Raw genomic sequence first — 461,373 nt, forward strand, 5'->3', positions numbered from 1 at the left:
TCGAAGTAGCGGTTGTCATCGATGTTTCCGGGCGAGCGACCGGTCAGTGCCTGCAGCGTCGCGGCGTAGGACAGCGAGGCGATGGCGACGCTGGCCGCCGCTTCGGGATCGGGTATTCGGGTGCGGCCCGACCGGTTGGACGCCGCCAGTTCGTCGGCGAATCGCTGGTAGGCGTTGTCGGTGATGATCTGCCAGGTTTTCTCGTCGAGGTCACCGAGTGCACCGGGCTCGCGCAGCATCACCTTGAGTAAATCCTCGCTCTGTTTCAGGTTGGTCCAGATGAGGTGTCCGGCGGTTCGCACCGCCTGCTCCACACCGCCGGGCTCGCCGGCGTCGTACTGCTCGCGCGCTGCCACGATGCTGTCGATGCGGTGCTCAACCGCGGCCTCGAGCAGCTCGTGTTTGGAGCCGAAGTGCTTGTACAACGCGCCAGATCCCGGCGCGAGGCCCGAGGAGCGCTGGATGTCGGCGACCGACGTCGCCGCGTAGCCCTTGGCGGCAAAGAGCTTCAGTGCCGCCGAGAGCAGGCGATCTCGTCCGGACGTGGACATGGTGAGAGAGTACTCACTCACCTCGTCGGACGCAAGTGCTCTGCGCCACCAGTACCTGGTAGAACGCCAGTACGCCCTAGAAGAAGAACCCGGCGTGGGGCGCATCTGGCGCCGCGAACAGCTGATCGGCAACGGCAAGTGCGGTCGGGTCCTCGCACCGGGCTAAACCTGCCATGGCGAGGTCGCGCCAACGCGCGCCACCGAGCAAGACGGCGGCAAGTCCTGCAACGTCGAGGTGCAACGCGGGACGCCGACTCGTCGGTTCGGCCCCGTCGCCCGAGATGGTGAAGTGACCCGAGTTGCCGGCCAGCAAGGGATCATCGATCGCGATGGTGACGGTGCCATCGCCGTAATAACGCCGGGCGGCCAAGGCGGCCCGGACATCGATCACGCGCAGCCACGTCTCGTCATGCACCGCCGTCACCTTCATGGCCCGCCGATCAACAAGCAGCCAGGGCAGCGGATCGTCCAAAGGCAGCATCCAGAAGACCACGCGGTCAATCAGATCGAGTCCGAACAGGAAACGCAGCAATCCAAGATAGGCCGCACCGGTCGGCGCGAAGAAGTCCTCGACCACGATGGTGTGTTGGTCGGCGACGAACCACTTCTCGGTGTCGATGGGGCGGTAGCGGACGAATCCCGTCTCCCGCCCGGGCTCGCCGTGGACTGCGATATACGAAGGCCCCGACGATGTTTCGGCGCGCAGTCGCTGGAAATGCCACCAAACCCCCGGGCGGTCAATGGTTCCCGGTCGTGACGGCCGATTCCTCGCGTAGATCCCGGCAAGGACGTCCCAGCTGTCGGCGGTGTCGAGTAGCCGCACCGGTCCGCCGGTTCCGACTCCCGGGCGCAACGTCGCCCGTGCCGTCTGGATTTCAACGCTCTGCGCTGAACTGGCCACGCCGTAGCCAAACCGTTCATAGATGGTTGCCTCCGAGGCTCGCAGCGTCGCCACCGTCTCGCCCCGTGCGGCGAAGTCGCGTAGCTGATGGCTCATCAGCTCGGTGGCGATGCCGTGGCGGCGAAACGTCGGCAGCACGCCGATGCGCGTCACGGCGGCATGGCGCACGATCGCTCCGCCGGGCAGGGTCAGGTCGCTGGTGGCGGCGTCGGCGGTACCGACCAGTTGCTCATCGATGAATGTGCCCACGGTTCGCCCGGGCTCGAGAAGCGTGGTGATCTGGCCCGGCGACAGGTTCGGCATGGGGGGTAGGCCGACCATGGCGATGCGGAACACTTTGCCCGCCGCCATCAGGTCTTGCTCGGTGTCGAGAACGCGGATGTTGGTGCTCACCCGGCCATCATGTCGCGTCCGCGCGAGGCTGGTCTGCAGTGCGTCAGGATCGGGTCATGCGCGCCGACGGCATGGGCCCGAGTGTCCGGCCGAAATTGCCGTCTGGGGCAATTTTTCCCCAGGGTCGCGCAGTCGCTTTCTATCCCGTTTGCGTAGCGAGACGGAAGTCCAGGATTTTCAACGTCTGCTCGGCCCACTGAATATTTGCCTGCTCGAAGGAAATTCCGCGCAGCAGCGTCAGGTAAGGGCCTATCCGTTCGGCCTGGGTCAAGTATTCTTGCTCGGTGCGGCCGTCCAGCATGCGCCTGCGCGCCCGCTCGTAGCGCTCCAGTTTTGCCGTGGCCCATTGCAGTAGCTCGACAACGAATTCCCGAACGGCGTCGATGTTTCCGGCATCGCAGGCCTGAATTTTGATGAGCAGTTCGTCGCGAATCACCGCGGGCTTGGGCGGCTTGCTGGTGAACTGCAGGATTGCCGCACGACCTGACTCGGTCAACGAGTGCATGCGCTTGTTGGGCCGGCGCTCTTGGTGGACTACACGGGCCTGAATGAGCCCCTGCTCGGTCAGGCGTTCGAGCTCGCGATACAGCTGCTGTGGTGTGGCCATCCAGAAGTTCGCCATCGAGGCGTCGAACTCTTTCGCGAGGTCATATCCGGACGACTCGCCTTCCAAGAGGGCAGCCAAAACCGCGTCACGGAGTGACATCTGGCCAATGATACATGGCAAGAAAGATCTGGCGAACTGGCTTCGTGAGTGGTTCGCTCGCTATGGGCGCGACGGCGGCTACCTAAAAATATGAATATTCGATAAATACACTAGGTGGAGGTGTTTGATGCATCCGTTCCGTAAGGCGGTTGAAGAACGTGATGTGACAGCCGTTGAGGCGATGCTGGCCGACACGGTGGTCTTTACCAGCCCGGTAGTGTTCAAACCGTACGTGGGCAAAGCGATCACCGCAGCGCTGCTGCGCGGTGTTCTGCGGGTGTTCGAAGACTTTCGCTACATCCGCGAGATCGCCGACGGCAACGGACGCGACCACGCCTTCGTGTTCGAGGCGACGATTGCCGGGGCTTCCGGGGCGTCGGGTAAGAAGGTCATGGGTTGTGACTTCCTGCATTTCAACGAGGACGGGCTGATCGATGACTTCATGGTGATGGTGCGGCCAATGTCGGGTGCCATGGCGTTGTCGGAGGCGATGGGCGCCCAGTTCGACCGGATCCAACAAGAGGCGCTGGAACTGGCCCAGCAGTTCGCCGGGGCATAGAACTTTCATCGCTTGGCTCCGCGCCGAGCGTGAACAAATTTGAGGAAGGGTGTTGGTCATGCGAATCGGATTGGCCATCAATTACGCGGGCGGCTTCAAGGAGGTGGCCGCCGAAGTGGCCGACCTCGAACGTGCCGGACTGGACATCGTCTTTGTGCCCGAAGCGTATTCGTTCGACGCCGTCAGTGCTCTTGGATACCTGGCGGCCTGCACGGACCGCGTTCAGCTCGCCTCGGGCATCCTGCAGCTGTACACGCGGACGCCCACCTTGACGGCGATGACCGCGGCCGGGCTGGACTATGTATCCGACGGTAGGTTCACCCTTGGGCTCGGTGCCTCAGGTCCGCAAGTGATCGAAGGCTTTCACGGGGTGCCCTATGACGCCCCGATTGCGCGTACCCGCGAAATCATCGAGATTTGTCGTCAGGTGTGGCGCCGTGAGCGCCTGGAATATCAGGGTAAGCACTACACGATCCCGCTACCGGCCGACCAGGGTACCGGGCTGGGCAAGCCACTCAAGATCATCAATCAGCCTGTGCGGGAGCGTATCCCGATCTTGCTAGCCGCGTTGGGGCCCAAGAACGTCGAGTTGGCGGCCGAAGTGGCCGAAGGCTGGCAGCCCATCTTCTACCTGCCGGAGAAGGCCCAAGATGTCTGGGGCCAGGCGCTGGCGGCCGGCCGGGCCAAACGGGACCCGGCGTTGGGCGAACTCGACGTGTATGCCGGCCCGGTGCTGGCGATCGGTGACAACGTGGAATCCCTTCGCGAATTCGTGAAGCCGCATCTGGCGCTCTACATCGGGGGGATGGGTGCCAAGGGCAAGAACTTCTACCACATGCTGGCGACCAGATATGGCTACGGAGCCGAGGCGGACCGAATCCAGCAGCTGTACCTGGCCGGGGACAAGGACGGCGCCGCCAAGGTTGTCCCAGACGAGCTGGTGCGAGACGTCAACCTGATCGGCACGCCAGGGTTCGTCAGGGACCGGCTGGCGGCGTTCCGCGAGTCCGGGGTCACGACATTGAATGTGGCGCCGATCGCGGAAACGGCTGCCGAGCGGGTGAAGCTCATCGACACGCTTCGCCAACTGGTCGACTAGGCGCCCGGGGCTTTTCCGGGTCAGGAAGCTGAGTCGGAGGCTTGGTTCATGCCTGCGGCATCGGCGATTTCGCGAGCCATGTGTACCCGCGCATCGATCCATGCGACGGTCGGAGTCCCCTCAGACGCCTTGTTCTGCGGCTCGTCCATCGCCCGTCGCATGACGCCCTCGGCGATGATCGCCAATTTCCACAGCCCGAGAACATGCCAGTACTGCAGCGCGGCCGGATCGCGGCCGGTCTCCTCTAGATAGAGGCGGGTCATTTCGGCGCGGTCGGGGAATCCGTCGAGGGTCGAGGGTGCGAAGTCACCGACGCCAGATTCACCGGGCTCCATCCAGTAGGTGAGCAGGCTTCCCATGTCAGCGAGCGGATCGCCCAGCGTCGACAGTTCCCAGTCCAGGGTCGCTACCACCGCGCCGGTCTCCGGCGAGGTGATCAGGTTGCGCAGATGAAAGTCCCCATGCACCAAGCTGATTTCCCGTTGCTCGGGAGCGGCGGCGACCAGGCGGCGGGTCAGGTCGTCAAGTTCGGGAAGCTCGCGCGTCTTGGACAGTTCCCATTGTCCCGCCCAGCGTTTGAGCTGGCGCTGGGCGTAGGGCTTGTGGCTGGCCAGATCGTCGAGCCCCACCTTCGCCAGGTCGACGGCGTGGATTTTGGCCAGGGTGCGGGGCAACGACAAGGCGATCTGGCGGCGCTGCCGTGGCGTCAGCGCCTCGGCAACCTCCATGGTGTCGACGACCAATCCATCAACGAACTCCATCAACACCAACGGCGCCTCCGAAAACTCCGAATCCGTTGTAAATCCGAGGATCCGGGGAACCGGCACGTCGGTCTCGGCCAGCGCGGCCATGATGCGGGCCTCGCGCACCACATCGTGGGCCGAGGCCAGCAGATGCCCCAGCGGCGGGCGGCGCAACACCCAGGCGCGGCCAGCGGCATCGGTGACCCGGTAGGTCAGATTCGACTGACCGAGACCGATGCGTTGAAAACGCAGTGGTGCGGCGACTTGGTGCCCCAGCGTGACCAGCCACCGTGACACCGCGTCGGCGTGGACACCGGGAATGTCCTCACTCATGGGTCCGGGCACCGGTGCGGTTGACCGGGTTCACGATCCGTGGCCGCCGTTGCGGTACTTGCGCAACTCTTGGGTGGCAATCGCTCGTTTGTGCACCTCGTCTGGGCCGTCTGCCAGCCGCAAGGTGCGCAGGTGGGCCCAGGCCATCGCCAGCGGAAAGTCGTCGGTGACCCCGCCACCGCCGTGCACCTGAATGGCCCGGTCGACGATTTTGAGCGCGATGTTGGGGGCCGCCACCTTGATCGCCGCAATCTCGGTACGGGCCTGTTTGTTTCCGACCGTATCCATCAGGTAGGCGGCCTTGAGGGTCAGCAATCGGATCATCTCGATCTCGATCCGGGCCTCGGCGATCCAGTCGCGCACGTTCGCGTTCTCGCTGATGGGCTTGCCGAAGGTGACCCGGGATTGGGCTCGTTTGCACATCAACTCCAGCGCCCGCTCCGCCATGCCGATCGCGCGCATGCAGTGATGAATGCGGCCGGGGCCCAGCCGGGCCTGGCTGATGGCAAATCCCTCGCCTTCGCCCTTGAGCACGTCTTTGACCGGCACCCGTACGTCGACGAAGTCGATTTCGGCATGTCCTTCGCGGTCCTGGTAGCCAAAGACGGGCAGGTTGCGCCGCACGGTGAGGCCCGGCGCATCGATCGGCACCACCATCATCGATTGCTGGCGGTGCACCGGCGCGGTGGGGTCGGTCTTACCCATCACGATCAAGACTTTGCAATTACGGTGCATGCCGTTGGACGCAAACCATTTTCGCCCGTTGAGGATGTAGCTGTCACCGTCGCGCACCATCGACATCTCGACGTTCGTCGCATCGGAGCTGGCCACCGCGGGCTCGGTCATGGCGAAGGCAGAGCGGATTTCGCCCTCCAGCAGCGGCTTGAGGTAGCGCTGCTGGTGCTCATCGGTGCCGAAGAGGGTCAGCACCTCCATGTTGCCGGTGTCCGGGGCGCTACAGTTGCAGGCCTCCGAGGCGATGTGGCTGCGGCCCAGGATCTCCGCCAACGGCGCGTACTCGAGGTTGGTCAATCCCGGCCCCCACTCGGGGTGCGGGTGAAACAGGTTCCACAGCCCGCGATTTCGGGCCGCGGCCTTGAGTTCCTCCAAGATCGGAGGATGGAAATGCGGGTCGCCGGCGGCGCGCATCTGTTCGTCGTAGACGGCCTCGGCCGGGTACACCTGGGAATCCATGAACTCGAGCAGGTCTGATTGGTACTGCTTGGCGCGATCGGAAATATCGAACAGTGACATGAGAACCTCTGGCATCTGTTGACACGGGGTCGGCCACCCGCCATGTGAGGGTGGCGTGATCTCTTCCTACACCCTTGCGATGATCCCGCCGCGGGGTGTGCCGCCGACCGCCCCAGCCGGTGTCAGCCGCGCGCAGCGGGGCGGGCCGGCTCTACCCGGAAGAGCTTGACCTCGGCGCGCATCCCCCTGATCCGTTGGGCACCGATCGAAAACCACTCGAAGTCACCAGCGTTGCCGACGGCATCACGGGTCGATTCGGCAACCACGACCGTGCCCGGGTATGCGATCGAGGTGACCCGGCTGGCCAGGTTGACCGGACTGCCGAACCAGTCACCCGCCCGAGTGACCGCAGCCCCAGATGCAACACCAATCCTCAAGGGTGGCAGGTTGTTTGCCGCGACGGCAGCCAAGTCCAGCACCGCCCGCAGCAGCGGTGCGGGTTCTGGGCAGACCAGCATCACCGCGTCGCCGATCGACTTCACGAACCGGACCGGCATGGTCGCGGCATCGTGGGCGAGGTCGGCAAGCCGGGCGGCCACCCGTTCCAGGTCCTCGGCCGGCATCACTTCGCCGAGCCGGGTGAAGCCCGCCATATCGGCGAAAGCAACGGTGACGGGTCGGGCGCCCGGTAGCGTGCCCGCGGCCCGTTCCGCCGCGTTGACGGCCTCCGTCTCCACCGAATGGCGCAGCTCCAGGCGCATCAGATCGTCCATCATCGGAGGCAGCAACGGAATCGCTGCCTGGGCCAACTGCTCGGACGCCTCGGCCAGCTCGATCTCGGAGAACCCCGGCCGCAGCAGCGTCTTCAGCGCCGCCTCCCGCATCATGGCGGCGGCATGCCCCAGGCTCTCCACCAGTACCCGCATGACGGCAACCGCATCTTCGAGGTCGTAGCCGATATCCAGAAAGACCTTCGCGTGTCTGACCGCCTCGGCGTCGGCCCGCGGCAAGACGGCCTCGTCCGGATCGTCGATCCGGGGCAGGCCAACGGCACGTTGCAGGCGCTGCAGCACATCGAGTTCGATGCCGGTTGCCGCGCAGATCTCGCGCGCGGACACCAGCGTTCCATCATCACCGAGCACCCGATAGGCGGGCAGCATCACCGGCGCGGCCGCCGACGCCTGGATGTGCTCGAGACTGAACCCACGCTCGAGTAGCCAGGAGATCAGCTCCGCGCGGTCTTGGCGTGCGGTCCCCTCAAGCCCGTCGAGCAGGCCTGACGCCTCGATATCGACGTCTGCGGCCATAGCGCTCACTCTATTGGAAACCCGCGGCCGTGAGCGGGACCAGCGCCGCGCACCTGGGCCCGCCCGGCCCCGGATTTCCAGCGGACACAGGCTATTCAGAGGGTGGCGGGCCTCAGCCCTGTGCGGCCTCCAGCGCGGCGTTGAGCGTCTTGCTGGGCCGCATGACCGCGGTTGTCTTCTCGTTGTCCGGCGCGTAGTAGCCGCCGATGTCAACCGCCTCGCCCTGCGCTTCGGCGAGTTCGGCCACGATGGCCTCCTCGCCATCGGCCAGCGCCTTGGCGAGCTTGGCGAAGTGTTCGGCAAGTTCCGCGTCGTCGGTCTGCTCGGCAAGTTCTTGGGCCCAGTACAGGGCGAGATAGAACTGGCTGCCCCGGTTGTCGAGCTCACCGGTCTTGCGTGAGGGGCTCTTGTTGTTGCCCAGCAGCTTGCCGATTGCGTCATCAAGAGTCCTGGCCAGAATCTTGGCCCGGTCATTGCCGATCTTGATGCCCATGTCTTCTAGGCTGGCTCCCAGGGCGAGGAACTCGCCAAGCGAATCCCAGCGCAGGTGATTCTCCTCGACCAGTTGCTTGACGTGCTTGGGCGCTGAGCCTCCGGCGCCGGTTTCATACATCCCGCCGCCGGCCATCAGGGGCACGATGGACAACATCTTGGCGCTGGTGCCCAGCTCCAGGATTGGGAACAGGTCGGTCAGATAGTCACGCAGAATGTTGCCGGTCGCGGCAATGGTGTCCAGCCCGCGAATCAGGCGTTCCAGGGTGTACCGCATGGAACGCACCTGAGACATGATCTGGATGTCCAGACCTTCGGTGTGGTGATCCTTCAGGTACGTCTTGACCTTCTTGATGAGTTCGTTCTCGTGCGGACGGTACGGGTCCAGCCAGAACAGCACCGGCATGCCCGAATTGCGGGCGCGGGTGACGGCCAGTTTGACCCAGTCGCGGATCGGCGCGTCCTTGACCACACACATGCGCCAGATATCGCCGGCCTCGACATCCTGGGTGAGCAGCACCTCGCCGGTGTCAAGGTCGACGATGTTGGCGACGCCGTCCTCGGGAACCTCGAAGGTCTTGTCGTGTGAGCCGTATTCCTCGGCCTGTTGCGCCATCAGGCCGACGTTGGGGACCGTGCCCATCGTTGTCGGATCGAACTGTCCGTTGGTCTTGCAGAAGTTGATGATTTCTTGGTAGATCCGCGAGAACGTGGACTCCGGGTTGACCGCCTTGGTGTCTTTGAGCTTTCCGTCGGCGCCGTACATCTTGCCGCCGGCCCGGATCATCGCCGGCATCGAGGCGTCCACGATGACGTCGCTGGGGGAATGGAAATTGGTGATTCCGCGGGCGGAATCCACCATCGCCAGCTCGGGGCGGTGCTCGTGGCAACGATGCAGGTCGTCGATGATCTCATCGTGCTGGGAGGCCGGCAGGGTCTCGATCTTGCTGTAGAGATCTGACAACCCGTTGTTGACGTTGACACCCAATTCGTCGAACAGCTTCTGGTGCTTGGCGAAGGCGTCCCGGTAGAAGGTCTTGACGGCGTGGCCGAAGACGATGGGATGGCTGACCTTCATCATCGTCGCCTTGACGTGCAGGGAGAACATCACGCCGGTCTTGTAGGCATCCTCGATCTGCTCTTCATAGAACTCGCACAAGGCCTTCTTGCTCATGAACATGCTGTCGATGATGTCGCCGTCATCCAGCGAGACCTCGGGCTTGAGTACCAGCGTCTGGCCGTCCTTGGTCACCAGTTCCATCTTCACCTTGTGCGCGCGGTCCAGCGTTATCGACTTCTCACCGGCATAGAAGTCGCCGTGTCGCATGTGTGCGACGTGGGTACGCGAAGCCATCGACCATTCACCCATGCTGTGCGGGTGCTTGCGGGCGTACTCTTTGACCGCATTGGGCGCCCGACGGTCCGAGTTGCCTTGGCGCAGAACCGGGTTCACCGCACTGCCCAAGCACCTGGCGTAGCGCTCCTTGAGCGCCTTTTCCTCGTCGGTCTTCGGGTCGGCCGGATAGTCCGGAATCGCGTACCCCTTGTCTTGCAGCTCCTTGATCGCGGCCTTGAGCTGGGGCACCGATGCGCTGATGTTGGGCAGCTTGATGATGTTGGTGTCCGGGTCCTGCGTCAGCTCGCCCAGCTCGGCCAGATTGTCCGGGACCCGCTGCTCGTCGGTGAGGTAGTCGGGAAATTCGGCCAGGATGCGTGCGGCCACCGAGATGTCACTGGTCTTGATCTCAATGCCAGCGGGCTCGGCAAAAGCCCGCACTATGGGCAGGAAAGCGTAGGTCGCCAGCAGTGGCGCCTCGTCGGTCAGCGTGTAGATGATGGTCGGCTGCTCGGCGCTCATGTGTATCTCCCGGCGTCACTGTCGGTTCGGTTTCGAGGTTCTCTGCGTTGTAGGTGCGGCTACCAGTATCGCGGATCGGCGTCCTCGGCAGACAGCCCGCTGCGGCTCGGCGGCATACAGCTTGTCGCCTGCACTGATATCTGCGACTTCTCCTCAAGCCTAGTGTGGGCCGCGTTCGGGCCCGGGCGGCATGGGTGGGCAAGGTGGGCAAGGTGGGCCACGCGCCGATCATGGCGGTTCTCGGCGGAGGCGGCAATAGCGGCCGGCAAGGCGTACGTAGGAGCTTTGCTAGTGGGTTATCAGATTTCCGCGCATGCGACGGTCGGATTACTGCTCGAATTGGGTTCAGCACATCATGTGGAAAGTGTGTCGGAGTGAACTATTTTGGGGCTGAATTTGGCCACTAACCAGGTGACTAGTCGGTTTGCCGGAGTGTTCGCAGCTTCACCAGTTGGGCGGTCGTGTCATGAAAGGGAATTTGATCTCGGCGCCAAGCGCGCATTCCAGCCGTCATTTCACGCAGCGGTGGAATAGCCTAAAGGAGGGCTTCGATCTGATGCTGCCCAACGATTTGGCGCGCTTCTGATACCCCGCAGTGGACTCGGGCCCGATCAAGCTGTCAAAGGCCGAGCGGCTCGTCCTGATCGGAACGCCGACTGCTCACCGGTGATTCGTGTCAGGGCAACTCGACCTTCGCGGCCAGCCAGCGGCCGTCGACTTTTTTCATGGTGACTTCGACGCGACTTCGGTCCAGCCTAGGTTCGGGTGCTCGCGCATTACTTACCGACTGATCGACGAACAGCACCACTACAACCGTGTCTGGTGATGTCGACTTGATGGCCGACTCGACGACCACTCCGTGCGCTGATGCCTTGTTCTCCCTCAGTGCCTGCTGCAACGCGGCGCTGGACTTGAGGTACATCTCTTTGAACTCTCCGGTCGACCCGTCGATGGTTTCGCGGAAGTTCTCATCAATATTGGCGCTGTCGATCGTGGTCAAGTTCTCAGTGAACCGCAGCGCTGCGCTGAGCGCCTGTCGGCCAGCAATCTCGGTGTCACGCTGTCCTTTCCATAACCACCCCAACGCCGCGGTGCCGGCGAGAACGGCGGCCGCCGCAAGTGCGGCAGCGACCTTTGTCCATGATCGCGCCCGACGTTGTGGCGTTACGTCATGTCCTGGCTCGAGGGCAGGATCGGGACCATCGCCAGCGGCGGCACAGGCTTGGATGCCGGGATCGAGATCGTCGTGATCCACCTCCAATTCCGTTTCTTGGCTACTTGGTTCGGCAGCACCCGGCGCGCGACCGATCGTATTGCCGCCGTGGTCTCCTCCGCATGTCTCGGGTGAGTCGGAGACCGGATCTCGGGTCGGATCGGGCCCCGGTTGGGCGGCGGCATCTGTCGTAGCTGAAGTGCGCCCCGCCTTGGCCTTGGCGTCAGGACCGACTCGTCGAGGCTTGCGGGTGGTTCCTCCCTCCTGCGGGGAGATGCACCCGTCGTCTTTACCCTCCATAGCCCGACCTCAACACCGGGGCCAGCACATCAATCGGGATGTGGGCCTCAACCGCACCCCCGTCCATCGACCACACCGGCATGCCGGGCTCATAGTTGATCGGGTTGTCGTGCGCGACAGGGTAATCCGGCATATAGAGGATCAATTCGCTTGGCGTCAATGCCCACGCTTTGTACCCGCCCGAGTAAACCTTGTCAGGAGTCCACCGATCGACGGTGAAGGGATAGGTTCCCGGCTGGTGTGGTGGGGCGGCACGATCGAGTGCTGCCGCGACGAACGGTTCAGCCAGCGGCGGAATGACGGCCAAGGGATCCAGTCCCGCCTTCACGATGTCGGTCAGCTGCAGTTGCCGGCCGAGGGCCATGTCAAAGGTGAAGGTCCGGTAGGCGTTGTTGATCTTGGGACCGTCGGCATGGTAATCCTCATGGAACACCACGGATACGGCGCTCTGGTGGCCGAACTGCTGGTAGCTTTCTTCGCCCCAGCTGTCCTGAACCATGTCGGTGCCTTTTTCTCTCCAATTGTTGTAGAGGGTCCGCAGGTAGTCCCGGACCACCGGACCGCTGACGGAGTTGTCTACCAGGTCGCCCGGAATTGCCATCCTGATGTCTCGGTCCGCCTTGCGGACCGAGGTCACGGTGGTATGGCAATAGCGGCCGTCAAAGTCGCCGCCGAGCTCACCGCAGAACGACTGGGCAGACCCCCATGCCGAGGGGGCGGTCGAGACAGCGCAGCCGGCCACCAGCACCCCTGCCGCTAACGCGGCTTTCCACCCAGACATAGCGGGGCCGGTCACGAGAGCTCGACTTTGCTGGCGAGCCAACGCCCGTCGGTCTTCTCCATGGTGATCTTCATCCTGCTCCGGTCGACTCGGGGATCCGGGCGAGCGGCATTGGTTACCGTCTGATCGATCATCAGCAGCACAACGACCCTGCTCTTGGACTTCGACTGGATGGCGGAATCAACCACGACTCCGTGTGCTGTGGCCTTATTGTCGATCAGCAGCTGGCGGAGCTGAACACTCGAGCGCGTATACATATCCTTGAACTCGGCTGTCGCGCCGTCGAGGACTTGGTTGAAGTTTGCATCGACATTGTTGCTGTCGCTACTCGTTAATGTCTGGGCGTATCCAATCGCTGTTTGCTGAGCCCGCTCGGCCGCCACGTTGGCGTGATGCGCCGCAAACAGGTGCCACCCCAGGACGGCGGAAACGCTCAGGGACGCGAGAATCACGGCCAGGATTGCCTGGTTGAACCCGACGCGGACCCGCTTGACGCGCATCCGCGACCACCGGGAACGCCAACGCCGGGGTGCACGTGGGGCATGGGCGTCGGTGTCCGTGCAGTCGACATCGTCAGCGTTACCCGACTCCACATCGGCGCAGGGCCCCGCGGCCGTGCTGGGTGACTCGAGCTCATCAGTGGCGATAGCAGGTTGGCCACGTTCGGTCGTATCCGTCGTATCCGTGAGTTGTGTGATGTTGCTGTTCTCGACGTCGTCTCCGGTGATGGCGACCAAGGCAACGGCTCCTTTCCAACGGCTAGCCTGATCAACCTCTTGCCTGTGGGACAACGAGGCCGTGGCGGGTGGTGAAGATCCGCCACCTGCCAGACGCGCCTAAGGCCGACCTTCGAGTCCGAGATGGCCTCCGCAGCTCGGCCAACGGTTGAGCCGTCGATCGGGCCATCGCGCGCGCTGCACTGAGCGCGCCGAACCTGCTCGGCCCAGTCATGCGCAGCGCCCGCCGGTCCAGCGTGCGCTGCTAGCGGCTGGGGCCGGAGGCGAAGCGGGAAGACGTGCGGCCTGCGTTTGACATGCGGACTGCGGAGTCCATATCGTGTGCCAGGCTAAATGAAAATGATTGTCATTACCAATCGGTTGAGGTGAGTGTACATGGAGGGGCTCGCGAGTGGTCGTACCGAAGCGGCCAAACCGCTGTCGCGCGATGGGGTGCAGCAGCCAGGGTGGTTCGTCGGTCAACGGGTAGACATCCTCCTGGTATTCGGGTTGGGTGCCTTCCTGTCGGCGGTCCTCTTTGCCGCCGGTAGCCACAAGGGGTTGTTCCTGGTCGGCGCGGTCGGCTTTTCCCTGTTGTCCGACCTTCCGCACGTCTTCACCACCTCGGTCCGGATCTGGCTGGATCCGCGGGAGCGGTCGCGCTACCGGGCGCATTACCTGACGAGCCTCGCGGTGATCGGCACACTGGTCGCGATCCTATGGTTCGGGGGATGGCTCATTCCGCTGCTCGCGATTTGGGCGTACTGGCAAGTTTTCCACGTGCTGAAACAGCATTTCGGCATGATCAACATCTACGCCGCAAAGAATGGCTACAAGGGCCCCAGGAAAAAGATCCAGTACGCCCTCTACTCGACGTGTCTGGCGCCCGTAATATTTCGAGCCGCTCACGGGCTGCATTTCTCCGAATATGAAGTCTTCGGCAAGCGACTTCCATTCTCTAATTTGAGCGTTCCAGTGCCCCCGGTGCCCAAGCTCATAGTCATCGCCGGATTTATCGTCGCCGCGGTTTGTTTGGCCCTTGCCGTCATTGAGCAGCTCCAGCTCAAACGCGACGGACAGCGCACCCTGCCAGCGATGGCGGTGGCGACCTTCGTCGTGGCCGCCTTGTCCTACAACCTTTCCTACCTCCTCGTATCAGATCTGTTCGCGCTCATCCTGATCGCCACCACCACGCACAGCCTGCAATATCACCTGATCAACTGGACCAGGAATAACACGCGGTTTGCGCATAGCAAGAACTCCGAAGAGAAGAAGCTTCTGCTGGCACGGCTGTCCACCAGAAAGGCGTTGCCGCTCTACATCGCATTTCTTGCCGGACTCGGCGTGCTTGCCGGGCAACTCGATACCATTATTTTTGCCGTACCACTGACCTTCGTCCTGCATCACTTCTACATGGATGGCGCACTCTGGAAGAGCAAGAAAAATCCCGAGTTGGCATACGACCTGGGAATCATTCGTGCTTGATGAAGAAGTCGGCGCACATCGATGGACCGAGGCGTTAGCGCACCCGCCGGCGCCGACCGTCCGTCCGGTACGCACTAATGCGGAGATCAAGGAATTCATCGGCGTTCCGTGGCAGATCTATCGCGGTGACGACGCGTGGCGGCCCACACTGCGCCGAGTCATGCGCGCCAAGATGGATCCCCGCAAGAACCCGTTGCACTCCGAGGTTCAGATCGCCAACTTCGTCGCCTACCGGCAAGGACGGCCGGTGGGGCGGATATCGGCCTGCATCGATTCCCACTACGTGCAACGCTATGGCGACTACGCGTTCTTCGGATTTTTCGAGAGCGAGCCGGATCAGGCCATCGCATCGACGCTGTTGACCACCGCCGAGAACTGGGCGCGAGGGCGCGGCATGAACGCGATCATCGGCCCATTCAGCTACACGTCACGCGAGGACGTCGGGCTACTCATTTCCGGATATGACACTCCACCAACGATCATGCAGCCGCACAACCCACCGTATTACCCGAGGTTGGTTGAGGCGGCCGGATACTCAAAGAAGTTCGACACCGCCTGTTTTCGCTGGAGCGTGGATGAAAACCAGTCAGTCCAGCAGCGCCTGCTGAGTCGAGCCGATGCGGTACTGGGCGCGCAAGGTGCCAGCGTTCGGCCGGTACGACTGTCGGATTACGAGCAGGAACTTGAACTCTTGCGCAAGCTCTACAACGACTCGTTCGCAAAGCATCCAGAAAACGTGCCGCTAAGCAGGCCCGTGTTTGCCAGCATGGCCGCCGAGATGCGGCCGCTGATCGATCCGAACATCGTCAGGATCGTAGAAGCGAACAACACACCCGTGGGCTTCTTGTTCATGCTGCCCGACGTCAATGAAATCACTGGTCAATCGGGCAGACTCACGCCCTCGGCCCTGCTCCGGATCGCGGCCAAACGAGGCGGTCGAATCCGCGGGGTACGCACTGCCGTCGTGGTACTCATCGGCGCGGTCCAAACCCAGTTCGGCGCGGGCCTAGGCCGGATCCTGGCTGGCGAGATCGTGCGAACGATAACCGGCGCTGGGTACTCCGCTGTCGCCACCACGTGGATGCACGAGGACAACATGTGGTCCAATTCGCTTGCGGCGCAGATGAAGAAGGCGCCCGAGAAGCGTCATCGAGTTTATCAAAAGGAGCTCTGATGGCACCGCGAATTCTGGTCACGGGCGCCACGGGGTATCTCGGCTCGACGATCCTGGAAGCGCTGGTGCGCGCTGGCGAGCGGGCAACCATATTGGTGCAGCCCGGCGATCCGCACGTCATGAGCCCGGAGTTGCGCTCCAACGTCGATGTTGTTCGGGGTGACATCACCGATGCTCAAAGCGTGGACGAGGCGATGCGCGGAATCGCACGCGTTTACCATCTCGCCGGCATCGCATCGCCGAATTCCCGTTTAGCCAACCAGATCTGGCGCACAAACGTGCTCGGCGCATACCATGTTGCGCAGTCGGCGTTGCGGCACGGGGTGCAACGCCTCGTGCACGTGTCCTCCACGGCGGCCATCGGATATCCCCCCAATGGTGTGATCGCGGACGAAGATTTCGACCCGCGAGATTCGGTGCTCGACAACGTCTACTCGGCTACCAAGCGGGCTGGCGAACAGCTGGTGCTCGACTTCGTCGACCGCGGGCTCGATGTCGTGGTGGTGAACCCGGCGGCCGTCTTCGCGCCTGGGTTCGGGCCGCCCCGGTCTTGGCAGGGCCTGCTGGTCGCGGCGCGCAAAGGTCTGTTGCGGGTCGTTCCGCCGGGAGGAACCGCCGTTTGTTCGGCCCGCGACTTCGCGGTCGGTGTCACAGCGGCGATGAACAAGGGTCAACCGGGGCGGCGATACATACTCAGCACCGACAACCTTTCGTACCGGCAGATCGCTGAGCTGCTCGTGCGCGCCGTGGGGCGATCCCACCAGGTACGGGTCGCGCCCATGCGGCCATTCCGCGCTCTCGGGAGGGGAAAACGTATCGCATCCGATTTCTCGAGTCAGGCGCATTTCGATGACCCGTTGGTTCCCGAGAACATCGACCTGATGGCCCGCAAGGTCTACTACGACCCCACTCGGGCGGTGCGTGAGCTGGGCATTCCCAAAGTATCAGTGGCGGAATTGATTACGGAGTTTGTTGGATGAGTACTCAGACGCGGCAGGCGCTGGCCGAGGGGGCCGGCTCCAAGGACGTGCTCGGGATCTCGATGGCACAGGCGCGATCCTTGGTAGCCGACCTCGCTGTAAGACGGCAGTGGATTTACTGGGTCGACCTGACGGTGTGTGTAGCGGTGGGCTACACGGCATTCCTGTTGTGCCCGGCCAGGCAACCCCTTTCGCCCGCCGCTGTGGGCTGCGTGGTGGTCGCTGCGTTGGCGCTATACCGTGCCGTCCTTTTCGTCCACGAGATCGTGCACGCCGGTGCCGAACTACGTTCATTCGCGCTGTACTGGCATGCGGTCTGCGGGATCCCGCTGATGGTTCCGCAATTCACCTACGAGTTTCATCAAGAACATCACGCGTCGCGTACCTACGGCACCGCCGCCGACGGCGAGTATGTGGCCTATGCCACCGAACCGCGCTGGCGGGTGGTCGCCCTACCCTTCACCGCCTTGCTGGGGCCGGTGTTCTTCGTGGTGCGGTTCCTGGTGCTGGCGCCGCTGAGTTGGCTTGTCCCACCATTGCGTCGGTACGTACTGACTCGGGCGTCGGCACTGATGATCGACGCAGACTTCTGCCGCACACTTCCGCCCGGTGGCGTCCCTCGCTCCTGGCTGATCCAGGAATTCGCCTGTTTCGCCTACCTGGTCGGGGTGGCCGTGCTCTTCGGGCTTGGTGTATTCGCGCCGTACCGACTGCTGGAGGCCTACGCGGTCGTGAGCCTGATCCTGTTCGTCAACTGGATTCGGGTGCTCGTTGCTCATCGGTACGAGAGCGAAAACCAGCGGATGACATTCCCCGAGCAAGTGCTCGACTCTATCGACCATCCGTCGCTGCCGGTCCTGGGTGAGCTCTGGGCCCCGTTGGGTCTGCGACTGCACGCTGTTCACCACCTATTCCCCAAGCTGCCCTACCACCAGCTCGCCGAGGCTCGACGACGACTCGCGGAGGCAGTTCCCCGCGACCGCGGCTATTGGGTGACCGAGGACCCATCGGTGGTCAGCTCATTCCGTCGCCTGCTCAGCCGCCGGGCAGAGTCGTCGAAGCCGATCCGGCAACTCACCGATGAGGCTGTGTGATGCTGGCCAAAAACCCACCCCCCATGCGGGAATCCAATGCGGCGACCTACTCGCGACGCCTCCCGATACGACTGGTCGAGGCCCGCGGTACTCGGGTACGTGACAGCAGCGGGCGTTGGTATATCGACTGCCTAGCGGCCGCTGGGGCGATGTCGCTGGGTTGGAACCATCCGGTGGTCAGTGAGGCGGTCATCAAAACCGTTGACTCCGGTGAGCCCTGGCTGTCGTTGGACTTTCATACCCCCGCGAGGGAGCAGTTCGTCGAAGACCTGCTCTCCATCCTGCCGCCGGGATTGGCCGCCGACGGCCGGGTCCACTTGTGTTCGCCCAGCGGTGCCAGCGCTGTCGAGGCGGCTCTCACGCTTGCTGAAATTGCCACCGGTGGACGTGAACATGTTGGCGTGCAGGGAGGTTTCCACGGCTGCACCAGGGCTGCGCGCGCGGCAAGCTCCGGCGGCGGACTTCGGCAACAGCCCGTAGTGATGGCACCGCGGACGACGTTTCTGCCCTTCCCCCAGAACTATCGGTGTCCTTTCGGGGTCGGGGGCGAACGTGGCGTAGACCTGGCAGTGACGGCCGTCGAGCAGCTCGCCGCACCCCACGCCGGCATCAGCGCCCCCGCGTCGATCATCTCCGAATTCGTTCTCGGTGAGGGCGGCGTGCTGCCGGCCCACCCGCGTTGGGCCAAGGCGTTGCGCAACCTGGCAAACCGTTTCGAAGTCCCCCTGATCGCCGATGAGGTACAGGCAGGGATGTTTCGGACCGGACGGGCTTGGGGGTTCGAGCATTGCGACATCGAGCCCGACATGGTCGTGATGTCCAAGGGCCTCGGCTCGGGTGTGCCGATTGCCGTTATCGTGGTTCGCGAAGGCTATGACGTCTGGGAACCCGGTGCGTTTACCGGAACGTTCCGGGGCAACGCGATGGCCTTCGCCGCGGCGAGCGCGGTCATTCGATACGCCCGAGAAGCGGCGTTGGCCGAGCATGTAACCCGGATGGGGGAGTACTTCCGCACCGGACTGCAACGCATTCTCGAAGAGTGCGAGATCGTTGGCGACGTTCGCGACCGCGGGTTGATGCTGGCCGCCGAGATTGTGGACCCGCAGCTGCCGTGGCCGTCGGGTGTGGCACCGGCACCCGAACTGGCTAGGCAGATTCAGCGTGCGAGCCTCAGTAACGGGCTCATCATCGAATCTGGCGGACAGTATGGAAACGTCATCCGATTTCTGCCGCCGTTGACCATCGAGGAAGCCGACATCAGCGCGGCTTTGACTGCCTTCGAAGCTGCCGTCAAGCAGGTAGAACGGCACCGCACCAAGGCAGTTGACCTCCGGGCGGACCAGCGATGAGCCGCGACGTGAGTGACTTCGCTGGCGAATTCGTCTCGGGCAGCGGCACCGGCGCCTACCGCGACGCAATTACGTTGGCTAGCGGCTTGGTTGCGAATGCATTGGAAGCGGCCGACGCGCCCGGCCTGGTGGACGGATACTCGTTGCTAAAGGAGCTGGCGGATAAGCCCAGGCTCGATACCGTTGCCGGTGTCGGCCTGCAGGCGGCTCTGGAGGAGGCCGTCGGCCTCATGGCGGGGCACTCCGCTGTGGTCACCCACCCCGCGTACCTGGCGCACCTGCACTGCCCGCCCACCGTTGCTTCCCTGTCCGCTGAGGTTCTCATCAGCGCGTTCAATCAGTCCCTCGATTCGTTTGACCAAGCTCCCGCAGCCACGGCCATCGAGCAACGAGTTGTCGAACATCTCTGTGCTCGAATCGGATACGGGACAGATGCGGACGGTACCTTCACCAGTGGCGGCACCCAATCCAATCTGCACGCGTTGCTGATGGCACGTGATGTTTTCGCGCAGCGGACGCTGGGCTTGGATGTCGGCACCGCCGGGTTACCGGCGGCGGCGCGCTCATGGCGACTGCTTTGCACTCGGCAGGCGCACTTCTCGGCGCGCCAGGCACTGCGCATCCTCGGCCTTGGCGCCGACGCCGTGATCGAAGTGCCTACCGACGATGCAGGACGTTTGTGCGTCGAGGCATTGGCGGGGTGCATCGCTGAGAGCCAAGCCCGCGGCACACCGGTGTTCGGACTGTTCCTCACCGCGGGAACCACCGACTACGGCGCCATCGATCCGCTCGAGCCCGCGATCAAGATCGCCCGGCAGCACGGTGTCTGGGCGCATGTGGATGCGTGTGTCGGGGGCTGTCTGGCCTTCAGTGCCCAGCACCGACATCTGTTGCGGGGTATCGAGTTAGCCGACTCCGTGGCCGTCGACTTTCACAAGCTGCTGTTTCAGGCGATCAGCTGCAGTGCCCTTCTGGTCCGAGACGCCGAGTCCTTTCGCGTCTCGGCCGGCCACGCCGACTACCTCAATCCCGCCGATGATGTCGAACACGATGTCCTCAATTTGGTGGGCAAGTCTCTGCAGACCACCCGTCGATTCGACGCGCTGAAAATATTCCTCACCTTGCGTGCGCTCGGTGAGCGGCGTATCGGGGCGATGATCGACGCCACCTGCGCCGCCGCGGCAGCCGCAGGCCGGGCCGTATCGGACCACCCCCACCTCGCGCTGTGTGCGCCCGTGGCCGTCAACACGGTAGTGCTGCGGTGGCGCCATCCGGAGCTGACCGAGCAGAAGTGCGACGCGGTCAACAGTGCGATCCGCAGCAGCCTCGCTCGTTGTGGCCTCGCACTCGTTGGTCGATCGCGCGCGGCCGGACACCAGGCGATCAAGCTGACTTTCGTCAATCCGCTTATCACCGCAGACCTGGCCACCGGGGTCATCGCTGACGTGTCCCGCCGGGGCAACGAAATCGCTGGTCTACCCGACGACCTGGCGGCACAGGCATGACCGAACAGCTGTGTCGTATCGAGCGAGTGGCGGCGTCCGATCCGCGTTTTGGATGGGCCAAACAGGTCGAGTACACCGTCTTCGGTCTGGAGAACAACTTCGCGAGCGATGCCGATATCGCCGCTGCGGAAATGGTGCACTACCGAGACTGGGAGCGCTCGTCGGAGATTTTCGTCAGCCTCGACACCGCGGCACCGCACCAGCCCGTGGGAGTTCTCCGCGCGCTGCGCCATGACCCAGAGCTCGGGCTGGACAGCTTCAGCACGCTACGTGACGCGCGCAACTACCCCGTGGACGAACGCACTCGCCGCAATTTTCTCTACCCGCGCTGGAGTGACTTTTTCGACGGCATCGATCCGCGGCGAATCGCAGAACTCGCTACCCAGGGGGTGCTGCGAAGCGCGCGTCGCTCCGGGATGATCGAACAGATCTGGCGAGCGTTTTTCAGCAGTCTCGCCGCCGACGGCGTCGATCTCGTCACGGTGGCGCTGGTCGTGCCGTTGTTCGAGTGGTATCGCCAACTGCTCCCCGATCGCCTGCACCAGATCGGAGAAATTCTGCCGAACTACATCGGCGCCGACAGCGTGCCCGCCGTAGTCGATATCGGCGGGTCATTCATCTCGGATTCCATTCGCGACATGGATGCGGATTCGGCATCACTGCTGGCGCTGACAGTCCAAGCACCACATCCAGCCTCAGCTGTACCAGGACCTTCCGGGGAAGAAGAGAGAGAGCAATGAGATCAATCCACACCGACGAGCACGTTTTCCGCAAAGTCAGTGAGATCGACTGCCCCGTCGAACGGGTATGGCAGACGGTCACCACCCAAGAGGGGATCAATCATGAGATGGGCCCCTACATGAAAATGACCATGCCTAAACAGTTCATCGGCAGATCCATTGCCGACGTGGAACCGGGTACCCGGATCGGCAAGAGCTTCCTTCTACTATTCGGGTTCCTTCCCTTCGGGTTTGACGACATCACCATCACCAGGATTGAACCCGGCCGGATGTTCCGCGAAGAGTCCACGATGACGGGGATGCGGGTGTGGGTACACCACCGCACCCTGGAACCAAAAGGCGACAAAACGGTGGTCAGCGACGAGATCACGCTGGCTCCTCAGGCACCCATGGGCCTTATCCCCGGGTGGGGCAAACTGATGAGCAAGATCTTGTCGGCGTTTTTTACTCACCGTCACCGACGCCTTTGCAAAAGTCTGGCCAAAACCGGTGTAGCGCAATGAGATCCTCTTTGATGGCTGCGTCGGTGTTGGTCGCCGCGGCAGCGCTGACCGGCGGATGTACGGCGGTGAACAAGGCCGCCGGCGAACCCGTCGGCCATGCGTTCCAGCTGCTCGAGTACCCGCAGCCGGTTTCGCAGCCGGTTGCCGAGCCCGCTGAGGGATCGCCTTATGGCGGCTACTCGGTTGAGGTAGCTGGCTCGGTCACGTATCTCAAGGAAACGAGCGTCCTGCCCAAGAGCGGTCTGCTGACTATCGGCCCGGGGCCACGCGCTGGTGAGCTGCAGGTGCAGCACTACTACCAGGGTGACCGGTTCCCCTACGAGACCGGCGTCCTTTCCAAGGACGGGACGGCGAGCACCCTCAACGCCATCACCATCGTCAACCCACTGGATTCCCGGGTGTCGTTGCAGTGCGCCGTGGCAGGCGGCATCGCGCTCGAGAACCTCAACGAGCCACGAGACCTGCACGGCGAGTGCGGCGGGGGCGCGAAGTTGTCGGGCACCGTGCGGGCCGACGGGACGCGCCAGGCTACGTGGCGCGGCAAGCCGGTTGAGCTGGCCCGCACCGTTGTCGACTTGACCATTACGGGGATGACGAGCGGAAAAGTCCACCAAATCAACGATGTACCGAAGGGCGGCAGCTTTCCGCTGTATACGGCCATCGACGTGAACATGACCGCCCAAGGCATCAACCTAACGGAAGAGCTGGAACGCTATGTCCTCCCCAGAGTCCAAGACTGACAACGAAACCGGAGATTTGCAGCCAGGAACCTCCGCCCTCGAAGCGGTCGACCTGGTCAAGTCCTATCCCGGTTCGGACACCAACGCCGTCGACGGTCTCACCCTGGTGATTCCGCGCGGGGTGGTCTATTGCCTGTTGGGCCGCAACGGGGCGGGTAAAACCACGACCATCAGGATGGCCACCACATTGCTGACCCCGACCAGCGGCCAACTGGAGGTGCTGGGGGTTCCGGTTGACAACACGACGCAGCTGCGGCCACTCATCGGCGTGGCGCTGCAGGAGGTCGCCCTCGATCTGTGGATGTCACCCGTCGAGCAGATACGCATGAGCCTGGCGATGGCGGGCTGGCCGAAATCCGACAGGAAGCGTCGCGAGGGCGAACTCGTCGAGCAGTTCGGCCTCGGAAAATACTTGAACCGCAAAGTCGGAGCACTTTCCGGTGGTATGCGCCGCCGCGTCGACGTGGCGCTCGCGGTCGCGCACAACCCACAGATGCTGTTTCTCGACGAGCCTTCCAGCGGGCTGGACATCGAAGGCAAGCAGGAGGTGTGGAACGCAATCCGGCTGCTGCGTTCTGAGGGCCGTACCGTCGTCCTGACCACACACGATATGGACGAAGCCGTCTCGCTGGCCGATGAAGTCGGAATCATCAAGGACGGGGTGCTCGTCGCAGCGGGTTCGACACAGGAGTTCACCCGAAGCCACGGCTTCGCCGTGGACATTTCGGCACCCCAGGAGATAACCGACGACGCCGTGCGGCAACTGGCCGGCGCCGGCTACCCGATGCAGCGCAAGGGCAGCAGCGCGGTAACCGGATCACTGGACTCTGCGTCTGCCGCCGAGATCGGTTCGCTCGCAACGGTTTTGGACCGGCTCGGACTGGCCGGCGCGAACATCGAAATTCGATCGACGTCGCTGCGCGACGCGTTCCTGGAGGCTACCCAATGACCCGCTCCGCGCTGGCGAACACCGCCCGCCTCTTTCGCCGCTATGTCGTTGTGGGGCTGCGACAGCCGGTCTTCGGTTTCATCTTTCCCATCGTGTTTCCGGTCGTGTTGGTGGTCTTCGTGCGGTCGATGTTCCAACGCGTCGCAGACTTGCCCGGATTTCCGCTGACTTCCTATACCGCCTACATCGCCCCGGGCCTCATCATGCTGATTCCGATGCTTGGCGCGGGATACGGCGCGGGAACGTTGATCGAAGAGATCAGTTCGGGCTTCACCGACCGGCTGCGGCTTTATGGTGTCTCGACTGGCCAGATCATGGCCGCCAAGATCGGCTTCGAGATGTTCAGGATCCTGCCCGCGGCGGTGATCGTCATCGGCCTGCTGGCTTTGCTCGATGCCCCTTTGCGCGCCGGGATCCTCACCGCAGCGCTACTCATCCTGCTGATGTTTCTGTGGTCGGCCGCATATAGCTCACTGTTCTATCTGGTGGCGCTCCGCACGCTCAACCCGCAGGCGCCGGTCGCGATGCTGCCTTTGGCACTGCCGGTGCTGTTCGTCAGCCAGGCGCTCATGCCTTCGGTATTCCTGTCGGACTGGCTGCGCATCAGCATCAATGTGAATCCGTTCTCACACATCGTCTCTGCAGCGTCGACGATCATGTACGGCGATTTCGACACCATGACGGTCCTCCGAGGTTGTCTGGTGGGCCTCGGCATGTTCTTGATCCTGCAAATTCCCATCCACTTCGTTATTCGTCGCAAAATCGGAAAGTAAGGGCATAAAGCTGTCATGTCAGAGGTGCGTGTTTTCCTTGTTGAGTTCATCGCTGACGAACTCGAGATCGCCACAACTGAGGTGCGGGACTCTTCCGAACTCATCAGGGACCTCGGGTTCGACTCACTTGCGTTCGCTTCGACGGTGTCGGAAATTGCCAGCCGGTTCGGTGTGCGACTGAGCAAAGACGACGTCTTCGAATCCAAGACGGTGGGCGCGTTGGTTGAGCTGGTGGAGAGCCGGAAGAGCGCGCCGGATGCGGTGAATGCTGCCGTGAACGCGTCGGGTAACCCGTGAACACGATCATGCGGAGGCTGTGTGACAGCCAGGAGGCGACACAGCACGGTCTGACCACGGCTCCGGTCGGCGCCGACGGGCGATCCCATCTCGACCAGCTGACGAACACGCCGTGGTCCGATATCCACCACTTGGGCCGCCGCGCGGCGGGTGCGCTACAACGTGACGGCGTCACCCCCGGCGACGTGGTGGCGGTGTTGGCTGGCGCGCCCGGTGAGATCGCTCCTCTGGTGCAGGGCGCCTGGATGTGCGGTGCCGCGGTGACGATGTTGCATCAACCCACTCATCGGTCCGACCTACAAGCGTGGGCCGCCGACACCAAGAAGACCTTGTCGATGGTCGGCGCATCGACCGTCGTGGTCGGCAGCCCATTTCAGTCCGCCGCGCAGGAGTTCGCGAAGGTGGGCCTACGCGGCTTGGAACTTTCCGAGCTGCTTACCGCAGATGAAGGGCGCATCGTTGGCGCAGACGAGGATTCGCCCGCATTCCTGCAACTGACGTCCGGTTCGACCGGGCATCCCAAGGCCGTCAGCATCACCTACCGCAACATCGAGGCAAACGGGCGCGCCCTGATGGCCGCCGCGAGCGCCGATGTCGCCTCCGATGTCGTAGTCAGCTGGCTGCCACTCTTCCACGACATGGGCATGATGGGTCTACTGATCATCCCCATGTATGAGGGAATGGATGCTGTCCACATAACGCCGGCGGACTTCCTCAACGATCCCCTGCTATGGGCTGAACTGATCACCAAGCACCGCGGCAGCATCACTGCTGCACCGAATTTCGCGTATTCACTGCTGGCTCGGCGGCTACGCAGAGCGCAGGACCACGCGTTCGATCTCTCCTCCCTGCGCTTTGCGCTCAATGGGGCCGAAGGCATCGACGTCGCCACGCTGGAGCGGCTTGCCACCGAGGGTGCGCGCTTTGGACTGCGGCGGGATGCCATCGTGCCGGCCTACGGTATGGCCGAAGCGACCCTGGCGATATCCGTCGTACGACCCGGTGAAGGATTCCGGGTCTGCCCGCCGCATCCCGACCTGGTCGCGGCACAGGGCGAAGCGGCGGCACCGCGAGTCATGCTAGGACCGCCCGTGCCCGGATGCGATGTGCGAGTGGTGTCCGAAGACCGAACCGTCCTCGCGCCGTCGGAAATCGGCGAACTCGAGATCCGCGGCGACAACGTGACGGCCGGATACCACACCGCGGCGGGTTTCGAGCCGGCGGTTGACGCCGACGGTTGGTTGGCCACAGGTGACGTCGGCTACCTGACCGAGAACGGGCAACCGGTGATCTGCGGCCGCAAGAAAGACATTCTCATCATCTCGGGCCGCAACGTGCACCCTGAGGACATCGAGCGGTCCGTTGTCGGTATCGCGGGCATTCGTTCCGGCGGCGTCGCCGCCGTGCGCCTAGCCACCGCCTCCGCCAGCGAGGGATTCGTAATGGTCGCCGAATCTGCGCTGCATGCCGACGATGCCGAAAGCAACCGTATCCGAACCGAGGTTGCCGACCGCGTGTTCGTCAATCTCGGGGTGAGTCCGCGAGCAGTCCATGTGGTCCCGGCGGGTTGGCTCCCCAAGACGTCGTCGGGAAAACTGCGTCGGCGGCAGACCTCCGAGCGGTTGCGACTCTTCGACGACGCATTGTGAGGCCGTGTGATGGCGACGACCTTTGTTAACGACCGACTGATCGGGCTGCGCCGCCTCAGCGTCACGTACCTGCGTCAGCACCCAGCGGCATCGCTCGCCACGGCTGGCGAACAGATCGTGCTGGGCGTCGCCGCGTTGCGCTACTTGGCAATAGATCTGGTGACCGGCCGGTTCCCATGGACCGAGTGCATCCGGCAGGCGAGCTTCATGGCCGCCACCGCCATCATGCCGACGATTCTGGTGGCATTGCCCATCGGCGCTACCCTGTCCATCCAGTTCGCGATGCTCGCTGGCCAGGTCGGGGCGACCTCGCTGGCTGGAGCGGCGAGCGGGTTGACCGTCGTCCGGCAGGCCGCCTCGCTGGTGGCGGCCATTCTGCTGGCCGCGGCGGTCGGCTCCGCAATCACCGCGGACCTGGGCGTTCGCACCATGCGCGAGGAAACAGACGCGATGGAGGTGATGGGCGTCTCCGTGGTCCGCAATCTGGTCGTCCCTCGATTGCTGGCAGCCATGGTCATCGGGGTCGCCTTGTGCGGCGTGGTGTGCTTTGTCGGATTCCTGGCCAGCTACCTGTTCAACGTGTACGTCCAGGGCGGCTCTGCGGGCAGCTTCCTGGCCACATTTTCGGCGTTTGCCACCACCGGCGACATGATCCTCGCCCTATTGAAGGCCGCTGTCTATGGCTTCATCGTGACGGTGGTGGCATGTCAGAAAGGGCTATCAACTCGGGGCGGTCCAGCCGGTGTCGCCAATTCGGTCAACGCCGCGGTCGTGGAGGCCGTCTTGCTGCTGATGATCGTCAACGTCGTGGTCAGTGAGCTCTATACCGTTCTCTTCCCGAGAACGGGTTTGTGACATGACCTCGTTTGTCGCGATGCGCCGCATGTCGATACGTCAAATAGTGTTTGCCGGCGCCGGCGCCGGTGCCGGCCAGCCGCTAGCCAGGTTCGGCCACATGATTGCGTTCTACCTCCACACGGTCCTTGCCATTCCGGTCGCGCTGCGACGCTACCGCCGGGAGTTCATGCGGCTACTCTCCGACATCACCTGGGGTAACGGCTCCATCGTGGTCGGCGGCGGGACGGTGGGAGTGGTTCTGGTGCTGGGCATTACGGCTGGCGCGCTAGTCGCGATCGAGGGGTACAACTTCCTGAACATGATGGGCATCGGCCCGGCCACCGGTGTCGTCTCGTCCCTGGTGACCACACGCGAACTCGCCCCCATCATGGCTGCGCTCGGCTTCGCGGTCCAGGCGGGATGCCGCTTCACCACGCAGATCGGTGCAATGCGGGTGGCCGAGGAAATCGATGCTCTCAACGCGATGGCTATCCGGCCGATCCCGTACCTGGTCACCACCCGATTGCTGGCTTCTGCCGTCGCGATCATCCCGTTGTACATCGCATGTCTGACGATCAGTTACCTGTCGTGCCAACTGATGGTTACCTTCACGACCCATGGGTCGGTGGGACCATATCTGCACTACTTCACGATGCTCATCGACGCCAGAGACGTTGGCTACTCGGTGATCAAGGCCGTGGTTTTCGTGGCGCTGGCGTCGGTGGTCCAGTGCTACTACGGCTTTTGCGCCGAAGGCGGGCCAGAGGGCGTCGGTGTTGCCGCCGGACACGCCATGCGTGCCAGTATCACCGTCGTCATCATCGTCAACATGGTGCTGACCATGGCGCTGTGGAGCGTTGACGCCGGCGTCAGGTTCGGCGGCTGACGATGACCAATCACATTGACCTCGACGGGATTTACTTCTCGAAGCGACAGTTGCTCGCGCGTGGGGGCATCGCGCTGGTCGTTGTCTTGCTGGTGACGTCGTGGCTGCTGGCCAAGTCCATGGGCTATCTGGATCGCGGTGTCCAAGTGGTCGCCGACCTGCGCAACATCGGCGACGGTCTACCGGCCGGGTCCGACGTCAAATACCGGGGGATCCAGGTTGGCACCGTCGAGAGCCTCGATCCGTCGATCGGCAACCAACCGAACCAGGTGCGGATTCGCCTCAAACCGGAGTACGCGGCGTCGATACCGGTGACCGTCACCGCGCGCGTCGTACCGAGCAATGTCTTTGCGGTGTCGTCGATCCAACTCGTCGAGCACGGGCCCGGCACACCCATCAGCGACGGCGAGCGGATCAGCGAAGACACCGACCTACCTACTGTGTTGTTCCAGACAGCGCTGACCAAGCTGCGCGACATTCTTGCCGCTGCCGGCCGTAATCGCGATGATCACACCCTCGGAGTGCTTGCGGCCGTCGGAGCCGCGACGAACAATCGCAACGGCGCACTGCAGCTGAGTACGCACCAGCTGATTCGGATCATCGACGAGCTCAACGGTGTCGTTGCGACTGACCAAGGTCCGTCGACTGTCGCCGCGCTGGTGGATGCGGCGCGTGGGCTGTCGCAGAGCGCACCGGAGTTACTGGATGCGTTTCACGATGCCGTCGCGCCGATGCGGACACTTGTCGACAAGCAGCAGGCGCTGCACGACTTCCTCGGGGCCGGGCAATATACGACCGGGCTGGCCGTCAATTCCTTGCAGAACCACTCCGACCAGCTCGTTCAGATAACGACGGATCTCACCCCGGTCGTCGGTGTATTCGCCGACAACGCACAGCACTTCGTGCCGATCACCGAGCGGATCACCAGATTCTCGGACAAGTTTTTCGAGGAGGTTTGGGACCCGGCCTCGACCGTTGCCCACGGTCGTGTGAACGTCTCGTTCACACCGTCCTATACCTATACCCGGGCCGACTGCCCGAGGTACGGGGAGCTGCGGGCCCCGAGCTGCTTTACCGCACCCCTGGTTCAGGCTCGGCCCGACCTTCCTGAGGTGTTACTCCCGCAGAATTACCAGCCTCCACCGAATCTGGCTCCCCCGCCTGGGACGGTCGTGGGTCCTGACGGAAACCTCGTCGCGGTTGGCCCGCCGCTGATCAATCCCACCCCGAACCTCGAGGATCCCAATCCGCCACTGCCTGCCGGGGTGACGCCTGCGCCTCCAGTTCCGGGCACCGCTAACCCGGATCTGCTTCCCGCGGCTCCGTCATCTTTCGGGGGCAACGTCGGGCCGGTCGGCAGTGTGCAAGAACGCGCAGCCCTGAGTCTGATCACCGGGGAGCAAGCGACCGTCGCGACCCAGCTGCTGCTGGGGCCGGTGGCCCGCGGCGCCATCGCCAGCCGAACTCAGCAAACACCGACGGAGAGCAAATGATGCGAAGGCAGCCGGCCAATGACTAGTCCCCGGACACGAACACGACGCGGCGCGCTGCTGTGGGTGGCATTCTTCTTGGTGGTCGCTACGGCGTTGACGTGGATGGTCTATGTCACGCTGCGCCGCGACGTCAAAGGACCCACGGCCCGCTATGGCGCCCTGTTTACCGATGTTTTCGGGCTTCGTGAGGGTGACGATGTCCGGGTCGCGGGGGTGCGAGTTGGACGGGTACAGAAGGTCGAACTCGACCAAACGCTGGCGCGCGTGTCGTTCATCGTGCAGCAGGGCCAGGCGATTCTCACCGACACCATCGCATCGATCACATACCAGAACATTGTCGGTCAGCGCTATCTGGCGCTTGCCCCCGGCCGCACCGGCCGCGGCATCCCGATACCGCCGGGCAGTGTCATTCCGGTAGAGCGGACTGAGCCGTCCTTCGATATCGGCACGCTACTCAACGGCTACGAGCCGCTGTTCGCGGTGCTCGATCCGGATCAGGTCAACAACTTCACCAAAGCGGTCATTGCGTCACTTCAGGGCGACACTTCGGCTCTTGCCACCCTTGTCGACCAGACATCAACGCTGACAGCGACTTTCGCCGGTAGCGACGACGCCCTGGCCAACGTGATCGGCAGCCTCGACAGGGTGGCCGGCAGCCTGGCCAGCCAAAGCGCTGAATTCGAGCACACGATCGCGCAGACGCGCCAGATGGTCTCCCAATTCAACAGCAGGCGTTCGGAATTGGTCGAGTCGACCGGCAACATGGCGGCAGTGGTCCGTCAGTTGGGCGGCATCCTCGCAGATGTCAACCCGCAAATCCGTCAAATCCTGGACCGCCAGCCCGGTTACACCAAGCACCTGCTGGACATCGAACCTCAGGCGGCCTTCGTGGGAATGAATACTCCGCTGTTACTCAAGGGCCTGGCCCGCGTGTTCGGTCAGGGCACCTACATGAATGTGTATGGCTGCGATGTCAACTTCTACGGGTACTTCCCTGGCCTCAACGACATGGTCCCGATCATCGTGGCCGCGGCGACGCCCGGTGGAAAGCCCATGTACACCCCGAAATGCAGGAATGTCACCGATGGCTGAACGAATAAAGCACCTTCGCCCGCGACTACGCCCGCTGGCCTCGTACAACAAGACCTGGCTCGGATTCGTTGGGCTGTCACTGGCAGTAGTCCTGATCGGGGCGCTGCTGCTGGTCAAGCAAGCAGGCATTGGCTATCGGCGCTACACAGCGGAGTTTCTGCAAGCGGCGTCCTTGCAGCCGGACAACGTGGTCTCGGTGGCAGGTGTACCGGTGGGCAACGTCATCAGCGTTCGTCTGGCAGGAGACCATGTTGAAGCCCGATTGCGGGTCAAGGACAATATTGCGCTCGGCCGCGACACTCGGGCCGCAATCAAGATCACAACAATTTTCGGTTCCCGCTACATCGACCTGCATCCGACGGGTGCTGGTGTACCACCGGGCCAGACAATCGATTTGGCCCACACCGAGGTGCCCTACGATCTGCAGGCGGCGCTGGCCGACTCGACCAGAACCTTCGAGCAGGTTGACGGTGATCGAATTGCATCATCGCTGACCGTCCTCGGCCAAGCGCTGAACGGTCTGCCAGACGTCTTTCCGCAAGCGCTAGAGAATGTCCGCGCGTTGTCTTCGGTGATTTCGCAGCGTCGCGACCAACTTGGGACACTGCTCAAGAGCACGCAGAACGTCACCGACATATTGCGTCGCCAGCAATCCGACCTCGGCAGCATGATTCGGCAGGGCCAAGACCTGATCGGAGAGTTCGTCGCACATTCAGCGGCCTTCCACGCAATGATGCAGGCCTTGACCCAGGTCGTCGGCTCGCTGCGCACAATCGTGGTCGATGACCGGGCCGCGCTTGAAGATGTCGTCCAAACGATGGAGCAGCTCAGCGCAAAACTCGCCGAACAGGATGCGCTCTTCAGGAACCTGTTGGAAATCGCCCCAGTGCCGGTCAGGGAGCTGGCCAATGCGTCCGGCTATGGCAATGCGTTGGAACTCAACGCGGCCGCCGGACCGCTGGTCGACTCATGGATGTGTGCGATTAGCGGCCGCGCCAAGCAGTTCGGTTTGATCCAATACTTCAAGGACTGCGCATGACACACCGGCACAACCTAATTCGGGTTGGTGTAGGCCTCGTGGTCGTCGCCGCCCTCGCGTGCGCTGGCTGGTACGGGTTGGCCCGCGACCGCGGACCGATCGTGGTGACGGCCCAGTTCGACAGTGCCGCGGGCCTCTACGAGGGCAATGCAGTGGCAGTGCTCGGAATACCGGTGGGGCATATCACCAAAATCGTCGCGAAATCCGGCTACGCCGAGGTGGAATTCACTGTCGACCGCGCGGTGCAGGTCCCGGCGGACGTGCAGGCGGTGACCATCTCGACATCAATCCTCACCGACCGCCAGATCGAGCTGACTCCTGCCTACCGCGGTGGGCCCACGCTGCGAAATCACGACACCATCGGGCTGACCCGTACCAGGGCACCTGTTGAGTTCGACCGGGTCCTCGGGATGCTGGACAGACTAGCCAGCTCGCTACAAGGGGACGGCCGGGGCGGCGGTCCGGTGGCTGGCGTGCTCAATGCCGGGTACGACGTTGTGAACGGCAATGGGCAGCACCTCAAGGAGGCGTTCGACGAGCTGTCGAAAGCGTTGCGGCTCAGCGCCGATCGCGGAGTGCATACCCGTGAACAGATGACCGCGATTATCGAGAATCTCAGTTCACTGCTGGATGCGGCGGCGAAGAATGACTCGACGTTGCGGCAGTTCGGATCGACCGTACGCCAACTCAGCCAGATCATGGCCAACGAGGGCTTCGGTTCTGGAACCAGCGGCCAGCAACTCAACGCGCTGATTCAACGCACCGGAGACATTCTCAATGCCAACCGCGAAGCCATCGCACGCGGAATTGCCAACGGCAACACCACCATACAGTCGGTGGTTGATCGGCAACGGGAGGTCACCGAGTTCTTCGATGTGCTGCCGTTGATGGCCGACAACCTGTACAACGCGGTCGATCAACGTAACGGTTCGATTAGAGCCCACCAACTGACCGACCGCATGATCTTCGACTCGCAGTTCGGCAAGGAGGTATGCAACCTGATGGGCTTGCGGCAGCTTGGCTGTAGTACCGGCACCTTGCAGGACTATGGGCCCGACTTCGGTCTGACCTATGTGCTCGACGGTCTCGCCGCGATGGGGCAGAAGTGATCAAGCGGCTATCCGGCAGGCCGCGTTGGCGGTTGGGGATTCTGGCGACCGTTCTCGCCACCACTGCGTGTTCCACGAATGGGTTGGCTGATCTGCCACTTCCGGCCCCGGGCCTGGGTTCGGGCGGCTATCGGATAACCGCCATCTTCGCAAATGCGCTCAATCTGAACGAACACGCCAAGGTGAAGCTCGGCGGCGCAGACATAGGCCTCGTCGAGTCAATGACGGCTCGCGACTTCAACGCGGTGACCACGTTGCGCATTAGGAGCGACGTGCGGGTGCCGGTGGGCAGTGGCGCCGAACTGCGCACCGCAACGCCGTTGGGGGACGTCTTTGTGTCGATCGTCCCGCCGAGCCAGCGTGCTGCGGATACCCCCACGCTCCAAGATGGCGACACCATCGCGCTGAACAAGACCGCGACGGCGGCCACCGTCGAATCGGTACTGAGTTCGGCGGCCATTCTGATCAACGGTGGTGTGGCTCATAACTTGACCAACGTCATCAATGGGCTGGGCAAGGCCGCCGGCAATGACGGCGAGGTGTATGGCGAACTGATCCGCAAGTCCAATGAATTGCTGGGCAAACTTGACGCCCGAACCGGGCAGCTCGAAGACGCGATGTCGCAAACCGAGCATTTGGCCGCCGAACTCGACCGCAAACGAGAAGTGATCGCCGAGTTGCTGCAAGCCACCGACCCGGCCACGAGCGTACTGGCAGCAGATGCCAGCCAGATCTCCGACTTGCTGTTATTGATGGGGGGCGCGGCCACCGAGCTGAAGAAGTTCCCGTCGATTGCCGGCACTGACAGCAGCGGCAGGAGCGTCATCAAGGACGCCAATGCTGTTGCCGCCGCGTGGAACGATGTGGCGCTGGACCCCGACGCACGGTTGTCGGCCTTGTCGAATTTGTACGCGCCATTCGTCAAACTCACTGCGGGCACCTCAATCTCGGGCAGCGCCGGGATCGACAGACTGGTCCTTGGTTCCATTCCGGACATCGGGTTCGGCGGGGACCCAGGCCTACATGGCCCCAAGCGGTACGACTGGCGCAAGTTCATTGGTTCGTTGAAGTTCACGCTGTGGCGACTTCAGGAGCGCGTTGTCGGTCAGGGGCCGCCGCAATGACCGACGTCGCACCCTCCTTGACCAACATGCGTGGCGGCCGACACACCTGGCTGTCATGCGTTGGTTTGTTGCTGACCCTGGTGGTGTCGGTCGCCTACCTGCTAATCGGCGTGCTGCACGTCAGGCCGTTGGCTTCCAACTACGCCCTTACCGTCGAACTGGGCCAGTCGGGCGGGTTGCTGCCCAACCAGGACGTTGCCCTGCACGGCGTGCAAATCGGTAAAGTCGAGTCACTCGAGATCTCTCGGACCGGTGTCACAGCCATACTTCGAATCAATGCCGGCGTGCGCATTCCGGTCGCCAGTACGGTCCGGGTATCGGCGCTGTCACCGGCGGGCGAGCAATACGTTGACTTCAACGCCACCTCTGGTGAGGGTCCTTTCCTCGAGAACGGCGACGCGATCTCACAAGATCGCACCACCACACCGGTGACGCCTGCCGAACTCTTGGAGCATGCCGATGGCGTACTGGCCCAGATCGATCCAGCCAAGCTGGCGGGGATCAGGCGTGAGTTGAACCTGAGCAAAGCAGCGCCGGAAAAGTTGACCGCGATTGTCGACGGCGGGGTCTTCCTCATCTCCACCCTGGATTCGGTGCTACCGCAAACGGTCAGCCTGCTCAGGAACAGCCGCGTGGTGCTATCTGCTGCTATCGATGTGAATGAAGGCATCGACGCTACCGCTCGCAACGTTCATCAACTGCTAACCGGCATTTCGTCCATGGATGACGGGTACCGCCGCATGGTCGACCAGACACCGGGGGTGCTAGAGGCGGTCGACAACCTCTTCAGCGATAACTCCGACACGATGGTTCAGTTGCTGGGCAACCTGACCACCGTCGCAAAATTGTCGTATCTTCGAGTGCCCGCACTCAAAGCGTTGTTTCCGGACTACCGCGGTTCGGCGTTGGAAGCATTCATGAGCACCATGCACGATGGCGGACTCTGGGCCACGGCGGACTTGTATCCGCGATACACCTGCGATTACGGCACGCCGAGCCATCCGCCTTCGGCAGCGGACTACCCGGAGCCGTTCCTGTACACGTACTGCCGCGACGACGATCCGGCGGTGCTGATCCGGGGGGCTCGAAACGCGCCGCGACCGCCTGGCGACGACACCGCCGGGCCGCCACCGGGGGCAGACCTGGGAGCGACCACCGGCCCCACACCGCAAGGCCGCTTTACCATCCCGACCCCCTACGGCGGACCAAGGCTGCCGATCGAACCGCCGCACTAGCGATCAGGGTTCAGCCACACCGTGAACAAACAGACCCCATGCCCACCGCGTAACCACATCGCCCCAGGTGTGGGGCGAGACAGCGGCCACCGGCTTACCGAGACATGGCTCGGAAACAATATGCGCATGGACATCGGCCGAAACGGAGCAATCCCACCCTGACCGACCGGTCCAGTTCGCCTTGGAGTCATCCAACCCGGCGCGTCGTGGGTTACCGGCTACTGCGAATCCTGGAATGCACGCTCCCACGACGGATTCCCGGGATTCCCGGGATTCCCGATGACCGAAACCTTCGGCCTACCTCTCATGGACTTTGGCCGGCGGATGGGTCCGCCACGCCTTGTGGAAGCCCATTCACCGAGCGATGCTTCTCGCCGAATACGCGCGACCGTTTGGCGCAAACGTCGGTCACTCCAACAATTTCCGCTGCTCCGTCAGGGGCGAACCCATGCCAAAGTCGCGGCCACCACCGGAGATGCGGGTGCTGCTGCGTCTCCCGCGTGAGACCTGGAACGAGGCCTGCCGGGTGGTTAGTGCTGGTCTCGGGCTTGTGTTGAGACAGCGTTCGTATCGTGCTGCGAGAGGCCGTATTTCGTCTTATCGGAATTTGCTGAAAGCAGCGTCGCGGTACTGGCTGCCCTGGCTAGCCTGACGCCACGAATGGCAGGGCGGATGGAGGCGCGGCATGGCATTTCTCAATGTGCTCCCCGAGATGGTGGCCGCCGCGGCCGCAGACTTGACGAACATTGGTTCATCGATGACTGCGGCTAACGCGATGGCGGCCGCGTCGACCACGACAGTGTTGGCCCCCGGGGCTGACGAAGTGTCGGTGGCGATTGCGGGGTTGTTGCGCTTACACGGGCAGCAGTACCAGCAGTTCGGTGCGCACCTGTCTGAGTTTCATGCCCGGTTCACGCAGATGTTGAGCGCTGGGGCCAACGAGTATTCGCTCGCTGAGGCGGCCAATGCCACGTTCACGGCCGGTTCCCTGCAGACTTTGCCGCTAGATGTGCTGAACGCAGTCAACGCCCCCTTCCAGGCGTTCACCGACCGCCCGCTGATCGGCAATGGTGCCGCCGGTGCGCCGGGCACCGGACAAAACGGCGGAGCGGGCGGATGGCTGATCGGCAACGGCGGGGCAGGAGGCTCTGGAACACCCCCGGGCCTGGGCACTGCCGGCGGTACTGGCGGGACCGGGGGAGCCGCCGGACTGATCGGCAATGGCGGCGCCGGCGGCGCTGGCGGTGCCAGCACTAGCGGAGTCGGCGGCGCCGGCGGCGCCGGCGGGGCAGGCGGATGGCTCTTGGGGGCCGGCGGCACCGGTGGCGCCGGGGGACTCACGGTCGGCACCACCGGGGGACAGGGCGGCGCCGGTGGCGCCGCCGGGTTGTTCGGACCCGGCGGTACCGGTGGTGCTGGTGGTACCAGCTTCGTGGATGCGGGCGGGGCTGGTGGAGCCGGCGGGGACAGCGGGTTGCTCAGCGGTCTGTTCGGGACCGGCGGCGGTCACGGAGGGCTCGGCGGAGCTGGTGTTACCGCTGGAGGCGACGGGGGTGCCGGGGGTGACGGTGGTCCGCTGATTGGTCGCGGCGGTGACGGTGGCGCCGGTGGACTCAGCAATAGCGTCGACGCCGTCGGCGGGTCCGGCGGAGCTGGAGGCGATGGCGGCCGGCTGGTCGGCAGTGGTGGCGCCGGCGGAACCGGGGGTACTTCGCTGGCCGGGGACGGCGGGGCCGGTGGGGCCGGCGGTACCGCCGGCCTGCTCGGCAGCGGCGGGTCTGGCGGGTCCGGCGGGACCAGCGGGTTCTTGGGGACCGGATCCGGTGGGGTCGGCGGTGACGGCGGAAATGCGAGTTTGTTGGGCTTCGGCGGGGCCGGCGGTGTCGGCGGGATCAGCGGCAACGACACCGGTGGGGTCGGTGGCATGGGCGGTACGGCTGGGCTGCTCGCCGGCAACGGCGGTATGGGCGGCGCCGGCGGAGAGGGCTTTCTCACCGGCGGCGCCGGCGGTAAGGGCGGTAACGCCATGTTCTTCGGGACAGCCGGCAATGGCGGCAATGGCGGCTACGGTCCGACCTTCGGAATCGGGGGCGCCGACGGCGCCACCGGACCGCTGCAGGGTGTGTTCGACCTAGCCAACGCGCCGGTCCAAGCACTTACCGGGCGTCCGCTCATCGCAAACGGAGCAAATGCGGCAACCGGATCGGGGCAGGATGGCGGTGCAGGCGGATGGTTGCTCGGTGACGGTGGAGCGGGCGGGTCTGGCGAAGCCGGCCAAGCGGGCGGGTCCGGCGGAGCAGCTGGGCTGCTGTTTGGCACCGGCGGTGCCGGCGGGGTCGGCGGTAGCGCCGGCCTAGTCGGCGACGCCGGGGCTGGCGGGGCCGGCGGCGGCGGTGGGCTGTTGTGGGGCAATGGCGGCGCCGGCGGGGCAGGTGGTCTCAGCATCGCCAACGCCAACGGGAGCGGCGGTGTCGGCGGGGCAGGCGGGGACAGTGGCTTGCTGGGCGCTGGTGGGGCCGGTGGGGCCGGCGGCGCCGCATTGCTTGGAACGGGCGGCACCGGCGGCGCCGGGGGCGCCGGCGGGATACTCGGCGGGACGGGGGGCCAGGGCGGTATAGGTGGATTCGGTCAAACCGGCGCGGGTGACGGGGGAACCGGCGGCACCGCGGGCCTGTTCGGTAGCGGTAATGCCGGCGGTGCCGGCGGTTACGCCAACACCAGCGACGGCGGACAAGGTGGCCAGGGTGGCGATGGCGGCGTGATCTTCGGCTACGGCGGCGCCGGTGGGACCGGAGGCGTCACCCCCGGCGGTACCGGTGGAATCGGTGGGGCCGGCGGCATCGGGGGGCTGCTGTTTTCCGGTGGAGGAGTCGGCGGAGCCGGCGGACTGGGCCCAAGCGGTGGATCCGGCGGCACCGGAGGCCACGGAGGTTGGTTCGGGGCCGCCGGGACCGGTGGCAGCGGCGGATTCGGATTTTCGATCGCCGGCGGAGCGGGCGGGGCGGGTGGCGTCAGCACCAGCGGAGTCGGTGGTGCTGGTGGCGCCGGCGGGGATAGCACGGTCGCGGGCGGCGCAGGCGGGGGTGGTGGCGACGCGCTGCTGCTGGGCAACGGCGGCAACGGCGGTAACGGTGGCGCCGTTGTTAGCGGCGGCACGCCCGGCGGCGGTGGCACCGGCGGCACCGGCGGTCTGCTACTCGGTGCAGACGGGTTGAATGGGTTGACCCAGACGATGTGAATTGCGCGCGCCGCCAGGGCTTTCCGGATAGCGCTAGTCCCGATCCGCGGGGCCCGCTAGCCTGCTTTTGGCCGCCGATTTTGCTGACTTCCTGCTGACGTGCCAGATCGGCGCCGTCGCTTGGACACCTGAGTCTGGGACAGCCCGAAGTGGCTAGGCTTGCCGGGTCACCGGTCAATCCAACATTTCTTCGCGGCGCTGCCATATTCTCTAGCGGATGGATTTCGCAATATCGTCAGGCAGCGTAATCAGGTGTAAGACTGATGAATTATCGGGTGTCGCATTGGAGAATTCTGGGCCTGGACGCGATGAATTTCCACGCCCGTCCCGCGCTGACCCCAGCCCCAAGAACGCCTGTGACCAGTAGTTAGAGCGTTGATCTTGGATGTCGGCCGACGTGGGGCTGGTGAATTGCGTGAACTGAATTGGTGAATTAAAAGGAGGCGCCGGTGAATTTCTCCGAGTGTCATTGATAACCTTCAGAGATTTCACAGCAAAAGTGGTTGAGTGAATACTCGGATTAATGATATTCGTATTCCTAACCGGCGCAGAGGCCTGGGCAGTGCAACCGCGAACCCTGATCAACCGCGCAAGCACCTGGCCCGAGTGTCTGCGCGAGCCCGCTTGACCGCGCTACCGGAATGCGGGCGCCAGAAGAGATCCGCGGCATCACCAACGTCGTTGCAGCCGGACATGAGTCGACGGTGAGGAGGACAGGTGAGTCATCTGATTGCCACGGCAACCGAATGCGCCCAGCCCGGCGTCCTCGGCGACCAGGCCACCGGCCCGCGACGCCACGACACCGGTCCGGCCAGCGCCCCCCGCATTGCCGAGTGACACATGGCGAGTTTGCGGCTTACCACCAAAGTCCAGGTCAGCGGGCGACGTTTCCTGGTGCGACGACTCGAGCACGCGATCGTGCGTCGAGACACCCAGATGTTCGACGATCCGCTGCAGTTCTACAGCCGTTCGGCAAGTCTGGGCATCGTTGTCGCGGTGTTCATCTTGGCGGGTGCCGTGATGCTGGCCTATGTCAAACCGCAGGGCCAACTCGGTGACACGAATCTGGTTGCCGACCGGGCCAGCGACCAGCTGTATGTGACGGTGTCGGGGCAACTGCACCCCGTCTACAACCTGACTTCGGCGCGGCTGGTGTTGGGCAACCCAGCCGCGCCGACATCAATGAGGTCTTCGGAGCTCAACAAGCTGCCCAAAGGCCAGACGATCGGAATCCCCGGCGCTCCCTATGCCACGCCCGTTTCGGCGGACAGCGCCTCGACCTGGAGCCTGTGCGACACAGTCGCGTATGCCGGTACCGCCAACCCGGTGACGCGGACAGCGGTAATAGCGATGCCGTTACAGATCGACGCCGCGATCGCACCGCTGCGGGCGAACGAGGCGTTGCTGGTCTCCTACCGGCATTCGACCTGGATCGTCACGGCACAGGGGCGCCACGCCATCGATCTGAGCGACCGCGCCCTCACCACGGCCATGGGAATAGGCGAAACCGCCACGCCGACGCCCATCTCAGAGGGCATGTTCAACGCCTTGCCCGACAGCGGACCCTGGCGGCTCCCGTCGATTGACGCTGCCGGCGCGCCCAATACCGTCGGGTTGCCGGCAGCTCTGGTGATTGGCTCGGTGTTCCAAGTCGAAACCACCGCGGGCACCAAACATTTCGTTGTGCTGCGTGACGGCGTTGCCCCCGTCAACGATGACACCGCCGGGGCCCTACGCGACATGGAATCCTATGGCCTGATCGATCCACCGCCGGTACCGCCGGATCTGGTCGTCGACCTGCCGCAGCGGGTGTATCAGTCACCGCTGCCCGGTGAGCCGCTCAAAATCATCTCGCGGGTGCAAGATCCCACCCTGTGCTGGTCCTGGCAGCGGAGCGCCGGCGATCAGGCGCCGACCACAAGCGTGTTGTCCGGTCGACATCTGCCGCTGCCGCCCTCGGTGGTTAGCGCAGGCATCAATCAAATCCGCGGAACCGCAACCATTTACATCGACGGCGGCAAATTCCTGGTGTTGCAATCGCCGGATCCACGCTATGCCGAATCGATGTACTACGTCGACCCTCAAGGCGTGCGTTATGGAGTGCCGGATGCGGCGGTCGCCAACGCGCTGGGCCTGGGTTCGCCCCAAGACGCACCCTGGCAGGTGGTTCGCCTCCTGGTCGACGGGCCGGTGCTGTCCAAAGATGCCGCTCTGCTCGAGCACGAGACGCTACCGCCGGACCCGAACCCCGCAAAGATCGACGCCGTTGCCGCAGGAGCCCCGTGATCCCCGGCGAAGCGAGTGGTGCAAGCCCGCGCCGGGCAGCAGAACCGGTACGTGAAACCAGCTAGTGCAGAGGAGTTGTGCAGATGCGATCCATGTCTTTTGACCCCGCCGCGGCCAGCGTCGCCGCGGCAATATCGGCCCATGCCAGCCGCGGGCTGGATGCAGGCACCGCCGCCGCGTCATCGGTGACCGGTCTAGCGCCGGCGGGGGCCGATGAGATCTCGGCGCAGTTTGCCGCCGCATTCGCGGCGGAGGGCGCCCAGGTGCTGGCGCTAAACACCGCGGCCCAAGATGAGCTCGCTCGGGCTGGTCAGGCGCTGCGGCAGATCGCGGGGATGTATTCCGCCGTCGACAACAGCTGGTCGGACACCTTGGCCTAGTCGGCCTGCCAACGAAAAGACCTCCAACACAACGTGACTGAAAGGCCTCAGTAAACATGCTGTGGAACGCGCTGCCCCCGGAGCTGAACACCGCGCGGCTGATGGCCGGTGCGGGCGCGGCACCGGCGCTACAGGCGGCGTCGGGCTGGGAGGCGTTGGGTGCGGCGTTGGAGGCCCAGGCCGACGGAGTGGCCGCCAGTCTGGTCTCGCTTGGGGAGATGTGGTCAGGGGCCGGTAGCGATCGGGCGCTGGCGGCCGCTGCGCCGATGGTGATTTGGCTGCGCGGCGCGGCGCAGGTGGCCCACACGCGTGCGGCTCAGGCAACCGCTCAGGCCGGGGCATATCTGCAGGCCTTGGCGATGACGCCGTCGCTGCCCGAGATCGCCGCCAACCACGTCACCCATGCGGTCCTGGCGGCGACCAATTTCCTTGGCATCAACACGGTCCCGATCGGCGCCAACGAGGCCGACTATTTCATCCGAATGTGGAACCAGGCCGCCAGCGCGATGGACGTCTATCAGGCCGAGACCATGCTCAACACGGCGTTCGAGAAGCTCGAACCGATGACGGCAATCCTCGATCAAAACGTCGGGCAACTTGCCAATGACGTTGCGGAGGAGGTTGCGCAGGCCTCGTCGCAAGTCCCGTTGTTCCCGGTCGCGGATTTGCCGATCCAACCGGCGATGAGCGGGTCGGTGCTGCAGTTGCTGCAACCGCTGCAAGCGGTGACCTCGCTGTTCAGCCTGGGGTCGAGTATGGGGGGCGCGGTTAGCCCCCTTGGTGGGGCCGCGGGAGCCGAGTCGGCAGCCCAGGTGGGATTGGTGGGGGCGAGTCCACTGTCCAGTCACCCGTTGGCCGGTGGGTCGGGGCCCCGTACCGGTGCTGGGCTCTTGCGTGCGGTATCGATGCCGGGGGCTGGCGGGACATTGGTGCGCACGCCGCTGATCGGGGGGCTACTGGACAAGCCGGCCGATCCGGCGGTGGCCCCGGTCGCGGCCGCGGGATCGTCGGCAACCAGTGGGGCCGCCCCGGTGGGTGGGACCGGACTGGGCCGGGCGGCGGGCGCGGGTGAATCGTCGCGGCCCGGGCCGGCGGTGTCGGCGACGCTGACCCGGGAGCCCGATGAGGTCGACGACGACTGGGATGACGACGACGACTGGTGAGAGTCGTTGCTAAAAAGGACTTTCCGGCCATCCGGGCCGGAAGACTTGCCAGCAGCTTGGCGAGGAAGAGAAATAGAAGACCCAAAGAGATAGAGAGTCCAGCATGGCAGAGATGAAGACCGATGCCGCTACCCTCGCGCAGGAGGCAGGTAATTTCGAGCGGATCTCCGGTGACCTGAAGACCCAGATCGACCAGGTTGAGTCGACCGCCGGTTCGCTGCAGGCCCAGTGGCGCGGTGCGGCTGGTACCGCCGCTCAGGCTGCGGTGGTCCGTTTCCAGGAAGCCGCCAACAAGCAGAAGGCCGAACTCGACGAGATTTCGACGAACATCCGTCAGGCCGGTGTCCAGTACTCCCGGGCCGACGACGAGCAGCAGCAGGCGCTGTCCTCGCAAATGGGCTTCTGATTCCCCTAGAACGACAAAGAAACGGAGCAATACGACATGACAGAACAGCAGTGGAATTTCGCCGGCATTGAGGCCGCATCCAGCTCAATCGGGGGAAATGTCGGCAGCATTCATTCCCTTCTGGATGAGGGCAAGCAGTCGCTGACCAAGCTGCGGAGCGCGTGGGACGGCCAAGGCCAGGAGGCCTACAACGCCGTGCAGCAGAAGTGGGACTCCACCGCCCAGGAGCTCAACAACGCGCTGCAGAACCTGGCTCGCACCATCAGCGAGGCCGGTCAGGCAATGTCCTCCACCGAGGGCAACGTCGCGGGGATGTTCGGCTAGCCGCACTGGTCGGCGGCGATGGCGACGGACTTGCCGGCCGGTTGGGCGGCAAGTCCTGTCGTCCCTTCTTGGCCGGCAGTGTGATCCGCAGTGTGCAGAGAAGAAGGAAATCTCAACGAAGATCTGGACTGCCGCGCAGCACTACACCGACACCGATGACCACGAAACCGGCTTGCTGTCAAACCAAATGAACTTCTAGTCCCCTGCTGAGCATCAGAAACGGAACAGCGACATGGCAGTACTGCACTACAACTTCGCCGCCATCGAGATCGGGGTTGCCGAAATCCAGGCCGAGGTCATCAAAACCCAAAAGCACCTCCACGACGCCAACCAGGTTCTTTCCACCCTGACCGAGGTGTGGGGTGGCAGCGGCTCTGAGGCCTACCAACAGGTCCAACAGCAATGGGATAGCGCCTCTGCTGACCTCAACGCCGCGCTGCAGGCCCTCGCCCACGCCATCCACCAGTCCAACCAAGAAATGCTGACCACCGAAACAGGCCTGGCAACCCTGTTCGCCTAGCCCACCAACAGCCAATGACAAACACACGCAAAAGGACCCACGAATGACGACGGCTCATGGCACGCTGGCCGTCAAGCTCGCAGCATCGAGGCGGCCGAGAATGTCCTGATCAAGATCAGCCCTCCGATTCCTTTCCGCCGTCGGTTCCGCATCCAAACGGGTCAGGCTCCGCTCGAGTTCGGCAAGTCGGTCGCCAGCCAGCCATTCAGCACCGGCCGGCGTGTCGTCACTCGCGAGCCCCGTATCCAGGTGGACCTTCCAGCATGGAAAGCGGCGATGCCGGCCCAGCATTGCGACTAGCCGCTAGATAACGCGCACCACAACATGTTTCCCGTACCGCTGGGTTCACCCGGTCGAAACGGTGCCCTGGTCGCCGTCACGGCAACCAACCCAGACGCACCGGGTGAATCCCGCCCCCAGCACCGGTAGGCAGCGCCGCCTCGTCAACAAAAAACTTCCATTCCTGCCGCAGGCGCATCCGATGAGCGGCAAGTTCTTGGCGCATAAGACCTGTGCGCCCCCAGCTAAGGAGCTCGGACACAATGGATTTCGCCATGCTTCCACCAGAGGTCAACTCGGGTCTAATGTACACCGGTCCAGGCGCGGGATCGCTATTGGCGGCTGCAAACAGCTGGGATGAGCTAGCCATCGAGTTGGGCACCACGGCACAGACTTACGAATCGGTGCTATCGGGCCTGACGAGCATGTACTGGGCCGGCCCGGCCTCGGAGTCAATGGCAGCCAAAGCGGCTCCGTATGTTTGGTGGCTGCACTCGACCGCGGAACAGACGCGACAGACCGCCACCCAATGCCGAGCGGCAGCGATGGCCTTCGAACAGGCGTATGCGATGACGGTTCCGCCGCCGGTGATCCTGGCCAACCGCATGCAGCTGATGTCGCTGGTGGCAACGAATTTCTTCGGCCAGAACACCGCAGCGATCGCTGCCCTCGAAGCCCAATACGCCGAGATGTGGGAGCAGGATGCCGCCGCGATGTACGGGTACGCCACGAGCGCGGCGATGGCGGCGCAGTTGGTACCGTTCTCCTCGCCACAGCAGACCGCCAATCCGGCTGGGCTGTCGGCGCAGAGCGCTGCGGTCAATCAAGCCGATGCAACCGCGGCCGCCGCCAACCCGCTGTCGGACCTGATCGCGTTGGTGCAAAAGGGTCTGGCGGCTCTGGCTGGGGCATTCCCGAACTTGCTCCCGGATGACTTCTCCATCCTTGATGGCATTTTCGCCGGATATGCAACGGTGGGTGTTTCGCAGGACTGCGAGTCGATTATCGCCGGCATCATCGGGGCCGAGAGCAACCTGGGCATGTTGGGGGCCGCCTCAGAGAACCCCGCTGAGCTTGCGCCGGGCGATATCGGCATTGGGTCTGTTTTGAGCTCGGCGCCCAGTGTCGGTGGTGCGGTGTCCGGGCCGGGTGCGGTGCTGGTAAGTGTTGGCCGGGCGGGCTCGATCGGTCAATTGTCGGTGCCGGCTAGCTGGGCCGCACCGGCAACTCGCCAGGTGGCAGCACTGTCGAGTGCCGGCTTGACGACGATTCCGGGGACCGAGGAAGTGGCACATGGCATACCGGGGATGCCCGGAATGCCGGTGGGAAGTTCATCGCGCGCCTCGAGTGTGGTGCCCCGCTACGGAGTACGTCTGACGGTGATGGCGCATCCACCAGCGGCAGGGTGACCCGATGCTGCCCGGTCCGCGGCGCTACGGTGCCGATCTCGAGTCGCCCCACCCGGGCGGCCACAGCACCCTCGGGCTTCGGTTGCTCGTGCTGCCGATTTCTGCGACGGATGGTTGTCGCAATATCGGCAGAACCGGTCAGAACGTTCGGGCATGAGTGATGAATTGTCGGGCGGAGAGCCGACGAATTACGGTGCCGACAGTGATGAATTCCGGCATCCAGCGCAGGCGCGTCCCGTCGTAGACGGGGGCCTCTAGCAGGATGTTTATTGACCGATCCGGATGGAAGTCAGCGCGCAACGATGAATTGTCTGGCCAAATTGATGAATTAAACTGCAGCGCTGGTGAATTTCACCGATGGCCATTAATAATCTTCAGGTATTTCACAGTCAAAATGGTTGAGCTAATGCGCCGGATAATGATATTCGTTATTCCTAACCGGCGCAGAGACCCGGAACAGTGCAACCGCGATCGGCGAGCTATCGCGCAAGCGCCTGACTCGAGTGTCTGCGCGAGCCCGCTTGACCACGCCCGTGGAAGTGGGCGCCAACGCACCAACAAGAAGATCCTCGGCATCACCAACGGCGTTGCCGCCGAACATGAGTCGACGGTGAGGAGGGCGACATGAACCACATGAACCAGCTGATCGCCGCGGCGACCGGATGCGTCCAGCCCAGCGTCCCCGGCACACCAGGCGCCCGGCCCGCGACACCAGACCCCAACCCGGCCAGCACCCCCCGGCGTCATCGAGTGAGATGGCCGTGCTCGGCCGGCAGTTTGACCCGCATTATGAAAAGGAGAAGGTGATCGCCCATGGCGGAGATGAAGACCGATGCCGCGACCCTGACCGGTCAGGCCCATCAGTTCGAACGGATCGCTGATGACCTGAAAGCCTCGATCCGGCGGGTGGAGACAACCGCGGCCGGGTTGCTGCTGGCCTGGCGCGGTGATGCCGGCCATGCCGCCCAGGCTGCGATTGCGCTGTTTCACCAGGCGGCCACCCAGCAGGTCAAGAAACTCAATGAAATCTCGACAAAGATCTGGACTGCCGCGCAGGACTACACCGACACCGATGACCACGAAACCGGCTTGCTGTCAAACCAAATGAACTTCTAGTCCCCTCCTGAGCATCAGAAACGGAACAGCGACATGGCAGTACTGCACTACAACTTCGCCGCCATCGAGATCGGGGTTGCCGAAATCCAGGCCGAGGTCATCAAAACTCAAAAGCACCTCCACGACGCCAACCAGGTTCTTTCCACCCTGACCGAGGTGTGGGGTGGCAGCGGCTCTGAGGCCTACCAACAGGTCCAACAGCAATGGGATAGCGCCTCTGCTGACCTCAACGCCGCGCTGCAGGCCCTCGCCCACGCCATCCACCAGTCCAACCAAGAAATGTTGACCACCGAAACAGGCCTGGCAACCCTGTTCGCCTAGCCCACCAGCAGCCAATGACGAACACACGCAAAAGGACCCACGAATGACGACATCGAAGAATCCAGTCACTGTCGATGCCCCTGTCCTGGCGGCTGCCGGGGACGCGCTGCGCGGCCTCTCGTTTCCGTCACCGCCGAAGCCGCCGATCGGGCTGGAAATGGACTACGCGGTGATCGCGGCCAATGAGGTGCTGCCGCACATCTACTTCGCGGTGAAAGACGTGCTCAACACCGCTCAATCCACCCTGCACCAGTTGGGGGCCAACATCGTCACCGCGGCCAACACCTATACGAACACCGACAAAACGCTGGGTGAGCAGCTCAGCCAGTACAAGTTCCAACCGCCGGCGGCCGCGAATCCGGCGCCGGCGGGTACTGGCGTCGAGGACTGACGCAAACATGACGAGACGTCCAGATGTGCAGGTGGCGCCCAAAGACCTGACGCCGAAAGGCGCCGAGTTGGAGGTGCTGAGCGCGGCGGAAGTCCTGACCCTTTCGGGCGACACGTGGCGGAGCTCCTGTGCGCGCGGAAGCCAGGCGCCGCAACAACTTGCGCAGGGTTTCGAGCGGGCGGCCAAGAACTATCGGGGGACCGACCGAGTGGCCCTGGTCTGGCGTGCATACCTGCAAGAGGTGCTGGAATCCGCCGACCCGCAGATGCCAGCCGAACTCGATGAGCGGCTGGCTCGAGCGCTGCCGCACTTGCACGGCATTCTGTCGGCCTTGGCCGACGTGATCGATGAGGATTTTCAGATCGTGAGAGGTGGCTAGGCGATGCCGCAAATAGTCAAGAAACCGGACACCCCCAACTCGGAGGCGATGCTCGAACCGAACGGGTGGCCGAACGTCTACGAGCTCGACCTGATCAACCAGGCTCGCGATTACTTCATGGCACACAAGCAACTGAGCGAAGTGCACTCGGCTTGTCTCAAGCAGATGAGCGAGATGTTCACCAAGGATGTCTGGTCGGGAGATGCTGCGGAGGCCGCCCACGCCAAGCTCAGCGACTTCAGCTCGCGGCTGGAAACCGTGGTCAAACAGCTGTTGGGCGTATACATCTGGTACGGCGACATGGCCGCGCTGCTCATGACGGTCAAGAAGCGAATCTGCATGCTCGTCATAGAGACTGAAGCGGAGGTGGACGAACTGGAGGCCTCCGCGGAGGAAAACCCCGCCGCGCCCCTTCAGATCATGGCGCTGCTCGCTGAGGCCAACGCGTCGAACACCGCCATGGTGGTTACCGTCGCAACGGCGCTGCAGACGGGCTTGGGATTGATCCCGGAGGACCTGTTCCCGGCGATCGATATGAACTCACCCGCGGATTACCTCCCCGATCTCGACCCGCCGCTACCGCCGCTACCCGCGCCGATCTCCAACAACATCCCCAAGCCGATAAAGCCACTACTGGGCCAGCAAGAACAGGCTTCGGACTCGACGTCATCGGACACCGTGCAACCCACGTCGGGGAGCACGCCGGCAGCCACCTCGGTGCCGACCTCGGGTGCGACGGCCGCGTTGAGCCCGCTGTCGAGTCTGAGTTCACTGTCGTCGATGGCGTCGATGGCGTCGATGTCGGGTGCGGGAATGTCGGGATCCTCGGCGGCCGACCCTCAAGGGCCGCCTTCCTCGGAGCCGGACACGTCGGCAGCCGAGCCGGCCGCTGCACCGGTGCCCACCGGTGGGGGTGGCGCGCACCCGGGTGGACAAGGGATCCGGCCCCAGTTCTTGGGGCCGCAGATCGGGGCGAGTTCCCCAGTACCGCAGGCTGATCCGGCGGCCGCCGCGGCGGGCGCTTCGTCAGCCTCGGCGGCACCGACGACATCGTTTGCGTCGGGGGGTGCCGCCGCGGGGCCGGGCGTGCGTTCGAGTGCTCCGGTAGCCGGCACCCGATCGGGTCGAACGCCCATCACACCGGCAGCAGACAAGTCAGCGGGCAAGGCCCCGGTGCACGCCCGATCCACTGCGGATGGGGACTTCGCCGGCACCGCCGAGACGATGGATGCTGATGCGCTGGTGGCGATTCCGGTGGCCGCCGCGCTGGCGGAACGTGATGCGATCGCTGCGGCCTCGACGCCACGCACCAGCGAGGCGCCCGATCCATTGGCCCTGGCGCGACGCATCGCCGCGGCGCTGAACGCACCCGATGTCGGCGGCACCGATGATTTCGGGTTCTTCTGGGTCACCGCTGTGACCGCCGACGGTGAGATCGTGGTGGCCAACAGCTACGGGCTGGCCTACATCCCAGACGGGGTGCACCTGCCCGCAGCGGTGCACATGGCCAGCAGCGACCGGGGGATCGCCGCCAGCGAGCGGGCCCGCTGGGCCACCTACCCGGTGATGGCCGTGCAGGGCTGGGCCGCCCATCACAACGCCACGCTGCGCGCGATCATCGCCACCGAAGAACAGCTGGCCAACTGCGATCCCGGCGTGCCGAAGATTCTGCTGCAACCCGACGAGATCCCCGACACCGGCCAGATGGGCGGTCGAACTCGGCTGGAGGTGGTGGACCCACGCGCAGCCAAGCGCCTGGCAGCGACCGTTGATGCGCGTCTGATCGACTTGTTACCCGCCGCACCGGCGGATGCCAATGCGCCGGTCGATCGACGCCACAGGTTGTGGTTCGAGGTACTCAAACCCATGGGCAGCGAGTGCGCGGGCCGCGAGATTGCGCACGTGGCCGAGTTCTACAACTACGCGGCCCACAGCCAAGAGATTCTACTTTGGCGGGCACACAACGCCGCCGACGCCGACGCCCAGCGCGCTGCGGTGACCGACTGGCTGTACTGGCTGTACATCACCGCGCAACTCGACAGCGCACAAGCAATCGCTGCCTGATGGGGGTCGGCTGCTCACGCCCTGGCCGAGCCGGCACTCGGCCAGGGTGTGAGTGGGCAAGGTGGTCCCTCGGGACGCAGCTGACCGCGTCAACCATCGGAGGTAGCTAAGCGATGCCCATCCCAAGACCGACCACTGCCGACGCCCCGGCGATGCTCGAACCTGACGGATGGCCCGGCATTGAGGAAGACCTCGTGTCGGACCTGGCGGTGACGTTGCGCCGCACGTGCGCGCAGCTCGAAGACGTGGGGGAGGCGTGCTGGGAGGCGGGGGCGCTTTTTGAGGATGGTCGCTGGCAGGGCCCGGCCGGCGCCGCGGCCGCTGTGAGGTTCGAGGAAATCCTGGAACAGATGAGGTCCGTGCTGGCCGCTCTCGCACTTGTCACCGACTGGCACTTCGATGTGTGCGAATTCGCCACGGAGGTCAAGGAGGATATCTTCGCCGGCGTCCTCAGCACTCAAGCGCTGATCGAGGCGACACGGGAGGCCCAACCCGAAGCGGTCCCGCCGTTGATCGCGGCGCAGCATGTGAGCAACATCTTGAAGGTCAGCGGGCTCGGCCTGCACATTGGGGCCGATGGCACGGTGCTGCTGGCCGAGATCTGAGCGGCACAGATCAAGATCGCCAACGGGATCCGCACACCAGGTCTCCACCAAGTCCGAAGAGCCGGTCAACGCCGGACCGCATTAGTCAGCTGGCGCGCGTCCGCCCGGCCGGGGTGACCTACCTGCCGGCCGCATCGGCCTCTTGGTAGGCGCGGGCCGCGGCAGCCATATCATTCGACAGCTGGAAAAGAGCCTTTTGGATAGCCAGCAGCCTCGCGTTCAACGTTCCCAACATGGCCGGCGAAAGCCGATTGAAGTGTACTGATGCCGGATCAGTTCCGATCGCAAGGACTCCCGGCGGAATCCTCGGAAAGTCAGCTGCGGTACTGATCGCGAACAGCTCACCCGCCGCAGTCCGCAGGCTGGGGATACTGACGGTCAGAGGGGAGGTCATCGCTGGATCCCTTTGGTTGTCTTCGGCGTTGGGCGTTGGTAGGTGGAGTGATTGACCGCTGCCGGCTTGGCTGGTTAGTAGTCGAGTGCTTCGCGTAGTGCGGCGGCGCGTAGTGCTGCGGCTAGTTGCTGGTCGATCTCGGGGGGACTGGCTGTGACCGGCGCGTGGTCTGGGGTTTCGTCGGGCTCGTGGCCGCCGATGAGGGCCTCGGTCCAGGCCCGGTCCTCGGTGTAGAGCGATTCCTGGCCGGTCTGGTCACGCTTGTCTTTGGGGCTGCTCGCGCCGTGTCCGCCGTGACCCACCGGCGCCATGCCCATCCCGCCACGGCCCGCGGCCGCCCCAGTCCCGCGAGCGGCCCCGCCGCCGGCGGCGACCCCACCCGCGGCGGCCGCCGAAGCCGGGGCACCGGCGCCGGACGGCGATTGCAGCGGCATCGCCGCGCCCGCACCAGCCCCACCACCGAGCGCGGCCGGCTTCAGCGCCGGCCCACCCGGCACCCCCGAGGCCGCGGCCAGACCCGCCTTCGCCGCCGATCCCATCCCGCCCATCGACGGGATGCCGCCCATCATCGGCATCATCGGCAGGCCCCCGGTTCCGGTGCCCGACCCCGAGGTCGATCCCGGCGTGGGAGTCGGATCCGGTGTCGGAGTCGGGTCCGGAGTGGGTGCCGGTGGCGGGCTGTACGCGGTGGGCGGCACCGGTGGATTTAACGGCGACAGCGGCAGATTCGCCTTCTTGGTGTACTCGGTGAGCACCGACTCCGACTGGTTCTGGTAGTCGGTGTACTTCTTCAAAAGCGCCTTTTCTTCCCCCTTTAATATGGCTAACTCCATATTGCGAATCCACGCGCTATCATGCTCAGCTGCTATCTTCTCCCGCTGAACCTGCTCCCAGGTTTTGTCGAGTTTGTCCAACTGCGCGACCGTGGGGTGCTGAGTGACCGCCCAGCTATGCGCCGAGCTGATGCCCTGAACCTGCGCGACCAGCTGCTTGCACAGGTCGGCAATCTGATACACCCACTGCCGGAACTGCTCAAAGTTCGCCTCGACAGCGGTGGCGGCCTCACCCTGCCAATTCTGAAAAGGCCGGAAAGCCTCGGTGGAATCCAGCAACGGTTGCTGATAAGCGGTCCATGCGGCGGCAAACGCATTAAAAGAAGTGCCCTGATCAGGCTCGGCGATCTGCGCGGCCGCCGTGCGGACCGGGTAGTAAGGGGGAGCCGGGGGCACCGTGCTCGGGGCAGCAAGAAGACCAGAACGCACCCCGCCAAGACCAGCGCCAGCACCGAGGGCATGCGCACCCAGCACACCGCGCGGCGCCACCGCCGACACCGCGCCGCCCCCAGCGTTCAGCGCCTGTTCCACCTGCTCATCGGTGCCGACATAAGACTTGGCCGCCTCCCGAAGAGCATCAGCAAGCTGCTGTCGAGCCTTATTTCCCGCATCGATATAAGTCAGCATCGCGTTGGCCGAGAACACCAGATCCGCAGTCGCGTTAACGACCATCGGAAGCGCACACAGCGCCTCGAGGCTCGCCGTCGGCGCCGCGATCAACGACTCCAGCTCGGAAGCCCGGCCCATCAGCTCCTCGGGAACCACCTGCACATTAATCGGCTTGGTCATATCGCATTGAGTCTTTCGCGTCGGGGTCAAGGCGAACCTGAATAACCGGTGGCCCGGCGATCCGGGTGTCACAAATTCACCATTAATTCAACGGGGTCAAGGAATTCACCATGAATTCAACAAATGACGGTAATTTAATCCTAAATTCTAAATACTGCCGGTGTCAATGCGGATGGCTCTCGGACCTGGTGTTGCTCGTCAGCGTCCATCGAATTCTCGCGACGTGGGCCGCGGTAGCCACCCGCGCTGTCGCCGATAACGCCGGCGTCAGGCAATGCCCGCTCTTTCGTCGGCCACGGGTGGTCGCAGCGATTGCCATTGCTGTAATTCCGGTGGGCCGCCACCAGCTCAACCAATTGCGCTGCCCGCCGAAAGGGGCTCCTTGCTGCCTGGGTAATTCATGGCCGGGGTCGGATCGACGCTGCGACGGCGGCGGCCGAGCGGGTGGCCGGTTGGCCCGGTGGTGCATTCAACGGGCGTTGACATAGCGCAGGGCGGGATCTATCGTCGTCATATCAACACGTGTTGAACGCGCGCCAACGGGGTCGCCTGCCGCCGCCGGCCACCCGGACCGGTCTTGACCCCGACGCGAAAGACTCAATGCGATATGACCAAGCCGATTAATGTGCAGGTGGTTCCCGAGGAGCTGATGGGCCGGGCTTCCGAGCTGGAGTCGTTGATCGCGCCGCCGACGGCGAGCCTCGAGGCGCTGTGTGCGCTTCCGATGGTCGTTAACGCGACTGCGGATCTGGTGTTCTCGGCCAACGCGATGCTGACTTATATCGATGCGGGAAATAAGGCTCGACAGCAGCTTGCTGATGCTCTTCGGGAGGCGGCCAAGTCTTATGTCGGCACCGATGAGCAGGTGGAACAGGCGCTGAACGCTGGGGGCGGCGCGGTGTCGGCGGTGGCGCCGCGCGGTGTGCTGGGTGCGCATGCCCCCGGTGCTGGCGCTGGTCTTGGCGGGGTGCGTTCTGGTCTTCTTGCTGCCCCGAGCACGGTGCCCCCGGCTCCCCCTTACTACCCGGTCCGCACGGCGGCCGCGCAGATCGCCGAGCCTGATCAGGGCACTTCTTTTAATGCGTTTGCCGCCGCATGGACCGCTTATCAGCAACCGTTGCTGGATTCCACCGAGGCTTTCCGGCCTTTTCAGAATTGGCAGGGTGAGGCCGCCACCGCTGTCGAGGCGAACTTTGAGCAGTTCCGGCAGTGGGTGTATCAGATTGCCGACCTGTGCAAGCAGCTGGTCGCGCAGGTTCAGGGCATCAGCTCGGCGCATAGCTGGGCGGTCACTCAGCACCCCACGGTCGCGCAGTTGAACAAACTCGACAAACAGTGGGGGCAAGCCGAGGAGTGCAAGATAAAGGCTGAGCATGAGAGCAAGCTATGGATTCGCAATATGGAGATGGCCATAGCAAATAAAGAACTAGACGTGATTTTGAAGCAGTACACCGACTACCAGAGCAGGTCGGAGTCGGTGCTCACCGAGTACACCAAGAAGGCGAATCTGCCGCTGTCGCCATTGAATCCACCGGTGCCGCCCACCGCGTACAGCCCGCCGGCGCCGGCGCCCACTCCGGCCCCGACTCCGACTCCCACGCCGGGATCGACCTCGGGGTCGGGCACCGGAACCGGGGGCCTGCCGATGATGCCGATGATGGGCGGCATCCCGTCGATGGGCGGGATGGGATCGGCGTCGAAGGCGGGTCTGGCCGCGGCCTCGGGGGTGCCGGGTGGGCCGGCGCTGAAGCCGGCCGCGCTCGGTGGTGGGGCTGGTGCGGGCGCGGCGATGCCGCTGCAATCGCCGTCCGGCGCCGGTGCCCCGGCTTCGGCGGCCGCCGCGGGTGGGGGCGCCGCCGGCGGCGGGGCCGCTCGCGGGACTGGGGCGGCCGCGGGCCGTGGCGGGATGGGCATGGCGCCGGTGGGTCACGGCGGACACGGCGCGAGCAGCCCCAAAGACAAGCGTGACCAGACCGGCCAGGAATCGCTCTACACCGAGGACCGGGCCTGGACCGAGGCCCTCATCGGCGGCCACGAGCCCGACGAAACCCCAGACCACGCGCCGGTCACAGCCAGTCCCCCCGAGATCGACCAGCAACTAGCCGCAGCACTACGCGCCGCCGCACTACGCGAAGCACTGGGCTACTGAGCAGCCAAGATGGCAATCCGCTATGGGTTAGATCTCAATATCCCCACTGTCAACGATCGTTGAATACACTGGTTGGCATGCCCGTGAAGACGCGAGACGCAACCGCCACCCGGTCAGCGATCCTGGACGCCGCACAGTCCCAGTTCGGGGAGAACGGGTTCGAGCGAACAACCATCCGATCGGTGGCCAAGGCCGCCGGGGTCGATCCGGCGCTGGTCATGCACTACTTCGGCAGCAAGGCGGGGCTCTTCACGGCAGCCACCCGATTCGACATCAAATTCCCGGATCTCTCGGGCATCCCAATGGACCGCATCGCCGACGCGCTGCTGCCCAATTTCCTCAGGGTCTGGGGGCCCAGGGGGGCATTCCTCCCGCTGCTGCGCGCGGCCGCGACCAACCGTGACGCGGCGGACGCGCTGGTCGAGGTATTCGTCGACCGGGTCGGCCCAGCGCTATCGGCGATCGTGCCGGACCGTGGGCCCGAACGCGCCGCGCTGGTGGCAGCGCAAATGGTCGGTGTGGCGACGGCCCGCTACGTAATCGGCCTCCCGCCGTTGCTGCACATGGACGACGAGGAACTCATCAGATGGCTGCGGCCGGTGATCGTGCATTACCTGACCGACCCCGCGCCGTGACGACCGTTTCCGGATCCGAACTTGCCCGAGCCGGCTTCCCCGTTGCGCTGCCGGTGGGCTATTCGAGCGCGGCGCTGGCGGCGTGGGTGCCGGCGCGACGCCCGGAAAACACGCAATCTGCGATGGACAGCCCGCTGACATAGGAGTTGGAGCAGATGCCGGTTGCCGTGCGACCCGCACCGAACAAACCGGGAATCGCCGCACCGGATGCGTCGAGCACGGCTCCGGTCTGTTCATCGACCTTGATCCCGCCGAGGGTCAGCATCGGGGTGGGGTTGAGCAGGCTGGGCCGAACCGAGATGTTCAGCAGGGTGAAAGGAGCGCGGGCTACCCGGCGCACAAATTCCGCGGGCTTACCGGCGGGGTCTGTCGCTGCGGCGTCGATTGCGCTGTTGTGCGCGTCGACGGTGGCCTGCAGGCCGTCGGGATCGATGCCCGCCTTGCGCGCCACGTCGGCCAGCGTCTCGGCCCTCACCGAATCGGCGACCATCAATGCCGCGGCTTGAGCGCGCTGAAACCACAACGGCTGCTTGAGCATCTGGCGCCGAGCTTCATTCATCAAGTCCGCATCGGCGACCAGCCATGCCCTGGCGTTGTGACCTTGCACCAAGGCTTTGCCGACCGCAGCGCCGTACCGACTCTCGTCGATGACGCGTTGACCTTGCTGGTCGACCATGACGGTGCTGATGAATGCGCTCGGTGGCGTGATGAAGCGCCATGCCGAGACGTTGTCCATCCGTTCGGTGACCGCTCCCACGCTCTGTGCCAGCGCAATACCGCTGCCGTCATCACCGCTGGTGCCGAGTTGAAGCCCGGTCACGTAACGCGGGGCATACCGTTTGATCCATTCGCTGTTGGCGATGAAGCCACCGGCACACACGACCACCCCTCGGCGTGCCCGGATCTGAACCGCGCGGGCGTAGCGTCGCTCGAGGGCACGCAGGCGGCGCTCCATCAAGTTTCGCAGCGGCGGATAGTAGATCCCGGGCTTGGTGGACACCGCCGCCAACGCGGCATACGTCCGCCGAATACGGGGTGGCGCATCGTGCATCGTCATCGCTTCGACTCCGGTCACCCGACCCGTCGAGTCCTGCAGCAGCTTTGTCACCTTGGTGTGGGGGTAGAACTGAACACCAAGGGAGAGTGCGGCTTTGGCCAGTGGCGCATACAGCTGCTTGCCCGAGGTGCCTTTTCCCTTGACCCGGTGTCCGCGCTGGACGGGCGGAGTGTGGCTGCGAAACGCCCCGGAATTCTCGCTACCCGAGTGGTAGAGGTAGTAGTGATTATTCGGAAACGAGGTTTTGTAGGGGCAAACGGTGGAGTCGAAAGGCACGCCGTAGTTGCTCAGCCAGTCGATCATTTCGGGGCTACTGCGCACGAATGATTCCAGGGTTGACTCGCTGACCGCATCTGCGACTTCCAGGCGGAGATAGGTCAGCATCTGTTCGAAGCTGTCGCGCACACCGGCTTGCTGCTGGACCGCCGTACCACCGCCGGCATAGATGATGCCGCCCGATATCGCGGTTGCGCCACCACCATTAGCCCGATCCAGCGCCACCACCTGCACGCCCTGTTCGCGTGCCGTGATGGCAGCGGACACACCTGCCGCGCCAAAACCGATCACGACTACGTCGGTGGATTCGACAATGTGCTCCGGTGTGTCATCAGCCATGCGGCTACCCCAATCAGTCTTCGCTTGCCGGCGCGGGTGACTGTAACAGGTGCCAATGCGCGGCGAAGGGGATCGAGGCGGGCTGCACCGGCGGCATGGGGAGCGACCGAAACGTCCTCAGCACTCGACGATGTTGACGGCCACGTTGATGGCCAGGCCGCCGGCCGAGGTCTCCTTGTACTTGGCGTGCATGTCGGCGCCGGTAGCCCGCATGGTATCGATCACCTGGTCAAGGGTCACGCGGTGGAAACCGTCACCCCGCAGCGCCATTCGGGCGGCGTTGATGGCCTTACCCGCGGAGATCGCGTTGCGCTCGATGCAGGGGATCTGCACCAGCCCGGCGATGGGATCGCAGGTCAGGCCAAGGCTGTGTTCCATGGCAATCTCGGCGGCGTTTTCCACTTGCCGCGGCGTGCCACCGAGGACCTCCGCCAGTCCGGCGGCGGCCATCGCGGCCGCGGAGCCGACTTCGCCCTGACAGCCCACCTCGGCCCCGGAAATCGACGCCCGCTCCTTGAATAGGGATCCGATGGCGCCCGCGGTCAGCAGAAAACGAACCGTGGCGTCCTCGGAGTCCGCGTTACCGGCTTGCGTGTAGTGGGCGGCGTAATGCAGGACGGCGGGCACAATGCCGGCAGCACCGTTTGTTGGCGCCGTGACGACGCGGCCGCCGGAAGCGTTCTCCTCATTGACGGCCAGCGCAACCAGGTTGACCCAATCCTCGGCGAATTCGGGTTTGCGGTTCGGGTCTTCGGCGTTCAAGCGCTCATACCAGCTTTTCGCGCGACGCCGCACCTGCAGGCTGCCCGGGAGTAAACCGTCGCGCGAAATGCTCTGCTGTTCGCACTCCACCATGACGTCGCGTAGGTGCAGCAGACCGCTTCGGACGTCTTGTGCACTGCGACAGCATGATTCGTTGCGTAGCGCCACCTCGCTGATCGAGATGCCGAATTGGTCGCAGATGTCGAGCAACTCCTGGCCTGAGGAGTACGGCAGGGGGGTGCGACATGAATGGCGGTCGTCGCTGTGATCGGAACCCGCTGTGACGATAAAGCCGCCGCCGACAGAGAAGTAGGTCTCGGTGGCCAGCACCCGCCCCCCGGAATCGGTGGCGGTCAGCGTCATCCCGTTGGGGTGGGTGGGCAAGACGACGTCGGGATGCAGCTTGACGTCCCCCTCGGTAAGGGGGACCGCCACGGTGCCGTCGATCCGGGTGACCCCGGACTCGGCGATTTCGGCGAGCCGGCGCTCCTTGGCTTCGCTGCTGATCGCCTCGGGCTGAAAGCCTTCCAGGCCGAGTAGCACCGCGGACATGGTGCCGTGGCCCGCGCCGGTGGCCGCGAGCGAGCCGAAGAGATCGATTTGTACCGCGGCGACGGCATCGCGCTGCCCTGCGCTGCGCAGCGTAGCGATGAACTCGTTGGCCGCGCGCATCGGGCCCACGGTGTGGGAACTGGAGGGCCCGATGCCCACGGTGAAGAGTTCGAAAACGCTGATCGTCATGGCTTGTGCAGTTCCGGGTACAGCGGATAGCGCGCGGCGAGCTCCTGGACCTGCTTGCGCAGCTCACCCAGCTGGTCGTCGTCAGCAGCGGTCAGTGCCGCCGCGACGATGTCGGCTACGGCGCCGAAGTCGTCGTGGGAGAAGCCGCGCGAGGCCAGCGCGGGGGTGCCGATGCGCAGCCCGGAGGTGACCATCGGGGGCCGCGGATCGAATGGGACGGCGTTGCGGTTGACCGTGATGTCGACGGCGGCCAGCCGGTCCTCGGCTTGCTGGCCATCAAGGTCGGCGTTGCGCAGGTCGACCAGTACCAGGTGAACGTCGGTTCCGCCGGTCAACACGGTGATGCCCCGTTCGGCGACATCGGGCTGGTTCAACCGATCGGCCAGGATTCGGGCACCGTCGAGGCAACGCTGTTGGCGCTGCACGAATTCGGGCTGCGCAGCCATTTTGAAGGCGGTGGCCTTCGCGGCGATGACGTGTTCGAGCGGCCCGCCCTGCTGGCCGGGGAACACCGCGGAGTTGATCTTCTTGGCGATGGCCGCATCGTTGGACAAGATGATGCCGCCGCGCGGCCCACCCAGCGTCTTGTGCGTGGTGGAGGTGACGACGTGCGCGTGCGGCACCGGGCTGGGGTGCAGGCCGGTGGCGACCAGGCCGGCGAAATGTGCCATGTCGACCATCAGCACGGCACCGACCTCGTCGGCGATCTCACGGAATCGGGCGAAGTCCAACTGCCGGGGGTATGCCGACCAGCCCGCGATGATCATCTTGGGCTGGTGATCGCGGGCTGCTTGAGCGACGGCATCCATGTCAATGAGGTAGTCGTCTTTGGACACCTCATAGGCCGCGACGTTGTAGAGCTTGCCGGAGAAATTGATTCGCATCCCGTGGGTGAGGTGGCCCCCGTGAGCCAGCGAGAGCCCGAGAATGGTGTCGCCGGGATTGAGCAACGCGTGCATGGCGGACGCATTGGCAGTCGCACCCGAATGTGGTTGCACGTTGGCGTATTCGGCGCCGAAGAGCGCTTTGACGCGGTCGATGGCCAATTGCTCCACACCGTCGACGAATTCGCAGCCGCCGTAGTAGCGCCGGCCCGGGTAGCCCTCGGCGTACTTGTTGGTCAGGACCGAGCCTTGGGCCTGCATCACCGCCAGCGGTGCGTAGTTCTCCGAGGCGATCATTTCCAGCCCGGTTTCCTGGCGGTTGAGCTCGCTGTCGATCAGGGCCGCGATGTCGGGGTCGAAGGTGCTTAGGGATTCGTTGAGGATGGTCACAAGCTTAGTCCGTTCTGTCCGGCGTACTCGCTGGCGGTCAACAGCTCTCCTACGGCGGCCGGCCGCACGGAGTACAGCCAACCCGCGCCGTAGGGATCGGTGGCGATGGTTGCCGGGTCATCGACGGCGGCGGTGTTGACCTCGACGATCTCACCGCTGGCGGGGGCGATCAAATCCGAAACGGTCTTTGTCGATTCCACTTCCCCGCAGGACTCGCCCGCGGAGACGGTCTCGCCGACCTCGGGCAGTTGCACGAAGACGAGGTCGCCGAGGGCTTCAACAGCAACCGAGGTGATGCCGACGCGGACGGGACCGTCGGGTGTGGCCGCACCGGGTGCGATGTCGATCCACTCATGGTCAGCGGTGTAGCTGCGGTCGCCAGGTATTTTGCGGTCGGTCATGGTCGCCTTTCTTGGGATGCGTGGGCGGTCGCGATGGTCATGAGGATCAGGCTGGGCGCGGTCGCACGTAGAACGGTGTCGCGACTACCCGGAAGTGTTCCATGCTGCCCCGGATATCCACGGCGACAATAGAATCAGTGTCTACCGTGCCGGCTTCGACATAGCTGATCGCGATCGGGTAGCCCAGCGTGGGAGAAAGAGCCCCCGACGTGACCGTCCCGATCTGCCGCTGGCCGTCCTCGGTGTACACCGCATATCCGGCCCGAGCGGCGCGCTTGCCGAGTCCCTGCAGGCCGATCAGCGTGCGTCGCGGTCCCTGCGCGGCCAGTTCGGCGAGGGCATCGCGGCCGACGAAGTACTTCTCGAGTCGTACCGTTCGGCCCAGTCCCGCGTCGTATGGGCTGGTCTCCAGCGAGAGTTCATGGCCGTAGAGCGCCATACCGGCTTCCAGCCGCAGCGTGTCGCGGCAGGCCAATCCGGCCGGGATGACGCCGTCGGCGCGACCGGCGTCGAGTAGCAGGTGCCAGACCGGGGCGGCGTGCGCGTTGTCGACGTAGAGTTCGAATCCGTCTTCGCCGGTGTATCCGGTGCGGGCCAGCAGCACTGGTATCTCGCCCAGCTGTATTTGCGTGGCCGCGTAGTACTTGAGCTCGGTGACCGTGGCCCGGTCGGCCTCGGCGACCACCTTGCACAGCACCCGCTCGGCGACGGGTCCCTGCAACGCGATGAGCGCGGTGTCCTGGGAGCGGTCGGTGACCGTGGCGTCGAATCCGGCGGCCCGTTGGACCAGCGCTTCGTAGACGGCCGCCACGTTGGCGGCGTTGGCAACGACGAGGAAATTGTCCTCGGCGAGCCGATATGCCACCAGGTCATCGATCACACCGCCGTCCTCCTGGCACAGCAGTGAGTACTTGGCCTTTCCTACCTTGAGGCCGGAGAACGCGCCCACCAACGCGTAGTCCAGGGCGGCCGCGGCCCCGGGACCGAGGACCTCGATTTCGCCCATGTGCGACAGATCGAACAATCCGGCGGCGCTGCGCACAGTGTGATGTTCGGTGAGCTCGCTGCCGTAGCGCACCGGCATTTGCCAGCCGGCAAAGTCGGTGAAGCGGGCACCCAGCTCATGGTGCTGCTGCAGCAATGGAGTGGCCGGTGTGGTCCTGCTGGTCGTCATGTCTATTCCCTTGCTGGTCAAAGTACTTGAAGTGAAGCGGATTTCGGCGGCAACGTCGACTCGAAGGCCGCTGGCGACGGGCACGAGCAGACCAGGTTGCGATCGCCGTGTACGCCATCGATGCGCCGCACCGGAGGCCAGTACTTGTCGGTGACCAGCCAGGGCGCCGGGAATGCGGCCACACTGCGCGGGTACGGCAGGTCCCAGGTATCTGCACACACCATTTCGGCGGTGTGCGGGGCTTGGCGCAGTGGGCTGGCCTCCAAGGGCCACTCGCCCCACATGACCAGGTCGATTTCGCCGCGGATGGCGACCATCGCATCGACGAACCGGTCGAGCTCGGCCAGATCTTCGGACTCGGTCGGTTCCACCATCAGCGTGCCGCTTACCGGAAACGCCAGCGTGGGGGCGTGGAATCCGTAGTCGATGAGCCGCTTGGCGACGTCCTCTGCGGTGACTCCGGAGCGGCGGGTCAATTCCCGCAGATCCAGAATGCACTCGTGGGCGACCAATCCGTGTGGACCGGTGTAGAGCACCGGGTAGTGGTCGTTGAGCCTGGCGGCCAGGTAGTTGGCTGACAGCACGGCCGACTTGGTGGCCGTGGCCAGGCCGTCGGGACCCATCAGAGCGATATAGGCCCAGGTGATCGGCAAGATCCCGGCTGATCCGTAGTTCGCCGCCGCCACCGACGAGTCACTGGTGTCCTGGTGCGGGTCGTCCGGCAGGAACGGGGCCAGGTGCGCCCGCACCGCGACCGGGCCCACACCGGGTCCACCCCCGCCGTGCGGAATGCAGAATGTCTTGTGCAGGTTCAGGTGTGAGACGTCGCCGCCGAAATGGCCCGGCCGCGCGATTCCCACCAGCGCGTTGAGGTTGGCGCCGTCGATGTACACCTGGCCGCCCGCCTTGTGCACCAGATCGCACACGGTGGTGACGTCGGGCTCGTAGACACCATGGGTGGACGGGTAGGTGAGCATGATGGCCGCCAGCTCCGCTGAATGGGTGCTGATCTTGGCGCGCAGGTCGGCTAGGTCGATGCTGCCGTCGGCGGCGGTGGCCACCACGACCACCTGCATGCCGGCCAGCACCGCCGAGGCCGCGTTGGTGCCATGAGCCGACTGCGGAATCAGGCAGATTCGGCGTTGCTGCTCGCCGCGGCTGGCGTGGTAGCCGTGAATGGCGAGCAGGCCGGCGAGTTCGCCCTGGGATCCCGCGTTGGGCTGCAGCGAGACGCGGTCGTAGCCGGTGATCTCGGCCAGCCAGCGCTCGAGATCGGCGATCAGCTCCCGATATCCCGTGGTCTGCGCAATCGGGGCGTGCGGGTGGATGGCCGCGAACTCTGGCCAGCTGATCGGGGCCATTTCGACCGCGGAGTTGAGCTTCATGGTGCACGAACCCAGCGGGATCATGGTGCGGTCCAGGGCCAGGTCGCGATCCGAGAGCTTGCGCAGGAACCGCATCATGGCGGTCTCGGAGCGGTGTTCGTGGAATACGCCGTGCTGCAGGTAGGGCGTTGTCCTGAGCAACTCCGAGCCCAGGGGGGATCGGCTCGGCGCGATGCGTTCGACATCGAAGGCCTTGAGCACCAAAGTGATGACCTCGGTGGTGGTGGTCTCGTCGCAGCTGATTCCGACATGGTCAGAACCCGCACGTCGCAGATTGATGCCGAGGCTTTCCGCGCGTGCGATCAATTCGCCGGCGCGGCCTGGGACTTCGACCAGCACGGTGTCGAAGAACTGGTCATGGGCCACGGTGTAGCCGTGGTGGCGCAGGCTGGCCGCAATCGACACAGCATGGGCGTGAACTCGAGAAGCGATGTCGCGCAGCCCCTCCGGTCCGTGATAGACGGCGTACATCGCGGCGACGTTGGCCAGCAGTGCCTGGGCGGTGCAGATGTTGCTGGTGGCCTTGTCGCGGCGGATGTGCTGTTCGCGCGTCTGCAGGGCAAGTCGGTAGGCCGGTGCGCCGTTGACGTCCTTGGACACCCCGACCAGCCGGCCCGGCAGTGCCCGCTCCAGCCCGCTCCGGACCGCCATGTACCCGGCGTGGGGCCCGCCGAAGAACAGCGGAACACCGAATCTCTGGGCCGAGCCCACCGCGATGTCGGCGCCGAGTTCCCCTGGCGGGGTCAACAGGGTCAGCGACAGCAGGTCCGCGGCGACGGTGGTCATGGCGCCCCGGGCTTTCGCGGTGGCGATCAACCGGCCCAGGTGCCGTACCGCGCCGCTGGCGCCGGGTGCTTGCAGCACGATGCCGAAGAAGTCGCCCTCGGGCAGCTTCTTTTCGATGTCAACGAGTTCGATGTCGATGCCCACCGCTGCCGCACGGGTCCGAAGCACCGACAGGGTCTGGGTGAAGCAGTCGCTGTCGACCAACAGTCGTGCAGACGGGCTCTTGCTGGACCGCCGCATCAGCAGCATCGCTTCCACGACCGCTGTCGCCTCGTCGAGCAACGACGCGCCGGCCAGTGGCAGCCCGGTGAGGTCCTCGATCATGGTCTGGAAGGTCAGCAGCGCCTCGAGACGGCCCTGCGAGATCTCGGGCTGATAAGGGGTATACGCCGTGTACCAGGCCGGCGATTCGATGAGGTTGCGGCGCAGCACTTCTGGTGTCACACACGGCGAGTAGCCCTGGCCGATCATGGACACCCGGATCGTGTTGCGTTCGGCCATCGAGGCCAGATCAGTGAGCACCTGCTGTTCGGTTCGAGCCGCGGGCAGGGCCATCGGCGCGGTGTTTCGGATCCGCGCCGGCACGGCAGCATCGATGAGGTCATCGAGGCTGGGGTAGCCGACCGTGGCGAGCATGTGCGCAATCGCCGCGGGATCGGGGCCGATGTGACGGGGCACGAAACTGGAAGCGACAGCGCGACCGCCGTGCAGTTGTTCATATGTTTCAGACAAGGGGCAACTCCGGTTTCCGTGGGCCCGGATCGCACCGGGCTGGTTGCTCCCTCCCCGCTCTGTCCTGAAACCTGAGAGTCTGTGGCGCCGCCATTACAGCGACGTCGTACACCTTCGGTAAGGCACGGTCTAGGTGACCGATCCTTGTCTCCAGAGTCGCCTCGGCGATGCGGTACTGGGGCCTGAGAGATTCTCGGGGAGGAGATTGCTCCTACGGCGCCTCGATAGCGAGGTTTCTCCCGCGTCGCGTCAACAGCAATGTTGTTGGCTATTTTGTTGTGACGAGCAGTCAACATACACACCGACTCGTCGTCTTGTCACTCCCCCGATTGGCCACATTTGGCGGTGCCCGGCGGTTGGCCGGACACCGCACGGGCGGGCGGTTGGCTGCAGGCCCGGGGCGACCAAGACCGGACACATTTGACCATCGAGCGTTAAACGCGGATGCGCACAATAATATTCGGGGCCCGCGGCGCCGCATTCGGACCGCTGTTCAGCTGCGAAAACGGCGGCCGGAGCTGCGGTGGGTGCCGGATCGATTGCTGATCCGATCCGCCCGATGTGAACCATCACACACGCGGGGCCCCCGGTCCGGGGCGAAGTCCGCCCCCGCTCATCCGCTCGGGTTCGGGTAGATCGAGGTAGCGCTCCAGGTTGCGGTGCATGTTGATGATCCGCCGTTCCTCGCCGGACAGCACCAGATGGGTGAAGCCGGGCTGATGCAAGCCGCGCTGGACACCCGGGAGCACGCGGATGTCTTGAGTGAGCACGATCCCGGGCTCGGCCTGGTCGGCGGCCATCCGGACGTCTGTCGGCTTGTTACGCGGCGCGTCCGGCGGCATCCGCGTCATCAGAAACATCACCATCTCGCCCTTGTCGGGATCGGCGAAGTGCTCCGGCTGGGGCCGCGAGCACATGATGGTCAGGTGGTCCGCGTTGGCCAGAAACGTCATGTTGGGAAACACGTTGTACTGATGCAGTCGGGTTATCCGATCGGTGTCGGCCCACTCGAGGTCGACACCGCGGGTGGCGGCAAAGGCTCGGGTGCGTGCCGCAATGAGATCCTGAACCGACTGGCCGGGCCGGCGCTCGTCGGCTGGCAACGGCGTGCCTTCGGCCGCGCCCATCAGCGCACCCTGTGTGTAAACGTAAGCGTCCCAGACCTCTTGGTCGCTCAGGGTGCCTTCGAAGCGTGGGCTCGGCACACCGTAGAGCTGGTCCGACTTCCCAGCGTGCCTCCAGATCTGTTGTGGGGCGTGAATATCGTCGACACAGCGCAACAATTCGGGATGCAATGTCTGAATGTGGTAGGTCTCGCTGTAGCCGTCAGCGATGGTCTTCCAATTGGCGTCGACTTCCACGGTGAGCGTGGCGTAGCAGCGAAAATCACTCAGCCCGCACCACGCGATGTCTTCGGGTATCGGGTCCAGGTAATCCATCAATGGCATCGCGGTGACGTCGAGACTGACGAAGACCAGGCCCTCCCAGGTCTCGACCCGCACGGGCAGCAACGGGAAGTCGGGCATGTGCAGCGAGCCGAAACCCTTGCGATTGGGCACTCGCCGCAGTTCTCCGGTCAGATCCCAGGTCCAGCCGTGGTAGCCGCACTTCAGTTCACGCAGGCCCGAACCCGAGCCCGCGCACAGCGAATTGCCCCGATGGCGACACACATTCTGGAATGCGCGCAGCACGCCGTCGCAGTCGTGGACGATCAGTACCGAATAGGGGCCGCAGCGGTACTCGAAGTAGTCGCCCGGCGCGGCGACATGGTCGAGCATGCAGGCGAGCTGCCACACCTTGGGCCACATTCGTTCGATTTCGAGCTGGGCGAACGCGGGGGAGTGGTAGCGCTGCGCGGGCACCAGTGTCGGGGAAGCCGGCGGAACTCCAATCGCGTCCTCGTCGCGAGTGCGGGCGGGATTGCCGGCGGCGGTGCTCATCGCGTCCCGCTAACGCGCTCCGCGCACCAGGCGGCCGGGGCGGGCTCCGGTGTCGACACCGCCACGGCGGGTCACCGCTCCGCTGACGATTGTGGCGGCGTATCCGCTTGCGCCCTGCAATATCCGGTTGCCGCCGGCGGGCAGGTCGTAGGCCATCGCGGCCGGATGCAGCCGCAGCGCTTCGAGGTCGATGACGTTGAGATCGGCCTTCTTGCCGGGCTCGATGGTGCCGCGGTCGGTGAGGCCGAACAGGTGGGCCGTGTCGCGGGCCTGCTTGCGGATCACATATTCCAATGGCAACTTCTCGCCCCGCTTACGATCGCGTGCCCAATGGGTCAGCAAGAAGGTGGGGTAGGAGGCGTCGCAGATCATGCCGCAGTGAGCGCCGCCGTCCGAGAGCCCCAGCACGCCGGCCGGGTGCAGCATCATTTCGCGGATCGCATCGCAGTTGCCGTCTGCGTAATTGAACAGCGGCAACATCAGCATGGCGCTCGCGTTCGATTCGAGCATCAGGTCATAGAGGGTCGCCAGCGGATCCTCGCCGCGGGCTTGGGCTATTGCGGCGACGGTGCGGTCGCGGGTGGGTTCATAGTCGGGTGGATCGCCCAGCGCATAGAGGCGTCCCAGCGAGTACTGAACGAAGGCGGACATGCCGTCGAACAACACGTTCGGGTCGATGGGTAGGTCGTCCTCGGACAGGATCGCGGCTTTCACCGCGGGATCGGCCAGCCGTTGCGCGAGCTCGTCGCGGGTGCAGTCGGCCTTGAGCCGGCGGTAGGTCGGGCGGTGGGTGAAGGCGTGGTGACCTTGGAACCCGATCATCATCCCGAACGGGCGCGCGGCGATCTGCGGGTGCAGGCGGCTGCCCGCCGCGTGCGCGCTGGCCGAGAGCTCCAGCTGCTCGCGCCACAGGTTGGGATCGGCGTCCACCTGGATCAGGGCGAACGATACGGGTCGATCGATCTCACCGGCCAGGCGCCGCATCCATTCCAGTTCCCTTCTCGGCCCGACGATGTCCTCGCCCGCGGCGCCCTGCGGGGCGAGCTCGAAGACGGCCTGTCCGCCGGCGGCCATGGCGCGCCCCAGCCCGAATAGCTCGTCCTCGGCGGCGAAGGTTCCGGGCACCGGTTCGCCGTCCATCGCGCGGTGAGCCAGCGTTCGTGAGGTCGAGAACCCGAGCGCACCGGCCTCGATCGCCTCGGTGACCAGCCGGCCCATCGCCGCGATGTCTTCGGCGGTGGCCGGTTCATTACGGGCGCCGCGTTCACCCATCGTGTATGCGCGCACGGAGCCGTGGGCGATCTGGCTCCCCACGTCGATGGAGAACTTCTGCTTGCCGATCGTGTCGAGGTATTGGGGGTAGCTTTCCCAGCCCCAGGTGATGCCCTCGGTGAGCGCGGTGCCGGGGATGTCCTCGACCCCCTCCATCAGCCTGATCAGCCAGTCCTCGCTGCCGGGGCGAACGGGTGCGAAACCCACCCCACAGTTGCCGGTGACCACGGTCGTCACCCCGTGCCCGCTGGAGGGCTCCAGAGTGCTGTCCCAACTCACCTGACCGTCGTAGTGCGTGTGGATATCGACGAAGCCGGGGGCCACCACCTGACCGGTGGCGTCGATAGTTTCGGCGGACGCACCGCCCAGGCCGGGATCATCGGCGCCCCGCCGGACGACGTCGACGATCTTGCCGTCCTTGATGCCGATGTCGGCCCGGTAGCGTGCGGCCCCGGTGCCGTCAACGACGGTGCCGCCGACGATCTTCAAATCGAACATGAGCCCTCTGAGCCTCTCCCTGGTCGCGCGGCCGCGACGCGAGCCACCGGCCTGCCAACCCGGACCTGGATGGTTATTACGCTACGGCGCGTCGCGTATGTACGACGGTATTCCGCCCGCTCTATTCAGTCAATGATTCGACAGCGTGCAAACGCAGGGGTGCCGGCTCAGCTATCGGAGATGTCGTTGAGCGCGTCGTCCAGTGCGTCATAGAGGGGCAACATGGCGTCGATCCCCATCAGCCTGATCGGCCGGCTGGTGGCCGGACCGTCCGCGACCACCGCGAATCGCGTCGGTGCCACGGCCTGCGCCTTGGCGCTGACCAGGACGGTCATCCCCGCTGAGGCCAGGAAATCGACCTTCGAGAGGTCAACGATCAGTGTTGCGGGCACCTCGATGAGCGAAGTGCGGAGCATCTCGGCCAACCGCGGTGCGGTCAGCATGTCGAGTTCCCCCGACACCGTCACTACGACCGCTTCGCCAACCCGGGATTTTTCGATTCCGAATACTGTGGGTGGCGTTGGGTCGCCAGATTGTTCCACCATTGCTGTATCTCACATCCGTCCCGGTTCGGGACACCGCTCGTTGGCAGACATCCAATGTTTCGGGCCGGGCTGCTATCTCAACCCCGCCGACCGCTTCCGCCGCCAACATGCAGCTCAGTGGCGCACCCCCGGTCTGCACAAATCCTAGGCCACCACCAGATCGGGCGCGCTCGCCGCGCGGGATCCGGCATGCCGACGCCGCAATCGCGCCGGTCGGTTGGCGCTGCCGGGCTCGGGTGGCCTCAACAAAACATGGTCCCCGACGATGCGACGTTGGTAGGTTCTGGGAATGCTCTTCGCGGCGTTGCGCGACATGCAATGGAGAAAGCGCCGCCTGGTCATTGCGATTATCAGCACCGGAATTATCTTCGGGATGACGCTCGTCATGACCGGGCTGGCAAATGGTTTCCGGGTGGAGGCGCAGCACACCGTCGATTCCCTCGGTGTCGACGTTTTCGTGGTCAAAGCCGGCGCGGCCGGGCCGTTTCTGGGCTCGATTCCATTTCCCGACGTTGACGTGGCGCGGGTGGCCGCCGAGCCCGGCGTCGTGGCCGCGGCGCCGCTGGCCAGCATGGGCACGATCATGAAGGAAGGCAAGTCAACCCGAAACGTCACGGCTTTCGGTGCACCGGAGCACGGACCGGGCATGCCCGAGGTATCGGACGGGCGAGCGCCGTCCGAGCCGGATGAGGTCGCGGTATCCAGCACGCTCAATCGGCATATCGATGACACCCTGCAGCTCGGAGCGCACAAGCTGCGGATTGTCGGAATCGTGCCCAACTCCACGGCGCTGGCCAAGATCCCCAACATTTTTCTGACCACCGAGGGCCTGCAGCGGGTGGCCTACAACGGGCAACCGATGATCACGTCGATCGGGGTCGACGGCTCGCCCCGAGAGCTTCCGGAGGGCTACCAGACCTACGATCGGGAGGGCGCGGTCAACGACCTGATACGTCCGCTGAAGGTCGCCGTGAATTCAATTTCGATCGTGGCGGTCTTGCTGTGGATTGTGGCGGTGCTGATCGTCGGATCGGTGGTGTATCTCTCCGCGCTGGAGCGCATGCGCGACTTTGCGGTGTTCAAGGCGATCGGCACGCCAACGCACTCGATCATGGCGGGACTGGCGTTGCAGGCGCTGGTCGTCTCGCTGCTTGCCGCTGTTGTGGGTGTCGTCCTGTCGAAACTGCTAGCTCCGTTGTTCCCGATGATCGTCGCGGTACCTGGCGGGGCCTATCTGGCGCTACCGGTGGTGGCAATCCTGATCGGCCTGCTGGCCAGCGTCGCCGGACTCAAGCGGGTGATGACCGTGGATCCCGCACTCGCGTTTGGAGGTCCTTAGCCGGTGGGCGATCTCAGCATTCAGGACCTGGTAGTCGAGTACTACAGCGGTGGATATGCCCTTCGGCCGATCAATGGTTTGAACCTCGACGTGGAGGCCGGGTCTCTGGTCATCCTGCTCGGTCCGAGTGGATGTGGGAAGACAACGTTGCTGTCTTGCCTGGGCGGCATTCTGCGACCCAAGTCCGGGGCGATCAAGTTCGAGGACATCGATATCACCACGCTCGAAGGTACGGCGCTGGCGAAATATCGGCGAGACAAGGTGGGCATCGTCTTTCAGGCGTTCAACCTGGTGCCGAGCCTGACCGCGCTGGAGAATGTGATGGTTCCGCTGCGTTCGGCCGGGATGTCACGTGCTGCGGCGCGGGCGCGCGCCGAGGAGTTGTTGAAGCGCGTCAACCTCGAGGAGCGGATGAAACACCGGCCCGGGGACCTCAGCGGTGGGCAACAGCAGCGCGTCGCGGTTGCGCGCGCGATCGCGCTGGACCCGCCGCTGATCCTGGCCGATGAACCGACCGCACACCTCGACTTCATCCAGGTAGAGGAAGTGCTGCGGCTGATCCGCGAACTCGCCGATGGTGACCGAGTGGTCGTGGTGGCCACCCACGACAGCAGGATGCTGCCGATGGCCGACCGTGTTGTGGAGTTGACGCCCGATTTCGCGGAGACCAACCGGCCGCCCGAAGTCGTCGAATTGAAGTCCGGGGACGTGCTGTTTGAACAGAGCACGATGGGCGACCTCATCTATGTCGTATCGGCGGGTGAGTTCGAAATCGTGCACGAATTAGCCGACGGCGGCGAAGAATTGGTCAAAGTTGCCGGGCCCGGAGAATATTTCGGCGAGATGGGGGTGCTGTTTCACATGCCGCGTTCGGCAACGGTGCGGGCCCGCACCGACGCGACGGCCGTCGGCTACACGGCGCAGGCGTTTCGTGAGCGGCTCGGTATCGGCGGTATGCGCGACCTGATCGAGCACCGCGAGCTTTCCAGCGACTGATTTGGCGACGGAGCTGGCGGGTCAGCGCCGGTGCCCGGCGAAGAACTGCCAGATGGTGTCGGTCGCGTCCAACGCCGTCGACGGTTCGGGAAGACCGAGTCTCTCCAGCAGGGGGCCGCGCGTACCGCCGGGCCATTGATGGCCCGCCCCGGCCACCGAGATCAATTCCACGGTGTGGCCGTCTGCGCATTCGGCGGTCACGGTTGTCACCACGCCCGCAGTGCTCGAGATGGGCGGTCCACATGCGTCGATGGCGCGCCAGGTCGCGTTCACCGAAGGCACCGACGGGCCATCCACCCGTGGCGATCCGTTGATTTTCACCGCTTGGCCGGGGCCGCCGTCATAGGGGACGCTCTGGTCTGCCGTGCCGTGGATTTGCAGCACCGAGGTCGGCCGCGCGCGTGCGCAATCGGTCACCAGCGTGCCGGCCACCGGTGCGATCGCGGCGAAGATCTCCGTTTGGCAACCCAACCGCAGCGCCATCATGGCGCCGTTGGACATGCCGGTGGCGTAAACACGCGCGGAATCTATCGGGATCTGTTTTCCGATCTCGGCAACCATGGCGGTGAGGAATCCGACGTCGTCGACATTGTTGCGCTGGGGCAGGCCGCAGCAGGTTCCAGCGTTCCAGGCCCGGTGCAGACCGTCGGGATAGGCGACCAGGAAGTGCTGCTGATCTGCCTTGTCGTTCCAGTGGTACGCGCGCTCGGCCTGCGCACCGTTGCCGAAGCCGCCGTGCATCATCACCACCAGTGGGACAGCGCCGGTCAATCCCTGCGGCCGGTAGAGATTGAACGTCCGTTCGGCGCCATCCCACTGGATGCTCTGAGTGGACCGGCCCACCGGGATCGTCGCGGGTGCGGGTGCTCCAGCCGCATGCCCACCCGCGGAACATCCGCCCGTCCAGACGACGAGCAAGCCGAGGACAACCGCGCTCAACACCCGAAGGATGCGAGCGGTTTCACGCGCCATCAACTCATGGTGACAGCCCTCTGCCGGATTGACAAGTAGCTTGTCAATCAAGCGAGGGGCTGGCTTCCAGGCGGGGCCGTTCCTTACCGCGGGAGTCGCGCCACGGCCAGGATCCGAGCGGCCACCAGGGCGGCGACCGTCACTGCGATGCAGGCAAGTCCGTCGTCCTTGAGGCCCCACTTCACCGACGCCAGGATGGCCGCCCCGGCCACACACAGCAGTACGCCGACCCCCGCGCCGCGCCAGACCGAGGTGATGGCGGGTGCGCCGTCCCAGCCGGGCAGCGGATTGTTCTCCAGCGGCCGCAGCGCAACGAACAGCGCTGCCACCGCACCAAACATGATCAACAGTTGGGCAGCGCTGATCACGGCGAAGCCCGGCTCGCCGGGATAGCGGGGAACTCCCAATCCGTCGAAGAGCAGGTGCACGCCCAGCAGGGCTGGCATATGCCACAGGTACAAAGTCATGGCTCCGGAGTTGCCGATCGCCGCCAACCACCAGACCCGCGGGCGCCGAGCCCATCGGGCGATTGCCGGTGCCGCCACAACAGCCAACGCGCTCAGAATGATGGCGTGACCAGCCAACAACAGTGAGGGAGGGCTCATGTTGGGCAGCCGCTGGCCTTCGATGCCAACCAGGCTCAGCTCGTAAGGGCCCCAGCACAGCAACGCGACGTTGGTAGCCAGAAATATCGCGGCCGTGCCGATCGTGCGGGCTCGTGTCAGCAATCGGTGGCGATAGGCCACGCCGAACATGGCGGGAATGAGCCAGACCGCGAGGTTGAGGTATCCGAGCGATGCTGCGGCGCTGCAGTGCAGTCGGACGGCGTCGACGGCCGCGATCATGGCGTAGACCGCGGTTACGCCGGCGGCCAGGCGCGCCGTGCTGGTGATTCGAGATAGCACCGGCATCGCCGCCAGCACCAGCACGTAGGCGCCGAGAAACCACAGCAATTGGATGCTCACACCGGCGACCGGCTCGTAAACGTGCTGGGGCAGTAGCGGATAGAGGATGACCAGCGCCACCGCCCAAAAGCTCAGGTAATAGAAAACCGGTCGAAACAGCCGCGCGGCGCGCTTCATCAGCCAGCCGCCCCAGTTCGTTCCGGGGCGCCAGGACGGGACACACGCCGCCGCTCCGGCGAAAAAGAACAACGGCATGATCTGAAAAATCCAGGTCAGAGCCTGAAACGTGGTCGAGGTGGTCAGCAGGTTGTCCCAGCGGAGCACGCCACCGCGGATGACGCTGGTCGCCATCACCGTATGGCCCACGACCACGCCGACCAAGGCCGTGATGCGGATGACGTCGATGGCGCGGTCACGGTCGGCCGGGGTGCGTTCGGCAAGTTCGGCGGGGCTGGGAAAGCCCGTCAGCGATGTCATGCTTGAAGCATCACGGGTGGGCCGGGTGGACCGCTTGGGTACTTGTACTCGTCTTACCCGGGTAGAGCTACCCGAACGGTGGGCGCAACAGTGCTGCCGGGGTGAGCTATCTGGCTGGGGGCCAACGATTTACATCGAACGCTGCAGCGTCAGGGTGAACAGCAGGTAGCCGACGCAGAGCAGGAAGTTCAATGCGACGATAACCATGCCCAGCGAGAGCAATGCATGCCGGCACTTGCGCTGCAGCCGGTGCAATTTCGCGACGCGTTTTTCACGGGTTATTTGGATGGCGATCAACGCAAAATTGATATTCGTCATTTCGCTATCCGAGGCGGGCATGCCGGCGTGCATCTCCCGAAGACGCTGCGGCGAGATCCTCACGCCCACCCCGGCGAATCGACGGCTCAGCCGTCGCGCCTGGCTGCGGCCGAATAAGTGATCGCGCATCGGCAGCTGATGCGAGAGTCTCCGTCGTTCGTCGCCCCACGGGTTCGACGAGGTCGTCACAAGCCGGAATTCTATGCCGTTTCGGTCCCTTATAGGGAGCGCCGCGCCAAATTTCTTCACGCCATTTGTGAATTAACGCAATTGCTCGGTGGGTACCCCATAGCGGTCTTGATACGGACGCACCCGGTCGCGAACGACGCTGGCGTCTAGGCCGGTATCCGACCAGGTGGACCGACCCCGCCCGCCATCACCGGGATGAGCCCTCAGGAAGTCACGCATGCGTTGTTCGGTTTCCGGCGCCAGCTCGCGGCCCAGCTTGCGATATACGCCTCTGATCGTGCTCCAAGGGTCATTGACGAAGTCGGTGTAGAGCACGTCGATCACCTGGCCGGCGGGGAGGGCGCCGCCGGCACGCAGCGCCATCTCCCGGTCGAGGCCGACCACTATTTCCTCGTAGCACTGGGCCGCGCATTCGGCGATGCTGGATTCGTCGCTGGCCATCCGGCGCAGGTGATGGGTCAGCGCCGCGATTGAGGAGATGACGTTGAGTGGGTCACGGTGTGTCTGCACGATCAACGCGTCGGGGTACTCGGCCAGTAGCGCATCCAGCTGCCACAGATGCGCGGGCGATTTGAGCAGCCACTGGCCCGCGACGCCGGATTGCAGGTGTTGCAGAAAGATTCGGTGGAATCGGTAGGCGCCGCGGTGGTCCGCCTCGTACAGCAGCCAGCGGTAGTAACTGGGTAGCCGGTACTGCACCGAATAGATCATGCTGGTGAATTCGCTGGCCGTGATGCGGACGCACTCCTGTCCGACCTGTGCGCCCATCGGGTGAAAGGACAGGAAGCCGGGAATGATCTGCTCGGAGAGCTCGATGCTGGCCTGTGTCTGCGCGATTCGTGGATCGCTGAGATACGTGTCGGGCTGGGGGACCGGACACGGCGCATCGACTTCCCAGGTCAGCGGTGCCCGAAGGTCGGGGTCCTGGGCGAGCAAGTCATAGAGAATCGTCGTTCCGGTGCGGGGCTGGCCGACGATGACGATGGGCTGATCGATTGCCTTGGTGGCGATTTCGGGGTGCTGGCGGCGCCACGCGATGACGCCGAGCCGGTTACGCAATGCGCGCATCAGGTCCAGGTGGGCGATCTCGACGCCGATAGCCGACAACCGCGCCTCGTGGATCAGCGCGTCGGTGACCCGCTGCAATCCGTCTTGCCACCCGTCGGCGCCGAAGTCGTCGCTTCCGGCTTCCTCGCAGGCGGTGGCGATCAGGCGTTCGGGCTTGAACCGATCCTGCGGCATGCTCATGCCCGCTGCTCCCGGTGGTGTACCGACACCTCGAGGTCGGGCGCTTGGGGATTGTCCAGCCAGCGCAGGATCACGAACCCCCGATGCCGGCCACCGGTGTCGAGCCAATGTCCAAAACCGAAGTCCTGCTCGGAAATTGCAATACGCACCCTGCCATCCGCGCCGGCACGTACCGCCCGATTGGTCACCGAGCTGTGCCTGCTGTCCGGCTCCAGACATTCGTGCCAGATGCTTTCCAGCGCGACACTCCAGTACCGCGTTTCCGGTGGCTCGAAGTCCAGCACCAGAGCCTGCCCCGGTGCTAGCCGGAAGGTCCCGATCATGTACAGGTTGTCCGGGGTGGTGTCGGCGGCGCCAAGATCGGCGGCCTGGGCGGTCAGCAGGGTGTTGGGGTTGTCGAGCAGTTCGGGCTTGATGGTGCGGTGCAGCGTGGTGAGCTTCATCAAGGACCACGCCAGCGCCGTGAACTGTCCCGCAAGTTCGTCGTCGGTTGGTGGCGACGCCGGGGCTGGGTCGAAGGCCTCGATGCGCATTTTGGCCAGCTCTTCGCGGCTGCGATCGCCGACGTACTCCCGGACGACGATCGCCGATGCGTCGTCGGGGATTTGCACCCACTGCCCGCCGCCGGGCTCGTCGGGTTCCAGCGCCGAAAGCAACAGCGTGAATTCACCAGACTGCAGCGCCAAGTCGGCGTCGCTGAGGTAGCCGGCCATTCGCCGCGGCGTGAGTCCGGTGCCGGCCAGTATCTGTACTCCCAGGTAACAACTGGTGCCCCGGGTACCGGTGATCCGGTAACGGTGGTCGCCGCGGATCATCGCCAGAAAGTAGTTGCCCTCCGGGTTGGGGCCGCCAATCATGCGGTTCGGCGGACACATATCGAAGAACACGGGCCGGGCGGGGTCGGACTCCACCGACATTTGCGCGCATAGCGACGACACCCGGGCGATGACCCGCAGTCCTTCCAGGAGTTCGGGCTCGGACTCGGCGTCCTCGGTCACGATCTTGGTGACGTCTGCGAGCATGCGCTGAAAGAACTGCCACGCGGCAAGCGCCTGGGGGGCACCCGCGACAGGCCTGGCGAGGTGGTGAGACATAGTCTCACGATGAGACTATGTCTCACACATTCGGTAGTGGTTCGCGTGAATATAGTGGGCGAATGTCTCCGCCCCCCGCAGCTACCTCACTTGCCGAGCGCAAGCGCACCGCGACCCGCCAGCGCATTGCCACGGCCGCGGCGCAGCTGGTTGCCGATCTGGGGCTGGCCGCGGCAACGGTGGAGCGCATCGCCGATACCGCCGACATCAGCCGGGCGACCTTTTTCCGTTATTTCAACTCCAAGGAAGACGCCGTCGCAGAAGGCATGACAGCGCACTGGCTGGACCGGATCGCTACCGCTCTGGCGGCGCAACCCGAGCATCTGAGCGCCGTCGAGGCGGTCGTTGGCGCCTTCGGTGGGCTCGCTGTCGGATTTGCCGAGATGGAAGATCAAGTACGCGAATTGGCAACGCTTACCCGGTCTTCGGAAACGTTGGAAGCCTGGACGCTGCACATCTATGTGCGGTACGAATCGGCGATCGCCGACTTGATTGCACCGAGGATACCCAATTTGGTACCCCAAGACCCGAGGCCGCGGCTGGTCGGTGCGTTGGCGATGGCCGTGGTGCGCATCGCGCTGGATGACTGGCTTGGTCAGGGTGGCTCGCTGCCGGATCGGGTGCAACAGGGGTTGGCGGCGATTGTCATCGCGTGAATGGCGTCCAACCGGGCGCCGGTTGCGGTGCTGGATCGTCGTCAGTCCCCAGCGCGTTGCGCCCTAGGTGCGTACGGCCACCGCTGATAGCAGATCGGCCAATCGATCTGGCCGGTCGAGCATCGAAAACGTCCTGGCCCCCTCGATGAGCTCGAGTCGGGCGTTCGGGATGGCGGCGGCGAGGCGCCGGCCGTCCTCGAGTGCAAAGAACTTGTCGTCGGCCGACCAGGCGATCAGGGCGGGCTTGCTGAACTCGGGCAGCCGCGCGGCGACGCCCCTGGTGACGTCGGTATGCAATGACAGGGTTAGCTGACGCAGGTCTTCGGCGATCGCCGGATTCGATAGCGCCGGTTGTACCCAGCGCTGCGCCAGCTCATCGATGTCGGCGTGGGCAAGGTCGCCGTAGGCGCGCCGGCGGGCCGCCGGCGACCGCATGGTTTGAATAGCGGCCCGAAACATCTTCTTGGACTTGGCCGCCAGGATCACCGGCTTGAGAATCGGTGGTGGAAAGTGTTCGAAAGCATCGCAACTGGTGAGCACCAGCGCGCCAAGACGCTCGGGATGATGCACCGCCACCAACTGTGCGACGACCCCACCGGTGTCGTTGCCTACCAGCACCACATCATGCAGGTCCAGGGTTGCCAGCACATCGGCGACCAGGTCACCCACGCCGGTGATCGATCGGTCGGCATCCGGGCCCAATGCCCTCGAGTGTGCGCCAAGGGGCCAGGTCGGCGCGAAGCAACGCAAGCCCCGCTCGGCAAGCCGTTCGCTGACCTGGCGCCACAGCTGGCCACCCATCAGGTACCCGTGCACGAACATGACCGGTCTGCCGTGTTCGGGTCCGGTTACTTCGTAATGGATGGTTCCGGCGTTAATGTCGATCGTCGGCATGGATGACTCCCATTTCGATACACTTACAAACACGCTGCCGGTAACTTACCAACAGGTTGTATGGAAATCAAGAGACGCACGCAAGAGGAGCGCTCCGCGGCTACCCGCGAGGCGCTGATCACCGCTGCTCGCAAGCTGTGGGGCAGTCGCGGCTATGCCGAGGTGGGGACGCCGGAGATCGCCGCGGAAGCCGGCGTCACCCGCGGCGCCATGTACCACCAATTCGCTGACAAGGCGGCGCTATTCGGTGAGGTCGTCGAGGCGGTGGAACAGGACGTGATGACGCGGATGGCTACCTCGGTGGCTGCCTCGGGGGCGGCCACGCCCGCCGACGCGATCCGTGCTGCCGTCGATGCCTGGCTGGAGGTGTCTGGCGATCCAGAGGTGCGCCAGTTGATCCTGTTGGACGCACCCGCGGTGCTCGGCTGGGCGGGCTTCCGCGATGTCGCACAGCGCTACAGCCTGGGCATGACCGAGCAGTTGATCACCGAGGCCATCCGGGCGGGCCAGCTGGATCGCCACCCGGTGCGGCCACTGGCCCATGTGTTGATCGGCGCGCTCGACGAGGCGGCAATGTTCATTGCGACGGCCGATGATCCCAAGCGTGCCCGCCGCGAGAGCCGACAGGTGTTGCGTCGGCTGATCGACGGCATGCTGAACGACTAGCAGCTGGCATTCGGGCGCGCTCGGCCATTCCGGCCGATACCGGCCGCGGCGAACCACGGTCGCGCGCTGCACCCGGGTGGGTACGCTAGCCCGGATCATCGGCCCACCCTGGGGGAATCAATGGCATTTCGAATCGGCATGAATATCGCGGCCTGGGTGCTGTGCGCCGGCGCGGTCGTGGGTGCGCCCCCGGTGCAGGCCGCACCCGGCGCCGTCTTGCCCCCGATCCCATCCACGGGTGGCGGGCCGATCATCGGTGGCGGTGATGAGGCTGCCCAGAGCCGCATCGCGCGACAACTCATGAGCGTGGGTAATGCCGACGTCCAAGAGGGTGATGGCGCGGACGCGGCCTCGTTCATCATGGACTCGGCGCGGGTGGCCGACTCACGCCTGGCTTCCGCGTTCGCCCCCCTGCAGCGCGCGTTGGGATGTCAGAAGGTCAACACGTCATTTGGGGCCCGTGCCTACCGGCGCAGCGATGGCGGGTGGGGTGGCGCGATGCTCGTCATCGCCGAGAGCGCTACATCGGACATGCAGGCGCTGACCGGTTGCATCCGGTCCGTCTGGCCCGCGGCAACCGCCGGTGGATCCAACGCGATGTGCGCCCACGGATGGACCTATCCGACTTCAGGGCAAGACCACCGCCCTGAGACTTACCACATCCTGCTGGCCGGCACAGCCGCCGACTTCTGTGCCAAGTTCGACGAGGACTACGCAAATTTTCTGTGCCAAGTTCGACGAGGACTACGCAAATTTCGCCACCAACTGGCCGTGAGCACTCACCGCTGGTGGTAAGCCGTCCGAAGCGGCGGGGCGTTTCACGCATCGGGCGGGGAGTCCGCCGGCACCGCCGGGGTAATGCCCGTGGCCAGACCACATCGTCGACGTCTCACCTTGTTTGCTCTGGAATCAATGTCCAATGAATATCGTGGGTGCCAGGACGTCCAAGTATGGCCAGCTGGCGCGTTCGCTTCGTGGCCACCCGCACGCCGGTTAGCTGCAGGTTTGTCGAGGATCTGGACACGTCGCGGGAGTTCGCGGCTGCGGGTTACCGCAGCATAGGTATGCCTTCGTGCTATTCATCATGTCGCGCTATGCTCACCCAATGCTTTGCTCGGAGGTGATGTTCGGTGGCGCGTAGGCGCGGATGGAATGGAGCGCCGCCGGCCTCGGACGAAGAGGCATCACGGCGCATTGTCGACACGGCGGTGAGGCTGATCGCCGAGACCGGATCCGATGTCAGTCTCGCCCAGGTCGCAGCGTCTCTGGGGGTCATCAGGCAGACGGTCTACCGCTACTATCCGACCGCAGATGCGCTCATGCGCGCGGCGGCAATCGCATCGGTGGACGGCTTTCTTGATCGGCTCACCGAAGCCGTGCGCGGCATGCGCGATCCCGCGGAGGCGATGGCCGAAGCGGTGATGTTTACGCTGCGCGACGTGGTGCGCACGCCCCATCTCGGCATTCTGATCGCGCAACCGTACGCCCACACACACCCGGAAAATCTCACCTCCGAAGAGGCACAGGTATTCGGGGTGCGGATGCTGGAGCGCTTCGACGTCGACTGGGCGGAGTATGGATTCGCCGACGAGTCGGCCAGGCACGACCTGGTGGAGTTCCTCCTGCGGGTGTTGCTGTCATTCTTTGTCGCGCCCAATGTGCCCAGCCGCTCCGATGATGAGCTGAAAAGCTTCATCAAGCGGTGGGTCGGCGGCGCCATCCTGGCGCAGAAGCGCTGACCCGGGCTGCCAATGTGGCTACGGTGAGAAGCTAAGCGCTGTAAGCCTTTTCACAGGTGGGCCTGACTGAAGAACTGCCAGATGGTGGCGGTGGCGTCCAGCGCCGTCGACGGTGGCGAGATGCCGGCGATCGTTTCCAGGACGGGTTTGGACCTGCCACCGGGCCACTGGTGGCCGGCTCCGGCCACCGAGATCAATGTGACCCTGCGTGCGTCGGCGCAGGAAGCGGATTGGGTTGTCACGACTCCGGAAGTGGTTGAGGTCGGCGGTGCGCACGCATCAATGGCGCGCCAGGTGGCATTGACCGCGGCCGCTGAGGGGCCGTCGACACGCGCACTGCCGTCGAACGAGCGGGCCACGCCCGGCCCGCCGTTGTATGGGACGCGATCGTCGGCGGTGCCGTGGATTTGCAGCACCGATGTGGGCCGCGCGTGGGCGCAATCGGTCAGCAGCGTGCCGGCCACGGGAGCGATCGCCGCGAACTTGTCCGACTGGCAACCCAACCGAAGCGCCATGATGGCACCGGCCGACATGCCGGTAGCGTAGACGCGTGCCGGATCGATCGGGGTCCGGCGCTGGATGGTCGCGACCATATCGGTGATGAATCCGACATCGTCGATGTCGAAGCTCTCCGGCGCGCCACAGCAGGTGCCGCCATTCCAGGCGCGCAGCACACCGTTGGGGTAGGCGACCACGAAACCGCCGCTGTCGGCCTGACTGTTCCAGTGGTAGTCGCGCTGGGCCTGCGCGCCATCACCAAAACCGCCGTGCAACATCACCACAAGGGGCGCCGCGCCGGTTAAGCCACGCGGACGGTACACCCGATAGATCCGGAAAATCCCGCCCGAGTTGAGGATCTGAACCGACCGTCCGGCCGGGATCGGGAAATCGGGCGTTGCCGATAGCCGCGTGCCGACTACGCAGGTGTTGGCCAAGAAGATCAAGGCGGCCAGCAGGCACACGTTGACTACCCGAGCGCATCGAACCGCCACGGCCACATGGTGACACCCAGTCGCATACTTGACAAGCATCTTGCCATTAGTGTCGTGAATGGCAGACTCGGTGTCATGCGACGTGTTCTGGATGCGGCGTGGGAGCCCACGGTGCCGGCCCTGATGCAATTGGTCGCGGCCACAACGGCTCCCCGGTTGAGGTCGGCGTTCGCCGCGGCCGGACTCGATGGGATCCGGCCGGCACAAGCGATCGGCCTCGTTCCACTGGCCGGCGGGGGCCTGCACGCTTCGGACCTGGCCGACCGGCTTGGGGTGAGCAGGCAGGCGGTGGCCCAGGCGGTAACCGCACTGGAACGCCACGGGTATGTCCTGCGGGCGCCGGACCCGGCTGACGCTCGTGCGCGAATCATCGAGTTGACGCCACGCGGCCGCCAGGCGCTTCGGGTGATGCGCGCCAACGCGCTCGATGCCCAGCGGCGGTGGCAAAAGATCCTGGGACCGCGACGATTAGGCGAGCTTCGAGAGACGCTGCAGCTCCTGCTCGATGCGGAGGCCGGGGCGTAGGGGCCGCCGGTGCTGCGGCGCGAAGGCCGTGCCGGCCACCGGGTTCAATGAAACGCGTGACTCATCCGCCGCTTGAATGCCTCGTCGAGGCGCAGGTAGGTGCTGCGCAATGGGTGCCCGGGCCAGTCGTCGCCGATCAGCTCCGCCGGTAGCAATGGGTCGCGTTGGAGGTGGCGGACCACCGCGATCGACAAGGCGAACTGGTAGCTGGAACGTTGCGCCGAAACGTCGCGGCTACTCCGGTCCAGTTCGGCATCCATCGCCTGGATGAGGGCCAGGGCATCGGCCGCCCACTCGTCGAGGGAAAACAGGCTGCTGGCCTTGTCGGCACTGATATCGGTGGCGGCGCCTTGAAAATGGATGCACTGGCGGTCCAGCACCGACCGGGAGATCGGAAGACGTTGCGGGTCAAGGTTATCCGGTCGCACCCAGACGCCTTCGCGCAACTCCGCGAGGTGCAGAGCCATGGCTGCCTTTCTGAGCTCGAGGCGATCGGCCGCGGAGCGGCGATCCAGCGAGACGACCGCCAGTTCCCAGGTTCGGTCCCAGGAGCCAACGGCTGTGTCGGCGATCCGGGACGCCTCGTCGACACGCTGCTGCCGCTCCAGCAGGTGCCCGGCGAGTGCATAGCTGCCTTCGCCGCTGGTCAGTTCGCCGCTGCTGACCATCCGCCACAGGCAGGTGCGGGCGGCGCCGTCGCTGATGCCGAACAGGGAGGCCACCGCCACCAGTTCGGCCACCGTGAGTCGGGCCTGGTCGGCGCCCAGCAATGCCGATGCGAGCACCGAACGTGCGCTGAGCGGCCGGTTGCCGATCAGCCGGCGTACTCGGGCCGCGGACTTCGGGGACACCTAACCTCCATATCACCGAATTGTTGACGCGTGATTTCTACGGTGTGATACTGGCATACGTGAGCTCGCCGACGAAGCCGTTGGTTGCCGAGGATGCGGAGATCGTCCGGCGCGTCCTTGCCCATATCGATGCCGGGACCACCGACGAGGGCGAGGCTTGGCGCGAGCCGGTCGAAAACTACGTCAGTCCAGAGCGCTTCGCCGCCGAGTTACGGTTGCTGCGCGGCATGCCGAGTGTGTTCGTGCCGTCGGCCGCGATCCCGAACAAGGGCGATCACGTGGAACGGACCGCCTTCGGGGTGCCCCTGTTCGCGGTGCGCGGCGCCGACGGGCGAGCGCGGGTGTTCCGCAATGCCTGCCGGCATCGCGGCTTTGCTCTGGTGGAGAACGCCGGATGTTCTCATGCGCTGGTGTGCCGCTACCACGGTTGGATATACCGTCTGGACGGGTCGTTGTCGCATGTCCCGCACGCGGAGGCCTTCCCCGACCTGGACATGTCCGCGCGTGGCTTGATCGAGGTGGAGAGCCACGAGGTGGACGGGCTCATCGTGATTGGTCCACTCGACCCCGTGGACGCTGGCCTGATCGAGGACGAGGGAGCGATCGGCTGGCTGACCGACGGTAGCCCCTGGCGGGCGAAGCTCGTCCCGGCCGAGCGCCTGATTGTCGTGGAATCAATGCTGCGGGAGATCAATTGGAAGGTTCTCGTAGAGCAGTTCCTAGAGGGCTACCATATCCGGTCGACCCACAAAGACACGTTCTTTCCCGTCCAGTACGACGATCTCAATGTGGTGGAGGCATTCGGGCCCAACACTCGTATCACCTTCCCGTACCGCAATATTGAACGGCTCCGAGACCGTCCTGAGCACACCTGGACCACGGGTGCCAGGGTGACGTATCTGTATCAGCTGTTCCCCAACGTCATGTTGGCGACGTTCCCGGATGTGATCGCCATGGTCGTGATCGATCCGGTGAGCGTCGATCGCACCGCCGTGACCATCTATTCGATGGTCACCCCCGATGTCGCCGAGCGTGATTCGCTCGACGCGTCGAGCAACTTGGCCGGCGCGGGCAGCTTCATCGGGCAGGGCCTCTCCGAGGACAACGAGATGTCTGAGGGCGTTCAACGTGGCCTCGCCGCCGGGGCAAACGATTTCGTCGAGTTCGGTCGGCACGAGAGCGCGGTCGGACGTTTCCATGCCACCCTCGGTAGGCGGTTGGCTCGGTTGACCTCCGCCGGGTGACGTTTCGAGGCGTCCGGGCCGAAGGCGGCTATCGTGGGCAACCGGAGGGTTCGCCGGAAAGCGATGAGAGTTCGGCAGGCGATTCCGGTGTGGCGTCCCATCGCGTCGGACTGCCCATGGATGGCGGTGCGTCCGTGATGACGCTGGTGAAGGAGCGCAACCGCAGGCTGTTGCCCACCACGAACACGCTGGAGAACGCCATCGCGGCACCGGCGAGCATCGGATTGAGCAGACCGAAAGCGGCCAACGGGAGCGCGGCGACGTTGTAGCCGAAGGCCCAGAACAGGTTGGTCTTGATGGTGTTCAGGGTCCGCCGGGAGAGCCGGATCGCGTCTGCTGCGGCACGCAGGTCGCCGCGCACCAGGGTGAGATCGGCGGCCTCGATCGCCACATCGGCGCCGGTGCCCATCGCCAGTCCCAGATCCGCGGTGGCCAACGCGGCAGCGTCGTTGACGCCGTCGCCCACCATCGCGACGATCTTGCCTTCGGACTGCAGGCGCCTGACCGCGGCAACTTTGCCCGCTGGCAGTACATCGGCGATGACCTCGTCGATACCGATCTCGTCGGCGATGTGGCGCGCCACCGTGGGGTTGTCACCGGTTAGCAGCACCGGGGTTAGCCCCAGCCGCTTGAACTCCCGAATGGCCGCAGCGCTGGTGGGTTTGACGGTGTCGGCGATCACCAGGATGGCGCGCGCCCGACCGTCCCAACCCACCGCGACCGCCGTCTTGCCCTGGCTCTCGGCCCGATCCTTGGCCGCTGCCAGGTCCGGGTCGAGGTGCTGTGCCCAGTCCGCTAGCAGGCCGGCGCGTCCAACGATGACGGCGTGCCCGTCGATAATGCCCCGAACCCCTTGACCTTCGGTGTTGGCGAAGTCCGCCGGCTCGGGCAGCGCGCCCAGTTCTGCCCTGGCGCTCTTGACGATTGCCGCCGCGATGGGGTGTTCGGAGGCGGCCTCGAGCCCGCCCGCGTAACGCAGCGCCGTTGCCCGGTCGGTGTCGGGCACGGTGATCACCTCGAGCAGGGTCATCTTGCCGGTCGTCACGGTTCCGGTCTTGTCCAGCACGATCGTGTCGACTCTGCGGGTGGACTCGAGCATTTCGGGCCCCTTGATGAGCACCCCCAGCGCGGCCGCGCGCCCGGTGCCGACCAGCAGTGCGGTCGGAGTCGCCAGTCCCAGCGCGCACGGGCAGGCGATGATGAGCACGGCCACCGCGGCGGTCAGCGCCGCGCTGACCGGATAGCCCGCGCCGAGCCACACACCCAGTGTGGTCACGGCGATGGCGATGACGATCGGCACGAATACCCCGGAGACGCGGTCGGCGAGCCGTTGCACGTCGGCTTTGCCCGATTGGGCGGCCTCGACGAGCTTGGCCATCTGCGCCAGCTGGGTGTGCTCACCGACCCGGGTGGCGCGCACCACGAGGCGCCCGCCGGCGTTTGTGGTGGCGCCGGTGACGGTGTCCCCCGGGCCGACCTCAACCGGGACGGACTCCCCGGTGAGCATCGACGCGTCCACCGCCGAAGAGCCGGCGACGACGGTGCCGTCGGTGGCGATCTTTTCGCCCGGGCGCACCACGAACTCGTCGTCGACGGTGAGTTCTTGGACGGGGACCCGGATCTCGGCGCCGTTGCGCAATACCGCTACGTCTTTGGCGCCGAGCTCGAGTAGCGCCTGCAAGGCGGCGCCCGCGCGCCGCTTGGAGCGCTTCTCGAAATACCGGCCCGCCAACACGAACGCGATCACCCCGGCGGCCACCTCGAGATAGATGTTGGATGCGCCGTCACCGGGTGTGATGGTCAGCTCGAAGGGGTGGCGCATCCCGGGTTCTCCGGCCGTACCCAGGAACAGGGCGTACAACGACCACAGGAACGCCGCGAGGGTCCCAACCGAGATCAAGGTGTCCATGGTGGCGGTGGCGTGTTTGAGATTGACCCACGCGGCTTGGTGGAAAGGTCGGCCCGCCCACACGATGACCGGCGCGGCCAGCGCCAGCGAGGCCCACTGCCAGTACCGGAACTGCAGGGCGGGCAGCATCGCCATCAGGATCACCGGGCCGGCCAGCACAATCGCGCCGACCAATCGACCGCGCAGCGACGCCAGCTCGGGGTCGACGCCGTGCGTGTCCGTTGTTGCCGCCGCCGCGGGCTGTTGCCGGTGCTGCGGCAAAGCCGCTGCGTAGCCGGCCTTCTCGACCTCGGTGATCAGGATCTGCGGGTCATACCCGGCCGGGGCAGTGACGGTGGCCCGCTCGGTCGCGTAGTTGACGGTCGCGCTGACCCCGTCGAGCTTGTTCAACTTCTTCTCGATGCGCATCGCGCATGACGCGCAGGTCATCCCGGCGATGTCCAGCTCGACGTTGCTCAGTGTGGCCGGCAAACCGGTCGTCTCGGGCATGGTGTGCTCCTTACTGATGTGTTGCCGGATGGCTGGATTGCTCTGCAGCGCAGCGCACGAACTGGGCGGTGTGCACTCGCCCGTTCACCTGGAAGTCGAGGTAGAGCAGGTAGCGGCCCGGGGTGGGCGGTTCGGTGGTGAAGGCAATCTGGGCCGGGCTAGCCGATCCGGCCGACGCCGCGCCATTCTCGGGATGTGCATGCAGATACGCCAGGTCTCCCTCGCGCAGCACCACCAGATGTCCGTATGCACCGAGGTAGGGCTGCAGGGTCGTGACCGGCTGGCCGTCCCGGGTGACGGTTGCGATCAGCCGCGACGGTGACTGGGCCGTGAACGGGCCGTCGATGGTCACGGTGAACCCGTCGGTCCGGCTGACGTTTGTCGCCGACGGTGGTGGGTCCGGGGTGAACATGCCCCCGACATTGAGCGCATATGTCAGGACCGTGGGGTTGCCGCCTTCCGGGACGAAGTCGGCGAACACCCGATAGGTACCGGCGGCGTTCCATGCCCATGGGATTGACCAGCGGCCCTCGGCGCTCATCGTGGGATGGACATGGCGAAACTCGGTGCCGTCGCTGCGAACCACGATGAGATGAAGTTTCTTGGCGTTCTCGATCGCATACTTCGTCACCGGCACGCCGCCGAGCGACTGGACCCGAAATGACAAGGTGCCCTGCACTCCGACCGCGGGTGGGGCCGCGACGTCGTCGAGCATCAGATCGCCCGCACTGAGGGACACCCCGCGCACCGGTTGCGCCCCAGCCTGGTGACCGGCGTGCCCGGACCGAGCCCAGGACGTCGAGATCGGGTGCGCAATCACCGCACCCCCGACCAGGAATGCCGCGCCGAACAACGCGGCCATGCCCGTCGCGTACAGGGCTAGTCTGGCGCGCGCGCTCATGCGACCAGAACCGCCTGGTAGCCGGCCTCGTCGATCGCACCCAACACCGTCGTCGGATCAATCGGAGCCGACCCCGCAACCAGCAGCCTGCCCGTTCGCGCGCTGACGGCGACCGTGGCGACACCCGGGATCTGGGCCACCTCGCTTCGGATGGCGGATTCGCAATGCCCGCATCGCATCCCGGCGACCTGGTACTCGCTGGTCTTCATCACTCTCCCATCTATACCCCATGGGGGTATGTAACCACCCTGTCTATATACCCCCCAGGGGGTATATCTGTCAAGGGCTTCGGGCGTGATGTTTTTCCAGCGGGTGTCCCGGGTGTGGAGCGGCTACCGGCCGGTGGCAAGGCAAATGGGCTAGCGGGTTACGTAGGCTGGGGCCGAGTTCACGTGACGCGAGGAGAACTGATGACTGTCGTGGTTGTCGATGCGGGCCCTCGTCGGGTCAGTCGTTCCGTCGAAGTGGCCGCTCCCGCGGCCGAGCTGTTCGCAATCGTTGCTGATCCGCGGCGCCACAGCGAACTGGACGGCTCCGGCACGGTTCGCGACAACATCAAGGCGCCGGTGACCCTGGTGGCCGGCACGAAGTTCTCGACAAACATGCGGATGTTCGGCGTGCCGTACCGCATCACCAGCACGGTGACCGCTCTCAAGCCCAACGAATTGGTCGAATGGCGGCATCCGGCCGGGCACCGCTGGAGATGGGAGTTCGAGTCTCTCTCGCCCACGCTCACCCGCGTCACCGAGACCTTTGATTACCACGCGGCGGGTGAGCTCAAGAACAAGCTCAAGTACTACGAGCGGATTGGCGCGTGCAAGGCCAACGCGGCCGGCATCGAAGCAACGCTGGCCAAGCTGCGTGACCGCTACGCCGCGCGATAGGTCAATAACGGCCCCCGCCGTCACTCACCGTGATGACGCGGGGTCCGCGGCGTCCCAGGGCACGACTCCCGACACCCAGTGCGTCAGTTGCTCCACCTGGTCGTTTCGGTGCAGGTGTCGTGGCGGCGTCGCGAAGGTGGAGTACGGCCGGCAGCGGATCACGACGCGGTTCTCGCGTTCGCACATCGCCTCGACGCTCGGGCGCGCCTGGGCGTCGAGCGGTTGCCCCGACATCCGGCCGGCAACGGCCATCATGACGTCGACCGCCAGCTCACGGTCCGGATCTAGCATCGCGTCGGCGTAGACCTGCAGATAGGTGAACGGCCAACGCTCGTCGAGGACGCACAAGCTGACCTTGCCGTCGCGCTCGACGACTCTGGCTTTGCCGCGCCCGGCCATGGTGGCCACCAACAGTTCGTCGTCATCGGTGGGGATGTAGTAGACGATCGACATCCCCGGGCCGTCGTTGCGCCGACGGTATCCAAACACGCACGTGCGGTGGGTGCGGACGAACTCGCGGCGCTCGGACGGCAGCATGTCGCGGTCGGTAGGTGCCGTGTAGGGCTGCGCTGACAGGGGCAGGAGCATGATGAACCATCCTTGTTCTCGGGTAGGCGGGCCAGGGGTCAGGGCTTCGTGGTGGCGGACTCGGGAATGTCGGCAACGCGGGGTAGCACCTCTTCTGCCAGCAGCCTCAGGCTGCTCCAGCCGACCTCGACAGGCAGCCCTCCGATGAGCGGGTTCATCACGACTTCCTTTCTGCCCCGTTGCAGCTGGCCGACCAGTTGGTCGGGAGTGAGGATCTGCACGTTGTCGAGGCCACGCAGCTCGGCGATCGAAGCCGCCGGTGCTTCGTTGGGGCGGGGGACACCGGCGCGCTTCCAGCCGCTGTACTCGGCGGCCTCGTTCATGATGAAACCGCCGAACCGGGACCAGGCTTCGTCGGGGTCGGCGTGCAGTAGCGTTACGGTGCTGCCGTTTTCGGGGTGGTAGACGAATCCCCGCTGGTTACGGCGGGCCAGCTCCTGGTGGTATACGGCCTCGAGTTCGGGCATCGCCATCGGTGGCGAGAACGGCAAGCCGAAGCGCGCGGCCCGGCGGGCCGCCGCAACGCTCATCCCGCCGACGAAAAGGATCGGGTGTGGATGGGTGCGCGGTTTGGGGGTGACATTGATCAGCCGGCCGTCGTATTCGAACGGATCATCGCCCCACGCCTGCAACAGCACCGAAAGGCAGTGGTCCATCAGGGCACCCCGGCGCGACCAGTCCTTGCCGGCGGCGTGGTACTCCTGGGGCCGGTAGCCCATGCCGGCCACGAAGCTGAAGCGGCCCAGGGACAGGTTGTCGAGCACGGCGATGTCTTCGGCGAGCCGAACCGGATCGTAGAGCGGGACGATCAGAGCATTGATGCTGATGCGCACGTTTCGGGTGCGTCCGGCCACCGCGGCGGCCAGAATCAGCGGCGACGGCAGCCAGCCGGTCGCGGCCAAGTGATGTTCTTCGGCGCTGACCGCGGTGAACCCGTGGTGGTCGGCATATTCGGCCATGTCGAGCGCGGCGCGATAGCGCTGGGCGTGGTCGGCCGCCGGATCGGCGATGTTGGTCATGTTCAGCCGCAACGCGGTCAGCAAACTCATGTTCGGTGCGTGGCCGTTGGTTTGGCTCCCGCGAACAGTGATCCTCGGAGCAGTTGCTTGGCCGAGTCGAGTGTGACGTCGTAGGACTGCGGACCCAGATTCGCCGCTTGCTCGGTGAGGCCGCGCGTCAGTGCGCAGATGGCGTCCACCGCGGCGCCGGCGGCGATGCCGGCGGACAGCACGCCCCGCCCCCGGGCGTCGTCGACGATTTCGGTGATGACGTCGCGAAGGGCCTTGGAGCCCGGGTAGGTTCGGCGGCCGCCACCGGTCTGGTCGGCATTCTCGGCGCGCACCGCTCGTAGGAACCCGGCCAGGTAGGGATAGTCGCGCATCAACCGTTTCGACTCATCCAACACCGCGTCGAGCCGGTCGACGATGTCATCGGAAGAGGCCGCGGCGGCATGGAGCCGGGGCAAGACGATCTCTTCGATCTCCGTGGCGGTGGCATTGAGTAGCTCCGACTTGTTCGGAAAGTAGTGGTACAAGCTGCCGCTGGTCATGTCGGCCGCCTTGGCGATCTCGCGGATCGACGCCTGGGCGGGGCCGGCCTCGGCCACACAACGCATTGCCGCGGTGATGATCCGTTGCCGGGTTTGTTCGCCGCGCGCGCCCACCGGCCGGCCGAGCTGGGATCTCGTCGAGAAGGTGGGGACGGTCATGTCAGGCGGCACTCGCAATCGGGCTGTCGATCACTCACCGCGGCCCCGCGGACGCCGGAAGTCATGATCATTCGAATATATTCGACTATGCCCGCAAAGCGCCCACGGCCGATGAATATGCAAGACCCGTTGGTGAGGATCCGACCGCAATGACCCGCACGCAGCTGGGCCGCCCGGTGGGCGCCAGTGGCGAGGAAACCCGTCAACGGATCATCGTCGCGACGATGCAGTGTGTCAGCAAAGTGGGATATGCGCGTGCCACCATCCGGGAGATCGCTCGCACCGCGAATGTGACCAGTGCCAGCTTGTACAACTACTTTCCGAACAAGTCCGAGCTGATCAAGGAGACGATCGCGGCCAGGGCCGATGCGGCGATGCCGCGACTGCGGCGGGCCGCCGAAGGCGGCGGCAACATCGTTGATCGCATCGAAGCGGTGCTCGACGAGTGCGGCGAGTTGATCCGGGAATACCCGCAACTGGCCGCCTTCGAGTTCGCCATCCGGGCCGAAGACGGGATCGCTCTGGACGCCCAGGAGGGGAGCGGCCAACTCGGCGAAGTCGGGTTCACCGCGTTTCGAGAGATAATCAGGGGCCTGGTCGAGGATGCCCGGCGCCGGGGTGAGCTTGCCGAGCAGGCCGATACGGCCGGTGCGATAGAGGCGATCTACGCGCTCATCTACGGTCTGACCGAACTGGCGGCCACCCTGCCACTGGACCAATTCCACGCCGCGCTGAGCGCGGCCAAGGGTTTGATCAGGGGCACGCTGTTTCGCTGCTGATGGTCGAACTGGCGATTTGTGGGGCCTCGAATACGTGGTGATCGCTTGATATGATCAAGCGATCACTTATAGGGTCATCTCGCGTAGAGCGGAGTTGAGACCTTGACCGAAACCGTCGGGTGCGCGTTCGACGTTGATGTGTTGCGCCAGAAGTACGCCGAAGAGCGGACAAAGCGGCTGCGTCCCGACGGGATCGCGCAGTACGTGGAGATCGCGGGTGAGTTCTCCCGATTCGGCGAGGATCCCTGGGCGGATGAAGAATTCGCGCGCGAACCCCTTACCGACGAGGTGGACGTGGCGATCATCGGGGCCGGCTTCGGCGGTCTGCTGACCGGTGCACGGCTGCGCCAACTCGGTGTGCAAAGTGTGCGGCTGATCGACCGCGCGGCCGACGTTGGGGGTACCTGGTACTGGAATCGGTATCCGGGGATCGCGTGCGATGTCGAGTCGTATGTGTACATGCCGCTGCTCGAGGAGCTTGGCTACATTCCGACCGAAAAGTACGCCAAGGGCGCCGAGATCTTTGCGCACTGTCAGCGCATCGCTGCGAAATACGACCTGTACCGAGATGCCTGCCTACAGACCGAAGTCCACGAAATCCGCTGGGATGCGGACATATCCCGCTGGATCATTCGGACCAATCACGGGGACCGGATGCGGGCCAGATTCGTATCGATGGCCAACGGATATCAGGCCAAGCCCAAGCTGCCCGGGATCGCCGGGATCGCCAGCTTTGGCGGCAAGACGTTCCACACCAGCCGGTGGGACTACGGCTACACCGGCCAGGGCTTGCAGAATCTGGCCGACAAGCGGGTCGGCATCATCGGCACGGGCGCGACGGCAGTGCAGTGCGTGCCCCACGTGGCGGCGGCGGCCCAGCAGCTCTACGTGTTTCAGCGCACGCCTTCGTCGGTGGATGTGCGCGCCAATGAACCCACGGATACCGAGTGGGCTGCCACATTACAGCCGGGCTGGCAGCGCAGACGCATCAAGAACTTTCAAGTTCTGACCGCCGGAGGGCAGGCATCCGAAGATCTGGTCGCTGATGCCTGGACGAGCATTACCCGCAAGCTTCCCGTGATGCGTCACGACAGCCCCGGCACGACGGACCCGGAGAAACGCTCGCGGGAAATCGAGTTCGCCGACTTCGCCAAGATGGAGGAGATCAGGGCGCGGGTCGATCAGCTGGTGACCGATCGTGCCACCGCGCAAGCACTCAAGCCGTGGTACGGATACTTCTGCAAACGGCCGTGCTTCCATGACGAATACCTGCAGACCTTCAACCGCGACAACGTCACCCTGGTCGATACCGAGGGGCGCGGCGTAGAGCGCATCATCGAGTCCGGCGTGGTGGTCGACTCGGTGGCCTACGAGCTGGATTGCCTGATCTTTGCGACGGGGTTCGAAGTTGGCACCGACTACTGCCGTCGCACCGGCTTCGAACTGATCGGCCGGGACGGCATCACCCTGACCGACCGGTGGCGCGACGGTGTGCGCACCTTTCAGGGACTGTGTGCCAACGGTTTCCCGAACTGCTTCATCGAAAGCATCGCCCAGGCCGGCCTCACGGTGAACTTTCCATATCTGCTCGATGTGCAGGCCAGTCATGTCGCATGGATCATCGCCTGGGCGCTCGAGCACGGGGTGAGCGAGGTTGAGGCCTCGCCGGAGGCCGAGGCCGCTTGGGTCGAGGCGGTGGTGGCCCGTTCGGCGGCGACCGCCGAGCGGGCCAAGACCTGCACCCCCGGCTATTACAACCGCGAGGGGAAGGCGGATGCCAAGACTCGCCAGGGCAGCTTCTTCTTCGGCGCTCCCACCGAATACGCCGACATCCTCGAGACATGGCGGGCCAAAGGGGACCTGGAAGGTCTGGCGATTCGTGGTGCCCAGGTGCCACGATGACCCGGCCGGCGGCCCGGCTACGGTACTTCGCGGGCCGGCTCCGGGCGGCGACCCGGCGTGGGCGCCCACCACGGGTCGTCATCATCGGGGCCGGTTTTGGCGGCATCGCCGCCGCCGTTGCGCTGCGCGGCGCGGGCATTGATGATTTGGTGATTATCGAGGGCGCCGACGGCGTTGGGGGGACCTGGCGTCGCAACACCTATCCGGGAGCCGCCTGCGATATTCAGAGTCATCTGTACTCATTTTCGTTTGCGCCCAACAAATTCTGGAGCCGCACCTATGCTCGCCAACCCGAGATCCTGGCTTACCTGGAATCGGTCGTAGACGATTTCGATCTACGCCGCCACCTGATGCTGAGCGCCAGGGTCCGCTCGATCCGCTGGGACGAGGACACGTGGGGGTGGGTCTGCCAGGTGGACCGGGCCGGGGGGACCGCTACCTTGACCGCCGACGTAGTGGTGTGTGCGACCGGCTTGTTCGGGCCGCGCAAGCTGCCCGACATCGCCGGGCTGACCGATTTCGGTGGCACGTTGATGCACACCGCCGGCTGGGATCACCGTGTCGATTTGACGGGAAAACGGGTGGCGGTGATCGGCACCGGGGCCAGCGGGGTGCAGGTCGTCCCCGAACTGGCGAAGCTCGCTGGGCGCCTGACGGTATTTCAGCGCACCCCACCTTGGATGGTTCCCAAGGACGATCGCCGCTACACCGCAACCGAATTGAGGCAGTTTCGGCGCAACCCGCTGGCAATTCGGCGGACCCGCTGGCAGATCTGGAAGTTCCAGCATGACAACACCGCTACCTTCGCCGATGATCCGGTGGTGACATCGCGCACCCAGATCGCTACCTCCTTCCTGGAGCGCGTCGTCGCCGATGAGCGGCTGCGCCGTGCGCTGACGCCCGGCTATCCGTTCCGTTGTAAGCGAGTGCTGCTGGGTGATGACTTCTACCGGGCGCTACAGCACGACCACGTCGAACTCGTTTCTGATCCCATCGAGCGAGTCACCGAGACCTCGGTCGTCACGACTGCCGGGCAAGTCGTAGACGTCGATGCGGTGGTGCTGGCCACGGGATTTGAGACGTCGCGCTACCTGTCGGGCATCGAGGTGATCGGCACCGGAGGGCAGTCCCTACACGAGCGGTGGGGTGATGACCCCGCCGCCTACCTGGGTGCGGCAGTCGGCGGCTTTCCGAACTTCTTCATGCTCTACGGTCCGAACACCAACCAGGGCGGAAACTCGATCGTCTACATACTCGAGGCCGGCGCGCGCCTGGTGGCCAGCGCGGTCAGTCGGCTGGCGCGCCGCGGTGGATACCTCGATGTCCGTCCGGAGGCGGAAAGGCGCTACAACGACGAGATCTCCGCGGATTTGGAACGCACGATCTGGACTCAGTGCCAGAGCTACTTCCGCTCACCTTCGGGGCGCATCGTCACCCAGTGGCCTTACACCGAGCTGGAATACGCGCGCCGAACCTGGCGGATCAGGCCACGGGACTGGTTGCACCACAAGGGGGTGTCGCCGGCGGCGCAACGGGGCGGGCCGGGGAGCGCGGCGTCAGCTCAGACTGAAATCGATGACCCCGCGGATCAACTCGCCGGCAACCAGATCGGCGTAGGCATCGTTGATGCTGTCGAGCGAATAGCGCTTGGTGATCATCTCGTCCAAGAGTAACTGCCCCGACTGGTACATCGTGGCCAGCAGCGGAATGTCACTCTTTGGGTTGCACGAGCCAAAGACCGTGCCACACAGCGTCTTATTCATCAGCACGAAGTCTTGAAGACCGACGGCGATGGAGTGCATCGCGGGGTCCGGCAGACCGGTGAGCACGCAGGTTCCGCCCTTGCGGGTCAGCGACAGTGCCGCCGCGACGTCGGCCGGGCCGATCGTGGCGGGGGATACCACGACCACATCCGCCATCACGCCGCGAGTTAGCTCGCGCACCGTCTCAACGGCCTCGTCCGGTGCCGCCGCGGTATGAGTGGCCCCAAAGGTCAGCGCGGATTTGCGCTTGAACTCAACGGGATCGACCGCGATGATGCGGGTCGCTCCCTGGATACGGGCGCCTTGGATGGCCGCTGTTCCGATGCCGCCCGCGCCGATCACCACGGCGATGTCGCCGCCGCGGACCTGAGCGCGTCGTGCCGCCGAGCCATATCCGGTCGGTATCGCACAGGCCAGCAGGGCTGCCGGCACCAGCGGGAACGTCTGATCAATCTTGACCAGCGAATCGGCCGAGACCACCGTATGTTCGGCGAACGCGCCGATCTTGGACACGTGGCCGAGGTCGCGTCCATCGAGGCTGTGATGACGGAACGTACCGTCGGTGGGCATTCCGGGTGCCAAGGTGCCGTATCCGGTATCGCATAGGTATTCCATTCCCGTTGCGCACCAACGGCACTGGCCGCACACCGCGATGAAAGACGTCACCACATGGTCGCCGGGTGCGAACCGGGTCACCCCCTCGCCGACCTCGAGCACGACGCCGGATCCTTCATGGCCGCCGATGGTCGGGGACATGGTCGGCAGCCCCAAAGAGCGCAGTGTTTCCGGTGGTGGCGCGAGGTTGCCGCGTCGGATGTGTTCATCGGAGTGGCACAGTCCGGTCGCGCTCAGTTGCAGCAGCACCTCGCCGGCGCGCGGCGGGTCGAGCTCGAATTCTTCGACGGTCCAGGGGTGACCGTACCCATAAAGGATGGCCGCGCGGCTTCTCATTGAAGGTCGTCCTCCTCTGGCAGGTCGCCTCGACAACTCAGCACAACCTTGCCACCAAGTGGCTTCGCAATCTCGTCCTGAAAGCCAGGCCGTCTCTTACAATCAATCGATTGATTATATGACCGGTCGTCCCGTGGCGGAAGGACATCGATGTCGCATCTGGTCGCGATCCCAGACCTGCTCGCCAGTGCCGCGGCCGATCTGGCGGGCGTTGGCTCGTCGGTGTGTGCGGCCAACGTGGCGGCCGCCGGCTCCACCACCGCACTGCTGGCGGCCGCCGGTGATGAGGTCTCGGCGGCCATCGCAACGCTGCTTTCCGGCCAGGGGCGGCAGTACCAGGCGATCAGCGTTCAGGTGGCCGCCTTTCACGCTCGATTCGTGCAGGCGTTGGGTGGCGCCGGGGGTGCGTATGGTGCCGCCGAGCAGGCCGGCATTTCGCCGCTACAGCTCGTCGAGCGGGACCTGCTGGGCGTGATCAATGTGCCGAGCCAGGCGCTAACGGGCCGCCAACTCATTGGCGATGGTGCCGATGGTGCGCCGGGCACCGGCCGCGACGGCGGCCCCGGCGGATTGTTGTACGGCAATGGCGGCGACGGCGGGTCCGGCGCCGCCGGTCAGGTCGGCGGCAACGGCGGTAATGCGGGGTTGATCGGCACCGGTGGGGCGGGCGGGCAGGGCGGTTCGGGGGTGAGCACGACGTCGGCGCAGGCGGGCGGCCGCGGCGGATCTGGCGGACTGTTGTTCGGTAACGGCGGGTTGGGCGGGCAGGGCGGTTCCGGTGGAACCAGCGGAACCGGCGGCCCGGGCGGCCCGGGTGGCTCGGCCCAATGGATCGGTGACGGGGGAAACGGGGGCAGCGGCGGGTCGGGCGTCGACCCCGGGGCCGGCGGCGCCGCCGGCAACGGCGGCCGGCTCTACGGCCACGCCGGTTCCGATGGTGCCCAGGGCGCGCATGTCGGTGCGCCGGGTGACCCCGGCAATCCGCCGGACCCGGGCTCTGGGGCCGGCCAGAACGCGGTTGACGCGGCCGCCGGGAGGGACCTGGTGGCGTCCAACGCCGGACCCATTACGAATGCCTCACTCGACGAGATATCCGGCATCGAGTCCGGCGTCGCCAACCCGAACATCTATTGGGTGCACAACGATTCCGGGGATACGGCGCGGGTATTCGCCATCGATGCCAAGAGCGGGGCCACGCTGGGCACCTACACGCTCAGCGGTGCGAAGGCATCCGACTGGGAGGACATCGCGATCGGTCCCGGACCGGTGCCGGGCCAGTCCTACCTCTACCTGGGCGACATTGGCGATAATGGGCTCTCCCGCAGCGCAATAGCCGTCTATCGGGTACCGGAGCCGATAGTCACCGGCACCGCCGCCAACCCCGTCACCACCACGCTGACCGGTGTGGACACGCTCAATCTCAAATATCCCGACGGCCCACACAACGCGGAGGCGCTCATGGTGGACCCGCGCACGGGACGCATGCTCATCATTGACAAGACCTCGAGCGGCAATCCCGCGATCTATTCGGCGCCCACTGGACTGGCTAGCGGCAGCACCACCACCCTGCAGGACGTGGGCACGCTGGCATTGCCGAGCGGCTCTGGCTACTTGGTGACCGGGGCCGATGTATCGCCGGACGGAACGCAACTGGCCGTGCGCACCTATGGCCACGTCTACTTGTGGAATCGTGATCCTTCCCAAGACATTTGGATGGCGTTGGCGCAGCCGGCGGTTGCCGGCCCGACACCGGATGAGTCGCAGGGCGAAGCGATAGCCTTTCACCCGGACGGCAACGGCTACGTGACCGTGAGTGAGGGGACAAACCAGAACCTGCACAACTTCGATGCGCCATCCACGGTCTAGCATCCAGATGACGGTCTGACCGGTTGCCCGGTCTGGCTCGTGCGGCTAGCCGCTCGCCCTGATGGCGGCGACGACACCGCCGTCGACCAGGAGCTCCGCCCCGGTGATGAATGTTGCCTCGGGGCCCAGCAGGAAGGCCGCCGCTGCGGCGATGTCGTCGGGGGTTCCGATTCGACCGGTCCCGGACATGGCGATCATCGCCCGCATCCCATCGCCGACCGGGGAGGCGAGTTCCTGCTGTCCCATGGGTGTCGAGATGATGCCGGGGCTGATCGAGTTGACTCGTGCCTCCCGCTGCCCCCATTGTCGGCTTGCCGCACGGACCCGAATGCTATTGGCCTGCTTAGCGAACGGATAGGCGAAGGCCGGCTCCACGATGCTGCCGACGAAGGCCAGTTCGAGCAACTGTCCGGGCGGGCGGTGGGCGAGCTCGTGTTCTTGTTCGGCGCTGGGCGGCGGCAACAGATGGCCCGCCATGCTGGCAATGATCACACCCGCGCCCCCTGGGGCGATCACCGCGCCGAACTCCTGCAGCACCAGCGCAACGCCGACTAGGTCGACGGCCAGGATTTCCTGCGCTGACGCTTGCGCCGGAGACAACCCCGCGGTGTGCGCCAATTGTGTGACGGCACCGAGGGTGGCGGCGTACTGGGCGAGATCGTGAACCGACTCCGCGGCGCAGACATCCACGCCGCGGCTCCTGACGTCATGTCCTTCCGCGGCAAGGGATTCGGCTACCGATGCCAACGTGTCGGCGTTATTGTCGGCCAACAGCACCGTCTTGCCCGAGCCGAGCCGCCGGGCGATCGCCTGACCCATGCCGCCGACCCCGATCACGGTCAGAACGTTCCGGCTCACAGCTACCCCATCTTCTTCGGCCCCGCCGACCTACTCCCCGAACCCGCGCGAACTGGCAACGCGGCCCGGGCCGCCCCAATGGCCAACAATAGGGCGGCTGAGGCTACCTTCGACAGGTGCCGGCGGGACAACCGTGGAACATCAACATTCATTACGACGCGTTGTTGGCTGCCACCGTCGCGCCGGGTACCCAAACCGCTCTCGACGTCGGGTGCGGGGACGGCTTCCTGTCGGCCCGGCTGGTTGACCGGGTACCCGATGTCACCGCTTTGGACGTCGACGCGGACGTGCTGCGACGCGCAGAACACCGATTCGCCGACACCTCCATCCGGTGGGTGCACGGCGACGTCATGACCGGCGAGCTACCGCATCGCGGCTTCGACGCGGTGCTCGCCAACGCGTCGTTGCACCACATCGAGGACACCCGTGGGGCATTGATCCGGCTTGCGGAGCTGGTGTTGCCCGGCGGAACGCTGGCGGTGGTGACCTTTGTCAGACCGTCCCCGCGAAACGTCCTGTGGCACCTCACCGCGTGGCTGGCTACTGGCGTCGCCAATCGAGTCAGACGGAAATGGGAGCACACCGCCGCCATCAAATGGCCACCGCCGGTGACGTTTTCACAGCTGCGCGAACTAGTTCGGGAACTGCTGCCCGGGGCCCGAGTGCGGCGCTTGCTCTATGGGCGGGTGCTGATCACCTGGCAGGCGCCCGGCTGACCGCCCGAGCTCAAGGCGACGGTGCTGGCCCGCGTGAGCAGCGCAACGGCTTCGGACTCACCGAGGCCGTTTGGGTCGGTTGAACACCGGCGGGCGCTTCTCGAGAAAAGCCATCATCCCCTCGCGGGCATCATCGGAACTCAAGGTTGCGTGGATGGCCCGTCGCTCCGCGGCGAGTAGATCGTCCAAAGTCCGGTGCTCGCAGTCATGAAAGGCTCCCAGCATGGCCCGCACGGCAAGAGCGGGTTGCCCCGCTAACTCCAGGGCGAGCTGCGTCGCTCGGTCCTTCAGCTCGTCGAGTGGCCACACCTCATCGACGAGACCGATGGCATGTGCCTGCGGCCCGGTCACGGTCTTGGCCCGCAAGACCATGCCGAGGGCATGCTGGCGCCCCACGGTCTTGGCCAACCGAGCCGAGCCTCCCCAGGCAGGAGTCGAACCCAGGTGCAACTCGGGCAGCCCGATCGACGCCCCTTCCTCGGCGGCGAGGCGGAAGGTGCAGCCCAGTGGGAGTTCGAGGCCGGCTCCCAGGCAGTGGCCGAACAGCGTGGCGACGGAAGGCTTGCCCATGTTCTCGATGCGCTGGATGAGATCGAGGCGTCGATCGAAGAACGCGTCGACGCTGCCCGCCGCCTGGATGCCGGTTGGCAGTTCCTTGAGGTTCATCCCGACGGAGAAGTTCTCCAGACCGTCCGCGGTGATGACGAAGGCCCGGATCTCGTCGTCGGCGGCAATGTCGTCTACCACCTCGCTGAGCCGCTCAACGTAGGCCAGGCCCATCCGGTTCCGTGGCGCATCCGTGTTGGTGACGATAGCGACACCGCCGTCGAGCTTCTCGTACCGCAGGGGCTCATCCATAGTCGTCACGAGCCTACACCCGGTGGCCGGTGCGGCTGCCGATCTCGCCGCCCGCAGCTACCTCCGCGCGCGACCCACTTCCATATCGTGCGCTGTAACAACGGCATGGCAATGACGTTGCGGGCAAACGAGATCTGTGGAGACAAAGACGAGACGCGATGCCAAGCGGGTAGCGCAGGCCGTCTCGGAAATGTCTTGTCCATCTTTGCGTTCGGTCATGGCGTACTTCGAAGCTGGTCGGTGGCTTGGGAATGCCACTGCGCGCGCGCTTGCACGGTTCGCGCAACGCGTTGAATGATCGGCTCGTGACCAAGCGTGAAGATCATGGTGTGAATCGCTGGGAGCTGCTGGTCTGCTCGGTGACCGGTCATGCCACCTACGCACCCGATGACCGGGCACTGGCGGACCGGCTCAGCGCCGACACCGAGTTGGGTGAAGTGTGGCGCTGTCTGCGCTGTGGTGACTTCACGCTCGGTGCGCCGCGTGGCCGCGGGCATCCGGAAGACGCGCCGTTGATCATGCGTGGCAAGGCGCTGCGTCAGGCCATCATCATTCGCACGTTGGCGGTCGAACGCCTGTTTCGGGCGATGGTGCTCGGGCTTGCGGCGTGGGCGGTATGGGAGTTTCGCGGCGCGCGGGGAGCCATTCAGACAACCCTTGATCGGGATTTGCCGATCTTTCGCGCCGCCGGGTTCAAGGTCGATCAGATGTTCGTCGTTCAGGAACTGGAAAAGGCGCTGGCCGCAAAGCCATCGACGCTCGCGTTGATCACCTTCATGCTCGCCGCCTACGCCGTCCTGCAGGTGGTCGAGGGGGTGGGCCTGTGGCTGCTCAAACGCTGGGGCGAGTACTTCGCGGTGGTGGCAACCTCGGTCTTCCTGCCGCTGGAGATCCACGACCTGGCCAGGGGGATCACCATGACCCGGGTGGTCACCTTCAGCATCAATGTGGCCGCCGTGCTGTACCTGCTGATCTCCAAGCGGCTGTTCGGTCTGCGCGGTGGGCGCAAGGCCTATGACGAGGAACTGCATGGTGAGCAGCTGCTGGACCTGGAGCGCGCCGCCATGGTGACATGACGGACCGGCTCGGCGCGGCGACGCTCAGGCCCGGATCTGCTTGGACTGGATGAATATCCCCTCGGCTTCCACCGTTATGCCGCTTTCGTCGGCGATGTGGCCGACCGAGAACGTCTTGACCCCTTCGATACGTTCAACGCGGCCCTCGGCGCGTAGCGGCCGTCCGAGCACGGTGCCGCGCCGGTAGCGCAAGGTCAGCGTCCCGGTATAGGCGGGGCGGCGCGGCAGATGGGCCGTCGCGCCCAGCACATGATCGAGGATCATCGAGCACACGCCGCCGTGCACATGGCCTGGCGGCCCCTCGTAAGCCGCGCCCAAGGTGAACTCCGACCACACCAGTCCGTCGGGTTCGTGATGGATCGACAACGGTGGTGCGACCGGGTTGCGCACACCCACCACAACATTGCCCCACGCGACGGTCTCACCCTCCGGAGTCAGCTGGACGCCGAACCCTCCCGGGTGCAGCGCGTCACTCAATTCCTCGGCAGCACTGTCGATTTTGGCCATGGAAGCGGTGACCGTCGCCGGATCCGCCTGGGTGCGGATGCTGACGTCGATGAGGCGACGGATCGATGCGGTCAGTGGCCCGTAGACCGACTCGAGCAGGTCGAAATCGGTGCCAGGCCATTCGTCGGGCATCCTCGCAACCTAACAGCGCTGCGGGGCCGGCGAGCAGGCATACTGCGCTCAGCAACGAACGGAGGTCGGTATGGGGACCTATGCGATCACGGGATCGGCGTCTGGGATGGGAAATGCGACCGCGAGTCGGCTTCGGGAAGCGGGCCATCGGGTGATCGGCGTCGACCTCGATGGCGCCGACGTCGTCGCCGATCTGTCGACACGGCAGGGCCGGTTACGGGCCGCAAGCGACGTCATTGCGGCCTGTGACGGCAGGCTCGATGGCGCGGTGCTGGCCGCGGGATTGGGGCCGAGTCCGGGCCCGGGCCGGCTGCATCGCATCGCCCAGGTCAATTACCTGGGTGTGGTGGAGCTATTGCAGGCGTGGCGGCCCGCTCTAGCTGCCGCCGAACGGGCCAAAGCGGTTGTGATCGCGAGCAATTCGACGACGACTGTTCCGATGGTGCCGCGGCGCAGCGTGCGGGCGCTGCTCGACCATGATGCCGACAAGGCGGTGCGCGCGGTGCGGTTGTTCGGTAGAGCCGCGCCTTCGCTGATGTATGCGGCGTCGAAAATCGCGGTGAGCCATTGGGTTCGGCGCCAGGCGGTGCTGCCGGAGTGGGCCGGATCGGGGGTGCGGCTCAACGCTCTGGCGCCCGGCGCGATCATGACGCCGCTGCTGGCCGAACAGCTGTCGGACCCGACTCAGGCCAAGGCCGTCCGGTCGTTCCCGATCCCGGTCGGTGGATTCGGCGAGGTCACCCACATGGCCGACTGGATATGTTTCATGCTTAGCGACTCTGCGGATTTCCTCTGCGGCAGTGTGGTGTTCGTGGATGGCGGTTCCGACGCGTACTTTCGCGCCGACGACTGGCCGAGGCCGGTCCCGGCCCGCCGGCTGCCCGGCTACCTGCTGAAGTTCCGGCGAGGCTCCCGCACCACAGTTCGCTGACATCCGTCATTGACAGGTGTCAGTTAATGCTCGTACGGTATCGGTGTGGGCTCGACCGCGTCGACTACCGCGCCGCACTCGCCGCAGCAAAAGGTGCGCGCGGCTCAGCGGCTGCGCACCCGGGCGCGGGTATTCGATGCCGCGGTCGCCGAGATAGGTCGGCGCGGATTAGCCGGCGCGGATGTGGCGGCGATCGCCGCGGCGGCCGGGGTGGCACGGGGGACGTTCTACTTCCACTTCCCCACCAAGGAGCACGTCTTGGTGGAGTTGGAGCGCGCCGAGGAACTCGCCATTGTGGCAAAGCTGCGCGATCCAACCACCGATTCCACCGACCTGGTATCGGTATTGAGTTCGCTGGCGCACCAGGTGGTTGCCGTCGAGCGACGGCTGGGCCCGCTTGTGTTCCGGGACATGCTCGGATTGCACTTTGCCCCAACCCGGCCGGTCGAGGACCAGCTGGGCGAACACCCGTTGGCCGAATTCGTCATTGAGACGATCGCGCAGGCGCAGCGGGCGGATCGGGTCCCACCGGATGCCGACGCGGGTGAGCTGGGGGTGATCTTCCTGACCGGTTTGTTCGCGTTGCTGGCCACCGGCGCGACGACCCCGGACGCGCGGACCGCGTTACTGAACCGCTTTGTAACGACCGTTGTTCACGGAATGGAGGCACGATGAGCAGTTCAGGTATCGAGGGCTACCGCGAATATCTGGCCCGACGCGACGGCGAGGCGGACCTGTTGCATCGCCGGCTTGCCACCCGGGAAGAGTTCTTTGCAGCGCTAGTAGCCGAGCCCATTCGCTCGGCGCGCCACGTCGATCGGCAGGTGTTCCTGCGCAACCTGCGGCGGCGTCGACCCGAGCCGGGACTCGACCGGGCGATGTTGTTCTTGCTGGCCACCGCCAAGCTGAACCAGGCTGAGCGGTTTGGGGTGAACCTGGGCGAAACCTACGGAGTCAACAGCGGTGCCGACCTGCCGCCGGAGCGGGTCTACGTCGAACTCGAGGAGCACTATCACACTCGGCTGCTGGCGTACGTGCTGGACATGTTTGGTCTGCCGTTCCAGGTGATTGCGCCACCGTTGCTGGTGCGCCAGTTCGTCAAGATGAGCGTGTTCCTGCCGGATCGACTCGCATTCCCAATCGTGGGCGCGGGCGAGATGGCGGGTTGCATCATGTTCGACGAGCTGCGACGCGCCGGAGTCGAACTGTTCGCCGACGAACCGGCGGTGGCGGCCCGGATCGAGCGCCTCTACAGCGAGATACTCACCGACGAATTGGGCCACGTCGGCTACTGCGCGGCAAGCTGCAACGCCGCGGGCCGGGCCACGATGCGCCGGCTGTACCCCGTTGTCGGACGGTTCTTCGCTCGCCAGACCTACGAGATAAGTCTGCTCGTCGATGTGGCGAAGTTTCGGGCCCGCCTGGACCGGCCGTTCGACGTCGACGAGCTCGCCGCCGGCCTGACAAACGAAACCTTTGTAGCCGCGCTGCCCTGATCGACCGGCCGAGCCCGCTTTGGCCTGTCGCTACAATCGCGGTCAGGTTTTTGGGCCACCGGTGGAGTTGGCCGGCGATGGGAGATTGACTTGCAGGGCAACGGTTCACGGTGACGATAGGTGTTATCTGCGCGATCCCGCAGGAATTGGCCTATCTGCGCACCAATCTGGTCGCCGCCGATCAACAGGAGATCGCCCAAATTTGTTTCTATGCCGGTCAACTGGGGGATCGGCGGGTGGTGCTGACCGCGGCCGGAATGGGCAAAGTAAACGCCGGCCTGGTCGCCACCCTGCTAGCGGACCGATTCGATTGTCACACCGTGATTTTCACCGGGGTCGCCGGAGGACTGGACCCGGCGTTGTCCATCGGCGACATAGTTATCGCCGATCGCGTGGTGCAGCACGATTGCGGGTTGCTCACCGATGACGGACTGCAGCCCTACCAGCCCGGCCACGTCCCGTTCATCAAACCCACCGAACAGCTGGGCTATCGGGTGGAACCGGAACTGCTGGATCGGGTCAAACACCGCCTCGAGGACTTCACCCTGCCAGCGCTGTCGGCCGCCGCCGGGGGCGGAGCCCGCCCACCGCGGATCAACTACGGAACCATCCTCACCGGCGACCAGTATCTGCATTCCGCGCGCACCCGGGACCAGCTCTACAACGACTTTGCCGGCATGGCCATCGAGATGGAAGGCGGTGCGCTGGCTCAAGTATGCGAGTCCTTTGCCATCCCCTGGCTGGTCATCCGCGCGCTCTCCGACCTCGCCGGCGCCGGTTCCGGGCTGGATTTCAATCGGTTCGTCGACGAGGTTTCGGTCAGCTCGGCCCGGATATTGCTGCACCTGCTGTCGGTGGTGGACTGAACCATCCGCGGGTGCGGCTCGGCGCGGGTGGTGCCCGTCGCGACACATAACTGATGTACAGGAAACGCCGCGGCTCGTCGCAGTGACGTATATCTGGGCGCTCGCACATAAGAGGTCTGCCCGAAGGCAGATCCCCGTCTTCTGACGGTGGGTCAAGCAGGCCCTTGCGGGCCTCGCCCAAAAATGGGCTTACTGCACTTCGGACAGACCACCAGGTTGCCCTGGTAGCAACCAGTATTTCAGCGAAACACCGGCGCGTCGATGGCCAAAGGTCCCCACCAGGATCGGCCCAAAGTCACCTCACCGATTGCCAGCCGCGGTACCCGCGCCGAGCCGGCGCAGTGTTTGGATGGGTAGGTGGTTGATACCGACGCCCCGCTGCCCGACCGCTCCGAACGTGTGGTGAGTGCCACCCGCGAAATTGCGGCCGGCGCGGCGCAAATATTCGAGCTGATCGCCGACCCGTCTCGCCAGCCCGACTGGGACGGCAACGACAATCTTGCCCACTGTGCCGCGGGACAACGGGTACACCAGGTCGGCGATGTCTTCCGCATGACGCTGACCCTGGGCAGCGTGCGCGAGAACCACATCGTCGAGTTCACCGAAGCCCGGTTGATCGCCTGGCGCCCATCAGAACTCGGAAAAACGCCGCCCGGCCATCTTTGGCGCTGGGAGCTCACCCCGATCAGCGATACCCGCACCCTGGTCACCCACACATACGACTGGACGGAGCTGTCCGACCCGGCGCGGTTCCCCCGGGCGCGGGCCACCACCACCGTGCAGCTGCGCGCTTCGCTGGACCGCCTCGCGGGGCACGCCGAGGCCGCTGCGGCCGGCGACTGATCACCGGGCCACCACCGGGAACCCCGGCCGGGAAGTGCCCCGAGTCGGCCCAGTTGCCGCGGCTTTCCCTATCCGGCCCAGTGGGCCGGTACGGTCACCCTATGGCTCTCCCACCACCAGGAAAAGACCGCGCCGCCATCGTCACCGGCGCCTCGTCGGGCATCGGCGAGGAATTCGCCCGGATCCTTTCCCAGCGTGGCTACCAGGTGGTGTTGGTGGCCCGCAGTGCCGACCGCCTCGAAGCCCTCGCGGGACGGTTGGGTTCGGATACCCACCCGCTGCCCGCCGATCTGTCTGTGCGCAGCGACCGCGCCGGCCTGGTCGACCGGGTGGCGGCGCTGGGCCTGGTGCCCGACATCCTGATCAACAACGCGGGGCTGTCGACGCTGGGTCCGGTGGCGAAATCGGTTCCCGAACAGGAACTCAACCTGGTCGAGGTCGATGTGGCCGCGGTGGTCGACCTGTGTAGCCGGTTTCTGCCGGCCATGGTCGAACGCGGGCGAGGCGCGGTGCTCAACGTGGCGTCGGTGGCCGGATTCGCCCCCCTGCCCGGGCAGGCGGCCTACGGCGCGGCCAAGGCGTTCGTGTTGTCCTACACCCATAGCCTGCGCGGCGAACTGCACGGCAGCGGTGTTTCGGTGACGGCGCTGAGCCCGGGACCGGTGGACACCAGCTTCGGCGACGTCGCCGGGTTCACCAAGCAGGAAACCGAGAGCTTGCCCAAGATCATGTGGAAGTCCGTCGATCAGGTGGCGCAGGCCGGAATCGACGGTTTGGCAGCCGGCAAGGCCGTCGTCGTCCCCGGTCTTGCCAACCGCATCTCGGCCGAACTGATCCGGGTAACGCCACCGGATTGGATGGGCTCGATCATGGCCCGCATCCACCCCGCCATGAAGCGCCAGTGAGCGCAGCGCAATGAGTTGTCCTCGAGTTGTGCTTCGGTAGCGTGCGGGCGGGGCGCCCACTTTCGATAGGGTGAAGACCGCGTGAGTACCACACAGTCAGTGCCCGGCCAGACCGGCACCACTGCGGCCGAACGGCCATTTGTCGCCAGGATGATCCGCACCCTCGCGGTGCCGATCATCCTGTTCTGGTTGGCGGTGGTGGTCCTGCTCAGCGTGTTCGTCCCGTCACTGGAAGTGGTCGGACAAGAGCGCTCGGTGTCGCTGAGCCCCACCGACGCGCCGTCGGTCGTGGCCCTCAACCGCATCGGCCACGTCTTCAACGAAGGCGAAACCGACAGCGTGGCCATGATCATCCTGGAGGGCGACAAGCCCCTCGGCGACGATGCCCACAAGTTCTACGACGGGCTGATCCGCAAGCTGCGCGCCGACAAGAAGCATGTGCTGAGCATCCAGGACTTCTGGGGGGATCCGCTGACGGCGGCGGGCGCCCAGAGCAATGACGGCATGGCGGCCACTGTCCAGGTGAGCCTGGCCGGCAAGCAAGGTGAGCTGCTGGCCAACGAATCCGTCGAGGCGGTCCGCAAGATCGTTGACGCCACCCCGGCCCCACCCGGGGTGAAGGCCTACGTCACCGGTGGGCCGGCGATGGCCGCGGATCTGCACAAGAGCGGCGACCGATCCATGGCCAAGATCACCCTGACCACGGTCGCGGTGATCCTGATCATGCTGCTGTTTGTATATCGATCCCCCGTCACGGTGTTCCTGCTGCTCGTCACGGTGGGCCTGGAACTGACCGCGGCGCGCGGGGCCGTCGCGCTGCTCGGCCACAGCGGACTCATCGGGCTCTCCACCTTTGCGGTCAGCCTGCTCACGTCACTGGCGATCGCCGCCGGAACCGACTACGGGATATTCATCGTCGGTCGCTACCAGGAGGCCCGCCAGGCCGGTGAAGACCGCGAATCGGCCTTCTACACCATGTACCGCGGCACCGCCCATGTCATCCTGGGCTCCGGTCTGACCATCTCCGCGGCAACGTTTTGCCTGAGCTTCACCCGGATGCCCTATTTCCAGACGTTGGGCATCCCCTGTTCGGTGGGGATGCTGGTGGCCCTGCTCGTCGCATTGACGTTGGCGCCGGCCGTCCTTGTCGTCGGCGGCCGGTTCGGCGCGTTCGACCCCAAGCGGGTGCTGCAGGTACGCGGCTGGCGGCGGGTCGGCACGGCCATCGTGCGCTGGCCGCTGCCCATTCTCGCCGTCACGTGCGCCGTCGCGCTGGTCGGCCTGATCACCCTGCCCGGCTACCGGCCCAGCTACAACGACCGGGCCTACCTGCCCAGCTTCATCCCCGCCAATCAGGGCCTCGCGGTCGCGGACCGCCACTTCTCCCAGGCACGGATCAACCCGGAGATCCTGATGATCGAGTCGGATCACGACATGCGCAACCCCACCGACTTTCTGGTGCTGGACAAGCTGGCCAAGGGCATATTCCGGGTTCCGGGCATCTCCCGCGTGCAGGCCATCACCAGGCCCTCCGGAACAACCATGGACCACACCACCATCCCGTTTCGGCTCAGCATGCAAAACGCCGGTCAGGTGCAGTCGTTGCACTACCAACGCGCGCGGATGAATGACCTACTGACCCAGGCCGACGAGATGGCCAAGACGATCGCGCTGACCAGGCGCATGTACGAGCTGTCGTCGCAGCTGGCCGACAACACCCACCGGATGGTCGGCGACACCATCGAGATGCAGCAGATCACCAACGAACTGCGGGACAAAATCGCGGATTTCGACGACTTCTGGCGTCCGATCCGCAGTTACCTCTACTGGGAGAAGCACTGCTACGACATCCCGAACTGCTGGACATTCCGGTCCCTCTTCGACGCACTGGACGGTCTGGACCAGATCGACGAGAAACTCGACGTGATGGTCGGTGACCTCGAGAACGTGGACCGGCTGATGCCGCAGATGACCGAGACGTTCCCGCCGATGATCGAATCCATGGAACACATCCGGACCATGATGCTGACCATGCACAGCACCATGTCGGGCATGGTCGACCAGATGACCGAGCTCAGCGAGAACGCCAACGCGATGGGCAAGGCGTTCGATACCGCCAAGAACGACGACTCGTTCTACCTGCCGCCAGAAGTGTTCGAGAACGCGGACTTCAAACGTGCGATGGGAAGCTTCCTGTCGCCGGACGGGCACGCGGCCCGCTTCATCATCTTGCACCGCAGCGACCCCGCCTCGGCCAGCGGCATCGCCAGTATCGACAAGATCCGCACCGCGGCCGAGGAGTCACTCAAGGGGACTCCGTTGGAGAACGCCACCATTTACCTGGCCGGGGTGGGCGCCATCTTCAAGGACGTCTCCGAGGGCGCGAAATGGGATCTTCTGATCGCCGGAATCGCTTCGCTCTGCCTCATTTTCGTCATCATGCTGATCCTCACCCGCGCGCTGGTGGCCGCCGGCGTGATCGTGGGCACGGTCGCGATTTCACTTGGCGCCTCGTTCGGATTGTCGGTATTGCTGTGGCAACACATCATCGGCATGCCGTTGCACTGGCTGGTGATCGCGATGTCAGTCATCGTGCTGCTGGCCGTGGGGTCGGACTACAACCTGTTGCTGGTCTCCCGGTTCAAACAGGAAATCCCCGCCGGCATCAATACCGGAATCATCCGATCCATGGGCGGCACCGGCAAGGTCGTGACCAACGCCGGACTGGTGTTCGCGTTCACCATGGCATCCATGGTGGTCAGTGACGTGCGGATGATCGGACAGGTGGGCACCACCATCGGTCTGGGGCTGCTGTTCGACACCTTGGTGGTGCGGGCGTTCATGACCCCGGCCATTGCTGCGCTGTTGGGTCGGTGGTTCTGGTGGCCGCTGCGGGTGCGCTCACGACCTGACCGCAGAGCCATCCAGCGAACCGCCGAGAGCGACACCGAGCCGGCGCCGGTGGAGAGTGCCCCGGCCACCGCCGGGAGCTAGATCGCCGGGACTCGGGGGAGGGCTAGGCCAGTGCGGGTCTTGGCGGCTGTGCGCACCCTTGCTCCAGCAAGGCCCGCAGCGCCGGTGGCGGTGCGGCGATCTCGGCGACGGTTCCGACTTGCAGGGGGATGCTCGGGTAACTGTCCAGGTATTGCGAGTAGGAGCGCGCACCCAACCTCATACCGAGGCTGACCCACGCGTCGACCACCGACCACCGTTGCGGATTTCTTCTCGCCCAGTCGCTTTGGTCCAGCCGGTGCTTCCACTCGGCGGCGTCGATTTCATCGAGTGCATAGCCGCCGAGAAGTTCCCGGTATTGCACCGCCGCGCCGCGCACGACGGTGATTCCGTGACCCAGCCCGGCGGCGCCCGAGAATTGCGGCAACAGCCCCAAAATCGCCTGCGCGGCGGCTCGGCCAGTAGTGACCTCTTCGGTCAAAGTCAGGGTCGGGAAGGCACGCAATGCCATACAGGCGTCGACCACCGAAACCAGGATGTCGGCGGACTCGCGCAACTGGTAGTCCTCGCCGAGCACCCGGGGCAGGCGCACGATGGTGAAATCCAGAGCCGGCGATGATGCGGCAACGATCAACTCCGCGAGTGATTTTGACGCCGCATATGGATAGGGCGACACGCGGGGGTCGGTGACCCGCGGCGCGGTGACATCGGCACTGATGACGAACGTCGACAGGTGCACCAACCGCACATCCCGTTGCGCGCACACCTGCGCAACCGTGGAAACCAGCTCCACGTTGGCGGCCCGGAGGCCGCGGTAGGGCACCAGCACGTTGGTGTTGCCGATGCAGTTGATCAGGGACCGCGCGCCGGTGTCGCATATCAGGGCATCGAGATCCGCCGCGCCCAACGTTGCGCCGAGTTGTTCGATCCGGATCCCTTCGAGACCCCGCAGGGCCGACCAGGGGCCGTGCTCGGGGGGCTTTGACCTACTGGCCAAAACTATTTCCGGACAGGCTAGTCCGGCCTGCTTGCGTTCCAGGACGGCGCGGGCAAATCCGGTGCCGACAATTCCGGATGCCCCGAGCACGACGATTGGTGCCGCGGCCCGGTCGTGCGGCGGCGGCTTGGCACCCAACGGCTGCGGGGTGCACTGGCTCCCCAACGACACCAGGTCACGCTCGATCGCGGCGGCCGTTTCAGCGTCGAGCCAACCATCGGTCGCGGGCGCGGCCGGGTTTGAGCCCAGGTCGCAAACCAGGTTCGCGGCGGTATCGGCACTGATCAGCTCCAGCACCGAGAGGTGCCGACCGAGATACCTGCGAGTGTCGGGCAGGATCCTGATGAGATCCAATGAGCCGATTCCCGCACCGAGTAGCGATGAGTCTGCAGCGAGGGGCCTTCCGAGGTGGCGACTCCACACGCGCGCGAGGCCGGCCGCGCTCTCGCCGGCCTCGGCGTCGCTTGGTACCGCGTCGGCGAGTTGCGGCAGTGTGTGCAGCCTTGCGCCATCGACCTTCCCATTGGGCTTGCGGGGGATACTCGGCACGGCGACAACAAAAAACGCGGGCACTCCCAGGCTTGCCAGGGTGAGCCCGATCCGTCCCGCGGTCGCGCCGTCCTCGGCGGCTTCGCGGGTCCGCTCGGTTTCGAACCACACCCCCAAACGGCCGTCATGAGGCTCGACGGCGACATCGCAGACCGTAGGGTCAGCGGTGATGCGCCTGGCGACCGCGGCGGTGTCGACCCGCTTGCCGGCGACTTTGACGATGGTGTCTTTGCGTCCGGCGAAGACCGGAAAGCCTTCTTCATCGATGGTCACCCGGTCAGCGGTGGCAAACGCGCGCAGTTGCGATCCGTCGCCGGGGGCCACGGCACCGAAGCTGCTGTCATCGATCCCGAGATATCCGTCGCTGACCAAGGGGCCGGCGATGACCACCTCGCCGAAGGCGATGAACACGGTATTGGGCGCCATCGGCAGGCCCACCCTGAGTCGAGTGTGTGCGGCGGCCGCGATGCCGTCGTAGACGATGGGAAGGTGTGTGGCGACCACCGTTGCTTCGGTCGGACCGTAGCTGGAGACAAGTGAGATCGGTGCCAAGACGGGGGAATTGACCCACTTGTCGACGGTGCTGGTGCGGATGGATTCGCCGCCGATGACGATCTGGCGCAGCCGCGAACGGCCGATGACGTCGACGGCGTCGCCGTCCTCGCACAACAGGTGCCACACCGCGGTCGGCAGGTCGACGACCGTCGGCCCCAAGGCGTGGATATCGCGCGCCAGCCCGCCCAAGTCACCGGTCTTCATGGCCGCGGATCGGACCAACTCCGCCCCGCAAACAGCGGCGCCAAAGATTTCCTCAACGCTGATGTCCGACGTCAAGGGCGCGCATTGCAGGATGGTGTCTTGGCTGTTCCAGCCGTAGCTGGGGCCGATTGCGGCACAGAAAGCAGCGAGTGATCCATGCGATATCCGCACCAGCTTGGGCTGCCCGGTCGTCCCCGACGTGGGCATGATGTACGCCGCCTTGGTGGCCAGCAGGGGATCTCGTGCCACCTGGTCAAGGCGCTGGTCAATGCGCTCCCGCAGGGCGTGATCCGGGACCGCCCCGAGCCGGACCGTGGCCACGTCGACCGGGTGCGCCGAACTCCCTTCACAGTGCTCACCAATTGTCGTGGCTCGTAACGAAAGATCGTCGACGGACTCGCACATGCTGTAGCCGCAACCCGCGAGGTGACAGGCCAACAACAGATCAACGGTCTTGTCGGTGTCGTCGTCGGTGCACACCAGCACATCACCGGGCACCACCCCATGGCACACCAGCCAGCCGACCCACGGGTAGACCTGGCGACGCCGGTCCAGAAACTGGCGCAGGCCCGGTGCCGCATCGACAAACCACGCAGGTGCCGACGGTGGCCGCGGTCGTCCCGCGGCCTCGGTACGGCAGGGCAGGCCGTCGGCGCCCACCTCGAACCACTCGTTGGCGGTCATGGCGATCGGCTGATCCCACAGCGCCGCCATCGATTCCAACGCCGCGCCGATACGAGCGGCGACCCCGGCGCCGGTGTTGCGCTCGGGCAGATCGGCTCGGTCCCAGATCGCCAGGTTGAGGGTGTGCCGTTGTTCGTCGAGCACGCATGCCACGGTGGTGCCCTCGATCGGGCCGATCTCGGTCGCAACGGGTGCTTCCGACAGGAACGGGCGAAGCCCGGGCGCACATGATTCGCGGATGAAATTCAGCGTCAGGGCCTGCACATGAGAGGTCCGGTTGATTGCCAGATACATTCGGCGGTAGTGCTCTTCACGAATCCATCGGCGTCGCACCGCCTTGACGTAGCCGCGGTCAAGGTCGCGGACCACCTCCCGCACCGACGCGAAAGGCCGAAATCGGAGGGCGTGCGCAACCGAGTTGACCAGGCACGTGGCGACATTGAGTTCGGGGTCGCCGAACCGGTTGTCCACGGCGTGCACCAGCAGGCTCTCGGTGCTCTGCCGCAGCCCCGCCTGCACCGCGACCGCGGCCGCCGCCACCAGAACGTTGAGCGGTACTTGTTGAGCCTCCGAGAGGGCACGCAGGGCGTCATAGGCTGGGCCGCAGAGGGCGATCGACTCTTGCAGGACGCCCTTGGCTGCGGCCCCGGAGGTACCGCTGGCGCCCTGCGCACCCCCACCCTGGCCGGCCTCGGCGGTGAGCTCGCGCTGCACGGCGTCGGCTTGTCGCCGTAGTGCTTCGGCCACCTTGGCTGTTTCACGAAGATGCGCGGCCGCCAGCTTGGCCAATCCTTGTCTGAGGGTGGGCATTTGGCCCACCCCGGCGGGTTCGAGGCTGGCCGCCAGAAAGTGCGCCAGATCGGCCTCAATGATCCCGGTCGCCCCGCCATCAAGCAGGATGTGGTGCGTGTGAACGTCGAGGCCGCAAACATCGCCGCCCTCGTCGGTCGAGACGGTATAGCGCACGAGCGGCCTGTCCAGGATGCCCGAAGACCAGGTGTGCTCCAGATCGGCGCCCGGCCCGTCCGGTTGGCCCTGGGCGGCCGAGCGTACGAGCACAAGGTCGTTGAATTGCAGCCTCGGCACCAGCTGTGGGTAGTCCGCGCCCGTCGCGGCCATCTGCAGAACGCACAGCTGAACGGGGTTGTTGAGCACCGATGCTTCCAGCGCGGCAAGAAAATTCGACAGCCCCAGCGGGTGAAACCGATAGCGCTTGCCGATCAGATACAGCGCGGGGTCGTTGTCCTGGAGCACCCCGTTGTACAGGTTCTGCTGCGATTTGCTTAGCGGAATGGCTTCCGCACAGCCGATTTCGGGCGCGGTCACGTAGGACTTTCCAGTTCGGACTTCGACAGCTCCGAAACCCAGCCCTCGATCGAGAGGTTCTCGGCCAATCGGGATGGCAGTTCGGACTCTCGGTCCACGCCCAGCCGCTTCATCAGCAGCACGAACCTAACGGAGTCGAGTCCGAGATCCCTGAGATCGGTGGCGTCGCCGTCGATCAGATCCGTTTCGTCGATGTAGAGCACGTCACAGACGGCGAGCAAGATCCGTTCGCGCACCGGGTCAGCCACCGGTTTGGACCTGATTCGCCGCCGCCGCCAGCGACGTGCGCATCACCTTGCCCGACTGTGTTCGCGGAATCTCGCTGACGATCACGATTGTCGACGGCCGCGCCACCGATTCGGACTCGCGGCGATAGTGAGCCGCAATCGTGTGCTTGAGTTTGCGGGCCGCTGACGCGTCCACATCGGTGGCAGCGACCACGGCCAGGCCCACCAGCGCCCCGAATTCCGGATCGGGGATCTCGAAGCAAGCGGCCTCCCGGACGCCCGGAACGCCCTCCGCAATGCGATCGACCTCGTCGGGGGCGATGTTCACGCCGCCCGAGATGATCATCTCCGAGGACCGCCCCTTGATGTAGAAGAAACCATCCTCGTGGCGCTCCAACAGATCGCCGGTGTTCACCCAGCCGTCGATCAGGACCTCTTGGGTACGTTGAGGATTGCTCCAATACCCCAACATGTTTGCCGGAGACTTGATCCACAGCGTGCCGAATGACGCGGAAGGGCCGGCACCCGGGGCGTTGGGGCCGGCGCCGTCTGCGTCGTCGTCGGCCGCCAGATAGACCTCCACACCGGGGTAGGGGCGGCCCACCGCGCCCGCCTCGATCTTGGCAATCGAGCCATCATCTGTCGGCAAACATAAAGCCGTGCAGCCTGTTTCGCTCAGCCCGTAGACCTGTGCGGTGCGAACACCGGTGGCTTCGATGAACCGCACATCGGCGGCGATCGCCCGCGAACCGCCGTACCCGAGTAGCCGCAGCGATGGAACCGTTGTGGCCGCGGACTTCAACTCCGAAACCAGTTTCGAAAGCAGGGTCGGCACCAGGCATGTGGTGTTGACGGCGTTGGAGTTCAGAATCCGCATCAGCGAAGGGGTGTTCTCACCACCGGTGATGCACAACCCTCCACGCATCAAACAGGTAAGTATCCACCACAACCCACCGATGTGGGTTGCCGGCAGCGGGGAGTAGGTGGTTTCGCCGTCGACCCAGGTGACCCAGTTGAGCCCCTCGTTGCGCAAGATGTCCGGTACGGCGAAGAAGGTGCGGTTGGCCAGCAGCACCGCCTTTGGTTCGCCGGTGGTGCCGCTGGTGAAGATCATCGCCAGCGGATCGTCGGCGCCAAGCCCGGGCTCGGTCGCCGGACGATCCGTATCCGGCGAATGGGCGAACTCCCCGGTGCCAGAGCCGATGTCGACCCGGATAGCGGGTATCGCGGCGAGGTCTTCGGGTAGCGACGAGGACCCGACCTTGCTCCCGGGCGCGATCAGAACCGCGACGGGGTCGGTGATCTGACAGAACCGATCGATGGTTGCCGGCGGAAGATTGCCGTCGGCCATCACGGCGATGGCACCAAGCTTCGCGCAGGCCAGCACCGCTAGGTAGGTCTCGGGTCCATTGTCCGAGATGACCAGTACCCGTGATCCTCGCGATGCCAACTGCGCACGGAGCGCGCCGGCGTAGCGATCCACTTCGGCGGCCAGCTCGCCATATGGCAGCGCACTCGTGCCATCGCAGCGGCGTAAGGCGATCGCCTCGGGCCGCCGCTGAGCCTGCTCGATGATCCGTTCCAGCACGGTAGCGGGTAAGTCGGACATAGCTCTAAAGCGCTTTCCTTCCAGCGATCTAGGGGATGTTCAGGGCCGCCAATTCGACCTCGCCGGAGGCGGCTCCACCATCCTCGTCCCAAAACTCGATGGCGCACGGTACCAGGAGATAGCGCCACGTCCGTTGGACAACCTGCAGATTCCGGCATTGCAGCCGTGCGGAGAATTTCGCGGGGTTGATGGGCCGGTTGAAACGTGATGACGAGTTCCTGATGAACATGCTGGCGAGTTGATGCTGGAAGTAGTCCTCCAGCGACCAGCCCCGCAGTTGCGGAATCTCCTCGTTGGCAACGGCGGGCGCGAACGCGCTGTATGCGAGTTGGTTGAAGCAGAGAATCAGTTCAACCGCATTGAAGTGACCGGTGCTGCGGATATAGGCGGACTCGCTGATCGTGAAATTCCCATAGGCCAGCACCGAATCGTCGTCGGCGTGGTACCGGGCGTCGAGCAGGTAGCGACACCCCTTGTAGGAGTAGGGCTCGAGAACCCGGGCGAGTAGATCCTCGGCGATCGCAGTGGTGCCGGCGGACTCGACAGCGGCGTGAGCGGGCGAGGTCAAATCGGTGGTGCTCATGCCGGGTAGCCCGGCGTCTCGAGACCATCCAGCATGGTCAGGCGGTAGGTCGTGAGGGTGCCCGAGGCCGTCCCGTGCTTTGCCCGGTGCATGAGAACTCGGTTGTCCCACAAGATGATGTCGCCGACTTCATAGTGCTGGGTGTGGATGAACGGCGAGTTGTATTCGGGATCGAGCTGTCCGGTCGCGGCCAAGAGTTCGGCCAGCACGGCCGGATCAACCAGGTTGCCGTCCTTGTCCTCGATCTTGGTGGTGCCCGTCGCGCAGATGTAGAGAATCTCTTCGCCGGTCTTGGGGTGCCTGATGACTGTCGGCCACTTTATCGGGGGAGTGGCGCGGCTGATCTCATCCCAGACTTCTCCGATAGGCCGGTAGACGTCGCTCGGGCGGATCTTGATGTGCCGCCGGGGATCGTGGGTGCTGAGGGTTCCGCGGGCCGGGGCCTGCTGGGCGGCCGGGAGTGACGCCCAAACCTTGGCCAGGTCGATGAAATAGGTTCCGCGGTCGTGGCCGGGCACCGCAAGCGGCAACACCATGGAAAACGCGAACGGTTCCGGCATGAACATGTAGTCGATGTGCCAGAACGCGCCGGTCTTCGGAACCCCTTGGCCTTCCTCGGTGGAGGAGACAAAGATCTCCGGGTGATCCTCGTGGTGGTACATGGGTTCGTAGTAAGGAACGATCTGTCCGACGATCTTGCCGAGCTTTAGGAATTCCTCGGGCGACGGGTTGACGTCCTTCAGGATGACCAGCTTGTTCGCATAAACGATGTCACGGATCTCGTCAGTGGTTATGTCGTCGAGGTTTTTTGGGTCGACCCCTGTGATTTGTGCACCGAGTCCCTCGCCTTTCACGTTGAGCGTCATCGGCCGTCTTCTCCTCGTTCATTTCGCTGCTGCTTCGGACAGATTTCTGGGACTGCGCCATGCCGGCGTCGGCTGCCGCACGCAAACGGGTCTTCGGCGTCCCTGGTGGTGGCGATCCGGTGGTACCTCCTGATTGGGCGCTGCGATGAGTGCGGCTACAGGAGGAGTCGGATGCGGTGATGAAAAGTTCCCCCTATTCGCCTTCCGGTCTTCCTTCGGAGTCGTTGGTCCAGGTGGCGGGCAGCAACGGGACAGCAGTGCTGGTGCCGTGCGACGACAGCCGGACCATTCCCGTGGCGGCACCGTCGTGCGACGCCGCGGTGCCGTTAAGGCCGAGCGGACCGGCGCCCTGGCTGCTCGGGCTGGGGGCGGGCTCGGCGGTGCCGGGAGCATCGATGGGCGAATCCATGGTGGCCGGTTCTTGCAGGAATTCGTCGCGGTAGCCGCGCACCCCCACCCTGTTCTTGCTGCGCTTTCTGCGACTGGCTCGGCTGCTGCTCAGCGCGGCTGGAGCCGCGGCGCGGGTGGTGTCGGTGGCGGTGGCGGCCGCGCCGGTGGTAGCCCTGGGGCCCGAGCTCACCCCCGGGGGTGCGGGGCCCAACACCGCGTAGCTGATCGCGGGTGAACTGGGCGGGCTGCCGGCGGGGGCGGGAGCGGGGGCGCTGGCTGCGGGGCTGGTGGCTTGTGGGCTTGGCGGGGCGAACGCCGACGCCGCCGGCGTCAGACCAACGACCGGTTGCGGGCCGGCCAGGTCGGCCACACCGCGCTCCGCGGGAGCGGCAACGGGTGCCGTTATCGGCGTCCTGTTCGCCAGGTAGGCCAGCGCACTCAAGGCGCTCAACGCGCTGAGCGCGGGAGTGAAGAAGGGAAGCAGTAGCAACCCGTACGAGGCGTAGTACGGGTACCAAAGAAAGTCGTATAGCTGCAAAGCGATGATGGCGAGGATGACCGCGACCGCCGGGCTGAAGCCCATCCGCTGGAAAAACTCCAGGAAATACTTGTACGGATCGGCAAGGAAACTCAGGATGTCCCTCAACAGCTGACCGATCCAACTCCCGATGCCCGACGCGGCGGCCTGGCACTCGCCGCCGGGCCGCAGGATGGACGGCGCCGGTGGCGTGGGTGGTACCGCCGCGGCCGCGACCTCACTGACCGCCTGATAGGTGGTCATGGTCTCGGCGGCTTGAATCCACATGCGGACGTAGTCGGCCTCGTTGAGCGCGATGGGGATGGCGTTGATGCCGAAGAAATTGGTCACCACCAGCACGCCGTGGATGGCGTGGTTAGCGGCCAGCTCTGCCAGCGTGGGCATGGTGGCTACGGCGCTGCTGTAGCCGGCGGCCGCGATCCTGTGCTGCGCGGCGGTTACCGAGCTATCGATCGCGGCCTGCTCCAGCCAGATCAGGTAGGGGCCATGCGCGGCCAACCACTGGTGGGCGGCGTATCCCTGCCAACTGGTGGCTTGAACCTCGGCCAGTAGCTGGGTCAACTCGACAACGGCAGCGCTGTATTGCGCGCTGAGCTCTTGCCATTGTGCGGCGGCAGCAAGCAGCGCCCCCGGGCCTTGGCCCGCGCTCAACAGGGCCGAGTGCACCTCGGGAGGTATGGCCATCCATATCGGGGCGGTCAGGGCTTACCCTCTCCTGCGTAAGCGTGGTGCGCGCGCCGTGGGCGGGCTGACGCTGGTTGGCTTTACCAGGGTTAGTCGGGGCGAGTGAGCAAAAAGTTCCCACCGTGGCGGCCGTGGTTCTGAATCCGGGTTGGGCAGGTCTTGCCGGAGGAGCGCGGCGCACCCCGGTTGGGCGGGGCAAGCCCGTCATTTCGCGAGGTCAGGTGAATCCATCTGGTCGGCAGCGGGTTCGGAATCAGCCGTCGTCACCCGTCGTCACCCGTTGCGCGGAGGGCGCTGCCGCACCTCGGTGCCCTATATTGTGCAGCCATGCCAGTCATTGACGCCCGTCATCTCGACGGCATATCCGAAACCGCGTTGCTGACCCTGCATCAGCGCGCGACCGAGGCCGCCCGGCCCGATGCCATCATCGACGACCCGATGGCCATCGCCCTGCGCAATGACATCGACTACCCCTACCACCACTTCGGCCGTACTCACCAAGCTACCGCCCTGCGTGCCTTGGCATTTGACAACAGCACCCGGGATTTTCTGCGGACCCACCCCGGCGCCACCGTGGTCGCACTGGCGGAGGGGCTACAGACCAGTTTCTGGCGTCTCGACAATGGTGAGCTGAACTGGCTTTCGGTAGACCTGGCGCCGATCGTGCGGCTGCGTGAGCAGCTGCTTCCCGCCTGCGACCGACTTCGCTACTGCGCTCAGTCCGCGTTCGACTACTCGTGGATGGAGCAGGTGGACGACACCAACGGCGTGCTGATCACCGCCGAGGGGCTGTTCCAGTACCTGCGCCGTGACGTGGTGTTCGAGCTGATCGCGGCCTGCGCCAAACGATTTCCCCATGGCCAGCTGGTTTTCGACAGCATCCCTTGGCTGTTGAGCGTGTATTCGCGCCGGCGCGGGTTCAGGCTCAGTGAGCACTACACGGCGCCCCCGATGCCGTTTTGGTTCACCGCCGACCACTATGACGAACTGCGCGCCATCCCCGGTGTTCGCGCGGTCCGTGAGTTGCCGGCGCCGGCGGGCCGCGGAAGGTTCTTGCGCTGGGCGCTTCCGGTGGCGTACCGGCTGCCCGGGTTGGGCCGGTTGCGGGCCCCGGTGACGCTGGTCGAATTCGGCTGACTCGGCAGCGCAAGTTCGCGCCGAGCCGCCGCGAAACGAACACCCTGGAACAATTCGTCGGCAATACGCGACTATTAGGTCATGGATTGCGAGGTGGCGCGCGAAGCGTTGTCGGCCCGACTCGACGGCGAGCGAGAACCGGTGCCCTCGGCGAGAGTCGACGAGCACCTGGATGAGTGCGGTGCCTGTGGTCTCTGGTTCGAACAGGTGGCCGGCCAAGCTAGCCGTCTGCAGCGCCTGATCGAATCCCGGCCGGTCATCGGGGCGGTTGATCTGACCGGGATTCGGCCGACGCCGCAGCCGCGGGAACGCAAACGAATGAGCTGGCAGCGCTGGGCACTGTTGTTCGTGGGGATCGCGCAGGTCGCCGTGGGAATCGTGCAAGGACTGGGCTTCAGCGTCGGCCTGGGCCACCACTATGTGATCGGGTCGGGCAACCATCTGCTCAACGAGTCCACGGCGTGGACGATCGCGCTGGGTGTGGCCATGGTGGTCGCGGCGATATGGCCGGGCGCCGCCGAGGGGCTCGCCGGTGTGCTGATGGTCTTCGTGGCGGTTTTGAGCGTCTATGTGGTTGTGGATGCGCTGTCCGGTGCCGTGACGACTTCGCGGGTCCTGACCCATCTGCCGGTGCTGTTGGGCACCGTCCTGGCAATCATGGTGTGGCGAAGCCGCGGTGCTCCTCGGCCGGCGCCGGACGTGTTGGCAGACGAGCCCGATATCGTTCTGCCGCAGAACGCATCTCGCGGACGTCGTCACGGCCACCTGTGGCCCACCGACGGATCGGCGGCCTGATCAGGCGCTGCGGCGCAGGATCACTCGGTGACGCCGGGTTCGGTTGTGGACGTTGTCGTCTGGCTGGTGGCGGCACCGAAGTTGCGCAGCTGCAGGCTGTTTGAGACGACAAAGAACGATGAGAACGCCATCGCGGCGCCGGCGACAACTGGGTTGAGCACACCGGCCGCGGCGATGGGGATGGCCGCGATGTTGTAGCCGAATGCCCAGGCCAGGTTGAGTTTGACGGTGCGCATGGTCGCGGCGGCAAGGCCGAGCGCCAGGGGCACGACGTCGAGGTTGTCGCGAACCAGGATGATGTCAGCGGCGCCGATCGCAACGTCGGTGCCACGCCCCATGGCCATTCCCAGATCGGCGCTGGCCAGCGCGGGACCGTCGTTGATGCCGTCACCGACCATGGCGACGACATGGCCGCGGTCACGCAGTTGTTCGATTACGTCGACTTTGCCTTCGGGCAGAATGTTGGCGATCACCTCGTCGATGCCGACCCGGTCGGCGACGGCGGCCGCCGATGCCGGGTTGTCACCGGTCAAAAGCATGGTCCGGAGCCCGCGCTCGCGCAGCGCGGCTACCGCATCGGCCGCCGAGTCCTTGACGGCGTCGGCCACCGCGATGACCCCGCAAGGTGCACCGTCGATCTCGACGAATACAGCCGTCTCACCCAGGGACTCGGCGTTGCGCCGAGCGGCGCGCAAGGCCGCGTCACTCGAGGAGGAACCGATCCAGGACGGCTTACCCACCCGCACCGAGCGCCCGGACACGGTACCGCTGACGCCGCGCCCGGGTATGGCGCGGAATTCGGTGACGGTGTCGTGCTGGGTGGTCGCCGCGGCGATTGCCAGGGCCACCGAGTGTTCGGACGCCGCCTCCACCGTGGCGGCGATGGCGAGCACCTCGTCTGCGGCCCAGCCCGGTGCGGCCACCACCGCACTGACTTTGAGCTGCCCCGAGGTCAGCGTTCCGGTCTTGTCGAAGACGACGGTGTCGACGGATCGGGTGGCTTCCAGGGATTGATAGCCCTTCAGGAAGATGCCGAGTTGGGCACCGCGGCCAGAGGCGACCATCATCGCCGTCGGCGTCGCCAGGCCCAGGGCGCACGGGCAGGCGATGACCAGGACGGCAATGGCGGCGGAGAAGGCGCGGTCGGGTGAACCGCCGGCCAGTAGCCACCCGGCCGCGGTCAGCGCGGCGATGACAAACACGCACGGAACGAACACCGAGGCGATCCGATCGGCCAGGCGCTGTGCGTCGGCCTTTTGCGCTTGCGCCTGCTCGACCAAGCGGACCATTCCGGCGAATCGGGTGTCGGCGCCCACCGCCGCGGCCTCCACGATCAACCGGCCGTCAAGCACCACGGTGCCGCCGATGACCTGGCCGCCGGGACGCACCCGGGTGGGTTTGGCCTCGCCGGTCATCGTGCTCATGTCGACCGCGGCCGAACCGTCCAGGACGAGGCCGTCGGCGGCGATGGTCTGTCCGGGACGCACCACGAAGCGATCCTGCTCTTGGAGTTCGTCGGCGGGGACCACCAGCTCTGACCCATCCGGCTGCAGGACGGCAACCTCCTTGGCGCTCAGCGCCGCCAACGCCCGCAGCGCGCTGCCCGCCTTCGACTTGGCGCGGGCCTCGAAATACCTTCCGGCCAGCACGAACACCGTGACGCCCGCGGCGACCTCGAAATAGATGGCGTCGCTGCCCAACAGCGCCTGCCAGATGCCCTTGCGGTCGGCGAGCTGGTGGCTACCGAACACGGTGTACAGCGACCAGATCGTGGCGGCGGTGATGCCCACCGAGATCAGCGTCTCCATGGACGCGCCGTGGTGGCGCGCGTTGCGTAGCGCGACGCGGTGAAACGGCCACGCCGCCCATGTCACGACCGGCAGAGCCAGCGCTGTGAGCACCCACTCCCAGCCGGTGAAACGAGTGCTGGGCACCACCGCGAACATCACCGAGAGATCGGCCAGCGGCACGAACAGCACGGCCGCGACGGCTAGCCGGATCAGCAGGTGGCGAGCATGCTCAGCATCGGGATCGCCCGCGCCCTGACCGTCGTCCGGCTGCACCTCGGCCCGGTAACCGGCCTGCTGGATCACCTCGCACAGCGCAGCGGCGTCGACGTCCTCGCCGGCCTCCACGGTCGCCGTGCGGGTACCGAAGTTCACCGACGCCCGAACCCCCGGCACCTTGTTGAGCGTCGACTGGACCTTACGGGCGCATGCGAAGCAGGACATGCCGGTGATCCCGAGTTGGAACCGCTGGACCTGTTGGTCGCGCTCCAAGTGCTTGTCGGTCGTCACGATCGTCGCTGACATCGTGGGGCTTGACCTCCTGCTGATCTGTGGCTTGCCGATGCAAGCTTCTCTCCACACAGGTCGTTGTCGCTAGCCCAGGAGTTCCCTGGCCGTTGCGCGAATCTATGGCCTACGCTCAACGATCGTGGTCACCGGCGGCGCTGATGAGCAAATCACTGTCCTGGCCATGGCCGCCGGACGTGGTGATCGGGCCGCTCTTGCGGAATTCATCGAGGCCACCCAGCGCGATGTGTGGCGGCTGGTCGCCTATCTCACCGATCCGGCCAGCGCCGATGACCTGACGCAAGAAACGTTTCTGCGGGCGATCGGTGCCCTGCCGCGCTTCGCCGGTCGGTCTAACGCTCGCACTTGGCTGTTTGCGATCGCCCGTCGCGTGGTTGTCGACCAGATCCGCTACAAGACGCGCCGGCCCCGCCCGGCGTATGTCGCCGACCTCGACGAAGCGCTTGGGCAAGCCCGACGCGGCAGCCGGTTCGAGGACATCGTTGAGATTCGGCTCCTGCTCGACGGGCTTGACGAGAAACGCCGCGAAGCACTGATCTTTACGCAGGTCTTGGGCCTCTCATACGCCGAAGCGGCGCAGATTTGTGGTTCGCCCATCGGCACCATCCGCTCTCGCGTGGCACGGGCCCGCGACGATCTGTTGCGGGCTGCCCGAGAGGGCGAGCGGGCTGGATAGTTCGAGGCGTTCGCTGGCTGGCCGTCGGGGCGGTCCTAGATGCCGAACACCATGGCGGCGAAAGCGATCGCCATTCCCGCCGCCATCATCGCCCGCCCGGCGTGGGTCAGGCAGCTGCGCCAGGACTCCGTCCCGGCGCGTGGCCGCGCACGCACCGAGATGATCGCCCAAATGATCGCGGCGGTGGCAAACGCCAACAACCAAAACCAATTGACGGCGCTGACCCAGCCCGGCGCGGTGGCGCCGGCGGCCATGTCGGTCCCCGACATGTGCATACCGGGCATCGAGGTGCCGGGCGCCATCGTTTGATGCGCGGCCGGGCAGGCTAGGAGCTGGTCGCTCATCGCGACGTACATCCAGGCCATGGCCAGCATCATCAATGCGTGGTAGCTGCATCCCACGAGCGCGGTGATGGTCTTGGCCCGAAGCGCGGTGAGCGCGGCGAACCAGCCGGCCGCCAGCAGAAAGAACACCGCGGGGCCGGTCGTCGGCAACGCCGCTCCCACCGGCCAGAGCATTACGACCATCGCAATCGCCATCACCAGGTGCAACCCATTGCTGACGACCGAGGTCCACGCTCGCTGTTGGGTGACCGTCGGGGCTCCGGAGAAGGCTGAAGAGGCTGGAAGGGCTGGAAGGGCTGGAAGGGCTGAAAGGGCATAGTCAGCACCGCTGAACACGAACAGTCCGGTGGCCAGCCAACGAATCAGCAGGTCATTGATCATGTAGAACTCAGTTGCCGGGGTGTGGGGCGGTCACGGTGTCGCTCTCGGGCTCGGCGGCGATGGCCACCGCAGGATATGCGGTCCATGCTCTATAGGTCGCTACCGACCGATCCGAGGTTCCCAGCCAAACCTGTGTGCTACGACATCCAGTCGTAAGCTCGAGGGATGGATACTGACGGGCCTGGTGTGGTTGCGTCTTCTGCTGCGCCGCCGTCCCGGTCCGGCTCGCTGACGTCGGTCTGGCTGCTGCTGGGCCTGCTCGCCATCTCGGCAGTACTGGCGAGCTACGGGGTGGTTTCCGGCGTCCGGCGCTATGCCACGGTGGGCAGCCCCTACCCCGGTTGGTTTCTGAGTGCCGCCGAGCCGACCGGCTACTTCCTCGCGTCTTTGTCCGGCGCTGTCTGTCTTGGCGGTTTGATCTATGTCGTCATGATGTCGCGGCCCGAGCACGACGGCCTGATCGATGCGGGTGCATTCCGAATTCACCTTGTAACAGAACGGGTTTCAGTTGCATGGCTGGTTCTGGCCGCGTCGATGGTGGTGGTCCAGGGCGCTCACGACTCCGGAGTGTCGCCGATCAGGCTGCTGGCCAGCGGGGCGGTGCGCGACGCCATCGCAACCTCGGAGATCGCGCGCGCCTGGATTGTCGTCACCATTTGTGCCCTGGTGGTCGCGGTGGCGTTGCGGCTCAACACCCGTTGGGTCGCTCATGTCGTGCTGCTCATCCCCACCGTGATTGCGGTGATCGCGACGGCCGTGACCGGCAACGCGGGACAGGGGCCCGACCACGACTTTGCGACCAGCGCGGCGATCGTCTTTGCGTTGGCGGCTGCCACGTTGAGCGGTCTGAAGGCCGCGACGGCGCTGACCGGGGCGACGCCGACCCGCACCGTCCAACTGATGCAGGTGGCTTGCGGTGCGCTTGCGGTGTCCTACGGTGCGGTGCTGCTCTACCTGTTCGTTCCCGGCTGGGACTTCGGTTCCGAGTTCGCCCGAATCGGTCTACTGGCCGGGCTCCTGCTGGTGCTGGTGTGGGTGTTCGACTGCTGGCAGTTCTTCGTCCGGCCGCCGCGATCGACGCGCGGCGCCACCGCGGCCGCACTGGCGATGATGGCGGTGCTGGCGGGTATCGGCGCGATGGCCGTTCAGACCGCGCCACGGTTCGTAGCCCATCAATTCACTGCGTGGGACGTCTTTTTGGGATATGAACTGCCGCAACCGCCCGATGTGGGCAGGTTGATCACCCTGTGGCGGTTCGACAGTTTGGTCGGGTTCGCCGGGGTGGTGCTGGCCGCCGGATATGTGGCCGGCTTCGTCCGGCTGCGCAGGCGGGGCCATGCCTGGCCCGTCAGCAGGCTGGTGTCCTGGCTGATCGGTTGTGCCGTATTGGTGATCACGAGTAGCTCGGGCGTGCGGACCTACGGGTCGGCGATGTTCAGCGTCCATATGGCCGAACACATGACGCTGAACATGTTCATTCCCGTGCTGCTGGTGCTGGGTGGGCCCGTCACGCTGGCGCTACGGGCATTGCCCGCCGCCGGTGAGGGACAGCCGCCCGGGCCCCGCGAATGGCTGACATGGCTGCTGCATTCGCGGGTGACGGCCTTCTTCTCACACCCGATCATCGCGTTCATCCTCTTTGTGGCCTCGCCGTACATCGTCTATTTCACGCCGCTTTTCGATACCCTCGTCCGGTATCATTGGGGCCACGAGTTCATGGCCGTGCACTTTCTGATCGTCGGGTACCTCTTCTACTGGGCCATCATCGGTATCGACCCGGGGCCCCGGCGGCTCCCCTATCCCGGACGTATCGGGCTGCTCTTTGCGGTGATGCCGTTTCACGCGTTCTTCGGCATCGCGCTGATGACAATGAATTCGGCGATCGGCGACACGTTCTACCGTTCGGTCAATCTGCCCTGGCTGGCCAGCATCGAATCCGATCAACACCTTGGTGGTGGAATCGCCTGGGGCGCAACCGAGCTACCGATCATCATCGTGATCGTGGCGTTGGTGGCCCAGTGGGCGCGCCAGGACCGTCAGGTGGCTGCCCGCCAGGATCGCCATGCCGACAGCAGCTACGCGGACGACGACCTGGAGGCCTACAACGCGATGCTGCGCGAATTGGCGCGGATGCGGGAGTGATGGCGGGGACGGATCGCTAGCCGACCACGGCGAAATCGCCGTTGTCGGCCAGCGTTGCCTGGACCTGTTCGCGGGTGAGCTCGGTGTCGGTGCAAACTCGCACCGCCGACGCGCCGGCGGCGTCCAGCTCTACTTCGACGGTCCGGACCGACGGCAGCGCGCTCAAAGCATTGGTGATGGTCTCCACGCATCCCTCGCAACGCAGACCGGTAACGGCGAATGTCTGTTCAGTCATCTATTTCTCCATTGGACGCGACAATGCGCGCGGTAGGTGGTCCAAAGTTGCGTAGCCGCAGGCTATTTGACACTACGAAGAACGACGAGAATGCCATCGCGGCGCCGGCGATGAGCGGGTTGAGCAGGCCAGCGGCAGCGATCGGAATCGCGGCGACGTTGTAGCCGAACGCCCAGATCATGTTCGTTCGGATCGTGCGCAGCGTGGCTCGTGCCAGATCGAGCGCCTGCGGCACGATGTGCAGATCGTCGCGCACCAGGATGATGTCGGCCGCGCCGATCGCAACGTCGGTGCCGCGACCGATCGCCAATCCCAGGTCGGCAGATACCAGGGCGGGACCGTCGTTGATCCCGTCCCCGACCATCGCGACCGTATGGCCTTGGTCGCGGAGCTGTCGAATCACGTTGACTTTGCCGTCCGGAAGTACATCGGCGATGGCGGTATCGATGCCCAGCTGCGTGGCCACCGAATCGGCCGCGGCCTGATTGTCGCCGGTGAGCAAGATGGTTCGCAAGCCCCGGCTGCGCAGTGCGGCGATCGCGTCGGCCGCGGAGTCCTTGACCGTGTCGGAAATCGTGACAGCGGCGCAGACCTCACCGTCCACCGATACGAAGACTATTGTCTCGCCGCGAGATTCACCTTGCGCACGAGCGGTGTCCAATACCTCGTCGGCTGCTGTGTTGCGGGTAATCCAGGACGGCTTACCGACCTCGATGCGGTGGCCGTCGACGATCCCCGACACGCCGCAGCCGGCCACCGCGGCAAAGTCGGTGACCGGTGCCGGATGTGGTGAGGCCGCGACGATCGCTGTCGCGACAGCGTGCTCAGAAGCGGCCTCGACCGCGGATGCAAGAGCCAGAACTTCCTCGCGCACCCGCCCGCCGGTGGTGGTCACCGTGTTGACGGTCAGCTTCCCCACCGTCAGCGTGCCCGTCTTGTCGAATACCACGGCGTCGATACCGTGAATGGTTTCCAGCGCCTGATAGCCCTTGATGAAAATCCCCAACTGCGCCCCGCGTCCGGAGGCGACCATCATTGCCGTCGGGGTGGCCAGCCCGAGCGCGCAGGGGCAGGCAATCACCAGCACACCCAGCGTTACCGAGAAGGCCCGGTCGGCGCCGGCGCCACTGAGCAGCCAGGCCGCGCCGGCGAGTCCGGCGATCGCAAAGACGACCGGCACGAACACCGCGGAGATCCGATCCGCCAGGCGCTGCGCGCGCGCCTTCTGAGCTTGTGCCTCCTCGACGAGGCGGACCATGGCCGCGAATTGGGTGTCGGCGCCCACCGCGGTGGCCTCGATGACCAGACGCCCGTCCAACACGATGGTGCCGCCGATGACGGGCGCGTCCGCAGTGGCGCGCACCGGTTTGGACTCACCGGTCATCGCGCTCATGTCGATTGCCGCGGTGCCGTCGATCACGACGCCGTCGGCGGCGATGGTCTGCCCGGGGCGGGTCACAAATCGCTGCCGCTTTTTGAGTTCGGCGGCCGGTATCACCAGCTCGGCGCCGTCCGGCAGCAAAACCGTGACGTCCTTGGCGCCTAACGCCGCCAGGGCGCGCAGTGCGCCGCCAGCCTTGGACTTGGCGCGCGCTTCGAAGTAGCGGCCGGCAAGTACGAAAACCGTCACGCCGGCGGCGACCTCGAGATAGATCGAGTCGCTGTTGAGTATCGCCTGCCAGATCCCCCGGCTCTGGCGTGGTTGCCGGTCGACGAAGACCGTGGATAGCGACCAGACGGTAGCGGCCGTGATGCCCACCGAGATCAGCGTTTCCATGGATGCGGTGCGATGGCGGGCGTTGCGGATCGCCACCGAGTGGAAAGGCCAGGCGGCCCAGGTCACGATCGGGGCGGCCAGGGCGGTCAAGAGGTATCCCCAGCCGGGGAACCTGGTGCTGGGCACCAGGGCGAACATGGTCGACAGATCGGCCAGCGGCACGAACAGCACCGCCGCCACCAGTAGCCGGCGCAGCAGTGTGCGAGCGTGCTCAGCATCTGGATCGCGGTCGTCGGCGGCCGACTCGGCGTGCGGAACAGCCTGGTAGCCCGCCTTCTCGACCAGCTCGCAGAGCTCATCGGCGGCGACGTCGACGGCGTCGATGGTGGCCACCCGGGTGGCGAAGTTCACCGAGGCGCGTACGCCGGGGACTTTGTTGAGTTTCGTTTCGACGCGGCTCGCGCACGCCGCGCATGACATACCCGAAACATCGAGCTGGATACGCCGCGCGGAGCCAAGATCGAGGTCTCCCGTAATCGGAGCCGCCACGGCCCTCCTCAGATCAGCACATTTCTCCCTGTCAGACTACAAGTCGTAGCCGGGCCGCAGTCAGTTCCGTTCGGAACGGGTGTGCTCGGACACCATCGCCGCGGTGGGGTCATCGCCGCAGGTTGGGGTGGCTACGGCAGCATCGAATGTGATGGTGGTCACCACGTGTGCGGGGGTCGCGTCGATGACGTGGTGCTGGTTGTAGGTGCTCACGGCGGGGCCGGACCGGATGTCGTCGGCGCCCATGTGACGGCACCGCCCACGGGTGTGAAATGGCAATTGCCCCTTAGTGATTGAATTTAAGTTCCTACGAACAAATTCAAAGAATAAGCGCGACACGCGAGTTGGCGCGCCGTTTCAACTGGCAGAATACGTATACTCCGAGCCCAATGCTCAGGGAGGCTATGGGTTGAGCAATGGCTCGGTCGATGGAATGTCGCGCCGACAGTTCATGGCCAAACTCGCGGCGGCGAGCAGCGCCGGCGCTCTGATGTCTTTGGCCGGCCCGGTGATTGAAAAGGCTTATGGGGCAGGGCCTTGTTCCGGCCATTTGACCGACATCGAGCACATTGTGTTGTTGATGCAGGAGAATCGCTCATTCGACCACTATTTCGGCACGCTCTCCGGCGTGCGAGGGTTCGACGACACCACCGATCCGGCGATATTCGACCAAAAGGGCTGGGACCCCCGGACGCAGTCGATCGACCCGGCCGGCATCACGTCGCCGTTCCGCTTCGACACCACTCGGGGCCCCCTGCTCAACGGTGAGTGCGTCAATGACCCGGTCGAGGGGTGGGTCGCGATGCACACCGCCTGGAACAACGGGGCCAACGACAACTGGCTGCCGTCGCAGTACTCGCAGATACGCCAGGGCAACATCCCGGCCTGCATGGGCTACTACACCCGAGCGGACCTGCCGATCCACTACATGCTGGCCGACACTTTCACGATCTGCGATGACTACTACTGCTCGATGTTGACCGGGACCGCGCCCAACCGCCTGTACTGGCTGAGCGCCTGGATCGACCCGGACGGTACCAACGGTGGGCCGCTGCTGAACGAGCCGAATTTCCTGCCGCTGCAGCCGTTCAGCTGGCGCATCATGCCGGAGAATCTCGAGGATGCCGGCATTAGTTGGAAGGTGTACCAAAACAAGTTTTTCGGGCACTACCTCAATTCGCCTATCAGTGACAACGGCCTGGTTCAGGCTTTCAAGCAAACCGCCGATCCAAGGTCGAATCTCGCTCGATTCGGCATCGCCCCCACCTACCCGCAGGATTTCGTTCTCGACGTCAAAGCCAACAGGCTGCCGAAGGTTTCCTGGGTGGTCCCCAACATCATCCAATCTGAGCATCCGGCACTGCCGGTGAACGTCGGTGCGGTTGCGATTGTGAACATATTGCGGACTTTGCTGTCCAATCCCGCGGTGTGGGAAAAGACCGCGTTGATCATCAGCTATGACGAATGCGGTTCGTTCTTCGATCACGTCACACCGCCCACGGCGCCGCCGGGAACGCCGGGCGAATATGTCACGGTGCCCGACATCGACGCGGTGTCCGGCTCCGGTGGCATCCGGGGGCCGATCGGTCTGGGCTATCGCGTGCCGTGCATCGTCATTTCGCCCTATAGCCGTGGGCCGCTGGTCGTCTCCGACACCTTCGACCACACCTCGCAGTTGCGATTGATCGAGACACGGTTCGGGGTGCCGGTGCCCAACCTGACCCCTTGGCGACGCAGTGTCACCGAGGATATGACCTCGGCGTTCAACTTTGCTGTCCCGCCGAACCCATCGCGACCCAAGTTGGATCCTCCGCTGCTCAACGCGCTGCCCAGGCTGCCCCAATGCGTCCCCAACGCGGTATTGGGATCCTTGGGGGGAGCGGCGGTGGCCAACCCGTATCGGGTGCCTTACCCGCAGGTGCCGCCCACGCAGGAGACCACGCCCGCCCGCCCGACGCCCAGCGGTCCCTGCTAACGGCCGAAGGCGTCACCGGCCACCCGGCGGGTTGTTGCGGTAATCGGCGCCCGCGGCACTACCGGCGGGAGTCGTCGCGGTCGGGTGTGTGCCGGCATGGCTGTGCTCCGGATTCGCCGTCGCGGGCCGAAAGCGCGTGCTAACTTACCAAAGGTGACGCAGGTCACCACTTTTCCGCTAGTCGACGCGATCGTGTCGCGTCGGGGTGGCAGCCTGGACGGCGTTGTCGTCATCGCCGCACAGCATCTGCTGGAGACGACGCACGCGATGCTGCGCTCGTTGTTTCGGGTCGGGCTCGACCCCCGCAACGTCGCGGTGATCGGCAAGTGTTACTCGACTCATCTCGGAGTCGCCGATGCCATGCGAGCCGACGGTGTTCACGTCGATGAGTTCAGCGCCGCCTACGCGCCCCACGAATCCTTCGACACCGAGTACACGCGACATGTGGAACGGTTTTTCGCCCAATCCTGGGATCGGCTTGCGGCTGGCCGAGCCGGCCGAGTCGTGCTGCTCGACGACGGCGGCTCGTTGCTGGCCGCCGCTGGTGCCGCACTCGACGGCACGGCCAACATCGTCGGGATCGAGCAGACGTCGGCGGGCTACGCCAAGATCGCCAACTGCGCGCTCGGGTTTCCCGTCGTCAACATCGCCCGCTCGTCGGCCAAGCTCCTCTACGAGTCGCCGATAATCGCGGGCAACGTGACACGTTGCGCCTTCGACCGCATCGAGGGCCTCGACCGCGGTGACGCCATCCTGATCACCGGTGCGGGAGCGATCGGCAGCGCGCTGGCCGACCAGCTGCGTCCCCGTCATGAGCGGGTGGATGTGTACGACACCCGCGTGGGCCACCCGGGCCCGATCGATCTGACCCAGGCGATCGGTGACTACGACGTGATCATCGGCGCCACCGGAGCGACCAGCGTGCCCACCGAGTTGCACGATCTACTGCGCCCCGGCGTGGTGTTGATGTCGGCGTCATCGTCTGATCGCGAGTTCTCGGGGGCTGCGTTGCGCCGGCGTGCGATTCCGGATCCCAACTGCCATGCCGACCTGCGCATCGCCGACGGCAAGCTCGATGCGACATTGCTGAACTCGGGATTTCCGGTCAACTTCGACGGCTCGGCAATGTGCGGTGACGAGTCCATGTCGCTGACCATGGCGTTGCTGGCGGCGGCGGTGCTCTACGCAGCCAGCGCGGAAGCCGCCGATATCGACTGCGATCATCCGCATCTCGGGCTGACCGACCAGGGCGACATCGTGCAGTCGTTTCTGAACATCGATGTTCCGCTGCAGGCTCTCGGCAGGCTGCCGTTGCTCTCGGTCGGCGGGTACCGTCGCCTCGAGCTGCGGTCCGGTGACATCGTGTTCCGTCAAGGGGAGCCGGCCTCACACTTCTACGTCGTCGAATCCGGTGAACTCGAAGCGTTTGTCGACGGCCAGCTGGTGCTGCGGCTGGTCGCCGGCGATCACTTCGGCGAAATCGCTCTGCTCAGCGGCTGGCGGCGGGCGGCCACGGTGCGGGCGAGCCAGCCCTCAGTGCTGTGGTCGCTGGACGCCGCGGCCTTCAGCGAGGTCCTCAGAGTGGACGCCACGATGCGCGAGCTTGCGCACCAGGCCATTCATTCACGGGTGAGCCGCGTGGTCGGTGCACCCAAGTCATCGCGCGTCTAGCAGACCCGCGGCCCTTTGGCGTCGATCGCCAGCCCGAAGCCCGTCCCCGGACCGCTGCCGATCAGATCTCTACCGCTGGCCCGTGAGGTGCTCCCGGACCAGCGCACAAAGCCGCCATCGGCCCGGCACGCCCTTGAGTTCGTGTTCGCCGCGCTCGGCGAATCTGTGGCTCGAGCCGGTGACGATGTCACGCACCGTCGAGGACACCAGCACCTCACTGGAGCCGGCCAGCGCACAGACCCGGGCACCGATGTGTACGGCCAGGCCGGCGACGTCGGCCCCCCGCACCTCGACCTCGCCCGCATGAATCCCCACCCGGACCTCGATGCCGAGCACCGCTACGGCGTCGACGACGGCGTCCGCGCAGTTGATTGCCGCACTCGGGCTGCTGAACGTCGCGACGAACCCGTCGCCCGCGGTATTGACCTCGCGCCCGCCGAACCGCTGGATCTCGTGGCGGACCAGGTTGTCGTGGTTATCGAGCAGGTCGCGCCAGCGCAGGTCACCCACGGTGGCCGCGCGCTGGGTCGAGCCGACGATGTCGGTGAACATGACCGTGGTCAGTACCCGCTCGGTGACGAAGCCGCCCCGGACGCCGGTGATGAACTCCTCGACCTCGTCGAGCAACGCGGCGGTGTCGCCGACCCAATACAAGGAATCGGAACCGGGAAGCTCGACCAAGCGCGACCCGGCAATGTGCTCGGCCAGATAGCGGCCGTGCTCGACCGGAACGAACTTGGTGCCCACCCGATGCAGGATCAGCGTCGGCGCGGTGATGTGGGGCAGCGAGTCGCGCGCATCCGAGGCTTGAACCGCGTTGATGAAGGCGCGCGCCGTGCTGGGCGAGGCCGCCCGGTTTCCGGCCAGATCCCACCAGTCGCGGAACGCGTCGTCATGGGCCACGCTGGGCGCCATGATGCGCAGCACGTCGAACCCCTGCTCGACCGCGTCGGGATCGGTTCCGAGGGTGAGGAATGGTTCGGCGGTGTTGGACCTGATGCCCAGTTCGTAGTCGGGCGCATGCAGCGTCCGCGCGGAGGCGTTGATGAGCACCAGGCTGCGCACCCGCTCGGGATAGTCGGCGGCCAGCACCAGGGCGGTCGTCGCGGTGAACCCGGAGGCAAGAATCGTGGCTTGCTGGCATCCGGCCGCGTCCATCACGGCAATCGCATCCTCGGCCCAGAACCTCGGGCCGAGCGCATCCGGCGACGAAACCCGCGATGACAGGCCGACGCCGCGATGGTCGAACCGGATCAGGCGGGAAAACGACGCCAGACGGCGGTGAAAGCGGTACATCGACGGTTCGGAATCGATGGTGTCGACCGGAATCGAGGCCCCCGGTATGACGAGCAGGTCGATCGGATGATCCCCGATCACCTGGTAGGCGATGTCCAGGTCGCCGCACCTGGCGTAACGAGTCCGGGGAGTTCGGGGCGCCTGCGACACGGCTACAACGTAATGATCGGAATCAGATAGCGGGCGGCGTACTCGCGGACCGCGGCGTCATCCGAGGTATCGAGACGCTCGGTGGGAAACATGATGATGCCAACGGCAACACGCAGCAGGATGTCGGCGATGTTGGCGAGGTCGGCGTCGGGAGCATCGGCGCCGCAGCGCCGCAGCGTGTGGGCGATGCCGTCGGCGAATTGGCCGATCGGGAAGACGTGGGAGCGGGAAAACATGCCGAATAGCTCCGGCTCGCTTTCGGCTATCCGCGAGTACAGCGGGGAATCCTGGATGAGTCGGACCCCGAGGGTGAACGCCTCGATCACCGCCTCACGCGGGTTGTGGCCGTTGGTGGCCTGGTCCAGTGCGGCGAAGAACAACTCCGCCTCGCGCCGCACGACCCGTTCGAACAGCTCGTCCTTGGTGGGAAAGCGTCGGTAGATGGTGCTGCGGCTGACACCGGCCCGGGTGGCGACGTCTTCGATGTTCGCCCGCCGGACACCGTAGGTCTCGAAAACCGCGCGTGCGGTGTCCAGGATGGTGCGGTCGAGATCGGTGATCGACTCGACTCCGTCGGTGCTGGTCTCGGTGCCCATTCTGGACTGCATGATAGATCGGCTCCGCCTTGCGGATCCCCCCGAATGCCGCGTTTTCCCAGATCACTGCCCCTGATCGGGAGCCTGACGCGGGGCACCGCTCATTTGCGGCCGCCCGCCGCGGTGGCTAGGGTGACACAAAGAGACGAACTTGTATCAGTGGTTCACTAACGACACATGGATTCGTCAAGGAGGGTGGATGGCAACGGAGCTGACCGCGGGCGTGGATTTCGACACCGGTGTCCGGGAGGCCCTACCCATGCCGATCGACCGGCCCGTCGACGACGAGATCGTCGCGCAGCGGCTGGGCCCGACTTCGCTGATCTGGAAATTCTATGGAGACGTGCGCACTCAACTCTTCGGATTCCAGCGCGCGGCCGGCACCGAAAACTGCATCGAACAGCTCGGTCAGGGAGTCCTCGATCATTCGGTGGTCTTCAGCGACACCCTGGGCCGGGCCAAGCGCACCGGACCGCCCTTGATGCGGACCGTGTATTCCGAGGACCCCCATGGGTGGGGTCGCACGGTGCGGGATTTCCACAAGCCGATCAAGGGCACCATCGGTGATGGCTCTCGGTACCACGCGTTGAATCCGGAGTTGTTCTACTGGGCCCACGCCACGTTCGTCGACCAAATCCTCTACAACACCGACACGTTCATCCGGAGGCTGTCCCGCGCGGAAAAGGAGCAGATCTTCGAGGAGAGCAAGATCTGGTACGGCCTTTACGGCGTCAGCGATCGAAGTCAGCCGCAAACCTATGACGAGTTCGTGGCCTACTGGGACGGCATGCTCGACCGGTTCGTCCCGCACAAGACCGTGCTCTACGGGACCGGCTATCTACGCAAAGGGATCCCTGGCCCCCGCAAGCTGCCTGCGCTGATCTGGAGGATCCTGTCTGCGCCCCTGAACGCCTACGCCCGGTTGGTGATTGTCGGAACCCTGCCGCCGCAGATGCGCGAGGTGTGTGACCTCGATTGGAACGCCAAGAAGGAGAGGCGATTTCAGCGTTTCGCCGCCCTCATACGAGGGCTGAATCCGGTGCTGGGGCGGCTGCCGGTCAGGTTGATCTACTTGCCATGGGCGGCGCAGGCGTGGACCCGCTCGGGGGTTGACCCGCGCAGGCTCCACCGCCGCGCCGTCTCGACATAACGGCCGCCGCGAGGAAGGCCCTACTGGGGCCGGGAGGCTGGATACGGCAGCAGCGCCATTTCGCGGGCGTTCTTGATCGCGGTGGCGATCTGCCGTTGTTGTTGCACGGTGAGACCGGTGACCCGACGAGAGCGGATCTTGCCGCGATCGGAGATGAACGTGCGCAACCGCGAGATGTCCTTGTAGTCGACCTCGCTGACCCCGAGCGAATCCAGCAGGTTCTTCTTGGCGGGCGTTGCCGGGGCTGTGATGGGGCGCCGAGTGCGTTTGGGGTTCTTTTTCATCTGCGGCTACCAGCTCGCCTTGCGAACACCCGGTAGCTGACCCGCATGGGCCAACTCGCGCACTCGCACCCGCGACAATCCGAACTTGCGCAGGTGGCCGCGCGGACGGCCGTCGATGGCGTCGCGATTGCGCAGCCGTACCGCACTCGCGTCACGCGGCTGACGGCTCAGGGCGCGTTGTGCGTCGAGCCGCTGCTCGTAGCTGCTGGTGGGAGATTGGATGATCTGCTTGAGTTCGGCGCGCCGCTGGGCGTAGCGCGCGACGATGTCTCGGCGCTTGTTGTTCTTGACGATCTTGGATTTCTTGGCCATTCAGCGTTCCTCCCGGAATGGGACGTGCTTGCGAATCACCGGGTCGTACTTGCTCAGAATGAGCCGGTCGGGGTCGTTGCGGCGGTTCTTGCGGGTGATGTAGGTGTAGCCCGTTCCCGCGGTGGAGCGAAGCTTGACTGCCGGGCGAATCTCGTTGCGCGCCACTAGATCTGTTCACCGGCCCGCCGGAGCCGCGCGACCGTGGCCTCGATGCCGTCGCGGTCGATGACCTTGATGCCCTTGGCGCTGACCCGCAGCTTGATGCGACGGTTCTCCGACGGCAGGTAATAGGTCTTGAGCTGGATGTTCGGTGACCACCGTCGTCGGCTCCGGCGGTGCGAATGCGACACCGTATTGCCGAAACTCACCGTGCGACCGGTGACTTGGCATCGTGCGGACATGGGCGCCTCCTCAGTGCACGCTTATTGAAAATCATTTTCGACAACCCCGTGTGACGCACTGTATCGTGAGTCCGATCTTAATGAAAATCGTTTTCAATAACGATCGGGAGAGCTCGGGAAGGAGTGGTGATGCGGACTCCCGTTGTGCTGGTGGCGGGGCAGGGCGATACCGACGACGTGACCGGCCTACTGCTGCGCCGGCCCGGAACGGCCGTTGTCGAGCATCGGTTTGATGGGCACGTGGTGAGGCGCAACATCATCACCTTTCGCCGCGGAGAACTGAGCGCTGCCGAAGAGGCGCTGGAGTTGGCGCATGGATGTGTCTCCTGCACCATCCGCAACGATCTGCTGATTCTGCTGCGCAGGCTGCACCGCCGAGACGGCGTGGACCGGATCGTGGTGCACCTGGCGCCCTGGCTGGAGCCCGAACCCATCTGCTGGGCAATCAATCACGTGCGGGTCCGGGTCGGGCCCGGCTACCCGGACGCTCCGGCCGGCCGCGACGTTCGGATCGGCGCGGTGGTGACGTGTGTGGACTCGGCGAACTGGCTGGCGCAGTCTCTCGGCGACGAGGAACTGGCCGACGGACGGACGTTCGCTCAGGTGACAGTTGGTCAGGCCGAATTCGCCGACGTGCTGGTGCTCAACCGCCCCGACCCGGTCACTCTGGCCGTGTTGCCGCGTCTGGCGCCGCGGGCGCGGATCACCGTCGGGCTCGACCGGGTCGAGTTGGCGCTGGCCAACCTCGACGACTACTCACGCAGGGGGCGCAGCGACCATCCGCACGCTTCGCTGTTGGGCGGGCGGCCTCCGTTGGGCACCGACGGTGGGGTCGGAATCGTGGAGTTCAACGCCCGCCGCCCGTTTCGGCCGGAGCGCCTGCATGACGCCGTCGACCACTTGCTCGATGGCGTGATTCGTACCCGTGGACGCCTGTGGTTGGCCAATCGGCCCGATCAGGTCATGTGGCTCGAATCGGCGGGTGGAGGCCTGCGGGTCGCCTCGGCGGGCAAGTGGCTGGCGGCGATGTCACCCGCCGAGGTGGACCACGCCGACCCGGAGCGACGCCTGTTTGCCGAGCTGATGTGGGAATACCGCTTCGGCGACCGGCACACCGCGATGACGGTTCTGGCCTGCGGCGCCGACCGGGCGGAGATCACCCGGGTGCTGACCGGGGCGCTGCTCACCGACCGGGAGATGGCCCGGCCACAGGATTGGCCGGCCTACGACGACCCGTTCGGCGACTGGCATGAAGACCCGTGCCACGAGACGCCGGATGAATCCGGGCAGTTCTCCGGGCACCTCAACAAAGGAGAACTGGAATGAAATCCGACACTCACCCCGACTACCACCCGGTGGTCTTCGAGGACGCGACCACCGGCACCCGCTTTCTCACGCGATCCACCTTGACCAGCTCTCGCAGCATTGACTGGGAGACCCCCTCGGGGGTGCACACCTACCCGTTGGTGGTCGTGGAGGTGTCCGCCGATTCGCATCCGTTCTGGACCGGTACCCGCCGCACGCTCGATACCGCGGGACGCGTCGAGAAGTTTTACCGACGATATGGACGGGCTGATCGGCCCGCAACGGGCTGACCTGCCCGAATCTGGGCGGCTGAGCTGATTGTGGCCGCGGCCGCGCGGCTACGGGTCGCTGGCGGGGACTCGGATGTCGCCAAACCCCCACACCCTGGACCCGCAAATGCCAGAGTGACCATGGGTCACAATAGGCAAGACAGTAGTCCGCAACGGGGGAACCGCTCCTATGAATCTGGCGACGCAGGCCTTGGCGAAGGCCTTCGAACGAGCCAGCAACGGACTGGCGAACCCGGCGACGCTGGCCGATCCCGACCGGCTACGCGGCGCAGTTACGGGCAAGACCGCGTTGGTTACCGGTGCGTCCTACGGGATCGGCGAGGCAACCGCGCGGAAACTGGCCGCCGCTGGAGCCACCGTGCTGATGGTGGCGCGATCAGCGGAGCGCCTCGAGGACCTCGTGTCGGCCATCGCCGCGGGCGGTGGAGCGGCGGTCGCCTACCCGACCGATCTCACCGACGAGGCTGCTGTCGGGGTACTGACCAAGCAAGTCAATCAGAATCACGGACCGCTGGACATCGTGGTCAGCAACGCGGGCAAGTCATTGCGCCGGTCGCTGCATGACCAATACGACCGTCCGCACGATTTCCAGCGCACCATCGACATCAACTACCTGGGTCCGATTTGGCTGTTGCTCGGATTGCTGCCGGCGATGCGCGAGAGCGGCCGAGGCCATGTGGTGAACGTTTCCAGCGTCGGCGTACGCCTGGTGCCGGGCCCGCAATGGGGCGCCTACCAGGCCTCCAAAGGGGCGTTCGATCGCTGGCTGCGCAGCGTGGCGCCGGAGCTACACGGCGACGGTGTGGACGTGACGTCCGTCTACTTCGCCCTGGTCCGTACCCGGATGATCGAACCGACGCCGATGCTGGGCCGGCTTCCCGGCCTCGAGCCCGATCAGGCCGCCGACGCTGTGGCGAAAGCGATCGTCGAACGGCCTCGCACCAACGAGCCGCCCTGGCTGTGGCCGGCCGAACTGGCCTCGGTATTGCTGGCCGGGCCCGCCGAGCAGGCGGCGCGGGTGTGGCACCGCCGGTTCTTCGCCCCAACCGCCGAGGCAGGAAAGAGCTGACAATGATGGCTGCAGGCGTGGTCACAACGGCGGCGCGGGCGTTACTGGGATCGGGGCTGCTCAGCCCGTCCAGCCCGGCTGCCGCGCTGCGGCTGGTACGCGAGCTGTACCGGGGCGGTACGAACCTCTACACCCCGCTCGCTATCGCGGCGGCACGGTGGCCGGAGCGGACCGCAATCGTCGACGACGACGGTGCGCTGAGCTACCGCGAGATTCAAACGATGACCGAATCGGTCGCCGGGGAGCTCACCCTTGCCGGCATCGGGCCCGGGCAAGCCGTGGGCGTCATGTGCCGCAATGGCCGCAACTTTGTCGCGGCGGCGTTTGCCGCCGGGTTGGTCGGTGCCGACGTCGTGCTGGTGAACACGGAGTTCCGCGCCACCGCGCTCGCCGCCGCGCTGGAAGCACACCAGATGCGGGTGATGTTGTGCGACGACGAGTTTGTCGACCAGGTGGCCGGAACTGGCGAATCGGTGTTGGTCATCGATCCGAGCACCGTCACCGACCGGGACTGCGCGCGGCCCAAGGTCGCCCCCTCCGGACGAATCGTGTTGTTGACTTCGGGCACCACCGGGGTCCCGAAGGGGGTGCCGCGCAAGCCCAAGTTGACTTCTGGGATCGGGGTCAGCGTGACGCTTCTGGAGCGAACCAGGCTGCGTGTCGGTTCGCGAATGACGCTGGCCACGCCCATGTTTCACGGTCTGGGATTTGGCATGCTGGTGCTGACCATCAGCCTGGGCGGAACGGTGCTGACCCGTCGGCACTTTGATGCCGAAGCAACGCTGGCCCAGACATCGCTGCATCGCGCCGACGGCTTGAGCGTGGTTCCGATCATGTTGGCACGCATCCTCGATCTGCCCGATCAGGTGCGGGCGCGAAATCCGCTGCCGTGCTTGCGGGTGGTGATATCCAGCGGCGATCGACTCGATCCCAGCCTGGCGCGCCGCTTCATGGAGGCCTACGGCGACGTTCTGTACAACCTGTACGGCTCCACCGAAGTGGGCATCGGCGCACTGGCCACACCGGCCGAGCTGCGCGACTGGCCCGAGACGGTGGGCAGACCCGTCGCCGGGTGCCCGGTGCGGATTTTCGACCGGAACGGACGGCCCGTCGGGCCGCGGGTAACCGGGCGGATCTTCGTTGGCGGCGAACTGAATTCCGACGGCTATTCCGGCGGTGGCGGCAAAGCCGTCATCGATGGCATGGCCAGCACCGGAGACATGGGCTATCTCGACGAATCGGGCCGGCTCTACATCGTCGGGCGTGAAGACGACATGATCGTCTCCGGCGGCGAGAACGTCTATCCGCGGTCACTGGAGAACGCGCTGGCCAGCCACCCCGACATTGCCGAGAACGCGGTCATCGGCGTTGCCGACGAGCAGTTCGGCCAACGGCTGGCCGCATTCGTCGTCGCCCGCCCAGGCTGCGACATCGACGCGGACGCGATCCGCGATTACCTCAAGGGCCGGGTGTCGCGGTTCGAACAGCCCAGAGACATCCACCTGGTCAGCAGCATTCCGCGCAATCCGGCCGGCAAGGTGCTGCGCAAACAGCTGGCGAGCTACGCCGAACCCGAAGCCCAGTCCTGATGTTCTAGGGCCACGTCAACGGTCTTGGCCAGCCACTTGGGCGCGAGCACCGAGACCGCGGTTGCCCCGGCGGTGGCACTGAACACCCCGGTCCAGGCAACCGGTCCCAGCGGTGTGCATCCGAAAAAGTGGCTGACCACCGGGGTCTGGATGATGCCGATCAGGACGCCGGCGCTACCGAACGCGGTAGCCAAAACGAGTGGGCTGTGGCTTCGGGTCAGCAGGGTTTGTGCCAGCTGAGTGGTCACAAGCGCGGTCAATCCCATTGTCGCCGTGCGGCGTTCGGTACCCGGGGTCCAGCGGCCGATGGCCCAGGCGGCGGTCGCGCCCGCGGCGGTGACGACGCCCCGGTTGGCGATCTGGCGCATCAGCGGCGCGTCCAGGGAGGGGGTCGGAGCGGTCAATACCGCCCGCTGGCGCCTGCGCCGTGCCTCCTCGATCTCTTCATCGCTGAGATCGCTGTCGTCCTCGGGATCGTCGTATTGCGACGTGATGGCGACCGCAAGCGCTGGGAACATGTCGGTAAGCAGGTTGACCAGCAGCAGTTGTCGGGTTCCCACCGGTGCGCGCCCGGCACCGAAAGCCGTGCCGATGATGGTGAACAGCACCTCACCCACATTGCCGCCGACGAGGATCGTCACCGCATCGCGCACGCCGGCCCACATGCTGCGGCCTTCGACCAGCGCGTCGAGCAACACACCCAGATCGTCGTCGGTCAAGACGATGTCGGCGGCGCCCCTGGCGGCCGACGAACCGCGACCGCTCACTCCGATGCCGACGTCGGCCATCCGGATGGCGGCGGCATCATTGGCGCCGTCGCCGACCATCGCGGTCACCCGTCCACAACGCTGCAGCGCGGCCACGATCTGAACCTTCTGCTCCGGGCTCACCCGGGCGAACACCTGCACGTCGGCGGCGAGTTTGGCGCACGCGTCCTCATCGAGACCGATCAGTTCGGCTCCGGTGACCACCCGGACATCCTCGGGCAAGCCGAGCTGGCGGGCGATTGCCCGCGCGGTGATGGGATGGTCGCCGGTGATCAGCACCACGTTGCGCTGCGCATCCACCAGCGCCTCGATCAACGGTCGCGCCGACGGGCGCGCGGTGTCGGCCAGGCCGACATAGCCGAGCAATTCCAGGTCGTGGGCCGCCGCATCGACGGCGTCGGCGTCGGTGTCGTCATCGTCGGCCGTGTCATGTTCCCAGGGGCGCTTGGCGACCGCCAGTACCCGCAACCCGCGTTCGGCGAGGCTGTGTACCAAGGCTTCCGCATGTTCGAGGTCGGCGTCGGGGTCCGCGAACCGGCAGCGGGGCAGGATCGTCTCGGGGGCGCCCTTGAGCATGAGTGTCGGATGGCCGTTGCTGGTCCCGGTCGTGCCTATCGAGGCGGCGTAGCCGCGGCTGGATTCGAATGGGACTTCGGCGAGCACGGTCCAGGCCGAATCATCCGGGGCTTCCAGAGAATTCGCGGCGACGATGATTGCCTCGTCGGTCGCGTGGGCGTGCCCCTGTCCATCGTGGGGCTGGGTGGTGGCCCGGGCGGCGGCCCGCAGCACCCCGGTGGAGCGGGGGTCGGCGCTGTCGATGAACGGATCCAGCGGACTGGTAGAGCTGGGAATGGCGCACACGACACGCAGCCGGTTCTCGGTGAGCGTGCCGGTCTTGTCGAAACACACGGTGTCGACGCGGCCCAGCGCCTCGATGGTGCGGGGCGCGCGCACCAGCGCTCCATGCGCAGTCAGGCGCTGTGCGGCGGCCAGCTGCGAGAGGGTGGCCACCAGCGGCAGCCCCTCCGGCACGGCGGCGACCGCGATGGCAACGCCGTCGGCCACCGCTTGACGCAGCGTGGCACGCCGCATCAGGGCCAAGACGCTGACCGAGGCGCCACCGGCCAAGGTGAGTGGGAGCACCTTGCTGGTCAGCTCGCGCAGCCGGGCCTGCACCCCGGCCGAGGTCTCGACGTCGGCGACCGCCGAGATCGCCCGATGCGCCGCGGTGCCGGCGCCGGTGGCCACCACGATGGCCCGCGCCCGCCCGGCCACGATGGTGCTGCCCTCGAACAGCATGCTGGCCCGGTCGGCATCGTTGACGGCGACGGGGTCGACCTGCTTGTCCACCGGCAGCGACTCACCGGTCAGTAGCGACTCGTCGACTTCGAGGTCCTCGGCCACCAGGAGCCGAGCGTCAGCGGGTACCACCTCCGGGGCGGCCAGGTCGATGACATCACCAACGCGCAGCGACTTGGCCGACACGGTGGCGGTGCGGGTGGCATGCCGGGCGGCCTCCAGCCGGCGCCGCGTGGTCGCGACCGCCGGCACGACGACCCGGCGCACCATTTGGTCTTGTTCGGCGAACAGCTCCGCCGCGGCCGCCTCGGCGCGCAGCCGCTGCACCCCACCGGTGATCGCGTTGACCGTCATCACGCCGGCCACCAGCAGCGCGTCGACGTTGCTGCCGACGATCGCCGAGGCCGCGGCGCCCACCGCCAGGATCGGAGTCAGCGGGTCGGCGAGCTCATGCCGCGTCGCCGCCGCCAGCTGGGCCAGCGTGTGTGCCGGGCCACGCAGCGGGGAGACCAGCGGTTCATAGGACAGGTCGTCCAGGAGGCGACGCCAGGTCGGCGTTCCGGGGTCCACGGCCATGGGGCGTGCACCACCGGCCAGTCGCGCATAGACGATCTCGGGGTCCAGGGCGTGCCAGGCGGTCAGCGGTTGGGGCGTGGGATCGGGGAGCCGCAGCACGGTGGCGGCCGACCAGCTTCCCGATAGCAGGGCAGTGGCAGCGGCGGTGTTGACCGGGTTGAGCCAGCGCCGGAAGCTGGCGGGGTTGGTGGTTCTGGCCTGCTCGCCGGTGACCAGCAGCAGCCCCGCCAATGTGGTGCCGCCCTGGGCGAGGTGCACCGACGACACGCTGGAGGCGCGGGCCACCGGAATCGCGGACAGAATCCGCACCGCCGCGGCGAGGTCGGTACCGGTAATGATGTCGGCAGTCCACGGGGTCGCCGCGCGCGGATCGTCCAGGGCGACCCCGATGTCGGCGATCGCCAGCGCGGCCAACGTATCGGTCGAGGCGAAATCGCGGTGCAGCGCGGTGATCAGCAAGACGGGTCCGCGATCGGTGCGCAGCTCGCGCACCAGGTTCAGCAGCGGCGTGCCGGGCGGATGGGTGGATCCGACACTGGCGGACAGGTCTTCGGTACCGGCGACATGGCGTAGCACGACCCGGGCGCCGGTCCGATGCGCCGTCTGCAGCAGCGGGATCGCATAGGGGTCGACCTCCCACCCCACGTCGACGTTGCCCACGGTCTGGCCATCGACCACCAGATCGGCGTGTTCGAGCCCCTGGGCGGGTGTGGCCGAGGGGCCGCGCAGCGGAACCCAGCGCAGCCGCGCGCCGGTCGCCGGCAGCTCGTCGGGGTCGGGTTCGGGAGCCTCTTCACCGTGCAGCAGCGCGTCGGCGACCTCGTAGACCCGGTCGTCATCCCAGCCGGGTTCGTCGCCCTGGGCGCGTAGGACGGCGCGGTGGTCACCGCGCAGCGCGGCGCCGTCGATGACGACCACCTGCACCCGATCCAGCCGGCGCAGCGCTCCGGGGTCAAGCACCAATTGACCTTCGCTGGCGAGCCCGCGGCCCAGGACCGCCGCGAACGCTTGCCGGCCCATGTGCGCCGCCCGTGGCACGCCGGCCAAGATGGCGCCGGCCGCGTCCTCGGTGCCGCCGCCGGCCACCAGCGCACTCGCCGCGGCGATCAACGCGCCGTTGGCCGCGGAATTGACGTAGCTCTCCACCGGGCCGGCCATCGACCCCTTCGCCGTGTCGATGGCGGCATCGATGGACCCGCCGACCATGACGTGTGATGCCTCGCCGGCCGCGGCCGCCGCCCAGCTGTGCCGGGGTTCCTGCGCTTGCACGCCGGCCGACGAGATGACCGGAACCACCGGTGCTTGCGGCCGCCCGGGGGAGGCCAGCGCGGGTTCGCGGTCTCGCCATACCCGCCGGTGTGCTGTCGCCTCCGAGATCTGCAGGCCACGCTGCACCAGATCCAGCAGCGGGGTGCCGACCGCCTGGGTCAGCCCGTTGGCGGCGGCGGTCGTGGCGGCCAGCGCAACGTCGGTACCCACCCGGCCCAGCCGTGATTCCAGCAGCGACACCATGCGTGGCTGGTGATTGATCAAGGCTGCGGCGGCGCGGGTGGTCTGCGGTGCGGCGGGCAGCCGGATCACCCAGCCGGTCACCGCCGCGCCCAGGGCGGCTAGATCCAGCGCCGCGGCGGTGAGTGGGACCAGCACCGCCAACGGGTTGCCCGGGTCGGCGAAGGGCGCCGAGTTGGGCGAAGATAGCGATCCGGACAGGACGATGTCGGCGGCCACGGTGGCGGCGGTGTCGCACACTTCGTCGAGCACGGTGTCGCTGTCGGCGCCGTCCTCGAGCTCGACCACCAGCCGGCCCAATGCCCCCTCGACGTGGGCCTTGGCCACGCCCGGGATGCGGCGGACCGGCTCCTCGACCACCGCCGCGTACTCATGCCAGCGCGGGAATGGCAGCAACGGATCCAGGTCGAAATGCACCCGGCGACCGCTGTGCCAGCGCAGCGGCGGAGTGACGCCGTCCGGGGCCCCGTCGGCAGCACCGTTTCGCCCGATCGCCCGGTTGGTCGTCTGGGCCACCGATTGCACTACCGGACCGGCCAGCTCCACCACTGGGCTGGCTAGCGTCTGCAAAACACCGGCAGCATCGGCGGCAGTCTGCACGCCGGCCCGCACCACCTGTGCCGCTCCGCCGGTCACCCCAGCGACCAGATTGGCCACTGGGTTGACCACACCCGGAATCTTCATGCGCCACCCTTCAATAACGTGTACCGCGCCAATCCTCCTGGCGTCTTACCAACCTGTCCACACGGACCCCCAGGTGTGTGGGCCTCTGGTGAGGGGCCCGCGCATCGATCCCCGTGGGTCCGGTGCCACCACCTTGGGGGCGGCGGGAGCCGATGGAACCGACCCGGTGTTCGCTTCGGCCCGCCTGGCACTCCGGATCAATAGTGCCGCGCCGGTGCGACCGCGGGCCGCAAATCAACAGCCGTTTACCCAGATTTGCCGGAAACCGCAGGCTGGGGCCCAAGGTGGCCCAGTGATCCGCATCCACGGTTCGGGGCTGGGGCGGGCGAGTTCGTCACGTCCACGGAATCTGCGCCGCTGGGCACGGAGATCATCGATCACCGGGTGGTGGTTGGATACCCCAAAAATGCGATACGCGCATCGCCGCGCAGGGTGCCGTACCGCGATTTTCGGGTGGAAAACCGGGTTTACAGAATTCGGTGGTTGGCCCTGCCGACGTGGTAGCCGGTCGGGAAGGATTTTTCGATGACCTGCAGCTGATGGTCCACTCTGGACTCGAGTTCGAGGACGACGCAGCCGTCGCCAACGGCCTTCGACTCCAAAACGATGTACCTTTGACCGCCACCGTTGACATCGGTGATCGGGTCACCAGAGTGCAAATTCTCGACGGCCACCAATTCAGGGGTTCCGTGTGACTCCACGCGAAATACAGTAGGGCAATCCTGCCGACCAGGGAACACCCCGCGCGGGAAACAAACTTGCCGATCAGCTGGGCGCGGCGAGTCCTAGCGACAATTGGCGACACATTCGCCGGTTGGGCCGGGGCTGGTGCGGCGGCAGTGCGCTGATAGGAGGCGCTTCGCCGGCTTCCGGCCCCAGGGGCGACGACTCGGAAATGCCTGCCGCGCAAGCGATAGCGCGCAAATCGAATGTGCACTATCGGCACCGTCAAAATTGGTGTCAGTGGTACCCCTGAAACGGTCTTACGCTTATTACCGGAGCACCGCCAATGTTGTGTGGGAATGAATTGCCGAGTTGCCCCCAGATGGTGTCCCAGACGGTGGAGGTGGGCAGATGTCGTATGTATTCGCGACGCCGGAGTTGGTGGCGGCCGCGGCAACGGATCTAGCCGGGGTGCAGTCGGTACTCAGCGCCGCGAACTCGGCGGCGGCCGGCCCCACCATGGCAGTGATGGCGGCCGGCGCGGACGAGGTATCGGCGTTGATCGCGGGTCTCTTCGATGCCCACGCCCAGGCGTATCAGGCACTCAGTGCCCAAGCTCTGGTGTTCCACGATCAGTTTGTCCAGATGCTCAACGCCGGTGCCAGCTCCTACGCCGCGGCCGAGGCGGCCAACGCGTCCCCGCTTCAGGTGGTACAGAACCTGGGGCAAAACGTGCTCGCCGCGGTAAACGCGCCGACCCAGGCCGTGTTGGGCCGTCCGCTGATCGGTGACGGTGCCAACGGATCGCCGAACACCGGCGCAGACGGCGGCGCGGGCGGTCTGCTGTACGGCAATGGCGGCAACGGGGGATCCGGTGGGCTGGCGCAGGCCGGGGGTAACGGCGGTGCGGCGGGGCTGATCGGCAACGGTGGCTCCGGCGGCGCGGGTGGTGCGGACTTCGCCGGCACATCGGGCGGGATGGGCGGTACCGGCGGTTGGCTGTGGGGCAATGGCGGGGCTGGCGGCGGCGGGGGCGTCGGCACCACCACGACGGGTGGGACAGGCGGTGCCGGCGGCAACGCGATGGGGTTGTTCGGCAACGGGGGCATCGGTGGCGCCGGCGGGGTCGGCCAGAACACCACCGGCACCGGGGGCAACGGGGGTGCCGGCGGAAGCGCCGCGCTGCTGGGCTTCGCCGGGGCCGGCGGGGTTGGTGGGCTGGGCGGCGCCACCGGTGGCGACGGTGGTCAAGGCGGCAACGCGGCGCTGTTGGGTAACGGCGGCGACGGCGGAGCCGGAGGCGCTGGCGCCAACCTCGATGGTGGTAACGGCGGGCTCGGCGGCAACGCGGGACTGTTCGGCGACGGCGGACACGGCGGAGCCGGGGGCGTGAGTTTCGACCCGGCCGGTGGCGATGGCGGCAACGGCGGGCAGGGCGGCAACGCCACGCTGTTCGGCTATGGCGGACACGGCGGTGCCGGAGGGTCGAGTCTGAACCTGGCTGGTGGTGATGGCGGCGATGGCGGCCAGGGTGGGTTCTTCGGTGGCGGCGGCGCCGGTGGGGACGGCGGCGCCGGCTATGTCCTGGCCAACGCCGGGGCCGCCGGCAATGGCGGCGACGCGGGTTTCTTCGGAAATGGCGGCGCCGGTGGTAGCGGCCAGTTCGGCGTCGGAGCATCGTCGGCGGGCGGTATCGGTGGCAACGGGGGACGGGTCATCGGTGACGGCGGCGACGGCGGCGTCGGTGGATGGGGGGTGCTGGCGGCCGCCGGGGGCAAGGGCGGTGACGCCATCGGCCTGTTCGGGCAGGGCGGTGTGGGCGGCACCGGCGGCGCGGCGGTGGGCGCCGGAAACCATGGTGGCAACGGGGGTGACGGCGGCACCGGTGCCCTCATCGGCAATGGCGGGGACGGCGGCGCAGCGGGAACCAGCATCGGCCAGTCGGCCAGCGGCGGCAACGGTGGCAATGCGCGGTTGTTCGGAAACGGCGGCGACGGCGGACCCGGCATCTTCGGCGGCACCGGGGGCACCGGCGGTCAGGGCGGCACCCTGGCCGGAGTCCCCGGCGCTGCCGGACCCAGCTGATCGCCACGCGAGCCGGGGCCCGCTGCCGTAACAACGGCCCCCGACCTGCGCGTTGGTCTACTCGGCGGCGGCGCTGGGCGACCGCATTGGTACCAAGCCGGGCGGCGCACGCGACAATGGTGCGATGAGTGGCCCCAGCGCGCCGGAGTCGCCCGCCTGCTACCGGCACCCCGGGCGGCCGACCTATGTCCGCTGCACCCGTTGCGATCGGTACATCTGTGGTGACTGCATGCGTTCGGGCGCCGTCGGCCATCAGTGCGTCGAGTGCGTGCGCGCGGACGCCCGCACGGTGCGCCAGCCCCGTACTCAATTCGGCGGTCGACAGCGTTCGGTCACCCCGGTGGTGACGTTCTCGCTGATCGCGGTGAGCGTGCTGGTTTTCGTTCTGCAGTTGGTCGTTGCCGGACTGGGGCCACATCTGGCCCTGTGGCCACCGGCGGTCGCCGACGGCCAGCTATACCGGCTGGTGACCTCGGCATTCATGCACTACGGCACGTTGCACTTGGTGTTCAACATGTGGGCGTTATATATCGTGGGCCCGCCGCTGGAGATGTGGCTGGGCAGGTTGCGGTTTGGCGGCCTCTACGCGCTGAGCGCGCTGGGGGGCTCGGTGCTGGTTTACCTGATTGCGCCGCTGAACACGGCGACCGCCGGTGCATCGGGAGCGATATTCGGCTTGTTCGGTGCCACCTTTGTCGTGGCAAAACGGCTCAATCTCGACATCCGCTGGGTGGTCGCCCTGATCGCGATCAACCTCGCGATCACGTTTGTCGCGCCCGCGGTTGGTTCGCAGCTGATCAGCTGGCAAGGGCACGTCGGCGGGCTGATTACCGGCGCCCTGGTTGCCGCGGCCTACGTCTACGCGCCTCGAGAACGCCGTAATTTCATCCAAGGTGCGGTGACCCTGACCGTTGCGGTTGCGTTCGTGGTGCTGATCTGGTGGCGCACCAGCGAGTTGCTCGCGATGTTCGGTGGGCACCTCAACTTGGGCTGATGCCCGGCGGCGGGGCCGGGTTAGGTTGGTCGCCATGACGTGGTGGATCGCCCACGCTGAGCGGGCGCTGTCACAAGATGTGCCCGCGCCACCGGAGCGGGTGCGCGACTTCTATGTGGACCTGGACAACCTCAAGCTGGTGCACCCTCTGATCGTCGCGGTGCAAGCGCTGTCCCGAACCGAAACCCGGGATGGCTACCGGCAGAGCTACCGCGTGATAGATCGCATTCCGATGGGACCGTTGAATCTCGAGGTGCGCTACCGGGCTCGGCTGCACGTCCCGGTGCACGGTGCGGTGCACACCGAGGCCGATCAGTTCCCACGCGTGCGGCTGCGCGCGACGGTGACCTTTGCGCCGATCGCCGCTGGTACCAGGCTCACCGAGCGGATAGCGATCGCCGCGCCCCGTCCGCTGGCCTCCTACACCACCCGCGCGGCGGTGCAGGCGCACGCGGCGATGCTGGCCGGGATCCGCAGCTATTTCGAGTCGTCCTGAGCGGGGCTCCACTGCGCGGTCAGCGCGAAGTCGGAAAGGTATTTGGTGGAGCTCCACCCACCGTCGACCACAATGGTCTGCCCGTTGATGAAGGCACCGCCCTCAGAACACAGGAATGCCACCGTGTTTGCCACGTCGTCGACGGTGCCCAGCCGCTGATGCGGTGTCATTTCAACGTTGATCCGCCGGAATCGCTCATCGGCCAGGCGATGCTGGGTCATCGCCGTCTGGATCACGCCGGGGGCCACCGCGTTGCACCGTATTCCCTGTGCCCCGTATTGGCAGGCGATGTGGGTGGTCAGCGCGGTGAGCCCGCCCTTGGCGGCCGAATATGCTCCGCCACGAAGACCTCCTACCACGGCAAACGTTGACGTGATGTTGATGATCGCCGATCCGGGCCGCAGATGTGGCAGCACCTCACGGGTCAGGCGGAACGGTGCGCGCAGCATCAAACTCAGGACGTAGTCCAAGGATTCGTCGTCGGTTTCGTGCACCGGTTTGGGGCTGCCCACCCCGGCGGCGTTGATCAGGAAGTCGATGCGTCCCCACCGGTCCAGGGCGGCGCGGGTGAGCTGGCCGGGTGCGTCATCATCGGTGAGATCGACCGGGTGGGTGGCTATCCGGTCGGGGCCGCCGGGCAGCTGGGTCAGCTCGGCAAGCCTGCGCTCGTCGCGGCCCGTGCCCAGCACCGCCATACCCATTTCGGCGAGTTTTGCTGCGCAACCGAATCCGATTCCGCCTGTTGCCCCCGTGATGATTGCTACCTGCATGTCACTGCTCTGCCTTCATGAGCGCTGCTTTGATCCGGTGTTTCACGATCTTGCCTGCGTCGTTCTTCGGCAGGTGGTCCCAGATAACCACTTGCTCGGGGATCTTGAACCGCGCAACGCCAGCGCCTTCGAGAAACGCGCGCACGCCTGGGAGGCCGGGCGGGGGGTCAGCCGCGGCAACGATGACGGCGCAGGCTCGCTCGCCGGTGCGGTCATCGGGCAGGCCGACAATCGCGACGTCGGCGATTCCGGGGTGGGTGATCAGGATGTCTTCGATCTCTTTGGGGGAGATGTTCTCGCCGTTGCGGATGATGATGTCCTTGGCTCGTCCGGTCACGACCAGATACTCGTCGTCGACCCAATGTCCGAGGTCTCCGGTGCGGAAATAGCCTTGCGCGTCGAAAGATCCGGCTTCGTCCTCGGGGTGCCGGTAGCCGACCAGCATCTGTGGCCCGCGCACCCGGATTTCACCGGCAACCAGCTTGACGTCGGCGGCACCGACCCGGCCATCGGTGGCTGCGGCGTGCGCACTACTGTCGGGTGCGCCGATCGTCGTCACCGGAACCTCGGTGGAACCGTACACGCGGGTGACAACGGCCTTGTCGAAATAGTCTGTTGCGCAACGAATCAACGACGGCGACACCGATGCGCCGCCGCAGACGAAGAATTTCAGGTCGGGCAATCTGGTGCCCGCCCGCTGTGCGGCGGCAAGCAGCTGCTCGAGGAACGTTGTCGCTCCGGCCATGTGGGTACACCGCTTCGATGTCATGAGTTGCACCGCGCGGTCCGCGTCCCATCGGTCCAGCAGCACGGCGGTAGTGCCGAGCAGAAGTGGGCATTCGAAGGCGTAGATCGAGCCGCCGATGTGCGCGATCGGCGAAGCGACCAGGAACCCGTCACCGGGCTCCACCATCCAGTGATCCCGGATCTGACAGATCAGGGCGTGGATCGAGTTGTGGGTGTGTAGGACGCCTTTCGGGCGTCCCGTCGTCCCCGAGGTGTACAAGATCATCCGTACCGCATCGGGATCCGCCGTGGGCAAGGGCGCGGCGGCCTCCCGGCCGACGAGTAGGGATTGGAAGGTCGAAACGCCATCGGGGCACTGCCCCCGCACCTCGATCACCTCCGGGCGCGACGGCAACTGTGCGGCCACCCGCCGCAGCATCGAGGTGTAGTCGTGACCGCGAAAATCCGCCGGGGCAAAGATCATCCGGCTGCCCGCATCTTCGAGAATGAACCGCAGTTCGTGCTCGCGCAGCGAGGGCAGGACGGGGTTGGCCACCATTGCGGCCAGCGTGCTGGCCAGATAGATCACCGCGGCTTCGTGCCAGTTCGGCAGCATGAAGCTGACCACGCTGCCCGCCGGCATGCGGGAGCGCAGGTGCTGCGCCAGGGCCATGGCCTGGCGGTGCAGTTCCTGGCAGTCCAGTTGCCGATCGGCATCGACCAGCGCCACCCGCTGCGGGGTGCTCTGCGCGGCCTCGCGCAGCGCATCGGCGAGCGTGCGCCGGACCCACCAGCGGTGCGCGTAGGCGCCTGCGGCGCGATCGGCATCCCAGCGAACCCAGCGCCCATCGATGAGCCTGCGTCGTGGAACTTTCGGCCCTCCCATCGGCTGGCGCTATTGGTCTGTCACACCGGAGGATCCGGTTTCACCGCGGAGTCGACGCATCGTCATCGAGTGACGGAACCGGGACGCCGGATGGGTGTTGAGCGTGACCTGGGCCACCTGCTCGTCGGATGTCACATAGGCGCGTCGGATCTGCAAGGCCGCAGATCCCGGTTCGACCTGGAGGCCGTGGGCCAGCGCCGGTGAGATTGACACGGCCGCGATTTCCTGTTGGACCTCAACGATGCCCAATCCGAATAGGTCCTCGATCAACGGAAAGATCGGCCCGTCGTGGCGGTGTAGCAACCTGCCGACCGCCGCGAATGCGCGGTTGATGTAGTACTGGGTGCGGCAAAGTGCGGGTTCGGCCGGCTCGGCGTTCTCGGCCCGCCGAAACCCGCAGACGCTCAGCCACTGCTCGCCGCTGGCCAGCCCGGTCTGTGCGCTCACCTCATCGTCGATGGTGGCCATGGCGATGGATTCGATCACGAATCTGGTGCCGGTGGCGAAGGCCAGCAGATCGTTGATCGACATCACATGCTGCACGTACGAATCCGACGACGGTCGCGGTACCACCAGCGTCCCGGTGCGCGGGCGCGAGGAAACCAGGTTGTCTTCCCGCAGCCGGCGCAGCGCCTCCCGAATGGTGTACCGGCTCACGGCAAACCGATCACACAGCTCGTGTTCGGTCGGCAACTGCGAGCCCACCGGATAGATACCGTCCACGATCTCTTTGCGTAGCGTCCGCGCCACCTGAAGATAGCGGTGGTCGAGGATCTTTGGCTCGGACAACTTTGGCGCCCTTCAGGATTCCCGGCGCAATGCCAGTACGCTGCCATCCGCGTCGGCGGAGATGTAGAGGGTTGAGTCCGGCCCGGCCGTGATTGCGGCGAACGGTCCCTGCGGGCCGGAGAACGGCGGCATTCCGCGCAGCGGCTTGGGGGTGACGCCGGCGGGTGCTCCCACCGGTAGATCCCAAGCGATGGTGTGGCGGGTGCGCGAGCCTAGATCGACTGCGACGAGTTGCTTTGCTCCGGAGTCGATGACGTAGACCTGCCGGTCGCAAATGGCCACGCCCTGCGGGCACTGCAATCCGTCCAACAAGGTGCCGGTATCGCCGAGCGTGAGCACCCGGCCGGCGCCGGCTTCGGTCACCACGCACCTCCCGTCGGCCGTGACGGCCACGCCAACCGGATCGCTGAGGCCCGATGCCATCACCTTGACCCCGTCCGGCCGGACCGACAGCACCCGTCCGGCGCCCCGCTCGGCCACGAACAGGGCGCCCGAACCCGCCACGGCCACCCCGTAGAGCTGGTCCAAACCCGTGGCCACCACCTCGCTTTCGGACGCCCAGGGACGGTAGCGCGCAACCTCGCCGTTGGACGTGGTCACCGCGAATTCGCCGGATCCCAGCGCGGCCACTCCGCGCAGAAACCCTGGGTACCCCGCCGAGAAGAGCATTCCGCCGACACGCAGGGTGCCGTCGGCGAGCAGAACGTAAAAGTAGGTGCCGTCGGCGATGTAGAGGTCGCCATCCGCGTCGACGGCCAACCCCAGCGGCCAGGTCAACCCGCCCGGCAGCGTGGTCCGCGTTTCTCCGGTACCGAGAATCTCGGTGATCTCGCCGGTGAAACTCGAAACGAACAGCCGCTCGCCGACGAAGGTCAGGTTGTCCAGACCCGGGTGCAGTGCCGCGAGCACGGTGCGATCTCCGGTGCGGGGATTGATCCGCAGCACCTCACCGCTGTGCACCTGGGTCGAGACGAGGTGGCCATGGGGGTCGAACTTCACCGCGTCGGGAACTCCGAGATCGCCGGCCACACACTGCGGGACACCGCCGTCGGGATCGATGCGCCAGATCTCGTTGGCGCCCATCACCGGGAAGTACAACAAGCCGTCCGGGCCGACCTCCATGGCGTTGGGCGAGGGCAGGTTGCGCGCCAGCACTCGGGGTGCCCCGCCGTTGAGGTCCAGCTCCAGCAGTCGCCCGCCGTCGCGGCATTCACCGACGAACAACCGGCCCTGGTGAAAGGTGATGCCGTTGGCTGACGGAATGTCGTCTCGAAGCACCCGGGTGTGGCCATCGGGCGCGCGCACGCTCACCCGGCCGTCCATCACCTCGGTGGCGTAGAGATTGCCGTCCTGGTCGAAGGCCAGGTCGTCGGGCGCGATGATCGCACCCCCCTTGGGGCAGACGGTGTCCAGCCGTCCGGTGCTCAGGTCCAGCGCGCTGATCTGGCTGCCGGTCACCTGCGCGATGTAGACCCTGCCATCCGGGCCGGTGCGCAACCCATTGGCGCCGAACAGCCGGCTGGGCGCGGTGAGCCGGGTCAGGGTCCAGCCTTCGGCAACGTTGGGTGCCCGCGTGACCGGGTAGCGGCCCGCGTGCTGCAACCGTCGGGTTACGGGTATCACTGCTCGGACCATAGCAATCGGAATCTGGTCCAGACAATAGCCGCGGCCATGCCGAACATTGCCCTTGACGAGGCCGCTAAAACGAGAGAATCATACTCTCTAATGAGTGCATGCCATTATCTTGTCCGGACAAATAGCGGCCAGGTCAATGACTGTTGATCTGCTGAGCCTCTCCGGGCGCGTCGTCGTGGTCGCCGGTGCCGCGGGTGGCGGTATCGGCACGGCGGTGACGCGCATGGTTGCTCGGGCGGGAGCGACGGTTGTCGCGGTGAGCCGTGGCCAGGACAATCTGGACCGCCATGTCGGTCCGCTGGTGGCCGAGGGACTGGCGGTGTTGCCGGTGGCCGCGGACGTTTGCACCGATGAGGGAATCGAGGCCACGTTCGAGGCCGTGCGCCGTGCCGACGGCGACTTGCACGGTCTGGTCAACGTCGCCGGCGGCGCCGACCCGTCGAGCTGGATGCCGAGCACCCGGGTCCGGCGCAGCGACTGGCATGAGCTGTTCGCCAGGAATCTGGAGGCGATGTTCTTCATGAGCCAGGCGATCGCCGCGGAACTGAAGAGTCGCCAGCGGCCGGGTTCGATTGTTTCGCTGTCCTCCATCAGCGGGATGAACGCCGCTCCCTTTCACATCGGTTATGGCACAGCCAAAGCCGCGATCGTGGCGGCGACCCGCACCATGGCCCTCGAACTCGCCTGCGACGAGACCGCGGCGGGATCCCCGATCCGGGTCAACGCGGTGGCACCCGGGGTGACCGAGACGCCGGCGTCGCACACCTATACCGACGTCGACCCCGAACGTGATCGCCGCGCCATTGCGATGGGGCGGCGGGGGCGTCCGGACGAGGTGGCCGGGGTGATCCTGTTCCTGCTCTCCGACCTGTCCAGCTACATCACCGGCCAGACGCTGCTGGTCGACGGCGGCCTGAACCTCAAATGGGGACATCTGGGTGCCGACAACACCTCGTTGTTCCTCAAGGACGAGTCGTTTCGGGCCGCGATCAAACGCTGGGACGAGGCCTGAGGTGACCGACCACAACGACGGGAGGGCAGAACCGATGGACGCGGCCCGCCACGACGATGTCGAGGCGACGTTGACCGGTGCGGTCACCTTCGGGGTCGACGCGTACACCTGCGCGGACTACGCCCGAGCCGAGCGTGACAAGCTGTGGCGCAAGGTATGGCAGCAAGTCGGCAGAGTGGAAGATCTTCCCAAGGTTGGCAGCTACCTCACCTACGACATTCTCGACGACTCGATCGTGGTGGTACGCAGCGCAGCCGACACCTTCAAGGCCCATCACAACGTCTGCATGCACCGAGGCCGTCGGCTCGTCGACATCCCCCCGGGAGCCAAAAACGTTTGCGGCCAAAAAAAGTCGTTCGTCTGCGGGTTCCACGGCTGGACCTACGGCCAGGACGGCAACTGCATCCACATCCCCGAGAAGCCGGACTGGCAAGGCGCGCTGACCCCGGAGAACACCCACCTGGCCGCGGTCAACGTCGACACCTGGGGCGGCTGGATCTGGATCAACATGGATCCGGCCGCGCAGCCATTGCGCCAGTACCTGGAGCCAGCGGCCACCATGCTCGACCCGTTCCGGTTGCAGGACATGCGCTGCAAGTGGCGAAAGTGGCTGACCTTCCAATGCAACTGGAAGGTGGCGATGGAGGCGTTCAACGAGACCTACCACGTCGCAACCACCCATCCGCAGTTCAACAAGTTCGGCAACTTCCGCGGCTGGGCGGCCGCCCACGGCCGCCACAGCAACATCGGCTACGACGCGCCGAAGGACCTGGCGCAGACCAAGTCCAAGATCCGGCTCGGAACCGGAGCCGATCCGCGGGTATCCACCGCCGAAATGCAGCGCTACACGCTCGAGGAGACCAACGCGACCACCACCAGAACGCTGGTGGACGCCGCGCTGCGTCTGGTCGAGGAGTTGCCCGAAGACGCACCCGCGGGTCAGGTACTCGATCACTGGCTGACGTCGGCACGGCGTGACGACGCCGCCCGCGGCGTGCTCTGGCCGACCATCGATCCCGAACACCTGGCCCAAAGCGGCACCGCCTGGCAGATCTTTCCCAACTTCCAGATCGGTCAAGGCCTCACCACCGCCCTGTGCTACAGCGCCCGGCCACACGGATACGACCCCGACCAATGTGTCTTCGAAGCGTCCTGCTACGAGCTGTATCCCAAAGGTGAAGAGCCGCAAACGGAGTGGGTCTACGCGCCGCCGGATGACCCGGGTTGGCGCAGCGTGCTGCCACAGGATTTCTCCAACATGGCCGCGGTCCAGCAGGGCATGAAGTCGGGGGGCTTCGGCGGCCCCAAGCCAAACCCGTACATGGAGCGCAGCACCGCCAACTTGCATCGCAACCTTGCCGAATACATGGGCACCGGCGCACCACGAGAACTCTGAAGGGGATCGGATCAATGAAGGTCAACATCGGACTTGGCGCCCACAATTCACTGGACTGGGAGCGGGTGCTCGCCGAGGACTACGATCGCCCGCCCAGCACTGCGGACTGGGAATGCGTCCAGGCCACGCTCGCGCTCGGAGACCTGGCCGAACCACTGGGCTTCGACGGCATCTGGTTGCCCGAGCACTGCGGCACACCGTATGGCATGACGCCCAACCCGATTCAGGCGCTGAGCTACTTCGCCGGAAGAACCGAGCGGGTCAATCTCGGCACGTTCGTGGCCGTGGCGCCCTGGTGGCATCCCATCCGGCTGGCTCACCAGATGGCCTACCTGGACATCATCTCCAACGGGAGATACACGACGCTTGGCATCGGGCGCGGGGTGTCCAAGGGGGAGTTCGCCGCGGTCGGCGTACCGCGTGAAGAAAGCCGGCAGCGGTTCAACGAAACCCTGGACATCCTCGCCCTGGCCTTCAGCGGAAAGCGGTTCGCCTATGAGGGCGAAATCTTCACCGTTCCAGAGATGTCGCTTCGCCCCGAACCCCTCAGCTCCGACCTCTTCGCGCGGATCTACAGCTCATCGTCTACCGCGGAATCCCTGGAGATCCTCGCCCGCCGCGGCATGGTCCCGCTGTTCGTGGGCAACAAGCCGATCGAGGATGCCGGGCGAGAGGTGCAGCAAGTGAACACCTTCCGTCAGGAGGAAGGACTGCCGCCGTGCCAGCCGAAGAATGTCATGTTCATGTACTGCACGGCCAACGCCGAGCAGGCCGCCGAATCCGAGGAGTGGATCTGGACGGCCAACCGCGATGTCACCGTGCACTACGGATTCGCCGACGCCTCGAACTTCAAGGGGGTCAAGGGCTATGAGGCCTATGCCGCACGTGAGGCCAGTGCGACTGCGGTGCTGGCCTCGTCGGTGACCGGTGACGCCAAGGGCGGTCCCCCTAAAACCCCCGGCTATCACGCATCGAACCTGCTCATCGGGACGCCGGAGGAGATCTACCACCGAATCACCGCCGCCCAGGCGGCGTGCTCGTTCTGCGAGCTGACCATCGTTGTGCAATTCGGCACCATGCCCTACGAGCAGGCGATGGCCAGCACTCGGCTGTTCGCCCAAGAGGTGCTACCCGCGGTGCACCGGATGGACGCACCGCTACACCCCGCGGCGCTGCCGGCCAACGCCCTGGCGTGACTGAGATGACCGCCCCTGACTGCCCACCCACCCAGACACCCGGCGACATCGACCTTCCCGCGCTGCGCGAGAAATACCGTCATGAGCGCGAGAAGCGGCTGCGCCCGGAAGGTTCCAGGCAGTACATCGAGCTGGTTGACGATTTTGCCGGATACTACGAAACCGATCCCTATTCGCCACCGCTACAGCGTGATCCGATATCGGCCGACATCGACGTGCTGGTACTCGGCGGTGGTTTCGGCGGTCTGCTCTGCGGTGCCCACCTGAAGAAGGCCGGCGTCGCTGACGTCAGGATCATCGAACTGGGCGGCGACTTCGGAGGCGTCTGGTATTGGAATCGCTATCCGGGCCTGCAGTGTGACAACGAGTCATACTGCTACATACCGCTGCTCGAAGAGCTGAACTACATGCCGAGCAAGAAGTTCGCCGACGGTAGCGAGATCTATGAGCATTGCCGGCGCATCGGCAAGCACTACGGCCTCTATGACTCCGCGATCTTCGGCACGCAGGTACGGGAGCTGCACTGGGATGAGGCGATCAGGCGCTGGCGCGTCGGCACCAACCGCGGCGATGACATCCGGGCCCGCTTTGTGGTCATGGCCTCGGGCCCGTTTCACCGGCCGAAGTTGCCGGGCATCCCGGGCATCAAAGATTTCCGTGGTCACAGCTTCCACTCGGCACGCTGGGACTATGAGTACACCGGCGGGGACAGCACCGGGGGGTTGACCGGGCTGGCCGACAAGCGCGTCGCGGTCGTGGGAACGGGGGCGACGGCTGTGCAGATCGTGCCGTTCCTGGGCCGGTATGCCAAGCACCTGTACGTCTTTCAGCGCACGCCTTCGTCAGTGGGGGAGCGCAACAACACACCCACCGACCCGGAATGGGCGAAGTCACTGCAGCCGGGCTGGCAGAAACAGCGGCAGCGCAATTTCCATTCCTGGACCTTCGAGGGGATGGCGCTGGGCCAACCCGACCACGTGTGCGATTTCTGGACCGAGCTGGGTCGCAATACCGCCGCGCGGGTGCTGGCGCTCGAGGATCCGGCCGCACTCGGCCCCGAGCAGTTCATGGCGATCCGTGAGGAAGAGGACTACAAAGTCATGGAGCGGCTGAGGCGCCGAATCCAGAGCATCGTCGATGACACGTCGACCGCCGAGGCGCTCAAGCCCTACTACCGATTCCTGTGTAAGCGGCCGTGCACCAACGACGACTATCTGCAGACGTTCAACCGGCCCAATGTGACCCTGGTCGACGTCTCGCAGACCAGGGGCGTCCAGCGGGCCACCGAAACGGGGCTGGTGGCCAATGACACCGAGTACGAGCTCGATTGCATCATCTACGCCAGCGGCTTTGAGATCACCACACAGATCAGCCGCCGCTACTCCATCGACGAGATCAGGGGCCGCGACAACGTGTCGCTGTTCGACTATTGGCGCAATGGGTACCAAACGCTGCACGGCATGACCAGCCGCGGATTTCCCAATCAGTTTTTCACCGGATTCACCCAGGTCGGCATCTCGGCCAACATCGCCGCCAACTACGAATTGCAGGGCGAGCACATCGCCTACATCATCGCCGAAGCGCTGGCCCGGGGTGCGACCGTCGTCGAACCCAGCCAGCAGGCACAAGACCAGTGGTGCAGAACCATTCGGGAAACCGCGATCGACAACACCCAGTTCGATCTCGAGTGCACGCCCGGCTACTACAACAACGAAGGCGGCGGCCCCGGTGCGGCCGAAGGCGAGGGAATCCGTTCCCACATCGGCGAACCCTACGGCCCGGGTTTTTACGCATTCGGTGATCTGCTTGCCCAATGGCGAAGCAAAGGCGATCTGAATGGCCTCATTCTGGAATCGTGATGACTGAACTCAGGTTCGACGATCGGGTCGCCGTGGTGACCGGCGCCGGCCGGGGCCTGGGCCGGGCGTACGCGCTGCTGCTGGCGGCCAGAGGGGCCAAAGTCGTGGTCAACGACACCGGTGGTTCGCTGGCCGGTGCCGGTGGCGACCCCGCTCCCGCACACCAGGTGGTGGCCGAGATCACCGCGCTCGGCGGGCAGGCGGCCGCGTCGCTGGACTCGGTGACGACACCCGCCGGTGGTCAGGCGATCATCGAAACCGCGCTCGAGCGCTACGGCCGGATCGACATCCTGATCCACAATGCCGGCAACGTGCGCAGCGCGCCGCTCAAGGAGATGAGCTACGAAGACTTCGATGCCGTCATCGACGTGCATCTTCGGGGCGCCTTCCACGTCGTGCGGCCGGCCTTCGGGTTGATGTGTGACCAACTTTACGGCCGCATCGTGTTGGCTTCCTCGATCGGCGGCCTGTACGGCAACCAGGGGGTCGCCAATTACGCCGCGGCAAAAGCCGGCTTGATCGGCTTGGCCAATGTCGCCGCAGTCGAGGGCGCGGCCAGTGGTGTTTTGTGCAACGTCATCGTTCCCTCCGCGGTGACCAGAATGGCTGACGGCCTGGATATTTCGTCGTACCCGCCGATGGGCACCGAGCTGGTGGCCCCGGTGGTCGGTTTGCTGGCGCACGAGTCCTGTCCGGTCAACGGTGAGATGTTGATCGCCATCGCGGGCCGGGTGGCGCGGGCGGTGGTCGCCGAAAGTCCCGGCGTGCAGCGCCTGTCCTGGTCGATGGAAGATGTTGCCGAAGGGCTCTACGCCATCCGAGATCTGGCCGCACCACTGGTCTTTCCCGTGGTCCCCAGCGGACATTCAGACCACATCCGCTACAGTTTCGAGTCGGCCGCGTGGGCGAATCGAGGAAGCGCGCACCATGTCTAATTGCGGGTCCGATTGCGACTCTAGTTTGGGGGCCGGTGCCGGGAAGCGCACCGGCCCGCTGTCCGGCGTGCGCGTCGTCGATCTCACCGCGATGGTGATGGGGCCCTACTGCACCCAGATCATGGCCGACATGGGGGCCGATGTCATCAAGATCGAGCCCCCGCAAGGCGACGACACCCGGTACGTCTCGGTTGGTCCGGCCGCCGGCATGAGCGGCGTGTTCGTCAACGTCAACCGGGGCAAGCGCAGCGCCGTCATCGACCTGAAGTCCGATTCCGGCCAGGCCGCCGTGCGGGCCCTGATCGAAGGGGCCGATGTCTGCATCCATTCCATGCGCGCCAAGGCGATCGCCCGGCTTGGGCTGAGCTATCCCGAGGTCGCCGCCATCAACCCGGCCATCGTCTACACCAACTGCTACGGATACGGCCGGCGCGGCCCCAACCGGGATCTGCCGGCCTATGACGACACCATTCAGGCGGCGTGCGGACTGCCGTCCGTGCAAGAGCAGCTCACGGGTGAGCCCAGCTACGTGGGAACGATAATGGCGGACAAGGTCGCCGGACTCACCGCGCTCTACGCGACCATGATGGCCCTGTTCCACCGGGAACGTACCGGGCAGGGCCAAGAGGTCGAGATCGGGATGTTCGAGGCCGTGGCGTCGTTCATGCTGGTCGAACATGCCAACGGCGCGATGTTCGATCCGCCGCTGGGCCCGGCGGTCTATCCCCGCACCGTGGCGCCCAATCGGCGGCCGTATCGCACCAGCGACGGCTACCTTGCCGCGCTGATCTACAACGACAAACACTGGGCCGCTTTCGTCGATGCGGTACGGCCCCCATGGGCCAGCGAGCAGTACGCCACCCTCGAGGGCCGGGCCCGCCAGATCGACACCGTGTACGCGCTGCTGGCCGAGACCTTTGCGGCGCGGACCACCCAGGAATGGCTGGATCTGCTCGAGGAGCTCGAGATACCCGCGTCAGCGCTGTCGAGTCCGGCGGAATTGTTCGACAACCAGCATCTGAATGCCGTCGGATTCTTCGAGACCATCGACACTGCCCACGGACCGGTTCGCTTCCCGGGAGTGCCGACCTGGTTCTCCCGGACCCCGGGCCGGGTATCGGGTCCGGCCCCGCAGTTGGGCGCCGATACCAGCGCGGTGTTGGAGGAACTGGGCATCAACGCTGCCGATGCGCAACCGGCCGGCCCGGCCTAGCCCGAAATAGCGGCCAAGTCGTCGAAAAACCTTGCTACACCTAGGCGTGTCTGCAAAAGGATCCACCGCTGCCGCATCTAAGCTTGCTGGGATCACGAGGAGGGGCAGCGACGTATCGGCAGCAACTTTGGCGCGGGGCGACAGGGTGCTCCGGGCACGCTAACAGCAAGCACTGAGCCGGGCGGGTATGACCCCGCGCCGGATTCTTCTGCTACCCGCAAACGTTGGATTGCTCCGGTGCGACGTGCGGGCCGCACCGCAATCTGGGACCGCGCGGGGCGACAGCGCGGAATTCCTGCGCTGGACGGCCTGCGCGCGGTGGCCGTCGCGCTGGTGCTCGTCGGGCACGGCGGCGTTCCGGGAGTGGGCGGCGGCTTCATCGGCGTGGACATCTTCTTCGTCCTGAGCGGCTTCCTGATCACCTCGCTGCTCTTGGACGAATTGGGTCGCTCCGGTCGGATCGATCTGACCGGATTCTGGATTCGCCGCGCGCGCCGGCTGCTGCCGGCGCTGGTGCTGATGGTGCTCACCGTCGCCGCGGCCCGCGAGCTGTTGCCCTACCAGGCGCTCACCGGACTGCGTAACGACGCGCTGGCGGCCTTCCTGTGGATGGCCAACTGGCGGTTCGTCGCACAGAAGACCGACTACTTCACCCAGGGCGCGCCCCCCTCGCCGCTGCAACACACCTGGTCGTTGGGGGTGGAGGAGCAGTACTACATCGTATGGCCGCTGTTGTTGATCGCGGTGACACTGCTCTTGGCGGCCCGGGCCAGGCGCTATTTCCAGCGGGCCACCCTCGGCGGCGTCCGGTTCACCATATTCGTGATCGGCACCCTGGGGGCCCTGGCCTCTGGCGCGGCGGCCATTGTCTTTGCGTCCGAGTCAACGCGTGACCGGATCTATTTCGGCACCGATACTCGGGCCCAGGCCTTGTTGGTCGGCGCCGCGGCGGCGGCGTTGTTGGTGCGCGATTGGACGGCGCTCAACCACGGCTGGTGCCTGGTCCGGACCCGGTGGGGGCGGCGCGTCGCCCGCTTTCTGCCGGTCATCGGGGTGGCGGGCTTGGCGGCGCTCACCCACTTTGCCACCGGAAACGTCAACGAGTTCCGCCACGGTCTGCTGATCCTGGTCGCCCTGGCCGCGGTCTTCGTGGTGGCGCCGGTTGCGCTGGAACAACGCGGAGCGGTCGCGCGTTTGCTGGCGTGGCGCCCGCTGGTCTGGCTGGGCACCATCTCCTACGGCATCTACCTGTGGCACTGGCCGATCTTTTTGGCCCTCAACGGCGAGCGCACCGGGTGGACCGGAATGCGGCTGTTCGCCGCGCGGTGTGCCCTCACCGTGGCGATCGCCGCGTTGTCGTGGTGGCTGTTCGAGCAACCGATCCGGCGCTGGCGCCCGGCGCGAGTACCGCTGCTACCCCTGGCGGCGGCCACCGTCGCCAGCGCGGCCGCCGCCACCATGCTGGTTATCCCGGTCGGCACCGGCCCGGGCCTGCGTGAGGTAGGCCTGCCACCCGGCGTTTCGGCGGTCGCCGCGGTCTCACCGTCACCGCCGGAGCCGGCCGCGCCGGGACCAGCCGCCGCGCCACGAGATCCGAACCGGCCATTCACCGTTTCGGTGTTCGGTGACTCGATCGGCTGGACCATGATGCATTACCTGCCCGCCACACCCGGATTCCGATTCATCGACCACACCGTCATCGGTTGCAGCCTGGTGCGGGGCACGCCGTACCGCTACATCGGTCAGACATTGGAGCAACGGCCGGAGTGCGATACCTGGCCCAGCAGATGGTCCGCCCAGGTCAGTCAAGACCGGCCCGATGTCGCGCTGCTGATCATCGGTCGCTGGGAGACCGTGGACCGGGTGAACGAAGGAAAGTGGACTCACATCGGAGACCCGACCTTCGATGGGTATCTCAACTTCGAATTGCAGCGGGCGCTCAAGATCGTCGGATCCAGCGGTGTCCGGGTGATGGTGGCCACGGTGCCCTACAGCCGGGGCGGCGAGAAGCCGGATGGCCGCTTGTACCCGGAGGACCAGCCGGACCGGGTCAGGCAATGGAACGACATGTTGCGCAAGACAGTTAGCCAACACCGAAACGTCGGGATCATCGACCTCAACAAGAAGCTGTCCCCAGATGGGGTTTATACGGCCAAGGTTGACGGGATTCAGGTGCGCAGTGACGGCGTTCACCTCACCCCAGAGGGTGTGAAGTGGCTGATACCGTGGCTCGAGGAGTCGTTGCGCTAGTCGTTAATCGGCCGTGCGACAGCTGATTTCCATGCTGTCGCTGCTTCTGGCGGGAAAGTTGAAGCTCACGTAGCCGTTGGCGGGGTCCCGGATGTAGTCCAGGTACGGCCGGGAACCGGCGGACTCGGTGTTGTCGGCAAGGATCAATGCACCCGCCGGCAGCACCGGCTCCAGCAGCCTGACGACGGGTAGGTACAGGTCTTTCCAGCCGTCGAGCAGCACGAATTGGACCGGTCCGGGCACGGTTGTCAGCGTCGCGAGCGCATCCCCTTCGGCGACGGTGATCACGTCGGCCAGCCCGGTGTCGGCGAAGGTCTGCTTGGCGGCGGCGATCTTGCTGGCGTTGAGTTCGGTGGTCACCACCCGGCCGCTGCCGTTGTCGCGAACCGCGGCCGCGAGATGGATGGTGGATATGCCGAAAGACATTCCGAACTCGACGACGGTCGTGGGTCGGATCGCACGGACCAGCGCATACATGAGTCGGCCGGCCTCCGGTGTCACCGGGATGTAGAACTCGCTCATCGCGTCGGCCCGTTGCTGCGCATCCCCAGACCACAGCCGTTCGATTTCAGCGCGTCGCTCGCGCAGCGCCGTCATTTCGTTTGCGGCTGCGGCGTACATCCGGTCCAGCGCCGCGGCGACTTTGGCGTCCTGCAAAGTGGTGCCCATGCCGGCGAGGGTAGGCCGCCACCATCGCCAGTGCCATCGTTGGTGGTGGCCGTTACCAAATAGCCGTTTGACGAGCAGCGGGTTTCGGTGCGAGCATGGTTCCCGCAAGCACCTCGGTAGGCGAGGCGTCTGCATGGATACAGGCCACTGACCCCGAACGTCGAGAGACGCCCCGGGTCAGGACAGCTCTTCCCGGCCTAAGGGTTGAGCCCAAGTGGCTTCCGGATAGTCCGGATACGCCGTGCAGTGCCGAAGCTCCCACGAGAGGGGTGCGTTCGACGATGCGTCGCCGTACGGTCATCCCTCTTGCATAGGTGATGTGACGACACCCCCGTGTGTCATGGCCGTGAGGAGGTGAGGGCGAGACATGAGTGACATCAGTCCGGGCGATAGTCCCTATCCGAAATCCGTCTTCCCCCGATCCGGTTCCGGCATTTCTTCTACCGCCTAAGCCTTGTCGGGCCTTCACCAGGATCTGTGCCCAATCCGTGGGGCACCAGCGCCATGAAGGCCCGGGACACCTTGACGCGTTGAATGACGTAAGCCGATCGGTTTTCCCACCAGGAGTAAGATCATGGCTTTGGTTGCTACACAACGTATTCCCTACATGACCGGTTTTCCGGGACGTTCGCTGCTCAGTGCGGGCCGGCGGCTGACCAACAAGTGGTCCGCCCACTTCGTCCTGACACCGCAGGAGCGCGCCAACCGCTACGTGTCCAGGATGCCGATCGCGGTGGTTACCGCGTCGCTGGGTGGACATCCAGATCTGGGCACCAACAACTACCGCTAATTCCCTGAGCCGCAACGAACTCGGCGGCGGACGCTGACCCGGTGTCCGTCGCCGGGAGTGGCTTGCGCTGTCCGGTTCGCCACCCCTGTATCGATAGCGAGACGTTGATGACCTCGATATCCACTTCGCGTCGCGGTGCCCCGAATTCCGCTGTGCACTCCGCCGACGCCGCCGTCCTGGATTCGGCCCATACCGGCGACATCGTCGGTGCGTTCGGCCGGATCCGGCGGGATGGCGACGGCGTAGCTTCCCGGCGGTGGCAGCGTCTGCGGACCCTGATGGTCATCAGCGGTCCCGGGCTGATCGTGATGGTCGGCGACAACGACGCCGGTGGTGTCGCCACTTACGCTCAGGCCGGCCAGAACTACGGGATGACCCTGCTCTGGACCCTGGCCTTGCTGATCCCGGTGCTGTACGTGAACCAGGAAATGGTGTTGCGCCTGGGTGCGGTCGTAAGGGTCGGGCACGCGCGGCTGATCTTCGAGCGCTTCGGCAAGTTCTGGGGCGCGTTCAGCGTCGGCGACCTGTTGATCCTCAATGCGCTGACCATCGTCACCGAATTCATCGGCGTATCAATGGCCCTCGGCTTTCTCGGCTGCCCGAAGGCGGTCGCCATCCCGGCCGCCGCGGTGCTGTTGTTCGCGGTGGTCGCCGGCGGCTCATTTCGCCGCTGGGAGCAGATGATGTTTCTGCTGATCGCGGTGAACGTGGTGATCATTCCGATGGCGCTACTGGTGCATCCGACGTTCTCGGGGACGGTGGGTGGTTTGGTGCCACGCTTCCCCGGAGGACTGGACTCCACGGTGCTGTTGCTCATCGTGGCGATCGTCGGCACCACGATCGCACCATGGCAGTTGTTCTTTCAGCAGTCCAACGTGGTGGACAAGCGCATCACGGCGCGCTGGATTCCCTACGCACGAGCGGATCTGGTACTCGGCATCGTCGTGGTGATCGTCGGGGCGACAGCGCTGATGGCGGTGACCGCATTCGGCCTGGCCGGCACCTCCGACGTCGGCCACTTCAGTGACGCGGGCGCGGTCGCAACGAGTTTGACCAACCACTTCGGCTCCACCGTGGGCATCCTGTTCGCAGTCGTGCTACTCGACGCATCGCTGATCGGCGCGAACGCCATCGGGCTGGCCACCACCTATGCCGTCGGCGACGCGATGGGCAAAAGGCACTCGCTGCACTGGAAGATCAGTGAGGCCCCGCTGTTCTACGGCGGCTACGCGGCGCTACTTGCGATTTCAGCCGCGGTAGCGTTCAGCCCCGACTACGTGCTCGGCTTGGTGACCCAGGGTGTGCAGGCCCTCGCCGGCATCCTGCTACCGTCGGCAACGGTATTTCTGGTGTTGCTCTGCAACGACCATGCGGTACTGGGTCCGTGGGTAAACACCCTGCGGCAGAACATCATTGCTTGGACCACGGTCTGGTGTCTGGTCTTGCTGTCGCTGGCGCTGACGGTAACGACCTTCTTTCCGCGCCTGTCGACCGCCGCCATCGAGATAGGTCTGGTGGCCGGCGCGGCGATCGGCATGATGGGTGGCGCTGCGGTGCTTATCACCGGCCGCCGGCGCAGCGACCGACGCGACGCGGAGGCCATCTCGAAATCCCTGGGCGGCGGGCTAGATCCCGGGGAGGTCGATGAGATCAACGACGCCAAGTTGCTCAGCCGTGCCGAACGGCGTGCCATTCGCCAACAGGACCGGGCCCAGTGGTGTACCCCCAATCTGACCGACCTTGCCCGCCCGGCCATGTCGCAGGCACACCGGCTGGGCCTATTCACCCTGCGGGCCTACCTCGTGGTCGCGGTGGTGCTGGTGGTTGTCAAGGTGGTGCAGGCCGGGATCGGCTGACCGGCCGGATGATTCAGCCGGCAGCCAGCACCGTTGTGCGCGCCGGAAAGACTAGCCGACCACCTCGATCGGATCGCCGACGTTGACGCTGTCGAAGTACCACGCCGCGTTATCCGGGCTCAGGTTGATGCACCCGTGGCTCACATTGGCGTAGCCCTGTGAGTTCACCGACCACGGCGCCGAATGGACATACACTCCGCTCCACGTGACCCGAACCGCGTAGGAGGCGGTGATCATGTACCCGTCCGACGAGTTCAGCGGGATGCCGATGGTGCGGGAGTCCATGACAACGGTGCGCTCTTTGGACAAGGCGGTGAAGCTGCCGATCGGAGTGGGGCGACTGGGCTTGCCCATCGACGCCGGCATGGTGCGCAGCACGTCACCGTTGCGGCTGACGGTGAAGGTGTGCGCGGAGATGCTGGCCACACCGAGCAGCTCGTCACCGGTCTCGAAGCCGGTGGTCAGTTCCTGCACCCCCACCGAAACGCGCGTGTGGGTGGGCCAGTATCGGTCCGGCACCCACTGCACGACGTTGCTTTGGACCCACTGGAAGTGTCCGGTCATGTTGCTCGGTGAAAGGACGTGAATGGTCCGTTGGGCGGCGCGGCGGTTGGTCACTGGCGCGGTGAACGTCACCACCACGGGGTGCGCCACTCCTACCACCGCGCCGTTCGCGGGCAACACCGAAGCAACGCCCGGAATCGGCTCTGCGGCCGGCAGGGCCGCGGTGGCGGGACTGCCCGCTGCCACGACCGCCAATACTGTAATCGCAACCATAACGAATAGATAACGAATTATTCGACGCATGGCGTCCGCCCTTCGAGATGGTGCGAGCAACTAAACGCATTCTAGTTGTTAGGTGCCCACTCGCGGGGTGTAGCAAACAATTCTCAGTAAGCCTGGGGGTCGGGATTCGGGCCCATATTCGGGGTCTCGGGTGAAACTCCTCGGTGCGCCGAAAATCAATCCGGAATTGACGTTGACGCAGATTCCGGGGTCGGATTCGCTGGTAGCGATACCGATTCCGCGTACGTCCGGGCTGGCTCGTCGCGCCGCGCCTGCGGTCCAAACGCGCTGCGGGGTAACGAGAACCGCCCAATGGCGCGCGGATCTTGTCGCGACGGTGCAGGACCTGGCGGCCCAATCGGGGACCGGCGGGCGACAACGGTCCGGCGGGGGCGGTAGCCTCAGCGAATCGGTACCCATGACCGAGGAGGTGTCAGTGCTCTTCCGTCAACTGGAGTACTTCGTCGCGGTAGCTCAGGAACGCCACTTCGCCCGGGCGGCGGAGAAGTGTTACGTGTCGCAGCCCGCCTTGTCCTCGGCAATCGCCAAGCTCGAACGTGAACTCAACGTCACCTTGATCAATCGGGGCCACAGCTTCGAGGGGCTCACCCCGGAGGGTGAGCGGTTGGTGGTCTGGGCCAAGCGGATCATCGCCGAGCACGACGCCTTCAAGGCAGAGGTGGACGCGGTGCGATCGGGGATCACCGGAACGCTGCGTTTGGGCACCGTTCCGTCTGCCTCGACAACTGCGTCGCTGGTGCTGTCGGACTTCTGCTCGGCGCACCCGTTGGTGAAGGCGCAGATCTGTTCCCGGTTGGCGGTCACCGAGCTGTACCGGCGGCTGCGTGACTTCGAGCTGGACGCCGCCATCGTGTATACGTCCTCCGACGATGGTCATGACGTTGACTTGGTGCCGCTGTACGAGGAGCGCTATGTGCTGCTGGCGCCGCCGGAGATGTTGCCCCCTGGCGTGTCGACGCTGAGCTGGCTCGATGCCGCGCAGCTACCACTGGCCCTGCTCTCCTCGGATATGCGAGACCGGCAAATCATCGACGCGGCCTTCGCCGACCACGCCATCACGGTCAGTCCGCAGGTTGAAACCGATTCCGTTGCTTCGCTGTTCGCTCAGGTCGCCACGGGGAATTCGGCGTCCATTGTGCCGCACACCTGGCTATGGACCACACCCGCGGGCGGTGAGATACGCCCGGTCCAACTGGTCAGCCCGGTGGTGAAAGCCCAGGTCGCCTTGGCTACCAGTTCCACCGGGCCTGGATCTCCCGTCGCCAGGGCGCTGATGACCAGCGCCCAGGGGCTCGCGTTGGATGAGTTCTTCCAAACGCGGCTGATGGAGATCAGCCGCCGGCGCTGACCCGCGCTGGGGTGGCCGCGCTAGTGGGATTCAGGCTGGCTAGGTGCCCGCTCTCCACACCGGCGGCCGGGTCGAGTTCGCAGTCGATGACGGTGGGTCCGTTGGATGCGAGCGCCGCGGTTAGCGCCGACCGCAGCTCAGTCGGGGTGGTGACGTGATATCCCTTGCCGCCGAATGCTTCTGCGATCAGCTCGTGGCGTGCGTGGGCGCTCAACACAGTGGGGGCGGGGTCGTTGGTACTGGCGTCTGTGGCCTGGGCCTTGGTGGCCTCGTCGCCACGGTAGACGCCGCCGTTGTTGAGGATGACCACGGTGACGGGAAGGTGGTAGCGGCAGATGGTCTCGACCTCCATGCCACTGAAACCAAATGCACTATCCCCTTCGATTGCGACGACGGGCCGGCCGGTCTCCACCGCGGCCGCGATGGAGTAGCCCATGCCGATACCCATCACCCCCCACGTTCCCGTGTCGATACGGTGACGCGGCAGCTGCATGTCGATGACATTGCGGGCCAGGTCTAGCGCGTTGGCGCCTTCATTGACCACATACACGTCGGGATTATCTTGCAGCACAGTGCGAATGGCGCCAAGCGCGTTGTAGAACCGCATCGGGTGCGGATCCTCGGCCAAGCGTTGCAGCATTTTTGCTTCGTTGCGTGCCTTGCGTTCGGCGAGCTCGGTGGTCCACGGGGCCCTGGTCGCGATCGGATGCCGGGCCAGGCCGTCGGACAATGCCGCCATCACCGAGCCGATGTCACCGGTCAGTGGCGCGGCAATCGGGCGGTTGCTATCGAACTCCGATGCCGCGATGTCGACCTGGATGAACTTGGCGTCGGCCGACCACTGCGGTGACTCGCCGTGGCCGAGTAGCCAATTCAGCCGAGCCCCGATCAGCAGGACAGCGTCGGCGCGGGCGATGGCAAGCGAGCGAGCCGCCCCCGCGGAGCACGGATGCGAATCCGGCAGTAGCCCCTTGGCCATTGACATGGGCAGGAACGGAATTCCGGTCGTCTCGATGAACTCCCGGATCGCGTTGTCGGCCTGTGCGTATGCCGCGCCCTTGCCCAGCACGATCAGCGGACGTTGGGCCTGGCTGAGGATGGTCAGTGCGCGATCGACGGCCTCGGGTGCAGGCAACTGCCGCGGGGCCGGGTCGACGAGGCGCCAAACGGTCGCCGCGGCGGCCGTCGCGTCCATCGCCTGACCGAGTACCTCGCCGGGGACGTCGAGGTAGACCCCGCCCGGGCGGCCCGAGATCGCGGTGCGCAACGCGCGGGCAATGCCAAGCCCGATATCTTCGACCCGATTGATCCGGTACGCGGCTTTCGCGAATGGGCGGGCCGCGTTGAGCTGGTCGATCTCCTGATAGTCGCCACGTGCCAGATCCACGATCGCCCGCTGGCTGGACCCGGAAATCTGGATCATCGGGAAGCAGTTGGCGGTTGCGTTGGCCAGTGCGGGCAGCGCGTTGAGGAAACCCGGGCCCGACGTGGTGAGGCACACCCCGGGCCGGGCGGTCAGGAAGCCTGCGGCGGCCGCCGCGTTGGCGGCGGAGGCTTCGTGGCGGAATCCGATGTAGCGGATTCCGCGGGCCTGCACGGTGCGCGCCAGGTCGGTGATGGGGATGCCGACGATTCCGTAGATCGTGGCGACGTCGTTGGCTTTGAGTGCGTCGGCCACCAGATGGAAACCATCGGTCAATCCGCCTGCGGCTGTCGCGTCGCTGGGAGATGCCGATTGTGTGGTCATGGTGGCGACTCCTCGGGTGTGTTGGTGGCCGGTGGCTTGATCACCACTCTTATCGGGTGCCCCCGCTGTGTCCAAGACCGGTTCTCTATCCGACGATTCACTCCGTCTATCGAGCGGCGGCCACGGCGTAGGCCGGCACCACCGCGACTCGATAGCCGTCGGCTATCGACTGGTAGCCGGTCAGTATTGGACAACGCGTACCGATCACCGGCAGGGTGCTGATCAGGTGCCAACTGCACCGGTAATACCTGGAGGGAGTGCACGCGATGGCATCGGACTCGATCACCAGCGGCCAGGCAGTGGCCGCGCACGTCGGGACCCAACCCTGCGACTCGGCCGCCGGCCCTCGGCTGGCGGACCTGGTGGAGCTGGCGGCGGCCCAGCTGCCGGAGGCAACCGCGGTCATCTTCACCGCCGATCGTGTCGCGGTCAGCTATCGCGACCTGGTCCGCCTGGTCGACGACCTCGCCGGGCAGCTGACTCGGGCCGGCCTGCGGCCGGGGGAGCGGGTGGCGTTGCGCTCGGGCAGCAACCTCGAGTTCGTGGTCGCGCTGCTGGCCGCGTCACGCGCGAATCTGATCGTCGTTCCGCTGGATCCGGCGCTGCCGGTCGCTGACCAACGCGCCCGCGCCGGGGCCGCAGGGGCACGCGTGGTGCTCATCGACGGCACCGGACCCGGCGACCGGGATGAACCGGCGGTTCGATGGTGGCCGATCGCGGTGAGTGTGGCGCGCGATACCGGCATCCTGTCGGTCCATTTGGACGCCGCCGGCGAGCCCACCGCGGTGGCGTCGGCGCCCCAGGGGCTGCGGGCCGACGACGCCATGATCATGTTCACCGGGGGAACCACGGGGCTGCCGAAGATGGTTCCCTGGACGCGCGCCAACATCGCCACCTCGATACGGTCCATCATCGCGGGATATCGGCTGAGCCCACAGGACGCGACGGTTGCGGTGATGCCGCTGTACCACGGCCACGGCCTGATGGCCGCGTTGCTGTCGACCCTGGTCTCGGGGGGCACGGTGCTGCTGCCGGCTCGCGGAAAATTCTCGGCGCACACATTCTGGGACGACATTCACGTCGCGCACGCCACCTGGTACACCGCGGTGCCCACGATCCACCAGATCTTGTTGGAGCGCGCGAAGACGCAACGGGAAGCCGACTCGTCCGGCCGGACTCGCGCCGCATTGCGCTTCATCCGCAGTTGCAGCGCGCCACTCACGCCCGAAACCGCGCAAGCGTTGCATGACGAGTTCTCCGCCCCGGTGTTGTGCGCATTCGGCATGACCGAGGCCACCCACCAGGTGGCAAGCACCGGTGTCGAGGGCAGCGGCTGCGACGAAAACCCCGCTGAGTCAACCGGTCTGGTCGGTCGATCAACGGGGCCCGAAATCCGGATCGTCGGGCCCGACGGGCATCCGGTCGGGCCCGGCGCCGTCGGCGAAGTCTGGTTGCACGGCCCCACGGTGGTGCGCGGCTACCTCGGTGACCCGAAGATCACCGCGGCAAACTTCACCGACGGCTGGCTACGCACCGGCGACCTCGGAACCCTGTCGCAGGCGGGCGACCTCAGCATCCGCGGCCGGATCAAGGAACTGATCAACCGGGGCGGGGAGAAGATTTCCCCGGAACGCGTCGAAGGGGTGCTGGCCAGCCACCCCGGGGTGCTGGAGAACGCGGTCTTCGGCGTCCCCGACGCGCTCTACGGGGAAGCGGTCGCGGCGGTGATCGTGCCGCGTGAGCCCGCGCCCACTGCGCAGGAACTCACCGAATTCTGCCGGGAGAAGCTGGCGTCCTTCGAAATTCCGGCCACCTTCCAGATGGCCAGTGAGCTGCCGCATACCGCGAAGGGGTCGCTGGACCGGCGCGCGGTGGCCCAACAGTTCGGCGGGCAGGCCTAGTAGGGTCCCGGCGCCGAAGCGATGGAACCCCAGGCGGCCTGCGCGCCGGAATCGCCGACCCGGTAGGTCGCGACGAGCGTGGCCGCGGCGGCGACGATCACCAGCGCGGTGATCGTCAGGCGCGTCGCGGTGTTGACCGCACGCCCCCGTTCCCGGCGAACATGCATGACCACCAGCAGGGCGACGGCCAACGCCTGGACCGCCATGAAATAGGTCAGGGTCTCACCGAGTTCTTGGTGCTTTTCTACCAGCGGTGACGGGCCCAGCCGAGCCTGAAGCCATGCACCGGCGTCAGCGGTGATCGGGGTCGCGATGAGTGTGATGACCGCCAGCAGCAGCGTCAGCCAGACAAATCGCTGCCGTGCCGGTGTCCACAAGGCACACACGATGGCCAGGATCGCGGTCAGCGGACCCAGCACCACGACCAGGTGATTGAGCAGGATGTGCGCGGGCAGTCCGTTGATGGTCGACATGAATCCGCCGGGCCGCTATGCGTGAGTCTTCACGCGGGCGGCGGCGGATTCGGGCATCGGCTCATAGCGGGCGAAGGAGCGGGTGAACGACGCCGCCCCGTGGGCCAGGGAGCGCAAATCGATGGCGTACCTGGTCAATTCGACCTGCGGCACCTCGGCCTTGACCACCGTGCGTTCGTGGCCCACCGTGTCGGTGCCGAGCACCCGGCCGCGACGTCCGGACAGGTCGCCCATGATGGTGCCGACGTAATCGTCGGGCACGAGCACCGCGATCTCGTCGATCGGTTCCAGCAGCGTCACCCTGGTCGCGGCGGCCGCCTCTCGCAGCGCCAGTGAACCGGCCATCTGGAAGGCGAAATCCGATGAGTCGACGCTGTGGGCTTTGCCGTCGAGCAGCGTCACCCGGATGTCGACAACCGGGTACCCGGCGTGCACGCCCTTGTCCATCTGGGCTCGGACGCCCTTCTCCACGCTGGGAATGAACTGACGTGGCACCGCTCCACCGACCACCTTGTCGAGGAACTCGAACCCCGAGCCCTCCGGAAGCGGTTCCACTTCGATGTCGCAGACCCCGTACTGGCCGTGCCCACCGGACTGCTTGACGTGCCGGCCGTGCCCCTTGGCGTTGCCGCTGAAGGTTTCGCGCAACGGCACCCGCAGCTCGACGGTGTCGACGGTGACGCCGTATCGGTTGGCGAGCGCGTCGAGTACCACGCCGGCATGGGCCTCGCCCATGCACCAGAGCACGATCTGGTGGGTCTCCTGGTTCTGCTCGATGCGCAGCGTTGGGTCTTCGGCGGCCAGCCGGCTCAGTCCGACCGCGAGTTTGTCCTCGTCGGTCTTGGCATGGGCTTCAATGGCCATCGGTAGTAGCGGCTCCGGCATGGTCCAGGGCTTCAGCACCAGCGGTTCGGACTTGTCCGACAGGGTGTCGCCGGTTTCGGCCCGGCTCAGCCTGCCGATCGCGCAGATGTCACCGGCCACCACTTTGGTGGCCGGACGTTGCTGTTTTCCGAGCGGAAACGACAGCACCCCGATGCGTTCGTCCTCGTCGTGGTCAGGGTGTGTGCTGGCGGCCGCGCCGTTCCCGTTGGCACTGCCGAAAAAGGATGAGAAGTGACCTGACACGTGAACCGTGGCATCGGGCTTGATGGTTCCGGCGAAGACCCGGACCAGGCTGACCCTGCCGACGTAGGGGTCCGACGTCGTCTTGACCACTTCGGCGAGCAACGGCGAGTCAACGTCGCAGGCCAAGTCGGCGTGGGTGGCGCCCTGTGGGGTGAAGACCTCCGGCAGCGGATGTTCGCGGGGCGAGGGGAAGCCCCGCGTGGCAACTTCGAGCAGTTCCAGCGTGCCGACACCGGTGCTGGCGCACACCGGGATCACCGGAAAAAACGAGCCCCGCGCAACGGCCTTCTCCAGATCCTCGATCAGGATCGATTCGTCGATCTGCTCGCCACCGAGGTAGCGCTCCATCAGCGACTCATCCTCGGACTCTTCGATGATTCCCTCGATCAGGGACCCGCGGGCCTCCTCTATCCGGTCGGCGTCCGAAGCTCCGGGTGCCGTCTCGCAGCGCGTGCCGTTTGCGTAGGCGTACTGGGTTTGGGACAACAAGCCGATCAAGCCGTCGCTGGTCGGTAGATACAGCGGCAGTACTTTGTCCCCGAACGCGATCTGGGCGGCAGCCAACGCCTCCGCGTAGTTCGCTCGCGCGTGGTCGAGTTTGGTGATCACCACCGCCCGCGGCATGCCAACCTGGCTGCATTCTTGCCAGAGCGACTTCGTCGGCTCGTCCACACCCTCGTTTGCCGCGATGACAAATAGCGCGCAGTCCGCGGCGCGCAGCCCGGCGCGCAGTTCACCCACGAAGTCGGCATAGCCGGGGGTGTCGACCAGATTGACCTTGATGCCCTGGTGTGACAGTGCGGCGACCGCCAGGCCGACCGAGCGCTGTTGACGGATCTCCGCTTCGTCGAAGTCGCAGACCGTGGTGCCGTCGGTTACCGAGCCGGGGCGAGAGAGCACTCCGGCGGACACCAAAAGCGCTTCTACGAGGGTGGTTTTCCCGCCCCCGGACGGTCCGACCAGAACCACGTTGCGGATAGCGTCCGGACCTTCGGCGGTAGGCGCAGTTCCCGAACCCGAGGAACTACCCGCTCTGTCGGCCATGACTTGCCTCCCGTTCTTCCCGGGGTTGTCCGCCCACTCCCGTACGCGGTGTGTTCCAGCCCACAGGACGCAGTAGCAACTTTTCTCTCAACTGCCCCGCAACACAAGGGTCGGTAACGGGCGCCTACCGGAGCGGACCGGAGACCAGATGCCACCACGCGCGGGGCGGGTCACGCGTGCCAGCTGGACCAGCGCCGCACGGCTACGCAGATAACCGGCCCATCCAGCAGCACCGATTGGTATTGGGCGTACTTTGCGCGCAGCAGCCGGTAACCCGTGTGCAGCACCGCTCCGGCTGGATGGATTTGGGCGACTCCGTCGGCGCGGACCCACCACAACTGCGTCCAGTCGTCGTCGTAATGGTCGACCAGCAGGCTGACCTGCGGCGTGCGCTCAATGTTGGTGAGCCGGCGCAGCCTGCGGGTGGATTTCGGCTTCGCGTCGACGGCAGTGAAGATCAGGTCGTTGTCGACCGCGAAAACCACCGGCACCACATGGGGAATGCCCTCGGGTGTGACCGTTGCCAACCGCGCCACCGGGGATTGTGTGAACCTGACCGCGGGGTCGAACACTTCGCCCACCGGCCCAGCCTACGGCCCGGAGTGGGGCCGGTCGGTCTGGCCGGCGCGCTACCGTTGCTCGATGCGGGCGGAGACTCAGATCGCCAACCTGCTCTATCGCTATGCCGAATGCATCGACGCCGGCGATTTGCCGGCGGCCGCCGCGCTCTTCGAGCACGCCCGCATCCGAATCGCCGCGGACGGTGATCAGGACGGCGGTCAGGACACCGTCGATGCGGCGGGATTGTTGAAGATCTGGGAGGCCCTGATCATTGTGTATCCCAACGGGACGCCGCGCACCAAGCACGTGGTCAGCAATCCGATCATCGAGATCGACCCGCAGTGCGGAATCGCTCGTTGTCGCAGCTACTACACCGTTTTTCAGCAGGTCGACGACTTCCCGCTACAGCCGATCGTCACGGGCCGTTACCACGACCGTTTCGCCTGCGTCGACGGCAAATGGCGGTTTTCCTACCGCGACCTGACTCTGATCGACATGGTGGGTGACGTCAGCCACCACCTCAGGTATGCGCTGGAGCCCGGTCCGTCGACCTCGGCGAATAACCGGCGATCTGGGCCTTAGCAAGGCCACACATCGCTATCCTTGGACTATTCTCGTAAGACTAGGTTTTGCTGCCCGGACCTGAAGGCTGGGACAATTCTCTGATTCTTACCCCGACGCAGGAGGATGCGGGATGAGTAAATTGCGCCACCACTCACCGAGGTGGTCATGGCTAGTGGCGGTACTGGCCGTGCTGGGACTGGGCCTGGCCACCGTGCCGGCGCCGGCGCACGCGGCGCCGTCGAACCTGGCGCTGGATCGGTTCGCCGACTTCCCGACACTGCCGCTTGACCCCTCAGCGATGGTCGCGCAGGTCGGCCCGCAGGTCGTCAACGTCAACACCAAGCTCGGCTACAACAACGCGGTCGGGGCCGGAACGGGCATCATCATCGATCCCGCCGGCGTCGTGCTGACCAACAACCACGTGATCTCGGGCGCCACCGACATCTCCGTCTTCAGTGTCGGTGACGGCCGCACCTACGGCGTCGACGTGGTCGGTTACGACCGCACCCGCGACGTCGCGGTGCTGCAGATGCGCGGCGCGGGTGGCCTTCCCGCCGCCGCGATCGGCGGCGGCGTCTCCGTTGGTGAGCCGATCGTGGCGATGGGCAACACCGGCGGGCAGGGCGGTACGCCCCGCGCGGTGCCCGGACGCGTGGTCGCACTGGACCAGACCGTCGAGGCATCCGACGCGCTGACCGGCGCCGAAGAGACGCTCAACGGGTTGATTCAGGTGGACGCCGCGATCGCCCCCGGTGACTCCGGCGGGCCGATCGTCAACAACATGGGTCAGGTGGTCGGCATGAACACCGCCGCCTCCGACAACTTCCAGATGTCCGGTGGCGGAACGGGCTTCGCCATCCCGATCGGACAGGCGATGGGCATCGCCGGACAGATCCGCTCCGGCGGCGGGTCGCCCACGGTGCACATCGGGCCCACCGCCTTCCTCGGTCTGGGTGTCGTCGACAACAACGGCACCGGGGCCAAGGTTGCGCGCGTGGTTGGCAGCGCTCCGGCGGCGGTGGTCGGCATCTCCACCGGCGACATCATCACCGCACTCGGCGGCGCCCCGATCAACTCGGCGACCGCGATGTCGGATGCGCTCAACGGGCACCACCCTGGCGACATCGTCTCGATCAGCTGGACATCCAATTCGGGTGGGCAGCGCACCGAAAACGTGACGCTTGCCGAGGGCCCGCCCGCCTGATCTCGCTGCGGCTTCTTCGCGTCGGTCAGCCAATTCGCATGGCACCGGGCGTGATTGCGCGCATCGATCTTGGCGTGATTCTTGTGGTTGCGCCTCGGGTACCCGTGGCATCGTGGAATTGATGAACGAGGCAACCAACACCATCGAGCACAATCCAGCCGAGGGCAGCCACGTCGAGGGAGGTGTGGTCGAACACCCCGATGCCAAGGATTTCGGCAACGCGGCCGCGCTGCCCGCCGACCCAACCTGGTTCAAACACGCGGTCTTCTACGAGGTACTGGTCCGGGCGTTCTACGACGGCACCGCCGACGGTTCCGGCGACCTGCGCGGCCTGATGCAGCGCCTGGACTATCTGCAGTGGCTGGGTATCGATTGCATCTGGTTGCCCCCGTTCTACGATTCGCCCCTGCGTGACGGCGGCTATGACATCCGGGACTTCTACAAGGTCTTGCCGGAGTTCGGCACCGTCGGCGACTTCGTTGCCCTGGTAGACGCGGCCCACCGGCGCGGCATCCGGGTGATCACCGACCTGGTGATGAACCACACCTCGGAATCGCACCCGTGGTTTCAGGAGTCTCGGCACGACCCCGACGGCCCCTACGGGGACTACTACGTCTGGAGCGACAGCAGCGAGAAATACACCGACGCCCGGATCATTTTCGTGGACACCGAAGAGTCCAACTGGACTTTCGATCCCGTGCGCCGCCAGTTCTACTGGCACCGGTTTTTCTCCCATCAGCCGGACCTGAACTATGACAACCCGGCCGTGCAAGAGGCGATGATCGACGTCCTGCGGTTCTGGCTGGGCCTGGGGATCGACGGATTCCGGTTGGACGCCGTTCCCTACCTGTTCGAGCGGGAAGGAACCAACTGCGAGAACCTGCCCGAGACGCACGCCTTCCTCAAGCGCGTCCGCAAGGTAGTGGACGACGAATTCCCGGGCCGGGTGTTGCTGGCCGAGGCCAATCAGTGGCCGGCCGACGTCGTCGAGTACTTCGGTGAGGCCAGCACCGGTGGCGACGAATGCCATATGGCCTTTCACTTCCCGCTGATGCCGCGCATCTTCATGGCGGTCCGCCGTGAATCGCGGTTTCCGATCTCGGAGATTCTGGCAAAGACCCCGCCCATCCCCGATATGGCACAGTGGGGAATCTTCTTGCGCAACCATGACGAGTTGACGCTGGAAATGGTCACCGACGAAGAACGCGACTACATGTACGCGGAGTACGCCAAGGACCCGCGGATGAAAGCGAACGTCGGGATCCGCCGCCGGCTGGCGCCGTTGCTGGAGAATGACCGCAACCAGATCCAGCTGTTCAATGCGCTGCTGCTCTCGCTGCCCGGCTCGCCGGTGCTCTACTACGGCGACGAAATCGGCATGGGCGACGTCATCTGGTTGGGGGATCGCGACGGGGTGCGGACTCCGATGCAGTGGACCCCGGACCGCAACGCCGGTTTCTCCACCGCGAACCCGGGCCGGCTGTACCTGCCCCCAAGCCAGGACTCCGTTTACGGGTATCAGGCGGTCAACGTCGAGGCGCAACGGGACACCTCGACATCGCTGTTGAACTGGACCCGCACCATGCTGGCGGTACGACGCCGCCACAACGCGTTCGCCGTCGGCACGTTCCAGGAGCTGGGCGGCTCCAACCCGTCGATCCTGGCCTACGTGCGCGAGGCCCCGGGACCGGCCGGCGAAGACGGGGACGTCGTGCTGTGTGTGAACAACTTGTCGCGCTTCCCGCAGCCCATCGAGCTCAACCTGCAGCAGTGGAACAGCTACACGCCCGTCGAGCTGACCGGGCAGGTGGAATTTCCCAAAATCGGGCACCTGCCTTACCTGCTCACCCTTCCGGGGCACGGGTTCTACTGGTTTCAGCTGTCCGCATCCGAGGAGGAACGATGACCGCGCCGGTGACGATGCACTGGGGGCACCACCCGCTTGCGGGGGACCAAGCAATGAGAAGGAGCGGCGCTAAATGAACTCGCCAGCCACGCTTGCAGCCAAGCTGCCCTGGTCGGAATGGCTCCCGCAGCAACGCTGGTACGCCGGACGCAACCGCGAACTGGCCGCCGCCGAACCGGGTGCGGTGGTGGCGCTGCGCGATGATCTGGACCTGGTGCTGGTGGATGTCAGCTACACGGACGGCTCCGCGGAGCGCTACCAGGTGCTGGTGCGCTGGGATGCCGGGCCGGTCTCGGAATTCAGCACGCTGGCCACCATCGGCTCCGCCGACGACCACACCGGCTTCGACGCCCTCTATGACCCGGTGGCGCCGCAGGTTCTGCTCTCGCTGATCGACTCGTCGGCCGTGCGAAGTTCGTCCGACGGGCAGGTCAGCTTCGCTCGCGAGCCCGATGTCGAGCTGCCGCTGGATGCCTACCCGCGGGTCTCTGACGCCGAACAAAGCAATACCAGCGTGATATTCGACCGCGGGCAGGCCGCGATCCTGAAGGTCTTCCGCCGGGTGAGCAGCGGGATCAATCCCGACATCGAACTCAACCGGGTGCTGGGCCGGGCGCACAATCCGCACGTGGCGCGGCTGCTGGGCACCTACGAAATCGGCATCCCCGGCGAGCCCCCGGAGGCCGCGTGCCCGCTGGGCATGGCAACCGCCTACGCGGCCAACGCGGCCGAAGGCTGGGCGATGGCCACCGCCAGCGTCCGTGACCTGTTCGCCGAGGGCGACCTGTACGCACACGAAGTCGGCGGCGACTTGGCCGGCGAGTCCCGCCGGCTCGGTGAAGCGGTCGCGTCGGTGCACGCGACCCTGGCCGAGCAGCTGGGGACGGCACAGGCCACCTTCCCGGTGGACCACGTGCTGGCGCGGTTGTCGTCGACCGCTGCGGCGGTGCCCGAACTGCAGCAGTACGCCGGCACCATCGAAGAACGGTTCGTCAAGCTGGTCGACGAGACGATCAGCGTTCAGCGCGTGCATGGGGATCTGCATCTGGGGCAGGTTCTGCGCACGCCGGAGAGCTGGGTGCTGATCGACTTCGAAGGCGAACCGGGGCAGCCGCTGCGGGAGCGGCGGGCCCCCGATTCGCCGCTGCGCGACGTCGCGGGGGTCTTGCGCTCGTTCGAGTACGCCGCCTATGGGCCGCTGGTCGACCACGCCGACGATAAGCAGTTGGCGGCTCGCGCCCGGGAATGGATCACCCGCAACCGCACCGCGTTCTGCGAAGGCTATGCGGCCGCCTCGGGAAACGATCCGCGGGATTCGGAGCTGCTGCTGGCCGCCTACGAACTCGACAAGGCCGTCTATGAGGCCGGCTATGAGTCGCGGCACCGGCCCGGCTGGCTGCCGATCCCGCTGCGCTCGATCGCGCGGCTCACCGCCACCTAGGTCGGCGGGCGCACCGGCCGCCGGCGCCCGGCCGGTGACTGTGGCTCGCCCGAACGGGCATGGTCTGGCCTGCTGATTTCTGCGGTCGTCGAACGGGTCTGACAGCATGGCTGGGTGAGGAGTGACATTTTCGACAGCGAGGCGCGACTGTCTTGGGTGCTGGCGGTGCTGGCCGGCGTGCTGGGTGCAACCGCTTTCACCCACTCTGCCGGCTACTTCGTGACATTCATGACGGGAAACGCCCAACGAGCCGTGCTGGGCTACTTTCGGGACGACGTGTGGCTTTCGGTCACGGCGGGGCTGCTCCTGGTGTGTTTCCTGGTGGGAGTCGTGGTCGCATCGGTGTGCAGACGGCACTTCTGGGTGGATCACCCGCACGGCCCGACCGTGCTGACCACCTTCAGCCTGGTCGCCGCGACGGCCCTGGACATCGTCATCGGTGGATGGGAAGGCAGCCAGCTGGACTTCCTGCCGATCATGCTCGTGGTCTTCGGTGTGGGTTCGCTGAACACGTCGTTCGTCAAGGACGGCGAGGTGTCGGTGCCGTTGAGTTACGTGACCGGGACGTTGGTCAAGATGGGGCAGGGCATCGAACGCCATATCGCCGGCGGACAGGCGGCGGACTGGCTCGGCTACTTCATGTTGCTTGCCAGCTTCATTCTCGGCGCCACCGTGGGTGGGACCATCAGCTTGGTGGTCAGCGGAACCCAGATGCTCGCGGTCGCCTCAACGGTGTGTGCGCTGACAACCGGCTTCACCTATTTCCACTCCGACCGTCGGGCCCTGTTGAAGTAGCAGCGCCACCAAAAAGCATCGGCAGCAGCGCTGGCCGTTGCGCTGCTGCCGATGCAGGTTTTGGAGCTAGCGAGCCCCTCAGGCGGCCGGAGCGACCGGGGCGGCGGGAGCCTCCGGGGCAGCCGGAGCCGCCGGGACGGCAGGCCCGTTGAGCACCTTGAGGATGTCGCCCTTCATGGCAACCAGCTGCTGGTTCCAGTAGGGCCACGAGTGCGTGCCATTGGTCGGGAAGTTGAACACCCCGTTGCGCCCACCCGAGGCCAGGTAGGTGTCCCGGAAGGTCTGGTTGGTGCGCAGTGTCAGGCCTTCCAGGAACTTCGCCGGCATGTTGTCGCCACCGAGGTCGCTGGGGGTGCCATTGCCGCAGTAGACCCAGATGCGGGTGTTGTTGGCGACCAAGCGCGGAATCTGGACCATCGGGTCATTGCGCTTCCAGGCCGGGTCGGTGGACGGGCCCCACATGCTGTTGGCGTTGTAGCCACCCGAGTCGTTCATCGCCAGACCGATCAGCGTCGGCCACCAGCCCTCGGAGGGGTTCAGGAATCCCGACAAGGACGCGGCGTAGGGGAACTGCTGGGGGTAGTAGGCAGCCAGAACAAGCGCCGAACCGCCCGACATCGAAAGGCCCACCGCCGCATTGCCGGTTGGCGAGACGCCCTTGTTGGCCTGCAACCAGGCGGGCATCTCCCGGGTCAGGAAGGTCTCCCACTTGTAGGTGTAGCCCTGACCGTTGCCCTGAGAGGGCTGGTACCAGTCGCTGTAGAAACTGGACTGGCCGCCGACGGGCATAACCACCGACAACCCGGAGTTGTAGTACTCCTCGAAGGCGGGAGTGTTGATGTCCCAACCGTTGTAGTCGTCCTGCGCCCGTAGCCCATCGAGCAGGTAGACCGAGTGCGCTCCACCGCCCTGGAACTGAACCTTGATGTCGCGGCCCATCGCCGCCGACGGAATCTGCAGGTATTCCACCGGCAGACCCGGCCTGGAAAATGCCCCGGCGGTCGCCGCGCCACCCACGGCCCCAACAAGTCCGGACAACAGGGCAGCCCCTATGGCCGCGATGGTCAGCCGGCGCGGAGCGCCGGCCGCTGCGCCACGCAACTTCTCAACGAACTTCATAGCTCCTACCCAACTTTCATCTGCCGCACGGCACGGTCAAATCTGTCTGGGCGAGTGAAACACAGGGCCGCGCCCCAATTCGTCTGTCGCGGCCGGAGAAGAATGTCGCGGTTATCTAACGATTGAGAATCGGCGCCGAGTCGTTTCGACACGATAACGATTGATGCTCAGATTGGTGTTGAAAACTTGAAGAATTCGGCCGCGATGCGCTATTTGCTTCGTAATTCGGTAACGCGAATTTGCGATGTTTCGGGTGTTCATTGCCCGTCATAGGCACTTTCGAGCCACTTTGGTGCGCAACTCAAAACCATTGTAGTCGTGCATATTTGAAGAATATGCGCGATGGAAGCGGCTACTTTTCGATGTTGTGCAGGGTGACCCCGGCAAGCGCGCCGCTTTCGACTGTCGCGGTCATGTAAGTGCAATGGGGAGCTCGGCGACGATCGGTGGGAGACCCCGGATTCAGCAGCCGTAAACCGGTGCTGGTTGTGGTGTCCCACGGGATATGACTGTGACCGAACACCAGTACGTCGCTATCGGGATAGAGCCGAGACATCCGGGCCTCGCGACCGCCCGCCGCGCCGGTCTCGTGAACGACGGTGAAGCGCAGACCCGCCAGCACGACGTCCGCCCGCTCCGGTAACCGGCTGCGCAGATCGGGTCCGTCGTTGTTTCCCCAGCAGCCCACCAGCCGGGCCGCCCTGCTCTGCAGTTCGTCGAGCAACTCGACGGTTACCCAGTCGCCCGCGTGGATCACCACGTCTGCCCGGGCGACTTGCTTCCATACCTGGTCGGGTAGGTCGCGGGCGCGCTTGGGGACGTGCGTATCGGCGATCAGCAGTAGCTTCACAAGTTCTATGCTTACCCACGAGCAGAGGAGACAGCCATGCGCACCTTCGAATCCGTCGCCGACCTTGCTGCCGCTGCGGGTGAAACCATCGGGCAAAGCGACTGGGTGACGATCACTCAGGAAGACGTCAACCTGTTTGCCGATGCGACGGGAGATCATCAGTGGATCCATGTCGACCCGGAAAGAGCGGCCAAGGGGCCATTCGGCACCACCATCGCACATGGCTTCATGACCCTGTCGCTGTTACCTCGCCTGCAGCACGAGATGTACACGGTCAAGGGCATAAAGCTGGCAATCAATTACGGGCTCAACAAGGTTCGATTCCCCGCCCCGGTGCCGGTCGGTTCCAGGGTGCGCGCCCAGAGTTCGCTGGTCGGTGTTGAAGACGTCGGCAACGGCGCGGTCCAGGCGACGGTTGCCACGACCGTCGAGGTCGAAGGGGCCGGTAAGCCGGCCTGTGTGGCAGAAAGCGTCGTCCGGTACGTCACCTGACCGGCCGGGGCGGGGGCCGTGAGAATCCAGTCGCCGCACCACTTTTCGGCATCCGGACGCCGAGCGGCCGGCGTCCGGTGTTAGAACTCCGCGATGCTGTGTTCCAGGCGCTCGGCCAGCCGCGCCTCGGCCGCCGCTCGCCGGGTGGGTATGTGCTGTGACGGGAACGGCGTTGTAACAGGCTCGTATTGGCGCAGTGTCCGGCGTGCCACCGTCATCTTGTGCAGTTCGGTGGCGCCGTCGGCGATGCCCAGCGATTCGGCGGCCACCATCATCTTGACGAACGGCATCTCGTCGGAAACGCCGAGCGCGCCGTGCAGGTGCATGGCGCGCTGCACCACGTCGTGCAGCACCTGTGGCATTGCGACCTTTACCGCCGCGATGTCGCGACGCACCTTCTGATAGTCGTGGTGCTTGTCGATCAGCCACGCCGTGCGCAGCACCAGTAGTCGGAACTGCTCGATCTGGATCCAGCTGTCGGCGACCTTCTCCTGCGTCATCTGCAAGTCGGAAAGCCGGCCGTGTCTGGTCTGCCTGGATACGGCGCGTTCGCACATCATGTCAAAGGCTCTGCGTGCCAATGCAATTGTGCGCATCGCGTGGTGAATGCGACCGCCGCCGAGTCGCGTCTGCGCGATCATGAACGCCTGGCCTTCACCGCCGAGTACATGATCGGCTGGCACCCGAACATCGTGGTAGCGGACGTAGCCGTGGCTGGCGTGCTTGCTCGATTCGGTCCCGACGCCGACGTTGCGGACGATCTCGATACCGGGTGTCTCCGCCGGGACGATGAACAGCGACATCTTCTCGTAGGTGCGGGCCTGCGGGTTGGTCACGGCCATCACGATGAAGAACGAGGCGTGCTTGGCGTTGGTGGAAAACCACTTCTCCCCGTTGATGATCCAGCTGTCTCCGTCGCGGGTGGCGGCCGTGACGAACGACCCTGGATCCGAACCTCCCTGAGGTTCTGTCATCGAGTAGCAGGAGGTGATTTCGCCGTCCAGCAGCGGTTGCAGGTAGCGGGCCTTCTGGTCCTCGGTGCCGAACAGCGCCAGGATCTCGGCGTTACCCGAGTCTGGTGCCTGACAACCGAACACCGAGGGCGCCCAGCGCGAGCGTCCGAGGATTTCGTTCAGCAGCGCAAGCTTGACTTGGCCAAACCCCTGCCCGCCGAGTTCCGGTCGCAGGTGAGCGGCCCAGAGCCCCTGGTCCTTCACCTGCTGCTGCAACGGCCGCAGGACGGCCATCGTCTCGGGGTTCTTCTTGTCATAGGGATCGAGAGCTACCAGATCCAGTGGTTCGAGTTCGTTGACCATGAACTCTTGGACCCAGTCCAGCTTCGCCTGGTATTCGGGGTCTGTTTCGAAGTCCCACACCGTAGGCCAACCGTTCCCCGGCGCAGCGCCGCACCGGCATCGATGATGGAGCCACCCCATCGTAAGGGCGTGGTGGAGCTGCTGGGTATCAGGCGGGATCGGGCCGCCCGGCGGTACGGTGACCCGGCGATGCCATGGCGGTCCCAGATACCCTCGCTGAGATGACCCCACAGGCGCGTCCGGCACAGCAGGCCGATATCCGTGAGCTGTCCCGAACCATGGCCCGGGCTTTCTACGACGATCCCGTGATGACGTGGCTGTTTCCCGGTGACCGGGCCCGGACCGCGCAATTGTGCCGGTTGTTCGCGGCCATGACACGCCACCACCATCTGGCCCGCGGTGGCGTTGAGGTGGCCTGCGACGGACCGGGTATCGGCGCGGCGGCATTGTGGGATCCGCCGAACCAATGGCGCGAGACACGGCTCGGGGAACTGGCGATGACCCCGGCCTTGCTTCGGGTGTTCGGGTTCCGAACGGGGGTGGGACGTGCCGTGCAGTCGGCGATGAAGCGCGCACACCCCGAAGAACCACACTGGTATTTGGCCGCCATCGGCAGCGAACCGACGGTTCGCGGACAGGGTTTCGGTCAGGCGCTGCTGCGGTCGCGGCTGGACCGCTGCGACGCCGAGTACTGCCCGGCCTACCTCGAGTCGAGCAAGCCCGAAAATGTGCCCTATTACCAGCGTTTCGGTTTCACCGTTACCGGTGAGATCGCGCTGCCGCACGGTGGCCCGTCGATCTGGCCGATGTGGCGTGATCCGCGGTAGGCCGGCCCAGTCACGGCACCGTCGTTGCGGCCGGTGTCAACGCCGCGCGCGCTGAAACGCCTCGCGATCCACGGCCACCAGGATGGTGTCGCCCACCGCTCGCACGGTCGCCGTACGTGGGACGTCGCGCAGGATCGCCTGCTCGCCGAAGCCCTCGCCGGGGCGGAGGTGGTGCACCGCGGTGCCGTCGTCGAGGACCTGGGCGGCGCCCTCGAGGATCACGTAGTAGGTATCGCCGTGGTCGCCCTCGCAGGTGATGAGCGCACCGTCGGGGGCGGCCAGCACCTTGGCGGTGTCGGCGAGTTCGCGCAGCGCGCCGTCGCCGATGCCCGCCAGCGCCGGCTGCGCGGCGAGCAGCTCGGACAGCGAATGGCTGTTCAGTGCGGGATCCGGGCCGAGTTCGATGAGGCGCTCCTCGACGGGCACGGTGCCCAGCCGGGTGCGGGCGAGCCCGCCCAGCCGCAGACCCGCTGCCGTGTTGCTGGACAGCGCGGCGAGGAACTCGGCACGATCCACCGCGACCAGGTCGAGGTCCTTTCGCGCTGTCACGGTGGCCGAGCGCGCCACGTCGTGCAGCAAGGCGATCTCCCCGAACGACCCGCCGGGACCAAGGGTGGCCACCCGGCGACCGTTGACGGTGGCGTCGGCCAGGCCGCTGGCGATCATGTAGAACCGGTCGCCTCGGTCGCCCTGGCGGATCACGTCGGAGCCCGCAGGCACGGCCATCCGCGTCGCCGTGCGCGCGAGCTGCTCGAGAGCAAGTGCGGGCAGCGGGGCCAGCACCGGGGTCGCCCGGATCACCGCAAGCTTGGCGCTGTCGTCGTCGCTGAGCTTGTCGGCGCGGCGCACCTGCGGCCAGGCCAGCACCGTGATGAGCGCCGCGGCACCACTGACGATGGCCAGGGCGCCGGTCAGTCCCAACGAGTCGACCAGCACCGCCGCGATCCCCGCACCCGCGGCGATCGCCAGCTGTGACACGCTCTGCAGACTGGCCGCCGCGGTCACCATCGAGGCTCTGTTGACGCTGCGCTGAACAAGCGTCGGTGCGATGGCCCACGAGGCCGCGCTTCCCCCACCCACGCCGGCGGCCAGCACCAGGCCCAGTGCGGGCAGACTGGCCGCACCGATCGCCGCGAGCAGGAGCGCCTCGCTGAGCCGGGCCAAGGTGAACATGCGGGCCAGCCCGCCCCGTCCCGCGATCGACAGCATTGCCACCGCACCGAGCAGGCCGCCGACGCCGTAGATGGTCATGATCGTCGTGACACCGCTTGGGCCGAGCCCAAATTGGTCTGCGGCCAACGGCGCGCTCGCGACGTACCAGAAGCCGTCGAGCAGCGTCGTGGTGAGAAGGAACAGGGTCGCCGCCGCGGCGGCCGGACGGCTTTCGATGATCGCGCGAAACCCGGCTCCGACCGCCCTGAGCTGGACGCGCGCGACGCCGCCGGATGGCCGGGCACCGCCGGTATCGGGCATGTCATCGATGGGCGCCACGGTGATCCGTAGCGCTGTCAGGGCGCCGACGACGAAGAGCGCCGCCGGCAGGGTCAAGGCCCAGCCGACGCCGACGAAGGCCAGCATCACCCCGGCCAGCGCCGGCCCGGCCAGGGCGCTGGCATAGAGAAGAACCCCGGTCGCCGCGTTGGCGGTTGCCGCCTCGGCCACGCTGGTGGCCAGACGCACCACCAGCGCGGCATGCAGGGAGCGCACGGCCGCCGACATCAGCGAGTCGACGCCCAGCACCACCAAGACGACACCGAGCGGCGCCCCGGACACCACCACGATGACGGTGGCGATCGTTGTCATCCCGCGGGCGCCAACCCCGATTGCCAGGTGTACCTGGGGGCGTGGACTGGTGGCCAGCGTTGCCGCCAGCGGCGCCAGAAGTGCGCTGGGCAGCATTCGGACCAGGGTCACCACGCCGACGGTGGCGGCACCGCCCACCGAGAAGGCGAAGACGGTGAGCAGCACGCCGTGCGCGGAATTACTGGTGAGAAAGGTGGCGCATACCGCCATTAGTCTGCGCAGCTGAGGATCGCGCACCAACTTGCGAGTCGCGGCCAGAGCCACGCGTAGAACTATAGCGGCTTGAATCTGGCGCAGTGCTCGTTTGCCGAGGGGCCACCGCGCACCTCGAGCGGTAGCCGCCCGAACGCGGTTTGGGGCCTGGGTGATCAAGCGGCATCAGCCCGAAACGGACTCAGGGCCTGCTTTTCCAGCCGGCGACACCGATTGCGACCATCCGCAGCTGTTTGACCGCGATCCTTCGGATCTCCTCGAGCGCCTCGGAGCTCTGCGCGTCCTCGATCGCCTCGGCCGTGACAATCATGGCGTTGACGAACAGCGTCGCCAGGATGTTGAGGTCTTCGGTGCTCCACTCATTGAGCCCGGGAAACCGCGCCAGGTCGGTGGCCAGTTCCGAGGTGATCAGCCGGATCTCGGTACGGATGGCGTAGCGCAGCACCGATAGGCCGGTGGAGCGCTCACGCACGATGAATCGCCAGTGCTCGCGGCGTTCGGCCACGCTGCCTATCAGGATCTCGACGGACGATTCGATCACCCGGTTCGGGTCCAGGCGGCCCGCCCGCGCGCCGCGCAGGGTGTCGCGCAACGTTCGGAACGACTCGTCGATCAGAACCAAGCCCAGGGCTTCCATCGATTCGAAGTGGCGGTAGAACGCGGCTGGCACGATTCCGGCTTCGCGCGTGACTTCACGCAGACTCAGCGCGCTGAAGCTGCGATCATGCACCAGCTTGAGGGCGGCGGCGATGATGGCGCGCCGGGTGGCCTCCTTGCGCTCCTCGCGTGACGGGCTGTCCCGGGAGCGGCCCGATCGGTGCGGGCGTGAGCTAGGAGTACGTTCGTTCACTATGTGAACCCTACCACAGAGCTGCGGAAAAACCTTGACGACCAGCGTCGTCACGTCGCACCGTGTACATATGTTCACTCAAACTTTGACCCAAACTCTGGCAAAGCGGGTCCTGGGTTCCGGCCTGGTCGACCTGCTCACCGGTCCGCACGGAATCGATCGATACACCGAGTTGGTGGAGCCGACGTGGACGCTGGGCGAGGCCCGCGCCAAGCTCATCGACGTGCGGCGCACCACGCCGCGCAGCGTCACCCTCACGCTGGCCCCCAATGACACGTTCCGCTCGCCCATGGCGGCGGGTACCGGCCCCCTGGCCGGTCAGTACGTCAACCTCACCGTCGATATCGACGGTCGACGTCACACCCGGTGCTATTCGCCGGCCAACGCCGAAGGCAGCGAGACTCTCGAGCTGACCATCGGTCGCCACGACGGCGGGCTGGTGTCGACCTATCTCTATGACCATGCCCGCCGCGGCATGGTGGTGGGCCTGGCCGGTGTCGGCGGCGACTTCGTGCTGCCGCAGCGCCGGCCGCGCCGCATCCTGTTCGTCTCCGGCGGCAGCGGCATCACGCCCGTGCTGGCGATGCTGCGCACCCTGGTTGCCCAGCACCATCTGCACATTCACGGTGCCGAGATCACCTTCATCCACTACGCGCGCAATCCCGCCGAGGCCTGCTATCGCACCGAGCTGGCCGCACTGCCCGGGGTGCGGGTTCTGCACGGCTACACCCAATCGGGTGGCGGCGACCTCGTCGGCCGATTCGGCCCGGATCACCTGGCCGCCGCGATGGACGCCCCGGACGCGGTGTTCGTTTGCGGTCCCACCACTTTGGTGGACGCCGTGCGGGAGAACTGTGAAAACGTGTTCACCGAAAGCTTCGTGCCGGCGCCGATCGAAGCGCCCGCGCAACCATCCGGCGGCCGGGTGAGGTTCGCAGACAGCGGCATTGACGTCGTCGACGACGGCCGCTCGCTGCTCGAACAGGCCGAATCGGCCGGACTGGCACCGGAAAACGGCTGCCGGATGGGCATCTGCCACACCTGCACGAGGCGCAAGACCTCCGGCACGGTGCGCAACCTGGTCACCGGTGCGGTATCGGTCGCTCCGGACGAGGACGTCCAGATCTGTGTATCGGTTCCGGTCGGCGACGTCGACCTATCGCTCTAGCCATCAATCCACATCAACCTTGGGAGGGGAAACCCATGGGAAACAACAACATCGCAACCATTGCAGAAACTGCAGACACCGCAACCCGCGCGAATTTCGCCCTGACGCCCGAACAGGCCGAGGCATTCGGCCGCGAACTCGACGCCATCAGGGAACGCGTGATCGCTGACCTCGGCGAAGCGGACGCCGACTACATCCGCCGTGTCATCAAGGCTCAGCGGGCGCTGGAAGTCGGTGGACGCGCACTGCTGTTCGCCGGCATACTGCCACCGGCCTGGCTGGCGGGCACCGCAATGCTGGGCTTGTCAAAGATCCTGGACAACATGGAGATTGGCCACAACGTCATGCACGGCCAGTACGACTGGATGCGTGACCCCGCGATTTCCGGGCGCTCCTTCGAGTGGGACACCGCCTGCCCCGCCGATCAATGGCGGCATTCGCACAACTACATGCACCACACCCACACCAACATCGTGGGAATGGACCGCGATATCGGTTACGGCATCATCCGGATGAGCGAAGACCAGCCGTGGCAGCCGTACTACTTGGGCAATCCCGTCTACGCGTTCCTGTTGATGGTGCTGTTCCAGTACGGCGTCGCGCTGCACGAACTGGAAACCGAGCGCATTCGCTCCGGCGAGATCACGCTCCGCGACAAGCGTGAGACTTTGACGGAGATCTGGAAAAAGACCAGACGTCAGACCCTCAAGGACTACGTCGCCTTCCCGCTGCTGGCCGGGCCGTTTGCGCCGTTCGTCTTCACCGGAAATCTCACGGCGAACCTGATGCGCAACGTGTGGTCGTACATGATCATCTTCTGCGGCCACTTCCCCGACGGCACCCAGGAGTTCAGCGTCGAAGAAACCCAGAACGAGTCTCGGGGGCAGTGGTATTTCCGCCAGGTGCTGGGCTCGGCCAATCTGACCGGCGGCAAGACCTTCCACCTGCTGTCGGGCAACCTGTCCCACCAGATCGAGCACCATCTGTTCCCCGACATCCCGGCCCGCCGGTACGCCGAGATTGCCCCCGAGGTGCAGGAGATCTGCGAACGCTACGGCATTCCTTATAACCGGGGCCCGCTGCTGCGCCAGTTCGGCACGGTTGTTCGCAAGATCGTCAAACTGGCATTCCGTGGCTCCGATCGACAGGAAGCGCACGCGTTGGCCTAGCACCGTGTCGGTGGTGACCGACGACGCCGGCACCCGCACCAAGCCTTGTCCAGAAAGTGGACAGCGGCGAGCTGCCGATGCGCTCCCCCAATCGTGACCAAACCGGTACGTTGGGCCCAAGCGTGGTCACCGGCAGCGGAATTGCCTAACGCCAGATGAGTTCTCGCAGATCGTCGCGTGCATCGCCGGCGAACCCGCAGGCCTGAAATCCCCGGCGAGCGGCCGTGGTGGCGACGCTCACGTCTATTGCACGTTCCCGCTGGAGGACAATGGGATCCGTGGAGTGGACGGGCGCACGCTATGCGGATAGGCCGACCGTGGAGGCCTCGACGTGGATTGACGCCGAGCCCGAACGGGTCTGGAGCCTCATTTCCGACATCGCGCTGATGCCGACGCTCAGCAACGAGCTGCAGGCCGTGGAGTGGGTTGGCGGCGCCAGCGAACCACGCGTCGGCGCCCGGTTCATCGGACACAACCAACACGAGGCGTTCGGGCAATGGACCAGCACATCCCAAGTTGTCCGATGCGATCCGCCCCGCGAATTCGCTTGGGCCGTCGGTGAACCCGACTATCCGGCCGCGGTGTGGCGGTTTCGTCTGGTCCCCCGCGACGGTGGCACCAACCTGACTTACCGGACGCAGATCGGGCCAGGGCGCTCGGGATTGTCCAACGCCATCGATGCGATGCCGGACAAGGAAGAAAAGATCGTCTTCGTGCGACTGCGGGAGTTCGAGGCGGCGATCGACAAGACCCTGGCCGCGATCAAGAGGTTGGCTGAGCACGGAGTGCGTTGATGCGTACGGCGACGACGGTCGAGCTGTCCGGCGGCAAGGACGGCAAGGACAGCAAGGATGTGGTCGACTTCGTCGTCGAGGCCGAAAAGCTCGGCCTACACACCTGCTGGGTGGCCGAAGCCTGGGGCAGCGATGCGCCATCGGCGCTCGGCTACATCGCGGCCCGGACCGACCGGATGCAGCTCGGTTCGGGGGTGCTGCAGCTTGGTACCCGATCCCCGGTGCTGGTCGCGCAAACGGCGATCACCCTGTCCAATCTGTCCTGCGGCCGTTTTCTGCTCGGGTTGGGGGCATCGGGCCCCCAGGTGATTGAAGGTCTACACGGCGTCGCTTTCGACCGGCCGCTGGCTCGGCTCAGGGAAACGGTCGAGATCGTGCGGCAGGTGTTCGCGGGCGGCAAAGTTACTTACTCCGGCAGCGAGTTTCAGATTCCCCGCCGGGGCGGGGAGGCACGGCCCATGCGATTGTCGACTCGTCCCGAGTACGACATTCCGATCTACCTGGCCGCATTGTCGCCGGCCATGTTGCGGCTGACCGGGCGGATTGCCGACGGTTGGCTGGGTACCAGCTTCGTTCCCGAAGGCGCCGGTGACGCGTATTTCACGCACCTGGATGCCGGGCTGGCCGCTGCCGGTCGCAGCCGAGCCGACATCGACTTCTGCCAGGGCGCTGAAGTGGCGTTCGTATCCGATGCCGAAGAGCTGCGGGACATGGTCGCGGCGCGCAAGACGGAACTCGCATTCAGCTTGGGCGGGATGGGGTCGGCGAGCACCAACTACTACAACCAGGCTTACAGCAGGCAGGGCTGGTCGGAGGTCGCGGCCGCGGTACGCGAGCGCTGGCAACGGGGCGACCGCGATGGGGCGGCCAGGCTGGTCACCGACGAGATGGTGCTGGCCACCACGCTGATCGGGACCGAGGAGATGGTCCGGTCCCGGCTGATGGCGTGGCGCGACGCGGGGGTGAACACGGTGCGGCTCTATCCCGCGGGCGACACGATGGACGCCAAGCTTTCCACGCTGGGCCGGGCCATCGAGTTGGTCGGTGCGGTCGGGTGACTCAAGCCACCTCGGTCGGGGCATCGGCGAGCTTCACCAGCTTCACCTCCGGCCGCGCCGGCACGCCGTCGGCGAGAAACCAGCGGAATGCGAGATTGCCGCGGGGATAGTCCAGCGCGGTCAGCGAGTTCGGGTGTGCGGTGACCCCGCGGGAGAGCACCACGGTCACCGAGCCATCGCTGTTGGCGATGGCGCTGTGGCCGTTGACCGAGCACCGGGCATCGGCGGCGCCACAGGTGGCCATGAACTGGTTCCACACCACCAGGTTCCAGAACCGGCACGACGGCGGTCGGTGCGTGATGACCAGCGCCTCGTCGTCGTCGAGCACAAAACTGCCGTAGGAGTAGCAGGCGTCGCGTGCCGACCAGCCGAAGTTGGCGTCGGGCACCTGGTAGGGGTCGGCGAATTGGTTCGCGGCGTGGGCGGTGTTGTGCCCAAGCGCGTGTTCGTCTGGCAAGTCCTGGTCCCGTGTCCCAACGGGCAGCGGCATGATGGCGAACATGGTGCGCAACCAGGTCGCAACCGACCGCAGGCCGGCAGCGGTCTGCGGATCTGCATGTCGGATCGGGTCGGGCTCGTCGAGCGCCTCGATGTGCCAGGTGATCGGGCGCCCGGTCAGTGGGTTGGCCTGGTAGTCGCGGGTCATCAACACCGCCGCGTCGGGGGTGGGGCCCAGTTCGAAGGAGAAGTTGCCGTCGGCGTCGACGTCGAGATCGCCATCGCGAACGATCGCAACGATCCGGTCTGACCACGCGCCCGGTGCTGGTTCGTTGTAGGCCGTCACCGAGAAGTACACGCTGTCGCCCTTGTTGCCGCTGATGCGGTAGCGGCGATCGGGGTCGACCGGGCACATGAAGTAGTAGGCGTCGGTGTTGTCGCCGCCCCATCGGCGGTCGCGGCGAAACGGCGTGTTCACCGCGACGAACTGGGGCCGACCGGGCTCGGGAAAGAGGTAGGCGTCGAAGGCGACGCCCAGCGTGGTGGCGAGCATGCGGTAGCCGTCGGCGACGTGACGGTCGTCGGTGACGGCGCGCTCTCCCTCGAGGAACGAGCTGTCCAGAGTGCGCAGGGTGTCCAGCAGCTCCTGCCACGCGGCGGTCGACTCGTATGTCATTGCGGGGTTCCTTTCCGGATTCCTTTCAGCAGCAACGTCGTCGTGCGGTCGATCCAGGCGTCCCCGACGCCGGGCTCGAGTTCGCCCGGGCGGGTCAGCAGACCGATCAGGACAATGCCGGCGATCGCCTCGGCCAGTTCGGCTGCGGTGACATCGGCCCGGACCTGGCCCCTGGCCGCGGCATTGTCCAGCCAGGTGGTGAGCCCACGCCCGAAGATCTCGCCGAATCGCACCAGCAGCGCGGAATGCAGCGTTGGGTCGGCGGCCATCTCGCCGATCAGCCCCGGCAGGGCCGCCTTGGCGGCCGGGGTGCTCAGCACGGCCGTCGTGCGCCGCACCATTTCGCGTAGATCGTCGGCCGGTGATCCGGTATCGGGGACGGCGGTGACGGCGTCGATCGGGAACACCGCCTCATGCACCAGGTGCGCCTTGCTGGGCCAGCGCCGGTAGATCGCGGGCTTGCTGGTGCCGGCGCGTTTGGCGATGGCGGAGACCAGCAGCCCGGCGTATCCGGTTTCGGCGAGCAGCTCGACCGTCGCGCGCAGCACGGCGCCGTCGATGCGCGGGTCACGGGGCCGGCCAAAATCAACTACCATTACGAAACTCAGAGTAACATAAGTTGCCATGACGAAAGCCGCGCTCGTGCGCCTCGACGATCTGTCCCGGCCCCGGTTCAGCGCCGAGGCTCAGCAGATCCTCGACATGATGGCCGCCCTCGCCCCGGACTGTTCGTTGGATTCCGACGCGCTGCACGCAAAGGCCAGCGCCGACACCGGGCTGCACGATTTCGGCGACGACGACTACCGGGAAAGGCTCGACGTCTATCTGGCCGCCCTGGCCGAGATCGACGGGATGCAGCCGGCCGGAGTGGTCAACTTCTATGGGCAGCTATTGCAGCTGCTGAAGAACCGGCTGTTGTTGAGCGAACTGCGCCACCGGCATCCGGAGATCGACGACATCGAACTGCAACCGCCGGTGGTGATAGCTGGTCTGCCCCGCACCGGCACCACCCACCTGCACAACATGCTCGCGGCGCCGACCACGTTCCGGACCATGCCGTACTGGGAGAGCGTGGAGCCGTTTCCCCTGCGCCAAGAGGCGGGGGTGGAGCCGGACCCGCGGCGGGTCCGCATGGATGTGGCGGTCGGGGTCATCAACACCGTGATGCCGCACTTTGCGCTGATGCACGAGATGACCGCCGACCACGTCCACGAAGAGATCCAACTGCTGGCCAATGACTTCTCGACGATGCTCTTCGAAACGCTTGGCCACGTTCCCCGCTGGCGCGATTACTACCAGACCCACGACCAGACGCCGCACTATCAATACCTGGCTACCCAGCTCAAGGCGATGCAATTCCTGCGTGGCGGCCGGCGCTGGCTGCTCAAGTCGCCCCAGCATCTGGAACAGGTTCCGGTGCTGGATCGGGTGTTCCCGGGCAGCATCGTGTTGTTCACGCACCGTGACCCGGTGCCGGTGGCGTTGTCGATGCTCGCGATGATCACCTACTCGGCCCGGATGCACCGCTGGCCGGTCCCGGTCGAGCGGATCGCCCACTACTGGGTCGATCGCCTCGACCGGATGCTCGCCACACTCGTGCGCGATCGCGACACCATCGGTCCCGAGCGCTCGATCGATATCCGGTTCGACGACTTCATGGCCGACGAGGTCGGCGTCGCGGAGCGGATATATGCGCTGGCCGGCGAGCCATTCACCGACTCGGTGCGCACCGCAACGGCCGGCTACCTCGCGGGCCATCAACGAGGCCGGCTGGGCGCCGTGCAGACATCCTGCGAGATGTTCGGGCTGACCGAGGAGAGTCTGAGGGAACGCTTTGCGCCCTACCTGAAGCGGTTCCTCGGTTAGCCGACCGGGACCCGCCGCGTCCACTACCTTCTCAACACATGAGCACTCTTCCCGCCCTCGATGGTGTCGAGCACAGGTTTGTCGATCTCGACGGTGGCATCACCATCCATGTCGCAGACGCCGGCCCCGCCGATGGCCCGGCGGTGATGCTGGTGCACGGCTTTCCGGAGAACTGGTGGGAATGGCACGAGCTGATCGGTCCGCTGGCCGCGGACGGGTATCGGGTGTTGTGCCCCGACTTGCGTGGCGCCGGATGGAGTTCGGCTCCGCGCTCGCGCTACACCAAAAAGGAGATGGCCGACGATCTGGCGGGTGTGCTGGATCGGCTGGGCATCGCCTCGGTGCGCCTCGTCGCCCACGACTGGGGTGGCCCGGTGGCGTTCATCATGATGCTGCGCTACCCGGCCAAGGTGACCGGATTCTTCGGAATGAACACCGCGGCGCCGTGGTTCCCGCGCGATCTTGGCATGGTGCGCGACATCTGGCGGTTTTGGTATCAGATCCCCATCATGCTGCCGGTCATCGGCCCCCGGGTGATCGCGGATCCCAAGGCTCGCTACTTTCGGGTGCTGACGTCTTGGGTCGGTGGGGGATTCACCATTGCCGACGAGGATGTTCGCATGTATGTCGAACGCATGCGCCAGCCCGGGCACGCGGTGGCGGGCTCACGGTGGTATCGCACGTTCCAGAGTTCGGAAGCGTTGCCCTGGATGCGCGGCGAATACGCCGACGCTCGGGTTGATGTTCCGGTGCGCTGGTTACACGGCACCGAAGACCCGGTGCTCACCCCGCAGCTGTTGCGCGGATACGAGGACCGCATCAGCGATTTCGAGGTCGAGTTCGTCGACGGGGTGGGCCATTGGATCGTCGAGCAGCGGCCGGATCTGGTACTGGACCGGCTGCGCGCGTTCCTTCGTATCGAGACTTAAACCGTTGCGCCACTTCTCGGCGCGTCGTGTGCGTGGTTTAAGTGTCGTGGAGGCGCGTGCTCGTCAGGGCTGGACCAGGATGCGGATCGGGTTGCCGTCCTGGCGTTCCAGCTTCTCGATACCCAACGGCAGGTCTTCAAGCGGGACGATCTCGCTGATGGAGCGCGAGAGATCCAGGCGCCCAAGTGAAACCAGCTTCGCCAGGGTTTCGATGTCGACGTTCTGGTAGCCGAGGTGACCGAGTACCTGCTTGTGGGTCAGCCCGAACATCGAGGTGGGGCCGACGGTCGGTGATTCGGCACTCATGCCAACACCGACCAGCCGGCCTCCGGCGGTCAGCGATCCGAGCGCCTGCTCGAAGGTGGCTTTGAGGCCGACCGCGTCGAACGCCACGTCGAGCATGCGGCCGCCGGTGATCTCGGCGAGCTTGTCGTGCAGTTGGTCGTCGCGGGAGTCGAAGGCGTAGTCGGCGCCTAGTTCTAGCGCACGGTCGAGCACCACGGGATTGATGTCCAAGGCGATCACCGGCACCGCGCCGACCAAACGGGCCAGTTGCACGATGTGGGTTCCGACACCGCCCACGCCCCACACCCCGACCGATTCCCCGACGGCCACTTTGCCGGTCCGCACCACCGCACCGAACGGTGTGGACACCGCATCGGCCAGAATCGCGGCTTGGTCGAGCGAAACGTTGTCGGGCACTCGGGTCAGACCGGCCGCCTGTGCCACGGTGTACTCCGCCCACGCCCCGTCGTAAGCGAACGCCATCAGCTGGATCCGCAGGCAATTCACGGTGTCGCCGCGGCGGCAGTTCGGGCAGCTCTGGCACGGCCGGCCGGCGGCCACCACAACGCGGTCGCCCTCCGACCAGCCGTCCACCTCGGGGCCGAGTTTGGCTATGGTGCCCGACGCCTCGTGTCCCTGGGTCACCACCGGTGCCTGGGTGGGGAAGGTGCCATTGATCAGACTCAGATCGGAGTGGCAGATCCCGCAGTAGGCCACTTTGACCAGGACCTCGCCCGGCCCCGGCTCCGGTATCGGAACATCTTCGAGTACAACTGTTTTGGAATCGGCGTAGAAGCGCTCGGCTCGCATCGTGGCCGCCATGTCGGACTACTCGACCCCGATTGTGACTTCGGTGGACTTGATGAACACCGTCGCCGGCTGGCCGACCGCGAGGCCGAGGTCGGTCGCGGCATCCTTGGTGACCGAGGAGGTGATGACCTGGTCGCCGCCGTCGAGCCGCACCTTCACAACCGCCATCACGGCGCCGAGATCCACCTCGATGATGGTGCCCTTGAGCTGGTTTCGGGTCGACAGCCGCATCGTTGGGTCCTCCGTCTACTAGAGCTACACAGTCGGGCACCGAGCCTAGTGCCGTGGGCCGACCAATGCGATGGACGCAGCCACCGCCGGTTCGACGATTTCCCGGATGTCTCGTCCGTCCTCGACGGTCAGCGCGGTCAGTTCACGCAAACCCCCCAGCAGGATCACCGCCAGCGGCCCGGGCACCGCGGGCAAGCCGGCCCGCCGGAATCCGGGGCTGGCGCTGAGCTCGACGAGCAGGCTGGTCAGCAGGTTCATCCCGTGCCTTTGGACGGGGTAGGAGATGGGCCCCAGGGAGGGGAATTCGCGGATCCAGCTCAAGGTGACTGCCAGCCGGGATTCGATGTGGCTCACGTAGGCCTCGACGGCTTGGCGAATCTGGGCCTGCCAGTCCGCCTCGGGATCGACGGCCGCGCGGATCCGCTTGGCGAGTCGCTCGTTGTCGGCCCGTAGCAAGTCCAGGAAGCACTGCTCCTTGCTTTCGAACCGGTCGTAAAACGTGCGTTTGGAGGTTCGCGCGTGGCGCACGATGTCGGCGACGGTGGTGGCGTGGTAGCCACGTTCGCCGATCGAGGCGACCAAGCCCTCGAGCAGGCGCTGCCGAAACGGGTCGCTGTCCAGGGCCGCCGGGCTGCTAGCAGCTGCCGTCACGAGCGCGCCTCCTCGGTCGACCCGAACTCCTTGTCAGGACTGGTACCAAAGAGTACCGTACTAGAAAAGCGAGTGGTACACGGTGGTACCAACCCCGTTTCGGGGGCGAGTGTTGGGAGCGATACCCCCATGAATCAAGCGATCTCCGACGCACCGGCAGTGCCGGCGGTCAAAATGGCGCAAGCGACCCGAATTCCGAAGTTGTTACAGGGCCTGGCCTTTGCCACCTCCCGGCGGCGGATGATGGACTGGCTGAGCCGCCGCAACGGCGACGTTTTCGCACTCAACGTCCCGATCTATGGCCACATCGTGGTGGTCAACGACCCGCAACTGGCCAAGCAGGTCTTCACCGCCAGCCCGGAGGACCTAGGCAACATCCAGCCCAATTTGAGTCGGATGTTCGGGTCTGGCTCGGTGTTCGGGCTCGACGGGGACGACCACCGCCGCCGGCGGCGGCTATTGGCGCCGCCGTTTCACGGCAAGAGCATGAAGAACTACGAAACCATCATCGAACAAGAGACCCTGCGCGAAACCGCCAATTGGCCTGAGGGGCAACTTTTCCCGACGCTGCCCTCGATGATGCGTATCACCCTCAACGCGATCCTGCGCGCGGTCTTCGGTGCCGATGGCGCCGAACTCGACGAACTGCGCCGGATCATTCCGCCCTGGACCACACTGGGCTCACGGCTGGCGTCGATGCCGAAGCCGAAGCGGCGATACGGCCGCTTCAGCCCGTGGGGTCGGCTCGCCGAGTATCGGCGCCAGTACGACGTGATCATCGACAGGCTGATCGACCAGGAGCGGTCGGACCCGAACTTCTCGGATCGGACCGACGTGCTGGCCCTGATGCTGCGCAGCACCTACGACGATGGTTCACGCATGTCGCGCAAGGATATTGGCGACGAGCTCCTGGCATTGCTGGCGGCGGGGCATGAAACGACGGCGTCCACGTTGTCGTGGGCGTTTGAGCGGGTGACCCGCCACCCTGATCTGCTGGCGGCCCTGGTGGCCGAGGCGGGCGATGCCGGACAGGCCGAAAATGCGGGGGGCGAGCTACGCCAGGCCACCATCCTGGAAGTGCAGCGAGCCAGGACGGTCATCGATTTCGCGGCCAGGCACGTCTATGCGCCGCAGTACCAGCTTGGCCAGTGGATGATTCCGCGCGGGCAATCGATCCTCGTCAACATCGCGCAGATGCATGCCAATCCCGACATTTTCCCAGACCCGCAGCGCTTCGATCCGCAGCGTTTCATCGGTGGTAGACCGTCCACCTTCGGGTGGATCCCGTTCGGTGGCGGAACCCGGCGGTGCGTGGGTGCCGCGTTCGCCAACATGGAAATGGACGTGGTGCTGCGAGCGGTGCTGCGCAACTTCACCATCGAACCGACCACCGCTGCCGGCGAGCGGCTGTTTTGCCGGGGTGTGGCCTACACCCCCAAGAACGGTGGCCGGATTGTGGTGCACCGTCGCTGATCCCGGGGCCGGGCTTCAGGGCCAGCGGCGCCGCGGCTATTGGCCGGCGGTGGCCCGTCGCGGCAGCTTCCACCCCGGCCGGATGAAGTGGCAGGTGTAACCGCTGGGGTAACGCTGCAGGTAATCCTGGTGTTCGGGCTCCGCCTCCCAGAAGTCCCCGGCCGGGCTTACCTCGGTCACCACCTTGCCGGGCCACAGGCCGGACGCTTCGACATCGGCGATGGTGTCCAGCGCGACTCGTTTCTGCTCGTCGTCGAGGTAGTAGATGGCCGACCGGTAGCTGGTGCCGCGGTCATTGCCCTGGCGGTTCGGCGTCGTCGGATCGTGGATCTGGAAAAAGAACTCCAACAGTGTGCGGTAGTCGGTGGCTTGGGGGTCGAAGATGATTTCGACGGCCTCGGCATGAGTTCCGTGGTTGCGGTACGTCGCGTTGGCGACGTCGCCGCCGCTGTAGCCGACTCGCGTCGCGATCACACCGGGCTGCTTGCGGATCAGGTCTTGCATTCCCCAGAAGCAGCCACCGGCCAGTATTGCCTTTTGCGGGCTCGTCATCGTGGTCCTCCTCGCCAGCCGGGTACTCCGGGTACCCCAGGGACCCAGGCCGTTCCCAGGCTACACTCCGGCGATGTGGTGTAACGGTGTCAGAAAGCTTGACGTGAGATCCGATGCCGGCCAAGAAATTCGCTTTTCCAGCAGATCGGTCTTGTCGTGAGTGGGCCGGAGTTTTCTCGCAGCGAACTGGCGGCGGCCTTCGAGAAGTTCGAGGACACCGTTGCCCGCGCGGCCGCGTCGCGGGATTGGGATGCCTGGGTGCAGCACTACACGCCAGACGTCGAGTACATCGAACATGCGGCCGGCACGATGCACGGCCGCGAGCAAGTGCGCGCCTGGATTTGGCAAACGATGACGACCTTTCCGGGCAGTCACATGGTGGCGTTCCCGTCGTTGTGGTCGGTCATCGACGAGTCCACCGGACGGATCATTCTGGAACTGGACAACCCGATGCGCGATCCGGGTGACGGCAGCGTGATCAGCGCGACCAACATTTCGATCATCACCTATGCCGGCGACGGCCAGTGGTGCCGTCAAGAAGATATCTACAACCCGCTGCGCTTTCTGCGAGCCGGGCTGAAGTGGTGCCGAAAGGCCGCGGAGCTGGGCACGATCGATGAAGCCGCCGCGAACTGGATGCAGCGGTACGGGGGCTCGCAATGAGTGCGGGGCCCAAACTCGTCATCGGCGCCAATGGGTTTCTCGGCTCGCACGTCACCCGCATGCTGATCGAGGATGGCGCGCAGGTACGGGTGATGGTGCGGCCCACCGCCAACACCCGCAGCATCGACGACCTGCCGGTCACCCGATTCCATGGCGACATCTTCGACACGGCCGTGGTGCGCGAGGCGATGCAGGGTTGTGACGACGTCTATTACTGCGTGGTCGACGCGCGCGCCTGGTTACGCGACCCGGCGCCGCTTTTTCACACCAACGTCGAAGGCCTGCGCAATGTCCTCGACGTCGCCAAGAACGCCGGCCTGCGCCGCTTCGTGTTCACCAGCAGCTATGCGACGGTGGATCGTCGGCATGGGCACGTGGCGACCGAGGAGGACCGGATCGGGTCACGGCGGGTCTCGTCCTACGTCCAATCCCGGGTTCAGGCCGAAGATCTCGTCATGGACTACGTGGCCCAACATGGACTGCCCGCGGTGGCGATGTGCGTCTCGACTACCTACGGCAGCGGCGACTGGGGCCGCACCCCCCACGGCGCCTTCATCGCCGGTGCGGTGTTCGGCAAGCTGCCGTTCCTGATGAACGGCATCAAGCTGGAAGTGGTGGGTGTCGACGATGCGGCCAGGGCGATGATCCTGGCCGCCGAACGCGGGCGCAGCGGCCAGCGCTATCTGATCTCCGAGCGGATGATCGCGTTGAAAGAGGTGGTGCGGATCGCGGCCGACGAGGCCGGGGTAGCACCGCCGCAACGGACGATCTCGGTGCCGATGCTCTATGCCCTGGGTGCGCTGGGCAGCTTGCGGGCGCGGCTCACCGGCAAAGACGCCGAACTCAGCCTGGAATCGGTGCGGATGATGCGCGCCGAGGCCGAGGTCGACCACGCCAAGGCGGTGCGCGAGTTGGGCTGGCAGCCGCGGCCCGTCGAGGAATCGATACGCGAGGCAGCGCGGTTCTGGGCGTCGATGCGCAAGAACACCCAAGGCGCCAGGACGGGACAGTCGGAGTAGCCGCGCGGGCTCGCGTCGCCCGAGCGGTGCGAACACCGGACCAAAGGTGGGAAGTCTGCAACGCCATCGAGCGTTGCAGACCAAAGACTCGGATCCGAGGAGGTACTGACCATGAGCCATCGAAAAGTTCTAGAGCCCTCGGCGGGGCACCCGATCACCATCGAGCCGACCAAGGGACGGGTTCAGGTGCGGGTCAACGGCGAGCTCATTGCCGACACCGCCGCGGCACTGGAATTGCGCGAGGCTACTTTGCCTGCGGTGCAGTACATTCCGCGTGCTGACGTGGTTGCCGACCGGTTGACCCGCACCGACACCAGCAGCTATTGCCCGTTCAAGGGTGATGCCAGCTACTACAGCGTGACCACCAGCACCGGCGACACCGTCGCGGATGTGATCTGGACTTATGAACAGCCCTATCCCGCGGTTGCCGAGATCGCCGGGCACGTCGCCTTCTACCCCAACAAGGCAGAAATCAGCGTCATACCGGATTAGCGCCGGCCGGGAACACCGCCGCGAAGGACTGGGTGTCGCTGTATTCCCGCAGCGAGACGATCAGCCCGTCCTTGGTCTCGAAGATGCAGACAAACGGGCTGTCGTAGCGCACGCCGGTGGCCGTCATGCCCTCGGACTGTCCCTCGATCACCACCGTTTCGCCCTCGTTGACGCAGCGCCGCAGGTCGATGTTGATCTCGAAGACCTTCTTGCGTTGTTCCACCGCGCGGCGCAGCGCATCCTTTTCGAACGCGCTGCGGGTGATGATGCTCCAGTAGGTGAAATCGTCGCTGAGCAGCGCGAAACCCTCGTCTAGATCCCCGCCCTCGCACATACTTTGCAGAAACATCCACGCCAGTTCTGCCTGCGGGTCATCGAACGGCGTCATCACGTAAGTCATCCTGTCTCGGAAGCCAGTTTGCGGTCAATTGACCGGGCCGTCGGAATACGGAGTTCTCAGGTGAAGATTGAGCGCACGGTCACGTTCGCTGGGGCCGCTGGGTTCGGGCACACCCTGGCGCCGCTTCGCCGCGGCCGCGGGGACCCGTGCTTTCGGGTCCCGGGGGACGGCACGATCTGGCGTACCAGCCTGCTGGGCTCCGGCCCCGTCGCCGCCCGGTTCAGCCGCTGCGCGCCCGATACCGCTCATTGCGAGGCCTGGGGGAGCGGCGCCGAGGAATTCATCGATCGGCTACCGGCGTTGCTGGGTGCCGACGACGACGCCGCGGATTTCGTTCCGCGGGATCCGACGGTTGCCGCCGCGCACCGACGGCTGCCGAATTTGCGGTTGGGGCGCACCGGACAGGTGCTGGAGGCGGTGCTTCCCGCGGTCATCGAGCAGCGGGTGCCCGGCGCGGAGGCGTTTCGGTCCTGGCGGTTGTTGGTCACGCGGTATGGGACCCCGGCCCCCGGTCCGGCGCCGGACGGGATGCGGGTGCCGCCGTCGGCGGATGCGTGGCGGGCCATTCCGTCCTGGGAGTTTCACCGCGCCAACGTCGATCCCGGGCGGGCACGGACGGTCGTGGGCTGCGCGCAGCGGGCGTCGGCACTGCAACGGCTTGTCACGCGGCCCGCGGGGGAGGCCCTGGCCGCGCTGACGAGCTTGCCCGGCGTCGGGGTGTGGACTGCCGCCGAGACCGTGCAACGCGCGTTCGGTGATGCTGATGCGGTATCGGTGGGGGATTACCACATCCCGAAGATGATCGGCTGGACGTTGCTGGGCCATCCGGTCGATGACGCCGGCATGCTCGAGCTGCTGGAACCGATGCGGCCTCACCGGCATCGGGTGGTTCGGTTGCTCGAGGCCAGCGGACTGGCGCGCGAGCCCCGCCGCGGGCCGCGGCTACCGGTGCAGAACATCCGCTCGCTCTGAAGATGTCGCGGCAGCCGTCGGGGCCCCATCGGGGCTCAGACGCGAAGACCCGGCAACCGGCGCCGATGTGCGGCCCAATCCCGCGGTGTCGCGTCAGTTTCCGCGGTCGGCGGCCCTGGCTGCGCGTTCGGCTTCGGCGGTTTCGCGATTGAGCCGTTGCGCTTCGTAGATGGTGACGTTGGTGCGAGACATCAACAGCGATGCGATCCCGACCGCGAGGATGGCCCCGGGCACCACCGAGAAGGAGCCGGTCATTTCCGCGACCATGATCATGACGGCCAGTGGGGCACGTGAGACGCTGCCGAAACAGGTCATCATCGCCACGACGACGAAGATTCCCGGTGCGTCTGGCACACCGGGCAGCCCGGTTAGCTCGCCCAGTCGCCAGATCGCGGCTCCCACGAAGGCGCCGATGACGATTCCCGGGCCGAACAACCCGCCGGAGCCACCGGTTCCGATCGACAGGGAGGTGGCCAGGATCTTGGCGACCGGCAAGACGATGATGATCCACAACGGGATTGCCATGAGTGCATTGCGATCGGCCGCCAGCTGCGCCCAGCCGTAGCCACTGCTCAAGATCTGGGGAATCAAGAGTCCCATCAGCCCGACCAGCAGTCCGCCGACCGCCGGCTTGATGACCGGACCACCGGGCAGGCGGTGCGCAAGTCCCACCGACGCGTGAAACACCCGCGCGTACAGGTAGCCGATGGCCGCGGCGACCACCCCGATCACCACGAACCACAGCAGGGGCCAGGCCTTTTCGAAGCGATACTCGGCGTCGATGTAGCCGAACAGGGGGTCGAAACCCATGAACGCGCCCAGCACCGCGTACGCCGTGCCGGAGGTGATGAAACCGGGCAACAGACTGCGGTAGTCGAAGTCATCGCGGTAGGTGATCGATGCGGCCAGCACCGCTCCGCCCAGCGGCGCGGCGAAGATAGCGCCGATGCCCGCACCGATACCGAGGGCCACCGCGGTCCGGCCGTCCTCGTCGGATAGGCCCAACCGGCGGGTCAGAAAGGAACAGAAGCCGGCCGAGATCTGTGCGGTGGGGCCTTCCCGGCCACCTGAACCACCCGATCCGATGGTCAGCGCGCTGGCCACCATCTTCACCAGGACCGCCCGGCTGCGGATGCTGCGGGGATTGGTGTGTACCGCCTCGATGGCCTCGTCGGTGCCATGCCCGGTGGCCTCCGGCGCGAATCTGGCCACGATGAATGCCGAGAGCAGCGCACCACCGGTGGTGATCAGCGGAATCGCCCAGGGGCGCACGAAACCGCTGGAGCCGTGGCTGCCGCCCTCCCCGACCGGCGTCGGGATGTGGTAGTCCGCAAGGTAACCGAGCAGAAACTCGCCGGTGTATTTCAGCGCGAGATAGAAGACCACCGCGCCAAGCCCGGCGATCCCACCGATCGTGATGCCCAACAGGAACCATTTTTGTAGGTAGCCGGCATTCCTGATCGAGGCGCCGAATCTCCCGCCGGCGGCGGCGGGAGACACCTCTGTTGACTCGTTGGGGTTTGGTTTCTGGTCGCTCACAGCACGGCCCTGACAAGCATTTGGCCATCCTATGACAGACCGGAATAAGCGGACTCTAGTCCGGTTATACCGGTAGTCGTTTGAATAGGAGGTAGTGATGCCCGCTGTTACCGCAGACACGCTCACGTTGCCCCGGGTGCGTCCGCCCCGGCCCGTCGACACGGAGCGTCCGGTCCGTTCGATCACATCCGGCCCGCGCGGCTACGAGGGTGAGGGATTCCCGGTGGTCCGGGCCTTTGCGGGGGTCGGCATGGCCGCCCTGGACCCGTTCGTGCACATGGACCAGATCGGCGAAGTGGAGTACGAGCCGGGAGAGCCTCGGGGCACCGACTGGCATCCGCACCGAGGGTTCGAGACGGTCACCTACATGATCGACGGGAAACTCGCGCACCAGGACTCTCATGGCGGCGGAGGCCTGATCACCGACGGTGCGACGCAATGGATGACGGCCGGATCGGGCATCCTACATATAGAAACACCACCTGTCGATACCGTCTTGCGCGGCGGAACGTTCCACGGCATTCAGCTGTGGGTGAATCTGCCGCGGAAAAGGAAGTTCACGCCACCGCGCTACCAGGCCATCGAAGGCGGCGACGTTGAGCTGCTCGCGTCCGCGGATGGTGGGGCTCTGGTTCGCCTTATCGCCGGCGAGATCGACGGCCATCGCGGGCCCGGAATCACCCATACGCCGATCACCCTCGCGCATGCGACTGTCCACGCTGGTGCTCAGCTGAACATTCCATGGCAGCGTGATCTAAATTCGCTGGTGTACGTTCTGGCCGGCCGTGGCGCGGTGGGGCCGGCCGGCCACCCAATTCACCAGGGGCAACTGGCGGTCATGGGTGCCGGGGACCGGATTACCGTCGTCGCCGACTCTGTGTCGGACAAATATCGTGGTACGGCTCTTGAGCTGCTCATCTTGGGCGGTCGCCCGATCCGGGAACCGGTCGTTCACTACGGGCCGTTTGTGATGAATTCCAAGGCCGAAGTGATCGAGGCCTTCGAGGATTATCAATCTGGGAAGTTCCGTAGCATCCCGGCGAACGCGCTGGAGCCGCATCGTGGCGGTGGCACACTCGAGTGATGCAGTTAACGGCCAGCCGAGGTCCAGGCCGTCCCCCCGCGGCGAAAGCTGACGACACCCGCCGGCGCATCGTTGGTGCTGCCCGCGAAGTGTTCAGTGAACGCGGATATGACGGGGCGACGTTCCAGGCGATTGCTATCAGCGCCGATTTGACCCGGCCAGCGATCAATCACTACTTCGCCAGCAAGCAGGCTCTGTATCGCGAAGTGGTGGTTCAGACCAACGAACTGGTCGTCGCCGCCGGTGTTGAACGGGCTCGCTCGGTGCAGACCCTGCTGGGGCAGCTGTGCGCGTTCGTGATGGTGGCGAAGGAGGCCGATGCCTCCCATCCTGCCACCACGGCGTTCCTGGCCACGGCCGTGCTCGAATCGCAGCGTCATCCGGAATTGCGGCGCAGTGACCACGACGCGGTCGCGGCCACCCGTGAATTTCTGGACACCGCCGTTCGCGATGCGATCCAGCGGGGGGAACTCGAGGCGGGGGTTGACGCGTCTCAGTTGGCGGAGGCGTTGTTGGTCCTGCTGTGCGGCGTGGGCTTCTATGCCGGGTTTGTGGGCAGCTACCGGGACATGGAAAACATCCTGGACACGCTGTGCAAGATGATGGCCGGCACGCTGTGGAAGCCGCGGTCCTAGCGGAGCGGTCGCAGGCGTAATTGCTGGATTACTGGCCAATTAGCGGTGTCGGCCCAGTTGTAGCCCCCAACGGTGGATCGGCTTGCCGTGACCTGGGCCACACAGAGTATAGGTTGCCTAACTTACTAGGTAGCATGGTTTGGTCATGACAGAACTTGATGAGGTCGACTCCCTGCGTAGTGATGGTGACAGCTGGACCGTCACCGAAAGTGTTGGCGCGACCGCATTGGGCGTCGCCGCCGCCCGGGCGGTCGAGACGGCCGGTGCCAATCCCCTGATTCGCGACGAGTTCGCCCCGATCCTGGTGTCATCGGCCGGCCCGGCGTGGGCCCGGTTGGCCGATCCCGACATCGGCTGGCTCGATGACGACCCGCACGGGCAACGCCTGCACCGGCTTGGCTGTGACTACCAAGCGGTGCGTACCCACTTCTTCGATGAGTACTTCGCCGCCGCTGCCGGTGCCGGCATTGGGCAAGTGGTGATCCTTGCTGCGGGGCTGGATTGCCGGGCCTATCGCTTGAACTGGCCGCCCGAGGTCGTCGTCTTTGAAATCGACCAGCCGAAGGTATTGGAGTACAAGGCCGAGATCCTGGAATCATACGGGGTGACCGCCGCCGCGACGCGACATGGGGTCGCGGTGGATCTGCGTGAGGACTGGCCGGCCGCGCTGCTGCGCGCCGGATTCGACCGGGACCGGCCGACGGCGTGGCTGGCCGAGGGCTTGCTGCCATATCTGCCCGGCGATGCCCAGGACCGACTCTTCGAGATGATCACGGACCTCAGCGCGCCGCGCAGCCGCATCGCCGTCGAGTCGTTCACGATGAACCTCACCGGCAACAAGCAACGCTGGAATCGGATGCGCGACCGGCTGGGTCTGGACATCAACGTCGAGGCGTTGACCTATCGTGAACCGGGCCGCGCGGACGCGGCCGAATGGCTGGTCAATCACGGCTGGCAGGTGTACAGCGTGAGCAACCGGGAAGAGATGGCCCGGCTGGGTCGGCCGGTTCCCGAGGACCTGGTGGACGAGGCGATCACGACCACACTGCTACGAGCATCACTCGAGATTTCGCGATAGAGCGGAGGACGCGATGAGCACAATGCGCACCCACGACGACACGTGGGACATCAGAACCAGCGTCGGCGCGACCGCTGTCATGGTGGCAGCGGCCCGGGCCGTCGAAACCAGCAAGCCCGAGCCGCTGATCCGCGACCCGTACGCCAGGATGCTGGTCACCAACGCCAATGCCGGGGTCATCTGGGAAGCGATGCTCGATCAGGAGATGGTGGCCAAAGTCGAGGCCATCGATGCCGAAACCGCCGCCACCGTCGAGCACATGCGCAGCTACCAGGCGGTCCGGACGAACTTCTTTGACACCTACTTCGCCGACGCCGTCGCGGCCGGGATCCGGCAGGTCGTGATCTTGGCGTCGGGGCTGGATTCGCGCGCCTACCGGCTGGACTGGCCGGCGGGCACCACCGTCTACGAGATCGATCAGCCTCAGGTGCTGGCCTACAAGTCGGCCACCCTGGCCGAAAACGGGGTAACGCCGGCGGCCGAGCGCCGTGAGGTGGCCATTGACCTGCGCCAGGACTGGCCGAGCGCCCTGCGCGCCGCCGGGTTCGATCCGAGCGCGCGAACCGCATGGCTGGCCGAGGGCTTGTTGATGTACCTGCCCGCCGAGGCGCAAGACCGGCTGTTCACCCAAATTGGCGAACTCAGCTGCGCGGGCAGCCGCATTGCGGCCGAAACCGCGGGCAACCACGCCGATGAGCGGCGCGAACAAATGCGGGAGCGATTCAGAAAGGTCGCCCAGACACTCGGCCTCGAACAAACCATCGACGTGCACGAGCTGATCTACCACGACCCGGACCGCGCGCTGCTCGGACAGTGGCTCAACGAGCATGGCTGGCGGGCCAACGCCCAGAACGCCTGCGACGAGATGCACCGGGTGGGGCGCTGGGTCGAAGGCGTGCCGATGGCCGACGACAAGCAGGCCTACTCCGACTTCGTGACCGCGGAACGGCTGTAATGCCGCGCACCGCCGACGATTCCTGGGACATCGCGACCAGTGTCGGAGCGACCGCGGTGATGGTCGCGCTGGCTCGGGCCGCCGAGACCGCCAGCGAGACCCCACTGATCCGTGACCAGTTCGCCGAGCCGTTGGTCTCCACCCCCGAGCTGGCGGCGGTTCGCGAACAGGTCGCCGCCTGGTGGGCGCAGACCGATGACGACGATGATCCCGACTTCACCGTCGACTCCCAACAGATGACCGACTATCTGGCCGTGCGCACCCACTTCTTCGATAGCTACTTCATCGATGCGGTAGCGGCCGGGATCCGCCAGGTGGTCATTCTGGCGGCCGGTCTGGATTCCCGCGCCTACCGGCTGGACTGGCCGGGCGGTACCACGGTCTACGAGATCGATCTGCCCAAGGTGCTGGACTACAAGGAACACACCCTGGCCCGCCATGGCGCCGCACCGGTCGCTGCGCTGCGGGCGGTACCGGTCGACCTGCGCCACGATTGGCCGCAGGCGTTACGTGACGCGGGTTTTCAGACGTCGCTTCCGACGGCCTGGCTGGCCGAAGGGCTGCTGCCGTTTCTGCCGGCGGCCGCCCAACACGCGCTGTTCACCGCCATCGACGCCAACAGTGCGACCGGCAGCCGGGTGGCCGTCGAGATGTTCGGGGTAGACGAGGACGCTCGCCGAGCGGCCGAAGAACGGGCCCAAAGGTGGGCCCGGCAGCGCGCCAAGCGCCAGGCCCGCGGTCAGGACACCTCGTTTGATCCCTTTGACCTGTGGTTCGACGACGAAGGCCAGCCCGACCCCGCCGATTGGTTCGCCGCGCACGGCTGGACGACGGATTCGGTCCAGGCGGGCGCGGAAGCCCTCCGGCTGGGCCGGACGGCGCACTCGCAGGAAGGACCGTTCGTCAACCGTTTCGTGACGGCGGGTAAGCCCTGACGAATCCGTCGGCCGTTGCCGTTGTGCGGGCGGATGCTCGGATCCGGCACGATCTTTCTATTGCTGCGCTGGCCGGGTGACTAGGATCGCGGTTATCACCGGTGTGCGACCACGCGACGTAGCCTGGGCACCGCCGGAAGGGAAGGACAATGATGACCACCGAATCGGTTGCAGCCAAAGCTCAGGAGCGCGGAGCAAACGGAGCCGGCGGAGTTCGAGCCCCGTCCGACGATTCCAAGCCAACCGATGTCGGTGCCACCGTCGCCCGGCTACGCCAGACGTTTGCCTCCGGGCGGACCCGCAACGTGCAGTGGCGCAAGCAGCAACTGCTGCAGCTGCAAAGGTTGATGGAGGAAAACGAAGACGCCATCACCAAAGCGCTGGTTGAGGATCTGGACCGCAACCCGGTAGAGGCGTTCATCGCCGACATCGCAACGACCATCGCCGAAGCGAAGTACGCGGCCAAGAAGGTACGCAAGTGGATGCGGCGCAAGCACGTCTTGCTCGAAGCGCCGCAGTTGCCCGGCCGGGGTTGGGTGCAGTACGAGCCGTACGGCACCGTGCTGATCATCGGCGCCTGGAACTATCCGTTCTATCTGACGCTGGGTCCGGCGGTCGGTGCGATCGCGGCCGGCAACACCGTCGTTCTCAAACCCTCCGAAATCGCCGAGGCATCGTCGCGTTTGATGGCCGAATTGGTGCCTCGCTATCTGGACCGTGACGCGATTGCGGTGATCGAAGGCGACGGCGCGGTGAGCCAGGAGCTGATTGGGCAGGGCCTAGATCGGGTGATGTTCACCGGCGGCACCGAGATCGGCCGCAAGGTCTACGAAGGCGCCGCGCCGCATCTGACCCCGGTCACCCTTGAACTCGGCGGCAAGAGCCCGGTGATCGTCGCCGCCGACGCCGACATCGATGTCGCGGCCAAGCGGATCGCCTGGATCAAACTACTCAACGGCGGCCAGACCTGTGTTGCTCCCGACTACGTGCTGGCTGACGCAACGATTCGGGACGAACTCGTGGGCAAGATCGGCGCCGCCGTCACCAAGTTCCGCTCCCAAGACGACCCCGACGGGCTGCGGATCGTCAACCGGCGCCAGTTCGACCGGTTGAGCGGCTACATCGCGGCGGCCGAATCCGAAGCCAAGGCCGGGGGTAAGTGCAAGGTTGAGGTGGGCGGCAAGTGCACGGCGGAGAGCCTGCGTATTCAGCCGACCGTGGTCGTCGACCCCGATCCGAGCGGTCCGGTGATGACCAACGAGATCTTCGGGCCGATCCTGCCGGTGCTTACCGTCAAATCGCTGGATGAGGCCATCGGTTTCGTCAACTCACGGCCCAAGCCGTTGTCGGCATACCTGTTCACCAAGTCGCGCGAAATCCGCGAACGGGTGATCAACGAGGTGCCCGCGGGCGGCATGATGGTCAACCACCTCGCCTTCCAGGTGTCGACGGCGAAGTTGCCGTTCGGCGGTGTCGGCGCTTCGGGCATGGGCGCCTACCACGGCAAGTGGGGCTTCGATGAGTTCAGTCACCGCAAGTCGGTGTTGACCAAGCCGACTCGCCCCGACCTCTCCAACATCATCTACCCGCCCTACACCGAGCGGGCCTTCAAGCTGGCTCGCAGGCTGTTCTAGCCTGACGCCCATGCCCAACGGCTTCGGCCCTGGTGCCGGGCCGAACCCGACCGTGTCAACAGAGAGGAACCTGATGCCCGGAGTACAGGATCGCGTCGTCGTCGTCACCGGAGCCGGTGGGGGACTGGGCCGCGAATACGCGCTCACCCTTGCCCGCGAGGGAGCCAGCGTGGTCGTCAACGACCTCGGTGGGGCTCGCGACGGCACGGGCGCCGGATCGGCGATGGCCGATCAGGTTGTTACCGAGATCCGTGAGGGCGGCGGTCGCGCGGTCGCCAACTACGACAGCGTCGCCACCGAAGACGGCGCGGCGAACATCATCAAGACCGCGCTCGACGAGTTCGGCGCCGTGCATGGTGTGGTGAGCAACGCCGGCATCCTGCGTGACGGAACCTTCCACAAGATGACGTCGGAGAACTGGGACGCCGTGTTGAAGGTGCATCTCTACGGTGGCTACAACGTCGTCCGTGCGGCATGGCCGCACTTTCGCGAGCAGAGCTACGGCCGGGTCGTCGTTGCCACCTCCACCAGCGGCCTGTTCGGCAACTTCGGGCAGACCAACTACGGCGCGGCCAAGCTCGGGCTGGTTGGCCTGATCAACACCCTGGCGCTGGAGGGCGCCAAGTACAACATCCATTCCAACGCGGTGGCCCCGATCGCGGCCACCCGGATGACCCAAGACATCATGCCCCCCGAGGTGCTCGAGAAGCTCACGCCGGAATTCGTCGCGCCCGTGGTGGCCTACCTGTGCACCGAGGAGTGCGCCGACAACGGGTCGGTGTTCATCGTCGGCGGCGGCAAGGTGCAGCGCGCCGCGCTGTTCCAGAACGACGGCGCCAACTTCCAGACGCCGCCGTCGGTGCAGGACATTGCGGCGCAGTGGGCTCAGATCACCGATCTGTCCGGCGCGCAAAAAGCCGGATTCAAGCTGTAACTATATGAAAGCTTGTGTCGTACAAGAGCTTTCTGGTCCGTCCGGCCTGGTCTACACCGAGGTAGACGACGTTTCAGATGGCGGCGGCAACGTCGTCATCGACGTTCGGGCGGCCGGGGTGTGCTTTCCGGATCTGCTGCTGACCAAGGGCGAATATCAGCTGAAGCTGCCGCCGCCGTTCGTGCCGGGGCTGGAAACCGCGGGTGTCGTGCGGTCGGCGCCCGCGAGGTCGGGCTTTCGGGTGGGAGAACGGGTTTCGGCGTTCGGCGTACTCGGTGGCTACGCCGAACAAGTGGCGGTTCCGGTTTCCAACGTGGTGCGCAGCCCGGCCGAACTCGATGACGCCGAAGCGGTGTCATTGCTGGTCAACTACAACACCATGTACTTCGCGCTGGCTCGCCGGGCCGCGATGCGGCCGGGTGAGACGGTGTTGGTGCTCGGTGGTGCCGGCGGAGTTGGCACGGCGGCCATCCAGATCGCCAAGGCGATGGGCGCCGGCCAGGTGATAGCCGTGGTGCACCGGGAGGGTGCGATCGACTATGTCGCCTCGGTGGGGGCCGATGTGGTGCTGCCCTTGACCGAGGGCTGGGTCGAGGAAGTGCACAAGCACACGCACGGGCGGGGCGTGGATATCGTGGTCGACCCGATTGGTGGCCCGGTCTTCGATGATGCGATTCGCGCGCTGGCGATCGACGGCAAGCTCCTGGCGATCGGCTTCGCCGCGGGCAGCATCCCGACGCTCGCGGTCAATCGCTTGCTGCGGCGCAACGTCGGCGTGCTGGGTGTCGCGTGGGGTGAATACCTCAACCGGGTGCCCGGTTCGGTGTACTTGTTCTCCTGGGGGCTCAATCACCTGGTTTCCCTGGGGCTGAGACCGCCTCCGCCGCAGCGTTTTCCGCTCAGCGAGGCGCAAGCCGCGCTGCAGAGTTTGGCCGACGGCGCCGTGCTGGGCAAGATCGTTCTGGAGCCGTAGCGGGTGCGGGCCGGCCCGTGCCGTCCTAGAACGCGCCGACGATGTCGCTGACCACCTCCTGGGCGGTGTCGGCCAGGACGATGACCTCGAAGCCCCCGGCGAGCGCCGCCACGGCCACATCCGCAGCGATCGGATAGCCGATGGCGTTGATCAGCCCGACGGGGTCACCGTTGACGAACTGCTGGATTCCGTCCAGGAACAGGTTGACGTTGTAAGACGGAACAGTGGTCAACACGGTGTTGATGATGTCGGCGGTCGGAAGCAACGCGGCATAGGTGTCGGCGGACACATTCGTGATGGCGTTGGCGATATTCGTGTTGGCCGCCTGGAGGGCGTCGATGAATCCGTTGATCGAGGCATTCGTGACGGTCGGCACGGCCGGCAAGGTCGACGGCACCGACGAACCGCCGGTCTGCGAAAAGTCCGGCAGCGAAAGGCTGGGCAGTGTCGCGGGAATTGCGCTGATGTCGTTGACGAAGGCGGTCACACCCTGTTGGGTGCCGTTGACCATGGCACCGGCGAAGTCCACCGGGTCGATCGGGGGAAGCAGGCCAAACGGTGTCGTTACGTCGGCATACCCGGTCGAGTAACCGTAATTGGGATCGCCGTAACCGAGGTTGACCAGATAGGTGAGATTGGGCTCGACCAGATCCGCCAGCGGATTGCCGATCACCGGGATTGCCCGCAGCGGCTCCAGGATTGGCAGGCCCGGGTAGGTGATCATGTAGTAGTTCTCGAGGCCGTTGTTGCCCGGGGAGACCGGCAACTGCACCAGGTTGTAGCCCGCAGGAAGGTTGTTTGGATCCAGATCCGGGTAGTCGCCGTGGACGAATTGGATGCCGGCGAATGCGTTGAGGTCGGCCAACAAATTGAGTGGGTACTGCGGGAAATCGGCGTATCCGTCGTAAAGCAGTGTGTACTGATTCAGCTCGTAGCCGGTGTTCGACGGTGTCCCTCCGTAGAAGTCCAGACCCAGCGCAGGCAGCGACAACCCGGGGAAGCGCGACAGCAGGCCGCCGTTGGGGGCCATCGGATTACCCAGCAGGGTGAAGGCGAGATTGTCGGTGTTCGGGCTGCCGAGTGCTTGCAGATTGCGCATCTCCAGCGAAGAGACGACGGCGCTTTGCGAGTAGCCCAAGACGTTGACGTTGTTGCCCAAGGTGATCAGGCCCTGGGGCCCGAACAGCGCGTTGTCCAGTATTTGAACGCCGTTGGCCACCGACGTGTTCAGCGGCAGATCTTTGATGGCGGTGAGCGGATACAGCCCCTCAGGTGTGTTCAGCGGCAGCAATTGGGTGGGCATGCCGGGGATGTAGGGGGCGACGTTCTGCAGGTAATCCGGCGGCGGAATCGGCGTGCCGCTGCCGCCCATGATCAATGCGACGAACGGGTCGGCCAGTGCCGCGGGCGCCACCGCCGCACCGCCCGCCGCGACCGTTGAGGCCGCACCTCCGCCGAGCAGGGACTGGATGGGGGCGGTCAGCGCGTCCAGTGCACCGGAGATCGTTGCCGTATTGACCGCTTCGGCCCCCGCGTATGCGGTGCCGGCGGCAGCCAAGGTCCGGACGAATTCCTCATGAAATGCGGTCACGTGGCCGATGACGGACTGGTATTCCAGGGCGTACCCGCCGAACAGCTTCGCGGCGGCCGTGGACACCTCGTCGGCGGCGGCGGCAACCAAACTCGTCGTCGGCCCGGCCGCGGCGGCATTGGCCTGTGTCAGCGCCCAACGGATACCTTCCACATCTGCGGCCGCGGAGGCCAACAGCTGCGGCTGCGCCATCATGTACGTCATCGACGGGTTCCCTTCAGATACAGGGCTTTTCGCTTGGTCCCGCGCCGGTCGTCGCGCGGCTCGTCATGTTGTCGGGGCAAATCTGTCCGGTCGACCGCATCGTGTATTTCCCTGTGAGTGTTGCTGCGCGTTGTGCGTCAGATGTGTTGGGCCGGCCCGAACTGGGGTGCCGATGGGCTGCGGCTTGTCGAGTAGCTACCTGGCGGTTGTCCTACCCGGCGAGCGGACCTCTTTTCCGGTCGCGCCGCGACTCGCACCTCGGCCGAAGCGGCCAGGGACAGATTATGGCGCTACCGGGGCCCGCGTCCGGGTTTTGCGTTAACCGGGATGTCATTTCTGTGAGATTGGGCGGAAACATGGTGCGGCGAAGTCATGGAGGTGCATGCCGGTGGGCCGGTGGCCGGTCTCAGGGGATGAGGGAGCCGATGTCTTGCACAGTCGTCTGCGCTGCCGCGGCGATGGTGAGGAATTCGACCGCTCCGCCGATCGTGAGCAACCCCACCGTGGCTGCGATCGGGTACCCGAACGCATCGATGAGGTTGCCCTGCAGGAGTTGGTCGAAGAAAAGTTGGGTGCTGTACAAGGGCAACGTGGTGACAACGGCAAGCCCGATGTCGGCGGTGGGTAGCAGCACCGCGTAATCGTTTGCGACCACCGCGGTCAAGGTATTCACCACCTGTGCCGGTGACGGCAGCTCTGACAACTTGCCCAGGATGTCGGCCGGGGTTGGCAGCATGATCTCGGGGGTCGGAATCGGTTGTCCGAACATGGCTTGCAGGTCGGCGGTGAAATCTTGGATCCCTTCCTGGGTTCCCGCGGCCAGGGCGTCCACGATGGTGCCCGGGCTGACGTCGGGGAACAAGCCAAACGGCGTGCGCACATCGGCGTAGCTGGTCGAGTAGCCGTAGTTCGGGTCGCCGTAGCCCAGATTGACGATGACCTTCAAGTCCGGCTGGATCAGGTTTGCCAGCGGGTTGCCGATCACCGGAATCGCTCGAAGCGGTTCTAGCAGCGGCAGATTCTCCGTCGGGATCACGTAATAGCTGGTGACGCCCGAGTAGCCCGGCGACGTCGGCAATTCGATCGCGCTGTCGACCTGTGCCGCGGTGAGGTCCAGATATTTGACGTGTACGAAGGGGATGCCCATCACCGCATTGAGGTCGGCGATGAAATTCAGTGGATAGCGTGGGAAGTCGGCGAATCCGTCGTATTCGAGGGTATAAATCGCGGTTGGGTAAATCGTATCGGAAGGTGTGGCGCCATAGAACGTCAAACCGAGGCTCGGCAAGGATAGGTCCGGGAAGCGGGCCAGCATTCCGCCGTTCGGGTTCATCTCGTTGCCGACGAGCACAAAGTTGAGTTGGGATGCGGTCGGTGCGCTTGGCCCCAGGGCGGCGAGCTTTTGCATCTCCAGCGATGCGATTATCGCGCTTTGTGAGTAGCCGAACACGGTGACGCTGTTTCCGGGGATGCTGAGCTGCGCCATGATCGCGTTGTCGAGAATGGTCAGGCCCTCCTCCACCGAGGCGTTGAGGGTCAAGCTCTTCACGCCGGTGAGTGGATAAAGCTCTTCCGGTGTATACAGCGGGCGCAAAATATCGGATGAGCGGACGAAAAGATTGTTGGCGGCTTGCACATACGATTCGTCGGGAATCGGAACTCCGGTGGGCCCCAAGAACAATGAGGTGAGGTTTGCCGTGAATGGCGGAATTGTGCTCGCGCTCGATACGGCCGGCGCGGCGCTGGGTATTCCCAGCGCGCCGCGCAGGGCGGCGAGGCTGGCGGCCTCGGTCTGCGCGTAGGCGACCCCCGCGGCGGCCAATGTCTGGGCGAATTCGCTGCGAAACGCCTCGACCTGTGCGAGGACGGCCTGGCACTCCCGGCCATAAACGCTGAACAGGTTGGCGATAGCCCCCGATACCTCGTCGCCGGCGGCCGCCAGCAGACTCGAGGTCGGGCCGGCCGCGGCCATGCCGGCGGTGCTGATCGCCGATCCAATCCCGTCGATCTCGGTGGCGACCGAGGCCAGCAATTCCGGCTCAGCGAGCAGATACGACATTGGCCTCGTCCTTCCCGACGACCCAAGCTTTCTGGTCTGTTGCTGCCTTGCGAATTGCCGGCAATTCGCAATGGCGGCGGGGCGGTTTCAGTAGCCTAGCGGGAGCGAGAACCCCGGCGTCGCATTTTCGGGAGGAGTCTCGCCCCCGGGCTTTACCGCTGGTAGGCGGCTAGAAGTCGGTGACAATGGCGCCCAAGAGCACCAGGGCTTCAAGGCCGCCCGCCAGTCCGAGCAACGCCGCGTCGGCCGCGATCGGATACCCGATGGCGTTGATCAGTCCGATGGGATCGCCATCGACCGCCTGCTCGATCCCATCCAGAAATAGATTGACGTTGTAGGACGGAACCGTGGTGAGGCCGGCATTGATGATGTCAGCGGTAGGCAGCAGCTTCGCGTAGCTGGTTGCCAGGACGTCGGTGAAAGCGTTGGTGACAGTTGTGTTTGCCGTCTGCAGGGCATTGATGAAGCCGTCGATTGACGTCGGTGCCACCAAGCTGGCCGGCGGTGGCAACGCGATCGACGCCAGCGGATTGGGGATGTCCAGGAACAGGCGCGGGGTGGGTGGCGATGGCTGCGGTGCGACCAAATCGTATGCGGCATTGTGGAATCCCTGCTGAGTGCCGATGACCAGCTGTTGGGCGACCACCTTCGGGTCGACCTCCGGGAACAGGCCGAACGGTGTCTCGATGTTGGCCGGCGCGGTCGAGTAGCCGTACCGGGGATCTCCGTAGCCGAGATTGACGATCGTCGTCAGATCCGGTTGCAGTAGATCTGCCAACGGATTTCCGACTACCGGGATGAACCGCAGCGGTTCCAACAGTGGCAGTCGCTCGGTATGGATCAGGTAATACGAGGTGTTGCCGGTGTAATCGGCAGACGTGTCCATTTTGATCAGGTCGCCGGGCGGAAGGGTCTCGGGATTGATCGTCGGGGTATCGGTGTGCACGAACGCGATGCCCGCAATGGCGTTGAGATCCGACACGATGTTGAGCGGGTAGCGCGGGAAGTCGGCGAACCCGTCGTATTCGTGGGTGTAGATCGAGGTCGGATAGATCGTGTCGGCGGGGGTGGAGCCGTAGAAGTCCACGCCCAGACTGGGCAGGGTCAGCCCGGCGAAGCGCGATAGCAGGCCGCCGTTGGGGTTCATCGGGTTGGCCAGCAGTAAGAAGCCGAGTTGGTCGGCGGTCGGAGCGGTGCCGGGCGGCATGGCCGCGAGATTTTGCATCTCCAGAGAAGCGATGATCGCGCTTTGTGAATAGCCGCCGACGACGACGCTGTTGCCTTCGGCGAGCTGACCCAGGATCGCGTTGTGCAGTATCTGGACGCCCTGGCTCACCGATATGGCCAGCGGCAGACTCTTCTCGCCGGTGAGCGGGTAGAGCTGCTCGGGAGTGAACAGTGCCTGACTTGTGGTGACACCGAATTGCGGGGTGATGTAGTTGAAGAAGTCCGCCAGGTAGTCGGGCCCGGGCAGCGGGTTCCCGCTGCCGCCCATGACCAACGAAACCGTGGGTCCCGTCAGTGGGGTGGTGGTGATCGAGGCGGACGGCGTGGCCGATGCCGCGGCATTGCCACCTCCCAGCAGCGAATAGGCTTGTGTCCCAAACGCTTCTAATGCGTTGGAGATTGCGGCGACCGACGAAGCCTCGGTCTGGGCATAGGCCAACCCGGCGGCCGCCGCGGTCTGCGTGAACTGCTGATGAAACGCGGAGGCGTGGGCGACGACGGCCTGGTACTGCTGGCCGTAACCGCCGAAGAGGCCCGCAATCGCCGTCGAAACCTCGTCGGCGGCCGCGGGCACCAGCCTTGACGTCGGGCCGGCGGCCGCGGCGCTGGCGGCGTCGATCGCCGACCCGATGCCCTCGAGATCTGCGGCCATCGTGGTGATGGTCTCTGGTTCAACGAACACGTACGTCATGGGTTCGTTCGTCCTCCCAACAACCAGGGTTGGCAAGGGTGGCCCAGCTAGCCTAAGTCCGTCTCGCCGGTCTGTCGGGAGTTTGGCGCCGAGCGGCCACTAGAGATACAGACTCTGCAGATCCTGGGCGATCTCGGCCGCGGCTTCCATCACCGCGATGAACTCGATCATGCCACCCAGCGCGCCCAGCCCGAACGTGGCGGCCAGCGGCAGTTCGATCGCGGCCCGGAGATCACCCTGCGCCAGCTGGCTCAGGAACAGGGTGAGGTTGTAGGCGGGCAGGCTGGTGACGAATCCCAGACCGATGTCCGCGGTCGGCAGCAGAACCGAGTAGCCGGTCGAGACGACAGAGGCAAGCGTGTTGGCGATGTTGATCGGCGTGGCCGGCATCGGCGGCGGCGCGGGCGGCAGCACCGACTGCACGTACGGCGGGAATTCCAGCGGAGCGATCTGGGGTGTGGTGCTCAGCGCGGTCGGCAGGGCGGCGCCAAAGTCGTTGATGCCCTGGTGTGTTCCGGCGACCAGCGCATCGGCGACAACCTGCAGGGAGACGTCCGGGAACAGGCCGAATGGGGTGGGCACGTTTGCCGGGCTCGTTGAGTAGCCGTAGTTCGGGTCGCCGTAGCCGAGGTTGACCAGCACCTTCAAGTCGGGCTGGACCAGGGCGGCCAGCGGCTCTCCGATCACGGGGATCGCGCGCACCGGGTCCAGTAGCGGCAGATTTTCGGTGCGGATCATGTAATAGGTGCCCGTCGTCGGACCTTCGGTCGGCAGCAGCGTGGCCGAGGCGATCTGTTCGGGAGTGAGGTCCGGGTAGGTTCGGTGCACCGTGAGAATGCCGAACACGGCATTGACGTCGGACAGGACGTTGAGCGGGTAGCGCGGGAAGTCGGCGAAGCCGTCGTACTCGAGGGTGTAGGTCGTCGTGTAGTAGGGATTGTCCGGCGTCGCCCCGTAGAACGGCAGACCCAGGCTCGCGACATTGAGACCGGGGATACGCGCCAGGATGCCCCCGTTCGGATTCATCTCGTTGCCGGTCAGGATGAAATTGATCTGGCTGGGGTCGGGGGCATTCGGGCCCAGGGAGATGAAATGCTGCATCTCCAGCGAGGCGATGACCGCGCTTTGGGAATAGCCGAAAACCGTCACATGGTTTCCGGCATTGATTTCGTTCCAGATCGAGATGTCGAGGATTTTCAGGCCCTCTTGTACCGACGTCTGGAAGGGCAGGCTCTTGACGCCGGTGATCGGGTACAGCTGTTCGGGGGTGAACAGCGCCTTGGCGATCGCGCCGGGCGCAATGTGCTGAATGTAGAGCGTGTTGACGGCGTCGAGGTAGCTGGTCGAAGGAATTGGCGTTCCGGTTCCGCCCATGGCGATCGCGACGTAGTCGTTGAACACGGCCGGCACGGTCGGCGGCGAATTCGGCGAATAAAGTCCAGCGGTCGCTTCTTCTAGCAGGGCGGCGTTGTTGATTTCTTCGGCATTGATGTAGTAATTCGCAACCGTGGCCAGCCGCTGAGTGATCTGCGCGTGAAACGCGGCCAGTTGTGTGCTGATCCCCTGATATTCGGCGCCGAACGTGCCCAACAGTTGCGCGATGGCGGTCGACACTTCGTCGGCGGCCGCCGACAGGATCGCGGTGGTGGGGCCCGCCGCAGCGGCGGTGGCTTCACTCAGGGCCGAACCGATACCCGCCAGCTCAGTAGCCGCCGCCGCTATTGCCGGCGGTTGCGCAACTACGTACGACAACGCGCTGTCCCTCCTGGCAAGCGGGGGCGGTTACTCACCCGCAATGCCGGTACCCGTTGAGCGTAAAGCGATTCCACGCTCGCGTTCGGGCTTTTGGAGCAATCAGCGCCGACCCGTGGTGCGTCAGCCGAGCAACGCGCTGCGCAGCTGGTGCCGGTCGGCTTCGGTGATGCCGGAGTCGGCCAGATAGCCATCCAGTGAGCCGAAAGTCTCGTCGATTGTCTGCCATGCCGCGGCCAGGTATTCGGGGCGGACGCCGAGGACGCCATCGGATAACCGGGCCTTGGTGAAGGTCACTACCTCGGGCGTCAGTTCGACGTCGGTGCGCTCTCGGATCATTTCCGAGATCCGGTCACGCAGCTGCGGCACCGCGTCGTTGCTGCGCAGGTAATCCGCCAGGATCACGTCGCGGTCCACGCCGACGGCTTCGAGCACCGTGGCGACCACAAAGCCGGTGCGGTCTTTGCCGGCAAAGCAGTGCGTGAGCACCGGGCGCCCCGCGGCCAGCAGCGTGAACACGCGGTGTACCGCGCGCTGGGCCCCGGTGCGCATCGGGAATTGCCGGTATTCGTCGGCCATGTAGCGGGCGGCGACCTGATCGATCGCCTCGCTGGATTCGCCCGCGTCGCCGTCGGTCAGGAGTCGTTTGAACGCCGTCTCATGGGGCGCGTTGTCGTCGGTGCCGGCTTGGTCGTCGGCGAGATCGGGAAACGGCAACAGGTGGATGTCGACCCCGGCCGGCACCTGCCCCGGACCGCGCCGGGCGACCTCGCGCGACGAGCGCAGGTCGGCGACGTCGGTGATCTTGAATCGGCGTAGGGCGGCACGGCCCTGATCGTCAAGACCGCTCAGCTCGCTGGACCGGAACAGCCGTCCCGGGCGAAGCGCCGCCGTGCTGTCGGCAACGTCGCGAAAATTCCAGGCGCCCGGAAGTTCGGGACCGGTCTCAGCCATGGGAGGTGACCGCCGCCGCGAACGCGGATTTTTCCCGTCCGAGTTCGGCACGTGCGATGGATCGCATGTGTACCTCGTCGGGGCCGTCGAAAATTCGCATCGCGCGATGCCAGCTGTACAGCCGGGCCAGCGGGGTGTCGTTGCTGACGCCCGCGGCGCCGTGCACCTGGATGGCGCGGTCGATGACGTCGCAGGCCACCTGAGGGGCCACCGCCTTGATCATCGCCACAAGATGGCGGGCCTCCTTGTTGCCGTGCCGGTCGATCGTCCACGCCGCCTTCTCGCACAGCAGTCTGGCCTGGTCGATCTCGTTGCGGGATTTGGCGATCGCCTGCTGCACCACGCCCTGCTCGGCCAGCGGCCGGCCGAATGCCACCCGGTTGCGGGCGCGGTCCACCATGAGCGCCAACGCGCGTTCGGCCCCGCCCAGCGCTCGCATGCAGTGGTGGATGCGCCCTGGTCCCAGGCGCGCCTGCGCGATCGCGAACCCGGTTCCCTCTTCGCCGAGCAAATTGGTGGCCGGCACCCGGACGTTGTCGTATTCCACCTCGCAGTGGCCGTGCTGATCCTGCCAGCCGAACACCGGCGTCGACCGGGCGATCGTCACCCCCGGGGTATCAGTCGGGACCAGGATCATCGACTGTTGCTGATGGGCGGCCGCGTCGGGGTTGGTGCGGCCCATCACGATGAGGATCTTGCAGCGGGGATCGGCGGCACCCGACGTCCACCACTTGCGGCCGTTGATGATGTAGTCGGCGCCGTCACGCGAGATGGTGGTCTCGATGTTGCGGGCATCACTGCTGGCCACCGCCGGCTCGGTCATGGAGAAGGCGCTGCGGATCTCGCCGTGCAGCAACGGGTCCAGCCACTGCCTGCGCTGCTCGTCGGTGCCGAACATGTGCAGGATCTCCATGTTTCCGGTGTCGGGCGCCGCGCAATTGAGTGCCTCTGGCGCGATCTCGAGACTCCACCCGGTCAGCTCGGCCAGCGGCGCGTATTCCAGGTTGGTCAGGCCGGACTCGGCCGGGAGAAACAGGTTCCACAGGCCGCGCGCCTTGGCGTTGGCCTTGAGTTCCTCGACGACCGGCGGGACGGTGTGATCGTGCGGACCGGCGTCTTCGCGGTACTTGTCGTAATCCGCCTCGGCCGGAAATACGTATTCCGTCATGAAGTCGGACAACCGCTGGTGGTAATCGATGGCCTTGGCCGACATCGCGAAGTCCATTCCGCCACCATAGGACACGTGTCACGGCGCTGATTCTTAGGTCGTCAACGCGACACTTAAACGTCTGCCAAGACACCCCGTTGGGTATCGCAATGGTTTAAGTCTGGGCGGGGCTGTCGGCGGGTCCTGCCAGGGTCTGGTCATGGACGCCAGGGCTGCCAGGGCCGCCAGGAACGAAGACGTGTTCGTGGGCAGCGAGGCGGTGCGGCGGGGGAGGCTGAGCCCGTATCGGCTGCGAACCGAATTCCGCGCCATCTACCCCGACGTCTACCTGCCCGCCCACGCCGCACCGTCGTTTCGAACGCGCTGCAAGGCGGCGTGGCTATGGACGGGCCGGCGGGGCGTGCTGGCCGGGCTCGCGGCCGCCGGGTTGCATGGCTCGGACTGGATCGGCGACGACGAGCCGGTCGAGTTGATCTGGCGCAACCCCCATCCCCCGGCCGGGGTGATCACGCGCAATCTGCGAATCGAGCCCGACGAGGTGACGCGTGTTGCCGGGCTGGCGGTGACCACGCTGGCGCGGACGGCCTTTGACCTGGGGCGGCAGCTACCCGGCGGCGAGTCGGTGGCGCGGCTGGACGCGTTGATGCGCGCGACGGCGTTCTCCGGCGAGGATGTGCTGCTGCTCGCCAAGCGGTACTCGGGAGCGCGCGGGCTGCGGCGGCTGCGCGCCACGCTTCCGCTGGTCGACGCGGGCGCCGCCTCGCCCCGGGAAACCTGGCTGCGGATGGTCTTGATCGATGCGGGCCTGCCCGTTCCCGTCACCCAAATACCGGTACACCAGAACTGGCGTCTGGTCGCAGTGCTCGACATGGGCTGGCAGACATACCAAGTGGCTGCCGAGTATGACGGTGACCAGCATCGCTTCGACCGCCGGCAATATGCCCGTGACCAGTGGCGGCTGCGCAAGCTCGACGAGTTGGGCTGGATCGTCATCCGGGTGATCGCCGGGGACGCACCCGAAGACGTCGTCCGTCGGGTCCGCCAAGCCCTGGCCCGGCGGGGCCATCGCGAGACATAAGCGGTTGCGACTTGCTGCGGCGTGTTCGCGCAACCGCTTCAGTGTCGTGTCGGTCGAGGCGCACGATGAACCCCATGACTGAGAGCCGGCCGCCATTTCCGCCGTTCACCTTCGAAACCGCTACCCAGAAGGTCCAAGCCGCCGAGGACGCGTGGAATACCCGCGACCCGCAGCGGGTCAGCCTGGCCTACACGGTGGACTCGCGGTGGCGAAACCGCGACGAGTACGTCGTCGGCAGGGAACAGATCGTCGCCTTCTTGACCCGCAAGTGGCAGCGCGAACTCGACTACTCGCTGCGAAAGAGCCTGTGGAGCTTCGGTGAGGACCGCATTGCGGTGCGGTTCCAGTACGAGTCGCGTGATGCCACGGGACAGTGGTACCGCAGTTACGGAAACGAACTGTGGGAATTCACCCCCTCGGGGCTGATGGCCCGCCGCGAGGCGAGCATCAACGATGTGGCGATCACCGAATCGCAGCGACGCTTCTTCGGCCCGCGACCGGCCGCTGAGCACGGCCAAGAGATCCCGATGTGGTGAGTGGCCAGCCGGTGTGACGCGGCGGAAAACACAACGCCATCTTGTGGCGCCACAACACCTCGACCGGTACCGAAGGCCGGGTGAACGGCGCACCATCAAGCCTTGAGTTGATGCTTCGCGATCAGCTCCCCGTGGACAGCGCAAATCGGTGTTTCGGCTGGCACACGTTAAGGTAGCCAAGCGCGCAGCCGAGCAAAACGGCAGATGAATCGCGCCGGAGAGTTAGAGGAAGTAGACGCGCCATGACAGATCCGCAGACGACGGTGGGCGTGGTGGCCGAGTCCACGCCCGACGAGCGCCGCGTCGCGCTGGTACCCAAGGCGGTCGGCTCGCTGGTGAACAGCGGGGTGGCCGTGGTGGTGGAATCCGGCGCCGGTGAGCGAGCGCTGCTGCCCGACGATCTCTACACCGAAGCCGGCGCCACCATCGGCGATGCGTGGGCCGCCGACGTAGTCGTCAAGGTCGCACCGCCGAGCGCCGACGAGGTCGGCAAGCTGCGCAACGGGCAGACCCTGATCGGCTTTCTGGCCCCCCGCAATGCCGACAACTCGATCGGTGCGTTGAAGCAAGCCGGTGTCCAGGCCTTTGCGCTGGAAGCTATCCCGCGTATCTCGCGTGCCCAGGTGATGGACGCGTTGTCATCGCAGGCCAACGTGGCCGGCTACAAGGCCGTGCTGCTGGCGGCTTCGGAATCGACCCGGTTCTTCCCGATGCTGACCACCGCGGCGGGCACGGTGAAGCCGGCCACCGTCCTGGTGCTCGGCGTCGGGGTGGCCGGCCTGCAGGCGCTGGCCACGGCCAAGCGGCTGGGCGCCCGGACCACCGGGTACGACGTGCGTCCCGAGGTGGCAGACCAGGTGCGCTCGGTGGGTGCGCAGTGGCTCAACATCGGTATCGATGCCGCCGGTGAGGGCGGGTACGCCCGCGAACTCACCGACGAGGAACGTGCCCAGCAGCAGAAGGCGCTGGAGGCGGCGATCAGCGGTTTCGACGTGGTGATCACCACGGCGCTGGTTCCCGGCCGCCCCGCGCCGCGGTTGGTGACCGCCGCCGCCGTCGAGGCGATGAAGCCCGGCAGCGTGGTGGTGGACCTGGCCGGCGAGACCGGAGGCAACTGCGAACTCACCGAACCCGGGCGGGTCGTGGTCAAGCACGATGTCACGATCGCCTCGCCGCTCAATCTGCCGGCGACGATGCCCGAGCACGCCAGTGAGCTCTACAGCAAGAACATCACCGCGCTGCTGGATCTGTTGCTCACCGACGGCAAACTGGCCCCGGACTTCGACGACGAAGTCATCGCGGACTCCTGCGTGACCCGCGGCGACGACTGAGAGGACTGCTCAACGATGTACGACGAGCTATTGGCCAACCTGGCGATCCTGGTGCTATCCGGGTTCGTCGGGTTCGCGGTCATCTCCAAGGTGCCCAACACCTTGCACACCCCGCTGATGTCGGGGACCAACGCCATCCACGGCATCGTCGTGCTCGGCGCGCTGGTGGTGTTCGGCGAGGTCGAGCATCCGTCGCTGGCGGTACAGATCATCCTGTTCGTCGCCGTGGTGTTCGGCACGCTCAACGTCATTGGCGGCTTCATCGTCACCGACCGCATGCTGGGCATGTTCAAGGGCAAGAAGAAAGTCGCGGCCGTCAAGGCCGAAAAGGCAGAAGGGTCCGCCGCCAAATGAACTACTTGGTGATCGGCCTCTATATCCTGGCGTTCTCGCTGTTCATCTACGGCTTGATGGGCCTGACCGGGCCGAAGACCGCGGTGCGCGGCAACCTGATCGCCGCGGTGGGCATGGCTATTGCGGTGGCCGCCACGCTGGTCAAGATCAGGCACACCGATCAGTGGGTGCTGATCATCGCGGGCCTGGTCGTGGGTGTCGCACTGGGTGTGCCGCCGGCCCGGTTGACCAAGATGACCGCGATGCCGCAGCTGGTCGCGTTCTTCAACGGCGTCGGCGGCGGCACCGTCGCGCTGATCGCGCTGTCGGAGTTCATCGAGACCAAGGGATTCTCGGCGTTCCAGCACGGCGAGTCGCCGACCGTGCACATCGTGGTGGCCTCGTTGTTTGCGGCGATCATCGGGTCGATCTCGTTCTGGGGCTCGATCATCGCGTTCGGCAAGCTGCAGGAGCTCATCTCCGGCGCGCCGATCGGCTTCGGTAAGGCCCAGCAGCCGGTCAACCTGCTGCTGCTGGTCGGGGCCGTGGTGGCCGCGGTGGTGATCGGTCTGGATGCGCATCCGGGCAGTGGCGGGGTGTCGCTGTGGTGGATGATCGGCCTGCTGGCCGCCGCCGGCGTGCTGGGTCTGATGGTGGTGCTGCCGATCGGCGGTGCCGACATGCCGGTGGTCATCTCGCTACTCAACGCCATGACCGGGCTGTCCGCCGCGGCGGCGGGTCTGGCGCTGAACAACACCGCGATGATCGTCGCCGGCATGATCGTGGGCGCCTCGGGTTCGATCCTGACCAACCTGATGGCCAAGGCGATGAACCGCTCCATCCCCGCGATCGTCGCGGGTGGCTTCGGTGGCGGGGGCGTGTCCCCCAGTGCTGACGGCGGCGGTGACAAGCACGTCAAGGCCACCTCGGCCGCCGATGCGGCGATTCAGATGGCCTACGCCAACCAGGTGATCGTGGTGCCCGGCTACGGTCTGGCCGTCGCGCAGGCGCAGCACGCGGTCAAGGACATGGCCTCGCTGCTCGAGGACAAGGGTGTGGCGGTGAAGTACGCCATCCACCCGGTCGCCGGCCGGATGCCCGGGCACATGAACGTGCTGCTGGCCGAGGCCGAGGTCGACTACGACGCCATGAAGGACATGGACGACATCAACGACGAGTTCGCCCGCACCGATGTGGCGATCGTCATCGGCGCCAACGACGTGACCAACCCGGCGGCGCGCAACGACGCGTCCAGCCCGATTTACGGGATGCCGATTCTCAACGTCGACAAGGCCAAGTCAGTGATCGTGCTGAAGCGTTCGATGAACTCCGGGTTCGCCGGGATCGACAACCCGCTGTTTTACGGCGAGGGAACCACGATGCTGTTCGGTGACGCAAAGAAGTCGGTCACGGAGGTCGCCGAAGAACTCAAGGCGCTGTAGCGCGCCTCGAGAGCCGGGCTCGGCGGGCCCGGCTCGGGCCGCCTAGACGGGCGGGTAGGCCGGTGGCGGGTAGCCGTTGCCGTCGGTTACCCCGCGCAAGCCCCACGTCAGGTAGTTGAAGAAGAACTCGATCTCGTCGCTAGCGTCGTAGTCAGGACTCGGATCCATTACTCCACCTCTCGACTCGCGACTTCGTCCGCTAGCGAGTCTAGCCCCAACCGCGCCGGTGCAACAGGCGGTGCAGCCGTTGCATAGACTGTCCAACCAGTTGATTGGTAAATGCCTGATTCTGTGGCCCGCCCGGCTCGGCCAGGCAGTGACGATAGCGAGGGCAAATGCCGTCCGAAACTGGACTTTCACGTCGTGAGGAGTTGCTGGCAGTAGCGACTAAGTTGTTTGCTGCCAGGGGCTATCACGGCACTCGGATGGACGACGTCGCCGACGTGATCGGGCTGAACAAGGCGACGGTTTACCACTATTACGCCAGCAAGTCGCTGATCCTGTTCGACATCTACCGCCAGGCCGCCGAAGGCACCCTGGGCGCGTTGCACGCAGAGCCGTCGTGGACGGCTCGCGAGGCGCTCTATCAATACACCGTCCGGTTGCTCACCGGAATCGCCGACAACCCCGAGCGCGCCGCGGTGTACTTCCAGGAGCAGCCCTATATCGCCGAGTGGTTTACCCCCGAACAGGTTGCCGAGGTCCGCGAAAAGGAAGCCCAGGTTCACGAGCACGTGCATGGCCTGATCGACCGCGGGATCGCCAGCGGGGAGTTCTACGAGTGCGATTCGCACGTGGTGGCGCTGGGCTATATCGGGATGACGCTGGGTAGTTACCGCTGGTTGCGGCCACACGGTCGGCGTACGGCCAGAGAGATCGCGGCCGAGTTCAGCACCGCTTTGCTGCGCGGGCTCATACGCGATGAATCCATTCGCAACCAGTCGCCGCTGGGGTCCTGAAACCGGCAGGTTCCTAGCCGGGGTTGATCGCCGGAAGCCTTTGCAGCACCGGCCCGATGGCATTGGTGACCAACGAAATGTCGGTGACGCCCGGTTGGCCCAGGAAGAAATTCAGATCCGTGTCCAGGGACGGCAGATACGGATAGGCATTCGGTAGCGCCGATGCCGGCAGCAGGCCAAGATCCACCGCCAAGGCGGTGGATCCGTGCACGGCCCCGATGACCAGATCGGTGCCGATCACAAAGGGGTTGGGTATCGGGAACAGCGTGGCCGGGGTGGGGACGTTCGCGTAATCCTGGCCGGATCCCCAATCCGAATAGCCCAGGTCCACCAGCACCCGCAGGTCGGGCTGGATGAAGTCGGCTATCGGGTTGCCGATGAAGGGGATGGCGCGAACCGGTTCGAGCAGCGGCAGGTTCTTCGTCATGAACATGTAGTAGGTGGTGTTGCCGGTGTAGTCGGGTGAGGTTGGCAGCTGGACGGCGTTACTGACGTCGAGATTCGGATACAGCTCGTGTTGGCCGAGGCTCATCAAGGTGTTGAGGTCGGACAGGATGTTGAGCGGGTATCGAGGGAAATCACTGGTGGGGTCGTATTGGGTGGCGTAGATGGTGGTCGGGTAAGGGGTGTCCGGCGGGGTCGGCGAGGTAAACGTCAAGTCCACGAAGGGGATATGCATTCCGGGGAAGCGGGTGAAGATCCCTCCGTTGGGGGTGGCTGGATTGCCGGCCAGCACGAAGGACAGGTCACTGGGGTCCGGTCGCATGCCGACGGGCAGGGCCATCAGGCGCTGCATTTCCTGGGTGGCCACCACCGCGCTTTGTGAGAATCCGAAATTGATGACGTGCTGGCCCCCGTTGATCTGCACGCTGAGTGCGTTGTTCAGATCGATGACGCCTTCGGCGACCGACTGATTGAGCGTCAGGCCCGAGGTGAGCGGCCAGAACTGTGCGGGATAAGACAGGCCCACCGAGGTCGCGCCGGGGAAGAAGGGCTGGATGAATGCGTTGTTGATGGTCGTCACGTACAAGGGGAACGGTTGCGGGTCGAAGGTTCCGCCCATGATCAACGCGAATTCGGGGGTCAGCGACGGCTCGTTTGGTTGTGGATTCGGTCCGGTGGCGATGTTGGAGCCGATATAGGTGTAAGCCGGGTCCCACAGCTGTATGAACGGCTCGCTGAATTCGCCCACCGCGTTCGTCAGTGCCTCGGCGTTGTCGACCTCCGCCTGGGCGTATATGCCCCCGGCATTGGCCAGCAGTTCGGTGAATTCGTCGTGAAACGCACTGGCCTGGGTCAGGACCGCCTGGGCCGACAGCCCGTAGCCGCCGAATAACTTCGAGACGACGGTGGACACTTCGTCGGCAGCCGCCGCCAAAAGGTTGGTCGTCGGGCCGGCGGCGGCCGAGCTGGCGTCGGTGAGCGCCGATCCGATGCCGCCGATGTCCGCGGCCGCCGTGCTCAAGAATTCAGGGATGGTTCGCACATACGACATATCGCCGCCTTCCCCGCAATCCGGGCGCTTCACCGTCGTTCAGAGACGACACTCAACCCGGTCATCACGCAACCTGAGTTCTAATGCGAGCGTAGAACGGTTCTAGTCGACAGTTGGGGCGATTTAAAAAAGCTTTTACGCCAATGGCACATTGCGCGCTTGTTGTCGGTGCGGCTGGAATGCGCGGCCGCCTCACACCGCGGAGGGAATCAATCCCAGGACGGAATCCATCCCAGGTCGCGAGCCGCCGTTCCCAGGGCGCCGGTCAGCAGCGATAGTCCGGTCACGCTCGGCTGGCCCAGATAAACGTTCAGCCCGGGCGACAACGACGCCACGTAGGGGTAGGTGTCGGGCAGGTAGGACTGCGGCAACCATCCCTCATCCACCATGAATGCCTGCACCCCCTGCACGGCACCCTTGCCCAGGTAATAGCTCACCGCGAGCGGGTTGGGCAGCGAGAACAGTGAGGCGGGGGTGGGGATGTCCGCATAGTTCTGTCCCGGTCCGTAATCGCTGTAGCCCAAGTCCACGATCACCCGCAGCGAGGGCTGGATCAGATCGGCGATGGGTGTTCCCACGTACGGGATCTGACGAAGCGGGTCGGTAAGCGGTAGATGCTGGGCCAGGACCATGTAGTACTCGGTATTGCCGGTGTAGCCGGGCGAGGTCGGCAGCTGCACCGCGTTGGCAACGGTGGGCCCGGAGTCTATGGCGTTCGGGTCCGATGTCAGGCCCGCGTAGTAGTGCTCGTCATAAAGGAAGCCCATTATCGCGTTCACGTCCGACACCACATTGAGCGGGTAGCGCGGGAAGTTGGCTATGCCGTCGTATTGGGCGGTGTAAATGGCGGTGGGATAGGGCGAATCCGGCGGGGTCGCGCCATTGAACAACACATCCACAATCGGGAGGTAAAGACCGTTGAAGCGTTCGAGGACGCCGCCGTCGGGGTTGTTCGGATTGCCGGTCAGCACAAACGACAACTGGCTGGGACCGGGCGGATTCAGCTGGCTCATGAAAGCGCGTATTTGGTTGGTGGCAATCGTGGCGCTTTGCGAGTAGCCGAAGACGACGGCGGTATTTGCCGGGTCGCTGAGTTGGGCACTGAGCGCATCTCGCAATATGGCCACACCCTGGGCGACGGATTGACCGAACGTCAGGCTGCCCAGATTGCTGGTAAATGGCCAGAGTTGCTCCGGCGTGAAGAGGACCTGTGTGCTGAACCCCGGGAAATGGGGATCGATGAAGAGATCTTGGACCGCCGTCACATACGTCGCGTCGGGCCAGGGTATTGCGGTGCCGCCCATGACGAACGCGACGTGGGTGCCCGCGGCCAGTGGGGCCGTCTCCGAAGTCCCCGCGGCGGTGCCGAAGGCCCCGCCCAGCAACGTCTGGGCTTGCGTGTTGAGCGCACCAAGCGCGTTGGAAGCTTCGGTGATCGCGTAGCTATCCCCCGCGGTCGCCAGCAACCGGGTGAACTCCGTTTGGAAAGCGCCGGCTTGCGCGACGACGGACTGGTATTCCTGGCCGAACATGCCGAACAGTTTTGCGATGGCTCCCGAAACCTCGTCCGCGGCCGCGGCCGCCACACCGGTGGTCGGACCCGCAATGGCGGCGCTGGCCGCCTTGATCGCCGACCCGATCCCGTCTAGGTCGGTTGCCGCGGTCGTCAACATCTCGGGCGCCGTGATCACATACGACATATCCGCGCCCTTTCTAGACCGGGGCCGCTCGGCTGGGCCGGGACAAACCCGGAACCGGCGGAGCTGAGGTACGCAACCGACAGTAGAGCGAATCCGCGGGCCAGCGCGGCATTTTCCGCAAGCTATTGCTAGTGCCACTCATGGACGCCACTCATGGAAAGACAGGTGGCGGAATCAGATGAAATATGTCTCCGAGGCCACCGCTGAGCAGCGATAGCAGCGTCACGCTCGGCTGGCCGAGGTAGAAATTCAGGCCCGGGTTGAGCGAGGGCACCCATGGGTAGGTGTCGGGGAAGGACTCCGGTCCCAACAATCCGGCTTCGACCCCGATTTCCACCGCGGCACCGTAGGGCGCTTGTAGGCTCCCCTTGAGCAGGTAGTAGCTGACGGCGAAGGGGTTGGGCACCGACAACAGTCCGGCCGGGGTGGGCACATCCGCGTAGCTCAGGCCCGGTCCGTAATCGGAGTAGCCCAAGTCGACGAGCACCCGAAGTTGGGGCTGGATCAGATCGGCGAGCGGTGGTCCGGCATAGGGGATGTCGCGAATCGGCTGGACCAGCGGCAGGTCCTGGGTCAGGTACATGTAGTAATCGGTGTTGCCGGTGTAACCCGGAGACGTCGGCAACTGGATCGCTTGTCCCGACATCAGATCCGGGTAATTCCCGTGCACGTAGAAGTACCCCATGATGGCGTTGATGTCCGACAGGATGTTCAGCGGGTACTGCGGAGCGTGCGCGATCCCGTCGTATTGCGCCGTGAAGATCGAGGTCGGGTAGGGGTTGGCCGCCGGGGTCGCACCGTTGAACGACACGTCCAGGAACGGGATGTAGAAGCCCGGGAAGCGGGCCAGCAGGCCGCCGTCGGGATTGTTGGGGGCGCCGACCATGATGAACGACAGGTCGCCGGGGTCGGGGGCACCGGTCCCCATCGCCATCAGCGCCAGGATTTCGTTGTTGACGATGGTGGCGCTCTGCGAGTAGCCGAACGCGACGACCTTGTTGCCCAGAGCCAGCTGCGTGTTGATGGCATCGTTCAGCAGCGTCACGCCTTGCGCGACGGACTGGTTGAACGTCAAGTTGCCCAGCCCGGGAGTCACCGGCCAGAACTGTTCGGGAGTAAACAACGCTTGTGGGATGGCTCCGGAGAACAGCGGCTGGATGTAGTTGTTGTTGATGTCCGAAACGTAGCCGGGCCCGGGCAGTGGGACGCTGGTGCCGCCCATGATCAGCGCGACTACCGGATCGGCCATCAGGGTCGAACTGACCGCGGTGAGGGCACCGGCGCTGCCCGCGCCTCCGGTGCCGATCGCCGCCGGCCCCAACAGCGACTGGATCGGTGTGGTGATGGCGGTGAGCGCGTCAGACACCCCGGCGGTTATCAGGCTCGCGTTCGCGGCTTCGGCTTGCGCATAGGCGGCTCCCGCGGCCGCCAGCGCGCGAGTGAATTCGGTGTGGAAAGCCGACGCCTGGGCGATGGCCGCCTGGTACTCCTGGCCGTAGGCGCTGAAGACCTTCGCGATCGCTGCCGATACCTCGTCCTGTGCCGCCGCCAGCAGGCCCGAGGTTGGGGCCGCGGCCGCCGAATTGGCCACCTGGAGCGTCGCGGCGATTCCGTCTACATCGGTGGCCGCCGACGCTAATAGGTCGGGCGCTGTGAGAACGTACGACATCTCCCCGTCCTTCCCCGCAATCCGGGCCCAGGCCCGGTCGATCAGGACCAACCCGGAACCGCGGGTATTAGGTATCAATCAGAGGGTAAAACGGTGTCGCCGTTAATTCCGGCGTTTGGGCAACCTCTTAGGGCTGGCCGGCCGGCTTCAGGTGCTTGTCGAGAAAGGCGAGTTGATCGGCCACTACGTGTTCGAAGGCGTCGCCGAGATAGATGGCGAAGTGCCCCTCTGGATAACGGATGACCTCACCGCGAGGAGCCCGGGCGGCGTAGCGCAGGGTGGGACCGGCGGGCGCGACGGAATCGGTTTCGCACACGCAGAACAGGATTGGGCAGGCGATCTTGCGCGCGCTGCGTCCCGGACGGTAGCCAAGCACCTTGATCCCGATCCGGGCCGCGACCTCATTGGGCACCTGGGCGCCCTGCGGCATCAGGCCCAGGTAGCCCGGGTAGGCGTCCGGAGCGGTCATCAGGGCAACCTCGCCCGGTTTGCCCGCGGTGGGAATCATCACCGGCGGCCTGCCCAACCGGGATCCGATGAGGTCGCGCATCGACCGCGCCGTGACACGGATGGCCGTGGTCGGCGCGATCGCGAGCACCGAGGCGATGCCATCGGTGAACGGGCACTGCGCCACCACCGCGGCGATGCCCGGTAGCCGGGCCGCCGTCGCGATCACATGCCCGCCGCCGAAAGAGGTGCCCCACAGGCCGATCCGGGCGTGGTCGACCCCGTCGCAGGTGCGCGCGTAGGCCACCGCCGCCGCCCAGTCCTGCAGCTGCATTCTGATGTCGAGTAGCTGGCGGGGCTGGCCCTCGCTGTCGCCGAAGTTGCGGTAGTCGAACACCAGGCAGGCGTAGCCGGCCGCGCTGAACCGTTGCGCGTAGGCGTCCAGGCGCATGGTGCGAACCGCGCCCAGACCATGCGCCATGACCAGCATGGGCACCGGGCGCGCGGGGTCGGCGCCGGCGGGCCGGTAGAGCCACGCGCTGATCATCTCCTCGCCGCAGGGGAACCGCACGTCCTGGCGCTGTGTCATCGGGGCTCTCCTTTGCGGCAGGGGCCGACGGCGTCCGTCACCTCAAAGAATTATGGACTACTGTCTAGAAAAGTTGCAGCGTTGCGGCGGGATGGAGGACACCCCATGGCGATCCGGGTTGCTCACGTCGGAACCGGAAACGTCGGGCGGCTGGCCCTGAGCGAGCTGGTGACCAACCCGGCGTTCGAGCTGACCGCGGTGTGTGTATCCACGCCCGAGAAGGTGGGCCGTGACGCCGGCGACCTCGCCGGGGTGGGTATCGAGACCGGGATCGCGGCGATCAACGACCTGGATGCGGTGCTGGCCACCGCGCCCGAGTGCGTCGTCTACTGCGCGATGGGAGACACCCGGCTGCCCGACGCAATGGCGGACGTGATGCGCATCCTGGCGGCCGGCAGCAATGTCGTAGGCTCTTCGCCCGGCTTGCTGCAATACCCCTGGGGCGTTATCCCCGACAAATACATTGCTCGGGTGCAACGCGTTGCCGAGCAGGGGAACTCGAGCATCTTCATCACCGGTGTCGACCCGGGGTTCATCAACGACCTCCTGCCGTTTGCCCTGGCCGGAACCTGTCAGCGCATCGAGCAGGTGCGCTGCATGGAGATCCACGACTATGCCTCCTATGACGGCGCAGAGGTCATGCACTACATGGGGTTCGGCAGATCCCTGGACGAGGTGCCCATGCTGCTGCAGCCGGGCGTGCTCGGCATTGCCTGGGGGACGGCGATCCGTCAGTTGGCGGCCGGCCTGGGTATCGAGGTTGACGAAATCACCGAGTCGTATCAGCGTGAACCGGCGCCGGAAGATTTTGAGATCGCGGTGGGGCCGGTGGCCAAGGGCACCCAAGCCGTGCTGCAATTCGAGATCCGGGGCATGGTCGACGGGCAGGCCGCCATCGTCATCGAGCACATCACCCGGCTGCGGCCCGACCTACGACCCGATTGGCCCCAACCCGCCTCCGGTGGAGGGTCCTATCGCATCGAAATCACCGGCGAGCCGTCCTATGCCGTGGACATCGTTCCGAGCAGCCGCAACGGCGATCACAACCACGCCGCCATCGTCGGCGCCGCGGGCCGCATCGTCAACGCGATCCCGGCGGTCCTCACGGCGACACCGGGCATCAGGACGACACTGGACTTGCCCCTAATCACGGGTAAAGGGCTGTACACGCCCATGGTCTCCAACTAACCGAAAGGATCACGACGGCATGGGACGGGTAGACGGAAAGGTTGCACTCATCAGCGGCGGCGCCCGGGGCATGGGCGCTTCACATGCGCGACTGCTGGTGCAAGAAGGCGCCAAGGTGGTGATCGGCGACATCCTCGACGAGGAGGGCAAGGCGCTGGCCGAGGAGATCGGGGACGCGGTGCGCTATGTGCACCTCGATGTCACCCAGCCCGACCAGTGGGAGGCCGCGGTCGCGACGGCCGTCGACGAGTTCGGCAAGCTCGACGTGCTGGTCAACAACGCCGGGATCGTCGCGCTCGGGCAACTCAAGAAGTTCGATCTCGGCAAGTGGCAGAAGGTGATTGACGTCAACTTGACCGGGACGTTCCTAGGCATGCGGGCGGCGGTCGAGCCCATGACCGCTGCCGGTTCAGGCTCGATCATCAATGTGTCGTCGATCGAGGGCCTGCGCGGCGCTCCGGCGGTACACCCCTATGTCGCGTCCAAGTGGGCGGTGCGCGGCTTGACCAAGTCGGCGGCCTTGGAGTTGGCGCCGCTGAACATCCGGGTGAACTCGATTCACCCCGGCTTCATTCGGACGCCGATGACGGCCAACCTGCCCGACGACATGGTCACCATTCCGCTGGGGCGACCGGCGGACTCCCGTGAGGTGTCGACCTTCGTCGTGTTCCTGGCCAGTGACGATGCGTCCTACGCGACCGGTAGCGAATTTGTGATGGATGGGGGCCTGGTCACCGACGTGCCGCACAAGCAGTTTTAGCACTTGCTATAACCACGAGCATGCTGCGCAGTCTCGCGAATGTGGTTGGTTCCAGTCATGTCCTCACCGATCCGGACATATTGGCCGGCCGCAGCGTCGACCACACCGGCCGCTATCGGGGCCGGGCCAGCGCGCTGGTGCGCCCGGCTTCGGCCGATCAGGTGGCCGAGGTGCTGCGGGTGTGCCGGGATGCCGGGGCGCACGTCACCGTGCAGGGCGGCCGCACCTCGCTGGTCGCCGGGACCGTGCCCGAACACGACGACGTGCTGTTGTCCACCGAACGGATTTGCGACGTCGCCGATGTCGACACCCTCGAGCGCCGAGTCGCGGTGGGCGCGGGGGCGACTCTGGCGGCGGTGCAGCGCGCCGCGACCGCGGCCGGACTGGTGTTCGGTGTGGATCTGTCGGCGCGGGAGTCCGCGACCGTCGGCGGGATGGCATCCACCAACGCCGGCGGGCTGCGGACGGTCCGCTACGGCAACATGGGCGAGCAGGTCGTCGGCCTGGACGTGGCATTGCCCGACGGTTCGGTGTTACGCCGGCACAGCCTGGTGCGCAGCGACAACACCGGCTATGACCTGCCAGCGCTATTCGTGGGAGCCGAGGGAACTCTCGGTGTCATCACCGCGCTGGACCTGCGGCTGCACCCCACCCCGTCGCATCGGCTGACCGCGGTCTGCGGCTTCGCCGACCTCGAGGCACTCGTCGATGCCGGCCGGGTGTTTCGTGATGTCGGCGGGATTGCGGCACTGGAACTGATCGACGGCCGGGCCGCGGCGCTGACCCGCGAGCATCTCGGGGTGCCGGCTCCGGTGCCGGGGGACTGGCTGCTATTGGTGGAACTGGCCGCCGACCACGACCAAACCGAGCGGCTGGCCGATCTGCTCGACGGCGTACGGTTGTGCGGTGATCCGGCGGTGGGCGTGGATGTTGCTGCGCAGCAACGGTTGTGGCGCATCCGGGAATCCTTGGCCGAGGTGTTGGGTGTATATGGTCCGCCGCTGAAGTTCGACGTTTCGCTGCCCCTGGCGGCGATCAGCGAATTTGCCGCCGCAGCGGCGACGTTGGTCGCGGCGCACGTGCCCGAGGCGATTCCGCTGCTGTTCGGCCACATCGGCGAGGGCAACCTGCATTTGAATGTGCTGCGCTGCCCGGTGCCGCGCGAGCCGGCGCTGTACCAGGAGATGATGTCGCTCATCGCGCAGTGCGGCGGCAATGTCAGCTCGGAGCACGGAATCGGCAGCCGCAAGCGACCGTATCTGCAGATGTCCCGCGAGGACACCGACATCGCGGTGATGCGGGCCGTCAAGGCGGCGCTGGACCCGACCGGTTACCTCAACCCCGCGGTGCTGTTCGATTGATCCCGTTCAGCCGCCCTTGAGGCCGACGGCATGGCGCAGCTGGGCGAGGAACTGGTCGGCGTCATCGCTTCGAACAATGTAGTGCGAGATGGCAATTCGGATCGCTGTTGCCGCCTTGACGGCGGCGTTGGGGCCGGGCAACAACCGCTGCAGCCCTTCGCGCATTTCCGGGATCACACCCGACATCTGGGAGATGACGAGCTCCGGTTCGATGTCGACCATCCGCACGCCCGAGTAGGAATATTGGTAATCGACAATGAATCGTAAAGCGGCGTCGAGCTTGTCGACGCCCTTCAATCCGGCGGTGGCCTTGCTCAAGCCGCTTTCGAAGACTTGGCGCTCGTAGCGTGAAAACGTGGCGAGCAACTCTTCTTTGGAGGCGAACCAGCGGTAGAGCGTGGGGCGCGATACGCCCGCCTGGGCGGCGACTTCGGAGAGGCTGAGCTTGGTCTTGCCGCTGCGCGCCAGCACTTCGGCGGTGGCCGCGAGGATGCGCTGACGCGTCGACGTGTCGCCGTCAGTGGTGTCGATTGCCCCAAACGCCTGGCTCATGTCTGAAACCTTACGAAAGATCCGCGGGTGTCACCGATTTTGGCGCTGCTTTCCAACATCATCGGGCCCGCCGGCGCACCAGGACCGATTGCGCGATGGTGCCGACCGCACCTTGCTGGTCGAACAGGGTGCCCGCCGCCGTGCCGATTCCGTCGGGTCCGTAGCTGGTTTCGGCGCGAATGCCGATCCAATCCCCGGCCGGGATGCGGAACACGTGCACGGCCAGGTCGGTGTTGAGGAAGGTCCACTTGGTGATGTCCAGCTTGCTGCCGATGCCGTTGGCGCAGTCCGCCACCGCGAACAGCCGTTCTAGCGGCGTCATGGTCTCGCCGTTGACCAGATCCACGGTCGGCTTGATCCAGCATTCACCCGGGCCCGGGGTCATCGGCTCGGTGAGCCAGCGCCAGTCCAGGCTGTGCACGTAGTTGCGATCCCAACTCATCGGCGCCAGCTTGCGGTTGCGGGCCTCGGCGAGCGGGCGGGGCGGCTGTTCGGCCGCGTGGCGGAGTTCTTGGGTGTCCAACTGGGCTAGTCGCCATCCGCTGGCGCGGGCCACCGCCCGGGGCCGGCCATCGGGGCCTGGCGCGGCCAGCTCGGCGCTGACCAACTCGATCTGCTTGCCGCCGCGTTCGATCCGCGAACTCACCCAGAGGTCGCCGTCGGCCGGCACCGCTCCGATCAAGTCGACGACCACCCGGCTCAGCCGGGTGTCTTCACGCCAGGCGCATCGCTGCAGCGCTCGGACCAGCAGCGCCGACACCGGCGCGCCGTGTTGGATCGAGGCCGACCAGGTGCCGCGCACCAGGTCGGTCGCGGCAAACTTCTCGCCCAGCGGATCGGCGTCATCGATCAGCTCGTAGTAGGAGTCGGTCATATCACCACTCTTCCGTGTTGGGGCCGGGGCCGGGGCCGGTCAAGGCAGGCCGGCGCCGGGGGTGGCCACGGTGACGGCATCCAGCTGGGAAAGCCGGGTGCCGATCAGCCGCTTGGGATACGCGTCGGTGCTGGACAGCAGGAACAACGTGCGGCGCCCGGGCCCGCCCAACGCGCATGCGATGGCAACCCGATCACCCATGTCGATGCGGTCGGTCACCACCCCGCCGGCGACGATCCGCTCGAATTGGTGAGCCAGCGTCATGGCCGCCCAGACCGCGCCCTCGGCGTCGAGGGCGATGCCGTCGGGTGGCCCGTCCAGGCCCGCGGCGAAGACCCGGCGGTCGTTGAGCGCGCCATCGGCGCTGACGGTGAATGCGCTGAGCCGGCGGCCGACCGACTCGGCGACGATGAGCGTGTCGTGGTCGGGGGTAATGACCATCCCGTTGGGGAAGTCGAGGTCCTCGGCGACGACCTGTGCGCTGTTGTCGGTATCGAGCCGGATGATCACGCCGCCCGAGAAGGACTGGCACCCGATATAGGCGCGGCCCGCACGGTCGATCACCATGTCGCCGAGGTCGGCGGGTGCCAGGTCGCGCAGATCGGCGACGGTGACCACGGTGTCGCCGTCGTAGCGCAGGACCAGCCGGTCGTGCGCCGACGCAATCAACAGTGTCCCGTCGGGCCGGAACCCCAGCCCGCAAGGGGAGTGGCCGGGCAGCGGCAGGGTGGTCAGCGAGCCGTGCATGTCCGAGGTGTGTACGGCCTCGCCCAGCATGTCGGAGAACCAGAGCAGCCCCTCGAACCAGCGCGGCCCCTCGCCGAAACAGAAGCCGCGGGCCAGCGGGCTTACCTCTCGACGCGTGCCGTTACAAATCACGGCAAAAGTGTCATGCACTTTGGGTGCCGCTGTCAACGCGGGGCGACCCGGCGTCCGTGCTTTACAAACAATATCCAAAATGTCACGCTGAGCCGGGAGCTGACAGCGAGGTGAGCGCATTGACCACAGATTCTGAACAGGCCCAATGGTCAGTCGATGGCCTGCTCGAACTTTTCCAGGTGCGCGCCGATGGGGTCGATCGGTTCACCGCCGACACTGGATTCGCCGGCCACGACGAGCGGCAAGTGGTGGAAGGCACCCAAGTGGTCGCGCAGGCCATCATGGCCGTGGCGAGCCGGTTCGAGGGCAAGTCGGTGCGCTCGGCGCACGCCGTTTTCTGCCGCGCCGTCATCGTCGGCCCGCCGCTCGAACTCGTCCTCGACGTCGTCCATGAAGGCCGATCGACGGCCACCGCGATCGTCGCGGCCAATCAGAACGGCAAGCGCTGCTTGACCGTGACGGTGCTGGCCGACATCCCCACCCCGGATGTGATCAAGCATCACCTGCCGCGCCCACCGGTGGTTGCGCCCGCCGGCGCCAACGTTTCGCAAATGCCGATGGCCGGCCGGCAGTTGCGGCTCGTCGATGTCGTCGACGTCAACAGTCCCGACGAGGTGGGGCCGCCGGAACTGTATGCGTGGCTGCACTACGAACCAATTCCGGACCGCGACGACCTGGCCAAGGCGCTGATCGCGTATTTCACCGGCCACCTTGGGATTTCAACCACCATGCGGGCGCATCCGGGCATCGGCACCAGCCAAGCCCATCTGAGCGTGTCGACCGCGCCGATGACGATCTCGGTTGCCTTCCATGAACCCGTGCGCTGGGACGGTTGGTTGCTCTACAGCCACGAGAGCACTCAGGTCGGCGCGGGAATGTCCTATGTGCGCGGCACGGTACACACCGAACAAGGCGCCCTCATCGCCTCGTTCGCCCAGGAGGCGCTGATCCGGCCGCTTCGCACCAGTGACACCTCGATCGATGCCCGGTCGCGGTTCTAGCGGCGGGAATATCGTTGCGCTTCATCATCACCCACCCGATGCACAGTCATCCCTACCACCCCGAACTCGCCTCCGGCGCCGGCGTCGCGGCCGTCGCGGCGGCAGCCGAGCGGGCCGGCTTCCACGGCTTCGGCTTCACCGACCACCCGGCACCGTCGCAGCGCTGGCTCGAGGCGGGAGGCCACGACGCGCTGGATCCCTTTGTCGCACTGGGCTTTGCGGCGGCACAAACGACGTCACTGCGCTTGATTCCCAACATCGTCGTGTTGCCGTATCGCAACCCGTTTGTGGTGGCGAAGTCCGCTGCCACGCTGGACCTACTGTCGGGTGGTCGGTTCATCCTCGCGGTCGGCGTGGGTTATCTCAAGCGGGAGTTCGCGGCGCTGGGTGTGGACCATGCCGAACGCGCCGAGCTGTTCGACGAGGCACTGCAGGTGATCCGGACGGTCTGGACCAGCGACGACATATCCTTTGAGGGAAGCCATTTCAGCGCGCGGGGAATCACCGCCCACCCCCGCCCGGCCAGCAATCCCTACCCGCCCATCTGGGTGGGCGGTAACACGGCGGCAGCGCGCCGACGCGTCGCCGTCCACGGGGACGGCTGGTGTCCTTTCCCCGCGCCGGCACCGCTGGCGCAGACCGCGGGCACTGCGGCCATCGACTCGGCGGGCCGGCTCGCCGCCGGTATCGACGATTTGCGGCGCAAGTGTGACGCGGCGGGCCGGGATTTCTCCGCGATCGATGTCGCCTTCACCAACTTCGACGGCGGCGGTCCGGCAAGCGCGGACTTCAATGCCGACGCCTATCTGGGGGGGTTGGAAAAGCTGGCGACGCTCGGGGTGACGTGGGTGCACGTCGGTCTGCCCGGTGACGGCCTTGCGCACGCGCTGGAATGTATCGACCGATTTCGCGCCCAGGTGATCGACGCCGCCTGAGCCTGGCGCCCCGATGTGCCGGCTACCTTGCTGGCAACTCCGCGGTGACCTGCACGGCCCCTTCGTCGAAGCTCAAGAACCCTTTGATCGGAACGCTTTCCGGCGGCGGATCTTCGTAACTCCAGGCAATGTCAGGGGCGACCATGTCGCCGACGACGGCCGACCAGTAGGTCGCCACGCCCTTGTAGTTGCAGTAGCTGGAGGTCTGTGACCTCACCAGCAGGTCGGTGCGCACCTGCGCTGGCGCCACATACAGACGTGGTTGCAGCGAAGTTTCGAAGACGATCACCGTGTCCTGGGTGTTCACCAGCGTGGTGCCGGCCAGCGCGACGTGCAGGTGTCGCGTGGTCGGGCGGCAGTCGACGCGGTGGTAGGGGTTCGGCGGGTAGTGCACGAGTTGGCGGCCCTCTTCGAGCCACATGTCGACGGCATCCCACCGAACATGGACGAAGCCGGGCGCCGCGGTCTCGGGCTGAGTCGGTAGGTCGGCGATCTCGTCGGTGGGAAACACGTAGCGCAGCGGGTGGCCCCGCCGGTGCACCATCAGCGCGCGCTCGGTGTCGATTACCAGGCGCCCATTGCGAAATGCCTGGATGCGCCGAGGATGTGGCTCGACGTAGACCAAACCATCGGGCACCGGCGGGCAGAAGCGCCCGGCCGGATGCTTGCTGAGCGGGCCGTGCCCGGTGGCCAGGCTCATGACGTTCCTCCTAGATCGGCGGCCCGTAACGCGGCCACGGTCTGCAGGTCGTGCAAGGCCGCGACTGTCAGGTCCAGGCCGGTGAGCGCGATGTCTGCGGCCTGCATGCCGCCCAGGCCGGCCACGATCGTGGTTGCGACATAGGCGTAGACGGCGGCTTGTCGATAGCGCAGCCATAGCTCTTCGCGGTCCAGCTCCGGCCCGCCGGCGGCGGCCAATGCGCGGCGGTAGACGTCGAGCAGTTCGCGCTCGGTGACCCGACGGTCGGTGGTGGTCATGCCGGTGATCAGCGTGTAAGCGAGATCGCGGGCGGGGTGGCCGAGCCGGACCGCCTGCCAGTCGAGCAGACCCGCCGCGAGCGGGCCGCCCGATGAGCGGAAATACCAATTACCCGGGTGCGCGTCGCCGTGCAGCACGGTGTGTGGTGGTGCGTCGATGAGTCCGGTGATCGCCCGGTAGTGCTCGAAGACAAAGTCGCGACCTGGCAGGAGCGCCGCGGCGTGCCCGCCCAACCTGCGCCACGAGGCCCGCAGCATGGTGGGAACCAGCGGCACGCTCGGATCACGCGAGGCCGCATACAGCCATCCAAATGGTCGGCCACCGCCGTGATTGAGCTGTACCCAGCACGTCGCGTGCAGGCGGGCAAGCAGTTCGACCGCCAGGGCGGCCTGATCGTTGTTGAACGGATGCAGCGTGTCCGAGAAATCGCATGTCCCTTCGGCGGGAGCTGCCAAGTCTTCCAGGACAAGCACGAATCGGCCGGTCAGCGAATCGAACGCGCAGCCGTATGCCGTTGGCGCGTCGGGCGCTAACTCGGGGGACAGGTCGCGGTAGAAACTCACCTCGGTCTCGGCCAGCCGGCCCAGCTCGCCGATAAATCTGGTCGCGGCCGTAGCCGCCGCCATCTTGACGAACACCGACTCGGGAACGTCGTTGCCGCTCAGCGCTAGTCGGGCCCGCGACGTCGTCCCACTGCTGTCATCGAGCACCGACACCGAGGACACCCTGCGCCCCATGATTGCCGACAACGCCGGCGCATCCAGGTCGTCGATGCGGCGGGGGAATGCTCTGGCGTTGCGCAGCACGGCGTCGGTTGCCACCCGGCCGAGGCCACGACCGAGATGAGTGGCTAGGCGAGCCAGCGCGATCACCCTGTTCTCCGGCAAGGCACCACCCCTACGTTACAAATGCCGCAAACAGTGTAAATGCACGGCCCGGGTGCCGATGCGGGCGCGATGCCGCGTGCCTACCGGAGTAGGAAGGAGCCATGGCGGGACCGGTGGAAGGCATCAAGGTTGTCGAGCTCGGGGTCTGGGTCGCGGCGCCGGCCGCGGCCGCCATTCTGGCCGACTGGGGTGCCGACGTGATCAAGATAGAACCGCCGGCCGGCGATCCGGGCCGGCTGTTCGGCCGGATGCTGGGCTGCGATCTCGGGATGAACCCGCCGTTCGAGATGGACAACCGCTGCAAGCGCAGCGTCGTGCTGGACCTGTCCACCGACACCGGCCGCGAGCTGGCATACGAATTGCTCTCCGACGCTGATGTTTTCATCACCAACGTGCGCCCGGCGGCGTTGCGACGGCTGGGGCTCGACTTCGCTGCGGTGTCCGGTCGCAACCCACGCCTCGTCTACGGGCTCATCACCGGGTATGGAGAGACCGGGCCCGACGCCGATCGCGCCGCCTATGACGTGGCTGCCTTCTGGTCGCGCGGTGGCCTCGCGCATCTGCTCACCCGGCCCGGGGACACGCCGCCGTTTCAGCGCGGCGGCATGGGGGACCACACGACCGGCATGACCTTGGCCGCCGCCGTCTGTGCCGCGCTGCTGGCGCGGGAGCGGACCGGGACGGGTCAGCTGGTGAGCACATCGCTGTATCGCCAGGGGGCCTACACCGTGAGCTTTGACCTCAACACCTACCTGCTCACCGGTCAGCAGATCGCAATCGGACAACGTGAATCAATGGGCAACCCGTGCATGAACAACTACACCGCCGGCGACGGGCGACGATTCTGGATCGTCGGACTGGAGATCGACCGGCACTGGCCCGCCCTGTGTCGCGTCGTTGAACGCCCCGGCTGGCTGACCGACCCGCGCTACGGCGATGCGCGCGGGCGTGCGGCCAACGCGGTAGAGCTCATCGCGCAACTGGACCAGATCTTCGCGACCAGGTCTCTCGCCGACTGGACCGAGATCTTCGATGCTGAACCGGATTTCTTCTGGTCGCCGATCAACAGCCTCGAAAACATCGTCGCCGACGAGCAGTTCCATGCCGCTGGCGGCATCGTTGACGTGCCGGACGGGGCCTCGAGTGTGCCGATGGTGGCAACCCCCGCCGACTTTCACGGCACACCATGCACGCCACGTTCGGTGGCGCCGCAGCTCGGTCAGCACACCGACCAAGTGCTGGGTGAACTGGCGGCGCGCCGCAAGTCCTGACCGCGCGCGAGCCTTTACAAAATGTCCCGAGAGTGTCACGCTGTCCGATGAGGGGCGGGCGGCTCGGTGTGGCGGGCGGCCCATGGCAAACGCGGCAGTCCGCGCGGGTCCGGCTGCGGTCCCGTGCAAGAGGGATGGATCGATGCTCACTCCAACTTTGGACCTCGGCGCCACGGCGGACGGGGGCACGCTACGACGAACCGGTGCCGACGACGACGGCCTGCACTATCGGGTCGAGGTCGTGGCCGCCAGCGTCATCGACGTAGTTCAGGCGGCTGGAGGCTGGCTGTGCGACCGGGTGATGGCCGGCTGGCAGGTGCGAGTGCTGGTGCCCGGCGGTGACGATATCCGGCCACTGCAGATCCTCGGGGCAACCGCGATGGACCTGGAAGCGGGTCTGACCGGCTGCGCTCCGATCGGCCACAGCCTGGCCGTCGGCGCCGCCGCCTTTGCCGCCGATGAGCGAGTGCGCGCGAAGGTAACCGAAGCCCTGCAGCGCCGGTGGACCGAAGTTGCGCTGTGGGGTCAGGGGTGGCCGCTGGGGGTCGATCGCGCGATCGAGCCGGTGCAACACGTGCTCAGTGCCGCGGCACTGGCGTTCAAGAGGGAGGCGCTAACGGCGGCCGGAATCCCTTACGGCTGTGTTGTTTCCGTCGAGCAGCTACTCGCCGACACGGCGTGGTCGGGCTAGCCGGGGAAGCGGTGAACCCGAGGAACCTGAGGGTCGATGAAAAAATATTACGGGCATACGCTGCTGTATCTGCACGAGACGATCAAGCTGGGATCCGGGCGAAGCGACCGCTTCACCGAAGTGTTTGTCCAAGTCTGTCAGCCGATGATGGAGGAGCTTGGCGCCCGGCTGTTCGCGATCTGGGAGTCCACCCCCTACAACGGGCACTGGCCAGAGGTGACGATCATCTGGGAGATAGATGGCTTCGCCGACTATTCCAGGATTGGTACCGCACAGGCCAAAGGCGGCAGCCAGGAGGCCGCGGCCGGGAAGTGGGCCGCATTCCTGGCGGACATCGGAGCGCGTGGCGAGGGGCGGATCATGTACCCGGGTCCGGCCAACAAGACCCTGGCACAGCTACGCTCATCCAATTTCACTGCCCCGCTGGTGATTCAAGAGATCATGCAAACCAAGCCCGGCCGCCAAGATGACTACATCCGAGAACTGGAGCGACTCTACGTGCCCTGGTCGGAGCGCACGGGCAAACACTGGCTTGGCTCCTTCACCACGACGTTTCGCTACAACGAGGTCATCCACTACTGGGCGCTCGAAGGCGGCTGGGAGTGCTTTGCCAACCACTACCCGTCCTGGAAACAGAGCCCGCCCGCCGAGATCGTCACCTGGATGAGTGTGGCCCCGGCGCTGCGTGACGGCTGGGAAGACTCCATTCTGCAGTCCCTACCGCCTTCGCCGCTGCAGTGAACTTCAGCTACGACCCTTTCGACGCCCGGGTGATGGCCGACCCGTTGCCCTACTACCGCGTCCTGCGCGACCAACACCCGGTGTACTACCTGCCGCAATGGGATACCTTCGCGATCTCGCGCTTCGACGACATCTGGCGGGTACTGGAAGTCAACGACGGAACGTTCGTCGCGTCGGAGGGGACGTTGCCGGCTGCGTCGGTGCTGGCCCGGCACAATAGCGGCCCGGTGGACGACCCGCCGTGGCATCCGTTGCCGTTTCATGCGGTCTTCGACGTACCGTTGTACGGCGAGATCCGCCGCGCGCACTCCCCACCGCTTCGGCCCAAGTCCGTGGCCGGGCTCGAAGCCAGAATCCGCGAGCTAGCCAACGAACGACTCGACCGGCTGCTGTCGCAAGGCTCATTCGACCTCACCCAAGACTACGGCGGCGTGGTGGTGGCCAGCATCGTATGCGAAATACTGGGAATGCCAGCATCTTTGGCGCCGGAGGTGCTTGCCGCCGTCAATGCGGGCAGCCTCACCGAACCTGGCGTCGGCGTCGACACCGCCGAGGCTCGGCCCAACTATCTGGAGTTTCTGGTCCCGGTCGTGCGGCAGCGCCGGGCGGATCCGACCGGGGAGCTTCCGGTTGTTGACGGCCTGCTGCGCTACCGATTGCCCGACGGCAGTGCGCTCGACGACACCGAGGTTGCCACCCAGATGCTCTGCATCTTCATCGGGGGCACCGAGACCGTGCCCAAGATCGTGGCGCACGGGCTGTGGGAGCTCAGCCGGCGTCCCGACCAGTTGGCGGCGGTGCGCACCGACCCGCAGTCCAACGTGAACGTCGCGCGCGAGGAGATGATCCGCTATTGCGCCCCCGCACAATGGTTTGCCCGAACCGCACGCAAGCCGTTCACCATAGGCGACCAAACCATCGAGCCGGGCCAGCGCGTCATCACCCTGCTGGCTTCGGCCAACCGCGACGAGCGTGAGTACCCGGATCCCGACGAGTTCATCTGGGATCGGCCGATCCGGCGCTCCCTGGCGTTCGGCCGTGGTCAGCACTTCTGCATCGGGTATCACCTGGCCAGGCTCGAAATCTCAGTACTACTGCAGGAATGGTTTCGGCGGGTGCCCGAATTCCAGATCTGCGCAGCGCAGGCCACCCGATTGCCATCCAGCTTCCAGTGGGGATGGAACAAGATCCCGGTGGAGGTTTGACGTGTGGTCCTATCGAATCAATGCTCCTTACCTGTTCGAGCGCACCTCGATCGCCGACAAGACACCCGAGTGCCTGGCGGAAGGGCAAGTGCTGCTGCGGTTTCAGGCCGCCGGGGTGTGTGGCAGCGACCTGCCCGCCTTTCGCGGTGCCAGGGGACACCTGCCCGGAGATGACGGCCACAGCGCGGCGGCCAAGGACGGCTTCCCGATTCACGAAGTGGCCGGTGAAGTCATCGCCAGCAGGCATCGCGCCCACCACCAGGGCGACCGCGTGGTGGGCTGGGCATCGGGATTCGACGGCCTGATGCAGCGGGTCATCGCCGATGGGGACGGCTTGGCGCCCTATGCCCCGGGGCTGACTCCCGCCCAAGCGGTCGGCCTGCAGCCGCTGGCCTGTGTGCTGTACGCCTGCGCGCAACTACCGGATCTGGCGGGTCGGCACGTCGCCGTCATCGGACAGGGGTCGATCGGGCTGCTCTTCTCCTATGCCGCGAAAGCGGCGGGGGCCCGCCGGGTAACCGGGGTCGATCCCATCGACCGGGAAAACCTTTCGGCAACCTTCGGAGTCGACAACGCCGTCCGGGCCACTAGCGATCGCTGGGTGAGCCAGCTGGGCGCCGGCGATCGTGCCGACATCGTCATCGAAGCCGTCGGACATCAGGTCGCTACCCTGGGGCACGCCATCGACGCCGCGGCGCCGGGGGGCACCGTGTTCTATTTCGGCGTCGCCGACGACGACGCCTACCCGATCAGCATGCGCACCATGCTGCGCAACAACCTGACCCTGAAATCCGGTGTCACCCAGGATCGCCGGCGCATGCTCGAACTCGCCGGGAAGTTCGCCGCCGAGCACCCCGAACTGCTCAGCGGCTATCTCACGCACAATTTCGACGTCGAAGACGTGCAGGCGGCGTTCGAACTGGCGTGCCGGCCGGTGCCCGAACGGGTGAAGATCGCGATCACCGCATGAAGGTCGTCAGCAACCTCCAACAGCGGCTCGGCCGGGGCACGCCGCTCTGGGGCGGCTGGATCACCGGTCCAACGTGGCTGGGGCCGGAGGAATTTGCCAGGGCCGGCTACGATTACGTCGGTTTCGACACCCAGCACGGTTACCTTGACGACGCCGACGTTGCCGGCCTGCTCCGGCGACTCGAAGGTGTGCCCATCGCCACCGTGGTGCGGTTGCCGAATGCGGATCCGGCGCCGATAGGGCGGGTGCTCGACGCCGGCGCCGATGCCGTCATCATCGCGATGATCGAGTCGGCCGACCAGGCCGCCGCGGCGGTAGCCGCCACCCGCTATCCGCCGGCCGGGGTGCGCAGCTACGGCCCGCTGCGGGCAAGCCTGGGCACCGACCCCGCCGAGCTGCAATCCCGGGCGGGCGTCTATGCGATGGTCGAGACCGCCGCGGCGCTCTCGACCATCGATGACATCTGCGCGGTCGACGGGCTGGCCGGAATCTATGTCGGACCCGCGGATCTGGCGATTTCGCTGGGAACCGGCGTCGTCGGCGCCCTCGATCACCCAGCGGTCCGGCAGGCCGTCGTCGGAATCCACCGCGCGGCTTCGGCGGCGGGCCTACACACCGGCATCCACGCCGGCGCCGCAAAGGCGGGTAAAGCGATGGCGCAGCTGGGATTCGAGATGATCACCCTGGCGGCCGAGTCCCAAGCGCTGCGCCGGGGAGCCGCGGAATACTTGAACGAGGCGACGGCGGGCACCCGATGACCGGCGGCGGGCGCGTCGCGCTGGTAACCGGAGCCGCCGGCGGGCAGGGGTGGGCGATTGTCCAACGACTTCGCGCCGAAGGCCACTCGGTGGCGGCATGCGATCTACGCGCCGACCGACTCGATGCGCTGGTCGCCGAGTCGGGCGACGATGCCGTGATTTCCCTGGCCCTGGATGTGACCGATGAAGCGCAATGGCAGGAGGCCGTCGAGCGCGCCGTCACCCGATTCGGGGCGTTGACCGCACTGATCAACAATGCCGGCGTGCTGCACCGTGCGGCGCTGGTCGATGAGACGGCCGCCGGCTTCGAAAGTGCTTGGCGGGTCAACTGTCTGGGGGCCTTCCTTGGCATGCGGGCGGCGCTCGGCGCGCTGAGCGCCGCCGAAGGCACGGTGATTGTCAACATCTGCAGCACCGGGGCGATCCGGCCATTCCCGCACCACTGCGCCTACGGTGCGGCCAAGTGGGCACTAAGGGGCCTGACCCAAACCGCTGCGGCCGAATTGGCGCCCGCCGGCATCCGGGTCAACGCGGTGTTCCCGGGGCCGATCGCGACGTCCATGCTCGATGAGCCGACTCAGGCTCGGCTGGCGGCGGTTTCGATGTTCGGCCGGCTGGGCCGGCCCGCCGAAGTCGCCGATGCGGTGGCGTTCTTGGTCTCCGAGAACTCATCATTCATCACGGGATCCGAACTCGTGGTCGACGGCGGACAGTGCCTGCAGGTCCGATGACCAGCCCGCTATCGGTCGGCATCATCGGCGCGGGCCCCGGCGGGCTGGCGTTGGGAATTCTGCTGAAAAACAGTGGTTTTGAGAACTTCACCATCTTCGACCGAGAATCCGACGTCGGCGGCACCTGGCAGATCAACACCTATCCGGGACTGGCCTGCGACGTGAAGTCGCACCTGTACTCGTACTCGTTCGACCTCAATCCGGGCTGGTCACGGCTGTGGTCCGGACAGCCCGAGATATTGGCATACTTTCAGCGCTGCGCCGATCGGTACCGGCTGCGACCCCATCTGCGGCTAGGCACCGAAATACGATCCGCACGTTGGGAAAGCCAGACCCGGCAGTGGACCCTGAGCACCGCGGACGGTGAACAGCACCAATTCAGTGTCGTGGTATCGGCCGTCGGCATCTTCAGCCGGCCGGCCTATCCGGATCTCGTTGAGCAGCAGCGCTTCACCGGAACCGTGATGCACTCGTCGCGGTGGGATCACTCGGTGCCGCTCGCGGGCGCCCGAATCGCGGTGCTGGGCACCGGTTCGACCGCGGCGCAGCTGGTGCCGGAGTTGGCCAAGGTCGCGGATCGGGTGTACTCGGTACAACGATCGCCGACCTGGATATTGCCCAAGCCGGATCGGCCCTACTCCCGCTGGGAACGCTGGGTCTTCGCCCACGTTCCGTTTGCCGCGCGGCTATACCGGACCCGGCTGTGGCTCCGCAGCGAGTCGAATATCTCCGTGATCGAGCACGGTAGCCCGAAGACCAAAGAGTTCACGGAGCTGGCGTTGCGGTTGCTCGAAAACACGGTCAGCGACCCGCAATTGCGTCGCCAACTCACCCCGGACCATCCGATGGGCTGCAAGCGCCTGGTGTTCTCATCGGAGTTTCTGACCGCCCTGACCCGCCCGAATGTTGAGCTGGTGGCCAGCCCGGCCCGCTACCTGAGGCAACGATCGTTGGTCACCGCGGACGGCGCCGAATACGACGTCGACGTCGTGGTGTGCGCCACCGGCTACGGCGCGGCCGACTATCTGGGTCAGCTGGAAGTCCTCGGAGAGGACGGTGCTGGGCTGCATGAAGTCTGGCGGGACGGGGCGCACGCTTATCTGGGGATGGCCGTGCCCGGCTTTCCCAACTTCTTCATGCTCTACGGACCCAATACGAATGTCGGCTCCAACAGCGTGATCTTCATGCTCGAAGCCCAGGCCCGCTACATTGTGGCGGCGCTGGCCCATCTGCGGCGCAAATCCAAGACCTACATCGCGGTGCGTCCGGGGGTGCTGGCCGAATTCATGGCCAAGGTCGACCGGTGGATGACAGGGACGGTCTGGACCACCGAGTGCAGCAACTACTTTCGTGCGCCCAACGGGCGTGTGGTCACGCAATGGCCGCGCAGCGCGCGTAGCTTTTGGGGGATGACGCGCCGCTTCAAGCCCGCAGACTTCAGCTTCCAGCCCGCTGCCGTGTCCGGCGCGGACGGTGGCGACCGCAACGCGGGGCAACGGTGACCCAACCCGAGGCCGTCGATCGGCTGGACCCCGTGCTGCGCGCCGTCGCGACGGCGCGAATCGACTTCACCGCGGAGTCGATCCTGACGATCCGCGAGTCGATGAACCAGCGCCGCCGGGAGGCGGCCGCGACCGAGACGGCCGCCGCCGGGGTAGCGGTGGCCGACGATGTTGCCACCGGGGAGGCCGGCAGGCCGGTGCCGGTCCGCATCTACCGGGCTGCCCCGACGCCGGCGCCGGTAGTCGTCTACTGCCACGCGGGTGGCTTCGCCTTGGGAAATCTCGACACCGACCACCGGCAGTGCCTGGAGCTGGCCCGTCGTGCCCGCTGTGCGGTGGTTTCGGTCGACTACCGGCTGGCGCCCGAACACCCCTACCCGGCGGCATTGCACGACGCGATCGAGGCGCTGACGTGGGTGGTTGGCAACGCGACACGGTTGGGATTCGACGCGCGGCGGCTGGCGGTGGCCGGTAGCAGCGCCGGCGCCACCCTGGCCGCCGGCCTGGCGAACGGCGCCGCCGACGGGTCGCTGCCACCGGTCATCTTCCAGCTGCTGCACCAGCCGGTGCTCGACGATCGCCCCACCGCATCCCGGTCGGAGTTCCGCGCCACCCCGGCCTTCGATGGTGAGGCGGCGAGTCTCATGTGGCGTCATTACCTGGCCGGGCAGACGCCTTCACCGGAGTCGGTCCCCGGCCGGCGCGGTCAATTGGCAGGCCTGCCAGCGACGTTGATCACCTGCGGCGAGATCGATCCGTTTCGCGACGAAGTGCTCGACTACGCGCAGCGGCTGCTGGGGGCCGGGGTTTCCACCGAACTGCACATCTTCCCGCGCGCCTGCCACGGGTTCGATTCGCTAATACCGGAATGGACGACGTCGCAGCGGCTGTTCGCGATGCAGGGCCATGCCCTGGCGGACGCGTTCTACCCGGATTAGTGGTTCAGAAGACGATGATTTGACGCACGGCGGTGCCGTCGGCCAGGTGGTCCATCGCCTCATTGAGGTCGTCCAGCCGAATCGTCGCGGACACCAGCGATTCCACCGGCAGGCGTCCGGATTGCCACAACGACACGAACCGCGGGATGTCGCGGCTGGGGACCGCCGAGCCCAGGTAGCTACCGATGAGTGAGCGCCCCTCGGCGACGAAGCCCAACGGTGCGACGCTGATCCGCGCATCCGGCGGGGGCAGGCCGACGGTGACGGTGCGGCCGCCGGGTGCAGTCAGCCCGATCGCGGTCTCCAGCGCCGCCGGGTGCCCGGCCGCCTCGATCACCACGTCGGCTTTCACGCCGGCGGCAGCGGCCTGCTGTGGGGTATAGGTGGCGCTGGCCCCGAGGGCTTTTGCGGCCGAGAGTTTTTCGGGCAATTGGTCGACGCCGAATACCGCGACGCCGTCCCGAGTCAAGGCGGTGAGCACCGCGGCCATCCCGACCCCCCCGAGCCCGACGACGGCGACCGACTGCCCGGCGACCGGCTTGCCGACATTGAGCACCGCGCCTCCGCCGGTCAACACCGCGCATCCCAGCAGTGCGGCCACCTGCGGGGGCACCTCGTCGGGCACCGCAACCGCGCTGGCCCGATTCACCACGGCATGTGTCGCGAAACCCGAGACGCCGAGGTGGTGGTAGATGGGTTGCCCAGAACGGCTGATCCGGATGCCGCCACCGAGCAAGGTTCCGGCGGCGTTGGTCGCGCTGCCCGGTGTGCAGGGGGTGATGCCCTCGGTGGCGCAGGACGGGCAGTGGCCGCAGCGCGGCAGGAACACCAGCACCACCCGCTGGCCGACGGCCAGATCGTCGACCCGGTCGCCGACCCGCTCGACGATTCCGGCGGCCTCATGGCCCAGCAGCATCGGCACCGGCCGCACCCGATTGCCGTCGACCACCGACAGGTCGGAGTGGCACACGCCCGCGGCCTCGATGCGGACCAGCACCTCGTCGTCGCCCGGCGGATCGAGATCGAGATCGACGACGCTGATGGGACGAGATTGGGCGTACGGCCGGGGCGAACCGATTCGCTCCAGGACCGCACCCCGGATATGAATCATGTTGGAATACAACCATGGCTGAAGTCCCAGTTCCATCGGTGCCTGCGGGGCCGTCCCCGGACGAGCTGTCCAGCGGTGATTTTCCGGTGCTCTGGCCGGTGCTCACCCGCTGGGCCGACAACGACATGTTCGGCCACCTCAACAACGCCGTCTACTACCAGCTGTTCGACACGGCCATCAACGCCTGGATCAACACCCGCACCGGCCTTGACCCGCTCACCACCGCCGCGCTGGGCATCGTCGCGGAGTCGGGCTGTCGCTACTTCTCCGAACTGCATTTCCCGCAAGAGCTCGTGGTGGGTCTGGCGGTGACGCGGCTGGGCCGCAGCAGCGTCACCTACCGCCTTGCGGTGTTCAACGCCAGTCCCGAGGCCGGGGAGGGACCGGCTGGGCCGGGGCCGATCGCCGCGCTGGGGCACTGGGTGCACGTCTACGTTGACCGCGTCAGCCGCAAACCCGTTCCGATCCCCGAGACCATCCGCACATTGCTGGCCACCGCGTGCGTGAATTAGGTACCGGCACACCCTAATCACCGGCCTGGCTGCACGCCCGGTGCCTGCCGAGTGCCCAGGTATGCTTCGCCAATGCCAGTTTTGAGCAAGACCGTCGAAGTCAGCGCCGACGCCGGATCGATCATGGGGATCGTCGCAGATATCGAGCGGTACCCCGAATGGAACGAAGGGGTCAAAGGGGCCTGGGTGCTGGCTCGCTACGACGACGGCCGTCCCAGCCAGGTGCGGCTTGACGCCTCGGTTCAAGGCTTCGAGGGCGTCTACATCCACGCCGTGTACTACCCGGGCGAGAATCAGATTCAAACCGTCATGCAGCAGGGCGATTTGTTCCTCAAGCAGGAGCAGTTGTTCAGCGTGGTGGAAGCCGGTGCCGCCAGTTTGCTGACGGTGGACATTGACGTCGAGCCCAGCATGCCGGTGCCGCCGCCGATGGTGAAGCTGCTACTCAACAATGTGCTCGAGCAACTCGCCGCAAATCTCAAATTGCGTGCCGAACAATTGACCGCCGGCTAGAAAATTCGGCGGAATTCTACGGGGTCAGTTGAAGATTCCGTTGGTCTCCAGCATTTGCGTCAGCCGGTGCGCGGCATCGGTGAATTGCCAGACACTGAGCTCGATCACCGCCGCGGTATCGCGGCGCCGCAATGCCGCGATCAATTGCCGATGATTGTCCACCGCTGCGGCACCCCATTGCGGGTCGCTGGCGTAGAGCTGCGCGGGCATGTAGCGCGCGGCATTGAGCAGAAACCAGGCCAACTTGATCCGCCCGCTGGATTGGTTGAGGACGCGGTGGAACGCGAATTCCAGCGCGGCGATCGCCTCGGTATCGCCGGCCCCGACCGCCGCGGTGAGCGCATCGTTGATGTGCTCGAGTTCCCCGATGTCGATTTCACTGATTCGTTCGGTGGCGGTGACCGCAAGTTCGCGGGCGATGGTGGCCTGCAACCAGAAGATGTCGTCGATGTCCTGGCGGGTCAGCGGCAACACCACATGACCACGGTGCGGCTCCAGCTGCACCATGCCCTCACCGCGCAGCTTCAGTAGGGCTTCGCGAACCGGGGTGATGCTCACCCCGAGTTCGGCCGCGGTCTCATCGAGGCGGATGAACGTTCCCGGTCGCAAGGTTCCGGACATGATGGCCGCTCTCAGATGGCCGGCGACTTCGTCGGACAACTGCGCGCGGCGTAGTGGCCGCCGGCTTTTGCGACGCGCGGACAGCGGTATGTTCATACGGCCTGCCAGGTCTTTCCGGAGCGTGGCGGGGCTTTGCGTGGTCTTGTCTCGGGTCTTGTTTGGGGCCGCCGGGCACATTAATGTGACCCAGGCAACACCATGTTTTATCAAATATCAGTCTGACGCAAGCGGTGCGCAAGTGAAGGGACTGCATAGTTGACCGCGGAACTGGCCAGCCACCTGCCGCAGGCCGCTCACGCCCTGGAGCAGCCTTATTTGGCTCGCCGGCAGAACTGGGTCAACCAACTCGAGCGGCATGCCATGATGCAGCCGCGGGCCACCGCGATCAGGTACCTCGGTCACACCGTGACGTGGGCTGACCTGCGATATCGGGTTGCCGCGCTGGCCGGTTCCCTAAGCCGCCGAGGGGTCGGCTTCGGGGACCGGGTGATGATCCTGATGCTCAACCGCACCGAGTTCGTCGAGTCTGTTCTGGCCGCCAACATGCTGGGTGCCATCGCGGTTCCGCTGAATTTCCGGCTCACGCCGTCCGAAATTGCGTTCCTGGTGGAGGACTGCGCACCGCGTCTGGTCATCACCGAAGAAGTGCTGGCCCAGGTCGCCGTGGGCGTCCGCGAGATCGCTCCCGCGCTGAGCACGATCGTGGTAGCCGGCGGCGCATCCGATCCCACCGTGGTGGGCTACGACGAGCTCATCAGTGAGACCGGGGACCCACCCGAACCGGTCGACATCCCCAATGACTCGCCGGCGCTGATCATGTACACCTCCGGCACCACCGGCCGGCCCAAGGGCGCGGTGCTGACACACACGAACCTCACCGGCCAGGTGATGACGGCGCTCTACACCGGCGGCGCCAATATCAACAGCGACGTGGGTTTCATCGGCGTACCGTTCTTCCACATCGCCGGGATCGGCAACATGCTCAGCGGAATGCTGCTCGGCGTCCCCACCGTGATCTATCCACTGGGCGCGTTCAGCCCCGGCCAGCTGCTCGACGTGCTGGAGGCCGAACGGGTCAGCGGCATCTTTCTGGTGCCCGCCCAGTGGCAGGCCGTCTGCGCGGAACAACAAGCCCGGCCACGTGAACTGAGCTTGCGGGTGATGTCGTGGGGGGCCGCACCGGCACCGGATGCGTTGCTGCGTCAGATGTCAGAGGTTTTCCCGGGAACGCAGATCATGGCGGCGTTCGGTCAGACCGAGATGTCTCCGGTCACCTGCATGCTGCTCGGCGAAGATGCGATCCGAAAGCGAGGTTCGGTCGGCAAAGTGATCCCGACCGTCTCCGCTCGCGTCGTCGACGACGAGATGAACGACGTGCCCATCGGTCAGGTCGGCGAAATCGTTTACCGGGCACCAACACTGATGAGCGGATACTGGAACAACCCGGAAGCGACCGCAGAAGCGTTCGCCGGCGGTTGGTTTCATTCCGGGGATCTGGTCCGGATGGACGAGGATGGCTACGTCTGGGTGGTGGACCGCAAGAAGGACATGATCATCTCCGGCGGAGAGAACGTTTACTGCGCCGAAGTGGAGAACGTGCTTGCCAGTCACCCCAGCATCGTCGAGGTCGCGGTGATCGGCCGAGCCGACGAAAAGTGGGGCGAGGTACCGATAGCGGTCGCGGCTGTAACGAAAGACCACCTTCGCATCGAAGACTTAGGTGAGTACCTGACCGAGCGGCTTGCGCGTTACAAGCACCCGAAGGCGCTCGAGATTGTAGACGCACTACCGCGAAACCCTTCCGGGAAGGTGCTCAAAACTGAATTGCGTTTGCGCTACGGAGTAGGCGCCTACTCCGAAAGCCGTTCTGTGTCAAGGTCATTTCAATCTAGAGAGGGAAGCTAAGAAGGTCGAAAATGTTCGCTGGTTGCAGACGATGTGTTAATTGTGTGGATGCGGTTCACACGTAGACAGGCATCAGGTACATTCCTGTGGTCTCGGTTACTGCCTGCCGGTAGTGAGCCGTCGGTCACACACCTAGGGACGGGGCAAGGAGGAGGCGTGCGACGAGATCGGCCGTGTAGCCGCGATCCGCGTGCTCCTATCGGGAAGGGGCAACGGTGACGACGTCTTCTGGCCCCCACCTGATGGGCTACCTTCGCGACCAGCTAGAGACACCGCTGACGATGGTCGGCGGGTTCTTCCGGATGTGTGTGTTGACCGGAAAGGCGCTATTCCGTAGGCCGTTCCAGTGGCGGGAACTCATTCTGCAGTGCTGGTTCGTCATGCGGGTGGCGCTGCTGCCGACCATCATGGTCTCCATCCCGCTGACGGTGCTGCTCATCTTCACGTTGAACGTCTTGCTCGCCCAGTTCGGTGCGGCCGACATCTCCGGCGCCGGTGCCGCGATCGGTGCGGTCACCCAGCTCGGCCCGCTGACCACCGTGCTGGTGGTGGCCGGTGCCGGCTCGACGGCCATCTGCGCCGATCTGGGAGCTCGCACCATCCGTGAAGAGATCGACGCGATGGAAGTGCTGGGCATCGACCCCATCCACCGACTGGTGGTGCCGCGCGTCATCGCCGCGACCTTCGTCGCCACCCTGCTCAACGCCCTGGTGATCACCGTTGGCCTGGTCGGCGGTTACCTGTTCGGTGTCTACCTGCAGAACATCAACGGCGGCGCCTACCTGGCCACGCTGACCACCATCACCGGCATGCCCGAGGTGACGATCGCGATGGTCAAGGCGGCGACGTTCGGCCTGATCGCCGGGCTGGTCGGGTGCTACCGCGGGCTGACGGTGCGCGGCGGTTCCAAGGGTCTGGGTACCGCCGTCAACGAGACAGTTGTGTTGTGCGTGGTCGCGCTCTACGCGGTCAACGTCATCTTGACCACGATCGGCGTGCGATTCGGGACGGGGCACTGACATGTCGACAGCCGCAGTACTGCGGGCCCGCTTCCCGAGGGCGATTGCGAACTTCAATCGCTACGCCGGCTCGGTCACCCGGGGACTCGATGAATCGGGGCGCCTGGCGTGGTTCATTCTGACCAGCCTCGGGCAGTCGGGTCACGCGCTGCGTTACTACCGCAAAGAGATTCTGCGGCTGATCGCCCAGATCGGCATGGGTACCGGCGCGATGGCTGTCGTCGGCGGTACCGCCGCGATCGTCGGCTTCGTGACGCTCTCCGGTAGCTCGCTGATCGCCATCCAGGGTTTTGCGTCCCTGGGAAACATTGGTGTGGAGGCGTTCACAGGGTTCTTCTCCGCACTGGTCAACGTGCGTATCGCCGGTCCCGTGGTGACCGGGGTCGCGCTGGCGGCCACCGTCGGCGCCGGCGCGACGGCCGAGCTGGGAGCCATGCGGATCAGCGAGGAGATCGATGCCCTGGAGGTGATGGGCATCAAGTCCATTTCCTACCTGGCGTCCACTCGCATCATGGCCGGCCTGGTGGTGATCATCCCGCTGTATGCGTTGGCGATGATCATGTCGTTCTTCTCCCCGCAGATGGTCACGACGGTGCTCTACGGACAGTCGTCGGGCACCTACGAGCACTACTTCCGGACGTTCCTGCGTCCCGACGACGTCTTCTGGTCATTCTTGGAGGCCATCATCATCGCGGCGATCGTCATGGTCACGCACTGCTACTACGGCTACAACGCCGGCGGTGGACCGGTGGGTGTGGGCGAGGCGGTGGGGCGCTCGATGCGTTTCTCCCTGGTCTCGGTCAATGTTGTTGTTTTGTGTGCCGCGTTGGCGCTCTACGGCGTCAACCCCAACTTCGCACTGACGGTGTAGCGCCATGACAAAACCGGGCAAGCTCAACAAGGTCAACGAACCGCCGTACAAGATCGCGGGCATCGCCCTGTTCTTGGTCGGCCTGCTCATCTTGTCCTTGGTCTACCTCCAGTTCCGTGGCGACTTCGATCGCAAGGTCAAGCTGACCATGTTCTCCGAGCGCGCGGGCCTGGTGATGGATCCGGGCTCGAAGGTCACCTACAACGGGGTCCAGATCGGGCGAGTGGACACCATCTCGGAGATCACCAGGGACGGCAAGCCGGCAGCAAAATTCGTCTTGAACGTCTATCCGCGATACCTGCCGCTGATACCGGAAAACGTGGACGCGCAGATCAAGGCGACCACGGTGTTCGGTGGCAAGTACGTGTCACTGACAACGCCGGAACATCCGTCGAACAAGAAGCTTTCGGCCCACAGCGTCATCAACGCCTCGGCGGTGACCACCGAAATCAACACCTTGTTCGAGACCCTGACCTCGATCTCCGAAAAGGTGGACCCGGTCAAGCTGAACCTGACGCTGAGCGCCGCCGCGGAAGCCCTCACCGGGCTGGGTAACCGGTTCGGCGAGGCGATCGCCAACGGCAACGAGATCCTCGACGACATCAATCCGCAGATGCCTCAGGCGCGGCGCGACATCCAACAGTTGGCGGCCCTAGGTGACGTGTACGCCGACGCCGCACCGGATTTGTTCGACTTTCTCAACAACTCCGTGCCGACCGCACGCACCATCAATGCCCAGCAGCACGACTTGGACGCGGCGTTGTTGGCGGCGGTCGGATTCGGCAACACCGGCGCGGACGTCTTCGAGCGGGGTGGACCCTATCTGGCGCGCGGCGCCGCCGACCTGGTGCCAAGCGCCCAGCTGCTGGATACCTACAGCCCGGAGTTGTTCTGCACCCTGCGCAACTACCACGACGTCGAGCCGCAGGCCTACAAGTTCCTGGGCGGCAACGGCTACTCGCTGAACAGCCACACGACGCCGCTCTCCGCGTTGGGAATGATGCTCAACCCCGCCTCACTTGTGCCCCTGCTGATCTCGCAGGTCGGTGGCCTGGCTGCCGGTCTGGTCGGCGGGGCGCCCAACCCCTACATCTATCCAGAGAACCTGCCACGGGTGAATGCGCACGGCGGGCCTGGGGGTGCGCCGGGCTGCTGGCAGAGCATCACCCATGACTTCTGGCCCGCGCCGGAGCTGGTCATGGACACCGGCAACAGTCTTGCGCCCTACAACCACTTGGAGACCGGTTCGCCCTTCGTACTGGAATATGTCTGGGGCCGTCAAGTAGGGGATTACACGATCAACCCATGAAAATCACCGGTACTGCAATCAGACTCGGCATCTTCTCGTTGGTGCTGATGCTCTTCAGCGTGATGATCATCATCGTGTTCGGTCAGATCCGCTTTGACCGCACGTATGCGTACTCGGCCGAGTTCAGCAATGCCAGTGGTCTGCGGCCGGGCCAGTTTGTTCGCGCCTCCGGGGTCGAGATCGGCAAGGTGAAGTCGGTATCGCTGATCGACGGCGGCAAACGGGTGCGGGTGAATTTCGACGTCGACCGATCGGTGCCGCTGTACCAGTCGACGAGCGCGCAGATCCGCTACCTCGACCTGATCGGCAATCGCTACCTCGAGCTCAAACGCGGCGAGGGCGACGGCTCGGATCGAATCATGCCGCCGGGTGGCTTCATCCCGTTGTCGCGGACCTCGCCGGCGCTGGACCTTGACGCCCTTATCGGTGGTTTCAAGCCGGTGTTCCGGGCGCTGGACCCCGACAAGGTCAACACCATCGCCTCGGCCCTGGTCACCGTATTTCAGGGGCAAGGCGGCACCATCAACGACATTCTCGACCAAACCGCTCAGCTGACTTCGCAGCTTGCTGAGCGCGACCAGGCGATCGGTGAGGTGATCAAGAACCTCAACACCGTCCTGGACGCGACCGTGCGGCATCGCAAGGACTTCGATCAGACGGTCAACAACCTCGAGGTGCTGATCACCGGGCTCAACGAGCACCGCGACGATCTTTCCGGTGGCATCGCGCATGTCAGCAACGCGGCCGGAACCGTGGCCGACCTATTGGGTGAGGACCGTGCGCTGCTGCACAAGACGGTCAACTACCTGGACGCCGTTCAGCAGCCGCTGATCGACCAGCGCCAAGAGCTCGCAGACTTCCTGCACAAGGTGCCGACGGCATTGAACATGATTGGGCGCGCGATCGGGTCCTATGGAGACTTCGTGAACTTCTACTCCTGCGACATCAGCCTCAAGATCAACGGGCTGCAGCCTGGTGGGCCCGTCCGAACGGTTCGACTTTTCTCGCAACCGACGGGTAGGTGCGCACCGCAATGAGGACACTAGAACCCCCCAACCGGCTTCGCATCGGGCTCATGGGCATCGTCGTGATGCTCGTGGTCGTCGGCGTGGGTCAGAGCTTCACCAGCGTGCCGATGATTTTCGCCAGGCCGAGCTACTACGGGCAGTTCACCGACTCCGGCGGAATCAACAACGGCGACAAGGTGCGCATCGCCGGGCTGGACGTCGGCAAGGTCGAGGGCCTGCGGATCGACGGTGACCACATCGTCATGAAGTTCTCGATCGGCACCAACACCATCGGCACCGATAGCCGGCTGTCGATCCGTACCGACACGATTCTGGGTAAGAAGGTCCTCGAGATCGAGGCGCGCGGCAACCAGCCGCTGCGGCCGGGTGGCACGCTGCCGCTGGGCCAGAGCACCACGCCGTACCAGATCTACGACGCATTCTTCGACGTCACCCGGGCCGCCACCGGCTGGGACATCGACACGGTCAAGAAGTCGCTGCACGTGTTGTCGGAGACGATCGATCAGACCTATCCGCACCTGAGTTCCGCGCTCGACGGTGTCGCCAAGTTCTCCGACACGCTGGGTAAGCGCGACGACGAGCTCAAGCACCTGCTCGCCCAGGCCAACCAAGTGGCCAGCGTCCTCGGGGACCGCAGCGCCCAGGTCGACCGGCTGCTGGTGAACGCGAAGACCCTGCTGGTCGCCTTCAACGAACGTGGCCGCGCGATCGACGCGCTGCTGGGGAACATCGCATCGTTTTCAGCGCAGGTCCAGGGGCTGATCAACGACAACCCCAACCTCAATCACGTGCTTGAACAACTGCGCACGGTCAGCGACGTCCTGATCGAACGCAAAGAAGATCTCGCCAAGGGCCTTGAGATGGTCGGCGCATTCCTGCCATCGCTGAACGAGTCCATCGCGTCGGGCCCGTTCTTCAAGGTCGTCATTCACAACCTGGTCCCGGGCCAGATCCTGCAGCCGTTCATCGATGCGGCGTTCAAGAAGCGTGGCCTGTCCCCAGAGGACTTCTGGCGCAGTGCTGGGCTGCCGGAGTACCGGTTCCCCGACCCCAACGGCACTCGGTTCCCCAACGGCGCTCCGCCCCCGGGACCTCGGGTGCTCGAAGGTACCCCGGACCACCCGCTTCCCGCGGTGCCACCCGGATCACCCTGCTCGTACACGCCGGCCGCCGACGCGCTGCCCCGGCCGGACAACCCGCTGCCCTGCGCGGGTGTGCTGGAAGGTCCGTTCGGTGGGTTCGGCTTCCCGGCTCCGTTGGACGGTGTCGAGTCGTCACCGCCGAATCCGAACGGCCTGCCGCCGACGCCGGGTATTCCGATCGCCGGGCGGCCGGGCGAACCCGCGCCGGATGCTCCCGGTACCCCGGTGCCGTTGCCGCCGGATGCGCCGCCAGGTGCCCGCACCGAGCCGGTCGGACCGGCCGGGCCGACGCCACCCCCGTCAACGTTCGCTCCCGGGCTGCCGCCGGGTCCGCCCGCACCGCCTGGGCCCGGGCCGCAGCTGCCCGACCCGTACATCACCCCAGGTGGCACGGGAGGTAGTGGTGCGACGGGAGGTAGCCAGAATTGAGCACCATCTTTGACATCCGCAACATCCGGCTACCCAAGGTTTCCCGGGCGACCGTCATCATCGGGTCCCTGGTGTTGGTGCTCGGCCTGGTTGCCGCGTTCGTCGGCTTGAAGCTGTATCAGAAGCTGACCAACAACACCGTGGTCGCCTACTTCCCGAGTGCGAATGCCCTCTACCCGGGGGACAAGGTCCAGATCATGGGCCTGCAGGTAGGCAAGATCGACAACATCGAGCCGGCCGGCGACAAGATGAAGGTCACCTTCCACTACCAGAACAAGTACAAGGTGCCGGCCAACGCCTCCGCGGTGATCCTCAACCCGACCCTGGTCGCATCGCGCACCATCCAGTTGGAGCCGCCCTACAAGGGTGGCCCGGTGCTGGCCGACAACGCGGTGATCCCGCTGGAACGCACCCAGGTGCCCGTTGAGTGGGATGAGCTGCGCAACAGCATCACCAACATCATCGACAAGCTGGGCCCCACCAAGGATCAGCCGACCGGGCCGTTTGGCGAGGTTCTCGAATCCTTCGCGAACGGCTTGGAGGGCAAGGGCAAGCAGATCAACACCACGCTGGACAGCCTGTCGCGGGCATTGACCGCGCTGAACGAAGGCCGTGGCGACTTCTTCGCGGTGGTACGCAGCCTGGCGCTGTTCGTCAACGCGCTGCACCAGGACGACAAACAGTTCGTGGCGCTGAACCAGAACCTCGCCGACGTCACCGGCCGGCTGGTGGGCTACGACCGCGACCTGTCCAATGCGCTGCAGCAGTTCGACAGCCTGCTGTCGACGGTGCGGCCGTTCCTGGACAAGAACCGCGAAGTGCTGACCTACGACGTCAACAACCTGGCCGAAGCGACCAACACGCTCCTGCAGCCTGACCCGTTGAACGGTCTGGAGACGGCGTTGCACGTGCTTCCCACGGCCGCGTCGAACGTGAACCAGATCTACCACCCGGCGCACGGTTCGGTTGTCGCCGTACCGGAAATCACGTCCTTCGCGAACCCGATGCAGTTCGTCTGCAGCTCGATTCAGGCCGGCAGCCGGCTCGGCTACCAGGAGTCCGCCGAGCTGTGTGCGCAGTATCTGGCGCCCGTGCTGGATGCGATCAAGTTCAACTACTTCCCGTTCGGGTTGAACGCGTTCAACACCGCCGAGGTGCTGCCCAAGCAGGTCGCCTACTCCGAGCCCCGGCTGCAGCCGCCGAACGGATACAAGGACACGACCGTTCCGGGCATCTGGGTGCCGGACACTCCGCTGTCGCACCGCAACACCCAACCCGGCTGGATCGTCGCTCCGGGAATGCAGGGCCAGCAGGTCGGGCCGATCACGGCGAGCCTGATGACTCCCGAGTCGCTTTCTGAGCTGATGGGTGGCCCCGACATCGAGCCGTCCAGTCGACCCTGCAGACACCGCCCGGACCGCCCAACGCCTACGACGAGTACCCGGTGCTGCCGCCGATCGGCTTGCAGGCTCCGGTACCAATACAGCCACCGCCGCCGGGTCCGGAAGTGATCCCAGGTCCCGTCGCCCCGACACCGGCGCCCGGACCGGCACCGGCACCAGTTGGAGCACCTTTGCCCGCTGAGGCAGGGGCAGGACAGTGAGGCGCGGCGTGAGCGTGATGGGTGCGATCGGTAAGTCGAAGCAATCGGCCGCCAGACGCGGTGTCGGCGCGATGCGCGCGGTATCGCGCCGGGCCTGGCAGGGCCTGGCACTGCTGATGGTGGCGCTGGTCCTGAGCTCCTGTGGCTGGCGTGGCATCTCCAATGTCGCGATCCCGGGTGCGCCGGGGACCGGCAAGGGGTCTTACACCGTTTATGTGCAGGTGCCCGACACCCTGGCGATCAACGGCAACAGCAAGGTGATGGTTGCCGACGTGCCCGTAGGGTCGATTCGCAACATCCAGCTCAAGAACTGGGTGGCGACCCTGACGTTGGGCATCGACCAGGGCGTCAAGCTGCCCAAGAACGCGCTCGCCAAGATCGGCCAGACCAGTTTGCTGGGTTCCCAGCACGTTGAGTTGGCCGCACCGCCCAACCCGTCGTCGCAGCTACTCAAGAACGGCGACACCATCCCGCTGAAGAATTCCTCGGCGTACCCGAATACCGAGCAAACGCTGGCCAGCATCTCGCTGATCCTGCGCGGCGGCGGCATCCCCAACCTGGAAGTGCTGCAAAACGAGGTCTACGACATCTTCCACGGGCGCGGTGATCAGATCCGGGGCTTCCTCACCAGGCTTGACACGTTCACGCGGCAGCTCAACGAGCAACGCGATGACATCACTCACGCCATCGACTCCACCAACCGACTGATGGCCTACGTGGGCGGCCGGGCCGACGTGGTGGATCGCGCGCTGACCGATCTGCCGCCGCTGATCAAGCATTTCGCTGACACCCGCGATCTGCTGATCAACGCCGTGAACTCGGTGGGACAGCTCAGCGACGTCACCGGCCGCTACCTGTCGGAGGCGCGGGGCAACCTGCACACCGATCTGCAGTCGTTGCAGTGTCCGCTCAAGGAACTCGGTCGCGGCTCGCAGTACCTGATCGGGGCCCTGAAGCTGATCCTTACCCAGCCGTTCGACATCGACGCCGTGCCGAAGATCTTCCGCGGTGACTATCAGAACGTCTCGGCTACCCTGGACGTCACGTTCAGCGCCATGGACAACGCGGTGCTCACCGGTACCGGCTTCTCCGGCGCGCTGCGCGCCCTGGAGCAGTCGTTCGGCCGTGACCCGGAGACGATGATTCCCGACGTCCGGTACACCCCGAACCCGAACGACGCACCCGGCGGTCCGCTGGTGGAAAGGGGTGACAGGCAGTGCTGACTCCATTCATCAAGCGCCAGCTGATCATGTTCGGGACGCTGACCGTCCTATCGCTGCTGGTCCTGGGCGTCTACTACTTGCAGATCCCGGCGTTGCTGGGGGTGGGGCGCTACCCGCTCAAGGCCGAGCTGCCGGCCTCGGGTGGTTTGTATCCCACGGCCAACGTCACCTATCGCGGCATCACGATCGGCAAGGTGACCGGCGTCGAACCCACGGCAACCGGTGTCGAAGCCACGATGAGCATCGACAGCCGCTACAAGATCCCGGTCGACGCCTCCGCCAACGTGCATTCGGTGTCGGCGGTCGGTGAGCAGTACCTGGACCTGGTGTCCAGCGGCGCCCCCGCGAAGTTCCTCTCGCCCGGGCAGACCATCACCAAGGGAACGGTACCCAGCGAAATCGGTCCGGCGCTGGACACCGCCAACCGCGGGCTCGAGGTGCTGCCGGCAGACAAGATCCCGGTGCTGCTCGATGAGACCGCGCAAGCGGTCGGCGGCTTGGGGCCCGCCCTGCAGCGGCTGGTCGACGCCACGCAGGCGATCGTCGGGGACTTCCACACCCAGATCAACGACGTCAACGACATCATCCAGAACTCGGGCCCGATCCTGGACAGTCAGGTCAACTCGGGCGATGCGATCTCGCGCTGGGCGCACAACCTCAACGTCCTGGCCACCCAGACGGCCGAGCGGGACCAGAACGTGAAGAGCATCCTTTCTCAAGCCGCGCCCACCGCCGACCAGCTCAACTCGGTCTTCAGCGACGTGCGCGACTCGCTGCCGCAGACGCTGGCGAACCTGGAAGTGGTGTTTGACCTGCTCAAGCGCTACCACAAGGGCCTAGAGCAGGTGCTGGTATTCCTGCCGCAGGGTGCCTCGATCGCCCAGACGGTGGCCGCGCCATTCCCGAACATGGCCGCCCTGGACATGGCGCTGGCGATCAACCAGCCACCACCCTGTCTGACCGGCTTCATCCCGGCCGAGCAGTGGCGTTCCTTCGCCGACACCAGCCTGCAGCCGCTGCCTAAGGGCACCTACTGCAAGATTCCGATGGACACGCCGGCCAACAGTGTGCGCGGCTCCCGCAACATCCCGTGTGTGGACGTCCCCGGCAAGCGGGCAGCGACCCCGCGTGAGTGCCGTGACCCCAAGCCGTACGTTCCGGCGGGTACCAACCCGTGGTACGGCGACCCCAACCAGCTGCTGACCTGCCCGGCGCCCGGCGCGCGCTGCGACCAGCCGGTTAAGCCCGGCCTGGTGGCGCAGGCGCCATCGGTGAACAACGGGATGAACCCGGCACCGGCGGACAAGCTGCCTCCGGGCGGAACGCCACCTCCGATCAGCGATCCGCTGCAGCGACCGGGATCGGGTACGGTGCAGTGCAACGGCCAGCAGCCCAACCCGTGTGTCTACACTCCGGGCCCCCCGACGGCTGTCTACAGTCCCCAGAGCGGTGAACTGGTAGGGCCCGACGGAGTCAAATACTCCGTCGAAAACTCGACCAAAACAGGAGACGACGGATGGAAGGAGATGCTGGCGCCAGCCGGCTGAACCCCACCGACGCGGATGATTCGTTGCGTACCGAGGCGACAGCTGAGGATTCGTCGGAATCTGAGGCCGAAGCCGTACAGATCAGTCACGACGTGACGACCGAGGATTCAGCGGAATCCGAGGCCGCACCGGATTCGACTGACCAACCGGAACCCGAGGCCGCGGCCGAACCCGAGGCCGCGGCCGAATCGGACGACGCTGCCCAAGAGCAAGCCGATGACACCGAGCAGTCCGGCGATGGCCAGGCTGTCGAGCCCGGTGTCGAGCGCAGACCTTCGCGGCTGGGGCGGGGCTGGCTGGTGGGCATCAGCGCGGTCCTGCTGTTGGCCGCCGGTGGCATCGGCGCCGGCGGCTACCTGGCGCTGCGTTCGCACCAGGAGAGCCAGGTGATTGCGCGCAACGATGCGGCGGCCCTGGAGGCGGCGAAGGATTGTGTCGCGGCTACCCAGGCCCCCGACACCAGCGCCATGGCCGCCAGTGAGCAGAAGATCATCGATTGCGGCACCGATCAGTACCGCTCTCAGGCCGTGCTCTACAGCAGCATGCTGGTGCAGGCCTACCAGGCCGCCAACGTGCACGTGCAACTGACCGACATGCGTGCAGCCGTTGAGCGCAACAACCCGGACGGCTCGGTGGACGTGCTGGTCGCGCTGCGCGTCAAGATGTCCAACGATCAGGACCAGAATCAGGAGACCGGCTACCGGCTGCGGGTGCGGATGACGCCCACCGAAGGGCAGTACAAGATCTCCAAGCTTGATCAGGTGGCGAAGTGACGGTGGTGGTCGACAAGATCGAGACCACGGACGTCGTCGCAGAGTTACCCCAGAAGGTTCTCGCCCCCTGGCATCTGCGGCTGGGAGCCTTCGCCGTCGACGTGCTGTCCGGTGCCGCCGTGGTGGCCACGTTGGGGCTGGTCGCCGAGACTGTGCCGCCGGACAGCGTCTGGTGGTGGGTGTGCGTCTCCCTTCTGGCGCTGGTCGTTTTGGTCATGGCGGCCAACCGGCTGCTGCTGCCGCCGATCCTTGGCTGGAGCTTGGGACGGGCCCTGTGCGGAATCACGGTGGTGCGCCGCGACAGCCACGACGGCGATGATGCCCTTGGACCGTGGCTGCTGCTGGTCAGAGACCTGGCTCACCTGCTGGATACCCTTCCGCTGTTGATCGGGTGGCTGTGGCCGCTGTGGGACTCTCGGCGGCGCACGTTCGCCGACCTGCTGCTACGCACCGAGGTTCGCTACCGCGATCCCGAGCAGCGCCCGGCCCACGTCAGGCAGTGGACGGTGGCGGCGTTGCTCACCGCCGCGGCGCTGTGCGTCGGCGGCTCCGCGCTGAGCTACGGCCTGGTCTACGGCAGGGACCAGGCGACCGATCAAACCCGCGCGGAGATCGCGACGCAGGGGCCGAAGATCGTCGCACAGATGCTGACCTACGACCCGAGCACGCTGCAAGAGGACTTCGCCCGCGCCCGGTCGCTGACCACCGACAAGTACCGCGAGCAGTTGGCCGTTCAGCAGGAGACCGTGGCCAAGGGACACCCCGTCCTCAACGAGTATTGGGTGACCGACAGCTCGATACAGGCGGCGACGCCCGATCACGCCACCATGTTGATGTTCATGCAGGGCCGTCGAGGCAGCCCACCCGAGATCCGCTACATCAGCGCAACCGTGCGGGTGAGCTTCGCCAAAGACGGGGCCAACCAGTGGCGGGTGGACGATCTCACCGTCCTGACCAAGCCCAAACCCCCTGGGAATGGGAAATGAGTCCGCGGCGCAAGTTTGTTCCCGGCGAGGCCTCGTTACTGGTTGCGTCCTATCCGGAGGTGCCGAAACGACAGTGGGGGCTGCCACTGGCGGCCACCGCCGCCGCCGTGCTGATGGCGGCGGCGATCACCGTGTGCAGTCTGATGTTCGCCTCGCACGTCTCGCGCTACCACGCCGCCAGGAAAGACCATGAGGTGGTCAACTCGGTGAAGTCGTTCATGAGCGAGTTCACCTCCGTCGATCCGTATCACGCCAACGAGTACATCGAGGGCATACTGGCGCACGCGACCGGCGATTTCGCCAAGCAGTACCGCGAAAAGGCGAACGAGATCCTGATACAGATCGCCCGTGCCGAGCCGGCCACCGGCACCGTGCTGGATGCCGGCGTGGAGCGGTGGAATGACGATGGCAGCGCCAACGTGCTGGTGGCTACCGAGGTGACCTCCAAGTCACCGGATGGCAAACAGGTCTTTGAGAACACGAATCGCTGGGCTGCCACGGCAAAGTGGGAAGGGAATCAGTGGAAGATCAGCAACCTGCTGCAGGTGATCTGACCGACGCCGTCTCCGACGGCGAGACCGAGGCTGCTGCCGCGGCATCCGACGACGAAGCTCAACCGGACGAGGCCGTCCAGACGCCGGCCGCCGAGGCCGAGCCCGCCGAGGGGGCCGCTGACGACGAGGCCACGACCGATTCCGTGGAAGACACGGGCGAAGCCAGCGCCGACTCCACCGACCCGGATACGGATTCGGAAGCGGATGCGGAAGCGGATGGCGCGAAGGGCAAGGCCGCGGCCCGCCGGGCCCGCCCCAAGAGACTGACCGGCCGTCGGCTAGCGGCGGTGGGCGCGGCGATCACTGCGCTGCTCTTTGTGGGTTCCGCGGCATTCGCGGGTGCCGCCGTGCAGCCCTACCTGGCCGATCGGGCGGTGGTGGCGATCAAGCTCAACGTGGCCCGCACCGCCGCGAACGCGATCACCACGTTGTGGACCTACAACCCCGAGAACATGGATGGCCTGCCCGATCGCGCCGCGACCTATCTCAGTGGCGACTTCGGAGCCCAGTACCGCAAGTTCGTCGACACCATCGTGGCGCCCAACAAGCAGGCCAAGATCACCAACAACACCGAGGTCACCGGGGTAGCGGTGGAATCGCTGGATGGCCCGAACGCCATCGCGATTGTCTACACCAACACCACGACGACCAGCCCGCTCACCAAGAACATCCCGTCGATGAAGTACCTGTCCTATCGGCTGATCATGAAGCGGGACCGGTCCCGCTGGTTCGTGACCCGGATGACGACCATCACCTCACTGGACCTGACACCGCGGGTCTAGTCCACCCGCGGCTGACCGACGGCCGACGGTGAACGTGAACGTGACGGCCAGGTGCTGGCGCGGCGGGCTAGTTGAACGCGAGCCAGCTGGGCAGCGCCCGCTCGTGTGAATCGCACAGGACCTGGCGGGTGTCACACGAGCCTTTCGGTGCTCCCGCCCCGGCCCACATGCCCCCGGTGTCGCGGCGCAACACGATCGCGGATGACCCACCGCCGTCGAGCAGGATGGCAGTGTCGCTGCCCAGGCCTCGGAACAGGTCCTGGATGTTGTCCGGGGTGTAGCTGCCGCCCTCAAAGATGTACATCTCGTCTTTCGGCTTGGAGTAGGCAAGGGCCGTCCGCGCCGCACTGGGGCCGCCGTCGTGCAGCTGTCCGATATCGCCGGGGGACAGCAGGCCGATGCCCGCGACCGCGACGAATTTCGCATTCTTGTTGAGCAGATCCTGGATCACCGGGGTGGCGAGGTCGTAGTCCTGCCTACCCTTGGGGCGCAACACATATGGTGCGCCGCCGACCGGAATGATCATGGTCGTCAGGGACGTCCAAACCTCATTTCCGCCGGACAGTCCCTGCTTGCCCGCGTAGGCGACGGTGCCGGTCACGGCCTGGTTGGCGCGTCCCATCCCGTGGGTGTTGTCCACGAAGGCGCCCAGCGGCGAACTGCAACCCGTGGTCCGCCACGAACCGCCCTTTTGCCCCCGCACGTCGAAGAAATTGGCGTTGATGGCAATGGTCGGCTGTCCCATCCGCTGCCACGCCTGAAGTGGCGGGTAGATCTCCGACGCCTGCCATAGCCCTTCGCTGGTGCGGGCCCCCGGGTTGCGCTCGCAGCGGGCCTGGTCGCCGGTGTGCGTGTCAACCAACAGATGCGGCTGCAACCGCTGCGATGCATTCTTGATGATCATCAGATGCCCGCCATTGTTCATCTCATACCAATGGCCGGCCCCGTTGAGCAGCGGCATGGGATGGCCACCGCCGAAGTTGTAGACCAGATAGGAGCCCCGGGTGGTGGCAATGGCGTGCTCGAGCATCTCGCGTCCGTCAGCGGCGCGGGCCAGCGGCCGTCCTGTGGTGGTGGCCAACGTCGCGCACACCGCCAGGACGGCAAAGCAGGCCGTGAGTCGGCGCAGGCTGGCAAATGCCGTCAGCACGAGGTAGCCCTTTCGGCCCAGGTCGAGGAGCAACCCCCCTAGCATCAGACACATCCGCCCCACTGTCAACAAAAGTCACAGCGGGGTGACGGCACGGCCGCACCCTAATTACGTTTCCTCGCTTAAGCTTTCAGTTGAATCACGGTCGCGGGCGCGCTCCTTGGCCTGATGCTGCGCTTGGTGCTCCGCCGCAATCGCCATCTCCACCGCGCCGGGAATCCGGTGGAAGCCCTTGCGGTCATAGAGGTGGGTGGTGAGGCCACCTAGCAACAGGCCGATGACCAGGCCGATCGCCGTCATCAACAGCGCGTGCGACAACCCGGATTCCGGTTGACCGTTGAGATACAACAGCGATCGCACGCCCAGAAATACCTGGTGCATCGGCTCGAATTTGGCCAGCCAGCGGAAGAACGGCGGCACCGCCTCCAGTGGGACCGTGGCGCCGGCCGACGGCAGGCCGAGGATGACAAAGACCAGCATGCTGGCCAGCAGGCCCATGGAGCCCAGCACCGCGATCAGCGAACTGGACGTCACGCCCACCGCGGTGATCGCGAACACCCCGTACAGCCATAACTTCCAGCCCGCCGGAATGGGCATGCCGAGCCCATGGGCGATGGCCATATAGACCGCCGAGGTGAGCAATGCCAGCACCGTCATCAATCCCCACTTGAGCAACAGGGTGCGGAATCGCGAGATGTTGACCTGCTCGGCGAAGCGGTAGACGGGGCCGAACTCGGCCGGCACGTATCCCAGTAGTGAGTCCACCAAGGTGCTCACCACGATGCTGCCGGTGAAGCCGGCCAGCAGCAGCAACAGTGCGTAATAGAAGGCCGACAAGCCGTTGCCGGTCCCGTTGGGCAGCGGGTTGTACACGGTGGTCTTGACGTCGATGGGGCTGGCCAGCCCGAGCGCCGATGCGCCGGACAGTGGCGCGCCGCCGGTCTGCGCCGCCACCTCGGCCGTAACACGTTCGCCGACTTTGCTATTGGCGGCCGCCATCGCCTGCGTCAGGGTCTGGCCGGCGATGCTGGCGCCCAGGGTGCCGGCACGCGGATTGGTGGAGATGGTGATCACGGGCCGGTCGGTGGAACCGGGCTGGACCGCGCTTACCGCGAAGTCGCGCAGCTGGGAGGAGAAGGTCGGCGGTATTACCGCCGAGCCGTAGACCTGGGCCCGGTCCAGCAGCCGTTGGGCCTGTTCGTGGTCGACCACCCGGACATCGAATTTGTTCTTGTCCAATCCGGCGACGATGCCGTCGACAATCTGCTTGCCGGCGGGCCCGGCGTCCTCGTTGACCAAGGCGATGGGGAACTGGCGCAGATTGGTGGTCGGGTTCAGGATTCCGCCCAGGTACAGCGCCGCCAGCGCGGACATCAGGGCCAGGGTGATGACGACCGGCGCCGTCCAGAACCGCACGGTCCGAAGCGACTTGATACTTCGCTTGGGGTTCGGCGCCGCATGGCGCGGCTGCGATTGAGACATGTGGGCTCCTGTCTGTCGTGCCCACTCTATGTGGCCTTGCTGGATATCCTCAGCTGCCCAGGATCGAGCGCATCTCCCAGATCAATACCTCCGCGGGCGCATGCGCGCTCAGGCGCGGCGCCTCGACGCCGGTGAAGCGGACCGCATCTCCGGTGCTCACATCACCGAATGAATCTAGTCCGAGCCGTCCCCGGGCAACGAATAAGTGCAGGTAGGCGGCTGACGGCAGGTCAATGGTGTCGCCCGGGCGCAACCGCGCACAATGCAGCGCGGCATGGCGGTTGTGCAGGGTGATCGCGGCGTCCTGGCCGGGGATACCCGAGGCGACGGTGACCAGGCCGCCGTCGAACAGCCGGTGATCGATTTCACGCTGTTGGTAGCTCGGTGTGATGCCCGTCTCGTCGGGCGCGACCCACATCTGCACGAAGTGCACCGGCTGTGACTGCGAATCGTTGGTCTCCGAATGCAGGATTCCGCTGCCCGCCGACATGCGTTGGGCCAGGCCGGGATAGATCACGCCGTGATTGCCCGTGGAGTCCCGGTGTGTCAGTTCGCCTTCGAGTACCCAGGTCACGATTTCCATGTCCCGATGCGGGTGCGTGTCGAAGCCGCTTCGGGGTTGCACCACGTCATCGTTGCTGACCAGCAGCAAGCCGTGGTGGGTGTTGTCGGGGTCGTAGTGGTCGCCGAACGAGAACGAATGTTTGGACGTCAGCCAGGATGTGGTGGTGACGGCCCGGTCGGCCGCGCGCCGAATCTGCACGGTGGCGGGCATGGTCTCCACAGTAATCCGGTGCAGGGGCCCCGCGCGTCCGCCCCGCATCGTGCGTCGAATCAATTTGTTGCCGTGGATGATTCAGATTCACTTCAGTCGAACCGCCCTTCCTTCCGGTGAACGCGTGCTGCCGCAGCGCCGCGGGAATGGCATCAATATCGTTTGCTGCCCGACGGTTTGGCCGGCGATGCGCCCGACGCTAGCGGCGCGTTGGGCGCTGCGATCCGGAGCCGGGGAAGGTGGCGGTCGCGAGTTGGAGGATCTCGTCACGGTCGGTCGACAAGATGAATCCGCTTTCGATTGCCCGGTCCAGCGCGGCGCTGAAGTTGTCGAGATACTGTTGCGCTCCGCCCGGATAGAGCCGGTCCAAGGTGGCGGCGTCGAATGGTTCGCCGGAGCCGAAGATGGCGGCCATGATGCTGTCCTGGGCGCCGTGGCCGGATGTCCGTGCGATCGGCACATCCACCCACGGGGTTCGGATGCCGTCGGTGGCCAGGCCGTTGCGATCCAGCACGGGCCGGGGCAGATCGCTGTCGTGCATCGCGATGCGAGCCGCGTGGGGCGCCGGCTCGCCGGTGCGGACCCAGGAGCTCAGCGCGCTCACCGCCGCCTGAACCACGTAGTGGTGCTGCGGCGCAAAGTTGATGTAGTAGTCAAGTTGGCGCCCCATCAGGGTGTCGGTCGGCGCGTAGGCGGCCACGATCGCGTCCAGCGGCGCGTCGCCGGTGTCGATCGGTGCGACCTGGATCGTGTAGTTGTCGGCATGAGCGGCCCCGGGAATCTCCCAGACCCGCAGCCACTGATTGTCGGGCTGATGCGCGTAGACGTAACCCTGGCGCACACCCCCGAACAGGTCGGTTTCGGTGATGATCGTGATCAGTGGGACCCGAAGATCCGGACGGAAGGTGACCGCTTGTGGTGTTTCGGATTCCTCGAATACGGAGCCGCCGTCCAGCGGTGCGGCGGACGCGAATCGCGAATGCACGAGGAATCCGTCGTAGATCTCGGCCAGCGGGTCGACGGCATTGATGTAGGTCGTCAAGAACATCGCCGATTGGGACTCGCCCATGGCCACCAGGTGTTGTAGGCGCAGACCGCGCAGCAGGTCACGACGATCGGCATCCCGGAGCAGTCCGCCGGCCTGGGAGAAGATGTCGTAGCAGAAGGCGTCGCCGGGGTGGTGCAGGGATCGGTAGCGCGGTGGGTCTTGGTTCTTGAGTGACAGGTCCGCGCCAAGCAGGCTGGGGCCACCTTCGACGCCGACCCGTTGGGCCGAGATCGCACCGTAGGCGTATCCGGCGCGAACAATTTCGCGATGCGCCATCATCCATACCGCTGGAGCGTCGATGCCGCCGCTGACGTTGAGCCATTCCAGCAGCACCGTGCCGTTGAACCTGGCCGGATCCGCCGGAGTCAGCACCACCATCCGGGTCGTGTAATCGGCGGTCTCCGCCGGTATTACGTCCCAACGGCCATCGGCGCCGAGCTCGGCCGCGGGGACATAGGAATGCGCGGTTCCGGAAACGAAGAACTCCTCGGCGACGTAGCCCAGCCCGCCCAAATCGAAGGCGCCCAACAGCAGCGCCGGCTTGCCGGGCACGGGCGCGACGCGCAACGAACCGGCCATCGTCAAATCGAAGCCGGCAGGCCGAATTTCGGGAACAGTGAGCCGTCCAGGAAGGCCGTCACATGTGACACTCGGCCGTCAACCATATCCAGCACATGCAACTGAAAAGGCACATGGGTCTCACCCGCCCGCATGTACATGGCCGCGGCGGGCTGGCCGTTGGCGACCAACGGAATGAGTCGCATATCGCCGGGACATTCGGCCGGGCACTGCTGGTGAATGAGCGTGATGATGTCGCGCGCGCCCTGATACCAGCCGGCGTAGGGGGGCATCTCCCAGATCGCCTCGGCGGTGAATATCTCCACCAGCCGGTCGATGTCGTAGGCCTCGAATGCGGCGATGTAGCGAGTCAGCAGGTCTTGGGCTTCCGGCGAATCGGGTGCGACCAGTCCGTCATCGACACTGGGCTGGGCGGTCTCGAGCTGTGCCCGGGCCCGTTGCAGCAGGCTGTTCACGGCGACGGTGGTCGTGCCGATCGCTTCGGCCACCTCGGCGGCCTTCCATTGCAGCACGTCTCGCAACAGCAGCACCGCTCGTTGCCGGGGAGACAGATGCTGCAACGCGGCGACGAAGGCCAACCGGACCGATTCCCGGGAGCCGACGATCACCGATGGATCCGCCGGATCGGCCATCAAATCGGGCAACGGCTCGAGCCAGGGCACCTCGGCGCGCTCGACCAGCGGTGCCGTCGGATCCGAACCCGAGGCCGCCAGCCCCGTCGGCAAGGGCCTGCGTTGCCGACCCTCCAACGCGCTCAGGCAGGTGTTGGTGGCGATCCGATGCAGCCAGGTCCGCAGCGAGGACTTTCCCTCGAAGCGGTGGTAAGACTTCCACGCCCGCAGCAGCGTCTCCTGCACCAGATCCTCGGCGTCATGTACTGACCCGGTCATCCGGTAGCAGTGCGCCAGCAACTCACGCCGGTAGGGCTCGGCGTGGACAGCGAATTCGTCGCCGGCCGGCCGCTCGCGTTCGGCGGTGGGGGCGGTGAAGTTCGCTATGGAGTTCTGCGTGGAGTTCCCGGCGAGCGCACTCACGTCAATGAGCCTACGCAGAGTCGCTGACATTCCCAGTCCTCGAGCAACTACGCTGCCGGTAATGAATACGACCCGCACTGAACGGACCTTCGACGGTGTCGGCGGCGTGCACATCGTCTACGACGTCTGGACGCCGGATACCGCGCCGAAGGCGGTCGTCGTGCTGGCGCACGGGCTGGGTGAGCATGCCCGCCGTTACGATCACGTCGCCCAACGGTTGGGAGCGGCCGGGCTGGTCACCTATGCCCTTGACCACCGTGGCCACGGCCGCTCCGGCGGCAAGCGGGTGCTGGTTCGAGACATCTCCGAGTACACCGCCGACTTCGACACCCTCGTGGGCATCGCCACCCGGGACAACCCGGGCCTGAAGTGCATCGTGCTCGGACACAGCATGGGCGGCGGGATCGTGTTCGCCTACGGCGTCGAGCGCCCGGACAACTACGACCTGATGGTGCTCTCGGCGCCGGCGGTGGCGGCCCAGGATCTGGTGTCACCGGTGATCGCGGCGGCCGCCAAAGTTCTTGGCGTGGTGGTGCCCGGGCTGCCGGTACAGGAACTGGACTTCACCGCCATATCCCGCGATCCGGAGGTGGTGGCGGCCTACCAGAACGATCCGCAGGTCTACCACGGTCGAGTCCCGGCCGGAATCGGTCGGGCGCTGCTGCAGGTGGGGGAGACCATGCCCCGGCGGGCTCCAGCCTTGACGGCGCCGCTGCTGGTGATACACGGCACCGATGACCGTTTGATTCCTATCGAGGGCAGTCGTCGCCTGGTTGAACATGTCGGATCCGGCGACGTCGAACTCAAGGAGTATCCCGGGCTCTACCACGAGGCCTTCAACGAGCCGGAGCGTGATCAGGTGCTCGACGATGTGGTCTCCTGGATCACTGCGCGGCTGTAAACCGCATGGACCCGGAAAAGTCGGAGCACGTCCGTAGTTTGGCGCCATGACCGACGACAAGATGCTGGCCCGTATCGCGGCCCTGCTGCGTCAGGCCGAAGGCACCGACAACACCCACGAAGCCGATGCTTTCATGAGCGCTGCCCAACGGCTGGCCACCGCGGCCTCCATCGACCTGGCCGTGGCCCGCTCTCATTCGGCCCACCGATCCGCCGCTTCGGCGCCGACCCAGCGCACCATCACCATCGGGACGGCGGGCACCCGCGGTCTGCGGACCTATGCCCAGTTGTTCGTGCTCATCGGCGCGGCAAATGACGTGCGTTGTGACATCGCAACGAATTCGACGTTCCTCTACGCCTATGGGTTCACCGAGGACATCGATGCGACCCACGCGCTGTACGCCAGCCTGGTAGTCCAGATGGTGCGGGCGTCGGATAGCTATCTGGCCACGGGCGCGCACCGGCCCACCCCGACGATCACCGCCCGGCTCAACTTTCAATTGGCGTTCGGGGCGCGGGTCGGTCAGCGCCTGGCCGAGGCGCGCGAGCAGGCGAAGACCGAAGTTGCCATGGACCGAAGCCGGGCGCCGGGCACCGAGATCGCGCTGCGGGACAAGGAACTTGAATTGCGCGACCATTACCGCAGTGCGTCGCAGGCGCGTGGTACCTGGCGGGCCACCAGGGCCTCTGCCGGGTATTCATCGGCGGCGCGGCGCGCGGGCGACCGGGCCGGGCGCCAGGCGCGGCTCGGGCAAAGCCCCGAACTGCCCGGGGCGAGGACCGCCCTGGATCGGTGACAGCGGCGGAGTCGTCCAACAGGGACTTCCAGCGTGCCAAGGTGTACGCGGCCGAGGAGTTCGTCCGGACCCTGTTCGATCGTGCCGCCGAACACGGCACACCCAGCGTGGAGTTCTTCGGAACGCAGTTGACACTGCCGCCGGAAGGCCGGTTTGCGTCGGTGTCGTCGGTGCAGAGTTATGTCGATTCCGTGCTGGGGCTGCCCGCGGTGCGGCAACGCTGGCCCGCCGTGTCAACGCTGCGGGTGCGGGCGCGCCAGGCGGCCACCGCGGCGCACTACGAAAACCGCGGTGGCGTGGGAACCATTGCTGTTCCCGGCGCTGGTCCCGGCCGTGGCGCCGGCGATTGGGCGATGCGCGAGCTGGTGGTGCTGCATGAAGTGGCGCATCATCTGTGTCAGGTGCCGCCGCCGCACGGCCCGGAGTTCGTGGCGACGATGTGCACCCTGGCCGAGTTGGTGATGGGGCCCGAACTCGGTCACGTGCTGCGGGTTGTGTACGCGAAAGAGGGTGTGCGGTGAGTTCGTCGGGCCAGGATGCCCCCGCTGACGTCCGTGCCCGCCAAGTTGAGTCCGAAATGACCGACGAGGAGCGCTTCTCGCTGTTGCTGGGCGTGATGGGGGCCGGCGACCTGTGGCCGCTGCGTGATGAACGCATACCCGCGGACGTGCCGATGTCTGCCGGGTACGTGCCGGGGATTGCGCGGCTCGGGGTGCCGGCGTTGCTGATGAGCGATGCCGGCCTGGGCGTCACCAATCCCGGGTATCGCCCCGGTGACACCGCCACCGCATTGCCGGCCGGACTTGCGCTGGCGGCCAGTTTCAACCCTGCGCTCGCCCGTAGCGCGGGTGAAGTGATCGGTCGCGAGGCCCGCAGCCGCGGGTTCAACGTCCAATTGGCGGGAGCGATGAACCTGGCTCGTGACCCGCGCAACGGGCGCAACTTCGAATATCTTTCCGAGGACCCGTTTTTGACGGCGGCCATGGTCGCAGAGTCGATCATCGGCATCCAGCAACAGGGTGTCATCTCAACGGTCAAGCACTATTCGTTGAACTGCAATGAGACCAACCGGCACTGGTTGGATGCCGTCATCGATCCCGATGCCCACCGCGAATCGGACTTGCTGGCCTTTGAGATTGCCATCGAACGCGCCCAGCCCGGCGCGGTGATGGCGGCGTACAACAAAGTCAACGGTGTATATGCCGCCGCCAACGGGGAGTTGATCAATGAGGTGCTCAAAGGGGCCTGGGGATATCGCGGTTGGGTGATGTCGGACTGGGGCGGCACGCCGGGATGGGAGTGCGCGCTGGGTGGCCTGGATCAGGAGTGCGGCGCCCAGATCGATGCGATCCTTTGGCAATCAGAGGCATTCGGCGATCCGCTGCGGGCCGCGTACCACGAGGGGCGGCTTCCCAAAGCTCGCCTCTCGGAGATGGTCCGACGCATCCTGCGGTCGATGTTCGCGGTCGGTGTCGATCGCTGGGAGCCGGCACCGGCGCCCGACATGGATGCCCACGACGAGGTCGCCGCTGAGATCGCACGCCAGGGAATTGTGCTGCTGCAGAACAGGGGAGTGCTACCGCTGACGCCGGCGCCGGGCACCCGCATCGCCGTCATCGGCGGCTACGCGCAGCTTGGAGTGGTGGCCGGCTACGGCTCCAGCGCTGTGGTTCCCCCCGGCGGCTACGCCGAGGTGATTCCGATCGGCGGGGCAGGACTGACGGCGGGCGTGCGCAACCTCTATCTGCTTGGGTCAAGCCCGCTCGATGAGTTGCGTACCCAGTTTGGCAACGCTGAGCTCGAATTCGATCCGGGGATCAACCCAGCGGAGGCGGTGGCGGTGGCCCGGCGGGCCGACGTCGCGGTGGTATTCGCAATCCGGGCCGAGGGCGAAGGCTTCGACAGCGCCGACTTGACGCTGCCGTGGGGGCAGGACGCGGTGATCAGTGCGGTGGCGGCGGCAAACCCGAACACGGTGGTCGTGCTCGAGACCGGCAACCCGGCGGCCATGCCGTGGCAAGACTCGGTGAACGCGATCGTGCAGGCCTGGTATCCGGGCCAGGCGGGTGCCCGGGTCATCGCGGAAGTCCTGGCCGGCCGGGTGAATCCGTGCGGGCGGCTGCCGATCACGTTTCCGGTCGGCCTCGGCCAGACACCGCGCCCGGATCTCCCCGGCTACGGGGCGCCGGTGGGAGCACCGATGCGCATCCACTACCGCGAGGGCGCCGACATCGGCTACCGCTGGTTCGCTACCACCGGAGAGGTTCCGAACTTCGCGTTCGGGCATGGGCTGACCTACACCAGTTTCGACTATCGGGACCTGGTGGTCAGCGGCGGCGACACGGTGACGGTCACGTTCGGGGTTGCCAACACCGGCGATCGAAGCGGGGCGGATGTCCCGCAGGTGTACCTGACCGCGGTCACCGGCGAGCCGCGGCTGCGGCTATTGGGGTTTGAGCGAGTTGAACTCGAGCCGGGCCAGTCGTGTGCCGTGGAGATCGTTGCCGATCCACGACTGCTGGCCTGCTACGACGGGGCCGCCGGGTGCTGGCGCATCGAGGCGGGCAGCTACACGGTCGCGGTGGGTGCCTCGGCGGTTGCGCTGAGCGCGGTGGCCGAGGTGGAGCTGGCCGGCCGGACATTCGGACGCTGATCGCCGGAATCGACGAGTTCCCGGGATCCGGCCGGCCCCTCATGCCTACTGGACGGGAACCAGGGCGTCACCGCAGGTGCAGCGGTAGGGTTCGCCGGAGCCCGAGCAGTGGCACGGTACCTCGATCCGAACGCGACAGCCGCAGCCTTCGTGGCCGCAGGTCAACATGGTCCCGGCCTCGTGAGTTGCCATCGGTATCTCCCTCATCCAAGTCATGGGACTGAAGTCCCTCCGGTTTACCTCCGCAAGATTTTATACCCTATAGGGGTATCTGGTAAAGCATAGTGGGCGATTTTGGGGTAGCCGATCGGGTCGTCGGGCTCAGCTGGTGTGGCCGCCGAGGCCGTCCGCGCCGGTCTTGCCCGGTCCGCCGTTGGCTCCGCCGGGCGGGGTGCCGGTGCCGCCGGTGCCGCCGGTGCCACCACCGCCGCCGATGCCGCCCACAGCGCCGTCGCCGTTGCCGCCGGCCCCGCCTGCGCCGCCGTCGCCCCCGCCTCCGCCGTCGCCGCCGTCGCCGCCGTTTGCTTTGCCGCCGGTGCCGCCGCCCCCGCCCTTGCCGCCGTCGCCCCCGTCGCCGCCAGTCTGGCCGGCCGTGGTTGCGGTGCCGCCTGTCCCGCCGTCGCCGCCGCTTCCGCCCTTACCGCCGGTTCCACCGTTTCCGGTGCCGTTCGCGATGCCCCCGGTGCCGCCGAACCCGCCGGCGCCGCCGGTGCCGCCGGCCAGGCCGGGAGCGCCGTTGGCGCCGGCTCCGCCCTGGCCGCCCTGGCCACCCGGGCCGGCGTTTCCGGCGTAGTAGCTGTTGCCGCCGGTGCCACCGAACCCGCCTTCGCCCCCGTTACCGGCACTTCCGATGCGGCCGGCGGTGCCCGCGCCGGTGCCGGGCAATCCACCCTCGCCGCCGGCGCCGCCGGTTCCGCCGACGCCGCCGGGCATGCCCTCGTAGGTGCCGTTGGTGATGCCGCCGTAACCGCCCTTGCCGGCGTATCCGCCTTGGCCACCGGTGCCGCCGCTGCCATTAGCGGCACCGGCACCGGCCGAACCGCCAGTGCCACCGGTACCGCCCTTGCCGCCATCTCCGCCGGCAAACCCCGCTGTGGTGGCCCCGCTGCCGCCGGTGCCGCCGATGCCGCCGATGCCGCCGGCGCCACCATTGCCGGCGGCACTACCGCCGGGCCCGGGGGCACCGCCTGTCCCGCCGGTGCCTCCGGTGCCGCCGGCGTATCCCGCCGTTCCGAAGCCGGTGTCGCCGTACCCGCCGGGGCCGCCGGTGCCGCCATCGCCACCGTTGCCGCCGATACCGCCGGGGCCCGGGTTGCCACCGGTGCCGCCGGTTCCACCGATCCCGCCCATGGCGCCCGCCGCATCAAAGCCGGTGCCCCCGTAGCCGCCGCCTCCGCCGATGCCACCGGTGCCGCCGTCGCCGCCGACGGCCGCCGTCCCGCCGGTCCCCGGGTCACCGCCGGTGCCGCCGGTCCCCCCGCTGCCCCCGGCATAGCCGTTTTCGTTGTAGTCGCCCGGGCCGCCGTAGCCGCCGCCCCCGCCGGTGCCGCCGGTGCCGCCGTTGCCGCTGGTGCCGCCGGTGCCACTATTGCCGCCGATACCACCGGTGCCGCCGGCGCCGCCAGTGCCGCCGGGTTGCTCGAACGAGCCGGCGCCGCCGTAGCCGCCCTGTCCACCATCGCCGCCATCGCCGCCCCGGCCCCAGGCCACCTGGGTGCCGTCGCCGGACGTGCCGCCGGCAGCGGAGTTGCCGCCGGTGCCGCCATCGCCGCCAACCCCGCCGGTCCCCCGGATGCTGTTGCCCCCGTAGCCGCCGCCCCCGCCGCCACCGCCGTCGCCGCCATAACCGCCGTAGCGGTCGGTTCCGGCGGTGGCGTTCGCGCCGGTGCCGGCCGCTCCGCCCGCTCCGCCCTTGCCGCCGGTGCCGGCCACACCGTCGGCGCCATCACCATGCCCGGGCAAGCCGCCACTACCGCCGTAGCCGCCGTAGCCGCCGTCGCCGCCATTACCGCCCCCGCTGCCGGTATCGGGGGTGCCGGTGCCGCCCCCTCCGCCCTCGCCTCCGGTGCCTCCGGTGCCGCCCGCGCCGTTGGTGCCCCCGGGAAGACTGTTGCCGCCGTTTCCGCCGTCGCCGCCGTAGCCCCCGCTGCCGCCGATGTCTCCGGTATCGCTCTTGCCCGCTGCGCCGTTGCCTCCGGTGCCGCCCGCCCCTCCCGTGCCTCCGGTGCCTCCGGTGCCGCCCGCGCCTCCGCTACCGGCGACGCCGCTGACCCCTCCGGTACCGCCATTGCCGCCGCTGCCCCCGTTGCCCGCGCCGCCGCCGGTGTCGGCGGTGCCGCTGCCCCCGTCGCCACCGGCGCCTCCGAGGCCGCCGTTGCCGCCGCTGCCGTTCGTCCCACCGGTGCCGCTGTTGCCGCCGGAGCCACCCTGGCCACCAGCGGCGCCGTCGCTGCCGTTGTCGCCGGTTCCGGCCACCGCGTTGGCCCCGGCCCCACCCGTGCCGCCGTTTCCGCCCCCGCCGCCATTGCCGTAGCTACCGGCCGATCCGCCGTACCCGCCGACCCCGGCGGCTCCGCCCGCACCCGCGGCGCCGCCGTCACCTCCGGTGCCGCCGGCGGCCGCGTTGATCCCGGCGGCAGCGGCCGCCCCGGTACCGCCGGTGCCGCCCATCCCGCCGCCGCCACCGTGGCCGCCGGTGCCATTGAGACCCAACAGACCGGCGTCGCCGCCCGCCCCGGCGGCTCCGCCGGCACCGCCACGGCCGCCATCGCCGCCGACGTCGTTGCTGAGCTGGCCGGCCTGTCCATTACCTCCCGCACCTCCGGTGCCGCCGTCGCCACCGACACCCGCGTGCCCGAACCACCCGGCGGCTCCGCCGGCCCCGCCGTGGCCACCGCCGCCGCCGTTCCCGCTCTGTTGATTGGGCAGCCCCGCGCCGCCGCTACCGCCGAGCCCGCCGGCCCCGCCGGCGCCGCCGTAGCCAAGCAATCCGGCCCGCCCGCCGGCCCCGCCGGCACCGCCGTCCCCGCCGGCCAGACCGACCCCACCGGTGCTGCCGTTGCCACCGGCGCCACCGGCCCCGCCGTTGCCGAAGAACCCGCCGTTGCCCCCGATTCCACCGGCCCCGCCGGCGCCACCGTGCCCGCCCGCACCGCCATTGCCGAAAAATGCCGCGGACCCGCCGGCGCCGCCGATCCCGCCGGCACCGCCTTGGCCGCCGATGCCGCCATTGCCGATGAGGCCGGCGGATCCGCCGGCGCCGCCGGCCGTTGCAGCGTTGGTGCTGGTTCCGCCGTTGCCGCCGTTGCCGTACAAGATGCCGCCGTCTCCGCCCGGCGTCCCGACCCCGTTGACCGTGGTGCCGTTGGCGCCGTTGCCGATCAGCGGCCGGCCCAGCAGTGCCTGAGTGGGCGTATTGATCACCCCGAGCAGGGCGTCGGCAGCATTGGTCGCCTCGGCAGAGGCATATGAATTCGCGCTAGCCAGAACGGTTTTCGTGAACCGGTCAGGAATGGCGGCCAGCTCGGCGGCCAGCAGCTGATAGGTCTTGGCGTGCTGGGAAAACAGTGTCGCGATCGCTGTTGACACCTCATCGGCCGCGGCGCTGGCCACGTTGATGGTCGGGCTGGCCGCAGCGGCGTTTCCCCGGGTCAGTAGCGCCCCGATGCGCTCTATGTCGGCCGCGGCCGACGCCATGGCTTCCGGGGAGACCAGTACAAACGTCATCGCGCACCTCGCTGTACCTCACGAATCCATCGCCCAGCAGGTGCTGGGCGATGGATTCCACGATGGTATCGCCAAGGTGTGGCACCTGTCGCGGTTGTCGCGGAAACGCGCGGCATCCCAGGGCGCCGTTGGCGCAGCCGTGGCTACGGCCCGGGTGGCGGGAACCGGCCCGGCCGGCTGGTGGTTCCAGAACCGCTCAACCACAAGCCATCCGGGCTTATCGGGTTAGCCGCAGACCGCGCCGATCGCGGCGGAGCCGACCAGCTTGACGTACTTGGCCAGTACGCCGGTCTTGTAACGCGGCGCCGGAGGGGTGAAATTCTGTTGACGGGCCGCGAACTCTGCCGGGTCGGTCAGAACGTCGAGCGTACGGCCGGCAACGTCGAGCCGGATCCGGTCGCCGTCGCGCACGAACGCGATCGGTCCGGCATCCACCGCCTCGGGTGCGATGTGTCCCACACAGAAGCCCGTGGTGCCGCCGGAGAATCGACCGTCGGTCAACAGCAGCACGTCTTTGCCGAGCCCGGCGCCCTTGATCGCGCCGGTGATGGCGAGCATCTCCCGCATCCCGGGGCCGCCCTTGGGTCCCTCGTAACGGATCACCACCACGTCACCGTGGGTGATGGTGCCGTCCTCGAGGGCATCCAGCGCGGCCCGCTCGCCGTCGAAAACCCGTGCGGTTCCTTCGAATACATCGGTGTCCAAGCCGGCCGTCTTGACCACGGCACCTTCGGGGGCCAGGGATCCGCGCAGGATGGTGATGCCCCCGGTCGCATGGATCGGGTTGTTCAGCGCGCGTAGCACCTTGCCGTCCGGGTCCGGCGGAGCAATCGCCTCCAGGTTCTCGGCCAGGGTCCGGCCGGTCACGGTCAGGCAATCCCCGTGCAGCAGGCCGGCATCCAGCAAAGTCTTCATGACCACCGGCACGCCGCCGATGTGGTCGACGTGGGACATCACATGGCGGCCGAACGGCTTGACATCGGCTAGATGCGGCACCTTCGAGCCGATCCGGCTAAAGTCGTCGAGCGAGAGCTCGACGTTGGCCTCATGGGCGATCGCCAGCAGGTGCAGCACCGCATTGGTCGAGCCGCCGAATGCCATCACCACCGCGATGGCGTTCTCGAACGCCTCCCGGGTCATGATGTCGCGAGCGGTGATGCCCTGGCGCAGCAATTCGATGACGGCTTGACCGCTTTGCCGGGCGAACCCGTCGCGGCGGCGGTCGGTGGCCGGGGGCGCCGCGCTGCCCGGCAGCGACATGCCAAGTGCTTCAGCGGCACTGGCCATCGTGTTGGCCGTGTACATCCCGCCACAGGCACCCTCGCCGGGGCAGATCGCGCGCTCGATGGCGTCGACGTCGGCTCGGCTCATCAACCCGCGCGAGCACGCGCCGACCGCTTCGAACGCGTCGATGATGGTGACCTCGCGTTCGCTGCCGTCGGAGAGCTTGGCGACCCCCGGAAGGATCGAGCCCGCGTAGAGAAACACCGACGCCAAATCCAAACGGGCGGCGGCCATCAGCATTCCGGGCAGGGATTTGTCGCATCCGGCCAGCAGCACCGAGCCGTCGAGGCGCTCGGCCTGCATCACGGTTTCCACGCTGTCGGCGATCACTTCGCGCGACACCAGGGAGAAGTGCATGCCCTCGTGACCCATCGAAATGCCGTCGGAGACCGAAATCGTGCCGAACTCAAGCGGGTAGCCGCCCGCGGCGAACACCCCCTCTTTCACCGACTTGGCCAGCCGGTCCAGCGAGAGGTTGCACGGCGTAATCTCGTTCCAGGACGAGGCAACCCCGATCTGTGCCTTGGCGAAGTCTTCGTCGACCATGCCTACCGCCCGCAACATGCCACGGGCAGCGGCTTTTTCCAGTCCGTCAGTGACGTCGCGGCTACGGGGCTTGATATCGGCTTCTGGCATTGCCCAAGTATGCTCGCAGGGTCATCGTCGCCAAAATCGGGACCTTATACCCCAACGGGGTATATCATGCAACTGAGTCCCTCCGGCAAGTGTGATCAGAGACTTCCGTCGGGGGAGCGTTCCGAGCGTATGGAGAGTTATGACAACCGCACACGGGTATTCGCAGCAGAAGGAAAATTATGCCAAGCGGCTGCGCCGGATCGAGGGTCAGGTGCGCGGCATCGCCCGCATGATTGACGAGGACAAGTACTGCATCGACGTGCTCACCCAGATCAGCGCCGTCAACAGCGCACTGCGGTCGGTGGCCTTGAACCTGCTCGACGAACATCTGAATCACTGCGTCACCCGCGCGGTGGCCGAGGGGGGCACCGACGCCGACGGCAAGCTCGCGGAGGCGTCCGCGGCCATCGCACGTCTTGTCCGTTCGTAACGCGAGGGTGTGTTGCGGGGCCACCGGGTTTAATGCCGCCGGTGTGGTGCGTACGGTGAGAGCAGCGTGATCGGTCGTAGCACTACCGCAGTACCGGCCGATCCCGTCGCACCCGCCATGACTTCCGAAGCCCGAACCGCAACCACCGCAGCGCGACCGTGGACGCCACGAGTCGCTGCACAACTGTCTGTGCTGGCGGCGGCGGCCTTCATCTATGTGACCGCGGAGATCCTGCCGGTTGGCGCCTTGTCGGCCATCGCGCGGAACCTGCACATCAGCGTGGTACTGGTGGGGACCCTGTTGTCCTGGTACGCGCTGGTTGCGGCCCTGACGACGGTTCCGCTGGTGCGCTGGACCGCGCACTGGCCGCGCCGCCACGCCCTGATGGTCAGCCTGGTGTGTCTGACCATCTCGCAGCTCATCTCGGCGCTGGCGCCCAATTTTGCGGTGCTGGCCGCCGGACGGGCGCTGTGCGCGATCACCCATGGCTTGCTGTGGTCGGTGATCGCCCCGATCGCTACCCGATTGGTGCCGCCCAGCCACGCCGGACGCGCCACCACCTCGATCTACATCGGGACCAGCCTGGCGCTGGTGATCGGCAGCCCGCTCACCGCGGCCCTGAGCCTGATGTGGGGCTGGCGGCTGGCCGCGGTTTGTGTGACGGTCGCGGCCGCCGTTGTGACGGTGGCCGCCCGGCTGTTGCTCCCCGAAATGGTGCTTAGCGCCGATCAGTTGCAGTATGTGGGCCCGCGGTCGCGGCATCACCGCAACCGGGCGCTGATCATCGTCAGCCTGATCACCATGGTCGGCGTCACCGGCCATTTCGTTTCCTATACCTACATCGTGGTGATCATCCGGCAAGTCGTCGGTGTGCGTGGGCCCAGCCTGGCTTGGCTGTTGGCCGCCTACGGTGTCGCGGGTGTCGTCGCGGTGGCGCTGGTGGCGCGACCGCTGGACCGCCGGCCAAAGGGCACCATCATTTTCTGTGTGGCCGGGCTGACGTTTGCGTTCGTGCTGCTGACCGCGCTGGCATTCGGGGGTCACCTGGCCCCGATGACGGCGTTGGTGGTCGGGACGGGGGCGATCGTGCTGTGGGGCGCCGCTGCGACCGCGGTGTCGCCGATGCTGCAATCCGCGGCGATGCGCAGCGGGGCCGACGATCCGGACGGCGCCTCCGGCCTTTATGTGACGGCATTTCAGGTGGGCATCATGGCCGGCTCGTTGATCGGTGGGCTGCTCTATGAGCGGAGTGTGGCGATGATGCTGACCGCTTCCGCGGGCTTGATGGGCGTGGCGCTGGTCGGGATGACGTCGGCTCGCCGCGTGTTCGAGGCTCCGGTCGCGGTTGCTGGCGCAACTTCACACAACCAGTAAAGTCGCAGGTCAAAGACTCGGAATCGTCGGCTGACGGGGTTTTGGGCGGTCGCGGAATGGGCATCGGGTGGCTGTGCTATGCCACACTGGGTTCCAGGACGTGACCGGAGGGATGTCATATGTCGCGCTGGACGAGAGGCCGAATCAGGGGAAGCCTCTTCGCCGCTGTCAATGCGGCCGGAGTCGTTGGCGTGCTGCTGCTGGGCGCCGGCCCCGCTGTTGCCGACCCGGATGACGCTCCCGGCGATCCGCCGGTGATTGCCCCGGCCGAACCCGCGCCGGACCCGCTGGCCCCGCCGCCGGGTCCGCTGGCGCTGCCGCCGATGCCCGACCCGCTGGCGCCGCCGCCGTTACCCGACCCGTTGGCCCCGCCGCCATTGGTGCCGGTCGCTGCCGGTCCGGTGGCCGGGCAGGACCCGACTCCGTTCTTCGGCCCGCCCCCGTTCCGGCCGCCGTCGTTCAACCCGGTTGACGGTGCGATGGTTGGAGTGGCCAAGCCGATCATCATCAACTTCCAGGTGCCGATCGCCGACCAGGCGATGGCCGAAAGCGCCATCCACATTTCGTCGATTCCACCGGTGCCGGGCAAGTTCTATTGGATGACTCCGACGCAGGTGCGCTGGCGGCCGTTCCAATTCTGGCCGGCCAACACCGCGGTGAACATCGACGCGGCGGGCACCAAATCGAGCTTCCGCACCGGTGACTCGTTGGTGGCCACCGCCGACGATGCCACGCACCAGATGACGATCACCCGCAACGGGGTCGTCGAGCAGACCTTCCCGATGTCCATGGGCATGGCGGCCGGTAACCACCAGACGCCCAACGGCACGTACTACGTGCTGGAGAAGATGCCCACGGTGGTGATGGACTCCTCGACCTACGGTGTGCCGGTCAACTCGCCGCAGGGCTACAAGGTGACCGTCGCCGACGCCGTCCGGATCGATAACAGCGGCAACTTCGTGCACAGTGCGCCGTGGTCGGTAGGGGACCAGGGCAAGCGCGATGTCAGTCACGGCTGCATCAACCTCAGCCCGACCAACGCCAAGTGGTTCTTCGACAACTTCGGCAGCGGTGACCCGATCGTGGTGAAGAACTCGGTGGGGACCTACAACAAGAACGACGGCGCGCAAGACTGGCAGATCTAGCGGTGCCGGTGCTGGTGCGCGCCTGAGGGCGCAATACCGGCCCTAGATCGGCCCTGAATCGCGCCCGGCGCCCAATTTCGCGAGTGCGCTCGCATGTCGGGGACTGCTGAACCCACCGCAAATTCCCGATGTCGATTTCTGACCAGGGCTTTCGCCGGTCCGGGTGTTATGTATAGCATCATACATATGCCGAGTCCGCGCGAACGGATGGTCATTTCAGCCGTACTTCTGATTCGCGAGCGTGGTGCGCGCGCCACCGCCATCTCCGATGTGCTGCAACACAGCGGCGCGCCGCGCGGGTCGGCCTACCACTACTTCCCGGGCGGACGCACTCAGTTGTTGTGTGAGGCCGTCGACTACGCCGGCGCGCATGTCGCAAAGATCATCGGTTCGGCGAACCGGAGTTTGGACCTGCTTGACGCCCTCATCGATCAGTATCGTGAGCAGCTGCGCGCCACCGATTTTCGCGCTGGCTGCCCCGTCGCGGCGGTCTCGGTCGAAGCCGGCGAACCATCGGATCGGGAACGGATGGCTCCGGTGGTCGAGCACGCGGCAGCGGTGTTCGACCGCTGGTCGGATCTGATCGCGCAGCGGTTCGTCAGCGACGGCATACCCCTGGATAGCGCCCGCGAGTTGGCGGTGACGGCGATGTCGACGCTGGAAGGCGCACTCCTGCTGGCTCGAGTGCGGCGAGACCTGACGCCGCTGGATGTTGTTCACCGCCAACTGCGCAGCATGCTGCTGGCGCAACTGCCGGAAGGAAATCGCAATGACCACAACTGACTGGCAGCCCACGGCCTGCATCCTGTGCGAATGCAATTGCGGCATCGTGGTACAGGTCGAGGATCGTACGTTGGCGCGCATTCGTGGCGACAAAGCGCATCCGGCGTCACGGGGGTACACCTGCAACAAGGCCTTGCGGCTGGACCACTATCAAAACAGCCGAGGCCGGCTGACGGCGCCGTTGCGGCGCCGCCCGGATGGGACCTACGAGGAGATCGACTGGGACACCGCCATTGTCGAGATCGCCGAGGGGTTCAAGCGCATCCGGGATGTGCACGGCGGCGACAAGATCTTCTACTACGGCGGAGGGGGCCAGGGCAATCACCTCGGCGGTGTCTACAGTGGCGCCTTCCTGAAAGCCCTGGGCTCCCGCTACCGGTCAAATGCGTTGGCACAGGAGAAGACCGGGGAGGCGTGGATAGACGGGAAGCTCTACGGCGGTCATACCCGTGGTGAGTTCGAACACGCCGAGGTGTCGGTGTTCATCGGGAAGAACCCCTGGATGTCGCAAAGCTTCCCCAGGGCGCGGGTGGTGCTCAACGAGATCGCCAAAGATCCCGCCCGGTCGATGATCGTCATCGACCCGGTCGTCACCGACACCGCGAAGATGGCCGACTTTCACCTGCGGGTGCGCCCCGGCGCCGACGCGTGGTGCGTCGCCGCATTGGCGGCGGTTCTAGTCCAGGAAAACCTCTGTGACGAAGCATTTCTCGCCGATCATGTGCGCGGTGTGGACGAAGTCCGCGAGGTCTTGGCTGAGGTGCCGGTCGCCGAGTTCGCGCAGCGTTGCGGGGTCGATGAGGAGTTGCTGCGCGCGGCGGCGCGGCGCATCGGCGGCGCCGCCAGCGTCGCGGTGTTCGAGGACCTCGGCGTCCAGCAGGCGCCCAACAGCACGCTGGTTTCCTACCTGAACAAGATGCTGTGGATTCTCACCGGAAATTTCGCGAAAAAGGGCGGCCAGCATCTGCATTCGTCGTTCGCCCCGCTGTTCAGCATGACCTCCGGGCGCACCCCGGTGACCGGGGCACGGATCATCGCCGGACTGGTGCCGGGCAACGTGGTTCCCGAGGAGATTCTCACCGACCACCCCGACCGATTCCGCGCCATGATCGTCGAGAGCGCCAATCCCGCTCACTCCCTGGCCGATTCGGCGGCCTGCCGGCAGGCGTTCGAGGCGCTGGAACTGATGGTGGTCATCGATGTGGCGATGACCGAGACCGCCAGGCTCGCCCACTACGTGCTACCGGCCGCTTCGCAATTCGAGAAGCCCGAAGCCACCTTCTTTAACCTGGAATTCCCGCACAACGCGGTGCATCTACGGCACCCACTGCTGGACCCGTTGCCGGGCACGTTGCCCGAACCCGAGATCTGGGCCCGGTTGGTGCGCGCCCTGGGTTTCGTCACCGACGATGATCTGCGGCCGCTGCGGGAGGCGGCGCAGCGGGGGCGTCAGGCGTACAGCGAGGCGTTCCTGGTGGCGGTGGCCTCCAATCCGAGCGTGGCCAAACTGCTTCCCTATGTGCTCTACGAAACGCTGGGCCCCACCTTGCCCGACGGTATGGCCGGCGCCGCCGCGCTGTGGGGACTGGCGCAGAAGACGGCGATGACCTACCCGGATGCGGTTCGGCGGGCTGGGCACGCCGACGGGAACGCGCTGTTCGACGCGATCCTCAACGGTCGCTCCGGAGTCACCTTCACCGCCCACAACTACGAGGACGACTTCGAACTCATCAATAACGACGATCACAAGATCGCACTGGGCATTCCCGAAATGCTGGACGAGATAAGGTCACTGGCCGACCTGAAGATGTCGTTGACCACCACAGAGCTGCCGATCGTGCTGTCGGTGGGCGAGCGCCGCGCCTACACCGCCAACGACATCTTCCGTGACCCGTCGTGGCGCAAACGCGACGCCGATGGCGCACTGCGTGTCAGCGTCGAGGATGCCCAGGCTCTCGGGCTTACCGACGGATGCCGGGCCCGGATCACCACCGCGGCCGGCGCCGCCGAGGCGACGGTGGAGGTCACCGAGGTGATGCTGCCCGGGCATGCCTCGCTGCCCAACGGTTTCGGCCTGGACTACGTCGACGGCGACGGCCGAACCGTTGTTCCAGGAGTCGCCCCGAACGCGCTCACCTCGACCAAATGGCGCGACCCCTACGCCGGGACGCCCTGGCACAAGCATGTGCCGGCCCGAATCGAGGCCTGCCGAGCAGACGCGTAATCGCATATCCAGCCGCGAAACCGTGCGAGTTTGTGTCTGCTCGCCGGGGTCAGGGGCTAGTTCCAGATCCTGACCCGGCTCTGCGGAGTCAGGAACAGCTCGTCGTCCTCGGCGACGTCAAACGCGTCATAGAACGCGTCCAGGTTGCGCACGACGCCATTGCACCGGAACTCCGGCGGGGAATGCGGGTCCACGGCGAGCCGCCGGATCGCCTCGGCGTCACGTGATTTGGTGCGCCACACCTGAGCCCAGCCGAAGAACACCCGTTGCACGCCGGTGAGACCGTCGATGACCGGAGCCCGCTTACCCTGCAGCGAGAGCTGGTACGCCAACAGGGCGATGGACAGTCCGCCCAGATCGCCGATGTTCTCACCCACGGTGAACGCGCCCTGGACATGCGGCGGGCCCTCGGAAGCCGCCAGATCCCGCGGCACGTAGGCCTCGTACTGGTCGATCAATGCCTTGGTCCGGTGTGCGAACTCGGTACGGTCGGCATCGGTCCACCAGTCGACCAGGTTGCCGTCGCCATCGTATTTGGCGCCCTGGTCGTCGAATCCGTGCCCGATCTCGTGTCCGATGACCGCGCCGATTCCCCCGTAGTTGGCGGCGTCATCGGCCTGCGCATCAAAGAACGGTGGCTGCAAAATCGCTGCCGGGAACACGATTTCGTTCATCCCGGGGTTGTAGTAGGCGTTGACGGTCTGCGGCGTCATGAACCACTCATCGTGGTCGACCGGGCCGCCGAGCTTGGCCAGCTCCCGGTCGTGGTCGACCGCGTAGCCGCGCTGGAAATTGCCGTAGAGGTCGCCGCGGTCGATCACCAACTTGGAGTAGTCGCGCCATCTGACGGGATAGCCGACCTTGGTGGTGAATTTGGCCAACTTGGTCAATGCCCGTTCGCGGGTCTGCGGGGTCATCCAGTCCAGGTCGGTGATGCTGACCCGGTAGGCCTCCCGCAGGTTGGCCACCAGCTTGTCGACGCGGTCCTTGGCGTCCGGCGGGAAATGCCGTTGCACGTAGAGCTTGCCGACGGCGTCACCGGTCAGGCTCTCCACCAGTGCCACCGCCCGCTTCCAGCGGTCCCGAATCTGCTCGGCGCCGGTCAGCCTGCGGCCGTAGAACTCGAAGTCCTCGGCAACCAGGTCACTGGTCAGCCACGGAGCGCGGGCCCGGATCAACCGCCAGCGTGCCCAGCACTTCCAGTCTTCGAGGCTTTCGCTGGTCCACAGCGACGCGAAGGTCCGTAGGTAATCGGGTTGGCGCACCACCAGTTCGGCAACGGCGGCCGGGGTGGTGCCCACGGCGGTGACCCAGCCCGTCCAATCGAATCCCGACCCTTCGGTCTGCAGTTCGGCAAACGTGCGCAGGTTGTAGGTGAGTTCGGCATCGCGGCGTTTGACCACATCCCAGTGGGCCGCGGCCAGTTTGGCTTCCAGCGCCACGATGCGCGCCGCGACGTCGGCGTGGTCGGTGCTGTCGCCGCCGAACACCAGGCTGAACATCCGGGCGATGTGCCCGGGGTAGGCGGCCAGCACCGCGGCGTGGCGCTCCTCCCGAAAGTAGGACTCGTCGGGCAGGCCGATGCCCGATTGGGAGAAGTGCATGAGATAGCGGGTCGAGTCCTTGGAATCGGTGTCGACGTACAGCCCGACGCCACCGCCCATCCCGGTGCGCTGCAGGGCCCCGATAGCCGCGGCCAGGGCGTCGCGATCGGCGGCGTCATCGATCGCGGTCACTTCGTCGTGCAGCGGCTGCAGGCCGACGCGCTCGACGGTCTCCTCGTCGAGGAAGCTGGCGTAGAGGTCACCGATGCGCTGCTCGTCGGTCCCGGTAGCGGCGCCCTGCTGACTGGCTTCGATGATCAGCTCGCGCACCTGCTCCTCGGCGCGGTCGAACAGGTGGCGAAATGCGCCGTCGGTCGCCCGGTCCGCGGGTATGTCGTATTCCTTCAACCAGCGGCCATTGACGTGGCCGAACAAGTCGTCTTGCGGACGGGCATCAGGATCTACATGGCTCAGGTCGATACCCGAGCGAACAGCCGCATACGTCACCCCGCCATCTTTTCACCTCATTTCAAGTGCGACGATCGGGCCATGCCAGACGACGCCGCGGCCGATACCGCCAAAGACTCCGATCCGGATTCTGCAGACTCAGCGCCCGCCGCTACCGAGGGGGAGTCGTCCGGCGAAGGGATGTTCTCCAGCTATGGCGTCGGCTCGGCCTTCCTCGGCGTGCTGTCGGTGGCCGCGGTGGTGCTCGGTGTGCTGATCTGGATCGGCCACCGCGACGAAATCTCCGAGCGCGTCTACCTGACCCGCGTCATGCAGGCCGCCGCCGAATGGACGGATGTGCTGATCAACATGAACGCCGGCAACATCGACTCCAGCCTGCAGCAGCTGCACGACGGCACGGTCGGACAGCTCAACACCGACTTCGACGCGGCCGTGCAGCCCTACCGGCAGGTGGTGGAGAAGTTGCAGACACACAGCAGCGGCCGGATCGAGGCGGTGGCGATCGAAACGGTGCACCGCGATCTGGACACCCGGCCCGGTACCGCTCGGCCGGTGGTGACCACCAAGCTGCCGCCGTTTGCCAGCAGAACAGACTCGGTGCTGCTGGTGGCGACATCGGTCGCCGAGAACGCCGGAGTCAAGCCGCAGACGGTGCATTGGAGCCTGCGGGTGGAAGTCTCCGATGTCGACGGCAAGCTGTTGGTCTCCGGGCTGGCTTCGATCCGATGAGAAACGCATGGCGGCTTGCCGCATTCGACATCTTGGCCCCGCTGGTCGCGATCGCGGCGCTGGTCATGATCGGTTTCATCCTGGGCTGGCCGTGGTGGTGGATATCGGCGTGCTCGGTCCTGGTCCTGTTGGTCCTGGAAGGGGTGGCCGTCAATTTTTGGCTGTTCCGCCGCGATGCGGTCACCGTAGGCACCGACGACGAGGCGCCCGGGCTGCGCCTGGCGGTGGTCTTTTTGTGCACTGCTGCGTTGGTGGCCGCGGTGCTGACCGGATACACCCACTGGACGTCCCCCGACCGCGACTTCAACCGGGACTCGCGAAGGGTGGTCGCGATCGCCACCGGAATGGCCGAGGCGGTGGCCTCCTTCTCGCCGGGTGCGCCCAACGCGTCAGCCGACCGGGCCGCCGCGATGATGGTGCCCGAGCGGGTCGCGGAGTTCAAAGCGCAGTACGCCAAATCCAGCGCCGATCTGGTGCAACACAAGATCACCGCCCAGGCCGACACGCTGTCGGCCGGGGTTGAGGCGCTGGGGCCGTCGGCGGCCAGTGTCGCGGTGATTCTGCGGGTGACCCAGAACTCGCCCGGTCAACCGCCCAGTCAGGCCGCGCCCGCATTGCGGGTGAGTTTGACCAAGCGCGGCAACGATTGGCTGGTGCTCGACGTGGTGCCGATCAACTCCCGCTAGCCGCGTCCTGGTGGGAGTCGGCCGCGCGGGTGTTCTTGACCCGCACGAACCGGTCGGACAGGCGACGCATCCGGATCATCAGCGAAGCCGACGGGCTCACGCTGCCGTCCAGGTAGGCGGCCAGGTCCTCGGGCGAAACGCCGATGCGGGACGCGAATTCCTGTTGGCCCAGACCCGATCGATCCATCAGCAGCTTGACGTGACGGGCGACCTCGGCGCGCTCATTGGCTTCCAGATGGGCTCGGGCCCGGTCCAGCACCTCCCACAGCGCTTTGGAGATGCCAATCGGCCGGGCTCCGCCGAGGACCTCTTCCACCTGGCGCGCGGTGCGACCGTAGGGGTCGCGCTTGAGCGCGGCGGCGATGCGCTTCCAGGTGGCGATATCGCCGCTCTGTAGCGCGGAACGGATGGCTGCCGTCGGCCAAAATTCCACCGGCTGGTCAACGAAGTGCTCGCGGTTGTCACCATCGGGGCGGTGCGGCGGCTGTACTTGCGCAGGTTTCCGCTGGTCGGTTGCCAACGTCACCTCGCCTCCTCCAACATGGCTACTGCCACCGCCAGACAGCGTTGCCGGACTTCCTCCCAGTCTGCCTTGTCGTCGGGCTGGGGCCACTCAACGTCGACATCAGACGGATGCGGATCCGCAAGACGCCGAACCAGCTGGGTGGCGATCCATTGCCGCCTTGGCGGTTGACAACAGTAGTACCTGTCCATCCCCGCCAGTACGACGGCCGCGGTCTCGGGTTCCATCGCTTCGACCATGTCTGCAAGTTCGGCGTAATCCCGGCTGCTGTTACGGCTCATGATCAGGTAGCCCTTGAGACGCAACGTTTCGGCCCCGGTCGGGATCAGCAGCCGGTCCCCGGTGGGCAATTGGACGTTGGTGGTTTCCACCGGGCTGCGCCGCCGGTAGCTGGGCTCTCGCCCGCCGCCCGGGCCGGCCCGCCGCTCGGAGGCGTTGGTTTCCAGCGCGTCCAGTGCGATCGAGAGCCGCCCGCGCCACACGGTGACCGGATGGACGGGGCGCTCCGCCCACGACATCGCGCGCGCGATGCCGCTGCGGTAGGCCAGGCCCACGGCCTTTCGCGCGGCCGACTGCCCGTTGGAACCGTTCTTGGCCTCAGCGGCACCGCCCGGCCCCGCGGTGTCGGTGCCGCCGGCCAGGTTGAGGCCGTCCTTGACGAGCTCGGGAATCCGCTCCGGCCCCTTGCCGACCCGCTCACAGCCGGTGAATGCGAGGGGGTCCGCCACGCAGATGGTGTCGGGTGCCAGCTGCTTGAGCTTGGCCGCCGACTTGAGCACCATGCGCAAGTCGGCGCCGGGCGGAATCGTCGCGGCGATGTCCTCGGGAATGACCACGACGTCAGCGAGGTCGACCTCGGGCAACGGCCGGTCAAAGTCCACCGACGGCAGGATCCGGCCCAGCCATCTGGGCAACCACCAGTTCCACTGCGAGAACATCGCCATCAGGGCCGGCACCATGATCAGCCGCACGATCGTGGCGTCCACCGCGATCGCGACGGCGCAGGCGACGCCGATCTCGGCCACCAGCGGCATGCCGGCGAAGGCGAATCCGCAGAACACCGCGATCATGATCAGCGCCGCACTGGTGATGGTGCGTGCGCTGGTGCTCACGCCGTAGGCCACCGCATCGCGGGTCCGGCCGGTGTGCAGGAAGCGTTCCCGGATTCGGGTGAGCAGGAAGATCTCGTAGTCCATGGACAGCCCGAAGGTCATCGCCAGGACCAGCGGCGGCACCGTGGAGTCGATGGAGGTCAGCTGGGGGAAGCCGAGCCGTTCCCCCCAGCCCCATTGGAACACCATGACCAGGCTGCCGTAGGCCGCCGCCACCGACAGCAAGGTCATCAGCACGCCCTTGAGCGCCAGCAGCACCGAATGGATCGAGATCAACAGCATCACGAAGGCGATCAGCGCGACGAAGGCCAGCACCAGCGGCTCGGTCGCCGACACCCGGTCATCGAAATCCTTGATCAGCGCGGTCGATCCGCCGACGTCGACTTGGGCGCCGCCGGCAACCTGCGGTAGCTCGCTGCGCATCCAGTCGACGGTGTGACGGGCACCCATGTCCTCGGGATCCACCGACAGCACCGCGCTCAGCAGCGCGCTGTCGTTGTCCTCGGCGAATTTCGGCGGTGCCACCGTGGTGACGTTGGGACCTTGGGCCATCCGCTGGCGGACCGCGCCGACCGTCTGGCTGTGTGCGGGCGTGGAGGCGCCGCCGTCGGGGAACTTGATCAGCACTTGGACCGGACCCAGCGCGCCCGGCCCCAGGGCCTGGGCCGCCGCGGACACCCCGGCACGGATCTCGTGCGAGGAATCGAACTGGCGTAACAGGCTGTTACCCAGCACCATCGACGCCGCCGGTGCCGCCATCAGCAGCAGCACGACCGAAGCCGACAACGCGGTGATCCAGGGCCGGTGCATCACCCAGCCCACCCAGCGGGTCCAGAACCGGGACTGGGTGCTTTCCGGCCGGCGCGACCAATGCAGCAGGGCCGACCTCTTGGCGGCGGCCCGGGCAAAGGTGGCCAGCACCGCGGGCGTCAGGGTGGCCGATGTCAGCATGGCGACGGCCACCGCGAGGATCGCCCCGGTGGCCATGGATCGCAGCGCCGGGGTGTTGATCAGGTAGATACCGCTGAGCGAGGCGACGACGGTCATGCCGGACAGCACCACCGCCAGCCCGGACGTGGCCATGGCGGCGTCCACCGCCTCCTGGGGCTGACGGCCGGAGCGCAACTCCTCGCGGAAACGCATCAAGATGAACAGCGAGTAGTCGACGGCCAGCGCGATGCCGAACATCGACACCGTCGACGTCACGAACACCGACATCGTGGTGTGCATCGACAGCAGGTAGACCAGGCCCATCGTGACCACGACGGTGCAGATCCCCAGCGCCAGCGGGATGGCCGCGGCGGTCAGCGAGCCGAACACCGCCAACAAGACGATCAGGATGATGGGCAGGTTCCAGCGCTCCGCGGCGGCGATGTCGTGCTTGGTGTTCGCCGCCGCAGCGGCGCTGAGCGCACCCTGGCCGATGACGTAGAGCCGTACCCGGCCATCCGCCGTCTGTCCCGGTTTGTCGCCTTCCACGCCGACTCGCGCGCGCAGCTTCTTGGCGAGGTCGCTGGTGCCCGCGTTGCGGGCGTCCAGGCGCAGCGACACCACGTAGGGCCGATCGGGTTGCGGGGGCCGCTGGGTGGGGTCGGGCACCTCCGAGACCCCGGGGAATTCGCCGGCAATTCGTCTCAGTTGCGCGACCGCGTCGGTGATGTCCTGGTAGCTGGCATCCGGGCGCGGGGTCGCCACCAGGGCCAGCGAGGATGCCCCCTGGTCGGGGTATTGCGCCTCGAGCACATCGTGTACCTGAAGTGACTGGGACCCGGCGACCTCGAAGCCGCCACCGGTGAGATTCCCTGACTGAGTCAGCGCCAGATAGATTGCCGGGACCAGAGCCAGCATCCATCCGGTGAACACCAACCAGCGGAATCTGCGCAGGTTGCGGCTCAGGCGCATCATGAACTGCTGGATGTCGGACTCCCCGTAATTCTCACGCGACGCGTTGCTCGCGAGCCTACCGCAGACAAATGAGGAGTAGGTCCGTTTATTGGTTGCTGAGCTGCAACGATGCCGACACTGCCAGGACGCTCGGAAGACACTGTGAAGTTCACCGGGTGGCCGCAGGGCCGCGGCGCGAGTTGGCGGTGCCCGCGCCGGAGATGGCAGTATGGCTGATGTCCACGCGGGGGACTTGGGTCGATCCGAGTACCAACCCGGGACAGTCCAGACAGATCGCGACGGAATGCGTCGCTGATCGCCGCCACTGGCGTGGCAAGGGAATTCGTACGTTATGCAATCCATGAGGAGTTATCCATGAAGTCAGGCAATGCGACAAAGCGCCGCGGGCTGTTCGCCGCATTGGTCGCCGTCGGGCTGCCGGGCCTCGCGCTCGTGACGGTGGCAGAGCCGACGGCCACCGGTGCTACCGATCCATGTGCCGCCAGTGAAGTGGCCAGAACGATCGGTTCGGTCGCCAAGCAGACGGGCGATTACCTGGACTCGCATCCGGAGACCAATCAGGCGATGACCGCGGCCTTCCAGGGCTCCGCGGGCCCGCAATCGTTCGGATCGCTGAAGAGCTATCTGGAGAAGAATCCCAAAGTCGCCAGCGACCTGCAGTCGCTGTCGCAGCCGCTGACCAATCTCTCAACGCAGTGCCGGCTGCCGATCACGCTGTCGCAGGCGGTGGGGCTGGCGCAGGCGGCCCAAGATGGCGGTGCTTTGTCGGGACTACCGGCCGTTGGGCTGCCGCTGACGCCGGGGAATCTGCCCGTGGCGGCGGGCCCGCTGCCCGGGCCGGCGCCGGCGAACCGCGCCGGCTGAGCTAGCCGACGCGTCCGGGGTTGCCCTCGCACCCGCGGTCGGGGGGCGGTAGCGGACCTTGCAGGGCCGTTTCGGCCGGGTCCTCGTACAGTTCGCCCGGGATGGGGATGACGATCGCCAGATTTGGGTCGGTTGGCGGGTCGTCAGCGTCGGAATCGGCGGCCTTCTCGGTGCGGAACATGAAGAAGAACACCACCCAGCCGATCGCGGCGATGAACAACCAGCTGATCAGCCGATAGATCAGCATCGCGGAGATGGCGTTGGGCAGGGCCATGCCGCTGGATACCAAACCAGGCACCAGCACGGCCTCGACCACCAACAGTCCACCCGGCATCAACGGGATGGTGCCCACCGCGCGGGCCGCCGCATAGGCAACGGTCAACCCGGCGACCGACGCGTGGTCGCCCGCGGCGTATGCGGCGAAGCCCAGACACGCGACGTCGGCGATCCAGTTGAAAAGCGACCAGCTAAATGCCACTCCCAAATCGCGCCGGCTCAGGCTCACCGACTCGAGTTGCATAAGAATCTGACGCCACTTCTCCATGCCGGTCGCGGCCGGCCGGCCGCGGATCGAGTTGACCCACGCCAGCACCCGGCGGCCGATTCCCTCGAGCAACTCCGGACGTGAGGCCACCGCCTGGGCAAGCAGCAGCAACGCGATGAACCCGCCCAGGGTGAACAGCAGTGAGAACGGGTTGTTCTTGGCGCCCAGGAAAAAGGCACCACCCAGGCCGAGCAGTGCCAGGCCCACCGCCTGCAGCACTCCCGACATCACCAGCTGCCACGACGCCACCACCGTAGAGGCGCCCCAAATGCGTTGCTGGCGCAGCAGGAACGTGGCCGACAACACCGGACCGCCGGGGAGGGTGGTGCTCAGCGAGTTGGCGGCGTAGAACGCGGCTTCGGACCGAAGTTGGCGGACGTGCACACCCGCGGACTTCAGCAGGGTGCGCTGGATTTGCGCGAAACTGTGCATCGACGCCGCCGCGGCCACCATCGCCGCGAGCAGCCACCACCACTTGGCCTGATACATGCTCATCCAGGCTTTGGCCAGCTGGTCCCAGCCCAGCGCCACCTCGACGGCAAGCACGATCGCGACGATGCCGAGCACAGCCCACCGCAGCCACCAGTACTTGCCACGGGGTGCCTCCGTCCCGCGAGCGCGGGGCAGCGCCCCCACACGCTGGCGGAGTTTGCGGACGGGGGCGTCAAACGACATCGAATAAGGGTAACCGCGCAGGTGATGCCACGATCGCCGCACGTCACTGACCGTGTCTGCCTCGTTCTGGGGTCGTGACCGGATCGTGGTGGCGGTGGCAGCCCGAAGCGCCGCGGGCGCCCGCGATCAGCTCGGGGGAATTTGCGGGAGAGCCGGGTCCGGCGCCCGGTTAGGCTTGCCGGATGTCGGCGAGCCTCGACGATGCCTCGGTAGCCCCGCTGGTCCGCAAGACGGCGGCCTGGTCGTGGCGCTTACTTGTCATCCTGGCCGCTCTGGTGGCCCTCTTGCTGGTGATCAAGAAGCTCGAAATCATTGTCGTGCCGGTGCTGCTGGCGCTGATGCTCAGCGCATTGCTGGTGCCGGTGGTGGACTGGCTGGACGCCCGGGGGCTGCCACGTGGTGCGGCGGTGTCGCTGGTCTTGCTGGGCGGGTTTTCCATCCTCGGCGGCATCCTGACGTTCGTCATCAGCCAGTTCATCGTTGGTCTGCCCGATCTGGCCTACCAGGTGGAGCACAGCATCGACTCCAGCCGCAAATGGCTGATCGAGGGGCCGCCGCACCTGCGCCGTGAACAGATAGACAACGCGGGCAACGCCGCGATCGAAGCGCTGCACAACAACCAGGCGAAGTTGACCAGCGGCGCGATCTCCACCGCGGCCACCATCACCGAACTGCTGACCGCCGCGGTGCTGGTGTTGTTCACGCTGATTTTTTTCCTCTACGGCGGCCGCAACATCTGGCAGTACGTCGCCAAGATCATCCCGGCCCATGTCCGTGACCGCGCGATGGCAGCCGGACGCGCGGGCTATGGGTCACTGATCGGGTATGTGCGGGCCACCTTCCTGGTGGCCCTGACCGACGCGGCCGGCGTGGGGACAGGGGTGGCGGTGATGGGTGTTCCGCTCGCCCTGCCGCTGGCCTCCATCGTGTTCCTGGGCGCGTTCATCCCGCTGATCGGTGCGTTGATCTCCGGCTTGCTGGCGGTGGTGGTTGCCTTGCTGGCCAAGGGGCTGGTGTATGCCCTGCTCACACTGGCCTTGCTGATTACCGTCAATCAACTCGAGGCGCATTTGCTTCAGCCCCTGGTCATGGGCCGCGCGGTCTCGATTCACCCGCTGGGTGTGGTGCTGGCCATTTCCACCGGCGGCGTGCTGGCCGGGATCGTCGGTGCTTTGCTGGCGGTCCCCACCGTCGCATTCCTCAACAATGCGATGCGGGTGTTGTTGGCCGAGGATCCGATCGCGGAAGCGCAGCAGCAGGACCAGGATCCGCTGGCCCTCATCGCGGCGCAACCCGACGAGCCCGACGAGGGTACTGAGGCCGAAGCCGGCGCTGACCAAACTCGCCCTTAGGCGGTCGCGTAGAACCGCTGGCCGTACCCGCAGCGCCCGGTTGCGGGCGCCGGGGCGTTGCTACAGGCGTCCCTCACGACGCAGCAGATCCTGGGCGCTGAGCCCGCCGGCCCCACCCGCTCCGCGGCGGCGTGGCCGCGGATTCTCGCCGCCGTCTGGTTGCCCACCGCGCGCATTCAGCTGCTCGGTGGCGGCCTCCGAGTCGGTCCCTTCCGGGCGCTGGATCGGTAGCGCGGCCGTTGGATCGGCCGGGTCGCCGCCGGTGTCGCTGGAACGGTTTGTCGGAATCTGCATGGCTCGCGTCTGACCGGCGGATGGCGCCGGCGGCGGGGCCGGTGCGGGAGGCGCCGGCGTGGTGGGCCGGGTCTGCGCCGGTGGAGCCGGATTGCTGGATCCGCGAGCGGGTGGCGCCCCCGGTGCCGTGAGCCGGGTGGTCGGGGGGTCGCTTGGCTGACTGGCCCTGGTCTGGATCTCTTTGGTGCCGGCGCTGGACGGACCGCTCTGGGCCGACCCGAGCTCAGTTCGCGCGGGCCCGCCCGAACGGGACGGCCGAGCCGACTCGGGGGCCGACGGGTGGGTGGGGTCATGCGGTGCGCGGGCCGTGGCCGCGGCCAGGGCGGCCTTGACGGGTGGGCGGGCGCTGCCGTTGTTGGCCGGGCGCTTCCGCTCGTCGGGCAACTGGATCTCGCCGAGCCCGATGCGGGTCTGCAGGCGGCGCATCCAACGCGGCGCCCACCAACAGTCATCGCCGAGCAATTTCATCACCGACGGCACCAGGAACATCCGGACCACGGTCGCATCCAGCAGCAACGCCGCCATCAGCCCGAACGCCAGATACTTCATCATCACCAGGTCGGAGAACACGAACGAGCCGGCGACCACGGCGAGCACCAGTGCGGCCGCGGTGATGAGGCGACCGGTGGTTGCGGTGCCGATCCGGATCGCCTCCTGAGTCGACATGCCGTTTTCGCGCGCCTCGACCATGCGGGATACCAAGAACACCTCATAGTCGGTGGCGAGGCCGTATCCGACCGCCACCACCAGCGCGATGACGGGCGCGGTCAGCGGGGTGGCGGTGAAGTTCAGTACGCCCGACCCGTGTCCGTCGACGAAGATCCAGGTCAGGATGCCCATCGTGGACCCGAGCGTCAGCGCGCTCATCACCGCCGCCTTGATTGGCAGCACCACCGAACCGAACGCCAGGAACATCAACAGCGTGGTGGTCGTGAGCAGGATGACCAGCATCGCGGGCATGTTCTCGAACAGGCTGTGAATCGAATCCTGTTCCAGCGCCGGGGTCCCGCCGACAAATATCTCGAGGCCCTTGGGAGGTGTGATCGCGCGTAGCTCCGCGAGTTTGGTGGGCGCGTCACCAGGGTTGATCAACCCGTTCTGTAGGACCCGGACCGACGGATCCTTGGATCCACCGGGCGCATAGCTGCGCTCCTGCCACATGCTGTCCGCGTCGTTGTCCTGGTCGATGAACCCGCTGATCGACATCGCCTTGCTGCGAATATCGGCAATCTGCTGGTCGGTGACCGGCTGATTGTTGGTCGATTTGATCACCAGGGTCAGTGGATTGGTGCGGTATCCCGGGAAGAGTTGGTCAAAGTGTTCCTGCGACTGGCGCACCGCATTGTTGGGTGGCAGATACTTCTCGCTCATGCCGCCCAGCGACAGGTTGAACAGCGGGATGACCAGCAGGATCATGCCGAGGACGATCGGGATGGCGAACACCAGCGGGCGGCGCATCACCCGGTTGGTGAGGTTGCCCCAGAAGCCGGCCTCGACCTCTTCGCGGGTCTTGGTCTTCTGCAGCCGGTCGGCCAGCCAGTTCAGGTAGGCCCGCGACACCTTCCAGTTCCGCAGGAACGGCACCCGGAACGCGGTCCGGACGCCGAGCGCGTCGACGTGCCTGCCCAGCACGCCCAGGCACGCGGGCAGCAGTGTGATCGACAGCAGGGCGGCCAGGCCGACCGCGGCTAGCAGGGCGTAGGTCAGCGATTTCACGAAGCCCTGGGGCAACATCAGCAGGCTCGCCCCCGAGGCCATGATCAGGACAGCGGAAAAGGCCACCGTGCGCCCGGCCGTCATCACCGTTCGGCGTACCGCCGTCTCGGTGTCATAGCCTTCGGCGATCTCTTCTCGGAACCGGCTGACCACGAACAGCCCGTAGTCCACCGCGATACCCAGACCGATCAGGGAGACGACGGGTTGGGCGAAGAAGTGCACCGGCCCGAACACTGCCACCAGCCGCAGGATGCCCAGGGCGCCCGCGATGCTCAGCCCGCCCACCATCACCGGGAGGCAGGCCGCCACCGCGCCACCGAAGACCAGGAACAGCACCACGGCCACCAACGGCAGGGCCAGCACTTCCATCCGGCGCTGGTCGGTGGCGATGGTGCCGGTCAACCCCTCGGCCACCGGCTCGAGGCCGGCGAGCTGGACCGTGCCGCCGTCGAGCTTCTGCAGCGACGGCGCGATGTCCTTGTAGTTGTTGAGGATGGTGTCGTCGTCGTCGCCCTTGAGTGGGATGGAGACGAACGTGTACTTCTTGTCATCGGTGGCCATGCCCTTGATGACCGGGCTGGTGCTGTCCGGTGCCCTGAGGTAGCCGGCCCAACCCAGCACCTGATCAGGGTGGTCTTTCACAAACTGGTTCAGCTGGTCGGTGATTTTCTTCGACCACGCCGGGTCATTGACGGTTTTGCCGTCCGGGGCCTTGAAGACCGCGACGATGTGGCCGGTTCGGTCGCGGCCGTAGACCTCGTCGCCAAGGATCGAGGCCGTCACAGATTGACTGCCCTCGTCGTAGAAACCACTCTGCGTGACGTGCTTACCCAGGCTCAGCCCGAAGACGCCGCCGCCGAGGCATAGTGCCACCGTGACACCGATTACGATGAATCGGTAGCGGTACACAGTTCGACCCCACCAGGCGAACACGTGAGCTCCTTACTGGATCGTTAACGACCCGCGCATTGCTCTGCTTTGCTTCGCAGCGCTTTTCGATTGTCGGTGAGACGTGGCCTTTTCACACACACGCGATTCTCACGCCCGCGAGTTCAGCAGCGAGGACAGCGGCCGGAACGGCTGCAGCCAAGCTCCCTGCTCAGGCAGCGAATCGAGGCCGATTCGCGGGAGCGGCTCGCGGAAAACACCAGCAATGTCCTCCAGGTCGACAAACTCTAAGGTATCCGACGCTAGCGCCCAACTGGCGTGTTCACGAAATCCGAGCACCTGAACAGGGGTTCCGGCTCGCGAAATCTTTTCCAGCGGCTGGCGGAATGCCTGGCCATCCGCGGAGGCAACTACCAGCGCCGCGAGTCCTTCCCGGTTCCGCTGATCGATGTGCTCGAGCATGTCACGGTCGACGTCGCTGTCCTCGTCGATCTTGGGCTTGGCGAAGACCGCGAATCCGACGTTGCGTAGCGCGTCCACCCATGGGCGAACCACTTCGGCGCTCCCGGGCGCGATATTGGTGAAGACGGTTGCTTCGGGTTCGACCCTGACGTCCGGGCCGTCCGGTGCCGTGGCGGACACCTGCGTCGTGCGGGCCAACAACCAGCGGCCGAGTGCGTCGAACCGGGGTCTTTCCAGCGCAGTCGGCCGTCGCCCGAGGATGGAACCCAGCCCCATGTCCAGGTTCGGGGCATCCCACACCAACAGGACCCGGCCCGCCGGCGCCGCGGAGCCGGACAGGCCGTCGCGCGACAAATCTCCGGCCACCATCGGCGGCTCCGCCACAGGATCGGACCCCTGTGTGGTCACATCTTCGGTCAGGCTCATTTGCTCATCTAATTTCAGGTTTCCCTATCGGCCACGTCTAACGCTGCTTTTTCCATATCAACTCGTTAATGCTGCTGCCCGCGTTATGGGCTTTCATCTCGTACTTGGTGGTCGGACGGACCACCGAGATGGGAAGCGAATCGACGCCCGGATCCACTCGTGCCAGCGCGGGCTCGGCATCGCCGGCGGCGATGATGTGCTCGGCGTAGCCGGGATGGTCGGTTGCCGCGTGAAAAACACCTCCACGGAGTAGCCGGTCGGCGATCAGGGCAACCGTGCTGGGCTGTATCAGCCGGCGCTTGTGATGGCGCGCCTTGGGCCAGGGATCGGGGAAGAAGACGCGCACTCCGGTCAACGATTCCGGGGCGATCAGATCGCGCAGCACGTCGATCCCGTTACCGCGGATCAACCGGATGTTGATTCGCTGCAGGTCCGCCCGGTCGATCGCGCAGAGCAGTTGCGCCAGCCCCCGGCGATAGACCTCCACCGCGATCACATCGACGTTGGGCTCGGCCTGCGCCATCGCCAGCGTCGAGGTGCCGCTGCCGCAGCCGATTTCCAGCACCACCGGTGCCTGCCGGCCGAACCAGGCCCGGGCGTCGATGGGGTCGATGGGCTCATGGCCGCGTGCCGATGGCTGGGAGTGTGCCGTTGCCTGCCGGCCCAGCTGCGGCCATAGCCGCTCCCAGGTCTGCTGCTGGATGCTCGACAGTGCCGAATGGCGCGAACGAAAGGCGGTCGGGGGAAGATAGCCCCACGCGCTCTTCTCGGCCTCTGGCTCGTCCGCCGGGCCTGACCCCGTGCCGGTCGAAGACGACGTGTCGGACTGGAGCCCCACCCCGGGCTGGACATGCATTGGTCCATCGTGGCGCATGAAGCCCGGCCGTAGCCGCTCCTGGTCCAGATTGATACCCAACAGTTGTCTTCGGGTGGTAGCGGCCGGCACATCTCTAACTAGCTGTGACTCGCGCCGTCCCGCCGCAACTGTCACCATGCGAGTGGCCGCGAGGGGGGTGCCATGGGGGTGATGGTTGCGATGCAGACGGGGCATCAAGCTTTTGTCGATGAGCTCACCTGTCTCGCCGCCAGCACCGCTGACCAGCGTATTCGGTCGATCGCGGAGCGGGCCGCGCGACCTTTACGGGTGGCCGTGCGGGGACGACGCGGGGTCGGCCGCAACACGCTGGTGCGGGCATTGGACGGCGCGGGAAGCGCAGCGGGGCTGGCTGCGACGTCCGGCGGCGACCCCGCCGACGTGGTGGTCTACGCCCTTGCCGAAGTGGTCAAGCCCGAGGATCGCGCAGGGATCGCCGTGCTCGAGCCGACCGAGCGTCCGGTGCTTGCGGTCCTGACCATGGCCGACAAGACCGATGTCGTCGGATTCGCGGGTGTCGGGCCGATGGCCGGGGCGCTGCAGCGGTGCGAGCTCTTGTCGACGCTGGCCGGCCTGCCGGTGGAGCCGATGAGCGCACTGTTGGCAGTGGCCGCGCTCGACGATCTCGATGAGCGGTCCTGGTGCGCCTTGCGCGCGCTGGCCGCCCATCCAGCGGCCGGTGCCGCCCTCGATGGCTCCCATGCCGGCTTTCTGTCCGCGGATCTTGGGGTGCCCACCGGGCAACGGCTGCGATTGCTGGAGTCACTCGATCTGTTCGGGGTCGCGATCGCCATCGAAGCGTTGCGGCGCGGTGCGGCCCGGACGCAGGTACGGGCGTTGTTGCGCAAGATCAGCGGAATCGATGCCGTCGTCGCGAAGGCGGTCGCCGCCGGTGCCGGTGTGCGCTACGGCCGGGTACTCGAGGCAGTCGCCGCACTCGAGGTCCTGGCCGTGGCGGACGAGCAAGTCAGCGAGTTCCTGGCCGGTGAGGCCGCCGTGCTGGCCCGCATGTCGGCCGCCCTGGATGCGGCGTCCACGTGGGGGCTCGACCCCTTTGGTGCGGCCGTGCCCCCTGACGATCCGGGCGCCCAGCTGCAGCGGGCGCTGCGCTGGCGGCGCCACCGGTCTCAGCGCGGCCCCGCCGCTGAGAGCCCGGACAGTGACCTACGGCGTTGGTGCGGTGCCGACATCGTCAGGGGATCGCTGCGGCTCTGGTCCCGGGCCGCGGGATCGCTGGCGTGCGCGGGTCCGCCGGAGGGCGGGCGGCCGCGGTGATCGGCAGCGCCCACCACGAGGCGGTGGCCCGGGTTGACGAGCTGGTCCTAGCGATCGGGCCGAAGCTGGGTGCGCCGTCGATCAACCGGCGCGATGTGGTGCTGGTGACCGGTCCGTGGCTGGCCGGGACGAGCAGTGTGATCACGGCATTGCGGCGGCGGTTGCCACAGCACAGATTTGTTGAATCGCCGCGGCTGGGAGCCGGTGCTGTGCCGACAGCGGTGGTGTTCGTGGTGTCCGCGGCGACTCCGATGACCGAATCCGACTGCGCACTGTTGGATGCCGCCGCCGGTCACACCGATGTGGTGATCGCCGCGGTGACGAAGATCGACCTGCACCGCACCTGGCGGGAGGTGCTGGCGGCGAACCGCGCCAAGCTCGCCGCCCACGCGCCGCGCTACGGCGCGGTGCCCTGGGTGGGCGTCGCCGCCGCGCCACAGCTGGGCCCACCGGGGGTGGACGACCTGGTGGCGACCGTGCGAACCGAGCTGGCGGCCCCCGATATCGCCCGGCGCAACAGGCTGCGCGCCTGGCAAGCCGGGCTGCTGCTGGCCGGGCAGCGGTTCAACCGCGACGCCGCGGGTGCCGGCAGGCGGGCGCGCGTGGACGGATTGCGGGAAGAGCGCGGCTCTGTCCTGCAGCGGCGGCGTCAGGACCGGACTGGGCGCACCATCGCGCTGCGCGGTCAGATCCAGCAGGCGCGGGTCCAGTTGTGCTATTTCGCGCGCAGCCGCTGTGCGTCGGTGCGCACCGAACTGCAGGAGGACATCGCGGGGCTGGCCCGGCGGCGGCTGGCCGATTTCCAGAGCTATGCCCGGGGCCGGATCGACGAGATCGTCACCGAGGTGGGCGATGGCATCGCCGCCCAGCTTGTCGACGTCTCGCGAGAGATGAGTTTGCCGGTGGATTTCCCGCCTGCCGACCCGCTGCCGGCCGTTGCGATGCCCGCCCCGCCGGTGGCGTCGCGGCGGCTGGAAACGCGGTTGATGATGGTCTTGGGTGTCGGTTTTGGACTCGGTGTGGCGCTCACGCTGAGCCGGCTGCTGGCCGGGTTGGCTCCGGGCCTGGATCTGGGGCTGACCCTGGCCGGAATCCTCGGGTGTGTCGTGGTGGGCCTGGCCGTGGCCCTATGGGTGGTGCGCACCCGCGCCCTGCTCGCCGACCGTGCGGTGTTGGAACGCTGGACCGCTGACGTGTTGTCGTCGCTGGGCTGCACGCTGGAGCAACTGGTCGCCAGCCGGGTGCTTGCCGCCGAAACACTGTTGGCCACCGCACTCTGGGGCAGCGACGAGGCCGCGAACGCGCGGGCGGCCGCGCAGGTCAGCGCCATCGACAGCGAGTTGCGTGAGCATGCCAGGGCGGCGGCTCGTGTCGCCGCGCGACGCGACCGCGAGATGCCGACAATCCGGGCCGCGCTCGAGGCGGTGTGTGCGGAACTGGGCGAATCGGGTACATCATCGGGTACCGCTACGCCGGGAACCGCCACGGCCGGTGGTGGGGCCGGGCTTCCGCGACATTCTGAGGCAAATGGCCGCGATTTCGGGAGTTAGTGAGGCTTTCTGAATCGGTCTTGTGAGGAGGCTTATACCCGCCCACGGCTTCCCCCACAAGTGATGCGCGATAACCTGTATGAAAGCACTACCGGGTCGAAAGTCGTGCCGGCAAAAGCTTGAGCAGACCTATCGCATCCCAAGAAGTCGATGGCAAGTAAGTAAACCAAAGAACCGAAGTAACAGAATCCAGGAGAGTTCGATGACCTCAGCGACCATCCCCGGTCTGGACACCGCGCCGACTAATCACCAGGGGCTGCTGTCCTGGGTGCAGGAGGTCGCCGAACTGACCCAGCCCGATCGGGTTGTTTTCGCTGACGGTTCCGACGAGGAGTTTCATCGGCTCTCCGCGCAACTGGTCGACGCCGGTACCTTCACCCGGCTCAACGACGAGAAATTCCCGAACTCCTACCTAGCTTTGTCTGATCCCTCCGACGTCGCGCGGGTGGAATCACGCACCTTCATCTGTTCCGAGCGCGAGATCGACGCCGGCCCCACCAACAACTGGATGGACCCGAGCGAGATGCGCACGCTCATGACCGACCTGTACCGCGGTTGCATGCGTGGCCGCACCATGTACGTGGTGCCGTTCTGCATGGGTCCGCTGGGTGCGGAGGACCCCAAGCTCGGGGTGGAGATCACCGACTCCGAATACGTCGTGGTTTCGATGAAGGTGATGACCCGTATGGGCACCGCCGCGCTGGAGAAGATGGGTCAGGACGGCTTTTTCGTCAAGGCGCTGCACTCGGTCGGCGCGCCGCTGGAAGACGGTCAGGCGGACGTGCCGTGGCCCTGCAGCGACACCAAGTACATCACCCACTTCCCCGAGACCCGGGAAATCTGGAGCTACGGCTCCGGCTACGGCGGTAACGCGCTGCTGGGCAAGAAGTGCTACTCACTGCGGATCGCCTCGGCGATGGCTCGTGACGAGGGCTGGCTGGCCGAGCACATGCTGATCCTCAAGCTGATTTCGCCCGAGAACAAGGCGTACTACATTGCGGCGGCGTTCCCGTCGGCCTGCGGCAAGACCAACCTGGCGATGCTGCAGCCCACCATCCCGGGCTGGCGCGCCGAAACCCTCGGCGACGACATCGCCTGGATGCGGTTCGGCAAGGACGGCCGGTTGTACGCGGTGAACCCGGAATTCGGTTTCTTCGGGGTGGCCCCGGGCACCAACTGGAAGTCCAACCCCAACGCCATGCGCACCATCGCCGCGGGCAACACGGTGTTCACCAACGTCGCGCTGACCGACGACGGCGAGGTGTGGTGGGAAGGTCTGGAGGGCGACCCCCAGCACCTGGTCGACTGGAAGGGCAACGAATGGTACTTCCGCGAGACCGAGACCACGGCCGCGCACCCGAACTCGCGGTACTGCACCCCGATGTCGCAATGCCCGATCCTGGCCCCCGAGTGGGATGACCCCCAGGGCGTGCCGATTTCGGCCATCCTGTTCGGCGGCCGCCGCAAGACCACCGTTCCGTTGGTCACCCAGGCACGCGATTGGCAGCACGGTGTGTTCATCGGCGCCACCCTGGGCAGCGAGCAGACCGCCGCCGCCGAGGGCAAGGTCGGCAACGTGCGGCGCGACCCCATGGCCATGCTGCCGTTCATGGGCTACAACGTCGGCGACTACGTCCAGCACTGGATCGACATCGGCAAGAACTCCGACGAGTCCAAGTTGCCGCAGGTCTTCTTCGTCAACTGGTTCCGTCGTGGCGAAGACCACCGCTTCCTGTGGCCCGGCTTCGGCGAGAACAGCCGCGTGATGAAGTGGATCGTCGATCGCATCGAGCACAAGGCCGGCGGTAAGACCACACCGATCGGCACCGTTCCCACCGTCGAGGACCTGGACCTGGAGGGGCTGGACGCCAACCCCGCCGACGTGAGTGAAGCGCTGGCGGTCAACGCCGAAGAGTGGCGCGAAGAGCTCCCCCTTATCGAGGAGTGGTTGCAGTTCATCGGTGAGAAGCTGCCGACCGGCATCAAGGACGAGTTCGACGCGCTCAAGGAGCGGCTGCGCGACGCCGAATGACGTCGCAGCATGCAGATTCGCCAGCACGTCGGGGCGGATAAGCCTGCAGTCATTCTGCATCCGTCGGGGACGGTAGTCAGTTTCGACGAACTGGAAGCGCGGGCCAACCGGCTGGCGCATCGGTTTCGCCGCGCGGGACTGCGCGAGGGCGACGCCGTGGCCATCCTGATGGAAAACAACGAGCACATCCACGCGGTCATGTGGGCGGCTCGACGTAGCGGGTTGTATTACGTACCCATCAATACCCATCTGACCGCGGCCGAAGCCGCCTACATCATCGAGAACAGCGGTGCCAAGGCCATCGTCGGTTCGGCGGCGCTGCGCGATACCTGTGCCGGTCTGGGCGAACATATTCGGGCGGGCCCGCCCGAGCTGCTGATCCTGGCCGGGCCCGAAGGCTGCCTGACCGGCTGGGAGCCCTATCCGCAATGCGTGGCCGATCAACCCGATACTGCGATCGACGACGAGCTCGAGGGTGACCTGCTGCAGTATTCGTCGGGAACCACCGGACGGCCCAAGGGAATCAAGCGCGAACTACTCCACGTTGCCCCGGATGCTGCGCCCGGGATGATGTCGGCCCTGGTTGGCTATTGGATGGACGCCGACTCGATCTATCTGAGCCCGGCGCCGCTATATCACACCGCGCCGTCGGTGTGGTCGATGAGTGCGCAGGCCGGCGGAATCACCACGGTCGTGCTGGAGAAGTTCGACCCCGAGGGGGCGCTCGAGGCGATCCAGCGCCACCGGGTAACGCACGCACAGTTTGTGCCGGCCATGTTCACTCGGATGCTGAAACTTCCTGAGAGCATTCGTAATTCGTATGACGTATCCAGTCTGAAGCGAGTCATGCACGCCGCCGCCCCGTGTCCTGTTGAGATCAAGAAACAGATGATGGACTGGTGGGGGCCGATCATCGACGAGTACTACGCCTCTTCGGAGGCGATCGGCTCGACATTGATCACCGCCGAAGACTGGCTCGAGCACCCGGGTTCGGTCGGCAAACCCATGCAAGGTGGCGTGCACATCCTCGGCGCCGACGGCGTCGAGTTGCCGCCGGGCCAGGCCGGCGAAATCTACTTCGAAGGCGGCTATTCCTTCGAGTACCTCAACGATCCGTCGAAAACCGCCGCCTCCCGCGACAAGCATGGTTGGGTGACGGTGGGCGACGTCGGCTACCTGGATGACCAGGGGTACCTGTTTCTGACCGATCGCCGCCACCACATGATCATCTCCGGCGGGGTCAACATCTACCCGCAGGAAGCCGAAAACATCTTGGTGACCCATCCCAAGGTCATGGATGCGGCGGTGTTCGGCGTACCCGACGACGAGATGGGCCAGCGCGTGATGGCCGTCGTGCAGACCGTCGACCCGGCCGATGCGAACAGCCAGTTCGGTGACGAACTGATGGAATGGCTGCGAGATCGTCTGTCGCACTTCAAGTGTCCGCGATCGGTTGCCTTCGAGGCGCAGCTGCCCCGCACCGATACCGGCAAGCTCTACAAGAACGGACTGATCGAAAAGTATTCGGGATAACCATGTTCGGTGTGGTTGACCTCTCACGTGCCCCGGATGCCACCCGTGCGGCGGGCGAAATCTCGGCTCCGGGGGTGACCGTGGCGCACGGCTGGGCCACCGAGCTCGCCGAAGCCGAACCATGCTTGAGTGCGGCAACTTTCACCTTGGCCGAAGGCCCGTGTGCCGACCGCAGGGTGATCACCGTGGAGTCGGTGTCACAGACTTTGGCCGAGCTAAGGCAGCGGTGCCAACGGTGGCCGCAGGCCAGCGCCGTCTGCGACGACGTGCTGCGCACGATAGATCCCGACGGCCCGACACTGGCCGGCGTGCTGACCGAATCGCTGGCCTACTCGACATTGCAGGCCGGGCCGGAGTTCGCTCGCTGGCTCGACGAACGCGGGCCCGCTGACCTGCCCGACATCGCCGATCCCGTGCAGACCGAGCGCGACGATGACACCCTGAGAATCAGATTCAATCGGGCCCAACGGCACAACGCATTTTCCGGCGATGCGCGGGCCGCGCTGCTGGAAGCGCTGACCGTAGCCCAGCTGGACCCCTCGGTGAGCGGGATCGTGTTGAGCGGCAACGGTCCATCGTTCTGTAGTGGCGGCGATCTGGCCGAGTTCGGTACCTTCGCCGACCCCGCCAGCGCTCATCTGGCGCGCACCAGGCACAGCCCGGCGCTGGCGCTGGCTGCGCTCACCGCCCGGCTGGGCCGGGCCTGTCGCGCCGAAGTACATGGCCGGGTGCTGGGTAGTGGCCTGGAAATGGCCGCGTTCTGCGGGTGGGTGCGGGCGCATCCGGATTCGGTATTCGGACTACCGGAACTGAGTCTGGGACTGATCCCCGGCGCCGGCGGCACCGTCAGCGTGACGCGTCGAATCGGACGCTGGCGCACCGCATATCTGGTGCTTTCCGGGCGAACCATTGACGCCGGCACCGCACTGGACTGGGGGCTGATCGACGCGATCGCGGTCAACAGCGACTAGCTCACCAAAGGTGGCTGCCGTCTAGCCGTGTTGATCAGAAGTCGGAATACGTGGTGATGGTGGAGGGAGTGTTGTGGTCCACCGAAACCGCCACCAGGATAAGGGCGATGTAAATCACCGCAAAGGCCACCGCGACCACCACTCCGCCGATTGCGCTGATGATGGCCCACTTCCTAGCGCTGGCGGAGGCGGCCTGCGCCTCGGCGTAGCGCCCTTGCGCCCACAAGCCGGAAACCTTGGAGGAGTAGACGATCGAGACGATCCCGAGGGGCAGGCAACAAAACAGCGTGGTCAAGATCGCCCAGATGAGGTAATTGTCCGGCTCCGGTGCGTAGCCCGGCCGCTGGGCCGGCCAGCCGGGTTGCGGTGGCTGCCAGCCCGGCTGCTGACCCTGCCACTCTGGGGAACCTCCGTAGGGCCCTGGCGGATAACTCATGGCGGCTGCCTTCCCTCGGGTTACCTGTGGTCCAACAGTGTTGTGCCGTGCCGCTTTGCTGGTGGGCGAAGTCAGGCAGCAAATATACCGCACGGGCGCTGCGGTGGCAGTTAGATTCCGCCGCGGGCTATCAGTTGTCTGGCGATCACGTTGCGCTGGATTTCGTTGGTGCCTTCGCCGACGATCATCAGGGGTGCGTCGCGGAAGTAGCGTTCGACGTCGTATTCGGTGGAATAGCCATAGCCGCCGTGGATTCGGACGGCGTTGAGCGCGATTTCCATGGCGGTTTCGGAGGCGAAGAGTTTGGCCATGCCGGCCTCCATGTCGCATCGCTGGCCGCTGTCGTAGCGTTGGGCGGCGTAGTGGGTGAGTTGGCGGGCGGCGGTGAGTTTGGTTGCCATGTCGGCCAAGTAGTTTCCGATGGCTTGGTGTTTCCAGATCGGTTGGCCGAAGCTGTGCCGTTGCTGGGCGTAGGCCAGGGCGTCGTCGAGTGCTGCGCTGGCCACGCCCAGGGCGCGGGCGGCGACCTGGATGCGGCCGGTTTCGAGTCCTTTCATCATTTGTGAAAACCCTTGACCTGGTTGGCCTCCCAATATCGCAGAGGTCGGTGCCCGGTAGTTGTCGAAGGACAGTTCGCAGGCTTCCACGCCCTTGTATCCCAGTTTGGGCAGGTCAGCTGAGATGTTCAGGCCGGGGCCCGGTTCGACGAGCACGATCGAGATGCCGTGGTGGCGGGGTGTGGCGTGGGGATCGGTCTTGCACAGCAGGGCGATCAGCCCGCTGCGGCGGGCGTTGCTGATCCAGGTCTTGGCGCCGGTGATCAGCAGCTGGTCGGGTCCGTCAGCCATCGCGGTGGTGGACATGTTTTGGAGGTCGGAACCGCCGCCGGGTTCGGTCAGGGCCATGGTGGCGCGCAGCTCGCCGGTGGCCATGGCTGGCAGGTAGGTGGATTTTTGTTCGTCGGTGCCAAAGAGCATCAGCAGTTTGGCCACCACGGTGTGTCCGCCCATGGCGCCGGCCAGGCTCATCCATCCGCGGGCCAGCTCCTGGGTGACCTGGACGTAGCACGGCATCGACACCGGCGATCCGCCGTAGGCTTCCCCGATGGCCAGGCCGTAGATGCCGATGCGTTTCATCTGCTCGATCCAGGCCTGCGGGTAGGTGTTGGCGTGTTCGACCTCGCGCACGCTGGGCTTCACGTCGCGGTCGATGAAGGCCCGCACGGTAGCCACCAGCATCGCCTCGTCCTCATCAAGCTGACTGTCTGCCCGTTGGTTGTCCACCGTTATTGCCCTCCGTATTGACCCTCGGTTCGACAGCCTGCCAGCATGTGGCGTTGTGCATACCGGGTACATGGGCATCCGTGAGGGCGGGCCCTACTTTGACGACTTGTCCGTGGGTCAGGTGTTCGACTGGGCGCCGGCGTTGACCCTGTCGGCCGGCCTGGCGGCCGCCCATCAGGCGATTCTGGGGGACCGGCTGCGGCTGGCCCTGGACAGCAGCCTGTGTGGCGCGGTAACCGGCGCACCAGCGGCACTGGCGCATCCGGGGTTGGTGTGCAACGCGGCGATCGGGCAGTCCACCCTGGTCACCCAGCGGGTCAAAGCCAACCTGTTCTACCGCGGGCTGACCTTTCATCGGTACCCGCTGATCGGAGACACCATCTACACCCGCACCGAGGTTGTGGCGCTCCGGGCCAACACGGCCAAGCCGGGCCGGGCGCCGACCGGAATGGCCGCGCTGCGGATGACCACCATCGACCAGGCCGATCGACTGGTGCTCGACTTCTATCGCTGCGCGATGCTGCCGGCCAGCGCGGACTGGGATCCCGCCGGCGCCGCCGACGACGACCTGTCGGGCATCGGCGCCGACGCGAAGCCACCCGCGATCGATCCGACGGCGCACTGGGATGCCGAGGCCTACCGCACCCGGGTCCCGGGGCCCCATTTTGACGCCGGCATTGCGGGCAAGGTCATGCACAGCACCGGAGATCTGGTCAGCAGCGCGCCCGAGCTCGCCCGACTCACGCTCAACATTGCTGCCACACATCATGATTCGCGGGTGGCTGGGCAGCGGCTGGTCTACGGCGGGCACACCATCGGCCTGGCCTTGGCGCAGGCGAGCCGACTGATGCCCAACCTGGTCACGGTGCTGGGGTGGGAGCACTGCGACCACACCGGGCCGGTACGGGAGGGCGACACCCTCTACAGCGAGTTGCACGTCGAGTCGGCGGAGCCGACCGCCAACGGGGGCGTGCTTGGCCTGCGTTCGCTGGTCTACGCCGTCGGCGACTCGGAGCCCGACCGCCAGGTGCTGGACTGGCGGTTCACCGCACTGCAGTACTAGCTGAACTCCCGGGCTTGTTTACCGGCGATTCCGGTGGCACCGGCCTGGACTGCGAGCAACATGGTGGTGTGAGTGCGGTGCCATCCCGCTGGGCCAGCAAGTGGGGAAGTAGTGGGCTGGCCTACCTGACCGGTCTGCCCGGCGGGCCGCCCGACTTTTCGCGCGCCAACATTTTGGGACGCGCCGAAACGATTGCCGCCGACGCGGCCACCTTGCTGACCGGGCGGGCCGGTCTGCTCGGGCTGACTCGCCGGGGCCGGGTCTCGGCGGGCGGCGCCACCCGGCTGCTCGCGGCCGCCGACGGCTGGTTCGCAATCACACTGTCGCGCCCGGACGATGTCGATGCGGTCCCCGCGCTGCTGCGGGCCGACGAGGTGCCCGACGACCCATGGGGATCGCTGCAGAGGTGGGCCACAACGCGTCCCAAGTCCGCCATCATCAAACGAACCGAATTGCTCGACATCCCGGCTTCCGCCCTGGGAGAGGCCTACCCCGCCCCGCCCCGAATCCGTCGGGCCGGAGCGCGAGCTCGCGCGCGTGACCCCGCTGGTCTGCTCGTTGCCGATTTGTCGTCCATGTGGGCGGGCCCGTTGTGCGGTCAGCTGCTGGCCCGGGCGGGAGCTACCGTGGTCAAGGTCGAAAGCCCGCGCCGGCCGGACGGCACACGCGCCGGCAACCGCGCCTTCTTCGACTGGATGAACGCGCAAAAGCTCTCCTACTGCCTGGATTTCGACGACGATGCGGAAGAGCTGCGCGAGCTGCTGGAGGCCGCGGACATCGTGATCGAGGGTTCGCGTCCCGCTGCCCTGGCGCGACGCCGGCTCGGCCCGGAGCACATCGCAGCGCGGCCCGGGCGAATCTGGCTACGCATCAGCGGATATGGAGAGCACTCCCGGCGGCCCGCTTTCGGCGATGATGCCGCCGTGGCCGGTGGCCTGGTAGGAGTCGCGGCCGACGGCCCGGTGTTCTGTGCGGATGCCATAGCCGACCCGCTGGCCGGACTGGAGTCAGCCCGGGCCATCACCGAATCGCTACGGCGCGGGGGTGGTGAGCTCATCGACGTCTCCATGGCCGGCGTTGCCGCGACGTATGCCGCACTGCCCGTGGGGGCCGCGGCGGCCACGGATCGGGCCTTGCCGCCACAACCGCCGGCGCCGCCGTCGCGACCCGCCGCCGCGCTGGGGGCCGACGGTGACCTGGTGCGGCGGCTGGTCCGCGAAAGGGACGGGCGCTAGTGCTGATTCGGCGAGCCACCTTGCTGGATGGGTCCACGGCCGACATCCGGGTGTGTGCCCGCATTCAGGAAGTCGGTCAGGGGTTGGTCGCACGGCCGGGGGAGCGGGTGCTCGACGCCGCCGGCCAAACCGTGCTGCCCGGCCTGCACGACCACCATGTGCACCTGCGCTCGGCCGCCTCCGCCCTGGATTCGCTGACTCTGGGGCCGCCCACAGTTGATTCCAAAGAGAAATTTCGGCAACACCTTTCGAGCGCGCAGCCCGGTCCGGACGGATGGATCCGCGCCGTCGGCTATCACGAATCCGTTGCCGGACCACTGGACCGGACCGTGCTGGATGCGCTGGTGCCGCACCTTCCCGTGCGCGTTCAGCATCGCAGCGGGGCGCTGTGGATCCTGAACTCGGCGGCACTGAACCGGATCGGGCTGGCCGGTCATGTCGACGGCCGCCTGCGCAGCGCCGACTCCGACTGGTCGGATGCTTTGCCGCGACGCAAGACCGACCTCGCGGCGCTCGGTGACCGGCTCACCGCGGCCGGTGTCACCGGAGTCACCGATGCCACACCGGATCTCAGCGACGAGGACATGGCCGCACTCACCGTTGCGCATCAGCGCGGGGAGTTTCGTCCGCGGGTCCGGTTTCTTTCTCCCGGCAAGAAGATCCTGCGTGACGATCACCTGGACCTGGAAGCGCTGATGGCCTGGATCACGGACTCGCATGGCGCCGGACAACCCGTTGCCATCCACTGCGTAACCGCGGCTCAGCTGGTCGTGACGATCGCGGCGGTGCGCGCCGTGGGCCGCCATCCGCATGATCGAATCGAGCACGCCGCGGTGGTGCCCGATGACCTGGTGGCCGACTTGGCCGGGCTCGGGCTGACGGTGGTGACGCAGCCCAACTTCGTTGCCGAGCGCGGCGATCAGTACCTCGACGAGATCCCCGCCGCCGAGCACGGGCAGCTGTGGCGGGTCGCTTCACTGTTGAATGCAAACGTGCCGGTGGCCTTTTCCACCGACCTGCCGTTCGGGTCCGGCGACCCGTGGGCGGCGATGCGCGCCGCGGTGCATCGCAGGACCCCTCGCGGGGTCGTTCTGGGCGTCGATGAATGCGTCACGGCGCGTGCGGCTTTGACCATGTTCTTGGGCCGGCCGGATCAGCCGGGGCGGGTGCGTGCCGTGGCCGCCGGTCAGCCCGGGGACCTCTGCGTGCTGGCACAGACACCGGCGATGGTGCTGACCGAGCTGGACGCCAGCCTGGTAAGCGCGACGATCATCGGTGGCGAAGTCGCCTATGCGGCCTAGCGCCGCCGGCACCGGCCTGGCGGTGCTCACAGAGTTCGGTACAACGGCGCAGTCGCCGACGGACCGGGCGATTAATCCTTCCCTACCGCCAACGATGTGTCAGCAGATCTTGGGTTTCGGCCCCAAAAAGTGTGAGTTGCGCCCAAATTTGCCTACTTACTGAACCATTCCGCCCCTTGTCTACGTAGCTCTTGCAGGCTTGGTGTAGTCGATAAAAGATCGGGGTACCGGTGGAAGTGCTGGCGCAAGCGTTTCCTGTCAGCGTGTTACCCGGGCGTGGACGTCCGGCCTGGTCGGGCTCGATGCAAGGGGCGTGAAATGCTGGGGCATCTGTACGAGCGGGCGCTAGGTGGCGAGCGGTGCTGGATCCGCCATGAGGACGGTGAGCTCCGCCCGTTGCCGACTCACCGTTGGTTGGGGGCCGGTGCAGCCGAGCGCGGTTGCGCTTCGGCCGAGGGTTCTTCTTCCGGTGACGTCGGCACCGTCGACGAAGACGCCGCCTCCGACGAGGACTTCGATGAAGCCGTGGCGCAGATGTGTAGCGGGCCGACCATCGAGCTGGGCTGTGGACCGGGCCGGCTGGTGGCCCGGTTGGTGCAGCGGGGAATCCCCGCGCTGGGCATCGATCGGTCGGTGACCGCGATCCGATTGGCCGGTCGCGGCGGTGCGCCGGCGATACTCGGCGATGTTTTCGAGCCGTTGCCCGGGATGGGGCGTTGGCAGACGGTGTTGTTGGTCGACGGGAACGTCGGCCTCGGTGGGGACCCGCTGCGGATCCTGGGCCGGGCCGCCGAGTTGTTGTCCCGCGGCGGGCGGTGCGTGGTCGAATTCGATGCCCAGACCATCGGGGTTTGCTCCCGCTGGGTTCGTCTGGAGTCGGCGCGCGATGTCGGGCCCTGGTTTCGATGGGCGTCGGTCGGCGTGGACAGCGCCGCAATGCTGGCCGCACAGGTAGGTCTGACGCTGATCGGCGTCAGGATGCTTGGCGGACGGGTGATCGCAAACCTGGCGGCCCTGTGAACTGCCCGGCCGAAGACGACCCCGAGCGGGAGCTGGAACCGGAGCCGGCCCACGGGTTTCCCGCCCGGCTGTGGCGCACCTTGGAGCGACACCCGCCGCCGGGGGTGCGGCGATTGGCCGCGTTTCGAAGCCCGCTGCGGGGACCGTGGCTGACCTCGGTGTTCGGGCTGGTGCTGTTGGTGGCAATGCCGATCGTGATCCTTACCGGATTGCTGTCCTATATCGCCTATGCCCCGCAGTTCGGGCAGGCGATCCCGGCCGATGTCGGCTGGCTGCGCCTGCCAGGTTTTGACTGGCCCGCTCATCCGTCTTGGCTGTACCGATTGACCCAGGGCCTGCACGTAGGACTGGGTCTGGTGCTGATCCCGGTGGTGCTGGCCAAGCTCTGGTCGGTGATCCCGAAATTGTTTGTTTGGCCGCCGGCGCGGTCGATCGCCACACTGCTGGAGCGGCTGTCGCTGTTGATGCTGGTCGGTGGGGTGCTGTTCGAGATTGTCACCGGCGTGCTCAACATCCAGTACGACTACATCTTCGGCTTCAGCTTCTACGACGGCCACTACTTCGGTGCCTGGGTCTTCATCGCCGGTTTCCTCATGCATATCGCGGTCAAGATGCCAAAGATGATCACCGGACTGCGGTCATTCTCGATACGAGAAGTCTTGCGCACCAATGTGACTGACACGCGCCCCGAGCCGCCCGACGCATCGGGGCTGGTGTCCGAAGATCCCGCCGAACCGACCGTGAGCAGGCGCGGAGCGCTGGCCCTGGTCGGCTCGGGTGTGCTGCTGCTCGGCGTCTTGACCGTCGGCCAAACCTTGGGCGGGCCACTGCGCAACATCGCCCTGCTGCTGCCAAGAGGCCGGCCCGCACAGGGCAACCGGGAATTCCCGGTCAACAAGACCGCGGCGGTCGCCGGAATCACCCCCGAGGCCGTGGGGCCGGCGTGGCGGCTGGTGCTCCGTGGCGGTCCCAACGAGGTCGTGCTGGACCGCGCCGCCCTGGCCGGATTGCCGCAACACACCGCCCGCCTACCGATCGCCTGTGTTGAAGGGTGGTCGACGGTTCAGACCTGGACCGGGGTGCGACTGTCGGAGCTGGCCCGCAGGGCCGGAGTGGCCGCGCCCCGGTCGGCGCGGGTGACGTCGCTGCAACGCGGCGGCGCCTTTGGTGAGGCGACGCTGCAGGGCAATCAGGTCGGCGCTCCGGATGCGCTGCTGGCGTTGCGGGTCAACGGCGAAGACCTGCCGCTCGATCACGGCTATCCGGCGCGGATCATCGTTCCCGCATTGCCCGGCGTGCACAACACCAAATGGGTCGCCTCGATCAATTTCGAGGCTGGTTGAGATGCGCGAACTCACTAGGCGCTTCGGCCGCTATTACGGCGCGCACCCGCTGCATCTGCTGACCATGCTCGCCGGCCTCGCGCTGGTTGGCTACATCGTGGCGACCTTCAAGATCGCCACACTGTGGAATCCGGGTACCTGGTGGCAGTCGATCGCGGTGTGGTTCGCGGCCGCCGTCATCGGCCACGACCTCGTCGCATTCCCAGTCTATTCGCTGTTTGATCGCATCTTTGCGGTGCGCTGGGGCCGCGCCCGCTCCGGAAGTCGAGAAGTCTCGGTCCGCAACTACCTGCGGATCCCGGCGATGGGGTCCGCCCTGACGCTGCTGATATTCCTGCCCGGCATCATCGAGCAAGGTGCGTCGACCTACCACGCGGCCACCGGCGAAACCCAGCAGCCGTTTTTGGGTAGGTGGCTGTTGCTCACCGCGGTGATGTTCGCGCTCAGTGCGGCCACCTACGCCGTCCGACTGGTGCTCGCGCATCGGCGGCGCGTGAGCGAAGTCCAGCTCAGCCGTTGAATAGCGGGGTTGGCGACCCTGGCAAATCATCGGTCGGGCGCAATCATTTGCCGTCGGACCCAACCCGGACGCGAGCCGGTGCGGTGGCGGCCAACAGGAGTACGCTCCCCCACATGGCTGCCACCGGCCCGACAACGATGTCGATGACGTCGATGATGTCCCGTGTCAAATGGATGCTGCGCGCGCGTCCTGCCGACTATCTGCTGGCCATGAGTGTCGCCGGGGCTTCGCTCCCGGTGGTGGGCAAGCATCTCGAGCCGCTGGGTTGCGTCACCGCAATGGGGGTCTGGGGCGCGCGCCATACCCCGGAGTTCGTCGCGGCAAGGGCAAAGGATCTGTTCACTCCGGGTATCAACGTGACGCGTCAGCGCGACCGGGACAGCACGAACGAAGTCTCGGCGGCGGCGCTGCGGGGGATCGTCTCAACGGCGGATTTGGATGTCGAATGGCCGGCGCCCCAGCGCACGCCGCCAGTGTGCGAAGCATTTCGTCACCGCCGCTACCTACATCGGGGCGGGGTTCACTACGGCAACAGCCCGGCCCAGGTGCTCGACGTGTGGCGCCGGGACGACCTGCCCACCGAGCCCGCGCCGGTGCTGATTTTTGTTCCCGGCGGCGCCTGGATACACGGCAGTCGAGCAATCCAGGGGTATGCATTGCTGTCGCGGCTGGCCGAACAGGGCTGGGTGTGCCTGTCGATCGACTACCGAGTAGCGCCGCATCACCGGTGGCCCCGCCACATCCACGACGTGAAAGCGGCCATCGCCTGGGCCCGCGCCAATGTCGACAAGTTCGGCGGTGACCGCAACTTCATTGCGGTGGCGGGGTGTTCGGCCGGCGGTCACCTGTCCGCATTGGCCGGCCTGACCGCCAACGATCCGGATTATCAAAGTGAGCTTCCCGAAGGGTCCGACACGTCGGTGGACGCGGCCGTCGGGATCTACGGTCGCTACGACTGGGAGGATCGATCCACCGCCGAACGGGCGCGGTTCGTCGACTTCCTGGAGCGAGTGGTGGTTAAGCGCTCGATCAAACGTCACCCGCAGGTGTTCCGCGACGCATCACCGGTTGCCCGGGTACACACCAACGCGCCGCCGTTTCTGGTCATTCACGGCAGCCGCGACGGTGTCATCCCGGTGGCGCAAGCGCGCAGCTTCGTCGAGCGGTTGCGTGCGGTGTCGCGTTCACTGGTCGCCTACGTCGAACTGCCCGGGGCCGGCCACGGCTTCGACCTGCTGGACGGGGCCCGCACAGGCTCGGCCACGCACGCGATTTCGTTGTTCCTCAACCAGATTCATCGCACTCGGGCGCAGCTGTCGAAAGAGGTCATCTAACGCGTCGGTCGACAGTGAGGTCACGCCATGACTAGAGGGCTGAGATGAAACGGCTCAGCGGTTGGGACGCGGTACTGCTGTACAGCGAAACGCCCAACGTGCACATGCACACCCTCAAAGTTGCTGTTATCGAACTCGATCCGGACCGCCGCGCGTTCGGCGTCGACGCGTTCCGGGCAGTCATCGGCGAACGCATGGCCAAACTGGAACCTTTCGGGTATCAGCTCGTCGACATCCCGTTCAAGTTCCATCACCCGATGTGGCGAGAGCACTGTGAAGTTGACCTCGACTACCACATCCGCCCCTGGCAGCTCAGACCCCCAGGGGGTCGGCGCGAGTTGGACGAGGCGATCGGTGAGATCGCCAGCACGCCGCTGGACCGCAGGTACCCGTTGTGGGAGATGTACTTCGTCGAAGGCCTGGCCAACCATCGAGTCGCGGTGGTGGGCAAGATCCATCATGCCCTCGCCGACGGGGTCGCCTCGGCGAACCTGATGGCACGCGGCATGGACTTGTTGCCCGGCCCCGAGGGCGATCCGTACGTGAGCGACCCGGCTCCTACCAAGCGGGAATTGATGAGCTCGGCGTTCCTGGATCACCTGCGCCACCTTGGCCGGATCCCCGCGACGATGCGCTACACCGCGCAGGGCCTGGCCCGCGTGAGACGCAGCTCGCGAAAACTGTCTCCCGAGCTGACCCGCCCGTTCACCCCGCCACCGACGTTCATGAACCATATGCTCACCCCGCAGCGCAGATTCGCCACCGCGACGTTGGCGCTTGCCGACGTGAAGCAGACCGGCAAGCAGCTGGGCGCGACCATCAACGACATGGTGCTGGCGATGTCCACCGGAGCGCTGCGGAACCTGCTGTTGCGCTATGACGGCCGGGCCGAGCCACTGCTGGCCTCGGTCCCGGTGAGCTACGACTTCTCGCCGGACCGCATCAGCGGGAACTACTTCAGCGGGATGATGGTGGCGCTGCCCACCGACTGCGCGGACCCATTGGAGCGGGTACAGGCCTGTCACGAAAATGCGCTATCGGCCAAGGAGAGTCACCAGCTGCTGGGGCCCGAGCTGATCAGTCGCTGGGCGGCGTACTGGCCGCCGGGGGCAACCGAAGCGGCCTTCCGGTGGGCGTCGAGCCGGGACGGGCAAAACAAGGTCCTGAATCTGAACATCTCGAATGTTCCCGGCCCGCGCGAGCACGGCAGGGTGGGTGGTGCGCTGGTAACCGAGATCTATTCGGTGGGGCCGCTGACCGCGGGTAGCGGCCTGAACATCACCGTGTGGAGCTATGTCGACCAGCTCAATATCTCGGTCCTGACAGACGGTGCCACCGTCGAGGATCCGCATGAAGTGACTGAAGCCATGATGGCTGACTTCGTCGAGATACGAAGGGCGGCTGGGCTTTCCGCAGAGCTGACGGTCATCGAGGCAGCGATGGCGCAAGCTCGATCAATGAATGAAGGAGCTGGGAGCGCGTGAGTGAACTAAACGGCGACACCGAACCCGAAGTCCTGGTCGAACAGCGGGACCGAATCCTGATCATCACGATCAATCGGCCCAAGGCCAAGAACTCGGTCAACGCCGCGGTGAGCCGGGCCTTGGCCGATGCGATGGATCGCCTCGATGCTGACGCCGGCCTCTCGGTGGGGATCCTTACCGGAGCGGGTGGCTCGTTCTGTGCCGGCATGGACCTCAAGGCGTTTGCCCGCGGCGAGAACGTCGTGGTCGAGGGCCGGGGGCTGGGGTTCACCGAGCGCCCACCGGCCAAACCGCTGATCGCGGCGGTCGAAGGATACGCCTTGGCCGGCGGCACCGAGCTGGCCTTGGCCACCGATCTGATTGTGGCGGCCAGGGATTCGGCGTTCGGAATACCGGAGGTGAAACGGGGTCTGGTGGCCGGTGGCGGGGGATTGCTGCGGCTGCCCGAGCGCATTCCCTACGCGATCGCGATGGAACTGGCGCTCACCGGTGACAACCTGTCCGCCGAACGCGCCCACGCACTCGGCATGGTCAACGCGCTGGCCGAACCCGGGGCAGCCCTGGATGCGGCGATCGCGTTGGCGGAGAAGATCACTGCCAACGGTCCGCTCGCGGTGGCCGCCACCAAACGGATCATCACCGAATCCCGCGGCTGGAGTCTGGACACCAGATTCGCCCAGCAGATGAAGATCCTGTTCCCGATTTTCACCTCCAATGACGCCAAGGAAGGTGCGATCGCGTTCGCGGAGAAACGTCCGCCCCGCTGGACCGGTACCTGACCGGTGCCGACCACGGCTTCTCCCCGGGAAGCCGGGCCCGCCGATGGGTTACACTGAGGCCAAGTTTTGTAAAGGGAGGGCTTCCTGAAGGGTCCCGGATGAGCGTTTCGTTGCTGCTCGAAATGGCTGCGTCAGCTAGTCCTGACCGCATCGCCGTCGTCTCGGGCGACTTGCGGCTGACGACTCAGCAGCTCAGCGATCTCGCCGACGGGGGTGCGGGGGCCATCGCCGCATCCGATGCCCAGCATGTGGTGTACGTCGGCACCGGCGGGGCGATGCTGCCGCTGCTGATCTTCGCCTCGGCGCGCGCGGGGCTGCCCTTCACCCCGATCAACTACCGGCTGTCCGCTGACGGCATCGCAGCATTGATCCGCCGGTTGCCACGGCCCCTGGTGGTCGTCGACGAACGCTACCGGGACACGATCGCAGCCGACCAGTCGCTGAGCTCCCAGCAATTTCTGGAGCTAGCCGGCCGCGCCGAACCGGTCGCGGAGTTTCCCGACCCGGAATCGGTGGCCATCGTGCTGTTCACTTCGGGCACCACCTCGCAACCCAAGGCCGTCGAGCTGACCCACAGCAACCTGACCAGCTATGTCACCACGACGGTCGAGTTCGGGTGCGCCGCGCCCTCCGACGCGGCGCTGATCTGTGTGCCGCCGTATCACATCGCCGGGGTAAGTGCCGTCCTGTCGAATCTGTATGCCGGACGAAAGATGGTCTACCTGACCAACTTTGACGCGCACGAGTGGGTAAGGCTGACCAATGCGGAACAGGTCACCACCGCCACCGTGGTGCCGACCATGCTGGACCGCATCGTCGCCGTGCTCGAGACCGGCGAACACAAGCTGCCCTCGTTGCGCAACCTGGCCTACGGTGGCTCGAAAGTCGGTCTGCCACTGGTGCGCCGGGCCCTCGAGCTGTTGCCGGACGTGGGCTTCGTCAACGCCTACGGGCTGACCGAGACCAGCTCGACCATCGCCGTGCTGACGCCCGATGACCATCGCGCCGCGCAGTCCGCGGCGGCGGCTGGCCTGGCCAGGCGGTTGGGCTCGGTGGGGCGGCCGGTGCCCGGCGTCGAGCTGCAGATCCGGGGCCAGGACGGCAGGGTGCTCGGGCCCGGTGAGACCGGCGAACTGTTTGTGCGGGGTGAGCAGGTGTCCGGACGCTACACCGGAATCGGTTCGGTGCTAGACGGTCACGGCTGGTTCGGCACCAAGGACATCGCCATGCTCGACGAAGACGGCTACCTATTCATCGGCGGACGCTCCGACGACACCATCATCCGCGGCGGGGAGAACATCGCGCCGGCCGAACTCGAGGAAGTGCTGATCGAGCACCCGCAGGTGCGCGACGTGGCCGTGGTCGGAGTCGAGGATGCCCAGTGGGGCCAGGAGATCGTGGCCGTCGTGGTGCCCGTCGCCGGCGTCGACCCAGATCCGGAAGAACTACGTGAATTCGTGCGAAGAAGTTTGCGGGGGTCGCGCACCCCGGACCGGGTAGTGTTTCGTCACGAGCTGCCCACCACCGCCACCGGCAAAATCCTTCGCCGGGAGATCATCGAGGAACTGGCAGGTACGAAATCATGATCAAGAACGGAACCCGGCTGGCCAGCCAGGTGTGTGACACCCAGGTCATCGTGGTCAGAAGCGCCGACACCCTCGACGATCTGCGGTGCGGAGGCGCGCCGATGGTGGAGATTGGCGTGCAGCGCTCGGGCCAACTCGATCCCGAGTTCGCCGACGGCTCGGTGCTGGGCAAACGCTATGTCGATGAGGCCGGTGCCGAGTTGCTGGTCACCAAACCGGGCGCCGGGTCGTTGAGTGTCGGTGCCACCAAGCTGGCGCTCAAGGAGGTCAAGCCGCTTCCGGCCAGCGACTGATCCAGCCGGCCGATGGCAATCGGTGCCCCCGCGCATCGGGGCTTTTGCTCCAGGTCTGGCGTTTTGGTCTAGCAACAACCCGCCGAGTCCGGCTCCACCGCCGGTACCACCGAACCCGGCCTGGAAACCCAGCCGGCCGGTTCCACCGTTGCCTCCGTAGGCGGCGATGGCCGCAAAGGCGCCCAATTCGGCGTTCCCACCGAACCCACCGTCGTCGCCAACCCCACTGTTGCAGCCACTCACCGTTGTCGCCGCCCCGCCATTGCCGGGGTCTTGGCTGTCCGCGCCGTCGTTAGTGCCCCAGCCCGCCGGCCTACCGGCGCGAGAGTGGTTGTGTTCGAACTGATCTAACGCCAAGGGCGGTGAAACCCCGGCGGCGCCAGTTAAGAATTCATTGAGCAGCAATTGTTTTCATGGTCAAGATGGCGTTGTCGTTGGGTTGGTGCAAAGCATCGAACCTGATGCTGAGCAAGGAGGGGTGGGCCGCGGCTGCTCGCGGTTCGGGGCTTCGTCCAAGCCATCGATCAAGCAGGAAGGTCAGGGAGACACTGTGAACGAATCGATTCCAGGGGGACGAGTGGCGCACCTTCCTCCTCCCCACCTCAATCTCGTTGAGCGACTGGCATGGCGCGCGCGCAATCAGCCTGACGAGCTGGCGATGGTCGAGCTGCGAGGCATGCGTGGCGAGACGGACAAGGCTACCTACGCGCGGCTGGACGCTCGCGCCCGGGCAATCGCGTTTCAGCTGAAAAGTATTGGTAATCAAGGTGATCGCGTGCTACTCGTGATGGGCAACTGTCTCGACTATGTCGTCGGCTTCCTGGCATGTGCTTATGCTCGCCGTGTTGCGGTGAATTTGCCCGTGCCGCGCCGTGCCAAACACCTGGATAGGCTCGCCCACGTCGTGGCCGACTGTGGGGCGGAAGTCTTGCTCACGAGCGGGCCCGAGGCGAAAGAGTTGACGGCAAGCGTGGCTGCCGATTTGCGCCTGGACTTCCTGACGGTACTGCGCCTCGACTGGCTGTTGGCGATCCCTGATGAAGACTGGCAACCTGTCGCACCGGCATCCAAAGACGTATGCCTACTGCAGTACACCTCCGGCTCCACAAGCGCACCGCGCGGGGTGGTCGTCACCCACGACAACCTCATGTTCAACTGTGCCCAAATACAATACGGCTTCGGCCTTACCGCGGAAGACCGTGCGCTGAGCTGGCTTCCGCTGTATCACGACATGGGCCTGATCCTCGGAGTGCTCACGCCCATCTTCGCGGGCTTCCCGGTTGTGCTCGCCGATCCGCTCAGCTTCGTCAAGCGTCCCGACCTCTGGCTCCGTGCGATCTCCGACTACCGCATCACCTTCACCGGTGGCCCCAACTTCGCCTACGACCTCTGCGCAGACGCCGCCTCGTACGCCGATCTCAGCGGCATCGATCTCTCCTGTTGGAATGTCGCCCTCAACGGCGCAGAACCCATCCGCGCTACCACTCTGGAACGCTTCAATGCGGCCCTTGCCCCCTTGGGCTGGGCTCCAACCTGCATGCAGCCCTCGTACGGCCTCGCCGAGAACACCCTGGCGGTCTCTACCAAGATTCCTGCGACTGAGCCAACCGTTGTGGAGATCGATGTCGCGGCTCTGCGGCAGTCACAGGTGTGTGCACCTCGCGGTGACTCCCCGTCGCGGCGGCTGGTGAGCAGCGGGCGCATCTTGGCGGGGACGATGGTGAAGATCGTCGACCCCGAGACCGGACACCCGGTGGGCCCGGACCGGGTGGGCGAGATCTGGTTAACCGGCAGGAGCGTCGCGAAGGGCTACTGGGGCAGGGACATTCAGACGGAGGAGGTCTTTGCGGCGCGCCTACCCGGTGATCCTGCCCGCTATCTGCGTACGGGAGATCTCGGCTTCTGCCGCGACGATGAACTATTTGTTGTCGGTCGCTTGAAAGACCTCGTCATCGTCCATGGCGCCAACCATTACCCGCAGGACCTAGAAGAGACCGCAGAGGGCGCCCATCCGGCTGTGCGCTCACACTTCGTGGCCGTGTTCGCCGAGGAGCGAGAGGACCGTGAGGCCCTCATTGTCGTTGCCGAGATCCGCCGGGAAGCAGAACGGGGCCTGGACCCGCGCGACGTAGGGCAGCGCATCGCGCGCGCCATCACCCGAGAGCACGAGGTATCGGTCGACGCGGTATTTCTCGCGCGATGCGGCGAGGTTCCCAAGACCACCAGCGGCAAGATCCAGCGGTCCTTGTGCCGAGAGCTGCTGCGCCAGGGTGGCCTCGCTTTGCACGGCGCGTTGGAGAAATGAGACAGGCCGATTGGGCCTGAGGCGTTGAGCTCCGGTGCCCACGGCGGGTAGCCGAGTGGCTCGAAGAGATCAAGCACCCGAAGTCAAACCCACCCACTCCTAAGGAGCGCGATGTTCAAGGAAGATGTCGATTTCGTGGCCAGCGGTGGAAACACGACGACCGTGCGCAGTCTGGAGACGTTCCGCGACTGGCTTCGGCATGAGATAGCCAAGAGCAGCGACGCCGGCTTCACCGGTGTCGATTTTTCACGCTCGCTAGCCGACTTGGGGTTCAGTTCGGTTCATACCGTACGTCTGGCCGGCGAACTGGAAAAGCTACTGGAAATCGACATCGAGCCAACCCTGCTCGCCGAATTCGAGAGCATCGATGCCATGTGCGTCACTCTCTTCCGCATGCGCGAGGGAATGCGTAGCCGCGACACCAACGCGCCCTACGTGCAAACGGTGCGTGTCGCCGCCTCATTCACCGCTGAGCTGATCGAGCCGACCGTGTGCAACCTGCTCGGTCGCTTGGGCATGCCGGCGAACGTCCAATTCGCCGGGTACAACCAGGTGTTCCAGGCCTTGCTCAACCCCGAGGGTGTATTCGCAGGCGAGGGCGGCATAAATGTCGTGCTCATGCGCGTGGAGGACCTCTTTCGGCACCACAACACGCCTCCCGGCCGGGAGGAACTCGAGCGTGCCGTCGCGGAGCTTTGCGACGCACTGCTCGGCCATGCTGACCGAAGTGGTGCGCCGACTCTGGTCGCTCTGGCGCCGCACTCCCCCCACTCGGTACGCGCACTCGGTCTGGCAGAGCTGCTGGAGGATTTGGACCAACGCATCATCGCCGCGGCTGGCTCCCACCCCAGTCTCTTCCCCGTGGACCTGCGCCGAGTTTACGAGGACTGGCCGGTTGTGCGCATCTGGGATGAGGCCCGTGACAGCCTTGGTCACCTGCCCTTCACTCAGGGGTGTTTCAGTGCCATCGGGGCCTGTATCGCCCGGCGCATCGCTGCCGTGCTCAGCGAACCGGCAAAGGTGATCGTGCTGGACTGTGACAACACCTTGTGGGGCGGCGTGGTGGGGGAAGACGGTCCGGAGGGCATCACGCTCTCCGAGCATTTTCTGGTCCTCCAGCGTTTCATGGTCGCCCAAGCAGAGGCAGGAAAGCTGCTATGCATTGTCAGCAAGAACAACGATGCCGATGTATTGGCCGCCTTCGCCGCTCACCCTGACATGCCGCTCGGCTTGGAACACATCTGCCTTCGTCGGATCAACTGGCTACCCAAATCAGAGAACATGCGCTTGCTCGCTGACGAACTCGGACTGGGGCTGGACACATTTATCTTCATTGACGACAGTGCCATGGAAGTCGCCGAGGTCAGCGAGGCGTTGCCGCAGGTGCTCGCCATCGAGCTGCCGCAGCCCGAGTGCTTCGAGTCATTCCTCAACCACCATTGGGCCTTCGACGCGGCGCGTACCACCGAAGAGGATCGGAGTCGCACCGCGATGATGCGCCAGAGCGTCCAGCGCGCCGAGATCGAGGCGAGCGCGCCCACCATCGATGATTTTCTTTCCCGGCTGGATCTCGAGATCGACCTCGCACCCCTCTCGCTGGAAGACGAGCTTGCGCGCGCCGCGCAGCTCACTCACCGCACCAACCAGTTCAACGCCCGCAAACGATCGATGTCCGAGGCGGAGCTGCGTGCGTTCTGTCGCGAGCCGGGCCGGCGCACGTGGCGCGCTCGCGTCAGTGATCGCTTCGGCGACTATGGATTCGTCGGTCTGGTATCCGCGGTGTCCCGTGACAGCGCCCTAGTTTGCGATCTTTTCCTGATGAGTTGTCGCGTACTGGGCCGTCGGGTGGAGCAGGCGCTGGTGCGCAGGCTGGCAGTGGATGCCAGCGAGGCCGGTTGCGACCAGCTCTTGCTGGAGGTGGAGACCAGTGCGCGCAACGTTCCCGTTCGCAGCTTCTACGACAGCCTTGCCGGCGTCAGTGTGCCCGCGGGGGTCGGCGACGTACAGAAGATAATTCTCGAGGTGGCCGATATCGAGGCTCACCTGCTCGCTTCCACCCGGGTGATCTTGCGGGAGGAGACCGACCCGGCGCGGGATGAGTCCGCGCCCGTGCCGTCCCGGTCTGGCGCCCGGACCCGCGCCGCCGGTGGTTACGCTGAAATTGCCCGCATTGGCTCGAACGTCGATGCCCTGATGACCGCCTTGGCGGTGACCGCCCACGCGCGTCGTCCGGCGCTTGCCACGCCCTACGTCACACCCCGTGATAGCCAGGAGAAGGCGATCGCTCGCATCTGGTGCGATGTGCTGGGCATCGACCGGGTGGGAGTGAACGACAACTTCTACGAACTCGGCGGCGACTCCCTGCGCGCCGCCGAGGCCTTTGCCCGTATGTGGGACATGGGTGTAGCAGAGTCAATCTCGCTGCAGACCATCATCGAGCCCACTGTTGCCGTGCTGGCCCAGGCGATAAGGGACGTGGAGGCCGGCCGCGCCCCGCAGCTGCTTGCTGATTCCTTCTCGCTCAAGGAAGAAGGCCATCTTGCCGCTGACATTTGTCGGCCGGGCTATGACCCCAGTACCTACGACCGGCCCATGCACCACATTCTGCTGACCGGCGGTACTGGCTACCTGGGCGCATATCTCATCCGCGAGCTGTTGATCCAAACCGAGGCTCGCATCTCTTGTTTGGTGCGTGCGTCAACCCCCGAGGAGGGGCGGCAGCGCATTCTCAACAACCTTTGCCGTTACGGGCTCTGGGATGTCACCTTCGAATCGAGGGTTGACGTCGTGTTGGGCGACCTGACCGCCCCCTGGCTGGGGCTGGACGGCCTGGCGCCGTTCCAAGCGCTTGCTCGCTCCATCGACACCATCGTGCATTCCGCGGCATGGGTCAACTTCGTCTACCCCTACCAGCATCTCAAGGCCACCAATGTGGAGTCCACGGAGACGATCCTGCGATTGGCAGTGTCCAGCGAGGCCCCCATCCAGGTGCACTTTGTTTCAACCCTTGGCGTGATCATGTCGACCGGCTACGGTCGACACTCCGTTGTGCAGGACCGGGAGGCGATCACCCACTGCGACGACCTGCTAAACGGCTACGAGCAGACCAAATACGTCAGCGATGTGATGATGTGGCAAGCATTCACCGAACGAGGTATACCCGGTGCCATCTACCGGCCGGGCATGGTGTCTGGACTATCCGACGGTACCTACCACAAGCTCGACGAATTCCTGCCCCAGTTCCTCAAGGGATGCATCCAGCTCGGTGCCTGGCCGCTGCTGGACACCACCTGGGAGATGGCGCCCGTGGACTTCACTTCCAAGGCCATCGTGCACATCGCAAAACGCCCGCAGAACCTCAATCAGGCTTATTTTGTAGTGCATCCGCGCTCCAGGCAGGTTTCGGACTACATCGACTGGCACCGCGAGGTGGGCTACGACATTCGTGGACTGCCGTGGGATGTCTGGAAGCGGGAGTTGCTCGGCCTCGGTACTGAGGGGCTGCGGAAAAACGCGCTCTTCCCCTTCGTGGACTTCATCCGCGCGCTCTCCGAGGAGCAGGTATTCTTTCCGCCCACCGGCCGCGCGTTGTTTGATTCCGCCACAGCGGATCTGGACTTCGACGTGCCCGATCAACTGGAGCTGTTGGCCCGCTACACGCGCCATTTTGTGGCATGCGACTACTACGACCAACTGCCCAGCAACCCGGGTGCCGGCCTATCCGACGAGCCTGCGTTGGTGCTGCACCCCCCGGGAGAATCCGGGCAGACTTTGGATGATCGCCTGCGCTTCGATGGCGTCCAGCTGGATTTCGTCGAGACCTATTACGTCCTCTTCAACGATCCGGTGCGGGGCCTCAGCTTTATGGCGCGCTACGTGCTGCACAACGGCTTTCTGGAGTCCGACAAACTCGCGGAGGTGTGGTCTACGTTCCGCGACCGCCAGCGCCCGGGTACGGAGTTGGCCATCCGCCAGCGTTATCCACTAGGTCATGCCCGGCTCGAGAACTCGGCGAAAGTACGTCTTGAGATCGGTCCTTCGGGCTATGGCGAAGAGAAGGTATGGGGCCGCGTGGATTCCGCGGACGGGGTGATCGAGTGGGATCTCGAATTGGACCGGAGCGAGGCGATCTCCTTAGATCGCCTACCCGAAGCCTCGGCCTACGACTTGCTTCCACACTTCCAGTCGAACGGGGCAAGACAGCACCTTCGCGGTGTTGTCACGGTTTGTGGCCAGACATACGAGATCGGCCGCACGGTGGCGAGCGACGGGCACTATTGGAACACCAAGAATCTGCGCGAGTCCGCCTGGGTGCATTGCGCCAACTTCGAGGGTGATCCTGACTTCCTCATCGAAGGCTTCGGCGCCCGCTTCAACGATTGGTCTCAGACCTCGCTATGGCTGACCTTCAGCTACAAGGGCGAGTGCATCGAGAGCAACCTGATCGATGCTTTTCATCACAACCGCGAGTTGGATTCAGCCACGGACTCTTGGGACTTCGTTGCCGAGCGTGGCGACCTCCGCTTCGTGGTGCGTGTCAAAGCGGACCCGGCGCGCATGCTGCTGTCGGTCCGCCCATTGCCCGGTGACGAATACGTTTACACCCATTTCACCGACGAGGCGGACGTGACGATCGACATCGAACAGCGCTCCGGTCGCGGCTGGTGGAAGAATGACCAGCGCATCGCCCGGGGAACAGCGGTTTTCGAGTCAACGCGAAAGGTGCGTAACCCGGGCGCCACGCGGGAGTTTCGCATCGTGAGGGGGAAGTGCTGAAGGGCACACTGCCGCGGAGACGATCGAGACGTTTCTGACCGATCGTGACCGCGGACCAGTGGCTACCGCTGCGGTTTCTACTCGCTATCCAGTCTGCTTTGTGCGACGAATCCCCTTGCTTTGACCAAGAATTCGAGCTGCTCGCCGACCTGGCGCAGCGGTTCGGCGCTACGCGTGGACCGGCACAGCATGATGGCGCCTTCCAGCGCGGCGATGGAGGTCACCGCCAGCGATGCTGCGGTCGATTCGTCGAATCCGTCGGCAACAAAGGCCCGGCCCAATGCGGCGCACCAGCTGTCGAGGATAGTGCCGGCTTCCGCCGCTAGCTCGACTTCATCGTCGGCGGGGCCGAGGGCGGCTGCCACCACGGGGCAGCCGGCGGCAAAGTCCCCGTCGGTAAGCAGGTGCTCCCACAGCCTGACGAATTCGCGCAGCAGGGCCCGGGCGCCCTTGTCGGCGGCCTTGTCGATCACCGCGGTGATGGAATCGCCGGCATAACGCAGCGCCTCGATCAGGATCTGATTTCGGCCGTCGGGAAAGTGGTAGTAGACCGAACCGCGGGGGGCGCCGCTGCGGGCGAGCACCGAATCAATGGTGACCCCGGCCGCGCCCCGCTCGCGCATCACCTGAGCGGCGCTGATCAACATCTTCTCGCGGGTGCCGCCACGCTTCGGCGCCGATGTGCTGGGCGGTGTCATGCGGCGGGGGAATGTCCGTGCGAGTGGCGCAGTACCGGCCAATGCAGGTGGCGGGGGCGCAACCGGGCTTGCTTGCGGGGCAGATCGGGCATCTCGCGGGTGAAGCGATAGCCGGCAACGTTGAGCTCGATGATCCACATGGTATCTCCCGGCATCTGCGTTATCCCATGCGCCGGGGCCGCCGGCCCATGATTATGCAAAGCAGCATATAAGCGTGGGCGGAGATAGGGCAACCCCTGCAACCAACGCGTAATGTCCCGACAATTGGACGGTATGAACTATTGCATATGGCATATTACTGCGGTTCACTGTGCAGATGACTACGACGGAAACTTCCCTGCCCAAACTGGCAACCGTGTCCCTCGAGCGGGATGGCCACGTCCTGCTGATCGGCCTGAATCGGCCGCAGAAACGCAATTCGTTCGACCGGGCAATGTTTGCTGACCTGTCGCGCGCCTACGCGCTGCTGGAAACCGACGACTCGGTGCGGGCCGGCGTCCTGTTCGCCCATGGTGACCACTTCACCGGCGGCCTGGATCTGGTTGACGTTGCGCCCAGCATCGCGGCCGGACAGTCCCCGTTCCCCGCGGATGGTCGCGACCCGTGGCGGCTGGACGGCCCGTGGCGCACACCGCTGATCGCTGTCGCACACGGCTGGTGCATGACGTTGGGCATCGAATTGCTGCTGGCCTCCGACATTCGCATCGCGGCGGCCGGAACCCGATTCAGTCAACTCGAAGTACAGCGCGGGATCTACCCGTTCGGAGGCGCGACGATCCGGCTGACCCGTGACGCCGGGTGGGGTAACGCGATGCGCTGGTTGCTCACCGGCGACGAGTTCGATGCCGCCGAAGCGCATCGCATCGGGCTGGTCCAAGAGGTGGCCGACGATGCGGCGACGGCTCTGACCCGGGCTCGGGAGATCGCGCAGACGATCGCCGACCGTGCCGCACCGTTGGGCGTGCGAGCCACCCTCGCGTCGGCGCATCTGGCTCGCCGGGAAGGTGAGGCCGCGGCGATCGAGCGCCTGGTCCCCGATATTCGGGCGCTATTCACCAGCGCAGATGCCGCCGAGGGAGTGCAGTCTTTCATCGAACGCCGGCAGGCCCGATTCACCGGCCGCTAAGCCCAGGCTCCTGATTCCAAACGGCGGCGAATTGCGGTGGTATTCGGCCTCCTACCGAAGTGGGCTAGCTTTCGAGCGTGTAACCCATCGGCATCAGCACGCTCTTCTGCTGGGTGAAGTGCTCGACGCCCTCGGGCCCGTTTTCGCGACCGATGCCGGAATTCTTGTAGCCGCCGAATGGGCAGCACGGATCAAAGGCGTACCAGTTGATCGCATACGTGCCGGTGCGGATCTTCTCCGAGATCTCGATGCCCTTGGGCACGTTGGAGGTCCATACGCTGCCGGCCAGACCGTACACCGAGTCGTTGGCGATCTTGATCGCATCCTCCTCGGTGTCATAGGGGATCACCACCAGCACCGGCCCGAAGATCTCCTCTTGCGCGATCGTCATCTTGTTGTCGACGTCGGCGAAGACGGTGGGCTGCACGAAGAATCCGTTGTCCAGCCCCTCCGGGCGGCCGCCCCCGGAAACCAGCCGGGCGCCTTCCTCGATGCCCTTGGCGATGTAGCCCTCGACCCTGGCCCGCTGCTTCTCCGAGATCAGCGACCCGATTTGGGCGGCTGGGTCCGACGGCGGCCCGACCGGTAGTGCTTGTACGAAGGCGCTTACCGCCTCCACGATCTCCTCGTAGCGGGACCGGGGGGCCAGGATGCGGGTCTGGCCCACGCAGGCCTGCCCGGTGTTCATGATCCCGGAGAAGACCATCATCGGGACCGCGGTAGTCAGATCGACATCCTCGAGCAGGATGGCCGCCGATTTTCCGCCGAGTTCCAAGGTGCACGGCTTGAGCATCTCCGCGGCCCGTCGCCCGATCTCTTTGCCGACGGCCGAGCTGCCGGTGAAGGTGAACAGGTCTACCCCGGGGTTGGAGGTCAGGGCTTGCCCGGTCTCAACCCCGCCTGGCACCACCGACAGCACGCCCTCGGGCAGACCCGCCTCGGCGAACACCTCCGCAAACGCGTTTGCGGTCAGCGGTGTTTCGGCAGCGGGTTTGAGCACCACCGTGCAGCCCGCCAGCAGCGCCGGACCCAGCTTGTTGATCGCCAGGAACAGGGGCACGTTCCAGGCCACGATCGCGCCCACCACACCGATCGGCTCCCGGTGGACGATGGTCTGCCCGTAGGACCCGTTGCGGATCTCTTTCCACCTGACCTGGTCCACGGCGGGGCCGGCGAAGAAGTTCAGCGCCCCGATCGAGCCCATCCAGTGCATCGTTTCGACGGTCATCGGCGGTTGGCCGGTCTCGTCGGCGAGCAGCTTGGCGAAATGGTCTTTGCGCTCCTCGAGCAGCTTGAGGGCATTGGCGATGACGGTCGCGCGTTCCTTTGGCGGCGTGGATGGCCACGGACCGTTGTCGAATGCCGCGCGCGCGGCGGCAACCGCAGCGTCGACGTCGGCGGCGACCGCCAACGGCACCTTGCCCACGTACTCGCCGGTGGCCGGACAGTGCACCTCGATCACTTCCGAGGTCGACGGCTCCGTCCACTTGCCGCCGATGAAGAGTTTGTCGTATTCGGTCTTCTCGCCCATGGCGCCACCCTACCCAAGCGAAAGCAAAACAAGAACACGTTCCATTACCGGGGCGACAGCACCAGGACCAGATTGCTCACCAGGAACTCGCGAAGCATTGGCACCGAAGTCATCCACCAGGCCCATCGGGGGTGGTAGCGGGGAAATGCGGCGATCAGGGTTCCCGTGCCCTCCGCCCATCGCAGGCCCTCGGCGGCTGACACCGCGAACAACGACGACCCGTAGTTATTCTTTGCCGGATGGCCGTGCCTGCGGGCATACCGTGCGGCGGCTCGCGCGCCGCCCAGGTAGTGGCTCAGGCCCATCTCGTGCCCGCCGAACGGGCCCAGCCAGACGGTGTAGGAAAGCACGGCAAGCCCACCCGGCCTGGTCACCCGCAACATCTCGGCCCCCAGTTGCCAGGGGCGCGGCACATGCTCGGCGACATTGGAAGACAGGCAGATGTCCACCGAGTCGTCGGCGAACGGTAGGGCCATGCCCGAGGCGCGGACAAACGAACCGGGCCCACCCGCGTGCGCGGGCCCGGCCGCATGCATTTCGTTGGGGTCCGGTTCGACGCCGATGTACCCGACGCCAGCGGCCGCGAACGCGGACGCGAAGTATCCGGGACCCCCGCCGACGTCGAGCAGCGTGCGGCCGGCCACCGATTCACCGCGGGCGGCCAGCCACAAGTCGCTCACCAACGTCGCGGTGTCGGCTGCGAGTGCTCCGTAGAAGCGCGCCGGGTCGGGTTGCTCGTAGCGGAATTCGGACAGCAACCGCAGCGACCGGGACAGCGTCGCCCGCCGCGCAAACCTGTCGGTGACGGCCATCGGCACACCCTACGGCTGGCGTTGGGGACGCTCGCGCGGGCTAGGCTAGCCACTGATGTCTGATCTGCGCTCCGTGCTGCTGCTGTGTTGGCGCGACACCGGACACCCACAGGGGGGCGGTAGCGAAACATATCTGCAGCGCATCGGCGCGCAACTGGCGGCCTCGGGGATCGAGGTCACCTTGCGCACCGCCCGTTACCCGGGTGCTCCGCGATGGGAGCTGGTCGACGGGGTGCGGGTCAACCGCGCGGGTGGCCGCTACTCGGTATACGTGTGGGCGCTGCTGGCGATGGTCGCGGCGCGAATGGGTCTGGGTCCGCTGCGACGGGTGCGGCCCGCGGCGGTCATCGACACCCAGAATGGGCTCCCTTTCCTGGCCCGGCTGGTGTTCGGCCGGCGGGTGGTGGTGCTGGTGCACCACTGTCATCGCGAGCAGTGGCCGGTGGCGGGTCCGGTGCTCGGGCGGTTGGGCTGGTTCGTGGAGTCAAAGTTGTCGCCATGGCTGAACCGGCGCAACCAGTACGTGACGGTGTCGCTGCCCTCGGCCCGCGATCTCGTCGCGCTCGGTGTCGACAACGAGCGAATTGCCGTGGTCCGCAACGGCCTCGACGAGGCGCCCGGGCAAACCCTGTCCGGACCGCGGGCGGCGACGCCGCGGGTGGTGGTGTTGTCCCGGCTGGTGCCGCACAAGCAGATTGAGGACGCGCTGGAGGCTGTCGCGCAGCTGCGGCGACGCACGCCGGGCAGCCCGAATCTACACATCGACGTCGTCGGCGGCGGCTGGTGGCGACAACGGCTGATCGATCATGTGCACCGGCTCGGCATTTCCGACGCGGTGACTTTCCACGGTCACGTCGACGACGTGACCAAACACCACGTGCTGCAGAGTTCATGGGTGCAGTTGCTGCCGTCGCGCAAGGAAGGCTGGGGGCTGGCGGTGGTCGAGGCGGCCCAACACGGGGTGCCCACCATCGGGTATCGATCCTCGGGTGGTCTATCCGATTCGATCATCGACGGAGTGACCGGCATCCTGGTCGACAGCCACGCCGAACTGGTGGATCAGCTCGAACGACTGCTGGCCGATCCGGTGCTGCGCGATCAGCTCGGCGCCAAGGCTCAGGTGCGCAGTGCCGAGTTCTCCTGGCAGGAAAGTGTCGACGGGATGCGTAGCGTCCTGGAAGCCGTACCAGCCGGTCGGTTCGTCAGCGGCGTTGTGTAGCCCCGAGACTTAATCCGCTGCGAGATCCGTCGGCGATTCCTCGCGACCGCTTAAGTGTCGGCGCACCCGGCTGGCGGCCATTCCGGCGCCACCCGCGAGCAACATCGACAACCACGCCCAATGCGCGAGCATCATTGCCCGACGATCCCCGGCCGGGACACCCGCGGACCGGCCACCGATCCGGTACAGGGCCAGCTCGTCGTCGCGGTAGGTCGGCGTCAGGCGGTCCAGTGTGCGTCCGGCTTCGCCCATCTCGCCGCCGCCGTGCACTTCGACGACGAGCCAGCCCACCCCGGCCTGGGCCAGGGCCGCCGGATCGGCCCCGGCGAGCAGCAACTTTTGGACCGTTCGGGCGCGCACGCCATCGCCGGGCACCAGCACCCCGGAGATGACCAGATCGCCGCTGCTCAACACGTCCGGTCGAACCCAGCGGGGGAGCGGGTCGAGCACCGGCGCCCGACCGGACCAGGAGAATCGCCGCATGGTGCCGATGGGCAAGACCGCGACGGTCCCAGGCTCATGGTTGATCGCGGTCGCCACGGCGGTCCACCCCGGCGGGTAATGCACCGGCGCAACCCGGCCCAGCACGCCCCATGCCAGATCGGGCAGGGCCAGCACGAGCGCCAGGCAGCACGCCGACGCCGCCAGTGTCGACTTCAGGGGCGTTGCGGCCGTCTTGCAGCGTGACAGGGTCGACACCGCTGCCGCGGCGGATATGGCATAACCCGGCATCGCCAGTGCCACCCATTTCTGCCCGTCGCGGAGCACCCCCAAACCGGGTGCGGCATCGACCGCGGCAGCCAAGATGTGCAGGCCCGGGCCGGTTGCCAGGGCGGCGGGCATCAGCACCGACACCGCGGCCAGCACTAGCAGCGGCACCAGCGCCGGCCGTCGCGCCACGGTGGGGAGTCCGACCGCCACCACGACCAACAGGACCGCGGCGGAGGCCACCGCGAAAAGAGTGGCTCGCGAACCGGGCACGGCATCGCCGTTCCAGATGCCACCAAGACTGGCCAAGCTGAGGAGCGTGCCCAGACCCGGTTCGGCGCGCGGCGCGAACGCGGCAACGCCGAGTCCGTTGGCGGCCGTGTGGGTGGTCAGCGACGAACCGAGGGCCGACGCCGTCAGCCAAGGCAGGGCACCGACCAGCGCGGTCGCTAACGCGGCCGTTGCGCACAGCCACCGTGGTTTGCCGGCGCCGGGAGCAGCCACACAGGTCAGGGCTACCGTCGCGGCCAGCAGCAACCCGGTAGGGGTGAGACCGGCGAGCGCGATCCAGAAGGCCAGCCCGAAGAATCCGGTCTGGCTTGCCTCCGGTGCGCGCAACCCCAGCATGGTGGCCGCGACCCAGGGCAGGCAGCCGTAGCCGAGCAGCAGGCTCCAATGGCCTTGCAGGAGGCGTTCGGCCACGTAGGGATTCCAGATCGCCAGGGTGATCGCGACGAACTGGCCTCCGGCGCCGGCCGCGGGCAGTGCCCGCGCTACCAGCACGGCCGCGCCCCAGCCCGCCAGCCACAGCCCCAAGACCAGCAGTGCCTTGACCAGGATCCCGCCGTCTATCGCCTGGGAGGCCAGCGCTATCGCGAAATCCTGCGGCGTCGCCCGCGGCGCAGCCATCAACCCCAGGGCGCTGTCGGAGAGATATGACCGCGGGGTGGATACCGCGTCGCGCAGCAGCAGATATCCGGGCCCCAGCACCGGCCCGACCACCAGCAGCGCCAGCACCAGCGCGTACCCCGGCCGCCACCAGCAGGCGCTGCGCGGCGAGGCCCAACCTGCGCCTTCTCCCCGGGCCATCTTGGCCCGCATCGTCGGCGGGCTAGGTCCGTTCCTCGGGACCAGAGGGCTCACCCGAGCCCGACTCCGACGACGATTCGGCCGAATCGGGCGGAGTCTTGTCCGAGTCAGGACCGTCGTCCGACGAGTCTGGACGCTGCGCGGGCAGCTTCTCGGTCTCGGCTTCGGCTCCCGGCACCGGCTGCTCGAGTCCGACGCGCCGCAGGAAGTCGGTGTCGTCGCGGTCCAGGCTCGGATCCATCAGGATGCTTTCGGTCCGCAGGCTGAACGACGTGAGCAGCCCGCCGCCGACCAGCGCGACCAAGCCGATTGCGGTGAACGTGATCGGCAGCACCCGCGACCACAGCGCCAGCCGGTCACGTTCGTCGCGGGCGGTGTTGACCTGGGTCTCGACCGTGTCTTCGTTGGAGGTGACCTTGTAGTCGGCCAGGGTTACCTCTGGCTTCATCGCCTCACGGGCGAAGTAGTGGTTGGCGTGCACGGTCTGTTTGACGATGGTGCCCGTGACCGGGTCCACCCAGAAGGTGCGCTGCGCCGCGTAGTAGCGGGTCATCGTGATCTCTTCGTCCGGCTCTCCCGGAACACCCCACATCGCGGCGGTCGTGGTGACCTTGCCGTCTTCGTCGCCGGCGTACAGCGACGGGTACTTGACCGGTGCGACCAGCTTGCCTTCGGAGTTGTAGCCGATGTTCTGGGTGAACCGGTAGGTGGTCAGGCCGTTGACGTCCTCTTCGCTGTCATAGTTGGCGTCGAACGGCTTCTGCGCGATCGGATCGAAGTAGGGGTAGGACTTCTTCTCGGTGTGGAACGGGAAGCGGTAGGACAAGCCCTCGTGCCGCAGCGGGATAGCGGTTGGCGGGCTTTCGTCGCCGAAGCCACGCGGTTTCTGGACCGTTCCCCCGGTGTGGGTGTCGTCGGAGATGGCCATCGCCGTGTGCCGGTTGAGGGTGACCGTGTCCACGATCGCCAGCAGCAGACCGGTGTCCTTCTGCTTGTCGGTACGCCGGACCGAGGTTCCGACCTGCAGGGTGACCACATCGGCATTGGCCGGTGACTCGACCGTGATCTGCTGTTGGGACACCAACGGCACGTTCTGGTTGATGACGATGTGGTCGGTGGCCAGCGAGGCCGAGTCGAGCGCCGATCCCTTGCCTTCGCTGATCAGGGTGGCATCGATATCGAGCGGGATTTTGGTGATCTTGCTGCTGGTATAGGTCGACAGCAGCAGCGCGGCGATCAGGAGAGCGGACCCGAGTCCGATCGTTCCCAATGCGGCGATCCGCAACATGACTGCTCGGTTCACGTTGCTGTGACCTCCTTCTGGACCAAAGACTCGTTGGCCGCGACCTGTTCCCACCCGAATATGCAGGCAGTCAAACCCGTTTGACCCTAACAGCAGAACGTATGGTCCCGGTGTGCGAACCTGCCCCAACTTTGCCGGTGTACCCGATTCGGCCGCCAGTCGATGACGGGCAGACTGTGATGGTGACCGACGGCCAGCAGGTGGGGGGGACACGCAGCTTTCTGCCTCCTGTGGAGGGCATGCGTGCCTGCGCGGCAATGGGGGTGGTCGTCACCCATGTCGCCTTCCAGACCGGCCACTCCAGTGGAGTCGCCGGCCGGCTGTTCGGCCGCTTCGATCTGGCGGTGGCGGTGTTCTTCGCGCTGTCGGGATTTCTGTTGTGGCGGGGGCACGCTGCGGCCGCTCGGGGCGGATCACCGCGTCCCCGCACGGGTCACTATCTGCGGTCGCGGGCGGTCCGGATCATGCCCGCCTACGTGGTCGCGGTGGTTGTGATCTTGTCCCTGCTGCCGGATTCGGACCACGCGAGTTTGACCGTGTGGCTGGCGAACTTGACCCTTACCCAGATCTACGTGCCATTGACGCTGACCGGGGGCCTCACCCAGATGTGGAGCCTGTCCGTCGAGGTCGGCTTCTACTTGGCATTGCCGCTGCTCGCGTTCCTGGCCCGCCGTGTGCCAGTCGGGGCCCGGGTGCCCGTCATCGCCGCCGCGGCCGCGCTCAGTCTGGCCTGGGCGTGGTTGCCGGTGGCCGCCGGTTCCGGGATGAACCCGCTGAACTGGCCGCCGGCCTTCTTCTCTTGGTTCGCCGCCGGCATGTTGCTGGCCGAGTGGGTGCACAGCCCGATCGGGCTGGTACACCGGTTGGCGCGCCACCGCGTGCTGATCGGTGTGGTGGCGGTGCTGGCGTATCTGGTGGCGGCATCACCGCTGGCCGGTCCGGCCGGCCTGGTCCAGGGCTCGGCGACGCAATTCGCGGTGAAGACCGCGATGGGTGCCGTGGTGGCGTTCGCGCTGGTGGCCCCGTTGGTGCTGGACCGGCCCGGCACGCCCCACCGGCTACTGGGCAGCACCACCATGGTGACCCTGGGGCGCTGGTCTTACGGGCTGTTCATCTGGCACCTGGCCGCCCTGGACATGGTGTTCCCGGTGATCGGCACCTTTGCGTTCACCGGACGGATGCCGATGGTGCTGGTGCTGACGTTGATCTTTGGCTTCGCGATCGCCGCCGTCAGCTATGCGCTGGTCGAGTCACCCTGTCGAGAAGCATTGCGCCGCTGGGAGAAACGGACCGAGCACAGCGCCGGGCAGGACATCGACCGGGAAGCGGACGCGATCGCGCCCTGAGCGCCGCACAGCTACGGCGACCCGTTCATCCCGTCCAGTCCGAACAGGAAGCCACCCGTGCCCGCGGTGCCGCCGACACCAGCGGTAGCCCCGGTCCCGCCGTTGCCGCCGTTGCCGCCGTCGCCGATCAACAGGGCGCTGCCGCCATCGCCGCCCTTACCGCCGGTGCCGGAGAAGCTCTGGCCCCCGGCCCCGCCGGTGCCGCCGCTGCCGATCAGCCCCGCGTTACCGGCGGCTCCTCCCGCACCGGCGAGACTGGCAAGGGAATTTCCACCATCGCCGCCGTCGCCGCCATTGCCGAGCAGCATCGCGCCGGCAGCCCCGGCCCCGCCCTTGCCGCCGACATTCCCGATTCCGCCATGCCCGCCGGAACCCCCGTTCCCGCCGAGCAGGGCGGCGGCCCCGCCCTCCCCGCCGGCGCCCCCGAAGGTGACGCCGGCGCCGGCGTTTCCGCCGTCCCCACCGGTGCCTCCGCTGCCGAACAGTGTGGCGGCCGCTCCGCCGGCCCCGCCTTTGCCTCCGACGTTGATGCCGTCTCCGCCGCCTCCGCCGGCCCCGCCGTTGCCGAACATCGCGCCCCCTTGTCCGCCGGCCCCGCCGGTCCCGCCGCTGTCGCCGCCGGCCCCGCCGCTTCCGCCGACCCCGCCGGTGCCGAACAGGAGTGCGGAGGAGCCGCCGGTTCCCCCGGATCCGCCGGTGGCGGCACCGGATCCGCCCGATCCGCCGGCCCCGCCATTGCCGAACAGCGCGCCGGCGTCGCCGCCGCTGCCGCCACCGCCCGCGGTGGTGCTGCCCGATCCGCCGCCGCCGCCGGCCCCGCCATTGCCCAATAGCGTGCCGGCGCTCCCGCCGCTTTCTCCGGTCCCGCCGCCGCTGCCGCCGCTGCCGCCGTGTCCGCCCGCTCCGCCATCGCCGATCAGCCCGGCGACTCCGGCGCCGCCGGGCAGGAAGCCGCCGCTGCCGCCGCTGCCGCCGCTGCCGCCGCTACCGGTTGTGCCGTGCCCGCCGCTACCACCGTCGCCGCCCCCACCGAAGAACACGCTGCCGTTTCCGCCGTCCCCGCCCGCGCCCCCGCTGACTTGGCCGAGCCCGCCGGCTCCACCGTTCCCGCCGATGCCGGACAACGTGCCGCCGGCCCCGCCGGTGCCGCCGTTACCCCCGGTTCCGAACATGGCGCCTGGAGCGAGCCCGCCGTCGCCGCCGGCTCCGCCGGTGCCGAACAGCAGGCCACCGGCCCCGCCGGACCCGCCGTCACCCCCGGTGAAGGCGTTGCTGCCGCCGCCGGCGCCGCCGGCGCCGCCAGTGCCGAACAGCAGGCCACCGGCCCCGCCGGTCCCGCCGACGCCCCCACTGGTCATTAGGCCGCCGCCGAACCCGCCAGTGCCGCCGGCTCCGCCGGTACCGAACAGCAGGCTGCCCGCGCCGCCGGCTCCGCCCGAGCCGGCGCTGGTGCCTCCGATGCCGCCAGCTCCGCCATTGCCGTACAGCAGGCCTCCCGCCCCGCCGGAGCCGCCCGCGGCATTGTTCCCACCGGCTCCACCAGCGCCGCCGTTGCCAACGAATCCGGCGGCGCCGCCGTCACCGCCCTTGCTGCCGGCCGCTCCGGAGCCACCCGCGCCGCCGTTGCCGTACAAGATGCCGCCGTCGTCCCCGTTTGCGCCGGATCCCGGGGCCGCATTGGCGCCGTTGCCGATCAGCGGGCGTCCCAGCAGCGCTTGGGTGGGCGCATTGATCGCGTCGAGCAGGATCTGTTGGACGCTGGTGGCCTCGGCACCCGCATACGACGTCGCACCGGAGGTAACGGCGCGCACGAACTGGTCGTGAAAGGCCTCGACCTGCACGCTGAACGCCTGGTAGTCCCGCGCGTAGGCGCCGAAAAATGATGAGGCGGCCGCCGAAACATCATCGGCGCCGGCGGCCAACGCCGCGGCAGTGGGGCCTGCCGCGGCGGCATTGGCCGTGCTGATCGTCGATCCGACACCGGCCAGGTTCGTGGCTGCCGCAGTCAGCTCTTCAGGGATGACGGAAACGAACGACATGAGCCAGTCCTCTCGTCAGCTCACCGGCCGCCGCCTGGTCAGTGGGTCGAGGAATCAGTCAGGAATACAGCGTATCGCGATCTGGTGGGCGCGATGGGCAGTTCATCCAACGTTGACGCGCTGGTAGTCGGGCATGTCGTCACCGCCGGCCGGACCTGGGGCCCGAACGCTGATACCCCAGTGGAACGCGCCAACCGCTCCCGGCCCTGCCCGCCGCCGCGGCGGGTTGAAGCGGCTCCCCTGGTGAGGGAGGCAGCGGCAAGTTCAACGGCTTGTTGACTCCATTGAATGGCGGTGGTTTGCAGCTATCGGACAGCGACCCGCAGCAGACCCGGCTCCATCCCCGGAAAGTGTGACGGCGGGCTCAGGGGCACCCATCGTAGGCCGAGCCATCCTCTCGCGTCGGCTGCTCGACGAGATCCACCACGACTACTTGCGGTCGATGGCGAGGGTTGCGGTTGCCGATGGGGTTGTCACCGACGACGAGCGCGCTGACCTGCTTCAGGTCGCTGAACTCCTCGGGCTGTCCGCCGACCGCGTGGATGCCTCTCTGGCAATGGCTTCTGCACGTTCGGCCTGCGCCGAGTTCGCGTTGGCGGCGGGCGACGTTCTATGCCTCACGGGGTCGATGCGGCGCCCCCGGTCTGAGTGGGAGGCAGAACTAGCTCAGCGCGGCATCGAGGTCGGGTCGCCTACCCGCAGGACGCGCCTGTTGGTCGCTGCCGATCCCGACTCGGCCACTGGAAAGGCAAGGAAGGCGCGCAAGTACGGCATCCCCATCATTAACGAGGATGCGCTCAGTCGTCTGCTAGGAGCTCGAACCTCTGGCGAATGAAGTCCTACCCCGCGGCTTCAGCAGCACACGCAGCCCACCCTGCTAAGCGGACCCGTTCGACCCGTTCTGGCCAAGCAGCAGCCCGCCGTAGCCGCCGGTACCAGCGGTGCCCCGAATTGCCCCGATTCCCGCATGTCCGCCGTGGCCGCCGTTGCCGATCAGCTGGGCGTTGCCGCCGTTGCCGCCGTTACCGCCGTTGCTGCCGTTCCCGCCGGCCCCGCCGCTTCCGCCGCCGCCGATCAGGCCGGCTTTGCCTCCAGCCGCGCCGTTTCCACCCACGGCACCCGTGCCGGTCCCGCCGCCCCCGCCGTTGCCGCCGGTGCCTAGCAGCAGGCCAGCATCGCCACCGGCCCCGCCGTTCGCGCCGGTGCCATTGATACCGTTGCCGCCCTGTCCGCCATCGCCGCCGTTGCCGATGAGCAGGGCCGCGCCGCCACCGGCTCCGGCGTGCCCGCCGCCGGTGGTTCCTATCCCGCCGTCGCCGCCGGCTCCGCCGTTTCCGATCAGCAGGCCGGCGCTGCCGCCGGCGCCGCCGGCCCCGCCGCCGCCGACGCTCGCCTTTCCGCCCGCCCCGCCTTGCCCGCCGTCACCCAACAGCAGGCCGCCATTGCCGCCCGCTCCACCCGCGCCCCCCGTGTTGTTGTTGGATGCGCCTTCGCCGCCCTGCCCGCCCGTGCCGAACAGCAAGCCGCCGTCGCCGCCTGCTCCGCCGTTGCCGCCAGAGCCGCCAAGTCCCCCCTGCCCGCCGTCGCCGCCCATACCGAACACCGCGCCGCCCGCGCCACCTGCCCCGCCGTTGCCGGCGATACCTGCTCCGCCGTGACCGCCGCTGCCGCCGGCGCCGCCCGGGCCCCAGAAGGTGCCGCCGGCCCCTCCCGCCCCGCCCGTTCCTCCGCCGTCGCCGCCGTCGCCGCCGGGTCCGCCGACGCCGAACACCAGGCCGGCATCCCCGCCGAGTCCGCCGGCGCCGCCGCCGGCTCCGCCGCCGCCACCGCCTCCGCCGTTGCCGAATAGCCCAACGGCCCCGCCGGTCCCGCCGGTTTGGCCGGCTCCTCCGTTGCCGCCGTAACCGCCCTTGCCCAACAGCCCGGCATCCCCGCCGTCGCCGCCGCGCTGGCCGGGCGCGCCGGAGCCGCCGTTGCCGCCGTTGCCCCACAGGATGCCGCCGTCGCCACCGTCTTGTCCGGTCCCGGGCGCGCCGTCGGCGCCATTGCCGATCAGGGGCCGGCCCAGCAGCCCCTCGGCGGGCATGTTGAGTGCGTTGACCAGGTTCTGGCTCGCGTTGGCGGCCTCGGCACTCGCATACGAGAACGCGCTGGAGTTGAGGGTCGTGACGAATTGTCCGTGCAGGTTTTCGGCCTGGGCGCTCAGTGCCTGAAATGCCTGGCCGTGTGAGCCGAACAGTGCGGCGATGGCCGTCGATACTTCGTCAGCCCCGGCGGCTAGCAGCGTGGTGGTGGGGGCGGCCGCGGCCGTATTGGCCGTGCTGATGGTCGAACCGATGTTCGCCAGATTTGTTGCTGCTATTGACAGTTGCTCGGGAATCGTGACCACAAAGGGCACGCTGCTACCCCTCTCTTCTCCCGCTTACCGACCATCGTGCCTGGTCAGCTGGATTGAGTATTCGGCCGCGCGGCGAGCATATCGCATTCCGGGTTGCCGATCCGGCGCTTCACCGGACTTCGGTGAATTTGCTGGCTTATCCGTGGACGCGCCTGGAGCGGGGACGCGTCGCTACTGGTAGCCGCCCTGTCGTTCAAAGATCCGGCGCGGATTGTCCACCAGCATGGTGTGCACCTGTTCGTCGGTCACCCCTCGTTCTTTGAGCGCCGGGATCACGTCGTTGTGGATATGTAGGTAGTGCCAGTTCGGAGTGGCCACCGCTGTCAGTTCCTCGGGCAGCGCGTCGAAATAGCAGTTGGCGTCGTGGGAGAGCACCATCTTGTCGGCGTGGCCACGCTCGCACATCGTCGCCACGATGCTGACTCGGTCCTCGAACGGCAGGATCAGGTCGATGCCGAAGCGGTCCATCCCCAGGTAAGAGCCAGCGGCGATGAGCTCCTCGAGGTAGCCGACGTCGGTGCTGTCACCGGAGTGCCCGATGATCACCCGGCTCAGGTCGACACCTTCTTCTTCGAAGATGCGCTGTTGCTCGAGTCCGCGTCGCAGCCCGGCGTGGGTGTGGGTGGAGATCGGCACCCCGGTGCGCTTGTGCGTCTGGGCCACCGCACGTAATACCCGCTCGACACCGGGGGTGATGCCGGGCTCGTCGGTGGCGCACTTGAGGATGCCGGCCTTGACGCCGGTGTCGGCGATGCCCTGTTCGATGTCCCGGACGAACATGTCGGTCATGATCTCCGGGCCGTCGAGCATCCCACCGGGGCCTTGATAGTGGAAACGATATGGGACGTCGTTGTAGGTGTAGAGGCCCGTCGCCACGACGATGTTGAGGTCGGTGGCGGCGGCGATCCGGGCGATGCGCGGGATATAGCGGCCCAGGCCGATCACGGTCAGGTCGACGATGGTGTCCACACCGCGCGACTTCAATTCGTTGAGCCGGGTGATCGCATCAGCCACCCGCTTCTCTTCGTCACCCCAAGCCTCGGGGTAGTTCTGGGCGACTTCGGTGGTCATGATGAACACGTGCTCGTGCATGAGCGTGACGCCCAGATCAGCGGTATCGATGGGTCCGCGAGCGGTATTTAGCGCTGACACATTAGCGATGCTAGGTCGATAATGGCCTGGCCAACAGGGGTGTTTGCCCGGCTCATTTCCGTGCTCGAACCGGCCAAATCCTTCGCGCCGCGCGGCCGCACCGGGGGCCGGGAATGGCTCACCGCTATTACGGTGTAGCGGATGTGGCGGCCGCCGGAATACACATTCGTGGCGGCCGGAAACGGAAAGAACGCAGCGAATTTCAGCCGAATTGCTGATTGGCTTTAGCCGTTCGACCTGGCGTTATCGACGGTTTGTGCCTACCGGCGCGGTCGCGGTGAGGCGCGTGGCGTACCGTCTAAGCTCGTCCTTTTCGAAGTCAAGTCATGGGAGCTCCCCTCATGCTGCTCAACCCCAACCGCCTGCAACGCAAATACCCGGACGCGCGCTCGGCGGAGATCATGGCCGCGACAGTGGACTTTTTCGAGTCCCGCGGAAAGGCGCGCCTCAAGCGCGACGACCACGACCGGGCCTGGTACTCGGACTTTCTCAACCACATCGCCGAGCACCGCATCTTCGCCTCGTTGTTGACGCCGTCCGAATATGGCGCTGACGATTGCCGCTGGGACACCTACCGCATCAGTGAGTTCGCCGAGATTATCGGTTTCTACGGGCTGAGCTACTGGTACCCGTTCCAGGTGACGGCGTTGGGCCTGGGCCCGATTTGGATGAGCGACAACGAGGACGCCAAGCGCAAGGCGGCCGCGCAGTTGGAGCAGGGCGAGGTCTTCGCCTTCGGACTGTCCGAGCAGGCCCACGGCGCCGACGTCTACCAGACCGACATGATCCTGACGCCGTCCGAGCACGGCTGGACCGCCAGCGGCGAGAAGTACTACATCGGCAACGCCAACGTTGCGCGGATGGTCTCGACCTTCGGCAAGATCGAGGACTCGTCAAAGGAACCGGAGTACGTCTTCTTCGCCGCCGACTCGCAGCACGATCGGTATGAGCTGAAGAAGAACGTGGTGAATTCGCAGAACTACGTGGCGAATTACGCGCTGCACGACTACCCGGTCACCGAGGCCGACCTGCTGCACCGCGGGATGGGGGCCTTCCATGCCGCGCTCAACACGGTCAACGTCTGCAAGTACAACCTGGGCTGGGGCGCGGTCGGCATGTGCACCCACGCCTTCTACGAGGCCATCACGCACGCGGCCAACCGCCACCTGTACGGCACCGTCGTCACCGACTTCAGCCACGTGCGCCGGTTGTTGACCGACGCCTATGCGCGCCTGGTCGCCATGCGGCTGGTGGCTAGCCGGGCCAGCGACTACATGCGCAGCGCCTCGGCCGAGGACCGTCGCTACCTGCTCTACAGCCCGCTGACCAAGGCCAAGGTCACCAGCGAGGGCGAGCGCGTGATTGCCGCGTTGTGGGACGTCATCGCCGCCAAGGGAGTGGAGAAGGACACCTTCTTCGAGACCGTGGCCCGCGAGATCGGCCTGCTGCCCAGGCTGGAGGGAACCGTCCACATCAATATCGGGTTGTTGGCCAAGTTCATGCCCAACTTCCTGTTCGCCCCCGACGCCGCGCTGCCGCTGATTCCCCGTCGCGACGACGCGGCCGACGACACCTTCCTGTTCAACCAGGGCCCCACCGGCGGGCTGGGCAAGGTGCGCTTCCACGACTGGCGCGCCCCGTTCGACAGCTACGGTCACCTGCCCAATGTCGCGCTGCTGCGGGAACAGATCGACGTGCTGACCGAGATGCTGGCCGGCGCCACCCCGGATGCATCCCAGCAGAAGGACATCGACTTCGCGTTCGGCGTCGGCCAGATCTTCGCGCTGGTGCCCTATGCGCAGCTGATCTTGGAGGAGGCGCCGCTGTCGGGCGTGGACGAGGCGCTGCTCGACGAGATCTTCGGCCTGCTGGTGCGGGACTTCAACAGCTACGCCGTCGAACTCAATGACAAGGCGGCCACGACCGACCAACAGGCCCAGTTCGCGATGCGGATGATCCGCCGCCCGGCGCATGACGCGGCGCGTTACGACCAGGTCTGGAAGGAACACGTCCTGCCGCTCAACGGCGCCTACGAAATGCGCCCCTGATTCGGTAAAACCGTGGCAACCTCGGTGCGGGGCGGTAATCGTTGACCGTGAGCCCCGCACAGTGAAATGACCAACGGTCATTGGCGCGAGGAGGCTTGATGCCGACGGTGACTTGGGCGCGGGTGGATCCGGCTCGTCGGGCGGCCATCGTGGAAGCCGCAGAGGCCGAATTCGGGGCACACGGCTTCTCCCAGGGCAGCCTGAACGTCATTGCCCGCCGGGCTCGGGTCGCCAAGGGCAGCCTGTTCCAGTACTTCGCGGACAAGCGTGACCTATATGCGTACATCGCCGACATCGCCAGTCAGCGGGTGCGCACCCACATCGAAGGTCTGATCCGGGAACTCGACTCCAGCCGGCCATTCTTCGAATTCCTCACCGACCTACTCGACGGCTGGGTGGCCTACTTCGCCGAGCACCCGCGCGAGCGCGCGCTGCACGCCGCCGCGACCCTAGAGGTCGACACCGATGCCCGCATCAGCGTGCGCAGTGTCATACATCGCCATTACCTGGAGGTGCTGCGGCCGCTGGTGCGAGACGCGCTGGCCCGCGGGGATCTGCGTGCGGATTCGGATACCGATGCGTTGTTGTCGCTGCTGCTGATGATTTTTCCGCACCTGGCGCTGGCGCCCTACATGCGTGGTCTGGACCCCATCCTCGGGCTCGATGAGCCCACCCCGGAGCAGCCTGCGCTGGCCGTGCGCCGACTGGTGGCGGTGCTGACGGCGGCATACTCCCCGAGCCTGACCGTCGAGGTTCGAAAGGTCACCTGACGCGCGTGTGGGCGCGCGCGCCGCTGGCGGCATTAGGCCGTCGCCCCAGGGCGACGTTTCGCAGGACGTTGCTCGAACCTTCCTGCAAAACGTCGCCCTTAAGCCGAAGCTGGCGCGCCTCTAACCGACCCAGACGGTCTTGATGTTGCAGAACTCGCGGATCCCGTGCCCGGCGAGCTCGCGGCCGTAGCCGGACCGCTTGATGCCGCCGAATGGGAGTTCGGGGTAGGAGACCGTCATCCCGTTGATGAAGACCTGGCCGGCTTCGATGTCGTTGATGAAACGGCGCTGCTCCGCCTCGTCCTGGGTCCAGGCATTGGATCCCAGCCCAAAGGTGGTGGCGTTGGCGATCTCGATCGCTTCATCGATATCGGCGGCCCGGTACACCGAGGCGACGGGGCCGAAGACCTCTTCGGTGTAGAGGTTCATGTCCTTGGTGATGTCGGTGATGACCGTCGGCGGGTAGTACCAGCCGGGGCCGGCCAGGGGCTTGCCGCCGCAGCGGATCACGGCCCCGGCCGCGGCGGCGTCATCGACCTGCTGGGCGATTTCGTCGCGGCTTTGTTCGGTGGCCAGCGGACCGACCTGGGTTTGCGGATCGGTCGGGTCACCCACTGTCAGCGCCGACATCTGCTCGACGAACTTGTCGACGAACGCGTCGTAGATGTCGGCGTGGGCGATGAATCGCTTGGCGGCGATGCAGGATTGGCCGTTGTTCTGCACCCGTCCGGTCACCGCCGTGCTGACCGCCTTGTCCAGGTCCGCCGACGGCATCACGATGAACGGGTCGCTGCCGCCGAGCTCGAGCACGGTGGGCTTGATCTCGTCGCCGGCGATGGCGCCGACCGACTGACCCGCGGGCTCGCTACCGGTGAGCGTGGCCGCGGCCACGCGGGGGTCACGCAGGATGCCTTCCACCGCGCTGGCGGAGACCAGCAACGTCTGGAAGCAGCCGTTCGGGAAGCCGCCGCGGGCAATGACGTCGGCGAGGTAGAGCGCGGACTGGGGCACGTTCGAGGCGTGCTTGAGCAGCCCGACGTTGCCGGCCATCAGAGCGGGCGCGGCGAACCGGACGGCTTGCCACAACGGAAAGTTCCACGGCATCACGGCCAGCACCACACCCAGCGGCTGGTAGCGGGTGTAGGCCTGAGAGGCGCCCACCTTGCCGGCGTCCGCGGGCTCGTCGGCGAGCAGCGCCGCAGCGTTGTCGGCGTAGTAGCGAAAACCCTTGGCGGACTTGAGGACTTCGGCCTTGGCCGATGCGATCGTCTTGCCCATTTCAAGCGTCATCAGGGCGGCAGTCTGGTCAGCCTCGGCCTCTATCAGATCGGCCGTGGCGTGAGCCCACTCTGCGCGCTGGGCGAACGTGGTGTTGCGGCGGTAGTCCTGGAACCGCGCGTAGGCGCGCGCTATCGCTGCATCGACCTCATCGTTGGATGCTGCAGTGAAAGTCTTGACTGTCTCCCCGGTCGCCGGGTTGGTCGTGGCGATTGGCACGCTGACTTCCTTATCGCTGGGTTGATTACATGAATCGGGCCAGTATCCAGCCTGCCACTACGGCGCTTGCAGAGAGGTGCCAGATGCGGGCGCGGCCGGGCCAACGGTGCCCGGAGATCGGGCCGGTGGCCGAGGCCGCCTGCGCTCATAGTTTTTCTTTATCACGTTAAAACGAGAACGAATTAACCAGATCTTGCAGGCATTGCGAACGGATTGTTTAGATCGATTCGAAATACGCGATCCGTGATTGGCTATTCCAGCGCCGGCGGCCCGGTGCAGCCTGCGAATATGACACATCTCGAGGACAAGTTTTGGGCGTTCAAGCAGATCCCGGTGGGTCGCTGACTGTCGGTTCGGCGACGCGGCCGCCGTTGCGGGCGGCAACGGCGTTCGGGGGCCGCGGTGAGGGGCGAAGCGCGGGCCCGGCGGACTCGACATGACAGCGCCGCTGTGGATGGCTTCTGCGCCGGAGGTGCATTCGGCGCTGCTGAGCGCGGGGCCGGGACCAGGTTCACTGCTGGCGGCGGCGCAAACCTGGACGGAGCTCAGCGCCGAATACCTGGCGGTGGCCGAAGAACTGGCCGCGATATTGACCGGTGTCCAAGCCGGCGCCTGGGACGGCCCCAGCGCGCAGTGTTGCATCGCGGCCTATGTCCCGTACCTGTCCTGGTTGATGCAGGCCAGCGCCGACAGTGCGGCAACAGCAGCGGCCCATCAGGCCGCCGCGACGGCCTACACCGGCGCCCTGGCCGCGATGCCGACGCTGGGCGAGTTGGCGGCTAACCATGCCACCCACGCGGTGTTGGTGGCCACCAACTTCTTCGGCCTCAACACCATCCCCATTGCGCTCAACGAGGTCGACTACGTGCGGATGTGGATCCAAGCCGCCACCACCATGAGCGTCTACCAGGCGGTTGCGGCTGATGCGCTACTCGCCGTACCGCGCACGCCCCCGGCGCCGGTCATCATCAAGCCCGGGGCCGATGCCGCAGCGCAATTCGCCAGCGCCGTCGTCCAGGCTGTCGCTGAAACGCCGATCCAGCGGTTATTGCTCGAGTTGGCGACGCTGGTCGGAGCCGAATTCATCAATGTATTTGAATTGATTGTCGGCATCGTTGTGCTGTCGACGTACGGACTGAAACTCCCGCTGCTGGCGCTATTGGATTTCTTGACCGGCCACTTTTCCGTTGCGCTTTCCCTGCTATGGAATTACGCGATGCTCTGGTTTGGCTTTGTCGTACTGCCGGCGCTGCAGATCGTGTTCGATCCGTTGTTGGTCGTCGCCGCGGTGATCGAATGGATTCTCGGTGGCGGTGCGGCTTTGGGCTCGGTTGGGGCGTTGGGTGCCAATCTTGCCGCGGGGTTGGCGCTGCCGGCCGTTGCGGCTGCGCCGGTCGCGGATGCCGCGGTGGGTTCACTGGGGGTGCTGACGAGCGCGGCAGCGGTGACCGCCGCAGCCGCCGCGGCGCCCGGTCAAGGCGTTGGCCTGGTCGGATTCGCCGCAACCATGCCCAACCCGACAACCCTGCCGGCCGGTGGGTTGGTCACCGTCGGCGGCGCCGACCCGTGCGCCGGCGCGCGGGTGCCGATGCTGCCGGCCAGTTGGGTAGCACTGGCGTAAGCGCGGTCAGCATCAAACCATCCAGTCCTGCAAGGAGTTTCAATCCAGGCCCCGTGCCGGGGGCGGTGCTGGCCGGTGCCGCGAAGCCGCGGCTGCGTCGGCCGGAGTACCTGTCAGCGCAATCCCCGGATAGGGCACCGGAGTTGTGCTTGAATCTGGATCGACGGCTGGCCGGGGTAAGGGGAGCTCATGTCTGGTGTGATCGCGGCCCTGGACACCTTGACGGCGGCCGCCACGGATGTGGCCGGTCTCGGTGCGGCTATCAATGCGGCCAATGCGGCAGCCGCAGTTTCGACCACCCGGCTGATGGTCGCTGCCGGTGATGAGGTGTCGGCCGCCATCGCGGCGTTGTTCTCCGACCATGCCCTGCAGTACCAGGCCGTGAGCGCTGAGGCGGTGGCGTTCCACGGTCGGTTCGTCCAGGCGCTGACCGGTGGCGTTCGGATGTATGCGGCCGCCGAGACCGCTAATACGGCGCCGTTGCAGACCCTCGGGCAAGACCTGCTGGGGATGGTCAACGCGCCCGCCGCCGCCGTGTTGGGGCGCCCCCTGATCGGCAACGGCACCAACGGTGCCCCGGGAAGCGGGGACGCCGGCGGACCCGGCGGGCTGTTGTTCGGCAACGGCGGCAACGGCGGATCGGGTTCGGCGGGGATGGCCGGGGGTGCCGGTGGATCGGCCGGGCTGATCGGCAACGGCGGGGCTGGTGGTGCCGGAGGCGCCGACGCGGCAGGCGGCCCCGGCGGCGCCGGCGGATGGTTGTGGGGCGGCGGCGGGGCCGGGGGACTCGGCGGGGCTGCCAGCGGTGCCGGCAACGGCGGGGCCGGTGGGGCCGGAGGCGCGGGAGGGGCATTCATCGCGATCGGCGGAGGCGGTGGCGATGGCGGCGCCGCTAGCAGCGGAACCGGCGGCGTCGGCGGCGCCGGAGGCAACGCGGACGGCCTGATTGTCAGCCTCGGCGGGGCCGGCGGACACGGCGGCGATGCCACCACGGGAATCGGCGGTGCCGGCGGCGCCGGAGGCATGGCCACCGCTCGTATCCCCGCGGGGATCAATTTCAACGTCGGCGGTGCTGGCGGGCACGGGGGCGCCGGCGCTACGGGCGGTGCCGGAGGTGGCGGTGGTTCCGCTTATTCGGGCTACGTCGGAATCGCCTTCGGCCAGGGCGGCGGTGGAGGCATCGGCGGTGCGGCGAGCACGGGGATGGCCGGGGCGGGCGGTAGCGGCGGCAGCTGCGTCGCATTCGATTTCGTCGGCTTTGCCGCGGCCCATGGCGGTGCTGGCGGCACCGGTGGGGCCGCCACCGGCGTGGGCGCCACCGCTGGGGCCGCCGGCAGTGGTGGCCTCGGCGTGGCGATCGTGGGCTCGGGCGTGGGCGGAGTCGGCGGGGTTGGTGGGGCGGCCACCGGTGCCGGCGCGACCGCCGCGGCCGGCGGCGCTGGTGGTCTCGGATTGGCGGCCGTGGGCTCGGGTGCCGGCGGGGCCGGCGGGGCCGGCGGGGTAGGCGCGGGGACCGGCGGCGCCGGAGGCGCCGGCGCTCACGGCTTCGGGTTGTTGAGCGGTACCGCCGGCGCTGGTGGCGCTGGTGGCGCCGCTTCCGCTGGCACCGGCGGCGCTGGCGGTCTCGGCGGGACGGGTTTCGGGTTGATCGCGGCGGGCGGCGACGGTGGCGGCGCCGGCACCGGTGTCGGCAGCAACGGCGGTGACGGTGGTGGGGGCGGTGGCGCCCACGCAGTGCTGGCCGCCTTTGCCGGATCCGGAGGTCAGGGTCAGGCCGGTACCAGTGGTTTCGGCGGGTTCGGTGGATCCGGTGGCAGTGCGGAGAGCCTGTTTTTCAGCATCGGTGGGGCCGGCGGCGCCGGCGGCGATGCTTCCACCGGCGGCGGTGGACTCGGCGGCAACGGCGGAGTGGCCGTCGCCCACAGCCCCATCGGGATCGACATCGGTATCGGTGGTGCCGGCGGGCACGGCGGTTCGGGTACTAGTGGCGCCGACGGCGGCGCGGGCGGCGTCAGCATTTCCGAGGGCATCTTTGCCATCGACGTGAACCTGGGCGGTGCGGGCGGCGACGGCGGCACGGCGACCACCGGGACCGCTGGGAGCGGCGGAAATGGTGGCTTCGTCGAGAATTTCGACTTCTTTGGGTTCGGTGTGGCGCATGGCGGCGACGGCGGCTCCGGTGGTGGGGCCTCCGGTGCCGGTGGAATCGGCGGGGCCGGCGGCAATGGTGGCTCGGGGACGACGCCGCTCTTCGGCGCCTACAGCGGCGGTGCCGGCGGAGACGGTGGAGCCGCCATCGGGACGGGTGGGGTGGGCGGCAACGGCGGTGCGGGCGGGGCCGCCAGTGGATTGGGGGTTGGCATCGGCGGTGCCGGCGGGCACGGTGGCGCGGCGCCCACGGGTAACGGCGGCAGCGGAGGCGCCGGTGGTGGCGGGCTCGGGCTCATCGGCGCGGGCGGCAATGGCGGCGATGCCGGTGCCGGCGTCGCGGCCGCCGACGGCGGTGACGGCGGCAACGCCGGGTTGGTCATCAACGGTACTTACGAAGCGTCGCCGTACGGCAACGGCGGCAACGGCGGCAACGGCGTCAACGGCGGAAGCGGCGGCAAGGGCGGCAGCGCCGGCCAGGTTGGCGGCACACCGGGTCAAAACGGGTCGCCCTAGCGGGATATGTCCTCCGGACCGGGCGCCAGCCGCCTTGCCGGGCGGTCGTTTCAGGACAACGGGATCCGTTCAGGGCTGGGTCAGTCCAGCGACATCGGGGCGGAATACTTGCCGATCAGCGTGCGATGCCACCAGGCGTGATCACGGCGCAGCTCCTGCAGCGTGGTGAAGCGGTACTGGTAGAGCTGGGCTCGCACATAGCGTGGTGGTGTATCGGGAAATGGATTGCGACGCAACAGCCGCAGGGTGGCTCGATCGTTGCGCAGCAACCGGGTTAGCAACGGCGTCATCCACGGCAGCGCGTAGCCCGGGGAAATGGCCGCGAACCACATCAGCCAGTCCAGGCGCAGATGGTAGGGCGCCCACTGCCGGGGCAGCCGCCCCACCCGGCCGGGCTTGCCTTTGAATTCGTACTCTTGCCATACCGTCTGCGCGTTGAGCTCTGCCTCGCTGGTGCCCTCGATCACCACCTCGCGCCGGGTGCGGCAGATGCTGCCGAACGCGCCGTAGGTGTTGACCAGGTGCACGGGGTTGAACGACATGTTCATTCGCTGCCGGGGGGAGAGCATGTTGCGTGCCGGCCAGTAGCTGAGGACCAACACTGTTGCCGCGAAGATCAGCACGAGTGCGGCAAACCACGTTGGCGGCGGCGGCAGTGCGGCCCGCACGGGTATGGGTAGCACGTTGCGCGCGGCTGACTGCTCGATCGCGCTGCACGCCAGCAAGATCGTCAGCCAATTGAGCCAGGAGAAGTTGCCCGACATCACCAACCACAGTTGGGTGACGATGATGATCACGGCCGCGATGCTGGCGATCGGTTGCGGAGCGAACAGTCCAAACGGCACCACGAGTTGAGCAAAGTGGTTGCCCGCCACCTCGATACGGTGCAGTGGTCGGGGCATGCGATGAAAGAACCAGCTCAGCGGTCCCGGCATCGGCTGTGTCTCGTGGTGGTAGTACAGGCAGGTCAGGTTGCGCCAGCATGCGTCACCGCGCATTTTGATCAGTCCGGCGCCGAATTCGACCCGAAACAGCAGCCAGCGCACCAGCCACAGCATCACCAGCGGTGGGGCAACCCGGTCATTGCCGAGGAAGACCATCAGGAAGCCGGTTTCCAACAGCAATGATTCCCAGCCGAACCCGTACCAGACCTGACCCACATTGACGATCGACAAATACAGCACCCACAGCGTCAGCCACATCAGCATTGCGCCCCACAGCGGCACCAGGTCGGCGGTCCCGCCGACCAGCGCCGCCGACAGTGCTGCGCCCAACCAGCAGACTCCGGCGAAAAGCCGGTCAGAATAGTGGAAGTGGAATACGCTCGGCGTTCTCCAAAAGGACCGGTGGGCCAGATACCTCGGCACCGGCAGCATGCCGTGCTCGCCGATGAGGGCCCGGAACTGCAGTGCCGAGGCGACAAACGCGGTGAGATAGATGGCCGCAACGCCACGTTCGAGCACGAGGCGGCCCAGCCAGTATTCGGATGCCGAAAACCATTCCATGGCAGTACTCCTCAGCCGGTGACAGCCCTAGAAGCCCATAACAAGTCAAAGCGTGCTTGCCGAGTGCCCCGGCACGTCGGTCCAACAGATCAATCATGTCTGTTGCTCCAGGCGGTTTCGCGCTACCACTCTCCCCGCGCGCCGAGCACATCACACAGCACATCCGCGCGATCGGTGATGATTCCGTCCACGCCGATGTCGAACAGCGCGTGCATCATGGCCGGGTCATCAATGGTCCAGGCATGAACCTGCCGCCGCGATGCGTGAACCGACCGCACCAGTGCCGGGGTGATGACGGGCAGGCCGCCGAATCGCGCGGGCAGCTGTAGGCAGTCACTGTCGCGCAGCATCCGCATCGCCGATGCCCGTCGACCGGCCGTTCGCGCGGCCATGAACCCCAGGAATGCCCCCATGCCGGCCGCGCTGGCGACCCGCTGGGACATCAGACGCAGCGCGCGTTGGCGACGGCGTTCGGAGAACGACGCGATCAGCACTCGGCGATGTGCCTGCAACCGCTCGATGACCTCGACCGTCGGCTCGACCGCCGAATCGGCTTTGATGTCGATATTGAACCGCATCTGCGGCAGCGCCACGAGCAGCTCCTCGAGGGTCGGGATCGGTTCTCCGCCCCCTAGGTCCGCGGTGCTGACCTCCGGCCAGGTCAACTGGTCGACCGCGCCGGCCACTCCCGATTCGGGTGCCAGCTTGCGATCATGCTGGATCACTGCGACGCCGTCGCGGGTGGCCCGAACATCTGTCTCGATGTACCGGAACCCGATCTTGGCCGCCTCGTGGAACGCTCCCATGCTGTTCATGGGAAACCTGAACGAGGTGAATCCTCGGTGCGCCATGGCAATCCGCCGCGCATCGCGAAGGAATTCCACCTGCTGCGGGTGAGCATCTCCGCCCATCGGCTAAGTATCTCCCATGCGGCGGCGGCAGCCAACGGCATGATCGGCGGCCGCGGTGTTGCCAGACTCATCTCGGGGCCAGCGCATGTGGGGTGTTACCCCTTTGCTAGGTTTCATCATCCGCGTCGTTTGATCGTTGATGGAGGGGAACGTGAACAGCGCTGAACACATTGGCTTGAAATTGGGGCGCCGGCGATTGCTAGCGCTTGGCGCCGGGACTCTCGGGCTGGGTGCGCTGGCTTCCAACGCGCCGGGCAACGCGACAACCGACCCGCCGCCGGAGGGCTACGAAGCGTTGCTGCTGATGTGTATCGACCCCCGCTTCGTGCACCCCACCAACGAGTACATGGTGCAGCGCGGTCTGCTCAACCGGTACAGCCAGTTTGCGTTGGCCGGGGCTGCCGCCGGAGCCGTTTCCCAGCACTGGGAGTCGTGGCACAACACCTTCTGGGATAACCTCGCGGCCTCGATCGAGCTGCACTCGATTGACGGAGTGATTGCGGTCAATCACCGCGATTGCGGCGCCGTGCAGATCGCTTACGGCGAGGATTCGATCTCCACGCCGGAAATCGAGACCGCCACCCACGAACGAATCCTCGGCACTTTTCGGCAGGAAGCGCTCAGGCGCCATCCGGGTATCGATGTGGAGACCTGGTTGATGGCACTTGATGGCACGGTCCAGAAGATCGGCCCGTAGCGCTCACGTTTCCCCACGCGTAAGGCCTGGCGCCACCGTGGCCGCCACCAATGCGGCGATCGAAATCAGTGCCAGCAGTTGCACGATCGCGGAATGGCCGGAATAGCCGTCCACCGAGCGCCAGGGGTGACGGGATAGCGCCGCGCCGGCCAAGATCAGCCCACCCGCACTGGTTGCGATGGTGAGTCGGTCACGCAGGCGCTCCCGTCGGCGCAAGGCGTAGCAGACACCGAGGGCGGCTCCCACCAACACCGCTCCGAGGGGCCCGGCAATCAGCGCACCGGCCGCCAGGGCCGCGACCGCGGCCGCCCACCCGGTTGTCCATGGCCGCGCCGGTGGGTCGTCCGGACCGCGTCGGCGCGCCCGCCACAGGACGAGCAGAACCAATACGGGCAGCAAGGACAACCCGATCGCCAGGCCGGCGCGGTACAGCGAGTTGGCGGCAAAGCTCAGTGTGATGGTGCCCGGGTCTCCGGCGGGTACTACCCAACCCTGCTGCCATCCGTTGACCGCGACGGGTGTCAGCTGGGCTCCGGCGCCGGTGCGGGCCACCCAGCCCGGATTGATGCTTTCCGGGATGACCAGCACCCGGGGGGTTTGTGACGCGGGGGCCCGCACCTCGCGACGAGTCGCACTCCAGGCGCCGGTCTTCGCGGGTACCGCCGCGGCGCCGGGTAATTCGCCAGCCGCCGGCGGCGTCAGCTGGGCGCCGTCGACGACGAACTGGGTGCCGGGGCTGATCAACAGCTCTTGCTGGCCGGGCGGCAGCGCAATCGGCTCCGGCTCGCATGGCTGCGCCTGAATCGGTTCGTCGTCCAACAGTGCGCCGACCGTGGTTCGCACCGACATGTGCACGAAACGGCCGGCCACCGCGATGACCGGGCCATGGTCACAGCCGATCCTGACCTCGCGCGCGCGGTTGTGTGCGGCATCGGCAGGCGCGATTGGGCGACCGCCCGCACCCAGCACTACCAGCTCGGCCAGCCCGGGGGGCTTGAGCTGGTCGAAGCCCAGAGCGTTGCGGTCGATGACGTCTTCCCAGTCGAGCAGGCTGACGGTGACGGTGCCGGTGACGCGCGGATGCAACGAGACGGTCTGCGGCCCGCCGTCGGGGCTCAGGCTCCGGATCTGCGGACCGTCGCCCAAGTTGACGGCCACCATCGTCGGATGGGCGGGCAGTGCCGACCGGCTGGGAGCCACCCGCAGCCCGGTCACCTCGGTGGGCCGCGGCAGGGTGAGCGTCAGCGTCGGCGGCGTTTTGCGCTGTACCACCCGCTGCGGCGCCGTCCACGAGGTTGCCCGATCGCCATCGGTGGCCGCATACGCCGAGCCGAGGACTTCCAGACCGTCGGAATCGCCGCGGGCGCGGGTGGTGTCCGGTTGGGCGATCAGATCGGCCAGCTTTGGGCCCTGACGTGGTCGCACCCAGACCGTCGGGGTCACCGTCATCGGGTGCGGCACCGTCAGCGTGCGGCTCAGATTGACCGGCTCTTCCGGCGCCAGAGCCATCGACGCCGCACAGCGCATCGTGTCCGGTGCCGGGGCGCAACCCGGCCGGCCCAACAGTTCCGATCCCAGGTCCCAGCGCGCGATTTCCGCGCCCGGTGGGGGCCCCGGCACCAAAACGGTATGGCGCAACTGGACCGAGTGTGCGAATCCGGATGCGTCGTATTGGGTGATCGTCAGGTCGGTGATGCCGAACTGCACCCCGGGGGATCCGTCATCGGTACCGGCCGCGGTGATCCGCACCCACGGAGTCTCCCCGTAGGGCAGCGCCGCGGTCAGGGGCTTTCCCGCGTCGTCGAACCGCAGGGTGGTGCTGCCGTTGACGGTCTCGACCAGGATGCGGCGCACCTGGGCGCCGACGGCGGTCGGGCTGGGCGTCAATGTGATGACGGCGTTGGTCACCGGATGGTCGAAGTCCACCTGCAGCCACTGCCCGACCGCGGCTTGAAGCGCGTTTGACACCCACGCGGTCGCCGGGTCGCCGTCGACCGCGGCCGCCGCCGAGGCCCCCGGGGCGACGTCGGGCATGGCGGTGGAGTCCGACGACGAACTCGAAACGGTGATGCGGCCGCCGGTCCACCCCCCGTAAACCACCTCGGCGCCGGGTACCGGATAGTCGGGTACCCGGTTGTAGGTATGCCGGGCGTCGCCCGGGGCCCGGACCGCCGAGGAGTGCTGATCGACCCGGCCATAGTCGGTTTCCCGTGCGACCGGAGTGTCGGTGACCGTGACGACGGGGACCGGCAGCTGCGCGGCCCGAGCATCCTGGGTCAGCAGCACCGGGCCCAGCGCCGTCTGTCCCAAGAGCCGTCGGCGTTCGTCGAGGCGCAGCAGCACCTCGGGGCCGCCATCAACGCGCGGCAGCGACGCGGTGTCGGCGAAATACGGTGCGCCCGGATTGCCGGCGCCACCCACCTGGTCGATCACCCGGAATATCTCGATGGCGGAATACCGGGGCCGCAGTCCGCTGTCGTTGACGAAACCCGCCAGCGAACCCGGCCCCACCGGTTCCCCGAACTCGGCCACCTTCTGCAGTCGCGGTGATCCCGTGATGGCGCGATGCGCCAGGATCGGACGGGTCGACCGGGACGATTCGGGATCCAGGTCGTTGCGTAGCACCAGATATGAGATTCCCTGGCGGGCAAGGCTATCGGCCAGCCCCACCGAGGGGCGTCCGGACGCGATCAGGCGCTGCACCGAATCCAGGGCGCGGATGGTTTGCGGCGGGGTCAGCGGAATGGAGTCGCGCACACCCCATGGACTCGCGCCCAAAACCTGCAGCACTTCGTCATGGCTGGTGCCCCAGACCTGGGTGGCGAACGGCGCGCCCGGGACCACCAGCACCCGCCCCGGCGCCGGAGCGCCGGTGTTGTGCTCGCTGAGCCAGTCGGCGGCCTGGTGCCAGTACGCAGGTATCGCGGTGAACGTGCCGGGCGGGGTGAGCCGGCCCGTCCATGCCAGCGAGGTGCTGACCAGCAGCGCCGTCAGCGCGACGATTCCCGCCGCGACCCGTTTGTCCCGTTCGGGGTGGGCGAATGCGCCCAGCCACACCGGCTTCGGTGCGCTGCCGGGCAGCGGAATGCGCCCCAGCAGCTCCGCGAGGCCCAGCACCAGTGGCAGCCGAATCACCGGCCCCAACTTGTGCACGTTGCGCAGCGGTGTGCCCTCGGCGTCGAGAAACGCCTGGACTTGATGGGCGAGTGGCGAACCCAGGCCACCGCTATAACCGACGGCCAGCAGGACCACCCCCACCAGCAGCATCGTCACCAGCCGGCCCCGGGCCGGCATCTCCCGGCTCGCCAGACCGGCCAGTCCCGCGGCCGCCACCAGGCAGGTACCCAGTATCGCGACGGACCCGGTCACCAGCGGTGCGCCGGCGGTGGCGTTGGGCGCCACGAACGGAGTCCAGCTGTCGGTGCCGCGCAGCATCTCGACCAGCGAAGACCACTGGGTCGTCACACCGGAGGATTCGATGAAGTCCAAGAACGGCGGGCTGACACCACGCAGTTGGGTCAATGCGACCAGCCACCACAGCGTCGCCAGGAGCAGCGCCAACATGAACCATGCGGTGTAGCGCCACCACCGCCGATTGGGCCGATGGCAGGCCAGCCAGATCATCGCGGGTAGACAACCCGCCAACGTCGCGATGGCATTCACCGCGCCCATCAACGCGACCGCCAACCCGGCCTGGGCGGCCAGCGTTCGTAGTGGTCGCTCCGATGTCGCCCGCAGGGCCAAGATCGTGGGCAGCAGCACCCAAGGCGCCAGCATCATCGGCAGGGTTTCCGACGAGATCGAGCCCAGGGTGGTCAGCACCCGGGGCGACAGCGCGAATGCCGCGGCCGCGATGATGCGCGAGGTCGGGCTACCGATGCCCAGCGCCTCGGCAACCCGCAGCAACCCCCAGAAACCGATTGTCAGCAGCAGCGCCCACCACAGCCGTTGGGTAATCCACCCGGGTATCTGCAGCAGGTGTCCGACCAGGAAGAACGTGCCGTGCGGAAACATGTAGCCGTAGGCCTGGTTCTGGGATTGGCCGAACGGGAGTTCGCTGTTCCACAGGCTGGTTGCGCGGGCCAGGAACCGCAGCGGATTGGCGGTGAGATCGAGCTTGGTGTCGGGGGAGACGCGCCCGGGGGATTGGGCGAATGTCAGCGCCAACGAGACGGCTGCCACCAGCAGCAGCCATCGGCGCGAAAGCGGTGTGACCGGCGGGCGAGCTGCCGTTTGTGCAGCTCCGGCCTCGGGGGCCTGCGCCGCCGGACTAGCTACGGTTGCCGTACTCGACCCGGTTGAGCACTGACGACGACGGATCGCCCCCGGGAAGTGGCGGTTTCGTGTCCTGCTGCACCATCACGGTGATCCCGAAGATTGCGGCCGCGCCCAGCAACAGACCAACCACCACGCTCGCGGCGGCAGGCGCGACGATCCGGTTCATCGAATGGCTCCTTGAGGCGTGGGGTCGTGGCTAGAAAAACCTAGCCGTCAACCTAGCAGAACAAGCGCTCATGGCTGCCGGGAGCGATCGGCCGGGCGTTGTTGACTGTTCAAACACGGTGTCGTCGCACCGCATGGGGGTGGGCAGTAGTCATGCAGGCAACGGTCCCCGTACTCCACGAGGGTGGGCGCTGCGGGATCCGACGGCACACCGGTGGAGACCGTGCTGCCGCTGTGCACCACGAGGGTTAGGCCAACGGTGGCCGCGGCACCGATCGACAGGCCGGCCGCGATGCTGGCCGCCGCGGCCAGGGTGAACCCGGGCATACCGCTCGTCCCTCTAGCCCCACTTCGGTACGGGGTCGGTCGACAACGTAACAGGGGTTGCCCCCCGGGCCCGCGATGAAACACAGCGTGACAGCATGTCCGGATGGCTTTTCCGCGCACACTGGCGGTACTTGCCGCCGCGTCAGCGCTGGTGGCGGCCTGCAGCCACGGCGGAACACGCACCGGATCCTCCTCGACCACGACCTCGGCGGGCGCTAGCCCGTCAGCCACCAGCTCGACCCCGATGGCCGCTGCGGCCCCCCGGATTTGTGCTGACCCCGCGGCCGTGCCGGCGGCGATGCCCAACGTTCGAGACAAACTGGCCCAGTTGCTCATGGTCGGCGTCCGCGATGGCGATGACGCCAGGGCCGTGGTCACCAACTACCGCGTGGGCGGGATCCTCATCGGTAGCGACACCGATTTGTCGATCTTGACCAACGGTGTGCTGAAGGACATCGTTGCCGGTTCCGGCCCGCTGCCGGTGGCGGTGAGCGTCGACGAAGAAGGCGGCCGGGTGTCCCGGCTGAAGTCATTGCTCGGAGGCCGGGGGCCCTCGGCGCGGGAGCTGGCCCGCACCGACACCGTTGACCAGGTCTACGGCGTGGCGCTGCAGCGGGGCCGCAAGATGAAGGAGCTGGGCATCACCGTTGACCTGGCGCCGGTGGTTGATGTCACCGATGCCCCGGACGACACCGTGATCGGGGACCGGTCGTTTGGTTCTAACCCGGAGACGGTCACCGAATATGCCGGTGCCTACGCGCGCGGCTTGCGCGACGCCGGGCTGTTGCCGGTGCTCAAACACTTCCCCGGGCACGGACGTGCCTCGGGTGATTCGCACACCGGCGGGGTCGTTACGCCGCCGCTGAGTGACTTGCAGGACAGCGATCTGGTGCCCTATCGGACGCTGGTGACCCAAACCCCGGTGGCGGTGATGCTCGGCCACCTCCAGGTCCCGGGTCTGACCGGCGACGAGCCGGCCAGTCTCAGCAAGAACGCGGTGGACCTGCTACGTAACGGCACCGGTTATGGCGGACCGCCGTTCGATGGCCCGATCTTCAGTGACGACCTATCCAGCATGGCCGCGATCTCCGACCGCTACGGCGTGACCGAGGCGGTGCTGCGCAGCTTGCAGGCCGGTACCGACATCGCATTGTGGGTAAGTACTGAAGAGGTGCCCGCCGTGCTGGATCGGTTGGAACAGGCGCTGGCCGCCGGTGAGCTGCAGATGTCGGAGGTCGACGCATCATTGGTCCGGGTGGCGCGGATGAAGAACGTCAGCGCCAGCTGTGGGCACTAGCGGGTGTGCGGCGAGGCGGTATTGCCTACTCTAGGGTCAGATAGACCGGCTAGTGAGGCCAAGAAAGGGCCAAAAAGGGGATAGCAATGGCAGGTGGCACCAAGCGGCTACCGCGCGCCATCCGTGAGCAGCAGATGCTTGATGCGGCCGTGCAGATGTTCTCGGCTAACGGGTACCACGAGACCTCGATGGACACGATTGCCGCCGCGGCGCAGATCTCCAAGCCGATGCTCTACCTGTACTACGGCTCGAAGGAAGATTTGTTCGGCGCCTGTCTGAACCGTGAGATGAGCCGGTTCATCGATGCGGTGCGCGCCGACATCGACTTGAGTCAGAGCCCCAAGGACCTGTTGCGCAACGCCATCGTGTCCTTCCTGCGCTATATCGACCAAAACCAGGCGTCGTGGATCGTGATGTATACCCAGGCGGTCAGCTCACAGGCCTTCGCTCAGACGGTGCGGGAGGGGCGCGAGCAGATCGTCGAACTGGTGGCCGGGATGCTGCGCGCCGGCACCCGGAGCCCGCGCTCCGACGCCGAAATCGACATGATGGCGGCCGCCCTGGTGGGCGCGGGCGAGGCCGTGGCCAACCGGCTCAGCGCTGGTGACACCGATGTCGACGAGGCGGCCGAGATGATGATCGATCTCTTCTGGCGCGGCCTCAAGGGCGCGCCGTCGGATCGGGAGATCGGCTCGAACTTCGCCGCGGGCTAGATTCGGGCGGTGACCATATTGCCCGCCTCCTCCTCGGGTCGCTTCGCGTCCCGCATCGTCGGCGAGCGGTGACCATATTGCCCGCCTCCTCCTCGGGTCGCTTCGCGTCCCGCATCGTCGGCGAGCGGTGACCATATTGCCCGCCTCCTCCTCGGGTCGCTTCGCGTCCCGCATCGTCGGCGAGCGGTGACCATATTGCCCGCCTCCTCCTCGGGTCGCTTCGCGTCCGTCCTCAGGCGAGCATCCCGGCCCGATGTCGACTTCTTCTGTGCGGTAGTCATTGTCGGGCTGCTGGCCGGGGTCGCCGGATTGTCCACCACCGTGGTGCTGCGCTTCGTCGAACACCTCACCTACCACTACGCTTTCGGCTCCCTGCTGGAAGGCATCACTGGCAGCAGCCCCGTTCGCCGGGCGCTGGGGCCGATGGTTGGCGGAGCGTTGGCGGGCCTGGGCTGGTGGTTACTGCGCCGCAGAACCGATGTGCCGCCGCTGGCGGGAACCATCGCCGATCACGCCCGGATACCGCGGCGGACCTGGAGCATCGATGCGCTGCTGCAAGTTGTGTTGGTCGGCTCGGGTGCTTCGCTGGGCCGAGAGGGCGCCCCACGTCAATTCGCGGCGGCGTTAAGCGATTTCGCGACTACGTGGTTGAGGCGGCTGTCACCCGGAGATCGAGAGATTCTGCTGGCCTGTGCGGCCGGGGCCGGGCTGGGGGCGGTCTATGCCGTCCCGTTGGCAGGGGCGCTTTTCGCGCTGCGGATCATGTTGAACACCTGGAATATCCGGGCCCTCGGTGCGGCGTTGATCACGTCCAGCCTGGCCGTCGCGATCGGTTCGCTCGTCACCCACGATCGGCCCGAACTCGATTGGCCCAGTGCGGAATCAACGTATCTACTGAGTGCACATGCGTTGGCGTTGGCCCCGGTGGCCTTCGTGGTGGGTGTGGCCTTCAATCGCATCATGGCCGCGGCGCGGCCGGCCAGGCTGGTGCGGTCCTGGACGTTGATCCCCGGCCTCGCCGCCGCCGGGCTGGCGATCGGCGTCTGTTCGCATTGGTGGCCGGAGCTACCCGGCAACGGCAAGAGCATCCTCACGGTCAGCCTTGCCAGCGGGATGACGCTGTCGGCCGCGGCCGTGATCTTGGTGCTCAAACCGCTGCTCACCGCGCTGTTCTTGCGGGTCGGGGGAGCGGGCGGCATGCTCACGCCGTCGTTGGCCACCGGCGCCGCCGCCGGATCATTGCTGGTCCTGGCAATCGACGCAGTCGCCGGAACCCACCTGCATGGGCCGGTGATCTCGCTGGCCGCTGCCGCCGGAGTGCTCGCGGTCACTCAGGGCTCACCCATCTGGGCGGCGATCTTCGTCTGGGAGCTGGCCCGGCCACCGATTTGGATGCTGGTGGTCTTTCTGGTCACCGCGGTGGGCGCCCACGGGCTCAAGACGCTCGTGCTGGGGCGTCGACTGCCCCTGCGCGACCACCGGGCGGGCTGAGCCCCACCGCCCTAGAGCCGCTTAATGGTCGCGGTCAGGTGCGGGTAGCCCTTGGACATGTTGCGCAACGCAATTTCCCAGCCGGGGTCGGCCGCGTCGGCCTCGTCGATATAGATGCCCGCGGTGGCCGGCAGCAACACCGGCTTTCCGAACCGGACCGAATACCGCACCGCATCCGGGATCTTGGCTTCGATGTTCGCCAATACCGCTGCAGCGCTGAACATCCCGTGCGCAATAACGGTAGGGAAGCCAAACAGTTTCGCCGCGATCGAATTGGTGTGGATCGGGTTGTGATCGCCGCCGACCGCCGCGTAGCGGCGGATTTGGGCAGGCGTGATCCGCAGCACCGCTGCCGGCGGCGGCAGCTTGGGCTGCTTCTGCGGCGGCGGCTTGGGTTCGCCGGACAGGCTCGTGCGTTGCTGGTGCAGGAACGTCGTCACCTGGTGCCAGGCGAGTTCGTTGCCGACGTTGATGTCGGTCACCAGGTCGACCATCAGGCCCTTGCGGTGCTCTCGCAGGTTCTCGGCGTGCACCTTGACGCCGACGGTGTCGGTCACCGCGATCGGCCGGTACTGCGTGATGTGGTTCTGGGTGTGCACCGATCCCATTGCGGCAAAGGGAAAGTCAAACCCGGTGACCAGTGCCATCACCGATGGAAAGGCCAGCACGAACGGGTAGGTCAGCGGCACGTTGTTGCGGTACCGCAAGCCGGTGACCGCCGCATAGGCCGCCACGTTGGTGTGGTCGATGGGAAGTTCCTCGACGCTGACCGTGCGGTTGGGCAGCGCGTCCCCACGCGGCACCACGGGCAATGCCCCTGCCGCCGCGCGCAGCATGTTTTTTAGGCCGCTTGGCTGGTTCACTTTGCTTCCCCTTCGCGGTCAGGCGCCGATCATGGCCTGGCCGCAGACGCGAATGACGTTTCCGGTCACTGCGTTTGATGCCGGGCTGGCGAAATACGCGATGGCTTCGGCGACATCGACGGGCTGTCCACCCTGCAGCAAGGAGTTCAGCCGGCGTCCCACCTCGCGGGTGGCCAGTGGAATGGCGGCAGTCATCTTGGTCTCGATGAATCCCGGCGCGACGGCGTTGATCGTGATGTCCTTCTCGGCCAGGCTCGGTGCCAGCGCCTGAGCGATGCCGATCATGCCGGCCTTGGTGGCGCCGTAGTTGGTCTGCCCACGGTTGCCCGCGATTCCGGCGATCGAGGACAGCCCGATCACCCGGCCACCCGCACCGATGCTGCCATTGCCGACCAGGCCCTCGGTGAGGCGCAGCGGGGCAAGCAGATTGACGGCGATGACCGAGTCCCAGCGGGCGTCGTCCATGTTGGCCAGCAACTTGTCTCGGGTGATGCCGGCGTTGTTGACCAGGATGTCGGCCTTCCCGCCGTGGTGGTCGCGTAGATGCTCGGTGATCTTGTCCACGGCGTCGTCGGCCGTCACATCCAGCCACAGCGGGGTGCCGCCGACGCTGGCGGCCGTCTCGGCCAGCGCGTCTGCGGCGGACTCCACGTCGATCGCGACGACGCTGGCGCCGTCACGGGCGAACACCTCGGCGATCGTCTGCCCGATGCCGCGGGCGGCGCCGGTCACGATGGCGACCTTGCCCTCTAGCGGCCGGTCCCAGTCGGCCGGCGGTGTGGAGTCGGCCGCGCCCACGTAGAAGACCTGGCCGTCGACATATGCCGACTTCGCCGACAAGATGAACCGCACGGTCGATTCCAGCCCGGTGGCGGCCGGTTTGGCCTGCGGCGACAGGTAGACCAGCGCCGCGGTGCTGCCCCGGCGCAATTCCTTGGCCAGCGACCGGGTGAAGCCCTCCAGCGCCCGCTGCGCGATCCGCTCATGACTGTTGTCGATGGCGTCGGGTGTGGTGCCCACCACCACCACCCTCGCGGAGGCGCCCAGATTGCGCAGGACGGGCTTGAAGAAGTCGTGCAGCCCTTTGAGTCCGGCCGGGTCGGTAATGCCGGTAGCGTCGAAAACAAGGCCACCGAACGAGTCGGCCCAGCGCCCGCCCAGGTTATTGCTCACCTGGTCGTAGTCCTTGGCGAGGGCGGCGCGCAGCGGCTCGGCCACCCGGCCCTCACCCCCGATTAGCAGCGAACCGGCCAGCGGCGGGTCCCCCGGGCGGTAACGGCGCAGCGTCTCGGCTTGCGGAACACCAAGTTGCTTGGCCACAAACGTTCCGGGGCCGGAGTTGACGACCTGCGAGAACAGATCGGACGAGAGCTTGGGTGCCACTGAGCTGCCTTCCGTGTCGGGTGTGCGATGTAGGAGCCACCGTATCGAGGACGAACTTACTTCAGAGTAAGAACAGTGGGTAGTATGGCCCCCGACTGCCGATCCCCCAAAACCCAAAGCTCAAGTACATACGTACATACCGAGAGCTCAAGTACCTACGGAGAGAAAAGTGGCCCCTGCTGCTGAGAAGAATGCCCAGACCAAGCGGCGAGTCGCCGTCCTGGGGGGTAATCGAATCCCCTTCGCCCGGTCCGACGGCGCTTACGCCGAAGCGTCCAACCAGGACATGTTCACCGCGGCGCTGGCCGGGCTGGTGGACCGGTTCGACCTGCGCGGGCAACGGCTGGGCGCCGTCGTCGGTGGTGCCGTGCTCAAGCACAGCCGCGACTTCAACCTGATGCGCGAATGCGTGTTGGGATCAGAGCTGTCCCCGTACACCGCGGCGTGTGACCTGCAGCAAGCCTGCGGGACCGGCCTGCAGGCCGCGATCGCTGCCGCTGACGGGATCGCCGCCGGACGTTATGAGGTTGCGGCGGCCGGCGGCGTGGACACCACCTCGGACCCGCCGATCGGGCTGGGTGAGGACCTGCGCCGCACTCTGCTGCGGCTGCGTCGGGCCAAGTCCAACGTGCACAGGCTGCGCCTGGTGGGTGGGCTGCCGGCCAATCTGGGAGTCGAGATCCCGGCCAACAGCGAGCCCCGGACCGGGCTGTCGATGGGCGATCACGCCGCCATCACCGCCAAGCAGATGGGTATCAAACGCGTTGACCAGGACGAACTGGCCGCGGCCAGTCATCGCAACATGGCCGACGCCTACGACCGCGGATTCTTCGACGACCTGGTGACGCCATTTTTGGGGCTGTACCGCGACGACAACCTGCGCCCCAACTCGAGCGTCGAGAAGCTCGCCTCGCTGCGCCCGGTATTCGGCGTCAAGGCCGGCGACGCCACCATGACGGCGGGCAACTCGACTCCGCTGACCGACGGTGCCTCGGTTGCGTTGCTGTCCAGCGAGCAATGGGCGCAGGAGCATTCGTTGTCGCCGCTGGCCTACCTCGTGGACGCCGAGACGGCCGCGGTGGACTACGTCAACGGCAACGACGGTCTGTTGATGGCGCCCACCTACGCCGTGCCGCGACTGCTGGCCCGCAACGGGTTGACGCTGCAAGACTTCGACTTCTACGAGATCCACGAGGCCTTCGCCTCGGTGGTGTTGGCGCACCTGCAGGCGTGGGAGTCCGAGGAGTACTGCAAGCAGCGCCTGGGACTGGACGCCGCGCTTGGTTCGATCGACCGGTCCAAGCTCAACGTCAACGGTTCATCGTTGGCCGCCGGGCACCCCTTCGCGGCAACCGGCGGACGGATACTGGCGCAGACCGCCAAGCAGCTGGCCGAGAAGAAGGCCGAGCGCAAGGGATCGGCCCAGCCCGTGCGCGCGCTGATCTCGATCTGCGCTGCCGGCGGTCAGGGCGTGGCCGCAATCCTGGAGGCCTGAACCCCCAGTTAACGCCGGCCGCTCGGCGGAACTTCGGTGCCCGCGGTTTGTAACCCCATCTGATGGGTATCTAACTGATTGGAAAGCCCCGTGTTGTGGTCTGACCCCCGACCCCGACCGCAACGCGGGGCAATCCGTTAGATCGACCGCCGGTCATCGGTATTGACGGGCGTACGAAAAGGGCCGCCGCTGGAACGAGGGGAGCCAGCGGCGGTCTTTTTGGTTGAGAAAATAGTTGAGCCCCCGTTCCTGGAACGGGGGCTCAACTGTTGATCGGGGTGCTCTAGAAGGCGGCTTCGTCGAGCTCCATGATGTCGTTGTCCAGCGTGTCGATCACCTCGCGGGTGCTGGTCAGCAGTGGCAGGAAGTTCTTGGCGAAGAACGACGCCACCGCCACCTTGCCCTCGTAGAACGACCGCTCGTCGCCGGTAGCGCCCGCGTCGAGTGCCGCGACGGCCACCGCTGCCTGACGCTGCAGCAACCAGGCGATGACCAGGTCGCCGACACTCATCAGGAAGCGCACCGAACCCAGGCCGACCTTGTAGAGGCTGTTGATGTCCTGCTGCGCGGCCATCAAGTAGCCGGTCAGGGTGGCTGCCATTGCCTGCACGTCGGTGAGCGCCTTGGCCAGCAGTGCGCGTTCGGTCTTCAAACGGCCGTTGCCGGTCTCGCTGTCGACGAACTCTTGGATCTGGCCGGAAACGTGGGCCAGCGCCACACCCTTGTCGCGGACGATCTTGCGGAAGAAGAAGTCCTGAGCCTGGATGGCGGTGGTTCCTTCGTACAGGGAGTCGATCTTGGCGTCCCGGATGTACTGCTCGATCGGGTAGTCCTGCAGGAAGCCGGACCCACCGAGGGTCTGCAGGCTCTCGGTGAGCTTGGCGTACGCCTGCTCGGAGCCGACACCCTTGACCACCGGCAGCAGCAGGTCGTTGATCTTGACCGCCAGCTTGGCGTCCACACCGTGCGCGGCCTCGGCGACCGCGGCGTCCTGGAAGGTGGCGGTGTAGAGGTACAGCGCACGCAGGCCCTCGGCGTATGCCTTCTGGGTCATCAACGAACGACGCACGTCGGGGTGATGGGTGATGGTGACCCGGGGTGCCGTCTTGTCGGTCATCTGGGTCAGGTCGGCGCCTTGTACGCGGGACTTGGCGTACTCGAGTGCGTTGAGGTAGCCGGTCGACAGCGTGGCGATCGCCTTGGTGCCGACCATCATGCGGGCCTGCTCGATGACCTCGAACATTTGCGCGATGCCCTCGTGTACCTCCCCGATCAGCCAGCCCTTGGCCGGCACGCCGTGCTGGCCAAGCGACAGCTCGCAGGTCGCGGATACCTTCAGGCCCATCTTGTGCTCGACGTTGGTGACGAAGACGCCGTTGCGCTCGCCCAGCTCGCCGGTCTCGAAGTCGAACAGGAACTTGGGCACGAAGAACAGCGACAGCCCCTTGGTGCCCGGACCGGCGCCCTCGGGGCGGGCCAGCACCAAGTGGAAGATGTTCTCGAACAGGTCGTCGGAGTCACCCGAGGTGATGAACCGCTTGACCCCGTCGATGTGCCAGGAACCGTCGGCCTGCTCGACGGCCTTGGTCCGCCCGGCGCCTACGTCCGAGCCGGCGTCCGGCTCGGTGAGCACCATCGTCGAACCCCAGCCGCGCTCGCTGGCCATCACGGCCCACTTCTTCTGCTCCTCGGTACCGAGGTGGTACATGATCTGGGCGAACCCAGCGCCGCCGGAGTACATCCACACCGCCGGGTTGGCGCCGAGAAGGTGCTCGTGCAGCGCCCACATCAGGGCCCGGGGCATCGGCATGCCGCCGAGTTCCTCGTCCAGGCCGGCCTTGTCCCAACCGGCTTCGATGACGGCACGCACCGAGTCCTTGAAAGACTCCGGCAGAGTCACCGTGTGGGTCTTCGGGTCGAAAACCGGCGGGTTGCGGTCACCCTCGATGAACGACGCGGCGACCGGGCCTTCGGCCAGCCGGCTGATCTCGGTCAGCATTTCGCGGGCGGTGTCGGTGTCCAGATCGCTGAACTGACCTTCGCCCAAAGCCTTGTCAACGCCCAGCACCTCGAAGAGGTTGAATACCTGGTCACGGACGTTGCTCTTGTAGTGGCTCACTACGGTCCTCCTCGTTGAAGAATGCCACATGATGGTTGGGTACTACGTTCTAAGTTACCCACCAGTAACACCGATAAAATATATCGGTTTGATACTTGTTTGCAAGTTGATGTGAGCTACATTGCACGACCAAACCAACCAACCGGTTGGGATCATGGTTTCCGATCCACCGGCGGTGGCCTCTAGCTGCTGTGATGGCGGCAGCATGGCGGATGTGGGGCGCGTCACCACGGGGTCGAATGGCGGATCTGCGGGCCGACCGGGCCTGCGTAATGGCCGCCGCGTGGCCGCCCACGCACTGCGTTTGTGCTATTTCCTCGGAGGCGGTGCGCGCGACCCGTTTATTGGTGTCGGTCAGCGATTCATGCCTAATTCGGCTCCCCCGATCGGGGCGGCGGGCTCAGTTGGGGGTGCGGACTCGCGCCGCCAGGTCTGGACAGCCCGATTGCCGGTCATCCCGATCTGGCCACTGCCCGCGGGTATCCGGCGAGTAGGGTCGGTGACCAGAAATTGTCCTCGGCTCAAGGGGCGCTTGAAGTCTGGTGAATCCACAGAGCAACCTGACACCATCGTCGCTGCGCGAAGCGTTTGGCCACTTTCCATCCGGTGTGGTGGCGATCGCCGCGGAGATCAATGGCGCGCGGGAAGGCCTCGCGGCCAGCACCTTTGTTCCCGTCTCGCTGGATCCGCCGCTGGTTTCTTTTTGTGTGCAGAACGTTTCGACGACCTGGCCCAAACTCAAAGGCGCACCCATGCTGGGTATCAGCGTGCTCGGCGAAGCTCATGACGAGGCGGCGCGCACGCTGGCCGCGAAGACGGGGGACCGCTTCGCCGGTTTGGAGACGGTGTGCAACGACAGCGGTGCCGTCTTCATCAAGGGCACCAGTTTGTGGCTGGAAAGCGCCATTGAGCAGCTGATTCCCGCCGGGGACCACACCATCGTGGTGTTGCGGGTCAGCGAGGTCACCGTGGACGCGCAGGTGGCGCCGATCGTATTTCACCGAAGTGTGTTTCGTCGCCTGGGCGTGTGACCAGTCGAACTTCTCGAACACGATCCGCCGTGTTCTGGTGGGGAATCACGGGTCCTGACCTGGCGGTGATGATCCGGCGCACCATTTTCGGGCCGGCGTAGCGCGCGGGGGTCGCTTCCTTTTCGTGCGGGTGCGGGTGCGGGTGCGGGTGTGGGCCGCCAAATTGTGGACACGAATGCCTGGCGCCGCGGCGGTACTAATTAGTACCCTGTTTTTTTGCGTTTCCGTGCAGGAGGTGCAGATGGGAATCGACCGCGACTTCGCCCACTCGATTCCTGGTGCCCCCGATACTGCAGATTCGGATGCTTTTGCGTCGATCATTGGTGGGGCTGAGGGCGTTGCCGGATTGATCGCGTCACCCATGCGCTGGAAGGGCCCCTCGGACCATTCGTGCTGGTTTGCGAATGCGCCCGACGTGGGGGCGACCCGGGTGGCCGGCGGGTAGCAGAACGTGGTGGAAACATCGCGTCCGGAAGGACGCATCGATGGCCCGAGCAAGCGTGTTCTGTGGCTGGTCATCACGCAAAGTGGCTTCTACCGGACGGCACTTCAGCTTGGCAATGTCCCCATCGTTTTGCCGTTTGTGGTGGCCGAACTCCACGCGGAATTGTGGATGGCGGCACTAATTTTTCCCGCGTTCACAGCCGGAGCGGCAATTGGAAATATGCTCGCGCCCGCCGTGCTCGCCGCGGTCCCGAGACGCCGCCGATTGGTCATTATTGTGTTCGGGCTGACCGTCCTGGCCGCCGTCAATGCGATGGGCGCAACCATGGGCGACGGAAACGAAGCCGGATCGCTGTTCTTGGTGAATGTGCTCTTTATCGGGGCGGTGTCGGCCTTCTCCTTCGTGGCGTTCGCGGATTTGGTGGCAGCGATGCCGTCGGGAACCGATAGGGCGCAGGTGCTGCTCACCGAAGCCGGCGTCGGCGCGGCGTTGACGGCGATCGTCACCGTGGCGTTGTCCTTCGTGCCCCATGAAGACCACTTGACCAACAACATCCGCCTGCTGTGGACCGCCACTGCGGCGATGGCAATCTCCGGGCTGATTTGTCTGGGGTTGCCGCAGCGGATCGTCCCGCCCGTGCACAAGGCCCCGGGGCTGAACAAGGTCGTGCACGTCGGGCTGGCTGCCCTGCGTCGCGAAAGTTGGTATCGCCGCTACCTGGCAGTTCAGCTGCTGTTCGGATCGGTCGTGCTGGGGAGCTCGTTCTACAGCATCCGCGTTGCCGCAATACCCGGGGACGAGCACGACAACGTCGTCGTCTTGGTCTTGTTCGTCTGTGTCGGACTCGTGGGTGGGATACGGGTGTGGAATCGGATCCGCGAAAGATTTGGGCTGTTCGGCTTGTTTGCGGGCAGTGCGATTCTCAGCATCGCCGCGGCAGTGATCGCCATCGCGTTTCAGCTGGCCGGATCCTGGCCCAACCTGGTGGCCATCAGCCTGGTGATCGCATTGGCGTCAATCGCCAACCAAAGCGTGTTCACCGCGGGTCAACTGTGGATTGCCCACAATGCCGATCCCACGCTGAGAATCTCGTTGATCGCCTTCGGGCGACTCGTCATCAGCGCGGGCCTGGTGGGGTTGAGTTCGCTGCTAGGCATCCTCGCCCAGTTCCACGATGTGGTGTGGCCGGTGATGATCGTTCTGCTGCTCAATGTGGCGGCGGCCTACTCGGCCAAGCGGCTCGCTCCCGCCGACTAGGCCCGCCTCGGCTACCCGATTTCTGTCCTCTGCCAATCCGCTACGGGCGGTCCCCGAGTTCGTCTCGGTAGCCCGCGATACGGCGCTCGATCTCCGCGGCGTCATCGTGGCGGCCCTGCTTGTGCGCGAGTTCAGCGCGGACGGTCAACTCGCGGATCGCGGTTCGGATGTCGCTAATGCTGGTCGTTTCTCGCATCACTGCGGGGTACCCGGCGCGGCCCCGGGTCTAACGCCAGGGCCGCCAAGTCAGCGTCGGAACAGCTTGTTGCCCAGCCACACGACCGGGTCGTACTTGCGGTCGACCACGCGCTCCTTCATCGGGATCAGTGCGTTGTCGGTGATCTTGATGTTTTCCGGGCATACCTCGGTGCAGCACTTGGTGATGTTGCAGTACCCCAGGCCATGCGCCTCTTGTGCCTCGTTGCGCCGGTCCCGAGTGTCGAGGGGATGCATTTCCAGTTCGGCGATGCGCATCAAGAACCGCGGACCGGCGAACGCCTTCTTGTTCTCCTCGTGGTCGCGGATGACGTGGCAGACGTTCTGGCACAGGAAGCACTCGATGCACTTGCGGAACTCCTGCGAGCGCGCGACGTCGACCTGGGCCATCCGGTACTCGCCAGGCTGCAGCTCCTTGGGAGGCGCGAAAGAGGGAATCTCGCGTGCCTTTTCGTAATTGAACGAGACATCGGTGACCAGGTCGCGAATCACCGGGAAGGTGCGCAGCGGCGTCACGGTGACGATCTCGTCTTCGGCGAAGGTCGACATTCGGGTCATGCACATCAGTCGCGGCTTGCCGTTGATCTCCGCCGAGCAGGATCCACACTTGCCGGCCTTGCAGTTCCAGCGCACCGCCAGGTCGGGCGTTTGGGTCTGCTGCAGACGGTGGATGACATCGAGCACCACTTCACCCTCGTTGACCTCGACGGTGAAGTCGCGCAGCTCGCCGTTGCTCTCGTCGCCGCGCCACACGCGCAAGCTCGCGTTGTAACCCATTACGTTCTCCGTCCTGGATGGTCGGCCAACTCTTCGGCGGTGTAGTACTTCTCCAGCTCGGAAATCTGGAAGAGGTCCAGCAGGTCCGGCCGCATTGGTACCTGCGGCTGGCGGGTGATGGTGATGTGGGAACCGTCGGTGGCTTCCTGGGCGGCCCGGCAGACCAACAAGACGTTGCGCCAGTTCGGGTCCATGCCGGGATGGTCGTCGCGGGTGTGCCCGCCCCGGCTCTCGGTGCGTTCCAGCGCGGCCCGAGCCACACACTCGCTGACGGTCAGCATGTTGCGCATGTCGATCGCGAGGTTCCAGCCCGGGTTGTACTGGCGGTGGCCTTCGACCTGCACATGCTCGTAGCGTGCCCACAGCTCCCGTAACAGGGTCAACGCTTTGCTGATCTCGTCGGCGTTGCGGATGATGCCGACCAGGTCGTTCATCAGGAACTGCAGGTCCATCTGCAGCGCGTACGGGTTTTCCGGAGCGGTGCCGTCGGTGGGCCCTTCGAACGGCGCCAGGGCCAGCCTGGCGGCGGCGTCGACGGACTCCGGTGAGACGGTCGGACGGCTGCTCAGCGCGCGCACGTAGTCGGCGGCGCCCAGGCCGGCCCGCCGACCGAAGACCAGCAGGTCGGACAGCGAGTTCCCGCCCAGCCGGTTGGAGCCGTGCATGCCGCCCGAGCACTCGCCGGCGGCGAACAGCCCGGGGACCGTGGCCGCGCCCGTGTCGGCGTCGACCTCGATGCCGCCCATCACGTAGTGGCAGGTCGGCCCGACTTCCATCGGCTCCTTGGTGATGTCGACCCCGGCCAGCTCCATGAACTGGTGATACATCGACGGCAGCCGGCGCTTGATCTCCTCGGGAGTCAGCCGCGACGCGATGTCGAGGTAGACGCCGCCGTGCGGGGTGCCCCGGCCCGCCTTGACCTCGGAGTTGATGGCGCGGGCCACCTCGTCTCGCGGCAACAGGTCAGGGGTGCGACGGGCCGAGTCGTTGTCTTTGAGCCACTGGTCGGCTTCTTCGGCGGTCTCCGCGTATTGGCCTTTGAACACCGGCGGGATGTAACCGAACATGAATCGATCGTCATCGGAGTTCTTGAGCACCCCGCCGTCACCGCGAACACCTTCGGTGACCAGGATCCCCTTCACACTGGGCGGCCACACCATGCCGGTCGGGTGGAACTGAACGAACTCCATGTTGATCAACGTCGCGCCGGCCCGCAGTGCCAGGGCATGCCCGTCGCCGGTGTACTCCCAGGAGTTGGACGTGACCTTGAAGGACTTACCGATCCCGCCGGTGGCCATCACGACGGCGGGCGCCTCGAACAGGATGAAGCGGCCGCTTTCCCGCCAGTAGCCGAAGGCTCCGGCGATCCGCCCGCCGTTTTCGGGACCGTCTTTGAGTAGCTCGGTGATCGTGCATTCGGCGAACACCTTGATCCGAGCCTCATAGTCGCCGACCTCGGCGAAGTCCTCCTGCTGCAGCGACACGATCTTCTGTTGCATGGTGCGGATCAACTCCAGGCCGGTGCGGTCACCGACGTGGGCCAGCCGCGGATAGGTGTGCCCACCGAAGTTGCGCTGGCTGATCTTGCCGTCTTTGAGGCGGTCGAACAGCGCGCCGTAGGTTTCGAGCTCCCAGACCCGGTCCGGGGCTTCCTTGGCGTGCAGTTCGGCCATGCGCCAGTTGTTGAGGAACTTCCCGCCTCGCATGGTGTCGCCGAAGTGGGTCTTCCAGTTGTCTTTGGGGTTGCTGTTACCCATCGCGGCCGCGCAGCCACCCTCGGCCATCACCGTGTGGGCCTTGCCGAACAGCGATTTGCACACGACCGCTACTTTCAGGCCGCGCTCGCGTGCCTCGATGACCGCCCGCAGCCCCGCGCCGCCGGCACCGATCACGACAACGTCGTAGGAGTGCCGTTCGACCTCAACCATTGAAAACCTCGCTCAGCTATTTCTTGATAAATCCTGAAACGGCTTGTCAGCCAATAAATCTGAGATCTGTGATGGTGTTAGTAGCCACCAGCATGATGTAGAAGTCGGTGAGCGACAGGGTGCCCAGCGTGATCCACGCGAATAGCATGTGCCGGGTATTGAGCTTGCTCACTTGTGTCCAGATCCAGTAACGCACTGGGTGTTTGGAGAAATGTTTTAGACGGCCGCCGGTTGCGTGCCGGCATGAATGGCAGGAAATGGTGTAGGCCCAGAGTAAGAGCACGTTGGTCACCAAAATGACATTGCCTAAACCGAATCCAAAACCCGTGGGCGAGTGGAAGGCCATAATTGCGTCGTAGGTGTTGATAAGTGACACCACTACCGCAACGTAGAAGAAATACCGATGGCTGTTCTGAATGATCAGCGGCAGACGGGTTTCCCCGGTGTAGTGCGCGCGTGGCTCGGGTACCGCGCAACCGGTCGGCGATTGCCATACCGAACGATAGTAAGCCTTGCGGTAGTAGTAGCAGGTGAGCCGGAAACCGAGTAGGAACGGTAATACCAGACTTCCCAACGGAATCCACCAGGGAAAGTGCCCGAACCAGACACCAAGGTGGCTTGCGCCCGGTGCGCAGGACGCGCTGACGCACGGCGAGTAAAAGGGTGTCAGGTAATGGTATTTCTCCACCCAGTAGCCACTGCCCCAAAACGCCCGGGTGGTGGCATAGACGATGAACGCCAGGAATCCGATGTTGGTGACCAGCGGCGCCCACCACCAGAGGTCGGTACGTAGCGTCCGCTGCGGGATTTTGGCCCGGCTGGGTGAGAAAACGCCAGTATCAGGACGGTTCGCCGTGGGTGCGCTCATCTAGTGTGATCCTCTTCGAGTGGTATCTCGTCGAAGGGTACACAGATAGAGGACCCTGATTTCGGCGGGGCTTGATTGTCAGTATCTACTGTGACCCCCGACACCTTCGTCGTCGACATCGCGCCAGAAATCGCGGTCATAGTCGGTGTCGGGGATGGCGATCTTCTCGACGGATTGCTGCACCGAAGCTCGATCCAGGTCCAATTCTGCGATATCGGTGTCGAGTAATTGGATGTCGGTGAGGATCCGATCGGCATCGATGACGACGCGGCGCATGCCTGAATCGTCGCCGTATCGCGACTTCAGCGAGGTCACGCACCGCCTCAGATCGCCGATGAGATCGTGCAGTTCGGCGAGTTCGTTTGTGGGGGACAACGCATGCTCCCTACGGGCTGATGGTGTTACGGATCACAGTACGCCCACCGATACTATCCACAGTCTCTGCCAGACGGCAGTCAAGACATAGCGCGGGCAGGAAACCAAGGTCGCCATGCCATCCGAGCAAGGTTTAAATGTCACCGCCGAGCGCGCCCTGGCGTTGCTCGCGCTGCATCAGCCCGGCAACCCGGTGGTGCTTCCGACGGTGTGGGACGCGTGGTCGGCGCGGCTGGCCGCGAACGCGGGCTTCGCCGCCCTGACGGTGGGCAGCCACCCACTGGCCGATTCGATCGGAAAACCTGATAACGAGGGGATGTCGTTCGACGACGTGCTCGCCCGGGTTGCGCAGATCACGGCGGCCGTCGACATCCCGGTGTCGGTGGACATCGAATCCGGGTATGGGCTGGATGCGCAGCGGTTGATCGAGGGCTTGCTGAGCGTGGGCGCTGTTGGGCTGAACATCGAAGACACGGTGCACTCCGAAGGCGCAAGACTGAGGTCTCGCCGCGAACACGCCGAGCTGGTCGGCGCGTTACGGTCGGCCGCCGACGCGGCCGGCGTGCATGTCGTCCTCAACGCGCGCACCGATCTTTTCCTGCGTCGCGACGGTGACCCGGCAGACCGCTTCGAGCGGGCCGTGGCGAGGTTGACCGAGGCCGCGGCCGCCGGCGCCGATGTGCTGTACCCGGTGGGCCGTCACGACCCGGATACGTTGCGGCGGTTGGCGGCGCAGTTGCCGCTGCCGATCAACGCGATCGCGCTGCCCGACCAGGACGATCCAGCCTCATTCGGCCGGTTGGGTGTCGCCCGGATCAGCTTCGGCCCCTTTCTGCAGGCCGCCCTGTCCGGCCGGGCGACCGAGCTGCTGGCCCACTGGCGCTGACCGGAGTCGAATGCCGCTGATCCGGCGGAGCCGTTCACTCCGCCGGATCAGCGCGCCCGGCGAGCCGGCCGGACCTACTTGGTGATTGCGATGCGCTGCGGCTCACTCGCCGCCGGATCCCGGTAGGCGCCTTGCACCCGCACGGTCAGCACGCCCGCGTCATAGGAAGCCGAGACGGCCTCGCTGGTGACGTGTTCGGGCAGCTGGAACGACCGGCGGAACGATCCGTACCGGATTTCGCGCAACGTGCGGCGGTCGGCTTCCCCAGCTTCCTGGGCGTGCTCGTCGCGGTGTTCGCCGCGAATGACCAGCTCGCCGCGCTCCACCTCGACATTGACGTCGTTTTCCACGTCCACGCCGGGCAGCTCGAGGCGGACCACCGCGTCGTCGCCGTCCTTGACGATCTCTGCGGCCGGATTGAATCCGGTGCCCAGCGGCGTGTACCAATCGGATGCCGCCGCTGGTCCGAAGAAGTCCCGCAGCCAGCGATCGGTGCTCCAGGCCGGACGCGACCACAACGCGAGATTGCTCATGATTTTCTCCTTATGCTTCCGTGTGAGTTAGCTGTGTCCGGCTCCTCGCCGGTCGGCTACTAGCAAGAACATGAGTCGACCACGCTAAAGTTCCACCTGGGGCTTCGCCCAGAGCGAACGGGGTCACACAGTCCGTTGGCAGGTGTGAGCGCCACGTCACCCACGTGTCACATTTGGCGATTTTTCGGTAATTTCCCGCCTCTAGCCTTCATGCCATGGCCCCAGGCGGAACTGTGCGTGCGCACGATGCGAACCCCGGTGTCCCGCGACACGTCATCGTGGTGGGACACGGCATGGTGGGCCACCGGATGGTCGAGGCGCTTCGGGCCCGCGACACCGACGATCGCTGGCGGGTCACGGTGCTGGCCGAGGAAGCGGATGCGGCATATGACCGCGTGGGCCTGACCTCCTACACCGAAACCTGGGATCGGGCTCAGCTGGCATTGCCGGGCAACGACTACGCCGGTGACGAGCGGGTTCGGGTGTTGCTGAACACGCGGGTCACCGAGATCGACCGCGCGGCCAAGTCGGTGGTCACCGCCGACGGCACGCGACACGGTTATGACGCCCTGGTGCTGGCCACCGGGTCCTACGCCTTTGTCCCTCCGGTGCCCGGCCATGACCTGCCCGGCTGCCACGTGTATCGCACGCTCGATGACCTCGACGCTATCCATGCCTGCGCCGAACGTGCACTGCGCGATGGCCACGGTGGCGCCGGCGTGGTCATCGGCGGCGGCCTACTCGGGCTGGAAGCCGCCAACGCGTTGCGCCAGTTCGGGTTGCAGACGCACGTCATCGAGATGATGCCGCGGTTGATGGCCCAACAGATCGATGAGGCCGGGGGCGCGCTACTGGCCCGGATGATTTCCGACCTCGGGATCGCTGTGCACGTCGGGACGGGCACCGACTCGATTGAGTCTGTCGAGCATTCCGATGGCAAGACGTCGCTACGGGTGCGGCTGGCCGGCGGCGACGTCATCGACGCCGGCGCATTGATTTTCGCGGCGGGTATCCGGCCCCGCGACGAATTGGCCAGGGCGGCCGGCCTCGCGATCGCCGAGCGCGGCGGCGTGCTCACCGATCTGTCCTGTCAGACAAGCGATCCCGACATCTACGCGGTCGGTGAGGTGGCCGCCATCGAGGGGCGCTGCTACGGATTGGTCGGGCCCGGCTACACCAGCGCCGAGGTGGTGGCCGACCGGTTGCTCAACGGTGTCGCGGAGTTCCCCGAAGCCGACCTGTCGACCAAGCTCAAGTTGCTCGGCGTTGACGTGGCCAGCTTCGGCGACGCGATGGGCGCTACCGAGAACTGCCTCGAGGTAGCCGTCAACGACGCGGTGAATCGCACCTACGCCAAGCTGGTGCTCTCCGATGACGCCAAGACGCTACTGGGCGGCGTGCTGGTGGGCGACGCTTCCGCGTACGGGGTGTTGCGCCCGATGGTCGGCAGCGAGTTGCCCGGCGATCCGTTGGCGCTGATCTCGCCCGCCTCTGGCGACGGTGCTGGTGCCTTGGGCATTGGCGCACTGCCCGATTCGGCACAGATCTGTTCCTGCAACAACGTCACCAAGGGCGAGCTGAAGTGTGCGATCGCCGACGGCTGCGCCGATGTGCCCGCGCTCAAGGCGTGCACCGCGGCCGGTACCTCGTGCGGTTCGTGCGTGCCGCTGCTGAAGCAACTGCTGGAAGCCGAGGGGGTCGAACAGTCCAAGGCGCTCTGCGAGCACTTCAGCCAATCGCGCGCGGAACTCTTCCAGATCATTTTGGCTACCGAAATCCGGACCTTCTCGGGACTGCTACAACGCTTCGGTCGCGGAAAGGGTTGTGACATCTGCAAACCCGTGGTCGCGTCGATCCTGGCGTCCACCGGGTCCGACCACATCCTGGACGGCGAGCAGGCTTCGCTGCAGGACTCAAACGATCACTTCCTGGCCAACATCCAGAAGAACGGTAGCTACTCGGTGGTGCCGCGGGTCCCTGGTGGCGACATCAAGCCCGAGCATCTGATTCTGATCGGCCAAATCGCCCAGGAATTCGGGCTTTACACCAAGATCACCGGCGGCCAGCGGATCGACATGTTCGGTGCGCGAGTCGATCAGCTGCCGCTGATCTGGAAGCGGCTGGTCGATGCGGGCATGGAGTCCGGCCACGCCTATGGCAAGGCGTTGCGGACGGTGAAGAGCTGCGTGGGTAGTGACTGGTGTCGTTACGGGCAACAGGATTCGGTGCAGCTGGCCATCGACCTGGAACTGCGTTACCGAGGCCTGCGGGCGCCGCACAAGATCAAGCTGGGCGTTTCGGGTTGCGCGCGCGAGTGTGCCGAAGCCCGCAGCAAGGACGTCGGCGTCATCGCCACCGAAAAGGGCTGGAACCTGTACGTCGGCGGCAATGGCGGCATGACTCCCAAGCATGCTCAGCTGCTGGCCAGCGACATCGACACTGAGACGCTGGTCCGCTATATCGACCGGTTCCTGATGTACTACGTCCGAACGGCCGATCGGCTACAGCGCACCGCGCCGTGGGTCGAATCACTCGAGGGCGGACTCGATCACGTCCGCGAGGTCGTGTGTGACGACTCCTTGGGCCTGGCCGAAGAGTTCGAAGCGGCGGTGCAGCGCCACGTCGCCAACTACAAGTGCGAGTGGAAGGGCGTGCTGGAGGACCCGGACAAGCTGTCGCGGTTCGTCTCTTTCGTCAATGCCCCCGACGCCGCCGACCCGACAGTGACATTCACCGAGCGTGCGGGACGTAAAGTTCCTGTCTCCATTGGCATTCCGCGGGTCCGATCATGAAGTCGCGAAGATTCTAGGAGGTAGTGTGACACTTCTCAACGACATTCAGGTATGGACCACTGCCTGTGCATACGACCATCTGATCCCCGGCCGGGGTGTGGGTGTGCTGCTCGATGACGGCAGTCAGGCGGCTCTGTTCCGGCTGGACGACGGCTCGGTGCACGCGCTGGGAAACATCGACCCGTTCTCCGGTGCGGCCGTGCTGTCCCGTGGCATCGTCGGTGATCGGGACGGCCGTGCGGCAGTTCAATCTCCGATTCAGAAACAGGCGTTCGCGCTCGACGACGGCAGCTGCCTTGATGATCCACGCGTTTCGGTGCCGGTGTACCCGGCGCGTGTCACTGCGGAAGGCAAGATTCAGGTCGCGCGGTTGGCCGCCTGACCGGGTCTACGGATTTGGGCGTGAGCCCACGGATCCGGCGGTGCAGCCGGGGCCGTCCAGCTTACGATGTGACGCCCCATGCGCACGGTCAAGCCCCAGGATGCCCGCCCGATATCGTGGCAGGCGGCTTGGGCGCCTACCCCCGGCTGATGTCGCCGACAAGGTAGTGCTGCATGGTGGGGCCGATGGCGTCCACCAATGCATCCACTGACATTGAATGCATTGGTTCGGAGCGCAACCCGTAGCGCATGATGCCCAAGCCGACCAATTGCGAGGCACATAATGACGCGCGGACGGCGATCTTATCCGCGCCGAGCATTTTGAGTAGTGGGTTGAAGATGGGCCCGATGAACATCGACTGGACGATTTCGGCCGTCTTGGCCAGGCCGGTGGAGGCGACAGCGCTGGCGGCGAACGGGCCGCCGCCCGCCGCGTCCCACGTGGTGATCAGCATGTACAGAGTCCGGCGGCCGACCTGGTTGACACTGCCGGCGACAATCTTGTCGATGAACTCCGGTGTGCCGAAGGGCAAACGCAGCATCTTCGCCACCGGATCGAGGAGCCCGCGGGAGGGCTCTTCGTTATTGGCCATGGTGTCAGGATCACCCGGATATGGTCAAAGATCAAGCATTGTCCACGTCGGCGTTCTCAACCAACAATGCTTTGTGTTTCATGTGATTCGGCTCGGGTGTGCATCGGTGATCGTGGAACCGTAGGCACCGCAGCCGAGATGGCGCTGTGGAACCGCGTCGCGATCAGTTCGGCCAAGCCGGGGTGGTTGCCCAGCGGCGGGGTCACCACGTCGGCGCCGCAGGCGCGCAGCCGCTCCTGGAATAGGCCTTCGGCCAGCAGATAGGAGACGACCACGACCCGGCGGGCCCCGTCGCGCCGCGCGGCGCGAACAGCGGTGCGGAGGTCGGGACGGCCGGTTGCGGCAAACCCGAGGGTCACCGGTGAACCGGTAAGTGCGCACAGGAACGCGCGCGCCGTGCGCAGGTCGTCGAGCGCCCGTCGATCCGATGTCCCAGCCGCGGCCAATATCACCGAATCATCTGGGCGCCAGCCGGATTCCAGCAGCTGCTGGATGAGGATTCTGGCGATCTCCCGGCTGGGGCCCAGTGCCGGGGTGACGGTGACGTCGGGGTGGCCACTGGCCGCGACGTGCGCCGGCAGGTCGATGCGGACGTGGTAGCCGCGGGACAGGAAGGCGGGTACCACGATTGCCGATTGCGCCGAGCCCCGTCCCGGCGCAGGTCGGCCGAGCACTTCGCTGGGTGTGGGACCCAACACGTCGACAAATGCCACCTGCACGGTCTGCTTCAGCAGCGCGCTCACCCGCGCCGCCAGGTCGCCGATCATCGCGACACCGGCCGGCCGGCGGGTGCCGTGCGCCGTGAGTATCAGGTGCATGCGGTGTCGTCCTGGGTGTCGAGCGCCAGCCGGTAACCACGCTTGACCACCGTCGCGATGATGTTTTTGTCGCCCAGCGCCGTGCGCAGCCGCAATACGGCGGTGTCTACCGCGTGAGTGTCGTCGCCGTTTCCGGGAAGCACATTCAGCAGCTCGCTGCGGGCGACGACGTCTCCGGGGCGCTTGGTCAAGGCGCGCAATATCGCCATGCCCGACCCCGACAGTGTCTTGATGGAGCCATCGACGAGCACGCAGGTTCCGCGGATGTCGACGACGTGGCCCGCGGCGTTCACGGTGCAGGAGCCAAGTAGCGGAAGTTCCTCGGCGATATGACGGGCCAAGGCGCCCAGCCGCATTCGCTCCGGCGATGAGGTGGGCACCCCCTTGCGGATCAAGGGGCGAGAGGTGACGGGGCCGACGCACATCGCGTGTACGTCGTTGCGCAGCGCCTCGAGCAGTTCCTCTTCGATATCCAGCTCGCGGCCACGCTCGAGCACCGCGGCCGCGGCGGGCGCAGAGGTGAAACTCACCGCGTCGAACTGTCGCCGGGCGATCTCGGTGACCAATTGGTCGAATGCGCCGCCCAATGGCGTTGGCTTCCAGCGGTACACCCGAATGGGCACCACCTCGGCCCCCGCCGCGCGGAGGCCGCCGACAAACTCGGGGAAGGGATCCCAGCCATCGGCCGCGCCGTGTAGCTGAATGGCGATCCGCTGACCGGCGACCCCGGATTCAAGCAGGTATTCCAGAACTTCTTGCGAGGATTCCGATTCTGGCGACCATTCTTCGCGCAAGCCCGCCGCGCGTAGCTCGCCGGTCGCCTTCGGTCCGCGCGATATGGTCCGGCCTACCGACAACGCATCAACGAGTTCGCCGGCCAGCCCCCACCCCTCGGCCGCGGCTACCCAGCCCCGGAAACCGATACCGGTGTGGGCCACCAGGATGTCGGGTGGGTTGGCGATCAACGCCTCCGTATTGCCCTGGAGTTCGTCGTCTTCGGGCAGCGCGATCATGTTGATCGCAGGGGCACTGCAGACGTCGGCACCGTGGCGGCGCAGAAGTGCGCACAACTCCTCGGCCCGGCGAGAAGACGTCACCGCAATCCGGTAGCCCCGCAGTGGCTCAGATTTTTGCTGGGCCATATGTCGTGTCTAAGCGTGTGAGGTTTCGGATGCGTTACCAAGCAATTGCTGCCGCATTGCCCACCCCTGCGACCCCAGTCACACTCGGGCCAGCCGGGATCCGGATGCCGTCCCCGCGGTACCGGCGACCGGGACCGCTCGGCGCCCGTATCTCGACCAGGTCAGAAGCGCGGCGCCGACATAAAACAGCAGGAAGACCCAATAGGCGGAGGTGTCTGTTCCGGTGCTCAGATAGGACTGTCGCAGCGCCAGATTGATGCCCACGCCCCCGAGGGCGCCAAAGGCGGCGACAAATCCGATCACCGCTCCCGACATGGCCTGTGACCAGCGGCGTCGCTCGAATTCGCTGATCTGGTTCCGGTGGCTGAGCGCCTCGAACACCGAGGGGATCATCTTGTACACCGAACCGTTGCCCAGGCCGGCGAGCGCAAAAAGGGCCAGGAAGCCGCCGATGTAGCCCGCCGTCATCGCCACGGTGGCCGGACCAGGGGTGTGGTCACCGTGGGTACTGATGGCCACCAACAGCCCAGTAAACAACGCCATCGTGAGGAAGACCGCCAGGGTGACCCGGCTGCCGCCGACCCGATCCGCCAGTCGGCCGCCGTAGATCCGGGCCAGCGAGCCCAGCGCCGGCCCGATGAAGGCGAACTCGGCCGCGTGCAGGGCGGCCTGTGCGTGGCTTTGTCCGCTACCGACGAAGTTGATCTGCAGCACCTGGCCAAACGCGAAGGAGAACCCGATCCAGGAGCCGAAAGTGCCCAGATAGAGCAGGGCCAGTACCCACGTGTCGCGCTGGGTGAGGATGGCCCGCAAATGGCCCACGTCATAGGTGGCGTGCGCCAGGTTATCCATCTGGCGGGCCGCTCCGACGGCGACGACCGTCAACAGCAACAGATACAGTCCGCACACCCAATACGGCTGGTGATAGCCGGCGATCGCGATCACCAGCAGCCCCACCAGCTGAATCATGGGGACGCCCAGATTGCCGGCGCCGGCGTTGAACCCGAGAGCGAAGCCTTTGCGCCGATGCGGGTAGAAGGCGTTGGTGTTGGTCATCGACGCCGCGTAGTTGGCGCCACCGCATCCGGTCAATGCGGCGCATGCCAGATACGGCCACAGCGGCAACCCTGGGTGGCTCAGCAACCAGATCGTGCCGATGGTGGGAATGGCCAGCACCGCAATCGAAAACACGGTCCAGTTCCGGCCGCCGAAGGTGGCGATACCCAGCGAATACGGGATGCGCAGGCAGGCCGCAACAAAGGTGGCTGTGGCGCCGAGCAGGAATTTGTCCGCAGCGGAGAAGCCGTAAACGGCGTAGGGCATGAACAGCACCAACACCGGCCAGAGCGTCCAAACCCCAAAGGCGACGTGGTCGCATGCGGTGATCCACAGCAGGTTGCGGCGAGCGACGGCGTGGTTGCTGGCCTCCCAAGCCTGGGCGTCTTCGGGATCCCAGTGCTCGATCCGATGGTTGCGGTTCATGTTGGCGTCTGCACCTTTCGCCGACGGTGGCGCCGCTTTTCCGGCAAGCATGCGTTGAGAAGTCAGGCGAGTCTCGAGATGAATCACGAATGAAGAGGCATGCGCCACCGCCTGTTTCGATGCTCACATCGATCATGCAAGCCGGTCAACTCGAAGGGGCGGATATGGGCTGAAAGTTGAATCGCAGTTATCTGAAAACTGGCTGGCAGGAAGACGCGGCGCCGAGAGGTATTACCAGACGTCTCCCGCGCGCCAGTCGCACATCAATTCGGCGGAGGTGTCCAGGCTGGCATCGACCGGCAGCACAAACACGGTTCCGTCATCATCGGGTGTGGGAGTGGGGCCGGTGGGGGACAGCACCGATGTCGGGCCGTGCCACGGCAACCAGCCTCGAGATGTGTACAGCCGGCGGGCGCCCGCCGAGGAACTGAGCGCCCCCAGTTCGTAGGCGCCACGAATCACTTGCTCGGTGGCGTCCAACACCGCAGTCGCCAGTCCTTGGCCACGCCAATCCTCTCGCACCGCAACACCTTCGACATAGCCACAACGCAGGGCGCTACCGCGGTAGATAAGACGCCGCTGCACCACGGCGCCGTGCGCGATGATCGCGCCGCGATGCCAGATCAGGGCGTGCATACCGCCCAGGGCGTGTTCCCAATCGTTATCGGTGAAGTCGCCGGCAAAGGCGGCGGTGACCATCTGGCGAATGCCCTGACGCGTCTCACTGTCCAGATCGGCGGTATGGACCAGCCGAGCCGTGTGAACCTCGGTATGCACTATTTCTGTCTACCAGTGCCCGCGCGTCAGCGGCGAGGGCGTGCCCAGTGCAGCCATACGTGCTGACCGGGCCGCACCTGGGCCACCTTGTCGATGTCGTCATCGATCACCACACCCACCACCGGGTAGCCGCCCGTGATCGGGTGATCGGGCCCCAGGATCACCGGTAATCCGTTGGGCGGTACCTGGATTGCGCCGCGAGTGGTCCCTTCGCTGGGCAACTGGCGGTCTGGATTGCGGTGCGTCAGCGGGCGGCCGACCAATCGCGTTCCCACCCGGTCGCTTTGACCGGAGACCACCCAGTCGGTGTGTACCAGCGCTTCGGGATCAACGAACCAGTCATCGCGCGGTCCCGGTATCGCCCGCAGTTCGACCACCCGGTCGGTGATGGCGGCCACCGGCGCCTGGTCGAGTTCCGGATAATCCTGCGAACGGTCGCCGATCGGCAGCACATCCCCGGTCCGTAATGGCGCCGGGCCGATTGCCGACATCACGTCATAGCTGCGTGAACCCAGCACGGGGGTGACGCTGATACCACCGCGCACCGCTAGATAGGTACGCAGTCCCGCATTGGGAGTTCCCAGTGAGATTACCGAGCCATCGCGGACATGATGAATGCTGTTGGTGCCGAACAACGTTCCGTTGACGGTTGGGTCGGTGTCGGCTCCGGTCACCGCGATGTCGATGTCGCCGCCACGAACCCGGGCCGAAAAGCCTCCCAGCGTGACCTCGACGGTCGCCCAGTCGTCGGGATTGGCGACCAAGCGGTTCGCCAGCGTGTGCGAGCGACGGTCGGCCGCCCCGGACCGCCCGACTCCCAGGTGGCCCAGACCGGCCCGGCCGAGGTCCTCGACGATGGCCAACGGCCCGCTGCGCAGTATTTCCAGGGTTATCACGACGGATCCTCCTCGCTACGCCGGCCGGAACTGTACCCACATGCCCTGGGTGAGCAGGGCCGGGTTGGGCCGGTCAATGTCCCACAACACTGCGTCGGTATGGCCGATGATCTGCCACCCGCCGGGGGAGTGCCGCGGGTATACCGCGCTGTATTCGCCTGCCAGCGCGACCGACCCGGCCGGCACCGAGGTCCGCGGCTCGGACCTGCGGGGCACCTGCAGCCGAGGATCGCCGCCGATGAGGTAGGCAAACCCGGGCGCGAATCCGCTGAACCCGACGCGCCACCGGGTGGCGGTGTGGGCGTGGATGACCTGTGCGGTGGTCAGACCGGTATGGCTGGCGACCTCGGCAAGATCGGGACCGTCGTAGATGACGTCGATGACCGGCGCCGGCAGCGGTTCGCCCTGGTGCTCGGACGCGAGCAGGTCGGGGTCGACGGGCAGCCGGCGTATCCGCTGCCGGGTAACCCCTTGGAAGCGGGGACCGGCGAGCTTCACCAACACCGTGCGGGAGGCCCCGACGATGTCGACCACGCCGGGCAGCGCAGCGGCGCGTAGGGTCTGCGTCCACGCCAACACCTGCGCGGTGCTGTCACACTCCAGCATCAGCGCTTGATCGCCGTAGTCGAAAATGTTGCGCGTCACCATGTCCGCCGCAAGCTCGGTTGAGATATCGGTCACACTCATTCTTCGACGTTAGCCCCGGATTCGGCGGTGGGCGAGAAATTTTCGAGCACTGCCAGAAGGGCCTTAGCGGATGCTCAGACCCGCGCGGTCGGTGGCCGAATAATCGGCAATCTCAGCCCAATACCTTCGCGATCAGCGCGGGCAATTCATCGGCCACCACGGGATAACTCAGGGGCGACGCAAACGCGATCGCGCCGGCCTGATCGCCGGTGGTGAAGACATGGCGTTTCTGCTCGGTCGCCGCTGATGCCGCAATCTCGGGGTCGGCCAGCAACGCCTGTTCGTCTTCGGGGCTCTCGGTCAGCCAGATCAGCACGTCGGCGGAATCGAGCACCTCCTTGATGTGATCGCGCGGGATCACACCGCGTTGATCGACGGCGAAGGGTTTGATGCCCTCGGAGATGACCAGACCCATCTCGTTGAGAAAGTCGGTCCGCCAGCCGGCCATCGTTGCAATGACATTGCCCTGCCAAAGCCGCCCCTGCAGTAACAGTGCTTTTTTGCCCATCCATTGCGGATGCTGTTGTGCCACAGCGGCGAACTTCTGGTCGACGGCGTCGATCAGGGACTTCATCTGCGCGCTCTGAAACACCGCCTCACCGACTGTGCTGGCCTGCAGCTTCCAGGGCTCGAAGAACGCGTCACCGCCCGATTGCGGGATGGTGGGGGCGATCGCAGACAGCTTCTGATAGGTCTCGGCGTCGACTCCGGCGTTGATGGCCACAATGAGATCGGGTTTGAGGTTCGCGATCTGGTCGACCTGAATCCCGTCGTCGAGGCTCAACACCACCGGCTGTGCCGCGCCGAGTTTGGGCTGCGCCCAGGGCCACACCGCGAACGGCTGGTCCCCGAACCATCGGGTGACGGCGATGGGCACGACCCCCAGCGCGAGCAAGTCGTCTTGTTCGGTAAAACCGGCGCTGACCACGCGCTTGGGCGGCTCCTTGATGACGGTCTGGCCGAACAAGTGGGTGATGGTCACCGCCCCGGTATCAGCGGTGCCCGCCTGCGGCTTGGATGACGAGCACGCCGCGACCCCGCTGGCGAGCAGCCCTGTGGCCGCCGCGACCTGCAGGAATCCGCGCCGACTCCATCCCTGTTGCATCGCGTGAGATTATCGCGTGCCTGACCCTCACCCCGCCACAGCACCGGCTGGTGCACGCTTGGCCGGGGCACCGCGCGTGCGTGGGTGCGGCGATTTTTCTAACAGCGGGGCCGCGACCGTTGTGATTTTTGCGTTGCGACGACGTAACTGCGACCACCTAGTTCGGTAACAGCCCGTCGTTAGCGTCGACTCGTTCGTGCGTCCTCGGCCCATTCGGCCGCGGATTGGCCGCTCTCTTGCACAGGAGACGTAGATGACCATCACCCCGGTACGCCAGCACACCGCACCGCGCGAGCAGCACGCCGGACGCCACTGGATTCATGACTGGCGCCCCGAAGATCCCGAATTCTGGGACACGATCGGCCGGCCGATCGCCCGGCGCAACTTGGTTTTCTCCATCTTCGCCGAGCACATCGGGTTCAGCGTGTGGATGTTGTGGAGCATCGTGGTCGTGCAGATGATGGCCGTTGGCGCACCGGGGCATCCCAGCCATCCCGCCGCGTCGGGCTGGGCACTTTCGCCCAGCCAAGCCCTGTGCCTGGTCGCTGTTCCCAGCGGTGTCGGCGCACTGTTGCGATTGCCCTATACCTTCGCGATCCCGGTTTTCGGCGGCCGCAACTGGACGACCATCTCCGCAAGCTTGTTGGTGATTCCCTGTCTGCTGCTGTCCTGGGCGGTAAGTCACCCCGGCATACCCTTTGTGCTGCTGACGCTGATCGCCGCGACCGCCGGTGTGGGCGGCGGCAACTTCGCCTCGTCGATGGCCAACATTTCGTTCTTCTACCCCGAGAAGGACAAAGGCTGGGCACTGGGCCTCAACGCGGCCGGAGGCAACATTGGCGTCGCGGTAGTGCAAAAGATCATTCCGCCGATCGTGGTCGCCGGTGGCGGGATGGCGCTGGCGCGGGCCGGATTGTTCTATGTGCCACTGGCGGTCGTCGCCGCGGTCTGCGCCTTTGCGTTCATGAACAACCTCGCCGAGGCGAAGGCCGACGTGAAGCCGGTTTGGCAGTCGCTGCGCCACGCCGACACCTGGATCCTGGCCCTGTTGTACATCGGTACCTTCGGATCCTTCATCGGCTACTCGGCGGCGTTTCCGACACTGCTCAAGACCGTCTTCGATCGCGGCGACATCGCCTTGGGCTGGGCGTTTCTGGGGGCGGGCATCGGATCGGTGATCCGGCCGCTGGGCGGCAGGCTGGCCGATCGCGTTGGCGGCGCCCGCGTCACCGCGGTCAGCTTTCTGATGCTCGCGATCGGGGCGGCCGCCGCGCTGTGGTCGGTGCAGATCGTCAACTTGCCGCTGTTCTTCGCCAGCTTCATGTTCTTGTTCGTGGCCACCGGCATCGGAAACGGATCGACCTATCGCATGATCTCGCGGATCTTCAAGGTCAAAGGTGAGCTCGCGGGCGGTGACCCCGACACGATGGTGCAGATGCGCCGCCAAGCCGCCGGTGCCTTGGGTGTCATCTCGGCGGTCGGCGCCTTCGGTGGGTTCCTGGTGCCCCTGGCCTACGCGTGGTCGAAGGCCCAGTTCGGCAATATCGAACCCGCGCTGCGCTTCTATGTGGTCTTTTTCCTCGCGCTGCTATTCGTCACCTGGCACTGCTACCTACGCAGCAAGACTCCGATGGCGCAGCTAGGGGTGTGATCAGCCGTCGGCTCCGGGCCTGCCCCGGCCATCGGGGGGCCGGTAGCCGTGCCACGGGTTGTACTCGGCGATCAGCTCCTCCTGCGGGGGACGCGCCTCGGGCGGTATGTGCTGCAGGTTGATCCGGATGCGGTACCAGATCGAGCTCGGCCCGCGCATGCCGTCCACCAACACATCGGCGGGTTGCAGCCGATCCGCCACCGCGGGATGGCGAGCGCGCCAGGTGTCCAGGGCGGCCATCGCCTCGTCCTTGGTCTTGGTGCGGGCGACTTCGATCAGCGGCATGCTCGGCTGCCGGCGGCCATCGCTGCGCTTGCCCGCGCCGGCGGGAGCGCGCTGGGGCGGGCCCAGTTCCTCGGCCAGCATCAGCAGCCGGTCCAGCGCGCCCGCGGCGTCGTCCATGCCCGACCACGGGTCGCCCATTTCTGCGAACCGGTCGGGGACGGTGTCGAGGGTGAAGTCCTGCGGATCGCAGTCGGCCACCTCGTGCCAGTGCAGCGGCGTGGACACCCGGGCGTCGGGGGTGGCCCGCACCGAATAGGCCGACGCGACCGTGCGGTCCTTGGCGTTCTGGTTGAAGTCGACGAACACTCCCTCGCGTTCCTCCTTCCACCAACGGCTGGTTGCCACGCCGGGCATCCGCCGTTCGACCTCGCGCGCGACGGTCTGCGCGGCCAGCCGAACCTGGGAAAACGACCACCGTGGCGCGATCCGGGCATAGACGTGGAAGCCCCGCGAACCAGAGGTCTTGGGCCAGGGCGTGAGCCCATAATCTTCGAGCACTTCGCGGACCACTTGCGCGACATCGAGGATGCGGCGCCACTCGACACCGGGCATCGGGTCCAGGTCGATCCGTAGTTCGTCGGGGTGATCGAGGTCGCGGGCAAGCACCGGATGTGGATTCAGGTCGACGCAGCCCAAGTTGATCGCCCAGGCCAGTCCCGCGGCATCGTGGATGACCGCTTCCTGGGCGGAGGTGCCTGACGCGTAGCGCAGCTCGGCAACGTCCACCCAGTCGGGGCGGTTGGTGGGGGCGCGCTTCTGAAACACCGCTTCCACGTCGATCCCTTTGACGAAGCGCTTGAGCATCATCGGCCGGCCGGCCACCCCGCGCAGCGCGCCATCGGCCACCGACAGGTAGTAGCGGACCAGATCGAGCTTGGTGCGGCTCGGCCGGTCGCCCTGGCTGGGGAAGACCACTCGGTCTGGGTGGGTGATCTTGACCTGCCGACCGGCCAACTCCAGTGACACCGGGCCGGTCATGGGAATCAATCGTAATTCCGATGCACTCTATGGTCGCGGTGCGACCGGCGTCACATATGGTGAACTTATGCCTAACCTCAGTGACCTGCCCGGGGTCGCAAAAATTCAGCAATACGTCGACCGCGGGGCGGCCGAACTGCACTACGTGCGCAAGATCATCGAATCAGGTGCGTTCCGGTTGGAGTCGCCGCTGAACTACGCCGCGATGGCAACCGAAATCGCGAAGTGGGGCGAGTTCGGCATGCTGCCCTCGTTCAACGCCAGACGTCATCCGCACCGCGCGGCGTGCATCGACGAAGAGGGCGAATTCACCTACCAGCAGCTCGACGAAGCCGCCCACGCCGTGGCCAACGCCCTGCTGGCCAAGGGGGTATCCGCCGGCGACGGGGTCGCCATCCTGGCGCGCAACCACCGTTGGTTTTTGATCGCCAACTATGGTGCTGCCCGGGCAGGCGCCCGCATCATCTTGCTCAACAGCGAGTTCTCCGGCCCACAAATCAAAGAGGTCTCGGAGCGCGAAGGCGCCAAGCTGATCATTTATGACGACGAGTACACCGGCGCGGTCAGCAAAGCCGAGCCGCCGTTGGGCAAGCTGCGGGCGCTGGGCGTCAACCCCGATTCCGAGGAGGACTCGGGCAGCACCGACGAAACGCTGGCCGAACTCATCGCCCGCAGCAGCACCGCGCCGGCGCCCAAGGCCGGCAAGCATGCGTCGATCATCATTCTGACCAGTGGCACCACCGGCACCCCCAAGGGCGCCAACCGCAGTACCCCGCCGACGCTGGCGCCGGTCGGGGGCATCTTGTCGCACGTCCCGTTCAAGGCCAACGAGGTGACCTCGCTGCCGGCGCCGATGTTCCACGCGCTGGGGTACCTGCACGCCACCATCGCGATGTTCCTGGGCTCGACGCTGGTGTTGCGACGCAAGTTCAAGCCGCAGCTGGTGCTCGAAGACATCGAGAAGCACAAGGTGACCGCCATGGTCGTGGTGCCGGTGATGCTGTCGCGTCTTCTCGACGCGGTGGAGAAGATAGACAAGAAGCCAGACCTGTCCAGCCTGAAGATCGTGTTCGTATCCGGCTCCCAGTTGGGCGCCGAACTGGCCAGCCGCGCACTCAAAGACCTCGGTCCGGTTATCTACAACATGTACGGCTCGACCGAGATTGCGTTTGCCACCATCGCCGGGCCCGAGGATCTGCAACGCAACGCCGCGACGGTGGGACCCGTCGTCAAAGGCGTCAAGGTCAAGATCCTCGACGACAACGGCAACGAGGTCTCGCAGGGCCAAGTCGGCCGGATCTTCGTGGGCAACGCCTTCCCCTTCGAGGGCTACACCGGTGGCGGCCACAAGCAGATCATCGACGGTCTGATGTCCTCAGGTGACGTCGGCTACTTCGATGAGCACGGGCTGCTCTACGTCAGCGGTCGTGACGACGAGATGATCGTCTCCGGCGGGGAAAACGTGTTCCCGGCCGAAGTCGAGGATCTGATCAGCGGGCATCCCGACGTGGTGGAGGCCACCGCGCTCGGCGTCGACGACAAGGAGTGGGGCGCGCGGCTGCGCGCGTTCGTGGTCAAGAAGCCCGACACCGACCTCGACGAGGAGACCGTCAAGCACTACGTGCGCGACCACCTGGCCCGCTACAAGGTTCCCAGGGAAGTGATCTTCCTCGAGGAGTTGCCGCGCAACCCCACCGGCAAGATCCTCAAACGCGAGCTGCGTGAGATGAAGATCGAGTAGCCGGTCATTGGCTCCGCAGTTCATCGCTGCCCGTAGCGGCTGCGCTAGTTGTCAGGTGGCGGTGTTGGTGACGACCGCCTGGTATCGCCCGGCCGTCGACGACATCCCCACCGGTATCGCACCGAGCGGTCGGTGTCCACCACCACGAACTGCCCTGCACCTACGAAGTGCCTTCCGGTCGAGAACCTGAGCCGCCGCAGTCCCGCGAATCTCCTGCCGGACAGACACTTCCGTGTATCTAGAGGACGACGACCTCAATCACCGGTGAACAATCCGGGGCGGAGCACGTCGATGCTCAGTGCTCGGCTGAGCCGGGGAGGCGCCTCGCTTTGGAAACGAGGATGGAGGCATGCCGAATTCATCAGTGATCGACTCATTCTTGCCCGTCTGACGATCCGTGATGAGCAGTTCGCCGGGCGCGCCACGCTGGCAGTGAACTTCTAGAGTCCAACGGCCTGTTCCAGGCCATGCAGTGACGTCTCCAGGTGTAGCAGGAGTCGCTGCAAGTGCGGGACACTGCGACGGCACCCGACTAGGCCGAATTCGAGCGTGCCGGCGTTGCTGAGCAGAGTGATGCTCAGCGCCTGACCGTCGTGAGCGATCGACAGTGGATAGATGCTGTCCAGCCGGGCCCCGTGCCAGTACATGGGTTTGGTCGGTCCCGGCAGGTTCGACACAATGACATTGAACGACGGCTTTGTCCATGGGACGAAGCCCGGAACAGCTGTCAGCGTCAAAGGCGCCATATTGAAGGCCCACAACGCTTTTGCCTGCAGCGGGGACAATTCGGAAAATGCCTTCTTGTTTCGGCGCATCGACTGACTGATCATTTCCAGTCGTTTCGCCGGATCCGTGTTGTCGGTCGCGAGACCGCAAAGCACGGTCCCGACCATGGTGCCGCCGGAGTCATCGGTTTGCGAGCGCAGGCTAACCGGGACCAAGGCAACTAGCGGCGCATCCGGTAGCGCATTCTGCTCGAGCAAGTACTGGCGCAGCGCACCGGCGCACATTGCCAGCACTACATCGTTGATGGTGACCCCCGCGCATTTCGCTACGGCCCGGAACCGATCCAACGACCATGACTGCGCTGCGCATCGGCGCGCGCCGCCGACCTTCACGTTGAACAGGGTGCGCGGAGCCCCAAATGGCAGGGTCAACTGCTGCTCAACCAGCGCAGCGCGGATCAAGGACACTGTCGATGGACCGAGTGCCATCAGAGATCCCGCCGTGTTGGCCAGCGATCCCAGCCTGGAAGAGACAACCGCGTGATCGGGCTGCGGGGGCAGATTCCATGGTGCCCGCACTTCGGTGTCGCGAGGGTCATCCGAAAGTGCGCGCTGCAGCAGCATCAATGCCGAGGCACCGTCGAGCAGGGCATGGTGGAACTTGGAGTAGATCGCGAACCGGCCGTCTGCCAACCCGTCCACCACATGCATTTCCCACAACGGGTAATGGCGATCGAGCAGGTGGCTGTGTAGCTGAGAAACCAATTGGAGCAGCTCGCGTACCCTCCCGGGATACGGAAGCACCGAACGTCGCACGTGATAATCGGTATCGATCTCGTTGTCGTACTGCCAGCCCAGGCTGGTAATACCGCCCAATAATGTTGCGGGGCGCTTACGGAATGCGGGTTGTCCCTCCCGATTTGCCGCCAGGCATCTATATATCTCATCGACAAATCCCGGACCGGCCGCGTCGGGAGGGTCGAACAGCTGCAAACCGGCCACATGCATGGGGTGCTCGCGGGACTCGGTGAACAGGAAGGACGCATCGGTCGGCATCATCAATTCCATCGAAGTCATTAGACAGCGGGGGCCCATGGCGAGCAACCGGCATCGATGAAACTGTCGGCGGATCCCACAGCAGAGATCGTGAAATATGCGGCGCACAACAGGTCGCCGCCGGCATCTTCATTTCATGGCGACGTCGAGTTGCTGGCTGAACCTGATCGAGCCTTGGTTCAAGGAACTGGCCGGTGCGCGAACCCCGCCGCGGATCGAATCGAATCGCAGACAGACCGCTTGCGGCCTACGGGTCGCGGGGCAGGCCCAGCAGCCGCTCGGCGATGATGTTGAGCTGCACCTCGGAGGTGCCGCCGTAGATCGTGGTGGCGCGACTGGATAGCAGGTACTCGCCCCACTTACCGGCCAACTCGTCGGTGTCGCCGATCGCGGCATCCGTGCCGAACGACGACACGGCGAACTCCGCGTAGCCCTGACCGGTGCGCATCGACAGCAGCTTGGATATCGCCGCCGACGGCATGGCGTCCCCACCCGAGAGGGTCAACAGGGTGGAGCGCAGGTTGAGCACCTTGGCGGCGTGCCCCTCGGCGATCAGGTGTCCGGCGCGGTGCTGGGCGACCTGATCGAACTGGCCGTCCCGGACGAACTCGACGAACTGCGGCAAGGTGGCCAGGAAGTTGTTGTCGGTGCTGCCAATCGATACTCGTTCGGCGGTCAGGGTGTTGCGGCTGACTTCCCAGCCCCGGTTGACTTCGCCCAGGACACACTCGTCCGGGACGAACACATCGTCGATGTAGACGGTGTTGAACATTTCGTGGCCGGTCAGCTCGCGCAGCGGCTTTACCTGTACGCCTTCGCTTTTCATGTCCAGCAGGAAGTAGGTGATGCCGTTGTGCTTGGGTGCGTTCGGGTCGGTTCTGGCCAGTAGTGCTCCCCATTGCGAGTACTGAGCGGCGGTGGTCCAAATTTTCTGTCCGGTAATGCGCCAGCCGCCGTCTACCCGCGTCGCCTTCGTGCTCAGGCCGGCCAGGTCCGAGCCGGCGCCGGGCTCCGAGAACAGCTGGCACCAGATCATCTCGCCGCGGAAGGTGGGCGGCAGAAATCGTTGCTTCTGCTCTTCGGTACCGAACGCCACGATCGACGGGAGGATCCAAGCCGCGATGCCGACCTGGGGCCGTTTTACCCGACCGGTGCTGAACTCCTGGGCGATGATGACCTGCTCGACCGGGCTGGAGGCCCGTCCCCAGGGCTTGGGCAGATATGGCAGCACCCAGCCGCCTTCGGCGATCGCGGCCTTTCGGGGCTCCCGATCCATCTGCTTGAGGGCCTCCACATCGGCGCGAATCTCGGCCCGCAGCTTCTCGGTGTCGGGATCCAAGTCGATGTCCACCGCTCGCATGCCCGTGGTGGTGGCGGTGTCCACCACCCGCTGTGGGTACTCGACGCTGCGGCCGAAACAGGCCGCCAGCATCAGGGCCCGGCGGTAGTAGACGTTGGTGTCGTGCTCCCAGGTGTAGCCGATGCCGCCGTGCACCTGTATGCAGTCCTGGGTGCAGCGCTGGGCTGCGGCCGGTGCCAGTGTCGCGGCGACGGCCGCGGCGAACTCGATGTGCGGGCTGTCCTCGTCTAGCGCGCGGGCCGCGTCCCACACGGCGGCGGTGGCGCGCTCGGTGTCGGCGATCATCTCGGCGCATTTGTGCTTGATCGCCTGGAACTGGCCGATCGGCCTGCCGAACTGTTCGCGGATCTTGGCGTAGCCCGACGCGGCATCGGTGGCCCAGCGGGCTACACCCACCGCCTCGGCCGAGAGCAGGGTGGACATCAGCGCGTGGGCGGTGGTCATGCTCAGATTGCTCAGCACCACGTCATCGCCAACCTCGACGGCGTTGGCGCGGACGTGTGCGACGGGGCGCAGCGGGTCCAGGCTGCGGACCGGTTCGATTTCAAGTTGCTCGGCGCGCAGCACCACCCACTCGTCGCCGCTATCGATGGCGACCGGCAGCACCAGAATGGAGGCCTGGGCTGCGGCTGGAACCGCGCGGACCTCGCCGCGGATGACCAGCACGCCACCGTCCTCTAGCCCCTGGCGCGTTGCGGTGAGCCCCGAGTCCAGCGCGTAGGCCGCGATGGCGGCACCGCTGGCGAGCTCGGAAAGCACCTTGGCCTCGGGGTCATGCACCGAAATCAGTGCGCTGGCGATCGCCGACGGGACGAACGGACCGGGGACCGCCCCGTAGCCGAATTCGGCCAGCGCCACAGCCAGCTCGAGGATCCCGTAACCCTGTCCGCCGACGGACTCGGCGAGATGAACACCCTGCAAGCCTTGTTCGGCCGCCGCTTGCCAGTAGGGCGGTGGATTCTCGACCGGAGTTTCCATAGCCGCGTGCAGCACTTCCGACGGCGCCACGCGCGCTACCAGTGATCGCACCGAATCGGCCAGGTCCCGATGCTCAGGGGTTATCGCGATCGGCATTGCTCGCCTTCCCTTGCTTTATTGCTGAACCGCCGTATCGGCCAAGCACCTCCAAGCTAACAATCGGCTTTGCAGTTGACCACATTGGCTAGTGACAGGCCGTCGCGCAGGCGGCGGCAGTTGTCGACGGCCTCGGTCAGATAGCGCCGCATGGTGTCGACGGTGTACCAGGTGACGTGGGGGGTGAGCACCACGTTGTCCAAGCGCAGCAACGGATTCTCGCGCACCACCGGCTCCACGGCGAACACATCGAGCCCGGCGGCGGCCAGCGATCCGCTGCGCAGCGCGTCAACCAGGGCGTCTTCGTCGACGACGGCGCCGCGAGAAGTGTTGATCAGCAATGAATTCGGCTTCATCCGGGCCAGGGCGTCGGCGTCGAGCAGCCGATCGGTGTGCGGCGTCAACGGCAGGTGCAGCGAGACGATGTCACTGGTGGCCAGCAGTTCGGGCAGGGGCCGCCAGCCGGGCCGCCCGTCGTCTCGGGTGCTGGTGTGCAGCACGGTTGCGCCCATCGCGGAGACTATGGTGGCCACCCGCTTGGCGATGTTGCCGTAACCGATCAGTCCGACGGTGCAACTGCCGATGTCGCGCACCGATTCGCCCAGTTGCGGGTCGGTTGGCCAGCCCCGTCCCTGCCGGGTCGCCGCGTCGAGCTCCGGCAGCCGGCGCAGCGCCGCCAGCATGAGCAGCACCGTGCCCTCGGCGACCGAAGGCGCGTTGGCGCCGGGCATGTTGGCGACGGCGATGCCGTGCTTGGTCGCGGTCGCCACGTCGATCGTGTTCACTCCGGCGCCGAGCTTTTGGACCAGCCGCAACCGCGGCGCGCGTTGCAGGTCGGCGCCCGAGAGTGGGCGCAAGACGTGCCAAATTACCTCGGCGTGGTCCAACTCCCGATAGAAGCCACTGTCGTCGTCTTCGGCGCACCATCTGATGTCGAGCCAATCACGCTGTGCGGCAATAAATTCAAGTACCTTCTCGCCGGGGACGAAGTGGGCCAGAACTCGTAACGGCTGGTTCACTGCCACCGCTTCGCTATCCAGTCGGTGATGGTGTCGGCTTGTTCGTCGCGTGCGCCGGGGGTGGTGAAGTAGTGGTCGGTATCGATGGAGGCGCGTGCTTTGTCCGTGCTGGCGAGCCCGTCGTAGATGCACTGCGCGTCGGAGGGGAACACTCCGGTGTCGGCGTCGGCATTGATCACCAGGGCGGGACACGTGATCCGGGCTAGGTGCGGTGCCGCCCGGGTCTGCGCCACCCGCAGGCTCCACATGCCCAGCCAGTTGCGCAGCGTGCAGGCCGCGGCGATGCCGCGCGCTGAGCGGTTTGCCCGCACCGGTTTTCCGGCATAGCACAGATTGGGCTCTCGGTTGGTCGGTTCGATGCTGGCGTCGACCATGCGCGGATCGGCCCAGGTGCGCATCACGGTGAATGGCCGGTCGGAAAATCCCGCGGCGCGTACGCGTTTGAGTTCGTCCTCGGCCCAGTCGGTGATGCTCTCGTTGCGCGCCGCCTGCGCCGCCCGGTAGCGGCTGAGGAACTCTGGGGAGTATGGCGGCCCGTTGCGCTCGTTGAACAGGTCCAGGTCGGGATCGGTTGCAACGGGGTCGTTTTCGTCGATGACGGCGGCGTCCATCCAGGCCGTCAGCACTTCCGGGCGGCCGGGATGGGCGGCCGTGGCCACGTAGCCGTCCGCGGTGGGTAGTTCGTTGACGCCGGCCGCCGGGCGCGTTCCCGCCAGCGGCGTTACGTTTGGATCCACCGCCTGTGACTGATAGGCGGCCATCAGCGACCCGCCTCCGGAGTTACCCAGCAGCACCACCGTTTCCGCGCCGGCGACCTCGCGCAGCCAGCGCACCCCGACCCCGATGTCGACCAGCGCGTGGTCCAGCGCAAAGTTGCTTTCGAAGCCGCGAAACCTGGTGTTCCAGCCCAGGAACCCGATGCCGCGGGCGGCCATGTAGTCGGCGAGGTAGTGCTCGGAGAAATCGATCTGGTAGTGCGTGGCGATCATCGCCACCGTTGGCCTGGTTCCGGCGGCACGGTGATAGAGCCCTTGGCACGGGTGTCCGCCGGCACCGGCTCGTCCGGCGGTCGGCGAACTCAGCCCGACGAACTCGCGGTTGATCTCGGGTGTGCCGGTTGCAGCGGACAATTCAGGAGACCTCCACGCCGTAGATGGCTCGGTAGTAGATGTTGGCCAGGGTCTGGATGCAGGCCAGGTCGTCGGGCTCTTTGGTGCGAGACCCGCTGAGCTGGATGTAACAGAACTGGTTGAACATTGCCACGATCGCCTCGGCGACCAGCTGCGGGTCGTCGCCCGGGCAGTAGCCCTCGGCCTGGGCGCGCTTGACCGTTTCCTTGATGAAACTGATGGGGACTGCACACATATCGGCCCACTGTTGGGCAAAGTCCTCGTTGACCATGGCCAACTGCGACACGCTGACCATCTCCGCGAGGCGGTTGCGATAGGTGTTCCAGTGCGCGGCGGCGGCTTCATAGGCGCGCTCCCGATTGGAGAGACCGTGGCTGGTCACCGACAGCGCCCGCTGGTTGACTTCATCGCGAAACCGCAGTGCCCACTGGCGGACCATTGCTTCTTTGGAGTCGTAGTAGTTGTAGAAGGATGCCGCCGAGCGGCCGGCCTCGGCGGCGATGTCGGCAATCGTGGTGGCCAAGATGCCCTTGCGCGCAATAACCGTCCGGGCGGCGGTGTCGATCGCGGCCTGCGTCTGGCGTCCGCGGTGCGTCGGGAACTCCGGCACCTGGCGTACCTCCTCTGGAACAAATCTGAATCTGATGTTAGATTCAGATTTGAATCGTGGCCAGGCCACGCACTTGATCGGAGTCAACAGATGATCAAGCCGCACAACACCAATACCGAATTCGAGTTCGGCGGAATCAACCACGTCGCGCTGGTCTGTTCGGACATGGCTCGTACCGTGGACTTCTACAGCAACATCCTCGGGATGCCGCTGATCAAGTCGCTCGACCTGCCCGGCGGCCAGGGCCAGCACTTCTTTTTCGATGCGGGCAACGGTGACTGCGTCGCCTTCTTCTGGTTCGCCGACGCACCCGATCGCGTCCCGGGCATCTCGTCGCCGGGGGCTATCCCCGGCATTGGCGACATCACCAGCGCCGTGAGCACCATGAACCACCTGGCCTTTCACGTACCGGCGGAAAAGTTCGACGCCTACCGGCAACGGTTGAAGGACAAGGGCGTGCGGGTCGGCCCCGTGCTCAATCACGACCACAGCGAGTTCCAGGTGTCGGCGACGGTGCATCCGGGGGTGTACGTTCGCTCCTTCTACTTCCAGGATCCCGATGGCATCACGCTGGAATTCGCCTGCTGGATAAAGGAGTTCACTGCCGACGACACGCCGGCGGTGCCCCGCACGGCGGCAGACCGGCGGCCTCCGGTGGCAGCGGGGCACTAGGCAAGCGTGACCGACGCTATCTTGACCGACGATCAGATCGCGGCACTGAGCCCGCAGCAACGGCGTGATCTGATTTCCCGGCTGGAACGGCCGCTTGGCGAGTTGGTGGACCCGACGATCCTCTCCCGGACTCGTCGTATCCGACTGCGGCTCATCATCAGTTGCGCGCTGGTGCTGATCCCGTGGACGGTATTTCTGGGGCTGACCTTGCCGGGCAACTACGTGGCGCACAACTGGCCGGCCACTTGGGTGGGCTTCGACATCCTGTTGGTGGCCTTCATGGCGGCTACCGCGGTGCTGGGCTATCTGCGCCGCCAACTGCTGCTGCTGACCGCTTTCACCACCGGTGTGCTGCTGATCTGTGACGCCTGGTTCGATCTGATGACGGCGGGGCCCAACGACCGCTGGTGGTCGGTGGGGTCCGCGCTGTTCATCGAGCTACCGATAGCCGTCGTGATGATCACCGGGGCGCAACGCATCATGCGACTCACGCTGGCGCGGCTGTGGCTTATTGAGCCGGGGACGCGGCTGTGGCACCTGCCCTTGTTCCCCTGAGGCCGTAAAGCCTGGGATCGGAGAGTTCATCGAGCAGCGAAGCCAGCTGGTCGACGAGCTGGCCGGGCTCGAGTTCGACGTCGCCCTCGATCCAGGCGCTGATGGTCTGGGCAACGCCGCCGACGATGAAGTGCGCGCCCACCTTGATCCGGTCGTTGGCCGGGATTCTGAGCGCATCGCCGGCATGCTGGCCCGACAGCATGGCGAACAGTGCGCTGGATTCGGTGCGCTTGCGCACGACCACGGGATTGGCCAGGTGGGTGCTGAAGAGCAGCCGCCCGATGCGGGCGTCACCGACGATGGTGCGCACAATTTCGGCGATCCCGGCGCGGGCCTGCTCGGGAGGGGGCACCGTCGCAACCGCGGCCTGGATGGTGGTGGCCAGATCGCCGACCACCCAGTCGAAGACCCCGCCGATGAATTCATCCTTGTCGGGGAAGCTCTCGTAGAAATAGCGTGCCGACAGGCCGGCCTGGCGGCAGATGCCCCGCACCGTTAGCTCGGCGATATCGCGATCGCTGGAACCGAGCAGTTCCAGCCCGGCCTCGAGTAGCTGGCTGCGGCGAGCTGCGAGCCGTTCGGTCGCCTCCACTCCCCGGTACGGACGCATGCTTGGGGCGCTGGACCCCTCGGTATTACTAGTCATTGCCAAATATCTTGACATTAAAGCGGTAGCACGACACCATCGGGAAACGTGTGTTTTCACAATTGATACCCGCGGGCAGGGGGTTTCGGTGACGATCCAGGAGGCGGCGGGCCGACTTGCGCCGCATGTCGAGCGGCCGATCTCTGACCCGCCGCGCCAGGTCAGGCGGCGAAAACGCGGCGGTTTCGGGGATGGGCTGATGGGGGTGGCGCTGCTGGCCGGTCCGGCCAACGTGATCATGGAGTTGGCGCGTCCTGGAGTTGGACACGGCGTGATGGAAAGTCGGGTCGAAAGCGGTCGAATCGACCGCCACCCGATAAAACGGGCCCGAACCACCTTCACCTACGTTGCGGTGGCCAGCGCCGGCACCGACGAGCAAAAGGCCGCCTTTCGCCGTGCCGTGAACCGGGTCCATGCCCAGGTCTACTCGACACCGGAGAGCCCGGTGAGTTACAGCGCCTTCGACGTGGAGCTGCAGCTTTGGGTGGCGGCCTGCCTGTATAAGGGCGGCGTTGATATCTATCGAACCTTCGTCGGCGAGATGGACGACGAGGAGGCCGATCGCCACTATCGCGACGGCATGTCGATGGGCACCACCCTGCAGGTGCCCGCCGAGCTGTGGCCGCCGGATCGGGCCGCCTTTGATCGGTACTGGCGGGAGTCGCTGCAGAAGATCCACATCGATGACGCCGTGCGCGAATATCTGTATCCGATCGCCGCGTCCCGGGTGCGCGGGGTTGCCCTGCCGGGCCCGCTGCGGCGGTGGTCGGAAGGCTTGGCGCTGCTGATCACCACCGGTTTTCTGCCGCAGCGGTTCCGTGACGAGATGCGGTTGCCCTGGGATGCGGCCAAGCAACGGCGGTTCGATCGGTTGATTGCCGTGGTGGGTGCGCTAAATCGGATGATGCCGCGAATCGTGCGGGAGTTCCCGTTCAATTTGATGCTCTGGGACCTGGACCGCCGGATCAGGACCGGCCGTCGGTTGGTGTAACGCCCGAGCGGGCGGTCCGGCCAACGCGGCTGACTCTCCATCTTGCGGAAGGGGCGTGGACTTCGGCGCGCCCTGACCAGATCTGTTCGGCTCGATCCGTTGGGCCGCCCACCGGCGTTGATGGACCTGATGGCGGCCTCCAAAACCCCCAGGAAGTGGTTTCCCGCCGGACTTGCAATGTGGCCGTCCGTGGTGTCGAATGTCGATAATGACAATCATATTCATCTCTGGCAGTGCTGGCCGTGGTGGCTCCGGTGTGGTTCGCCTCGCCGCCTGAGGTGCATTCGGCCCTGCTCAGCAGCGGCCCGGGGCCGGCGTCGCTGCTGTCGGGGGCAGCGGCGTGGGCGGGGTTGAGCACCGAGTACGCGTCGGTGGCAGACGAACTCATGGGCGTGCTCGCAGCGGTGCAGGGCGGGGCCTGGGAGGGGTTGAGCTCAGAGCTGTATGTGGCCGCCCATGTGCCATACCTGATGTGGCTGATGCGGGCCAGCGCGACCAGTGCGCAGGCGGCTGCACAGCATGAGGCGGCGGCCGCCGCCTACACCACCGCATTGGCGGCCATGCCGACCATGCCGGAGTTGGCCGCCAACCACGTCATCCACGGGGTCTTGATGGCGACGAACTTCTTCGGCATCAACACCATTCCGATCGCCGCCAACGAGGCCGACTACGTCCGAATGTGGATTCAAGCGGCGACCACCATGTCGACCTATCAAGCGGTATCCGCGGCCGCCGTGGCGTCGACGCCACCGAGCACTCCGGCTCCGCGCATCCTGGCAGCGCCGGCCGCCGCCCATGACCATGACCATGACCATGGGGGCGATCCCACCCCGATCGACTACTTCGTTGCCGAGGTACTGCGCATCATCAGCGGCGGCAGGATCATCTGGGATCCCGCCGAAGGGACCGTGAACGGCATCCCCTACGACGACTACGTCAACGCAGCCCAACCGATCTGGTGGCTGGTTCGTGCCCTGGAGTTCGGTCAGGACTTTCAGACCTTCATCAAGGAATTGTTCACCAATCCGATCGGCGCCATCGAGTTCATGGTCGAACTCGTCTTGTTCGATTGGCCGACGCACATCGCCCAGATCATTCAAGCGCTGGCGCAATCCCCGCAGTTGCTCGCCGTTGCACTCGGTGGCGTTGTTGCCAATCTGGGGGCGATATCGGGATTGGCCGGGCTATCCGGGCTGGCCGGTCTGCATTCGGCCGCCCTTCCAGCCGCCATCGCGCCGATCGCCCCGCCGATGCCGCCCGGCGTTGCGTTGGCCCCCACGGTCGCCGCGTCGGTGGCGGCGCCCACACCGCCATCTGCACCGCCGTCCGCGACGAGCACGGTGGCCAACGCCGCGCCGCCGCCCCCGCCCGCCCCGGCCGCAGGGGGCTTCGGGTTCCCCTTCGTGGTGGGGGGTGGTCCCGGTATCGGCTATGGCGAGGGCATGAGCGCCAGCGCGGCCGCGAGCGCCAGGAGAAAGGCGCCGGAGCCGGATTCCGCGGCGCTGGCCGCCGCGGCGGCCGCGCGCGAGGAGGCACGTCGGCGTCGGCGCAAGCGTAAGACGGAACGTGGCTACGGCGAGGAGTTCATGGACGTGGAGGTCGATCCGGACTGGGGCGGACCCCGTGACGATGAGCCGGTGGCCTCGACGCAGGGTGCCGGGCGACTGGGATTCGCCGGCACGGTGCACAGCGAATCGGCCGCCACGGCGGCGGGGTTGACCACCCTGGTCGCCGACGAGTTCGGTGGCGGTCCGAAGATGCCGATGCTTCCGGGTACCTGGGACACCGACTCGGATGCGCCGAGCGACTAGCCGCGTAATGTCGGTTGGGTGCGTAGCGAAGGCGATAGCTGGGACATCACCACCAGTGTTGGGTCGACGGCACTGTTCGTCGCCACGGCACGTGCACTAGAGGCGCTGAAGCCCGACCCCTTGGCCGTGGACCCGTACGCGGAGCTGTTCTGCCGCGCCGTCGGCGGTTCCTGGGCCGACGTCCTGGACGGCAACGCAGCGGACCACGAATTGCAGAGCGACGACTTTGGCAAGCACTTCGTCAATTTCCAGGGTGCCCGCACCAAGTACTTCGACGCATACTTCCGCCGCGCGGTCGAGGCGGGGGTGCGGCAGGTGGTGGTCTTGGCGGCGGGGCTGGATTCGCGCGCCTACCGATTGTCCTGGCCGGACGGGACCACCATCTTCGAGTTGGACCGACCTCAGGTCCTCGATTTCAAGCGTGAGGTGCTCGGTGGCCATGGTGTTCGGCCGCGCACCGAGCGTCGGGAGATCGCCGTCGATCTGCGAGACGATTGGCCCCAGGCACTACGGGACAGCGGCTTTGATGCCGAAGCTCCGTCGGCGTGGATCGCCGAAGGGTTGCTGATTTATCTGCCCGCTGCGGCGCAAGAGCAACTGTTTACCGGCATCGACAGCCTGGCCTGCCTCGGCAGTCATGTTGCGGTGGAGGATGGTGCACCGCTGCCCGACGCGGAGTTCGCCGCCAAGTTGGAGGAAGAACGCGCCGCCGTGGCTGCTGGAGGTGAGCGGCCGTTTTTCCAGCTGCTCTACAACGAGCGATGTGCTCCGGCCGCCGACTGGTTTAGCGAACACGGCTGGACCGCGCTGTGCACCCCGTTGAACAGCTACCTGCGCGAGGTGGGCCGACCGGTACCCGGTCCCGGGTCCGAGGTTGCGGCGATGTTCGCGCGCAACACCCTGATGAGCGCCACCAAGCCCTGATCAGCGATCCGATGCCGTTATCGATGCCGGATTCGGTTCGGCTCGGAACTTCTGGATGCCCGGATCCGACCACTGGGCGGCTTGTGGTTTACGCCGCCCAGGCGATGCGTTCTGCGGGTGATCAACCGTGGTGAGGGGTCGGCTGGTGGGTGGTCCTGGCGTCGACCAAGGTTTGATAATGAAAATCATGTTCACTACTCTGGAGTGCTTGGTGACGCTCGGTGGGCTCGTCTGGGGAGGAAATATTCATCATGCGAATGCAAGCTGTGTGCAGTAGTCCGCCGGGGGACTATAAGTTGCAGTTCAGTGCACTGGGGCGCGAGGTCCGGTGGTGAGTAACGTGCTCGCAATCACCTCGACAGTTAGCTTATGCAATGCTAACTTCAGGGCTGATTTTGACGGTAGTTCAGAGCAACGCGAGGTTCAGGAGACAGCAGAAGCGTGAAACGTGGTGATAACGGCATGCCTGCTGCTCAGTCCCCTACGTCGCGGGTAAGCGGCCGGGTAGACGCTGACGTTGTCAGTCGGTTCGCGACCTGCTGCCGCGCGCTTGGCATCGCGGTTTATGACCGCAAGCGCCCAGCTGACCTGGACGCCGCACGATCGGGTTTCGGTGCGCTGACCCGGGTCGCCAGCGATCAGTGTGACGCATGGACCGGATTGGCGGCCGCCGGAGATCAGTCAATTGGAGTCCTCGAGGCGGTCTCGCGGACCGCGGGTACGGCCGGTACGTTGCAGCGCCACGTGGAGTTGGCGGCCGGGTCGTTGGGCTTCCTCTACGACACCGGCCTTTATCTGCGGTTTCGGGCGACCGACCCGGATGGCTTTCATCTCGCGTACGCGGCGGCACTGGCGCTGGCGGGAGAGTCGGCGCAATTCGCCAAGGCCAACGAGTTGGTGTCGGGCATTGTCGACCGCCGGCCGAGCTGGCGCGACGCGCGCTGGCTCGCGGTCGTCATCAACTACCGCGCCCAGCGTTGGTCGGATGTCGTCAAGCTGCTGACCCCGATCGTCAACGACTCCGAACTTGACGAGGCCTTTGCGCACGCGGCCAAGATCACCCTGGGCACCGCGCTGGCCCGGTTGGGCATGTTTGCCCCGGCGCTGTCCTACCTCGAGGAACCGGACGGCCCCGTTCCGGTCGCCGCGGTCGATGGCGCACTGGCCAAGGCGTTGGTGTTGCGTGCCCACGTGGACGAGGAGTCGGCGAGCGAAGTCCTGCAGGACCTGTATGCCGCCCATCCGGAGAACGAGCAAATCGAGCACGCGCTCTCCGACACCAGCTTTGGGATTGTGACCACCACGACAGGTCAGATCGAGGCTCGTACCGACCCCTGGGATCCCGAAACCGAGCCCAGCGCCGACGACTTCGTCGACCCCTCCGCCCACGAGCGCAAGGGCGTGCTGCTGCACGAGGCCGAGCTTCAGCTGGCCGAGTTCATCGGACTGGAAGAGGTGAAAAATCAGGTTTCCCGGCTGAAGAGTTCGGTGGCCATGGAGCTGGTGCGTAAGCAGCGGGGGCTTGCCGTAGCTCAGCGCACCCACCACCTGATCTTCGCTGGCCCGCCCGGGACCGGTAAGACGACGATTGCGCGCGTGGTTGCCAAGATCTATTGCGGCCTTGGTCTGTTGAAGCGGGAGAACATCAGGGAGGTGCACCGCGCCGACCTCATCGGCCAACACATCGGCGAAACCGAGGCCAAGACCAACGCCATCATCGACAGCGCACTGGATGGGGTGCTGTTCCTCGATGAGGCCTACGCGCTGGTAGCAACCGGCGCCAAGAACGACTTCGGGCTGGTGGCCATCGACACCTTGCTGGCCCGCATGGAAAACGACCGTGATCGGCTGGTGGTGATCATCGCCGGTTACCGGGCCGATCTGGACAAGTTTCTGGATACCAACGAGGGCTTGCGCTCGCGATTCACCCGCAGCATCGACTTCCCCTCGTACACCTCACATGAGCTGGTGGAGATCGCACACAAGATGGCCGAACAGCGCGACAGCATCTTCGAACCGGCGGCGCTGCAGGACTTGGAGGGGCTGTTCGCCAGGCTGGCGGCCGGCTCAACTCCGGACTCCAACGGAGTCTCGCGGCGCAGCCTCGACATCGCCGGCAACGGCCGGTTCGTGCGTAACATCGTCGAACGTTCCGAAGAAGAACGCGAATTCCGGCTCGACCACTCCGAGCACGCTGGATCCGGCGAGTTCAGCGATGACGAGCTAATGACAATCACCGGCTCCGACGTGGGCAGGTCGGTTGAACCGCTGCTGCGCGGCCTGGGTCTTTCGGTGCCCGCATGACGACCAATGAGCCCGATGGCGAATGGGCCGGTGCCCGGCGATCGTTCACGTCGCGTACCCCGGTCAACGACAACCCCGACAAGGTCGAGTACCGGCGCGGTTTCGTCACCCGTCACCAGGTGACCGGTTGGCGGTTCGTGATGCGCCGCATCGCTTCGGGTATCGCGTTGCACGACACCCGGATGCTGGTCGACCCGTTGCGCACCCAGTCGCGTTCGGTCCTGATGGGTGTGCTGATCTTCATCACCGGTTTGGTTGGCTGCTTCGTATTCTCGCTCATCCGGCCCAACGGCCAGGTGGGGAGCAACGCGGTACTCGCCGATCGGTCCACCGCCGCGCTGTACGTGCGGGTCGGAGACACCCTGCACCCGGTGCTCAACCTGACCTCCGCTCGGCTGATCGTTGGCCACCCCGTCAACCCCACGACGGTGAAAAGTACTGAGCTGGACCGTTTTCCGCGCGGCAACCTGATCGGCATTCCGGGTGCCCCCGAGCGGATGGTGCAGAGCGAGGCCCGCGACTCCGACTGGACGGTGTGCGACGCCATCAGCAGTGGGTCGCAAGGCGGCAGCGCCGCCCACAGCACCGGCGTTACGGTGATCGCCGGCTCGCCGGAGCCCAGCGGCCACCGGGCAACCGCGCTCGGCGCCGGGCAGGTGATTCTGGTCAATGACGGCACTAGTAGCTGGCTGCTGTGGGACGGCAAGCGCAGCCGGATGGACCTGGCCGACCATGCGGTCACCAATGCGCTGGGATTTGGCACCGACCTGCCCGCGCCGCGACCCATCGCGCCGGGTTTGTTCAACGCGATACCGGAGGCGGCACCGCTGGCGGCACCGGCCATTCCCGACGCAGGCAATCCGGCGGCCTTTGCCGTGCCCGGGCCTATTGGCTCAGTGGTTCAGGCTTACACCCTGGGTGACAACAGCATTCAGTACTATGCCGTGCTGCCGGACGGACTGCAGCCGATCTCGCCGGTGCTGGCTGCCATCCTGCGCAACACCAACTCCTACGGTCTGCAGCAGCCGCCGCGGATCGGTGCCGATGACGTCGCCAAGCTGCCGGTGTCGCGAATGCTGGATACCACCCGCTATCCCGCCACACCGATGCACCTTGTCGACACCGAAAGCAATCCCATCACCTGCGCCTACTGGAGCAAACCGGTCGGTGCGACGACCAGCTCGCTGACCTTGTTGTCCGGAGCGGCGTTGCCGGTGCCCGACGCGGTCCACACCGTCGACTTGGTGGGTGGCGGATCGCAAAACGGTGCTGTGGCAACCCGAGTTGCCCTGGCGCCAGGTACCGGCTACTTCACCCAGACCGCTGGTGGTGGCCCCGCGGCGCCGCCTACCGGGTCGTTGTTCTGGGTCTCCGACACCGGGGTGCGCTACGGCATCGACACCGAAGGGGAAGGCGGCCGCAAGACGGTTGAGGCGCTTGGGCTGCAAGATCCCCCGGTACTGATTCCGTGGTCCGTCCTGTCGTTGTTCGCGCCAGGCCCGACGCTGTCCCGCGCCGACGCACTGATGGCCCACGACGGGTTGGCACCTGACAGCAAGCCGGGTCGTCCGGTATCGGCCGAGGGGGAGCCCCGATGAGCAGACTGATCTTCGAGGCCCGCCGGCGGCTGGCGCCGCCGAATACCCGCAAGGGCACCATCACCATCGAGGCTCCGCCGGAGTTGCCCCGGGTGATTCCGCCGTCGATGTTGCGGCGTGCGATGCCTGTTCTGATCGTGATCCTCATCGTCGGAATGATCATCGCCCTGGTGGCGACCGGGATGAAGATGATTTCCCCGCAGACCCTGTTCTTCCCCTTCGTGCTGCTGCTGGCCGCGACCGCGCTCTTCCGCGGCAACGACAAGAAGATGCGCACCGAGGAAGTCGACGCCGAACGGGCCGATTACCTGCGTTATCTGTCGGTGGTGCGGGACAACATCCGGGCCCAGGCGGCTCAGCAGCGGGCCGCGGCGCAGTGGTCCCATCCCGACCCGGACGTGTTGGCCGCGGTGCCCGGATCCCGTCGGCAGTGGGAGCGCGACCCGCACGATCCCGACTTCCTGGTGCTGCGGGCCGGCCGCCATTCCGTGCCGCTCACCACCACCCTGCGGGTTAGCGACACCGCGGATGAAATCGACTTGGAGCCGGTGTCGCACAGTGCATTACGTAGCCTGCTCGACACCCAACGCACGGTTCGTGACGTGCCGACCGGGATCGATCTGACCAAGGTCTCGCGGGTCACCCTCGTCGGGGACCGTGCCCAGGTGCGCGACGCGCTGCGGGCCTGGGTTGCCCAAGCGGTGACCTGGCACGACCCGACGGTGCTGGGAGTGGCGCTGGCCACCCGCGACCTGGAAAGCGGCCAGTGGTCCTGGCTGAAGTGGTTGCCGCACGTCGACATCCCCGGTCAGGCCGACGGCGTGGGCCCGGCCCGCTACCTGGCGGCCGACCCCGATGACCTGGTCGAAATGTTGGCTCCCGCGATACTCGATCGACCCGCCTACGCTGGATCGGCAGCAGACGCGTTGCGGCACTTGCTGATCGTGGTCGACGATCCCGACTACGACATCAACGCGTCGATGCTGGCGATGGGCCGCGCCGGGGTCACCGTGGTGCACTGTTCGTCCACCCTTCCGCACCGCGAGCAGTATTCGGATCCGGAGAAGCCGATCCTGCGCATCGAGGATGGCGCCATCACCCGCTGGCAGACCGGCGGCGGCTGGCAGGCCTACATTGACCACGCGGACCAGTTGGGTGCCGACGAAGCCTCGCACCTGGCCCGCCGGCTGTCACGGTGGGATTCCAACCCAACGCATGCCGGGCTGCGCTCGGCGGCCACCCGCGGCGCGAGCTTCACCACGCTGCTGGGCATCCCGGACGCTTCACAGCTGGATGTACAGGCAATCTGGGGTCAGCGCCGCCGCGACGACGAGTTGCGCGTGCCGATCGGCATCACCGCCAGCGGCGAGCCGTTGATGTTCGACCTGAAGGACGAAGCCGAAGGCGGGATGGGGCCGCACGGCCTGATGATCGGCATGACCGGGTCCGGGAAATCCCAGACCCTGATGTCGATCTTGCTGTCGCTGTTGACAACTCACTCAGCGGAGCGGCTCATCGTCATCTACGCCGACTTCAAGGGTGAGGCCGGGGCGGACAGCTTCCGGAATTTCCCTCAGGTCGTCGCGGTGATCTCCAACATGGCCGAGAAGAAGTCGTTGGCCGACCGGTTCGCCGACACCCTGCGCGGTGAGGTGGCTCGTCGCGAGACGCTGTTGCGCGAGGCCGGCCGCAAGATCCAGGGCAGCGCCTTCAACTCGGTGCTCGAGTACGAGAACGCCCGGGAATCGGGGGGCGTTGCCGGACTTGACCTTCCCCCGATCCCGACGCTGTTCGTGGTCGCCGACGAGTTCACCCTGATGCTGGCCGACCATCCCGAGTACGCGGAGCTGTTCGACTACGTGGCTCGTAAAGGCCGGTCGTTCCGCATCCACATCCTGTTCGCGTCCCAGACCCTCGATGTCGGCAAGATCAAGGACATCGACAAGAACACCTCCTATCGGATCGGGCTGAAAGTGGCCAGCGCCAGCGTTTCTCGCCAGATCATCGGGGTGGAGGACGCCTACCACATCGAGGCGGGCAAAGAGCACAAGGGCGTCGGCTTTCTGGTTCCGGCGCCGGGTGCGGCCCCGATCCGGTTCCGCAGCACCTACGTCGACGGCATCTACGAGCCGCCCCAGCAGACCAAGACCCGGGTTGTGCACAACATCCCGGAGCCCAAGTTGTTCACCGCCACCGCGGTGGAGCCGGATCCGGACACCGTCATCTCCGAGGTCGAAGAGGAGCACCCGGTTGGTCCGCCGCGCAAGCTGATCGCAACGATCGGCGAACAGCTGGCCCGCTACGGTCCGCAGGCGCCACGGCTGTGGCTGCCGCCGTTGGACGAGCCCATCCCGTTGAGCACGCTGCTGGCCACGGCCGGGGTGGCGCAACGACAGTGGCGCTGGCCCCTCGGCGAGATCGACAAGCCATTCGAGATGCGCCGCGACCCGCTGGTGTTCGATGCGAACTCGTCGGCCGGGAACTTGGTGATCCATGGTGGTCCCAAATCCGGAAAGTCCACCGCGCTGCAGTCGTTCATGCTGTCGGCCGCCAGCCTGCATTCGCCCAGCGAGGTCACGTTCTATTGCCTGGACTACGGCGGCGGGCAACTGCGGGCGCTGCAGGATCTGGCCCACGTCGGTAGCGTCGCATCCGCACTGGAACCCGAACGCATTCGGCGCACCTTCGGTGAGTTGGAGCAGTTGCTGCTGGCGCGTCAGCAGCGCGAGGTGTTCCGGGACCGGGGTGGAAACGGTCAGGCCCATGGTTCGGTCCCCGACGACGGTTTCGGCGAGGTATTCCTGGTCATCGACAACCTGTACGCGTTCAGCCGCGACAACACCGACCAGTTCAACACTCGTAACCCGTTGCTGGCCAGGGTGACTGAGTTGGTCAATGTCGGCATGGCGTACGGGATCCACGTCATCATCACCACCCCCAGCTGGCTGGAAGTGCCGTTGGCGATGCGCGACGGTCTGGGGATGCGTCTCGAACTGCGGTTGCACGACGCGCGGGACAGCAACGTGCGGGTGGTCGGCGCGCTACGTCGACCGGCTGAATCCGTTCCGCACGACCAGCCCGGCCGCGGGCTGACCATGGCCGCCGAGCATTTCCTGTTCGCCGCGCCAGAGCTGGATCAGGTGCCGGCAATCAACGCGCGCTACCCGGGCATGGCCGCCCCACCGGTGCGGCTGTTGCCGATCGACCTTGCCCCGGACGCGGTCGGAAACCTCTATCGCGGCCCGGATCAGATCGTCATCGGTCAGCGCGAAGAAGACTTGGCGCCGGTGGTGCTCAACCTTGCCGAGAACCCGCTGTTGATGGTGTTCGGTGACAGCAAGTCGGGCAAGACGACCCTGCTGCGCCACATCATCCGCACCGTACGTGAGCACTCCACCGAGGATCAGGTGGCTTTCACCGTGCTGGATCGACGGCTGCATCTCGTTGACGAGCCGTTATTCCCCGAAAACGAGTACACCGCCAACATCGATCGGATCGTCCCGGCGATGCTGGGCCTGGCCAACCTGATCGACTCACGACGGCCGCCGGCGGGCATGTCTGCCGCGGAGCTGGCCCGGTGGACTTATCAGGGCCACACCCACTACCTGATCATCGATGACGTTGACCAGATCCCGGACACGGCCGCGATGTCGGGTCCCTTTGCCGGGCAGCGGCCGTGGACACCGCTGATCGGTCTGCTGGCCCAAGCCGCAGATCTCGGGTTGCGGGTGATCGTCACGGCGCGCGCGTCCGGATCGGCGCACGCGCTGATGACCAGCCCGCTGTTGCGCCGGTTCAACGATCTGCAGGCGACCACGTTGATGTTGGCGGGCAACCCGCAAGACAGCGGCAAGATCCGCGGTCAACGGTTCAGTCGCCTGCCGGCGGGACGAGCGATGTTGTTGGGCGACAGTGATGATCCGACGTACGTGCAATTGGTCAATCCGCTTGTCGGTGAGGCCACGACAGTTACTGAAACGCAGCAGAAGGGAAATTAGTCATGACGTTGCGAGTGGTTCCGGAGGGATTGGCCGCGGCTAGTGCTGCGGTGGAAGCGCTGACGGCCCGGCTGGCGGCTGCGCACGCAAGCGCATCCCCAGTGATCTCAGCGGTGGTGCCCGCCGCGGTCGATCCGGTGTCGTTGCAGACTGCGGCCGGGTTCAGCGCCCAAGGCATTGAGCACGCTGCGGTGGCGGCCGAGGGTGTCGAAGAGTTGGGACGAGCCGGTCTCGGCGTTGGTGAGTCCGGCGTGAGCTATCTCGCCGGCGATGCGGTTGCCGCTGCTACCTACGGGATCGCAGGCGCCTGACAATGGCTGTTGCCGCCGGTCCTATCTGGATTGCGTCGCCACCCGAGGTGCATTCGGCGATGCTGAGTAGCGGTCCCGGCCCGGCTTCGCTGCTTGCAGCGGCCGGAGTCTGGAGCGCGCTCAGCGCCGAGTATGCCTTGACGGCGGCGGAACTCAGTGAGGTACTGGCGGCGGTGCAAGCGGGAGCCTGGCAGGGGCCAAGCGGTTTCCAGTACGTGGCCGCGCATCTTCCGTATGTGGCATGGCTGCTGCAGGCCAGCGCCGATGGTGCCGGCAAGGCGGCCGAGCACGAGGCCGCTGCGGTGGCCTACTCGGCCGCGTTGGCGGCAATGCCGACGCTCACCGAGCTGGGCGCAAATCACGCCCTGCACGGTGTCCTGGTCGCAACGAACTTCTTTGGGCTCAATGCGATTCCGATCGCGCTCAATGAAGCCGACTACGTCCGGATGTGGGTGCAGGCCGCTACCACCATGGGTTTGTATCAGGCGACTGCGGGTGCGGCGCTGGCCTCGGCGCCGCGCACCGGTCCGCCGCCGAAGGTGGTCAACCCCGGCGGTGGGCAGGTGGCTCACCTTGCCGCCGACGCGGCCCAGGCGCAGTCCGGTGCCGCAGCGCCAGGGGGCTCTGACCCCTGGCAGTTGCTTTGGCAGTTGCTGCAATATCTGTGGAATGCCTACACCGGGTTCAACACCTGGATGTTCGATTTGATCTGGGAATTCCTGCAGGACCCAATCGGAAACACGATCAAAATCATCATCGCGTTCCTGACCAACCCGTTGCAGGCCATCATCACCTACGGCCCACTGTTGTTCGCGTTGAGCTATCAGATTTTCTTCAACCTCGTCGGCTGGCCGACCTGGGCCCTGATCTTGAGTTCTCCTTTCCTGCTGCCGGCGGCGCTGGGTCTGGCCTTGAGCGCCATAGCGTTCACGCCCATCCAGATTGCGGCGGAGGTGCCGGCCGCGGCCGCGCCACTGGCCGCCGCGGCCGTCACTGCCAAGTCTGTGTTCCCGGCGGCCAGCCTCGCTTCGCCGGGCACCGGCTCCGCGGGGGCTCCTGCGTCGGGCGCCGGCGCCGGCGCACCCGGAAGTGCGCCACCGGGCCCGGCCGCTCCGGCGCCGGCGAGTTTTCTCTATGCCGTTGGTGGCAGCGGTGATTGGGGTCCCAGCCTGGGGCCAACGGTAGGCGGTCGAAGCGGTGCCAAGGCGCCGGCGGCGACCATCCCGGCGGCCGGCGCGGCGGCGGCCAGCCGAGCCTCCGCGCGCAGCCGGCGACGTCGGCGAACCGAAATGCGGGACTACGGAGACGAATTCCTGGATATGGACGCAAATGGTGTCACCGGGCCGGCGGTGACCGACGACGCCGCACGGGCGTCCGAGCGTGGGGCCGGGCAATTCGGCTTCGCCGGCACCGTATCCACCGAGGCGGTGTTGCAGGCCGCGGGCCTGACGGAGCTCGTGGTGGACGAATTTGGAAACGGTCCCCGGATGCCGATGGTGCCGGGCAGCTGGGACAGCCCCCAGGAAGGGAGAGAAGACGGTTTACAAAGTGAGTGACCGAAACCCACGCCGAGAGGAGACAAGGAGATAGTTATGAGTCTTTTGGATGCACACATTCCACAGTTGGTGGCGTCGCAGGCAGCGTTTGGCGCGAAGGCCGGATTGATGCGCCACACCATCAGCCAGGCCGAGCAGGCTGCGCTGTCGGCGCAGGCGTTTCACCAGGGCGAGTCCGCGGCATCTTTTCAGGCCGCCCACGCGCGTTTCGTCGCGGCAGCCGCCAAGGTGAACACCTTGCTGGATATCGCGCAGGCGAACCTGGGCGAAGCCGCCGGCACCTATGTGGCTGCCGACGCTGCGGCCGCCTCTGCCTACACCGGTTTCTGAGTCCAGTCATAGAACGAAAGGGTTTGTGATGTCACAGATCATGTACAACTACCCGGCGATGCTGGCCCACGCCGGGGACATGTCGGGCTACGCCGGCACGATGCAGGGGCTGGGTGCCGACATCTCCGCCGAGCAGGCCGCGTTGTCCAGCGCCTGGCAGGGTGACACCGGGGTGACCTACCAGGCGTGGCAGGCACAGTGGAACCAGGCGATGGAAGACCTGGTGCGGGCCTACCAGTCGATGTCTGGAACCCACGAAGCCAACACCATGGCCATGCTGGCTCGCGACACGTCCGAAGCCGCAAAATGGGGCGGCTAATCCTTTAAATGGAGTCAATGCCCAACGCAGTTGAACTCACGGTCGAGAACGCGTGGTTTATTGCGGAGATGGTTGGCGCGGGCACCTTTCCGTGGGTGCTCGCGATCACCACGCCCTACAGCGATGAGGCCCAGCGCAGTGCCTTTTTCGCGCGGCAACGAGATGAGCTGACCCAGCTAGGTCTGTTGTCCTCGGACGGTGTGGTCAATCCGGCGGTGGCCGAGTGGATCAAAGTGGTCTGCTTTCCCGAGCGGTGGCTGGACCTGCGTTACGTGGGTCCAGGCACGGGCAACGGCGGCGAGGATCTGTTGCGTGGCATCGTGGCGCAAAATGCCGGAATCATGGGCAAGGCCGGCAAGGCCCACCCGAGCTTCAACACCGTTGTCGCGCTGCGTAATGCCCAATTGGTCACCTTCACGGCAATGGACATCGACGACCCCAGGGCGCTGGTTCCGGTGCTCGGGGTCGGACTGTCGGCCCGGCCGCCGGCCCGCTTCGAGGAATTCAGCATGCCGATGCGGGTCGGTGCCAGGGCCGATGAGCGGTTGCGCTCCGGCGAGTCGCTCGACGAGGTTCTCGACTACCTCGGCATTCCAGTTTCGGCGCGGCCGGTGGTCCAGGCCGTCTTCTCCGGGCCGCGCAGCTACGTCGAGATTGTCGCCGGCTGCAATCGCGACGGCGAGCACACCACCACCGACGTCGGCCTGAGCATCGTCGATACCACCGCGGGGCGAGTGCTGGTCAGCCCGTCGCGCGCCTTCGACGGGGAATGGGTCTCCACCTTCAGCGCCGGGACTCCCTTCGCGACAGCGGTCGCGATAGACCAACTGATCGCCAACCTGCCGGACGGCCAGTGGTTCCCCGGCCAAAGGTTGTCCCGAGATTTCTCGAGTCAACCCTCCTAGTGACCTCCTAGCAATGAGAAAGAGAGCATGATGTCCCAGCAACGGCCGCAGCGCCTTTCGAGGGCCCAATGATGTCCGGCACCGTCATGCCGATCGTCCGCGTCGCGATTCTGGCGGACAGCCGGCTGACGGAAGTTGCGCTGCCCGCGGAGCTACCGCTACGCGAAATCCTGCCTGCCGTACAGCGGTTGGTGATTCCGGTGGCCGAAGACGGTGACGCTGGATCGGCCGACCTGGGCATAGCTGGACATCTGAGCCTGGCGCCCGTCGGTGGGGCGCCGTTCAGCCTGGACGCCAGCCTGGACACCGTCGGGGTGGTCGACGGCGATCTGCTCGTGCTGCAGCCGGTACCCACCGGTCCGGCCGCGCCGGGAATCGTCGAGGACATCGCCGACGCGGCCATGATCTTCTCGACTTCGCGGTTGCGGCCCTGGGACGCCCGGCATCTGCAACGCGGCGCGCTGGCGGCGTTGATCGGTGTGGCGCTGGCGGGATCCGGCCTGGCGGTCGCCTACCGGGCGGCCACCGGTGCACTGGCCGGACTGCTCATCGTCAGTGTGATCGCGGTGGCCATGGCGTTGGCCGGTCTGCTGTTGGGCGCCCGTTCGCCACGAACCGGTATCGCATTGTCGATCGCCGCGTTGGCGCCCGTCGGCGCGGCGCTGGCGCTGGCGGTGCCCGGATCGTTTGGTGCCGCGCAGGTGCTGCTCGCGGCCGCCGGCGTGACCGCTTGGTCGCTGATCTGTCTGATGGTTCCCGGTGAGCAGCGTGAGCGCATCGTCGCGCTGTTCACCGCCGTGGCTGTGGTCGGGGCCGCGCTGTTGCTTGCGGCCGGTGCCGAACTGCTCTGGCAGCTGCCGGTGTCGAGCATTGGCTGCGGATTGATCGTGGCGGCGCTGCTGGTCACCATCCAGGCTGCTCAGCTCTCCGCGGTGTGGGCGCGCTTCCCGTTGCCGGTGATCCCGGCGCCGGGGGACCCCACCCCGTCGGCTCCATCGCTGCGAGTGTTGGAGGACCTGCCGCGGCGGGTGCGGGTCAGTGACGCCCACCAGAGCGGTTTCATCGCCGCGGCCGTACTGCTCAGCGTGCTGGGGTCGGTGGCAATCGCGCTCCGCCCGGACATGGTGAGCGCTCTGGGCTGGTACGTGGTCGCGGCAACCGCGGCGACCGCCACGTTGCGCGCCCGGATTTGGGATTCGGCCGCCTGCAAGGCATGGCTGCTCACCCAGCCCTATCTGGTAGGCGGGACGCTGTTGGTGCTCTACGCCGCGACCGGCCACTTCATTGCTGCCTTCGGCGCATTGGTGGTGCTGGCGGTGCTGGCGGTGGCCTGGGTTGTGGTCGCACTGAATCCCGTCATCGGCTCGCCGGAAAGCTACTCGCTGCCGCTGCGGCGGCTGTTGGGCTTCCTCGCCGCGGGCTTGGACGCGTCGCTTATCCCGGTCATGGCGTATCTGGTGGGCTTGTTCACCTGGGTGCTCAATCGATGAAGCGGGCCGGTTCGGCCTGCCTCACAGCAATTCTGGCCATTTTCACCACGGGTGCGCTGTGGGCCGCGCCGCCGGTATCGGCGATCAGCCCTCCGGTGGTTGATGACTCGGTGCAGCCGCCAAGCGGCACCCCCGGGCCCGTGCAGACGATGGAGCAACGTGGCGCGTGCAGCGTCTCGGGGCTGATCCCCGGTACCGACATCAGCGTCCCGGGAGCCAGCCAAGCGATGCTGAACCTTCCTGCCGCATGGCAGTTTTCGCGTGGTGAAGGTCAGCTGGTGGCAATCCTGGACACCGGCGTGCAGCCGGGCCCACGGCTACCCAACGTCGATGCCGGTGGCGACTTCGTGGATTCGACGGACGGGCTGACCGACTGTGATGGCCGTGGCACCCTGGTCGCCGGGATCGTCGCCGGCCAGCCCGGTAACGACGGCTTCTCGGGCGTGGCACCCGCGGCACGCCTGCTGTCCATCAGAGTGACATCGGACAAGTTCTCGGCCCGCTCGAGCGGCGGGGATCCTTCGGTGGAGCGAGCGACGATCGACGTCGCGGCCCTGGGGCGGGCCATTGTGCATGCCGCCGACCGGGGCGCGCGGGTGATCAACATTTCCTCGATCACCTGTCTGCCGGCGGACCGCCAGGTCGACCAGGCCGCGCTCGGCGCCGCGATCCGCTATGCGGCCGTGGACAAGGACGTGGTGATTGTGGCCGCCGCCGGCAACAGCGGAGCTGGTGGCTCGGGCAGCGGCGGCTCGTGTGAGTCCAATCCGCTGACCGACCTGAGCCATCCGGACGATCCGCGCAACTGGGCCGGCGTCACCTCGGTGTCGATCCCGTCGCTGTGGCAGCCCTACGTGCTGTCGGTGGCATCGTTGACTGCGGGTGGACAGCCGTCGAAGTTCACCATGGCCGGGCCGTGGGTGGGCATCGCCGCTCCCGGCGAAAACATCGTCTCGGTGACCAACGCTGACGGCGGTGGTCTGGCCAACGGCCTGCCCAACCAGCGCCAGCAACTGACGCCGCTCAGCGGCACCAGCTACGCGGCGGGCTACGTCTCCGGCGTCGCCGCACTGGTCCGCAGCAAGTATCCCGAACTGACCGCGGCGCAGGTGATGCATCGCCTCACCGCCACGGCACACAACGGTGCCAGGGATCCGTCCAACGTCGTCGGAGCCGGAATTCTGGACCCAGCGGCGGCGCTGACCTGGGAGCTGCCTGCCGCCGACGGGGGTGCGCCGCAGGTGGCACCGGCAAAGCCGGTGTCAGTTCCGCCGGCACCGCAGCCGCGGAACACCACCCCACGAAACGTGGCGTTCGCCGGCGCCGCCGCCTTGACGGTGCTCGTTGCGGGTGTAGCGGCGACCGTGGCAATAGCGCGCCGACGCAAGGACGCCGAAGGAAGGACTGCGCGTGAGCTTTGATCGATCCATACCTCGGCCGGGCTCCGGGCGGATCACCCTGGCGCTGCTCGCGGTGGTGCCCGCCGTGATGGCCTATCCCTGGCATTGCCGCAGGGACTACTGGCTGATCGGCATCGCCGCCTTCGTCGTGATCGTGCTCTTCGCCTGGTGGCGCGGGCTTTACTTGACAACCATCCTGCACCGGCGAGTGGCGATGATGCGCCGTCGGCCCGCTGAGCCAGGGGCCGAAGCCGACACCAGCACGACGGTGACATTGCGCATCGGGCCGCCGGTCTCCGACATCGACGTGCTGCCGCTGCCGGTAATAGCTCGATACCTGAACTGCTACGGCATCCGCGTTGACGCGATTCGCATCACCGGCCGCACCACCGGGTCGGGTGAAACTCAGACCTGGATCGGACTGACGGTTTCGGCGGCCACCAACCTGGCGGCGCTGCAGGCTCGCGCAGCGCGCATCCCGTTGCACGAGACCGCCCGGGTTACCGCCCGCCGGCTCGCTGATCACCTGCGTGAGATCGGCTGGGAGGTCAGCTTGGTCGCGGCCGAGGACTTGCCGTCGCTGCTGGATCCCGACTCCGATCACGCTCTCCGCGAGACCTGGCGGGGCGTGCAGCACGGCGACTCGGAGTATCTGGCCGCATATCGGGTGATTGTGGACGCTGCGCTGCCCGACACACTGGCCGAGATCTGGTCGCATCCGGCGTTGGAAACCTGGATGGCCATCGAGATCGCCGCGCGCGGTCGGTCGGGAGCCGATTATTCGGTTGCCGCCGCGTGCGCATTCCGCACCGATGAGCAACCGGCCGTCGCAGCACCGTTGGCCACCTTGATCCCGCAACGGGGAAACCATGGGCCCACGCTTGCGGCCATGGAACTGTCCTCCACCCGTGCGCTCGACGGGTACGCCGACGCGCCGGAGAACCTGCTGATGCGGCTGGTGTGGTCCACCCCGGGTGCCGGGTTGCACCGCGCTGCGCCGACCGAAACCGCTAGTCGAACATGAAGTCGCCCAGGAACGCGGTCATCCGCCGCAGATAGTCCAACTGACTCACGTGTAGGACGTGACTGCCGGGAAACCAGTGCAGCGCGCAGCGATCCCAGTGTTCCCAAAGCGTTTCCGCGTGATCGGGTGGAGCCATCCGATCGCCCAGGCCGGCGATGATCATCCGGCGGTGCTTGGGTAGTTGCGGCAGGTAGTTCAGCGGGCTGTGAAACGCCAGCCCGGCATCCAGCTCGCCGCGGCTGATGCTGGACAGGCACAGTCCGAGCCGGACCAGTTTGCTGGCCGGGAACCATTGCTCGAATAGCTTTGCTGGTGTGACGACCGGACAGTTCGGGATCACGGCCTCTAGCCGGTTTTCGACCGACGACACCAGCGCGGAGGTATAGCCGCCCAGCGATATGCCAGTCAGTGCTATTCGCGTGACCCCGGTGTGGTGCAGGTAGTCCACGATAGACCGGAAGTCGTACACCGCTTGGGCCATCGACTCGGCGAAACCGCTCAACCCGCTTGCGAAGAATCCGAAACCGCTAAATGGCGAGAATCTTTCGGCTCGCTTCCCATGAAAAGGCAACGTGTACAACAGCACGTCATAGCCGGATCGGTAATACCACGGCAGTGAGAAAAAGAGTCCGTTGAGCAAGTACGACGACCCCATGAAGCCATGAATGACGCACAGGGTGGGCCGTGGCCCGTCGTCGTGGCGCCAGTGTTGTGCGCGTACGACGTTGTTGGAGGTCAGTGCGCTCCAGTGCTGGCGCATGTTGGGATTGATTGCGCGAAAGCCGCTGGTGAACGAGATGTCATCGACGCTGCCACGGGCGATCCACTCCGCCAGCGGGCTGGCCGGGCGGGCCGAAATCCTGGGCAATTCGGTGGGCGCCGGAAAGGACTTGCGCGGGTCGTGTTCGGCCGCGAGCTCGGCATAGAAATTCAGGTTTGCCCGCTCACCACCGGAATCGAGGCGGCGCAGTGCGTGAGCGACCACGGCGGGTGCCACGGTGGTGGACAGCAGTGAGGACGCGTAGGTGCGCAGCGCGATATCGCCGACTGCCGATGACTCGACAACGAGGCGTTGCCGAAGCGACAGCGCCGACAGTGGGGGCAGGCCTTCGGCACCGGCTTCCCCGCCGGGCACATCGGGAATCGGGACCGGCGGATCAATGGGATCGGTCTCAGAAGTCCCGGACGTCTCCGAAATCTCCGACATCCCGTCGATGCTATCGCGTCGATATCCCAGAGTGTGGGTTGTTCCGACAGTATCGTCAATTTCTGCGTGGGTTTGGGTGCGTGTTAGGGGCGTTTTCGGTAAGTAGGTTTGTCCTATGGCACCCAGCTGGCGACGGTGTTGATCAGGAGGACCGATATGTGGGATCCCGACGTCTACCTAGCCTTTGCGGATCATCGCGGCCGCCCGTTCTATGACCTGGTCTCGCGGATAGGTGCCAAACGGGCGCGCCGAGTGGTCGACCTCGGCTGCGGACCGGGCAACTTGACCCGATACCTGGCGCGACGCTGGCCCGAGGCGATCATCGAAGCGTGGGACAGTTCGCCGCAGATGGTCGCGGCCGCCCGGGAACGTGGAATCGATGCCACTACAGGCGACTTGCGGACGTGGAAGCCGAAGCCCGACACCGATGTGGTGATCAGCAGCGCCGCGTTGCACTGGGTGCCCGAACACGCCGACCTGATGGTCCAGTGGGCAACGGAGCTGCCGCACGGATCGTGGATCGCGGTTCAGGTTCCGGGGAACTTCGAAACACCGTCGCACGCCGTGGTGCGTGCGCTGGCCCGCCGCGAACCCTATGCAAAACTGATGCGCGACATACCATTTCGGGTTGGCGCTGTGGTCGGCTCACCGGCAAACTACGCAGGTTTGTTGATGGACGCCGGATGTAAGGTCGATGCCTGGGAGACGACTTATCTACACCAGCTCACCGGCAAGAATCCGGTGCTGGAATGGATTACCGGCACCGCGCTGGTTCCGGTGCGGGAACGGCTCGACGACGTGAGCTGGGAACAGTTCCGCCAAGAACTGATTCCGCTGTTGGATGACGCCTATCCGCCGCGGTCCGATGGCACGACCATGTTCCCCTTCCGGCGGCTGTTCATCGTGGCCGAGGTGGGTGGCGCCCGCCGCTCCGCTGACGTTTCCTAGTTATTGTCCTGTGCGACTTAGCCTTCGATGTCACGGTCCGCCGCGGCTGACGAGTCCTCGCGTGGCGTCGGCTGATGGCTCTTCAGGTAGGTTTCGGTATAGCGCGCCGCGATGTGGGAACCGGCGAAATCCGAAGGGATCACGTCCCCGGTGCTCTGGCGCCAATTGTTGAGGAGCGCCGCCAGTTCGGCCGCGACGGTATCCGCGGATGCGGCGCCCTCGCCGGCCAGCAGGTTGGTGGTCTCGGTGGGGTCGCTGCGCAGGTCATACAATTCTTGCGCCGGTCGCGGTGATGAAACCAGGGGTGCGACCGCCAGCCCGGACGGGCTTTCCTCGATGTCCTTGGGCAAATCCAGCATTGGCCGCGAGACGTAGTTCTCGATGTAGCTGTATTCCTTGGTGCGGATAGCCCGAATGGGATCGAACGAGTCGTGGTAGGTCTTCATGGTGTAGACATGCTCACGAACCGGCCGGCCACCGGCATCGGCCTTAGGCGAGATCAGCGCGTGCGCGTGGGAGAGGCCTTCGACATCGGCGGGGATGTCGATTCCCAACAGGCTCAGCAAGGTTGGTAGCAGGTCGACCCCGCTGAACAATTCGTCATAGACCCGAGGTGGCACCGCCAGGCGCTTGGGCGGACGGACGATCATTGCAATGCCGGTACCGGCGTCATACAGCGTCGACTTGGCGCGGGGAAAGGCCGGGCCGTGATCGGTGAGGAATACCACCCAGGTGCTGGCGTCCAGCCCGGTCTGCTCGAGCGTGTCCAGGATGCGGCCGACGGCCGCGTCCGCGGTGGTGATGGCACCATAGAAATCCGCAAGATCCTGACGCACTCCCGGGGTGTCGGGCAGGTAGTCGGGCAGGTCGACGGTCGAGCTGTCCGCGGGCTCGTAGCGTTCGTGCGGGTAGGGGCGGTGAGTTTCGAAGAACCCGGCGGTGAGCAGAAACGGCTGCCCGGCAAGGGCTGCGACGCCCTCATGCAGCCAGTTCTGCACTTTGTCCACCACATAGTCGCAGTAGGAATTCGAGACGTCCAGCTCATCAAAGCCCAGTCGACTCGGCTGCGAAGTCTCGTGTTGCATCCCGAAAAGCGCTGAATGCCAGCCATGTTCACCGAGCAACTGGGGCAGGGTCCGAACACCGGAGCGGTACTCCCAGCCGTGATGGGCCAGACCTACCAGGCCATTGCTCTGCGGGTAGCGGCCGGTGAACAGCGAGCCGCGCGACGGCGAGCACAGCGGGGCGGTGGCGTGCGCGCGGGTGAACAGGATTGCCTCGCCGGCGAGCCGGTCCAACCGCGGGCTGTCGACATCGCAGTGGCCGTAGGCGCCCAGGTAGCGCCCCAGATCGTGCCAGTGCACGATCAGCACATTTTGCCCGCCGTCGTTGCTGCCGCTGCCCGCACCCGTCATCTTGGCCTCACCCCTTCAGCCCGCTCGCGGCGGCGACGATACCGGGTGCAGCGGATGCGCCGAAGGTCACGGCTGTTCCCACCGGTTCTCCGAAACGAACTCCGGCAGTGGCCGCGCAACGGCCCATCCGTCCAGCTCCAACGCCGGCTGCTGCGGAAACTCGGGCACCGGGCCCAGGCACAAGACTGCCACCGGTTCGGCCCCGTCGGGCATCTGCAACAGATCCGCCAACCGATGCGGGTCGAACAGCGACACCCAACCCATGCCCAGGCCTTCGGCGCGGGCGGCCAGCCACAGATTCTGGATCGCGCAGGACACCGAGGCGAGATCCATCTGCGGCAGCGTTCGCCGTCCGAAGATGTGCCCGTCGCGCCCGTCGCGCAGGGCCACCACCATCAGCTCCGCGCACTCGAGAATGCCTTCGACTTTCAGTGCGAGAAATTCCTCGGCCCGCTCGCCCAGCGCCCCGGCGGTCAGCGCCCGTTCCTCGTCGACCAGGGCGTGGATGCGTCTGCGCAGCCCCGTGTCGGTGATCCGGATGAACCGCCAGGGCTGCATCAGGCCCACGTTGGGTGCGGCGTGCGCGGCGTGTAATAGGCGTGTCAGCACGTCCTCGGGCACCACGGCGCCCGGGACGAAGCGGCGCATGTCCCGCCGCTCGGTGATCACGCGATACACCGCTTGCCGTTCTTGGGCGGTGAATGCGTAGTCAGCCACACAGCCATCGTAGAAATGTGAAGACTAGGAAGAAGTACGAACACTAAGACGAGCATTGCGAAGGCAGACAAACGAAAGGGTGGCCCGTGAAGGTTCCCGATGTTTTCGACGACCTGCCCGCCGACCCGGCGGTCAGACGTGTCTATGGCGAGCCACACGTCACCCCCGACGGTGCGACGGTGATTCCGGTGGCCAAGATCCAGGAAGGCCGCGGCCGGCTCCGCCGCGGCCCGGACGCCGACTCCGGGCAGCCCTACGGGCTGGCTGCGGTACCGATCGGCGTGTTCGTCATCCACGGCGGCGACGCGAAATGGGTGCCTGCCGTCGATGCGAACCGCATCGCGCTGGTCGGAGTGCTCACCGGCCTGTTCGCGGCGGTGATCGGCAGCCTCGCGGTGCTGCGGCGTCCGCCGTGGCCCGACATCACCATCAGGGACTGTAGGTAACCCCGACCGCGCGGAAGACGTACTCCGGCGGCACGTCGAAGGCGAGTGAACGCAGCGGCAGCCGCGCCAGCACGTCCTCGGCGATGTCCGCTTTGAAGTGCAGCGAGAGGTCGCCGTGAAACCGCGGGTCGACCTTGGCGACATCGATATCGACCTGCACCCCCGTCGACGAGATCTCGGCCGTCGCGGCGCCGCTGTGGGGTGCGTCCCAGCGCACGTCGATGGCCCGGCCGGCTAGCTTGGGCAGCGAGGAGAGGGTGCCCAGTACCCGCTCCTGGGTGAACGCCAAGGCGCCCGGATAGCTCGCGACGCTGTGTGAGGCCCGCACGCCCGGGATGGTTCCGGTAAATCGCCTGGTGACCGGAACATACTCCTCGAGGTAGATGAGCCCTTCGGCCTCGACCTGAGCCCGAAAATCCTCGCTGAGCTTGCCGATGCCGAACAGCCGCCGAATGATCACCGCCATGCCGCCAGTATGGGCCCGTTTTCGCGGCGCTGCATCGATGCTGGTATCCGTTGAGCATGACCCGCCCACGAATGACTTTGCCTCTTCTGCTCGCCCTGGCCGCCATCGTTGTCTACGCACTGATGTGGATCGGCTATCGCCAGGACTGGGGCTGGCTGCACGCCATGGACTGGTCGTTGTTGAACGCGTCCCATGACATTGGGGTCAAGCACCCGGCATGGGTCAACTTCTGGTTCGCCGTCTCGTTTGTGCTGGGCCCGATCACCACGCGGATCGTCGGCTTGGTGGCGATCACGATCGCGCTGGTGCAGCGCAAGATGCGGATGGCGCTGCTGTTACTGGCCTGTGTGCCGTTGAACTGGATCGTGACCATGATCGCCAAGGGACTGGCGGACCGGCCGCGACCGGTGACCAAGCTCGTCGCTGCGCATTCCGCCTCGTTCCCGTCGGGGCACGCCCTGGAGCTCACGGCCAGTGTCCTGGCGATGCTGACCTTCCTGCTTCCCATGATCCGGGTGCACCGGATGCGCATCCTGGCAGTGGTCGTGGGTGCGCTGAGCGTGTTGTTGGTCGGGATATCCCGAGTCGCGTTGAACGTGCACCACCCCTCCGACGTGATCGCCGGTTGGGCGCTGGGCTACGTGTATTTCTTGTTCTGGCTGTGGGTGCTTCGGCCGGTCCCGGTAGCTGAGCAGGAGCCGGCCGAGCTGGTCAGCGCGGGTTAACGCCTTACCGCGCTGCGGGTTTCGCCGGGTGATCTCGGAGCAGTGACCCAACCGGAACGAAACCTTTACTTGACCTTCAGGTTTGGCAACCTTGACGATGAAACGGTGCGTCGACTGGTAGCTGTTCTGTTCGCTGGAGTGTGCACCGTCGGTGTGGCGGTAGGGCTCGCGCCGGTGACCGCGGCGGCGGGTAATCCCTGGTTTGCCAACTCGGTCGGCAACGCCACCCAGGTGGTTTCGGTGGTCTCAACCGGCGGCTCGAACGCAAAGATGGATATCTATCAGCGCACCACCGCCGGCTGGCAGCCGCTCAAGGCCGGGATCACCACCCATGTCGGTTCGGCGGGGATGGCGCCGAAGGCCAAGAGCGGCTATCCGGCAACCCCGATGGGCGTCTACAGCCTCGACTCCGTGTTCGGCACCGCCCCGAATCCCGGTGGGGGACTGCCCTATACCCAAGTCGGGCCCAATCACTGGTGGAGCGGCGACGACAACAGCCCCACCTTCAACTCCATGCAGGTGTGTAAGAAGTCCGACTGTCCGTTCAGCACGGCCGCGAGCGAAAACCTGCAGATTCCGCAGTACAAGCACTCGGTGGTCATGGGCGTCAACAAGAACAAGGTTCCCGGGGGCGGCTCGGCGTTCTTCTTTCACACCACCGACGGCGGCCCCACCGCCGGGTGCGTGGCGATCGACGATGCCACGCTGGTGCAGATCATCCGCTGGCTGCGTCCCGGCGCGGTGATCGCAATCGCCAAGTGACCCTCAGGTCAATCGGCAAGAGCGCGACCGGTTTTCACCTGAAAGCCGATATTGGCCAACGACATCGTCGCCTCGTAGGTGCGGTCGTAGCCGGTGGCGCTGATCCGCCAGCCGGCCGCGGTGCGCCGATACTGGTCGCGGTAGAACGCCGCACCGATGAGCATGAAATTGGCTTCGGCGACGATCACCCGGTCCTGCAAATACCAGCGGCCGGTCGCCGTATCGCCGGTGACGGTGATTTCCGGATGGGTAACCCGATGTTCGGTGATGATGGTGGGGCCCAGTGCTGAGCGCATGTAGTCCACCAAGTCGGTGCGGTTGGTGAAGTGCAGCTCGGTGCCGACCGACGACCCGTAGTCGCCGACGACATCTTCGGTCAGGGTGTCGGCGAATTCGTCCCAATGCTTGGTGTCCAGCGCGCGCAGGTAGCGGTATTTGACCTGTTGGATCGCGGCAATGTCGGCGGTGACATCGGGCGAGACATCGTTTCGGCTCATCACGCCATTGCAGCACAACTGCTGCCCACCGCGCCCCGCGTCTTTGGACTCGGCCCGCGGTGGCTTACCTTGGGAGTATGAGCCAATCCCGGTACGCGGGGTTGTCCCGCAGCGAGCTGGCAATCCTGGTACCTGAGCTGCTGCTGATCGGCCAGTTGATCGACCGTTCGGGGATGGCTTGGTGCATTCAGGCGTTCGGCCGCGAGGAGATGCTGCAGATCGCCATCGAAGAATGGGCGGGTGCCAGCCCGATCTACACCAAGCGCATGCAGCGGGCGCTCAACTTCGAGGGCACCGACGTGCCCACCATCTTCAAAGGCCTCCAGCTAGACATCGGCGCTCCGCCGCAGTTCATGGACTTCCGCTATGCGCTCCATGATCGCTGGCACGGTGAATTCCACCTGGACCATTGCGGCGCCCTGCTCGACGTCGAACCAATGGGCGATGAGTACGTCTTCGGGATGTGTCACACCATCGAGGACCCGACGTTCGATGCGACCGCGATCGCAACCAACCCACGCGCCCAGGTGCGTCCGATTCACCGCCCGCCCCGTAGCCCAGCGGACCGGCATCCGCACTGTGCCTGGACGGTCATCATCGACGAGGCATATCCCGAGGTCAAGGGAATTCCGGCGCTGGACGTGGTCCGTGAAACCAAGGCCGCCGCTTGGAAATTAGCTGCGATCGATCCCTCCGAGGAGGGGCTGGCGGACTACTCGGGTGCGCTCCTGTCCGATCTGGACTTCACCGCCTTCTCGCACTCCGCGCTGGTGCGGATGGCGGAGGAAGTGTGTCTGCAGATGCACCTGCTCAATCTGTCGTTCGGCATCGCGGTGCGCGAACGGGCCGGGGCGGACGCCGAACTGGCCGTATCCGTGGGCACCCGCCAGTTGACCGGCGTGGCCGGTTTGGCCGCCGAACGTATTCAACGGGCGCTGGGACTACCCGGCGGCGACGAAGGGGTGCTGCGGGTGTTCGAACTGCATCCACTGTTCAATCCCACTGGTTACGTTGTGGCCGAGACGGTTGCGGACCGACTGCTGGTTCATCGCTCGCCGGCCCACGACGACGGGGCATGGATTTCGCTGTGCACGTCGGAATCCGTGCGGCCGCTGCAGGCGATCGCCACCGCCGTCGATCCCCACCTCGAGGTTCGGGTGGCCGGGACGAACACCGACTGGACTGCTGAGCTGGTGCGAACCGAAAAACCGGCCGACGAGCTGCCGGAGATGTTGGTAGCCAAGGTAAGTCATGGTGCACAGTTTCAGTTCCAGCCCAGGCGTTCGCTGCCCCTCACCGTGGTCTGATTTGGCGCCGCCTGTCAAGGTGGCGTTTATACCTTTTTGATGACGACACGGCCTCGAGCGCATACCAATCAGATTGGCAAGGAACTATATACGGCCCGTTCACGACTATGGTTAACGCTGGCCACCGACCCTTTCGACGAAAGTATTCTCATATGTACGACCCGCTGGGGTTGTCGATCGGGACCATGAACTTGGTTGCGGCGTCTAACGGTAAGCCTGCCGTTATTCGCCGTGCCGTGCTCACACTGTACCCGCACTGCGCCCCCAAAATTGGTGTGCTCGGCGAGAACCCGAGCCTGGACCAGCCCGGCACCTTCATGAGCGGCTTTGTCGAGCGCATCGGTGACTCGGTCGCATTGGTGTCTCCGGACGGATCGGCTCATGATCCGGATCTTCTGATGGTCGAGGCGCTGGACGCGATGGTTGTTGCTGCCGGGGCCGATTCGAGTTCCTCCGAAATTGTGATTGCTGTTCCGGCGCACTGGAAACCGACAGCGGTACAGGCGCTGCGTAACGGCTTGCGGACACACGTCGGCTTTGTCCGCAGTGGCATGGCGCCTCGGCTGGTACCGGATGCGGTGGCGGCGATGGCGGCGGCGAACTCGGAACTGGGTATTCCGGCCGATGGGGTCGTGGGCCTGCTGGATTTCGGTGCCTCGGCCTCCTACGTCACGCTGATGGAGGCCAAGACGGATTTCGAGCCCGTCTGCGCCACAATGCGTTACGAGGACTTCTCGGGCAATCAGATCGACCAGGCGTTGATGCTGCACGTCATCGAGGAACTTGGCCCCAACGGCGTCGACCAGGCCGGGACCGCCGCGGCCAGTCAACTCGGCCTGCTCAGAGAGCAGTGTCGTGCGGCCAAAGAGCGGTTGTCCATCGACGCGGTAACGGAATTGGCCGTCGATCTCGCTGGATCCGCTGCGACCATTCAAGTCACGCGAGATCAGCTAGAAGACCTGATCCAGGATCAGCTCACCGGTTTCGTCTACGCGTTCGATGACCTGCTCGCCCGTAACAACGCCAGCTGGGCCGATCTCTCGGCGGTGGTCACCGTTGGCGGCGGCGCTAGTATTCCGCTTGTCACACAACGTCTTTCCGTCCATACCAGGCTACCCGTGCTGGCCGTGCCGGAACCTGCGTGCGCGGCGGCAAACGGTGCGCTGCTGCTGGCCGCCCGCGGCAAGGAACTCGACTTCCGGACCCGAACGTCGATCGGTTTGTCGGCGGCTTCGGCGGCTACCGCCGCAACGACCGTGATCGAGCCGCCGGCCGGCGACGTCATGGTGATCGACCAGGACGCCCTGACCGATCGCGAATTGGCCTGGTCACAGACCGACTTTCCCAGTGAAGGGCTGGTGCGATTCGAGGGCGATTCCTACAGCGAAGAGGGCCCCTGCTGGTCGATGCGGTTGAACATGATCGAACCGCTCAAAGAACCGGCGTGGCGGCGATTTCGGGTGTCCCAGGTGCTGATCGGACTCTCGGCCGTGGTGGCGATGACCGCGATCGGTGGCGTGGCATTCACGTTGACGGCCATCGAGCGCCGCCAGAGTCCGGTGGTGCCCAGTGTGGGGCCGCTGCCGGCGCCATCTCGATCCATTGCCGCGAGCTCCGCGCCGCCCAAGGCGCTGGAGCCAAGCTTTGTCCCACCGCCCGCCAGCGCCGCACGGGCGCCCAGCGCCGCGCCCGCTCCCACCAGTGTCGCGCCGCCGCCGCCACCGCCGCGTCCGGTCGCAACGGCGACAACCACGGTGGCGCCCCCGGTGACGACCACCAAGACGACGGTGCCGCCCACCACCACCGCGGCGACCACCCCGACGACCACGCCGCCGCCGACCACGACGGCGCCCCCAACCACGACCGCGCCGCCGAGCACCACTTCGACGGTCAAGATGACCACGGAGTGGTTGCATGTCCCGCTGTTGCCGATCCCGATACCCATCCGGGTGCCGGCCAGTCAGGCGCCGCCGAGTCCCGTCTCGCAGAACCCCGGCCCGCAGAACCCCTTCATGAGCCCCGGCACCCCCTGAGCTAGCACCGCAGCGCCGGCCGATTTGAGCTTGATCAGAATCGGTCCGCGTCCTGGCCCGGGCGAGTAGTGTTTGAGCTGGCAAAACTGCATACGCGCCAGCTGATCCGGATGTAACTCGTCGCACCCGCATTGCGGCGCGAAGACTGTCGACGGCGGCCCGCGCGGTGCGCTCGTCCGCCCCAGACTCCATGGCTAGCTATCACCCGGCTTGGAGGGGCTATGGACATCGTGCTTGGGGTATCGATGGAGCCCGGTGCGGTTCGCTTGGTGCTGGTCGAAGGCATTGATGCGGACGGGGTGACGGTCGAGGAAGACACGTTCGAGCTCGACACGGCCGACCGCTCGCAAGGCGCGCCCGCTGCGGCGGTGGCCGCATTGATCGGCACCCGCGAGGGTGCGATCGAAGGCGGCTACCGGCTGATGTCGGCGGGCGTGACCTGGACAGATCCCACCGACGTCGCGGCGCTGCGTGCCGAACTCGCCGGACATGATGCCGGCAGCGTCATGCTGGTCTCGCCCCTGCTGGCCGCCGCCGCGCTGGCCCAGACGGTTGGCTGCGCGCTCGACTACGAATACATCGCGATGCTGTTCGTCGAGGCCGACAGCGCGACGCTGGCCGTAGTTGACATCGGCGACGGCTCGATCGTCGACCTGCACCGCAGGTCGGTGGGCGCCGAATCCACGGCGGCCGATCTGACTTCGCTAGTGGGCGGGCTGGCGACCGCGCAGTCGGTGGCCGAGGGCGTGTTCGTCGTCGGCTGTGGGGTCGACATCGTCGCGCTCAAGCCCGTGCTGGAGGCAGCGACGTCGCTGGTGGTGAGCGTTCCCGAGGAGCCGGACATGGCGCTGGCCCGGGGAGCGGCGCTGGCGTCGGCCAATGCGCCGCTGTTCGCCTCGTCCACCTCGGCGCTGGCCTACGCGCTGGATCCGGGCACCGGCGAGGTGGATCCTCGTGCGCTCGCCCCCAGCTACCTCGACGTCTGCGCCAACGCGGACCGCGGCGCCGGCGCGCTGGCCTACAGTGCCCTCGCCGATGACGGCGAAGACGCCGTCGAGGGCCGGCGCCGGCCGCTGGTGCTGGCCGGTAGCGCGATGCTGGGGATTGCCGCCTTTGCCGCTGGGCTGATGGTGGTGACGCTCACCTCGGACGTCCGTCCCGCTGCGGCCACCCAGCCAAGCCCGCGAGAAGGGGTTCTGACCCCAGCGTCGCCGGCGGCTCCGCCGAAGACGGCGGCTCCGGTGCCGGCCAAGGCGCCCGCGCAGGTGCCCGCCCCTGGTCCGGCGCCGGCAGCGTCCCCGGTTCCGGTGGCCGCCCCGCCGTCGGTGGTACAGCCACCCCCGGTGGTGCGGGCGCCGCGCCCAACGGTGGTCAAGCCGCCGCCGCAATACATTGCGCCGACGACGCAGCCCCGGCGGACTCCGGCCCCGCAGGCTCCGGCGCTGACCCCGGTGCAGGCCCCGGCCCCGGAAGTGCCGCCGCCGGTCGCGGTGCCCGAACCCGCCCCGGCCCCACCGGTGCCTACCCAAGCCCCGATGACGATGTACCTGCACCTGCCGTTCGTGTCGATTCCCATTCCGATCAACCCGCCCCCACCCCCAGCACCGCCGCCGGAGCCGGCGCCGGTCGAGCCGCCACCGCCCGAACCGGGGCCGTAGGCACGTGGCGCATCGGCTTGGGTGCGCGCAGACTGGGCATCAAGGGCATGAACCGCGAGGAGATGGTGTGGGCGACAACGGTGGTTTCGGATTTGATCCCGACGACTTCGATCGGGTGATCAGGGAGGGAAGTGAGGGGCTGCGCGACGCGTTCGAGCGAATCGGCAGGTTCGTCTCCGGCCCGGGTGACCGGCCCGCGTGGTCGATGATCTTCGAAGATCTCGGGCATCGCCGGCGCCCCGCGCCGGAAACCGCGGGCGAAGCCGGCGACGGCGTGTGGGCCATCTACACGGTGGATGCCGATGGCGGTGCCCGCGTCGAACAGGTCTATGCGACCGAACTGGACGCGTTGCGGGCGAACAAGGACAACACCGATTCCAGGCGCAAGGTCCGCTTCTTGCCGTACGGCATCGCGGTTAGCGTCCTGGACGACTCGTCCGGCGAGCCCGAGTAGTCGGTCCGGCGCCGGTGCCGGCCCGCGAGATGTTGGTGCCGTGCTGGTCAGCCTTGTTCGATGACGTTCCCGCTGCCGGACTTGCTGATCTTGGGTGAGCCCGACTGGTAGGTCACCTTGTTGTTGAGGCCCGAGGCCGTGATGCGGTCGGCGGTCTCGACGGTGACCGTGTTCTGCAGCCCAGACACCGAAACGCTGGCGCAGTGGCCGGTGATGGTGACCGTGTTGGACATTCCGCTGACATTGACGATGTTGTCATTGCAGGTAATCGTCTGGCTCTGGTTGACACCCACAACGCTGATCGTGCTGCCCGCGGGCGGCCCGGCCGACGTCGATGGCTCGGCGGTCGGGGTTTGGGTCTTGTTCCCCGGGGACATCGGCCCCGGTGGGGTAGAGATCACCGTGGTGCCGGGCGACAAAGTTGTGAACGGTTCGGAAACCCGGTTTACCGCGAACAGGGCGACCGCTGCCACCGCCCCCAGGACGCCGACGACAAAAACGGCGGCAATTATCCAGAACGCCCGGTTGCCCGAGGACGAACGCGGCGTGGCCCCGGGGAAGGCCGGCTGATAGCCATAAGTCGGTGGTGACGGTGGCACCGAGCCCGGCGGCGGCTGGTAACCGGGATAACCCTGGTAACCCTGATAACCCTGGTAGTTCTGGTAGGCAGACTCGCCGGCCGACTGTGAGCTGCCCAGTTCGGATGCGCGCGCCGCATCGGCCAGCGGTTGCTCGAGCTGGCGGATCCGAGCTTCGGGGTCATCCTCTGGATTCATGCACAGATGCTCCCACACCGGATTCGTGCCGAATAGGGCCTCTTCCTTGGGTAGTTTCGGTATGTGTCGGACTTGCTGAACAGTCAGATCGTGTTGCGTCGTCGCCCCAGCGGCCTGGTCCAACCCGGAGACACGATGCTGGTCACCATGCCGGCACCCGAACCGGCCGACGGTGAGGCGCTCCTGCGTACCACCTACGTCGGTATCGATGCCGCCGCACGGACCTGGCTCGATGACCAGCCCGGCTACCTGCCGCCGGTGCGTTTGGGCGAGGTGATCCGGGCCGCCGGGATCGGCGAAGTGGTCGAATCACGTTGCGACGCTTACGCCGTCGGTGATGTGGTGACCACGCTGACGGGGTTTCAGGAGTACGTGATCATCCGCGACGACGTGTTCAGCACGCCGATCCCGGGCGAGGATGACCAGTTGGCGATCATGTCGGTGTACGGCCCCACCGGCGCCACCGCCTACTTCGGCATGACCGACATCGGCCGGCCGCAGCCGGGGGAGACCGTGGTGGTCTCCGCCGCGGCCGGCGCCACCGGGTCGATCGCCGGGCAGATCGCCAAGATCGCCGGCGCCCGAGTGGTGGGCATTGCCGGTGGGCGGGAGAAATGCCGGGCGGTGGTCGAGAACTTCGGTTTCGACGCGTGCATCGACTACAAGAACGACGACTTGGACGCGGCGCTCAAAGCGCACTGCCCCCGGCGCGTCGATGTCTATTTCGACAACGTCGGCGGCCCGATCCTCGACGCGGTGCTGGGCCGGCTCGCTCCCAAGGCCCGAGTTGTGCTGTGCGGGGTTATCTCTAGCTATCTGACCGGTGAACATCCGGGGCCGGCCAACTACGTCAACCTGCTGTCCAAGACCGCGCTGATGCAGGGGTTCAACGCGCTCGATCAATGGGGCCGTTTCGACGAAGCCTTCGCCAACCTGCGCAAATGGGAGGCCGAGGGGCGTCTCAAGCACCGGCAGACCGTCTACGAAGGTATTGACTCCTGCGTAGATGCGCTTAACGGATTGTTCACCGGGGCAAATATCGGCAAGACGCTGGTCAAGCTCGGCGAACCCTCAAGTGGCTAGGGCGCTTCGGGGTTGGTGGACTTCGCGATGCACCGAGATGCGTTGTGCTGATCCGTTTTTCGCGGACCGATCGCGGAACCGAGCCGTCCCGCCGCGACCGGCATTCGTTGGCGGGCCGCGGAATTGTTCCCCGGTTAGCGCTGTGACCTGCGGTTATCCCAGGATTGCTCGCTCGGAGTCAACGTAGCGGGGCGTTAGCTGCTATCGTCCCATGCTCATGCAGGAGATTGATCGCCGTCGCATGATCATGATGGCAGGATTTGGCGCGCTTGCGGCCGCTATCCCGGCCCCGACTGCCGGCGCCGCACCGACCCCGCCGGCCGCACCGGAACCCGCCCCCGCCGCCCCCGCGGCGGGCGCCGGCCCCATATTTCTGTGGCACGACGAGTTTGACGGCCCGGCCGGCTCTGCCCCCGATCCGTCCAAGTGGCAGGTGTCCAACCACCGGACGCCAATCCGCAACCCAGTGGGCTTTGACCGGCCCGAATTTTGGGGGCAGTACCGCGACAACCGTCAAAACGTCTTCCTCGACGGCAACTCCAACCTGGTCCTGCGCGCCACCAGGAGCGGCAACGACTACTTCGGTGGCCTGGTGCATGGCCTCTGGCGCGGCGGCATCGGGACCACCTGGGAAGCCCGCATCAAGTTCAACTGCCTGGCGCCCGGTATGTGGCCGGCCTGGTGGCTGTCCAACGACGATCCCGGCCGCAGCGGCGAAATCGACCTGATCGAGTGGTACGGCAACGGCTCCTGGCCGTCGGGGACCACCGTGCATGCCAACCCCGACGGAACGGCATTCGAGACCTTCCCGATCGGTGTGGACGACAACTGGCACAACTGGCGGGTCACCTGGAACGTGACCGGCATGTACTTCTGGCTCGACTATGCCGACGGCATGCAGCCCTACTTCAGCGTTCCGGCCACCGGCATCGAGGACCTGAACGAGCCCATCCGTGAATGGCCGTTCAACGACCCCGACTACACCGTGTTCCCGGTGTTGAACCTTGCGGTCGGTGGTTCCGGTGGCGGCGATCCCGCGGCGGGCACGTATCCCCAGGAAATGCTCGTCGACTGGGTGCGCGTCTTCTAAGGGCTTCGCACGCTCTACCGCGTGACCGCGGTACCCGAAGTTCCGGGCGGTTCTTGCGCTGTAGGCATCCGGTGCGCAACGGTGGCACCGGGAGACAGCATGGAATTTCTGGTCAGCATGACCATCGAGGTTCCCCGGGGCACACCGGCGGCTGAGATCGATCGGGCCCGGGTGAGCGAGAATGCCGGCTGGCGTGAGCTGGGTGCCCAGGGCCGCCTGCTGCGGTTGTGGCGTCCGCCGTGCGGACCGGGCCAATGGTGCACCCTGGGTCTGTTCGCCGCGCGCGACGAGCCGTCACTGCGGAAGCTGCTGGTGACGGTGCCGCTGCAGGATTGGCGCAGCGACGAGGTCGCCGTGCTCGGCGCCCACCCCAACGACCCGCTCGGTGCTGGGGTAACCCCTCGGCCCGGTAAGGGGCCGGAGTTCTTGATCACGACCACGCTCACCGTCCCGTCCGGCACGTCGGCGCGGGTTGTCGACGACGCCACCGAGCGCGAGGCCCGCCGTTGTCACGAGCTGGCCGAGGCCGGTCATCTGGTGCGGTTCTGGGCGCTGCCGGCCGGCCCGGACGGCCCGCGGATGCTGGGGTTATGGCGTGCGCGCGACCCGGGCGAGCTGATGGCCGTGGTGGAGTCGCTCCCGCTTTCGGGGTGGATGACCATCGAAACCACCCCGCTGCGACCACACCCCAGCGACCCGATCCGGCTGTCTTGGGCGCGCCGCGCGGGGGGCGGGCGCGAACCGAACCGCCAGTGCTGAAGCCCGCGCCCGGGCGCTGGTTAGGGTGGAGCGAATGAACGGGCGGCCGTGGCAACGAGCGCGCAGCATCAAACAGATCACCCGGGGCCTGGGGGCGCTGGATCGGGAATTGTTCGAAGCGATTGCCGACACACCCACCCCGCTGCTCGACACGGTGATGCCGCCGCTGACCCGCGCGGCCGACCATTCCAAGCTGTGGTTCGCGATGGCCGCGGGCCTGCTCGCGTCGAGAAGTCAGTCCGCGCAGCGCGGCGCGGTGCGCGGGGTGGTGACGCTGGGGGCGGCCAGCGTGTTTACCAACCAGGTGGCCAAGCGGATCCGGCAGCGCCCGCGTCCGCTCTCGGAGTCGGTGCCGCTGGCCAGACGAGTCCGACGACGGCCGACGTCCAATTCGCTGCCGTCCGGACACTCCGCCAGCGCCGCCGCATTTGCCATCGGCGTAGGTCTGGAGAATCCGCCTCTGGGCCTAGGCTTTTCGGTGCTGGCCGCGTTGGTCGGGCTGTCGCGGGTGGCGACCGGGGTGCACTATCCCGGCGATGTGCTGGCCGGATTCGGCATTGGTGCCGGCGTTGCCGTGCTGGGCGGCCGGCTGGTCCCACCGATTGTCGAGACGGCGCTGCCCAAAACGGAACCGCTCTGGGTGCAAACACCGCAGCGGCCCGACGGTTCCGGAGTGGTCTTGGTGGTCAACGCGGCATCGGGCAGCGGCACCGGGGCCCAGGTCATCGACGAGGTGCGTGCGGGCCTGCCGAAGGCGCGGATCGTCGAACTGGCCGCGGGCGACGACCCGCGGCGGGTGCTGCGCGAGGCGGCCGCACAGGCCGAAGTGCTGGCGGTCGGTGGCGGTGACGGCACGGTGGCCGCCGCCGCGGCGGCGGCGGTTGACGCGGGACTGCCGCTGGCGGTGTTTCCCGCCGGAACCTTCAACCACTTCGCCAAGGACATCGGCTGCGACAGCGTGGCACAGACCATCGACGCGATCCGGCGCGGCAGCGTGGCGCGCGTCGACCTGGTGTGTCTGAACGAAAGCCAGATGGTGATCAACACGGCCAGCATCGGCGCCTACCCCAAATTCGTCCGGTACCGGGAAAAGCTGGAAAAGCGCATCGGCAAACCGCTGGCCAGCATGTACGCGATGTTGCACACACTGCGCAAAGACCAGCCCGTGCGCATCCGGTACGACAACAAGACGCTGCAGACCTCGCTGCTGTTCATCGGCAACTCGGTGTACCTGCCGGCCGGATTCGCCCCGTCGCGGCGCACCCGCATGGACGATGGCCTGATCGATGTGCGCATCCTCGAGACCGGACGCCGCTTGGCGACCGTCAGGATCCTCACCGCGCTGGCCCTGGGCCGGCTGCAGCGCAGCCCGCTCTACCACGAACTGCAGGTGCCCGAATTCAGCTTCAGCACCGTGGACGCGCCGACCGTGCTTGCTCATGACGGCGAGGTGGGTGAGCAATACGACCTGGCGAGTTTCACCGCGAAGTATCGGGTGCTGGCGGTATTTCGCCCGGGCCCGGGACGCTAGCCACTCCTTCGGTCAGCTCGCGGACCTGCCCGTAGCGCTGGCGTACGGCGGGTGACGGCTCGCCGGTGTACTCGTCGGTTGCCGGTGGCTGCCACGAGGGTGGCCGAGTCGAGCCGCGCAGCGCCCACGCGGCCTGCCGGGCAGCCCCCAGGGCGACGTACTCCGCGGGGTCCGGAACCAGCACGGGCACACCGAATATCAGCGGCGCGATCTCGCGCAGCGCCTGCGATCGGGCGCCGCCGCCGATCAGCAGGACCCGGCGTGCGACCACGCCGTGTTCGGTGAGCTGCGCCAGGCCGTCAGCCAATGCGCACAGCAGCCCTTCCGCCGCCGCCCGGGCCAGGTGCGCGGGCGTGGCGTTGGCCAGCCGCAGGCCATGTAGTGCGCCAGTTGCCTTGGGACGGTTAGGGGTTCGCTCGCCTTCCAAGTACGGGACAAGAACCAGTCCGGCGCTGCCGGGCGGCGCCGACAGCGCCAGCCGGGACAACTCGTCGTGGTCGACCCGCAACATCGCCGCCGCCGCATCGAGCACCCGGGCACCGTTGAGCGTGCACACCAACGGCAGATAGCGTCCGGTGCCGTCGGCGAACCCGGCAACCAGACCCGCCTCGTCGCGAACCGGATCGGCCGCGACGGCGCACACCACCCCCGAGGTCCCGATCGAGACCATCACGTCGCCTTCGTCGGCGCCCAGGCCCAGCGCCGCGGCGGCGTTGTCGCCCAGGCCCGCGCCGAATGTTTTGCTGCCGCGCGTAGTTCGCGCCGACGGGCCGAGCACCCTGGGCAGGTTGGGGCGGCGGCCGTGCATGGCCAGTTCGAGTAGGTCAAAGCGGTAGCGATCGCTGCCGGCGTCGTAGTAGCCGGTGCCGCTGGCGTCGCTGCGGTCGGTGGTCAGCGTGGCGACATCGATGTCCCCGCGTAACCGCCACGTCAGCCAGTCATGGGGCAGGCAGACCGCGGCGGTGCGGTCGGCATGTTGCGGTTCGTTGTCGGCGAGCCAGCGCAGCTTGGCCACCGTGACCGCGGCCAACGGCACCAGGCCGACGGCTTGTGCCCACGCCCGTGGGCCACCGAGTTCGTCGATGAGCGCCAGGGCCGCGTCGGCCGAGCGGACGTCGTTCCACAGCAGCGCGGGCCGCACCACCGCTCCGGCCATGTCCAGGCACACCATGCCGTGTTGCTGGGCGCCCACCGCCACCGCCTCGACGTCGTCGAATCCGCCGGCGGCCGCGATCGCTGCGTGCGCGGCGGATTCCCATGCAGCAGGATCGATTTCGGTTCCATCGGGGTGCGCGGCCTGGCCCCTGCGGGCCACCTCACCGGTGTCGGCGTCACATACCAGCACCTTGCAGGACTGGGTGGACGAGTCGATGCCGGCGACGAGGGTCACGTTCGCGCCGCCGATTCCATTCGGACCGCACCGCGTCTAGACATGGGCATCAGGATCCGTCCTTGTCGAGCAGCGCCTGCAGCGTCGCGCGGGCACCGACCCGGTGCAGGGAGTCCAGCGCCCACAGATAGGGCTGCACGAAGCGCGGTTGGTCGATGAGGTCATCGAACACGGCGCGATTGGCCAGAAATACGCGTGCGTCGTGGCGCTGCGAACGCGCTATCGGCCCCAACGCGTCGGCGAGGCGATCCACCACCTCGATCGGCTGGCCGGCCTCGTCGATGCCCTCGGCATAGCGTGCCCAGCTGGCGACGATCGCGGCCGACAACCGAACCGGGCCGGTCGAGCGGAGGTTGTCCCGAACCACCGGTAGCAGCCATTTTGGGATGCGGTCCGAGGATTCGGCGCACAACCGGGCGACGGTGTCGCGGACATATGCGTTGGCGAATCGTGGGAGCAGTCCGTTCTTGAATTCGGTCAGGCCTCGAATCGCGGTGAGGGTCGGCGCCGCCTCTTCGTCGAAGTATCGGCGGAGGAACTCGGCGATCAGCGGGTCCTGGGCGGCTTCGTGCACCAGCCGATACCCGGCCAGGTAGGCGAAGTAGCACAGGCCCTGGTGTCCGGCGTTGAGCAGCCGCAGCTTCATCGCCTCGTACGGGGCCACATCGTCGACCAGCTCGACGCCGGCTTGTTCCAGTGGGGGCCGCCCGTGGCTGAAGTCGTCTTCGAGAACCCACATGGCGAATGGCTCGGCGGCGACGGGCCAGGCGTCGCGCACACCGAATTCGGAGTCCAGCCGCTCGATCAGCTCGGGGGTGGTGACCGGCGTGATCCGGTCGACCATGGAGTTGGGGAACCTGGTGTTTTCTCGCATCCATTGTGCGAGTGCGGGATTGGATATGTCCGCGTAGCTGGTGAACGCACGCTCGGCAACTTTGCCGTTGTCGACGATGTTGTCGCAGGAGACGATCGTCGGTGACCCGTGGCCCCGTTGGCGACGGCGGTTCAGCGCCTCGGTCACCAGCTCGAAGGCGGCGCTGCGCGGTGTGGCGTAACCCCCCTCGGTGATGGTGAGCGTGATGATGCGGATCGCCGGGTCGGCGAGCAACTCGATCACCGACTCGGGTTCATCGGGTGCGTAACGGTAGTCGACGATCGAGCCGATCACGCGGGGCTCTCGGGTGCCGTCGGGGTGTTCGAGGATCAGCGTGTAGAGGTGGTCCTGGCTGCGCAGCGCATCGCGCATCCGCTCATCACCCGGCAATACGCCGATACCGCAGATGCCCCAGTCGCGTGCGAGTCCGGCGTTGAGCAGCCGGTCAAGATACATCGCCTGGTGCGCGCGGTGGAAGCCGCCAACGCCGAAATGCGCGATGCCGATCTTGATTTGGCTGCGGTCGTAGTTCGGGACCGGGATGTCGAGGGCGCTCGCGTTGGCTGCGGTTAGCTTCATCGCGGGGTCACCCCAGCCCGCCTCGCGGCTGCGCCGCTGCGCTCGGTGGCGCTGACCCCGCCATAAGTCCGCGTTGTCGATGCCACCCTGAGCATTCTGCCTGCCGTCGCCGTACCGGTTGAAATTGGTGCACCGCGCACCGCGCACCGCGGCGACTTTGTGGCGGCGCCAGAGTGTGGCTGAGTGGCGAAGACAGTCAGGGGATTTGGGATCGATTTCGTCGGACCACGGCCTGCGTGCACTACGCGCCTACTGCTAGCGGATGGCTGCCGCGAAGCTGCGACCGACGAGCGTCCTGTGCGCGGTCGTGCGCAGCATCGCGCGTCCGGCGCGTCCGGGTTTTCTTCCCAGGATCACTCCGTTGCTGTCGGTCCGGCATGGCCGGGCGGGTTGGCAGGTTGATGGCGCCGTCCGGCCGCGGGACGGCGGGCCGAGTGGCCTGGTCAAACCCCAGATGGGCCGGCGGGATCGCGATAGCATCGAATCCTTCAGGATGCGTCGACGCTGACCGGGCCATGAGGCCCGGCCGAAAGGTGTCAGATGTCGTTTGTCGTGGTGGTGCCCGAGATGCTGTCAATGGCAGCAACGGATTTGGCGAGTGTCGGGTCCGCGGTCAGCGCGGCCAACACGGCGGCCGCGGCGCCGACCACCTCGATATTGGCCGCCGCCGGCGATGAGGTGTCCGCGGCGGTGGCGGCGTTGTTCTCCGTCCATGCCCACAACTATCAGGCGCTGGGTAGGCAGGCGGCCGCGTTTCATGCCCAATTCGTGGCAGCGCTGAGCGCGGGCGGGGGTGGCTATGGGGCCGCCGAGGCCGCCAACGTTCAGCAGAGTCTGCTCAACCTGATCAATGGGCCCACGCAGGCGTTGCTGGGGCGTCCGCTGATCGGCAATGGCGCGGACGGGGCAGCGCCGGGACAAACCGGTGGGGCGGGCGGATTGTTGTACGGAAACGGTGGAAACGGGGCGCCGGATGTCAACCCGGGGGTGGCCGGGGGTGCCGGGGGCGCGGCGGGGCTGATCGGCAATGGCGGGGCCGGGGGAACCGGCGGGGCCGGAGCCGTCGGCGGAGCGGGGGGCCAAGGCGGCTGGCTCTATGGCAACGGCGGGGCCGGAGGCTCCGGCGGCGACGCGCTCAGCGCCGGTGGGCACGGCGGTGGCGGGGGCAGCGGCGGCGGTGCCGGATTGTGGGGGGCCGGTGGGATCGCCGGGGCCGGCGGCGCCGGGGCAGCCGCCAGCGGCTCCGGGGACGGCGGTGATGGCGGGGCGGGCGGCGCCGGGGGTTCCGGCGGGTGGCTCTACGGCACTGGCGGTGCCGGGGGTTCCGGCGGGGCCGGGGGCGTAAGCGGGATGAATCCCGGCAATCATGGCGGGTTCGGAGGCAACGGCGGTGCCGGCGGAGCCGCCGGAATCGTGGGTGAGGGCGGGGCCGGCGGGGCCGGCGGCACGGGGGGTTCCGGCTTCACCAGCGCGGTCACGACGGCCGGTGGCAATGGCGGCAATGGCGGCACCGGCGGCGGCGGTGGGTTACTTGCCGGAAACGCCGGCGCGGGCGGGGCCGGCGGCGACGGCGGCGGACCGGTCGGCGATATCGGCGGCAGTGGCGGCATCGGTGGAGACGGCGGGGCCGCCGGGCTGTTCGGCAATGGCGGCGCCGGTGGCGCCGGTGGCGGTGGGGGTGCGGCCCCGGTGAGCGGGGCTGCCGCGGCTGGCGGTGCTGGTGGCGGCGGTGGAGCTGGCGGGCTGCTTTATGGCGCCGGCGGAAACGGCGGTGCCGGCGGTATGGGTGGTGAGGCTCTCGGTGACGGCATTGGTGGTGGTGGCGGCGCCGGTGGTGATGGCGGTGTCGGCGGGCTGATTGGCCTGGGTGGTTCGGGAGGAGTCGGCGGGGCCGGCGGCTCGGCAGCCAACGGCGGCGTCGGCGGCAGTGGTGGCGCCGGCGGTCACGGCGGCGGCGGTGGGCTGCTGTACGGCAACGGCGGATCTGGCGGCGCCGGCGGCAAGGGCGCCGCCGCCGCGGGGATCTTCGACCGGGGCGGCACCGGCGGTACCGGCGGCAACGGGGGTGCCGGTGGGCTGCTGTACGGCAACGGCGGAACGGGCGGTGCGGGCGGTGATGGCGCCAACCTCGCCGGCGGTGGCAATGGCGGCAACGGTGGGGACACCCGATTGATCGGCAACGGCGGCGACGGTGGTCACGGCGGAAGCGGGGCTTTGGTCGGCGGCGCGGGCGGCAGCGGCGGCATCGGTGGGCGGTTGGTCGGCCAGGCCGGGGCGGCGGGCTGAAGGGACGCTCCGACGGTCGCGGCCCGGATCTGTGGCTGGGCTCGACGTTCCACCGACTCTGTCTCCAGTTGCTTCTGTCGATCAATTGCGACAGGTTCATGGCCGTGCGCCCAACGATGGTTTCGCTTCTCAGAGTCGTGTCGGTCGTTTCGGTCCTGTCGGCAGCTGTCTGGTTGGCAGCCGGTTGCGGCACCGGAGTTCAGGTCAACGGCCAAACCCCTTCGCCTCCAGTCGGTTTGCGGCAGATCGAGTTTGTCGACCCCCACGGGCCAGACGGTCCGCGCCGGCTGGCGGTCAGCCTGTTCTACCCGGCCGAGCAACCCTCGCCTAATGACCGTCCGTTCGCCATGCCGTTCGCCACCGAGCTGTCGTTCTATCCGAATCTGCCGCCGCGCGCGGGCGGATCGCGGTTACCGCTGATCCTGCTGTCCCATGGGCGCGGCAGTAACGGCCTGTTCTACGCGTGGCTGGCACAAGCGTTGGCCAGCAAGGGCTATCTAGTTGCCGCGCTGAACCATTACCGTGCCAATACCTACGATTCGTCGATCGTCTACCTCGCGAACAAGCTGTGGCAAAGGCCGCGCGACCTGAGCCTGACCGCCGACTTCTTAGTGCAGGATCGGTTTTGGGGCCCGCTCATCGACGCCTCCAGGATCGGTGTGGCGGGGCACTCTCAGGGCGGATTCACCTCGCTGTGGCTGGGCGGGGCCCGGGTCAACCCCGACCGGTACCTGGACTTCCAGCGGGGCGTGCACAGCGACCCGGCGATACCGGCGTATCTGCGCACCGAGTTGCCGGTGGACGCCGGCCCGGCGCTCGACGTCGCGGACTCTCGCATCAAGGCGGTGTTCGCGATGGCTCCCGGCATGGTCAAGGATTTCGGCATGGACGCCGACGGCCTCCATCGGCTCCGGGTGCCCACCTACATCATCGTCGGCGCACACGATGCCCAGACCCCGCCCGGCGACAACGCCGAATTCGCCGCGGCCAACGTCCCCGGCGCTCAACTGAACGTGTTGCCCGGCAAGGTTGGCCACGAGATCTTCCTCAACGAGTGCAACCAACTTGGACGCGAACAGTTCCCGGAAGCGTGTATCGACGACCCGAGCGTGGATAGGCACCTGCTGCACGCCGAAATCAGCTCCGCTGCTACGACGTTCTTCGACACGCAGCTACGTTGAGCTGCGATTCCGGGCTTGCGGCCGATCCGAGTCTTGCGTGACTACACGCAGGCTCGCGCCGCCGCGGCGCGATGCCCGCTTGGGCGGGAGGTGGGATCGATTACCGGATGTGAGTCAGCTTGCGCCCGCCGCGATCACCTGGTCCACCTCGATGGCCCGTTCGGCCATCTCGGCGTGCGCCTTGTCCAGCGCCTCGGCCTGATCTTCATCGGCCTTCATCAGCGCCTCGATGTCGGAACCGGCCATATCGAGCACACCCATGTCCCGGAACGCCCGCTGCACCTTGCCGCCCCACAGCCCGATGTCCTTGACGATGGGCACGATGCGGCTGAACAGGTGCGAGCGGAACTGGATCATCAGCGGCGAGGTGTCGACCCACTCGGCGCATGCTTTGACGTCCATGCCGAGTGTCTCGAAGACCTCCTCGCCGCGGAACCGGTCGCGCATCAGGTAGCAGGCGTCGACCACGAATTCTTCACGCTCCTCGCGCTCGGCCTCGGTCAGCGCCGAGTAGTAGTCCTTCAGCGAGATTCGGCCGAAGGCGACGTGGCGGGCCTCGTCCTGCATGACGTAGGCCAGCACCTGCTTGGCCAACGACTCCGGCGCCGCCATGTCTCGCAGTACCCCGAAGGCGGCCAGGGCGAGTCCCTCGATGAGGACCTGCATGCCCAGGTAGGGCATGTCCCAGCGGGAGTCGCGCAGGGTGTCGTCGAGCAGGGCGGTCAGGTGCTTGTTGATCGGGTAGACCAGGCCGATCTTCTCCTGCAGGAACCGGGAGAACGCTTCGACGTGGCGGGCCTCGTCCATGGTCTGGGTGGCCGCGTAGAACTTCGCGTCCAGGTCCGGGACCACTTCGACGATCTTGGCCGCGCACACCATCGCCCCCTGCTCGCCGTGCAGGAACTGCGAGAACTGCCACGCCTGGAAGTGCTGGCGCATCTCGGATCGACGCGCCTCGTCTGCGGCGTTCCACATCGGGCTGCCGAACAGCGGATGGAACTCGTCGGGCAGCGCGATCGCGTTCATCGGGTCGACGTCTTGGCCCCAGTCGATGCGCGACTGGGCGTCCCACTGCTTGTCCTTCCCTTTTTGGTACAGGGAAAGGAGCCGGGCGCGCCCTTCGTCGTACTCCCAGGTGAAGCGCGCGTCACCGGCGCTGGGGACCTCCCATGAGTACGGTGTGGGCACGTCGGTGTACTTGTCCCTCGTGGTCATGAGCTGCCACCTTTCCGACCGTCATGACCGGCGGTCATATGACTTGTATCACATTGCATCGCGTTCGGCGGCTCGCGTCAACCCTGGCGTGCGGTCTTTATGGTTCGTCGAGGTAGGCGTCGGCCCAGGCGCCGATGATCCGGGCGGCCCGATGCGCCTGGCCGCGGGCGGTGAGCAGGTGGTCAGAGCCCTCCAGCGAGACGAAGCTGCGGGGGTGGCGGGCCAGGCGGAAGATCTCGGTCGCGTTGCCGATGCCGACGGTGTTGTCGGTGGGGGAGTGCAGGATCAGCAAGGGCAGCCGCAGGCTCTTGATCTTGTCGCGCAGGTCGGCGGCGCGGACGTCCTGGACGAATGCCCGTTTCAGGGTCAGCGTGCGCCCGCCAACCATCCATTCGGCGCTGCCCTCGGACAGGCAGCGGTCGACGACCGCGTCGTAATGCTTTTCGACGTGGCTGGGGTCGACCGGCGCCGCGACGGTGACCACCGACCGCACGCCCGGTGAGTGGCGGGCCGCGGCCAGCACGGCCGCGCCACCCCAGGAGTGCCCGACCAGGATGTCGGCCGGGGTTCCGCGGGCGGTCATGAACTCGCAGGCCTTGACGATGTCGTCGACCTTCACGGTGAAAGAGCCGTCGCCCCAGCCGCCTTCCGAGTCACCGAGGCCGAGTGCGTCAAAGCGCAGCATGCCGATCCCGTCGGCCGCCAGCTGTTTGCAGATGCGGGCCGCCGCCGGTGAGTCCTTGTTCAGGGTGAATCCGTGCGCAAACACCCCCCAGCCGCGCACCGCCGCCTCGGGCACATCGATGGTTCCCGCCAGGGTCGGGCCCGTTGAACTCTGGAACGTGACACGTTCGGCCATGGGCCACATGTAGCACGTCGGCGGGGTCAGCGGCGGCCCTAGGCGGGCACGGCGGCGCCGATCGCGAAGAATCCGCGCAGCGCGCCGGCGAGCTGGGCCCGAATCGGGGCCCCGGAGACGACCACATCGACCATCGTCAGCGACAGGTGGGTGTGTCCGCGGGCTCGCACCAGCTCGGTGGGTACCCCGGCCGCGGCGAGTGCCTCGGCGTACTCGATGCCCTCATCGCGCAGCGGATCGAACTCCGCGGCGACGACGATCGCCGGGGGCAGCGCCGACAGATCCGGGGCACGCAGCGGCGCTATCCGCGGGTCGGTGCGCACGTCCGGATCGGCGTAGTGGTCGAAGAACCATTGCATCAGCGGCGCGGTGAGGCCATAGCCGTCGGCATTTTCGAGGTAGGAGCCGCGGGTCGGGTCGCAATCGGTGACCGGGGTGAGCAACGCCTGGCCGAAGATGCTCGGCGCACCCGCGTCCCTGGCGAGGTGGCAGACCACGGCGGCAATGCCGGCGCCGGCGCTCCAACCGCTGACCACCAGCTGGCCCGGGATGCCGCCGAGCTCCCCGGCGTGCCCGGCGATCCACTGCACGGCCGCCCAGCCGTCGTCCAGCGCGGCGGGGAAGCGATGCTCGGGTGCGTGCCGGTAGTCCACCGACACAATGAGCGTGTCACTGCGCACGCACAGGTCGCGGCACAACGGATCGTCGGAGGTGTGGTCGCCGAGAACCCAACCACCGCCGTGGAAGTAGACGACCACGGGGTGCGGACCCGGGCTGGCCGGACGATAGAGGCGGTAGGCCAGGGGCCCGGCGGCGCCGGGCAGGGTGCCGTCGACGATTTCGCCGACGTCGGGGCCCGGCGGGCGCGCCAGGTTCATCTCGTTCATGAGCGCGCGCGCCTGGTCGGCGGGCAGCGATTCCAAGGGCGGAAGGCCCAGCGCCTCCAGCTGCGCGAGCACCATCTGAATGTCGGGTTGCAGGCGGCGCACCACACCGTCGTTGCACTGTGAGCCGTTCGGGCCGGACAACCGGAAGCCCAGATAGTCGCGGGCCACCACCTCCTCGCAGGCCACCCGGTACACGTCGACCCCGGCGGTGTAGGCCATGAAGGTGCGCGGCTTTCCCGGGATGTTGGCGCCCACGTACCACGAGTTCGCCTGTGGGAAAAGCGTTATCGATGCGGCGTCATCGGAATGCTGCATCCAGCCGGCCTCGGCGAGCTCGGTGGGCTCGATGCGGTCGAAGCCGTGCTCGCGCAGATAGCTCAGGGCGTCGGCGACGAAGTCGACATGTTGTTCGATCGACACCGCCATGTTGGACAGCACCGAGGGGCTGTTGGGGCCCGCGATGAGGAACAGGTTGGGAAACCCCTCGGTGGTCAGGCCCAGATATGTGGATGGGCCGGGCGCCCACTTGTCCCCCAGCGCGAGGCCGTTGCGGCCGACGATGTCGATCGCCGCGAGCGCTCCGGTGACGGCGTCGAATCCGGTGGCGAACACGATCGCGTCGAACTCGAAAGATTCACCGACCGTGTCGATTCCGGTCTTGGTAACACCCACTAATGGCTGGTTACCCAGGTCCACCAGCCGCACCTGGGGCAGGTTGAAGGTGGCGTAGTAGTTGCTGTCCAGGCAGAGCCGTTTCGAGCCCACCGGGTAGCCGCTGGGGCACAGCGCCTCGGCGGTCTGCGGGTCGTGCACGGTGGCGCGGATCTTGTCGCGGATGAATTCGGCGAACTCGCTGTTGGCCAGCGGATTGATCATCTCGTCGGCGTAGAGGTTGAGCGCCTCGAGGAGCTCACCGAGCTGCCAGGCGCGTTCGTATCGTTGTCGACGTTCTTCGGCGGACACCGAGAATGTCGGAGTGAGCGAGCGCTCCATCGGGACCCCGCCGAAGGAGTATCGCGCCGCGCGACGGTAGGCGTCGTCGTCGGCCAATTGGGCGAGCTTGTCCGGGGAGATCGGGCCGTTGTGGGCGGGGATCGAGAAGCAGGGGGTTCGTTGGAACACCACCACCTGCGCGGCCTGGGCGGCGATCAGCGGGATCGATTGGATGCCCGATGAGCCGGTGCCGACGACACCGACCCGTTTCCCGGTGAAGTCGACGGGTTCATGGGGCCAGCGGCTGGTGAAATACAGTCCGCCGGTGAAGTTTTCGATGCCGTCGATGTCGAGGTCTTTGGGTACCGACAGGCAGCCCGTCGCCATGATCAGGTAGCGGCAGGTGATTTCGTCGCCGCGGTCGGTGCGCACCCGGTACCGGCCGGCGTCGTCATCCCAGTGTGCGTGGGTCACCCGGGTGCCGAACTGGATGTCGCGACGCAGGTCGTGCTTGTCGGCGACGTGGTTGAGGTAGCGCAGGATCTCGGGTTGGGTGGCGTACTTCTCCGACCACTGCCAGTCGCGCGACCAGTCGGGATCGAAGCTGTACATGTAGTCGACGCTGGGGATGTCGACGCGTGCCCCGGGGTAGCGGTTCCAGTACCAGGTGCCGCCGATGTCGTCGCCGGCCTCGAATATGCGCATCGAATGCCCCGCGCGCCGCAGACGGTAGGCGGCATACAGACCCGCAAAGCCGGCACCCGCGACCACAACATCCACATCAGTGTGGTGTGCATCAGACATGCGTTTATCATTCGCCGCGGTCGCATGTTTTGGTAGCCACAATTAGCGGCGCCCAGTCCGCCGATTCGGCGAAAGAAACCGCAATGCGTGCAGGTTTGGTCGCGGCTCAATGCGGTCTTAATGCGTGGGACCGCGCCCCGTGGCCAGCGTGACCGCCAGGCTGATCGCGATGAGGGCCGCGGCCACCCACGGAAGTCCGGCCAGACCGATCGTCGGCAGCAGTCCCGCGCCGATCGCCGCACCTCCGGCGATCCCGAGGTTGGCGGTGGCATTCACCCAGGCCCCGGCCATCTCGGGTGTCGCGGCCTGAGCGCGCACCGCGCCCGCCTGATAGATGGATGGGATGCCGCCAAAGGCGCCGTTCCACACGGCGGCGGCGAGCACCACGGGAAGCAACGCCGGAAACGACGCACCCAGGCCCAGCAGCGCGCCGATCACCACGACGATGATGATCACCGTGGTCTGCCGGGGATTGCGGTCCAGCGTGGCGCCCACGTACCACAGACCCGCCAGACTGCACACGCCGCACATCAGCAGCAGCGGACCGATGAATGCTGGCCGGGCCCCGGCCGCGAGCAGGACAGCGCTGATGAAGGTGTAGAGGGTGAACTGTCCGGTGTAGGTCAGGGCGTTGGAGGAGACCACCCCGGCGAGGCGTCGCCGGCCCTTGCCGGTGCCGGCCGGTGGCGGGGCAGATTCGCTGCTGACCGGGGGCAGCAGCTTGGCGACCGCCAGCAGCAGCACCGCGGCGAGCACGGCCAGCACGGCGAAGGCTCCGCGCCAGCCGACCGCGGTGCCCACCGATGTCAACAGCGGAACACCCACCACAATCCCGGCGGACACCCCGCCGCCCACCAGCGCGAGCGCACGGCCCACATCGGCGAGCCCCACCAGTCGGGGCGCGTATCCGATGCACAAAGAGAAAAACAGTGCGTGGGTGACACCGCCCACCGCCCGGCCCGCCGCAACCATGGCGAACGTGGGTGCGACGGCGACCAAGGTGTTGCTCACCGCATAGCCCAGCAGTGTCGTCAACAGCAGTGGCTTGCGCGGAAATCGCGCGGTGACCACGGTCAGTGGAACCGCGAGCAGGGCCACCAGGACGGCGTAGAGACTCACCAGCAGGCCGGTGACCGCGTCACGCACTCCGAAGGTGTGTCCGATGGCGGGCAGCAGGCCGACCGGCAGTATCTCCGTGGTGATGGCCAGGCAGGTGGCGATGGTAAGTGCGAGTAGGCCCGGTGTGGCGTGGCGTATACCCAGCTCAGGTGGGGCGGTCACGGATTCGGGCATTGGGCAAGTATACGCAAGCGATCACTATTTCTACCTGTATGCTGCGTCACCCCCGGGTCTGTGTGGTTGACTGCCCGGCCCCATCCCGTAACTGCGAGGGGATCAAGGCTTTTGGTCACATCAAGTTCCCGACGTCCGCACCGCGAGAACCGGGCGGGTGTCACGTTGCGGTTCGCTGGGCCGACATTGGGGCGGTTTGGTGCCGAAGATGTGACTCGGGCCGCGCTATAAATAATTGAGTGATGGCGGACACACTCAAACGCAATTTCTGATGTTGGACACACTTGGGCCAATTTTATCGACCGCATTGGCTGGCGTTTAGCTGCGCGGTGCCTCTGTGAATCCTGTTGTGGGACAGTGTAGTTCAAATGCTAACGCCGGTATTCCGGAGGGTGTTTTCGGTGGTCAT

At 66.1% G+C, this 461,373-nt stretch carries 393 protein-coding genes, 2 pseudogenes and 2 riboswitches (1 of these 397 running past the window's edge); of the genes and pseudogenes, 229 read left to right on the forward strand and 166 right to left on the reverse strand.

Annotated features, from left to right (window positions below; translation table 11 throughout):
* The 3 genes from CCUG20998_RS00705 to CCUG20998_RS00715 all read right to left on the reverse strand — a co-directional run.
* Positions 1 to 551 carry the 5' portion of a TetR/AcrR family transcriptional regulator gene (locus tag CCUG20998_RS00705; protein ID WP_020731288.1) on the reverse strand. 70 nt of this gene lie to the left of the window's left edge, so only the first 551 of its 621 coding nucleotides appear in the window; it begins with the start codon at positions 549 to 551; its stop codon lies off the left edge, out of view.
* A gap of 76 nt (positions 552 to 627) precedes the next feature.
* Positions 628 to 1,845, reverse strand: coding sequence for a GNAT family N-acetyltransferase (locus tag CCUG20998_RS00710; protein ID WP_020731289.1), 1,218 nt, complete (start codon positions 1,843 to 1,845; stop codon positions 628 to 630).
* Positions 1,846 to 1,984: 139 nt separating this feature from the next.
* Complete coding sequence (locus CCUG20998_RS00715; protein ID WP_012392152.1) at positions 1,985 to 2,551, reverse strand: PadR family transcriptional regulator; 567 nt, start codon at positions 2,549 to 2,551, stop codon at positions 1,985 to 1,987.
* Between the two features lie 127 nt (positions 2,552 to 2,678).
* Between CCUG20998_RS00715 and CCUG20998_RS00720 the strand changes: the two genes are divergently transcribed.
* Positions 2,679 to 3,110: a nuclear transport factor 2 family protein gene (locus CCUG20998_RS00720; RefSeq protein ID WP_011742421.1), complete on the forward strand. Its 432-nt coding sequence runs from the start codon at positions 2,679 to 2,681 to the stop codon at positions 3,108 to 3,110.
* 58 nt (positions 3,111 to 3,168) lie between these two features.
* Entirely contained in the window at positions 3,169 to 4,209 is a 1,041-nt protein-coding gene (locus CCUG20998_RS00725) for an LLM class F420-dependent oxidoreductase (RefSeq protein ID WP_020731290.1), read from the forward strand.
* A 20-nt stretch (positions 4,210 to 4,229) separates the two neighbouring features.
* On the opposite strand, the gene CCUG20998_RS00730 is transcribed toward CCUG20998_RS00725, so the two are convergent.
* From CCUG20998_RS00730 to CCUG20998_RS00760, 7 genes are all read right to left on the reverse strand, one after another.
* On the reverse strand, positions 4,230 to 5,285 hold the full coding sequence (locus tag CCUG20998_RS00730) for a phosphotransferase family protein (protein WP_020731291.1): 1,056 nt from the start codon (positions 5,283 to 5,285) through the stop codon (positions 4,230 to 4,232).
* A gap of 30 nt (positions 5,286 to 5,315) precedes the next feature.
* Positions 5,316 to 6,539 carry an acyl-CoA dehydrogenase family protein gene (locus CCUG20998_RS00735; protein ID WP_020731292.1) on the reverse strand — a complete coding sequence of 408 codons (1,224 nt, stop codon included), beginning with the start codon at positions 6,537 to 6,539 and terminating at the stop codon, positions 5,316 to 5,318.
* 122 nt (positions 6,540 to 6,661) lie between these two features.
* Positions 6,662 to 7,786 (reverse strand): adenylate/guanylate cyclase domain-containing protein, encoded by a 1,125-nt coding sequence (locus CCUG20998_RS00740; RefSeq protein WP_020731293.1) that lies wholly within the window; start codon positions 7,784 to 7,786, stop codon positions 6,662 to 6,664.
* A 112-nt stretch (positions 7,787 to 7,898) separates the two neighbouring features.
* Positions 7,899 to 10,136 (reverse strand): NADP-dependent isocitrate dehydrogenase, encoded by a 2,238-nt coding sequence (locus CCUG20998_RS00745; protein WP_020731294.1) that lies wholly within the window; start codon positions 10,134 to 10,136, stop codon positions 7,899 to 7,901.
* A 676-nt stretch (positions 10,137 to 10,812) separates the two neighbouring features.
* Complete coding sequence (locus tag CCUG20998_RS00750) at positions 10,813 to 11,649, reverse strand: hypothetical protein (protein ID WP_231389809.1); 837 nt, start codon at positions 11,647 to 11,649, stop codon at positions 10,813 to 10,815.
* On the reverse strand, positions 11,639 to 12,430 hold the full coding sequence (locus CCUG20998_RS00755) for a mannan-binding lectin (protein WP_036456860.1): 792 nt from the start codon (positions 12,428 to 12,430) through the stop codon (positions 11,639 to 11,641). Before CCUG20998_RS00755 ends, CCUG20998_RS00750 begins: the two co-directional genes overlap by 11 nt.
* An 11-nt stretch (positions 12,431 to 12,441) precedes the next feature.
* Positions 12,442 to 13,167 (reverse strand): hypothetical protein, encoded by a 726-nt coding sequence (locus CCUG20998_RS00760; RefSeq protein ID WP_103653928.1) that lies wholly within the window; start codon positions 13,165 to 13,167, stop codon positions 12,442 to 12,444.
* Between the two features lie 375 nt (positions 13,168 to 13,542).
* On the opposite strand from CCUG20998_RS00760, the gene CCUG20998_RS00765 reads away from it, so the two are divergent.
* From CCUG20998_RS00765 to CCUG20998_RS00945, 35 genes are all read left to right on the forward strand, one after another.
* Positions 13,543 to 14,631: a hypothetical protein gene (locus CCUG20998_RS00765; protein ID WP_020731299.1), complete on the forward strand. Its 1,089-nt coding sequence runs from the start codon at positions 13,543 to 13,545 to the stop codon at positions 14,629 to 14,631.
* On the forward strand, positions 14,624 to 15,805 hold the full coding sequence (locus CCUG20998_RS00770; protein ID WP_020731300.1) for a GNAT family N-acetyltransferase: 1,182 nt from the start codon (positions 14,624 to 14,626) through the stop codon (positions 15,803 to 15,805). Before CCUG20998_RS00765 ends, CCUG20998_RS00770 begins: the two co-directional genes overlap by 8 nt.
* Positions 15,805 to 16,785 carry an SDR family oxidoreductase gene (locus CCUG20998_RS00775; RefSeq protein WP_020731301.1) on the forward strand — a complete coding sequence of 327 codons (981 nt, stop codon included), beginning with the start codon at positions 15,805 to 15,807 and terminating at the stop codon, positions 16,783 to 16,785. The genes CCUG20998_RS00770 and CCUG20998_RS00775 overlap by 1 nt, the downstream gene beginning before the upstream one ends.
* A complete protein-coding gene (locus tag CCUG20998_RS00780) occupies positions 16,782 to 17,879 on the forward strand; it encodes a fatty acid desaturase (RefSeq protein ID WP_015353996.1) in 1,098 nt (365 codons plus the stop codon). The genes CCUG20998_RS00775 and CCUG20998_RS00780 overlap by 4 nt, the downstream gene beginning before the upstream one ends.
* Positions 17,879 to 19,228, forward strand: a complete 1,350-nt coding sequence (locus CCUG20998_RS00785) for an aminotransferase class III-fold pyridoxal phosphate-dependent enzyme (RefSeq protein ID WP_036456862.1) — start codon at positions 17,879 to 17,881, stop codon at positions 19,226 to 19,228. Before CCUG20998_RS00780 ends, CCUG20998_RS00785 begins: the two co-directional genes overlap by 1 nt.
* Positions 19,225 to 20,733 (forward strand): pyridoxal phosphate-dependent decarboxylase family protein, encoded by a 1,509-nt coding sequence (locus CCUG20998_RS00790; protein ID WP_036456865.1) that lies wholly within the window; start codon positions 19,225 to 19,227, stop codon positions 20,731 to 20,733. Before CCUG20998_RS00785 ends, CCUG20998_RS00790 begins: the two co-directional genes overlap by 4 nt.
* A complete protein-coding gene (locus CCUG20998_RS00795; RefSeq protein WP_011742407.1) occupies positions 20,730 to 21,473 on the forward strand; it encodes a hypothetical protein in 744 nt (247 codons plus the stop codon). Before CCUG20998_RS00790 ends, CCUG20998_RS00795 begins: the two co-directional genes overlap by 4 nt.
* A complete protein-coding gene (locus CCUG20998_RS00800) occupies positions 21,470 to 21,976 on the forward strand; it encodes an SRPBCC family protein (RefSeq protein ID WP_012392168.1) in 507 nt (168 codons plus the stop codon). The genes CCUG20998_RS00795 and CCUG20998_RS00800 overlap by 4 nt, the downstream gene beginning before the upstream one ends.
* Before the next feature lie 11 nt (positions 21,977 to 21,987).
* Positions 21,988 to 22,716: a hypothetical protein gene (locus CCUG20998_RS00805; RefSeq protein WP_036456868.1), complete on the forward strand. Its 729-nt coding sequence runs from the start codon at positions 21,988 to 21,990 to the stop codon at positions 22,714 to 22,716.
* Positions 22,691 to 23,665 (forward strand): ABC transporter ATP-binding protein, encoded by a 975-nt coding sequence (locus CCUG20998_RS00810; RefSeq protein WP_020731305.1) that lies wholly within the window; start codon positions 22,691 to 22,693, stop codon positions 23,663 to 23,665. The genes CCUG20998_RS00805 and CCUG20998_RS00810 overlap by 26 nt, the downstream gene beginning before the upstream one ends.
* Positions 23,662 to 24,438 (forward strand): ABC transporter permease, encoded by a 777-nt coding sequence (locus CCUG20998_RS00815; protein WP_012392170.1) that lies wholly within the window; start codon positions 23,662 to 23,664, stop codon positions 24,436 to 24,438. The genes CCUG20998_RS00810 and CCUG20998_RS00815 overlap by 4 nt, the downstream gene beginning before the upstream one ends.
* Before the next feature lie 15 nt (positions 24,439 to 24,453).
* Complete coding sequence (locus CCUG20998_RS00820) at positions 24,454 to 24,735, forward strand: acyl carrier protein (protein WP_012392171.1); 282 nt, start codon at positions 24,454 to 24,456, stop codon at positions 24,733 to 24,735.
* An 8-nt stretch (positions 24,736 to 24,743) separates the two neighbouring features.
* Entirely contained in the window at positions 24,744 to 26,384 is a 1,641-nt protein-coding gene (locus tag CCUG20998_RS00825) for a fatty acyl-AMP ligase (protein WP_036457142.1), read from the forward strand.
* A 9-nt stretch (positions 26,385 to 26,393) separates the two neighbouring features.
* Positions 26,394 to 27,239 carry an MlaE family ABC transporter permease gene (locus CCUG20998_RS00830; protein ID WP_012392173.1) on the forward strand — a complete coding sequence of 282 codons (846 nt, stop codon included), beginning with the start codon at positions 26,394 to 26,396 and terminating at the stop codon, positions 27,237 to 27,239.
* 28 nt (positions 27,240 to 27,267) lie between these two features.
* The gene (locus tag CCUG20998_RS00835) at positions 27,268 to 28,107 is read left to right on the forward strand and encodes an MlaE family ABC transporter permease (RefSeq protein ID WP_086085612.1); all 840 of its coding nucleotides are present in this window, start codon (positions 27,268 to 27,270) and stop codon (positions 28,105 to 28,107) included.
* Between the two features lie 2 nt (positions 28,108 to 28,109).
* Complete coding sequence (locus tag CCUG20998_RS00840) at positions 28,110 to 29,600, forward strand: MlaD family protein (protein WP_020727670.1); 1,491 nt, start codon at positions 28,110 to 28,112, stop codon at positions 29,598 to 29,600.
* Positions 29,601 to 29,618: 18 nt separating this feature from the next.
* Entirely contained in the window at positions 29,619 to 30,692 is a 1,074-nt protein-coding gene (locus tag CCUG20998_RS00845) for an MCE family protein (protein WP_036456870.1), read from the forward strand.
* Complete coding sequence (locus tag CCUG20998_RS00850) at positions 30,685 to 31,731, forward strand: MCE family protein (protein ID WP_012392177.1); 1,047 nt, start codon at positions 30,685 to 30,687, stop codon at positions 31,729 to 31,731. Before CCUG20998_RS00845 ends, CCUG20998_RS00850 begins: the two co-directional genes overlap by 8 nt.
* Positions 31,728 to 32,840, forward strand: coding sequence for an MCE family protein (locus CCUG20998_RS00855; protein WP_036456872.1), 1,113 nt, complete (start codon positions 31,728 to 31,730; stop codon positions 32,838 to 32,840). Before CCUG20998_RS00850 ends, CCUG20998_RS00855 begins: the two co-directional genes overlap by 4 nt.
* Entirely contained in the window at positions 32,837 to 33,964 is a 1,128-nt protein-coding gene (locus CCUG20998_RS00860) for an MlaD family protein (protein ID WP_020731309.1), read from the forward strand. The genes CCUG20998_RS00855 and CCUG20998_RS00860 overlap by 4 nt, the downstream gene beginning before the upstream one ends.
* Positions 33,961 to 35,199, forward strand: a complete 1,239-nt coding sequence (locus CCUG20998_RS00865) for an MlaD family protein (protein ID WP_020731310.1) — start codon at positions 33,961 to 33,963, stop codon at positions 35,197 to 35,199. Before CCUG20998_RS00860 ends, CCUG20998_RS00865 begins: the two co-directional genes overlap by 4 nt.
* A 685-nt stretch (positions 35,200 to 35,884) precedes the next feature.
* Entirely contained in the window at positions 35,885 to 38,437 is a 2,553-nt protein-coding gene (locus tag CCUG20998_RS00870) for a PE family protein (protein WP_050674461.1), read from the forward strand.
* Positions 38,438 to 39,277: 840 nt separating this feature from the next.
* Positions 39,278 to 40,723 (forward strand): type VII secretion protein EccB, encoded by a 1,446-nt coding sequence (eccB, locus tag CCUG20998_RS00875; protein WP_020731314.1) that lies wholly within the window; start codon positions 39,278 to 39,280, stop codon positions 40,721 to 40,723.
* An 83-nt stretch (positions 40,724 to 40,806) separates the two neighbouring features.
* Complete coding sequence (locus CCUG20998_RS00880) at positions 40,807 to 41,103, forward strand: PE family protein (protein ID WP_012392183.1); 297 nt, start codon at positions 40,807 to 40,809, stop codon at positions 41,101 to 41,103.
* Positions 41,104 to 41,159: 56 nt separating this feature from the next.
* Positions 41,160 to 42,266 (forward strand): PPE family protein, encoded by a 1,107-nt coding sequence (locus tag CCUG20998_RS00885; RefSeq protein ID WP_020731315.1) that lies wholly within the window; start codon positions 41,160 to 41,162, stop codon positions 42,264 to 42,266.
* 103 nt (positions 42,267 to 42,369) lie between these two features.
* Complete coding sequence (gene esxB / locus CCUG20998_RS00890) at positions 42,370 to 42,672, forward strand: type VII secretion system ESX-1 WXG100 family target CFP-10 (protein ID WP_012392185.1); 303 nt, start codon at positions 42,370 to 42,372, stop codon at positions 42,670 to 42,672.
* A gap of 36 nt (positions 42,673 to 42,708) precedes the next feature.
* Positions 42,709 to 42,996 (forward strand): WXG100 family type VII secretion target, encoded by a 288-nt coding sequence (locus CCUG20998_RS00895; protein ID WP_020731316.1) that lies wholly within the window; start codon positions 42,709 to 42,711, stop codon positions 42,994 to 42,996.
* Positions 42,997 to 43,228: 232 nt separating this feature from the next.
* A complete protein-coding gene (locus CCUG20998_RS00905; RefSeq protein WP_020727682.1) occupies positions 43,229 to 43,516 on the forward strand; it encodes a WXG100 family type VII secretion target in 288 nt (95 codons plus the stop codon).
* Positions 43,517 to 44,058: 542 nt separating this feature from the next.
* On the forward strand, positions 44,059 to 45,204 hold the full coding sequence (locus CCUG20998_RS00910) for a PPE family protein (RefSeq protein ID WP_020731317.1): 1,146 nt from the start codon (positions 44,059 to 44,061) through the stop codon (positions 45,202 to 45,204).
* Between the two features lie 813 nt (positions 45,205 to 46,017).
* On the forward strand, positions 46,018 to 46,320 hold the full coding sequence (locus tag CCUG20998_RS00920) for a WXG100 family type VII secretion target (protein WP_012392192.1): 303 nt from the start codon (positions 46,018 to 46,020) through the stop codon (positions 46,318 to 46,320).
* Between the two features lie 33 nt (positions 46,321 to 46,353).
* Positions 46,354 to 46,641, forward strand: coding sequence for a WXG100 family type VII secretion target (locus CCUG20998_RS00925; protein WP_020727682.1), 288 nt, complete (start codon positions 46,354 to 46,356; stop codon positions 46,639 to 46,641).
* A 43-nt stretch (positions 46,642 to 46,684) separates the two neighbouring features.
* Positions 46,685 to 47,032, forward strand: a complete 348-nt coding sequence (locus tag CCUG20998_RS00930; RefSeq protein WP_012392194.1) for a hypothetical protein — start codon at positions 46,685 to 46,687, stop codon at positions 47,030 to 47,032.
* 7 nt (positions 47,033 to 47,039) lie between these two features.
* Positions 47,040 to 47,411: a hypothetical protein gene (locus tag CCUG20998_RS00935; RefSeq protein ID WP_231389810.1), complete on the forward strand. Its 372-nt coding sequence runs from the start codon at positions 47,040 to 47,042 to the stop codon at positions 47,409 to 47,411.
* A 3-nt stretch (positions 47,412 to 47,414) separates the two neighbouring features.
* Entirely contained in the window at positions 47,415 to 49,475 is a 2,061-nt protein-coding gene (locus CCUG20998_RS00940; protein WP_020731321.1) for a hypothetical protein, read from the forward strand.
* A 152-nt stretch (positions 49,476 to 49,627) separates the two neighbouring features.
* A complete protein-coding gene (locus tag CCUG20998_RS00945; protein ID WP_240642835.1) occupies positions 49,628 to 50,080 on the forward strand; it encodes a hypothetical protein in 453 nt (150 codons plus the stop codon).
* 468 nt (positions 50,081 to 50,548) lie between these two features.
* On the opposite strand, the gene espB is transcribed toward CCUG20998_RS00945, so the two are convergent.
* Positions 50,549 to 52,096, reverse strand: a complete 1,548-nt coding sequence (gene espB, locus CCUG20998_RS00955; RefSeq protein WP_116269082.1) for an EspB family ESX-1 secretion system-associated protein — start codon at positions 52,094 to 52,096, stop codon at positions 50,549 to 50,551.
* Positions 52,097 to 52,703: 607 nt separating this feature from the next.
* On the opposite strand from espB, the gene CCUG20998_RS00960 reads away from it, so the two are divergent.
* A complete protein-coding gene (locus CCUG20998_RS00960) occupies positions 52,704 to 54,245 on the forward strand; it encodes a PPE domain-containing protein (RefSeq protein WP_116269083.1) in 1,542 nt (513 codons plus the stop codon).
* Positions 54,246 to 54,322: 77 nt separating this feature from the next.
* A complete protein-coding gene (locus tag CCUG20998_RS00965; RefSeq protein ID WP_011742382.1) occupies positions 54,323 to 54,880 on the forward strand; it encodes a TetR/AcrR family transcriptional regulator in 558 nt (185 codons plus the stop codon).
* A gap of 58 nt (positions 54,881 to 54,938) precedes the next feature.
* On the opposite strand, the gene CCUG20998_RS00970 is transcribed toward CCUG20998_RS00965, so the two are convergent.
* The 9 genes from CCUG20998_RS00970 to CCUG20998_RS01010 all read right to left on the reverse strand — a co-directional run bounded on the left by CCUG20998_RS00970 (position 54,939) and on the right by CCUG20998_RS01010 (position 68,062).
* The gene (locus tag CCUG20998_RS00970) at positions 54,939 to 56,552 is read right to left on the reverse strand and encodes an FAD-binding protein (protein WP_020731325.1); all 1,614 of its coding nucleotides are present in this window, start codon (positions 56,550 to 56,552) and stop codon (positions 54,939 to 54,941) included.
* A gap of 117 nt (positions 56,553 to 56,669) precedes the next feature.
* The gene (locus tag CCUG20998_RS00975) at positions 56,670 to 58,055 is read right to left on the reverse strand and encodes an L-serine ammonia-lyase (protein ID WP_038578306.1); all 1,386 of its coding nucleotides are present in this window, start codon (positions 58,053 to 58,055) and stop codon (positions 56,670 to 56,672) included.
* Positions 58,052 to 59,329 (reverse strand): serine hydroxymethyltransferase, encoded by a 1,278-nt coding sequence (gene glyA / locus CCUG20998_RS00980; protein ID WP_012392204.1) that lies wholly within the window; start codon positions 59,327 to 59,329, stop codon positions 58,052 to 58,054. Before glyA ends, CCUG20998_RS00975 begins: the two co-directional genes overlap by 4 nt.
* Positions 59,326 to 59,730: a glycine cleavage system protein GcvH gene (gcvH, locus tag CCUG20998_RS00985; RefSeq protein WP_020731328.1), complete on the reverse strand. Its 405-nt coding sequence runs from the start codon at positions 59,728 to 59,730 to the stop codon at positions 59,326 to 59,328. Before gcvH ends, glyA begins: the two co-directional genes overlap by 4 nt.
* A 46-nt stretch (positions 59,731 to 59,776) precedes the next feature.
* Positions 59,777 to 60,904 (reverse strand): glycine cleavage system aminomethyltransferase GcvT, encoded by a 1,128-nt coding sequence (gene gcvT, locus CCUG20998_RS00990; protein WP_020731329.1) that lies wholly within the window; start codon positions 60,902 to 60,904, stop codon positions 59,777 to 59,779.
* 17 nt (positions 60,905 to 60,921) lie between these two features.
* Positions 60,922 to 63,711, reverse strand: coding sequence for an aminomethyl-transferring glycine dehydrogenase (gcvP, locus tag CCUG20998_RS00995; protein ID WP_231389836.1), 2,790 nt, complete (start codon positions 63,709 to 63,711; stop codon positions 60,922 to 60,924).
* Between the two features lie 256 nt (positions 63,712 to 63,967).
* Positions 63,968 to 64,059, reverse strand: a riboswitch (glycine riboswitch).
* 317 nt (positions 64,060 to 64,376) lie between these two features.
* Positions 64,377 to 65,747 carry an aromatic ring-hydroxylating oxygenase subunit alpha gene (locus CCUG20998_RS01000; RefSeq protein WP_020731332.1) on the reverse strand — a complete coding sequence of 457 codons (1,371 nt, stop codon included), beginning with the start codon at positions 65,745 to 65,747 and terminating at the stop codon, positions 64,377 to 64,379.
* Positions 65,748 to 65,756: 9 nt separating this feature from the next.
* Positions 65,757 to 67,517 carry an N-acyl-D-amino-acid deacylase family protein gene (locus tag CCUG20998_RS01005; protein ID WP_020731333.1) on the reverse strand — a complete coding sequence of 587 codons (1,761 nt, stop codon included), beginning with the start codon at positions 67,515 to 67,517 and terminating at the stop codon, positions 65,757 to 65,759.
* 167 nt (positions 67,518 to 67,684) lie between these two features.
* Positions 67,685 to 68,062: an STAS domain-containing protein gene (locus tag CCUG20998_RS01010; RefSeq protein ID WP_020731334.1), complete on the reverse strand. Its 378-nt coding sequence runs from the start codon at positions 68,060 to 68,062 to the stop codon at positions 67,685 to 67,687.
* A 289-nt stretch (positions 68,063 to 68,351) separates the two neighbouring features.
* Between CCUG20998_RS01010 and CCUG20998_RS01015 the strand changes: the two genes are divergently transcribed.
* Both CCUG20998_RS01015 and CCUG20998_RS01020 read left to right on the forward strand, forming a co-directional pair.
* A complete protein-coding gene (locus tag CCUG20998_RS01015; RefSeq protein WP_020731335.1) occupies positions 68,352 to 69,401 on the forward strand; it encodes an ABC transporter permease in 1,050 nt (349 codons plus the stop codon).
* Positions 69,402 to 69,404: 3 nt separating this feature from the next.
* Complete coding sequence (locus tag CCUG20998_RS01020) at positions 69,405 to 70,397, forward strand: ABC transporter ATP-binding protein (RefSeq protein WP_020731336.1); 993 nt, start codon at positions 69,405 to 69,407, stop codon at positions 70,395 to 70,397.
* 21 nt (positions 70,398 to 70,418) lie between these two features.
* Here the strand turns inward: CCUG20998_RS01020 and CCUG20998_RS01025 are convergent, their stop codons facing one another.
* The 5 genes from CCUG20998_RS01025 to CCUG20998_RS01045 all read right to left on the reverse strand — a co-directional run bounded on the left by CCUG20998_RS01025 (position 70,419) and on the right by CCUG20998_RS01045 (position 75,600).
* Complete coding sequence (locus CCUG20998_RS01025) at positions 70,419 to 71,369, reverse strand: CE1 family esterase (protein ID WP_020731337.1); 951 nt, start codon at positions 71,367 to 71,369, stop codon at positions 70,419 to 70,421.
* Between the two features lie 83 nt (positions 71,370 to 71,452).
* A complete protein-coding gene (locus tag CCUG20998_RS01030) occupies positions 71,453 to 72,751 on the reverse strand; it encodes an acyltransferase family protein (RefSeq protein ID WP_020731338.1) in 1,299 nt (432 codons plus the stop codon).
* Between the two features lie 129 nt (positions 72,752 to 72,880).
* Positions 72,881 to 73,258, reverse strand: a complete 378-nt coding sequence (locus tag CCUG20998_RS01035) for a hypothetical protein (RefSeq protein WP_081651113.1) — start codon at positions 73,256 to 73,258, stop codon at positions 72,881 to 72,883.
* Between the two features lie 72 nt (positions 73,259 to 73,330).
* Positions 73,331 to 74,506 carry a sulfotransferase family protein gene (locus CCUG20998_RS01040; protein WP_020731340.1) on the reverse strand — a complete coding sequence of 392 codons (1,176 nt, stop codon included), beginning with the start codon at positions 74,504 to 74,506 and terminating at the stop codon, positions 73,331 to 73,333.
* Entirely contained in the window at positions 74,503 to 75,600 is a 1,098-nt protein-coding gene (locus CCUG20998_RS01045; protein WP_036456885.1) for a DUF1214 domain-containing protein, read from the reverse strand. The genes CCUG20998_RS01040 and CCUG20998_RS01045 overlap by 4 nt, the downstream gene beginning before the upstream one ends.
* Before the next feature lie 62 nt (positions 75,601 to 75,662).
* On the opposite strand from CCUG20998_RS01045, the gene CCUG20998_RS01050 reads away from it, so the two are divergent.
* Positions 75,663 to 76,256: a TetR family transcriptional regulator gene (locus tag CCUG20998_RS01050; RefSeq protein ID WP_012392219.1), complete on the forward strand. Its 594-nt coding sequence runs from the start codon at positions 75,663 to 75,665 to the stop codon at positions 76,254 to 76,256.
* 63 nt (positions 76,257 to 76,319) lie between these two features.
* On the opposite strand, the gene CCUG20998_RS01055 is transcribed toward CCUG20998_RS01050, so the two are convergent.
* A complete protein-coding gene (locus CCUG20998_RS01055) occupies positions 76,320 to 77,150 on the reverse strand; it encodes an alpha/beta fold hydrolase (RefSeq protein WP_020731342.1) in 831 nt (276 codons plus the stop codon).
* A 60-nt stretch (positions 77,151 to 77,210) separates the two neighbouring features.
* Between CCUG20998_RS01055 and CCUG20998_RS01060 the strand changes: the two genes are divergently transcribed.
* The 3 genes from CCUG20998_RS01060 to CCUG20998_RS01075 all read left to right on the forward strand — a co-directional run bounded on the left by CCUG20998_RS01060 (position 77,211) and on the right by CCUG20998_RS01075 (position 79,555).
* Positions 77,211 to 77,816 (forward strand): TetR/AcrR family transcriptional regulator, encoded by a 606-nt coding sequence (locus tag CCUG20998_RS01060; protein ID WP_012392221.1) that lies wholly within the window; start codon positions 77,211 to 77,213, stop codon positions 77,814 to 77,816.
* A gap of 120 nt (positions 77,817 to 77,936) precedes the next feature.
* On the forward strand, positions 77,937 to 78,611 hold the full coding sequence (locus CCUG20998_RS01065) for a hypothetical protein (RefSeq protein ID WP_240642836.1): 675 nt from the start codon (positions 77,937 to 77,939) through the stop codon (positions 78,609 to 78,611).
* 335 nt (positions 78,612 to 78,946) lie between these two features.
* Entirely contained in the window at positions 78,947 to 79,555 is a 609-nt protein-coding gene (locus CCUG20998_RS01075; protein ID WP_012392223.1) for a TetR/AcrR family transcriptional regulator, read from the forward strand.
* A gap of 50 nt (positions 79,556 to 79,605) precedes the next feature.
* Here CCUG20998_RS01075 and CCUG20998_RS01080 read toward each other — a convergent pair whose 3' ends face one another.
* Positions 79,606 to 80,517: an extracellular catalytic domain type 1 short-chain-length polyhydroxyalkanoate depolymerase gene (locus CCUG20998_RS01080; RefSeq protein ID WP_020731344.1), complete on the reverse strand. Its 912-nt coding sequence runs from the start codon at positions 80,515 to 80,517 to the stop codon at positions 79,606 to 79,608.
* 105 nt (positions 80,518 to 80,622) lie between these two features.
* On the opposite strand from CCUG20998_RS01080, the gene CCUG20998_RS01085 reads away from it, so the two are divergent.
* A complete protein-coding gene (locus CCUG20998_RS01085; RefSeq protein ID WP_020731345.1) occupies positions 80,623 to 81,072 on the forward strand; it encodes a MarR family winged helix-turn-helix transcriptional regulator in 450 nt (149 codons plus the stop codon).
* A 44-nt stretch (positions 81,073 to 81,116) separates the two neighbouring features.
* On the opposite strand, the gene CCUG20998_RS01090 is transcribed toward CCUG20998_RS01085, so the two are convergent.
* Positions 81,117 to 81,923: a PaaX family transcriptional regulator C-terminal domain-containing protein gene (locus tag CCUG20998_RS01090; RefSeq protein WP_020731346.1), complete on the reverse strand. Its 807-nt coding sequence runs from the start codon at positions 81,921 to 81,923 to the stop codon at positions 81,117 to 81,119.
* Between the two features lie 44 nt (positions 81,924 to 81,967).
* Between CCUG20998_RS01090 and CCUG20998_RS01095 the strand changes: the two genes are divergently transcribed.
* On the forward strand, positions 81,968 to 83,167 hold the full coding sequence (locus CCUG20998_RS01095; RefSeq protein ID WP_020731347.1) for an aromatic ring-hydroxylating oxygenase subunit alpha: 1,200 nt from the start codon (positions 81,968 to 81,970) through the stop codon (positions 83,165 to 83,167).
* Between the two features lie 28 nt (positions 83,168 to 83,195).
* Here the strand turns inward: CCUG20998_RS01095 and CCUG20998_RS01100 are convergent, their stop codons facing one another.
* From CCUG20998_RS01100 to CCUG20998_RS01110, 3 genes are read right to left on the reverse strand one after another with little or no spacing between them, the layout of a single operon-like run.
* Positions 83,196 to 85,565 carry a heavy metal translocating P-type ATPase gene (locus tag CCUG20998_RS01100; protein ID WP_020731348.1) on the reverse strand — a complete coding sequence of 790 codons (2,370 nt, stop codon included), beginning with the start codon at positions 85,563 to 85,565 and terminating at the stop codon, positions 83,196 to 83,198.
* A 10-nt stretch (positions 85,566 to 85,575) separates the two neighbouring features.
* Positions 85,576 to 86,466: a hypothetical protein gene (locus CCUG20998_RS01105; RefSeq protein ID WP_036456888.1), complete on the reverse strand. Its 891-nt coding sequence runs from the start codon at positions 86,464 to 86,466 to the stop codon at positions 85,576 to 85,578.
* Positions 86,463 to 86,675 (reverse strand): heavy-metal-associated domain-containing protein, encoded by a 213-nt coding sequence (locus CCUG20998_RS01110; RefSeq protein WP_036456892.1) that lies wholly within the window; start codon positions 86,673 to 86,675, stop codon positions 86,463 to 86,465. The genes CCUG20998_RS01105 and CCUG20998_RS01110 overlap by 4 nt, the downstream gene beginning before the upstream one ends.
* Before the next feature lie 201 nt (positions 86,676 to 86,876).
* Here CCUG20998_RS01110 and CCUG20998_RS01115 point away from each other — a divergent pair, with 201 nt between their 5' ends.
* The gene (locus CCUG20998_RS01115) at positions 86,877 to 87,350 is read left to right on the forward strand and encodes an SRPBCC family protein (RefSeq protein WP_015354047.1); all 474 of its coding nucleotides are present in this window, start codon (positions 86,877 to 86,879) and stop codon (positions 87,348 to 87,350) included.
* A gap of 24 nt (positions 87,351 to 87,374) precedes the next feature.
* Here CCUG20998_RS01115 and CCUG20998_RS01120 read toward each other — a convergent pair whose 3' ends face one another.
* Genes CCUG20998_RS01120 through CCUG20998_RS01130 form a run of 3 tightly spaced genes read right to left on the reverse strand, consistent with a single transcriptional unit; the run spans position 87,375 to position 89,646 of the window.
* Positions 87,375 to 87,938: a pyridoxamine 5'-phosphate oxidase family protein gene (locus CCUG20998_RS01120; RefSeq protein WP_015354048.1), complete on the reverse strand. Its 564-nt coding sequence runs from the start codon at positions 87,936 to 87,938 to the stop codon at positions 87,375 to 87,377.
* A gap of 38 nt (positions 87,939 to 87,976) precedes the next feature.
* Entirely contained in the window at positions 87,977 to 88,987 is a 1,011-nt protein-coding gene (locus CCUG20998_RS01125; protein ID WP_020731351.1) for an LLM class flavin-dependent oxidoreductase, read from the reverse strand.
* Positions 88,984 to 89,646, reverse strand: coding sequence for a TetR/AcrR family transcriptional regulator (locus tag CCUG20998_RS01130; RefSeq protein ID WP_020731352.1), 663 nt, complete (start codon positions 89,644 to 89,646; stop codon positions 88,984 to 88,986). Before CCUG20998_RS01130 ends, CCUG20998_RS01125 begins: the two co-directional genes overlap by 4 nt.
* A gap of 149 nt (positions 89,647 to 89,795) precedes the next feature.
* Here CCUG20998_RS01130 and CCUG20998_RS01135 point away from each other — a divergent pair, with 149 nt between their 5' ends.
* From CCUG20998_RS01135 to CCUG20998_RS01145, 3 genes are all read left to right on the forward strand, one after another.
* A complete protein-coding gene (locus CCUG20998_RS01135; protein ID WP_012392234.1) occupies positions 89,796 to 90,425 on the forward strand; it encodes a TetR/AcrR family transcriptional regulator in 630 nt (209 codons plus the stop codon).
* Positions 90,426 to 90,527: 102 nt separating this feature from the next.
* The gene (locus CCUG20998_RS01140) at positions 90,528 to 92,327 is read left to right on the forward strand and encodes a flavin-containing monooxygenase (protein ID WP_020731353.1); all 1,800 of its coding nucleotides are present in this window, start codon (positions 90,528 to 90,530) and stop codon (positions 92,325 to 92,327) included.
* On the forward strand, positions 92,324 to 94,000 hold the full coding sequence (locus tag CCUG20998_RS01145) for a flavin-containing monooxygenase (protein ID WP_103654053.1): 1,677 nt from the start codon (positions 92,324 to 92,326) through the stop codon (positions 93,998 to 94,000). Before CCUG20998_RS01140 ends, CCUG20998_RS01145 begins: the two co-directional genes overlap by 4 nt.
* On the opposite strand, the gene CCUG20998_RS01150 is transcribed toward CCUG20998_RS01145, so the two are convergent.
* Complete coding sequence (locus CCUG20998_RS01150) at positions 93,884 to 95,041, reverse strand: Zn-dependent alcohol dehydrogenase (protein ID WP_081651114.1); 1,158 nt, start codon at positions 95,039 to 95,041, stop codon at positions 93,884 to 93,886. The two genes, CCUG20998_RS01145 and CCUG20998_RS01150, sit on opposite strands and share 117 nt — an antisense overlap.
* A 150-nt stretch (positions 95,042 to 95,191) precedes the next feature.
* On the opposite strand from CCUG20998_RS01150, the gene CCUG20998_RS01155 reads away from it, so the two are divergent.
* Positions 95,192 to 96,907, forward strand: coding sequence for a PE family protein (locus CCUG20998_RS01155; RefSeq protein WP_020731355.1), 1,716 nt, complete (start codon positions 95,192 to 95,194; stop codon positions 96,905 to 96,907).
* A gap of 45 nt (positions 96,908 to 96,952) precedes the next feature.
* On the opposite strand, the gene CCUG20998_RS01160 is transcribed toward CCUG20998_RS01155, so the two are convergent.
* Positions 96,953 to 97,765 (reverse strand): SDR family oxidoreductase, encoded by an 813-nt coding sequence (locus CCUG20998_RS01160; protein WP_020731356.1) that lies wholly within the window; start codon positions 97,763 to 97,765, stop codon positions 96,953 to 96,955.
* 116 nt (positions 97,766 to 97,881) lie between these two features.
* Between CCUG20998_RS01160 and CCUG20998_RS01165 the strand changes: the two genes are divergently transcribed.
* Entirely contained in the window at positions 97,882 to 98,481 is a 600-nt protein-coding gene (locus CCUG20998_RS01165; protein WP_020727718.1) for a class I SAM-dependent methyltransferase, read from the forward strand.
* 57 nt (positions 98,482 to 98,538) lie between these two features.
* On the opposite strand, the gene CCUG20998_RS01170 is transcribed toward CCUG20998_RS01165, so the two are convergent.
* On the reverse strand, positions 98,539 to 99,339 hold the full coding sequence (locus CCUG20998_RS01170; RefSeq protein WP_020731357.1) for an enoyl-CoA hydratase/isomerase family protein: 801 nt from the start codon (positions 99,337 to 99,339) through the stop codon (positions 98,539 to 98,541).
* A gap of 305 nt (positions 99,340 to 99,644) precedes the next feature.
* On the opposite strand from CCUG20998_RS01170, the gene CCUG20998_RS01175 reads away from it, so the two are divergent.
* Positions 99,645 to 100,415, forward strand: a complete 771-nt coding sequence (locus CCUG20998_RS01175) for a DUF2127 domain-containing protein (protein ID WP_036451748.1) — start codon at positions 99,645 to 99,647, stop codon at positions 100,413 to 100,415.
* 24 nt (positions 100,416 to 100,439) lie between these two features.
* Here CCUG20998_RS01175 and CCUG20998_RS01180 read toward each other — a convergent pair whose 3' ends face one another.
* Positions 100,440 to 101,054, reverse strand: a complete 615-nt coding sequence (locus tag CCUG20998_RS01180; protein ID WP_020731359.1) for a PaaI family thioesterase — start codon at positions 101,052 to 101,054, stop codon at positions 100,440 to 100,442.
* Between the two features lie 70 nt (positions 101,055 to 101,124).
* On the opposite strand from CCUG20998_RS01180, the gene CCUG20998_RS01185 reads away from it, so the two are divergent.
* From CCUG20998_RS01185 to CCUG20998_RS01215, 7 genes are all read left to right on the forward strand, one after another.
* Entirely contained in the window at positions 101,125 to 101,985 is an 861-nt protein-coding gene (locus tag CCUG20998_RS01185) for an SDR family oxidoreductase (protein ID WP_020731360.1), read from the forward strand.
* Between the two features lie 45 nt (positions 101,986 to 102,030).
* Complete coding sequence (locus CCUG20998_RS01190; RefSeq protein WP_020731361.1) at positions 102,031 to 102,660, forward strand: TetR/AcrR family transcriptional regulator; 630 nt, start codon at positions 102,031 to 102,033, stop codon at positions 102,658 to 102,660.
* Positions 102,657 to 103,481 carry a hypothetical protein gene (locus CCUG20998_RS01195; RefSeq protein ID WP_020731362.1) on the forward strand — a complete coding sequence of 275 codons (825 nt, stop codon included), beginning with the start codon at positions 102,657 to 102,659 and terminating at the stop codon, positions 103,479 to 103,481. The genes CCUG20998_RS01190 and CCUG20998_RS01195 overlap by 4 nt, the downstream gene beginning before the upstream one ends.
* A 110-nt stretch (positions 103,482 to 103,591) precedes the next feature.
* Positions 103,592 to 104,347: a 5'-methylthioadenosine/adenosylhomocysteine nucleosidase gene (locus CCUG20998_RS01200; RefSeq protein WP_020731363.1), complete on the forward strand. Its 756-nt coding sequence runs from the start codon at positions 103,592 to 103,594 to the stop codon at positions 104,345 to 104,347.
* A 357-nt stretch (positions 104,348 to 104,704) separates the two neighbouring features.
* Positions 104,705 to 105,190, forward strand: a complete 486-nt coding sequence (locus CCUG20998_RS01205; protein ID WP_036456907.1) for an SRPBCC family protein — start codon at positions 104,705 to 104,707, stop codon at positions 105,188 to 105,190.
* 101 nt (positions 105,191 to 105,291) lie between these two features.
* A complete protein-coding gene (locus tag CCUG20998_RS01210; RefSeq protein WP_020727726.1) occupies positions 105,292 to 106,095 on the forward strand; it encodes an SDR family NAD(P)-dependent oxidoreductase in 804 nt (267 codons plus the stop codon).
* 150 nt (positions 106,096 to 106,245) lie between these two features.
* The gene (locus CCUG20998_RS01215) at positions 106,246 to 109,089 is read left to right on the forward strand and encodes an MMPL/RND family transporter (protein ID WP_051173420.1); all 2,844 of its coding nucleotides are present in this window, start codon (positions 106,246 to 106,248) and stop codon (positions 109,087 to 109,089) included.
* Between the two features lie 22 nt (positions 109,090 to 109,111).
* Here CCUG20998_RS01215 and CCUG20998_RS01220 read toward each other — a convergent pair whose 3' ends face one another.
* The 6 genes from CCUG20998_RS01220 to CCUG20998_RS01245 form a co-directional block, all read right to left on the reverse strand.
* Complete coding sequence (locus tag CCUG20998_RS01220; RefSeq protein ID WP_103654122.1) at positions 109,112 to 113,362, reverse strand: AMP-binding protein; 4,251 nt, start codon at positions 113,360 to 113,362, stop codon at positions 109,112 to 109,114.
* A complete protein-coding gene (locus tag CCUG20998_RS01225; protein ID WP_020727729.1) occupies positions 113,359 to 113,598 on the reverse strand; it encodes an acyl carrier protein in 240 nt (79 codons plus the stop codon). The genes CCUG20998_RS01220 and CCUG20998_RS01225 overlap by 4 nt, the downstream gene beginning before the upstream one ends.
* A gap of 4 nt (positions 113,599 to 113,602) precedes the next feature.
* Complete coding sequence (gene fadD10, locus CCUG20998_RS01230; protein WP_020731368.1) at positions 113,603 to 115,198, reverse strand: fatty acid--CoA ligase FadD10; 1,596 nt, start codon at positions 115,196 to 115,198, stop codon at positions 113,603 to 113,605.
* Between the two features lie 28 nt (positions 115,199 to 115,226).
* Positions 115,227 to 115,781, reverse strand: a complete 555-nt coding sequence (locus tag CCUG20998_RS01235; RefSeq protein ID WP_012392253.1) for an FcoT family thioesterase — start codon at positions 115,779 to 115,781, stop codon at positions 115,227 to 115,229.
* Entirely contained in the window at positions 115,778 to 116,647 is an 870-nt protein-coding gene (gene scoE / locus CCUG20998_RS01240; RefSeq protein WP_020731369.1) for a (3R)-3-[(carboxymethyl)amino]fatty acid oxygenase/decarboxylase, read from the reverse strand. Before scoE ends, CCUG20998_RS01235 begins: the two co-directional genes overlap by 4 nt.
* 193 nt (positions 116,648 to 116,840) lie before the next feature.
* Positions 116,841 to 118,259 (reverse strand): PPE family protein, encoded by a 1,419-nt coding sequence (locus CCUG20998_RS01245; RefSeq protein ID WP_020731370.1) that lies wholly within the window; start codon positions 118,257 to 118,259, stop codon positions 116,841 to 116,843.
* A 327-nt stretch (positions 118,260 to 118,586) separates the two neighbouring features.
* Here CCUG20998_RS01245 and CCUG20998_RS01250 point away from each other — a divergent pair, with 327 nt between their 5' ends.
* Both CCUG20998_RS01250 and CCUG20998_RS01255 read left to right on the forward strand, forming a co-directional pair.
* The gene (locus CCUG20998_RS01250) at positions 118,587 to 119,396 is read left to right on the forward strand and encodes a class I SAM-dependent methyltransferase (protein WP_012392256.1); all 810 of its coding nucleotides are present in this window, start codon (positions 118,587 to 118,589) and stop codon (positions 119,394 to 119,396) included.
* A gap of 81 nt (positions 119,397 to 119,477) precedes the next feature.
* Positions 119,478 to 120,191, forward strand: a complete 714-nt coding sequence (locus tag CCUG20998_RS01255) for a zf-HC2 domain-containing protein (RefSeq protein WP_036456911.1) — start codon at positions 119,478 to 119,480, stop codon at positions 120,189 to 120,191.
* Positions 120,192 to 120,211: 20 nt separating this feature from the next.
* Here CCUG20998_RS01255 and CCUG20998_RS01260 read toward each other — a convergent pair whose 3' ends face one another.
* On the reverse strand, positions 120,212 to 122,503 hold the full coding sequence (locus tag CCUG20998_RS01260; RefSeq protein WP_020731373.1) for a heavy metal translocating P-type ATPase: 2,292 nt from the start codon (positions 122,501 to 122,503) through the stop codon (positions 120,212 to 120,214).
* 124 nt (positions 122,504 to 122,627) lie between these two features.
* On the opposite strand from CCUG20998_RS01260, the gene sigC reads away from it, so the two are divergent.
* A complete protein-coding gene (gene sigC, locus CCUG20998_RS01265; protein WP_020731374.1) occupies positions 122,628 to 123,182 on the forward strand; it encodes an RNA polymerase sigma factor SigC in 555 nt (184 codons plus the stop codon).
* Between the two features lie 35 nt (positions 123,183 to 123,217).
* Here the strand turns inward: sigC and CCUG20998_RS01270 are convergent, their stop codons facing one another.
* A complete protein-coding gene (locus tag CCUG20998_RS01270) occupies positions 123,218 to 123,907 on the reverse strand; it encodes a DUF5134 domain-containing protein (RefSeq protein WP_020731375.1) in 690 nt (229 codons plus the stop codon).
* Positions 123,908 to 124,072: 165 nt separating this feature from the next.
* Here CCUG20998_RS01270 and CCUG20998_RS01275 point away from each other — a divergent pair, with 165 nt between their 5' ends.
* The gene (locus CCUG20998_RS01275; protein WP_036456914.1) at positions 124,073 to 126,049 is read left to right on the forward strand and encodes a cytochrome c oxidase assembly protein; all 1,977 of its coding nucleotides are present in this window, start codon (positions 124,073 to 124,075) and stop codon (positions 126,047 to 126,049) included.
* A gap of 16 nt (positions 126,050 to 126,065) precedes the next feature.
* On the opposite strand, the gene CCUG20998_RS01280 is transcribed toward CCUG20998_RS01275, so the two are convergent.
* The 3 genes from CCUG20998_RS01280 to CCUG20998_RS01290 are packed head-to-tail and all read right to left on the reverse strand — an operon-like array spanning position 126,066 to position 128,796.
* The gene (locus CCUG20998_RS01280; RefSeq protein ID WP_012392261.1) at positions 126,066 to 126,284 is read right to left on the reverse strand and encodes a heavy-metal-associated domain-containing protein; all 219 of its coding nucleotides are present in this window, start codon (positions 126,282 to 126,284) and stop codon (positions 126,066 to 126,068) included.
* Positions 126,277 to 128,550 carry a heavy metal translocating P-type ATPase gene (locus CCUG20998_RS01285; protein ID WP_020731378.1) on the reverse strand — a complete coding sequence of 758 codons (2,274 nt, stop codon included), beginning with the start codon at positions 128,548 to 128,550 and terminating at the stop codon, positions 126,277 to 126,279. The genes CCUG20998_RS01280 and CCUG20998_RS01285 overlap by 8 nt, the downstream gene beginning before the upstream one ends.
* A gap of 60 nt (positions 128,551 to 128,610) precedes the next feature.
* The gene (locus CCUG20998_RS01290; RefSeq protein WP_020731379.1) at positions 128,611 to 128,796 is read right to left on the reverse strand and encodes a hypothetical protein; all 186 of its coding nucleotides are present in this window, start codon (positions 128,794 to 128,796) and stop codon (positions 128,611 to 128,613) included.
* 187 nt (positions 128,797 to 128,983) lie between these two features.
* Here CCUG20998_RS01290 and CCUG20998_RS01295 point away from each other — a divergent pair, with 187 nt between their 5' ends.
* On the forward strand, positions 128,984 to 130,525 hold the full coding sequence (locus CCUG20998_RS01295) for a phospholipase C (protein ID WP_036456917.1): 1,542 nt from the start codon (positions 128,984 to 128,986) through the stop codon (positions 130,523 to 130,525).
* 153 nt (positions 130,526 to 130,678) lie between these two features.
* Entirely contained in the window at positions 130,679 to 132,196 is a 1,518-nt protein-coding gene (locus tag CCUG20998_RS01300) for a cyclic nucleotide-binding domain-containing protein (protein WP_020731381.1), read from the forward strand.
* 69 nt (positions 132,197 to 132,265) lie between these two features.
* Here the strand turns inward: CCUG20998_RS01300 and CCUG20998_RS01305 are convergent, their stop codons facing one another.
* Positions 132,266 to 133,642, reverse strand: coding sequence for an adenylate/guanylate cyclase domain-containing protein (locus tag CCUG20998_RS01305; protein ID WP_020731382.1), 1,377 nt, complete (start codon positions 133,640 to 133,642; stop codon positions 132,266 to 132,268).
* A gap of 2 nt (positions 133,643 to 133,644) precedes the next feature.
* Positions 133,645 to 134,250: a TetR/AcrR family transcriptional regulator gene (locus CCUG20998_RS01310; RefSeq protein ID WP_020731383.1), complete on the reverse strand. Its 606-nt coding sequence runs from the start codon at positions 134,248 to 134,250 to the stop codon at positions 133,645 to 133,647.
* A gap of 187 nt (positions 134,251 to 134,437) precedes the next feature.
* On the opposite strand from CCUG20998_RS01310, the gene CCUG20998_RS01315 reads away from it, so the two are divergent.
* Positions 134,438 to 135,388 carry an oxygenase MpaB family protein gene (locus CCUG20998_RS01315; protein ID WP_012392280.1) on the forward strand — a complete coding sequence of 317 codons (951 nt, stop codon included), beginning with the start codon at positions 134,438 to 134,440 and terminating at the stop codon, positions 135,386 to 135,388.
* Positions 135,389 to 135,408: 20 nt separating this feature from the next.
* Here CCUG20998_RS01315 and rpsR read toward each other — a convergent pair whose 3' ends face one another.
* From rpsR to rpmB, 4 genes are read right to left on the reverse strand one after another with little or no spacing between them, the layout of a single operon-like run.
* Complete coding sequence (gene rpsR, locus CCUG20998_RS01320; protein ID WP_020731384.1) at positions 135,409 to 135,672, reverse strand: 30S ribosomal protein S18; 264 nt, start codon at positions 135,670 to 135,672, stop codon at positions 135,409 to 135,411.
* Positions 135,673 to 135,678: 6 nt separating this feature from the next.
* Positions 135,679 to 135,984: a 30S ribosomal protein S14 gene (rpsN, locus tag CCUG20998_RS01325; RefSeq protein ID WP_011742331.1), complete on the reverse strand. Its 306-nt coding sequence runs from the start codon at positions 135,982 to 135,984 to the stop codon at positions 135,679 to 135,681.
* Entirely contained in the window at positions 135,985 to 136,149 is a 165-nt protein-coding gene (gene rpmG, locus CCUG20998_RS01330; protein ID WP_011742330.1) for a 50S ribosomal protein L33, read from the reverse strand. It lies immediately after the preceding gene.
* Positions 136,149 to 136,385 carry a 50S ribosomal protein L28 gene (rpmB, locus tag CCUG20998_RS01335; protein ID WP_011742329.1) on the reverse strand — a complete coding sequence of 79 codons (237 nt, stop codon included), beginning with the start codon at positions 136,383 to 136,385 and terminating at the stop codon, positions 136,149 to 136,151. The genes rpmG and rpmB overlap by 1 nt, the downstream gene beginning before the upstream one ends.
* Before the next feature lie 129 nt (positions 136,386 to 136,514).
* Between rpmB and mrf the strand changes: the two genes are divergently transcribed.
* From mrf to CCUG20998_RS01355, 4 genes are all read left to right on the forward strand, one after another.
* Positions 136,515 to 137,711, forward strand: coding sequence for a ribosome hibernation factor-recruiting GTPase MRF (mrf, locus tag CCUG20998_RS01340; protein ID WP_020731385.1), 1,197 nt, complete (start codon positions 136,515 to 136,517; stop codon positions 137,709 to 137,711).
* Entirely contained in the window at positions 137,708 to 137,980 is a 273-nt protein-coding gene (locus tag CCUG20998_RS01345) for a type B 50S ribosomal protein L31 (RefSeq protein ID WP_012392282.1), read from the forward strand. Before mrf ends, CCUG20998_RS01345 begins: the two co-directional genes overlap by 4 nt.
* 169 nt (positions 137,981 to 138,149) lie before the next feature.
* On the forward strand, positions 138,150 to 139,049 hold the full coding sequence (locus CCUG20998_RS01350; RefSeq protein ID WP_011742326.1) for an SDR family NAD(P)-dependent oxidoreductase: 900 nt from the start codon (positions 138,150 to 138,152) through the stop codon (positions 139,047 to 139,049).
* 2 nt (positions 139,050 to 139,051) lie between these two features.
* Complete coding sequence (locus CCUG20998_RS01355) at positions 139,052 to 140,638, forward strand: AMP-binding protein (RefSeq protein ID WP_020731386.1); 1,587 nt, start codon at positions 139,052 to 139,054, stop codon at positions 140,636 to 140,638.
* Here the strand turns inward: CCUG20998_RS01355 and CCUG20998_RS01360 are convergent.
* Positions 140,611 to 145,473, reverse strand: a complete 4,863-nt coding sequence (locus CCUG20998_RS01360; protein ID WP_020731387.1) for a cation-translocating P-type ATPase — start codon at positions 145,471 to 145,473, stop codon at positions 140,611 to 140,613. The two genes, CCUG20998_RS01355 and CCUG20998_RS01360, sit on opposite strands and share 28 nt — an antisense overlap.
* 467 nt (positions 145,474 to 145,940) lie before the next feature.
* Positions 145,941 to 146,174 carry a hypothetical protein gene (locus CCUG20998_RS01365; protein ID WP_015354093.1) on the reverse strand — a complete coding sequence of 78 codons (234 nt, stop codon included), beginning with the start codon at positions 146,172 to 146,174 and terminating at the stop codon, positions 145,941 to 145,943.
* Between the two features lie 373 nt (positions 146,175 to 146,547).
* Between CCUG20998_RS01365 and CCUG20998_RS01370 the strand changes: the two genes are divergently transcribed.
* From CCUG20998_RS01370 to CCUG20998_RS01385, 3 genes are all read left to right on the forward strand, one after another.
* On the forward strand, positions 146,548 to 148,221 hold the full coding sequence (locus CCUG20998_RS01370) for a PE family protein (protein WP_038578387.1): 1,674 nt from the start codon (positions 146,548 to 146,550) through the stop codon (positions 148,219 to 148,221).
* Positions 148,222 to 148,345: 124 nt separating this feature from the next.
* Positions 148,346 to 149,215 carry a rhomboid family intramembrane serine protease gene (locus CCUG20998_RS01380; protein WP_012392287.1) on the forward strand — a complete coding sequence of 290 codons (870 nt, stop codon included), beginning with the start codon at positions 148,346 to 148,348 and terminating at the stop codon, positions 149,213 to 149,215.
* A gap of 34 nt (positions 149,216 to 149,249) precedes the next feature.
* Entirely contained in the window at positions 149,250 to 149,711 is a 462-nt protein-coding gene (locus CCUG20998_RS01385) for an SRPBCC family protein (protein WP_020731390.1), read from the forward strand.
* On the opposite strand, the gene CCUG20998_RS01390 is transcribed toward CCUG20998_RS01385, so the two are convergent.
* The 4 genes from CCUG20998_RS01390 to CCUG20998_RS01405 are packed head-to-tail and all read right to left on the reverse strand — an operon-like array spanning position 149,693 to position 154,517.
* A complete protein-coding gene (locus CCUG20998_RS01390) occupies positions 149,693 to 150,481 on the reverse strand; it encodes an SDR family NAD(P)-dependent oxidoreductase (protein WP_020731391.1) in 789 nt (262 codons plus the stop codon). The two genes, CCUG20998_RS01385 and CCUG20998_RS01390, sit on opposite strands and share 19 nt — an antisense overlap.
* Before the next feature lies 1 nt (position 150,482).
* Entirely contained in the window at positions 150,483 to 152,093 is a 1,611-nt protein-coding gene (locus CCUG20998_RS01395) for an AMP-binding protein (RefSeq protein WP_020731392.1), read from the reverse strand.
* 9 nt (positions 152,094 to 152,102) lie between these two features.
* A complete protein-coding gene (locus tag CCUG20998_RS01400; RefSeq protein ID WP_011742319.1) occupies positions 152,103 to 152,882 on the reverse strand; it encodes a GntR family transcriptional regulator in 780 nt (259 codons plus the stop codon).
* A gap of 12 nt (positions 152,883 to 152,894) precedes the next feature.
* Positions 152,895 to 154,517, reverse strand: coding sequence for an NHL repeat-containing protein (locus CCUG20998_RS01405; protein ID WP_020731393.1), 1,623 nt, complete (start codon positions 154,515 to 154,517; stop codon positions 152,895 to 152,897).
* A 136-nt stretch (positions 154,518 to 154,653) separates the two neighbouring features.
* Here CCUG20998_RS01405 and CCUG20998_RS01410 point away from each other — a divergent pair, with 136 nt between their 5' ends.
* From CCUG20998_RS01410 to CCUG20998_RS01440, 7 genes are all read left to right on the forward strand, one after another.
* Positions 154,654 to 155,529 carry an SDR family NAD(P)-dependent oxidoreductase gene (locus CCUG20998_RS01410; RefSeq protein ID WP_020731394.1) on the forward strand — a complete coding sequence of 292 codons (876 nt, stop codon included), beginning with the start codon at positions 154,654 to 154,656 and terminating at the stop codon, positions 155,527 to 155,529.
* A 34-nt stretch (positions 155,530 to 155,563) separates the two neighbouring features.
* On the forward strand, positions 155,564 to 156,925 hold the full coding sequence (locus tag CCUG20998_RS01415) for an aromatic ring-hydroxylating oxygenase subunit alpha (protein ID WP_020731395.1): 1,362 nt from the start codon (positions 155,564 to 155,566) through the stop codon (positions 156,923 to 156,925).
* A 14-nt stretch (positions 156,926 to 156,939) separates the two neighbouring features.
* On the forward strand, positions 156,940 to 158,121 hold the full coding sequence (locus CCUG20998_RS01420) for an LLM class flavin-dependent oxidoreductase (protein ID WP_020731396.1): 1,182 nt from the start codon (positions 156,940 to 156,942) through the stop codon (positions 158,119 to 158,121).
* 5 nt (positions 158,122 to 158,126) lie between these two features.
* Positions 158,127 to 159,980, forward strand: a complete 1,854-nt coding sequence (locus tag CCUG20998_RS01425; protein ID WP_020731397.1) for a flavin-containing monooxygenase — start codon at positions 158,127 to 158,129, stop codon at positions 159,978 to 159,980.
* A complete protein-coding gene (locus CCUG20998_RS01430) occupies positions 159,980 to 160,915 on the forward strand; it encodes an SDR family NAD(P)-dependent oxidoreductase (RefSeq protein WP_020731398.1) in 936 nt (311 codons plus the stop codon). The genes CCUG20998_RS01425 and CCUG20998_RS01430 overlap by 1 nt, the downstream gene beginning before the upstream one ends.
* Positions 160,908 to 162,128, forward strand: coding sequence for a CaiB/BaiF CoA transferase family protein (locus CCUG20998_RS01435; protein ID WP_051173413.1), 1,221 nt, complete (start codon positions 160,908 to 160,910; stop codon positions 162,126 to 162,128). The genes CCUG20998_RS01430 and CCUG20998_RS01435 overlap by 8 nt, the downstream gene beginning before the upstream one ends.
* Positions 162,129 to 162,365: 237 nt before the next feature.
* Positions 162,366 to 164,378: an SGNH/GDSL hydrolase family protein gene (locus tag CCUG20998_RS01440; RefSeq protein ID WP_012392298.1), complete on the forward strand. Its 2,013-nt coding sequence runs from the start codon at positions 162,366 to 162,368 to the stop codon at positions 164,376 to 164,378.
* Between the two features lie 3 nt (positions 164,379 to 164,381).
* Here CCUG20998_RS01440 and CCUG20998_RS01445 read toward each other — a convergent pair whose 3' ends face one another.
* Complete coding sequence (locus tag CCUG20998_RS01445) at positions 164,382 to 165,047, reverse strand: O-methyltransferase (protein WP_012392299.1); 666 nt, start codon at positions 165,045 to 165,047, stop codon at positions 164,382 to 164,384.
* 105 nt (positions 165,048 to 165,152) lie between these two features.
* A riboswitch (M-box (ykoK) riboswitch) is annotated at positions 165,153 to 165,323 on the forward strand.
* 298 nt (positions 165,324 to 165,621) lie between these two features.
* Between CCUG20998_RS01445 and CCUG20998_RS01450 the strand changes: the two genes are divergently transcribed.
* Together CCUG20998_RS01450 and CCUG20998_RS01455 are read left to right on the forward strand one after the other, a co-directional pair.
* Positions 165,622 to 165,837 carry a hypothetical protein gene (locus CCUG20998_RS01450; RefSeq protein WP_012392300.1) on the forward strand — a complete coding sequence of 72 codons (216 nt, stop codon included), beginning with the start codon at positions 165,622 to 165,624 and terminating at the stop codon, positions 165,835 to 165,837.
* Between the two features lie 107 nt (positions 165,838 to 165,944).
* Positions 165,945 to 167,693, forward strand: a complete 1,749-nt coding sequence (locus tag CCUG20998_RS01455; protein WP_020731400.1) for an NRAMP family divalent metal transporter — start codon at positions 165,945 to 165,947, stop codon at positions 167,691 to 167,693.
* Between the two features lie 51 nt (positions 167,694 to 167,744).
* Here the strand turns inward: CCUG20998_RS01455 and CCUG20998_RS01460 are convergent, their stop codons facing one another.
* On the reverse strand, positions 167,745 to 168,500 hold the full coding sequence (locus CCUG20998_RS01460) for a L,D-transpeptidase (protein ID WP_020731401.1): 756 nt from the start codon (positions 168,498 to 168,500) through the stop codon (positions 167,745 to 167,747).
* 415 nt (positions 168,501 to 168,915) lie between these two features.
* On the opposite strand from CCUG20998_RS01460, the gene CCUG20998_RS01465 reads away from it, so the two are divergent.
* Complete coding sequence (locus CCUG20998_RS01465; protein ID WP_036451764.1) at positions 168,916 to 169,848, forward strand: LysR family transcriptional regulator; 933 nt, start codon at positions 168,916 to 168,918, stop codon at positions 169,846 to 169,848.
* On the opposite strand, the gene oxc is transcribed toward CCUG20998_RS01465, so the two are convergent.
* Complete coding sequence (gene oxc, locus CCUG20998_RS01470; protein ID WP_020731403.1) at positions 169,832 to 171,595, reverse strand: oxalyl-CoA decarboxylase; 1,764 nt, start codon at positions 171,593 to 171,595, stop codon at positions 169,832 to 169,834. The two genes, CCUG20998_RS01465 and oxc, sit on opposite strands and share 17 nt — an antisense overlap.
* A 266-nt stretch (positions 171,596 to 171,861) precedes the next feature.
* On the opposite strand from oxc, the gene CCUG20998_RS01480 reads away from it, so the two are divergent.
* Positions 171,862 to 173,496, forward strand: coding sequence for a FadD7 family fatty acid--CoA ligase (locus CCUG20998_RS01480; protein WP_103653833.1), 1,635 nt, complete (start codon positions 171,862 to 171,864; stop codon positions 173,494 to 173,496).
* Here CCUG20998_RS01480 and CCUG20998_RS01485 read toward each other — a convergent pair.
* From CCUG20998_RS01485 to CCUG20998_RS01495, 3 genes are all read right to left on the reverse strand, one after another.
* The gene (locus tag CCUG20998_RS01485; RefSeq protein ID WP_020731407.1) at positions 173,493 to 173,969 is read right to left on the reverse strand and encodes a DUF2231 domain-containing protein; all 477 of its coding nucleotides are present in this window, start codon (positions 173,967 to 173,969) and stop codon (positions 173,493 to 173,495) included. The two genes, CCUG20998_RS01480 and CCUG20998_RS01485, sit on opposite strands and share 4 nt — an antisense overlap.
* 15 nt (positions 173,970 to 173,984) lie before the next feature.
* Complete coding sequence (locus CCUG20998_RS01490; RefSeq protein ID WP_012392307.1) at positions 173,985 to 176,141, reverse strand: elongation factor G-like protein EF-G2; 2,157 nt, start codon at positions 176,139 to 176,141, stop codon at positions 173,985 to 173,987.
* Positions 176,142 to 176,311: 170 nt separating this feature from the next.
* Positions 176,312 to 176,722 (reverse strand): TIGR03668 family PPOX class F420-dependent oxidoreductase, encoded by a 411-nt coding sequence (locus CCUG20998_RS01495; protein ID WP_011742304.1) that lies wholly within the window; start codon positions 176,720 to 176,722, stop codon positions 176,312 to 176,314.
* Between the two features lie 61 nt (positions 176,723 to 176,783).
* Here CCUG20998_RS01495 and CCUG20998_RS01500 point away from each other — a divergent pair, with 61 nt between their 5' ends.
* The 5 genes and pseudogenes from CCUG20998_RS01500 (at position 176,784) to CCUG20998_RS01520 (ending at position 182,612) form a co-directional block, all read left to right on the forward strand.
* On the forward strand, positions 176,784 to 177,284 hold the full coding sequence (locus CCUG20998_RS01500) for a nuclear transport factor 2 family protein (RefSeq protein ID WP_011742303.1): 501 nt from the start codon (positions 176,784 to 176,786) through the stop codon (positions 177,282 to 177,284).
* Positions 177,285 to 177,396: 112 nt separating this feature from the next.
* Positions 177,397 to 178,470: a S1C family serine protease gene (locus CCUG20998_RS01505; protein ID WP_036451601.1), complete on the forward strand. Its 1,074-nt coding sequence runs from the start codon at positions 177,397 to 177,399 to the stop codon at positions 178,468 to 178,470.
* A 121-nt stretch (positions 178,471 to 178,591) separates the two neighbouring features.
* Positions 178,592 to 180,449 (forward strand): annotated as a pseudogene (gene treS, locus CCUG20998_RS01510) (maltose alpha-D-glucosyltransferase).
* The gene (locus tag CCUG20998_RS01515; RefSeq protein ID WP_020731411.1) at positions 180,450 to 181,817 is read left to right on the forward strand and encodes a maltokinase N-terminal cap-like domain-containing protein; all 1,368 of its coding nucleotides are present in this window, start codon (positions 180,450 to 180,452) and stop codon (positions 181,815 to 181,817) included. It abuts the pseudogene before it with no gap.
* 114 nt (positions 181,818 to 181,931) lie between these two features.
* Positions 181,932 to 182,612, forward strand: coding sequence for a YoaK family protein (locus CCUG20998_RS01520; protein WP_012392312.1), 681 nt, complete (start codon positions 181,932 to 181,934; stop codon positions 182,610 to 182,612).
* A 78-nt stretch (positions 182,613 to 182,690) separates the two neighbouring features.
* Here CCUG20998_RS01520 and ag85C read toward each other — a convergent pair whose 3' ends face one another.
* Both ag85C and CCUG20998_RS01530 read right to left on the reverse strand, forming a co-directional pair.
* The gene (gene ag85C, locus CCUG20998_RS01525) at positions 182,691 to 183,731 is read right to left on the reverse strand and encodes a diacylglycerol acyltransferase/mycolyltransferase Ag85C (RefSeq protein WP_011742299.1); all 1,041 of its coding nucleotides are present in this window, start codon (positions 183,729 to 183,731) and stop codon (positions 182,691 to 182,693) included.
* 352 nt (positions 183,732 to 184,083) lie between these two features.
* Positions 184,084 to 184,581: a metallophosphoesterase family protein gene (locus tag CCUG20998_RS01530; protein WP_020731412.1), complete on the reverse strand. Its 498-nt coding sequence runs from the start codon at positions 184,579 to 184,581 to the stop codon at positions 184,084 to 184,086.
* Between the two features lie 36 nt (positions 184,582 to 184,617).
* Here CCUG20998_RS01530 and CCUG20998_RS01535 point away from each other — a divergent pair, with 36 nt between their 5' ends.
* Positions 184,618 to 185,073, forward strand: a complete 456-nt coding sequence (locus tag CCUG20998_RS01535; protein WP_020731413.1) for a MaoC family dehydratase — start codon at positions 184,618 to 184,620, stop codon at positions 185,071 to 185,073.
* Between the two features lie 80 nt (positions 185,074 to 185,153).
* On the opposite strand, the gene CCUG20998_RS01540 is transcribed toward CCUG20998_RS01535, so the two are convergent.
* Positions 185,154 to 186,449, reverse strand: a complete 1,296-nt coding sequence (locus CCUG20998_RS01540; RefSeq protein WP_020731414.1) for an acyl-CoA dehydrogenase family protein — start codon at positions 186,447 to 186,449, stop codon at positions 185,154 to 185,156.
* 161 nt (positions 186,450 to 186,610) lie between these two features.
* On the opposite strand from CCUG20998_RS01540, the gene CCUG20998_RS01545 reads away from it, so the two are divergent.
* Complete coding sequence (locus tag CCUG20998_RS01545) at positions 186,611 to 187,216, forward strand: GNAT family N-acetyltransferase (RefSeq protein ID WP_020731415.1); 606 nt, start codon at positions 186,611 to 186,613, stop codon at positions 187,214 to 187,216.
* 36 nt (positions 187,217 to 187,252) lie between these two features.
* Here the strand turns inward: CCUG20998_RS01545 and CCUG20998_RS01550 are convergent, their stop codons facing one another.
* Positions 187,253 to 189,283, reverse strand: coding sequence for a cyclic nucleotide-binding domain-containing protein (locus CCUG20998_RS01550; RefSeq protein ID WP_036456920.1), 2,031 nt, complete (start codon positions 189,281 to 189,283; stop codon positions 187,253 to 187,255).
* A 130-nt stretch (positions 189,284 to 189,413) separates the two neighbouring features.
* Complete coding sequence (locus tag CCUG20998_RS01555) at positions 189,414 to 190,082, reverse strand: TetR family transcriptional regulator (protein WP_012392318.1); 669 nt, start codon at positions 190,080 to 190,082, stop codon at positions 189,414 to 189,416.
* A 70-nt stretch (positions 190,083 to 190,152) separates the two neighbouring features.
* Between CCUG20998_RS01555 and CCUG20998_RS01560 the strand changes: the two genes are divergently transcribed.
* The 4 genes from CCUG20998_RS01560 to CCUG20998_RS01575 all read left to right on the forward strand — a co-directional run bounded on the left by CCUG20998_RS01560 (position 190,153) and on the right by CCUG20998_RS01575 (position 194,271).
* Entirely contained in the window at positions 190,153 to 191,250 is a 1,098-nt protein-coding gene (locus tag CCUG20998_RS01560) for a flavin reductase family protein (RefSeq protein ID WP_020731417.1), read from the forward strand.
* A gap of 35 nt (positions 191,251 to 191,285) precedes the next feature.
* Complete coding sequence (locus CCUG20998_RS01565) at positions 191,286 to 192,419, forward strand: fatty acid desaturase family protein (protein WP_020731418.1); 1,134 nt, start codon at positions 191,286 to 191,288, stop codon at positions 192,417 to 192,419.
* Positions 192,420 to 192,688: 269 nt separating this feature from the next.
* Positions 192,689 to 193,213, forward strand: coding sequence for an SRPBCC family protein (locus tag CCUG20998_RS01570; protein ID WP_081651115.1), 525 nt, complete (start codon positions 192,689 to 192,691; stop codon positions 193,211 to 193,213).
* Positions 193,213 to 194,271 (forward strand): LLM class flavin-dependent oxidoreductase, encoded by a 1,059-nt coding sequence (locus CCUG20998_RS01575; RefSeq protein WP_020731420.1) that lies wholly within the window; start codon positions 193,213 to 193,215, stop codon positions 194,269 to 194,271. Before CCUG20998_RS01570 ends, CCUG20998_RS01575 begins: the two co-directional genes overlap by 1 nt.
* Position 194,272: 1 nt before the next feature.
* On the opposite strand, the gene CCUG20998_RS01580 is transcribed toward CCUG20998_RS01575, so the two are convergent.
* Together CCUG20998_RS01580 and CCUG20998_RS01585 are read right to left on the reverse strand one after the other, a co-directional pair.
* A complete protein-coding gene (locus CCUG20998_RS01580; RefSeq protein WP_020731421.1) occupies positions 194,273 to 195,385 on the reverse strand; it encodes a DUF1214 domain-containing protein in 1,113 nt (370 codons plus the stop codon).
* Entirely contained in the window at positions 195,382 to 195,981 is a 600-nt protein-coding gene (locus tag CCUG20998_RS01585) for a TetR/AcrR family transcriptional regulator (protein WP_020731422.1), read from the reverse strand. The genes CCUG20998_RS01580 and CCUG20998_RS01585 overlap by 4 nt, the downstream gene beginning before the upstream one ends.
* A 28-nt stretch (positions 195,982 to 196,009) precedes the next feature.
* On the opposite strand from CCUG20998_RS01585, the gene CCUG20998_RS01590 reads away from it, so the two are divergent.
* Positions 196,010 to 197,251, forward strand: a complete 1,242-nt coding sequence (locus tag CCUG20998_RS01590; protein WP_036456922.1) for a sulfotransferase family protein — start codon at positions 196,010 to 196,012, stop codon at positions 197,249 to 197,251.
* A 38-nt stretch (positions 197,252 to 197,289) separates the two neighbouring features.
* On the forward strand, positions 197,290 to 198,180 hold the full coding sequence (locus CCUG20998_RS01595) for an alpha/beta fold hydrolase (RefSeq protein ID WP_020731424.1): 891 nt from the start codon (positions 197,290 to 197,292) through the stop codon (positions 198,178 to 198,180).
* A 63-nt stretch (positions 198,181 to 198,243) separates the two neighbouring features.
* Here the strand turns inward: CCUG20998_RS01595 and CCUG20998_RS01600 are convergent, their stop codons facing one another.
* The 3 genes from CCUG20998_RS01600 to CCUG20998_RS01610 are packed head-to-tail and all read right to left on the reverse strand — an operon-like array spanning position 198,244 to position 200,157.
* The gene (locus tag CCUG20998_RS01600) at positions 198,244 to 199,287 is read right to left on the reverse strand and encodes a zinc-binding dehydrogenase (RefSeq protein WP_012392326.1); all 1,044 of its coding nucleotides are present in this window, start codon (positions 199,285 to 199,287) and stop codon (positions 198,244 to 198,246) included.
* A 6-nt stretch (positions 199,288 to 199,293) separates the two neighbouring features.
* Positions 199,294 to 199,506 carry a TOBE domain-containing protein gene (locus CCUG20998_RS01605; protein WP_012392327.1) on the reverse strand — a complete coding sequence of 71 codons (213 nt, stop codon included), beginning with the start codon at positions 199,504 to 199,506 and terminating at the stop codon, positions 199,294 to 199,296.
* A 45-nt stretch (positions 199,507 to 199,551) separates the two neighbouring features.
* A complete protein-coding gene (locus CCUG20998_RS01610; protein ID WP_020731425.1) occupies positions 199,552 to 200,157 on the reverse strand; it encodes a TetR/AcrR family transcriptional regulator in 606 nt (201 codons plus the stop codon).
* Positions 200,158 to 200,286: 129 nt separating this feature from the next.
* Here CCUG20998_RS01610 and CCUG20998_RS01615 point away from each other — a divergent pair, with 129 nt between their 5' ends.
* Complete coding sequence (locus tag CCUG20998_RS01615) at positions 200,287 to 201,630, forward strand: cytochrome P450 (RefSeq protein ID WP_038578428.1); 1,344 nt, start codon at positions 200,287 to 200,289, stop codon at positions 201,628 to 201,630.
* 36 nt (positions 201,631 to 201,666) lie between these two features.
* Here the strand turns inward: CCUG20998_RS01615 and msrA are convergent, their stop codons facing one another.
* The gene (gene msrA / locus CCUG20998_RS01620) at positions 201,667 to 202,182 is read right to left on the reverse strand and encodes a peptide-methionine (S)-S-oxide reductase MsrA (RefSeq protein ID WP_012392330.1); all 516 of its coding nucleotides are present in this window, start codon (positions 202,180 to 202,182) and stop codon (positions 201,667 to 201,669) included.
* Positions 202,183 to 202,338: 156 nt separating this feature from the next.
* On the opposite strand from msrA, the gene CCUG20998_RS01625 reads away from it, so the two are divergent.
* The 3 genes from CCUG20998_RS01625 (at position 202,339) to CCUG20998_RS01635 (ending at position 204,356) form a co-directional block, all read left to right on the forward strand.
* Positions 202,339 to 202,845 carry a nuclear transport factor 2 family protein gene (locus CCUG20998_RS01625; protein ID WP_020731427.1) on the forward strand — a complete coding sequence of 169 codons (507 nt, stop codon included), beginning with the start codon at positions 202,339 to 202,341 and terminating at the stop codon, positions 202,843 to 202,845.
* The gene (locus CCUG20998_RS01630; RefSeq protein WP_020731428.1) at positions 202,842 to 203,864 is read left to right on the forward strand and encodes an NAD-dependent epimerase/dehydratase family protein; all 1,023 of its coding nucleotides are present in this window, start codon (positions 202,842 to 202,844) and stop codon (positions 203,862 to 203,864) included. The genes CCUG20998_RS01625 and CCUG20998_RS01630 overlap by 4 nt, the downstream gene beginning before the upstream one ends.
* A gap of 111 nt (positions 203,865 to 203,975) precedes the next feature.
* The gene (locus CCUG20998_RS01635; protein WP_020731429.1) at positions 203,976 to 204,356 is read left to right on the forward strand and encodes a DUF427 domain-containing protein; all 381 of its coding nucleotides are present in this window, start codon (positions 203,976 to 203,978) and stop codon (positions 204,354 to 204,356) included.
* Here the strand turns inward: CCUG20998_RS01635 and CCUG20998_RS01640 are convergent.
* Entirely contained in the window at positions 204,343 to 204,744 is a 402-nt protein-coding gene (locus tag CCUG20998_RS01640) for a nuclear transport factor 2 family protein (protein ID WP_012392333.1), read from the reverse strand. The genes CCUG20998_RS01635 and CCUG20998_RS01640 overlap by 14 nt on opposite strands.
* Before the next feature lie 72 nt (positions 204,745 to 204,816).
* Between CCUG20998_RS01640 and CCUG20998_RS01645 the strand changes: the two genes are divergently transcribed.
* Positions 204,817 to 205,728, forward strand: a complete 912-nt coding sequence (locus CCUG20998_RS01645; protein WP_020731430.1) for a DNA-3-methyladenine glycosylase family protein — start codon at positions 204,817 to 204,819, stop codon at positions 205,726 to 205,728.
* Positions 205,729 to 205,821: 93 nt separating this feature from the next.
* Here the strand turns inward: CCUG20998_RS01645 and CCUG20998_RS01650 are convergent, their stop codons facing one another.
* Positions 205,822 to 207,267, reverse strand: coding sequence for a chloride channel protein (locus tag CCUG20998_RS01650; RefSeq protein WP_015354133.1), 1,446 nt, complete (start codon positions 207,265 to 207,267; stop codon positions 205,822 to 205,824).
* 97 nt (positions 207,268 to 207,364) lie between these two features.
* On the opposite strand from CCUG20998_RS01650, the gene CCUG20998_RS01655 reads away from it, so the two are divergent.
* The 8 genes from CCUG20998_RS01655 to CCUG20998_RS01690 all read left to right on the forward strand — a co-directional run bounded on the left by CCUG20998_RS01655 (position 207,365) and on the right by CCUG20998_RS01690 (position 215,495).
* The gene (locus tag CCUG20998_RS01655) at positions 207,365 to 208,351 is read left to right on the forward strand and encodes a pirin family protein (RefSeq protein WP_020731431.1); all 987 of its coding nucleotides are present in this window, start codon (positions 207,365 to 207,367) and stop codon (positions 208,349 to 208,351) included.
* On the forward strand, positions 208,351 to 208,986 hold the full coding sequence (locus tag CCUG20998_RS01660) for a TetR/AcrR family transcriptional regulator (RefSeq protein ID WP_081651116.1): 636 nt from the start codon (positions 208,351 to 208,353) through the stop codon (positions 208,984 to 208,986). Before CCUG20998_RS01655 ends, CCUG20998_RS01660 begins: the two co-directional genes overlap by 1 nt.
* 145 nt (positions 208,987 to 209,131) lie before the next feature.
* On the forward strand, positions 209,132 to 210,064 hold the full coding sequence (locus tag CCUG20998_RS01665) for an SAM-dependent methyltransferase (RefSeq protein WP_036456923.1): 933 nt from the start codon (positions 209,132 to 209,134) through the stop codon (positions 210,062 to 210,064).
* Between the two features lie 22 nt (positions 210,065 to 210,086).
* On the forward strand, positions 210,087 to 211,019 hold the full coding sequence (locus tag CCUG20998_RS01670) for a class I SAM-dependent methyltransferase (protein WP_085981891.1): 933 nt from the start codon (positions 210,087 to 210,089) through the stop codon (positions 211,017 to 211,019).
* On the forward strand, positions 211,019 to 211,954 hold the full coding sequence (locus tag CCUG20998_RS01675) for an SAM-dependent methyltransferase (protein WP_012392340.1): 936 nt from the start codon (positions 211,019 to 211,021) through the stop codon (positions 211,952 to 211,954). The genes CCUG20998_RS01670 and CCUG20998_RS01675 overlap by 1 nt, the downstream gene beginning before the upstream one ends.
* A gap of 149 nt (positions 211,955 to 212,103) precedes the next feature.
* Positions 212,104 to 213,588 carry an aldehyde dehydrogenase family protein gene (locus tag CCUG20998_RS01680; RefSeq protein WP_012392341.1) on the forward strand — a complete coding sequence of 495 codons (1,485 nt, stop codon included), beginning with the start codon at positions 212,104 to 212,106 and terminating at the stop codon, positions 213,586 to 213,588.
* Between the two features lie 73 nt (positions 213,589 to 213,661).
* Positions 213,662 to 214,522, forward strand: coding sequence for an SDR family oxidoreductase (locus CCUG20998_RS01685; RefSeq protein ID WP_011742271.1), 861 nt, complete (start codon positions 213,662 to 213,664; stop codon positions 214,520 to 214,522).
* A 4-nt stretch (positions 214,523 to 214,526) separates the two neighbouring features.
* A complete protein-coding gene (locus CCUG20998_RS01690; protein ID WP_020731434.1) occupies positions 214,527 to 215,495 on the forward strand; it encodes an NADPH:quinone oxidoreductase family protein in 969 nt (322 codons plus the stop codon).
* 25 nt (positions 215,496 to 215,520) lie between these two features.
* Here CCUG20998_RS01690 and CCUG20998_RS01695 read toward each other — a convergent pair whose 3' ends face one another.
* The 6 genes from CCUG20998_RS01695 to CCUG20998_RS01720 form a co-directional block, all read right to left on the reverse strand.
* A complete protein-coding gene (locus CCUG20998_RS01695; protein WP_036456926.1) occupies positions 215,521 to 217,290 on the reverse strand; it encodes a PE-PPE domain-containing protein in 1,770 nt (589 codons plus the stop codon).
* Between the two features lie 406 nt (positions 217,291 to 217,696).
* The gene (locus tag CCUG20998_RS01700; protein WP_020731436.1) at positions 217,697 to 219,349 is read right to left on the reverse strand and encodes a PE family protein; all 1,653 of its coding nucleotides are present in this window, start codon (positions 219,347 to 219,349) and stop codon (positions 217,697 to 217,699) included.
* Between the two features lie 169 nt (positions 219,350 to 219,518).
* Positions 219,519 to 221,267, reverse strand: a complete 1,749-nt coding sequence (locus CCUG20998_RS01705) for a PE family protein (protein ID WP_020731437.1) — start codon at positions 221,265 to 221,267, stop codon at positions 219,519 to 219,521.
* Between the two features lie 99 nt (positions 221,268 to 221,366).
* Positions 221,367 to 223,019, reverse strand: a complete 1,653-nt coding sequence (locus tag CCUG20998_RS01710) for a PE family protein (protein ID WP_020731438.1) — start codon at positions 223,017 to 223,019, stop codon at positions 221,367 to 221,369.
* A 123-nt stretch (positions 223,020 to 223,142) separates the two neighbouring features.
* A complete protein-coding gene (locus tag CCUG20998_RS01715; protein WP_020731439.1) occupies positions 223,143 to 223,973 on the reverse strand; it encodes a tyrosine-protein phosphatase in 831 nt (276 codons plus the stop codon).
* Complete coding sequence (locus tag CCUG20998_RS01720) at positions 223,966 to 225,186, reverse strand: acyl-CoA dehydrogenase family protein (RefSeq protein WP_099052680.1); 1,221 nt, start codon at positions 225,184 to 225,186, stop codon at positions 223,966 to 223,968. Before CCUG20998_RS01720 ends, CCUG20998_RS01715 begins: the two co-directional genes overlap by 8 nt.
* Positions 225,187 to 225,340: 154 nt before the next feature.
* Here CCUG20998_RS01720 and CCUG20998_RS01725 point away from each other — a divergent pair, with 154 nt between their 5' ends.
* The 5 genes from CCUG20998_RS01725 (at position 225,341) to CCUG20998_RS01745 (ending at position 229,861) form a co-directional block, all read left to right on the forward strand.
* On the forward strand, positions 225,341 to 226,219 hold the full coding sequence (locus tag CCUG20998_RS01725; protein WP_036456928.1) for a hypothetical protein: 879 nt from the start codon (positions 225,341 to 225,343) through the stop codon (positions 226,217 to 226,219).
* A gap of 74 nt (positions 226,220 to 226,293) precedes the next feature.
* Positions 226,294 to 226,755 (forward strand): nuclear transport factor 2 family protein, encoded by a 462-nt coding sequence (locus tag CCUG20998_RS01730; protein WP_020731442.1) that lies wholly within the window; start codon positions 226,294 to 226,296, stop codon positions 226,753 to 226,755.
* Between the two features lie 242 nt (positions 226,756 to 226,997).
* Positions 226,998 to 228,086 (forward strand): Re/Si-specific NAD(P)(+) transhydrogenase subunit alpha, encoded by a 1,089-nt coding sequence (locus CCUG20998_RS01735; protein ID WP_020731443.1) that lies wholly within the window; start codon positions 226,998 to 227,000, stop codon positions 228,084 to 228,086.
* Positions 228,087 to 228,101: 15 nt separating this feature from the next.
* On the forward strand, positions 228,102 to 228,440 hold the full coding sequence (locus tag CCUG20998_RS01740; RefSeq protein ID WP_011742254.1) for an NAD(P) transhydrogenase subunit alpha part 2: 339 nt from the start codon (positions 228,102 to 228,104) through the stop codon (positions 228,438 to 228,440).
* A complete protein-coding gene (locus CCUG20998_RS01745) occupies positions 228,437 to 229,861 on the forward strand; it encodes an NAD(P)(+) transhydrogenase (Re/Si-specific) subunit beta (protein WP_012392359.1) in 1,425 nt (474 codons plus the stop codon). Before CCUG20998_RS01740 ends, CCUG20998_RS01745 begins: the two co-directional genes overlap by 4 nt.
* 42 nt (positions 229,862 to 229,903) lie before the next feature.
* On the opposite strand, the gene CCUG20998_RS01750 is transcribed toward CCUG20998_RS01745, so the two are convergent.
* Positions 229,904 to 230,029, reverse strand: a complete 126-nt coding sequence (locus tag CCUG20998_RS01750; protein WP_012392360.1) for a hypothetical protein — start codon at positions 230,027 to 230,029, stop codon at positions 229,904 to 229,906.
* Between the two features lie 167 nt (positions 230,030 to 230,196).
* On the opposite strand from CCUG20998_RS01750, the gene CCUG20998_RS01755 reads away from it, so the two are divergent.
* Positions 230,197 to 230,820 (forward strand): TetR/AcrR family transcriptional regulator, encoded by a 624-nt coding sequence (locus CCUG20998_RS01755; RefSeq protein ID WP_011742251.1) that lies wholly within the window; start codon positions 230,197 to 230,199, stop codon positions 230,818 to 230,820.
* A 13-nt stretch (positions 230,821 to 230,833) separates the two neighbouring features.
* Here CCUG20998_RS01755 and CCUG20998_RS01760 read toward each other — a convergent pair whose 3' ends face one another.
* The 4 genes from CCUG20998_RS01760 to CCUG20998_RS01775 form a co-directional block, all read right to left on the reverse strand.
* Positions 230,834 to 232,315 carry a PE-PPE domain-containing protein gene (locus tag CCUG20998_RS01760; protein WP_020731444.1) on the reverse strand — a complete coding sequence of 494 codons (1,482 nt, stop codon included), beginning with the start codon at positions 232,313 to 232,315 and terminating at the stop codon, positions 230,834 to 230,836.
* Positions 232,316 to 232,524: 209 nt separating this feature from the next.
* A complete protein-coding gene (locus CCUG20998_RS01765) occupies positions 232,525 to 234,015 on the reverse strand; it encodes a PE family protein (protein ID WP_020731445.1) in 1,491 nt (496 codons plus the stop codon).
* Positions 234,016 to 234,166: 151 nt separating this feature from the next.
* Positions 234,167 to 235,684 (reverse strand): PE family protein, encoded by a 1,518-nt coding sequence (locus CCUG20998_RS01770; RefSeq protein WP_012392363.1) that lies wholly within the window; start codon positions 235,682 to 235,684, stop codon positions 234,167 to 234,169.
* 127 nt (positions 235,685 to 235,811) lie between these two features.
* Positions 235,812 to 236,720, reverse strand: coding sequence for an alpha/beta hydrolase (locus CCUG20998_RS01775; RefSeq protein ID WP_020731447.1), 909 nt, complete (start codon positions 236,718 to 236,720; stop codon positions 235,812 to 235,814).
* 105 nt (positions 236,721 to 236,825) lie between these two features.
* Here CCUG20998_RS01775 and CCUG20998_RS01780 point away from each other — a divergent pair, with 105 nt between their 5' ends.
* Genes CCUG20998_RS01780 through CCUG20998_RS01790 form a run of 3 tightly spaced genes read left to right on the forward strand, consistent with a single transcriptional unit; the run spans position 236,826 to position 240,029 of the window.
* Positions 236,826 to 237,908, forward strand: a complete 1,083-nt coding sequence (locus CCUG20998_RS01780; protein WP_020731448.1) for an NAD(P)H-dependent amine dehydrogenase family protein — start codon at positions 236,826 to 236,828, stop codon at positions 237,906 to 237,908.
* Positions 237,909 to 237,927: 19 nt separating this feature from the next.
* The gene (locus CCUG20998_RS01785; protein ID WP_020731449.1) at positions 237,928 to 238,668 is read left to right on the forward strand and encodes a glucose 1-dehydrogenase; all 741 of its coding nucleotides are present in this window, start codon (positions 237,928 to 237,930) and stop codon (positions 238,666 to 238,668) included.
* A gap of 20 nt (positions 238,669 to 238,688) precedes the next feature.
* Complete coding sequence (locus CCUG20998_RS01790; RefSeq protein WP_020731450.1) at positions 238,689 to 240,029, forward strand: FAD-binding oxidoreductase; 1,341 nt, start codon at positions 238,689 to 238,691, stop codon at positions 240,027 to 240,029.
* Between the two features lie 6 nt (positions 240,030 to 240,035).
* Here the strand turns inward: CCUG20998_RS01790 and CCUG20998_RS01795 are convergent, their stop codons facing one another.
* From CCUG20998_RS01795 to CCUG20998_RS01805, 3 genes are read right to left on the reverse strand one after another with little or no spacing between them, the layout of a single operon-like run.
* Positions 240,036 to 240,581: a TetR/AcrR family transcriptional regulator gene (locus CCUG20998_RS01795; protein ID WP_012392368.1), complete on the reverse strand. Its 546-nt coding sequence runs from the start codon at positions 240,579 to 240,581 to the stop codon at positions 240,036 to 240,038.
* A gap of 58 nt (positions 240,582 to 240,639) precedes the next feature.
* Entirely contained in the window at positions 240,640 to 241,455 is an 816-nt protein-coding gene (locus tag CCUG20998_RS01800) for a thioesterase family protein (protein ID WP_020731451.1), read from the reverse strand.
* A gap of 39 nt (positions 241,456 to 241,494) precedes the next feature.
* Positions 241,495 to 242,352 (reverse strand): SMP-30/gluconolactonase/LRE family protein, encoded by an 858-nt coding sequence (locus tag CCUG20998_RS01805; protein WP_012392370.1) that lies wholly within the window; start codon positions 242,350 to 242,352, stop codon positions 241,495 to 241,497.
* Between the two features lie 92 nt (positions 242,353 to 242,444).
* On the opposite strand from CCUG20998_RS01805, the gene CCUG20998_RS01810 reads away from it, so the two are divergent.
* Both CCUG20998_RS01810 and CCUG20998_RS01815 read left to right on the forward strand, forming a co-directional pair.
* Complete coding sequence (locus tag CCUG20998_RS01810) at positions 242,445 to 243,335, forward strand: acyl-CoA thioesterase (RefSeq protein WP_020731452.1); 891 nt, start codon at positions 242,445 to 242,447, stop codon at positions 243,333 to 243,335.
* 14 nt (positions 243,336 to 243,349) lie between these two features.
* The gene (locus CCUG20998_RS01815; protein ID WP_020731453.1) at positions 243,350 to 244,270 is read left to right on the forward strand and encodes an LLM class F420-dependent oxidoreductase; all 921 of its coding nucleotides are present in this window, start codon (positions 243,350 to 243,352) and stop codon (positions 244,268 to 244,270) included.
* A gap of 22 nt (positions 244,271 to 244,292) precedes the next feature.
* On the opposite strand, the gene CCUG20998_RS01820 is transcribed toward CCUG20998_RS01815, so the two are convergent.
* On the reverse strand, positions 244,293 to 244,970 hold the full coding sequence (locus tag CCUG20998_RS01820; RefSeq protein WP_020731454.1) for a DUF427 domain-containing protein: 678 nt from the start codon (positions 244,968 to 244,970) through the stop codon (positions 244,293 to 244,295).
* The gene (locus CCUG20998_RS01825; protein WP_020731455.1) at positions 244,967 to 246,121 is read right to left on the reverse strand and encodes a phosphotransferase; all 1,155 of its coding nucleotides are present in this window, start codon (positions 246,119 to 246,121) and stop codon (positions 244,967 to 244,969) included. The genes CCUG20998_RS01820 and CCUG20998_RS01825 overlap by 4 nt, the downstream gene beginning before the upstream one ends.
* A gap of 116 nt (positions 246,122 to 246,237) precedes the next feature.
* Between CCUG20998_RS01825 and CCUG20998_RS01830 the strand changes: the two genes are divergently transcribed.
* The 9 genes from CCUG20998_RS01830 to CCUG20998_RS01870 all read left to right on the forward strand — a co-directional run bounded on the left by CCUG20998_RS01830 (position 246,238) and on the right by CCUG20998_RS01870 (position 254,943).
* Positions 246,238 to 247,407, forward strand: a complete 1,170-nt coding sequence (locus CCUG20998_RS01830; protein WP_020731456.1) for a CaiB/BaiF CoA transferase family protein — start codon at positions 246,238 to 246,240, stop codon at positions 247,405 to 247,407.
* 142 nt (positions 247,408 to 247,549) lie between these two features.
* Positions 247,550 to 248,098: a hypothetical protein gene (locus tag CCUG20998_RS01835; protein WP_038581283.1), complete on the forward strand. Its 549-nt coding sequence runs from the start codon at positions 247,550 to 247,552 to the stop codon at positions 248,096 to 248,098.
* A 36-nt stretch (positions 248,099 to 248,134) separates the two neighbouring features.
* Positions 248,135 to 248,839: a hypothetical protein gene (locus tag CCUG20998_RS01840; RefSeq protein ID WP_020731458.1), complete on the forward strand. Its 705-nt coding sequence runs from the start codon at positions 248,135 to 248,137 to the stop codon at positions 248,837 to 248,839.
* Positions 248,836 to 250,044, forward strand: coding sequence for a cytochrome P450 (locus tag CCUG20998_RS01845; protein ID WP_020731459.1), 1,209 nt, complete (start codon positions 248,836 to 248,838; stop codon positions 250,042 to 250,044). Before CCUG20998_RS01840 ends, CCUG20998_RS01845 begins: the two co-directional genes overlap by 4 nt.
* A gap of 1 nt (position 250,045) precedes the next feature.
* Complete coding sequence (locus CCUG20998_RS01850) at positions 250,046 to 251,014, forward strand: zinc-binding dehydrogenase (protein WP_020731460.1); 969 nt, start codon at positions 250,046 to 250,048, stop codon at positions 251,012 to 251,014.
* The gene (locus tag CCUG20998_RS01855) at positions 251,011 to 251,772 is read left to right on the forward strand and encodes an HpcH/HpaI aldolase family protein (protein WP_020731461.1); all 762 of its coding nucleotides are present in this window, start codon (positions 251,011 to 251,013) and stop codon (positions 251,770 to 251,772) included. Before CCUG20998_RS01850 ends, CCUG20998_RS01855 begins: the two co-directional genes overlap by 4 nt.
* A complete protein-coding gene (locus CCUG20998_RS01860) occupies positions 251,769 to 252,503 on the forward strand; it encodes an SDR family NAD(P)-dependent oxidoreductase (RefSeq protein WP_020731462.1) in 735 nt (244 codons plus the stop codon). The genes CCUG20998_RS01855 and CCUG20998_RS01860 overlap by 4 nt, the downstream gene beginning before the upstream one ends.
* Complete coding sequence (locus tag CCUG20998_RS01865; RefSeq protein WP_036456935.1) at positions 252,500 to 254,005, forward strand: flavin-containing monooxygenase; 1,506 nt, start codon at positions 252,500 to 252,502, stop codon at positions 254,003 to 254,005. The genes CCUG20998_RS01860 and CCUG20998_RS01865 overlap by 4 nt, the downstream gene beginning before the upstream one ends.
* Positions 254,002 to 254,943 (forward strand): alpha/beta hydrolase, encoded by a 942-nt coding sequence (locus CCUG20998_RS01870; protein ID WP_020731464.1) that lies wholly within the window; start codon positions 254,002 to 254,004, stop codon positions 254,941 to 254,943. The genes CCUG20998_RS01865 and CCUG20998_RS01870 overlap by 4 nt, the downstream gene beginning before the upstream one ends.
* Positions 254,944 to 254,947: 4 nt before the next feature.
* On the opposite strand, the gene CCUG20998_RS01875 is transcribed toward CCUG20998_RS01870, so the two are convergent.
* Positions 254,948 to 256,054 carry an alcohol dehydrogenase catalytic domain-containing protein gene (locus CCUG20998_RS01875; RefSeq protein WP_036457152.1) on the reverse strand — a complete coding sequence of 369 codons (1,107 nt, stop codon included), beginning with the start codon at positions 256,052 to 256,054 and terminating at the stop codon, positions 254,948 to 254,950.
* A 38-nt stretch (positions 256,055 to 256,092) separates the two neighbouring features.
* Between CCUG20998_RS01875 and CCUG20998_RS01880 the strand changes: the two genes are divergently transcribed.
* Both CCUG20998_RS01880 and CCUG20998_RS01885 read left to right on the forward strand, forming a co-directional pair.
* Positions 256,093 to 256,566 carry an acyl-CoA thioesterase gene (locus CCUG20998_RS01880; protein WP_036456938.1) on the forward strand — a complete coding sequence of 158 codons (474 nt, stop codon included), beginning with the start codon at positions 256,093 to 256,095 and terminating at the stop codon, positions 256,564 to 256,566.
* A gap of 72 nt (positions 256,567 to 256,638) precedes the next feature.
* A complete protein-coding gene (locus CCUG20998_RS01885) occupies positions 256,639 to 257,079 on the forward strand; it encodes an SRPBCC family protein (protein WP_015354174.1) in 441 nt (146 codons plus the stop codon).
* 24 nt (positions 257,080 to 257,103) lie between these two features.
* Here the strand turns inward: CCUG20998_RS01885 and CCUG20998_RS01890 are convergent, their stop codons facing one another.
* Complete coding sequence (locus CCUG20998_RS01890; RefSeq protein ID WP_020731467.1) at positions 257,104 to 257,796, reverse strand: GntR family transcriptional regulator; 693 nt, start codon at positions 257,794 to 257,796, stop codon at positions 257,104 to 257,106.
* Positions 257,797 to 257,955: 159 nt separating this feature from the next.
* Here CCUG20998_RS01890 and fadD5 point away from each other — a divergent pair, with 159 nt between their 5' ends.
* The 13 genes and pseudogenes from fadD5 (at position 257,956) to CCUG20998_RS01955 (ending at position 272,871) form a co-directional block, all read left to right on the forward strand.
* Entirely contained in the window at positions 257,956 to 259,605 is a 1,650-nt protein-coding gene (gene fadD5 / locus CCUG20998_RS01895) for a fatty-acid--CoA ligase FadD5 (protein WP_020731468.1), read from the forward strand.
* Positions 259,606 to 259,847: 242 nt separating this feature from the next.
* Complete coding sequence (locus CCUG20998_RS01900; RefSeq protein ID WP_015354177.1) at positions 259,848 to 260,624, forward strand: MlaE family ABC transporter permease; 777 nt, start codon at positions 259,848 to 259,850, stop codon at positions 260,622 to 260,624.
* 1 nt (position 260,625) lies between these two features.
* Positions 260,626 to 261,495 carry an MlaE family ABC transporter permease gene (locus CCUG20998_RS01905; protein ID WP_012392390.1) on the forward strand — a complete coding sequence of 290 codons (870 nt, stop codon included), beginning with the start codon at positions 260,626 to 260,628 and terminating at the stop codon, positions 261,493 to 261,495.
* 4 nt (positions 261,496 to 261,499) lie between these two features.
* Complete coding sequence (locus CCUG20998_RS01910; protein ID WP_012392391.1) at positions 261,500 to 262,804, forward strand: MCE family protein; 1,305 nt, start codon at positions 261,500 to 261,502, stop codon at positions 262,802 to 262,804.
* Entirely contained in the window at positions 262,801 to 263,841 is a 1,041-nt protein-coding gene (locus tag CCUG20998_RS01915) for a virulence factor Mce family protein (protein ID WP_012392392.1), read from the forward strand. The genes CCUG20998_RS01910 and CCUG20998_RS01915 overlap by 4 nt, the downstream gene beginning before the upstream one ends.
* Positions 263,838 to 265,403 carry a virulence factor Mce family protein gene (locus CCUG20998_RS01920; protein WP_036456941.1) on the forward strand — a complete coding sequence of 522 codons (1,566 nt, stop codon included), beginning with the start codon at positions 263,838 to 263,840 and terminating at the stop codon, positions 265,401 to 265,403. Before CCUG20998_RS01915 ends, CCUG20998_RS01920 begins: the two co-directional genes overlap by 4 nt.
* Positions 265,400 to 267,006, forward strand: a pseudogene (locus CCUG20998_RS01925) (virulence factor Mce family protein). The gene CCUG20998_RS01920 and the pseudogene CCUG20998_RS01925 overlap by 4 nt, the downstream one beginning before the upstream one ends.
* 71 nt (positions 267,007 to 267,077) lie before the next feature.
* Entirely contained in the window at positions 267,078 to 268,229 is a 1,152-nt protein-coding gene (locus CCUG20998_RS01930; RefSeq protein WP_036451768.1) for a virulence factor Mce family protein, read from the forward strand.
* Positions 268,223 to 269,776 carry an MCE family protein gene (locus tag CCUG20998_RS01935; protein WP_020731471.1) on the forward strand — a complete coding sequence of 518 codons (1,554 nt, stop codon included), beginning with the start codon at positions 268,223 to 268,225 and terminating at the stop codon, positions 269,774 to 269,776. The genes CCUG20998_RS01930 and CCUG20998_RS01935 overlap by 7 nt, the downstream gene beginning before the upstream one ends.
* Positions 269,746 to 270,549 carry a hypothetical protein gene (locus tag CCUG20998_RS01940; RefSeq protein ID WP_020731472.1) on the forward strand — a complete coding sequence of 268 codons (804 nt, stop codon included), beginning with the start codon at positions 269,746 to 269,748 and terminating at the stop codon, positions 270,547 to 270,549. The genes CCUG20998_RS01935 and CCUG20998_RS01940 overlap by 31 nt, the downstream gene beginning before the upstream one ends.
* Positions 270,546 to 271,535, forward strand: a complete 990-nt coding sequence (locus CCUG20998_RS01945) for an RDD family protein (protein ID WP_020731473.1) — start codon at positions 270,546 to 270,548, stop codon at positions 271,533 to 271,535. Before CCUG20998_RS01940 ends, CCUG20998_RS01945 begins: the two co-directional genes overlap by 4 nt.
* Positions 271,532 to 272,089, forward strand: a complete 558-nt coding sequence (locus CCUG20998_RS01950; protein WP_020731474.1) for a hypothetical protein — start codon at positions 271,532 to 271,534, stop codon at positions 272,087 to 272,089. The genes CCUG20998_RS01945 and CCUG20998_RS01950 overlap by 4 nt, the downstream gene beginning before the upstream one ends.
* Positions 272,056 to 272,871: a hypothetical protein gene (locus tag CCUG20998_RS01955; RefSeq protein ID WP_020731475.1), complete on the forward strand. Its 816-nt coding sequence runs from the start codon at positions 272,056 to 272,058 to the stop codon at positions 272,869 to 272,871. The genes CCUG20998_RS01950 and CCUG20998_RS01955 overlap by 34 nt, the downstream gene beginning before the upstream one ends.
* A gap of 67 nt (positions 272,872 to 272,938) precedes the next feature.
* Here CCUG20998_RS01955 and CCUG20998_RS01960 read toward each other — a convergent pair whose 3' ends face one another.
* From CCUG20998_RS01960 to CCUG20998_RS01980, 5 genes are all read right to left on the reverse strand, one after another.
* Positions 272,939 to 274,066, reverse strand: coding sequence for a phosphodiester glycosidase family protein (locus tag CCUG20998_RS01960; RefSeq protein ID WP_015354187.1), 1,128 nt, complete (start codon positions 274,064 to 274,066; stop codon positions 272,939 to 272,941).
* Between the two features lie 63 nt (positions 274,067 to 274,129).
* Positions 274,130 to 275,503 (reverse strand): YhgE/Pip domain-containing protein, encoded by a 1,374-nt coding sequence (locus tag CCUG20998_RS01965; RefSeq protein WP_020731476.1) that lies wholly within the window; start codon positions 275,501 to 275,503, stop codon positions 274,130 to 274,132.
* Between the two features lie 49 nt (positions 275,504 to 275,552).
* Positions 275,553 to 276,278 (reverse strand): pirin family protein, encoded by a 726-nt coding sequence (locus tag CCUG20998_RS01970; RefSeq protein WP_036457156.1) that lies wholly within the window; start codon positions 276,276 to 276,278, stop codon positions 275,553 to 275,555.
* 199 nt (positions 276,279 to 276,477) lie between these two features.
* Positions 276,478 to 277,905, reverse strand: coding sequence for an alpha/beta hydrolase domain-containing protein (locus tag CCUG20998_RS01975; protein WP_020731478.1), 1,428 nt, complete (start codon positions 277,903 to 277,905; stop codon positions 276,478 to 276,480).
* Positions 277,906 to 277,907: 2 nt separating this feature from the next.
* Complete coding sequence (locus CCUG20998_RS01980; protein ID WP_099052681.1) at positions 277,908 to 279,053, reverse strand: sigma-70 family RNA polymerase sigma factor; 1,146 nt, start codon at positions 279,051 to 279,053, stop codon at positions 277,908 to 277,910.
* Here CCUG20998_RS01980 and CCUG20998_RS01985 point away from each other — a divergent pair.
* Genes CCUG20998_RS01985 through CCUG20998_RS02000 form a run of 4 tightly spaced genes read left to right on the forward strand, consistent with a single transcriptional unit; the run spans position 279,001 to position 283,289 of the window.
* Positions 279,001 to 279,840, forward strand: a complete 840-nt coding sequence (locus CCUG20998_RS01985; RefSeq protein WP_020731480.1) for an alpha/beta hydrolase — start codon at positions 279,001 to 279,003, stop codon at positions 279,838 to 279,840. The genes CCUG20998_RS01980 and CCUG20998_RS01985 overlap by 53 nt on opposite strands.
* Positions 279,841 to 279,886: 46 nt before the next feature.
* Complete coding sequence (locus CCUG20998_RS01990) at positions 279,887 to 280,636, forward strand: DUF2786 domain-containing protein (RefSeq protein WP_020731481.1); 750 nt, start codon at positions 279,887 to 279,889, stop codon at positions 280,634 to 280,636.
* Positions 280,633 to 281,157 (forward strand): TIGR04338 family metallohydrolase, encoded by a 525-nt coding sequence (locus CCUG20998_RS01995; RefSeq protein WP_020731482.1) that lies wholly within the window; start codon positions 280,633 to 280,635, stop codon positions 281,155 to 281,157. The genes CCUG20998_RS01990 and CCUG20998_RS01995 overlap by 4 nt, the downstream gene beginning before the upstream one ends.
* A gap of 56 nt (positions 281,158 to 281,213) precedes the next feature.
* Complete coding sequence (locus CCUG20998_RS02000; protein WP_036456947.1) at positions 281,214 to 283,289, forward strand: beta-glucosidase; 2,076 nt, start codon at positions 281,214 to 281,216, stop codon at positions 283,287 to 283,289.
* Between the two features lie 45 nt (positions 283,290 to 283,334).
* On the opposite strand, the gene mymT is transcribed toward CCUG20998_RS02000, so the two are convergent.
* The 3 genes from mymT to ilvD all read right to left on the reverse strand — a co-directional run bounded on the left by mymT (position 283,335) and on the right by ilvD (position 288,935).
* The gene (mymT, locus tag CCUG20998_RS02005) at positions 283,335 to 283,496 is read right to left on the reverse strand and encodes a copper-binding metallothionein MymT (RefSeq protein ID WP_231389811.1); all 162 of its coding nucleotides are present in this window, start codon (positions 283,494 to 283,496) and stop codon (positions 283,335 to 283,337) included.
* A 114-nt stretch (positions 283,497 to 283,610) separates the two neighbouring features.
* A complete protein-coding gene (locus CCUG20998_RS02010) occupies positions 283,611 to 287,015 on the reverse strand; it encodes a PE family protein (RefSeq protein WP_082219913.1) in 3,405 nt (1,134 codons plus the stop codon).
* Positions 287,016 to 287,240: 225 nt separating this feature from the next.
* Positions 287,241 to 288,935, reverse strand: coding sequence for a dihydroxy-acid dehydratase (gene ilvD / locus CCUG20998_RS02020; RefSeq protein WP_020731485.1), 1,695 nt, complete (start codon positions 288,933 to 288,935; stop codon positions 287,241 to 287,243).
* Between the two features lie 139 nt (positions 288,936 to 289,074).
* Here ilvD and ricR point away from each other — a divergent pair, with 139 nt between their 5' ends.
* The 5 genes from ricR (at position 289,075) to CCUG20998_RS02045 (ending at position 294,891) form a co-directional block, all read left to right on the forward strand.
* Positions 289,075 to 289,365: a copper-sensing transcriptional repressor RicR gene (ricR, locus tag CCUG20998_RS02025; RefSeq protein WP_011739296.1), complete on the forward strand. Its 291-nt coding sequence runs from the start codon at positions 289,075 to 289,077 to the stop codon at positions 289,363 to 289,365.
* Between the two features lie 117 nt (positions 289,366 to 289,482).
* Positions 289,483 to 290,739 (forward strand): MFS transporter, encoded by a 1,257-nt coding sequence (locus CCUG20998_RS02030; RefSeq protein WP_012392411.1) that lies wholly within the window; start codon positions 289,483 to 289,485, stop codon positions 290,737 to 290,739.
* 119 nt (positions 290,740 to 290,858) lie between these two features.
* Positions 290,859 to 291,884, forward strand: coding sequence for a L,D-transpeptidase (locus CCUG20998_RS02035; RefSeq protein WP_020731487.1), 1,026 nt, complete (start codon positions 290,859 to 290,861; stop codon positions 291,882 to 291,884).
* 186 nt (positions 291,885 to 292,070) lie between these two features.
* The gene (locus CCUG20998_RS02040; RefSeq protein WP_036457157.1) at positions 292,071 to 292,667 is read left to right on the forward strand and encodes a TetR/AcrR family transcriptional regulator; all 597 of its coding nucleotides are present in this window, start codon (positions 292,071 to 292,073) and stop codon (positions 292,665 to 292,667) included.
* On the forward strand, positions 292,654 to 294,891 hold the full coding sequence (locus CCUG20998_RS02045; RefSeq protein WP_020731489.1) for a molybdopterin-dependent oxidoreductase: 2,238 nt from the start codon (positions 292,654 to 292,656) through the stop codon (positions 294,889 to 294,891). Before CCUG20998_RS02040 ends, CCUG20998_RS02045 begins: the two co-directional genes overlap by 14 nt.
* A gap of 56 nt (positions 294,892 to 294,947) precedes the next feature.
* Here CCUG20998_RS02045 and CCUG20998_RS02050 read toward each other — a convergent pair whose 3' ends face one another.
* Entirely contained in the window at positions 294,948 to 296,942 is a 1,995-nt protein-coding gene (locus CCUG20998_RS02050; protein ID WP_020731490.1) for a M13 family metallopeptidase, read from the reverse strand.
* A 42-nt stretch (positions 296,943 to 296,984) separates the two neighbouring features.
* Between CCUG20998_RS02050 and CCUG20998_RS02055 the strand changes: the two genes are divergently transcribed.
* Both CCUG20998_RS02055 and CCUG20998_RS02060 read left to right on the forward strand, forming a co-directional pair.
* Positions 296,985 to 297,632, forward strand: a complete 648-nt coding sequence (locus tag CCUG20998_RS02055) for a hypothetical protein (protein ID WP_012392416.1) — start codon at positions 296,985 to 296,987, stop codon at positions 297,630 to 297,632.
* A complete protein-coding gene (locus tag CCUG20998_RS02060; RefSeq protein ID WP_011739302.1) occupies positions 297,629 to 298,318 on the forward strand; it encodes a hypothetical protein in 690 nt (229 codons plus the stop codon). The genes CCUG20998_RS02055 and CCUG20998_RS02060 overlap by 4 nt, the downstream gene beginning before the upstream one ends.
* On the opposite strand, the gene CCUG20998_RS02065 is transcribed toward CCUG20998_RS02060, so the two are convergent.
* Together CCUG20998_RS02065 and CCUG20998_RS02070 are read right to left on the reverse strand one after the other, a co-directional pair.
* Entirely contained in the window at positions 298,305 to 298,844 is a 540-nt protein-coding gene (locus CCUG20998_RS02065) for a helix-turn-helix domain-containing protein (protein WP_020731491.1), read from the reverse strand. The genes CCUG20998_RS02060 and CCUG20998_RS02065 overlap by 14 nt on opposite strands.
* On the reverse strand, positions 298,841 to 301,858 hold the full coding sequence (locus CCUG20998_RS02070; RefSeq protein ID WP_012392418.1) for an MMPL family transporter: 3,018 nt from the start codon (positions 301,856 to 301,858) through the stop codon (positions 298,841 to 298,843). Before CCUG20998_RS02070 ends, CCUG20998_RS02065 begins: the two co-directional genes overlap by 4 nt.
* A 354-nt stretch (positions 301,859 to 302,212) precedes the next feature.
* On the opposite strand from CCUG20998_RS02070, the gene CCUG20998_RS02075 reads away from it, so the two are divergent.
* Positions 302,213 to 302,722 carry a hemophore gene (locus CCUG20998_RS02075; RefSeq protein ID WP_012392419.1) on the forward strand — a complete coding sequence of 170 codons (510 nt, stop codon included), beginning with the start codon at positions 302,213 to 302,215 and terminating at the stop codon, positions 302,720 to 302,722.
* Position 302,723: 1 nt separating this feature from the next.
* Here CCUG20998_RS02075 and CCUG20998_RS02080 read toward each other — a convergent pair whose 3' ends face one another.
* Positions 302,724 to 303,941: a lysylphosphatidylglycerol synthase transmembrane domain-containing protein gene (locus CCUG20998_RS02080; RefSeq protein ID WP_011739306.1), complete on the reverse strand. Its 1,218-nt coding sequence runs from the start codon at positions 303,939 to 303,941 to the stop codon at positions 302,724 to 302,726.
* Positions 303,942 to 304,123: 182 nt separating this feature from the next.
* Between CCUG20998_RS02080 and CCUG20998_RS02085 the strand changes: the two genes are divergently transcribed.
* On the forward strand, positions 304,124 to 305,293 hold the full coding sequence (locus tag CCUG20998_RS02085; protein WP_020731494.1) for an AI-2E family transporter: 1,170 nt from the start codon (positions 304,124 to 304,126) through the stop codon (positions 305,291 to 305,293).
* A gap of 60 nt (positions 305,294 to 305,353) precedes the next feature.
* Here the strand turns inward: CCUG20998_RS02085 and mmpL3 are convergent, their stop codons facing one another.
* The 3 genes from mmpL3 to trmB all read right to left on the reverse strand — a co-directional run bounded on the left by mmpL3 (position 305,354) and on the right by trmB (position 309,953).
* Positions 305,354 to 308,236, reverse strand: a complete 2,883-nt coding sequence (gene mmpL3 / locus CCUG20998_RS02090; protein ID WP_036456951.1) for a trehalose monomycolate exporter MmpL3 — start codon at positions 308,234 to 308,236, stop codon at positions 305,354 to 305,356.
* Between the two features lie 105 nt (positions 308,237 to 308,341).
* On the reverse strand, positions 308,342 to 309,079 hold the full coding sequence (locus CCUG20998_RS02095) for an NYN domain-containing protein (RefSeq protein ID WP_020731496.1): 738 nt from the start codon (positions 309,077 to 309,079) through the stop codon (positions 308,342 to 308,344).
* 37 nt (positions 309,080 to 309,116) lie between these two features.
* Positions 309,117 to 309,953 (reverse strand): tRNA (guanosine(46)-N7)-methyltransferase TrmB, encoded by an 837-nt coding sequence (gene trmB / locus CCUG20998_RS02100; RefSeq protein WP_172607251.1) that lies wholly within the window; start codon positions 309,951 to 309,953, stop codon positions 309,117 to 309,119.
* Positions 309,954 to 310,097: 144 nt separating this feature from the next.
* Here trmB and CCUG20998_RS02105 point away from each other — a divergent pair, with 144 nt between their 5' ends.
* The 5 genes from CCUG20998_RS02105 (at position 310,098) to CCUG20998_RS02125 (ending at position 317,314) form a co-directional block, all read left to right on the forward strand.
* Positions 310,098 to 311,228 carry a hypothetical protein gene (locus CCUG20998_RS02105; protein WP_020731498.1) on the forward strand — a complete coding sequence of 377 codons (1,131 nt, stop codon included), beginning with the start codon at positions 310,098 to 310,100 and terminating at the stop codon, positions 311,226 to 311,228.
* Entirely contained in the window at positions 311,225 to 312,778 is a 1,554-nt protein-coding gene (locus tag CCUG20998_RS02110; RefSeq protein ID WP_231389837.1) for a hypothetical protein, read from the forward strand. The genes CCUG20998_RS02105 and CCUG20998_RS02110 overlap by 4 nt, the downstream gene beginning before the upstream one ends.
* Before the next feature lie 202 nt (positions 312,779 to 312,980).
* Positions 312,981 to 314,810: a phosphoenolpyruvate carboxykinase (GTP) gene (locus CCUG20998_RS02115; RefSeq protein ID WP_020727848.1), complete on the forward strand. Its 1,830-nt coding sequence runs from the start codon at positions 312,981 to 312,983 to the stop codon at positions 314,808 to 314,810.
* A 9-nt stretch (positions 314,811 to 314,819) separates the two neighbouring features.
* Entirely contained in the window at positions 314,820 to 316,343 is a 1,524-nt protein-coding gene (fadD4, locus tag CCUG20998_RS02120; protein WP_020731500.1) for a fatty-acid--CoA ligase FadD4, read from the forward strand.
* A gap of 2 nt (positions 316,344 to 316,345) precedes the next feature.
* On the forward strand, positions 316,346 to 317,314 hold the full coding sequence (locus CCUG20998_RS02125; protein WP_020731501.1) for an enoyl-CoA hydratase/isomerase family protein: 969 nt from the start codon (positions 316,346 to 316,348) through the stop codon (positions 317,312 to 317,314).
* Positions 317,315 to 317,348: 34 nt separating this feature from the next.
* Here CCUG20998_RS02125 and CCUG20998_RS02130 read toward each other — a convergent pair whose 3' ends face one another.
* Complete coding sequence (locus tag CCUG20998_RS02130; RefSeq protein WP_020731502.1) at positions 317,349 to 317,750, reverse strand: CD225/dispanin family protein; 402 nt, start codon at positions 317,748 to 317,750, stop codon at positions 317,349 to 317,351.
* A gap of 110 nt (positions 317,751 to 317,860) precedes the next feature.
* Complete coding sequence (locus CCUG20998_RS02135; RefSeq protein ID WP_041325086.1) at positions 317,861 to 318,988, reverse strand: acyl-CoA dehydrogenase family protein; 1,128 nt, start codon at positions 318,986 to 318,988, stop codon at positions 317,861 to 317,863.
* Positions 318,989 to 319,088: 100 nt separating this feature from the next.
* Here CCUG20998_RS02135 and CCUG20998_RS02140 point away from each other — a divergent pair, with 100 nt between their 5' ends.
* From CCUG20998_RS02140 to CCUG20998_RS02200, 13 genes are all read left to right on the forward strand, one after another.
* On the forward strand, positions 319,089 to 320,096 hold the full coding sequence (locus CCUG20998_RS02140) for a MaoC family dehydratase (RefSeq protein WP_012392431.1): 1,008 nt from the start codon (positions 319,089 to 319,091) through the stop codon (positions 320,094 to 320,096).
* Positions 320,097 to 320,164: 68 nt separating this feature from the next.
* On the forward strand, positions 320,165 to 321,331 hold the full coding sequence (locus CCUG20998_RS02145; RefSeq protein WP_231389812.1) for a CoA transferase: 1,167 nt from the start codon (positions 320,165 to 320,167) through the stop codon (positions 321,329 to 321,331).
* Positions 321,331 to 322,632: an amidohydrolase family protein gene (locus tag CCUG20998_RS02150; RefSeq protein ID WP_012392432.1), complete on the forward strand. Its 1,302-nt coding sequence runs from the start codon at positions 321,331 to 321,333 to the stop codon at positions 322,630 to 322,632. The genes CCUG20998_RS02145 and CCUG20998_RS02150 overlap by 1 nt, the downstream gene beginning before the upstream one ends.
* 318 nt (positions 322,633 to 322,950) lie before the next feature.
* Positions 322,951 to 323,652 carry a class I SAM-dependent methyltransferase gene (locus tag CCUG20998_RS02155; protein WP_036456956.1) on the forward strand — a complete coding sequence of 234 codons (702 nt, stop codon included), beginning with the start codon at positions 322,951 to 322,953 and terminating at the stop codon, positions 323,650 to 323,652.
* A complete protein-coding gene (locus tag CCUG20998_RS02160) occupies positions 323,649 to 324,995 on the forward strand; it encodes a molybdopterin-dependent oxidoreductase (protein WP_012392434.1) in 1,347 nt (448 codons plus the stop codon). The genes CCUG20998_RS02155 and CCUG20998_RS02160 overlap by 4 nt, the downstream gene beginning before the upstream one ends.
* A gap of 1 nt (position 324,996) precedes the next feature.
* Positions 324,997 to 325,515, forward strand: a complete 519-nt coding sequence (locus tag CCUG20998_RS02165; protein WP_020731505.1) for a hypothetical protein — start codon at positions 324,997 to 324,999, stop codon at positions 325,513 to 325,515.
* 137 nt (positions 325,516 to 325,652) lie between these two features.
* Positions 325,653 to 326,849, forward strand: coding sequence for an alpha/beta hydrolase (locus CCUG20998_RS02170; protein WP_171944472.1), 1,197 nt, complete (start codon positions 325,653 to 325,655; stop codon positions 326,847 to 326,849).
* Positions 326,850 to 326,893: 44 nt separating this feature from the next.
* Positions 326,894 to 328,333 carry a WS/DGAT/MGAT family O-acyltransferase gene (locus tag CCUG20998_RS02175; RefSeq protein ID WP_012392436.1) on the forward strand — a complete coding sequence of 480 codons (1,440 nt, stop codon included), beginning with the start codon at positions 326,894 to 326,896 and terminating at the stop codon, positions 328,331 to 328,333.
* A complete protein-coding gene (locus tag CCUG20998_RS02180) occupies positions 328,330 to 329,112 on the forward strand; it encodes a crotonase/enoyl-CoA hydratase family protein (RefSeq protein WP_020727856.1) in 783 nt (260 codons plus the stop codon). Before CCUG20998_RS02175 ends, CCUG20998_RS02180 begins: the two co-directional genes overlap by 4 nt.
* Before the next feature lie 98 nt (positions 329,113 to 329,210).
* The gene (locus CCUG20998_RS02185) at positions 329,211 to 330,698 is read left to right on the forward strand and encodes a class I adenylate-forming enzyme family protein (protein ID WP_020731506.1); all 1,488 of its coding nucleotides are present in this window, start codon (positions 329,211 to 329,213) and stop codon (positions 330,696 to 330,698) included.
* Positions 330,695 to 330,991: a hypothetical protein gene (locus tag CCUG20998_RS02190; RefSeq protein ID WP_012392439.1), complete on the forward strand. Its 297-nt coding sequence runs from the start codon at positions 330,695 to 330,697 to the stop codon at positions 330,989 to 330,991. The genes CCUG20998_RS02185 and CCUG20998_RS02190 overlap by 4 nt, the downstream gene beginning before the upstream one ends.
* 550 nt (positions 330,992 to 331,541) lie before the next feature.
* On the forward strand, positions 331,542 to 333,296 hold the full coding sequence (locus CCUG20998_RS02195; protein ID WP_036457164.1) for a fatty acyl-AMP ligase: 1,755 nt from the start codon (positions 331,542 to 331,544) through the stop codon (positions 333,294 to 333,296).
* 111 nt (positions 333,297 to 333,407) lie between these two features.
* The gene (locus CCUG20998_RS02200) at positions 333,408 to 338,072 is read left to right on the forward strand and encodes a thioester reductase domain-containing protein (protein ID WP_020731508.1); all 4,665 of its coding nucleotides are present in this window, start codon (positions 333,408 to 333,410) and stop codon (positions 338,070 to 338,072) included.
* Positions 338,073 to 338,149: 77 nt separating this feature from the next.
* On the opposite strand, the gene CCUG20998_RS02205 is transcribed toward CCUG20998_RS02200, so the two are convergent.
* Both CCUG20998_RS02205 and CCUG20998_RS27605 read right to left on the reverse strand, forming a co-directional pair.
* On the reverse strand, positions 338,150 to 338,770 hold the full coding sequence (locus CCUG20998_RS02205; RefSeq protein ID WP_020731509.1) for a TetR/AcrR family transcriptional regulator: 621 nt from the start codon (positions 338,768 to 338,770) through the stop codon (positions 338,150 to 338,152).
* Positions 338,767 to 338,925: a hypothetical protein gene (locus CCUG20998_RS27605; RefSeq protein ID WP_020727860.1), complete on the reverse strand. Its 159-nt coding sequence runs from the start codon at positions 338,923 to 338,925 to the stop codon at positions 338,767 to 338,769. Before CCUG20998_RS27605 ends, CCUG20998_RS02205 begins: the two co-directional genes overlap by 4 nt.
* A gap of 161 nt (positions 338,926 to 339,086) precedes the next feature.
* Here CCUG20998_RS27605 and CCUG20998_RS02210 point away from each other — a divergent pair, with 161 nt between their 5' ends.
* A complete protein-coding gene (locus CCUG20998_RS02210) occupies positions 339,087 to 339,896 on the forward strand; it encodes a crotonase/enoyl-CoA hydratase family protein (RefSeq protein ID WP_015354220.1) in 810 nt (269 codons plus the stop codon).
* Positions 339,897 to 339,960: 64 nt separating this feature from the next.
* Here the strand turns inward: CCUG20998_RS02210 and CCUG20998_RS02215 are convergent, their stop codons facing one another.
* Positions 339,961 to 341,427: an aldehyde dehydrogenase gene (locus CCUG20998_RS02215; RefSeq protein WP_020731511.1), complete on the reverse strand. Its 1,467-nt coding sequence runs from the start codon at positions 341,425 to 341,427 to the stop codon at positions 339,961 to 339,963.
* 44 nt (positions 341,428 to 341,471) lie between these two features.
* Complete coding sequence (locus tag CCUG20998_RS02220) at positions 341,472 to 342,239, reverse strand: class I SAM-dependent methyltransferase (RefSeq protein WP_012392445.1); 768 nt, start codon at positions 342,237 to 342,239, stop codon at positions 341,472 to 341,474.
* Positions 342,240 to 342,294: 55 nt separating this feature from the next.
* On the opposite strand from CCUG20998_RS02220, the gene CCUG20998_RS02225 reads away from it, so the two are divergent.
* Positions 342,295 to 343,458, forward strand: coding sequence for a glycosyltransferase family 4 protein (locus tag CCUG20998_RS02225; protein WP_020731512.1), 1,164 nt, complete (start codon positions 342,295 to 342,297; stop codon positions 343,456 to 343,458).
* 9 nt (positions 343,459 to 343,467) lie between these two features.
* Here CCUG20998_RS02225 and CCUG20998_RS02230 read toward each other — a convergent pair whose 3' ends face one another.
* Positions 343,468 to 345,267 carry an MmpA family trehalose lipid delivery protein gene (locus CCUG20998_RS02230; protein ID WP_020731513.1) on the reverse strand — a complete coding sequence of 600 codons (1,800 nt, stop codon included), beginning with the start codon at positions 345,265 to 345,267 and terminating at the stop codon, positions 343,468 to 343,470.
* Positions 345,268 to 345,277: 10 nt separating this feature from the next.
* Positions 345,278 to 346,558 carry a cell envelope lipid trafficking protein PgfA gene (gene pgfA, locus CCUG20998_RS02235; RefSeq protein WP_020731514.1) on the reverse strand — a complete coding sequence of 427 codons (1,281 nt, stop codon included), beginning with the start codon at positions 346,556 to 346,558 and terminating at the stop codon, positions 345,278 to 345,280.
* Between the two features lie 101 nt (positions 346,559 to 346,659).
* On the opposite strand from pgfA, the gene CCUG20998_RS02240 reads away from it, so the two are divergent.
* Positions 346,660 to 347,904 carry an acyltransferase family protein gene (locus CCUG20998_RS02240; RefSeq protein WP_373145899.1) on the forward strand — a complete coding sequence of 415 codons (1,245 nt, stop codon included), beginning with the start codon at positions 346,660 to 346,662 and terminating at the stop codon, positions 347,902 to 347,904.
* A gap of 11 nt (positions 347,905 to 347,915) precedes the next feature.
* Here the strand turns inward: CCUG20998_RS02240 and CCUG20998_RS02245 are convergent, their stop codons facing one another.
* Positions 347,916 to 349,943: a PE family protein gene (locus CCUG20998_RS02245; RefSeq protein WP_116269084.1), complete on the reverse strand. Its 2,028-nt coding sequence runs from the start codon at positions 349,941 to 349,943 to the stop codon at positions 347,916 to 347,918.
* A 352-nt stretch (positions 349,944 to 350,295) separates the two neighbouring features.
* On the opposite strand from CCUG20998_RS02245, the gene CCUG20998_RS27745 reads away from it, so the two are divergent.
* Positions 350,296 to 350,778, forward strand: a complete 483-nt coding sequence (locus CCUG20998_RS27745; protein ID WP_162604313.1) for a BRCT domain-containing protein — start codon at positions 350,296 to 350,298, stop codon at positions 350,776 to 350,778.
* Positions 350,779 to 350,820: 42 nt separating this feature from the next.
* Here the strand turns inward: CCUG20998_RS27745 and CCUG20998_RS27750 are convergent, their stop codons facing one another.
* Positions 350,821 to 352,341: a PE family protein gene (locus CCUG20998_RS27750; RefSeq protein WP_038578529.1), complete on the reverse strand. Its 1,521-nt coding sequence runs from the start codon at positions 352,339 to 352,341 to the stop codon at positions 350,821 to 350,823.
* A 171-nt stretch (positions 352,342 to 352,512) separates the two neighbouring features.
* The gene (locus tag CCUG20998_RS02275) at positions 352,513 to 353,493 is read right to left on the reverse strand and encodes a phosphotriesterase family protein (protein WP_012392457.1); all 981 of its coding nucleotides are present in this window, start codon (positions 353,491 to 353,493) and stop codon (positions 352,513 to 352,515) included.
* Between the two features lie 341 nt (positions 353,494 to 353,834).
* On the opposite strand from CCUG20998_RS02275, the gene CCUG20998_RS02280 reads away from it, so the two are divergent.
* On the forward strand, positions 353,835 to 355,541 hold the full coding sequence (locus tag CCUG20998_RS02280; RefSeq protein ID WP_020731519.1) for an acyl-CoA dehydrogenase family protein: 1,707 nt from the start codon (positions 353,835 to 353,837) through the stop codon (positions 355,539 to 355,541).
* A gap of 98 nt (positions 355,542 to 355,639) precedes the next feature.
* The gene (locus tag CCUG20998_RS02285; protein WP_012392459.1) at positions 355,640 to 356,311 is read left to right on the forward strand and encodes a TetR/AcrR family transcriptional regulator; all 672 of its coding nucleotides are present in this window, start codon (positions 355,640 to 355,642) and stop codon (positions 356,309 to 356,311) included.
* Between the two features lie 120 nt (positions 356,312 to 356,431).
* Here CCUG20998_RS02285 and CCUG20998_RS02290 read toward each other — a convergent pair whose 3' ends face one another.
* Positions 356,432 to 357,808 carry an NADP-dependent succinic semialdehyde dehydrogenase gene (locus tag CCUG20998_RS02290; RefSeq protein ID WP_020731520.1) on the reverse strand — a complete coding sequence of 459 codons (1,377 nt, stop codon included), beginning with the start codon at positions 357,806 to 357,808 and terminating at the stop codon, positions 356,432 to 356,434.
* A 436-nt stretch (positions 357,809 to 358,244) separates the two neighbouring features.
* On the opposite strand from CCUG20998_RS02290, the gene CCUG20998_RS02295 reads away from it, so the two are divergent.
* Together CCUG20998_RS02295 and CCUG20998_RS02300 are read left to right on the forward strand one after the other, a co-directional pair.
* Positions 358,245 to 359,429, forward strand: a complete 1,185-nt coding sequence (locus tag CCUG20998_RS02295) for a PPE family protein (RefSeq protein WP_038578530.1) — start codon at positions 358,245 to 358,247, stop codon at positions 359,427 to 359,429.
* A 189-nt stretch (positions 359,430 to 359,618) separates the two neighbouring features.
* Complete coding sequence (locus CCUG20998_RS02300; RefSeq protein WP_038578533.1) at positions 359,619 to 362,093, forward strand: PE family protein; 2,475 nt, start codon at positions 359,619 to 359,621, stop codon at positions 362,091 to 362,093.
* A gap of 80 nt (positions 362,094 to 362,173) precedes the next feature.
* Here the strand turns inward: CCUG20998_RS02300 and CCUG20998_RS02305 are convergent, their stop codons facing one another.
* Together CCUG20998_RS02305 and CCUG20998_RS02310 are read right to left on the reverse strand one after the other, a co-directional pair.
* Positions 362,174 to 363,598, reverse strand: a complete 1,425-nt coding sequence (locus CCUG20998_RS02305) for a lipase maturation factor family protein (RefSeq protein WP_038578536.1) — start codon at positions 363,596 to 363,598, stop codon at positions 362,174 to 362,176.
* A gap of 122 nt (positions 363,599 to 363,720) precedes the next feature.
* Entirely contained in the window at positions 363,721 to 364,482 is a 762-nt protein-coding gene (locus CCUG20998_RS02310; protein ID WP_181005676.1) for a glycerophosphodiester phosphodiesterase family protein, read from the reverse strand.
* A gap of 178 nt (positions 364,483 to 364,660) precedes the next feature.
* Here CCUG20998_RS02310 and CCUG20998_RS02315 point away from each other — a divergent pair, with 178 nt between their 5' ends.
* Positions 364,661 to 365,206 (forward strand): carbonic anhydrase, encoded by a 546-nt coding sequence (locus CCUG20998_RS02315; RefSeq protein WP_015354248.1) that lies wholly within the window; start codon positions 364,661 to 364,663, stop codon positions 365,204 to 365,206.
* Positions 365,207 to 365,209: 3 nt separating this feature from the next.
* On the opposite strand, the gene CCUG20998_RS02320 is transcribed toward CCUG20998_RS02315, so the two are convergent.
* The 3 genes from CCUG20998_RS02320 to CCUG20998_RS02330 all read right to left on the reverse strand — a co-directional run bounded on the left by CCUG20998_RS02320 (position 365,210) and on the right by CCUG20998_RS02330 (position 369,976).
* Complete coding sequence (locus tag CCUG20998_RS02320) at positions 365,210 to 369,397, reverse strand: alpha-(1->3)-arabinofuranosyltransferase domain-containing protein (protein ID WP_172607254.1); 4,188 nt, start codon at positions 369,395 to 369,397, stop codon at positions 365,210 to 365,212.
* A 79-nt stretch (positions 369,398 to 369,476) separates the two neighbouring features.
* Positions 369,477 to 369,650 (reverse strand): DUF2613 domain-containing protein, encoded by a 174-nt coding sequence (locus CCUG20998_RS02325; protein WP_012392467.1) that lies wholly within the window; start codon positions 369,648 to 369,650, stop codon positions 369,477 to 369,479.
* Positions 369,651 to 369,718: 68 nt separating this feature from the next.
* Positions 369,719 to 369,976: a DUF2613 domain-containing protein gene (locus CCUG20998_RS02330; RefSeq protein WP_020731529.1), complete on the reverse strand. Its 258-nt coding sequence runs from the start codon at positions 369,974 to 369,976 to the stop codon at positions 369,719 to 369,721.
* A 103-nt stretch (positions 369,977 to 370,079) separates the two neighbouring features.
* On the opposite strand from CCUG20998_RS02330, the gene CCUG20998_RS02335 reads away from it, so the two are divergent.
* From CCUG20998_RS02335 to CCUG20998_RS02345, 3 genes are all read left to right on the forward strand, one after another.
* On the forward strand, positions 370,080 to 371,273 hold the full coding sequence (locus CCUG20998_RS02335; RefSeq protein ID WP_038578542.1) for a glycoside hydrolase family 3 N-terminal domain-containing protein: 1,194 nt from the start codon (positions 370,080 to 370,082) through the stop codon (positions 371,271 to 371,273).
* Between the two features lie 86 nt (positions 371,274 to 371,359).
* Positions 371,360 to 371,986, forward strand: coding sequence for a TetR/AcrR family transcriptional regulator (locus tag CCUG20998_RS02340; RefSeq protein ID WP_012392470.1), 627 nt, complete (start codon positions 371,360 to 371,362; stop codon positions 371,984 to 371,986).
* A gap of 195 nt (positions 371,987 to 372,181) precedes the next feature.
* The gene (locus CCUG20998_RS02345; RefSeq protein WP_166436229.1) at positions 372,182 to 373,477 is read left to right on the forward strand and encodes a chloride channel protein; all 1,296 of its coding nucleotides are present in this window, start codon (positions 372,182 to 372,184) and stop codon (positions 373,475 to 373,477) included.
* 11 nt (positions 373,478 to 373,488) lie between these two features.
* Here CCUG20998_RS02345 and CCUG20998_RS02350 read toward each other — a convergent pair whose 3' ends face one another.
* Together CCUG20998_RS02350 and CCUG20998_RS02355 are read right to left on the reverse strand one after the other, a co-directional pair.
* Complete coding sequence (locus tag CCUG20998_RS02350; protein ID WP_038578547.1) at positions 373,489 to 374,340, reverse strand: MaoC/PaaZ C-terminal domain-containing protein; 852 nt, start codon at positions 374,338 to 374,340, stop codon at positions 373,489 to 373,491.
* Between the two features lie 18 nt (positions 374,341 to 374,358).
* On the reverse strand, positions 374,359 to 375,723 hold the full coding sequence (locus CCUG20998_RS02355) for a 3-oxoacyl-ACP reductase (protein ID WP_020731533.1): 1,365 nt from the start codon (positions 375,721 to 375,723) through the stop codon (positions 374,359 to 374,361).
* 169 nt (positions 375,724 to 375,892) lie between these two features.
* Here CCUG20998_RS02355 and CCUG20998_RS02360 point away from each other — a divergent pair, with 169 nt between their 5' ends.
* Entirely contained in the window at positions 375,893 to 377,218 is a 1,326-nt protein-coding gene (locus CCUG20998_RS02360; protein ID WP_011739368.1) for an acetyl-CoA C-acetyltransferase, read from the forward strand.
* A 283-nt stretch (positions 377,219 to 377,501) separates the two neighbouring features.
* Here CCUG20998_RS02360 and CCUG20998_RS02365 read toward each other — a convergent pair whose 3' ends face one another.
* Positions 377,502 to 379,337: an acyl-CoA dehydrogenase gene (locus CCUG20998_RS02365; protein ID WP_012392474.1), complete on the reverse strand. Its 1,836-nt coding sequence runs from the start codon at positions 379,335 to 379,337 to the stop codon at positions 377,502 to 377,504.
* Positions 379,338 to 379,879: 542 nt separating this feature from the next.
* On the opposite strand from CCUG20998_RS02365, the gene CCUG20998_RS02370 reads away from it, so the two are divergent.
* The 3 genes from CCUG20998_RS02370 (at position 379,880) to CCUG20998_RS02380 (ending at position 382,070) form a co-directional block, all read left to right on the forward strand.
* Positions 379,880 to 380,368: a flavin reductase family protein gene (locus CCUG20998_RS02370; protein ID WP_012392475.1), complete on the forward strand. Its 489-nt coding sequence runs from the start codon at positions 379,880 to 379,882 to the stop codon at positions 380,366 to 380,368.
* 241 nt (positions 380,369 to 380,609) lie between these two features.
* Entirely contained in the window at positions 380,610 to 380,813 is a 204-nt protein-coding gene (locus tag CCUG20998_RS02375; protein WP_020731535.1) for a hypothetical protein, read from the forward strand.
* 6 nt (positions 380,814 to 380,819) lie between these two features.
* Positions 380,820 to 382,070: an MFS transporter gene (locus CCUG20998_RS02380; RefSeq protein ID WP_036456962.1), complete on the forward strand. Its 1,251-nt coding sequence runs from the start codon at positions 380,820 to 380,822 to the stop codon at positions 382,068 to 382,070.
* Between the two features lie 40 nt (positions 382,071 to 382,110).
* On the opposite strand, the gene CCUG20998_RS27755 is transcribed toward CCUG20998_RS02380, so the two are convergent.
* The 5 genes from CCUG20998_RS27755 to CCUG20998_RS02400 all read right to left on the reverse strand — a co-directional run bounded on the left by CCUG20998_RS27755 (position 382,111) and on the right by CCUG20998_RS02400 (position 386,234).
* Complete coding sequence (locus CCUG20998_RS27755) at positions 382,111 to 382,266, reverse strand: hypothetical protein (RefSeq protein WP_015354256.1); 156 nt, start codon at positions 382,264 to 382,266, stop codon at positions 382,111 to 382,113.
* A 50-nt stretch (positions 382,267 to 382,316) separates the two neighbouring features.
* Positions 382,317 to 383,063, reverse strand: coding sequence for a succinate dehydrogenase/fumarate reductase iron-sulfur subunit (locus tag CCUG20998_RS02385; RefSeq protein WP_012392478.1), 747 nt, complete (start codon positions 383,061 to 383,063; stop codon positions 382,317 to 382,319).
* Positions 383,063 to 384,991, reverse strand: coding sequence for a fumarate reductase/succinate dehydrogenase flavoprotein subunit (locus tag CCUG20998_RS02390; RefSeq protein WP_012392479.1), 1,929 nt, complete (start codon positions 384,989 to 384,991; stop codon positions 383,063 to 383,065). Before CCUG20998_RS02390 ends, CCUG20998_RS02385 begins: the two co-directional genes overlap by 1 nt.
* Before the next feature lie 46 nt (positions 384,992 to 385,037).
* Positions 385,038 to 385,859 carry a hypothetical protein gene (locus CCUG20998_RS02395; RefSeq protein WP_012392480.1) on the reverse strand — a complete coding sequence of 274 codons (822 nt, stop codon included), beginning with the start codon at positions 385,857 to 385,859 and terminating at the stop codon, positions 385,038 to 385,040.
* A gap of 78 nt (positions 385,860 to 385,937) precedes the next feature.
* Entirely contained in the window at positions 385,938 to 386,234 is a 297-nt protein-coding gene (locus CCUG20998_RS02400; RefSeq protein WP_012392481.1) for a hypothetical protein, read from the reverse strand.
* A 115-nt stretch (positions 386,235 to 386,349) separates the two neighbouring features.
* Here CCUG20998_RS02400 and CCUG20998_RS02405 point away from each other — a divergent pair, with 115 nt between their 5' ends.
* On the forward strand, positions 386,350 to 387,120 hold the full coding sequence (locus tag CCUG20998_RS02405; protein ID WP_020731537.1) for an isocitrate lyase/PEP mutase family protein: 771 nt from the start codon (positions 386,350 to 386,352) through the stop codon (positions 387,118 to 387,120).
* Between the two features lie 74 nt (positions 387,121 to 387,194).
* Here the strand turns inward: CCUG20998_RS02405 and CCUG20998_RS02410 are convergent, their stop codons facing one another.
* Entirely contained in the window at positions 387,195 to 387,653 is a 459-nt protein-coding gene (locus tag CCUG20998_RS02410) for an Hsp20/alpha crystallin family protein (protein WP_020731538.1), read from the reverse strand.
* A 215-nt stretch (positions 387,654 to 387,868) separates the two neighbouring features.
* Between CCUG20998_RS02410 and nirB the strand changes: the two genes are divergently transcribed.
* Together nirB and nirD are read left to right on the forward strand one after the other, a co-directional pair.
* Positions 387,869 to 390,445, forward strand: a complete 2,577-nt coding sequence (gene nirB, locus CCUG20998_RS02415) for a nitrite reductase large subunit NirB (RefSeq protein WP_081651118.1) — start codon at positions 387,869 to 387,871, stop codon at positions 390,443 to 390,445.
* A 25-nt stretch (positions 390,446 to 390,470) separates the two neighbouring features.
* Positions 390,471 to 390,827, forward strand: a complete 357-nt coding sequence (nirD, locus tag CCUG20998_RS02420) for a nitrite reductase small subunit NirD (protein WP_012392485.1) — start codon at positions 390,471 to 390,473, stop codon at positions 390,825 to 390,827.
* Between the two features lie 136 nt (positions 390,828 to 390,963).
* On the opposite strand, the gene CCUG20998_RS02425 is transcribed toward nirD, so the two are convergent.
* From CCUG20998_RS02425 to CCUG20998_RS02460, 8 genes are all read right to left on the reverse strand, one after another.
* Positions 390,964 to 391,419 carry a TetR/AcrR family transcriptional regulator gene (locus CCUG20998_RS02425; RefSeq protein ID WP_011739380.1) on the reverse strand — a complete coding sequence of 152 codons (456 nt, stop codon included), beginning with the start codon at positions 391,417 to 391,419 and terminating at the stop codon, positions 390,964 to 390,966.
* Between the two features lie 56 nt (positions 391,420 to 391,475).
* Complete coding sequence (locus CCUG20998_RS02430) at positions 391,476 to 392,237, reverse strand: sirohydrochlorin chelatase (RefSeq protein ID WP_020731540.1); 762 nt, start codon at positions 392,235 to 392,237, stop codon at positions 391,476 to 391,478.
* Positions 392,228 to 393,379, reverse strand: a complete 1,152-nt coding sequence (locus CCUG20998_RS02435) for a uroporphyrinogen-III synthase (protein WP_012392487.1) — start codon at positions 393,377 to 393,379, stop codon at positions 392,228 to 392,230. The genes CCUG20998_RS02430 and CCUG20998_RS02435 overlap by 10 nt, the downstream gene beginning before the upstream one ends.
* Positions 393,380 to 393,457: 78 nt before the next feature.
* Entirely contained in the window at positions 393,458 to 394,861 is a 1,404-nt protein-coding gene (locus CCUG20998_RS02440; RefSeq protein ID WP_036457177.1) for an MFS transporter, read from the reverse strand.
* A gap of 231 nt (positions 394,862 to 395,092) precedes the next feature.
* Positions 395,093 to 395,638, reverse strand: coding sequence for a GNAT family N-acetyltransferase (locus CCUG20998_RS02445; RefSeq protein WP_020731543.1), 546 nt, complete (start codon positions 395,636 to 395,638; stop codon positions 395,093 to 395,095).
* A gap of 26 nt (positions 395,639 to 395,664) precedes the next feature.
* A complete protein-coding gene (locus tag CCUG20998_RS02450; protein ID WP_012392490.1) occupies positions 395,665 to 396,534 on the reverse strand; it encodes a 5-oxoprolinase/urea amidolyase family protein in 870 nt (289 codons plus the stop codon).
* A 15-nt stretch (positions 396,535 to 396,549) separates the two neighbouring features.
* A complete protein-coding gene (locus CCUG20998_RS02455; RefSeq protein ID WP_012392491.1) occupies positions 396,550 to 397,221 on the reverse strand; it encodes a 5-oxoprolinase subunit B family protein in 672 nt (223 codons plus the stop codon).
* A gap of 112 nt (positions 397,222 to 397,333) precedes the next feature.
* Entirely contained in the window at positions 397,334 to 398,326 is a 993-nt protein-coding gene (locus CCUG20998_RS02460; RefSeq protein ID WP_020731546.1) for an ABC transporter substrate-binding protein, read from the reverse strand.
* Between the two features lie 253 nt (positions 398,327 to 398,579).
* Between CCUG20998_RS02460 and CCUG20998_RS02465 the strand changes: the two genes are divergently transcribed.
* Positions 398,580 to 399,977, forward strand: coding sequence for an MFS transporter (locus CCUG20998_RS02465; RefSeq protein ID WP_020731547.1), 1,398 nt, complete (start codon positions 398,580 to 398,582; stop codon positions 399,975 to 399,977).
* On the opposite strand, the gene CCUG20998_RS02470 is transcribed toward CCUG20998_RS02465, so the two are convergent.
* Positions 399,978 to 401,240 (reverse strand): DNA polymerase domain-containing protein, encoded by a 1,263-nt coding sequence (locus CCUG20998_RS02470; RefSeq protein ID WP_161965516.1) that lies wholly within the window; start codon positions 401,238 to 401,240, stop codon positions 399,978 to 399,980. It abuts the gene before it with no gap.
* Between the two features lie 67 nt (positions 401,241 to 401,307).
* On the opposite strand from CCUG20998_RS02470, the gene fadD2 reads away from it, so the two are divergent.
* Complete coding sequence (fadD2, locus tag CCUG20998_RS02475) at positions 401,308 to 402,981, forward strand: long-chain-fatty-acid--CoA ligase FadD2 (RefSeq protein ID WP_103653951.1); 1,674 nt, start codon at positions 401,308 to 401,310, stop codon at positions 402,979 to 402,981.
* Between the two features lie 440 nt (positions 402,982 to 403,421).
* Here the strand turns inward: fadD2 and CCUG20998_RS02480 are convergent, their stop codons facing one another.
* The 5 genes from CCUG20998_RS02480 to CCUG20998_RS02500 all read right to left on the reverse strand — a co-directional run bounded on the left by CCUG20998_RS02480 (position 403,422) and on the right by CCUG20998_RS02500 (position 409,955).
* A complete protein-coding gene (locus CCUG20998_RS02480; RefSeq protein ID WP_036457179.1) occupies positions 403,422 to 404,774 on the reverse strand; it encodes a WS/DGAT/MGAT family O-acyltransferase in 1,353 nt (450 codons plus the stop codon).
* A gap of 235 nt (positions 404,775 to 405,009) precedes the next feature.
* Positions 405,010 to 407,196 carry an acyl-CoA dehydrogenase family protein gene (locus tag CCUG20998_RS02485; protein ID WP_020727892.1) on the reverse strand — a complete coding sequence of 729 codons (2,187 nt, stop codon included), beginning with the start codon at positions 407,194 to 407,196 and terminating at the stop codon, positions 405,010 to 405,012.
* Positions 407,197 to 407,252: 56 nt separating this feature from the next.
* Complete coding sequence (locus tag CCUG20998_RS02490; protein ID WP_020731551.1) at positions 407,253 to 408,221, reverse strand: 2-hydroxyacid dehydrogenase; 969 nt, start codon at positions 408,219 to 408,221, stop codon at positions 407,253 to 407,255.
* Positions 408,212 to 409,345, reverse strand: a complete 1,134-nt coding sequence (locus CCUG20998_RS02495) for an alpha/beta hydrolase (protein ID WP_020731552.1) — start codon at positions 409,343 to 409,345, stop codon at positions 408,212 to 408,214. Before CCUG20998_RS02495 ends, CCUG20998_RS02490 begins: the two co-directional genes overlap by 10 nt.
* A gap of 1 nt (position 409,346) precedes the next feature.
* Positions 409,347 to 409,955, reverse strand: coding sequence for a TetR/AcrR family transcriptional regulator (locus CCUG20998_RS02500; RefSeq protein WP_020731553.1), 609 nt, complete (start codon positions 409,953 to 409,955; stop codon positions 409,347 to 409,349).
* Positions 409,956 to 410,045: 90 nt separating this feature from the next.
* Here CCUG20998_RS02500 and CCUG20998_RS02505 point away from each other — a divergent pair, with 90 nt between their 5' ends.
* Both CCUG20998_RS02505 and CCUG20998_RS02510 read left to right on the forward strand, forming a co-directional pair.
* Positions 410,046 to 410,627: a VOC family protein gene (locus tag CCUG20998_RS02505; RefSeq protein WP_012392501.1), complete on the forward strand. Its 582-nt coding sequence runs from the start codon at positions 410,046 to 410,048 to the stop codon at positions 410,625 to 410,627.
* Positions 410,628 to 410,633: 6 nt separating this feature from the next.
* Positions 410,634 to 411,182, forward strand: a complete 549-nt coding sequence (locus CCUG20998_RS02510) for a hypothetical protein (protein WP_020731554.1) — start codon at positions 410,634 to 410,636, stop codon at positions 411,180 to 411,182.
* On the opposite strand, the gene CCUG20998_RS02515 is transcribed toward CCUG20998_RS02510, so the two are convergent.
* On the reverse strand, positions 411,136 to 411,828 hold the full coding sequence (locus CCUG20998_RS02515; RefSeq protein ID WP_036456969.1) for a TetR/AcrR family transcriptional regulator: 693 nt from the start codon (positions 411,826 to 411,828) through the stop codon (positions 411,136 to 411,138). The genes CCUG20998_RS02510 and CCUG20998_RS02515 overlap by 47 nt on opposite strands.
* 88 nt (positions 411,829 to 411,916) lie before the next feature.
* On the opposite strand from CCUG20998_RS02515, the gene CCUG20998_RS02520 reads away from it, so the two are divergent.
* The 14 genes from CCUG20998_RS02520 to eccE all read left to right on the forward strand — a co-directional run bounded on the left by CCUG20998_RS02520 (position 411,917) and on the right by eccE (position 430,789).
* Positions 411,917 to 412,819, forward strand: coding sequence for an oxygenase MpaB family protein (locus CCUG20998_RS02520; RefSeq protein WP_020731556.1), 903 nt, complete (start codon positions 411,917 to 411,919; stop codon positions 412,817 to 412,819).
* 233 nt (positions 412,820 to 413,052) lie between these two features.
* Complete coding sequence (locus CCUG20998_RS02525; protein WP_020731557.1) at positions 413,053 to 414,630, forward strand: PPE family protein; 1,578 nt, start codon at positions 413,053 to 413,055, stop codon at positions 414,628 to 414,630.
* 18 nt (positions 414,631 to 414,648) lie between these two features.
* Positions 414,649 to 415,554 carry a class I SAM-dependent methyltransferase gene (locus tag CCUG20998_RS02530; RefSeq protein WP_103653948.1) on the forward strand — a complete coding sequence of 302 codons (906 nt, stop codon included), beginning with the start codon at positions 414,649 to 414,651 and terminating at the stop codon, positions 415,552 to 415,554.
* Between the two features lie 441 nt (positions 415,555 to 415,995).
* A complete protein-coding gene (gene eccA3 / locus CCUG20998_RS02535; protein WP_020731559.1) occupies positions 415,996 to 417,858 on the forward strand; it encodes a type VII secretion system ESX-3 AAA family ATPase EccA3 in 1,863 nt (620 codons plus the stop codon).
* Positions 417,855 to 419,456, forward strand: a complete 1,602-nt coding sequence (gene eccB, locus CCUG20998_RS02540; RefSeq protein WP_020731560.1) for a type VII secretion protein EccB — start codon at positions 417,855 to 417,857, stop codon at positions 419,454 to 419,456. Before eccA3 ends, eccB (CCUG20998_RS02540) begins: the two co-directional genes overlap by 4 nt.
* The gene (locus CCUG20998_RS02545) at positions 419,453 to 423,454 is read left to right on the forward strand and encodes a type VII secretion protein EccC (RefSeq protein ID WP_020731561.1); all 4,002 of its coding nucleotides are present in this window, start codon (positions 419,453 to 419,455) and stop codon (positions 423,452 to 423,454) included. Before eccB (CCUG20998_RS02540) ends, CCUG20998_RS02545 begins: the two co-directional genes overlap by 4 nt.
* 2 nt (positions 423,455 to 423,456) lie before the next feature.
* Positions 423,457 to 423,765, forward strand: a complete 309-nt coding sequence (locus CCUG20998_RS02550) for a PE family protein (protein WP_011739404.1) — start codon at positions 423,457 to 423,459, stop codon at positions 423,763 to 423,765.
* A 2-nt stretch (positions 423,766 to 423,767) separates the two neighbouring features.
* Positions 423,768 to 425,321, forward strand: a complete 1,554-nt coding sequence (locus tag CCUG20998_RS02555; protein WP_020731562.1) for a PPE family protein — start codon at positions 423,768 to 423,770, stop codon at positions 425,319 to 425,321.
* Between the two features lie 36 nt (positions 425,322 to 425,357).
* Positions 425,358 to 425,651, forward strand: coding sequence for a type VII secretion system protein EsxG (gene esxG / locus CCUG20998_RS02560; protein ID WP_011739406.1), 294 nt, complete (start codon positions 425,358 to 425,360; stop codon positions 425,649 to 425,651).
* 28 nt (positions 425,652 to 425,679) lie between these two features.
* The gene (locus CCUG20998_RS02565) at positions 425,680 to 425,970 is read left to right on the forward strand and encodes a WXG100 family type VII secretion target (RefSeq protein WP_012392512.1); all 291 of its coding nucleotides are present in this window, start codon (positions 425,680 to 425,682) and stop codon (positions 425,968 to 425,970) included.
* 8 nt (positions 425,971 to 425,978) lie between these two features.
* Positions 425,979 to 426,875 (forward strand): ESX secretion-associated protein EspG, encoded by an 897-nt coding sequence (locus CCUG20998_RS02570; protein ID WP_020731563.1) that lies wholly within the window; start codon positions 425,979 to 425,981, stop codon positions 426,873 to 426,875.
* Positions 426,876 to 426,946: 71 nt separating this feature from the next.
* Entirely contained in the window at positions 426,947 to 428,365 is a 1,419-nt protein-coding gene (gene eccD, locus CCUG20998_RS02575; protein WP_099052682.1) for a type VII secretion integral membrane protein EccD, read from the forward strand.
* A complete protein-coding gene (mycP3, locus tag CCUG20998_RS02580) occupies positions 428,362 to 429,786 on the forward strand; it encodes a type VII secretion system ESX-3 serine protease mycosin MycP3 (protein WP_020731565.1) in 1,425 nt (474 codons plus the stop codon). Before eccD ends, mycP3 begins: the two co-directional genes overlap by 4 nt.
* Complete coding sequence (eccE, locus tag CCUG20998_RS02585) at positions 429,776 to 430,789, forward strand: type VII secretion protein EccE (RefSeq protein WP_020731566.1); 1,014 nt, start codon at positions 429,776 to 429,778, stop codon at positions 430,787 to 430,789. The genes mycP3 and eccE overlap by 11 nt, the downstream gene beginning before the upstream one ends.
* Here the strand turns inward: eccE and CCUG20998_RS02590 are convergent.
* The gene (locus tag CCUG20998_RS02590) at positions 430,776 to 431,996 is read right to left on the reverse strand and encodes an alpha/beta hydrolase family protein (RefSeq protein ID WP_020731567.1); all 1,221 of its coding nucleotides are present in this window, start codon (positions 431,994 to 431,996) and stop codon (positions 430,776 to 430,778) included. The two genes, eccE and CCUG20998_RS02590, sit on opposite strands and share 14 nt — an antisense overlap.
* Before the next feature lie 156 nt (positions 431,997 to 432,152).
* Between CCUG20998_RS02590 and CCUG20998_RS02595 the strand changes: the two genes are divergently transcribed.
* On the forward strand, positions 432,153 to 432,944 hold the full coding sequence (locus CCUG20998_RS02595) for a trans-aconitate 2-methyltransferase (RefSeq protein WP_036456973.1): 792 nt from the start codon (positions 432,153 to 432,155) through the stop codon (positions 432,942 to 432,944).
* 17 nt (positions 432,945 to 432,961) lie between these two features.
* Here the strand turns inward: CCUG20998_RS02595 and CCUG20998_RS02600 are convergent, their stop codons facing one another.
* Positions 432,962 to 434,359, reverse strand: a complete 1,398-nt coding sequence (locus CCUG20998_RS02600; protein ID WP_020731569.1) for a sulfatase family protein — start codon at positions 434,357 to 434,359, stop codon at positions 432,962 to 432,964.
* 66 nt (positions 434,360 to 434,425) lie between these two features.
* Positions 434,426 to 435,076, reverse strand: a complete 651-nt coding sequence (gene bluB, locus CCUG20998_RS02605; RefSeq protein WP_020731570.1) for a 5,6-dimethylbenzimidazole synthase — start codon at positions 435,074 to 435,076, stop codon at positions 434,426 to 434,428.
* A gap of 86 nt (positions 435,077 to 435,162) precedes the next feature.
* On the opposite strand from bluB, the gene CCUG20998_RS02610 reads away from it, so the two are divergent.
* Positions 435,163 to 435,522 carry a hypothetical protein gene (locus tag CCUG20998_RS02610; protein WP_015354289.1) on the forward strand — a complete coding sequence of 120 codons (360 nt, stop codon included), beginning with the start codon at positions 435,163 to 435,165 and terminating at the stop codon, positions 435,520 to 435,522.
* Here CCUG20998_RS02610 and CCUG20998_RS02615 read toward each other — a convergent pair.
* Positions 435,506 to 435,988, reverse strand: coding sequence for a hypothetical protein (locus tag CCUG20998_RS02615; RefSeq protein WP_020731571.1), 483 nt, complete (start codon positions 435,986 to 435,988; stop codon positions 435,506 to 435,508). The two genes, CCUG20998_RS02610 and CCUG20998_RS02615, sit on opposite strands and share 17 nt — an antisense overlap.
* A 56-nt stretch (positions 435,989 to 436,044) precedes the next feature.
* Between CCUG20998_RS02615 and CCUG20998_RS02620 the strand changes: the two genes are divergently transcribed.
* Positions 436,045 to 436,713, forward strand: a complete 669-nt coding sequence (locus tag CCUG20998_RS02620; RefSeq protein ID WP_020731572.1) for a phosphatase PAP2 family protein — start codon at positions 436,045 to 436,047, stop codon at positions 436,711 to 436,713.
* Between the two features lie 105 nt (positions 436,714 to 436,818).
* A complete protein-coding gene (locus tag CCUG20998_RS02625; RefSeq protein WP_103653952.1) occupies positions 436,819 to 437,475 on the forward strand; it encodes a L,D-transpeptidase family protein in 657 nt (218 codons plus the stop codon).
* Between the two features lie 8 nt (positions 437,476 to 437,483).
* Here the strand turns inward: CCUG20998_RS02625 and CCUG20998_RS02630 are convergent, their stop codons facing one another.
* The gene (locus CCUG20998_RS02630; protein WP_036456974.1) at positions 437,484 to 437,990 is read right to left on the reverse strand and encodes a nuclear transport factor 2 family protein; all 507 of its coding nucleotides are present in this window, start codon (positions 437,988 to 437,990) and stop codon (positions 437,484 to 437,486) included.
* Positions 437,991 to 438,049: 59 nt separating this feature from the next.
* Here CCUG20998_RS02630 and CCUG20998_RS02635 point away from each other — a divergent pair, with 59 nt between their 5' ends.
* From CCUG20998_RS02635 to CCUG20998_RS02650, 4 genes are all read left to right on the forward strand, one after another.
* Positions 438,050 to 439,279, forward strand: coding sequence for a hypothetical protein (locus CCUG20998_RS02635; protein WP_103653949.1), 1,230 nt, complete (start codon positions 438,050 to 438,052; stop codon positions 439,277 to 439,279).
* A gap of 152 nt (positions 439,280 to 439,431) precedes the next feature.
* Complete coding sequence (locus CCUG20998_RS02640; protein ID WP_020731576.1) at positions 439,432 to 441,312, forward strand: Hsp70 family protein; 1,881 nt, start codon at positions 439,432 to 439,434, stop codon at positions 441,310 to 441,312.
* Between the two features lie 221 nt (positions 441,313 to 441,533).
* Positions 441,534 to 442,970 carry a DUF7159 family protein gene (locus CCUG20998_RS02645; protein ID WP_020731577.1) on the forward strand — a complete coding sequence of 479 codons (1,437 nt, stop codon included), beginning with the start codon at positions 441,534 to 441,536 and terminating at the stop codon, positions 442,968 to 442,970.
* Positions 442,971 to 443,037: 67 nt separating this feature from the next.
* The gene (locus CCUG20998_RS02650) at positions 443,038 to 443,424 is read left to right on the forward strand and encodes a hypothetical protein (protein WP_011742259.1); all 387 of its coding nucleotides are present in this window, start codon (positions 443,038 to 443,040) and stop codon (positions 443,422 to 443,424) included.
* Between the two features lie 47 nt (positions 443,425 to 443,471).
* Here CCUG20998_RS02650 and CCUG20998_RS02655 read toward each other — a convergent pair whose 3' ends face one another.
* Complete coding sequence (locus CCUG20998_RS02655) at positions 443,472 to 444,200, reverse strand: DUF3060 domain-containing protein (protein ID WP_036456976.1); 729 nt, start codon at positions 444,198 to 444,200, stop codon at positions 443,472 to 443,474.
* 63 nt (positions 444,201 to 444,263) lie between these two features.
* Between CCUG20998_RS02655 and CCUG20998_RS02660 the strand changes: the two genes are divergently transcribed.
* From CCUG20998_RS02660 to CCUG20998_RS02675, 4 genes are all read left to right on the forward strand, one after another.
* Positions 444,264 to 445,283, forward strand: a complete 1,020-nt coding sequence (locus CCUG20998_RS02660; protein ID WP_012392529.1) for an NADP-dependent oxidoreductase — start codon at positions 444,264 to 444,266, stop codon at positions 445,281 to 445,283.
* A gap of 211 nt (positions 445,284 to 445,494) precedes the next feature.
* Positions 445,495 to 446,373, forward strand: a complete 879-nt coding sequence (locus CCUG20998_RS02665) for a glycoside hydrolase family 16 protein (protein WP_015354300.1) — start codon at positions 445,495 to 445,497, stop codon at positions 446,371 to 446,373.
* A gap of 99 nt (positions 446,374 to 446,472) precedes the next feature.
* A complete protein-coding gene (locus tag CCUG20998_RS02670) occupies positions 446,473 to 447,132 on the forward strand; it encodes a muconolactone Delta-isomerase family protein (RefSeq protein WP_036456978.1) in 660 nt (219 codons plus the stop codon).
* 34 nt (positions 447,133 to 447,166) lie between these two features.
* Positions 447,167 to 448,663, forward strand: a complete 1,497-nt coding sequence (locus tag CCUG20998_RS02675; RefSeq protein ID WP_020731581.1) for a bifunctional phosphatase PAP2/diacylglycerol kinase family protein — start codon at positions 447,167 to 447,169, stop codon at positions 448,661 to 448,663.
* Here CCUG20998_RS02675 and CCUG20998_RS02680 read toward each other — a convergent pair.
* Positions 448,611 to 450,053 carry a xylulokinase gene (locus CCUG20998_RS02680; protein WP_036456980.1) on the reverse strand — a complete coding sequence of 481 codons (1,443 nt, stop codon included), beginning with the start codon at positions 450,051 to 450,053 and terminating at the stop codon, positions 448,611 to 448,613. The genes CCUG20998_RS02675 and CCUG20998_RS02680 overlap by 53 nt on opposite strands.
* Before the next feature lie 49 nt (positions 450,054 to 450,102).
* Positions 450,103 to 451,506, reverse strand: coding sequence for a mannitol dehydrogenase family protein (locus CCUG20998_RS02685; RefSeq protein WP_020731582.1), 1,404 nt, complete (start codon positions 451,504 to 451,506; stop codon positions 450,103 to 450,105).
* 540 nt (positions 451,507 to 452,046) lie between these two features.
* On the opposite strand from CCUG20998_RS02685, the gene CCUG20998_RS02690 reads away from it, so the two are divergent.
* The gene (locus CCUG20998_RS02690; RefSeq protein WP_116269085.1) at positions 452,047 to 453,792 is read left to right on the forward strand and encodes a PE family protein; all 1,746 of its coding nucleotides are present in this window, start codon (positions 452,047 to 452,049) and stop codon (positions 453,790 to 453,792) included.
* Between the two features lie 98 nt (positions 453,793 to 453,890).
* Positions 453,891 to 454,973, forward strand: a complete 1,083-nt coding sequence (locus tag CCUG20998_RS02695; protein ID WP_036456983.1) for an alpha/beta hydrolase family protein — start codon at positions 453,891 to 453,893, stop codon at positions 454,971 to 454,973.
* A 114-nt stretch (positions 454,974 to 455,087) separates the two neighbouring features.
* On the opposite strand, the gene CCUG20998_RS02700 is transcribed toward CCUG20998_RS02695, so the two are convergent.
* The 4 genes from CCUG20998_RS02700 to CCUG20998_RS02715 form a co-directional block, all read right to left on the reverse strand.
* On the reverse strand, positions 455,088 to 456,188 hold the full coding sequence (locus CCUG20998_RS02700) for a ferritin-like domain-containing protein (RefSeq protein WP_012392537.1): 1,101 nt from the start codon (positions 456,186 to 456,188) through the stop codon (positions 455,088 to 455,090).
* 97 nt (positions 456,189 to 456,285) lie between these two features.
* On the reverse strand, positions 456,286 to 457,047 hold the full coding sequence (locus CCUG20998_RS02705) for an alpha/beta hydrolase family protein (protein ID WP_020727914.1): 762 nt from the start codon (positions 457,045 to 457,047) through the stop codon (positions 456,286 to 456,288).
* A 38-nt stretch (positions 457,048 to 457,085) separates the two neighbouring features.
* Positions 457,086 to 459,671 (reverse strand): flavin-containing monooxygenase, encoded by a 2,586-nt coding sequence (locus tag CCUG20998_RS02710; RefSeq protein ID WP_103654089.1) that lies wholly within the window; start codon positions 459,669 to 459,671, stop codon positions 457,086 to 457,088.
* A gap of 117 nt (positions 459,672 to 459,788) precedes the next feature.
* On the reverse strand, positions 459,789 to 460,964 hold the full coding sequence (locus tag CCUG20998_RS02715) for an MFS transporter (protein WP_103654090.1): 1,176 nt from the start codon (positions 460,962 to 460,964) through the stop codon (positions 459,789 to 459,791).
* Between the last annotated feature and the right edge of the window lie 409 nt (positions 460,965 to 461,373).

The organism is Mycobacterium marinum (genome assembly GCF_003391395.1).
Lineage (GTDB): Bacteria > Actinomycetota > Actinomycetes > Mycobacteriales > Mycobacteriaceae > Mycobacterium > Mycobacterium marinum.

Coding starts and splice junctions, on each gene's coding strand:
- CCUG20998_RS00965 (WP_011742382.1), top strand. CDS start 54,323: ATGCCCGTGAAGACGCGAGACGCAACCGCCACCCGGTCAGCGATCCTG.
- CCUG20998_RS02700 (WP_012392537.1), bottom strand. CDS start 456,188: ATGACCACGAGGGACAAGTACACCGACGTGCCCACACCGTACTCATGG.
- CCUG20998_RS02405 (WP_020731537.1), top strand. CDS start 386,350: ATGCCATCCGAGCAAGGTTTAAATGTCACCGCCGAGCGCGCCCTGGCG.
- CCUG20998_RS01715 (WP_020731439.1), bottom strand. CDS start 223,973: ATGGCTGAGACCGGTCCCGAACTTCCGGGCGCCTGGAATTTTCGCGAC.
- CCUG20998_RS02555 (WP_020731562.1), top strand. CDS start 423,768: ATGGCTGTTGCCGCCGGTCCTATCTGGATTGCGTCGCCACCCGAGGTG.
- eccB (WP_020731560.1), top strand. CDS start 417,855: ATGACGACCAATGAGCCCGATGGCGAATGGGCCGGTGCCCGGCGATCG.
- CCUG20998_RS01770 (WP_012392363.1), bottom strand. CDS start 235,684: ATGTCGTACGTTCTCACAGCGCCCGACCTATTAGCGTCGGCGGCCACC.
- CCUG20998_RS02280 (WP_020731519.1), top strand. CDS start 353,835: ATGCTGCTCAACCCCAACCGCCTGCAACGCAAATACCCGGACGCGCGC.
- CCUG20998_RS01985 (WP_020731480.1), top strand. CDS start 279,001: ATGAATACGACCCGCACTGAACGGACCTTCGACGGTGTCGGCGGCGTG.
- CCUG20998_RS01100 (WP_020731348.1), bottom strand. CDS start 85,565: ATGCCCGAGACGACCGGTTTGCCGGCCACACTGAGCAACGTCGAGCTG.
- CCUG20998_RS01655 (WP_020731431.1), top strand. CDS start 207,365: ATGCCCGCTGTTACCGCAGACACGCTCACGTTGCCCCGGGTGCGTCCG.
- CCUG20998_RS01750 (WP_012392360.1), bottom strand. CDS start 230,029: ATGGATCCGAGTCCTGACTACGACGCTAGCGACGAGATCGAGTTCTTC.
- CCUG20998_RS00935 (WP_231389810.1), top strand. CDS start 47,040: ATGACGAGACGTCCAGATGTGCAGGTGGCGCCCAAAGACCTGACGCCG.
- CCUG20998_RS01720 (WP_099052680.1), bottom strand. CDS start 225,186: ATGTCGGCCAAGGCCATCGATTACCACCAGCGGTTGTCCGACTTCATG.
- CCUG20998_RS02190 (WP_012392439.1), top strand. CDS start 330,695: ATGATCAAGAACGGAACCCGGCTGGCCAGCCAGGTGTGTGACACCCAG.
- CCUG20998_RS01055 (WP_020731342.1), bottom strand. CDS start 77,150: ATGCCGACGATCGACATTAACGCCGGAACCATCCATTACGAAGTAACC.
- CCUG20998_RS02205 (WP_020731509.1), bottom strand. CDS start 338,770: ATGACACCGCCCAGCACATCGGCGCCGAAGCGTGGCGGCACCCGCGAG.
- CCUG20998_RS01615 (WP_038578428.1), top strand. CDS start 200,287: ATGAATCAAGCGATCTCCGACGCACCGGCAGTGCCGGCGGTCAAAATG.
- CCUG20998_RS00820 (WP_012392171.1), top strand. CDS start 24,454: ATGTCAGAGGTGCGTGTTTTCCTTGTTGAGTTCATCGCTGACGAACTC.
- CCUG20998_RS01415 (WP_020731395.1), top strand. CDS start 155,564: ATGGACGCGGCCCGCCACGACGATGTCGAGGCGACGTTGACCGGTGCG.
- CCUG20998_RS01890 (WP_020731467.1), bottom strand. CDS start 257,796: ATGAACATACCGCTGTCCGCGCGTCGCAAAAGCCGGCGGCCACTACGC.
- oxc (WP_020731403.1), bottom strand. CDS start 171,595: ATGACCACACAATCGGCATCTCCCAGCGACGCGACAGCCGCAGGCGGA.
- CCUG20998_RS01835 (WP_038581283.1), top strand. CDS start 247,550: ATGCTCACTCCAACTTTGGACCTCGGCGCCACGGCGGACGGGGGCACG.
- CCUG20998_RS01355 (WP_020731386.1), top strand. CDS start 139,052: ATGATGGCTGCAGGCGTGGTCACAACGGCGGCGCGGGCGTTACTGGGA.
- CCUG20998_RS01725 (WP_036456928.1), top strand. CDS start 225,341: ATGGACGCCAGGGCTGCCAGGGCCGCCAGGAACGAAGACGTGTTCGTG.
- CCUG20998_RS01705 (WP_020731437.1), bottom strand. CDS start 221,267: ATGACGTACGTGTTCGTTGAACCAGAGACCATCACCACGATGGCCGCA.
- CCUG20998_RS01025 (WP_020731337.1), bottom strand. CDS start 71,369: ATGGCGCGTGAAACCGCTCGCATCCTTCGGGTGTTGAGCGCGGTTGTC.
- CCUG20998_RS01405 (WP_020731393.1), bottom strand. CDS start 154,517: ATGGTCCGAGCAGTGATACCCGTAACCCGACGGTTGCAGCACGCGGGC.
- trmB (WP_172607251.1), bottom strand. CDS start 309,953: ATGCGCCACGATGGACCAATGCATGTCCAGCCCGGGGTGGGGCTCCAG.
- CCUG20998_RS02455 (WP_012392491.1), bottom strand. CDS start 397,221: ATGAGTGTGACCGATATCTCAACCGAGCTTGCGGCGGACATGGTGACG.
- CCUG20998_RS01460 (WP_020731401.1), bottom strand. CDS start 168,500: ATGCGTCGAATAATTCGTTATCTATTCGTTATGGTTGCGATTACAGTA.
- CCUG20998_RS27605 (WP_020727860.1), bottom strand. CDS start 338,925: ATGCCGGGAGATACCATGTGGATCATCGAGCTCAACGTTGCCGGCTAT.
- CCUG20998_RS02060 (WP_011739302.1), top strand. CDS start 297,629: ATGAGAAACGCATGGCGGCTTGCCGCATTCGACATCTTGGCCCCGCTG.
- CCUG20998_RS00970 (WP_020731325.1), bottom strand. CDS start 56,552: ATGGCTGATGACACACCGGAGCACATTGTCGAATCCACCGACGTAGTC.
- CCUG20998_RS01135 (WP_012392234.1), top strand. CDS start 89,796: ATGACCCGCACGCAGCTGGGCCGCCCGGTGGGCGCCAGTGGCGAGGAA.
- CCUG20998_RS00835 (WP_086085612.1), top strand. CDS start 27,268: ATGTCGATACGTCAAATAGTGTTTGCCGGCGCCGGCGCCGGTGCCGGC.
- CCUG20998_RS02430 (WP_020731540.1), bottom strand. CDS start 392,237: ATGCACCTGATACTCACGGCGCACGGCACCCGCCGGCCGGCCGGTGTC.
- CCUG20998_RS01110 (WP_036456892.1), bottom strand. CDS start 86,675: ATGAAGACCAGCGAGTACCAGGTCGCCGGGATGCGATGCGGGCATTGC.
- CCUG20998_RS00780 (WP_015353996.1), top strand. CDS start 16,782: ATGAGTACTCAGACGCGGCAGGCGCTGGCCGAGGGGGCCGGCTCCAAG.
- rpsN (WP_011742331.1), bottom strand. CDS start 135,984: ATGGCCAAGAAATCCAAGATCGTCAAGAACAACAAGCGCCGAGACATC.
- CCUG20998_RS01255 (WP_036456911.1), top strand. CDS start 119,478: ATGGATTGCGAGGTGGCGCGCGAAGCGTTGTCGGCCCGACTCGACGGC.
- CCUG20998_RS01575 (WP_020731420.1), top strand. CDS start 193,213: ATGCGTACGGCGACGACGGTCGAGCTGTCCGGCGGCAAGGACGGCAAG.
- CCUG20998_RS02295 (WP_038578530.1), top strand. CDS start 358,245: ATGACAGCGCCGCTGTGGATGGCTTCTGCGCCGGAGGTGCATTCGGCG.
- CCUG20998_RS02135 (WP_041325086.1), bottom strand. CDS start 318,988: ATGCTGGTGGCTACCGTGCGGGCCTTCATCGACCGCGACGTGAAGCCC.
- CCUG20998_RS02690 (WP_116269085.1), top strand. CDS start 452,047: ATGTCGTTTGTCGTGGTGGTGCCCGAGATGCTGTCAATGGCAGCAACG.
- CCUG20998_RS01905 (WP_012392390.1), top strand. CDS start 260,626: ATGTCGACAGCCGCAGTACTGCGGGCCCGCTTCCCGAGGGCGATTGCG.
- CCUG20998_RS01695 (WP_036456926.1), bottom strand. CDS start 217,290: ATGACGTACATGATGGCGCAGCCGCAGCTGTTGGCCTCCGCGGCCGCA.
- CCUG20998_RS01990 (WP_020731481.1), top strand. CDS start 279,887: ATGACCGACGACAAGATGCTGGCCCGTATCGCGGCCCTGCTGCGTCAG.
- CCUG20998_RS02550 (WP_011739404.1), top strand. CDS start 423,457: ATGACGTTGCGAGTGGTTCCGGAGGGATTGGCCGCGGCTAGTGCTGCG.
- CCUG20998_RS00940 (WP_020731321.1), top strand. CDS start 47,415: ATGCCGCAAATAGTCAAGAAACCGGACACCCCCAACTCGGAGGCGATG.
- CCUG20998_RS02545 (WP_020731561.1), top strand. CDS start 419,453: ATGAGCAGACTGATCTTCGAGGCCCGCCGGCGGCTGGCGCCGCCGAAT.
- CCUG20998_RS02620 (WP_020731572.1), top strand. CDS start 436,045: ATGACCCGCCCACGAATGACTTTGCCTCTTCTGCTCGCCCTGGCCGCC.
- CCUG20998_RS02665 (WP_015354300.1), top strand. CDS start 445,495: ATGCTCATGCAGGAGATTGATCGCCGTCGCATGATCATGATGGCAGGA.
- CCUG20998_RS01315 (WP_012392280.1), top strand. CDS start 134,438: ATGGCAACGGAGCTGACCGCGGGCGTGGATTTCGACACCGGTGTCCGG.
- CCUG20998_RS02070 (WP_012392418.1), bottom strand. CDS start 301,858: ATGATGCGCCTGAGCCGCAACCTGCGCAGATTCCGCTGGTTGGTGTTC.
- CCUG20998_RS01800 (WP_020731451.1), bottom strand. CDS start 241,455: ATGACCGACTCCTACTACGAGCTGATCGATGACGCCGATCCGCTGGGC.
- CCUG20998_RS01155 (WP_020731355.1), top strand. CDS start 95,192: ATGTCGCATCTGGTCGCGATCCCAGACCTGCTCGCCAGTGCCGCGGCC.
- CCUG20998_RS00745 (WP_020731294.1), bottom strand. CDS start 10,136: ATGAGCGCCGAGCAGCCGACCATCATCTACACGCTGACCGACGAGGCG.
- CCUG20998_RS00895 (WP_020731316.1), top strand. CDS start 42,709: ATGACAGAACAGCAGTGGAATTTCGCCGGCATTGAGGCCGCATCCAGC.
- CCUG20998_RS01920 (WP_036456941.1), top strand. CDS start 263,838: ATGAGGACACTAGAACCCCCCAACCGGCTTCGCATCGGGCTCATGGGC.
- CCUG20998_RS00845 (WP_036456870.1), top strand. CDS start 29,619: ATGACTAGTCCCCGGACACGAACACGACGCGGCGCGCTGCTGTGGGTG.
- CCUG20998_RS02185 (WP_020731506.1), top strand. CDS start 329,211: ATGAGCGTTTCGTTGCTGCTCGAAATGGCTGCGTCAGCTAGTCCTGAC.
- CCUG20998_RS02000 (WP_036456947.1), top strand. CDS start 281,214: ATGACCGACGAGGAGCGCTTCTCGCTGTTGCTGGGCGTGATGGGGGCC.
- CCUG20998_RS01270 (WP_020731375.1), bottom strand. CDS start 123,907: ATGATCAATGACCTGCTGATTCGTTGGCTGGCCACCGGACTGTTCGTG.
- CCUG20998_RS01210 (WP_020727726.1), top strand. CDS start 105,292: ATGGCTCTCCCACCACCAGGAAAAGACCGCGCCGCCATCGTCACCGGC.
- CCUG20998_RS27755 (WP_015354256.1), bottom strand. CDS start 382,266: ATGCGAGAAACGACCAGCATTAGCGACATCCGAACCGCGATCCGCGAG.
- CCUG20998_RS02470 (WP_161965516.1), bottom strand. CDS start 401,240: ATGACCGGCCCGGTGTCACTGGAGTTGGCCGGTCGGCAGGTCAAGATC.
- CCUG20998_RS01115 (WP_015354047.1), top strand. CDS start 86,877: ATGACTGTCGTGGTTGTCGATGCGGGCCCTCGTCGGGTCAGTCGTTCC.
- CCUG20998_RS02095 (WP_020731496.1), bottom strand. CDS start 309,079: ATGAGCCTGACCGAAGATGTGACCACACAGGGGTCCGATCCTGTGGCG.
- CCUG20998_RS01560 (WP_020731417.1), top strand. CDS start 190,153: ATGTTCACTCAAACTTTGACCCAAACTCTGGCAAAGCGGGTCCTGGGT.
- CCUG20998_RS01970 (WP_036457156.1), bottom strand. CDS start 276,278: ATGCCCGCCACCGTGCAGATTCGGCGCGCGGCCGACCGGGCCGTCACC.
- CCUG20998_RS02595 (WP_036456973.1), top strand. CDS start 432,153: ATGTGGGATCCCGACGTCTACCTAGCCTTTGCGGATCATCGCGGCCGC.
- CCUG20998_RS01900 (WP_015354177.1), top strand. CDS start 259,848: ATGGGCTACCTTCGCGACCAGCTAGAGACACCGCTGACGATGGTCGGC.
- CCUG20998_RS00800 (WP_012392168.1), top strand. CDS start 21,470: ATGAGATCAATCCACACCGACGAGCACGTTTTCCGCAAAGTCAGTGAG.
- CCUG20998_RS00815 (WP_012392170.1), top strand. CDS start 23,662: ATGACCCGCTCCGCGCTGGCGAACACCGCCCGCCTCTTTCGCCGCTAT.
- CCUG20998_RS02105 (WP_020731498.1), top strand. CDS start 310,098: ATGGGGGTGATGGTTGCGATGCAGACGGGGCATCAAGCTTTTGTCGAT.
- CCUG20998_RS01660 (WP_081651116.1), top strand. CDS start 208,351: ATGCAGTTAACGGCCAGCCGAGGTCCAGGCCGTCCCCCCGCGGCGAAA.
- CCUG20998_RS01940 (WP_020731472.1), top strand. CDS start 269,746: ATGGAAGGAGATGCTGGCGCCAGCCGGCTGAACCCCACCGACGCGGAT.
- mycP3 (WP_020731565.1), top strand. CDS start 428,362: ATGAAGCGGGCCGGTTCGGCCTGCCTCACAGCAATTCTGGCCATTTTC.
- CCUG20998_RS01760 (WP_020731444.1), bottom strand. CDS start 232,315: ATGTCGTATGTGCGAACCATCCCTGAATTCTTGAGCACGGCGGCCGCG.
- CCUG20998_RS00790 (WP_036456865.1), top strand. CDS start 19,225: ATGAGCCGCGACGTGAGTGACTTCGCTGGCGAATTCGTCTCGGGCAGC.
- CCUG20998_RS02390 (WP_012392479.1), bottom strand. CDS start 384,991: ATGGTTGAGGTCGAACGGCACTCCTACGACGTTGTCGTGATCGGTGCC.
- CCUG20998_RS02385 (WP_012392478.1), bottom strand. CDS start 383,063: ATGGGTTACAACGCGAGCTTGCGCGTGTGGCGCGGCGACGAGAGCAAC.
- CCUG20998_RS01745 (WP_012392359.1), top strand. CDS start 228,437: ATGAACTACTTGGTGATCGGCCTCTATATCCTGGCGTTCTCGCTGTTC.
- CCUG20998_RS01950 (WP_020731474.1), top strand. CDS start 271,532: ATGAGTCCGCGGCGCAAGTTTGTTCCCGGCGAGGCCTCGTTACTGGTT.
- CCUG20998_RS01250 (WP_012392256.1), top strand. CDS start 118,587: ATGCCAGTCATTGACGCCCGTCATCTCGACGGCATATCCGAAACCGCG.
- CCUG20998_RS02335 (WP_038578542.1), top strand. CDS start 370,080: ATGGCTTTTCCGCGCACACTGGCGGTACTTGCCGCCGCGTCAGCGCTG.
- CCUG20998_RS01605 (WP_012392327.1), bottom strand. CDS start 199,506: ATGCGGCTGTCGACCCGAAACCAGCTCAAGGGCACCATCATCGAGGTG.
- CCUG20998_RS01930 (WP_036451768.1), top strand. CDS start 267,078: ATGCGCGCGGTATCGCGCCGGGCCTGGCAGGGCCTGGCACTGCTGATG.
- CCUG20998_RS01790 (WP_020731450.1), top strand. CDS start 238,689: ATGCTGCGCAGTCTCGCGAATGTGGTTGGTTCCAGTCATGTCCTCACC.
- CCUG20998_RS00960 (WP_116269083.1), top strand. CDS start 52,704: ATGACCAAGCCGATTAATGTGCAGGTGGTTCCCGAGGAGCTGATGGGC.
- CCUG20998_RS01975 (WP_020731478.1), bottom strand. CDS start 277,905: ATGGCCGGTTCGTTGCGCGTCGCGCCCGTGCCCGGCAAGCCGGCGCTG.
- CCUG20998_RS02615 (WP_020731571.1), bottom strand. CDS start 435,988: ATGGCGGTGATCATTCGGCGGCTGTTCGGCATCGGCAAGCTCAGCGAG.
- CCUG20998_RS02030 (WP_012392411.1), top strand. CDS start 289,483: ATGACTTCCGAAGCCCGAACCGCAACCACCGCAGCGCGACCGTGGACG.
- CCUG20998_RS00910 (WP_020731317.1), top strand. CDS start 44,059: ATGGATTTCGCCATGCTTCCACCAGAGGTCAACTCGGGTCTAATGTAC.
- CCUG20998_RS01565 (WP_020731418.1), top strand. CDS start 191,286: ATGGGAAACAACAACATCGCAACCATTGCAGAAACTGCAGACACCGCA.
- CCUG20998_RS02675 (WP_020731581.1), top strand. CDS start 447,167: ATGAACGGGCGGCCGTGGCAACGAGCGCGCAGCATCAAACAGATCACC.
- CCUG20998_RS01640 (WP_012392333.1), bottom strand. CDS start 204,744: ATGACGCCGTTCGATGACCCGCAGGCAGAACTGGCGTGGATGTTTCTG.
- fadD10 (WP_020731368.1), bottom strand. CDS start 115,198: ATGTCCGACTTACCCGCTACCGTGCTGGAACGGATCATCGAGCAGGCT.
- CCUG20998_RS00905 (WP_020727682.1), top strand. CDS start 43,229: ATGGCAGTACTGCACTACAACTTCGCCGCCATCGAGATCGGGGTTGCC.
- CCUG20998_RS02125 (WP_020731501.1), top strand. CDS start 316,346: ATGTTCGGTGTGGTTGACCTCTCACGTGCCCCGGATGCCACCCGTGCG.
- CCUG20998_RS02115 (WP_020727848.1), top strand. CDS start 312,981: ATGACCTCAGCGACCATCCCCGGTCTGGACACCGCGCCGACTAATCAC.
- CCUG20998_RS02075 (WP_012392419.1), top strand. CDS start 302,213: ATGAAGTCAGGCAATGCGACAAAGCGCCGCGGGCTGTTCGCCGCATTG.
- CCUG20998_RS01390 (WP_020731391.1), bottom strand. CDS start 150,481: ATGCAGGTAGCAATCATCACGGGGGCAACAGGCGGAATCGGATTCGGT.
- CCUG20998_RS01875 (WP_036457152.1), bottom strand. CDS start 256,054: ATGATTCATATCCGGGGTGCGGTCCTGGAGCGAATCGGTTCGCCCCGG.
- CCUG20998_RS01960 (WP_015354187.1), bottom strand. CDS start 274,066: ATGCTAGGGGGGTTGCTCCTCGACCTGGGCCGAAAGGGCTACCTCGTG.
- CCUG20998_RS01515 (WP_020731411.1), top strand. CDS start 180,450: ATGAACTCGCCAGCCACGCTTGCAGCCAAGCTGCCCTGGTCGGAATGG.
- CCUG20998_RS02685 (WP_020731582.1), bottom strand. CDS start 451,506: ATGAAGCTAACCGCAGCCAACGCGAGCGCCCTCGACATCCCGGTCCCG.
- CCUG20998_RS01795 (WP_012392368.1), bottom strand. CDS start 240,581: ATGAGCCAGGCGTTTGGGGCAATCGACACCACTGACGGCGACACGTCG.
- CCUG20998_RS00765 (WP_020731299.1), top strand. CDS start 13,543: ATGGAGGGGCTCGCGAGTGGTCGTACCGAAGCGGCCAAACCGCTGTCG.
- CCUG20998_RS00930 (WP_012392194.1), top strand. CDS start 46,685: ATGACGACATCGAAGAATCCAGTCACTGTCGATGCCCCTGTCCTGGCG.
- CCUG20998_RS00720 (WP_011742421.1), top strand. CDS start 2,679: ATGCATCCGTTCCGTAAGGCGGTTGAAGAACGTGATGTGACAGCCGTT.
- CCUG20998_RS01150 (WP_081651114.1), bottom strand. CDS start 95,041: ATGAGAAGCCGCGCGGCCATCCTTTATGGGTACGGTCACCCCTGGACC.
- CCUG20998_RS00750 (WP_231389809.1), bottom strand. CDS start 11,649: ATGGAGGGTAAAGACGACGGGTGCATCTCCCCGCAGGAGGGAGGAACC.
- CCUG20998_RS00865 (WP_020731310.1), top strand. CDS start 33,961: ATGACCGACGTCGCACCCTCCTTGACCAACATGCGTGGCGGCCGACAC.
- msrA (WP_012392330.1), bottom strand. CDS start 202,182: ATGACGAGCCCGCAAAAGGCAATACTGGCCGGTGGCTGCTTCTGGGGA.
- CCUG20998_RS01105 (WP_036456888.1), bottom strand. CDS start 86,466: ATGAGCGCGCGCGCCAGACTAGCCCTGTACGCGACGGGCATGGCCGCG.
- gcvP (WP_231389836.1), bottom strand. CDS start 63,711: ATGCTCGCCACGGTCGGCTACCCCAGCCTCGATGACCTCATCGATGCT.
- CCUG20998_RS00840 (WP_020727670.1), top strand. CDS start 28,110: ATGACCAATCACATTGACCTCGACGGGATTTACTTCTCGAAGCGACAG.
- CCUG20998_RS02040 (WP_036457157.1), top strand. CDS start 292,071: ATGCCGAGTCCGCGCGAACGGATGGTCATTTCAGCCGTACTTCTGATT.
- CCUG20998_RS00725 (WP_020731290.1), top strand. CDS start 3,169: ATGCGAATCGGATTGGCCATCAATTACGCGGGCGGCTTCAAGGAGGTG.
- CCUG20998_RS01065 (WP_240642836.1), top strand. CDS start 77,937: ATGGCATTTCGAATCGGCATGAATATCGCGGCCTGGGTGCTGTGCGCC.
- CCUG20998_RS00735 (WP_020731292.1), bottom strand. CDS start 6,539: ATGTCACTGTTCGATATTTCCGATCGCGCCAAGCAGTACCAATCAGAC.
- CCUG20998_RS01245 (WP_020731370.1), bottom strand. CDS start 118,259: ATGGCCATACCTCCCGAGGTGCACTCGGCCCTGTTGAGCGCGGGCCAA.
- CCUG20998_RS02245 (WP_116269084.1), bottom strand. CDS start 349,943: ATGTCGTTCGTTTCCGTCATCCCTGAAGAGCTGACTGCGGCAGCCACG.
- CCUG20998_RS02460 (WP_020731546.1), bottom strand. CDS start 398,326: ATGCAACAGGGATGGAGTCGGCGCGGATTCCTGCAGGTCGCGGCGGCC.
- CCUG20998_RS01145 (WP_103654053.1), top strand. CDS start 92,324: ATGACCCGGCCGGCGGCCCGGCTACGGTACTTCGCGGGCCGGCTCCGG.
- CCUG20998_RS01630 (WP_020731428.1), top strand. CDS start 202,842: ATGAGTGCGGGGCCCAAACTCGTCATCGGCGCCAATGGGTTTCTCGGC.
- esxG (WP_011739406.1), top strand. CDS start 425,358: ATGAGTCTTTTGGATGCACACATTCCACAGTTGGTGGCGTCGCAGGCA.
- CCUG20998_RS01820 (WP_020731454.1), bottom strand. CDS start 244,970: ATGAGCCTGGCCACCGGGCACGGCCCGCTCAGCAAGCATCCGGCCGGG.
- CCUG20998_RS01235 (WP_012392253.1), bottom strand. CDS start 115,781: ATGAGCACCACCGATTTGACCTCGCCCGCTCACGCCGCTGTCGAGTCC.
- CCUG20998_RS01480 (WP_103653833.1), top strand. CDS start 171,862: ATGGCATCGGACTCGATCACCAGCGGCCAGGCAGTGGCCGCGCACGTC.
- CCUG20998_RS00795 (WP_011742407.1), top strand. CDS start 20,730: ATGACCGAACAGCTGTGTCGTATCGAGCGAGTGGCGGCGTCCGATCCG.
- CCUG20998_RS02715 (WP_103654090.1), bottom strand. CDS start 460,964: ATGCCCGAATCCGTGACCGCCCCACCTGAGCTGGGTATACGCCACGCC.
- CCUG20998_RS01170 (WP_020731357.1), bottom strand. CDS start 99,339: ATGGATGAGCCCCTGCGGTACGAGAAGCTCGACGGCGGTGTCGCTATC.
- CCUG20998_RS02305 (WP_038578536.1), bottom strand. CDS start 363,598: ATGGAATGGTTTTCGGCATCCGAATACTGGCTGGGCCGCCTCGTGCTC.
- CCUG20998_RS01295 (WP_036456917.1), top strand. CDS start 128,984: ATGTCGCGCCGACAGTTCATGGCCAAACTCGCGGCGGCGAGCAGCGCC.
- CCUG20998_RS01785 (WP_020731449.1), top strand. CDS start 237,928: ATGGGACGGGTAGACGGAAAGGTTGCACTCATCAGCGGCGGCGCCCGG.
- CCUG20998_RS00715 (WP_012392152.1), bottom strand. CDS start 2,551: ATGTCACTCCGTGACGCGGTTTTGGCTGCCCTCTTGGAAGGCGAGTCG.
- CCUG20998_RS01215 (WP_051173420.1), top strand. CDS start 106,246: ATGATCCGCACCCTCGCGGTGCCGATCATCCTGTTCTGGTTGGCGGTG.
- CCUG20998_RS01000 (WP_020731332.1), bottom strand. CDS start 65,747: ATGAGCACCGCCGCCGGCAATCCCGCCCGCACTCGCGACGAGGACGCG.
- CCUG20998_RS01290 (WP_020731379.1), bottom strand. CDS start 128,796: ATGGGCGCCGACGACATCCGGTCCGGCCCCGCCGTGAGCACCTACAAC.
- CCUG20998_RS01445 (WP_012392299.1), bottom strand. CDS start 165,047: ATGGGCACCACTTTGCAGGACGCCAAAGTCGCCGCGGCGCTGGACCGG.
- CCUG20998_RS02055 (WP_012392416.1), top strand. CDS start 296,985: ATGCCAGACGACGCCGCGGCCGATACCGCCAAAGACTCCGATCCGGAT.
- CCUG20998_RS00830 (WP_012392173.1), top strand. CDS start 26,394: ATGGCGACGACCTTTGTTAACGACCGACTGATCGGGCTGCGCCGCCTC.
- eccB (WP_020731314.1), top strand. CDS start 39,278: ATGGCGAGTTTGCGGCTTACCACCAAAGTCCAGGTCAGCGGGCGACGT.
- CCUG20998_RS01450 (WP_012392300.1), top strand. CDS start 165,622: ATGGCTTTGGTTGCTACACAACGTATTCCCTACATGACCGGTTTTCCG.
- CCUG20998_RS00730 (WP_020731291.1), bottom strand. CDS start 5,285: ATGAGTGAGGACATTCCCGGTGTCCACGCCGACGCGGTGTCACGGTGG.
- CCUG20998_RS01740 (WP_011742254.1), top strand. CDS start 228,102: ATGTACGACGAGCTATTGGCCAACCTGGCGATCCTGGTGCTATCCGGG.
- CCUG20998_RS02225 (WP_020731512.1), top strand. CDS start 342,295: ATGTCTGATCTGCGCTCCGTGCTGCTGCTGTGTTGGCGCGACACCGGA.
- CCUG20998_RS01965 (WP_020731476.1), bottom strand. CDS start 275,503: ATGTCTCAATCGCAGCCGCGCCATGCGGCGCCGAACCCCAAGCGAAGT.
- CCUG20998_RS01855 (WP_020731461.1), top strand. CDS start 251,011: ATGAAGGTCGTCAGCAACCTCCAACAGCGGCTCGGCCGGGGCACGCCG.
- CCUG20998_RS01260 (WP_020731373.1), bottom strand. CDS start 122,503: ATGTCAGCGACGATCGTGACGACCGACAAGCACTTGGAGCGCGACCAA.
- CCUG20998_RS01840 (WP_020731458.1), top strand. CDS start 248,135: ATGAAAAAATATTACGGGCATACGCTGCTGTATCTGCACGAGACGATC.
- CCUG20998_RS01455 (WP_020731400.1), top strand. CDS start 165,945: ATGACCTCGATATCCACTTCGCGTCGCGGTGCCCCGAATTCCGCTGTG.
- CCUG20998_RS01690 (WP_020731434.1), top strand. CDS start 214,527: ATGAAAGCTTGTGTCGTACAAGAGCTTTCTGGTCCGTCCGGCCTGGTC.
- CCUG20998_RS01635 (WP_020731429.1), top strand. CDS start 203,976: ATGAGCCATCGAAAAGTTCTAGAGCCCTCGGCGGGGCACCCGATCACC.
- CCUG20998_RS02170 (WP_171944472.1), top strand. CDS start 325,653: ATGTCGATGACGTCGATGATGTCCCGTGTCAAATGGATGCTGCGCGCG.
- CCUG20998_RS01500 (WP_011742303.1), top strand. CDS start 176,784: ATGCGGGCGGAGACTCAGATCGCCAACCTGCTCTATCGCTATGCCGAA.
- CCUG20998_RS00870 (WP_050674461.1), top strand. CDS start 35,885: ATGGCATTTCTCAATGTGCTCCCCGAGATGGTGGCCGCCGCGGCCGCA.
- CCUG20998_RS01680 (WP_012392341.1), top strand. CDS start 212,104: ATGATGACCACCGAATCGGTTGCAGCCAAAGCTCAGGAGCGCGGAGCA.
- CCUG20998_RS02300 (WP_038578533.1), top strand. CDS start 359,619: ATGTCTGGTGTGATCGCGGCCCTGGACACCTTGACGGCGGCCGCCACG.
- CCUG20998_RS02590 (WP_020731567.1), bottom strand. CDS start 431,996: ATGTCGGAGATTTCGGAGACGTCCGGGACTTCTGAGACCGATCCCATT.
- CCUG20998_RS02425 (WP_011739380.1), bottom strand. CDS start 391,419: ATGGCCAATAACGAAGAGCCCTCCCGCGGGCTCCTCGATCCGGTGGCG.
- CCUG20998_RS02085 (WP_020731494.1), top strand. CDS start 304,124: ATGTCGGCGAGCCTCGACGATGCCTCGGTAGCCCCGCTGGTCCGCAAG.
- CCUG20998_RS02330 (WP_020731529.1), bottom strand. CDS start 369,976: ATGCCCGGGTTCACCCTGGCCGCGGCGGCCAGCATCGCGGCCGGCCTG.
- CCUG20998_RS00740 (WP_020731293.1), bottom strand. CDS start 7,786: ATGGCCGCAGACGTCGATATCGAGGCGTCAGGCCTGCTCGACGGGCTT.
- CCUG20998_RS02210 (WP_015354220.1), top strand. CDS start 339,087: ATGACTACGACGGAAACTTCCCTGCCCAAACTGGCAACCGTGTCCCTC.
- CCUG20998_RS02080 (WP_011739306.1), bottom strand. CDS start 303,941: ATGTCGTTTGACGCCCCCGTCCGCAAACTCCGCCAGCGTGTGGGGGCG.
- CCUG20998_RS01735 (WP_020731443.1), top strand. CDS start 226,998: ATGACAGATCCGCAGACGACGGTGGGCGTGGTGGCCGAGTCCACGCCC.
- CCUG20998_RS02695 (WP_036456983.1), top strand. CDS start 453,891: ATGGCCGTGCGCCCAACGATGGTTTCGCTTCTCAGAGTCGTGTCGGTC.
- CCUG20998_RS02705 (WP_020727914.1), bottom strand. CDS start 457,047: ATGGCCGAACGTGTCACGTTCCAGAGTTCAACGGGCCCGACCCTGGCG.
- CCUG20998_RS02565 (WP_012392512.1), top strand. CDS start 425,680: ATGTCACAGATCATGTACAACTACCCGGCGATGCTGGCCCACGCCGGG.
- CCUG20998_RS01360 (WP_020731387.1), bottom strand. CDS start 145,473: ATGAAGATTCCGGGTGTGGTCAACCCAGTGGCCAATCTGGTCGCTGGG.
- CCUG20998_RS01185 (WP_020731360.1), top strand. CDS start 101,125: ATGGGGACCTATGCGATCACGGGATCGGCGTCTGGGATGGGAAATGCG.
- CCUG20998_RS02035 (WP_020731487.1), top strand. CDS start 290,859: ATGTCGCGCTGGACGAGAGGCCGAATCAGGGGAAGCCTCTTCGCCGCT.
- CCUG20998_RS01675 (WP_012392340.1), top strand. CDS start 211,019: ATGCCGCGCACCGCCGACGATTCCTGGGACATCGCGACCAGTGTCGGA.
- CCUG20998_RS02045 (WP_020731489.1), top strand. CDS start 292,654: ATGACCACAACTGACTGGCAGCCCACGGCCTGCATCCTGTGCGAATGC.
- gcvH (WP_020731328.1), bottom strand. CDS start 59,730: ATGACCGACCGCAAAATACCTGGCGACCGCAGCTACACCGCTGACCAT.
- CCUG20998_RS00945 (WP_240642835.1), top strand. CDS start 49,628: ATGCTCGAACCTGACGGATGGCCCGGCATTGAGGAAGACCTCGTGTCG.
- CCUG20998_RS02570 (WP_020731563.1), top strand. CDS start 425,979: ATGGAGTCAATGCCCAACGCAGTTGAACTCACGGTCGAGAACGCGTGG.
- CCUG20998_RS01030 (WP_020731338.1), bottom strand. CDS start 72,751: ATGACATCGCTGACGGGCTTTCCCAGCCCCGCCGAACTTGCCGAACGC.
- CCUG20998_RS01485 (WP_020731407.1), bottom strand. CDS start 173,969: ATGTCGACCATCAACGGACTGCCCGCGCACATCCTGCTCAATCACCTG.
- CCUG20998_RS02515 (WP_036456969.1), bottom strand. CDS start 411,828: ATGACTAGTAATACCGAGGGGTCCAGCGCCCCAAGCATGCGTCCGTAC.
- CCUG20998_RS00920 (WP_012392192.1), top strand. CDS start 46,018: ATGGCGGAGATGAAGACCGATGCCGCGACCCTGACCGGTCAGGCCCAT.
- CCUG20998_RS01915 (WP_012392392.1), top strand. CDS start 262,801: ATGAAAATCACCGGTACTGCAATCAGACTCGGCATCTTCTCGTTGGTG.
- CCUG20998_RS01050 (WP_012392219.1), top strand. CDS start 75,663: ATGTCTCCGCCCCCCGCAGCTACCTCACTTGCCGAGCGCAAGCGCACC.
- CCUG20998_RS01765 (WP_020731445.1), bottom strand. CDS start 234,015: ATGTCGTATGTGATCACGGCGCCCGAGATGTTGACGACCGCGGCAACC.
- mymT (WP_231389811.1), bottom strand. CDS start 283,496: ATGAGGGAGATACCGATGGCAACTCACGAGGCCGGGACCATGTTGACC.
- ricR (WP_011739296.1), top strand. CDS start 289,075: ATGACAACCGCACACGGGTATTCGCAGCAGAAGGAAAATTATGCCAAG.
- CCUG20998_RS01755 (WP_011742251.1), top strand. CDS start 230,197: ATGCCGTCCGAAACTGGACTTTCACGTCGTGAGGAGTTGCTGGCAGTA.
- CCUG20998_RS02230 (WP_020731513.1), bottom strand. CDS start 345,267: ATGCGGGCCAAGATGGCCCGGGGAGAAGGCGCAGGTTGGGCCTCGCCG.
- CCUG20998_RS01910 (WP_012392391.1), top strand. CDS start 261,500: ATGACAAAACCGGGCAAGCTCAACAAGGTCAACGAACCGCCGTACAAG.
- CCUG20998_RS01010 (WP_020731334.1), bottom strand. CDS start 68,062: ATGGTGGAACAATCTGGCGACCCAACGCCACCCACAGTATTCGGAATC.
- CCUG20998_RS00880 (WP_012392183.1), top strand. CDS start 40,807: ATGCGATCCATGTCTTTTGACCCCGCCGCGGCCAGCGTCGCCGCGGCA.
- CCUG20998_RS02600 (WP_020731569.1), bottom strand. CDS start 434,359: ATGACGGGTGCGGGCAGCGGCAGCAACGACGGCGGGCAAAATGTGCTG.
- eccD (WP_099052682.1), top strand. CDS start 426,947: ATGTCCGGCACCGTCATGCCGATCGTCCGCGTCGCGATTCTGGCGGAC.
- CCUG20998_RS02485 (WP_020727892.1), bottom strand. CDS start 407,196: ATGCCGATCGCGATAACCCCTGAGCATCGGGACCTGGCCGATTCGGTG.
- CCUG20998_RS02340 (WP_012392470.1), top strand. CDS start 371,360: ATGGCAGGTGGCACCAAGCGGCTACCGCGCGCCATCCGTGAGCAGCAG.
- CCUG20998_RS00925 (WP_020727682.1), top strand. CDS start 46,354: ATGGCAGTACTGCACTACAACTTCGCCGCCATCGAGATCGGGGTTGCC.
- CCUG20998_RS02480 (WP_036457179.1), bottom strand. CDS start 404,774: ATGGAATTGATGATGCCGACCGATGCGTCCTTCCTGTTCACCGAGTCC.
- fadD2 (WP_103653951.1), top strand. CDS start 401,308: ATGCCTAACCTCAGTGACCTGCCCGGGGTCGCAAAAATTCAGCAATAC.
- CCUG20998_RS01420 (WP_020731396.1), top strand. CDS start 156,940: ATGAAGGTCAACATCGGACTTGGCGCCCACAATTCACTGGACTGGGAG.
- CCUG20998_RS01490 (WP_012392307.1), bottom strand. CDS start 176,141: ATGGCCGACAGAGCGGGTAGTTCCTCGGGTTCGGGAACTGCGCCTACC.
- CCUG20998_RS01180 (WP_020731359.1), bottom strand. CDS start 101,054: ATGCCCGACGAATGGCCTGGCACCGATTTCGACCTGCTCGAGTCGGTC.
- CCUG20998_RS01380 (WP_012392287.1), top strand. CDS start 148,346: ATGAGTGGCCCCAGCGCGCCGGAGTCGCCCGCCTGCTACCGGCACCCC.
- CCUG20998_RS01370 (WP_038578387.1), top strand. CDS start 146,548: ATGTCGTATGTATTCGCGACGCCGGAGTTGGTGGCGGCCGCGGCAACG.
- gcvT (WP_020731329.1), bottom strand. CDS start 60,904: ATGACGACCAGCAGGACCACACCGGCCACTCCATTGCTGCAGCAGCAC.
- CCUG20998_RS01385 (WP_020731390.1), top strand. CDS start 149,250: ATGACGTGGTGGATCGCCCACGCTGAGCGGGCGCTGTCACAAGATGTG.
- esxB (WP_012392185.1), top strand. CDS start 42,370: ATGGCAGAGATGAAGACCGATGCCGCTACCCTCGCGCAGGAGGCAGGT.
- CCUG20998_RS02440 (WP_036457177.1), bottom strand. CDS start 394,861: ATGAACCGCAACCATCGGATCGAGCACTGGGATCCCGAAGACGCCCAG.
- CCUG20998_RS02505 (WP_012392501.1), top strand. CDS start 410,046: ATGATCAAGCCGCACAACACCAATACCGAATTCGAGTTCGGCGGAATC.
- CCUG20998_RS02465 (WP_020731547.1), top strand. CDS start 398,580: ATGACCATCACCCCGGTACGCCAGCACACCGCACCGCGCGAGCAGCAC.
- CCUG20998_RS01595 (WP_020731424.1), top strand. CDS start 197,290: ATGAGCACTCTTCCCGCCCTCGATGGTGTCGAGCACAGGTTTGTCGAT.
- CCUG20998_RS02200 (WP_020731508.1), top strand. CDS start 333,408: ATGTTCAAGGAAGATGTCGATTTCGTGGCCAGCGGTGGAAACACGACG.
- fadD4 (WP_020731500.1), top strand. CDS start 314,820: ATGCAGATTCGCCAGCACGTCGGGGCGGATAAGCCTGCAGTCATTCTG.
- CCUG20998_RS00975 (WP_038578306.1), bottom strand. CDS start 58,055: ATGACGATCAGCGTTTTCGAACTCTTCACCGTGGGCATCGGGCCCTCC.
- CCUG20998_RS00810 (WP_020731305.1), top strand. CDS start 22,691: ATGTCCTCCCCAGAGTCCAAGACTGACAACGAAACCGGAGATTTGCAG.
- CCUG20998_RS01345 (WP_012392282.1), top strand. CDS start 137,708: ATGAAATCCGACACTCACCCCGACTACCACCCGGTGGTCTTCGAGGAC.
- CCUG20998_RS01885 (WP_015354174.1), top strand. CDS start 256,639: ATGCCAGTTTTGAGCAAGACCGTCGAAGTCAGCGCCGACGCCGGATCG.
- CCUG20998_RS00850 (WP_012392177.1), top strand. CDS start 30,685: ATGGCTGAACGAATAAAGCACCTTCGCCCGCGACTACGCCCGCTGGCC.
- CCUG20998_RS02655 (WP_036456976.1), bottom strand. CDS start 444,200: ATGAATCCAGAGGATGACCCCGAAGCTCGGATCCGCCAGCTCGAGCAA.
- CCUG20998_RS01980 (WP_099052681.1), bottom strand. CDS start 279,053: ATGTGCACGCCGCCGACACCGTCGAAGGTCCGTTCAGTGCGGGTCGTA.
- espB (WP_116269082.1), bottom strand. CDS start 52,096: ATGACCAAGCCGATTAATGTGCAGGTGGTTCCCGAGGAGCTGATGGGC.
- CCUG20998_RS01600 (WP_012392326.1), bottom strand. CDS start 199,287: ATGGCGGCCACGATGCGAGCCGAGCGCTTCTACGCCGATTCCAAAACA.
- CCUG20998_RS01195 (WP_020731362.1), top strand. CDS start 102,657: ATGAGCAGTTCAGGTATCGAGGGCTACCGCGAATATCTGGCCCGACGC.
- CCUG20998_RS01780 (WP_020731448.1), top strand. CDS start 236,826: ATGGCGATCCGGGTTGCTCACGTCGGAACCGGAAACGTCGGGCGGCTG.
- CCUG20998_RS01830 (WP_020731456.1), top strand. CDS start 246,238: ATGGCGGGACCGGTGGAAGGCATCAAGGTTGTCGAGCTCGGGGTCTGG.
- CCUG20998_RS01535 (WP_020731413.1), top strand. CDS start 184,618: ATGCGCACCTTCGAATCCGTCGCCGACCTTGCTGCCGCTGCGGGTGAA.
- CCUG20998_RS00755 (WP_036456860.1), bottom strand. CDS start 12,430: ATGTCTGGGTGGAAAGCCGCGTTAGCGGCAGGGGTGCTGGTGGCCGGC.
- ilvD (WP_020731485.1), bottom strand. CDS start 288,935: ATGCCAGAAGCCGATATCAAGCCCCGTAGCCGCGACGTCACTGACGGA.
- CCUG20998_RS01545 (WP_020731415.1), top strand. CDS start 186,611: ATGACCCCACAGGCGCGTCCGGCACAGCAGGCCGATATCCGTGAGCTG.
- nirB (WP_081651118.1), top strand. CDS start 387,869: ATGGCCCCAGGCGGAACTGTGCGTGCGCACGATGCGAACCCCGGTGTC.
- CCUG20998_RS02375 (WP_020731535.1), top strand. CDS start 380,610: ATGGGAATCGACCGCGACTTCGCCCACTCGATTCCTGGTGCCCCCGAT.
- CCUG20998_RS01310 (WP_020731383.1), bottom strand. CDS start 134,250: ATGCAGTCCAGAATGGGCACCGAGACCAGCACCGACGGAGTCGAGTCG.
- rpmB (WP_011742329.1), bottom strand. CDS start 136,385: ATGTCCGCACGATGCCAAGTCACCGGTCGCACGGTGAGTTTCGGCAAT.
- CCUG20998_RS01665 (WP_036456923.1), top strand. CDS start 209,132: ATGACAGAACTTGATGAGGTCGACTCCCTGCGTAGTGATGGTGACAGC.
- CCUG20998_RS02635 (WP_103653949.1), top strand. CDS start 438,050: ATGAGCCAATCCCGGTACGCGGGGTTGTCCCGCAGCGAGCTGGCAATC.
- CCUG20998_RS02285 (WP_012392459.1), top strand. CDS start 355,640: ATGCCGACGGTGACTTGGGCGCGGGTGGATCCGGCTCGTCGGGCGGCC.
- CCUG20998_RS02325 (WP_012392467.1), bottom strand. CDS start 369,650: ATGAACCGGATCGTCGCGCCTGCCGCCGCGAGCGTGGTGGTTGGTCTG.
- CCUG20998_RS02670 (WP_036456978.1), top strand. CDS start 446,473: ATGGAATTTCTGGTCAGCATGACCATCGAGGTTCCCCGGGGCACACCG.
- CCUG20998_RS02165 (WP_020731505.1), top strand. CDS start 324,997: ATGCGCGAACTCACTAGGCGCTTCGGCCGCTATTACGGCGCGCACCCG.
- CCUG20998_RS01580 (WP_020731421.1), bottom strand. CDS start 195,385: ATGACATACGAGTCGACCGCCGCGTGGCAGGAGCTGCTGGACACCCTG.
- CCUG20998_RS01120 (WP_015354048.1), bottom strand. CDS start 87,938: ATGCTCCTGCCCCTGTCAGCGCAGCCCTACACGGCACCTACCGACCGC.
- mrf (WP_020731385.1), top strand. CDS start 136,515: ATGCGGACTCCCGTTGTGCTGGTGGCGGGGCAGGGCGATACCGACGAC.
- CCUG20998_RS02010 (WP_082219913.1), bottom strand. CDS start 287,015: ATGACGTTTGTACTGGTCTCCCCGGAAGCCATGGCGTCGGCCGCGGCC.
- CCUG20998_RS02220 (WP_012392445.1), bottom strand. CDS start 342,239: ATGGCCGTCACCGACAGGTTTGCGCGGCGGGCGACGCTGTCCCGGTCG.
- CCUG20998_RS02395 (WP_012392480.1), bottom strand. CDS start 385,859: ATGAGCGCACCCACGGCGAACCGTCCTGATACTGGCGTTTTCTCACCC.
- CCUG20998_RS01775 (WP_020731447.1), bottom strand. CDS start 236,720: ATGACACAGCGCCAGGACGTGCGGTTCCCCTGCGGCGAGGAGATGATC.
- CCUG20998_RS01860 (WP_020731462.1), top strand. CDS start 251,769: ATGACCGGCGGCGGGCGCGTCGCGCTGGTAACCGGAGCCGCCGGCGGG.
- CCUG20998_RS00885 (WP_020731315.1), top strand. CDS start 41,160: ATGCTGTGGAACGCGCTGCCCCCGGAGCTGAACACCGCGCGGCTGATG.
- CCUG20998_RS01730 (WP_020731442.1), top strand. CDS start 226,294: ATGACTGAGAGCCGGCCGCCATTTCCGCCGTTCACCTTCGAAACCGCT.
- CCUG20998_RS01425 (WP_020731397.1), top strand. CDS start 158,127: ATGACCGCCCCTGACTGCCCACCCACCCAGACACCCGGCGACATCGAC.
- CCUG20998_RS01430 (WP_020731398.1), top strand. CDS start 159,980: ATGACTGAACTCAGGTTCGACGATCGGGTCGCCGTGGTGACCGGCGCC.
- CCUG20998_RS01410 (WP_020731394.1), top strand. CDS start 154,654: ATGACTGTTGATCTGCTGAGCCTCTCCGGGCGCGTCGTCGTGGTCGCC.
- CCUG20998_RS02130 (WP_020731502.1), bottom strand. CDS start 317,750: ATGAGTTATCCGCCAGGGCCCTACGGAGGTTCCCCAGAGTGGCAGGGT.
- CCUG20998_RS01585 (WP_020731422.1), bottom strand. CDS start 195,981: ATGGTAGTTGATTTTGGCCGGCCCCGTGACCCGCGCATCGACGGCGCC.
- rpsR (WP_020731384.1), bottom strand. CDS start 135,672: ATGAAAAAGAACCCCAAACGCACTCGGCGCCCCATCACAGCCCCGGCA.
- CCUG20998_RS01505 (WP_036451601.1), top strand. CDS start 177,397: ATGAGTAAATTGCGCCACCACTCACCGAGGTGGTCATGGCTAGTGGCG.
- CCUG20998_RS02155 (WP_036456956.1), top strand. CDS start 322,951: ATGCTGGGGCATCTGTACGAGCGGGCGCTAGGTGGCGAGCGGTGCTGG.
- CCUG20998_RS01015 (WP_020731335.1), top strand. CDS start 68,352: ATGCTCTTCGCGGCGTTGCGCGACATGCAATGGAGAAAGCGCCGCCTG.
- CCUG20998_RS01350 (WP_011742326.1), top strand. CDS start 138,150: ATGAATCTGGCGACGCAGGCCTTGGCGAAGGCCTTCGAACGAGCCAGC.
- CCUG20998_RS01570 (WP_081651115.1), top strand. CDS start 192,689: ATGGGATCCGTGGAGTGGACGGGCGCACGCTATGCGGATAGGCCGACC.
- CCUG20998_RS01435 (WP_051173413.1), top strand. CDS start 160,908: ATGTCTAATTGCGGGTCCGATTGCGACTCTAGTTTGGGGGCCGGTGCC.
- CCUG20998_RS01060 (WP_012392221.1), top strand. CDS start 77,211: ATGGAAATCAAGAGACGCACGCAAGAGGAGCGCTCCGCGGCTACCCGC.
- CCUG20998_RS01005 (WP_020731333.1), bottom strand. CDS start 67,517: ATGTTCGATTTGAAGATCGTCGGCGGCACCGTCGTTGACGGCACCGGG.
- CCUG20998_RS02640 (WP_020731576.1), top strand. CDS start 439,432: ATGTACGACCCGCTGGGGTTGTCGATCGGGACCATGAACTTGGTTGCG.
- CCUG20998_RS01045 (WP_036456885.1), bottom strand. CDS start 75,600: ATGTCTCACCACCTCGCCAGGCCTGTCGCGGGTGCCCCCCAGGCGCTT.
- CCUG20998_RS01590 (WP_036456922.1), top strand. CDS start 196,010: ATGACGAAAGCCGCGCTCGTGCGCCTCGACGATCTGTCCCGGCCCCGG.
- CCUG20998_RS02645 (WP_020731577.1), top strand. CDS start 441,534: ATGGACATCGTGCTTGGGGTATCGATGGAGCCCGGTGCGGTTCGCTTG.
- CCUG20998_RS01395 (WP_020731392.1), bottom strand. CDS start 152,093: ATGGGAGGGCCGAAAGTTCCACGACGCAGGCTCATCGATGGGCGCTGG.
- CCUG20998_RS01130 (WP_020731352.1), bottom strand. CDS start 89,646: ATGACCGTCCCCACCTTCTCGACGAGATCCCAGCTCGGCCGGCCGGTG.
- ag85C (WP_011742299.1), bottom strand. CDS start 183,731: ATGAAGTTCGTTGAGAAGTTGCGTGGCGCAGCGGCCGGCGCTCCGCGC.
- CCUG20998_RS01700 (WP_020731436.1), bottom strand. CDS start 219,349: ATGTCGTATCTGCTCGCTGAGCCGGAATTGCTGGCCTCGGTCGCCACC.
- scoE (WP_020731369.1), bottom strand. CDS start 116,647: ATGACGCTCAACGTGAAAGGCGAGGGACTCGGTGCACAAATCACAGGG.
- CCUG20998_RS01040 (WP_020731340.1), bottom strand. CDS start 74,506: ATGAGCATGCCGCAGGATCGGTTCAAGCCCGAACGCCTGATCGCCACC.
- CCUG20998_RS02175 (WP_012392436.1), top strand. CDS start 326,894: ATGAAACGGCTCAGCGGTTGGGACGCGGTACTGCTGTACAGCGAAACG.
- CCUG20998_RS01685 (WP_011742271.1), top strand. CDS start 213,662: ATGCCCGGAGTACAGGATCGCGTCGTCGTCGTCACCGGAGCCGGTGGG.
- CCUG20998_RS01280 (WP_012392261.1), bottom strand. CDS start 126,284: ATGACTGAACAGACATTCGCCGTTACCGGTCTGCGTTGCGAGGGATGC.
- CCUG20998_RS02435 (WP_012392487.1), bottom strand. CDS start 393,379: ATGGCCCAGCAAAAATCTGAGCCACTGCGGGGCTACCGGATTGCGGTG.
- CCUG20998_RS01670 (WP_085981891.1), top strand. CDS start 210,087: ATGCGCACCCACGACGACACGTGGGACATCAGAACCAGCGTCGGCGCG.
- CCUG20998_RS00785 (WP_036456862.1), top strand. CDS start 17,879: ATGCTGGCCAAAAACCCACCCCCCATGCGGGAATCCAATGCGGCGACC.
- CCUG20998_RS00775 (WP_020731301.1), top strand. CDS start 15,805: ATGGCACCGCGAATTCTGGTCACGGGCGCCACGGGGTATCTCGGCTCG.
- CCUG20998_RS00805 (WP_036456868.1), top strand. CDS start 21,988: ATGGCTGCGTCGGTGTTGGTCGCCGCGGCAGCGCTGACCGGCGGATGT.
- CCUG20998_RS00825 (WP_036457142.1), top strand. CDS start 24,744: ATGCGGAGGCTGTGTGACAGCCAGGAGGCGACACAGCACGGTCTGACC.
- CCUG20998_RS02240 (WP_373145899.1), top strand. CDS start 346,660: ATGGTCCCGGTGTGCGAACCTGCCCCAACTTTGCCGGTGTACCCGATT.
- CCUG20998_RS00855 (WP_036456872.1), top strand. CDS start 31,728: ATGACACACCGGCACAACCTAATTCGGGTTGGTGTAGGCCTCGTGGTC.
- CCUG20998_RS02410 (WP_020731538.1), bottom strand. CDS start 387,653: ATGAGCAATCTCGCGTTGTGGTCGCGTCCGGCCTGGAGCACCGATCGC.
- CCUG20998_RS01275 (WP_036456914.1), top strand. CDS start 124,073: ATGGATACTGACGGGCCTGGTGTGGTTGCGTCTTCTGCTGCGCCGCCG.
- CCUG20998_RS01125 (WP_020731351.1), bottom strand. CDS start 88,987: ATGAGTTTGCTGACCGCGTTGCGGCTGAACATGACCAACATCGCCGAT.
- CCUG20998_RS02215 (WP_020731511.1), bottom strand. CDS start 341,427: ATGGGCGAGAAGACCGAATACGACAAACTCTTCATCGGCGGCAAGTGG.
- CCUG20998_RS01865 (WP_036456935.1), top strand. CDS start 252,500: ATGACCAGCCCGCTATCGGTCGGCATCATCGGCGCGGGCCCCGGCGGG.
- CCUG20998_RS01085 (WP_020731345.1), top strand. CDS start 80,623: ATGCGACGTGTTCTGGATGCGGCGTGGGAGCCCACGGTGCCGGCCCTG.
- CCUG20998_RS02710 (WP_103654089.1), bottom strand. CDS start 459,671: ATGTCTGATGCACACCACACTGATGTGGATGTTGTGGTCGCGGGTGCC.